Here is a 442,246-nt window from a genome sequence, read left to right on the forward strand (position 1 = left end):
CATCACGCACACCATGTTCGAATGCACCAGCACCTGGGCATGGGCCGAGGGCGGCGTGCGCGGGCTGGCCAGCACGAAGCCCAGTTCACTCACGCCGGACTGCACCGCATCGAGCACCCGGCGGGCGTCGCCCACGTCCACATGGGCCCTGACATCCGCATGCTTGGCCATGAAGTTGCGCAGCCCCACCGGCAGGCCGGCGTTGGCCAGGGGCGGGGTGGAGATCACCCGCAGATGGCCGGTGCGGCGCTCGCGCATGTCCTGGATGCGCGAGTTGAGGGTGGAATGCAGCTCGAAGATGCTCTCGGATTCGGCGAACAGGGTGCGTGCGTCGGCCGTGGGCAGCAGGCGGTTGTTCACCCGCTCGAAGAGGGCGAAGCCGGCCTGCCGCTCCATATGCTTGATGGCATTGCTGACCGCCGGCTGCGACATGGCGAGTTCACGCGCCGCGCCCATGGTGGTCTCGCAGCGGATCACGGCCCGCAGCACCTCGATCTGTCGCAGGTTCATGGACGGCTACTGTGCCAGATCGTCCAGCCAGGGGATCTCGCCCGCCGGGCGGCGGATGTCGGGGTTGTCGGCCACCATGCGGCGCCACACCTCGCGCACCACCTGCTCGGCGCGGTCGACGACGGCGTCCTCGTCCACCGTCAGCAGCCTGCCTTCGCGCATCAGGAACTCGCCCTCCACCAGCACCGAATGCACGGTGCCGGGATGGCCGTAGTGCACGATGTTCGACACCAGGCGGATGGCCGGCCGCAGGCTCGGCGAGCGCAGGTTGAGCACCGCCAGGTCGGCCTTCTTGCCGACCTCGATACTGCCGACCTCGTGCAGCGCGCCGACGGCCGCCGCGCCGTGGCGGGTGGCCATGTCCAGCATGTCCTGCGGCTGGGGGGCCACGCCGCCCTCCACCTCCCGGCCGCGGCCGGTGCGGTGCAGGATGGAGCCGAAGGCCAGGGCCTGGAACATGTCGGCGCTCATGTTGTCGGTGCCCAGCGCCACCTCGATGCCGGCATCGCGGATGGTGCCCAGCAGGGCCTTGTGCATGCCGCGCCGCGAGATGCTGGCGGGCGTGTGCGCCATACGCACACCGTGGCGGGCCAGCAGGGCGATGTCTTCGGGCTGGCAGAAGGTGAGATGGGCGGCCAGCAGGTCCGGGCCCAGAAAGCCCTCCTGCGCCAGATAGGCGGTGGAACTCAGGCCGGTGCGTTTCAGCACCGCCGCCTCCTCGCCCATGCTTTGCGAGAGGTGGATGGTGCGGCTCAGGCCCAGCCGTTCGGCCGCGTCCTTCAGGCGCTTCAGGATGGCCGGCGAGCAGTTGTCCGGCGCATGGGCCGCGATCTGGCAGCGCAGGCGGTCGCCGTGGCTGCCGTGGAAACGCTCGACCAGCGCCATGCTGCGCTCGAAGAAGGCATCGCCGAAGGCTGGGTCGATGGAATAGTCGCCATGGCGGATGCGGCGTGTGTCGATGTCCGCGCAGGCCTCCGACAGCCACAGCCGCAGGCCGGTGCCGGCCATGGCCTCGGCATAGGTGGCCACATGGCGGAAGGGATCGACCACGGTGGTGGTGCCGCTGCGGATCGCTTCCACGCAGCCCAGCACGGCGACGGCCGCGCGCTCCTCGCCGGTCATGGCGTAGGAGATGGGGGTCATGTAGTTGTAGATGGCCTCGCCGGACCAGTCCTCCACCGTGCCCTTCAGGGCATTGAGCACGGTGTGGGAATGGGCGTTGACCAGGCCGGGCAGCACGCCCAGGCCCCTCGCCTCGAAGCGCGGCAGGCTGGCGTAGGCGGCGTCCAGCTCGGCGGTCGGGCCGATGGCCGCGATGCGGCCGGCGACGATGGCGATGGCACTGTCCTGCAGCACGCGCCGCCCGGCGTCGCAGCTGACGACCGTGGCGTCGCGTATCAGCAGGTCGGCGGGCATCAGGCGCGGCTGCTGTCTTCGGCCTCGCACTTCTCGAAGTGCGTGGCGATCTCCTGGCCGGTGGTGATCCACACATCGCCGTACTCGCGCGTGGCCTGCAGGAACTCGCGCAGGATCTTCAGCCGCATCGGCCGGCCGCTCACCTGGGGATGCAGCACGGTGGTGATCAGGCCGCCCCAGTCGCGGGTCTCTTCCATCTCGTCGTTCCAGATCGACAGCACATGTTCGCGCGGGAACAGCGGGCGCGGGCTGTAGCGGTGGGTCAGGCCGTACATCCAGTCGTCGAAGGTCATGGTGGCGGGCAGCTCGACCACGCCGGGCGTGCCGTCGGCCAGCACCTGGCGGTAGGGGCGCACGTCATCGCGCCAGGAGCTGGAGTACTGGAAGCCGCGTTCCTTCAGCAGCACACGCAGCTCCTCGCAGCTCTCGCCGACCGGCGCGCGGTAGCCCACCGGCACCACGCCCAGGCGCTTTTTCAGGCTGTCCAGGCCGCGGTCGATCTCTTCGAGGATGTGCGGCGCGCCCGGGTCGGGCATCAGGTGGTGGTAGCCGTGGTGGGCGATCTCGTGGCCGTCCTTCTGGATGGCCTCGCACATGGCGGGATGGGCATCGACCGTCCAGCCGGGGATGAAGAAGGTGGCCTTGACCTCGTAGTCGCGGAACAGCTCCAGCATCTTGGCCACGCCGATGCGCGCCTCGTAGCCGCCGAAGGACATGGTCACCAGGCGTTCGTAGTTCTTCGGGTCCTTGGCCGTCCAGGCGCTTTCGGCGTCCACGTCCACGGCCAGGAAGAGCGCGGCCTTCTGGCCGTTGGGCCAGGGGTAGATGGGCGACAGCGGCGCGCGGTTGGCGGGAAAGAGCGGGATGTCCATGTTCATTTGCCTGCGTTGATGGTGAAGCTGGTGACGCCGTTGTTCGACAGCTGGTACTTGTCCAGCAGGCGTTTGTAGGTGCCGTCCTTGACGAGTTCGTCCAGCGCGGCGACGACCGCCTTCTGCAGCACGACCTGGTCCTTGCCCATGGCCATGCCCATCAGCGTGTAGCGCATCGGCTCGCCGACCAGGGCATAGGTGTTCGGCTCCTGCGACATGATGTAGGGCAGGGTCTCGTTGCCCTGCACCGCCGCGTCGATGCGGCCCTGGCGCAGCTGGGTGCGGGCGTCGGCCGAGCCTTCGGTGCCGGTCACGGTGATGGCGGCCAGGCCCTTGGCCACGCAGTTGGCGTCGCTCCAGTTCTTGATCTCGCCCGGCAGGCTGGTGCGGCGGCTGGCGCCCACGTTCTTGCCGCAGAGCGCGGCCTGGGTCTTGAACTCGGCGGCGCGCGAAGCCTGGGTGAAGAACTGCACGCCCGAGCGCACATAGTCCACGAAGCTGGCCGTGTCCTGGCGCGCCGGCAGGTCGCTGAAGCCGGAGATGATCATGTCCAGCCGGTTGGTCTTGATGCTGGAGAGGAACTGCTCGAAGCTGGTCTCGGTCCACTTGATCTCCACGCCCAGCTTCTTGCCCATGGCGTTGCCGAGTTCGATGTCGAAGCCGGTCAGCTCGCCGGTCTTCAGGTCCTTCATCTCCAGCGGCGGGTAGTTGGGCACCACACCCACGGTGATCGTCTTGCTCGACTTGATGGCGTCGGGCAGCTCGATGGCGTGGGCGGAAAACGCGGCCAGAAGCGCGGCGACGAGGGTCAGTTTCTTCAGCATGGTCTTCTCGGTTGGGGTCTGAAAACGGTTCACAGCACGGCGGCCAGGAAGGCCTTGGTGCGTGCTTCGGCGGGGTTGGAAAGCAGTGCTGCGGCGGGGCCGGATTCGACGATGGCGCCCTGGTCCATGTAGACCACCCGGTCGGCCACCTCGCGGGCGAAGCCCAGCTCGTGGGTGACGACGATCATGGTCATGCCGGAGACGGCGAGTTCCTTCATCACCGCCAGCACCTCGCCGACCATCTCGGGGTCGAGCGCGCTGGTGGGTTCGTCGAACAGCATCACCTTCGGCTGCATCGCCAGCGCGCGGGCGATGGCCACCCGCTGCTGCTGGCCGCCCGAGAGCTGGGCCGGATAGCTGCCGGCCTTGTCGGCCAGCCCCACCCGCTGCAGCAGGGCCATGGCCTCGACGCGCACCTCGGCGGGCTTGCGGCCCAGCACCTGCACCGGGCCTTCCATGATGTTCTCCAGCGCGGTGAGGTGGGCGAAGAGGTTGAAGCGCTGGAACACCATGCCGGTGTGCAGGCGCTGGCGGGCGATCTGTTTCTCGGTGAGGCGGCGCAGGCTCCTGTCGCCTTGCGGCAGGAAGCCGATCAGCTCGCCGGAGACCCAGATGGCGCCGCTGTCGGGCGTCACCAGCTGGTTGATGCAGCGCAGCAGCGTGGTCTTGCCGGAGCCGGAGGCGCCGATCAGGCAGAGCACCTCGCCGGCCTCGATGTCGATCGAGACGCCCTTCAGGGCCTGGAAGTCGCCGAAGGCCTTCTGCACATCGACGATGGAAACAATGGGCTGGTCCACGGCTCAGGTCCTCGTGCCTTTGGAGTACTTGCGCTCGAGCAGCATCTGCAGCGGCGTCAGCAGGGAGACGATCAACAGGTACCAGATGGCGGCCACGATCAGCAGTTCGATCACCTTGGAGTTGGCGTAGTAGATGTTCTGGGCGTTGTGCAGGATCTCGGAGAACTGGATCACGCTGGCCAGCGATGTGAGCTTGACCATGCCGATGAACTCGTTGCCGAGCGGCGGCAGGATCACCCGCATCGACTGCGGGAACACGATGCGCCGCAGCAGCTGCAGCTGGCCCATGCCGATGGCCTTGGCGGCCTCGTACTGGCCGTTGTCCACAGACAGCAGGCCGGCGCGTATCACCTCGGAGGTGTAGGCGCCCTGGTTGATCGCCAGGCCGAGCAGCGCGGCCAGCATCGGGGTCATCACCGTCACCGTCTTCACCTGCCAGATGCCGGCGATGCCGATGGTGGGAAACACCAGCGCCAGGTTGAACCACAGCAACAACTGCAGGATCAGCGGCGTGCCCCGGAACAGCCAGGCATAGCCCATGGACACGCCCTTCACCAGGGGGTTGGGCGAGAGCCGCATCACCGCCGCCAGGATGCCGAGCACGATGCCCAGCGCCATCGCGGCGACCGACATGACCATGGTGGAGACCAGGCCCATCAGGATGGTCTTGGCGGTCAGGAAATCGGCGACGTACTGCCACTCGATCTGCCCGCGAGCGAAGGCCACGACCAGCCAGGCGAGCACCAGCAGCACCAGCGCGGCGGAGGCCCAGCGGCCCCAGAAGCGCTGCGGCAGGATGCGGTAGCCGGTGATGTCCGGGTAGGCGTTGGGGGCGGTGGAGCGGCTCATCGGGCGACCCTGCGCTTTCAGGCCTGCGCGGGCAGCACGACGCCGACCTGCTCGATGAGCCGGCCGTAGTGCTCGGGCCGGCGGTGTGCCTCGAAATTGAACATCTTCTCGCGGCCCTGGCGGCAGGCGTCGAGGTCGCAGTCGGCGACGATGACCTCGTCCTCCAGCGTCTTCGCCTGCGCCACCACGATGCCGTTGGGATCGACGATGCAGCTGCCGCCGATCAGGCCGTAGCCGTCCTCGTCGCCGGCCTTGGCGGCGCTGACCGCCCAGGTGGAGTTCATGTAGGCGTTGGACTGGGTGGCCAGGATGGAGTGGAAGGTGCGCAGCTGGGCATCCTCGGTCGATCCGCCGTTGGGGTCGTAGGCGGCGGAGTTGTAGCCCATCACCATCAGCTCCACGCCCTGCAGGCCGTAGCTGCGCCAGGCCTCGGGCCAGCGGCGGTCGTTGCAGATCAGCATGCCCATCACCGGGGCCTTCCATTGCGGCACGCCGTAGAAGGCCTGGAAACCGGTGTCGCCATATTCGAAATAGCGCTTTTCCAGCTGGTGGATGGTGGCGCCGGGACGCGGCTCGGCGGTGCCGGGCAAATGGGTCTTGCGGTATTTGGCCAATACCGTGCCGTCCGGGCCCACGGTGATCGAGGTATTGAAACGGTGGCCGTCCGGCGTCAGCTCGGCATAACCGAGATAGAAGCCGACGGCGAGTTCACGGGCGCGGTCGAAGAATGCCTGCACGTCCGGGTTGGGCATGTTGGCCTCGAAATAGCCGCCGGCCTCGGAAGCGTCCATCAGCCAGCGCGGAAAGAAGGTGGTGAGGGCCAGTTCGGGGAAGATCACCAGCTGCGCGCCCTGGGCTGCGGCGCCCTCCAGCAGGGCGATCATGCGGGCCAGGGTTTCCGGCCTTTGGGCGGAGCGCTGAATCGGCCCCATCTGTGCTGCTGCGACCCTGACGATGCGTGCCATTCGATTTCCAATCCTCTGTTGGAAATCGATTCTGTCAGGCGTATCGGGCTGCCGGAACGCCGCTTCTTATGATTTCGACGGAGCCACTATTCACCGGGCAAATACCCCTGTCAGGCGGCGCCGAAACGACCGATTTCCAGCGCGAACTGCTGCAGCGCGACGGTGCGCTCCACCGCCCCCAGGCGCACCGCCTCGCGCGGCATGCCGTAGACCACGCAGCTGTCCTCGTCCTGCGCCAGGGTGCGGGCGCCGGCCGTGCGCATCTCCAGCAGGCCGGCCGCGCCGTCGTCGCCCATGCCGGTCATGATGATGCCCAGGGCGTTGGCGCCGGCGCAGCGCGCGGTGGAGCGGAACAGCACGTCCACCGAGGGCCGGTGGCGGTTGACCAGCGGGCCGTCGATCACCTCCACGAAGTACTGGGCGCCGCTGCGCTTCAACACCATGTGCCGGCCGCCCGGCGCGATCAGCGCCTGGCCCGCCACCACCCGGTCGTTGTGGGCCGCCTCCCTGACGGTGATGGCGCACAGGCCGTCGAGCCGCGCGGCGAAGGCCGCGGTGAACTTCTCGGGCATGTGCTGCACGATCACCAGCCCGGGCGTGACCCGCGGCAGCGCCGTCAGCAGCACTTCCAGCGCCTGGGTGCCGCCGGTGGAGGTGCCGATGGCCACGATGCGTTCGGTGGTGCGCGCCATGGCCCGGACTTCACGGACGGCGCCGGGCGGCAGCACCGCGTCGGCGTTGTGGCGCGGCTGCACCGGTGGCGGCGCGGTGCTGCGCCGCACCCGCGCCCTGGCGGCGCTGCGCACGGTGGAGAGCAGCTCCTCGCCGCTTTCCTGCAGGAACTGCTTGAGCCCCAGCTGCGGCTTGGTGACGATGGCCACCGCGCCGGCGGCCATGGCCTCCACCGTCGTCCGGGCGCCGCGTTCGGTCAGGCTGGAGCAGATCACCACCGGCGTGGGCCGCTCCTGCATGATCTTGCGCAGGAAGGTGATGCCGTCCATGCGCGGCATCTCCACGTCCAGCACGATCACGTCGGGCCAGCCCTCCTTGAGGCGTTCGATCGCCATCAGCGGATCGGCCACGGCATGGGTGACCTGCATGTCCGGCGCGGCATTGAACAGCCCGGTGAGCACCTGCCGGACCACGGCGGAGTCGTCCACGACCATGACACGGATGGCCGGCATCAGTGCACCAGCCCCGCGCCGCCATGGCGCAGCCAGACGGCGCCGCTGCCGGGCTCGAACACGATGACGCGGTAAGCCGAGCCGAAGAGGTGTTCACCATGCACCGCGATGCCGCGCTCCGACAGCAGCTGGCGCGCGCACTCGCCGTTCTCCAGCCCGATGCGCGGCAGCCCGGCGCGCGGCGGGCGGCCGAACATGTCGGCGCCGCCGAAGATCCGGGCCTCGCAGCGCCGCAGGTCCACGCCGAGCGCCCCCAGCCGCGTCGCCATCAGGGCCAGGGCATCGTCGGCATAACGCGCGCTGGGCTGGCGGCAGCCGGCCGGCCGGCGCGCCAGCAGGAAATGCGACATGGCGCCGATGCGCCGCAGCGGATCCCACAGCACGATGGAGACGCAGGAGCCCAGCAGGGTGCGCACCCGGCAGCCGCCGCCGCCGACGAAGTAGTCGCCCGGCTGCAGCAGCAGCTCGCAGGGGCCGGCCTGCGCGGCATGGGAGTACGGCATGTGCAGGGTCTCCATCAGGCCAGCCGGTAGATGGAGGGCGCCACCGCCTGCAGCCCGGGGGCGATGGCATGCAGGTTCTCCGAATGGCCGATGCAGAAGCGGCCTTCCGGCTTGAGCAGGGCGGTGACACGCGCCACCACCTGGCGTTTGGTTTCGGTGTTGAAGTAGATCATCACGTTGCGCAGGAAGATGGCGTCGAACTGGCCCAGCGATGGCAGGGCTTCGTTGAGATTGACCTGCTGGAAACGCACCTGCTGGCGCAACGCCCGGTCCACCAGCAGGGTGCCGGCATGCTCGGCCGTGCCGCGCAGGCAGAAGCGGCGCAGGTAGTCCGGCGGTATGTGCTGGGTGCGCTGCTCCGGGTAGTGGGCGATGCGGGCGCGCTCCAGCACACGCGAGCTGATGTCGGTGGCCACCACCTCGAAGGGCCGGCCTTTCAGGCAGTCGGCCAGCACCATGGCGATGCTGTAGGGCTCCTCGCCGGTGGAACAGGCGGCGCTCCAGACACGAAAGGGCTGGCCGCCCTGCGCGCCGTGCGCCAGCTGGCGCAGCAGCTCGAAGTGCTTGGGCTCGCGGAAGAAGTAGGTCTCGTTGGTGGTCAGCAGGTCGACGGCGATCTGCGCCTCGGCGCGGTGGCGCACGTCGCGCAGCATGGCCACGTATTCGCCGTAGCGCGAGAGCTTGTGCGCCTGCAGGCGGCGCGCCAGGCGGCCGCAGACCAGCGCCTTCTTGGCCGGCGAGAGATGGATGCCGGCGGCATCGAAGATGAAACGCTGGACTTCGCCGAAGTCCTGGTCGCTCAGAACGTTGTGCATGCGGTCTCCGTCGGATGGCGCTCAGCCGCCGGTGCCGGATGCCGGCTCGGCCTGGACGGCGGGCATGCCCAGTTCGTCCAGCGCCAGCACCCGCTCGATGTCCAGCACGATGACGAAGCGGCCGCGCACCTTGCCCATGCCCTCGATGAAGTCGCCGCGGATCTGCGTGCCGAAGGTGGGCGCGGGCTCGATGTCGGTGTCGGGGATGTCGAGCACCTCGCTGACCGAATCGACCACCATGCCCATCACCTGGCGCTGGCCCTCCTGCCCGCCGGACGCCTCGACGATGACGATGCAGGTGCGTTTGCCCGGCGCCGCCGGCTGGCCGCCGAAGCGCACCTGCAGGTCCACCACCGGCACCACCGCGCCGCGCAGGTTGATCACGCCGCGCACCGCGGCGGGCATCATCGGCACCACCGTCGGGCTGCCGTATTCGATGATCTCGCGCACCGCCAGGATGGCCACGGCATACATGGCCTGGTGCAGCGTGAAGGTGAGGTACTGGCGGCCTTCGGACAGCGCTTCGGCAGGCGCCTCGGCGCGGTCGTGCGCCGCATGGGGGCTGCCGCGGCGGGCGCGCGCCGGGGCGGAGTGGGAGGCTTCGGGCATGGGCGGCTCCCGCTCAGAATCGCACGAACTTGGACTCGTCGGGCGCGCCCTCGGCCCGGCCGGCCAGCGCCAGCCCGGTGCCGGTCGCCGACGGCGGCGCGGCCGGCTTGCGGCGCGTGGCGCGGGCCGATCCGGCCTCGGCCATGTGCGGCGCCGCCGATGCGGCGCGGGCCTGGGCCGAGAGGCGGAAGAAGGCCATGCTGCGCTGCAGCTGCTCGGCCTGGCCGCTCATCTCCTCGGCGGTGGCGGCCAGTTCCTCGGAGCTGGAGGCGTTCTGCTGCGTGGTCTGGCTCAGCTGCACCACCGCGGCATTGATCTGGCCCACACCAGAGGTCTGCTCCTCCGAGGCGGCGGTGATCTCCTGCACCAGGTCGGAGGTGCGGCGGATGTTGGGCACCATCTGGTCGAGCAGGCGGCCGGCGCGCTCGGCCAGTTCCACGCTGGAGCCGGCCACGTCGCCGATCTCCTGCGCCGCCACCTGGCTGCGTTCGGCGAGCTTGCGCACTTCCGCGGCCACCACCGCGAAGCCCTTGCCATGTTCGCCGGCCCGCGCCGCCTCGATGGCGGCGTTGAGCGCCAGCAGATTGGTCTGGTAGGCGATGTCGTCGATGATGCCGATCTTCTGCGCGATCTGCTTCATCGCCGCCACGGTGGCGCGCACCGCCTCGCCGCCCTCGGTGGCCTCCTCGGAGGACTTGCTGGCCATGCCGTCGGTGATCTTGGCGTTGTCGGTGTTCTGCGAGATCGAGGCGGTCATCTGCTCGATGGAGGCGCTGGTCTCCTCCACGCCCGCGGCCTGCTCGCTGGCCGCCTGCGACAGCGACTGCGCGGTGGAACTGACCTGTTCGGACGCACCGGCCAGGGCCTCGGCGCCGGCATTGACCTCGGAGACCACGCTGGAGAGCCGGGCGATCATGCTGCGCATGGAGGCCAGCAGCTGGCCGGCCTCGTCGCGCGAGGTGGGCCCGATCTCGGCGGTCAGATCGCCGGACTCGATCTGGTTGGCCACCGCCACCGCGCGGCCGATCGGCCGGCTCACGCTGCGGCTGATCAGCCAGCCCAGCAGCAGGCCGGCCACCATGCCGCAGGCGATCAGGGTGATCATCAGGTTGCGGTTGTGGAAGTAGATGGCGTCGGTGTCGTCGTTGGCCTTGTTGGCCAGGCCTTCCTTCATGCGCGCCAGCTCGCTCATCTGCTCGTCCACCACCACCGTCTTGGCGGCGACGGCGCGGGTCTGGGCGGTCAGCTCGGCGCTGGTCTCGAAGAGCGGGTGGGCGCCGGCCAGGGTGAGGAAGCGCTGCAGTTCCTGCTGGTACTCCTCCCAGCCGCGGTCCACCGTGGCGAAGATCTGCCGGCCGCGGTCGTCGCGGAACAGCGGCCTGGCCTTGTCCAGGTGGGTCTTCACGGCGGCGCTGTACTTGCGGATGTTCTGCAGCTGGGTGTCGCGCTCGGCCGCGCTGGCGGCCAGCAGGAAGTTGGCGCGGGCCCGGCCCACGTAGATCAGGTTGATGTTGGCCTCCTTCACGTCGGACAGGCCCAGCAGCTGGTCCTTGTACATGTCGGTGGCCATGTCGTTGATGCTGTTGGAGGCATTGATGCCGAACAGCCCGACCAGCAGGCTGATGCAGGCCACCAGCAGAAAGCCGACGATCAGCCGGGTACCAATCTTGAAATTAGAGAACATGGGGCGCCTCGTGAAATGGGGTCTCGACGGTGGATGAGGAACTGGGGAGAACGCTGGCTGGTTCAGGTGCGGGCGGCGGCGCCCTGGCCGGACTCCGCCTGCTCCGCGAGCGAGGCGACGTCCAGGATCAGGGCCACGTCGCCGCTGCCGCGGATGCTCGATCCGCTGATGCCGCGCACCTGCGAGAACAGCGGCGACAGCGGCTTGATGACGGTCTGGAATTCGCCGTAGAGGGTGTCGACCAGCAGGCCGAACTGCTGGCCCGCATGGCGCACGACGACGATGTTCTGGCGGGCCGGCGGCATGCCGCCGACCTCGAAGAGCGTGCGCAGCCGGATGAAGGGCAGCACCTTGCCGCGCAGCTCGGCCCAGGCCGGGCCGCTGCCGCCCTCCTCGCGGTACTCGATGCATTCGACGACCGACTCCAGCGGCACCACGAAGACCGAGCGGCCCACGCCGACCTGGAAGCCGTCGATCAGCGCCAGCGTCAGCGGCAGCCGGATGCGCACCGTGGTGCCGCGCCCGGGCGTGCTGGCCAGCGAGACGCTGCCGCGCAGCGCGTCGATGTTGCGCTTGACCACGTCCATGCCCACGCCGCGGCCCGACAGGTTGCTGACCTGCTCGGCGGTGGAGAAGCCCGGCTCGAAGATGAGGGCGAAGATCTCCGCCTCGCCGAGGTTGCGCCCCGCTTCGACCAGGCCGCGCTCGACCGCCTTGGCCAGGATGCGCTGGCTGTCCAGCCCGCCGCCGTCGTCGCTGACTTCGATCACCACCTGGCCGGAGTCGTGGTACGCATCCAGGGTGACGGTGCCGGTCTCGGGCTTGCCGCGCGACAGGCGCAGGGCGGCGGGCTCGATGCCGTGGTCCATGGCATTGCGCACCAGGTGGGTGAGCGGGTCGGCGATCTTCTCGACCACGGTCTTGTCCAGCTCGGTGTCCTCGCCGTGCAGCTCCAGCACGATGTTCTTGCCGATCTCGCGCGAGACATCGTGGACCACCCGCCGAAAGCGCGCGAAGGTGCTGCCGATGCGCACCATGCGCAGCTGCAGCGCGCAGTCGCGCACCTCGTCGATCAGGCCGGCCAGGGCCGCATTGCATTCCTGCAGCACGGTGTGGTGGGTGGCGCGGGCGGCCAGGGTGGCGCTGGCGGAGGCGGTGACCAGCTCGCCGACCAGGTCGATCAGCTGGTCGAGCTTGTCGGCATCGACCCGGATCAGCGGGCCTTCGGCCTTGCGGGCTTCGGCGGGGCGCGCGGTGTCGGTGGGGGCCGCCGCTTCGATGCGTTCGATGCCTTCGGCGGGTTCGGGCTGAGATGGACCGGCCTGCGGCCCGTCCGCGGGCGGCACGATCTCGATGCGGCAGTCCTCGCGCACGAATTCGAAAGTGCCTTCGATGCTTGCGCGGTCGGCATCCGTGTGCAGCACCAGGGACAGGTCCAGGTAGCAGGCCTCCGGGTCCAGCTGTTCCAGCGCGGGCACGCGGGAACGGTCCAGGCGCAGCTCGCGCAGTTCCCCGAGGCGCTGGAGGTAACGCACGAAGGACAGCGGGTCCATGCCGTTGCGCAGCACGTCCGGGCCGAAGCCCAGGGCGATGCGCCAGTCGCCGGCCGTCGTTGCCTGTGCGGCCTGCGCGCCCGCTTCAGGCACCGCCACGGGGGTCGCGCCAGCTTCGGCGCCCAGATAGGCCTGCAGCCGCTGCTGCAGCGGCCGGGCGCGCGCCGCCTCGTCCGGCTCCGCCTGGCCGGCGGCCAGGGCACGGATGCAGCCGGCCAGGTGGTCGGCGCAGGACAGCAGCAGCTGCACCAGCGGCTCGTCCAGCGCCAGCTCGCCTTCGCGCACCCGGTCGAGCACGCTTTCCATCACATGGGTGAAGCCGACGATGGCGTCCAGGCCGAACAGCCCGGCCGATCCCTTGATGGTGTGCGCGGCGCGGAAGATGGCGTTGATCGCCTCCTGCCGCTCGTCCAGTTCCAGCACGCCGAGCAGCGCGCTCTCCATGTCGTGCAGCAGCTCGCGGCTTTCGGCGATGAAGGTGGGCAGGGCTTCGTCCATCTGCATGTCGATGTCCTCAGGCGGCCTGCGCTTCGGACAGGGCGCCGTCCGGCGGCAGGCCGAGCAGTTCGAACAGTTCCCGCACCGCCGGGCTGGGCGCCAGCAAACGCAGCGGGGCCGCGCGTGCCGCGGCGCTGGCCTGGGCGGCGGCGATGAGCTGCAGGCCGGCGGAGTCGATCTCCGAGACTTCGGAGAGGTCGATCTCCAGCGCGCCGTCCTGCTCCAGCGCCTGCAGCAGCTGGGCATGCAGGTCCTGGGCGCGGTAGATGGTCATCTCGCCCTCGATGCGCAGCACGCGCGCGGCGGCCTCGCTCACGGCAGCACCAGCTTCTCGACGGCCGCCAGCAGCTGCGCCGGCTGGAAGGGCTTGACCACCCAGGCCTTGGCGCCGGCCGCCTGGCCCTCGCGCTTCTTGGCCTCCTGGCTCTCGGTGGTCAGCATGATGATGGGCGTGAAGCGATAGGCCGGCAGCTGCTTGACCTGCTTGACGAAGGTGATGCCGTCCATGTGGGGCATGTTGAGGTCGCTGATGATCAGATGCACCTTCTGCCCGGTGAGCTTCTGCAGCGCGTTCTGCCCGTCCGAGCCCTCGATGACCTGATACCCCGCCCCGCGCAGCGCGATACCGACCGCCTGCCGCATGGAGGCGGAGTCGTCGACGATCAGAACCGTTTTAGCCATGTGTCCACTCCCTTTTCAGAAAAACGTGATTTCTTCATGCGCCGCGGGCGCCCTGGCGGCCGCGCCGTCGCCGCCCGCGTGCAGGTGGCGTTCGGCCGTCATGGCGTAGGTCGCCTCCAGGGCCGCCAGCAGCGGCTCGGCGCGCAGCGGCAGCAGGGCCGCCTCGCGTTCGCAGTCCTGCCGGTGTTCCGCCAGGAAGGCCGGCAGCTGGTCGATGTTGCTGCGCACGTGGCTCATGACCTGGCTGACCCGGTCCTGGAACTGCAGCTGGATCAGCGCCTCGTGCACCTCGTCGCGCAGTGCGTGGCTGCTCTGGCGCAGCAGTTCGGTGGAGGAGGACAGCGCGCCGGTGAAGTCGCGGTAGCCGGCCAGCACCGAGCCGATGGCGTCCTCGCTGCGGTGCATCACCGCGTCCTCCTGGCGCTCCGAGATTTCGGCGGCGGCGCAGGTCTCGCGGATGGCGCGGGTCATGTCCTCGATATGGCGGCTGATGCGGGCGCCGGTGTCGCCCGAGACCCGCGAGAGGCTGCGCACCTCCTGCGCCACGGTGGCGAAGCCGCGGCCGCGGTCGCCGGCATGGGCTGCCTCGATGGTGGCGTTGATCGCCAGCAGATTGGTCTGGTGGGCGATGCGCGAGACCGCGTCGGCCATCCCGGACAGCTCGTCGATGAAGCCCTGCAGGCCGCGCACCTGCGCCAGCAGGGTGGCCTTGGCGGCCATGGCATCGCGCAGCGACTGCACCACCGACTGCAGCTGGGCGGAGCTCTTCTCGTAGACCTCGGCGCCCGCGTCCTGGCCGGTGGCGCCCCCCTGCATGGAGCGCTGCAGCGTGGTCTGCAGCTGCTCGACGATCTGGCCGAAACGCAGGCCCAGTTCGGACACGGCCGTCTCCATCTGCGCGCGGGAGGCCTCGATATGGCCCGACCACACCGGAGCGATTCTTTCGGCGAACTCGCCTTGGCTCTGCAGATAGTCCTGCAGCTCGGCGTGCGGCACGCCCCGGCCCTTGGCGCGTCCGGCCAGCACGCTGGCGGCGACCAGCAACAGGGCGCCGACGGCCACCGCGGCCCAGCGGCCGGGCGGCTCCAGTCCGCAGCCCCAGGCCAGCAGCACCAGGCCGCAGGCCATGGCGGGCAAGGGACCGAAAACGATTTCGTGAAAACGTGATGAGCGGGGCATGCCTCACATTTCGGCATGAACGCGCGGCCACAGCAGGGGTACATCAGGCCAAAGCAGGGACCGCGCCGGACAAGATCCAACGTTTTTTGTAAGGGAGTCCTTTACCAGTACCGTGGCGCTTCAAAATTCAATCTGAGATGAACACGTTTCCATCTGGGGTTGGATATGGAAAGGCTTAATTTCTTCGACACGACACCGGCTTTGCCGGCGGAAACGCCGTCGGTCGGCGGCTCCGCCGACCAGGCCCGGCAGGTGGCCGACATGCGCGCGACCCTGGTGCGCAACCTGCTGGCCACGGCGCAGTCGCACGGGCTGAACCCGGAGCCGCTGACCCGCGGCCTGGGCTTTGGCGTGGCCGACCTGGAGCAGCCCAGTTGCCTGCTGTCCTTCTCGCAGTCGGCCCGCCTGGCGCGGCGGGTGCTGGATCGGCTGGCCGATCCCCACCTGGGCCTGCACATGGGCGCGGCGGCCAACTTCGTCTCCTGGGGGCCGCTGGCGCTGGGCATGATGGCCTGCCCCACCCTGCAGGACACCTGGGCGCTGCTGCTGGCGGCGCAGCGCGATGTGGGATGCATGCTCGACCTGAGCGGGCAGGAATGCGGCAAGGTGTATGTGCTCTCCGGCCAGCCGCGTTTTCCGGAGCCCGACCTGGAACACTTCTTCGTCGAACAGACCTTCTCCGCCGTTCTTCGCGCCAGCCGCGAAGTGACGCGCCGCGACATCGCGCCGCTGCGTGTGCAGCTGCGCTGGACCACCCCCGGCAGCACCGAGCGCTACCGCGAGGCCTTCGGCTGCGAGGTGCTGATGGGCCAGCCGGCCAACACCATGGAGTTCTCCGCCGAGCCGGTCCAGGTGCCCACCCACGACCCCTACACCTTCCGCAACATCCGGGCGCTGCTGCATCCGCTGCGGGTGCGCCACGATGCGCGGGCGGACATCGCGGCTTCGGTCAGCCGCTCCATCCGCAACAACATCGCGCACCCGCCCGACCTCGCCACCCTCGCCGCCGACCTGCACATGAGCGAGCGGACCCTGCGCAGGCACCTGGCGGAGGCCGGCTGCAGCTACCTGCAGCTGCTGGAGGAGGAACGGCGCACCCATGTCTTCCACCAGCTGCATGTCAGCGACCGGTCGGTCGCGGAGATCGCGGTGGAGGCCGGCTTCGCCGACGCGCGCAGCCTGCGGCGCGCCTTCCGGCGCTGGTCCGGGCAGACGCCCGCCATCTGGCGCAGCGAGCACATGACGGGTGGGCTGCTGGTCTACAACTGAGGCATCGCAGCCAGCATCGCCTACGCGGCGCAGGCCAGGCCCCGGGGCGCGGCCCGCCGAGCCAGCAAGGGCATGGCCAGCAGGGCACAGGCCGCCGCGCACAGCCAGACCGATGCCCAGCCCTGGGCCGACAGCAGCTGCGGGATCGCCAGCGGCACCAGGAAACAGCTGGCGAACACCGCCGTGTTCGCCATGCCCAGCGCGGTGCCGGCACGTGCCGCGCCGGCCATCACCGCCAGCTCGGTATAGGCCACGCCATGCCAGGCCGACACACAGATGCCGGCCACGGCCAGCAGCATCAGCAGTCCGGCGCCCACGCTGCCTGCACTGCCCGCACTGCCCGCACCGGTGCCCAGGCAACAGGCCGCGAGCAGCACGAACATGGCGACGGTGAGCCGGCAGCAGGCGCGCAGATAGGCCGGACGGTTGCCGCGCCGGTCGGTCCAGCCGCCGCTCCAGATGCGCAGGACCATGGCGCCCAGCTGCACCAGGGACATCGCGGCCGCGATGCCGGCCAGCCCGATGTCCGCGAAGTCGTGCAGGAACACGCTGCCGAAGGACAGCACCGCGAACTGCGGCGCGCACAGGATGCCGATGCCCGCGGCCATGCGCCAGGCGCGGATGTCGTGCAGCGGCCCCGGCCGGCCCTGCGTCGCGGCGGCAGGGACGGTCCGGCCCGCCGGGGCCGGCGGCGGCTCGTGCACCCACAGCGCCGCCAGCCCGGCCGCCCCAAGACACAACGCGGCCAGCACGCCATAGACGGCCACGAAGCCGCCGTGCTGCGCCAGCGTGGTCAGCAGCGGCGCGCCGATGGCGCCACCCAGCGGCACGGCCGTCTGGCGGATGCTCATGGCCAGGCCGCGTTCGCCGTCGCCGAACCAGGTCATCACCGCCCGGCCGCTGGCGCCGTTGACGCTGCCGCCCAGCAGCCCCACCAACACCAGCCCGCCGGCCAGCCAGCCGAAGGCCGGCACATGGCCCTCGGACGGCGCGGCCCAGACCGCCATCGCCGCCAGCGCGGCGCCGGTGCAGGCCAGGCCGAGCAGCAGCACCGGCCGGTCACCCCAGCGATCGGTGAGCAGGCCCCAGGGCAGCTCGCTCAGGGCGATGCCCAGGCCCATCAGGCCCAGCGCCAGGCCCAGGCTGGCGTTGTCGAGCCGGTACCCCGAGCGCATCAGCACGGCGGTCATGGGAATGCCGCTGAAGACCACCGAGAAGGCGGCATTGGCGAGCACGCCGGCGGCCAGCACCTTCCATCGGTGGCGGGGCGGCGGGCTGGCATCGGAGAAGGCGGAGGAAGTCATGGGGGGCAGTGTGGCCAGCGCCTTCCATCCTGAAAATCAGAAAATTCAGCATCCATAATCCACATTTTCGGGATCTTCCAAGGTGCTCCATGGCCCGTGTGCTCTATGACCTGTACGTCCTGCGCAGCTTCTGCACCGGCGTGGAGCTGGGCAGCTTCGCCCGCGCGGCCGACAAGCTGGGCCGCTCCACCTCGGCGATCAGCGCCCAGTTGAAGAAGCTGGAGGCGCAATGCGGCACGCCGCTGCTGCGCAAGTCCGGCCGCGGCCTGGTGCTGACCGATGCCGGCGAGACGCTGCGCGCCTACGCCCATCGCCTGCTGGAACTCAACGACCAGGCCGTGGCCGCGGTCAGCGGCAGCGAGCTGCGCGGCCTGGTGCGGCTGGGCCTGCAGGAAGACCTGGGCGAGTCGGTGCTGCCTGCCGTGCTGGGGCGCTTCTCGCGGGCGCATCCGCGGGTGCGCATCGAAGCGACCGTGGCCCGCAGCGACGAGCTGCGCGAACGTTTCGCGCTGGGCCAGTTCGAGCTGGCGCTGCTCTGGGACGTGGGCATGGACCTGTCCTGCCTGCGCGGCGAACATGTGATGCGCCTGCCGCTGCAGTGGATAGGCCCGGCCTCGGCGCAGGCCTGCGACGCGCCCTGGTGGCGCCGCCTGGCCGAGGGCTCACCCGCCGAGGAGCCGCTGCCGCTGGTGCTGCTGGACGCGCCCTGCCCTCTGCGCGAAATCGTGACCGCCGCGCTGCAGCGCCAGGGCACCGCCTGGCGCTACGCCTTCAACAGCGCCAGCCTGACCGCCTTGTGGGCGGCGACGGCGGCCGGGCTCGGCCTGTCGGTCCGCACGCCTTTCGGGCTGCCGGGCCATGTCAGGCCGCTGGACCCGGCCGCCCTGGGACTGCCGGCGCTGCCGTCCATGGACCTGATGCTGGGCCGTGGCCGCGGCTCGGCCGACCCCTGCGTGGAGCGGCTGGCGGGCATCCTGGTGGAGACGATCCGGGAGCACATGGGCCTGGCCTGATCGCGTGCCGGCGACCTTCATAATCAAGAGCCGCCTCCCCCCGCTTGTTCGAGACGCCGAGCTTTCACCATGGATAAATTCTTGCTGCGGCAGCAGGTGCTGGAACGCCTCGCCGAAGACCTGCTTCAGGCCGAACAGGCCGTACAGGCGGCCCATGAAACGGCGACCCACGAAGAGAACGTGGCGGAAAACAAATACGACACCCTGGGCCTCGAAGCCGCCTACCTGGCCACCGGCCAGGCCCGCCGCGCCGAAGCCATCCGCCAGGCGATGGCGCTTTGGCGGCAATTCCGGCCGCTGCCCTACGACGCCAGCAAAGGCATACAGCTGGGCGCGCTGGTCTGCCTGGTCGATTCGCAGGACAGGCAGCAGCAGCTCTTTCTCGGCCCGGACGGGGGCAGCATGAAGCTGGGCAGCGGCGACCAGCTCGTTCAGGTGATCAGCACCGAAGCCCCCTTGGGCAAGGCCGTGCTGGGTAAATGCGAGGGCGACGAGGTGTCGATACGGCTCGCTCCGGGCCGGCAACAGTTCGAGGTGCTGCGGGTTCATTGAGACGCGGGCCAATCGCCCACGACATCAGGCCTTGGAGGTCAGCACACCCGCATAGGTCAGCGAACTGCCGGTGGCCGACAGGGTGAACGACGCCGCCGTCGCATCCTGCTGCTTGCTCAGCGTGGCGTACAGCGACAGCAGGCCCGAAGGCCCGCTGGCATAACGCGCCGCCTGCGAGATCGCGGCGCTCTGCTTGATGGTGCCCGACAGGCTCTCGGCCGCGCTGGTCAGGCTGGCCAGGCGCGAGGAGAACCCGGGCTTGCTGCTGTCCGCACTCAGGAAGCTGTTGACCTTGGCCTTGTCCGCATCGCTGCCGCTCACCACCAGCTTGCCGGCGGAGGACACACCGAAGCTCACCGCCCCGCCGAGTTCCACACCGGTCTTGGCCAGCGCCGCGCGAAGCTCGCTGGCCAGTGCGTTCTGCTGCCGGTCCAGGCCGCCCTGGGCGACCGAGGATTGATAGCCGTGGCTGGCCGCGAGCACCGCGCTGCGGCTGGCGGCCGAGGTGCCGGCGGCCTTGGCCGTGGTGGCTGTCGTGGCTGACGCGTCGCTGCCGTCCGTGCCCGCCGCCTCGGCCTTCGCCTGCGCCCGGGTGACGGCGGCCTGCACATAGGCGGCCAAGGAGCTGCCGGTCAGTCCGGATGAAATCGTCGACATGGGGTCTCCCTCTGGTCGGCCCATCCTATTCACAAGACGGATACGAAAGCCCCGGAAAAACGGGCGGATCGCCAGCCATTTCCGCGACGCCCACCGATCGCGCCGGCCGCGCGGTCGGGCCGGTGTAAGACGAGTTCGCCAACCCGGGCGCGGCCCGCCCAAAGCGCTGCCGGCTTCCTATGATCGAAATCCCCGATCAGGGCCGGCACCAGGCCCAGGCAGAACGACAACATGCACCACGACATCATCGTGATCGGCTCCGGCCCCGGCGGGGCTTCGCTGGTCCGGAGCCTGGCGCCCACGGGCAAGAAGATCCTGCTCATCGAACGCGGCAACTACCTGCCGCGCAGCCAGGCCAACTGGGACCCGCGCACCGTCTTCGTCGAAGGCGCCTACCAGGCCAAGGAGACCTGGCACGGCGCCGACGGCAGCACCTTCCATCCCGGCCTGCACTACTACGTGGGCGGCAATTCCAAGGTGTACGGCGCGGCGCTGCTGCGCATGCGGGAGCAGGATTTCGGGGAGGTGCTGCATGCCGATGGCGTCTCGCCCGCCTGGCCCCTGCCCTACGAGGCCTTCGAGCCCTGGTATGCCCAGGCCGAGGCCCTGTTCCAGGTGCACGGCCAGGCCGGCGAAGACCCGTTGGAGCCGCGCCGCAGCGGCCCCTTCCCCCATCCGGCCGTGGCGCACGAGAGCCGCATCGAGACCCTCGCCGAAAGCCTGCGCCGCCAAGGCGCCCATCCCTTCCATCTGCCGCTGGGCATCCTGCTCGACGAGAAGGACGGCCAGCCCACCCCCACCAGCCGCTGCATCCGCTGCGATGCCTTCGACGGCTTTCCCTGCCTGCTCAACGGCAAGGCCGATGCGCAGGTGATCTGCGTGGACCCCACGCTGGCCGCCTGGCCCAACGTGACGTTGATGACCGATGCCTATGCCGAGACGGTGGAGACCGATGCCTCCGGCCGCAGCGCCACCGCCGTCCATGTGCTGTTCGGCGGCACCGGCCCGATGCGCGGCCAGCGCGAGCGGCTGACGGCCGACATCATCGTGCTGGCCTGCGGCGCGCTCTCCACCGCCCTGCTGCTGCAGCGCTCGGCCAGCGAGCGGCATCCCAAGGGCCTGGCCAACGGATCGGACCAGGTCGGCCGCAACTACATGCGCCACAACCAGTCGGTGCTGATGGCCCTGGCGCGCGAGCCCAACGACACGGTGTTCCAGAAGACCCTGGCCGTGAGCGACTACTACTTCGGCGATGCAGGGGACAAGGACTGGCGCTACCCGCTCGGCCTGATCCAGATGTGCGCCAAGACCCATCCCGCGCAGATCCGCGGCGAGGAGCTGCCCGCCTGGCTGGAGAAGTGGCTGCCCGACCTGCCCTTCGACGCCCTGGCCCGCCACTCCATGGACTTCTGGCTCAGCAGCGAGGACCTGCCCCGGCCCGAGAACCGCATCCAGCTGCGCAGCGACGGCAGCGTGCTGCTCGATGTGCACCAGAACAATATGCAGGCCCACCGCAAGCTGCGCGCCAAGCTCGAAGAGTTGCTCAAGCATTGCGACGTGCATCCCCACCTGCTGGAGCGGGAGCTTTACTTCGGCAAGGACATCCCCATCGGCGGCACCGCCCACCAGTGCGGCACCGCGCGTTTCGGCCGCGATCCGGCCAGCTCGGTGCTGGACCTGGACTGCAAGGCGCATGAACTCGACAACCTCTATGTGACGGATGCGAGCTTCTTCGTCTCCAGCGCGGCGGTGAACCCCACGCTGACCATCGTGGCCAATGCGCTTCGGGTGGCGGACCATCTCAAGACCCGGCTGGGCGCCGCGCGCTGATGCCCCACGACACCGCCCTGCTGATCGCCCGCATCTGCCTGGTGCTGATGTTTCCCTTCAGCTGCCTGGACAAGATCGTCAACCGGCGCGATGCGCTGGCGCAGGCCGCCTCCAACCCCTGGGTGCCGGCCGCCTTCGCGCCGCTGTTGCTGGTGCTGGGCGGGCTGCTGGAGATCGCCGGGCCGGTGTGCGTGGTCAGCGGCTGGATGGCCCGGCCGGCCGCCGCGTTGCTGGCGCTGTACTGCGTGGCCACCGCCCTGCTCTTTCACCGCTTCTGGGCCAGCGGCGATTTCTGGCAGCCCGGTGCCAGCGCCGGCCGCGCGCATTTCTGGGACTTCACCAAGAACCTCGGCCTGACCGGCGGACTGCTGCTGGTCGCGCTGGGGCAAGGCTTCTGACAACACAACACGGGAACCCTCACCATGGCAGACGACAAGCAACAGGACATGGGGCCGCCGCCGGCCACCGATTACTGGCACCTCTGGACCGACGAGCACGGCGTGAGCCATCAGCAGAAATGCAGTCTCGACGCCTTCCATCCGCACAGCGTGGGCAGCGCCGCGCCGCAGTGGAACGACGAGCAGAAACGCAGCGAAGCCACCGTGGTCTTCACCGTGCAGCCGGCCGGCTGGGTGGGCGACTGGCACGAGAACCCCGCGCCGCAGTGGATCGTGCCCCTGTCGGGCCGCTGGTTCGTGGAGAGCATGGACGGCACCCGCATCGAGATGGGGCCGGGTGAACTCTCGCTCGGCGAGGACCAGAACTGCGTGGCGGATGCAGAGGGCCGCAAGGGCCACCGCTCCGGCACCGTGGGCGACGAGCCGGCCCACCTGATGACCATCCAGCTGCATGTGCCGCCGGTGGGTAAGCCCGGCCACCTGCGCTGAACCGGGACCACCACGCATGGGCATGGATCTCTACGACATCCTCGACGAGGAATTCCGCCCCCTGGTACTGCCCAACGCCCGCCTCGAAGTGCTGGCCACCGGCCGCCGCTGGCTGGAAGGCCCGGTCTGGCTGGCCGACCAGGACTGCCTGCTGGTGAGCGACCTGCCCGAGGACCGGGTGCTGCGCTGGTGCCCGGACGGCAGCGTCTCCACCCTGCGCCAGGGCCAGGGCTGGTTCGAGAACGGCCATGCCCGCGACCGCCAGGGCCGGCTGCTGGCCTGTTCGCACCGGCAGCGCTGCATCACCCGCACCGAATGGGATGGGCGCATCACCCGGCTGGCCGAGCATTACAAGGGCCTGCGGCTCAACTCTCCCAACGATGTGGCCGTGCACCCGGACGGCAGCATCTGGTTCACCGACCCGCCCTATGGCATCCAGACCGATTACGAGGGCGGCAAGCAGGTGTCGGAGTTGCCGGCGCAGGTCTACCGGCTGGATGCCGAATTGGGCGAACTCGCAGTCGCCACCGATCGGCTGGCCGGCCCCAACGGCCTGTGTTTCTCGCCCGACGGCAAACGCCTCTACATCGCCGAGACCGGCCTGCAGTTCGCGGCCGAGCCGGTGCAGCACATCCGAGTCTTCGATGTGGCGGAGGACGGCCGCAGGCTGGATGAAGGCCGCTTCTTCCACCAGGTGGCGCCCGGCAATGCCGACGGCATGCGCTGCGACGAGGCCGGCCGGCTCTGGACCAGCGCGGGCGACGGCGTGCATTGCCTGGCGCCGGACGGCCGGCTGCTGGGGCGCATCCATGTGCCGGCCGCCGTGGCCAATCTCTGCTTCGGCGGGCCGGCGCTGTCGCGGCTTTTCCTGTGCTGCGGCGACACGCTGTACGGGATCGCCACCAACACCCGCGGAGCGGCCCTCCTGTGAAGGCGACCGGCTTGTTCGCCATCGTGCGGCCGGTGCTCGACCTGGCGCGCGCCAGCGGCTTCTACCGGCAGGCGCTGGGCTTCGTGCCGGACACAAGTGCGCTGCCCGCCGGATTGCCTGACGCGCTGGCCGAAGCCTGGGATATCGAGGCCGCAGCCTGCACCGCGCTGCGGCTGGGTTCGCAGACCTTGGTGCTGGTCGCCTGCGACACCCTGCCGCCCCGGCCCGACCGCGGCGCGGACGATGCGCAGTTCCAGCACATCGCCATCGTGGCTTCGGACATGTCGGCCGCCTGGCAACGGCTGCAGCCCTTCGCCCCGCAGGCGATCACGCAAGGCGGCCCGCAGCAGCTACCGCCCGCCTCGGGCGGCGCCACCGCCTTCAAGTTCCGCGACCCGGACGGCCATCCGGTCGAACTGCTCGCCTTCTCCTCGCTGCCCGAACACTGGCGCGATGCAGAGCCAGGCCCGACCCTGGGCATCGACCACTCGGCCATCACCGTGGCGGACGCCGACAGCTCCATCGCCTTCTACGCCGAGTACCTGGGCCTGGCTCTGCAGTCCCGCCAGCACAACCAGGGCCCGGAGCAGGCCAGTCTCGACGGGCTTGCCGCTCCGCAGGTCGAAGTGCTCGCCCTGGCCGCGCAAGCCGCACCGCATCCGCACCTGGAACTCCTGGCCTACCACCCGGCCCGCGGCAGCGCCCTGCACCGCGCCGCACCCGTCACCACCACCGTCTGGACCGCCACGGGCGCCGCCCGCCTGCGCGATCCCGACGGCCATCTGCATCTGCTGCTGCCCCCATGACCCTGCCCGCACCGCCCACCCCCGCCGAGCCGGCCATCCCCTCCGACGAGCAGCCCTGGCTGCTGTGGGGCCCCTACCTCAGCGAACGCCAGTGGGGCACGGTGCGGGAAGATTGCAGCGCGTCGGGAGACGCCTGGGCGGCGGTCGACCACGACATGTCGCGCAGCTTCGCCTACCGCTGGGGCGAGGAAGGCATCGCCGGCATCAGCGATGAACGGCAGCGCCTGTGCCTGGCGCTGTCGCTGTGGAATGGCCGCGATCCGATCCTGAAGGAGAACTTCTTCGGCCTCTCGAACGCCCAGGGCAACCACGGCGAAGATGTGAAGGAGGTGTGGCACTACCTGGACAACACCCCCGACCATCGCTGGATGGCCATGCGCTACCGCTATCCGCAGGCCGCCTTCCCCTACGAGCAGCTGATCCGCGAAAACGCCGCCCGCGACCGCGACCAGCCGGAATACGAGCTGGCCGACACCGGCGTCTTCGCGCAGAACCGCTTCTTCGACATCGATGTCGAGATCGCCAAGCCCGGCGCCACCGAAGTCCTGCTGCGCTACACCGTTCATAACCGCGGGCCCACCGACGAGACCCTGCACCTGCTGCCCACCCTGTGGTTCCGAGCCGACCCGGACCGGCCTGCGGGTGAACCGCCCTGCATCGCAGGCGGCGCCGGCCAGGCCATCGCCAGCCATTGCACCCTGGGCCGTTATGCGCTGGAGGTCGAGGGCGTGGACGCCTCGGCCTGGCTCTTCACCGACAACAGCAGCAACCTCGAGCGCCTGCAGTCCCTGGGCGCGCAAGGCAATCCGCAGATGCTGCCGGCCGATGCCGAGGGCGGCTTCTGGAAGGACGGCATCCACGAGCGGGTGGTACATGGCCGCACCGACGCCGTGCGCAGCCGCCCCTACGGCACCCGGGCCGCGGCCTGGCGTCAGATCCGGGTGCCGGCCGGCGCCAGCGTGGCGGTGCGCGCGCGGCTGGTAGCGCTGCCGGACTCGGGCCAGCTGGCACCAGCGGCCTTCGGCGCCGCCTTCGATGCCATCCTGCAGCAGCGCCGCGAAGCCGCCGACGCCTTCTACGCCGCCCGCCAGGACAGCACCCGCGACGCACACTGCCTGGCCCTGCAGCGCCAGGCCTGGGCCGGCCTGCTGTGGAACAAGCAGTACTACAGCTACGAGATCCGCCGCTGGCTCGATGGCGACCCCGGCGCGCCCCCGCCGCCGGCCGAGCGCCAGCATGGCCGCAATGCCGCATGGGACCACCTGCGCGCCCACGACATCCTGCTGATGCCCGACAAATGGGAGTACCCCTGGTTCGCCAGCTGGGACCTGGCCTTCCACAGCATCGCCATCGCCCCGGTGGACCCGGCCCTGGCCAAGCGCCAGATCACCATGCTGCTGCATGACCGCTACATGCATCCCAACGGCCAGCTGCCGGCCTACGAATGGAACTTCTCGGACGTGAACCCGCCGGTGCATGCCATGGCCGCCTGGAAGGTCTACCAGCGCGACGCCGCCATCATCGGCACGCCCGACCGCGATTTCCTGCGCCATGTGCTGCACCGGCTGATGCTCAACTTCACCTGGTGGGTCAACCGCGAGGACGCGCGCGGCAACAACATCTTCGAGGGCGGTTTCCTGGGCCTGGACAACGTCAACATCTTCGACCGCAGTCAGCCCCTGCCCGGCGGCGGCGAACTCGAGCAGGCCGACGGCACCAGCTGGATGGCCATGTACGCCCTCAACCTGATGCGCATCGCCATGGAGCTGGCGCAGGACGACACGGTCTACGAAGACCTGGCGATCAAGTTCTCCGAGCACTTCTTCCACATCGCCGGCGCCATGGCCAACATGGCCAACACCGACGGCCTGGGCCTGTGGGACGAGGAGGACGGCTTCTACTACGACATGCTGCGCCTGCCCGATGGCAGCGCAAGGCGCCTGAAGCTGCGCACCATCGCCGGCCTGGTGCCCTTCTTCGCGGTGGAGGTGCTGGATGACGCACGCATGGAAAAACTCCAGCACCTGCGCGCCCACCTCGACGCCCTGCTGCACCGCCGCCCCGACCTCGACGCCCTGGTCAGCCACTGGCGCGAGCCCAGCCGCGCCCCCGGCGCCGCGCCCGACGACAGCGCCGCGCCCGCCGCCGAAGGCCACACCCACCTCTTCAGCCTGCTGCGCGGCCACCGCATGAAACGCGTGCTGAACCGCCTGCTCGACGAGAACGAGTTCCTATCGCCCCACGGCCTGCGTTCCGTCAGCAAGGCCTACGAGGCCGATGCCTTCGATTTCTCCATCGGCGACTCGCGCTATGCCCTGCACTACACCCCCGCCGAAAGCGACAGCGGCATGTTCGGCGGCAACAGCAACTGGCGCGGGCCGGTGTGGCTGCCGCTGAACTTCCTGATCGTGGAATCGCTGCGGCGCTTCCACGCCTACTACGGCGACGAATTCCGGGTCGAATGCCCGACCGGCTCCGGACGGCAGCACACCTTGTGCGAAGTGGCCGACTTCCTGCAGGACCGGCTGCTGTCCCTCTACCGCCCCGGTCCCGACGGCTCCCTGCCCGGCAACGGCAGGCCGGGGGAATGCGCCGACGCAACCGATGGCGCCAGCCCCGCGCCGCTGCTCTTCCACGAGTACTTCCACGGCGATACCGGCCTGGGCCTGGGCGCCGCGCACCAGACGGGGTGGACCGCGTTGCTGGCCTTGCTCTGAGCGTCCCCGTTCGCTCGCCATAAAATGTCCAAAATTTTGGACAAATTTATAGGGTGAAAATGAGCACCTTGATCGATATCGGCCAAGCCGTCCGCGCCCGCCGCACGGCACTGGGACTCTCCCAGAGCCAGCTGGCGCATCTGAGCGGGCTCTCTCGCCAGACCCTGGTCGGGCTGGAGAACGGACGTCTGGCGGACCTCGGCGTGAACCGGGTAGCCCAGGTCACCTCCGTACTGGGTCTCGCGTCGGCGCCCCTCAACACACAGGTGCGCAGCAAGAAGCGCGGCCTGTGGATGGCCGCCAAGACGGCCAGCGTGAGCTACGCAAGCGAACTGACGCCGGAAATCCTGGGCAAAGCCCTGGTCAGCGGTGAAGCGCCGCCCACCTTCATTCCGCACCTGGTGCATCTGCTGGACGAAGCCCCGGTGTCCATGCTCGTCATGGCGGTGGAAGAGGCTGCCGCCCAGGCCCATGTCTCGCCGAAGACGGTCTGGCCCCAGATGGCCAGGCTGGCCCAGTCCTTGTCCGTGCACCGGAAGTCGGTTTGGACATAAGTCCCGACGCGAGCAGCGGGGAAGAGGTTTCTCGGGAAATCACGGTGTCATCCTTTCGCCTTCCGCCTGGAAGATGACAACGTTATCAATCCCGATGGAGACAAGATGCAGCATTCCATGTCGAAGCCGCGGCGCCTGGCGGCGACGGGCATCGCCGCAGCGCTGGCGATGTGCGCCTGGCCTCTGCAGGCCCTGGCCGCGGATGCCGGCGCAGGCTATTTTTCCGGCAAGCAGATCAAGGTGATCGTGCCCAACCCGGCGGGCGGCACCTCCGACATCCTGGCGCGCATCCTGGCGCCCAAGCTCTCCGAGGCGCTGGGCGCCACCGTGCTGGTGGAGAACCGGGCCGGCGCCACCGGCAACCTGGGCTCGGACTATGTGGCCAAGGCCGCGCCGGACGGGCTGACGCTGCTGCTCAACGACATCGGCTCGCTGGCCATCGCGCCCAGCGTATTCCCCACCCTGCCCTTCGACCCGGTGAAGGACTTCGCGCCGGTGATCCTGGTGGCCTATTCGCCGCACATCCTGGCGGCCTCGCCCTCGCTGCCGGTGAAGGACGTGAAGGAGCTGATCGCGCTGGCCAAGGCCAAGCCCAACTCCATCAACTTCGCCATCTCCGGCACCGGCGGCGCCAACCACCTGGCGGGCATCGACTTCGCCATGCGCACCGGCATCGTCTGGACCTATGTGCCCTACAAGGGCGGCTCGCAGGCGATCAACGACGTGATGGCCGGCCAGGCCGACCTGCTGTTCAACGGCATGGTGGCCACCTACCCGATGGTCAAGGGCGGAAAGCTGAAGGCGCTGGCCATCTCCAGCGCCAAGCGTTTCCCGGCCGCGCCGGAGATCCCCACCGTGGCCGAGTCGGCCGGGCTGAACGGCTTCGAGACGGGCTCCTTCCAGGGCATCGTGGCGCCGGCCGGCACACCGGCGCCGGTGGTGGCCACGCTGCATGCGACCGTGCAGAAGATCCTGGCCACGCCCGAGATGCAGCAGCGCCTGCAGGACCTGGGCGCCGAATACCGGCCTGGCACCTCGGCCAGCTTCGGCGAGTTCATCAAGACCGAGAAGGCGCGCTGGGCCAAGGTGGTGAAGGAGTCGGGCGTCAAGTTCGATTGAGGTTCGTCGAGCCGGGGCGGCGGGGGATGAAAAGCGTCTGATCAAAGCAGCCGACAAGCGTTGTGATAAGCACCTGAAAATGCTTGCCGACGCCAGTCAGGAAGCATCATGAGCACTACGCTGCAAAGCATCATCGAAGAGTTCTCCGACGAGGATCAAGAGTTCATCCAGCGCAAAGCGGGCGTTTTGGCTGAGCACATGATCCGCCACCGGAATCCCCGACGGAGTTCCGCAAGGCGCCGGTCAAGCCGACGGTGTCGCGGCGCACACCCGAGCCCAGCCTTGAGGCAGATGGCGGCGGCTCGTCCAGACGAAGGTCGAGATAAAGGCTTCGGTTGCCTGACGTCGGCTTTGGGGAGCATGCCTTTTCCTTGATCGAGGTCAAGCAGCCCGCGCGGACCGGGCAGCAGACTGGCGGCCTCACATTCCCCAGAAGGAGATCGCCATGTACCAAAGAATCCTGGTGCCGGTGGACGGCAGCGCCACCTCGCAGCGCGGCCTGCAGGAAGCCATCGGGCTGGCGCGACAGACGCACGGCCGCATCCGCCTGCTGCATGTGGTCGACCAGCTCGCCTTCAGCTACATGACGGATGCCTATAGCGGCTTCATGGGCGACTGCCTGTCGATGCTGCGCGCCGACGGCGAGAAACTGCTGGAGACGGCCGCGGCCACGGCCGGGGCGGCGGGTGTTCCGGTCGAGACCGCGATCCACGACGGGCTGGACCGGCGCCTGCACGAAGTCGTCGAGGACGAGGTGCGCGGCTGGCAGGCCGAGCTGATCGTCATCGGCACCCATGGCCGGCGCGGCGCCAGCCGGCTGCTGCTGGGCAGCGATGCCGAACGCATCCTGCGCACCTCCACCGTGCCGGTGCTGCTGGTGCGCCAGCCCGAGCCGGCCGCCGTGCACGCGCCGGCGCAGGCACAGCCGCCGGCCCATGTGCACCAGCCGACGGCCGCCCTGTCCTTCGAATAGCGCCTGTTCAGGCCCGTGCCGGATCGACCACGGGCAGTTGCAGCCTGCAGCCTTGGGTACCGCCCAGCTCGAAGCGGTAGAGCGGCGGCCTGCCATGCGGCACCTGCTGGAAATGCTCGCCGTCCGCGCCCGAGAGCGACAGCCGCAGCCGGCTGCCGGCCGCGAGCTGCCAGGCCACGGGCAGCATGGCGATCTGCAGCGTCTCCGTCACCGCCGGGTCCATCGGCCGCGCCAGGCGGCGCGAGTATTCGCGGAAGGGCCAGGCCGTGCGGTAGTTCTCCGGCGCGGGCGACACGGCCCGGTGCGACAGGCGCAGGCAGCCTTCGTTGATGTAGACCAGCCTGCCGTCGGCCAGCTCTTCCGACAGGTAGGCGAACAGGCTGCCGTCGCCCTGGCTGCAGGACAGGGTCAGCTCCAGCAGCACATGGCCGGCGAGTTCCAGCGCCTGCGGCAGCGGGTCGGAGCGGAAGGACAGCATGCGGGCCTCGTGCTCCGGCCAGTCCTGGTAGTAATCGACGATGGCCAGGGCGCGCAGGCGTTCGTAGCGGCTGTGCTGGCCGCTGGAGACGGCGAAGCTCGTCTGCAGTTCGGCGTGTTCCACCACCTGCGCCGGTGTCGGGGCCAGGCGGCCGGGCTGCAGGAACCAGTCGGTCGGCGTGGCGGCCGGCGGCCATTGCGCGGCCTGCCGCCACTGCTCGGCATGGGTGCAGAAGTAGTGCACCGGCGACTCGGCCTCCAGGCCCGTCTCCAGGCCGGCGAGGTGCCGATCGAAGAAACGCAGCACCTCCGACAGGATGGGGAACTCCGGCGCGCCGCGGCCCGCCGTGCGCCAGGGCGAGCCATTGGTGCGGGCGCCGTGGTCCCAGGGGCCGATCAGCAGGCGGTCGTCCTGGCCCTTCAGGGTGAGGAAACGCGAGATCGAACCGTGCACGAAGTTGCTGCCGTCGTACCAGCCCGAGACCGAATACACCGCCACCTTGCCGGCCACCTCGTTCAGGTACCAGTAGGGGCTGCAGGCGCCGCTGTGCAGCTGCGGGTCGTAGAGCATGCCCTCTTCGCGGAAGGCCATCTCGCCGGCCATGTCGCGCAGCAGGAAGCTGTCCTCGTGCTCGCGGATCGCCTGCTGCACCAGGGCGCCGTCCGGGTCCTCGTCCACCGGCGCCGGGCCGGCGTAGCGCGGGTCGGCGAAATAGGGATAGGCCTTGAGTTCCTCGCGCCGATCGCGGTCCAGCGCCAGGATCAGGTCGTCGTAATGCGAGGTGACCGTCTTGCAGGCGATGCCGCCGGGAAAGACATGGTCGCTGTAGGTGTCCGACACCGCGAACAAGGGCGCGATCGCCTTGACCGCCGGGTGCCCGGTGCTGCCCAGGAAGCAGGAAGCCGCGCCCAGGTAGGAGATGCCGGTAGCGCCGATGGCGCCGTTGCACCAGGGCTGCTCGGCGATCCACTGCGCCATCTCCAGGTAGTCGCCGCGCTCCATCGGCGAGCGGAAGGCGTCGCGCTGGCCGAAGCTGGCGCCGCTGCCGCGCACGTCCAGCACCACCAGGGCATATCCGCGCGGCACGAAGAAGTCGCGGTAGATGGCGATGTTGGGCGAGGGTTCGGCGCCGGGGGCGGTCACCTTGAAGCGCCGGTAATAGGGCGTCATCACCGCGATAACGGGCAGCCGCGCGGGGACGGTCTCGCCCTGCCCGGCTTCGGGCAGGTAGACGTCCAGCGCCAGGCGGCAGCCGTCGCGCATCGTCAGGTAACGCGACTTCGGCTCGCCGATGCTCCAGCGGGCCGGGCGGCCCTGCGCATAGTCACCCGGCGTGCGCTGCCACGCGCCGCCGTTCAGGTCCAGATCCGACATGCGTTTGCCTTCTCCTATCAGTCGAAGCTGATGTTGAGTGTCTTGATGAGATCGCCCCAGATCTTCGATTCCTGCGCGGCGCGGGCCTTGATCTGCTCGCTGCTGCCGGGGATGGGAAAGAGGAACTGCTCGTTGAGTTTCTTCTTCGTCTGGTCGTCGTCCAGGAAGGCAATGACGGCGCCTGAGAGCTTCTTGACCACGTCCGCCGGCATGCCGGCCGGGCCGACCAGGGCGTACCAGCCCGGCAGCGCGGGCATCTGCGGCGCGAGTTCCTTGATCAGCGGGATGTTGGGCATGCGCGCGGCGCGTTTGTCGCCGGACTGGGCCAGGGCCACCACCGCGCCGGCCTCGTACTGGGGCAGCGCGGTGACGGTCACCACACACATCAGGTCGGTCTCGCCCGAGACCACCGACAGCAGCGCCGGGCCGGCACCCTTGTAGGGAATGTGGCGCACGTCCAGCTTCAGGTCGCGCACGATCTTCTCCATGTAGAGATGCGTCGAGTTGCCCAGGCCCGCGCTGGCATAGGTGAGCTTGCCCGGCTCGGCCTTGGCTTTTGCGATGAAGTCCGCCCAGCTCTTGATGCCGCTGTTCTGGCTGGCGACCACCATGAAGCTGGCATCCACCACCGGGGCGATGAAGCTGAAGTCCTTGATCGGGTCGAAGGGCAGTTTCTTGTAGAGATGCTCGTTGAAGCTGGCCAGCGACACGCTGGTGAGGAAGACGGTGTAGCCGTCCGGCCGCTCCTTGGCGACGATGGAAGAGGCCAGCACGCCGTTGGCGCCGGGCTTGTTGTCCACCACCACCGAGCCGTTGAGGTAGCGGCCCATGAACTCGGCCAGCTGGCGGCCGGTGGCGTCGGCGCCGGAGCCCGGGCCCTGTGGAATCACCAGGCGGATCGGCCGCGCCGGATAGTCCTGCGCCCATGCGGCGCGCGGGCCGAAAGCCGCGGCCGCCGCCACCATCACCAGCGAGCGGCGCTGCATCCCTGAAACCTGCTTCATGTCTTCACCTCGGAACAATCGAACAAAGCCGTCCACGATGCAAAGAAAGTGCCAACTCCGGCAAGGGTGCTTGCCCGCAGGACGCACAAAAGCCTCGCTGCAATCGCTTGCGGCGAGGCTCTTGACTGCACGCGGCCTGCCAGGCAGGCCGGCCCTCAACGGCGCTTGTGCGTCGGCGGTGCGCCGGTGCCCGGACGACGTTCGGGCAGGTGGCGGAACATGATGCGCCCCTTGCTCAGGTCGTAGGGGGACAGTTCCAGCGTGACGTCGTCGCCCGCGATGATGCGGATGCGGTGCTTCTTCATCTTGCCGCCGGTGTAGGCGATGAGTTCGTGGCCATTGCTCAGCAGCACACGGCAACGCGAGTCGGGCAGGATTTCTTCCACCCTGCCGCGCATTTCGATGAGTTCTTCTTTACCCAAGGATCTACCTTCTTGCGGAAATGAAAAAAGGCGGCCGGAGCCGCCTCGGGGATCAGTAGCCGCCGCGGCGGCCGTAGCCGTCGTTGCTGCGCGGAGCACGCGGCTCCTGCGGGCGGGCTTCGTTGACGGTCAGCGGACGGCCTTCGAGCTTCTTCTCGTGCATGCCGCCGATGGCTTGCTGGGCTTCGCTGTCGTTGGACATTTCGACGAAGCCGAAGCCCTTGGAGCGGCCGCTGTCGCGGTCGATGACGACTTGCGCCTTCAGCACGGTGCCGAACTCGCTGAACATCTGGGTCAGGTCGTCGGAGGAAAGGGTGTAGGGCAGGTTGCCCACGTAGAGTTTGTTGCTCATAGGAATCTCCATGGCTGTTGAAAGGCGATGGAGCTTGAGAGCAATCACAAACACGGCGTCATGAAGGACGCCTTGGAAAACACCGCGGGGGACACACCCGTGGGTGTGCCCTCCATTATGGACCGGCGCGGCATGCCTGCGGCCGGGCAATGACCTTTATTTCCAAAGGATGCTGCCGCAGCGAGAAGAAGCGTCGGGCCCGCACCCGCATTAAGGCACAGCATGCGTGACGGCCTCATCCGAGCTGCCGATCCCGGCCCGGCGTGCCCTGCGCCGGATGCAGCCGGCCCACCAACTGGTAGCGCTCGACCTTGCGGTAGAGCGTGCTGCGCGACACCCCCAGCGCCCGCGCGGCATGGGTCAGGTTGCCATGGGCCGCCTGCAGCGTGCGTTCTATGGTCAGGCGCTCCACCTCCTCCAGGCTGCCGGACATCTGCAGCGCGACCGCGGCGGGCGCCCGGCCGGCGGCGGCCAGGATCTCCGCGGGCAGCTCGTCGGCATGCACCAGGGGCTCGCCGGAGGTGAGCAGCAGGCTCTCCACCACGTTGCGCAGCTCGCGCACATTGCCGGGCCAGGCGTAGGCCTGCAGCAGGGCCATCACCTCGTCGGAAAAGATGCGCATCGGCAGGCGGTGCCGTTCGGCCAGCAGGCGGTTGAAATGGACCGCCAGCAGCTCGATGTCGCCGGCGCGCTCGCGCAGCGGCGGCACGCGGATCGCGGTCACCGCGATGCGGTGGTAGAGATCGCGGCGAAAACGCCCGGCCTCCACTTCCTGCAGCAGGTCGCGGTTGGTCATGGCCAGCAGGCGCACGTCCACCGGCCGATGGCGTGCCTCGCCCAGGCGGCAGACCACGCCCTCCTCCAGCACCCGCAGCAGCACCGGCTGCAGATCCAGCGGCAGCTCGCCGATCTCGTCCAGGCACAGGGTGCCGCCATGGGCCAGCTCGAAGCGGCCGGGGCGGCCTTCGTGGGTGGCGCCGGTGAAGGCGCCGCGCACATGGCCGAAGAGTTCGCCGGCGATCAGCTCCCGGGTGGTGGCGCCGCAGTTGAAGCTGACGAAAGGCCCGCCGCGCGGGCCCTCGCCATGCAGGGCGCGGGCGAAGAGCTCCTTGCCCACGCCCGTCTCGCCCTGGATCAGCACACCCACCCGGCGCGGCGCCAGCTGGCTCGCGCGTTCGATGGCGCCGAGCAGCGCGGTGCTGCGGCCCAGCAGCTTGCCGAAGCTGCTGCGTGCGGGGTCGAGTTCGGAGTCGGCGGCCCGGCCCGGTGCTGCGGCCGCGGTGGCGATCGTCGCCGCCGCCGCGGTGCGTGATGGCCGCGGCACGCCGATCCAGGCGCCGACGGTGCGGGTGCCGGCACGTACCGGATGCAGCCACTCCGCCCGCAGGCATGGCGGCAGGCGCCGCGCCCACTCGTCGGCAGGCAGGCCGGCTGGCAGCCCCGGCAGGCGCTCGCCCGCCTGCAGCGGCAGGCCGGCCACGCTGCCGCGCAGGTGCAGCAGCCGGCCATCGCCGTCGAGCACCAACAGGGCCTGCATGTCGCCCACGCCCGGGGTCTGCAGCGCGGCCTCCAGCAGCTGCATCTGCTCGCGCACCAGGCGTTCGGCCAGCACCGCCTCGATCTGCCGCGCCGCCGACAGGGCCAGCACCAGGTTGTTGCGCTGGTAGGTCGAGGGCGGGCCGGAGATGTCGACCACACCCAGCACCTGCTCGCTGCCCGGCCGGAACACCGGCGCGGCGGCGCAGGTCCAGCGCTTGATGCCTTCGCAGAAATGTTCGGCCGCATGCACCGTCACCGGCTGGCGCGTGGCCAGCGCGGTGCCTATGCCGTTGGTGCCGACCACGCCTTCATGCCAGTTGGCGCCGGCCACCAGATGGATGCCCTCGGCCGCCTCCAGGGTGCGCATGTCGCCGGCCACGTCCAGCACCACGCCGTGGGGATCGGTCAGCAGCATGATCGAGCCGGACTGGGCCAGCAGATGGGCCGAGGCCATGAACAGGCCCTGGGCCGCGCCCATCATGTCCTGGTTGTGGCGGCGCAGCTGCTCCATCGCATCGCCCAGCGCGGCCAGCGGCGCCGAGCGCGAGCGCGGCTCCACCGCCGAGCGCATGCTGCGCTGCCAGGAGGCCAGCACGAGGCGGGAGACCGGGATGCCGGCCGGCGGGGCGCCGGTGATCAGGCGTTCCCAGGCCTCCATGGTCTGACGCTCGTCCGCCGGCTCCGGCGCGGCGGCCGGGCTGCGCGGGGGCATGTTCTCGGCTTTGATCTTGGTCTCCTTCGGCGCCGTTTCTGCGCGGCGCCTGCTGGCTCATCGTGGGCTTTGGGTGCCCGTCAGATTCTGCTGCGATACCTCCTTCGATGCAGCAGATCCTTGCTGTACAACACCGCTTCGCACACACCTTTACTGCCGGCCGAAACGCTCCGCGCCGCCGCCCAGCGCGGGGCCGGCGGTGGGGTCCGCCGTATCGGGTTTCCTGGCGATCAGGGTCTGGGTGGTCAGGATCAGCCCGGCCACCGAGGCCGCGTTGCGCACCGCGCTCGAACTGACCTTGACCGGATCGATGATGCCGGCCAGCGCCAGGTCGGTGAAACGGCCGGTGCGCGCATCCAGGCCCACGCCGGGCTGGGCGGCCAGGGTGCGTTTCATCACACCGACGGCATCCAGCCCGCAGTTGGCCGCGATGAAATGCAGCGGCTGCTGCAAGGCCCGCTGCAGCAGGCGCGCGCCCTGCTGCACGCCACCGCTGCTGTGCTCGATCAGCGGTTCGAGCGCCGAGGCCGCCCGCAGCAGCGCCAGCCCGCCGCCGGGCACCACGCCTTCGGCGATGGCGGCGCGCGCGGCATGGATCGCATCCTCGATCAGGTGCAGCCGGCGTTTCTGCTCCACCGGCGTGGCGCCGCCGGCCATCAGCACCGCCGTGCCGCCGGAGAGCTTGGCGACGCGCTCCTTGAGTTTGTCGCGCTCCACGTTCTCCGGCGCCAGCTCCCATTGCCGGGTGGCCTGCTGGCGGCGGGCCTCGATCAGGGCCGGGTCGCCGGCACCGGCGGTCACCACCGTCTGGTTGGCCGAGATGCGCACCTGGCGCGCGCCGCCCAGGTCGCGTTGTTGCACGGCGGCGATGCTGCCGCCCAGGTCGCGTGCGATCACCCGGCCGCCGGTGAGGATGGCGATGTCCTCCAGCATGGCCTTGCGCCAGTGGCCGTATTCCGGCGGATGGATGGCCGCCACCGGCTGGCCGCCCCGGTCGCGCCAGGCCAGCAGGCTGACCACGCAGGCCGGCGCCACCTCGTCGGCGATCACCAGCAGCGGCCGTTTCGCCTCGGCCGCCAGCGCCAGGATGGCATCCACTTCCGCCGTGGTCTGCAGCCGCATGTCGGTCATCAGGATCAGCGGGTTCTCCAGCACCACCTGCATGCGCTCCACGTCGGTGATCATGTGGTGCGACAGGTAGCCGCGGTCGAAGGCCATGCCGTCGACCACCTCCAGCCGGGTCTCGACGGTGCTGCCGTAATCCACATCGACGATGCCGCCCGGGCCCACCCGCTCCAGCGCTTCGGCCACCAGGTGGCCGGTGGCGACATCGTTGGCCGCCACCACCGCCACCGCGCGCAGTTCCAGGCCGTCGGCCAGGGGCCGGGCCGAGCGCTGCAGCTCGGCGATCACCTCGGCCACCGCCAGCTCCAGCCCCTCCACCAATTCCACCGGATTGGCGCCGCGCCCCAGGCAGGCCAGGCCGTCCTGCACCAGCGCATCGGCCAGCACGGTGGCGGTGGTGGTGCCGTCGCCGGCCACCTCGTTGGTCTGGCGCGAAACCTCGCGCAGCACCTGCGCGCCCATGTTCTCGAAGGGGCATTCCAGCTCCACCTCGGCGGCGATGCTCACGCCGTCGCGCGAGATGATCGGCGTGCCGATCGGCCTGTCGATCACCACGTTCATGCCGCGCGGCCCCAGGGTGCCGCGCACCGCCCGCGCCAGCTTGGCCACGCCCCGGCCCAGGGCCTGGCGGGCTTCGTCGTCGTGCAACATGATGTTTGCCATTTTTTTGTCTCCATCCATCTCGTTATTCAGGTCTTCAGGATCAGTGAGCCGGCTGCCGCACGATGCGGATCGGCACGGCGGCGCCCGCGCCCGGCGGGTAACGCGCGGCCAGCAGGCCGCGGCACAGGGCGCCGTTGAATTCGGCGTTGATGTCCACGCGCTGCGTGTCGGTCAGATGGCGCGCCAGGGCCGCCGCCGCGATCGCACCGCCCTCGGTATCGACAAAGGCCAGGGCGCCGCCGCCGGCCACGTCGCGGCGCTGCAGGTAGCGCGCCCGCAGGCGCTCGCCGGCCTCGGCCAGGGGCAGGCCGGCCAGGGCCTCGCGGCGCATGGCGACCAGGGCCTGCGCCGTGTGGCCGGCCTCCAGCAGCCAGGCCAGCAGGGCCGCCTGGCGGCGCTGGAAGGCCTTGCGCTCGAAGGTGCGGCGCAGGGCCTGCAAACCGCCCTCGGCCGCTTCGCCGAAGGCGGCTTCGAAGCCCTCGCCGCGTGCCACGCCGGCATTGATGGTGTCGGCGTACATATGGTCCTGCAGCAGCACCCTCACCCCCTCCACCCAGGCCAGTGACGAGACCGCGAGGCGCATGTCGTCGGCCATGAGGAAGGCGAAGTTGGCGGCGCACCAGTAGGTCGGCAAACGAAAGCCGATGCGCACCTGGCCGGGCGCGGTCAGGGTGATGTCGGTGATGAAGTCCAGCTCCGTCACCGGCTCGTCCAGCTCCGGGTCCACCACCGTCGCCAGGCAGGCGCGCACCTGGGCGATGCGCTCCTGCCGCAGGCGGCCGGTGTCCATCAGGCGGCCACCGCCGCGCCGTCGGCCGGCGCCAGCGCGGATTCCACCGGGCGGGCCTGGTGCGCGTTGGGCAGGCGCAGCTTCTGTGCCTCGATGTCCACGCCGTAGAGCCGGGCGGCGTTCAGGCCCAGGATCTTCTTCTTGGCCTCCAGGTCCAGCACCGCGCCGGTTTCCTTGGCCAGAGCCTCGGGCAGCTCGTAGGCCATGAAGTCCTCGATCAGCCAGTCGGGGGTCCAGATGCCGTAGTCGCTGCCGTAGAGCAGTTTGTCCGGCCCCAGCCACATCAGCAGCTGCGAGATCACATGGCCGAAGTACTGCGGCTTCTTGCGGATGAAGGGCAGCACCACCGCCAGGCCGCCGTAGACATTGGTCTCCTGCGTGGCGATCCAGCAGAAGTCGTCCAGGCGCGGCAGGCCGCAATGCTCCACGATGAAATTCAGGCCCTGGAAGTTGGTGGCGGCCGCGTCGATGTCGGCCACGTCGAAGGCATCGCGGTCCAGCGGCAGGATGGTCGGGCCCTTGTGCACATGGATGTTGCGGATGCCCAGGGCTTCGCAGCGCTCCAGGTACTTCTCGGCCCAGGGGTCGGTGAGTTTGTAGCCCCGGCTGGCGCCCTTCCATTCGGCGGTGTAGAGCTTCACGCCCTGCAACTGGTGCTTGGCGGCGAGTTCGTCGAGCTGGTCCAGGCCCGCCGCCTCGTCGCGCGGGTCGAAGGCGCCATTGACGATGAAGCGGCCCGGGTACTGGGTCTTCAGCACAGCGTTCTGCTCGGTGGTGTTGAAGCCCTGCACATAGAAGTCGGTGAGGTAGGTCGGCTGGCAGATCGCCATGTCGTCGTAGCCGTGCACGAACAGGTCGCGGTGCATCTGCTCGGCGCTGTAGGTGTCGAACTGCTCGCGGGTGAGCAGCTTCTCGGCCGGGCTCAGGAAGGTGTGGTAGCCGTAGAAGCAGTTGATGAACTGCTCGCCGTGGATGTTCCTCTGGTTGGCCTTGCTGCCGTCCCATTTGTGGACATGGCCGTCGATGACGAAGATCTCTTCTCCGGATGCGGTGGTGTACATGGTGCTGTCTCCTTATTCGTAGGCCATGGCTTCTTCCATGTTGCCGAAGAGCACCACGGTGTTTTCATCGACCATCACCATGCGCCCGTAGTGGGTGGAGGTGGATATCTCGAAGAGGTGGGCGGTCATCTCGCGGCCCAGGGCCTCGCCGATCTCGTCCATGTGGAATTCGATGCGGCCCTCGCCGTCGATGCGGATCATGGCCGGCAGGTAGGTCACCCGGATGCCGGGCTTGCTGGCCATCAGCTCGGCGATGGCGCGGGCCTCCACGCTGTCGTTCATGGTGACGCCGCACTGGTGCGAGATGGTCTCCTGGAACTCCAGGTCCTTGAAGGACTTGAAGATGCTTTTCTCGTGGTCTGACATGGTGGGTCTCCTCGGTGGGTGGGATGGGGATTCGGGTCAGGCGGACAGCGCTTCGGGCAGCTCCAGGCCGAGCTGCACGGCGATGTTGCGGATGCGTCCGGTGGCCGAGGCCAGGGCGTCCTCGAAGCGCACCACCTTGACGTGCGGCAGCGACCAGATCGGCTGCAGGTGCCGGGCCGCCGACAGCGCCAGCTCGCCGTAGCGCTGCAGCCAGCCATTGAAGAGCAGCACGTTCTGCGGCCCGTGGGTGTCGTCGCTCACCAGCATGTGCACCAGCTCCACGCAGTTGGCCAGGTTGCGCTGGTAGTCGCCCTCGGCGGCCGATACCACGGTGGGCGTGAGGAAGTCGTTCTGCGAGGCCGCCGCCTGCATGAAGAAACCGCTGCGCAGCAGCTCGCCGACCAGGGGCTCGAAGACGATGTTGACCGCGAAGTACTGGGCCAGGAAGTCGGTCTCGCCGCCTATGGTCTCGACCAGCTCGCGGGTGGGCTGCCAGACCGGATCGCTCAGCCACTGCTGCTTGCCGATCTCGGCGTCGAAGCCGGCGATGTCGGTGCCGATGTCGCCGAGGTAGAGCGTCAGGTCCTGGGCGAAACGCAGCTTGTAGGAGGCGTTGGTGAGGATGGTGCTGTTGACCATCTGGGTGTAGCCGTAGCGCTGCGCATGCATCAGCGCCGTGCCCATGCCGAACTCGGCATGCTTGTAGGCGCCCAGGTGTTTCTCCAGCACCTTGACCCAGGTCTTGTCGAAGCGCTGCGGCGCTCCGGCGCGCCGGGCGTTCTCCACCGCCTGCGAGATCATGCCGACGATGGTGGACTGGCGCTGGAAGTGGGTGCGCTCCCATTCCTCGTCCACCGCGCGGTAGGCATGCCAGTCGGCGCAGCGGGCCGCCGTCCAGGTCTCCGAATAGGTGGGCGTGCCGTCGGCGAAGGAGATGATCCAGTCCTGCAGCAGGTAGCGCTTGGGGTCGGGCTGCACGTCGAGGGTCATGTCCTCGTAGTGCGTGGCCTTGCGGCCCTTGGGGGTGAAGTAGTTGTACTTGCGGCTGTCGGAGCCGGCGAATTTCGCGGCGCCGGCCGCGCCCGAGGTGACCGCGGGCGAATCGAGGGTGGCGGTATCCATGCTTTGTCTCCTGTTGGGTTTTGGAAGGTGGATCAATGGGCCAGGCTCAGCGCGGCGCCGGCCTGGACGAACTTGTCGACATGGGTGTGCTCGGCCGCCACGCCCAGGCGCTGCAGCGCGGGCAGCACCGCATCGACCATGGGCGGCGGGCCGCAGACATAGGCATCGGCCTGGCCGGGCAGCGGGCGTTCGGCCATCACCCGTTGCAGGGCCTCGTGCACGAAGCCGGTCTCGCCCGTCCAGCCGTCCCCGGGCGCGGCCTGGGACAGCACGGGGATGAACTCGAAATCCGTTAGCCGTGCGGCCACGGCGGCGAACTCTTCCAGGAAGAACAGGTCCTGCCGGCTGCGCGCGCCGTAGAAGAAGCGGATGGGCCGCTGCTCCCCGCTCTCGATGTGGTCCTGCAGGATGGACCACAGCGGCGCCATGCCCGAGCCGCCGCCCACCAGCAGCATCGGCCCGGGCCGCGCCTCTCGCCGGAAGCAGCCTCCGAAGGGGCCCTTCAGCGACACGGCCGTGCCCGGCCGCAGCCGGGCATCGACCAGCGAGGAGAAGGCCCCTTGCGGGTACTTGCGGATGATGAAGCGCAGGGTGTCCGGCGAACTCTGCGTGCTGGCCATGGAGTACGAGCGCGTCACGCCCGCCTCCGGCACCGTGAGCTCCACATACTGGCCGGCCCAGAACTTCATCGGCTCGGCCAGCCGCACCTCCAGCAGGCGGATGTCGTGGGTGAGTTCGCTCACCGCCACCAGCTCGCCGGGGAAGTCCCGCACGGCGATGGAGCGCCGCATCAGGTCCTCGTCGTAGTTCAGCAGTTCCACCGTCAGGTCGCTGAAGGCGTAGGTGCGGCAGAGCAGCACATGGCCGGCATCGCGTTCGTAGTCGGGCAGCGCGAAGGTGGAGTAGTCCTGCACTTGGGCATCGCCTTCCAGCAGCACGCATTTGCAGCTGCTGCAGCGGCCCTCGCGGCAGCCGTGGGCCACCGCGATGCCCTGGCGGAAGGCGGCGTCCAGCACCCACTCGCCCTCCTCGCATTCCATCTCGACGCCGACCGGCTCGAAGCGGACCTTGTGGATCTTCTTTTCGGACATGGTCTGGGTTTCCCGTGTTCGGCCGGCCGGCCGTTCAGATCGGGTTGATGGTGAAACCCTTGCGGTACTCGGCCATGTGCTTTTCACGCGCCTCGGGTGTCATGGCACGCAGCAGGGTCAGCGGGCTCTGCAGGGTGTGGCCGCGCACATGGTCCAAGGTCCACATCTGCCGGTCGTCGAAGCGCAGGTGGGGCTGCGAGACCAGGGTCTTGCCGTCCGAGCGCACGAAACCCAGGTCCTTGATCGCATCGGCCAGGTCCCAGCCGTGATAGCACTCCTCCCATTCGCGCCGTCCGCTGAAGCGGCCCATGGCGGGCGTGGCGCGGCCTTCGTATTCGGCGGCGAAGGCGGTCTTGTGGGTCCAGCGGCACTGCTCGCAGCAGTAGGTGTAGACCTTGCCGTCGACCTCGTCCATCACCGCGTCCTCGCGGATCAGGCAGGGCACCATGCAGCTCCAGCAGCGGTGCGGGTAGACGTAGCCGTTCTCCTGGTCGAAGAGGATGTTGGTCTGGCCGGGCACGCTCTTTCTTTCGTACCACTTCCAGAAGTTGCCGAACTCGGCATACCAGCCCGGGTACTTGTGCTCGAACCATTCGAAGTCGCGTTCGGTCTGCGCCTCGATGCGCCAGAAGTTCACCGGCCAGCCCACGGCGAAGAACTGCGCCACCTTGTGCACATAGTTCTTCTTCACCAGCCGGTCCCAGGCGGCGCCCACGTCGTCGTGGTGGATCTTCACGCCGTACTTCTCCAGCGGCAGCAGGTAGGTGCGGTAGTAGTCCTCGTAGATCCAGCGGTGCCACAGCTCGGCGTAGCTTTCCTTGTTCTTGCTGCGGTCGGTGGTGCCGTATTCGATGATGGTGCCGATGGCCGCGTCCACGATGGCGTGGTTCTGCCAGAAGGCGTAACGGATGTCGCGCTCCAGCAGCAGGTGGTTGTCCGGATCGTTGACCACCGACATCAGCAGCGAATGGCCGTTGCCGATGTGGCGCGACTCGTCGGACTGCACCGAGAGGAAGACCGAGGACAGGGCGTAGTCGCCGTTGCGCGCGGCTTCGGACGGCATCGCCACGAAGAGCGTGTTGGTGAAGCCGGTCTCGGCCACCACCTGCAGGTAGATGTTGGCGGCGGTCAGCGCATCGCCGGTGAGGAAGCCTTCGGCGAACTGCCGGCCGATGGTGGTGGCGTAGCACTTGCCGAAGGCGGCCTCGGTGATGTCGAAGCCGGCCGGGTCGATGTAGTTCTCCATGTACCACTTCTTCAGGTTCATCTGGATGGTGGAATGGCGGAACTCGTCGACCATCTGCATGGTGAAGCCGGTGCGCAGCTCCTCGCCCGGGGCCAATTGGCCGAGCATGGACATGGAGCGGGCGGCCGAGATTTCCGGGAAGGGAATGATCGCCAGGAACAGCTTCATCCACTCCACCCAGCGCGGCTGGGTGTTGCGGAACATGTCGCCGCGCAGGGCGGCGTCGAGCGCGCCGTAGACGCGGTTGTCCTTCTCCTCCTGCATCGGAAAGTAGGAGCGCAGCACCTGCTTCATCGGGTCGCGCGGCGCCTTGCTGATCTTGTAGTCGGTGGGGAAGGTCATCGCTTCCTTCACATAGCTCGGCTGCCAGCCGAGGTCGGCGATGCGCCTGGCGGCCTCCGCCACGCTGATCCCCTTCTGCGAGGTGATCTTGTTGAGTGTCAAACCAACGGACATGGTCATCTCCTGTGTGTGTGTTTCGCTGGGCCGATCTGCCGGGACGCATGGGTGGCGCCCCGGCTTCCTCATTGCGATTCGCGTGCCATTGCTCCAATCCCTGATGCCCTCGCTGGCCGCCCTCTGAGGGACGCTGCGGCGGTGCGCATGCGGCTGTCGCGGCCGTCCTGTTCCGGGACACCGCGCCGTCCCGCGGCGGACGGCCGGCGGCTCGGGGTTTTCACGGGGCGGGCGCGGTCTCCTGGGTGTCGGGCGCGGTGCGTTCGGCGAGATAACGCGCGGCGAGCACCAGCGCGCCGATGGCGAAGTCCTTGCCGAAGGCGGCCGTCATCGCGTCCGAGAGCTGGCCGAGCTGGGCGAAGAAGGCGTCCTTCTGGGCGCCGGTCGTGTCCTGTGTCATGGGTGTTCCTCCAGGCGTTCGCAAAAGCTCAGGGAATCAGCACCGCGCGGCCGCTGACCTTGCCGTGGTGCAGGTCGAGCAGGGCCTGGTTGGCGTCCTGCAGCTTGTATTCGCGGGTCTTCAGGTGCACCAGGCCGCGGTCGGCCAGGGCCATCAGCTCGACCAGTTCGGGCCAGGTGCCGACCAGGTTGCCGACGATGCTTTTCTCGCTGGTCACCATGTCCAGCGTGGGCAGCTCGATGCGGCCGCCGTAGCCGACCACGTAGTAGGTGCCGGCATTGCGGGTCATGGCCAGGCCCTGGGCCACGGCGTCGCCCTCGCCGACGAAGTCGATCACCGCCTCGGCGCCCTGGCCCCTGGTGATTTCGAGCACCCGCTCCAGCTCGCTGCCATCGGCCTTGACGGCATGGTGGGCGCCGCATTCCTGCGCCAGCTTCAGCGCGGTCTCGCTGCGGTCCACGATGACGATCTCGGCGGCGCACAGCGCGGCCAGCACCTGGATGCCGATATGGCCCAGGCCGCCCGCGCCTATCACCACCGCGAACTCGCCAGGCAGCAGGTGGCGCGAGGCTTTCTTGGCCGCTCGGTAGGCGGTCAGGCCGGCATCGGTGTAAGGCGCCACATCCTTGGGCGCCAGCGTCTTCGGCAGCTTGATGAGGGAGCGCTGGCCGGTGCGCAGGTACTGGGCATAACCGCCATCGGCATTGATGCCGGGGAAACGGCTCTCGTCGGCATGCATGTCGTCGCCGCGCCGGCAGGCCAGGCAGTGGCCGCTGGTCACCAGCGGATGGCAGATCACCGGATCGCCCACCTTCACCCCCGTCACCGCCGAACCCATGGCCTCGACCCAGCCGGCGTTCTCGTGGCCCATGACGTAGGGCAGCGAGACCTGCACCTTGCTGCGCCAGATGCCCTCCACCACGTGCAGGTCGGTGCGGCAGACACCGGCGCCGCCGATACGCACGATGACGTCGGTGGGGCTCTCGATCTTCGGGTCGGGCCAGTCCTCGTATTCGACGAAGCGACCACTGCCCAGGGTCTCGTCGTAACGGTGCAGCACCGCAGCTTTCATAGGTGTCTCCTTGTTTTGGAAGACGCCTTTCAGCAACGGACATGCCACGCGCCGGGGGTGGCGGGGCAAGTGATTGATCGGGAAGCGGAAACGGCCTGGCGCGCTGGTTTTCCCTGGGCGCGGGAAGCACGGCGGCTGTCGCAGGATCGGACAGCCGGGGGCCGCCGCCGTGGGCGCCGACCGTCCCGGATCGCTACAGCGTTTTTCCGTCCCGCGGTGCGTCTTGCCACGCGTGGAAACATCTCCTGTCCGCAGCGCCCCTACATTGGATCTCTCCACCCACGAACCGCCGCAAGAGAGATCCCGCCATGACCGCATCCCTCCACTTCGTCCTCGACGCGCAGACCAAGGCAGAACTGCCGGGCGTCGCCAACACCACGCTGAACTTCGATGCCGGGCAGGCCCTGCCGGCGGCCGGCGACAGCGTGGCCATCGCCGCACTCGGCGCGCACACCTTCGTCGTCAAGGAACGGCTGTTCGCCTACGACGCGCAGGGCCAGGCGGTCATCACCTGCCACCTGACGCTGGCCAGCGAACGTTCGATCTGAACCGCAAGGAGCCGCCCATGCCAGCCGATCCCAAAACTCCGCCCGAGGCCGCTGCAAAGACACCGCAGCCTCCGTCCCTCAACACCTCGGTGACCGAGGACGAACGCACCGAGGGCGGGCCGACCGACGAGAGCGGCCAGCCCAAGCTCGATACCTCCAACGACACCTGACTACACGTTCTTGATGTCGAGCTTGCCGATCAGCGTCTTGAAGTAGGCGGCATCCTCTGTAATGGCCTTGCGGAAGGCCTTGTCGTCGGCATAGACGAAACCCAGGTTCTGCTTGTCCAGCACCTCGCGGAAGCTCGCCTCGTTGGCGATCTTCTCGCTGGCGGTCTTCAAGTAGGCGATCACCTCGGGCGGCGTGTTCTTCGGCGCCGCGATGCCGCGCCAGGTGCCGATCACCAGGTCGATGCCGCGCTCCTTGAGCGTGGGCACCTTTTCGAAGCCCTTCACCCGCTGCTCGGCCATCACGGCCAGGGTCTTGAGTTTGCCGGCCTGCACGAAGGTGGTGACCTCCGCCGGGCTCACCGCCACCGCATCGATATGGCCGCCCATCAGCGCCAGCACGGCGGGGTTGGCGCCCTGGAAAGGCGTGTGGTTGAACTTCACGCCGGCCTTGTCCTGCAGCGCAGCGGCGGCCAGGTGCCAGATCGAGCCGGTGCCGGAATTGCCCACGCTGACCTTGCCGCTCTCCACCTTGGCCGCGGCGAGGAAGTCTTCCACCGTGTTCCAGGGCGAATCGGCGCGCACGGTGATGGCGGCCTGGTCGGCGTTGAGCTGGGCGATCGGCGCCAGGTCGTCCCAGTTGTACCGGGCCATGCCCAGCGGCGGCAGGGTGATGAGTTCGACCGTGATGATGGCCAGGCGGTAGCCGTCCGGCCGCGAGCTGATCACGTCCTGCCAGCCGATGGCGCCGCTGGCGCCGGGCTTGTTGACCACCAGCACCGTCTGCGGCATGTGCTTGCGGGCGGCGTCCGCATAGGCGCGCGCCAGGGCGTCGGTGCCGCCGCCGGGCTGGTAGGGCACGACGAGTTCGATCGGCTTGTCGGGGAACACACGCGCCTGGGCGCGGACATGGCCACTGGCCACCAGCGCCGCGGCGGGCAGCATGGCGAGCGCCGTGCGGCGGCGCAGGCTCGGTCGGGAGTCTTGCATGGTCTTGTCTCTGTTGGTTTTGGTTTTTCGGCCTGGCGCGGCCTGGCGGCAGGGCCGAAGAATGATAGGCAGGCGGATCGCCGCGCCGGGCGGAACAAACCCTCGGTCGCGGGCCGCCTCCCGGGCACAATAGGCAACCCCCTTGCAACACGACCTTGGCGCCCGGAAACCAGATGGACCAACTCACCCTCGCCGGCACGGCCCTCGATTCCTTCCACGTCTGCGCGTTCTTCGACAGCCGCGACGAGGGCTACGAGATCCTCCATCCCTATTACCGCCAGGCCATGGAGCAGGGCGAGAAGAACCTGCACCTGGTCGATCCGGACCTGAAGACCGACCACCTGGAGCGCCTGGTCGCACACGGCATCGACGGGCCGGGCTGCCAGGCCTGCGGCCAGCTGGAGCTGGTGGGCTGGGACCAGGCCTATTTCGACGAGACCGGCCGTTTCAACAAGGACCAGATGCTGGCCACCGTGGACAAGGTCACCACCCAGGCGCGCGAGGCCGGCTACAAGCGCCTGCGCATCATGGGCCACATGGACTGGGCCTTCCGCGATGCGCCCGGCTCCGAGGACTTGATCGAGTACGAGGCCGAGGTCAACGAGGTGCTGGAGCGCAACCGCCAGCCGGCCATCTGCGTCTACGACACCGCGCTGCTGACCGGCGCCATGATGATGGACCTGCTGCGCACCCATCCGCTCACCCTGGTCGGCGGCGTGGTCCAGGAAAACCCCTTCTTCACCCCGCCCGCCGAGATGCTGAAGGAACTCAAGGCGCGCAAGGCCCGTGTCGAACAGTCCTGAAACCCCCTCCTCCGCGTCCGGCACCGCCGCCGGGCGCAGCGCCAGCGCCGTCCTGCGGGACCTGATGGGCCTGATGGCCCTGCCCGCGCTCTGGGTGGGCCGGGACGCCGCCACCGTGCTGCGCCTGATGGCCGAGGCGATCGAGACCGTCGTGCCGCTGGACACCATCTACATCGATGTGCCGAATGTGGAGGACGGCCAGGCCTTCACCCGGCTGCGCATCTCCGGCTTGCAGGCCACGCCGCAACAGGCGCTGGACTGGCAGGACACACTGGCCGCGATACGCCGCATGAGCATCACCGCCACGCCCTCGGTGCAGGCCACGCCGCTGGGGCCGCTGCGCATGATCCGGCTGAGCATGGGTTTCAGCGGCAGCCAGGGCAGCGTGTGGTTCGGCTCGCGCGGGCCGGCTTTCCCCGACGTGCACCAGAGCGCCTGCCTGCGCGCCGTGGCCACGCTGGCCGCCACCGGCCTGGAGGCCGCCGCCATCGACCGCGAGCGGGCGCGGGCCAGCCGGGTCAAGGACGAGTTCCTGGCCATGCTCGGCCACGAGTTGCGCAATCCGCTGGCGCCGATCTTCATGGCGCTGGAGCTGCTCAAGCGCCAGGCCGGCGGCGCGTCGCTGGGCCGGCCCTACGAGATCATCGAGCGCCAGGCCCGGCACCTGTCGCGCCTGGTCGACGACCTGATGGACATCGGCCGGCTCACCAACCGCAAGTTCGAGCTGCACAAGGAGCCGGTGTCGATCCGCCTGTGCCTGCAGAGCGCGATCGAGGCCGTGGGCCCGCTGGTGGAGGCGCGCCAGCAGCGGCTCGACGTCGGCCTGCCCTCGGCCGAGGTGCTGGTCTTCGGCGACGCCACCCGGCTCACCCAGGTCTTCGCCAACATCCTCACCAACGCCGCCAAGTACACCCATCTGCAGGGCCACATCGTGCTGCGCAGCGAGGTGACGGACGGCCGGCTGCGGGTGGCGGTGCGGGACGACGGACCGGGCATCAGCGCCGAACTCATGCCGCGCCTGTTCGGCGTGTTCGAGCAGGGCAGCAGCACCATCGACCGGGCCGGCGGCGGGCTGGGCATCGGGCTGGCGCTGGTCAAGAGCTTCGTGGAGAGCCACGAGGGCACGGTCGATGTGCGCAGCGAAGGCGTCGGCAAGGGCGCGGAATTCAGCGTGGTGCTGCCGACGATGGATGCGCTGGCCGCCCTGCCCGCCGCGCCGGCCACGCCCGAGCCGGCGCCGAGAAGCCCGGCCCGGCGCCGCATGATGCTGGTCGACGACAACACCGATGCCGCCGAGCTGCTGGCCGCGGTGCTGGCCGACGAGGGTTTCGAGGTGCGTGTCAGCGCCGACCCCTTCGAGGCCCTGGCCCTGGCCGAGGAGTTCCGGCCCGAGATCGCCATCCTGGACGTGGGCCTGCCCGGCATGAGCGGCCACGAGCTGGCCGTGGCCCTGCGCGGCGCGCGCGAGCCGGAGGCGCTGCGCCTTGTGGCCCTGTCCGGCTACGGCCAGCCGATGGACCGCAGCCAGTCGCTGGCCGCGGGCTTCGAGACGCACTTCGTCAAACCGGTGTCCTATCCGGATCTGCTGGCCCATCTGCACAAGACCTGAGCCGCCCTTGGGACCCGCCATATGGAACGCATATAATTCATATACGTTTCATATAGAGGTAGGCCCATGGGCATTGTCAAGATTTCGGACCTGATGCACGAGAACCTGCGGGTGGCCGGCAACGCGCTCAGCCGCTCCATCAACGCCCAGGCCGAGCACTGGATGCGGGTCGGCATGCTGGCCGAGGTGTATCCGGAGCTGAACCACCGCGAGATCAACCAGCTGCTGATCAAGGCAGAACTGGCGGGCGGCCTGGATATCGCCGCCGCCGTCGCGACACCTGCCGACAAGCCCCGCGCCGCTGCGGGCGGCAAGCACTGATGGCGCGCCAGGTTCCCATCCGGTCCGCCGAAGAGATCGCCATGGCCCGGCGCGCCGGCCAGCTCGCCGCCGAGGTGCTCGCCATGATCGAGCCGCATGTGGTGCCCGGCGTGAGCACCGAGGCGCTGGACCGCCTCTGCCACGAGCACATCGTGAACGTGCAGCGCGCCATCCCCGGCAACCTGGGCTACCAGGACTATCCCAAGACGGTGCTCACCTCGGTCAACCAGGTGGTCTGCCACGGCATCCCCTCGCCGGACAAGATCCTGAAGAAGGGCGACATCGTCAACATCGACGTGGCGGTGCAGCAGGACGGCTGGTTCGGCGACACCAGCCGCATGTACTACGTCGGCGAGCCCGCGCCCCTGGCCCGGCGCCTGGTGGAGACCACCTACGAGGCCCTGCGCGCCGGCATCCGGGTGGTGCGGCCCGGCGCCACGCTGGGCGACATCGGCCATGCGATCGCCTCGGTCGCGCAGCGCGGGCATTTCAGCGTGGTGCGCGAATACTGCGGCCACGGCATCGGCCAGATCTACCACGACGCGCCCCAGGTGCTGCACCACGGCCGCCCCGGCGAAGGGCTGCGGCTGGAAGCCGGCATGGTGTTCACCATCGAGCCCATGCTCAACGCCGGCAAGGGCGAGACCCGCCAGCTGGCCGACGGCTGGACGGTGGTGACCCGCGACCGCTCGCTGTCCGCCCAGTGGGAGCACATGGTGGCGGTGACGCCCGAGGGCTACGAGGTGCTGACGGCCTGGCCGGGCGGCACGGGCGGCTATCCGGCGATCTGAAAATGCATCCGCGTTGGCCAATTTTTCGGCCGCCCGCAGGACCGGCAGCCCCGCCACCGTCGTGGAGGCGATGCGCCGGGAGGCGGCGGCTACTCCAGGCTGACGCTGGCGGTCTTGACCAGCTTCTCGGTCTTGCTGTGGTCCAGCCGCACCATCTCGGCGAATTCGGTGGCGGACATGGGCGTGACCTCGGCGCCGGTGGCCACCAGCTTCTCCACCAGTTGCGGATCGCGCACCGCGCGGCCCAGCACCGTGCGCAGGCGCTCCAGCGCCTCCTTCGGCGTGCCCTTGGGCGCCACCATGCCGTACCAGGGATAGATCTCGTAGCCGGGATAGCCCTGCTCGGCGATGGTGGGCACCGCCGGCAGGATGGCCGAGCGGCGTGCGGAGGTCACCGCCAGGGCGTTGAGTTTGCCGCTCTTCACATGCGGCAGGCCGCTGACGATGGTGTCGAAATACAGCGAGACCTGGCCGCCGATGATGGCCGGCAGCGCCTCGGAGGCGCCCTTGAAGGGCACGTGCAGCATGTCCACGCCGGCCATCTGCTTGAACAGCTCGCCGGCCAGGTGCGAGGTGGTGCCGTTGCCGAAGGAGGCGTAGCTCAGCTTGCCCGGATTGGCCTTGGCGTAGGCCACCAGTTCGGGCACCGTCTTCGCCGGCACCGAGGGGTTGGCCAGCAGCAGCAGCGGCGTGATGCCGATCAGGCCGATCAGCTCGAAGGACGCCGGGTCGTACGGCATCTTCGCGTAGAGGTACTTGTTGGTGACCAGCGTGCTGTTGGTGCCGATCAGCAGGTTGTAACCGTCGGCCGGTGAACGCGCGCCGGCATCGGCGCCGATCATGCCGCCGGCGCCCGGCTTGTTGTCGATCACGAAGGACTGGCCCAGCTCGCTGCCCATGCGCTCGCCCACCGCCCGCGCGATGGCGTCGGTGCCGCCGCCGGGCGGGAAGGGAACGATCAGGCGGATCGGCTTGACCGGATAGGCCGGGCCTTGCGCCCAGGCCGCATCGAAGCCGGCCAGCGGCGCCAGGCCCGCGCCCATGGTGGCCAGCTGTTTGAGGAAGGTTCGCCGCATCTTCATTCCTTGGTTCGCACTGATTGGATCCAAATATCCAGCAACTCTCATGCCAGATTGCGCGGGTTGGCGCCGGTGGACCGATCGCCGGGCTACTGCCGAATGGCCTTGGACTGGTAGCGCCGGATCTCCGCCCAGCGCCTGTCGGACAGGCCCGCGAAGGCCGTGTCGGCACGCAGTTCCCTCTCTATATCGGCGGACGGGAATCCAAACGGTGTGCCGAAAGCCGGCGCATTCGGGCAGCCCTCGGCCAGCGTGTTCCAGGTGTCGCTGGCGGCTGGGCCCGAGGCAGGCATCGCATAGTCACCGGGCAGCCAGGCCGGCAGGCTGCCGCGCGGCGCCAGGGTGTTGACCGCCAGCAGCAGGGCGATCGCATCCTTCTGTTCGGCCGAGGCCCTGGCCCCGATGCAGCGCACGCCGGCCATGCGCTCGGCCGCCTTGCGTGCCACCTCGGCATGCGCGTCCTGCGGGTCGGCGGGCTGGCAGCCGCCCAGGCCACATGCGGCGATCGCCAGGGCCAGCAGCGCCAGGAGGCCATGGGTCCATCCGCCAGCACTGGCCACGCCTTGCTCCGCTTTCTGCATCGATCCATCCCTTGCTCTGCTTGCCGGATGCCGATACTAAGCCGCCGGGGTGGGTGGAACGCCCCTGGCGCCGCGCTCCGGGCAGGCTCAACATCGTCTTGCGATCCCCAACGAACGGAGACAAGACATGACCCCCCAACGAAGCAGCCGCCTCGTCATGGCCCTGGCACTCGCCCTGGCCGCAGTGCCCATGGCGACCCGAGCGCAGGCTCCCGAGAACTTTCCGAACAAGACGGTCACCCTGGTCGTGCCCTTCGTCCCCGGCGGCGGCACCGATACCGGCGCCCGCCTCATCGGCCAGAAGCTGGCCGCCAAATGGGGCCAGAGCGTGGTGGTGGACAACCGCGGCGGCGCCGGCGGCATCCTGGGCGTGGACATCGTGGCCCGGGCCAAACCCGACGGCTACACGCTGCTGATGGGCAATGTGGGCACCCAGGCCATCAACCCGTATCTCTACGCCCGGCTGCCCTACGACCCGGCCAGGGCCTTCGCGCCGGTCTCCATGGTGGCGGACCTGCCGCTGGTGCTGGTGGTCAACCCCCAGTTCAAGGCGCCAGACGTGAAGGCGCTGATCGCGCTCGGCCGCGGCGAGCCGGGCAAGTACAGCTACGCAAGTTCGGGCACCGGCAATTCGACGCACCTGGCCTTCGAGATCTTCCAGGCGGCGTCGGGCGCCAGGTTCCAGCATGTGCCCTACAAGGGCGGCGGCCAGGCCAATGCGGACGTGGTGGCGGGCCATGTGCCGATGGAGTTCATCACCATCTTCGGCACCACCGGCTTCATCACCGGCGGCACCCTGAAGCCGCTGGCGGTGGCCTCGGCCGCGCGCTCGGCGGCCCTGCCGAACGTGCCGACGCTGGCCGAAGCCGGCCTGCCGAACGCCGAGCTGGCATCGTGGATCGGCATCCTGGCGCCGGCGGCCACGCCGCGCGCCCTCGTGGAGAAGATCTCAGCCGACATCCGCGAAGTGGTGGCGATGCCGGACGTACGCGAGGCCATGGTCGCCCAGGGCGCCGAGCCGCGCAGCAACACGCCGCAGGATTTCCAGAAGGCGATCGACGCCGACATGCAGCGCTTCTCGGCGCTGATCCGCAGACTCGACCTGCGTGCGGAGTGAATGCCACGCCAGCGATCGACGATCGCCGCCGCCTGGCCTGAAAGCCGGACAGCTCAGCCCAGTGGCAGCGCGATTCCTGCGTCCGCGAACACTTCGCGTACCGCCGACAAGCCGTTCAAGGCAGCCGGAAAGCCCGCGTACACCGCCATCTGCATCACCACTTCGACCAGCTCCGCAGGCATGCAACCCACATGCAGCGCAGCATGTAAATGGACCATCAGCTGCGGCCGTGCCGCACCCAGGGCGCACAGCGCGGCCACGGTCGCCAGTTCACGCGAGCGCAGGTCGAGGCCGGGGCGGGCATAGATGTCGCCGAAGGGGAACTCCAGCAGCAGGCGGGCGAAGTCCGGGAAGGACCGGGCCAGCGCATCCACGACGGCCAGGCCGGCGGGCCCGTCCACCGCCTCCAGCATCCTGGCGCCGCGTTCGTGGCGTTCGTTGTGCGCGGTTGGGGCGGGAAGGGATGTCGTGTCGTTCATGGATTTCCTCCAAAGCAAGCTGAAGCGCCGCACTGTAGGAAGCGCCGGCCGATCCGGGAATGACCCATTCCGTGATACCTTTTTGGTATGCCCAACCGCCTGGATTCCCGCTCGCTCGCCCTGTTCCGCGCCATCGCCGAAACCAGCAGCTTCCGCCAGGCGGCCGAGATGCTGCACCTGTCCCAGCCGCCGCTGAGCCGGGCGATCCGGGAGCTGGAGGAACGGCTGGGCACACGGCTCTTCGACCGTCATCCCAAGGGCGTGAGCCTGACGCCGGCCGGCCAGACGCTGCTGCCTTACGCACGCCGCATGGGCAAGCTGCTGGATGCCGCCGAAGCCGCGCTCGCCACACCGGCCTTGCCCGCCAAACTGCGCCTGGGCCTGACCAGCGCCGTGGAGCCCGCCTGGTTCCACGGCCTGGCGCAGAGGGTTCGACATGCGCAGGCGGACCTGGTGGTGACGACGCGGTCCGACACCTCCCCGCGGCTGGTCCGCCAGGTGCTGGCCGGCAAGCTCGATGCCGCCTTCGTCGCCTTGCCCACCCATGCGCCCGCCCTGCATGTGATGGAGCTGGACCGCCTGCCGATGGTGCTGGCCCTGGCCTCCACCCATCCCCTGGCACGACGCAGGCAGATCCGCCTGGCGGAGTTGCGCGGCGAGCCGGTCTTCTGGTTCGAGCGCGCCCGGCAGCCGGCCTTCTACGACCATGCGCAGGCGATATTCGCCCGCCATGGTTTCGCGCCCGGCCTGCTGCGCGAGCCGGAGGACCACCACGTGCTGCTCGCCGCGGTGGCGGCCGGCACGGGGCTGGCCTTGCTGCCGAGCTCGTTCACCGCGCTCAAGCGGACCGGGGTGGTGTACCGGCGGCTGGTGGAAGGCGATGAGCTGGCGGTGGGGATCGGGCTGGTCACCCCGAAAGACGGCAATGCGGTGCGGGGCCTGCTGGCCGGGCTGGCGCTCAGGCCGGGTTCTTGAAAACGGCTGGCTTCAAACGCGGCTGAACACAGGCTTGTCGCCCAGTCGGCGAAGGCCCATCTCCGCCACGCTGCCGACCCGGTCGACCAGCAGCTGCAGCACGCTGACGCGGGTGCGCAGTGCATCGAAGCCCTCGCCCGCCAGGGCCGCATCGCGCGAGATGCCGGTCGCGGCGCGGGCCAGCGTGCCGACCTCCCGCAAGGCCGCCAAGGCATGCTCGATGTCGGCCTCGGTGAAGGCCGGTCGGCTGCCGACATCCTGGATGGGGCCGGCGGGAACGGGTAATGCCGGTTCGGGTTTCTTGCGGGTCATGCTTGCCTCCTGGACCTGTTGAGTCTGTGAACAGAGGCCGCCGCTGCTTCGGTATGAAGTGGCGGCGGCTCGAACAGGTTGGCGTGCCGGTGTTTCTTGCGAGAGCCGGTAGGGCGCGAGCCCTCCCATCCGAGCCGCCAGAAAACGGATCGAATAGAGAAAGCCGCACTCCATGCGGTCACGGGTTGCGGCTTTCACCGCAAGAAACAAACAGGACGCCAATCCTGGCCGCGCTTTTTTGGCACGGCGACATGAACTCTAACGCAAGGAAGCGCGGCGCCGAGCAATCCCTCGGCGCTGTACAGCACTCCCCGCCATGACTGCTTCTCGCGTGCTCGTGGCCGGTGTCTACGCCTTCTTCGGCCAAGAGCTGGTGAGCTGCCTCGCGCGGCAGCGAGGTATGCATGGGCTGGCGGCCGGAGCTTATCCCTGTGGGTCGTGACCGATTACCAGGGCCGGCCGGCGCTGCCCGGCCGAGCCGGCCCGCATCGGTGCAGCCGCAGGCTCACATCAGCTTCAGCCGCTTCTTCTCCAGCCGCTCCACCACCTGCCGGGCCAGCAGTTTCAGTGCCTCGACACGTCCGTGGTCGGTGGGCCGGGGCTCGGTATCCAGCACGCAGACGGTGCCGATGGCGTGGCCGGTGGAGGTGACCAGGGGAGCACCCGCATAGAAGCGGATGCGCGGGCCGTCGGTGACCAGCGGGTTCGAGGCGAAGGCCGGGTCCTGCAGGGCGTCGTTCACCACCATCACCTCGTCGGGCTGCTGGATCGCCGTGGCGCAGAAAGCGTATTCGCGCGGGGTTTGCTGCAGGCCCACGCCGACGCGCGCCTTGAACCACTGGCGTTCGCCATCCACCAGGGAGATCAGCGCCATGGGCGCATCGAACATGGCGGCGGCGAGCTGGGCGATCTCGTCGTAGGCGAGCTCGGCGGGGGTGTCGATCACCTGGAGCTGGTCGAGGTCGGCCAGGCGGTCGGCCTCGCGGGCGTCCTGCGCGGCATGCAGGCCGGACGCCGTGGGCGCCCTGGGCTGCACCATGCGGATGGCGGCCTTCAGGGCCTCGGCCAAGGCTTCGAGGTCGTAGGGCTTGGGCAGCAGCGGGAACTGGTGGCCTTCGGAGCGGACCAGCACCTCGTTGTAGCCGCTGCACAGCAGGATGGGCAGCTGCGGCCACGCTTGCCGGACCTTGCGGGCCAGCGCCAGCCCGTCCATGCCGGCCATCATCACGTCGGAGAACATGGCGCGGAATTCGCCGCCGTTGGCCTCCATCAAGGCCAGGGCCTGCTCGCTGCCGTGCACCAGCGTGACTTCGTAGCCGAGTTCGCTGAGCGCGTCGCGTGCCATCAGCGCGACCTCGCGGTTGTCCTCCACCACCAGGATGCGGCCGCAGTGCGTGGCGCCGTCCATGGCATCTTGCGGGGCCGACACCTGCGCCTTGGCCCGGCGGGCGGCCGGCAGGAAGACGGTGAAGCAGGTGCCGCGGCCCGGTTCGCTTTGCACGCCCACGTCGCCACCGGATTGCTTGGCGAACCCGAAGACCTGCGACAGCCCCAGGCCGGTGCCGTGGCCGACCGGCTTGGTGGTGTAGAAGGGCTCGAAGACCTTCTCCAGCCGGTCGGGCGCGATGCCGCAGCCGCTGTCTCGCACCGAGACGGCGATGAAGTCGCCGCCGAGCGCCGAATGGCCGCGCAGCGCGGGCAGCGTGTCCACCCGCCGGATCTCGATGCTCAGGGTGCCGACGCCATCCATCGCATCGCGGGCGTTGGCGGCCATGTTGACGATGGCGGTGTCGAACTGGCCCGGGTCGGCATCGATCAGGCAGGCGTCGTCATGGTGTTGCAGCTGCAGTTGCACCCGCGAGCCGACCAGGGTCTGCACCATGTCGGCGATGGCCGCGATGTTGCCGCCGGCGTCGAACACCACCGGCTGCAGGCTCTGCCGCCGTGCGAAGGCCAGCAGCTGGCCGGTGAGCTTGGCGGCGCGCGAGACCGCGTTGGAGATGGAGCCGAGGAAACGCTGGCGGCGCTCCTCGGCCAGGCCGGGGCGCTGCATCAGCTGCACCGAGCTGCTGATGATGGTGAGCAGGTTGTTGAAGTCGTGCGCGATGCCGCCGGTGAGCTGGCCGACGGCCTCCATCTTCTGGCTCTGGCGTAGTTGCTCCTCGGCCTGGCGCAGGGAGCTTTCCTGGGCCTTCTGATCGGTCACGTCGCGGCCGGAGGCGATGATGAAGGACTCGGCCGGGCTGGCGCTCCAGGAGAGCCAGCGGTAGCTGCCGTCGCGGTGGCGATAGCGGTTCTCGAAGGCCGAGAAGGCGGTGCCGCCGGCCAGGGCCTGCGCGCCGTCGGCCGTGTGCGCCAGGTCGTCGGGGTGGACCAGGTCCATGAAGGAGCGGCCGAGCAGCTCTCTTTCGGTCCAGCCGAGGGTGGCTTCCCAGGCGGGGTTGACGGCGACGATCTCGCCGTCGAAGCGGGCCACCAGCAGGACGTCGCGCGACAGCTGCCACAGGTGGTTGCGGTCCGCCGTGCGCAGGGCGACTTCCTTTTCCAGGCCGACATTGAGGCCGCGCAGTTCGGCCAGTGCCTCAGCCGTGGCGATGGCGGCCCAGGTGCGGTCGGCCACGGCACGCACGAAGGCGATTTCTTCCCGGCTCCAGGCGCGCCGCACGCTGTCGTGCGCGAGGAAGACGCCGGCCAGCCGGCCCTCGCGCATCAGCGGCACGTTGAGCAGGGCCTTGATCTGCATGTGGTCGAAGGCGTCCGCCTGCCCGGAGGTGCGGGGATCGAGCCGGATGTCGTCGATCGCCACCACGGCGCCCGCGCGCAGGTCCTCGATGAAGCTGCCGAAGTCGGCGAAGCAGTAGTCGCCCGCGACCGAGGGCACGCTGGCGTCGCGGCGCCAGTCGGCCGCCACACGCACGTGGGTGGCCAGCGTGCCGATGGCGCCGTAGCCGCCGCGCGAGGCGCCGATCGCCTGGGCGCAGATGCGCGCGGCGGCCAGCACGATCTCCGCTTCCGTCTGCACCTCGCGCAGGGCATCGCCTAGCGCCAGCAGCGCCTGCTGGTAGGCCTCGGCGCGGTCGGTGGCGACCGCTGCGTCCGGGACAGGCAGGGCGCCTGGCGCCGCGCTCGGGGCGGGCGGCGTGCCGGGCTCCAGAAAGGAATCAGTGCTCATCGATGAAGGTTGGGCTGCGCGAAATACGCGCGGGATGGCAAACCGGCGATTGTCCCCAATCGGCCGGGCCGCGTCGCTGTGGCGGAAGGATGCGGCCGCTTGACGGGCGTTTGTCCTACCGGCCCGTCCGGCTCGCCCCAAGACGCATGGGCCGTGGCCTCACAGGAGCCGGCGGTTTCGATCCGATGATTGCGAGCGCTTACACCCCATACTTCAACTTCGCATGGAACGGATCTGGTCCTACAGGCAGCCGGCCTCTGTAGACACGGAGGCCGGCTCCGTGGCCGACCCGAACGGGCTGGACGCGTGTCCACCATGGGTTCATCGGATCGACCCCTGGCGATCTTGCCAAGCGGCCGTCTTTCGAAAGCCTTGGAGGACTGCAATGACCCACCAACAAATGCTCCACGAGATCCGCGAAGCCAATCTGACCTACCTGATGCTTGCGCAAAGCCTGGTGCGGCAGGACAAGGCCGAAGCGGTGTTCCGCCTGGGCCTGAACGAGGAGTCCGCCAGCCTGCTGGCGGGCCTGTCGTCGGCCCAGATCCTCAAGCTGGCCAGCAGCAGCCATCTGCTGTGCCGCTTCCGTATCGACGACGAGATGGTCTGGAGCCTGCTGACCAACCAGAACGCCTCGGCCAAGTCGGAGAACGAGGCCACCAACCGGCTGCACGGCAGCATCCTGATGGCCGGCCGTATCGCGGAAGTCGTCTGACCGACCGCCGCAAGGACATGCCGATGGAACCGACCGCTGCTCCCGTCCCGACGCCCGCGAAGACGCCGTCCGCGCCCAAGAGCGTGCTCAACGAATCCCGGCAGATCGAGCGTGCGGTGACCCTGATCAAGATGGGCGCACGCATGCAGGTGCTGGAGTCGGAGACCACACTGTCCTACGAGCGGCTGATCCGGCTCTACAAGGAGATCGTGGGCAAGTCGCCGTCGAAAGGGCAGCTGCCGTTTTCGACCGACTGGTTCCTGACCTGGCAGGAGAACATCCATGCCTCGCTGTTCCTCAACATCTACGAGTACCTGGACAAGGGCGCATCGCTGGATTCGATCGATGCGCTGACCAAGGCCTACAAGCTCTACCTGGAGCAGGTGGAGGCCGGCGGCATCGAGCCGCTGCTGTCCTTCACCCGGGCATGGCGGCTGTTGAAGTTCGTGGATGCCGCGATGCTGGAGCTGACCACCTGCACCCGCTGCAAGGGCCGTTTCGTGACCGAGCCTTATGAGAACGCCCGGCACTTCGTCTGCGGCATGTGCAATCCGCCGGCGCGGGCGGGCAAGAGCAAGGTGGCGGGCTCGCTCAGCCTGGATTGAGCGGGCTCAGAGGCCGAATTTCTTCAGCAGCGCCGGCATCAGTTGCGCCAGCAGGATGGCGCTGACCACCCACATGATGACGCTGTTCTTCGCTTCGGCGACATCGGTGCGGGTGGCGTAGTTGGACCTGACGACGGCCAGGTCGCGTTCGATGGCGGAAAGCCTTTCGCCGGATTTTTCCGCCAGTGCTTCGAGTTTGGAGACACGTGTTTCCATCGCGCCATTATCGGGCGGCTCTGCGCCGCCACGACGTTCTTGACCATCGATTCGGATCAGTGATCGGGACACCATCGCCTGTACTTTCTTTCATCCGGACATGACGGCGGGTTGTAGCGCAGACACCTGACCGGCCGTCGGCTCCCCAACGGATACGCCTGTAAATTCGGGGCATGACGATTTCCCCGGACGGCGGCGCCCGCCTGATCTGTTTCAACAAACCCTACGGCGTGCTCAGCCAGTTCACCCCGGAGGGCCGCTGGCAGGGCCTGAAGGGCTATATCGACCTGCCGGGCGTGCATGCGGCGGGAAGGCTCGATGCCGACAGCGAGGGCCTGCTGCTGCTGACCGACGACGGCGCGCTGCAGGCCCGCATCTCGCACCCCCGCTTCAAGATGGACAAGACCTACTGGGTGCAGGTGGAAGGCGAGCCGGACGAGGCCGCGCTGCAGGCGCTGCGCCAGGGCGTGATGTTGAAGGACGGCATCACCCTGCCCGCCCAGGCGCGCCGGCTCACCGAGGCACCGGCGCTGTGGGAGCGCCAGCCGCCGATCCGGGTGCGCCAGGCGATTCCCACCTGCTGGATCGAGCTGGTGATCCGCGAGGGCCGCAACCGGCAGGTGCGGCGCATGACGGCGGCGGTGGGTTTTCCCACGCTGCGGCTGGTGCGCGCCGCGATCGGGCCCTATGCCATCGGCGATCTGGCGCCAGGCACCTGGCGCCGCGAGCCGGTGCGGCAGGCCTGAACGCAGGCCCGCGCCGCGCTCAGGCCGCGCCGCCTCGCCGCAGATGCGCCGGCGTGTAGTCGTGGCTGGCGAAGGCGCCCCCCTGGAACTGCCGGGCCACCGCATCGGCGGTGTCGGGCTGCGCCAGGATCTGCGCGGCCCAGTCCTCGGCATCCTGCACCGGCCGATAGCCGATGGCGTTGGCCTGGGACAGGTCGTAGTAGGCCCGCCGGTTGTTCGAGATGCCCCACACGGCGGTGTAGCCCACCGCGGGTGCCGCGATGCAGCGCTCGATCAGGTGCAGCATGTCCTCGGTGCCCAGCCAGGTGCTGAGCTGGCGCAGGTTCTCGGGCGGCCGGCCCATGCAGGTGCCGATGCGCAACGCGATGCCTTCGATGCCGTGCTTGTCCCAGTACAGCCGGCCCATGGCCTCGCCCCAGGCCTTGGACAGGCCGTAGAAGCCGTCGGGCCGGAACTCCGAATCCAGGCGCAGCTTCTGCTCCACCGGATACATGCCGAATGCATGGTTGGAGCTGGCGAAGACCACCCGCCGCACGCCGTGCCGGCGTGCGCCTTCGTAGACCTCCACCAGGGCGCGCAGGTTGTTGTCGATGATCTCCGGCAGCGGCTTTTCCACGCTGGTGCCGGCCAAATGGATCAGCACCTCGGTGCCCGCCAGCAGCCGGTCGACCACCGCCGGCTCGCGCAGGTCGCCGTGCACCAGGTCTTCATCCGGGGACAAGGGCACCAGCGGCTCGAAGCCGGCGACCCGCAGGTCATGGCCGCGCGCGCGCAGGCCGGTGCGCAGCAGGCTGCCGACGATGCCGCCGGCGCCGCTCAATGCGATCTTGCTCATGGGAATGGCTTTCTCTCGGTCTCTGGGTGGCTTAGTGGGCATAACCCATGAACAGGCGCGGCAGCGCCAGCGAGAAGGCGGGCACATAGGTCACCAGCATCAGGGCCGCCACCAGCGCGCCGTAGAAGGGCCAGATGGTCTTCATCACCGCGCCCACCGAGATCTCGCCGATGGCGCAGCCCACGAACTGGGTGGTGCCCACCGGCGGCGTGTTCAGGCCCAGCGCGCAGTTGATCAGCATGACGATGCCGAACTGCACCGGATCCATGCCGAACTTCACCGCGATCGGCAGCAGGATGGGCGTGGCGATCAGGATGGTCGCCGCCATGTCCATGAAGGTGCCGAGCACGAACAGGATGACGTTGATCAGCAGGAACACCACCCAGGGCGTGGTCGACATCTTCGACAGCAGCGCGCCCATGAAGTCGGCCACCTCGTACAGGCCCATCAGGTACTGGAACATGGCCGAGACACCGATCAGCAGCAGCACCACGCCGGTGGTCTTGACCGCCTTGGCCGCCGCCAGCAGCAGGTGGTGCCAGCTCATGGTGCGGTAGATCAGGAAGGTCAGCAGCAGCGTGTAGATGACCGCGATGGATGCCGCCTCCGTCGCCGTGAACACACCCGACAGGATGCCCGCCAGGATGATCACCACGATCAGCAGCCCGGGGATGGCACCCGCCGCGGCCCGCGCCACGCCGCCCCAGCCGGGGAACACGCCGGCCGGATAGCCGCGCGACACCGCCACGCCGTAGGCCGCCACCAGCATGCAGACCATCAGCACCGCCGCCGGCAACAGGCCGGCCGCGATCAGCGCGCCCACCGACACCGAGCCGCCCGCGGCCAGCGCGTAGATGATCATGTTGTGGCTGGTCGGCATGAGCGCGCCGACCAGGGCCGCATGGGTCGTCACGTTGACCGCGTAGTCGGCGTGATAGCCCTGCTTCTTCATCATGGGGATCATCACCGCGCCCATGGCCGACACATCGGCCACGGCCGAGCCGCAGACACCGCCGAACAGCGTGCAGGCCACCACGTTGGACATGCCCAGGCCGCCGCGCACATGGCCGGCCGCGCTCTGGGCCAGCCGCACGATCTTGTCGGCCACGCCGCCGTGCAGCATGAGTTCGCCGCTGAAGATGAAGAACGGGATCGCCAGGAAGGAGAACACGTTCATGCCGCTCATCATCTGCTGGAACAGCACCGCCAGCGGCAGGCCTTCGTAGAGGATGGTGCAGAGGGAAGACAGGCCGATGGCGAAGGCCACCGGCACGCCCAGCACGAGCAGGGCGAAAAAGCTGATGCACAGGATGGTCAGTGCCATGAAGGCTCCACTTGCTTGCCCTGCACGAGGGCGATGATGTGCTCGATCGAGAACGAGATGATGAGCACGCCGGAGATCACCAGCGGCAGGTAGCGGACCGCCTCGGGCAGGCCCAGGTTGGGGATGAGGTAGGACGCCACCGAATGTCCCAGCACCGAGCCGTTCCACACCATGGCCGCGCCGAACAGGATCACCAGCGCATGGATCAGCAGCTCGATGCGGTTGCGGATCTTCTCCGGCACCAGCACCAGCAGCGACTCCATGCCGATATGGCCCGCGTCGCGCACGCCCACGGCCGCGCCGATCAGCGTGATGTAGAGCACCAGCACCAGGGCCAGGCTTTCGGTCCAGGTCGGCGAGCTGTTGAGCACGTAGCGGCCGAACACCTGGAAGAAGACGATGGCCACGACGACGAAGAGGCCTGCCACCGAGGTGAACATGCCCCAGCGCGCCACCAGCGCGTTGACGCTGGTCAGCGGGCCGGTCAGCGGCCGCTCGGCCGGCTGCGGCGGCAGCGGCTCGGCGAGTTCGATTTCCTGCATGGGATTACTGCGTGTCCTGGATGCGCTTGACCAGCTCACGCAGCTTGGGCGTGTTGGCGAACTTGGCGTAGACCGGCGCCATCGCATCGATGAAGGGCTTTTTGTCGGCGATCGGCAGCACCTGGGCGCCGCCGGCCTCGGCGATCTTGCGGGACTTGGCCTCGCGCTCCTGCCACAGCTGGCGCATGGTGGCGACCGACTCCTTGGCGGTCTTGCGCACCAGGGCCTGGTCCTCCTTCGACAGGGTGTCGAAGATCTTCTTGGAGAAGACCAGCACCTCCGGCGTCATCGCATGCTCGGTGACGTTGTAGTACTTGGCGGCCTCGAAGTGGCGCGAGGACTCGTACGAAGGCCAGTTGTTCTCGGCGCCGTCCACGATGCCGGTCTTCAGGCCGGTGTAGACCTCGCCGTAAGGCATGGGCGTGGCGTTGGCGCCCATGGCTTCCATCATGGCCACGAACAGGTCGGACTGCTGCACCCGGATCTTCATGCCCTTGACGTCGGCCAGCGTGCGGATCGGCCGCTTGGCGGTGTAGATCGAGCGCGCGCCGCTGTCGTAGAAGGCCAGGCCGACCATGCCCTGGTCCGCCATGGCGGCCAGGATCTCGTCGCCGATCGGGCCGTCCAGCACATGGTGCATATGGTCGGTGGAGCGGAACACGAAGGGCATCGAGATGGCCAGGGTGTCCGGCACGATGTTGTTCAGCAGCGCGGCGTTGATGCGCATCATGTCGAGGCCGCCGATCTTCAGCTGCTCGATGGTGTCGCGCTCCGAGCCCAGCGCGCCGGCGGCGAACACCTTCACGCCCAGCCTGTCGTGCGACTGTTCCTTGAGCGACTTGCCCATGGCGCGCACCGCCTCCACCGTCGGATAGTCGGCGGGCTGCACATCGGCGGAGCGGAAATCGCGGGCGACGGCGCCCTGGGCGAATGCCATGGCGACGGTGGCGGCCAGGGCCAGCAGGCCGCCGCGCAAAGGGCTGAAATGATCTTGTCTCATGGTCTTGTGTCGCTGAGGGGTTGGAGCGGGCGTTTCTGGATTTCCGCTCAAGTTGACTGACAACTTGATTGTTTTTCGATAGGTTGTCTGATAACTATCGGGGAAACCCGCGGTTTGTCTGACTTCACACGCAGGCTGATACGATCGTCCGTCCATGACCGACGCCCTGCCCCAAGACCGACCCGCACGAGGCTCCCTGGCCGACCGCGTGTATGCCGGCGTGCTCGATGCCATCCTGCGCGGCGAGGCCGCCGAAAGCGGCAAGCTGCCCACCGAAGGAGACCTGGCGCTGCGCTTCAACGTCTCGCGGCCGACGGTGCGCGAGGCGCTGGCGCGGCTGCGCTCGGACGGCGTGATCGCATCGCGCCGGGGCTCTGGCAGCCATGTGATCCGCCCGCCGGGCGCACCCAGCGCCGCGGTGACGCCCATCAGGAGCATCGCCGACATCGAGCGTTACTACGCCTTTCGCTGCTGCGTGGAGAGCGGCGCGGCGGCCGCGGCAGCGGAGTTCCGCGACCAGCGCGACCTCGACAGCATCCGGCAGGCGCTGGAGGCCCTGTCGTCCACCGCCAGCGGCGGGCCTTCGGAGATCGAGCGCGACATCGAGTTCCACCTGGCCATCGCCCGGGCCTCGCACAACCCCTTCTTCGTGGCCACGCTGGAGACCAGCGTGGCGCCGATCCGCCAGTTGATGGAGCTGCCGCGCAGCTTCGACGACGACGGCGAGGACCGTGCCCGGCAGGTGCAGGCCGAGCACCTGGCGATCGTCGAGGCGATCGAGCGGCAATCGCAAGGCGATGCGGTCGAGGCCACGAAGGCCCATGTGATGAACGCCAAGCGGCGCATCTTCGAAGGCACGCAGCTCTGAAGCCGCGCGGCCGCAAGCGCGGCCGGCGCCGTGTCGGCAGGCGACTACAGCCGGCTCGGACTGTTCATACAGCCGGTTCCGCCATCATCCGCAAACCATAAGCACAGATCCGAGAAACATTTCAGGCCTCTGCTTTACAACTTATCGCATGCCATGAAGACCTCCAACAAAATGCTGCTGGGCACGCTCGCGATTGCCGCCGCACTCTCCCTCTCGGCCTGCGGCGGCGGCAACGACGACGATCCCTCGGCGACCGACCAGAACGCGCTCTACACGGTCACCGCGGCCACCAACGCCAATCTCAACGGCGTCTACGGCAGCACCGCCCTCGGCCTGACCGGCGTGGACCGGCTCAACCCCGTGGGCTCGGCACCCGAGGTATGCAGCTTCAAGTTCAACAATGTCAGCAAGGTCGGCGACTCCACGGTCACCTCTTTCGGCGACATCCGTTATCTGCCCAATACGAACAACCTCTACCAGGTCTTCATCACGGTGGGCGGCGTGGAATTCAACAGCGGCACGACGGCCGACGTCACGGTGGACCGCACCGGCACCGGCCGCATCCTGTTCACCAACAAGCAACTGGGCGCGAGCAGCGATGCCACCCAGACCCTGCGGCTGACCGGTGCGGTGCCCCTGCCCGCTTCGGGTGTCCCGGTCGGTTGCTGATCCAGCACTATCGCCGCCAGAGACGGTCCGCGACGGCCTGCGAGGTCCCCTGGCCGTTTTCTTTTGCCTGAGTTCGCGCCGGGCTCGGCGGCCGGCCGGCCCAAGGCACTCAGTGCTCGAGAATCTCCGGCGAAAGGGCGTCTCCAACCTGCACCGCCTCCGCATCCACCGCGACCAGCGCCAGCACCCCGGCCTCCAGCGCGGCCTCGTAGCTGCAGAAGCTGCCGACGCCGCTGCCGCTGTGCAGCTCGAACATCTGCGGATGCAGGCCCCGCGCATGCACTTCCCAGCCGAAGCCGCCATGGCCATCGGTGACGACGCAGAGTGCATGAAGCCGCATGGTCGCCTCCGCTCAGATCAGGTGGATGGAATGCAGCACCCAGCCCGCCAGCGAGGGGCGGCGCATCGACTGGTCCAGCACACGGGCCGCGCCGTCCAGCGCCACGGTGGCGATGGCGGCGAGGTGGGAGCTGGTGGCGGTGGCGATGAGTGCTGACATACCGCCATGGTGGCCCGCGACCGGCTCCGGCGGCCGCAGTGCGTTTCCCTACAAGGCGACAGGCAAACGACCCCTGCCGCGTCATAGCCCGCCGCATGCCGCGTGGGCCGGACGAGTGCCCTCGGGGCGGTGTCCGCCTGCATGGCGTAGGAGCCTCCCTACCCGCCGCTGACCATTCGCGCATGAGAAGGGGGATTTCCAGACCGCAATTTGCAGCAATGCCGGGGGGAATGACAAACGTCATGGTCATGGTTCCCTCTGGGGACTTGCTGGAACATTTTTTGCCGGCGCATACCACCCTCAGCCGGCCGTGACTCCATGGCCGGGAGCGGCAGGAGACACACAGCATGCCCATGAAGCTGCTTTGCATCGGGCCTTACCGCGTGCACACGCTGGGACAAGAAGGCCTTGCCCGTTCGCCATGGCATTCCCAGGATCTGCGCCAGCTGCTTCGCGATGCGCTGGAGTCCCACCGGCCGATGGAGCTGCCGCCGCCCTGGGAGGGCCTGCAGGCCCGCGTCACCGGGCATGACATCGGGCTGTCGGTGCGGGTGTCGATGGAAGCCGCATCGCCCGAGGTCCGCGACCGCTTCATGTGGCGGGTATTGACGGCGCTGGTGCCCGAGCAGCGCCTGCGCGACGACCCCGAGCCCGCCGAACGCCGCTGGTGCGCCTGGATCTGGCATGGCGGCGACATGAAGGCCGACGCCCTTGACCGCCTGCAGATCGAGGCCTTCGTGCATGCCATCTCCAAGGCCTGGATCGAACAGATGGCCTCGACGGTGCAGGCGCATCACCTGCTGCACTGAGCGCGGCGGGCTGCGGCATGGCGGGCGATGCAAGACAATCACGCAGCCATGTCCAGCCCAGCCCCCACCCCCTCCTCCTCCTCTTCTTCCTCCGACACGGGCGAGCAACGGCGCGTGACCGGTGCCTGTCCGCACGACTGCCCCGACACCTGCGCCCTGCTCACCACGGTGCAGGACGGGGTGGCGGTCAAGCTGCAGGGCAACCCCGCGCATGCCCACACCGGCGGCGTGCTCTGCACCAAGGTCTCGCGCTACCTGGAGCGCCACAACCATCCCGAGCGGCTGACGCAGCCGCTGCGGCGGGTGGGCGCCAAGGGCGAAGGGCGGTTCGAGCCGGTGTCCTGGGACGAGGCGCTCGACGACATCGCCGCGCGCCTGAAGGCGATCGCCGAGCCGCAAGCCATCCTGCCCTACAGCTACGCCGGCACCATGGGCCTGGTGCAGGGCGAATCGATGGACCGGCGTTTCTTCCACAAGCTCGGCGCCTCGCTGCTGGACCGCACCATCTGCTCGTCGGCCGGCGGCGAAGGGCTGGCGCAGACCTATGGCGGCAAGGTGGGCATGCGGGTGGAGTTCTTCGCCGAGGCGAAACTGATCCTGATCTGGGGCAGCAACTCCATCGGCAGCAACCTGCATTTCTGGCGCCATGTGCAGACGGCCCGGCGCGCCGGCGCCCGCATCGTCTGCATCGATCCGCGCCGCACCGAGACGGCCGAGAAGTGCGACGAGCACCTGGCCCTGCTGCCCGGCACCGACGCCGCCCTGGCCTTCGCTTTGATGCACGAGCTGATCGTGCACGGCTGGCTGGACACTGACTACATCGAGCGCCACACCCTGGGCTGGGACGGCCTGCGCGAGCGGGCCCTGCAGTGGCCGCCGTCCCGCGCGGCGCAGGTCTGCGGCCTGCCCGAGGCGCAGATCGTGGCGCTGGCGCGGGACTACGGCACGACGCAGCCGGCCGCCATCCGGCTGAACTACGGCGTGCAGCGCGCCCGCGGCGGCGGCAACGCAGTGCGCGCCATCGCCTGCCTGCCGGCGCTGACCGGCGCCTGGCGGCATCGGGCCGGCGGCCTGCTGCTCAGCGCCTCCAGCTTCTTTCCGGTCGACCGCGCCGCGCTGCAGCGGCCGGACCTGTTGGCCGGCCGGCAGCCGCGCACCGTCAACATGAGTTCGATCGGCGATGCCCTGACCGGCGACGCGCAGGCGCTGTCGGGCGGCCCGGCGGTGCAGGCGGTGGTCGTCTACAACAGCAACCCGCTGGCGGTGGCGCCCGATTCGGCCAAGGTGGCGGCCGGCTTCGCACGCACCGACCTGTTCACCGTGGTGCTGGAGCAGTTCCAGACCGACACGGCCGACCATGCCGACTACCTGCTGCCGGCCACCATGCAGCTGGAGCATTGGGACATCCACACCAGCTACGGCCATACCGACGTGCTGCTGAACCGGCCGGCGGTGGCGCCGCCCGCCGAGGTGCGCAGCAATGCCTGGGTGTTTCGCGAGCTGGCGCGCCGCATGGGCTTCACCGAGCCCTGCTTCGCCGATGACGACGAGGCCTTGTGCCGGACCGCCTTCCGCGCCGATGCGCTGGACCACGAACAGCTCTGGGACCGCGGCTTCACCTCGCTGCGCCTGGCCGAGGCGCCCTTCGCCGAGGGCGGGTTCCCGACCGCCTCGGGGCGCTGCGAATTCCACAGCGCACGCCTGCAGGCGGTGGGACAGGACCCATTGCCGGCCTACCTGCCCAACTACGAGCCGGCGGGAGCCGATCGGGACTTCCCGCTGGCCATGATTTCACCGCCCGCGCGCAACTTCCTGAACTCCAGCTTCGTCAACGTGCGCAGCCTGCGCGCCATGGAGGGCGCGCCGGTGCTGGAGATGCACGCGGCCGATGCGCAGACCCGCGGCATCGCCTCGGGCGATCTGGTGCGGGTCTTCAATGCGCGCGGAGAACACCGCTGCCACGCCGAGGTCTCGTCCCGCGCCCGCCCCGGCGTGGTCAACGGCCTGGGCATCTGGTGGCGCAAGTTCAGCCCCGACGGCACCAATGTGAACCAGCTGACCAGCCAGCGCCTGACCGACATGGGCCGGGGCCCGACCTTCTACGACTGCGCCGTGCAGGTGGCGGCCGTCAGGACGCCAGGCGCAGGTTCTTCACCTTGAACTTGAGCTGGCCCCATTCCTTCTCGACCTCGCCGCTGATCTCCACCCACTGGTCCGCGCCCAGCATCACGCCGTCGGGAAAGCGCCTGGGCGAGATCTCCACCGTCATGCGGCCGGTGTCGTCGGCGAAGGTGTAGTGCTTGCCCTGTTCGTGCGAAACGATTCGGCCCTTCAAGCGGGCGGGCTGCTCGTCCTTGCCGCTGTCCTGGAGCTGGCGCACCGTCAGCAGTGCCGCGCCGCCGGGGCCGACATAGGTCCCCGGTGCCGCCGCCACGGCGGCCTGGCCCTCGGCGTGCGAGCCGCTGGCGATCATCAGGGCGGCGAGCGCGCAGGCAAAAATGGTGAGCTTCATGGCGTTCTTCCTTTCGTCGATGGAGCCGGGGTTCCGGCATGGGCTCCATTGCAAACGCCAAAGCTGAAGGTTTTCTGATGTCCGTTCAGGCCAGCGGAAAGTCGAGCACCACGCCCAGCCCGCGGCCGCCCAGGCCGCCCTCGAATGACAGCCGCGCCTCGTGCAGCGCCGCGATGCGCGCCACGATGGACAGGCCCAGCCCATGCCCCGTGCGGCCGCTGCCCAGCACCCGGAAGAAACGCTCGCCCAGGCGCGCCCGGTCGGCCGCGCCCACGCCGGGTCCGCCATCGCGCACGGCGATGCGGCAGCGCCCGGCCAGCGCCTGAACCTCCACGCTCACCGGCCCCTCGGCAGGCCCGTAGCGCAGGGCGTTGTCGATCAGGTTGCGCAAGGCGGTGCGCAACAGCTCGGGCTGGGCCGGCAGCGTGGCCACGCGGCAGTCCAGGCGCAGATCGATCTCGCGCTCCTTGCGGAACTCCGCGCGCAGCGAACCCAGCAGGGCCGGCAGATCCACCGGCTGGCGGGGCAGCGAGGCCGGGTTCTCCGGATCCAGGCGCGCCAGCGCCAGCAGGCTCTCGACCAGCCCGGTGCAGCGGTCCACCTCGTCGCGCAGCGACTGCAGGGTGACGGCATCCGCCTGCGGCTGCGCGCTCGCTGGCAGCGCCGCCTGCTGCCGCTGCATCAGCTGGATGCGCATGCGCAGGGCGGCCAGCGGCGTGCGCAGCTCGTGCGCCGCATCGGCGGTGAAACGCCGCTCCGACTGCAGCGCCCGCGACAGGCGGCCCAGCACCAGGTTGAGCGCCTCCACGATCGGCAGCAGTTCACGCGGCACCTGCCCGGTCGGCACGGGCGTCAGGTCATCGACCGACTTGGCGCCTATGCGCCCGGCGGTCTGCTCGATCGGCTGCAGCAGCCGGCGGATGATCCACCAGCAAAATCCTGCCAGCAGCAGCAGCAGGGCCAGCGCCGGCCACGCCAGCGCCTCGGCCACGTCGGTCAGCAGCGACAGGCGCTTCTTCCAGGGCTGGCCCACCTGCACCTGGAAATCCTGGCCCTTGGCACGCGCCAGATAGACCCGCCAGGCCTGGCCATCCACCCACACGTCGCGGAAGTCTCCACGCTCGTCCAGCGCATCGGAAAAGGGCCGCGACGGCGCCTGCGCGGCACGGCGCAGGATGTTGCCGCGGCCATCCACGATCTGGTAGTACAGGCGCAGCTTGGCCGGCTCACGCTCCTCGGCCGCATCGGCCGCCGGCGCATGGCCGTGCTGCTGCAGGCTGGCGCCCAGCACCAGGGTCAGGCGGGCGGTTTCCTTCAGGGCGTCATCGAAGACATCGCTGGTCTCGTGCCAGGCGACATACACCACCACCCCCAGGCTCACCGACCACACCAGCACGCTCGCCCCCAGGATGGAGGCGATCAGGCGGCGCCGCAGCGAATACGCATGGGCCGGCCGCTGCCACGGCCAGCGCGGGAGCCACGCCCTCATGCCGGCGCCAGCCCGTAGCCGTGGTGGCGCACGGTGGTGATGAAGCCGCTGCCCAGCTTCTTGCGCAGGTTGGAGATGTGCACCTCGATCGCGTTGCTCTCCACCTCCTCGCCCCAGCCGTACAGCGCCTCTTCCAGCTGCGCGCGGCTGAGCACCTGGCGGCTGCGCCGCATCAGCGCTTCCAGCACCGCGAATTCACGGGCGGTGAGGCTGACCGGCAGGCCTTCGCGGGTGACGCGTTTGGCGCCCGGGTCCAGCTCGACCGTGCCGTGGCGCAGCGTGGCCGGCATCGCCTGGGCTGCCGATCCGCGCCGGATGGCGGCGCGGATGCGGGCCGACAGCTCCTCCAGGTCGAAGGGCTTGACCAGGTAATCGTCCGCCCCCAGGTCCAGGCCCTCGATGCGGTCGCGCACGCCGTCGCGCGCGGTGATGAAAAGCACCGGCAAGGCGGCGCTGCGGGCACGCAGTGCCGCCAGTACTTGGTCGCCGGCCATGCCGGGCAGGCCGCGGTCCAGCACCAGGCATTGGTAGTCATGGGTGCGCAGCGCCGTGTCGACCAGGTCGCCGCGCTCCAGCCAGTCGACCGCATAGCCGTCCAGGCGCAGCCAGGATTCGATGGTGCGGCCCAGGCTGCCATCGTCTTCGACGAGGAGTATTCGCATGGCCCAAAGCGTAAACGATGCGCCGCGGCGGGCGCGGCGCATCGTTTGCTTCGGTACCGCGGATTCAGACCTTCGGCGGATCGGTCTCCCGCACCGGATGCCGGTGCGCCGCCATGGCCTCGATGAAGTCGGCGATGGCCTGCGTGGCCCCCGCCGCATCGCCCAGCACCAGCCCCGGGTCGGCGCTGCCGTCGGCCAGGGTCAGCGGCACATCGGCCTTGAGCAGCAGGGCCTGCGAGGCGCCCAGGGCCAGGATGGTCTTGCCGTGGCGGTACTGGTCGCGGATGAACTCCAGCGCATGCGCATCCTGCAGCAGCGCCTCGGCGCCGGAGCCGTCGGGCAGCGCCAGGGCGTCGAAGAGGAAGCCGGGGCTGTTCTCGGTGGTGGCGTCGGCCATCAGCTTCTGGCCGTCGTCGCCCACGATCGCGCCCAGGCGCGGCGCCACGAAGCGGCCGATGGCGCCGGCGGCGAACAGCTGCGCCTGCAGGGCCTGCAGCGGCGCGACCTGCACGCCGGGGGCCACCAGGATGGCCACCTTGCGGCTGCGGATGCCGCCCTCGCCCGGACGGGCCAGCAGCGAAAGGGCGGGCGACTTGCTCACCTCCGGCGTGGCCGGCTCCGCCAGGGCCAGCGGCAGGGGCGAAGGCATCTCCATGCCCAGGTCGGCGGCCAGCTGCCCGGCCAGGTCGCCCGAGACATGGGCAAGGCCGGCCACCACCCGTTCGCGGATCGCGGGAGTCTGCACCTTGGAGAGTTCGAAGCGGAAGGCGGCCAGGATGTGGGCCTGCTCCACCGGCGTCTGGCTTTCGTAGAAGAGCCGGGCCTGGGTGTAGTGGTCGGCGAACTTCTCGGGCTTGGCCCGCACCTTGTCGCTGGCCTCCTTCGCGTCCATGCGGGCGGCCACGCTGACGAAGCCCTGGGCCGCGCCGGCCTGATAGGGGCGCCGCCGGCCAGCGAGTTGGGCTCGTAGCTCACCCGGCCGCGGTGGATGGCCTGGCGGTGCATGCCGTCGCGCTGGTTGTTGTGCACCTGGGCGATGGGCGCGTTGATCGGCAGCTCGTGGAAGTTGGGGCCGCCCAGGCGGCTGATCTGGGTGTCCACATAGGAGTGGATGCGGCCGGCCAGCAGCGGATCGTTGCTGAAGTCGATGCCGGGCACCACATGGGCCACGCAAAAGGCGACCTGTTCGGTCTCGGCGAAGAAGTTGTCCGGGTTGCGGTCCAGCACCATGCGGCCGACGATCTGCACCGGCACCAGCTCTTCCGGGATGATCTTGGTGGCATCGAGGATGTCGAAGCTGAAGGCCTCGGCCTGGGCCTCGGTGAAGATCTGCAGGCCGAGTTCCCACTCGGGGTATTCGCCGCAGTCGATGGCTTCCCACAGGTCGCGGCGGTGGAAGTCCGGATCGGCACCCGAGATCTTGACGGCCTCGTCCCACACCAGCGAATGGGTGCCCAGCTTGGGCTGCCAGTGGAACTTCACGAACACCGACTCGCCCGCTTCATTGACCAGCCGGTAGGTGTGCACGCCGAAGCCCTGCATCATCCGGTAGCTGCGCGGGATGGCCCGGTCGCTCATGGCCCACATCATCATGTGGGTGGATTCGGGCATCAGCGAGATGAAGTCCCAGAAGGTGTCGTGGGCCGAGGCCGCCTGCGGCATGCCGTGGTGGGGCTCGGGCTTGACGGCGTGGATCAGGTCGGGGAACTTCATCGCGTCCTGGATGAAGAAGACCGGCATGTTGTTGCCGACCAGGTCCCAGTTGCCTTCGTCGGTATAGAACTTGACGGCGAAGCCGCGCACGTCGCGCGCCGTGTCCTTGGAGCCGCGCTCGCCGGCCACGGTGGAGAAACGCACGAAGACCGGGGTGATCTTGCCCTTCTGCTGGAAGGGCGCGGCCTTGGTGTATTGCGTTATCGGCTCGTAGGCCTCGAAGAAGCCGTGGGCGGCCGAGCCTCGCGCATGCACGATGCGTTCGGGGATGCGTTCGTGGTCGAAGTGGGTGATCTTCTCGCGCAGGATGAAGTCTTCCAGCAGCGCCGGGCCGCGCACGCCGGCCTTGAGCGAGTTCTGGTTGTCGGCGATCTTCACGCCCTGGTTGGTGGTGAGCACCTGGCCGGAAGAATCGACCCGCACCCGGTCCAGCGAAGCGATGGTGGCGTTGGTGCCGGGCTGGGCCGCGCCGCCGGTCTTGTCGTTGGTGTTGGCTTCCGACAGGCTGCTGGCACCCGGCAGGGTCGAGGGCGGCTCGACCGTCTGGCCGGCCGGCGGCTGCTGCGCGCCCAGGGCGCCGTGTTCGGCCGCCTTGCCGGCGTTGTAGGGCATGCCGGCGGCCAGGGCCTGGGTGTCGGCGCTGCGACGGGCGGCGGGGTCGCCGGCCACGGCTGCTGCTGGCGCGGGCTGGGCCGGGCCGCTGTCGGTGTTGCGGGCGGCCGAGCGGGCGGCGACTGCGTCGGCGGTCGGGGTCTTGGAAGCTGCCATGGATGTTGCCGTTCTGTGGTGTGGAGGTGGGGATCCGGCAAGTTAGGTGGAGGGCCGGCCGCATCCTGTAGGCCGGATCCCATGACCGTCGTCGTCGAAGCCTGCGGCGATGCGACCCATCGCCAGATGGCAGTCCGGCAAGGCCGATGTCGCCGGACAATGGCGGGTCATGCCCTGTACGCCCGCGCCAGCCGCTTCCCCCGATTCCGCTTCCGAACACTGGCGCCGCAACCTCGCGGTCTGCATGTTCGGCTCCTTCACCACCATCGTGGCGATGACGCTGCTGCTGCCCTTCCTGCCGCTGTATGTGGAGCAGCTGGGCGTGAAGGAGCACGCAGCCATCGTGCAGTGGTCCGGCGTGGCCTACGGCGCCACCTTCTTCAGCGCGGCGCTGGTGGCGCCGCTTTGGGGCCGGCTGGCCGACCGCTACGGGCGCAAGCTGATGCTGATCCGCGCCAGCCTGGGCATGGCGGTGGCGATGGCGCTGATCGGCCTGGCGCAGGACGTGTGGCAGCTGGTGGCGCTGCGGCTGCTGGCCGGGCTGCTGGGCGGCTACGCCTCCGGCTCGATGGTGCTGGTGGCCACGCAGACACCCAAGGACCGCTCCGGCTGGGCGCTGGGCACCATGTCATCGGCCATCATGGCGGGCAATCTGGTGGGGCCCTTGCTCGGCGGCGCGCTGCCGCCGCTGATCGGCATACGCGCCACCTTCTTCGGCGCAGGCGCGGTCATCTTCGTGGCCTTTCTCGCGACCTGGTTCCTGGTGCGCGAGGAGCGCCGGCCGCCACCCACGGCCGGTGCGGCCAGGCCGCGCGGCGGCTGGGCGGGCGTGCCGGACAAACGCCCCATCCTGGCCATGCTGTTCACCGGCATGCTGCTGATGCTGGCCAATATGTCGATCGAGCCGATCATCACCGTGTACGTGGCGCAGCTGGTGGCCGATCCGGCCCAGGTCACGCGGACCGCCGGCTTCGTGATGTCGGCCGCCGCGCTGGGCAGCATCCTGTCGGCCGCGCGCCTGGGCCGGCTGGCCGACCGCATCGGGCATTGGAACGTGATCGTCGGCTGCCTGGCGGTGTCGGCGGTGCTGCTGGTGCCGCAGGCCTTCGTCACCGCCGGCTGGCAGCTGGTGCTGCTGCGTTTTTTGATGGGGCTGTCGCTGGGCGGGCTGCTGCCCTGCATCGCGGCGGTGATCCGCCACAGCGCGCCGGAAAGGGTGGCCGGCAGCATGCTGGGCTACTCGATCTCGGCGCAGTACACCGGCCAGGTCGCCGGGCCGGTGCTGGGCGGTTTCGTGGGCGGGCATTTCGGCATGCGCACCGTGTTCTTCGCCACCTGCGTGCTGATGGCGGCGGGGGCGGCCTGGAACTGGTGGGCGCAGCGGGCGGTGCGGCCGCGCTGAGGCCGTACCGCTTTCAGTCGCCGATGACGTTTCTCTCGCGCAGCCGTTCGATCTCGCCGGCCTCGTAGCCCAGCCCGGCGAGCAGCTCCCGCGTGTGTTCGCCCACCGCGGGCGGCTGCAGGCGGATCTCCGGCTGCGTGCCGTCCATGGTGAAGGGCAGCAGCGGCGCCTTCGACATGCTGCCGTCGTTCATGCGGATCGGCGCCAGCCCGCCGGTGGCCTGCAGGTGCGGGTCGTCGAACAGCTCTTCCGGGCGGGTGATCGGCGCGAAGGGCAGGCCCCGTTCCTCGAACACCGCCGCCAGTTCGTCCGCGCCACGGTCGGCCAGGTGCGCACGCAGCCGGGGCATCAGCCAGTCGCGCGCCAATACCCGGTCGTTGTTGCTGGCCAGGCGCGGGTCGGCGGCCAGATCCGGCAGCCCGAAGGCCTCGCAGAAGACGGCCCACTGCTTGTCGCTGACCACCGCCAGGAAGATCTGCTGGCCGCCGCGCACGGTGAACACGTCGTAGATCGCCCAGGCCGAGATGCGGCTGGGCATGGGCGCGGCCGGCGCTCCGGTGGCGGCGAACTGCATCATGTGCTGGGCCATCAGGAAGACGTTGTTCTCGAAGAGCGAGGACTGCACCTCCATGCCCTCCCCCGTCTTCTCGCGCCGGGCCAGCGCGGCCATGGCGCCGATGGCGCCGAACATGCCGCCCATGATGTCGTTGACGCTGCTGCCGGCGCGCAGCGGATCGCCCGGCCGGCCGGTCATGTAGGCCAGTCCGCCCATCATCTGCACCACCTCGTCGAGCGCGGTGCGGTGTTCGTAGGGGCCGGGCAGGAAGCCCTTGAGGCTCACGTGGATCAGGCCGGGGTTGAGCGTCTTCAGCGCGGCGGGGCCCAGGCCCAGCTTGTCCATCACGCCGGGCTTGAAGTTCTCGCTGACGATGTCGGCGCTGGCGACCAGGCGCAGCGCGGCCTCCAGGCCCTCGGGCTGCTTGAGGTCGAGCACGATGCTCTTCTTGTTGCGGTTGAAGACCGGGAAGAAGCCCGACCCCGCGCCCAGCAGCCCGCGGGTGCTGTCGCCACCCGGCGGCTCGACCTTGATGACCTCGGCGCCCAGGTCGCCCAGGATCATTCCGCAGGTCGGGCCCATGACCATGTGGCTGAATTCGACGACGCGGATGCCGGCGTAGGGCAGGCGGTCGGTTTCAGTCATGGCTATCTCGGCAAGGTCGGAATCTGCTGCGGCGTGTTCGCCGGCAGCGGAGTCTGCGCGACGTTGAGGATGGCCGCCAGCGTGGAGTAGTAACCGTCGAGCCCGACCAGGTCGATCACGCCGCGCTCGCCGAACTTCTGCACCACCCGCTGGTAGTTGACATCGCTCACGCTGCGGTTGCGGTGCAGTTCGTCGATGAAGTCGTAGATCATTTCCTCGTCGGCCGCCATGCCGGTGGGCCGGCGGCCTTCGGCCACGGCCTTGGCGATCTCGGGCTTCAGGCCGGCCTTGAGTGCCAGCTTCTCGTGGGCGAACCATTCGTACTGGTTGCTCCAGTGGCGCGAGGTGAGCAGGATCACGAATTCGCTGATGCGCGGCTCCAGCGCGCTCTCATAGCGCAGGTAGGCGCCGGCGCGCTGCAGGCGGTTGAGGAACTCGGGGCTGCGCAGCAGCGGCACCCAGGGCCCGGCACCCACGCTGCGCGGGGCGGCGCCGGCCGGCGCGCCCTGAGTGAGCTGGGCGACGGCGCTCTTCTGCGCCTCGGTCATCGCCTCGACCGGAATCGGCGGCATGCGGTCGGCCGCCAGCGCGGCGGCCGTGCCGGCCAGCAGGAGGCCGGCGCAGGCCAGGGAGCGGATCGGGAGCTTCATGGGGGTTCTTCGTGCGATGGAATCCCACAATCTTAGTCACCGAATGTGTGACATGTCATCCAGACAAGCAGAAAGAGGCTGACCGGCCCCTGACCGCCAGCGTTCACTGGCTGTCCGTCAGCCGCCGCCAGGAAATGCGGCGCAGACCGCTGGCGCTGGTGGCGGTGGGCACGGTGGTGCTGGCGACCGAGCCGTCCGATGCCTTGGTGACGGCCACGACGGTGCGGCTGATGGTGCTGGCCAGGGTGGCGCTGCTCGACAGCCCGGAGGACGACAGCAGCACGCCCGCGTTGGAGGCGCCGGACACCTTCAGGCCATTGGCGAAGTTGAGGTAGTTGAGATAACTCGTGCCGCCCACGCTGCAGGCGCCGGTGGTGCTCGGCAGGTTGGAGACGAAGGCCAGCGTGCCCAGCTGCAGGGTGGGATCGGTGTCGATGCGCTCGCCTGCGTAGGGCAGGTCGGCGTACCAGCCGTTCATGGTCGCCAGGCTCCAGGAGTAGCTGACCGAGCTGCTCGCCGCGCGGGTGCCGCTGCTGTCGGTGAGGATCTGCCGCACGAAACAGGCGGTGGCGGTGGACGCGGTGGAGCAGGCGTTGGCCCGCGGGCTGCCGTAGAGGCCGGTGCTGAGCGAGGAGGTGGTGAGCGGGTCCTTGATCGCGTAGATCGTCTGCTGCTGGGTGGTGGAGATATCGCTCACGCCCAGGTAGGCGCCGGTGCCGACGAAGACCATGTGCACGCCGCTGGCGAGGCCCAGCTCGGGCCGCGAGGTGACCGGCTGGCGGGTGCCCGAGGCATCGGCCAGCGTCGCCAGCAGCTGCACGGTGGCGGTGCCGCCGCTGGCCGTCAGCGCGCTGATGTCGAAGCGCCAGAGGTTGCCGAAGAGGTCGCCGCCGTAGACCTGGGTGGCCGTGTTGTTGTAGGCGCTGTCGACCCAGGCGCTGATCTTGGACAAGCCGCTCGGGCAGGGTGCCACGCTGCAGCCGGCCACCGTGCCGCCGCTGCTGGTGGTGCCCACGCCCGTGTCGATCTTCTTGATGACCGCGCCGGTCGCCGCGTTGAGCACCCACAGGATGCCGTGGCCGGTGCCGGGCGAGACGTTGTTGTAGCCCGAGGTCAGCAGCACGACCCAGGTGCCGTCGGAGAGTTTGGTGACGACGGGCTTGCCGTAGGAATAGCCCAGGTCCTGGTCCACCACATAGGGCGATGCCTTGGTGGTGTCCGAGGTGAACTCCCACAGCAGCGTGGGCGAGGAAGGCGTGGTCACGTCCAGGGCGTAGAAGCCGCGCCCTCCCCCGCCCAGGCCGCCGACCAGGATGGTGCGCCAGGCACTCGATGCATAGACATCGGCCTGCACCAGGTTGCCGTCCACCAGGAACTGGTGGGTGGCGGCGTAGTTCTTATCGGCCAGCCGGTAGAGCGAGGGCAGCAGCATCGAGGGGATGTAGGCCCAGCTCTCGGCACCGGTGTCGGCCTTGAAGGCATGCAGCATGCCGTCGTTCGCGCCCACGTAGACCATGGCCTGGCGGGCGGACTGGGCCGATTTGAAATCGGTGTAGCCGCTGTCCGAATAACTGAAGGACGGCGTCTGCACATACACCGGCTGCGAATTGGCGATGTCGCCCAGCACATGGGTGCGCGGGAAGTAGTACCTGGTGCTGGCGGCGCCTTCGTTGCTGCGGTCGCCGCGCAGGTAGTTGACCAGGTTGATGCCGCCCGCGCCGGTGGTGGTGCCGGCGGTGCTGCTGTCGGTCTGCGAGGCCGCGGCCAGGCAGTTGGTGCCGGTGGTGCAGAACTGCGAGAGGCCGGAGATGGCCGACATCTGGAAATAAGCCTTGTTGGTGCTCGACAGCGATGCCCACTGGAAGGGCAGCAGCGCATTGCTGGTGGCCGGGTCGTAGGTGTAGATGGCACGGGCGGTGTAGGCCAGGTTGTCCAGCAGCGGCGTGGTCGCCAGGCTGCCGGTGGCATCCACGCAGTCGCTGCCGGCGCCGGACTCGGCCCAGCTGGGCGTGCTGCCCACCGCGCCGGTGGTGGCGTCGATGCTGTAGCGCGCCAGGTCGCCGAACCACTTGGCCGAACAGAAGCGGGTGCCGAACACATAGCTGGCGGAGCCGGCGCTGAGGTTCTGGGTGGACAGCGTGGCGGCGGCGGAGCTGCTGCTGGCGGCATCCACGTTGTTGAGGAAGTCGGTCAGGCCCGACTTGAGTTCCGACGCGTTGGTGGCGCTGTAGTAGGTGCCGCGGCCGTTGACGGCGGCGTGCCAGAGATCGTCGATGGTGGTCTGGCTGTCGCTCACCGGCTTGGGCCAGTTGCAGCTGCCCGAGCTCTGCCAGCTGCACACGCCGCTGGCCAGGGTGGCGCTGCTGGCGGCGGTGCCCTTGGAGACGTCGTAGTAGTCGCCGCTGGTGGCCGAGGCATAGCCGCTCTGGTACTGCATGTAGCCCGAGGCGCCCAGGCCCACCGTGTAGGTGTTCATGCGCTGCTGCTTGTTGGCGTAGGCATTGCTCGACACATCCACGCCGCTGGCATTGGTGGTGTTGGAGAAGGTGGAGGAGCGCAGGTCGGTGGCGTAGAAATACTCGGCCACGTCGGCCAGGGTGTTGGCCGTGGCATTGCCGTCGAGGTAGGGGCGGGCTTCGCTGCCGTCCTGGTCGCCGATGCTGCTGCCGTTGATCTGGGTGGGCGTGCTGCTCTCGTTCCAGTAGCCGTCGGTCGAGAGGATGGTGTAGTTGCGCTGGCAGGCGTACTGGATCGGATCGGTGGCGCTCTGGTTGTTGACCGTGCTCAGCTTGCCCGCGTAGTAGCGGCCGGCGGTGGACAGGGCCACCCGCAGCGGCGTGGAGTTGTTGGGATTGGCCTTGAACAGCTTGGCATACCAGGCCGCCTTCTGGCCGGCGCTGCCGGTGGTGATGTCGGCCACGTTGAGGAAGTCGCTGCCGGTGCTGTTGTTGATGCTCATATAGCCCAGCCGGTAGCTGGTGGTGAGCACGTTGAAGGCCAGCGAGATCGAGGTCTTCGTCATCTGCATGCGCGTCTGGTAGTAGGCGTACCAGTTGGCGAAGTTGGTCATCTCCTCGGCATAGGTGCAGCTGGTGCCGGCGCAGTCGGTGCGGGTGGCGGCCTTGGCCGTCGTGCCGGGGTAGTTGTAGCTGCTGGTGGACGAGGTGATGCTGACCTTGGTCTGGCTGCCCGGCACCGAGGTGCTGCGGCCCGGGAACCGCGGATAGGTGTAGGTGCTGCCGCCGCTGGGCGCGGTCTCGATGCGGGTGGCCTGGCAGGAGGTGAGGCCCGAGGTGGAGCACCAGCGCAGATAGGCCGGATACGGGTAGGCGGTGCTGGCCGCTGTCTGCGTGGCGCAGGTCCGCAGGTTGGTCGAGCTGCAGTACTCGCCCGGCGTGAAGTAGTAGTAATAGGCGTTGTTCACCAGCGAGCTGCTGGAGGAGGACTGCACGCCGTAACCGTCGGCCGGCACGCTCTTCCAGGCCGAGGTGTTGGCCGCAGTCATGCTCGAATAACTGGTGCCCGCGTAGTTGACCGGCGGCGTGTAGGTGACCGCCGGGTCGTAGTACAGGCCGTTGAAGCGGCTGTTGTAGAGCAGGTAGGCGTTGGTGGAGCTGTAGTCGTTGGCCCAGTCCGGCAGGTAGCTGTAGTCCATGCTGCCGGAGTCGTCCAGCACGAAGAGGATGTTGGGCTTGACCAGGGTGGCGGTGGAGGTCTCCAGCGGCGAGGAGGCCAGGTCGGTGGCCGCCGGCAGCGCGATGGCCGGCAGCAGCAGGCCCAGCACGGGAACGGCCAGGAAACGGACGGGATTCATAGAGCCACCATGGTCTGCTGATAGGAGGTGGTGCCGCGCGGCCCGGCCACTTTCACCGTGATGCGGTAGTAGGTCGGGCTGGTGCAGCTGATGTTGCCGGCGCCGGCATTGCTGTCGAGCGTCATGCTGCTGCCGCAGGCGGTGGAGGCCGGCGCGGTGGAGCAGCCGATGGCGCTGCTGGCATCGCCCGTGCCGGCGCACATGCGCTGGACGAGATAGGAGGCGGTGTTGCCCGCCGCATCGGCGGCTTGCGCGACCGGCGTGGCGCCGGCCGAGACCAGGGCATCCCACACATCGCCCCAGCTCTGGGTGCTGCTCGGGTCGGTGCGGCTGGCCAGATAGCCGCGCGCCTTCTGGTCGCAGGCCATCACGGTGGCGCCGACGGTGGCGGCGCAAGTCGTCGCGGTGCTGGAACTGGCCTGGCCCGAGTTGTTCTCGATCCAGACGATGGCCGCCTCCGTGCCGGCATCCGAAGCGGTGACGGCCGCCTGCTCGTAAGCCAGGTTGCCGCTGACCAGCGTCACGGTGGAGACGGTGCGCATCAGCGCGACGGCGGCCAGCGACATGATGACCAGCGCGACCAGGGCGACGATGAGCACGAAGCCCCGCTGCCCGGGTCGCCGGGCACGACGAGCGTTCATGAAGAGGCGCTCAGCGCAGGGCGAAAAGGATGCGGCGGGCTGGAACGGAGCGGGAAGGCAGGCAGGGCATGGGCGCTAGGCAACGACAGGGATGGTCGAGTCTGGCCAGGCTGCATGCCGGTTTGTTTGGCTGCGGGTATCGCGCTGGAAAAGGCTTGTATGCGTCACGATGGACGGCGATAGCCGCCAGCAAGAATTCCCTCAACAGAACTGACTCAGGAGTTGAAGTTGGAAAAGCGGATCGATTTCGACATGGCAGACTTTCTCGACAGCCCCGAAGCGATGACTGAGTACCTGTCGCAGGTGCTCGCAGACGGCAACGCGTCGGAGCTACTAGCTGCGCTTGGCCACGTCGCGCGTGCAAAAAACAAGATCGAGAGACGCGCTCCCAGCCAATCGGTCATACCTTGAGCGAAGTCTCCGGCCACTGGTCCCGGGGACAGGACCAGCTGGTTCCATTGAACCCCCGCCCTTCCCTGCCTACGATGTCTCCAATCGAAAAACAAGGAGACACGATGACCCACCGATTCCATCGGCGCAGCGCCATGGCCGCCCTCGCCCTGCTCGCCCTCGGCGCCGCCGCCCCCGGCCTGGCGCTCGCCCAGGACAGCGGCAAACCCATCACCATCATCGTCGGCAGCCCGCCCGGCGGCACCACCGACACGCTGGCGCGGGTCATCGGCAAGCTGATGGGCGATGCGCTCGGCCGGGTGGTGCTGGTGGAGAACCGCGCCGGCGCCGGCGGCAACATCGCAGCGGCCTATGTGGCCAAGGCGCCGGCCGACGGCAGCACGCTGCTGATGAGCTTCACCGGCCACACCATCAACGCCACGCTCTACAAGAACCTGAGCTTCGACCCGGTGAAGGACTTCACGCCCATCACCATGGTGGCCCGGGTGCCCAGCGTGCTGATCGCCCGCAAGGGCCTGCCCTTCCACGACACGGCCGGGCTGGTGGCCTATGCGAAGCAGAACCCCGGCAAGCTCAGCTTCGCCATCGGCGCGCAGGGCTCCTCGCTGCACCTGGCCAGCGAGCAGTTCAAGATGCTGACCGGCACGCAGATCCTCAACATCCCCTACAAGGGCACCGGCCCGGCGCTCACCGATCTGCTGGCCGGCACGGTGGACCTGATGTTCGCCAGCACCGTCAACGTGCTGCCGCACATGAAGACCGGCGCGATCCAGCTGCTGGGCGTGAGCAGCCGCGAGCCGCTGCCGCAGGTGCCGGGCGTGCCGCCGATCGGCAAGACCGTCAAGGGCTTCGAATCGACCGCCTGGTTCGGCCTGTTCGGGCCCGCCAAGATGCCGCCGGAAGTCACCGAGAAGTACTACCAGGCGGTGAAGAAGGCCGTCGAATCCCCGGCCTACCAGGAGCGCATGCAGACCGAGGCGGCCAGCGCGGTGGATATGACACCCAAGGCCTTCGGCCAGTTCGTGGCGCAGGACGTGCAGGACTGGGCCAAGATCATCAAGGCCTCCGGCGCGACGGTGGAATGAGCATGGCCGCAGCCGCCACACCCCAGACACCGGCGCAGACCCTGGCCCAGAAGCTGGTCGCCCGCGCCGCCGGACGCGAGACGGTCACGCCGGGCGAGATCCTCACCTGCCGGGTCGACCTGGCCATGATGCATGACTCGGGCGGGCCCCGGCGCGTCAAGCCCATGCTGGAGAAGCTGGGCGCCCGGGTCTGGGATCCGGACAAGGTCGTTGTCGTCACCGACCACTACGTGCCCGCCTACGACGCCGACAGCCGCGCCATCGTGCAGATCGCGCGCGACTGGGTGAAGGAGGCCGGCATCCGGCGCTTCCACGACGGCGAGGGCATCTGCCATGTCGTCGTGCCGCAGAAGGGCTATCTGCGCCCCGGCATGTTCGCCGTGGGCGGCGACAGCCACTCGCCCACCGGCGGCGCCTTCGGCGCCTATATGTTCGGCGTGGGCGCCACCGAGATGCTGGGCGTGCTGGTCACCGGAGAGATCTGGCTGAAGGTGCCGCACACCATCCGCATGCACTGGGACGGCCGGCTGCCGCCGGGCGTCTCGGCCAAGGACATGATGCTCTACCTGTGCACCCGCTTCGGCATGGACGGCGGCCAGTACCAGGCGGTCGAATACGCCGGCCCGGCGGTGGCGGCGCTGTCGATGCAGGAACGCATGACGCTCTCCAACATGACCGCCGAACTCGGTGCCCAGGCCGGCCTGGTGGCGCCCGACCAGGTGACGGCCGACTGGCTGGCCGCCGCCGGCGCGACCGACGTGGACATCGCCGGCTGGCACACGGACGAAGGCGCGCCGCTGCTGGCCGACCACCGCCTGGACGCCAGTACCCTGGCGCCCCAGGTGGCCGAGCCGCACAGCCCCGCCCATGGCCGCGATGCCGATGCGCTGCGTGGCGTGGCGATCAACCTGGCCTACGTCGGTGCCTGCACCGGCGCCAAGCTCGACGACCTGCGCATGGCCGCGCAGGTGCTGCGCGGCCGCAAGGTGGCCAAGGGCGTGCGCCTGCTGGTGGCCCCGGCCAGCGCGCTGGACCAGTCGCGCGCCGAAGCGGAAGGCGTGCTCGGTGCGCTGACCGATGCCGGCGCCGAACTGCTGCCCAACAGCTGCGGCGCCTGCGCCGGCTACGGCGCCCACACCTTCGGCGACGATGTCGTCGCCATCAGCACCACGGCGCGCAACTTCAAGGGCCGCATGGGCTCGGCCGCCTCGCAGGTCTACCTGGCCTCGCCCTGGACCGTGGCCGCCTCGGCCGTGGCGGGACGTGTGGCCGATCCCCGGGAGATGCTGGCATGAACCCGCTCCAGGACTTTCCCGCCACCGGCCGCGCCTGGGTCTTCGGCGACGACCTCAACACCGACCTGCTGGCTCCCGGCGGCTACATGAAGTTCGGCATCGCCGAGATCGCCAGGCACTGCCTGGAATCGCTGGAGCCGCGCTTCGCGCAGGAAGCCAGGCCGGGCGACATCATCTTCGCCGGCCGCAACTTCGGCGCGGGCTCTTCCCGCGAGCAGGCCGCCGAGGTGCTGCGCCACATGGGCATCGCCTGCGTGGTGGCCGTGTCCTTCTCGGGCCTGTACTACCGCAACGGCTTCAACCTCGGCCTGCCGCTGCTGGTCTGCCCCGAGGCGAACACCGTGGCCGATGGCGCCCCGGTGGCCTGCGACCTGGACGGCGCCCGCATCCTCGACCACGCCAGCGGCCGGGTGCTCGCCTGCGAACCGATTCCCCCCCACTTGGTGGCCATGATCCGCGACGGCGGCCTGCTGCCCCATCTTGCCAAACGCCTCGCGGCCGAACGCGCGGCCCTCACCTCCAAAGACACCGCATGAGCACCGATTTCAAGACCCGGCTCCAGTCGCCCGCCATCGTCACCGCCCCGGGCGTGTACGACGCCTTCTCCGCCCTGCTGGTGGAGCAGGCCGGCTTCGAGGCCGCCTACCTCTCCGGCGCCAGCATTGCCTACACCCGTTTCGGCCGGCCCGACATCGGCCTGCTCTCGCTGGACGACGTGGCCAATGTCACCGGCAACATCCGCGAGCGGGTCGGCCTGCACCTGATCGTGGATGCCGATACCGGCTTCGGCAACGCCCTCAACGTGCAGCGCACGGTGCGCCTGCTGGAGCGCGCCGGCGCCACGGCCATCCAGCTGGAGGACCAGACCAGCCCCAAGCGCTGCGGCCACCTCGACGGCAAGACCATCATCTCCAGCACCGAGATGGCCGGCAAGATCCGCGCGGCCTGCGATGCGCGGCGCGATGCCGGCACCCTCATCATCGCCCGCACCGATGCGGTGGCGGTCGAAGGCCTGGAGCCCGCTCTGGAGCGCGCCGAGCGTTATGCCGAGGCCGGCGCCGACGTGCTCTTCGTCGAGGCCCTGCGCACCCAGGCGGACATGGCCACCGCTCTGCAGCGCCTGTCGCACCGCGCACCCATGCTGGCCAATATGGTCGAAGGCGGCAAGACGCCCATCCTGCCCGGCGAGCAGCTGCAGGCCCTGGGCTACCGCATCGCAATCTTCCCCGGCGGCACGGTGCGTGCGCTCAGCTTCGCGCTGCAGGGCTACCTGGCCAGCCTGCGCGAGCACGGCACCACCGAACCCTGGTGGCCGCAAATGCTGCAGTTCGACCGGCTCAACCAGGTGATCGGCACGCCCGAGATGCTGGCCAGCGGCAAGAAGTACGAATAGCCGCTTCGGCCCCGGGGCTACAGTGCCGGCCATGCCCACTGCCGACACCGCCCTGCCCCGCTTCCACCAGCTGCGCCTGATCCTGCGCGAGCGGCTGAAGACCGGCGTCTACCCGCAAGGCCTGCCGCTGCCGGGCGAACGCCTGCTGGCCGAGGAATTCGGCGTGGCCCGTGTCACCGTGCGCTCGGCCCTGGCCCGGCTGGAGGAGGAAGGCCTGGTGCTGCGCCTGCGCGGCAAGGGCACGCTGCCGGCGGCGCAGGCCGAGCTGCCGCCCCACCTGAAGCTGCGTGGCGGCCTGCTGGACAACATCGTCACTATGGGCCTGCGCACCCGCGTGACGGTGCTGGAGCGCCGGCTGATCGCCGCCCCCTCGCATGCCGCCGAGGCGCTGCAACTCGCCCCCGGCACCCGGGTGCTGAAGGTGGTGCGGGTGCGCAGGTTCAAGGGCCAGCCGATCGCCTATACGGAAGTCTTCCTGCCGCAGGACCTGGCGCCGGCGGTGGAGAAGACCGTGCTGCAGGAAATGCCGATGCTGGTGGCGCTGGAGCGGCACGGCGTGCGGGTGGTGTCGGCCGACCAGACCCTGGGCGCCGCCCTGGCCGACCTGCATGTGGCCGAGGCCCTGCGGGTGGCGGCCGGCGTGCCGCTGCTGCGGGTGTCGCGGGTGGCGGTGGACGACCAGGGGCGGCCGGTGCAGTTCCTCACGGGGCTCTATCACCCGGAGCGCTATGAGTACCACATGCAGCTGTCGCGGGTGGGGGATGCGACCAAGGTGTGGATTGAGAACGATCGGCCACCCGAGGCGGCCGGCTAGCGCATCACCCAATCAGGTGATGGACAAAAATTTGAAATAAATTGAAACTAATGTTTGGTGGCGGCCGGGCGCGGAGATGACACCGCGTCCGATCGCCGGAGCGCTTGCAAACGACCTCTACGAGGTAGCTATGGCTAGCCGACGGCTCAAACAGACACCTCGGGACGAGACCCTGGACTGGCGGAACGTCCTTCTCGCTGAGTACGCCCATTTGTTCCCGGGTAGTGCCTGGACGGCTCCGGACACACGCCGATTGGAAGAACGCTTCGAACACATGGGCCCGGATGCCGAACACCCCGCCCCGTCCGCGCTCTGCCTGTCGGGCGGCGGCATCCGGAGTGCCACATTCAGCCTGGGCGTATTGCAGTGGATGGCCCAGAAGGGACAGCTGCAGGACATGCACTATGTCTCGACGGTCAGCGGCGGTGGCTACATAGGCAGTTGGCTGGTCAACTCGCTGGTACAGGCACGGAACCGAGGCGAGGATGCCCTGGAGTGGCTGAACAGCATGGCCCGCGGCTGCGGCGCGGCCAAGCCGGAAGACGGCCGACCGCCGGATCCGGTGGCCCAGCTGCGCGCCTTCAGCAACTACCTCAGCCCGACCGGCGGGCTCTCCGGCGATGCGTTCAGCCTAGTGGCGATCTTCGTGCGCAACTTGCTGCTCAACGTGCTGGTCTGGCTGCCGCTGCTGGCCGCCGCCGTAGCGCTTCCGCGCTTCTACGTCGCGTTGCTCGGTACGCCAATGCCCCCTTTCTCCGAGACGGTATGGGCCTTCGTGATCCCGGTCGTGATGGCGCACATCGTCGCAGGCATCGCCTACGTGGCGGCCGATCTGCCCACCTTTCATCCGCCCGGCAAGCCCGCAACGCCGGAACGCCGCAGCCGTTTGCGCAGCAGATTCCGCCGGTGGGCTTTCCTGCTCATCGTCGGTGCAGCCGTGCTGCTGAGCGTGCTGGGCGCCTGGCAGGCCGATCTGCGCGCGGTCCACTGGAGCGTCTTCGTCGGTGCAGGCGTCGGCGCACACCTGCTGGGGGCCAGCCTTGGTGCCCTGGCCCGCATCTCCCGCGGCACGCCGACACGCACCAAGACGGCGCGCGGCGCAGCAGCCGTGATCGCCGTGGGCGCACTCGGAGGCGCGCTCAGCTACCTGGTGCTGGCCCAGCTCGGCGCACCGGACGACGGCCCGCCCACCACCGACCAGCAACGCCTGCTCTATGCCACTTTCGCGGTGCCGGCCATGACCGCTGCCTTCTGGCTGGCGATGACGCTGTACGCCGGCCTGATGAGCCAGGACACCAGCGAGAGCGACCGCGAATGGTGGGCCCGCGCCACGGCGCAGTGGCTGAAGTTCTCCCTGGGCTGGATGGCCGCCTTCGGCCTGGTGATCTGGCTGCCGCTGCCCATCCTGGACCGGCTCGGCGCGCAGGGGCCTACCGCTGTGCAGTTCGGTTTGGGCAGCGGCGTGCTGGGCGTGCTCACCAGCCTGCTCGGCTACTGGAGCAAGAACTACGACGAAGTCAAGCGCAAGGCGCAGAGCGTGGTCAACGCCACCGGCATCAAGCTGCTCGAGCTGATGGCCGGCCTGGTCGTGCTGACGGTGCTGCTGGCCATCTCCCTGGGCTGGAGCGCCGCGCTGGACCGCTGCCACCACTGGGACTGGACGGAGCGGATCTGCCTTCGCGACATCTCCGCCGAGACCAACTTCCTGCGTGAACAAACCGCCCTCGTTGCCGAGAGCGAACAGAGCGCCCGGGACGCGGCACAGCAAGGCCAGGCAGGCCGGCAAACGGTACAGGACGCAGAATCCCTTGGCGTCGACCCCTATGGTCTGCGGGTAGGCGGATCGGCCGCAGCCCGGGTCTATCGCCATGTGCTGCTGGCGGCCGAATGGTGGGTGCCGCTCGGCGCGGGACTGAGCCTGCTGCTGTTGGCGGGCCTGTTCGCCTGGCGCATGGGAGCCAACAATTTTTCACTGCATGGCATGTACGGCAACCGCCTGGTGCGGGCCTACCTCGGCACCGGCCGGCAAGAGCGCAAACCGCACTGGTTCACCGACTTCGACGAGGAGGACAACCCACCGCTGAGCGACTTCGAGGCGCCGCTGGACCTGACGCCCCACGCCCACGCGCAAAAACAGGCCCGCCAACCGCGTCTGTACCCGGTGATCAACATGGCCCTGAACATGGTCCGGCCCACACCGGAGCGGCTCGACTGGCAGCAGCGCAAGGCGGCCCCCTTCATTGCCACGCCCATGCACTGCGGCGCCTTCAACGTCGGCTTCCGTTCAAGTAAGACCTACATGGGCGGCATGCAACTCGGCCGGGCGATGACTATCTCCGGCGCCGCGGCCACCCCCAACATGGGCTACCACAGCTCGCCGCTGGTGGGCTTCGTGATGACGCTGTTCAACGTCCGGCTGGGCTGGTGGGCCCCCCACCCCGAACGCCGGTACTGGAACCAGAAGCAGCCGCCGCTGGGCATCGAGGTCAACCTCGCCGAAGCCTTCGGTTCGACCGGCGAGGACGAAGACTTCGTCTACCTCTCGGACGGCGGCCATTTCGACAACCTGGGCCTGTTCGAAATGGTGCGCCGGCGCTGCCGCCGCATCGTGGTGGTCGACGCGACCTGCGACGGCCGCTACCAGTGGGCCGACCTGCTCGACGTGGTGCGCAAGATACGGGTGGATCTTGGCATCGAGATCGGGCTGCCGGCCGTGCTGCCCGGCCCTGGCCGCGCCAGCGAATTCCAGCGTTTTCTGGAGGCTCCCATCTGCTACTCCGCACGCGACGGAAGCCATCCGGACGCAGACGGCAAGCTGGTGGTGCTCAAGCCTATGCTGCTGCGCGACCACGACGCGCCCGAACTCGCCGCCTATGCCGACATGAGCGCTGCGCCCGGCAGCGCGCTGGACGATCCCCGGCGCTTCCCGCACCAGACCACCGCCGATCCCTTCTTTGACGAACGGCAGTTCGAAAGCTACCGGCTGCTGGGCTACCTGACTGCCGAAGCGGCGCTGGGCGAGCAGCGTGGCATTTGGGCCTGGCCCAAGGAGACGACGCCGCCGCCCCGGGCCTTGGCACCGGCCGTCCCGGTCGCGGCAGCGATGCGGCCGATGGCGACGGGCGTGGGCCTGGGTCAGGCCGTGGGGCAGTGGAGTCACAGCGCCGCGCTGGCGGCGGCGCTCACCGTCGGCGGCACGCTGGGCGTGGCCGGCACGGTGGCGCTGGCCCCGGCCGAAATATCGCTCTCCGCGGCCGACCGCACGCTGCTGCGTGAAGGCCTGTCGATGCGCATGGAGGCCGCCCCCCTGCGGCTGGATCCCGGCGACCTCCAGGCCCTTCGGCAGCGCGATGCGATCAACGTGGATGCCTCTTCGATCCTGACGTCGGCGACAGAGCTGAGCAAGGCCGCGAAGGACATCTCCTCCGCAGCAGACCGGCTCCAGCAGGCGCGGACGGACGCAGAGGCCGTCAAAACGATCATCACCCGACTGCAGACACTTGATGAGTGGATCCAGAAACTCACGCTCGCCATCGGCACCGGTGGTGCGTCTTCGAGCAAGGCGCTGGCAGCCACCATCGCCGACCTCAACGTCACGCTCGCGGACCTGAACAAGAAGCTGCCCGCCGAACCCGGCCTGACCAAGGCCATCGACGACCTGAAGAATTCGATCAAAGACATCGGACCGCGCCGTAATGTGCGCGGGCAGGAAGGCTCACGATGAAACCCGCCGCTTCGACCGCGCTGCTGCTGGCGCTGGTGTTGACCCTGGCCGGCTGCTCGACGACGCCACCTTCTTGCGAGCCGTTCCGGGCCGCGTGGTACCTGGGCCCCGACACCGATGCCAGCGGAAGCACTGCGCCGGCGCTCTATCTGGCCTTGCTCAACGAAGGGCAAGGCCAGATGGCAGTGGAGCATCTCGCTGTCAATCCGGACATCGGCTCGCAGCCGGCGTTCGAAAAGGCGTACAGCGAAAGTCTGCGCCCCGGTGACCTTCGACTCTTTCACCTGAATCGAGAACTGCCGCCGTCCAGCATTCAGTGCTGGTTGCCGGTGGCGGTCACGCTGACCTGCACGCGGGGTGAACTCAAAGGCAAACGAACCGAGGCCGTTTCCGGCGCGCTGCCCAATTACCTGCACGCGTACTGGCTGGACAAATGCATGCTCCCCAAGAAGGCCAATCCCTCATGAACCGGCGCATCGCTCCTGCCCTGCTGGCCGCCGCGTCGCTTGCCGTGACGACCGCCGCCTGGCCCGCCGAAGCCGCTCGGCCTGCGCCGCGGCCGCAAAGCGTTTCACAGCGCCTGCAACAACATTTCGTCGCCACCGTGGAGGGCTGGCGCAAGGTCCGGCTGCGCCCGCTGGAGGCCACCGTGGAGTCCAAGGACCAGAAACCGACCGAGCGGCAGGCCACCCAGAAACGTCTGTACGAGCAGGTGGAGATCGTGGTCGTTCCAACGCCCATTCCGATCATGCGTTCGCAGCAACGCATCAATGGCAGCACCGTCTACGTTAGCGCCGGCTGGCTCAGCATGGTCAACGAAATGCTCTGGGCGGGCGAACTGCATCTGCCGGCCGCGCAGAAGGGGGCGCCGGGCAGTAGCTGCCTGACGGCCTACCAGGACACGCTTTTCCGCTATGCGATGAACCAGGACCGCGTGCAGTCCGAGGCCTTTCCCCGGGTCGCGGCGCTTTTCGAGACACGCTGCGAGCCGCCGCGAGGCGACGACCCCGAACGCTTCGCGCGCAAGCAGCGCATCGACGCAGCATTCGAGCAGACTACCGTGCGGTTCATGGACCGCGAGATGGATACGCTCTTCGAGCGCAATAACGCAGGCCCGGGTCCGGACGGCGCCGACAGGCCGCGCTGCCCGCCAGACGCCACAGCCCGGTATCCGCTGAGAACCTGGTGCTGGCTGGAGACGCACGATTTCCTGCTGCGGTCGGTCGAGTAGCGCGGGAAGAACGAGCGGAACGCGGACAAGGCCCTCAGCGCACGTAGGGCTGCGTCAAATAAGCCGGCGCACTCTGCCGCCCCACCAGCCCCCCACAGCCAGCAAGGCCAGCAGATAAGGCAGCATGATCAGGATCGCATTAGGCACCTGGATCCCCAGCGCCGGCAGCTGGAACTGCAGCGCCGTGGCCGCGCCGAAGAGCAGGCAGGCCAGCAGCATGCGCCCCACTTTCCAGTTGCCAAAGATCACCGCCGCGATCGCCAGATAGCCCGCGCCACTCGTCATGCCTTCGGTGAAGGTATGGATATCGCCGATCGACAGGAAACATCCGCCGATGGCCGACAGCACGCCGGTGAACACCACCGCGCCGTAGCGAACGGCAGTGACCGACAACCCGGACTTGTCCACCGCCTTGGGCTCCGAGCCCGCCGAATGCAGGGCCAGGCCCAGCGCCGTGTAGCGCATCGTCCAGGCCACCAGCGCGACGAGCGCCAGCGCCAGGTACACCAGCCAGACCTGGGTGAACACCGCGTCGCCGAACACCGGAATCTGCGACAGCAGCGGCGGATGCCACTTGTCGAAGCCCGGGACCTCGGCGCGCGAGCGGCCACCGAAGATCTCGCGATAGGCCAGCGTGGTCGCCCCCAGCACCAGGATGTTGATGCCGATGCCGGTCACCACCTGGTTGGCCCGCAGCGTGATGCTGAGAAAGGCCTGCAGCAGCGCCACCGGCAGCACCGCCAGCACGCCTATCAGGAGGCCGAGCGCCGGGCTGCCGGTGTAGACCGCGCCGACCGCGCCGGCGAAGGCGCCGGTCAGCATCATCCCTTCCACACTCATGTTGAGCACACCCGCCCGCTCGCTGACCAGCTCGCCGGTGGCGCCCAGCAGCAGCGGCACCGCAAGGCGCAGGGTGGAGCCCGCGAAGACGGCGGCCATCGCGCCGCTGGCCGGATCGCTCATCGTGCAGCTCCCTTCTTGTCCATCCAGCGGGCCGAGCCGGCCAGCGCCACGATGATCACGCCCTGGATCACCAGCACCAGCGAACTGGGCACATTGGCCGTCATTTCCATGTTGATGCCGCCTGAGCGGATGAAGCCAAAGAGCAGCGCACCCGCCACCACCCCGATGACCGAGCCGCGCGCCAGCAGGCCCACCACCAGACCGTCGAAGCCGTAGCCCGAGGAGAAGCCGGCCTTCAGGCTGTACTGCTCGCCCTGCAGCATCATCGATCCGGCCAGGCCGCCGAGCGCGCCGGCCGCGAAGAAAACGCCCACGATGGCCGGCGCGATGGCGATGCCCGCCTTGCGTGCCGCCAAGGCATTGAGGCCCACGGCCTTCAGGCGCAAGCCGAACACCGTGCGGTGCAGCACCACGGCCACCAGCACCGCCAGCACGATGCCCAGCGGCAGGCCCCAGTGCAGCGGCATGCCGGCGTCGCCGGTCAGCAGCGGGAGTTTGGTGGGATCGGGTATCTCCAGCGATTCCGGCAAGGTGCTGGAGCTGGTCATGGGCTGGCGCAGCAGGGCCTCGCTCTGCACGCTGCCGTAGAGCAGCCAGACGCCGATGAAGGACAGCATCAAACTGCTGATCACCTCGTTGGTGCCGACCTTCACCTTCAGCAGCCCGATCAGCGCGCCCCAGAGCCCGCCGCAGACGCAGGCCGCCAGCATCGGCAGCACGAAACCCAGGCCGACCGGCAACCCCGCCACGCCCGGATGCAGGCAGACGGCGGTGGCCGCGATGGCGCCGATGGCGATCTGCCCTTCCCCGCCCACATTGGTGAGGTTGGCCCGGTTGGCCAGCACGAACCCCAGCCCCACCAGGGTGAAGACCAGGCTGCGGTTGATGGAGGCCGCCAGCGCATAGGGTGAGCCCCAGGCGCCGTCGGCGAAGGCGGCCACGGCATCGCCCATGGGCACGCCGATGGCGGCCACCAGCAGCAGGCCGAGCACCAGGGCGCCGACCACCGCGGCCAGGGACAGCAGCACCGCCCGCTGGTCCTGCAGGACATTCGTCCATCGTGTTGCTTGGTTCATTGGGTCTGTCCCGCCATCCAGGCGCCTATGCGTTCGCGCTGCGAGGCATGGGCCTCGCACTCGCCCATGATCCGGCCCCGGTACAGCACCAGGATCCGGTCGGCCACATGCAGCAGTTCGTCCAGTTCGGAGGAGATCAGCAGCACGCCCACGCCGCGTGCGCAGGCGCCGACGATGTGGCCGTAGACGGCTTCCACGGCACCCACGTCCAGGCCACGGGTGGGCTGGGCGGCCATCAGAAATTTGAGGCCGTCGGTGGTGAGTTCACGCGCCAGCACGGCCTTCTGCTGGTTGCCGCCGGACAGGCCGCTGAAGGCCGCATCCGGGCCTGCCGCGCGAACGTCGTAGGTCAACATCAGCTGCTGCGCATCGCGCTTCAACGCGGCGCGGTCCAGCAGCCCCCAGCGGCGGTAGTCGCCCAGGCGGTTGAGCAGCATGTTCTCGGCCACGCTCATCTGGGTGACGCAGCCGGAGGCATGGCGGTCCTCGGGCACGATGCCCACGCCGGCGGCGGTGATCGCGCCGGCGCTGCGGCCGGTCAGATCCTCGCCGGCCACGAAGAAGCGGCCCTCGGTGTTGTCCATCAGGCCGGAGAGCACGCCGGCCAGTTCGACCTGGCCATTGCCCTCCACGCCGGCCACACCGACGATCTCGCCCGGCGCCACCATCACCGTGAAGTTATCCAGCCGGGTCACGCCCTGGGCGTCGCGCACCGTGAGGCCATCGACCATCAGGGCCGGCACCGGTTCGGCCTCGCCCGATGGCGTGGCGGCGCGGGCGGGCGCGGCGGGCAGCACGTCGGAGGGGTCGGCCAGGTCGCGCTGGATCATGGCGCGCACCAGGCTCGTGATGTCCTCGGCCGGCTGGTCCGAGCGCGCCACGATGCGCCCGCCGCGCAGCACGGTCGCGCGCCGCGCCACCTGGCGGATCTCGGCCAGCTTGTGCGTCACCAGCACCACGCCGCAGCCCTGCTCGGCCACCCGCTGGCAGACCTGCAGCAGGGCCTGGATCTCGTCGGGCAGCAGCACGGCGGTGGGTTCGTCCAGCACCAAGAGGCGCGGCTCGCGCATCAGGCACTTGACGATCTCCACTCGCTGGCGCTCGCCCACCGACAGGTCGGACACCTTGGCATAGGGATCGAGCGGCATGCCGTAGCGCTGTCCCAGCGCCTGCATCCGCTCGGCGCATTCGGCGCGCTTGAGCACGCCGCGCGACTGGCCCAGCAGCAGGTTGTCCACCACACTCACATCGGGCACCAGGCTGAAATGCTGGTGGACCATGGCGATGCCCTGCGCCAGCGCATCGGCCGGCCGCGCCGGCCGGTAGGGGGCGCCGTCGAGCTTCATCGTCCCGCCGTCGGGTGCATGCACACCGAAGATCAGGTTGCACAGGGTGGACTTGCCCGCGCCGTTCTCGCCGAGCAGGCAGTGCACCTCGCCGGCTTCGAGCGACAGCGAGATGTCGTCGAGCACCCGCAGCCGCCCGAAGCTCTTGCCCAGGCCGTCGAGTTCGAGCAGCGGCACCGGATCAGCCTTCCAGCACCTTGATCTTGCCGCTCTGAATGTCCTTCTTGATCGCCTCGATCCTGGCCTTCTGCTCGGCCGTGCCCTTGCAGATCACCATGTCCGAAGCCTTCGGCCCCATGGCCAGGCCGAAGGGCTTGTAGCCCGGCTTCCAGCTGCCGGACACCGCCTGGTCGATGGCGTACTGCACCTCGTAGCCCACGCCGGTGATGCTGTAGGCCGGGTAGAGCGGATCGCTGCCGCAGCGGTCGGTGTAGCTGCCGATGATGTGGGTGCCCTTCTCCTTGGCCGCCTGCTCCATGCCGCGCAGGCCGAGGTTGAGGATGTGATAGTGCACATCCGCGCCCTGGGCGATGGCGGCCAGCGTGGCTTCCTTGGACTTGGCGACGTTGTCGAAGTCGCCGGTGTAGTTCTCCACGTACTTGATCTTGGGGTTGATGTAGGCCGCGCCCTTGCCGAACTCCTTGCCGGCGTTGACGATGGACGGGATCTCCATGCCGCCCACATAACTCACCACGCCGCTCTTGCTGAGCATGGCGGCGGAGGCGCCGGCCACGAAAGCGATCTCGGCCTGCTTCACGTCGTAGCCGGCCACGTTGGCCACCTCGTCGCCCTTGCTGCCGCCGACGATGGAGAAATGCGTCTTGGGAAAGCGCTTGGCCACTTTCATCACGGCCGCCTGCGTCTGCCCGCCCACGCCGATCACCAGGCTGTTCTTGCTGGCCAGGTTGACCAGGGCCTGTTCCATGTCGGCGTAGTTGATGTTCTCGATCATCTGCACCTTGATCTTGTCGCCGTACTGCTTCTGCGCGGCGGCCAGGCCGTCGTAGCCGGATTCCATCCAGCCCTTGTCGGACTTGGAGCCGGGGATCAGCACACCGACGGTGACCGGGCCGGCCGCCTGCGCGGCGCCGGCCAGGGCCAGGGTGGCTGCCACGATGGAGGCGAAAGAGGTGAATTTGGACAGGGGCTTGGACATTGGCATTCCTTTCGCTAGGGAGAGTGCGTAAGTAACTAAACAATTACCTGATGGACGAGTCGGGGCGAGCGTTCGCAAGAACGGTGCCACCCGTTTTCGGGCCGCCGCGGGGCGGCTGGCACCACAAAGGCGCCAAGCCCGGCACCGCGGCGGTGCCCCGTCCATACCCAAGCTGGAGCAGCACCATGCAGATCGATACGACGCACATTCCCGGCGCCCTGGGCACCGCACCGCACTACCACTGGCGCGCCACGGCCGAACAGGTCGACATGGCCATGCCCGCGCCCGCGCCCCGCCCCCTGCGCCTGGCCGCCGAGCCGCAGAACCTGGTGATCGACCTGCGCCGTAGCGCCATGGTGGTGATCGACATGCAGAACGACTTCTGCACCCAGGGCGGCTGGGTGGACCATATCGGCGGCAACTACGCCGCCGACCGCGCCGCCATCGCGCCGCTGCAGGCCCTGCTGCCGGCCCTGCGCGAAGCCGGGGTGCCCGTCATCTGGGTGAACTGGGGCAACCGGCCGGACCTGGCCAACATGCCGCCCAACCAGATCCACCTCTACAAGAACAGCGGCAGCGGCACCGGCCTGGGCGACCCGCTGCCCGAGGGGCGCGGCAACGTCTTGGAGAAGGACTCCTGGGCCGCCGCCATCGTGGACGAACTCGCGCCCCTGCCCGGCGACATCCGGGTGGACAAGCACCGCATCAGCGGCTTCTGGGACACCCCGCTCGACAGCATCCTGCGCAACCTGGGCGTGAAGACGGTTCTCTTCGCCGGCTGCAACACCGACCAGTGCGTGCTGCACACGCTGACCGATGCCAATTTCCTGGGCTACGGCTGCGTGATGCTGGAGGACTGCTGCGCCACCTCCTCGCCGGATTTCTGCACCCAGGCCACGGTCTGGAACGTGAAAAAGTGCTTCGGTTTCGTCAGCGATTCGCAGCGGATGCTGAGCGCGCTGGCGCAGCAGCCGGCCTGAGCGGCGCGGGGACAATCCCACGATGCCCGTCATCCCGAAACCTGCTCCGAAGAAGAAGGCCGCCGCCCGCGACCCCGCCCGCACCCGCGCCCGCATCCTCAAGGCCGCCGTGGCCGAGTTCTCCGCCAAGGGCTTCAGCGGCGCCCGCACCGAGGAGATCGCCCGGCGCGCCAAGTCCAACATCCGCATGCTCTACCACTACTTCGGCGGCAAGGATGCGCTGTATGTGAGCGTGCTGGAGGACGTGCTGCTGCGCCTGCGCGCGGCCGAGATGCAGCTGGACTTCGAAGCCGTCGAGCCGCTGGAAGGCGTGCTGGCCATGTTCGATTTCATCGACAGCCATTTCGGCGCCCGCCCCGAGCTGGGCCGGCTGCTGGCTTTCGAGAACATGAACCACGCCAAACACCTGCAGCGCTCCGACGCCATCCGCGCCGCCGCCTCGCCGGTGCTGGACCTGATCGCCGGCCTGCTGCGGCGCGGCGAGGCCAGCGGCGCCTTCCGCGCCGGCATCGATGCCCTGCACCTCTACACCGCCATGGTGAGCCTGGCCTACTACAGCCGGGCGCACGGCCACACCCTGTCGCGCATCTTCGGCACCGACCTGCTGGACCCTGCCTGGCTGGCGGAACACCGGGTGCTGGCGCACGAGATGCTGGTCGGCTACCTGAAGCCTCAGCCCTCGAACGAGACCGAGGCCAGCTTGTCGGTCATGAAATCCGGCCGCTCCAGGATGGGCCGGCCGATCGCCACCAGATCGGCCTGACCTTGGGCCAGCACCTGCTCGATCAGCGACCTGCGGTGCAGGCCGCCCACCGCGATCACTGGGATGGACACCGCCTGCCGGATCGCCTGCGCCCAGCCCAGCTGGTAGCCCGGCTGGCTGCTGGCCGGCGCGATCGGCAGCAGGCCGCCGGAAGACACATGCACCGCCGCCAGGCCCAGCGGCGCCAGGGCGTTGACGGCGGCGGCCACGGACTCGGGCGTGAGGCCGCCTTCCACGTAATCGCTGGCCGAGACACGCAGGCTCACCGGGTAGTCCGCGCCGACCACCGCCCTGACCGCCGCCAGCACTTCCATGGCAAAACGCTGCCGGCCCTCGGCCGAACCGCCGTAGCCGTCCTCGCGCCGGTTGCTCAAGGGCGACAGGAACTGGTGGATGAGATAGCCATGCGCCGCATGCAGCTCGATGCCGTCGAAGCCTGCGGCCACCGCGCGGCGGGCCGCGTCGGCGAAGGCCTGCACGGCATCGGCGATGTCCTGCTCGCTCATCGCCTCGGGCTTTCCGTAGCTGCCGTCGAAGGCGATGGCGCTGGGCGCCAGCAGGCGCTCTGCGGCTGGCGGGTTCGACTTGCGCCCGCCATGCGAGAGCTGGATGAACACCGGCACGCCGTGGGCATGCACCGCATCGGTCACGGCCCGCAGCGGCGCGACGTGGCGCTCATGGAAGATGCCGATGTCGTCCTTGAACAGCCGGCCGTTGGACGCCACCGCCGTGGACTCCACCACGATCAGGCCGATGCCGCCCTCGGCGCAGCGGCCGTAGTGCAGCGGGTGGTAGGCGGTGGCGCTGCCGTCGGGCGCGCCGCGGTACTGCTGCATGGGCGCCATCACCAGGCGGTTCTTCAGCCGCAGGGGCCCGAGCTGGAATGCGGAAAAGATCAAGGACATGTCGGGAGACCGGATCGAAATGGAAGCTGAGATGAACCCCACCGCGTGCAAGGACTGCGCCACCGGCATCGCCGACATCGCCGAGGCGGTGCGCAGCGGTACGGCCAGCGCCGAATCGCTGGTGGACGAGACCTTCGCCCGCATCGCCGCGCTGGACGGCTCGCTGCACGCCTTCTGCACCCTGGACGAAGCCGGCGCCCGCGACGCGGCCCGCGAGGTGGATCGGCGCATCGCCCGAGGCGATCCGGTCGGCCCGCTGGCCGGCGTGCCGGTAGCGGTGAAGGACCTGATCTGCACCCGCGGCCTGCGCACCACCTTCGGGTCCCAGCTCTATGCGGATCATGTGCCCGACGAAGACGATGTGGTGGTCGAGCGCCTGCGCGCGGCCGGCGCCATCGTGGTCGGCAAGACCAACACCTCGGAATTCGGCTACGGCGCCTTCGGCCACAACGCCCTGTTCCCCACCACCCGCAACCCCTGGAACCTGGACCTGACGCCGGGCGGATCGAGTGCCGGCTCCGGCGCGGCCGTGGCCGCCGGCCTGGTGCCGCTGGCCATCGGCAGCGATGGCGGCGGGTCGGTGCGCGCGCCGGCCGCGCTGTGCGGCATCTACGGAATCAAGCCGTCCATGGGCCGGGTGCCGGCCTGGCCGGGCTGCCGGGACGAGCGTTTCCCCGGCATCTCCAGCTGGGAGTCCCTGGAACACATCGGCCCGATGACCCGCACCGTGGCCGACGCGGCCCTGGCGCTGTCGGTCATGTCCGGCCCATCCGCCAAGGACCGTTTCTCGCTGCCGATGGAGATCACCGATTGGTCGATTCCGCCCGCCGACACCCTGCGCGGTACAAGGCTGGCCTACAGCGGCGACCTGGGTTTCGCCACGGTGGACCCGGAGGTGCGCGCCATCACCGAAGCCGCCGCCCTGCGGCTGGCGGCCCTGCTGGGCTGCCGCCTCGAATCCGACCAGCCCGCCCTCACCCACTACGGCGCCGCCTTCGAAACCCTGGTGGCGATGGACACCGACCGCCAGGGCCTGCGCCGCATGGCCGCCGAACAAGGTGTGGTACTGCAGGGCTGGCTGGCCAGCCTGCTGGAGCGGGAATGGACGGCCGATGCCTTCACCGAAGCGCTCTTCGAACGCAAGAAGGTGGTCAGCACCACTTGGCGTTTCATGGAGCGCTACGACTTCCTGCTGACCCCCGCCACGGCCTGCGCAGCATTCGGCCTGGACATCGCCGGCCCTTCGGTGATCGATGGAAAGGAAGTGAACGCCGGCAGCGCCTGGCTGGCCTTCTCGGCCCTGGGCAACCTGACAGGGCTGCCGGCCGCATCGGTGCCGGTCGGGCTGACGCGCGATGGCCGGCCGGTCGGGCTGCAGATCATGGGGAAACATCTGGACGACAAGGGCGTGCTCGCCCTGTCCGCGGCCATGGAAACCTTGTTCACCCCGGCCTGGCCGCCGCTGGGCTGCCGGGAGCCCTGGATGAAACCGGGCGCTGGCTAGAACCTGCGGATCAGGCCGCCTCGGCCATCAAGCCACCCAGCGAGAACCGGCTGGCCGGAGCCTTCGAGCTGGTCAGCAGGCCGAACACCGTGTCGTCGTTGATCGGGAAGCGGCACAGCAGGGTGCTGCCGCCGGCCAGCTTGTCGAGCTGGTGGGCGTCCAGGCCGCTGAGCAGGTCGGCCGATTGCGCGCTGACACCCAGGCTGGCCATGGCTTCGGCCTTGTCCATCTCGATCAGCTTCTGGGCCACGTTGAGATAGACCAGGTTGGCGTTACGGATCTCGGCGAGCAGTTGTTCGGTGTTCATCGTGGTGTCCTTGCCTGGTTCATCTCTGCCCTTCAGCCGGATTGCGAAGGTGTCGATGCGGTGAATGAATTGTGAAGTTGGCGGATACGGAACTGAAGTCGGCGTTCCCTGTGTGTGATGTCTGGTTCCGGGAGGGGCTTGTAGGAAAAATGCCTACACGGCGTGCTGCGCCGCTTTTCGCTCAACTTCGGCCGGTTTGTGACGAAAATACAGAAAGCCGGTACATCACCTCTCACCCACACAGCCCCCCCATGCCCCTTTGCCAGACGCGAGCAGCCCTCGTCCTGCTCGCCGCCAGTTGCCTGGCGACCGGCGCCCATGCGGAGATCGACGCCCTGGTGCGCGATGCCATCGGCCTTCAGCAGTCCGGCCAGGCCCAGGCCGCCTTCGACATGCTCTCCAGCCATGAGGTGGAGCGCGCGGGCGACCCGGATTTCGACACCGTGCTCGGCATCTCGGCCAACGACATCGGCAACTATCCGCGCGCCATCCTGGCGCTGGAGCGGGCCCTGGCGGTGATGCCCGGACAGGCGCGCATCCAGGCCGAACTCGGCCGCGCCCTGTTCGCCGTGGGCGACAACCAGGCCGCCCACACCCTGCTGAGCCAGGCGCGGCAAGGCCAGGTGCCCGAGGGCGCGGCACGCACCATCGACCAGTTCCTCAACGCCATCGCCCGGGTGGAAGACGCCAGCCGTTCCTCGGTGCGCGGCTATGTGGAAGGCGGCTTCGGCTACGACAGCAACGTCAACAGCGGCCCCACCGGCGCCAACGTGGCGGTGCCCGTCTTCGGCGGCCTGATCCTGACGCTGGACCCGGCCGGCGTGCGGCGAGAATCCAGCTTCGCCAGTGCCGGCGCCGGGGTGGCCGGGCGCTATGTGGTCGATCCGCGCTGGTCGGTGATCGGCGGGGCCAGCGTCAGCGCCCGGCCCAATACCTCGGCCGTGCATGGCATGGACACTGCGCAGGCCGATGCCAATGCGGGCGTCTCCTACCGCCACGAGCGGCACGAACTCATCCTGGCGACGCAGCTGTCGAGCTTCCGCTACGGCAGCGACACCCTGCGCCAGACGGCCGGCGGCACCGCCGAATGGGTCTACCGCCTCGACGGCTTCCGCCAGTTCGACAGCTACCTGCAATACGCCCGCCTGCACTATCCGCAGCAGCATCTGCGCGATACCGACCGCACGGTGCTCGGCACCTCCTATGCCCACCGTTTCGCCGGCGGCCAGCTGGCCTATGGCGGCGCCTATGTGGGCCGCGAGGCCACGCGGGCGGACAACGTCGATCAGCTCGGCCACCGCCTGGTCGGCCTGCGGGCCGGGGTGCAGGCGCCGGTCTCGGCCACGCTGGCGGGCTTCGCCACGCTCGGCTGGGAGCGACGGCTCTATGGCGGCGAGGATCCCTTCTTCCTGGTGCGCCGGGAGGACAAGCAGGCCACGCTCAACCTCGGCCTGCTGTGGGATCCGGCGCCGCTCTGGCGCGTGACGCCGCAGCTGGCGCTAACCCGGGTGGAATCGAATTCGCCGATCGCCGATTTCCACAAGGCCGTGCTGTCGGTCAATGCCCGCCGGGATTTCTGAACATGACATCGCCTTTCCGCTTTCGGCCCGCCACGCTCGCCCTGGCCATCGCCGCCGTCTATCCGCTGGCCGGGCAGGCGCAGACCGCCGCCGGCGTCGTGCAGTTCAGCATCGGCGACGTGACCGTGCAACGGCAAGGCGCCACCCTGCCCCTGAAGAAGGGCGAGGCGGTGCAGAGCGGCGACCAGCTCGCCACCGGCGCCGACGGCCGGCTGCAGATCCGCTTCAGCGACGGCGGCCTGGTCGCGCTGCAGCCCGCCACCCGCTTCGCCATCACCGAATACGCCGACCGGCAGGATCCGAAGCAGGACCGCTATCTGGTCAAGCTGATCCAGGGCGGCCTGCGCTCCATCACCGGCCTGATCGGCAAACGCAACCACGACAACTACCAGGTGGAGACGCCGGTGGCCCTGATCGGCATCCGCGGCTCGGCCTTCACCGCCTTCTACGACAGCAACGACCGCAACCTGAAGGTGGCGGGCGAGCAGGACGCGATCGAGGTCTGCAACTCCGCCGGCTGCGTGGGCCTGAGCGTGGGCGAAAGCGCCCTGGTGCAGCCCGGCCGCGGAAACCAGCTGCCCAGCCGTACCGGCGAACGCGCCAGCCTGCCGGTGGCCGCCCCCGTGCAGGCCGCGCAGGCCGTGGCCAACCAGAGCGACGATGCCGGCCGGACGGTGGTGCTGGCCCAGGCCGCGGCGGCGCGGGGCATGGCACCGCCGCCGGCACCCGCGCCGGGGACCACACCTTCGCCCGCGCCCGGCCCGGGCAACGGATCCGGGAGCACACCGACACCCGCGCCTTCGCCGACCGACGGAAGCGGGACAGCGCCGGCTCCGACGCCAACCCCGCCGGCCTCGCCAGCGCCTCCGTCAGCGCCGACCCCGGCGCCGCCAGCCTCACCCACGCCACCGCCGCCGCCACCGCCACCGCCGCCGCCACCGCCGCCGGCTCCAGGACCTGCCCCCGCACCGGTCTCCACGGCCAGCGGCCTGACCGTCACCGGCATCGCCACCAGCATCACCGGCACCGGCAGCGGCTATGCCACCCAGTCCCGGCAATGGCAGAACGCGGACGCCGGCTTCGATGCCAACGGCAAGCCGCAGCAGTTCAGCACGGCCTCCGCCACGGCCATACGCACCGGCACCCAGGGCGCGACGTCCTACCAGTCGGGATCGGTGCTGTTCGGCGACCTGCTGGTCCTGGGCAGCTGGGACGGCGCCAGCTGGACCTCCGGCGCCAGCAACAGCAACGACGCCCGCTTCGCCTACGTGGCCGGCATCCCCACCGCCCTGCTCGGCGCCCTGGCCGGCCAGCGCGGCAGCTATGTGATGGCGGCCGCCACGCCGGTCTACACCGACCGCAACCTGGCCGGCTCGGTCGACTCGGCCACCCTGACGGTCGACTTCCTCGGCACCAGCAGCAGCCTGGGCCAGCTGTCGCTCGGCCTGACCCTGCCCCATGTGGCCGGCGCCAGCACCATCTCCAGCAGCTACACCGCCAGCGGCACGCTGGTGGGCAGCGGCGCCACGCTCTCGGGCGCCCTGTCGCTGTCCGGCGCCGACTGCGGCAGCGGCGCCGACCAGTGCGGCACCGGCTCGGCCCAGGGCTTCTTCTCCGGGCTGGGCGGCAGCAAGGTGGGCCTGAGTTTCCAGGGCAGCACCGCCAATGTCGGCGGCTTCGGCGGCGCCCTGGCGCTGGAGCAGGCCGGCCTGCGCGGGCTCACGCCCAGCCTCAGCGGCGACAGGGCGACGGCCTACGCCGCCACCTTCGCCTACATCGGCAACGCGGGCACCCCGGTCCAGCAGAACCTCACCAGCGACGGCGACAAGGTCGCGTTCTACGGCAGCGAACTCACCGACTTCAGCCCGCGCGGCAGCCAGCCCAACCTGAGAAAGACCGGCACCCTCACCGCCAGCAGCGCAGGCGCCGGCGGCCTGGGCACGCCCGGCAGCGCCGACTTCATCGGCTGGGGCAGCTGGGAGGCCGGCACGGTCAGCGGTGTCTCCGGCCCGCCGGGTGTCACCAACGTGCACTACATCGTGGCCACACCCACGCCGGATCTCTCCATGCCGACCACGGGCACGGCGAGCTACAGCATGGTCGGCGGCAGCGCGCCGGTCTCGTCCACCCTGGGTGCGGGCACGCTCAACGCGGCGTCGATGTCGGTGGACTTCACCGCCGCCACGCTGACCACACGGCTGGACCTGAGTTTCGCCGGCGGCAGCTACAACGTCTCCGGCAACGGCCAGTTCCGCCAGCCGGGCCTGGCCGCGGCGGCCATCGTGCCGGCCGCGGCCTCGGGCACGGCGATACCGGCGGTGATCAACGGCGTCTTCAGCGGCGCCGCCGCGATGCGGGCGGGGCTGACCTATGCCGTCACCGGCAATGCCACGCTGGGTAATGTGAACGGAGCCGTGGTGTTCCAGAAGAGCGGGAACTGAGGGTCGCCAAGGTCTGGACGGCCCACGACAATGCGCAGCGCGGCCCTGTCGCCACCGGCCGGGCGGCCATCACCAGCCATCCAGAAAGGAGTCCCGTGTGACCAGCAAGAACACCATCTGCCTCTGGTACGACGGCAGTGCCCTCGAAGCCGCCGAGTTCTACGCCCGCACCTTCCCCGACAGCGCGGTGAAGGCCGTGCACCGCGCGCCCGGCGACTATCCCTCGGGCAAACAGGGCGACGTGCTCACCGTGGAATTCACCGTCGCCGGCATCCCCTGCCTGGGCCTGAACGGCGGCCCGGCCTTCCGCCAGACCGAAGCCTTCTCCTTCCAGATCGCCACCGACGACCAGGAAGAGACCGACCGCCTGTGGAACGCCATCGTCGGCAACGGCGGCCAGGAGAGCGCCTGCGGCTGGTGCAAGGACCGCTGGGGCCTGTCCTGGCAGATCACGCCCCGGGCGCTGACCGCGGCCGTCACCGACCCCGACCGCGCCGCCGCCCAGCGGGCCTTCGCCGCGATGATGCACATGCAGAAGATCGACATCGCGGCCATCGAAGCGGCCCGGCGCGGCTGAAGAGGCCCGGCATGAGTTCCGCACCGCATGCAGCCCTGGTCCAGGCCCTCAGGCAGCGCTTCGAGCAGAACCCGCAACGCCATCCCGGCCTGGCCTGGACCGCCGTCGCGGCCCGCCTGCAGGCCAGCCCGCAGAAGCTGGCGGCCCTGCAGGAGATGGAGAAATCCGGCGGCGAGCCCGACGTCGTCGGCGCGGCCGACGGCAACGGCGCCCTGCTTTTCTGCGACTGCGCCCCGGAAAGCCCGCTGGGCCGGCGCAGCCTCTGCTACGACGAAGCAGCCCTCAAGGCCCGCAAGGAAAACAAGCCCGCCGGCAGCGCCCTGGGCCTGGCCGAGGCCATGGGTGTGTCGCTGCTGAGCGAAGCGCAATACCGCGAGCTGCAGGCCTTCGGCGAATTCGACCTGAAGACCTCCAGCTGGGTGCTGGCGCCCGACGAGATCCGCGCCGTCGGCGGCGCCATCTTCTGCGACGGGCGCTACGGCCGCGTCTTCACCTATCACAACGGACCGCAGTCCTACTACGCCTCGCGCGGCTTCCGAGCCGGCCTGCGGGTGTGAATCAGCAGGCGAAGCGGGCCCACAGCCAGTAGAGGTGGTTGAGCGTCCAGCGCTGCTCCAGCCAGCGGATGCGGCACTGGATCTGCCTGGCGGCCTCGTCGAACAACTGCCGGGGCACCGGCCTTCCATGGATCAGGTAGCGCCAGGCCAGGCCCATGGCGAAGTCCATCTCGTCGCGCACGACGGAGGCAAACGGCTCGGACACCTGGCGCAGTTCGCGCTCCAGACGCACACCCGCGCGCCGCACGAAACGGCCGATGGCGTGGTAGCGCCGGTCGAACTCCTGGCCGCGCAGCGACTTGCGGCCGCCGAGTGCCTGCAGCGACTCCAGCCGGAGCCTGCGGGCGCGGCCGTCGATGGACGCCCTGCCCCGGCGGATGTCCCACAGCATCTGGCCGATCCTCGCCAGCGCCAGCTCGGCCTGCACCGGCCCCGGCCGGCGCGGCCGTGGATACCAGGCGCCGAACATGTCGCCCAGCCGGCCCAGCACGTTGCGGCGCTGGCGGTAGGCGTGGGCGATATCGTCGTCGGGGATGGAGAAGGCGGAGTCGTCCCACATCGGCTCGTCGGTGTCGCCCGGGGAGAAGGACGGCACAGCGATGCCGCCGGTTTCCGCCCGCTTCACCGTGGAATTCGCGGAGTCGTTCCACAAAGGCGGCAGGCCGGCGGGCGGGATCGCCGGGGAGGAAGGCACGAGCATGGCTACTTTTTTGGAGCTGAGCCTTCCATCCTTGATTCGGCGGCCGACGCTCCGGTGGCGGGCCGCGCGAAATATCGCCTTGCGCGCGAAGCGGCGGCGGCGTCAGGCCAGGCCGTCGTCGAGCCGGCGCAAACCCGACTCCGCCACCGAACCGACGCGGTCGACCAGCAGCTGCAGCACCCGGACGCGGGTGCGCAGGTCGCCGAAGTTCTCGCCTGCCAGGATGGGGTCGCAGGCGATGCCGGTCGCCGCGCGGGCGAGCGTGCCGACCTCTCGCAAGGTGTCGCGCGCCTGTTCCAGAATGGCCTGGCTGCTCGCAGGCCGCGGCGGCGCATCCCCGGGTCGATCGGTGGGGACAAGGGTTGTCGAAAGGGGTTTGCTGGTTTTCCTCATGCTGGCCTCCTGCGTCGGACGCGACTGCGACAGATTCCGCCGCGCGGTCATGAGGGATGAAGGGCGGCAGCTCGGACGGGTTGGCGTACCGTGAACTTCCCACGGGAAAAACGGCAGGGCGTGAACCCTCCCGCCCGAGCCGCCAGAAAGCGAATCGAACGAAAAGGCCGCAGTTCCTGCGAACGCGGGTGAGCCCACGGCCTTGGCCGTGAGAAGTTCAGCGGGACGTACATGGACGCCCCTTTGCCAAGCAAGTCAGTTGGTGGCGGCTCGATCAAGAAAAAGATTGCACCCGTACATCCGGACTTTGTGCAGCCTTTCGGACTGCGATCCCTGATGGGTTCTGCTGGTTGGTTCCCGATAGCCAATGTGCACTCGAAGTGCCTGTCCCGTAGCGGGTCTGACCAACCCCGGTCTTACCTGTCTTGCCATCACTGCCTGATTGCCCGAGCAATCGGTGGTCTAACTCCAGTTCGTCTTTGCCTGCGCAGAGTATTTGCGGCCTGCGCGTTTATATCGCCGCCGCGCCAGCGCAGTACTGCGCCTCGTACGTTCGGCCCGTCGTCAGCAAGGCCCACACGATCCGCGCGTTCTTGTTGGCCAGCGCAACCGCCGCCACATTGGGCTTCTTGCGCTCGAGCAGGCCCTTGAGCCAGTCCGTCTGCTCGGCCGACTTCTGGCGCCGGCAGATCACCGCCCGCGCGCCGTGGATGAGCAAGGTCCGCAAATACGCGTCGCCTCGCTTGCTGATGCCCAGCAGCGTCTGCTTGCCCCCGCTGGAGTGCTGGCGCGGCACCAGGCCCAGCCAGGCCGCCAGCTGCCGGCCGCTGGCGAAGCTCTTGGCGTCGGCGATGCTCGCCACCAGCGCCGTCGCCGTGATCGGGCCGATGCCCGGGATCGTCTCGAGCTGGCGGCAGGCCGGGCTCTGGCGATGCCACAGCCGGATGAGCGCTTCGGTCTCGTCGATCTGCCGCGTCAGCTCCTTCAGGTTCTGCAGCAGCCGCTCCATGAGCTGCCGGAACTGGCCCGTGAGCTCGTTGCTCGCGTCTTCGAGCAGCTCTGGCAAGTACTGCGCAACATGCCGGATGCCCTTGGGCATGATCAGTCCGAACTCCGCCATGAGACCGCGGATCTGGTTGCCCTGCGCGGTACGCGCCTTGACAAAGCCCTGGCGTACGCGGTGCAGCGCCAGCAGCGACTGCTGCTCGATGTCCTTGATCGGCACGAAGCGCATGTTCGGCCGGGCCACGGCTTCGCAGATCGCCTCGGCATCGGCCGCGTCGTTCTTGTTGGTCTTGACGTAGGGCTTGACGAACTGCGGCGCCATCAGCTTGACGGTATGGCCCAGGCTGGTGAGCTTGCGAGCCCAGTGGTGGGCACTGCCGCAAGCTTCCATGCCGATCAGGCAAGGCGGCAATTGCGCGAAGAACTCGGCCATCTGCTCACGCCTGATCTGCTTGTTCCAGACCTTGCGGCCAGCCTCGTTGACCGCGTGCACCTGGAAGACATTCTTTGCCAGGTCGATGCCTACTGTCGTAATGTTCATGGTGGACGCTCCTCTCGGTTAAGTGGAAAACAACGCTTCCACTTTGGCACTTCTGATGCCGTTTTGGGAGGGGCGTCCATCCCATTGCCAATCCCAGTCGCGTTTTTTGCGCGACGGCTGACTTTAGCGCAGGTCAGCCGAGCTCAAGCCGCCAGCACCTCTCTCAAGGACACATCCTCCAGGGCATAGACGCCGCGCGCGGCGCGCCACACCAGCGACTTGTCCTGCAAGGCCTGAAGCGCCGCCTGCACGGCGGTCACATCGACCCGGGGCGCCGACTCGGCCGACTCTCCGGCGGCGCTCAGGGCCTCGCGGTATTTCTCCAGGGTTGCCGCCTCGAAGGGGCGGTACTGCGTGCCGCTGTCGGCCAGGACACGCAGGACGGCCGTCTGCAGCGGCGTCAGTGCGTGCACGACCCGCAGGGTCTCGCAAGCGGCGGCATCGATCTGCTCCGCCACCGCGGCGGAGAACCTCTCCTGGACGTCCGCGGGCTGGATCTGGAAATCGAAACGCAGGGAGTCGGCTGCCGCACCCAGCAGTTCGGGCCGCCATCCCGCCTTCTCGAACAAGGCCCAGACGGCCTCGGGCGCCAGCTCGGCAGACAGGCCCACGTGCTCGCAGAACCAGGCGACATAGTCCTTGTCCAGGTGCGGGAAGGCCACCAGCGGCGCGCCGTAGAAGGCCTGGTCCTTGCTGCTGCGCAGCATCGCCAGCTTGTCGCGGTTGGATCCCGTGCAGACCAGGCGCAGACCGTGGTGGGCGCTGCTGTTGAGTTCGTCGCGCGCGGCCTTCAGCGCGAAGAGGCTGTCCATGCCGGCCTGGCTGGTCAGGGCATGCTGGGCTTCGTCGATCACCAGCACCATGGGCTGCTTCACCTCGTCGGACAGCACCGCCAGCGCCTGGACCAGTGTCACGTCCTTGCCGATGCCGATGCGGTCCAGCGAGAACTCCAGTCCTGCCACCTTGCCGCCGCTGATGCCCAGACCCTTGGCGATCTTCTGCACCGCGTGGCCATGCCGGCCCATCTCCGTGCGGATGGCGACCGCGAGCAGCTCGCTCGGGTCCACATGCCGGTCCGCCCACAGATCGACATAGATGACGACGGCGCCCTTGGCCTGCAGCGCCGGGCGCAGGTCCTCCCGCACGAAGGTGGACTTGCCGGTGCGCCTCGGCGCGGCCAGGAAAACGCCCGAGGGCGATGAAGATGTGGGCGACTGGTGCAGGATCTGCGCGGCCAGTTGGCTGGCCAGCCCGGGCCGCGGAAAGATGGGGGTGTCCGCCATGGCACGCTCCTTTTACAGAGAAATATAGTCGACTACAGTGGATTATAGTTTTCTACAGTTCTCTACAGAAGCGCTCCCGAACGCCCTCACTCGCTGGCCACGAACCGGCCCGAAACCAGCTTCAGGCGACGGTCGCAGCGCTCGGCTAGCGCCCCATCGTGCGTCACCATGACAAATGCCGTCCCCCGGTCGCGCGCCAGGCGCAGCATCAGGTCGAACACGCCGTCGGCGGTGGAGCGGTCGAGGTTGCCGGTCGGCTCGTCGGCCAGCACGCAGGCCGGCTGGGTCACCAGCGCGCGGGCGATGGCCACCCGCTGGCGCTCGCCGCCGGACAGCTCGGCGGGCCGGTGCTGCAGGCGCTCGCCCAGGCCCACGGACTGCAGCATGGCACTGGCCGTCGAAGCGCACTGCTCGGGCGTCTGGCGGCGGATGCGCAGCGGCATCGACACGTTGTCGATCGCGCTGAACTCCGGCAGTAGGTGATGGAACTGGTAGATGAAACCCAGGCTGCGGTTGCGCAGCCGGCCCTGCTCGGCCGCGCCCAGCTTGTCGAAGCGCTGGCCCAGCAGGCTGACCTCGCCGGCCGTGGGTGCGTCCAGCCCGCCCAGCAGGTGCAGCAGCGTGCTCTTGCCGGAGCCGGAGGCGCCGACGATGGCGACCGTCTCGCCGGCCTGGATGTCGATGTCGATGCCGTGCAGCACGGTCAGGTCGATGCGGCCGTCCACGAAACGCTTGTTCAGGCCGCGCGCCGAAAGCACTGTAGTGCCGGGCGGCAGGGAGTTTGTCTTATTCATAACGCAGCGCCTCCGCGGGATTCACGCGGCTGGCGCGCCAGCTGGGGTAGAGGGTGGCCACGAAGGACAGCACCAGGGAGATGACGGCGATGGGCACGATGTCGGCCTCCTGCGGCTCGCTCGGCATCTGGCTGATCAGGTAGACGTCCTTGGGCAGGAAGCTGGCGTGGAACAGGTGCTCCAGCGCCGGCACGATCACATCGATGTTGAAGGCGATCAGGAGGCCCAGGCCCAGGCCGGCCAGGGTGCCGATCACACCCACCATGGCGCCCTGCACCACGAAGATGCCCATGATGCTTTTCGGGCTGGCGCCCAGGGTGCGCAGGATGGCGATGTCGGCGCGCTTGTCGGTCACCGTCATCACCAGCGTGGAGACCAGGTTGAAGGCGGCCACGGCCACGATCAGCGTGAGGATGATGAACATCATGCGTTTCTCGACCTGCACCGCCGCGAACCAGGTCTTGTTCTGCTGGGTCCAGTCGCGGATGAAGACCTCGCCGCTCAGGCTGTTGGCCAGCTGCTGGGCCACCTCGGGCGCCTGGTGCAGGTCGCGCAGCTTCAGGCGCACGCCGCTCGGGCCCTCCAGGCGGAAGATGCGGGCCGCATCCTGCTCGTGCACCATGGCCAGGGCCGAGTCATATTCGAAATGGCCCGAGTCGAAGGTGCCGACCACGGTCATCTGCTTGAGCCGCGGTACCACCCCGGCCGGTGTGACCTGGCCGTTGGGCGACACCAGCGTGACCGGATCGCCCACCCGCACGCCCAGCGCGCGGGCCAGCTCGATGCCCAGCACGATGCCGAACTGCCCCGGCACCAGCTTCTGCAGCACCGCCACCTGCTGCGGCCCGCCCAGGTCGGCCACCTCGGCTTCGTGCGCCGGGTCGATGCCGCGGATCAGCGTGCCGCGCATGTCCTCGCCGCGGGCGATGAGCGCCTGGGCCGAGATGAAGGTGGCCGCGCCTATCACCTCGGGATTGCGCCGCGCCTCCTCCATCGTCTTGCCGGCATCGGCCAGCGCCGCGCCGTTAGGCGACAGGATCTCGATGTGCGAGACCACCGAAAGCATGCGGTCGCGCACCTCCTTCTGGAAGCCGTTCATGACCGACAGCACGATGATCAGCGCCGCCACGCCGAGGGCGATGCCCAGCATGGACACGCCGGAGATGAAGTTGATGAAGCCGTTGCGCCGCGTGGCGCGGCCGGCCCGGGTGTAGCGCCAGCCCAGGACCAGCTCGTAGGGAAGTTGCATGTGGGAGAGGGTGCGTGCGGGTGAGTGGGGATGCGCGGGACGGCGGTGAAGGCGCAGGGATTGTGATCGATCGCGCGGCGGGGCTTGTGTGGGAATGCGTGGCCGCGGCGCCGGGCTGGCAGAAGCTGGCCGGTCGAACATTCTCCACACAACTCCGTAGAACTATTACGCGTAAAGCGGCTGCGATTAGTTCCGACTTCTGAGAGGGCCAGCCAAAAATGAGCACCCACTCACTCCGAGAGCACTCCCATGACCATCCCCACGGAAAAAAGCCTGATCGACTCCTTCAAATGCACAGGTCGCGCCATACCGGACGAGTACCGCCTGGTATTCGACGATGCCGGCAGGGCGGAGATCGATGTGACGAATCTGCGCTCTTTCGATTACCACGTGCACTCCCTGTCTGGCGAAGACTTCCAATTGCCGTTCACCGTGGAAACGTCCCATGGACGCAGGAACGTCCAAGGGCGAGGTCGCTACGACTTATCTCCGCCCTATACGGGCAGGCTGGTTTTTGAATCGACGTGTACATCCGCCAACCACACCATCGCAGAGTTGACATCCTTCCAGGCAAGCAGTTGGCAGACACCTGCGTAATACCTGCCCGACCACATAAGTGAACCTATGGTTCGAAACCTCGCACGGCAATGTGGAATTACCGCATGACAGGCGCCACTTATGCAATCACCACTTCGAAAGCTACGGACATGATTTCATTGGATTTATTCAAACTCGACGGCAAGGCAAGAGTTTATTCTGGCGCCATCCAAATTCGGGCCGGCAGCACGGCGACCGGCATTGTGATCGATCTGCGATCGTTTAATTATTTAATTGGCGAACCCACCAACCAGCGCAACCCTCCATTGCTGCTGATCACTTCCGCCGGGCAGACGCTGTTGTCCGCGCCCAGGGCTCTGTTCCGGGCGACGCACACATTCGCCGAGCCTTACTCCGGAAAAATCACCCTCTGCATGGCGAACGGCGTCGCCAGCGGAACGAACATTTTCGAAGTCAAGGATTTCGATGGCACGATGGATCCAGCTTTTGACAAAGTGCATTCAGTACGCGGTTCGTAACCGTACGTGGAGAAAATATGCCTATCATTCCAACGGGCGCATTCAAATACACAGGCAACGTCCAGCCCACAAAATTCAGCCTGCGTATCTGGCTGACAGGGTCTGCGGAAATTGACGCCGTCAACCTGCAGTCGTTCACACGGTCGAGCTGCAGAATTTTTCAGCGGACACATGGAATACACCAACATGACCGAATTCCGCATTCCCGCCGACAATTAATACCTCCACCACCCTGCTCCACCCGGTAATTTTGAGACCAACCTCACCGGACATAGCCTGATCAACCCATTCGAATTGACATTCGGAGCGCCGAGCCATGCCAACCATACCTACCGATGCATTCAAATTCGTGGGCAAAGCGTCCCCCGGAAAATTCAACATGTGCATCTGGGAGACAGGTGCCGTGGAGATCGACGTTGTCGGTCTGCAGTCATTCGACTATTACGTAGGTGGCCCCCAAAGCCAGCCCGCACCGGAGATGCACACCTTGGGTGGGCGTGCAGTGCTGCACGGCCTGGGGACGCAGGTGTTTTCTCCACCTTATACCGGTAGGCTGTCTATCCGCTTGTATGCAACACCCAAGAGACCGAACACGGTGCAACTGCAGAACTTCATTGCGGATGCGTGGACCACTCCGTCGTGAAAATACATCAGGCATTGTGGAGAATTAGAAATGGACGAAATTACAACCGCTCTTGCAAACTTCAGATACGAAAACGGCGCATCCCCGGGTGGAAATTATATTGACATCCCGGGTGGCGGATCGGCAAGCTGCAATGTCACGGAACTCAAATCCATGGCCTTCGCATTGATTCGCCACTCTTAAACGCCAATTGCCTATGTGGAAACCAGCCGCGGCCGAACCATTATCAACCCAGATCAACGCTCACTAAAATACAACCCTCCCTATACAGGTCTGATCAGGATATTTGCCGAACACGGGCACGACGATTGTTGTTTCACATTCCAGATATACGAATTCAACGCCAAAAATTCACGCATGCCTCAATGAAAATGGCCGGGACCGCTGTTCATTTGACCATTGAGCGGTCAGGCCAAATGATTCGGGGAGTGGTCAAGGCCCAGACTCCTGGGGCCGGTCGCGGCGGTGGGACAATCCGCCGGATGCACCTTCTTGTTCCGTACGCCAGCGCCCTGGCCCCCGGCTGCGATGCCGCCCGACGCAGCCTGGAACTGCATAACCTGAGCGCCCTGCTGGGTCGGCTGACCTGCTCGGCACGGGATGAAGCCGAAGAGTTCTCGCTTTCGACACCCCACGAACGAAGCTTGGCTCGACTGCGCGGCCTCGCCGCCGACGATGGGCAACAACCCTGGGCCGCGCTGGCCATCGCCGATGCAGGCGGCCAAGCGGGCGACGAGGCCATGGCCTGGATCACGCCCTGCCACTGGCAGATCGCACCCGACCACATCAGCCTGACCGACCCCGCCTCGCTGGGACTGACCGAAGCCGAGTCGCGCGCCACGCTGGCCCTGATCGGCCCGTACTTCACCGAAGACGGCATCACCCTCGAATACCGCACGCCCAGCACCTGGCTGGCGCGCGGCGAGATCTTCCGCGGCATGCCCAGCGCTTCGCTGGACCGCGTCACCGGCCGCAGCCTCGACCTGTGGATGCCCGACGGCCCGGCCGCCCGCCCGTTGCGCCGGCTGCAGACCGAGGTGCAGATGCTGCTCTACACCCATCCCATGACCGACGAACGCAATGCACGAGGCCTGCCTGCCGTCAATGCCTTCTGGGTGAGCGGCACGGGGGCCCTGCCCGCTTCCGTCAAGCCCGCGCCGCCGGATCTGCGCGTGCCGCAAGCACTGCGCGAGGCAGCACTGCACGAAGACTGGGCCGCCTGGCGCGCCGCCTGGCTGGCCGTGGACGCTGGCGAATGCGCCGAGGCGCTGAAAGCGCTGGATGCTGGCCAGCCCGTCACCCTGACCTTGTGCGGTGAGCGCTCTGCCATCGAATTCACCGCGCAGCCGCGCTCGCTCGGCCAGCGCATCCGGGGCCTGTTCGGCGCCAAGCCCGGCCTGCAGGACTGGACGGCCCAGCTGTGAAGATCATCCCCCGCGACATCCCCCGCGCAGCGCCTGGGCGCTGGAGCAGGCCGGCGTGCATCCGCTGCTGGCGCGCCTATTCGCCGCTCGTGGCGTGCGCAGCCACGACGAACTCGACGACGGCCTGGGCCGCCTGCTGCTGCCCGCCGGCCTGCTGGGCGCGGCCGAGGCTGCCGTGCTGCTGGCCGATGCAATCCGCGATGACCTGCGCATCTGCGTGGTCGCCGACTACGACTGCGATGGCGCCACCGCCTGCGCGGTCGCCGTGCGCGGCCTGCGCCTGCTGGGCGCGAAACACGTTGATTACCTGGTGCCCGACCGGGTGGTGGACGGCTACGGCCTCACCCCCTCCATCGCCCAGCGCGTGGCCGACAAGGGCTGCGACCTGCTGGTGACGGTGGACAACGGCATCGCCAGCGTGGACGGCGTGGCCTTCGCCCACGCCCTCGGCCTGAAGGTGTTGGTGACCGATCACCACCTGCCCGGCCCGGTGCTGCCTCGGGCCGACGTGCTGGTCAATCCCAACCAGCCGGCCTGCGCTTTCGAGAGCAAATGCATTGCCGGCTGCGGGGTGATGTTCTATGTGCTGCTGGCACTGCGGGCCGAGCAGCGCGCCCGCGGCCTGTACGAAGGCCAGCCGCAGCCCAAGTTGGACCAGTTGCTGCCGCTGGTTGCGCTGGGCACGGTGGCCGACGTGGTCAAGCTCGATGCCAACAACCGCCGGCTGGTGGCGCAGGGGCTTTCGCGCATCCGCCGCGGGGCGATGCAGCCGGGCATCGCCGCGCTGTTCGAGGCGGCCGGGCGCAAGGCGGTGTCGGCCACGGCTTTCGATTTCGGCTTCGCGCTGGGCCCGCGCATCAACGCCGCCGGCCGCCTGGCCGACATGACACTCGGCATCGAATGCCTGCTGACCGATGACCGTTCGCGCGCCGACGAACTCGCGCGCATGCTGGACACCATCAACCGCGAGCGCCGCGACATCGAAGGCGGCATGCGCGACGACGCCATGGCCATGGCCGAAACCCTGTTCGCCGGCGGTGGGCTGGAATCGCCGCCGGCCGCGATCTGCGTGTTCGGCGAGGACTTCCACGAAGGCGTGGTCGGCATCGTCGCCTCCCGCCTCAAGGACAAGCTGCACCGCCCCACCTTCGTCTTCGCCGCCAGCGCGGCGCCGGGCAAGGAAATGGAGCTGAAGGGCTCGGGCCGCTCGATCCCGGGCTTCCACCTGCGCGACGCGCTGGACCTGGTGGCCAAGCGCCATCCCGGCGTGCTGCTGAAGTTCGGCGGCCACGCCATGGCCGCCGGCTGCACCATCGCCCGCGAGCATTTCGAGACCTTCCGCGATGCCCTGGCCCAGGTCGCCGACGAATGGCTGGACGAGGCCACCCTCACCCGCCGCATCGAGACCGACGGCCCCCTGGCGCCCGAATACCGCCGCGCCGACATGATCGACACCCTGCACAGCGCCGTCTGGGGCCAGGGTTTCGCCGCGCCGACCTTCAGCGAGGAACTGCAGGTGGTCAGCCAGAAGCTGGTGGGCGAGCGGCACCTGCAGCTGAAGCTGCTGCACCAGGGCCAGCCGGTGGACGGCATCTGGTTCGGCCACACGGAAGTGCTGCCGGCGCGGGTGAAGCTGGCCTTCCGGCTGGATGTGAACGAATGGCGGGGGGAGCGGCGGGTGCAGTTTCTGGTGGAGGCGGCGGAGCTGCCGGCGGGTTAGGCGTTGCCCGTGCTGGTCATACCAGCAAGGCCGGGGCTGCAAAACCCGGCCTATTTGAAGGTTTGGCCCGTTTCATCCGCCTGCAGACCATACACAGCAGACCGAGACCGGCACTCAGCATGGCATAACTTTCCGCTTCGGGTACTGCAGCCACCGGAGTCAAGGTCAGGAGCGCCGTGCTGCCCATGGCGATATTCAACTCGCTGAGGCTCACGGTCAGCGTATTCCCGACCGTGGCGATGTCGCTGGAATCGAGGAACGAGGACGAAGTCAAATGATAGGTACCCGGGAAGTCTTGGGAGAGGTCGGTAATAACATAGGAACTTCCAGCAGTCGGCTCCCAACTCTGAATGATCAAAATTTCGATGGTGGAATCATCAATGGTTACGTTTTCATAGCCCGACGCAAATAGGGTTCCACCGGAGACTATTGTCCGGTCACCAAGATCCACATCCCCGTTAGTGCGATAAGTTACGTTAACCATATCCCCAAAATACCGGCATGCACGTTCACCGCGACCAGGAAACACAAGCCCGCAAACACATTCAAACATTTCCTTTTCGACATGATTCACTCCAAATTGATGTTGACTGGAAATACCCGATGAAAAGCACATCTGAATTTTCATAACGCGGATTCCCGGCCTCAATAGCCCAGACGAGCTTTCAAAGCACTCACACTCCCGTAATTACCCAGGGGACCGTGCGATCGCGCCAATAGCGCCTAAAATGCCCCGGTGCCCACCTTCCAGAACGCCGACCTGCATTGCCACTCCGTCGTGTCCGACGGCACCCTCACGCCCGAAGCCCTGGCGGTGCGGGCCAAGGCCAACGGGGTGGAACTCTGGGCGCTGACGGACCATGACGAGATCGGCGGGCAGCAGCGGGCTGCCGCTGCGGCCAAGGCGGCGGGGCTGCCTTATCTGACCGGCGTGGAGATCTCGGTCACCTTCGCCGGCGAGACGGTGCACATCGTCGGCCTGGGTTTCGACGCAGAGGACCCGGCCATGGTGCAGGGCCTGGCCGACACCCGCGGCGGCCGCGAGAAACGCGCGCGGGAGATGAGCGATCAACTGGCCAAGGTCGGCATCAAGGACGCTTACGAAGGCGCGCTGCGCTACGTGGGCAATCCGGAGCTGATCTCGCGCACGCACTTCGCGCGCTATCTGGTCGAAGCCGGCTACTGCAAGGACACGCCCGAGGTGTTCCGCAAATACCTCACCGACCACAAGCCGGGCTTCGTGCCGCACCGCTGGGCCACGCTGGCCGATGCGGTGGGCTGGATCACCGGCGCGGGCGGTGTGGCGGTGATTGCGCATCCGGGCCGCTACGCCTTCTCGCCCAACGCCGAGTTCGCGCTCTTCAGCGAATTCAAGCAGCACGGCGGCCGCGGCGTGGAGGTGGTGACCGGCAGCCACACGCCGCCGGAATACGCCGTCTATGCCGACATGGCGCGTGAGTTCGGCCTGGCCGCCTCGCGCGGCAGCGATTTCCACAGCCCCGACGAATCCCATACCGACCTGGGCCAGCTGCCCTATCTGTCCGCCGATCTGCCACGGGTGTGGGATCTGCTGGCCGATCGCATCCGGTGAGTCCGGCGCTGGCGGGCATCGCCTGCGTGGTCGCCGCCACCGCCTGCTTCGCCACGCTCGACAGCAGCGTGAAATACATGGGCGCGAGCCTGCCCCTGATCACCATCGTGTGGACGCGTTATGCGGTGCAGGCCATGGTGGTCAGCGCCGCGCTGCTGCCGACCCGCGGGCTGGCATCGCTGCGCACGGCGCATCCCCGCTTTCAGCTGCTGCGCGGCGTGCTGCTGGTGTCGACCAGCGTGCTGGGCTTCTTCAGCCTGCGCCACATGCCGGTGGGCGAGTTCACGGCGGTGGTGATGGTGACGCCGCTGGCCATCACGGTGCTGGCGGCCGTGGTGCTGCGTGAGCGCGTTTCGGCGCTGCGCTGGGGGCTGGTGGCACTGGGTTTCTCCGGCACGCTGGTGGTGCTGCGCCCCGGCAGCGAAGCCTTCCAGTGGGCCACGCTGCTGCCGCTGGCGCTGGTGGCCTGCAATGCCTGGTTCCAGGTGCTGACGAGCCGGCTGGCGCGCACCGAGGATCCGGCTGCGATGCAGTTCTACGGCGGCTGGGTGGGCACGCTGGCCGTCTCCCTGCTGCTGCCCTGGGCTGGCAGATGCCGGGCGACTGGCTGACCGGCGCCAAGCTCGTCGGCATGGGGCTGGCCGGCACGGTGGGCCACTACCTGCTGACCCTCGCCTACCGCCGCGCGCCGGCCGCCACCCTCACGCCCTATCTGTACGCGCAGATCGGCTTTGCGATGTGCGCCGGCTTCCTGCTGTTCGGCCATGTGCCGGATGCGCTGGCGCTGAGCGGCATCCTGATCATCGCCCTGTCGAGCGCGCTCGGCGCCTGGCTGACGGTGCGCGAGAGCCGCATAGTCGTGCAGCCAGCAGAGGCTTGAGGGCCGGGCAACAATCGGCGCATGGCCCAATATTTCGAACTACATCCCGACAATCCTCAGCCGCGCCTGATCAAGCAGGCCGTGGCCCTGCTGCAGCGCGGCGGCGTCGCTGCCATCCCCACCGACTCCAGCTACGCGCTGGCCTGCCGGCTCGACGACCGCGATGCGGTCGAGCTGATGCGGCGCATCCGCCAGATCGACGAGAAGCACCACCTCACCCTGCTCTGCCGCGACCTGAGCGAGCTCTCCAGCTATGCCAAGGTGGACAACCGCCAGTACCGCCTGCTGAAGGCCGCCACGCCCGGCGCCTACACCTTCCTGCTGGAAGCGACCAAGGAAGTGCCGCGCCGCGTCAGCCATCCCCAGCGCAAGACCATCGGCCTGCGGGTGCCCGACCACCGGGTGCTGCAGGCGCTGCTGGAGGAGCACGGCGCGCCGCTGCTGGCCACCACCTTCATTCCGGCCGGCGAGGACGAGCCGATCAACGATCCCGGCGAGATCCGCGCGCGCTATGAAAAGGTGCTGGCCGCCGTGGTCGATGCCGGCGCCTGCAATCTGCAGCCGACCACCGTGGTCGACCTGACGCCGATGGACGGCGGCGACGATCCGGTGGTGATCCGTGAAGGCCGGGGCAGCCTGGAAACCCTGGGCCTCGCGGGCTGACACAATCGCATCGGTGGAAACCTCGCAACTCATACAGACCGTCCTGGTCAACGCCCTGCCGCTGCTCTTCGCGATCACGGTGCACGAAGCCGCCCATGGCTTCGCCGCCCGGCGCTTCGGCGACGACACCGCCTATCGCATGGGCCGGCTCACACTCAACCCGCTGCGCCATATCGACCCGGTCGGCACGGTGCTGATGCCCGCGCTGATGTTCTTCGCCACCTCGGGCTCCTTCGCCTTCGGTTATGCCAAGCCGGTGCCGGTGAACTTCGACCGGCTGCGCAATCCCCGGCGCGACATGGTGCTGGTGGCGCTGGCCGGGCCGGCCTCCAATTTCATCCAGGCCTTTCTCTGGGCGGCCCTGCTCATCGTGCTGCTGGGCGCGGGTGTGCAGGAGCGCTTCTTCCTGCAGATGGCCCAGTCGGGCATCCGCTGGAACCTGGTGATGTGGGCCTTCAACCTGTTTCCGCTGCCGCCGCTCGATGGCGGCCGGGTGCTGGCCGGCCTGCTGCCGCCGCGCGCCGCGCGGGTGCTGGACCGCATCGAGCCCTACGGCTTCTTCATCGTGATGGGCCTGGTGGTGGCCGGCGTGGTGGCATCGCTGTGGATGCTGCCGCTGATCGGCCTGGGCGAGCTGGTGCTGAAGTGGCTGCTGACGCCGGTCGTCACGCTGATGCGTTTCTAAAATTCCCTTTTCCTCCTGTCGATACCGTCTTCCATGAGCATCCAACGCGTCCTCACCGGCATCACCCCCACCGGCACGCCCCATCTGGGCAACTACGTCGGCGCCATCCGCCCCGCCATCGCGGCCAGCCGGGAGCCGGGTGTCGAGAGTTTCTACTTCCTGGCCGACTACCACGCGCTGATCAAGTGCGACGAGCCGGCGCGCATCCAGCGCTCCACGCTGGAGATCGCCGCCACCTGGGTGGCCGCCGGCCTGGATCCGGAACGGGTGACCTTCTACCGCCAGTCCGACATCCCCGAGATCCCCGAACTGAACTGGATGCTGGGCTGCGTCACCGGCAAGGGCCTGCTCAACCGCGCCCATGCCTACAAGGCGCAGGTCGACAAGAACACCGCCGCCGGCGCCGAGCCGGATGCCGAAGTGAGCGTGGGCCTGTTCAACTACCCGGTGCTGATGGCCGCGGACATCCTGATGTTCAAGGCCCACAAGGTGCCGGTGGGCCGTGACCAAGTGCAGCACATCGAAATGGCGCGCGACATCGCCAGCAGCTTCAACCACCTCTACGGCGAACACCTGGTTCTGCCCGAGGCGGTGATCGAGGCCTCGGTCGCCACCCTGCCCGGCCTCGACGGCCGCAAGATGAGCAAGAGCTACGACAACACCATCCCGCTGTTCCTGCCGCGCGATGAACTCAAGCGCCGCATCGGCAGCATCGTGACCGACTCGCGTGCGCCGGGACAGGCCAAGGACACCGAGGGCTCGGCCCTGTTCCAGATCTTCCAGGCCTTCGCCTCGGCCGAAGAAACCGACGGTCTGCGCCAGGCCTATGCCGACGGTATCGCCTGGGGCGATGCCAAGCAGAAGCTGTTCGAGCGCATCGACCGGGAAGTGGCGCCGATGCGCGACAACTACCAGTCGCTGATCGACAACCCCGCCCGGCTCGAAGACCTGCTGCAGGCCGGGGCTGCCAAGGCACGCCGCATCGCCACGCCGCTGATCGCCGAACTGCGCCATGCCGTCGGCCTGCGCCGGCTGTCGGCGGCGAGCACGCCCCAGGCACAGCAGAAGAGCGCGCGCGCCGCCCTGCCGAGCTTCAAGCAATACCGCGAGGCCGATGGCCAGTTCCGCTTCAAGCTGCAGGACGCCAAGGGCCAGTTGCTGCTGCAGAGCCGGGGCTTCGCCGCACCGCGCGATGCCGCCCAGGCCATGACGGCCCTGCAGGCACCGGCGGCCGACCTGGCCGCGCTGCTGGCCGATGCAGCGGACACCGGGTTCACGCCGGACGAGTCCGCTATCGCCCAGGCGCTTGCATTGCTGGCCGCCGCGCGCGATAGCTGACCCCAGGCTGCGCAGCCGCCTACAAGCCGAAGGCGGCGCGCGCTGACGCGGCCCGGCAGAACCGCACGCCACACTGGGGAATCGTCAGCGAATCCCCAGGAGACATGCCATGAGTGAACCCCGCCAGCCCGCCAACACCCAGAATCCGACCGAAGAAGCCGTGCGCGCCGGTGAAGTCACTGGCGGCAACCGGGGCAAACTGTCGGGCCGGGACGACGACCAGCGCCGTGCCGTGGCTCAGGAAAACCCTTTGACCGAAGGCAGCCGCCAGGGCCGCGAACGCTACAAGCAGAGCCTGGACAGCGAGTTACCGTCGGATGCCGACAAAGCCGTTTAAGGCACGTAGGCGAACACCCCATGGAATCGGCGCAATGTCCTGCAACTTTCCCAATGCCGGCGCGCTCCAATCGCGTCAACGCCGGTAAGGAGCCCGCCATGCGCCGACCGATACACAAAGCTTTCATCGTCTTTTCCGTCACGGTGCTTGTTGCACTGTCGGCGGCGGCAGCGGTCTTGCTGCCGGACCAGGCCGCGGATGCGACCGATCTGGGCATCGTCCAGATCGACGAGCTGTTCGGCGCCGGCACCTTCGAGCCCTGAGGGCCAGGCGCCTTCGAACTCCGCGCTTATTTCTCGGTCTGCTTCTGGCGGAACTGGGCCATCGCCATCAGCTGAGCGTCACGCCACTGCACACGCTGCTCCCATTGCTCCAGGGGCAGCAGCGCGCGGCGCTCCGCAGCCACCTTCTCCACCAACTCAGGCGTCCACGGATCGTTCTGGCCGCGCTGCGCGCCCATGCGTTCGTAGGCCGGGCCCATCTTGGCGGCATGCGATTCGATGCCGCCCCGGGTGTTGAGGTCCACCGTCTCGAAGGGGCCGATGAAACTCCAGCGCAGGCCCAGGCCGTCGCGCATCACGGTGTCGATGTCTTCCACGCTGGCGACGCCGTCGCGCACCAGGCAGTAGGCCTCGCGCAGCACGGCGCCCTGCAGCCGGTTGAACAGAAAGCCTTCGATCTCCTTGTTCACCACCACCGGTTTCATGCCCAGCGACACGAAGATGGCGCGGCAGCGCTCGACGACTGACGGCTCGGTGAATGCGGCCGGCACCAGCTCGATCACCGGAATCAGGTAGGGAGGGTTGCCGGGATGCGCCACCATGCAGCGCCCGCGTCCGGCCAGGCCATCGCAGTAGGCCGATGCGGGCAGCGCCGACGATGCGCTGCACAGCACGGCATCGGCCGGCGCAGCCGCATCGAGCGCGGCGAACACCGCCTTCTTGACCTCCAGCTTCTCCGGCGCGCATTCGATCGCCAGGGCGACACCCGCAGCCGCCGACTCCACCGTCTCCACAGCCTGGACGCGGGCCAGCAGGGCCGGTGTGGCTTCCTGCAGCAAGCCATGGCGGGCCAGCATCTCGCAGCGTTCGCGCAGTTCGGCCGGCAGTGCCTGGCGTCGTTCGGCGGAAGGATCCTGCACCCGGACCTGCCAGCCCGCACGCGCGAAGACCAGGGCGAAAGCAAGGCCGATGCTGCCGCCGCCGATGATGGCGGCGGTGGTGGCGTTCGGAGTCGAAGAGAGAACTGAAGTCATGGCAAGGCCGGCAGGGGAGAAGCTTGAAATTATCCCCATGCCGCTGCCACGACCTGCCCCGCCGATCCGCGCCAAGAAAATCAGTCCGCACGACAGGAGGTTGTGGCTCCCCGGCTCCTCACAAGGTACCGACCGATGGCTCGAACTGCTTGCCGCCTCGGCCGGCGCGGACATTGCTGTGGGCGGGTGCAGACGGCGAGGCCACGGCACTGAGCGCGGCCGGCCCGGTCCGGCTCGAAGCGCGCAGCAGCAGGCGGATCTCGGCCAGCAGATGGGCCTCGTGGCGTGTCATCCGCAGCTCTTCGTTCTCGCTCCACTGGGCCTGCTGCTTGCGGGCCCACAGCTTGTCGCGCTGCGAGCGTTCGCGGTGCTGCAGGACCTGCTCGGCAAAGCCGATTTCCACCGCATCCAGCAAGGGCGCCAGCCAGCGCCTGACCATCGGGCCGGGCATGGCGCACCACCACAGCACGGTCGCCAGCGCGGCGCCGGCCAGAAAAATCGCAAGGGCGAGCAAGACGAGATACCAGACAGTGTTCATGGCGGCTTCCTTCCTATCAATCGATCAACACCCGGTACAGCACGCTTCCGCTGCTGCCGGGCTGCAGGCTGCCGGTGAACCCCCATTGCAGCGGCCCGTGTCCGCCGCTGCCCTGGCTGGCCGCGCAATCGGCCGCCAAGGCGCTGGCGGGCGTGGTCTTGGCGCAGGCCGAGAGCTCGGCCGGTGTGCTGTCGGCCTGGGCGCTCACGAAGCTGGTGTAGGCCGGGGTGGCATCGTGGATGACCAGGTTGCCGATCGGGGATGCGGCGATGTTGCTGTAGGTGATGCGGTACTCCAGGGTCTCCCCCGGCCTGGCCTGGTTGGCGACCGCGAAGCCCGTGCCCTGGGACACATTGCGCACCTCCTTGCGCAGGTTCAGGGCATTGCCCGAGACCGACGTCAGGTCCTCCACCTGGTAGCTGGCCGACAGGGCGGAGGCGCTGTTGCTGTACGAGAAGAAAGCCTGCACCTGGGCGGTGTTGTGGCTGCCCGGTAGCGCCTGCACCGGTACCGACTCCTGCACCACGATGCAGATCGACTGGCCGGCCTCCAGGCGCTGATCGACCGCGGGCGGGTACAGCCGCACGCCCGCCGGCTGAACGCTGCCGCTGCATGCGGGGTCCGAATAAATGAGTTCGCTCCAGCCGCTCTGCGGCGGTGAAGACGTGGAGCGGCTGACGGAAAACTGCACGCTCCCCGCCGTCGCCGCCTTGAAGAGATGGCCATAGGTGACCGTGCTGCCCGGCGTGCCGTTCTTCAAGCCGCTCAGCAGGAAGCTGTTGGGTGGAACGCTGCCGAAGTCGAGCGCCGACATGGCGGGCTGCTGGCTGCCCGGCCAGGTGAAGGCGATGCGGTCCGTCGTCGCATCGCGGGTGTAGGTGAAGGCGGTTCCCGCCACCGCCACGGCGGAGCCGGCCGCCAGGGGACTGCCGGCCGCCGAAGCCCCGGTGGACTGGCGGCCGAACACCTTGGCGGCATCCACGCACAGGCCTGCGCCTGCCGCCAGGTCCGCCGGCAGGCGCAGGCGGTAGAAGCCGCCGCCATCGCTCGTGCTGCGGTCGTGCACCAGGCCGTTGCAATCGCTCAGCACCACACCCAGGCCGGCCATGCCGGCCTCCTGGCCGTTGGCCACGCCGTCGTTGGCGGTACCGCCCGCCGAGCCGACGTCATTGAAAAGCCGGCCGGCGATCCCGACCAGGCTGGACCGGGCGGTATTGGTGAACACGCAGCCGATGTCCGCACCGGGCAGCAGCTGCGCAGCCGCTATGGTCAGCATATTGCCGTACAGGCTGCCGAACACCGCCGGATTGCCGGTGGTGGCGGCATTGGCGTCGCGGCACTCGCCGCCGGTGGGGACGAAATCCGTGAAGCTCGTCTCGGTCAGGGTGACCGCGCTGCCGGTGTCGAGCACGGCGATGGCGGCCGGCGCCGCCGGCGTCGGTTCGCCCACGGCCATGGTGACGGTGCCGGGCGGCGTCGCCGCCAGATTGGTCTGCTCGAAACTGAAGGGGCCGCCGACGCCGCCGACGGTGCGCACCTGCAGGCGCAGCTGCGGCTGCGGCCGCACCGCCAGGCTCGCTGCCGCCGCGATGGTGGTCGGCTGGCCCAGCGGCGCGGTGACGGCGCCCGCCGGCAGGATGTTGGTATAGCTGCCGACCGCGGCGGCCGTGACGGGAACCGTCACGGTGCAGCTGCCGGCCGCCGCAATGCCGCCGGCGCTCAGGCGCAGGCTGCTGCCGTCCGGCAGGTCCACCACGCCGCTGCCGCAAGTGGTGCCGGGCACGGCGCCGGGGGCATTGACCAGGCCGGCCGGGTAATGGTCGGTGAAGCCCAAGCCCTCCATGGGCTGGTCGGCCATGGTGTTGCTCAGCGTGATGGTGAGCAGGCTCCGGGCGCCCGGCACGAGCGCCGCGGGTGTGAACGTCTTCCGGACGACCGGCTCGGGCGCCACCACGATGGTCGTGACCATCGAGCATGCCGGACTGATGCAAGAGGCTGGCGATGCGCCGGACCTGGCCGCCCGCAGGGTGGGCGATGGCGCCGGGGGCGGCTCGCCGCCCTCCGGATCCACCGTGGCGGTATTGGTCAGCGGTGTGCCGACGGGGGCGTCCGGCGCCCGCACCTGCATGGTGAAGAACCGGGTCTGGCCCTGCGCGATACCGGAGGGCAGGACGAGGATGCAGCGCAGGCTTTCGCCCAGGCGGCTGGGCAAGGCGCCGCAATCGACGCTGCTGACACCGGCCAGCGGCGCCACGGCGAAGGCTTGGCCGATGGGCGGCAGATTGTCGCGGACGACGATGGTGGTGCCGCTGGTCAGGGCGCCCTGGTTGGTCACCTTCACGAGGTAACTCAACTCCTGGCCAGCCGGTACGGTGTCCGGCCCTTCCTTCTGCGCGCCCAGATTCGTACGTGCGGTATTGGTGAAGGTGCACAGGATGTCGGCGTCGTAGGCCATGGCCGTGGCGGGGATGGTGGCCGTGCTGCCGACCAGGGTCGCGAGGTTGCCGGTGCCATTGCCGCTGGCCGCCGCGTTGCGGTCTGTGCAGGACATCGCCACCGGATAAATGGGCCAGCCCACCGGCACTTTTTGCAGGACGGTGACGCTGCGCCCCGCCATGCCCCGGTGAACATAGGTCGACGTGGCGACCACGTTGGCGGCGGTCACATCGACCACGACCTCGACAGGCGAAGCCGCATCGGTCAGCGTGAACTTGAACGTGCCCGTGCCATTGGTGGCGAGTTCGGCCAGCGTGACGGTCGGCTCCTTGCGTGCGGTGTTGGTGAAGGTGCAGACGATGCGCGCCTGCACGGCCATGGTGGAGGCCGGCAGCGTGGCGGTATCCCCGACGAGGTTCGCCAGATTGCCGCTGCCGTTGCCGCTGGCCGCGCCGTTCGTGTCGATGCAGGCCACCGATGTCGGATTCGCCAGCCAGTTGGCGGGCGCTCGGGCTTCGCGGATCGTGGCGGCGACACCCACCAAGCCCTGATGGACGGTGGAAGAAGCCACCGCGACATCCGCGACGGCGGTGGTCACCGAATCGGTATCCGGCGACAAACGCGTCAGGCCGAAATCGAATTTGCCGGCACCGCCCCTGGTGAGCTTGCCGAGCGCGACCGTGGGCGGGTTCAGCGCGGTGTTGGTGAAGGTGCAGAGGATGCGGGCATCGTCCAGCATGGCCGCCGCGGGAATCGTGGCGGTGTTGCCCGACAGGACCGCCAGGTTGCCGCTGCTGTTGCCGTTCGCGGCCGCGTTCGAATCGATGCAGGAGACCGAGGCCGGGTTGGCCGGCCAGCCCCGCGGCACGCTGGATTGCTGGATCCTCGCGGCGACGCGGGCGGTGCCGGTGAAGACGCTTGGCGAATCCACCGCCAATCCGGCCTCAGTCACCGTGATCGTGGTGGATGCCGCGCTGGCAGCGCTGAGCAGGAAGCCGAAACTTCCCACGCCGTTGGTCGCCAGCTCGCGCAGGCGGATGACCGGCGGCTCGGGCGGCGGCAGGATGACGATGGTGTAGGTGCTGCGAAACCAGGAGCCGTAATAGGCATGGGCGATGAAGGTGAAGGTGTAACTGCCGGCGGTCGTCGGCGTGCCTTTCAATTCAATACCGTCGGCCCTGCCCTGCTTTTGGCCCCATAAGGCCAGACCGGGCGGCAGCGTGCCGGATTCGAATTTCCAATCCATGGGGCCGCCACCCTCGCTTGCCTTGCCGTAGTTATTCTTCATCCAGAAGAAGTAGGCCTGGCCGACCCGGCCATCGGGCGGTGCGCCGGTTTTCCAGCCCACCGCGTCATTGACCACCGCGAAGCCCTCCGAAGGAAGCAGCAGCGGGGCTGCCAACAGGATGGCGGCCAACGCGCGGCACGCCTTCAGGCTTCGCCAGCCCCTTTCGATAATGCCCAGCACCATTACTCCTTCACGATATTGGTATATCGCACAACGAAACCTGCAATACCAGAAAGCGAAACAGCCCGGCCGACTCTTTAGCCTTTTGGGACTATGGGCTCGATATTCGAAGCGGCGGAGTTTATGGCAGGCCCGATAAGGCACAAGGGCCGCGATTCACATGTTTCCTTTATCTCTTTTCATTTCTCTCGACACCAATTGACACTTGACCGAGCGCAGCGTCAGACTGCATGCGTGCCAATAACGCCTTCGCTTGCCTTCCCCGTCTTCAATACCTCCGACTTCGGCGGAGGCGACGGGGCCTTCTATTTCGACCTGGTGCGCCTGGAAGACCGGCCGGACATCCCGCGCAGCTTTCCCCACCGCCACGACTACTACCACCTGCTATGGATGAGCGAGGCGGCCGGCACCCACCTGCTGGATTTCGAGCGTTACCCGGCGCGCGCCAACAGCGTGTTCTTCGTCTCGCCGGGCCAGCTGCATGCCTGGGAATCCGCGATACGGCCGTGCGGCTTCGTCATCAACTTCAGCGCGGACTTCTTCGTGCAGATGTTCCCGCGCGCCGACGACATCGCCCAGCTGCCCTTCTTCCACATCGCCTCGACCGCGCCGGTGCTGCACCTGAGCCAGGCCCAGCACGACGAACTGCGCCCCCTGCTGCTGGAGATGGAGCGTGAATTCCAGAGCGATGCCGAAGCCCGCATGGACATCGTGCGCGCCTACCTGCTGGTGCTGCTGACCCGGCTGCGCCGCATCCATCCGCGCCGGTCGGGCGAAGGCGCCACACCGCTCAACCATTCGCTGACCCAGCGCTTCACCCTGCTGATCGACCAGCACTACCTGGAGTTCGCCCGGCTCGGCGACTACACCAGCCGGCTGCACACCACCGAGCGCCAGCTCAACGAAGCCGTCAAACGCACGCTGGGCAAGACGGCCGGCCAGCTGATCCAGGAGCGCCTGGTGCTGGAGGCCAAGCGCCTGCTCGGCAACACCGCGATGAGCGTGGCCGAGATCGCCTTCCAGCTCGGCTTCGAGGACCAAGCCTACTTCAGCCGCTTCTTCAAGAAGCAGGCCGGCGTGACGCCGGGCGAGTTCAAGAAGCGCTTCGGCGCCGAGGCCCCGATCGCGGCCTAGGAGCCGCCCGGGCTCCTAGCGAAAACCCCAGGCCGGCCGCGCGAAAACGTGCAACAGAAGCTCGTTTAAGTCCTAACGCCCCCAGGGGGCGCCTGCCTACAGTGTGTCTTTCGACGAACACACGCCGGGCGCGGCCGATGGCGCCCCGCCGGGCAGGAGACAAGACGTGAATCCAGCCAAGAGGGCCAGCGCCCTGGCGCTAGCCTGCGCCCTGACTTTTCCGGCCTTCGGCCAGACGGCGGCAAGTTATCCCGACCGCCCGATCCGCATCGTCGTGCCTTTCGCCGCCGGCGGCGCCACCGACGTGATCGCGCGGGTGGTCGGCCAGAAGCTCTCCACCCAGCTCGGCCAGCCGGTGGTGGTGGAGAACAAGGCCGGCGCCAACGGCAACATCGGCGCGGTCACGGTGGCGCGCGCCGCGCCGGACGGCTACACCATCCTGATGGCCACCTCCAGCCATGCGATCAACGCCACGCTCTACCGCAAGCTCGACTACAGCCTGACACGCGACCTCACGGCGCTGTCCAACCTGGCCTCGGTGCCGCTGGTGCTGGTGGTCAACCCCGAGGTGCCGGCGCGAACGGTGGCCGAGTTCGTGGCCTATGCCAAGGCCCAGGGCGACAAACTCAATTTCGGCTCCGGCGGCAACGGCACCGCCGCCCACCTGGCCGGCGAGCAGTTCAACACCCTCACCGGCACCCGGCTGCAGCATGTGGCCTACAAGGGCGGTGCGCTGGCGCAGACCGACCTGATGGGCGGCCAGATCCAGGCCATGTTCGCCAACCTGCCCGAGGTGCTGTCGCAGGTCCAGGCCGGCAAGCTGGTACCGCTGGCCGTCACCGGCAACAGCCGCCGGGCCAATCTGCCCAAGGTGCCGACCTTCGCCGAGGCCGGTGTGGCCCAGATGGACCTGCGTTCCTGGTTCGGCCTGTTCGCCCCGGCCGCCACGCCCGCGCCCGTCGTCGCCAGGCTCTCGGCCGCCCTGGCCCAGTCGGTGGCAGACGGCGCGGTGCAGGCACGGCTGAAGGAGCTGGGCGCCGACCCGATCGGCGACACCCACGAAGCCTTCCAGAAGTTCGTGGCGCTCGACGTGCCGCGCTGGGGCGCGCTGGTGGAGCGCTCGGGCGCCACGGCCGACTGACATTCCGTTCCCGTCTCCCGCCTCTCCCAACTCCCAACTCCCAACTCCCGATACCGAGGAACCCGTGCTCTACGACGTCCGTACCTACACCTGCCGCCCCGGCACCATCAAGCGCCATCTCGCCCTCTATGCCGAGCACGGCTACGACACCCAGCGCCGCCACCTCGGCGAGCCGGCCGTCTACCTGCAGACGGAGACCGGCAACGTCAACAGCTATCTGCACATCTGGGTCTTCGCCGACGCGGCCGACCGCAGCGCCCGCCGCGCCGCCCTGCAGGCCGATCCGGCCTGGGGCGAGTACCTCAAGAAGAGCGCCGACGCCGCCTTCCTGGTCGCGCAGCAGAACCAGCTGATGGTGCACACGCCCTTCTTCCAGCGCTGAACGCCGGCACGCGCCCGCCACGAGGCGCGGCCGCAGGACAAGACAAGAACAAGACGGAGACAGCATGTACCAGCAAATCTACGACCCGATCGCCGGGTCGCTCTTCTATTCCTCGCTGCTGGCGGCCCTGCCGCTGCTCAGCATGTTCGTCATGCTGGGCTGGCTGCGCATCGCGCCGCAGATCGCCGCGGCGGTGTCGCTGGCGGTCTGCGTGCTGGTGGCCGTGCTCGGCTACCGCATGCCCTGGTCGCTGGCGCTGGACGTGGGCCTGTACGGCGCGGCCTTCAGCGTGCTGACCGTGCTCTGGATCATCGTCAACGCGATCTGGCTCTACAACCTGACGGTGAAGTCCGGCCATTTCGCGGTGCTCAAGGACAGCTTTGCCAGCATCAGCCCCGATCCGCGCATCCAGTCCATCATCATTGCCTACAACTTCGGCGCGCTGCTCGAAGCCCTGGCCGGCGCCGGCACGCCGATCGCCATCTCGGGCGCGATGCTGCTGGCCATCGGCATCCGGCCGATGAAGGCCGCCGTGCTGGCCCTGGTGGCCAATACCGCGCCGGTGGCCTTCGGCGCGCTGGCGGTGCCCATCGTCACCCTGGCCCAGGTCTCGGGCGAGCCCTTCGGCCTGCTGGGCGCCATCGTCGGCCACCAGACGCCGCTGCTGGCCGCCTTCGTGCCGCTGATTCTGGTGTTCATCCTCGACGGCAAACGCGGCCTGCGCCAGACCTTCCCCGCGGCGGTGGTCTCGGGTGTGGCCTTCGGGCTGTCGCAATGGGTGGCGGCCACCTGGATCTCGGTGGAGCTGGCCGACATCTTCGGCGCGCTCGGCTCGGCCGGGGCGCTGATCGTGTTCCTGCGTTTCTGGCAGCCGGCCACGCCCACCGTGATCGAGGGCGTGGAGCAGGCGACGACGCAACACGCGCCGCGCCATGCCAAAGCCACCGTGTGGCTGGCCTATGCGCCCTACATCCTGATCATCGCCATCTTCTCGCTGGCGCAGATGAAGGCGGCGCAGCAGCTGCTGGGCGTGGGCACCTTCCGCTTCGCCTGGCCGGGCGTGGCCATCACCAGCGGCGCGGGCAAGCCGGTGGGCTCGATGTTCACCCTCAATGCCCTGTCGGCCACGGGCAGCCTGCTCTTCGTGGCCGGCATCCTGTCGGCGCTGCTGCTGCGTGTGCGGCCCGGCGTGGCGCTGGCCACCTACCGCGGCACGCTGTGGCAGCTGCGCTGGGCGATCCCCACCGTGCTCTGCGTGCTGGCCCTGGCCTTCGTGATGAACTACTCGGGCCAGACCATCACCCTGGGCCGCTGGCTGGCCCAGACCGGCCCGGCCTTTGCTTTCCTCTCGCCGGTGATCGGCTGGATCGGCGTGGCCGTCACCGGCTCGGACAACTCCGCCAACGCCCTCTTCGGCGCCCTGCAGGTGGCCGCCGCGCACGAGACCGGCATCCGCCCCGCCCTGCTGGCCGCCGCCAACGCCTCGGGCGGCGTGCTGGGCAAGATGATCTCGCCGCAGAGCCTGGCCGTGGGTGCCGCCGCGGTGGGCATCATCGGCCAGGAGGGCATGATCTTCCGCAAGGTGATCGGCTGGAGCCTGCTGCTCCTGCTGGTGCTGTCGATACTGGTCTACCTGCAGGCCGGGCCGCTGGCCTGGATGCTGCCCGCCTGATCCTTTCTCTCTCTCTCCCCAGAAACCCATGCAGGACTTCAAGAAACTCTTCGATCTCAGCGGCCGCAAAGCCGTGGTGCTGGGCGCCGGCTCCGGCATCGGCCAGGCCTCGGCCCTGGCCATCGCGGCGCTGGGCGCCCATGTGGTCTGCGCCGACCGCGAGGCCGACGGCGCGCGCGGCACGGCCAAGCTGATCGCCGAATCCGGCCAGGGCTCGGCCGAATGGCGCGCCACCGACGCGGCCGACGGCGAAGCCATCGCCTCCCTGGCCGCGCATGCGATGGCCACGCTGGGGCGGGTGGACATCGCCGTGTCCACGCCCGCGCTCAACATCCGCAAGCTGATCGTGGACTACACCGAGGAGGAGTTCGACCAGGTCGTCAACCTCAACCTCAAGGGCGCCTTCCGTTTCCTGCGCGCCTTCGGCCGGCCGATGATGGACCAGGGCGGCGGCAGCATCGTGCTGTGCTCCTCCATGCGCGCCGTCACCATCGAGCCGGGCCTGGGCATCTATGCCTCGACCAAGGCCGGCATCGAGCTGATGGTGAAGGCCTTCGCGGCCGAGGCCGGCAGCTACGGCGTGCGGGTCAATGCGGTGATGCCCAGCATCATCGAAACGCGCCTGACCGCCCCGCTGAAAGAACGCCGCGAGATCTACGACACCTACGCGGCGCACACCGTCTTCAACCGCTGGGGCCAGCCCTCGGAAGTGGGCTCGGCCGTGGCCTTCCTGGCCTCGGACGCGGCGAGCTACATCAGCGGCAGCTCGCTCTCGGTGGACGGCGGCTGGACGGCGATCGACGGCCCGCCGACCGGGCTGACCTCGACCCGTCCCTCGACCTGAGCCGGTTTCAGCCGGCGCGCGGCGCCACCACCGCCTCGATCGCCCGGCCCACGGCCAGCACATGGATGTCGGTGCCCGCCGTGCCGGCCACCATCAGGCCGACCGGCGCGGCGCCCGCCTCGTGGCAGGGAATCGACAGCGCGCAGCCGTCGAAGACATTCACCGCCGACGGGTTGCGCAGCATGCGGCCATTCCAGCGGTAGTAGCTCTCGTCGCTGGCCGTGACCTCGGCGATGGTGGGCGCCGTGTCGGGCGTGGTGGGCATGAGCAGCGCATCGAAGCTGGCCGACACCCGCTCCACCTCGGCGATGTAGTCGCGGCGCAGGCGCAGCAGGTGGGCATAGTCCACCGCCAGGGCGGACTCGGCCGTGCGGATGCGGCCCAGCACCCGCGGGTCGTAGCGGTCGGCCGAGGTCGCGATGAAACCGCGGTGGAATTCCAGCGCCTCGACCGCCGTCACCAGGCCGCGCGGGTTGATCTCGGGCGTGCGCTGGAACACCGGCATCGCCGTCTGCACGATGGTGGCGCCCGCCGCCGACAGCCTCGCCAGGGCACGCTCGAAGGCTTGTGCCACGGCCGGCGACAGGTCGTCCAGGAAGTAGGACCGGGGCACGGCGAAACGCAGGCCCGAGAGTGTTGCAGCTGCCGGCGCCTCCACCGGCTGGCCGGCCAGCACCGCGTCCATCAAGGCGCAGTCCTCCACCGAACGGGCGATGGCACCGGCCGAGTCGAAGGAGGAGGCCAGCGGCATCACGCCTTCCAGCGACACCCTGTTCTGCGTCGGCTTGAAACCCACCAAGCCATTGAGCGCCGCCGGAATGCGCAGCGAACCGCCGGTATCGCTGCCGATGGCCGCCACGCTCATGCCGTCGGCCACCGAGATCGCGCCGCCCGAGGTCGATCCGCCCGGGATGCGCCCGGCCGCCCGGTCGAACACGCAGCGCGGCGTGCCGTAGTGCGGGTTCACGCCCAGGCCGCTGTAGGCGAACTCGACCATATTGGTCCGGCCGACGATGACCATGCCGGCCTCGCGCAGCAGGCGCACCACCGGCGCGTCCTGCGTGGCGGCCGGCTGGCCGATGAAGGCGCGCGAGCCGCCCAGCGTGGTCACGCCGGCTTCGTTGAACAGGTCCTTGAGCGAGATGGGAATGCCGGCCAGCGGCGGCAGGGTTCGGCCCGCGGCGCGTTGCGCATCGATGGTGGCGGCGGCGGCACGCGCGCTGTCGGCATGCACCTGCAGGAAACTCGCCGCGCCTTCGCCACCCGGCGCGGCGATGGCGGCCAGCGCCTCCTCCACCAGGGCGGTGCTGCGCAGGCGGCCGCTGGCCAGCGCCTTGGAGAGTTCGGCGAGGCCCATGTTTTTCAGGACGGAGGAAGGCTGGTTGGCAGTCGAGGTCATGGCAGAAAACGAGTCGAACGGAACGCCGCAAGGATAGCGGCAGCGCCAGGGCCGGTCTCAGGCGCCGGGCGGCCCGGCCAGCCAGCGCGCCGCCGGCCACTGGCCGCGCGCCACCGCCTGCGCCATGCAGTCGACCAGGGCCGCGCTCACGCAGCGCACCGGCGTGGAGATGTGGCGGCTGGAGGCGCTGGCCAGCACGATCTTGCGTTCCAGCGCGGGCTCGCTCAGCGGCGCGCCCACCAGATGCCCGGCCGCGATGTCTTCTGCCACCGCGATGGTCGGCAGCACCGTCAGGCCCAGGCCGCCGCGCACCAGGCTCTTCTGCACACTCATGGCATTGGTCTCGGCCACCACGTTCAGCGCCACGCTCTGCTGCGCAGCGGCCTGCTCCACCAGCAGGCGCAGGCCGTGCGGCGCGCTCGGCAGCACCAGCGGCCGGCCGGCCAGCCCGGCCACGGCGAAGGGCTGGCCGGGCCGCAGTCCGCTGGCGGGCAGGCCGACCAGCCACAACACCTCATCGAGCAGGGGCCGCACCCGCAGGGTCGAGGTCTGGCGCGGGTCGTAGAGCAGGGACAGGTCCACCTCGCCCGACTCCAGCCAGCCCTGCAGCGTGCCTGCATAGGCCGTGGCGATACGCACCCGGATGCCCGGGTACTGCAGCCCCACCGCCGCCACCAGGGCATAGGCCAGCAGGTCGGCCGTGCTGGGCAGCAGGCCCACGGTGACGATGCCGCCGACGCCGCCGGCCGCCGGCTGGATCTCGGCGCGGGCGCGCTCCAGCTCCTGGATCACCCGCCGGGCGTATTCCACCAGGGTGCGGCCGGCCTCGGTCAGCGCCATGCCCTGGCGGCTGCGGTCGAACAGGGCGGCGCCCACGTCCTCCTCCAGCAGGCGCAGCTGGCGCGATACCGCCGGCTGCACGATGTTGAGCAGCGCTGCGGCGCGGGTCACGTTGCCGGTGTCGGCCACCGTCACCAGGGCGCGGAGTTGCTTGAGGTCCATCGGAAGTGCTGAGGTCGATGCGCCGCTGTGATGGACGCGATCACGAAATTCTATTTTATGAAGCCATCCATCAAAAATAGGATTGACGCCCCTTCCCAGCGAAATCCCAAGACATGACGACCAGCACCGAATCACCCGCCTGGCAAAAGGCGGTGTTCGACGCCCTGAAGGCCGGCGGCATCCGCCAGATCGCCTATGTGCCCGACGCCGGCCACGCCTACGCCATCCGCGCCGCCCAGGCCGATCCCGACATGCTCGACACCGTGCTCACCACCGAGGAGGAAGGCGTGGCCCTGGTCAGCGGCGCCTGGCTCGGCGGCCAGCGCGCCGCCCTGCTGATGCAGAGCAGCGGCGTGGGCAACTGCGTGAACATGTTCTCGCTGCTGGCCAGCTGCCAGTTCCCCTTCCTGACGCTCGTCACCATGCGCGGCGAGTACGCCGAGTTCAATCCCTGGCAGTGCCCGATGGGCTTACGCACCCAAGCGGCCCTGGAGCTGATGGGCATCACCGTGGTGCGGGCATCCGACCCGGAGCAGGTGGGCGAGATCGTCTCTGCCGCGCTCGACTCCGCCTTCCTGGCCGGCGAACGCATCGCCGTGCTGCTGTCGCAAAGCCTGATCGGCCGCAAGAAATGGGAGCGCAACTGATGGCCGCACACACCGTGAACCGCCGCGACTTCGTCGCCCGCCTGCTGGCCGCCGCGCCGGATGCCCTGGTCGTCACCGGCCTGGGCTCGCCCGCCTACGACGTGTTCGCCGCCGGTGAGCGCGACCGCAATTTTTATCTGTGGGGCGCCATGGGCGGCTCCACCGCCATGGCGCTCGGCCTGGCGCTGGCGCAGCCGGACCAGTCCGTCATCGCCATCACCGGCGACGGCGAACAGCTGATGGGCATCGGCAGCCTGGCCACCGTGGGCGCGCGCCGGCCGAAGAACCTGGCCATCGTGGTGCTGGACAACGGCCACTACGGCGAGACCGGCATGCAGCGCAGCCACGCCAGCCTGGGCACCGACCTGGTGAAGGTGGCGCAGGGCTTCGGCATCCCGGGCGCGCAGCGCATCGATCAGATCACTGGGGTTGACGATCTGGCGCGGCGCATCGTCGCGCGCCAGGATACGGTCTTCGCCCAGGTGCTGATCGATGCCGACGAGCCGCCGCGCTGCCTGCCGCCGCGCGACGGCAGCTACGTCAAGAACCGCTTCCGTGCCGCCCTGGGTTTCCATCCCTTTTGATCCAGGCAAGCAAGGCATGAAACGCTACCAGCTCCGCATCGATGGCCAGTCCGTGGACCCTTCCGGGGCCAGTGGTTCGAGTCGCTCAACCCCTTCACCGCCGAGCCCTGGGCCGAGATCCCGCGCGGCGGCGCCGAGGACGTGGACCGCGCGGTGCAGGCCGCCCACCGCGCCCTCACCGAAGGCCCCTGGGCCGAGATGACCGCCACCCAGCGCGGCCTGCTGCTGCACCGGCTGGGCGACCTGATCGCCCGCGACGCGAAGAAGCTCGCCGAGACCGAGGTGCGCGACAACGGCAAACTCATCGCCGAGATGCAGGGCCAGTTGAACTACATCCCGCAGTGGTACTACTACTTCGGCGGCCTGGCCGACAAGATCGAGGGCAAGGTGCTGCCGCTCGACAAGAAAGGCTACCTGGCCTACACCCGCCACGAGCCGGTGGGCGTGGTGGCCGCCATCACGCCCTGGAACTCGCCGCTGCTGCTGGCCGCCTGGAAGGTGGCCCCGGCGCTGGCGGCGGGCTGCACGGTGGTCATCAAGCCGTCGGAGTTCACCTCGGCCTCCACCCTGGAATTCGCCGCGCTGTTCGACGAGGCGGGTTTCCCGCCGGGCGTGTTCAACGTGGTCACCGGCTTCGGCAACGAGATCGGCGCGGCGCTGGTCGAGCATCCGCTGGTGCGCAAGATCAGCTTCACCGGCTCCGACGCCACCGGCCGCATCATCAACGAGCAGGCCGCGCGCCACTTCAAGCACACGGCCATGGAACTGGGCGGCAAGTCGCCCAACATCGTGTTCGAGGATGCGGACATCGAGCAGGCGGTGTTCGGCGCCATCTCGGGCATCTTCGCCGCCACCGGCCAGACCTGCATCGCGGGCTCCCGTCTGCTGGTGCAGGACAGCATCTACGACCAGGTCGTCGCCAAGCTGCTGGAGATCGCCCGCAGCGCCCGCATGGGCGACCCGATGGATGCCGGCACCCAGGTCGGCCCGGTCACCACGCCGCCGCAGTACCGCAAGGTGCTGGAGTACCTGCAGATCGCGCAGCAGGAAGGCGCCACCCTGCTGCTGGGCGGCAAGGCGGCCGACCGGCCGGAATGCGGCAAGGGCTGGTTCGTGGAGCCGACCATCTTCGGCGACGTGAAGAACGACATGCGCATCGCGCAGGAGGAGGTCTTCGGGCCGGTGCTCTCCATCATCCGTTTCAAGGACGAGGCCGAGGCCATCCGCATCGCCAACGATGTGCGTTTCGGCCTGGCCGCCGCCGTGTGGACCCGCGACATCGGCCGCGCGGTGCGGGTGTCCGACCGGCTGCAGGCCGGCACCGTCTGGGTCAACACCTACCGGGCGGTGAGTTTCATGGCGCCTTTCGGCGGCTACAAGGATTCGGGCCTGGGCCGCGAGAACGGGGCCGATGCGATCCGCGAGTACCTGCAGGTCAAGAGCGTGTGGATCAACAGCGGGGCGGTGGCGGGCAACCCCTTCGTCATGCGTTAGCGATCCAGCAGCCGGCGCCGGGCCGGGTTCGATACAAAAAAGACAGGAGACAAAACCTATGAAGAAGACCCTCGCCCTCCCGGCGCTGCTGTGCGCGCTTGCGTCCGGCGCCTTTTCCTCCACGGCCCAGGCCGCCTGGCCGGACGACAAACCGATCGAACTCGTGGTCGGCTTCGCACCCGGCGGCGGCACCGACGTGATGGCGCGGCTGCTGGCCCGCTACACCGAGAAACGCCTGGGCGAAAAGGCCCGCATCATCGTCATCAACAAGCCCGGCGCGGGCGGTGAGCTGGCCGCCGCCTTCACCGAGAACGCCAAGGCCGACGGCTACACCCTCGGCATGATCAACGTGCCCGGTTATGTCTTCATGCCGCTCTACAAGAAGACGGCCTACCAGCCCGAGCACATCCGCCTGATCGCCCGGCTGGTGGACGATCCGCTGGTGCTGATCGCCAAACGCGGCTCCAGCGTGCCGCCGACGCTCACCGCCATCGTCGACACACTCAAGAAGAAACCCGCGTCGCTCAGCTTCGGCCACTCCGGCGACGGCACCACCGGCCATATCGCGCTGATGCAGCTGGAGGAGCAACAGTCGGTCAAGGCCACCTCGGTGCCCTTCAAGGGCGCGTCCGAGGCGCGGCTGGCGCTGCTGGGCGGGCATATCGACTACGCCCTGATCACCACCGGCGAGGTGCCGGACCTGGACGATCCCAAGAGCCCCGTGCAGGCGCTGGCGCAGCTGTCCGATAAGCGCGGCAAGAACGATGTGCCGACCGGCGTGGAGCAGGGCTTTCCGGTGCGCATGGCATCCGAGCGCGGCATAGGCGCACCGGGCGCGTTGCCCGACGACATCGCCGCGAAGCTGGAAGCGGCCATCGGCCAGACCCTGCGCGACCCCGAGTTCCTGGCCGCCGCGAAGAACGATGCACCGGTGCTGGCCTTCCTGCCCGGCGCCCAGTGGACCAAATCGCTGGAAGCCAACCGCGTCGCCTTGAAGCCGCTGGCGCCCCGCATGGTGGACCGCTGAGCATGGCGGGCAGCACACTCGTCTGCCGGTTCGACGTCTGGTACGACCCCTCCATGGCCGAGCGGCTGGCGCAAGAGCCTGGCATCGAACTGCGCACCCTGCGCCGCCACGGCGCCGACGACGAGGCCTGGAGCGCCCTGTCCGAGGCCGGCGTCTACCAGATCTCATCCGCCAAGGACGAACTGCCCCGGCAGTTCTTCGCCGATGCCCGGCTGCTGGCCCGCTGCCCCCGGCTGCTCTGCGTTTCCGCCAACGGCGCGGGCTACGACACGGTGGATGTGGAGGCCTGCACCGAGGCCGGCGTGCTGGTGGTGAACCAGGCCGGCGCCAATGCGCAGGCGGTGGCGGAAGCGGCAATAGCCCTGATGCTGAACCTGTCGCGACGCATCGTGGAGGCCGACCGCCGGCTGCACATCGAACGCGGCTTCAGCCGCGAGGACCTGATGGGCCAGGAGATCTCGGGCAAGACGCTGGGGCTGATCGGCATCGGCCATATCGGGCGGGCCGTGGCCCGGCTGGCGGCCGCGTTCGGCATGGAGGTGCTGGTGCACGATCCCTTGCTGGATGGCGCGGAGATCGCGGCGCGTGGTGGGCTGTCGGTGGCGCTGGACGAGCTGCTGGCGCGCTCGGATGTCGTCTCGGTGCACTGCCCGCGCGATGCCTCCACGCTGGGCCTGTTCGATGCCGAGACCTTCGCCCGCATGAAGCAGGGCGCCGTCTTCATCAACACCGCACGCGGCGGCATCCATGACGAAGTCGCCTTGTACGAGGCCCTGCGCTCAGGCCACCTGCGCGGCGCCGGCCTGGATGTGTGGGAGCAGGAGCCGCCGCCGCTCGATCACCCTCTGCTGGGCCTGCCCCATGTGGTGGCGGGCTTCCACACGGCCGGGGTCACACAGGAAGCACGCTGGCGTATGGCCTTCGGCGCGGCCGAGCAGATCGTCGCCGTGCTGCGCGGCGAGCGGCCGGCGCGGCTGGTCAATCCGCAGGCTTGGCAGGCCTGGCGGGCTCGCTTCGCCGGGCATCCGGCTTAGCGCTGGGGGCCACGCCGTCGGGGTGGATGGCCGAGTCGGCCGAGTCCAGGCCGGCGCCCGGATCTTCCTCGCCGGCGGTGGACTCCTGCATCTGGTGGGGTTTGGGTGTGGTGTTCATCGTGCCAGCTTGCATCGCGGGACCGGGGCACGGCGTAGGAGCTTGGCTACACTGCCGCGCCTAGCTTCTTCCTCACCGCCATGGCCACCGAAATCGAAAGAAAATTCCTCGTTGCAGATGCCTCCGTCGTCCAGGGGCTGAGCGGCGTGCGTATGGGCCAGGGCTATATCGCCGACAACGGCATGTGGGTGCGGGTGCGCATCGCAGGCGACACCGGCTGGCTCACGCTGAAGGGTCCGAGCAAGGGCATGTCGCGGGCCGAGTTCGAATACCAGATTCCGCTGGAGGATGCGCAGGTCCTGCTGGCCGAACACTGCGCCCACGGCTCGCTCTGCAAGGTGCGCTACATCGTGCCGGTCGATGGTTTTGACTTCGAGGTCGATGTGTTCGAAGGCCCGCTCGCCGGGCTGGTGACGGCCGAGATCGAACTGGACACCGAGGACGTGCAGCCGCCGCACCCCGCCTGGCTGGGCGCGGAGGTGACGCAGGACCTGCGCTACAGCAATTCGCAGCTGGCCAAGACACGCGCCCTGCCCTCGCCCGCGCTGCTGGCGGACGCCGCGGGCTGATCCCCGCCGCTCCTACAGCCGGCTGGGCGCGGGGCCGACGGCGGGCGGTGGCCGAGGCGGCTACGGTGCCGGACTGATCTCCACATCGCGTCCCGCACGCCTTCATCGATGCTCTCACCCGTCCGCACCGGGCCGCCCGCAGGCGCCACCCTCGAAACCCTGCAGCGCCTGCACGGGCAGGAATTGCGCCTGGCCCATCTGGTCGATGCCGGCCTGGACCGCCTCCCGCTGCCGGGCCACGGCCGGACGCTCGAACGCTGGCGCCAGCTCGCCGCGGTGGCGGCGCACGATCTTTCGCTGGTCAAACTGTTCGAGGGCCATACCGATGCCCTGGCCATCCTGGCCGAACTGGATGGGCCCGAGCCGCTGCCCGGCAGCCGCTGGGGCACCTGGTGCGCCGAGCCGCCGGATGCGCGCCTTTCCTTCGAAAGCACCGGACGCGACGGCCGCCTGCGCATCAGCGGCACCAAGGCCTGGTGCTCGGGCGCGGCGGAGGTGACGCATGCCGTCGTCAGCGGCTGGGACCGCGATGGCCAGCCCTGCCTGGCGGCCGTGGCCATGGGCCAGCCCGGGGTCAGCGTCACCGGCCAGGGCTGGCGGGCCGTCGGCATGGCCGGCAGCGGCAGCGTGGATGTGATCTTCGACCAGGCGCTCGCCGAGCCTGTGGGCCAGGCCCATGACTACACCGGCCGCCCCGGCTTCTGGCAAGGGGGCATCGGCGTGGCGGCCTGCTGGTTCGGCGGCGCGCTGGGCATCGCCGACAGCACCCGGGCCCGCTCGCGTGACAGCAGCGATGTTCACCGCCAGGCCCACCTGGGCGGGATCGACGTCGCCCTGTCCGGCGCCGCTGCCCTGCTGCGCGAAGCCGCAGCCCGCATCGACGCCCGGCCCGACCTGCCATGCCCGGAACTCGCCCTGCGCACCCGGCTGGCCGTGGAAGCCGCAGCCGAACAGGTGCTGCGCCATGCCGGCCGCGCCCTGGGCGCCGGGCCGCTGTGCCGCGATGTTGTATTCGCCCGTGCCATGGCTGACCTGCCGGTCTACCTGCGCCAGAGCCATGCCGAACGCGACCTCGCCGCCCTCGGCAAGGCCGTGGCCGACAGCCGTGCGGAGCCGCCATGGGCACTGTGACAAGCGATCCGGCGGACAAAGAGGACTACTTCCGCAACCTCTACGGCGCCGCCGAGGATCCTTACGAAGTCCGCACCCGCTGGTACGAACAACGCAAACGCGCCGTGCTGCTGGCTGCCCTGCCGCAGCCGCGCTACCGCTCGGTCTTCGAACCCGGCTGCGGCCTGGGCGAACTGACGGTGCAACTGGCCGCGCGCTGCGACCGGCTGCTGGCCAGCGATTTCTCGCAGGAAGCGGTAGACAGGGCCCGAGTCCGCACGGTCGACCTGCCCCATGTGCAGGTGGTGCAGCAGCGCCTGCCGCAGGACTTTCCGCATGCACAAGGCCTCTTCGACCTGATCGTGCTGAGCGAGGTTGCCTATTTCCTCGATGCGGCCTCGGTCCAGCGACTGGCGAATGCCTGCCGCGACAGCCTGGCCGCCGGCGGGACCCTGATCGCCTGCGACTGGCTGCCGGATTTCACCGAACGCGCCTGCTCCACCCGCCAGGTGCACGACACCCTGGTCGCGCTGGGCCTGCGCCGCCTGGTGCTGCATGAGGAAGACGACTTCCTGCTGCAGGTCTGGAGTTCGGACGGGCGCTCGGTGGCCGAGCGCGAATCGATCCGATAGGCCTCTTGAACTGCTCAGGCAGGCAGCGCCGCGCCTGCCGAACCGGCCGCAGTGGCGGCCGCCAGCCGCTGCGCGACCGCACCCAGCAAGGCATCCGCAAAACCACCCACGGCCCGCGCATGGCGGCGTGCGCTGGTGACGACCCGGGGCCGCGCGCTCCACGCGATCTCGGCGCCGCAGGCCTGCAGGGCTTCGACCAAAGCCACGTCCTCGCTGCAGGCCAGGTGCCGGAAGCCGCCCGCCAGCCGGTAGGCCGCGGCGGACACCCCCAGGTTGGCGCCGTGGATGTGGCGGTGCCCTTCGCGGTCGAAATAAGTCTCGGCAAAGTGATGGCGCAGCAGCTCGGCATGCTCGCCGTGCGCGGTCCAGTCGTCCACGCAGACGGTGCCGCAGACCGCGTCCGCCTGCAGCGCCAGCTGCTCGGCCAGCCAGTCCTCCTGCACCCGGCTGTCGGCATCGGTGAAGGCCAGCCAGCGGGCGCCCCGGGCCAGGGCCAGCTCGGCGCCGGCGGCGCGGGCGGCGCCCACGTTGCGCAGCCGCACATGCAGCGGCAGCACACCTTGGCGGGTGGCGATCAGGCCGGTGCGGTCGCTGCAGCTGTCCAGCACGACAACGATCTCGACCTCCTCGCCGTGCAGGGCGGGATGCCGTGCCGCCCGGCGCGCGGCGACGAGGCAGTCCTCGATGCAGTCCTGTTCGTTGTGTGCCGGGATGACGATGCCGAGCATGGGTGCGGTCCTTGTTGTTCTGGCTCTGTGAAGAGCCGCAACATTAGGTTGCATCCCCATGGCGCCTCGTCGGTGGCCTTGACGGGGCGGTGTAGGCGTGGGTCGGGCCGGGGCGAAGTTCCGGACGCTATGCAGCCGCCAGGGCCAGCCTGCGCCGGCTGACAAAACGCCGCGCCTCGCCCCCGATGGGATCGGTGAAGGCGAACTCGCGCGCCAGCAATTGCAGCGGCTGGCTGTAGTCGGGTTCGGCCTCCGGCGGCGGCTCAGGCCACAGCGCAGGATAGATGCGGTCGCCCGCGATCGGCAGGCCCAGCGCGTTCATCTGCGCCCGCAACTGGTGCTTGCGGCCGGTGCGCGGCGTCAGGCGGTAGTGGGCCAGCGGGGCCGGCGGGCTGCCCGCCGCCACCGGTGCGATCAGTTCGACCAGGGTCTCGGCATTGGGCTCGCCGGGCACCACCTGCATCTGCATGAAGTCGCGGCCGGCCGGCTCTTCCAGGCGGCTGCGGCAGACCAGGGGCAGGGCCAGCTCCGGCCGCCACGGGGCGACAGCCTCGTAGACCTTGTACGCCAGCCGGTCGCGCAGCACGCAGTGGTAGGCATGGCGGGTGGCGGGCTGGACGATGAAGACCAGCACGCCGGCGGTCTCGCGGTCCAGCCGGTGCATGGGCACCAGGCCGTCCAGGCCCAGGCGCTGCTTCAGGCGCACCAGCGCCGTCTCCATCAGGTGCCGGCCGCCGGGCACGCTGGCGAGGAAATGCGGCTTGTCCACCACGATCAGGCGCTCGTCCTGGAACAGGATGTCGATGTCGAAGGGCACCGGCGTCTCGCGCGGCGGCTCGCGCCAGTACCAGAAGGCCATGCCGGGGCTGCAGGGCGCGGCGCCATCGGCGGGCCGGCCCTGCGCATCGATCACCTCGCCCCGGGCCAGACGCCGGGGCCAGTCGTGCACTTTGGGGAAACGCGCGACGAGGAAATCCTGCAGGCTGGCGAAACGGCCATCGCCCACCGCCACCCGGCTCGCGCCCACGCCGTCGCGCATGGGCGGGCGCCAGGCGGGCTTAGCCCGGGTCATCGCCGCTGGAGACGTCGAGCTGGCGGGCGCGCTTCAGGCGCCAGGCTTCGTCGGGCAAGGCCGGGTCGTAGACCTGCTCGATGCCGGTGGCGGTCTCGCGCAGGGCTGTGTCGAGCGCGATGCGGCGGTCGAAGACGAAGCACTCGCCCAGCCAGTCGCGGCCGGCATCGGGCATGCGATCGAAGAAGTTCAGGATGCCGCCTTCGAGCTGGAACACCTGCAGCCCCAGGCTGCGCAGCCAGGGCGCGGTCTTGTCGCAGCGGATGCCTCCGGTGCAGTACATGGCCACCGGCCTGCCCGCCTCGCGCCAGGCGGGCGCCCGGGCCTCGACATAGGCGGTGAAGTCGCGGAAGTTGTGCACCTGCGGATCGACCGCGCCGCGGAAATGGCCCAGGCGATATTCGAAGTGGTTGCGGTTGTCCAGCACCACCGCGTCGCCGCGCGCCAGCAGCTCGCGCCAGGCGGCGGGGGCGAGGTGGCTGGCGTCGTGCTCATCGACCGCGCCGTGCTCGTCCGGCAGGCCCAGCGCCACGATCTCGGGCTTGACACTCACCTTCAGCCGGCCGAAGGGCGCCACCGCGCAGGCGCTGTGCTTGAAGGCCATGCCGCGCAGTGCGCCGCCGAGCACTTCGGCCTGCTGCAATGCGGCCTCGAAGGCGGCGACGGTTTCTTTCGACCCGGCCAGCGCGCCGCTCACGCCCTCGCCCGCCACCACGATGGCGCCCAACAAGCCCTGCGCCAGTTCGCGCAGCGTGGCAGCGGCGGCGGCCGGATCGGCCAGCGGCGTGAAGCGGTAGAAGGCGGTGTGTTGCGGCGAGTCCATCGCGGGCGATTTTCGCAGCATCAAAAAAGACGTTCGGGGTCGCCCGGCCGCCAGGGGTTGAAGCGGGTCATGACTGTCTCGAAGAGCGGCGTGGCGGTGAGTCGCCGCAGCCAGTCGCCCAGGCGGGGCAGCGGGCCGCCATCGAACCAGGCGGCATCCACGCCCGCGAACTGGCGCACGAAAGGCAGCAGCGCCATGTCGGCCAACGAGGGCGTATCGCGCAGCAGGCAGCGATGCGCCGCCAGCCGCGCCTCCAGCGGTGCCAGCAGCAGCGCCACCGCCTCGTCGCGCCAGGCCTCGGCTGGGCGTTGCGGGTGGCGCGAGGCGTACTTGTAGCGGTCCAGCGCCTGCTTGAAGGGCCCGTCGTTTAGGGCGATCAGCGCCGCCACCTCGTCGTCTTCGTCGGCCCGCAGCCAGCCCTGGGGATCGTGCCGGGCCAAGGCCCATCGCATGATGTCCAGGCTCTGCTCCAGCACCCTGCCGTCGGCCAGCCGCAGCACCGGCACGGTGGCCTTCGGCGAGAGGGCGAGGAGTTCCGCGGGTTTGTCGCGCAGCGCCACCTCGCGCAAGGCGACCGTCACGCCCGCGGCCCGCAGGGCCAGCCGGGCGCGCATGGCATAGGGGCAGCGCCGGAACGAGTAGAGGACCGGCGCCGCTGCTTCGTTCAGGCTCAGAGGTCCAGTTCCAGGCCGGGCGCGCTTTCGTACTCGCCGTCCTTGTAGAGCTTGTGCGCCGCCGCCGTGCTGGTGGCGTCCGTCACCACGGCCAGGCGCCAGGGATGGCCTTCGGCCGCGCGGGCGCGCTCCTCGGCGCTGAGGGTGAAGCTGCGGGTGCCGCCGCCCAGGCCCTTGACCGCGAGCTTGAGCAGGGTGGTGCCCTTCTTGTCCGAGACTTCCAGGTCGTAGCCGAAAAGCCGGCTGCCCACGGTCTCGGCGCGGTAGCCGTAGCTGGAGAAATACTTCACCAGATAGGCCATGGCGGCCACCTGCACCTCGTCCGAGGAGACATCGGACTCGGCGGCCGCTTCGGCGGCGGAAGGCACCGCGCCCTTGCTGCGGGCTTCGGTGATGTCGGCCTCGCTCGGCACCCAGCCGCGCGGGCCGCGCACCAGGGCCGCCAGCTTGCGCTCGGCATCCCACAGGGCCACATGCCATTCCTCGTCGTCGGCCACACGCACCGAGACCTTGGCGGCCTTGTCGGATTCGATGGTCAGGATGGGCACGCGGTTGGCCTGCAGCACGGCGCGCAGGGGGCGCTCCTCGTCCAGGGAGAACTGCAGCAGCTGCAGGCGGTCCTTGGCGCGCTGCACCTGGGTGTCACTGCGCTCGCCGCCGCCCAGGCGGCGGTGGGTGTCGAGCGATTCCAGGTAGAACCAGTGGCCGTCCTCGCTCACGCTGACCAGCTCGGCCCAGACGGTGGCGATGACGTTGTCGCCCGTCGCCAGCCAGGCCGACGATGCGGCCTGGGTGCGGGCGTCGAAGACGCCCATCTTGGAGATGATCTCGACCGGGGTGTGCTTCTCGCCGGAGAGGCGTTTTTCGTCGAAGACCGCCAGTACGCGGGGGTCGATTTCCTTGTCCATTCAGGAGGCGGTTCTTTTGTTGGGGAGGGGGGATTGTCCTATGGACCGCGGCTGCGGACTTCGCGGACGCGCCTGCCCCTTCGCCTCGGCTGCGCCAGTAGCCATGCCGGGCCGCGATGGTGCTGCCTTTCGACAGAAGGATTCCCATGCACATGCCCACAAGCCTCGAAGGGCCGGCCCTCATGCCCGTCACGCCGCCGCCGACGCTGGAGAGCGACCAGACCGTGCCCGCACCCACCGCCGGCACGGTGGCGCGGCACGGCTTGCTCGAACGGATCACCGGGCTTGCCGCCACCGGCGGCGCCGACGACAGCACCTTCCGGCCCGGCGCCCTGCCCGACAAGCCGCTGACCCAGCTGATCGCCGAGCTGGACACCCGGCCGCCCGGCGACATCGACCGCCAGCTCCGGGACAGCCTCGCCGCCCTCGGCTGCGAGCTGCGCCCGGACGACACGGCAGGCAGGTTCCTGCGCGAGATGCTGGAACGGCTGCCTGCCTATCCGGGGCTTGCCACGGTAGGCCAGCGCCAGTGGTTCAAACGATCTTTGGGCCTGGCGCTGGTGCGCCTGCTGCATGGCCGGGTCGATCTGCTGGACCGCCTGATCGGGGCGATCGGCGGCAGCGCCAAGCCGGCCGAGCAGTTGCAGCAGCTGCAGATCTTCCTGCCCGGCGACGCCCGCGGCCTGTGCGACGCCGCGGCCAGCGAGCTGCGCCAGGGCGGGGAGGCCGCGCCGGTGCTGCGGCGGCTGCGCGAGCACATCCTCGACGCCTGGGACCCGGCCGGCCGCGGCACCGGCGAGCGCCTGCGGCTCGGCAGCGACTTCTGGTATGTGCCCATCGGCGGCGGCAATGCGCTGCTGAGCGTGCTGCTTGCATCGAACTTTCCCGGTCAGCAGCCCCAGGGCGTGGTGCTGCAGGCGCCAGACGACGGCGCCACCGGCGCGGAATTCGTCACCTACGAATTTCCGAAAATCCGTTTCGGACGCTGGCTGCACATCGCCCAGGCGGATGACCGGCAGTGCACCCTGCATGCGTTCAACCAGCTGATCGCCGCCCTGGGCTACAAGCTGGGCTTCATGCTGTCGGCGCAGGCGCTGAGCGCCGAGATCCAGCGCCTGGGCGGCGGCGATCAGACCGAGAACTTCGACACCGGCCTGACCACCCGCGCCTTCAACAAGCTGCACGGCCATCGGCTCGGCCTGTGGCATGCGGCCGGCGGGCTGCGTGGCGACGGCATCCGCTGGGCCGAGCAGATGCTGGACAGCGCCACCGTGGCCGCGGACGTCGATCGCGCCACCGCCATCGTCCTCACCACGGCGATGCCGATGACCCACTCGGTGACCCTGTGTTTGACCTCGCCCGGCCACTACATGGTGCTCGACCCGATGCGGGATCCGGCCGGCGACGGTCCGGGCCGGCGCAACCGCGCCACCCTGCAGGCGGCCGGCATGTGCGAGGCCATCGTCCGCTTCGTGCAGGGCCATGCGGCCGAGGGCCACTGGGCGGGCCATTTCGAAATCGTCTGGTCCCGGCAGGAGACCCTGCTGGCGGACGCCAAGGCCGCATCGAGCTGAAGCGCCCCAGCGCGGGCCGCGGCTTCACGCGGACTTTGCAGAGCGATACCGAAGCCGCCACGGCCAGTGCCTAGAATGCGTCGGCCATGCCGATGCCCTGCCGCACCCTCCTCGCCAGCCTCAGCCTGTGCAGCCTCGCCGCCTGCTCGGCGCTGGCGCCGGCCAAGCCCTTCCAGTTCGAGCACGAGGGCTTCGACAACGTCGGCACCTATTCGCGTGAGATACCCGCGCCGGCCGAGCGGGCCTGCGCCGCCGCCCAGCGCGCCCTGCTGAGCCAGGGTTATGTGGTGACCGCCGCCGCCACCCGCACCGACGTGGTGGCCCGCAAGAACTTCCAGCAGAACACCGAGCAGCATGTGGAGGTCGAATTCCATGTGGTCTGCACCCCCAACGCCGACGGCACCAGCACCGCCTTCGCCACTGCGCTGCAGGACACCTTCGCGCTGAAGAAGACCAACAACTCCGCCAGCCTGGGCGTGAGTGCGATCGGCTCGCTGTCGATGCCGATCAGCTCGATCAGCGACTCCATGGTGAAGGTGGCCAGCGCCACCATCCCGACGGTGAGCATGTACGACCGCTTCTTCACCCTGATGCAGCGCTACCTGACCGCCTTCGAGCAGGAGGACGTGTCGCGCAGCCGCAAGGCCGGGCCCCGGCCAGCCCACGCCAAGGCGGTCGAGGAGCCTGTCGAGCAGCCGCTGGTCGAGCCAGCGGCGGGTCCCTAAGGCGCCCCGTCGAGGGCGGCCACGGTCAGGACATCCGGCTCGCCACCGTAGAACTGGCGCAGCATCGCCGCGAACACCGGCAGCTGCGCCGCGACCGCCTGGAACAGCGTCATGCACGAACGCAGCTTGAGCTCATCCGGCGTGCCGAGGATCTCCAGCGCCGTCCTGTCGCCATGGCCCAGCAGCAGCGCGCTGCACTCCAGCAGCCGGGCGCCGAGCAGCGGATGCGCCAGATAAGCCAGCGCCTCCGCACGCCCGGCGATGCCGTAGTGCCGCGCCGTAGAACTGCGGCCCAGCGACTTCAGCTGCGGAAAGATGAACCACATCCAGTGGCTGCGCTTGTCGCCCGCCGCGAGTTCGGCGAGGACCTGCGCGTAGACAGGCGCCTGCGCGTCCACGAAACGTTGCAGTTGCCAGGGGTCCGATGGCATGGGGCTGATCCTTTCATTGCTGGTCTACCCGACGAGTGGTAGCAACTCAAGCTTTTTTGTTATTACGATTTTCTTGCCATCCACCCAAATCGTTCATACATTTTGAGCTTTCTGATCAAGTTCGATCGAGCCAAGAACGGCAGCAACATCGCCAAGCGCGGCTTGCCATTTGAACTCGCCGCAGACTTCGACTTCGACACCGCCTACGTTTGGCAGGACGATCGCAAGCCCTATCCCGAAAGCCGTTTTCTGGCGTTGGGCTATTTGAGGAACCGCTTGCACGTGCTCTGCTACACGCCAATCGATGGCGGGATACGAGTGATCAGTTTTCGCAAGGCCAACGAACGTGAAGGAGCAAGACATGGTTTCCCGCTTACCCGTGATTGACGACGACGGCGAAGTCGGCGATCTCTCCGAGGTCGACCCCTCCCTGTTCAAGCCGGCGCATGAGGTGTTGCCCCGCCAGCTGCAGGAAACGCTGGGCATGCGCCGGCGCGGCCCGCAGAAGTCTCCCACCAAGGTCGCCACCACCATCCGCATCGACGCGGATGTGCTGGAGGCCCTGAAAGCCACCGGGCGCGGCTGGCAGACACGTGCCAACGACCTGCTGCGCGCCGACATCGAGGCGGGGCGACTCTAGAAACCTGGGCAGCCTCAGCGGTTGACGAAACTCGCATTGCCCAGCCCCGTGCCCACCGTCAGCACCGCCCAGCGCCGCACGTCGGCCATATAGGGCAATTCGGACAGCCCCTGCACCACCGCGTCGTTGTGCATCAGCACCTGGAAGGGCTCGCCGCGCCACTTCGGCAGGCGCGACTCCAGGCCGCTGGGCATGTGGAAACGCTCGCTCTCCCAATTGCCGGGCAGGTTCTGGGCGCCGTCGGCAATCGAGCCGTCCGGGCAGATCAGGCCGGGGCAGGACACCCCCACGAAAGGCGCCAGCGCGATGCGCCTGCGCCGGGCCACCGCGATCAGGCGGTGCAGCATGCCGGCGATGCCTTCGAGGACATGTTCCCGCCGGGTGACACCGGCATCGTCGGCATGCTGCCATTTGTCGCGCTCGACCACCTCGGCGGCCGAATAGTCGGGCGCGCGCTTGCGGTGGGCGCGCACGATGCCGCAGCGCACATTGGTGCCGCCGATGTCCACCGCCAGCAGGGCGTCGCGGCCCTGCAGCAGGGCGGTCGGGATCACATGCACCCAGCCGACCAGGCCGCCTTCGTCGGGATGATGGTGCAGGGTGCGCAGGTAGGCGCCGACCTTCTCGCGCGCCAGCAGCTCGCCGGCGCGGCCGATGGCCAGGCGGCCCACGGCGCTGTCCTGGAAACCGCCGCCGACGACGATGCGTTCCACGCCGCGCCAGCCCTTTTGGCGCAGGAAGCGGCGGGCCACGTCGGCGAACTGCTGGGCGTAGTCTTCCACCGCCGCGCGCAGCACGGCCGCCGCCGGGCCGCCCTGGTGCAGCAGGGCGTCGAGACGGTCCTGCCGGATGTGCTGTGTGTGCTGACGGCCGAAGGGGTGGATGCCCATGGCGGCGAACTGCTCGCGCCAGGCCTGCAGGCAGGCGCTGAAGGCCTGGCGCCGCACCCGGTCGCCCAGGTGGCCGCCGCTGAGCGGGTCGGCCACTTCCAGGCTGTAGCCGGTGATGCGGGTGGCAGGCAGCTCCAGGCGGCCGTGCCAGAGGGGTTCGTCGAGATCGGGTTTCGGGGGCGATGGCATGCCGTCCATTAGGACCGCAGGCCGTGGCAATGCTGTTTCAAGCCGCTGCCGCAAGCACGCCGAAGCGCTGCGCCAGCCGCGACGGCCCGGCCGCCATGGCAAAGAAATCGTAGGCATCGCCGGGGCGGCTGGCGCAGAGGTATTGCTGGTGGAGTTCGTGCTGGTTCATGCGCTGGCGCTGCTGCGGGCCGGGCCGGTACAGGCTCAGGAAATGCGGAGAGCGCACCTGCGGATGGCCGGGCCGCGCAGCACGCAGGCCGGCGGCCGCCACCGGGTCCACGCCGCCGAAGCTGTAGGCATCGATCGGGTCGCTGAAGTCCACCCAGCAGAGATCGGCCGCCTCGGCCAGCGTCCGCAGTTCGTCCCGGAAGCGCCGCGCGGAGGGCAGGTTGGACAGCATGGGTGTGCAGTGGCCCAGCGTCAGCAGGCCGATGGCCGGGCCGTGGCGCATCAGGGCCGGATCCTGGCGGATCGCGCGGGCCATCACCGACACCGCCAGCGCCGTGCCCAGGCTGTGGCCGATCACCAGGATCTCGTCGTCCTCCCGCGCCTGGGCCTGGCGCACGAGGGCCGCGGCCATGCCGTCGAGCCGCTCGTCGAGTGCGGTGACACCCACGGTGCAGACCCGTGCGACAAAGCCGTAGCCGCGCAGGATCCAGCGGGTGTACCAATGCCGCCGCGCCCAGTAGGCCCACCAGCCGGCCGCCACCAGGCCGCCGGCCGCCAGCGCCGCGGGAATGCCCAGCGGATGCCCCTTCAGTCCGGCATGCGCCAGCGCGCCCACCGCCCAGAGCAGCGCCGCCGCGCCCGGCAGCAAGGTCATCACCAGGAAAAAAGGCGCGAACACGGTGATGAAACCCAGCCAGGTCTGGCCCAGCATCGTCCACAGCGCGCCGGTGCGCAGATAGAGCCAGGAGGTGCCCAGCAGATCGAAGAGCTGCGGCCAGAAGCCGCGCAACCAGTGCTCGCGCACGATGGCGTCCCAGCGCGGCAGGACGTAGCGGGTGTCGGTGACATGGCCGTGCTGCTCGTAGCGCACCGCCCAGGCCACGGTCTCTGCATCGACACGCTGACGGGCGCCGACCTCGATCGCGGCGCCGCTCATGGCCGCCTGCTGGCGCGCGCCCTCGCTGAAAAGACGGTGGTAGCGCCCGGGACTGTTGGGATCGAAGCCGCAGATATAGAAGACATGTCGCCGGGACACGGGTCGCTTGGGTGTCATGAGGGAAGTCGTGATTCGCAGGGTCCGGCGTCTGCGGGGCCGGGGCCTGTCCACAGAAGAGGCGTATTTATATCTCGCGCACTTACATGGAGGCTACAAAGCACCTCGCCCCAGGCGCTGCGCCAGCGTCAGCGGCCCGGCCACCATGGCGAAGAAATCGTAGGGGTCGCCGGCCCGGCTGGCGCAGAGGTATTGCTGGTGGATCTCGTGCTGGTTCATCGGCTCGCGCTGCTGCGGCCCCGGCTCGAACAGCCGGTCGAAGCGCGGCGACAGCAGCCGCGGATGCCCGGCGCGCGCCGTGGCCAGGCCCGCCACGGCGACGGGATCGACGGCGTGGAAGCTGTAGGGATCCAGCGCATCGGTGTAGTCGATCCAGCAGAGGTCCGGCGCCTGCGCCAGCAGCGCCAGCTCCGCACGGAAACCGGTGGCGCCCGGCAGGTTGGACAGCATGGGGGTGCAATGCCCCAGCGTCAGCAGGCCGATGGCCGGGCCATGGCCGAGCAGGCCGGGATCCTGCCGCAGCGCCCGCGCCAGCACCGATACCGCCATGGCCGTGCCCAGGCTGTGGCCGACGACGAGGATCTCGTCGTCTTCATTGGCCTGCGCCTGGCGGCAGACGGCATCGGCCATGGCGTCCAGCCGGCAGTCCAGCGCCGGCACACCAACACTGCCGACCCGGCCGGCGAAGCCGTAGCCGCGCAGGATCCAGCGGGTGTGCCAGTGGCGCCGTGCCCAGTAGCTCCACCAGGCGGCCACTGCCAGGCAGACCAGGGCCACGGCGACGGGCGGGGCCAGGGCCTGCCCGCTCCAGCCGGCATGCGCCAGCCAGCCCAGGCCGCCCAGCAGCATCAGCCAGACGGGCAGCAGGCTCATCACCAGGAAGAAGGGCGCGAAGAGCGTGATGAAGACCAGCCAGCTCTGCCGGTACATGCGCCACAGGGCGCCGGTGCGCAGGTACAGCCAGGAGGTGCGCAGCAGAGCCAGCAGCTGCGGCCAGAAGTCGCGGGTCCAGTGATCGCGCACCACGTCGTCCCAGCGGGGGAAGAGGTAATCCGTCTCCACCGCCTCGTCGGCCGCGCCGCCGTGACGCACCCGCCAGCCCACCGTCTGCCCGTCGCGTCGTTCACGCGGCCCGACCTGGATGGGCGCGCCTCCGAACACCTCCTGCTGGGCCGCGCCGTCGCCGAACAGGCGGTGGTAGCGGCCGGGTCCGTTGGGATCGAAACCGCAGACGTAGAAGACATGCCGACGGCGAACGCTGCGCGGGGTCGTCATGGGGCCGGAGGCTTCCTCTGGGACGGGGCGGCGGATCCTGCCGGGCCGCTCGGCCGCCAGGGTTGGAAGCCCTTTATACCTGTCGGCGAATTTTCTTGCTACACGTGTCCATTACGCTCCAGGCCTCGAAAGCGCCTCGGGCGGTCCTGCTGGCTCAGGCGGCTTGCGGCAAGGCTTGTTCGGCTGCGGCGTCCTGCTGGATCCGGGCGATGTGGCGGCAGGTATCGCAGTGGCCGCAGGGCGCGGCATGGGCCTCGGGCGCATGGCCCACGCCTTCTAGCAGCAGCTGCCAGCGGCAGCGGCCGGACTGGGCATAGTCCACCATCTGCTCCAGCGAGGCGCGGTCGCTGGCGCGTTTGTCGCGGTAGGACTGGAGCAGGCCATCGAGCAGGCGTTCGTCCGTGTCAGGCCTGAGCTTCTTCAGCACGCCTTGCCGGTCGAGCGACACCATCCTGTGCCGGCGCAGCAGGCTGGCGCACACCTTGAGTTTGGCCAGCGGCTTGCCGGTGGCCTCGGCCAGCGCGGGCAGGGTCCAGCCGCCGTCCGGCGCGGGCGACGACAGTCCATGCCACAGGGCCAGCAGATCGTCCTGCTCGGGGTAGCGCCCGGCCAGGAAAAACTGCTGCACCGCCCGGTCCTTGCGCAGGAAGAGCAGCGTGCAATCCGAGCGTTCGCCATCGCGGCCCGCCCTGCCCGTCTCCTGGTAATAAGCCTCCAGCGAGCCCGGCATCTGGTGGTGGATGACGAAGCGAATGTCCTGCTTGTCGATACCCAGCCCGAAGGCATTGGTGGCGACCACCACCCTCAACCCGCCCTCCCCGCTCTCCATGAAGGCCTGCTGCACCGCCTGCCGCTCGGCCGCCGGCAGCCGGCCGTGGTAGAGCCCGACGCCGGGCACGTCCGCGCAGCGCAGGGCCTCCACCACCGCCTCGGCCGCCCGCACCGTGGCGGCGTAGACCAGGCCGGTGCCCTGGCTCTCCCGCACCAGCGCCACAGTGCGCGCCATCCGGTCGACGCCGCTGGAGAGCGCCTCGACGGCATAGTCCAGGTTGGCCCGGTAGCTGCCGGTATCGACCATGCCGCTGGCGGGAATGGAGAGCTGCTTGCGGATGTCGTCCGCCACCGCGCCGGGCGCCGTGGCGGTCAGCGCCAGCACCGTCGGCTGGCCCAGGGCCTTGCGGGCGGCGGCGATCTCCAGGAAAGCCGGCCGGAAGTCATGGCCCCATTGCGAGATGCAATGCGCCTCGTCGACCACCATCAGCGAGACCGGCGCACCCTCCCGCACATGGCGCTGGAATTCCGGATCGGCCAGGCGTTCGGGTGTGGTCAGCACGATGCGCGCCGCGCCGCTGGCAATCGCCGCGAAGGCGGCCTGCAACGCCTCGCTGCCCAGCACGCTGTTGACCTGGAAGGCCGGTATGCCCAGTTCGTTCAGGGCCTGGCATTGGTCCTGCATGAGGGAGATCAGCGGCGACACCACCAGCGTCAGCCCCGGCAGCAGCATCGCCGGCAACTGGTAGCACAGCGACTTGCCGGCGCCGGTGGGCATCACCGCCAGGGTCGGCTTGCCGGCCAATACCCGGTCTATCACCTCGCGCTGGCCGGGGCGCAAGGACTTGAGTTTGAAGGTTTTGCGCAGCGTCGAGGCGATGCGGCTGGATTGGGCGGGTTCGGGGTGTTCGGGCATCCGAACAATGTGCCGAGCATGTGCCGGCCGCACCGGTCGTCCGGCGTCGGCTGTGCGTGTCGGCGGGAATCGGCCCGCTCGTGCAAGAAAGTGCCGACAGATCGAGAATCGGGATCCCCGCCTGCACGGAGTTCCCGTCCCATGTCCGCATCCACCGACCTCATCGCCGCATTCGCACCCCAAGGCCATCTTCGGGCCTCCATCAACCTGGGCAATCCCATCCTGGCCGGCCGCGACGGCGCGGGCCAGCCGGCCGGCGTGTCCATCGACCTGGCCCGCAACCTGGCCGCGCGGCTGGGGCTGGAGATCGAGCTGGTGGTGTTCGACACCGCCGGCAAGTCGGTCGCCGCCGTGAAGGCCGAGGATGCCGACGTGGGCTTCTTCGCCATCGATCCGCTGCGCGGCGAAGGCATCGACTTCACCGCCGCCTATGTGCTGATCGAAGGCGCGTACGCCGTGGCCGAGGCTTCGCCGCTGAAGGCCAACGAGGAAGTCGACCGCACCGGCCACCGGGTGGTGGTGGGCACGGGCAGCGCCTACGACCTGTACCTGAGCCGCGAGATCAAGGCCGCCGAACTGGTGCGCGCCGAAAGCTCGCAGGCGGTGGTCGACACCTTCATCGCGAACCGCTACGAGGTCGCAGCCGGCGTGCGCCAGCAACTCGAAGCCGACCTGCTGCGCCACCCCGGCTACCGGCTGCTGCCGGGCCGCTTCATGGTGATCCAGCAGGCCATGGGCCTGCCCAAGTCGCGCGGCGATGCGGCCACGCGGTACCTGCGCGCCTATGTGGAGGAGATGAAGGCTTCGGGCTTCGTGGCCCAGGCGCTGGCGCGGCACGGCATCCAGGGCGCCTCGGTGGCGCCCGCGGCCTGATCCTTCAGGCCGCAGGCGAGGGACGGACGCTGCGCCGGCGCACCAGCGCGGCGACCAGGCCGCCGCCGGCCAGCAGCAGGGCCGGGCTGTCCGGCTCGGGCACCGGCTCCAGTGCCGACACCGACACATTCGTCATGTGGAAGGCCGCCGGATCGTTGCGGAAGGAAAAGGCGATGTCGGTGGAGGCCGCGCTGGCCGTCACTTCGAACACATAGGGCGTGGCGCCGAAGGCAGCGGCATCCATCAGGTTGAGCACGCTGTTGCCGTTCCAGCTGACATTGACCGCATTGCCCGCCGAGCCCATGTTGGCCAGCAGGAAACTGAAGCTGTAGTGCATGCCCGCCACGGTGGGCAGGCTCTGCCGGATGCCGCGCGATGCGCCGTAGTGGCCGAAATAGGCGTAGTGGTAGCTGCTGGTGGCGTTCACGCCTTCGCTGTAGGTGGGGCCGAAGAGGGTCCAGCCGTCGAAGTTGCCGGTGCCGAAATCGCCGTTGGCCACCAGGTTGGAGGCCCCGTGGGCCGATGCCATCGCCAGACTGGCCGCCATCGCCGCGGCCGTCCTTGTCGCAAACAGAACCATGTCCATGTCTCCTGCTGTTACGCATGTCAATCGAAGCGTCGAGCGTGGGACGGACCATGGACACATGCAATAGGCGAGAGGCACGAACTGCCTGGTTCGCGGAGCCGATTGAAGAAGGACGTATATCGCGGCGTGCTGCGTTGGCGGGCTTCAGGACTGGGTCGGCGGCACCTGCACGGTGAGGCCTTCGAGGGCCTCGGTGAGCTGGATCTGGCAGCTGAGGCGGCTGCCGGGCCGGCGTTCGGCGGCGACGAAGTCGAGCATGGCTTCTTCCTCGCCATCGGGCGCCGGCAGGCGGGCGATGCAAGCCTCGGCCACATAGACATGGCAGGTGGCGCAGGAGCAGAGGCCGCCGCATTCGGCGTCGATGCCGCGCACATTGGCGCGGATGGCGGTTTCCATCAGGCTGGCGCCGGCCTCGGCCTCGACCGCGCGGGTGCTGCCGTCCTGGAGGATGAAGTGGATCGTGGGCATGGGCTCTAGAACATATCGAAGTATTCGCGGTGCTCCCACTCGGTCACCTCGAGGTTGAAACGCGCGATCTCGGCTTCCTTGATGTGGCAGAAGTAGTCGATGAAGGCTGGGCCCATCTGCTCGCGCAGCAGGGCGTCGGCGCGCAGGCAGGCCAGGGCCTCGCCGAGCGAGCGCGGCAGCGGCTCGGCGGGGCTTTCGTAGGGCGCGTCGGCCGAGGGGCCGGGGTCGATGCCCTTGCGCATGCCGTCGAGCCCGGCGAAGAGCTGCGAGGCCAGGTAGAGATAGGGGTTGGCGGTGGGCTCGCCGACCCGGTTCTCGATGCGGGTGGCGCTCTGGCCCGGTCCGCCCAGCACCCGCAGCATGGCGCCGCGGTTGTCGCGTGCCCACAGGGCGCGGTCAGGCGCCAGGGACATGGGTCGGTAGCGCCGGTAGCCGTTGATCGTGGGGCTGGCCAGCGCGGCCGCGCCGCAGGCATGGGCCTTCAGGCCGCCGAGGTAGCCCATGCCGATGGCGCTGAGGTCGGCGCCTTCGGCCTCGGGCATGAAGGCGTTCACACCGTCGCCCTTGCGGCGCAGCGACTGGTGCAGGTGCCAGCCGCTGGACATCACGTTGGGGATCTTCGGCCGGCACATGAAGGTGGCGTGGTAGCCGTGGCGCTGGCAGACCTGCTTGATGGCGCTGCGCAGCAGCACCATGGTGTCGGCCGGCAGCACGCCGGCCGTGGGGCCGAAGGTCAGTTCGAACTGGCTGGGGCCGAACTCGATCTCCAGCGAGCGCAGCGGCAGGCCGAGCGCCACCAGGTTGCTGCGCAGCAATTCCAGCAGCGGCTCGGCGCGGTCGTAGCGCAGCTCGGTGAGGTACTGGTAGCCGTGCGAGAGCAGCGAGACCTCGGGCGGCCGGCCGGGCTGGCCCGAATCGGCCAGGGCCAAACGTGCATCGTCGATCCTGAAGACATGGAATTCCACTTCCAGCCCGGCGATGAAGTCCAGCCCCAGCGCATCGAGCTGGCCCACCGCCCGCTGCAGGATCTGCCGCGTGGCGAAGGGGCAAGGCGCGCCGCTGGCCATGTAGGCATCGCAGAGCAGCCAGCCGGTGCGCGGCGACCAGGGCAGCACCTGGAAGGTGGCCGGGTCGGCCACCACGGTGAAATCGGCGCCGCCCTGGAAGCCCTCCATGGCGAAGCCGCCGCCCGCGCTGAAGACCGGGAACACGGTCTTGTGCGAGGTGTCCTTGGCCAGCAGGGTGGAGGTGAGGTTGACGCCGTCCCACAGCGCGGCCTTCGCCTCGACAGCGACCAGGGTCTTGCCGCGCAGAATGCCGTGCTGGTCGGGGAAGGCGAAGCGCACCGTGTCGATGTCGCCGCGCTCCAGGCGCTGGGCGAGTTCGCGCGCCTGGCGCTGCTGGTCCTCGGACCAGAGTCCGAAGCGGTTGACGAAACTGGCCATGGCCCGCCTCGCCTCAGGCGCCGAGCCGCGCGGCGGCCCAGCTGGATTTGACGCGCCGTTCGCGGTCGGCCGCGCGCCAGTAGGTCTCCGCTTCGGTGCCCTGCCCGGCCGTCTCGTTGACGCCGTCGATCGAGGGCGGCCCGGTCATCGCGGCGGCCTGATCGGCGGCGATCACCATCGGCACGGCCTGGCCCTGCTGCGTGGCCTCGATCGCCTTCACCAGCAGGCGGCGGAAGGCGACGATGCCCTTGTCGGTGCTGCCCAGGTGCTCGCGGGTGCGGTCCTGGATGGGGCCTTGCGATTCCACCGCCCACTGGTCGTGCACATTGATGTCCTCGCCCATGCCGGTATAGGTCTGGGTGAGCTGCTCCTGCACGTCGTAGCCGTAGTCGTTGCGCTTGTTGCGGCGCGAGGTGTAGTCGGGCAGTTCGTAGAGCTGCAGGCGCTGCTCGCGCATCTGCTGCTTGTCCACCGGTCCGGTGAAGCTGGTGAAGATGGCGTACCAGTAGCAATGGGTGTCGTCCACCGGCACATGCCATTGCGAGATCGTCATCTCCGAACTCATGGGGATGACGAAGGCCTGGGGGAAGACCACGTTGGTCACCCGCACATGGGTTTGTTCGTCGCTGACCTTGCGCAGCGTGGTCAGGCGCATGCCGTAGTCGGTGCCGGCCACCTGGATCTCGGGCAGGTCGAATTCGCGCAGCACCTTGGTGATCGGCAGGTCGGAATCGGCCGAGGCGCCGCGGAACTGCTTGCCGTAGCTCTCGGAGGTGTCCTCGTCCTCGAAGAAGCGGTGCAGGTAGGAGGCATGGGCCGGATCGATGCCCACCTCCAGCGCCTGCAGCCAGTTGCATTCGAACAGGCCCTTGAAGGCGAAGGTGTGCGTTCCCGGCGCGACGAAGCAGTCGAACTCCGGAAAGGCCGGCGGCTCGCCCTCGCCGATGTAGGCGAATATCACGCCGCTCTTCTCCACCACCGGATAGGCACCCTGGCGGATGCGGCTGCACAGCTTGCTGCCGGGCGGCTCGGCGGGGGTCTCCAGGCACTTGCCTTCGGCATCGAACAGCCAGCCGTGGAAGGCGCAGCGGATGCCGCCGTTCTCCAGCCGGCCGAAGGCCAGGTCGGCGCCGCGGTGCGGGCAGTCGCGGTCGAGCAGGCCGAGCTTGCCGGCCTCGTCGCGGAACAGCACGAAGTGCTGGCCCATGAGCTGCACCGGCCGCACCGGCCGCGGGCCCTGCAGTTCCTCGGAGATGGCCACCGGCTGCCAGTAGCGGCGCAGCAGCTGGCCGGCGGGCGTTCCGGCGCCCACGCGGGTCATGAAATCGTTCTGTTCGGCGCTGATCATCGCGGGCCTATCGATAAGTCTTCAAACACAGGTCAGGCGCATCAGACGATCACGCCGCCGTCCACCACGATCTCCTGGCCGGTGATGTTGCGGCCGCCCTCGCCCACCAGGAAACGCACGGTGGCGACCACGTCGGCCGTCTCGTTGGGCCGCTGCAGGGCCATGCCCATGGCCTGCACATAACGCTCCAGCACCACGGATTCGCTCACGCCCTCCTCCACCGCCTGGTCGGCCCAGCGCTGGCGCATGCGCTCCACCGCGATGGCGCCGGGCGCCACCACGTTGGCGGTGACGCCGTGCGCGCCCACCTCCAGCGCGGCGCTGCGGGTGAGGCCGCGCAAGGCCCACTTGGAGGTGGCGTAGCTGGCCCGGCCGGCGCGGCCGCGCATGCCGTGGGTGCCGCCGATGTTGACCACCCGGCCATAGCCCTGGCCGCACATCACCGGCAGCAGGCGCGACATGGTGAGGAAGGGGCCGCGCAGGTTGGTGGCCATCACCGCGTCGAAGTCGGTCAGCTGCAGCTGGCCGACGTTGTCGCCGAGCGGACCGGGGATGCCGGCGGCATTGACCAGCACATGCACCGCGCCGCCGGACCAGACGAGGAACTGCTCCAGCACGGCGCTCACAGAGTTCTCGTCGCACACGTCGGCCGTCAGCACGCAGGCCTCGCGGCCCAGGGCGCGTATGCGTTCGGCGGTGGCCTCCAGGGCCGCCGTGCGGCGGCCCAGCAGGCCGACGTTGCAGCCGTCCTCGGCCAGGGCGATGGCGATGTCGCGGCCGGTGCCGCTGCTGGCGCCGGTGACCAGGGCCACGGGGCGCAGGGGTTCGCTGGCGGGGGCGTTCATGCGGTCGCCTTGTCGGTGTCGAAATAACGGGCGCGGGCGTTGGCCTGGGCCTTGTAGATCGAGAAGCCCGAGCGCGAGGGGAAAGGCAGCTTGATGCGGTTGGGCTCGCAGCGCACCTCGCTGGTCGGCGGGCCGCTCAGCAGGCGCGAGTCGTACTCGCCCCAGTCCACGTCGTAGAAGAGCGGATAGGCGTCGGAGGCGGCGTACTCCAGGAACAGGATGCGGCGCTGGCGGCCCGAGCGGTTGGCGCCGGAGCCGTGCATCAGCATGGGATGGTGGATGGACACGGTGCCGGCTGTGCCGACCAGCGAGGCTGTGTTGGACAGATCGACCTTCTGCGCCGCGATGTCCACCGCGCCGATGAAGCCCTGCTCCGGGTCGTGGTGTTCGTAGAGCGGGCCGTCCTGGCTGCCGGGCAGCACCTGCATGGCGCCGTTCTCCAGCGACACGTCGTCGATCATCACCGAGGCCACGCAGGTCGACATATTGGTGTGCGGCGCGAAGGCCCAGTCCTGGTGCCACTCCAGCGGCGAGCCGGCGCGGGCGGCCTTCATGTTGATCTTGCTGTGGTTGAGCCGCACGTTCTCGCCGCAGATGCGCTGCACCAGCTCGAAGATGGCCGGGGTGCGGGCCAGCTGGAAGTAGAGCGGGTCGATGTTGTGCGGCTTCTTGATGCGCTGGACCAGGGGCGTCTGGGCGTTGTGGCCGGCCTCGAAGTCGAACATGGCGTTGTCCTCGGTCTGGCTGCGGCCCTGTTCGGCGATGCGGTCGGTGGTGGCCTGCAGTTGGCGCAGCTCCTCGGCGCTGAGTGCGTCGGGCAGCAGCACATAGCCGTTCTGGCGGTACTGGGCGTGGAGGTCTTCGATGGAAGGGTTCATGGTGCTTGGGCTTTGTCCGTGTTCGGTGGAAGGATCAGGCGGGCAGGCGGTCATCCACCGGCAGGTCGGTGACCACCATGTGCGCCTTGTGGTGGGTGATGCAGAGCGGCAGGCGGGCCTGCAGGGCGGCCATCTGCGCGGTGGCGCCGCAGGCCCAGAAGACCGGCAGTTCGTCCTCGTGCAGCTGCGTCAGGCCGTGGCCGCCGTAGCTTTGCGACAGGTCCTCGATGCCGATCAGGCCGGGCGCGCCCAGGTGAATCGGCTGGCCGTGGAACTGCGGGAAGTGCTGCGAGACGGTGATGGCGCGGATCGCATCGGCCGCGCGCAGCGCGCGCATGGACACCACCAGCGGGCCGCCGAAGGGGCCGGCCGGTTTCGTCTGCACCGCAGTGACGTACATGGCCGAGACATTGCCCTCGTCCAGATGGCGCAGCCGCACGCCATGGGCCTGCAGCACCGCCTCGAAGGAGAAGGAACAGCCGAGCACGAAGGCGACCAGGTCCTCGCGCCATTCGCCGGCGATGTCGCGCGGTGTATCCACCAGCTCGCCGTCGCGGAACACCATGTAGCCGCCCACGTCGGTGCGCAGGTCCAGGTCGGCCGCGATGGCGCGGATGCGCGGCGAGCCCGGCTCGCCCCGGCCGATCAGCGGCAGGGCCTGCGGGTTGAGCCGGCAGTACTCGGCGAAGTCGTCGGCATAGGCCGCCGGCACGATCATCAGGTTGCCCTGCACATGGCCGCGCGCCAGCGCATTGGTATAGCCCCGCCAGGCGCCGCTGCGGATGGCGGCCCGCACGGCGGCGGGCGATTGGGTGTCGAAGTCCGGCATGGCGGTCATGGCGCGGAGAACGCCACGGTGACGGTGAACTCGTGCTCCGGATTGCCCGGCCAGGAATCCGCCGGGAAGGCCGGGTACTTGCCGCCGCGCACGATCACCAGCGCCTGCTTGTCGAGGATGGGCGAGCCGGAGGTCTTCTCCAGCTCGGCCGTCTTCAGCGAGCCGTCGCGGGTGAGCACGAAGCGGACCACGCTGGAGCCTTCGGGCCGCATACGCCGGGCGTCGCCCGAGGTCGGGTATTCGGTGATGCCGCGGATGTAGCCCTTGAGGCGTCCGAGGTAGCCGTTCTCCTGCGCCACGATGGCGGCGGCCGAGGGTGCCGCCGGCGCGGCGGGTGCCGGCGGCGTGGGTGCGGGCGGCACCGGCGCGGGTGGCGTCGGGGCCGGTGGTGTGGGCGGCGGTGGCGGCACCGGTGCGGGCGCCGGGGATGGCGAAGGCACGGGCGCGGGCGCCGGTGCCGGCGGGCGCGGCGGTGGCGGCGGTGCCTTGGGCGGCGGTGGCGGAGGGGGCGGCGGCGGCGGCTTGGGTGCGGGCGGCGGCGGCTCGTCCGCAGCCTGCAGGGTGATCACCGGCGGGTCTTGGGGCGGTGGCGGCGCGGGCGCGATGCTGGCATGCGGCATCAACGCCGCGGCCAGCAGGGCCGCCGCGGTGCCGGCCACGGCGATGCCGGCCGAAATCCGCTCGTAGGGGTCTCTTCTGTTCACGGCAGGCACTCAGGGGGCGCGCTTGGTCACGATGGACGCGGCCGGCATGCCGGCGGACTTGAGCTGGTCGAGCACGTCGACCAGGTTCTGCAGCTTCGAACTGCCGTCGCCCGCGATGATCACCTTGGCCTGGCGGCTGCCGGCCAGGGCCTTGAGCTTCGTCGCCACCTGGTCCATGGGCGTGGCCTGGCCGTCGACATAGACGGCGCCGCCCTGGTCCACGGTGAGGGTGATGCGCAGCGGCTCGTCCTTGATCGGGTCGGGCTGGGCCGAGCCCGGCAGGGCCACGTTCAGGCCCAGCGCCGGCAGCACGTTGGTGCTGATGAGTACGAAGAAGACCAGCAGGAACATCATCACGTCGATCATCGGAATGATCTCGATGCGGGCCTTGCGCTGCTTGCGTTGGGGAAAGGATCTCATCGCCGGGCCCTGCTCACTTGGTCGTCTCGAGCAGGAAGCTCTTGAAGTCCTCGGTGATGCATTCGCCCAGGCGGTGCAGCACGTTGTGGCCGATCAGGCCGTAGAGCGCGGTGCCGATGCCGATGGCGGTGGCGAACAGCGCCGAGCCGATGCCCCGGCTGACGGCCGAGGGGTCCGACACCCCGCCGGCCGACAGCGCATGGAAGGTGTCCATGATCCCCAGGATCGTGCCCAGCAGCCCCAGCAGCGGGGCCGCCGTGACGATGGTGTCGAGGATCCACAGGCCGCGGTTGACCGCGCCGTCCACCCGCAGGAAAAGGGCCGAAGACAGGTCCTCGATGCGGCTGCGGGCGATGCTGCCGCCGCGCTGGGCATCCACGTACTCCTGCATGCAGGTGGTCAGCAGATCCTTGCCGGCCGGCAGCACCGGCGTGGGCTCGGCGGCGTTGAGCTTCATCGCCTTCTCGATCGAATTCGCGATACGGCCCCGGCTGCGCAGCAGGTAGAGGTAGTAGACGAAGCGCTCGATGATGACGAGCGTCAGCAGCACCACGCTCGCGTACAGCGTGTTGATCGAGATCGCATGGAGGGTGTCTTGGCTGATCATGGGGAAGCGGGGTTCAGAAGGCGGCGGAGAACGTCAACATGACGGCGAGCGGGTTGGCGATGAGGTAGCTGGGCGCGCTGGCGGCGATGGTCGAACCGTTGGTGCCGGTGGTCGCCTTGGCGTTGGTGGTGGCGCTGTAGACACCCGAGAGGTACTTCACGTTGCCCACGTTCATGATGTTCAGGCGCAGCTCGGGCTTCCTGATGCCGTTGAAGGACGCGAAGCGGTAGCCGACGGCCACGTCGCCGGTGACGTATGAGGGGATCTTCTCGTCGTTCATGAAGGTCGAGTACTGCTCGCCGACGTACTTGATGCCCACGTTGGCGAACCAGCGGCCCACGTCGTAGTCCACCGCCACGGCGGCCTGCACCTTGGGTGCGCGCACCGCGTTCTTGCCGGTGGTGGGCAGGTAGTCGCCGGCCACCGCGATGTCGCTGTCGATGCGGGTGTGCAGCAGCTCCAGCGAGGCGTAGGGGCGGAAGTGGTTGATGGGGCGCAGGCCGGCTTCGAAGTCCACGCCGGTGCCCGACTGCTTGCCGCCGTCGATCGGGGTGGTGACGCAGCCCGGATCGCACACCGCGGCCGAGATCTGGCGGTTCTTGAACTGGTAGTGGAACAGGGTGCTCGACAGGCTCACCAGCTCGTCCTGGTAGCGGTAGCCGGCTTCGACGGTGGTGGAGGTTTCCGAAGGCTGGTTCGGGTTGGCCGCGGTGGTCAGGGCGCCGGTGCTGGCGCTGTAGCGCGGGTAGAGCGAACCCTCGGGCAGGATGCGGTAGCCCTTGCTCAGGCTGGCGAAGACGCTGTTGCGGTCGTCGAACTTGTAGCGCGCGGCCAGGGACGGCAGGAAGGGGTTGTGTTTGGCCTCGTTGTAGGTGATGGGGCTGGGCACTTCGTTGTAGCCCTCGCGCTTCAGGAACATCTGCTTGCCGCCGATGTCGAAGGCCAGCTTGTCGCCCATCAGGTTGATGGTGTCGCCGATGAAGATCGAGCCGAACTTGTCCTTGGTGTGCTGGTACCACTGGTTGACCACGGCACCGCTGGTGGTGCGGATCAGGTTGGTCTCGCCGCTGGCGTCGGCCGGGGTGCCGTCGGCGTTGACGGTGCTGTAGGGGCGATAGAGCTTGTCCACCGAATACTGGTACCAGACCCCCGCGGTGAGGGTGTGGTTGTCGAGCTGGTAGGTGCCCTTCAAGGTGCCGCCGACGCGGGTGTTGCGCTCGGGAATCGGGTTGTAGAAGATGACGTTGCGGTCGGTGGTGGTGCCGTTGTTGTTCAGGTCCACCGCGTTGACGGTGTTGCCGTAGCCCACCGAGTTCTCGTTGAGCACGCTGGCCGAGCCCGATGCGCCGTAGCCGTAGAACAGGTAGGGCGTGAAGTTGAGGGCCAGCTTGTCGTTGACCTTGATGTCGGTCGGCAGCGAGACCAGCAGGTTCTCCCAGGGGTTGGACAGCAGCTTGTAGTAGCTGGTGTCGCCGGCGGTATAGGTGCTGGAGTAGTTGGTGGCCGCGCCCTTGACGCCGCCCGCGTTCCACTGCGCGAGCGTCGGGTTCTTGTAGGTGTCGCGGTCGATCTTGGTATAGGTCAGGGCCAGCTTGGTGCGGCTGCCGCCGCCCCACTCCTGCACCGCGCCGAGGGCGAAGTGGTCGCGGGTGTCGCTGCCGGGGCCGCGGAAGTGGTCGGCGTCGATGTGCGAGAAGGAGGCGAAGGCACGCAGGCCGGTCTGGCCGATCTCGCCGGTCTCGCCGCGCACGAAGACCCGCTTGGCATTGTTGGAGCCGCCGGACACGCTGATCAGGCCGCCGCGTTCCTTCGAGGGGTTGTGCAGGTAGATGTCGACCACGCCGCCGCTGGCGTTGACATCCGGGCTGCTCAGGTCGGCCGAGCCCTGGGTGAGCGAGACGATGTCGGTGTTCTCGGTGTCGATCCACTGGCCCGGGAAGGCCGACCAGTTGGAGGACACGCTCATCGGCATGCCTTCGAAGTGAAAGCCCAGCTGGCCGCCTTCGAGGCCGCGCACCGAGATCACGCCCTGGTTGATGCCCCAGGCATCGCCCGCGGCCGCGGTGGCGCCGGGTGCGTACTTCAGGATCTGGAACACGTCGGCCGAGCCCTGCTGCTTCTGGATGAAGTCGCTGGTCACCGAGCTCTTGGACTTGGCGCCGCTCTCGTCGATCATCAGGCCGCCGCCCAGCTCCTTGCCGGTCACGCCGGTGGCGGACGGGCCGTCGTCGGGCGAACGTGCGGGGCCGTCGGCGACGCCAGTGGCGTTCACGCTGCCGATGTCGGTGGTCTTGGCGGCGGTCTGCGCCTGGACGAAACCCGGAAGCGCCGCGGAGGCGACCAGGCAGGTGACGAGGAGTTCAGTTTTCACATTGCGCTTTCTGTGCTGCTGAAAACGTTGAGGTGGTGTGGGGTCCTTGCGGAGCCCGGCGTGGGTTTGTGGAGAACTTGCCAGCGCAATTTATCGAGAGGGGGCGTTGCCCAGAATTGCTTTTTTCGTCCGCGCTCGTTGCGTTGACGGCTACATGCCGTCGGACACCGCCTACAAGGCTTCATCGGGCTGCGACGAGGGCGAAAAGCCCGGTTTTCGCCCCGCGCGGTGCCATAAGCGGAACGCGCGGCGCACAAAACGGCAACGCCCGATGGGCGGTCGTGGCGGGCAAAACAACAGCCTTAGAGTTCTGCCCCATGTTCGCGGCACCCGTTCCGAGGGTGCCCGACTTGCCATTTATCCGCAGCTACATTAAATTCATGCGCTACACCTGCGATCCGGCCAAGCTGGCAGCCAACGTTGCCAAGCACGGGATCTGGTTCACCGCCGCGGAGGACTTCGACTGGGAGACCGCCGTCGTCGAAGTCGTACATCGCAACGGTGAAGCCCGCCTGATGGCGCTGGGCCTGATCGGCGAGCGGGTACACGTCATGGTCGTCACCTTGCGCGAGACCTGCGTGCGAATCATCAGCCTGCGCAAGGCCAGCAAGAAGGAGGTTCGGTTCTATGCAGAAACTCAAGACTAGGAGCGGCAGGACCATCGTGCTGCCGACGGACGAGGAAGATCGGCAGATCAACGCGGGCATCGCCGCCGACCCCGACACCGAAGAGCTGGGCGAGGACTTCTTCAAAAGGGCGCGTCCGGCACGGGAAGTTCTGCCCGCCGCCGTCTTCGAACAGCTCGTGGCCCTCAAACGACCGCGCGGCCGGCCGGTGGGCAGCGTCTCGCCCAACACCAAGAAGCTGGTGTCGATACGGCTGGATCCCGAGGTGATCGCCGCCGCCCGCGCCAGCGGCGAAGGCTGGCAGACACGGGTCAACGAGATCCTGCGCCGCGAGTTCCTGAAGGCCTGAAAAAAAACGGGGCCCCGCGCTGCCGCAGGGCCCCGAATCACACCCCCCGGTGCGCAGGTTTCCTCAATCGTGCTGGATCCACAGGCCCTTCACGTTGAGGTATTCGTCGAGTTGCTGCACCCCTGATTCCCGGCCGTAGCCGCTGGTCTTGTAGCCGCCGAAGGGCATGGAGGGGTCCATCTGGTTGTAGCAGTTGACCCAGACCGAGCCGGCCTGCAGCCGCCTGGCGATGGCGTGCGCCCGGCCGACGTCGCGGGTCCACACGCCGGCGCCCAGGCCGAAGGGGGAATCGTTGGCGCGCCGCACCACCTCGTCCAGGGTGTCGAAGGGCATGACGGAGGCGACGGGACCGAAGATCTCCTCGCGGGCGATGCGCATCGGGTCGGCCACGTCGGCGAAGACGGTGGGGCGCACGAAGAAGCCGGCGGGGTCGTCCAGGCGGTGGCCGCCCTCGACCAGGCGGGCGCCCTCCTCCTTCGCGCTGTCCACATAGCCCAGCACCCGCTCCATCTGCCGCGCGGAGATCAGCGGGCCGATGTCGCTGGCCAGGTCGGTGCCGGCACCCACCTTCAGGCCGGCGCCGACACGGGCCATGGCCTCGACCACTTCGTCGTAGATGCCGCGCTGCACGAAGACCCGGGTGCCGGCGCTGCAGATCTGGCCGGCGTTGGCGAACACGCCGATGGCGGCGGCCGGCGCGGCGCGGGACACATCCGCATCGTCGAACAGGATGTGGGGCGACTTGCCGCCCAGCTCCAGCGACAGGCGCTTCAGGTTGCCGGCCGAGGTCCGCACGATCTCCTGGCCGGTGCCGACCGAGCCGGTGAAGGACACCTTGTCCACGCCCGGATGCGCGGCCAGCGCCGCGCCGGCACCGCGGCCGAAGCCGGTGACCACGTTGATGACGCCGGGCGGCACGCCGGCTTCCAGCGCCAGTTCGGCGAAACGCAGCGGCGTCAGCGGCGCGTCCTCCGCGGGTTTCAGCACCAGGGTGCAGCCGGTGGCCAGCACCGGCGCGGTCTTGAAGATGCAGGCCCACAGCGGCCCGTTCCACGGGATGATGGACCCGACCACGCCCACCGGTTCCTTCAGCGTGGCGGCGAACATCGAGCCGTTGACCGAGGTCTGCGCCGTCTGCCCATAGAGCGCCGTGGCCTGGCCGGCGAAGAAACGCAGCAGCCCGACCAGGTGGCGGCGGCTGCCGCGGGTGTGGCGGATGGGCGCACCCATGTCCAGCGAATCCAGCCAGGCCAGTTCGTCGAAATGGGCATCGACCAGGTCGGCGAACTTCAGCATCAGGGCCTGGCGTTCGTCGGGCTTGAAGCGGCTCCAGGGGCCTTCGAAGGCGGCGCGCGCGGCGGCCACCGCGCGGTCCACGTCCTCGCGGTCGCCCTCGGGCAGCACGGCCAGCAGCTCGCCGGTGGAAGGGTTGCGGCTCTCGAAGGTCCTGCCGGAGGCGGCCGGCACCCAGTCGGCGCCGATCAGCATGCGTTTGGGCCGGCCATCCAGGAAGGGATGGCGCAATTGCGATACGTCCTGGGTCATGGACAGAGCCTCAGGCCGCCGCGGCCAGGCGCGCGAAACCGCGTTCCAGGTCGCGGATCAGGTCGTCGGGGTCTTCCAGGCCGGCATGCAGGCGCAGGGCCGGGCCGGTGTCGGTCCAGGGGCGGGCGCTGCGCAGCGTGGCCGGATAGGTGGGCACCACCAGGCTCTCGTAGCCGCCCCAGGAGTAGCCCATGCGGAACAGCTCCAGGTGGTCGAGCATGGCGGCGAACTGCTTTTCGCTGCAGGGCTTCAGCACCGCGCCGAACAGGCCGCTGGCGCCGGTGAAGTCGCGCTTCCAGAGGGCGTGGCCGGGGTCGTCCGGCAGCGCCGGGTACATCACCCGCGCCACCTCGGGCCGGCCCTGCAGCCAGCGGGCCACCGTGGTCGCCGTCTCCTGGTGGCGCGGGATGCGCAGGCCCAGGGTGCGCAGGCCGCGCAGGGCCATGTAGACATCGTCCGGGCCGCCGCAGTAGCCGGAGCCGGAGGCGGTCTTCTTCACCGGGATGAAGGTCTCCTCGTTGCAGACCGCGATGCCCAGCATCAGGTCGGAATGGCCGGAGATGTACTTGGTGGCCGCATGGATCGAGATATCGACACCGTGCTTCAAGGGCTGGAAGCACAGCGGCGAGGCCCAGGTGTTGTCCATGATGGTGACGATGCCGCGCGCCCGGGCCACGGCGGCGATGGCCGGCACATCCATCATCTCGAAGGTCAGCGAGCAGGGCGATTCGAGGTAGATCACCTTGGTGTTGGGCTGCACCAGCTCGGCGATGCCGGCGCCGACCAGCGGGTCGTAGTAGGTGACCTGCACGCCGAACTTGCTCAGGAACTCGTCGCAGAACTGGCGCACCGGGCCGTAGAGGCTGTCGAGGATCAGCAGGTGGTCACCGGCCGACAAAAACGCGGTGAGCGATGCGCAGATCGCCCCCAGCCCGCAGGAGGTGACCACCGCGCGGAAGCCCCCTTCGAGCTGCGTCACCGCGTCTTCCAGCGCACGGGTGGTGGGCGTGCCTTCGCGGCCGTAGGTGAACTGCTCGAAGGCACCGCTGGCGCGGTCGCGGCGGGTCTCCAGCAGATGCTCCACCGACTTGAAGATGAAGGTGGAGGCGTGATAGACCGGCGGGTTGACGATGCCGTTGTAGGCATCCGGGTCGCTGCCCATATGGACGATCTGGGTGTCGCGCTTGAAGCTGTCTGGCGTTTTCATGGGTGTCGTTGCAAGGTCATTGCAGGGGTTAGACCAGCGTGCCGGCATCCACCACCAGGTCCTGCCCGGTGATGAGGCGCCCGCCCTCGGAGAACAGATGGATGACGGCGGCTGCCACGTCGTCGCCGGTGACCAGGCGGCCGAGTGCGGCCTTGGCGGTGAAGCGGCCCAGCACCTCCTCGTAGGGCAGGCCCTCGCGTTCGGCCGAGGCCTCGAACAGGCGCTTCAAGCGCGGCCCGGCGATGCCGCCCGGCGCCACCACGTTGCAGGTGACGTTGAAGGGCCCGGCATCCAGCGCGGCCGACTTCACCAGCCCGCGCACCGCCCATTTCGAGGCGGCGTATAGCGCCGACTGCGCCACGCCCTTGTGGCCGTAGGTGCCGCCGATCACCACCACCCGGCCTTCGCGCTGGGCGATGAGTGTGGGCATCACCGCGCGCAGGGCGTTCAGCACGCCGAGCAGGTTGATGTCGAAGCAGGCGCGGTAGTCGTCCGCCGTGCTCTCCCACACCGGCTGGCGCGGGCTGCCCACACCGGCGGTGCAGAGCAGCCGGTCGATGCGGCCGAACTCGGCCAGGGCGCGCTCGCTGGCGGCCTGCAGCGCGGCGGCGTCGGCCACGTCGGCGGCCAGCACCAGGGCCGAGCTGCCCACCGCACGCACCGCCGACGCCACCGCCTCGCCGGCTTGCGCGTCGCGGCCGACGATGGCGATGTGCGCGCCCTCCCGCGCCAGGGCCAGGGCGAGCTCGGCCCCCAGTCCCTTGGTCGCGCCGGTGGCGAACACCACCTTGCCTCGCAGAGCATCCATGAGCAGTACGGCCGCCTCAGCGGCTCCAGTCGTGCACCGCGCGTTCCAGCGCGATGGTGAAGGTGAAGAAGAGATAGGACACGGTGGTGCCCACGCCCACCGCCGCCCACATCAGGGCGAAGTCCTGCCGCGAGTTGGCGTCCAGGATCAGGCTGCCCAGGCCCGGCGCGCCCGACAGCCATTCGGCGAACATGGCGCACAGGATGGCCGAGGCCGAGGCGATGCGCAGGCCGGTGAAGAGATGCGTCAGCGCGCAGGGAATGCGCAGCTTGAACAGCGTCTGCCAGAAGCCCGCGCCGTTGCAGTGCATCAGCTCCAGCATGTTCCGGCTGGGCGCCTCCAGGCCCTTGCGCGCGGCCAGCATGATCTGGAAGAAGGACAGCAGCGCCACCATGCCGGCGCCGGCCCAGCGGTCGCGGCCGAAGACCAGCACCAGCACCGGCGCGATGGCGATCATGGGCACGGTGCGCACCAGCACGATCAGCGGATGCAGGGCGGCGTCCAGCCAGCGCGAGGCCATGAAGAGCAAAGCCAGCAGCAGCGCCACCACGGTGGCGGCCACCATGCCGATGACGGTGGCCTGCACGGTCAGCAGCGTGGCGCCGCCGATCTCCGAATGATGGGCCAGGAAAGCCTGCGCCGCCGCGCCCGGGCTGGGCAGCAGATAGGGCGGCAGGCCGAAGCCCCAGATGGCCAGCTGCCACAGCAGGGCCACGCAGGCGATCACGGCGACATAACCCAGCAGCCGGCGCAGCGTGAGGGCGGCGGCGCCGCCCAGCGGCAGGCCGCGGACGATGGAAGAAGACGGGTTCATGCGGTCATCCCGAATGCGCGCCGCCGGAGCGGTCGTAGCCGGCCACCCGCTCCAGCAGGCAGAGATAGGCATAGGCCAGCGAGGACACCGCGCAGGCCACCAGCACCGTGGCCCAGAGCCGCTGCACCTGCAGGCCGAACATGGCGTTGAGCATCAGCACGCCCAGGCCCGTCTCGGCGCCGTTCCATTCGCCGATGAGCGCGCCCAGCACCGCCAGCGGCGCCGAGATCTTCATGCCCACGAACAGCAGCGGCATGGCGCTGGGCAGGGCCAGCAGCCGGAACCGCTGCCAGGGCGTGGCGGCCATCACGGTGAAGAGTTCCTGCTCGGCGGGGCGCGATTCGCGCAGGCCCTGCACCACCGAGACCAGCATGGGGAACACGCAGATCACCACCGTGATCAGCACCCGGGTGCCGATGCCCAGGCCCAGCCACACGCTGAGGATGGGCGCGATGGCGATCAGCGGAATGCTGCTGAGCACCGCGCCCACCGTCAGCACCGAGCCCTCGATGCGCGGCGCCGCATAAACGCAGAAGGCGATGGCCAGCGCCAGCAGCAGCGCCAGCAAAAAGCCGTAGGCCGCCGTCAGCACCGTCACGCCCAGCTGGTGCAGCAGCTCGCCGTGGTCCTGCCACAGCAGCAGCAGCACGGCCGAGGGGCGGGGCAATGTCATCGGTGCCGAGCCGCCGGCCACCCACCATTCGGCCAACATAGCCAGCACGGCCACCACCGCCACGGGCAGCAGCAGGTGCAGGGCGGCGCGGCCGACGGAAGTGCGATCAGCCATGCAGGGCCTCGGGTGCGGCCTGGTGGTCCAGCGCGTCGGGCAGTTGCCCGAAGAGCGCGCGGCGCACCCGGTCCACCGTGCGGTTGAAACGCGGGTCGTCCATGGTGGCCAGGCGGCGCGGGCGCGGCAGGTCCACCTCCACCGTCTCCACGATGCGGCCCGGTTTGGCGGCGAAGACGAAGATGCGGTCGGCCATCAGCACCGCCTCCTCGATCGAATGGGTCACCATCAGGGCGGTGGTGCGGGTCTCGGCGCGGATGCGCAGCAGCTCGAAGTTCATGCGGTAGCGCATCACCTCGTCGAGCGCGCCGAAAGGCTCGTCCAGCAGCAGGATCTTGGGCGAGGCCACCAGCGCACGCGCGATGGCGCAGCGCTGCTGCATGCCGCCCGAGAGCTGCGAGGGCCGGGCCTGCTCGTAGCCCGCCAGGCCGACCAGTTCGACCAGGGCCTCGGCGGACCGGGTGGCCTGGCCGCCCTTCTTGCCCAGCATCTCCAGCGGCAGCCGCACGTTGTCGAGCACGCTGCGCCAGGGCAGCAGGGTGGCCTCCTGGAAGACGAAGCCGATCTGGTGCGCCAGCCGCGCCTGGCGGGGCGCGGCGCCGTCCACCAGGATCTGGCCGGCGGTCGGCGAGAACACATCGGCCACCATGCGCAGCAGCGTGGATTTGCCGCAGCCCGAGGGCCCGATCAGCGCGCCGAACTGGCCGGCCTCCAGCGCCAGGCTGACGTCGCTGAGCGCGGGCACGGCGCGGCCGTCCAGCGCGAAGGACTTGGAGACATGTTGGATGGACAGGCCGGACATGGCGCGGGTTTCCTGGAACGTGGGCATGGAAGATGGAACACCCCGACGCTACCCAAGGCGGCGCTCGCCCGGGGTGCTGTTTCGGTCGGGGGCCGGTGCGTGAATCGCTACGCGGCGGGCTTGGCCAGGCTGGCCTGCGCGGCGCGCACCACGTCCTGCGTGACCATGCGCGACATGTCGATGCGTGCATCGGCCGGCACGCTGCCGGATTCGCGGCCCATGGCCACGGCGCGCTCGAAGACCCCGGGGTCTATCCACAGCAGGCCGTGCGTCTTCGCATCGCCCGAGGTGATGAACTCCCGCATCATCTCGGCCTGGATGATCTGCTCCGACAGGTCGGTGCCCGGCGGCGCGTACTTGCGCACCACCATCTCGGCGGCCTCCTGGGGGTTATGCGCCACCCAGTCCCAGCCGCGGATCAGCGCCCGGGTGTAGCGCACCAGCATGTCGCGGTCGTGGGCCAGGGTGTCGCGCCGGGCGATCAGCACCTGGCCGTAGCCGGGCACGCCCAGGTCGGAGATGGGCAGCCAGAAGGGATCGAAGCCGATCTTGCGCAGGGCCGGCACCGCCGTGGTGGACCAGCTGTAGTAGCCGTCCACCTGGCCCGAGGCCAGCAGGGACGGGTCGCTGCCCACCGGCACCAGGCGGATGCTGTCGGGGTCTATGCCGGCATGGCGGATCAGCGGCAGCAGCTGGGCCCTGACGCTGTTGGGCACGCCCAGCGTCTTGCCGACCATGTCGTGCACCGAGCGGATCGGCGTTCTGGCCGGGCTCATGATGGCGCCCGGGTCGCGCTGCATCACCGCCGCGAAGGCCACCAGGGGCTGGCCGCGCTGGTAGCCGTCGATCATGCCGGCCACATTGCTTTCGCTGACCATGGCGCGGCCGCTGGAGACCAGGGTGCGGTAGTCGGTGCCGGGGCCGCCGGCGACGAAATTCACGTCCAGCCCCTCCTCTTCCAGATAGCCACGGTCCAGCGCGGCGAGGTAGCCGCCGAACTGGATGCCCTTGACCCAACCGAGCTGGTGGTCGAACTTCATGAGGCCCTTTCCCTGGGGGTTGTGCGCCACCGGCGCCAGCACCTGGCGCGACAGCAGGCCCAGCCCCAGCAGGGGCGCGGCGCCCAGCGCCGCCAGGGCGGTGCGGCGGCCCGGCCGTGCGCCGGAGCCCGGTTGACTCGGTGATTGCATGGCCGCCATCTTGCCGCCGGACGGCCCCGGGCTTCGTAGCTGTTTCCGCAATCCGCCCTGACGCAAAGAGCACCCCGCCGCGCGCCTGTTTTCGCTACGGTTGCGGCCTGATGCGTCCGAGCCGCCAGGTCCGGACCCCTCACAGCACAGACGAAAAGCACAGCGAAAGGAATGCTCACCATGAGCCGCAGCAGCGCCGGAGTAGAAGACCGCATCGTCGCCAGGACGGTCGATCTCGCCGAGATCCCCATCATCGATTTCACGCCCTTCCGCCATGGCGGCGAAGCCGGCAAGAAGGCGGTGGCCGAGGCCATCGCCCGGGCCTGCACCGACATCGGCTTCTTCTACCTGAAGGGCCACGAGGTGCCGGAGCGCATCCTCTCGGACGCCTTCGCGCAGAGCGCCCGCTTCTACCACCTGCCCGAGGACGAACGCCAGAAGGCCGCCGCCACGCTGAAGTGGTACCGCGGCTGGATCCCCATGCCCTACCGCGGCGGCGCGCTCGACCGCGACAGCCGCCTCTTCGAGCAGTACCGCATCCAGGCCGACTTCTCCGACCGGCCCGACCCGGACCCGGTGTTCCACCGCCCCAACCGCTGGCCCGAGGACATGCCCGAATTCCGCGCCGCCTGCGAGGCCCACTACGACGCCATGCTGGCCCTGTCGCGCGACCTGCTGCGCGCCTTCGCCATCGGCCTGGGCCTGCCCGAGGACCGCTTCGACGGCTACTTCGACCTGCCGATCTGCCAGCTCAGCCTGCTGCACTACATCCCGATTCCCGAGGGCTCGGACGTGGAGGTGTCCAACACCGTCTCGCACACCGACGAAGGCCCGCTGACCATCCTGGCGCAGGACGATGTGGGCGGCCTGGAGGTCAAGCGCCTGGACGGCAGCTGGATCGCCGCGCCGCCGGTGCCCGGGGCCTACACCATCAACATCGGCGACATGATGATGTGGTGGTCCAACGGGCGTTTCCTGTCCAACTACCACCGGGTGCGCAACAAGGCGGGCGTGGAGCGTTTCTCCATCCCCTTCTTCCTCAACCCCGATGCGGACACCGTCGTGGCGCCCCTGCCCGAACTGGTGGAGCGCGACGGCGGCGAGGCCCGCTACGAGCCGGTGCATGTCGGCACCCACCTCAAGCGCTTCTACGCCCGGCTGGAAAAGCAGGCCGGCGACTTCCTCTGACCCCACCCCAGTCTGGATCTACACGTGAGTCATTCGACGGCCGCAGGCCTGGCGCGCATAGGCGCGGACATTGGCGGCACCTTCACCGACGTGGTGCTGGAGACCCCCACCGAGCGTTTCTCCACCAAGGTGCTGACCACCTACGACGCACCCGAGCGCGCCCTGCTCGAAGGCGTGGCCACCCTGCTGCGCCAGGCCGGCCTGGCGCCGGCCGACGTGGGCCTGGTGGTGCACGGCACCACGCTGGCCACCAACGCGCTGATCGAGCGGCGCGGCGCGAAGACCGCGCTGCTGACCACCGAGGGCTTTCGCGACGTGCTGGAGATGGGCACCGAAAGCCGCTTCGACCAGTACGACATCGCCATGGACAAGCCCCAGCCCCTGGTGCCGCGCACCCTGCGGCTGCCGGTGGCCGAACGCATCGCCGCCGACGGCAGCGAGCTGCTTGCGCTGGACGAGGACGGCGTGCGCCGCGCCGCCGCCTTCTTCGCCGAACAGGGGGTGCAGAGCGTGGCCGTGTGTTTCCTGCACAGCTACGTGAACCCGGCCCATGAGCAACGCGCGGGCGAACTGCTGCGCGAGCTGCTGCCGCAAGCCACCGTGTCGCTGTCCTGCGAGGTCTCGCCCGAGATGCGCGAGTACGAACGTTTCTCCACCACCGCCGCCAATGCCTATGTGCAGCCGGTGGTGGCCAGCTACCTGGGCCGGCTCGACGAGCAGCTGCAGGCGCTGGGCTTCGCCTGCCCGCTGTTCCTGATGCTGTCCTCCGGCGGCCTGACCACGGTGCAGACGGCCGCGCGTTTCCCGGTGCGCCTGGTCGAATCGGGCCCCGCTGGCGGCGCCCTCTTCGCAGCCGGCGTGGCCGCCGAGCGCGGCATCGGCCGCATGCTGGCGCTCGACGTGGGCGGCACCACCGCCAAGATCTGCTACATCGACGACAGCCAGCCGCTCAGCTCGCAGGTCTTCGAGGTGGCGCGGGTGCATCGCTTCCGCAAGGGCAGCGGCCTGCCGCTGCGCATCCCGGTGGTGGAGATGGTGGAGATCGGCGCGGGCGGCGGCTCCATCGCCCGCATCGACGGCGCCGGCCGGCTGGCCGTGGGCCCGCGCAGCGCGGCCTCCGAGCCCGGCCCCGCCTGCTACGGCCGCGGCGGCAGCGAAGCCACGGTGACCGATGCCGACCTGGCCCTGGGCCGCATCGCCGCCGATGCCTTCGCCGGCGGCAAGATGCGCCTGGACACCGCCGCCTGCGAAGCCGCCCTGCTGGCCCTGCCCGGCCTGGGCCAGGCGCCGGCCGCCACCCGCGCCCTGGGCATCAGCGAGATCGTGGACGAGGCCATGGCCAGCGCCGCCCGGGTGCATGCGGTGGAGCTGGGCCTGACGCTGGAATCCCGCACCCTGGTCGCCTTCGGCGGCTGCGCGCCGCTGCATGCGGCCCGGGTGGCCGAGAAGCTGGGGCTGGACGAGGTGGTGATCCCGCGCAGCGCCGGTGTCGGCTCGGCCGTGGGTTTTCTGCGTGCGCCCATCGCCTACGAGATCGCCCGCAGCCTGCGCCAGCAGCTCGACACGCTGGACGTGGACAGCGTCAACGCCCTGCTCCACGCCATGGCCGAAGAGGCCCATGCCATCGTGCGCCACGGCGATGCCGCCAGCCCGCGCACCGAACGCCGTACCGCCTTCGCCCGCTACCGCGGCCAGGGCTACGAGATCGCCATCGAGGTGCCGGCCCATCTGCTGCGCGCCGAGGATGCCGCCGTGCTGGCGCGCAACTTCGAGAACGCCTACCGCGCCCACTACGGCGGCCTGGCGGTGGAGCTGCCGATCGAGATCCTGACCTGGCGTGTCTCGGTCGCCACGCTGATGCCCGCCGTGCCGCCCGGCGGCGACATCGCGCCCATCGGCGCGGCCCAACCCAGCGGCCACCGCGACGTGCTCGACCCCGGCGAAGGCCGGGTGCGCAGCCATGCCCTCTACCGCCGCCCCGACCTGCGCCCCGGCCACACCCTGCAGGGCCCGGCGCTGATCGTGGAGGACGAGACCACCACCGTCGTCTCGCCCGCCTTCGACGCCCATATCGACGGCCACGGCTACATCGTGATGACCCGCCGCGCCGCGGCAAAAGCATGAAACGAGACATGAACCAAGCCCTGCCCGACGACGCCCTGGCCGGCCTGCGCCTGCAGGTGATGTGGACCCGCCTGATCTCGGTGGTGGAGGAAGCCGCGCAGGCGCTGATGCGCACCGCCTTCTCCACCACCGTGCGTGATGCCGGCGACCTCTCCGCCGCCGTGTTCGACACCCAGGGCCGGCTGATCGCCGAGGCGGTCACCGGCACGCCCGGCCACGTCAACTCCATGGCCGAGGGGGTGAAGCATTTCCTGGCGCGCTTCCCCGCCGCGACGATGGAGGAAGGCGACCACTACATCACCAACGACCCCTGGCTGACCGCCGGCCACCTGCACGACATCACCGTCGTCAGCCCGGTGGTGATGGACGGCCGGGTGGTGGGCCTCTTGGGCTGCTGCTGCCACCAGCTCGACATCGGCGGGCTGGGCCAGGGGCCGGACGGGCGCTCGATCTACGAGGAAGGTTTGCAGATCCCCCTGCTCCAGCTGGCCTCACGCGGGCGGATCAACGAGACGCTGCTGGCGGTGCTCAAGCAGAACGTGCGCACCCCCCTGCAGGTGGAGGGCGACGTGCTCTCGTACATCGCCAGCAACGACACCGGGGCGCGGCGCCTGAAAGCCATGCTGCGCGAGTTCGGGCAGCGCGACCTGGACGCCCTGGGCGACTACATCCTGGCGCAGTCGCTGCGGGCCACGCGCGAGCGCATCGCCGCCCTGCCGCGCGGCAGCTGGCACAGCGCGCTGACCATCGACGGCTACGACCGGCCGATCACGCTGCGGGCCACGCTGACGATCTCGGAGGATCTCGTCACGGTGGACTACGCCGGCACGGATGGCGCCGTGCCGCAGGGCATCAACGTGGTGCTGAACTACTGCCGGGCCTATACCGTCTTCGGGCTGAAGTGCCTGATCTCGCCGGAGGTGCCCAACAACCACGGGGCGCTGCTGCCCTTCGTGGTGACGGCGCCGGAGGGCTCGATCCTGAACGCGCAGCGGCCTTCTCCCGTGGCCGCGCGGCATGTGATCGGGCAGATGCTGCCGGATGTGGTGCTGGGGTGCCTGGACCAGGCGCTGCCGGGGCGGGTGCCTGCGGAGGGGTCGTCCTGCCTGTGGAGCGTGCAGCTGCGGGGGCGGGTGGCCGGGTCTGCGGCCGCCACCTTCGATACGGTGTTCTTCAACAGTGGCGGGGCGGGGGCGCGTTCCGGACAGGATGGGCTGGATGCGACGGCGTTTCCCAGCGGGGTGCGGGCGATGCCTGTGGAAGTGTCCGAGCACTCGGCGCCCATCGTGATCTGGCGCAAGGAGTTGCGGGCTGACAGTGGCGGCTCCGGGGAGCACCGGGGGGGCCTGGGCCAAACGGTCGAGGTCGGGACCCGGGATGGGTCTGCCTTCGAAGTGCTGGCCATGTATGAGCGTGTGGATATGCCTGCTCGGGGCCGTTCTGGTGGCGGTGATGGGGCCCCTGGGGTTGTCCGGCTTTCTTCCGGCGCTGCGATGCGGGCCAAGGGCTTGCAGGGGATTCCTGCCGGGGAGCGGCTGGTGCTGGAGTTGCCTGGGGGGGCGGGGCTGGGGGATGGGCTCTTGCGCGATCGGGGGCTGGTTGCAGCGGAGGTGGCTGCGGGGGTGCTGTCTGCTGAGGTGGCTGAGAGGGAATATGGGTTTTTCGGCTAAGTTTTTCTCCTTCGCGGAGGAGAAGAAAAACCAAGCCGAAGGCAGGAAGCCATCCGATAAATCACCCCTTCTTACCCCTCCGAGCCAGCATATTGAGCATCTCGACCAAAGTGGAAAACGCCATCGCCGCATAGATGTACCCCTTGGGCACATGCACCCCAAACCCATCAGCGATGAGCACAGCCCCGATCATCAACAGAAAGCCCAGCGCCAGCATCACAACCGTAGGATTGCGATTGATGAAATTGGCTAAGGGGTCAGCAGCCACCAGCATCACGGTGACAGCAGCGATCACAGCGATCACCATCACCGCCAGGTTCTCGGTCATGCCTACCGCCGTGAGGATGGAGTCGATAGAGAACACCATGTCCAGCAGGATGATCTGCACGATGGCCGCGGAGAACCCGATGGAAGCAGCCCCCCGCGTCTCGAAGACATCCCCAGTAGGCGCAGGATCGACCGCATGATGGATCTCCTTGGTCGCCTTCCAGATCAGGAACAGTCCCCCCGCGATCAGGATCAGGTCGCGCCACGAGAACTGCGTCTCGAAGCTAGGCACCCCCGCCGCGTCGGCAGGCCCCTGCCACCCCAGATCGAACACCGGCGCCGTCAGCCCCACCAGCCAGGCGATCATCGACAGCAGCAGCAGCCGCAGCCCCAGCGCCAGCCCGATGCCGATGCGCCGCGCCTTCTTGCGGTCCTGCTCGGGCAGCTTGTTCGACAGGATGGAGATGAAGATCAGGTTGTCGATCCCCAGCACGATCTCCATCACCACCAGGGCGGCCAGGGCGGCCCAGGCCGTGGGGTCCGAGAACAAGGCTTGAAGACTTTGCATGGCGGCGATGGGGCAAGGATGGAACAGGCCCCGATCATGCCCAGCCGGCAAGCCCGTGCGGCGTAAGACCTCGTCGGTTTCCGGGTCCGGATGAACCCGCAGGGTGCCGGCCTTTATGGAATCTTTATACCGGCCCGCGCATTCTTGACGGCACTTTTACGGCCTCAATCCTAGGCTCCAGACATCGTTTGCTGGAGCCGTCATGGACTTGCTTTTTATCGGGGGCATCGCCCTTTTCTGGGCCGCAACCGCGGCCCTGGTGCTGGGTGTGGACCGCCTGCGCCCGCAGCGCACGGCACAGGGAGAACGGCCATGATCGACATGGAAGTCCTCTACGGAGCGGCCGGCCTGCTGGTCGTGCTGCTGCTGGCCTACCTGGTGTATGCGCTGCTGCGCGCCGAGGAGTTCTGAGATGGACAGCTCCGCCTGGACCCTGCTCATCGTCTTCCTGCTGGCCCTGCTGCTGCTCGGCCTGCCCCTGGGCCGCTGGATCGCGGCGCTGTGCCAGGGCAACCATCCGCTGTGGATGCGCCGCGCAGAAACCCCGCTGCTGCGCCTGGCCGGCGTGGACGAAAAAAACGGCGGCGGCTGGAAGGCCTACGCCATGGCCTTGCTGGCCTTCAATGCCCTGGGCGTGTTCTTCGTCTACGGCATGCAGCGCCTGCAGGCCGTGCTGCCGCTGAACCCGGACGGCATGGCCGCCGTGTCGCCGGACTCGGCCTTCAACACTGCGATCAGCTTCATGGCCAACACCAACTGGCAGGGCTACAGCGGCGAAGCCACCATGGCCCATCTGACGCAGATGGTGGCGCTGAGCGGCCAGAACTTCTTCTCGGCCGCCACCGGCATCGCCGTGGTCTTCGCGCTGTTCCGCGGCTTCGCGGCACGCTCCTCGGGCCAGGTCGGCAACTTCTGGGTGGACCTGGTCCGCATCACCGCCTGGCTGCTGGTGCCGCTGTCGCTGGTGCTGGCCCTCGCGCTGGCCGGACAGGGCGTGATCCAGAACTTCCAGCCGGCGCATACCGTCGCCACGCTGGAAGGCAGCCAGACGCTGGCCATGGGCCCGGTCGCCTCGCAGGAGGCGATCAAGATACTGGGCACCAACGGCGGCGGTTTCTTCAACGCCAACTCGGCCCATCCCTACGAGAACCCCACGGCCGTCAGCAACCTGCTGGAGATGCTGGCCATGTTCCTGATCCCGGCGGCGCTCTGCTTCGCCTTCGGGCGGGTGGTGGGCGACAGGCGCCAGGGCTGGGCGGTGCTGGCGGCCATGACCATCCTGTTCGTGGCGGCGGTCGTCGCCATCGTGCCGGCCGAGCAGGCGGGCAATCCGCGGCTGCAGCCGCTGGGCTTAGACCAGGCCGCCAGCGCGCTGCAGGCCGGCGGCAATATGGAAGGCAAGGAGGTGCGGTTCGGCATCGGGGCATCCGCCCTCTTCGCGGCCATCACCACCGCTGCCTCCTGCGGCGCGGTCAATGCCATGCACGACTCCTTCACGCCGCTGGGCGGCATGGTGCCCATGGTGCTGATGCAGCTGGGCGAGGTGGTCTTCGGCGGCGTGGGCAGCGGGCTCTACGGCATGCTGGTCTTCGCCATCCTGGCCGTCTTCATCGCAGGGCTGATGATAGGCCGCACGCCGGAATACCTGGGCAAGAAGATCGAGGCGCACGAGATGAAGCTCGCCTCCATCGCCATCCTGGTCACGCCGCTGCTGGTGCTGGTGGGCACTGCCGTGGCGGTGCTGGCCACGGCTGGCAAGGCGGGCATCGCCAACCCCGGCGCGCATGGTTTCTCCGAGATCCTCTACGCGCTGACCTCGGCCGCCAACAACAACGGCAGCGCCTTCGCGGGCCTCTCCGCCAACACGCCCTTCTACAACACCCTGCTGGCCATCGCCATCTGGTTCGGCCGCTTCGGCGTGATCGTGCCGGTGCTCGGCATCGCCGGGGCGCTGGCCGCGAAGAACCGGCTGCCGGCCAACGCCGGAACCATGCCCACGCACGGCCCGCTGTTCGTGGTGCTGCTGATCGGCACGGTGCTGCTGGTCGGCCTGCTGAATTACGTCCCCGCCCTGGCGCTGGGCCCGATGGTCGAGCACCTGGTGCTGTGGGCCGGCCGTTGAAAGCGCAGGAGAACAAGATGAACGATTCCATGAAATCCCTGCCGGCCGAAAAGGCCGGCCCCCAGCTGGCCCTGATGGACCGCAGGCTGATGCTGCCCGCCCTGCGCGACGCCTTCGCCAAGCTCGATCCGCGGGTGCAATGGCGCAACCCGGTGATGTTCGTCGTCTATATCGGCAGCATGCTCACCAGCCTGCTCTGGCTGCATGCGCTGCAGGCGCCGGCCGATGTGGCGTCGCCGCCCTGGTTCATCCTGGCAGTGGCGGTCTGGCTGTGGTTCACCGTGCTGTTCGCCAACTTCGCCGAAGCCCTGGCGGAAGGCCGCAGCAAGGCCCAGGCTGCATCCCTGCGCGGCCTGAAGAAAAGCACCTGGGCCAAGAAGCTGAAGAGCCCCCGCCACGGCGCCGACTGGCTGCCCGAGCAGGCCGAGAACCTGCGCAAGGGCGATGTGGTGCTGGTGGATGCCGGTGACCTGATCCCGCTGGACGGCGAGGTCATCGAAGGCGTCGCCTCGGTGGACGAGAGCGCCATCACCGGCGAATCCGCCCCGGTGGTGCGCGAGTCCGGCGGCGATTTTTCCTCCGTCACCGGCGGCACCCGGGTGCTGTCCGACTGGCTGGTGGTGCGCATCACCGTGAATCCGGGCGAGTCCTTCCTCGACCGCATGATCGGCATGGTCGAGGGCGCCGAGCGCAAGAAGACACCCAACGAGATCGCACTCACCATCCTGCTGGTGGCGCTGACCATCGTCTTCCTGGGCGTGACCGCCACCCTGCTGCCCTACTCGCTGTTCAGCGTGCAGGCCGCGGGCACCGGCACGGTGGTCAGCCTGACCGCCCTGGTGGCCTTGCTGGTCTGCCTGATCCCGACCACCATCGGCGGCCTGCTGTCGGCGGTCGGCGTGGCCGGCATGAGCCGCATGATGCAGGCCAACGTGATCGCCACCTCCGGCCGCGCGGTGGAAGCCGCCGGCGACGTGGACGTGTTGCTGCTCGACAAGACCGGCACCATCACCCACGGCAACCGCCAGGCCGCCGCCTTCGTGGCCGCGCCCGGCAGCACCGAACATGCCGTGGCGGTGACCGCCAGCCTGGCCTCGGCCGCCGACGAAACGCCCGAGGGCCGCAGCATCGTCGCCCTGGCCTCGCGCCGCGGTTTCGCCGCACCGGCCGCACCCGCCGATGCGGTGCCCGTGCCCTTCACCGCCCAGACCCGCATGAGCGGCCTGGACCTGCCGGCCGCCAACGGTGTCGGTGCCCGCTCGCTGCGCAAGGGCGCGGTCGACGCGGTGCGCCGCCACGTCGAATCGCTGGGCGGCGACATGCCCGCCGACCTGCTGCGCGCGGCCGACGAGATCGCCCGCCGTGGCGGCACGCCGCTGGCCGTGGCCGAGGGCCGCACCGTGGTGGGTGTGGTCGAGCTGAAGGACATCGTCAAGACCGGCATCAAGGAGCGCTTCGGCGAGCTGCGCCGCATGGGCATCCGCACGGTGATGATCACCGGCGACAACAAGCTCACCGCCGCGGCCATCGCCGCCGAGGCCGGCGTGGACGATTTCCTGGCCGAGGCCACGCCGGAGGACAAGCTGCGCCTGATCCGCCAGTACCAGTCCGAAGGCCGCCTGGTCGCCATGACCGGCGACGGCACCAACGACGCGCCCGCCCTGGCCCAGGCCGACGTGGCGGTGGCCATGAACTCCGGCACCCAGGCAGCCAAGGAGGCCGGCAACATGGTGGACCTGGACTCCAACCCCACCAAGCTGCTGGAGATCGTGGAGACCGGCAAGGCGCTGCTGATGACACGCGGCTCGCTCACCACCTTCTCCATCGCCAACGACGTGGCCAAGTATTTCGCCATCATCCCGGCGATCTTCGTGTCCACCTATCCGCAGCTGGGCGCGCTCAACGTGATGGGGCTGGGCAGCCCGTCCTCGGCCATCCTGTCGGCCGTGATCTTCAACGCGCTGATCATCGTGGTGCTGATTCCGCTGGCCCTGAAGGGCGTGGCCTACCGCGCCGTGGGCGCAGCCGCGCTGCTGCGGCGCAACCTGCTCATCTATGGCCTGGGCGGGCTCATCGTTCCCTTCATCGGCATCAAGGCCATCGACCTGGTGCTGGTCGCGTTCGGCCTGGTTTGAGGAGCTGTCATGACTTCCATCGTTCGTCCCTGCCTCGTGCTGTTCACCGCCCTGACCGTGGTCACCGGCGCCTTCTATCCCCTGGTCGTGACCGGCGCCGCCCGGCTGGTGTTTGCCGACGAGGCTGCCGGCAGCCTGGTGATGAAGGACGGCAAGGCCGTGGGCTCTTCGCTCATCGGCCAGTCCTTTGCCGACCCCGGCCACTTCTGGGGCCGGCCGTCGGCCACGGCGCCCGCGGCCTACAACGCGCAGGCATCCGGCGGCTCCAACCTGGGGCCGCTCAACCCGGCGCTGGCCGATGCGGTCAAGGGCCGCATCGAGGCACTGCGCGCGGCCGATCCGGGCAACCATGCCGCCGTGCCGGTCGACCTGGTGACCGCTTCTGCCAGCGGGCTCGATCCGCACATCAGCCCGGCGGCCGCGGCCTGGCAGGTCGCCCGGGTCGCGAAGGCCCGGCACCTGCCGGCAGAGGGCGTGCAGAAGCTGGTCGACCAGCACACCGAGCAGCCCGTGCTTGGCTGGTTCGGCGAGGCGCGCGTCAATGTGCTGGCGCTCAATCTCTCGCTGGACGCAGCGAGATAGCATGGCCCGCGCTGGCAGTCTTCGCCTCGCATGCTCCAATTGGCTTATCGTCATACAATCAGCCAAATAAAAGACGGAGACACGACGATGGCCCCATGCGCCCAGCCGCGCCTATTGCGCTACTTCCCTGCCCTGCGGCGAAAGCTGCTTGCCGCGTCCGCCCTGCTCCTGCTGAGTGCCGGCCATGCATCGGCCGCCGACGAAGCGGCCAACTACCCCTCCCGCCCGGTGCGGGTGGTGGTGGCCTTCTCGGCCGGCGGCGGCGCCGACGTGGTCGCGCGGCTCGTCTTCACCCGGGTGTCGGCACGGCTCGGCCAGTCCTTCGTGATCGACAACCGGGGCGGCGCCGGCGGTATCGTCGGCACCGACGCGGTGGCCAAGGCCGCGCCGGACGGCTACACCCTGCTGCTCGGCCAGACCGGGCCGAACGCACTCAACCCGGCGCTCTTCGCCAGGATCCCCTACGACGCGGCGGCCGACTTCGCCGGCGTGATCCAGCTCACCGCCTATCCCTACGTGATCGCGGTGCATCCGACCTCGCCCCTGAAGAGCCTGCGCGACCTGGTGGACAAGGCCAGGGCCGAGCCCGACACCGTGGGCTTCGGCACCGCCGGCACCGGCAGTTCGGCCCAGCTGGCGGCAGAGCTCTTCATGCGCACCACCGGCACCAGGCTGGTCCATGTGCCGTACAAGGGCGCGGGGCCGGCCCTGCTCGATACCGCGGCCGGCGTCACGCCGGTGGCCTTCGGCGACATCGCCGGCGGCACGCCGCTGGTCACGGCGGGGCGGCTGCGCGGCCTGGCCGTGACCGGCTTCAAACGCACCGCCCTGCTGCCCAACGTGCCCACCATCGCCGAGGCCGGCTACCCCGGCGCGGAGGCCCTGGCCTGGCACGGCGTGTACGCGCCGGCGCGCACGCCGCCCGCCATCGTCGCCAAGCTCAACGCCACCGTCGCCGCCGTGCTGGCCGAGCCCGCCGTGCGCGAGCGGCTGCAGCAGGACGGGCTGGAGACCGTCGGCGGCAGCCCGGCGGCCTTCGATGCCTACACCCGCGCCGAGATCCGCAAATGGGGCGACATCGTGCGCGCCGCCGGCATCCGCATCGACCAGTAGCGCGGCAGCGGCGGGCCTCAGCGCCGCAGCTGGGGCACGTATTGCAGAAAGGCCTTGAGCGTGGGTGAATCGTCGTCCCTGCGCCAGGCGGCGCCCACCTCGACGACCGGCGCCTCCCCGCGCAAACGGCGGTAGACCACCCCCTCGCGCTGGATCACCTGCACGCAGTCCGGCACCAGCGCCAAGCCGAAGCCGGAGGACACCAGGCTCACGATGGTGTGCTGCTGGCGCGCATGGAAAAGCCGCGGGCTGAAGCCGTGCTGCATGCAGGCGGCCACCACCTTGTCGAACATCAGCGCGCCCTGCTGGCGTTCGAACAGCAGGAAGCGGTCGTCGGCGAGTTTTTCCAGCGGCACCCGCGCCCGCTTGGCCAGCGCGTGGGACGCCGGCAGCGCCGCCACCAGCTCGAAGCGGTTGGTCGCCACATAGTCCAGCGAGGGATAGGAGACCGGCGAGGCGAACATCAGGCCCAGGTCCAGCGCGCCGGCCTCCAGGTCTTCGAGGATGCGGTCGGTGCTGTCCTCGTGCAGCGACAGGCGCACGTCCGGATGGTCGCTGCTGAAGCGGCGCATCAGCTCGGGCAGGAAGGAATAGGTGGCCGTGCTGATGAAGCCCACCGACAGCGAACCCGACAGCCCGCTGGCCGCCGTGGCCGCATGCTGGCGCATGGCCTCGGTGCGGGCCACGATGTTGCGTGCGTCGCGCAGCAGCTCCTGGCCGCCGGGCGTCAGCGCGATGCGGCGCGAGTTGCGCTCGAAGAGCCGCAGGCCCAGTTCGTCCTCCAGCTCCTTGATCGCCAGGCTGACCGGCGGCGGCGAGAGGTTGAGCCGGCTGGCGGCGCGGCCGAAATGCATCTCCTCGGCGACGGCGATGAAGGCCCGCAGATGTCTCAGTTCCATGCCCACTCCATTCCGGCTTTCAGAACGATCGATCCAAAGATCAAACTTCCCCGAATGATGCCCGGTTTCTAGACTCGACCTTCCGTCGAAAAACAGGGAATGACATGTCGGTCGAGTCGAAAGAACACAAGCGATACGGGGCGGGCAGGATAGCCGCCATCGTCGTCGGCGCCATCACGGCGCTGCTGGGGGCCTATCTGGCCTATGGGGGCCTCGAGCTGCTGAAGCTCGGAGGCTCTTTTTATTACCTGCCCGCCGGCCTGCTGATGCTGGTCTCGGGCATCCTGCTGATCCGCTCGGACCGGCGCGGCGCCTGGCTCTACGGCCTGACCTTCGTGCTGACCCTGCTGTGGTCGTTGTGGGAAGCCGGCCTGCATTTCTGGCCCCTGGCCGCCCGCCTGGGCCTGCTGGCCGTGATCGGCCTGCTGATCGCCCTGGTCACCCCCGGCCTGCGCGGCAATGCCGGACAGGCGCCCGTGCGCCGCGCCTCCTACGGCCTGGCCGTGGTGCTGGGCCTGTGCCTGATCGGCGCCTTCGCCGGCGCCTTCCAGCCGATCTGGCTGGTCAAGGCCGGTGAAGCACCCGCCATCGCCCAGGGCTACAAGCCCGGCGACGACGGCGCCAACTGGACCAACTATGGCCGCACCACCGACGGCAACCAGTTCTCGCCGATCGACCAGATCACGCCGCAGAACGTGGGCGACATGAAGGTCGCCTGGACCTTCCGCACCGGCGACTTCGCCTACGGCGGCGCCGAGAACCAGAACACCCCGCTGCAGATCGGCAAGGTGATCTACGCCTGCACCCCCGCCAACAAGGTGTTCGCCATCGACGCCGACAGCGGCAAGCAGGTCTGGAAATACGACCCGCAGGTCAACCCCGGCTACAGCCCGACCTGGCTGCGCTGCCGCTCGCTGGCCTACTACGAGGTGCCCAAGCCCGCCGCGCCCGCATCGGCCGACGCGCCGGTGGCCTCGGCCCAGCCCGCCGCCTGCCAGCGCCGTATCTACCTGACGACCGCCGACTTGCGCCTGATCGCGCTGGACGCCGCCACCGGCGAGCCCTGCGCCGACTTCGGCGACAAGGGCCAGACCTCGCTGGCCAAGGGCATGGGCGAGCTGGTGCCCGGCTTCTACAACCCGACCGCCGGCCCGGTGATGGCGGGCGACCGCATCCTGGTCGGCGGCTGGATCATGGACAACCAGGCGGTCGACGAGCCCTCCGGCGCCGTGCGCGCCTTCGACCCGGTCACCGGCAAGCTGGCCTGGGCCTGGGACATCGGCCGCCCCGGCGTCACCACCGAGCCCGGCCCCGGCGAGCACTACACCCGCGGCACGCCCAACACCTGGGCCGCGCCCACCTACGATCCGCAGCTGGGCCTGGTCTACCTGCCCACCGGCAACGGCACGCCCGACATGTACGGCGGCCAGCGCACCGCTGCGATCAACCGGGTGAACTCCTCCATCGTCGCGCTGGATGCCAAGACCGGCGCCGAGCGCTGGGTGTTCCAGACCACCCACCACGACGTGTGGGACTACGACCTGCCCTCCAAGCCCGTGCTCTACGACGTGCCCGGCCCCAACGGCGAACGCATCCCCGCGCTGATCCAGACGACCAAGCGCGGCGAGATCTTCATGATCGACCGCCGCACCGGCAAGGCCATCGCCGACGTGGTCGAGAAACCCGTGCCCACCGACGGCCTGCCCGGCGAGAAGCTCTCGCCCACCCAGCCCTATTCCGTGGGCATGCCGCAGATCCGCCAGGGCGTGCTGACCGAGGCCGGCATGTGGGGCATCACCCCCATCGACCAGCTGATGTGCCGCATCGCCTTCAAGGAACTGAAGTACGAGGGCGACTTCACGCCGCCCAGCACCAGCTGGTACATCCCGCATCCCTCGCCCTTCGGCACCATGAACTGGGGCGGCATCTCGATCGACAAGGTGCACGACTACCTTATCGTGAACGACATGCGGATCATGATGAAGGCCAAGCTGCTGCCCCGCCCCGAAGCGGACAAGGCGCTGATGGCCTCCGGCAAGACCACGCCCAGCGTGGCCGGCATCGTGCCCATGGCCGGCACGCCCTACGGCGTGAACCGCGCGATGGTGACCTCGGCGCTGGGCGTGCCCTGCACCGATCCGCCCTTCGGCACCATGACCGCGATCGACCTGAAGACCCGCAAGATCGCCTGGCAGCGGTCGCTGGGCACCGTCGAGCAGCTCGGCCCCCTGGGCATGAAGACGCACCTGCCCATCCCCATCGGCATGCCTTCGCTCGGCGGCCCGGTGGCCACGGCTTCCGGCCTGATCTTCTATACCGGCACCGCCGACTACTACCTGCGTGCGATGGACGTGGCCACCGGCCAGGAGATCTGGAAATCGCCGCTGCCGGTGGGCGCCCAGTCCACCCCGCTGGTGTTCAAGTCGCCCGAATCGGGCAAGCAATACGTGGTGGTGACGGCCGGCGGCGGACGCACCGCGCCGGACCGCGGCGACTACATCATTGCCTACGCCCTGCCGGGCAAACCCTAGGTCTCAGGTTTACCCGGGCTTCACCGAAGGCCGTCAACAGCGGCCTTCGGGCCGGCGTTGTACACGCATGGGGCCAGCCGGCCTCATGTGTGAAAAACCCGAGGAGCCCACCATGTCGAAGCGCCAGATCCTGAAGTCCGCCCTGCTCCTCTGCGCCGCCGCCACGCTGGCGACCGGCGCGATGGCCGAAACCCCGTTCCAGCAGACCCATCCGCGCCGCGCCGAGGTCAATGCCCGCCTGGCTCACCAGAACCAGCGCATCCACAACGAGGTCGCCAAGGGCGAGATCAGCCGGCCGCAGGCCGCCGCCCTGCATGCCGAGGACCGGCAGGTGCGCACCGAGGAGCGCGCCATGGCCAGCCAGAACGGCGGCCACATCACCCGTGCCGAGAAGCAGGCACTCAACCAGCAGGAAAACGGCATCAGCCGCCAGATCGGCAAGTGATGCCCGGCCGCCCGCCCCGCGGGGCGGGCGCCGTCAGCGCTGCGGCATGTCCTTCACGGAGTAGCCCAGGCTGACGGTCGCGTCGGCCGGAATCGGCGGCATGGTCGCGTTCCAGGCCTCCCAGGCGGCTCGCAAACGCAGCAGCCGCTCTGGTTCCACCCTGGCCTTGTTGGCGCGTTCGCGTTCGTCGGCCGAGAGGTCGAAGAGGTAGTCGTTGCCATCTACCCGCAGGTATTTCCAGTCGCCCTCGCGCAGGGCCTGCTGGCCGCGGTGGTTCATGCGCCAGTACATGGGCCGCTGGAAATGGTGGCCCGCATCGCGCAGCACCGGCAGCAGCGAAACACCGTCCAGCGCGTACGCCGGATCGGCCGCCACACCCGCCGCATCCAGCATGGTGGCCGACCAGTCCATGGTCAGGCAGTGCTGCCGGCTCACGCCGCCCGGCGCGATCAGCGCCGGCCAGTGGGCGATCCAGGGCACACGAATGCCGCCCTCGGTCAAATCCATCTTGCCGCCCACCAGGGGCCAGCTGTCGGAGAAGCGTTCGCCGCCGTTGTCGCTGGTGAAGACGACGAGTGTGTCCTGGTCGATGCCGTTTCGCTCCAGCGCCGACATGATCCGGCCTATGCCCTCGTCCATGTGGTGGACCATGCGGCGGTAGGTGTGGATGTTGCCGCCCGACAGGTCGAACAGGTTGTCCTTGACCTGCGGCGCGCGGCCCTCGTCCTCGCGGGTCTCCCAAGGCCAGTGCGGCGCGGTGTAGTGCAGGCTGAGGAAGAAGGGCGCGTCCTGCGCGGCCATGCGGTCCAGGTAGTCGATGGCGCGTTCGGTCAGCAGGTCGGTGAGGTAGCGCTCCTCGTGCCTTTCTTCCTCGCCGTGCCAGAGGTCGTGGTTGCCGCGCGAATCGCAGTGGGTGAAGTAGTCCACGCCGCCCGAGAGCGGACCGAAGAACTCCTCGTAGCCCGATTTCAGCGGCCCGAAATGCGGCGGATAACCCAGGTGCCATTTGCCGATCAACGCCGTGCGGTAGCCGCTGTCCTTGAGCAGCGAGGGCAGCGTGGGATGCTCCGGCGGCAGGCCCAGCGTGGTGCTGCCACGGTCACTGCGGATCGGCTCCTCGGCCGCGCCGCGCAGCCGGTACTGGTAGCGGCCGGTGATCATGGCGAAGCGGGTGGGCGAGCACACCGGCGAGTTGCTGTAGCCCTGGGTGAACTTCAGCCCCCGTGCGGCCAGGCCGTCGAGCACCGGCGAGACCGGGCCGAATTCCGCATCCCGGCCGCCATAGCAGCCCAGGTCGGCGTAGCCGAGGTCGTCGGCGACGATGAAGACGATGTTGGGCCGCTTCATGGCTGGTAGCCCGATTTCTGCACCACCGGCGCCCATTGCGCGCGGTAGGCCTGCAGGCCGGCGCTGGTCTGGGCGGGGGTGCTGACCACCGGCACCATCAGCGAATCCTTGAAGCGGCGTTGCGTGTCGGGCTCGCGCATCACCTCGTGGATGGCGGCGGCGATGCGCTCGCGGCGCTCGGCCGGCAGGCTGGCCGGGGCGAAGAAGGTGTTCCAGCCGACGGCGGCCAGGTCCAGGCCGGCTTCCTTGAAGGTGGGAATGGTCGGCGCGAAGGGCGAGCGCCTGGACCCCGACAGCGCCAGGATGCGCAGCTTGCCGGCCTCGTGCTGGGGCAGCAGCACGTCGGCGGTATCGATGGCGATCGGCACCTGGCCGCCCAGCAGGTCGTTGAGCAGCGGCGCGGAGCCGCGGTAGCCGACGACCTGGGTCTCCACCCTGGCCTTCTCGCCCATCATCAGGGCGAAGAAATGCGGCAGGCTGCCGGTGGCCGGCACACCCACGTTGGCCTGTTTGGGATTGGCGCGCATCCAGGCCAGCAGGTGGTTCAGTTCGCGCACCGGCAGCGTGGGCGACACGGCCAGGGCGAACTCGTATTCGTTGACCTGGGAGACGGGCACGAAGTCGCGTTCGGCGTCGTAGTTGTTGTCCTTGAAGACCAGGGGCGCGACGACCATCACGGCGGGGTTGGCCAGCATCAGCACGTTCTGGTTCGCGGGCGTGGCCTTGACCTGCTGCGCGGCCAGTCGGCCGCCGGCGCCGGGCTTGTTGTCCACAAGGACCGGCACGCCCAGGCGCTGGGCCAGCTTGTCGCCGACGATGCGGGCGCAGCGGTCCGTGGCGCCGCCGGGGGCATAACCGACGACGATGTGCAGCGGGCCGTCGAGCTGCGCCGGCTGGGCGCGCAGCAGGGGGCTGGCGACGAGGCCGCCGAGGGCGATCAGGCCGCCGCGGCGGCTGATGGGGGAAGCAGAAAGCATGGGCAAACGGAAAGAAGCGGGGTCGGACAGGATTCTGTCCGCCGCTTCAGACGCCCTGGCCATATCCTTATCCGCATTTACCCGCGCATGCCGGCCACCGAGAAGGCCACGGTGGTACTGCCCGCCTCCGATCCGGCGCGGGTCTGCCCGCCGTGCATGCGGGCGATGGCCGAGACGATGGCCAGGCCCAGGCCGTAGTGCGGCCCGCCCCGGCTGCGGTCCACCCGGAAGAAACGCTCGAAGAGCCGCTCGCCCATGCCTTCCGGTATGGCCGGGCCCTGGTTGGCGACCTCGATCCAGGTCAGCGCGCCGCGGGTGCGGATGGCGATGCGGATGGCCGAGCCGGCCTCGGCGTAGCGGATGGCATTGCCCAGCAGGTTGGAGATGGCCCGCTTGATGAGGGCCGCGTCGGCCTGCACCTCGGCATCGCCCAGGATGTCCACCCGCAGCGCCTTGCTCTCCAGCAGCGCCTCGTGGAATTCGACCACGTCCCGCACCGGCTGGGACAGGGCCTCGATCCGCTCGGTGCGCGCCGTCACGCCCCGGTCGGCGCGCGAGAGGAACAGCATGTCCGAGACGATGGCCGAGAGCCGGCGCGCCTCCTCCACGTTGGACAGCAGGGTCTCGCGCAACTCGTCCACGCCGCGCGGCTTGGACAGTTCCACCTCGGCCTCGCCGATCAGGTTGGCCAGGGGCGTGCGCAGCTCGTGGGCCACGTCGGCATTGAAGGCTTCCAGTTGCCGGTAGGCCTGCTCGTTGCGTTCCAGCATGCGGTTGAACTGGTGCACCAGCGGCTCCATCTCCGCGCCGAAGCCGCGCTCGTCCAGGCGCTGGCCCGACACATGCGGGCCGACCTGGCGGGTCTCCCGGGCCAGCGCACGCAAAGGGTGCAGTGCCCGCCGCACCAGGCGCGCGCCGGTCAGCGACACCACCAGCGAAACCGCCAGCGAGATCACCACCAGGGCCAGCGCCAGGGTGTGCAGCACCCGGCGGTCGGAGCGCACGTCGATGCCCAGGCGCAGTCCGAGTTCGGGGGTTTTGTCCGATACGGGCAGCAGCTCGTGCCGCCAGCCGGGGCTGCCGGCGTCCGGCCCCGAGACGAAGAAGACCTGGCCATCACGCGTGAGCCGCACCGCGAACTCGTCATGGGTGCGGAAGAACTCGGCCAGTTCCGTCTGCAGCCCGCCCCAATCGCCATCGCCCCGCGCATGGCCGTACATGGCGCGGATCATGGTCTCGTGCCGGGCGATCTCGGTCTGCTGGCCTTCGTCGAAGGCATGGCGCACCACCAGGTAGATGAGCAGCGAGGTGGCGGCCAGGCAGCACAGGGTCTGCAGCGCCAGCCGCCAGGACAGCGAGCGCTGGATCGATCGCGAGGCCATCAGCCGCCCCGGTCCTCCAGCACGTAACCCATGCCGCGCACGGTGTGCAGCAGCCGGGTCTCGAAGGGGTCGTCGATCTTGCTGCGCAGGCGGCGCACGGCCACCTCCACCACATTGGTCTCGCTGTCGAAGTTCATGCCCCAGACCTGCTCGGCCAGCAGGGTGCGCGAGAGCACCTGGCCGGTGCGCCGCATCAGCAGGGTGAGCAGGGCGAACTCCTTGGCCGTGAGGTCCAGGCGCTGGCCGTCGCGCAGCACCTTGCGCGCCACCAGGTCGAGCCGCAGGCCGGCGAGCTGGAACTGCGTGGTCTCCTGCAGCTTGCCGCGGCGCAGCAGGGCATGCAGGCGGGCCAGCAGTTCGGAGAAGGCGAAGGGCTTCTGCAGATAGTCGTCGGCGCCGGCCTGCAGGCCCTTGACCCGGTCGTCCACCTCGTCCTTGGCGGTGAGCATCAGCACCGGCACCGCCTTGGCCGCGCGCACGCCGTGCAGCACCGCGAAGCCGTCGATGCCGGGCAGCATCACGTCGAGCACCAGCACGTCGTAGTCGCTGTCCAGGGCCATGGCGCGGCCCTGCAGGCCGTCGCGGGCCAGGTCCACCTGGAACCCGTTCTCCGACAGGCCCTTGCGGATGTAGTCGCCCATCTTCTGTTCGTCTTCGATCACCAGTGCTCGCATGCGGCCGATCATAGGAAGCACGGGCGCGGCGGCGATTACTTATTTGTAATCCCGCTGTCGGCTGCCGCGCGGGCTGGCTGCCTAGAGTTGGTTCACCCCGGCATGTCGCCGGGACTCGACACCAAGGAACACAGACATGACCAGCATCCGTACCCTCGCCATCGGCACCGGTTTCGCCGCAACCCTGTTCGCCGCTCCCGGCCTGGCCCTGGCGGCCGGCGAATTCCACCCGGCCGGCGGCGAACTCGGCTGGACCCAGCACAGCCAGCACCGCGTGGCGACACGCGAGCGCGCCGATGTGGTGGCCGAACGCAATGCCGCCCTGCGCCCGCAGGCCCGCGCCGCCATGCCCAGCGGCGAGGCCATGGAAACGACGATGCGGCAGGCGGCGGGCATGGGCCTGACACGCGCCCAGGTCGAACGCGAGGCGCGCCGCGCGATGCAGGCCGACGAAATTCCGGAAGGCAACGGCTGAGGCTCGCTAGACCCGGAAGGCGCCGTCGTCCCAAGCCTGGTTGAAGCCGGCCGCATCGGCCAGGGTCTGCTGCGCCATCTGCCGCGCGGCGGCCTGCAGTTCGGCCTGCCATGCGCCGTCGGCGCCGAAGGCCATCAGTTCATCGGCGATCGCCGAGCCCTGCCGGCCAGCGCTGCGCAACTGGCCCCAGGCCACCAGCTGGCCCATGGTGGCGATGGCGTCGCGGATGTCGGCGTGGCGCTGGCGTGCGCCGTCGAGCGTGATGCGGTCCTCCGAAGGCTGCAGCCCGCGCAGCACATAGGGCCGGCCCTCCATCTGCACCGCATGCAGGAAGGCCATGGAAACGGCCTGCACCCGCCGCTGCACCGCCACCACCCGTTCGGCCTCGCTGGCCCAGGCGGGCTGGCGGGTGGCGACGCGGCCGGCCAGCGAGGACGGCAGCGCCTGCTTCAGGTCCAGCAGGTAGTTGCCGTCGGGCGAGCCCTTGCCTTCGACCAGCACGGCGTAGCGGTCCACCCCCAGGCTGCCGGTGCCGGCGATGCGGCGGGCCACATCGAGCACGCGAAAGAAGCCGGGGTTGGTCTGTGTCTGCGCGAAGCCGTCCATGAAGGCCGTCACCTGCGCGCGTTGTTCCTCGCTGGCCGGCAGGGCCTTGCGGCCATCGGTGCGCAGCCTGCGTTGCCGGCCCTTGAGTTGCGTCCGGCCGTCGAGGAAGGCCGGCCGCTGCCGGTCCTTCAGGCCGTCGAGCAGCTGCCCGACCAGGCCCTGCGCGGTGCGCGGCTCCAGCCAGTAGGCCTTGCCGGCGGCCAGGGCGCGGGCGTAGCTGGCGAGAAAGGCCTGGCAGAGTTCATCGGCCGCATCCGGCTTCAGGCCCAGGCTGGCGGCGCCCACCAGCAGGCTGGTCGACAGACGCACCAGGTCCCAGCTGGCCGGGGCCAGCATGGCTTCGTCGAAGTCGTTGAGGTCGAAGTAGGCCAGGCGGTTGTCGCCCTTGTAGCTGCCGAAGTTCTCCAGGTGCAGGTCGCCGCAGCACCAGACCGGCGGCGCCGACTGCAGCACGCCCTGCACCGGCAGCCGGGCATAGAAGAGGTGGCAGGCGCCGCGCAGGAAGACGAAGGGGTCGGCGCGCATGCGCTGGTACTTGAGCTGCAGGCGCTCGGGATCGCGTCCGGCGTTGTAGCGGCTGATTTCCTTGACGATGTCCATGGGGTGGCGGGCAGTACCGGGCAGTGGCGACCGGTCGATTCTGCGCCGGTGCCGCTGCGGAGCGCATCGCCCGGAAGCGGCTGCTTCTTACATCGGCTGTCACGGTCCTCGGGCAAGCTTGGCGGCACAACGAGGAGAGCCCCATGACAAACAAGGACGAGCCAGGCCGCGACCCGCTGGGCGCCATGCCCACCACCAATACCGCGGACTACGCCAACCATTCGAACCTGCTGTTCCTGTTCGACCGCTTCGCCTCGCGCGCCACGCGCTCGGCCGGCTCGCCCGTGGCCTTCGCGCTGGCGGCGCTCAGCGTGGTGGTCTGGGCGCTGTCGGGGCACCTGTTCCACTATTCGGAGACCTGGCAGCTGGTGATCAATACCGGCACCACCATCGTCACCTTCCTGATGGTGTTCCTGATCCAGCAAAGCCAGAACAAGGACAGCATCGCCCTGCACCTCAAGTTGAACGAACTGATCGCCGCGACCCGGCAGGCCAGCAACCGCATGATCGGCATCGAGGACCTGGACGAGCAGGACCTGCGCGAGGTGGCCCAGTTCTACGTGCGCCTGGCCGCGCGCGCCAAGGACGGCGGCAAGGGCAAGGAGACGCATTCCATCGACGAGGAAGGCATGCCCTCGGACAAGCCCGGGCTGAAGTCCTAGTCCGCGGCGCCCCATCGTCGGCATACTCGCGGTCTCGACGAATACAAGGATTTCCCATGTCTGCAGGCGGTTACCACGTGCATGGCCCCCACGACCACGAACTCGAACACGCCGCGCACGGCGACTCGCATGCGGGCGGTTCGCACTCCGGCGGCAAGAGCATGACCAGCCAGATCGCCGTCTTCACGGCCATCATCGCGACGGTGGGCGCCATCTTCGCCTACATGGCGGGGCTGACCCAGGCCAATGCCGGCCTGCTCAAGAACGACGCCGGCATGAAGAAGACCGAGGCCTCCAACCAATGGGCCTACTTCCAGGCCAAGAGCACCAAGCAGGCCCTGGCCGAGTTCGCGCTGGACATGTCGCCCGAGGAACGCAAGGCCGGCTGGCAGACCAAGATCGCCCGCTACGAGCAGGAGAAGAACGATATCGCCACGGCCGCCAAGAAGCTGGAGCACGAGTCGACCGAATTCGACGAGGAATCCGAGGCCCAGATGCACATGCACCACCGCTGGGCACAGGCCACCACCGCGCTGCAGGTCTCCATCGCCCTGGCCGCCATCGCCCTGCTCACCCGCAAGAAATGGCTGGAATGGGGCATGTTCGGCGTGGCCGGCATCGGCGTGCTGATCGGCGTACTGGCGGCGATGCACATCTGAAAGCGGCCGGCGGCATGACGGAGCCCGGTTCGGCGACACCCTCTACTCCTCCACAAGCCATCGGGCTGGGCAGCGCGGCGCGCGACCTGTACCGCGCCCTCTGGCTGCATGCCCGCGGCGTGCGCGGGCAATTGCTGGGCGCCGCCGGTCTGCTGTCGGCCGCGCAGCTGCTGCGCCTGACCATGCCTTGGCTGGCGGCCCAGGCGATCAACGCCCTGCAGCAGGGCAGCCTGAGCGGGGCCGGCCGCTGGATCGTCTACCTGATCGGCATCTACCTGCTGTCCTGGTTCCTGCACGGCCCGGGCCGGGTGCTGGAGCGCAACGTGGGCGTGCGGGTGCGCGAGCGCCTGGCCGACCAGCTCTATGCCCGCATCGCCTCGGCGCCGCTGGCCTGGCGCGACGGCCGGCATTCGGGCGAGCTGCAGCACCGGGTGACCCAGGCCAGCCGGGCGCTGTCGGACTTCGCGCAGAACCAGTTCGGCTACCTGCAGAGCGCCTTCAACTTCGTCGGCCCCATCGTGGCGCTGGCCCTGCTGTCGCGCACCAGCGGCGCGATCGCGGTGACCGGCTATGTGGTGATCGCCCTCATCATCCTGCGCTTCGACCGGGTGCTGATGCAGCTGGCCCGCGCCGAGAACGACGCCGAGCGCCGCTATGCCGCCGCCCTGCTCGACTTCGTCGGCAATGCCGGCACCGTCATCGGCCTGCGGCTGCAGGCGGCCTCGCGCAAGCTGTTGGGACGGCGCATGGATGCGGTGATGGCGCCGCTGCGCCGGGCGGTGATGGTCAACGAGGGCAAGTGGTTCGCGGTGGATCTGATGGGCATGGGCCTGACCTGGATCCTGGTGGTGGTGTATGTGCTGCAGTCGCGCCAGCCCGGCCAGGCGGTGCTGCTGGGCACCATCTTCATGATCTACCAGTACGCGCAGCAGGCCGCCTCGGTGGTGGGGGCGATGGCCTCCAACTTCCAGAGCTTCGCGCGCATGCACACCGATTACGGCAGTTCCGAGCCGATCTGGCAGGCTCCGGGCGATGCCGATGCCGCCGTGCCGGCGGTACTGCCCGATGCCCCCTGGCAGGCCCTGGAACTGCGCGGCGCCACCTGGCGTTATGCCGACGACGCGCGTGGCGGCCTGCAGGGTGTGGACCTGCTGCTGCGGCGCGGCTCACGCGTGGCACTGATCGGCCCCAGCGGCGGCGGCAAGAGCACCCTGCTGCGCACCCTGGCCGGCCTCTACCTGCCGCAGCAGGGCGAGCTGCTGCGCGACGGCATCGTGGTGGACTGGGCCGAGCTGCGCTCGCTGGCCACCCTGATCCCGCAGGAGGCCGAGGTGTTCGAGGCCAGCGTTCAGGAGAACCTCACCTTCGGCGAGCCGGCCGACGCGGCGGCGCTGCGGCAGGCCGTGCACACCGGTGTGTTCGACGAGGTGCTGGACGGCCTGCCCGAAGGCCTGGCCAGCGCGGTCAACGAGCGCGGCGGCAATTTCTCCGGCGGCCAGCGCCAGCGGCTGGCACTGGCGCGCGGCGCGCTGGCCGCCCGTGGAAGTTCGCTGCTGCTGCTGGACGAGCCGACCAGCGCGCTTGATCCGCTGGCCGAAGCCCGGGTGTTCGACCGCATGGACGCGGCCTTCCCTTCGGCCTGCATCGTCGCTTCGGTGCACCGGCCCAGCCTGCTGGCGCGCTTCGACACCATCGTGGTGCTGGAAGCCGGGCGGGTGGTGGATGCCGGCCCGCGCGAGGCGGTGCTGGCCCGTCGCGGGAGCTGAGCCCGGTCGGCTCAGGCCGCGCCGTGCTTCTCGCAGTAGGCGAAGAACTCGTCTAGCTGGCTGGACTTGTCGAAGAAGGCATCGGCGCCCAGCTCCAGGCAGCGGCGTTTCATGTCCGGTGTGGCGTAGTTGGTGAGCACCACGATGCGCGAGCCCGGCTTGCGCTCCCGGCAGGCGCTGATGACACCGAGGCCGGAGCCCTCCTTGAGGAACAGGTCGACGATGGCGAGCTGCCACTGCGCGTCGTGGTGCTTGAGCCAGGCCAGGGCCTCGGCCTGGCCTTCGGCGAAGGCGACCACACTGACATCGCCGAGTTCGGCCAGCGTGGGGATGAGGTTGCTGCGGATCAGCGCGTTGTCTTCGACGAGGAATGCGGGAACGGTCATGGTGATGTGGGTTTGACCATTACCTTAGGGCGAGCTGTCTCCGCGAAAACGGTACGGTTGCGCCCCGCTGTCGTAGGACAAGGCCTATAACCCGCGCTCGGCCGACGCACCGGCCGCATCCGATACGGCAGGCGCCGCGTATTCATGGCAGCCGCGCACATTCTTGACGCGGCCCCATCCGCTCAGGAGTTCTCTCATGCAAACCCGAATCAAAAGCCTCGCCTCCGTGACCCTCGCAGCTGTCCTGGCCGCCGGCACCGTATCGGTCCATGCCCAGGTGATGGTCGGCGGTGCAGCCATGTACCCGACCAAGGACATCATCGACAACGCGGTGAACTCCAAGGACCACACCACCCTGGTGGCCGCCGTCAAGGCCGCTGGCCTGGTCGAGACCCTCAAGGGCCCGGGCCCGTTCACTGTTTTCGCGCCCACCAACGCGGCCTTCGAGAAGCTGCCCGCGGGCACCGTCGACACCCTGCTCAAGCCCGAGAACAAGCCGATGCTGACCAGCATCCTCACTTACCACGTGGTGCCCGGCAAGATGGACGCGGCCACCCTGCTCAAGCAGATCCAGATGGGCAACGGCATGGCTTCGCTGAAGACCGTCCAGGGCGGCACGCTGATCGCCAAGACGAGTGGCGGCAAGGTCATGCTCACCGACGAGAAGGGTGGCACCGCCACCGTCACCATCGCCGATGTGATGCAGTCCAACGGCGTGATCCACGTCGTGGACACGGTGCTGCTGCCCAAGTGATCGCGGCGGGCCGTGCGCCCGCTGCCTTCAGCCGCCGCGATCGGCAGGCCCGGGCGGCGGTACCGCCGCACCGAAGAACTGGCTGGGCGTCTGGTCGAACTGCTTGCGGAACATGCTGGTGAAGGCGCTCGGGCTCTCGTAGCCCAGCGCCAGGGCCACGTCGATCACCTTCTCGCCGGTGGCCAGCAGCTCCAGCGCCCGCAGCAGCCGGGCCTGCTGGCGCCACTGGCCGAAGGTCATGCCGGTCTCCTTGAGGAACAGGCGCTGGATGGTCTTCACATCGACCGCCAGGTGGCGCGCCCAGTCGGCCATGGTGGAGGGATCGTCGAGCCGGCGCTGCAGCGGTTCGCAGATGCGCAGCAGGCGCGGGTTTGTGGGCATCTGCAGGTGCAGCGGCAACACCGGCAGGGCGCGCAGCTCGTCCAGGATCAGGCGCATCACCCGGCCGTCGCGGGTGGCGGGCGCATAGGGCTGGGGCACGTCCATGGCGGCGCGGATCAGTTCGCGCAGCAGCGAGGAGATGCCCACGGCCTGGGTCTGGTCCAGCAGCCGGGGCGCGGCGCGCGGCGCCACCAGCAGGCTGCGCATGTGCACCTCGCCGATGCAGCGGATCTCGTGGGTGGTGCCGGCCAGCATCCAGATGGCGCGGGTCGGCGGCACCACCCAGCGGCCGGCGTCGGCCTGCACCACCATCACGCCGCGCACCGCATAGATCAGCTGGTGCTTGGCATGCGCATGCGGCTCGATGAACCAGCCGGCGGGATAGTCGGTGGCGCGGCAGCTGATGGGCGCGCGCTGCGCGTCGATCTCCTGCAATGCCTGGTTGAGGGCCTTGGGGGCGCGGTCGGCCGTCATGTCGTTTTTGCGATATTGGCTGGTGGATTGGCGCGAGACAGGCGCGCGGTCGCTTTCGATAATTCTGGCACGCCGGGCCCATGCACCGGCGCGGGCGGCCCGCGTCTTCCTGTCGCGGGCCGCTCCCATTCCAAGACGAAAGCCATCCGACATGACGACTCCCGCCGCTACCCTCGGCACGGGCGGTGCCGCCACCGCCGCGCCGTCCCGGGCCAGACCCGCCTACGGCATCCTGGCCGCGATCAGCAGCTCGCACCTGGTCAACGACATGATGCAGTCGCTGATCCTGGCGATGTATCCCATCCTGAAGGGCGAGTTCTCGCTGAGCTTCGGCCAGATCGGCCTGATCACCCTCACCTACCAGCTGACCGCCTCGCTGCTGCAGCCCCTGGTGGGCCTGTTCACCGACCGCAAGCCGCAGCCCTATTCGCTGCCCTTTGGCATGACCTCCACGCTGATCGGCCTGCTGCTGCTGGCCTTCGCGCCCAGCTTCGGCGTGGTGCTGCTGGCGGCGGCCTTCGTGGGCATAGGCTCCTCGGTCTTCCATCCGGAATCCTCGCGCATCGCCCGCCTGGCCTCGGGTGGCCAGCACGGCTTCGCGCAGTCGGTGTTCCAGGTGGGCGGCAATACCGGCACCGCCATCGGGCCGCTGCTGGCCGCAGCCGTCATCGTGCCCTACGGCCAGCGCAGCGTGGCCTGGTTCGGCCTGGCCGCCCTGCTGGGCATTGCGCTGCTGCTGCAGGTGAGCCGCTGGTATGCCGCGCACCATGTCGCCAACGCGGGCCGCAAGAAGCCTGCCGCCGTCGCGCCCTATCCACGCAAGGTGGTGCTGGGCGCGATCGGGGTGCTGCTGGTGCTGATCTTTTCCAAGTATTTCTACATGGCCGGCATCAGCAGCTTCTACACCTTCTACCTGATCGACCGCTTCGGCCTGTCGGTGCCGGATGCGCAGCTGCACCTCTTCTACTTCCTGTTCGCCTCGGCCGTGGGCACCGTGATGGGCGGCCCGGTGGGCGACCGCATCGGCCGCAAGCCGGTGATCTGGGTCTCCATCCTGGGCGTGGCGCCCTTCGCCCTGCTGCTGCCGCATGCCAACCTGTTCTGGACCACGGCGCTGACCATCCTCATCGGCCTGGTGCTGTCCTCGGCCTTCTCGGCCATCCTGGTCTATGCGCAGGAGCTGATGCCGGGCAAGGTGGGCATGGTCTCGGGCCTGTTCTTCGGCTTCGCCTTCGGCATGGGCGGCCTGGGCGCGGCGGTGCTGGGCCTGTTCGCCGACCGCACCAGCATCGGCTTCGTCTACCAGGCGATCGCCTACCTGCCGCTGCTGGGCATCGTGGCGGTGCTGCTGCCAAAGGGCATGCGCCGCGCTTGAAGCCCTGGGTGAGGCAAAATTCCGTACTTACACAAGTACACAAGGGCGGGCATGGAATTGACGGATGACCCGGCGGAGATCGCCCGGGATGTCGCTGCGGTCGGCCGCATCGGTGCGGTGCCGACGCTGCTGAAGATCATCTGCCAGAACACGGGCATGCGTTTCGCGGCCGTGGCCCGGGTCACCGCCGGCACCTGGACCGCCTGCGCGGTGCAGGACGACATCGCCTTCGGCCTGAAGCCCGGCGGCCAGCTCGAAGTCAACTCCACCCTGTGCGTGGAGGCGCGGGCGGCCGGCACGCCGATCGCCTTCGACCACGCCAGCACCGACCCGCTCTTCGCCACCCACCACACGCCGCGCATCTACAACATCGAGAGTTATGTCTCGGTGCCCATCGTGCTGCCCGACGGCACCTATTTCGGCAATCTGTGCGCCATCGATCCGGCGCCCAACGAGGTGTCCAAGGCGCAGACGCTCTCCATGTTCACGCTTTTCGCCGAGGTGATCGCGATGCAGCTGCAGCTGGAGGACAGCCACCAGGCCTCGCAGGCCGCGCTGGCCACCGAACGCAGCACGGCGCAGCTGCGCGAGCAGTTCATCGCGGTGCTGGGCCACGATCTGCGCAACCCGGTGTCGGCGGTGGCCGGTGCCGGCGAGCTGCTGGCGCGGCGCCACGACGCGCCCGATCTGATGCGCCTGGGCGATCGCCTCAAGCGCACCGCCCGCCGCATGGCCGGGCTGATCGACGATGTGCTCGACCTGGCGCGCACCCGGCTGGGCGACGGCATCGGGCTGGAGGCCGAGCGCATCGAGGACCTGGGCGCCGCCTGGACGGACGTGGTGGGCGAGCTGGTGCAGGCGCATCCCGACCGCGACATCCGCCAGAAGCTAATGGACATCTACGCGCCGGTGCGCGCCGACCGCGGACGGCTGCAGCAGCTGCTGTCCAACCTGCTGGGCAATGCCCTGGCCCATGGGGCGGCGGATGAGCCGATCACCGTGTCGGCCCATACCGAGGGCTCCGACGTGGTGCTGTGGGTGGCCAACGGCGGGCCTGCGATTCCCGCTTCGGAGCTGGACAAGATCTTTCAGCCCTATTGGCGGCCGGCGCACAGCAAGCCCGGCGGCGGGCTGGGGCTGGGGCTGTACATCTGCGCGGAGATCGTGCGGGCGCATGGCGGGGTGATCCGGGCGCGCTCCTCGGCCGAAGAGGGCACGGTGTTCGAGGTGCGGCTGCCCATCGTTGCCGGCTGAGGCCGGCAGACTCCAGGATCTTGCGACAAGCCCGAGTCGGGGTTTCAGGGTGGGATGCCGGCCCTCAGGCGTGAGCCAGTTTTTCGCGGGAGGCGACGGCGAGAAACGCCGAGCGGCTCATCTGGTGCGCGTTGGCGAATTGGTCGATTTCATGGACCAGCTGCTCGGACATGCTGACGTTGATGCGGATGGCCTTCGGATTGATCCTGCTCAGGTCGATCTCCACCAGCATCCAGTAGCCGCCTTCGAAGCGCTCATCGCCGACCCAACGCTCCGGCGCAGTCGCCTTCGGGATGGCAAAGGTTTCGCCCTCGAAATGCGCCTGCACCGCGTCCTGTGCGGCCTGGGGCAGATCCTGCAGGCTGTCGGCTGCGGCAAAGCAGCCTTCGAAGTCGGGGAAGGTCAGCCCGTAAGAGCTGTCTTCATCCTTGTGTACGTAGGCAGGGAAAAACATCTTCACTCCTTCCATTGCCATCCGGCTTGTCGGTAGATGCTGCGGACGGTGCCGATGGGCAGGTCCTTTTTAGGGTGGGGGACAACAACATGGTTCATGCGGCCCGGCAGCTTGAACTTGGTGTGGCTTCCGACGACCGCCACCTTGACCCAGCCTTCGGCCAATAAGCGCCTGACGATTTGCTTGCTGTCCACTTGCGCAACCCTACACAAGAGCAATGACTTGCGCAAGTCTACACAAGATGTCCGTTCCGGCTCACCCGCCTAAGCCGGCTCCGGCCTGCGCCACAGCCACACGAGCACGATCGCCATGCTGCCGATGGCGATGCACGCGCCCCAGCGGCGGTGCGCGGTCAGCAGGATCACGGCCGCGCACACCGACATGGTCGCCGTGGCGCTCCACTTGGCCCGCCGGCTCACGAAACCGCCGCGCTGCCAGTTCACCAGCATCGGCCCGAACACCCGATTGCGCCGAAGCCAGGCATGCAGCCGCGGCGAGCTGCGCGCCGCCGCCCAGGCCGACAGCAGGATGAACACCGTCGTCGGCATGCCCGGCACCACCGCGCCGATCAGGCCCAGCACCAGGCAGAGCACCGAGAAAGCCAGCATCAGCCAGCGTGCCACCCAGGGCAGCGGCGGGCGCGGGACAGGTTGGGACGGGGAATCTGGCTCGGTCGGCATGGACCGGCGATCTTCACACATGCACGAAGCCATGGCCGTTCGCACGAAAGCCCCAGCCGACTTGGGTCAATGCTTATTTTTCAGGCAGAAGGTAGGATATTTCCTACAATTCGCGGATTCCCTCCCTCTCCCGCGTGCCACCCGCCGCCGGCCTCCATGAAGCAGACTCTCTTGCGTTTTCTCAAGACCCGGCGTGCCCTGGCGGCCCTGGCGGTGCTCCTCGTCGCGGTGTGCGTGGGCGGCTGGATGGCCTGGCCGGCCGCGGCACCTGCCGATGCCGGCCTGCTGCCCGCCGGCGCCGTCGGCCGCGAGATGGCGCAGGACGCCACCCCCTGGCAGGAACAACAGCGCGACGGTTCCGCCCTGCTCGCCGACCTCAAGGCCGGTCAGGTGCAGGCGGTGGGCATCACGCCGAACGCGCTGCTCATCAGCAACAAATCGGGCGAACGCTATTTCGTGCTGGACGGCCGCGGTGCCTTCGCCGGCTTGGTGATCGCCCAGGCGCAGGCCGCCAACGCATCGCCCTTCGAACTCTCCATGCTGCCCCGGCTCAAGGTGGGCGTGGACGGCGCGGCCAAATGGGACCGCGCCTTCGAGATCATCCGCGTGCTGCTGAGCCTGCTGCTGCCGGTGGCTCTGATCGGCGCGGTGCTCTTCGTGATGCGCCAGGACGTGTTCTCCATGGCCAAGCTGGTGCAGCGCCCGCGCGACATCCGCTTCGCCGACGTGATCGGCGCGGGCGAGGCCAAGGCCGCCCTGTCCGACGTGGTGCAGTTCCTGCAGCAGCCCGAGCGTTTCGCCGCTCTTGGCGCCCACGCACCGCGCGGCGTGCTGATGCTGGGCGGCCCGGGCGTCGGCAAGACCCTGCTGGCCAAGGCCCTGGCGGGCGAGGCCGGGGTGAACTTCATCGCCACCAACGGCAGCGAGTTCACCTCCAAGTTCTTCGGCGTGGGCGTGGCCAAGGTCAAGCAGCTCTTCGCCACGGCACGCAAGAACGCGCCCTGCATCCTGTTCATCGACGAGATCGACGGCCTCTCCAAGCGCAGCCAGGGCAACGGCGCGGCCGAGTCCGAGGGCAACCGCATCATCAACCAGGTGCTGGTGGAGATGGACGGCTTCTCCGACAACGCCGGCGTGATCGTCATCGGCGCCACCAACCTGGCCGAGAACCTCGACGAAGCCCTGCTGCGCGAAGGCCGCTTCGACCGCCGGGTGCATGTGAAGCTGCCGGATGTGCGCGACCGCGCCGACATCCTGCGGCTCTACACGAAGAAGCTGCCTTCCGTGCCCGCCATGGATTTCGACCAGCTTGCCCGCATGACCACCGGCCTGGCGCCGGCCGCGCTGGCCTACATCGTCAACCACGCCGCCCTGGTGGCCGCCCGCGAGGATGCGGGCGAGGTCACCATGGCCCACTTCATGGAATCGGTGGAGACCGCCCGCATCGGCGAACGCAACGGCGCGCAGCGCGCCCTGTCGCGGCAGGAGCTGGAACGGGTGGCGGTGCACGAGGCCGGCCATGCCATCGTGGCCTGCGCCCTGCGCGCGGGCAAGGTCGAGAAGGTCACCATCCTGCCGCGCGGCGGCGCCCTGGGCGTCACCCTGGTCACGCAGGAAGAGGACAAGGCGCTCTACCCCAAGAGCTTCATCGAGGCGCGCATCCAGATGCTGCTGGCCGGCCGCGGCGCCGAGCTGCTGCTGCTGGGCGAGGCCTCCAGCGGCGCGGCGCAGGACCTGCAGGAATGCTCGCGCCTGGCGCTGGACATGGTGGCCAAATACGGCCTGTCGCCCACCGCCGGCCTGTTCAGCCTGGCCGCCGTGCCGGCCCAGCATGCAGGCAGCCTGATGGGCGATGCGGTCAAGGAAGCCAACAACCTGCTGCAGGACCAGGAAGCCCGCTGCGCCGAACTGCTGCAGCTGCACCTGCATGCCCTCAAGGCGCTGACGGCCGAACTGCTGGAGCAGGAAACGGTCGACGGCGCCCGCGTCGAAGAGCTGGTGCACCCCGCGCTGCGCCGCGCCGCCTGAGCCTGGTTTTGTAGGACGGCATCCCGCCTTGGATTTTTTCGACAGGCGGGTGCATCCAGATCGCCGTCTCCCCGGTAGTGCTGAACGGAAGCCTGGAAAAACAGGCTCCGATTCATCAATCTTCCGTGGAGATATTCATGACCGCTTCGACCCTCCGTATCGCCGCCGCCGGCGCCGCTGCCACTGCCCTGCTGGGCCTCGTCGGCTGCGGCTCCATGTCCGCACCGATGGGCGGCATGCCCTTCTCGCAGGCCAGCCTGCCCGCCACCATCCAGGTGCCGGCCGGCCACAAGGTGGCCTGGGAAACCGTGGGCAAGGGCGACATCAGCTACGAATGCCGCGACAAGGCCAACATGCCCGGCCAGACCGAATGGGTCTTCGTCGGCCCCAACGCCACGCTGAGCGACCGCGGCGGCAAGCCCGTCGGCCGCTACTACGGCCCGCCGGCCACCTGGGAAGCGGCGGACGGCTCCAAGGTCACCGCCACCCAGCTGGCCGTGGCGCCCGCGGGCGAGGGCAACCTGCCCTACCAGCTGGTCAAGGCCAACCCGGCCATGGGCAGCGGCGCGATGACCGGCGTGGCATATATCCAACGCGTGGCCCTCAAGGGCGGCGTGGCGCCGGCCGGCATGCCCTGCAGCATGGCCACCAAAGGCCAGAAGACCACCGTGCCCTACCAGGCCGATTACATCTTCTGGAAGGCGATGTAAGCCGAAAGCCCGGCTACGATGCGGAGATGCGACCATCTCCGGACGGCATCTCCGCCCCGCCCGCCTTCGACTACGAGTCCGCCTTGACTGCCTGCGCCCAAGGCGACCGCCAGGCCCTGCAAGGCCTGTACGGCGCCGAAAGCCGCCGCCTGCTCGGCATGGCGCTGCGCATCGTGCGCACCCGTGACCGTGCGGAAGACGTGCTGCACGACGCCTTCGTGCGCATCTGGCAGGGCGCCGCCAGCTTCGACGCCGCCCGCGGCTCGGCCCGCGGCTGGATGTACAGCGTGCTGCGCAACGTCGCCCTCGACCACGCCCGGCGCCAGCAGCGCGACGTGAGCCTGGACGAGGACGCCACCGAAGCCGCCGAGGACGCCGCCGCCCTGGCCGAACACCAGGACGCCCGCAGCGGCGCCGCCGAACGCCGGCTGGAACTCGGCCGCCTCGACGACTGCCTGGCCCTGCTGCCCGAGGCGCGCCGCGACTGCATCCTGCTGGCCTACCTCGACGGCTGCACCCACGGCGAGATCGCCGAACGCCTGGCCACCCCGCTGGGCACGGTGAAGGCGTGGATCACACGCAGCCTCAAGTCGCTGCGGGAGTGCCTGGCATGAGCCCCCCGAACACCCCCTCCGTCCACGACGACGACGACCTGCAGGCCCTGGCCGGTCGTTATGTGCTGGGCCTGCTGAGCGCGCACGAACGCGCCGAGGTGCAGGAAGGCCTGGACCACGACGAAGCCCTGCGCCAGGCCGTCGATGCCTGGCAGGAACGGCTGCAGCCGCTCAACATGCTGGTCGACCCGGTCGATCCACTGCCCTCGACCTGGGCGCGCATCGAACGCAGCCTGGACCCCGCCACGCCATCCGCGGCCGCGGTGCCGACCGGCAGCCGTGGCGATGCCTTCGCCCGCTGGTGGCAGAGCCTGGCGCTCTGGCGCGGCCTGGCCGGCGCGGCGGGCCTGGCCGCGGTGGTGCTGGCCAGCCTGCTGGTGCTGCAGTCGCAGCAGCCGGCGCAGGCGCCGGCCTTCATGGTGGTGCTGGTGGCGCCGCAGGACCGCTCGCCCGGCTGGGTGGTGCAGGCCAGCGCCAGGGTCGGCGAGGTGCAGCTGATTCCGCTCGGCCAGACCGCGGTGCCGGCCGGCAAGTCGCTGCAGTTCTGGACCAAGGCCGACGGCTGGAAGGGCCCGGTCTCCCTCGGCCTGGTCGAGCCCGGGCACGCGATTCGCGTGCCGCTGAAATCGCTGCCGCCGCTGCAGGCCCAGCAACTCTTCGAACTGACGCTGGAGCCGCCGCAGGGCTCGCCGCTGGATCGGCCGACCGGGCCGGTGCAGTTCATCGGCCGCGCGGTTCCGGTGTCCTGATCCCCTGCCTCCGAAATTTTCATGAAGACCCTGCACAACGACCCGCTGAAGATCCTGATCGTGGACGACCAGGATTCGGTCCGCCGTTATCTGCACCAGGAGCTGCGCAACATGGGCGCGCTGGAGGTGATCGCCGCCGCCACCGCCGAGGACGCGGTGGCGCAATTCAAGCAGCACAAGCCCGACCTGATCCTGCTCGACATCGAGATGCCCGGCCGCAACGGCTACTGGATCGCCGAGCAGATCCGCAATGCCGAGGGCGGCAACTGGACGCCGATCATCTTCCTGACCGCCCTCGACCGCGACGAGGACCTGTGGGAAGGCATCCGCGTGGGCGGCGACGACTACCTGATCAAGCCGGTGCGCCCCACCGTGCTGGCCGCCAAGATCCGCGCCATGCAGCGCCTGCTGGGCATGCAGCGGCGGCTGACGGCCGTGACCGAGGAGCTGTTCCAGGCCAACAACATGCTCAACCTGCTGGTGGAGCGCGACGGCCTCACCGGCCTGATCAACCGCCGCGGCTTCGACCGCCTGCTGCACGAGCAGATCGCTTACGCCCACCGCGAGGTGCTGCCGCTGACGCTGATGATCTGCGACATCGACTACTTCAAGCAGTACAACGACACCCTCGGCCACCCCGAGGGCGACAAGTGCCTGCAGAAGGTCGCCGCCCTGCTCGGCGGCGTGTGCCGGCGCCCGACCGACTCGGCCTGCCGCATCGGCGGCGAGGAGTTCGCGCTGATCCTGCCCAACACGCCGCGCTCCGGCGCCATGGTCTTCGCGCGCACGCTGGCCGAGCTGCTGGCCTCGCAGCGCATCGTGCATCCCAAGTCGCCGATCGGCGAGCACCTCACGCTGTCGGCCGGCATCACCACCTGCATTCCCGACGCCGCCACCACCATGCTGGGCATGGTGACGCGGGCCGACGAGGCGCTCTACGCGGCCAAGGCGCGCGGCCGCAACGACTTCTTCAGCTACGAACTGCAGGTCACCGCGCGGGAGCAGCTCGCGCCCCGCAAGCCGGCGGCGCCGGCCGAAGGCACGCGCTCCTGAAGCCGCCGAGCGCGTCCGGGGCCTGAGCCCAGGTTCAGCGCTTGCGCGCCGGCTTCAGCACGGCTGCATCGAGCGAGAAGGACTGCAGCGCCTCCTGCAGCACCTCCACCAGCGCGCCGGCCGCGCGCGACACCGGCTGGCCCAGCGGCGTCAGCAGCACCAGGTCCACCGGCAGGTCGGGCTTGAAGGGCCGCGCCACCAGCCCCGCCTGCAGCAGCGGCGGCACCACGAAGGGGCTGACGATGCCCACGCCCAGGCCCTGCAGCGCCAGCAGGCAGATGGTGATGGCGTAGGTGGTCTCCACCGCCACGAGGGGTTGCACCCGCTGCGCGGCGAACACCTTCTCGATGGCGGTGCGCATGTTGTCGTTGCGGTCGGGCCAGATGAAGGCCTGGCCGTGCAGGTCCCTGGCCTGGATCACTTTCTTGCTGGCCAGGTGGTGGCCCGGCGCCATCACGCAGACCGCGTTGACGCTGGGCAGGGGCTCGGCATGGGTGCCGGCCGTGTCGACCTGGCGCATGGTGATGCCCAGGTCCAGCCGGCCGGAGGCCACGCTGTCCTTGACCAGCGTGGAGCTCACCGTCTTGATCGACACCTGCACCGTCGGATGCCGGTCCTGGAAGCGCCGCAGGATCTCCGGCAGCACCCCCATGCCCAGCGAGGGCAGGCAGCCCAGCTCGATGCGGCTGGCATGCATGCCGCGCAGCTCGCTGATGGTCTGCCCGATCTGCTCCAGGCCGATGTAGCTGCGCTCGACCATGTTGAACAGCCGCCGCGCCTCCGGCGTGGGCATGAGCCGGCCCTTGCGCAGCTCGAAGAGCTTCAACCCGCTGACCGCCTGCAGCCGCGCGATCAGCTTGCTGACCACCGGCTGCGAGGTGTGCAGCAGCACCGCCGCCTCGGTGGCGGTGCCGCGGATCATCACCGCCCGAAAGGCCTCGATCTGGCGGTGGTTGAGGGCGGGCACCAGCGGCTGCGGCGCGATGGCCGGCGGGGCGGTCCTGGGCATGGGATGGATCTCCGGGAACATTCACCAATGCGGTGAGGGGCACCAAAAACGGGCCGCAAAGAGTATATCGATCCGGAATAGACAGGGGTGTTTAAAACATTGGTAAGGCATGGCAGCGCGCCGCAGAATTTGCGGCATGCGGTGGTCGCCCAGGCCGCCGGCCCCGAACCCCAGCCGATAGAAAGCCCCCGCCCATGGCCCCCCGTTTCGACGCGATCACCCTCGAACTGCTCTGGACCCGCCTGATCTCCATCGTCGACGAAGCCGCCGTCGCCATGGTGCGCACCTCCTTCTCGACCAATGTGCGGGAGTCCAACGACTTCGCCTGCGTGCTGACCGACACCCGCGGCCATTCCCTGGCCCAGGCCACGCACAGCATCCCCTCCTTCCTCAACACCGTGCCGCAGACGGTGCGCCACTTCATCGCCGAGTTCGCCGAGGGCGAGCTGAGCCCGGACGACGTGCTGATCACCAACGACATCTGGCAGGGCACCGGCCACCTGCCCGACATCACCGTGGCCAAGCCGATCTTCCACCGCGGCCGCATCGTCGGCTGGGCCGGCTCGGTGGCGCATGCGCCCGACATCGGCGGCCGGGTGCGTTCGGCCGATGCCCGCACCGTCTTCGAGGAAGGCCTGCAGATCCCCATCATGAAGGTGATGCGCCAGGGCGAGATGGACGCCACCTTCGAACGCATCCTGCGCAAGAACGTGCGGGTACCCGACCAGGTGATGGGCGACCTCTACGCCCAGTTCACCGCCCTGCAGCGCATCGAGAGCCGGGTGCTGGCGCAGCTCGAAGAGCACGGCCTGGACTCGCTCGACGGCCTGGCCCAGGAGATCCAGGGCCGCTCCGAGGCCGCCATGCGCGCCGCCATCCGCCGGGTGCCCGAGGGCGTCTACAAACAGAGCGCGGTCACCGACGGCATCGGCCAGCCGATCCGCCTGGAGATGACCATGACCGTCAAGGACGGCGCCATCTCGGTCGACTACAGCGGCACCGATCCGCAGGTGGCCGCGTCGATCAACGTCTGCCTGGCCTACACCAAGGCCTACACCTGCTACGGCGTGCGCACCGTGCTGCTGCCGGACGTGGCCGGCAACGAGGGCGTGATCGCGCCGATCGAGGTGACGGCGCCGCCGGGCTGCATCCTCAACGCCCTGCCGCCGGCGGCCGGCGGCGCGCGCGCCCTGGTCGGCCACATGCTGCCGATGATGGTGGTGCAGGCCCTGGCCGAGGCCATGCCCGACCGCGTCATCGCCGGTGTCGGCTCGCCCCTGTGGTGCGCCAACGTGGCCGGCCAGCGCGACGACGGCAGCACCTACGCCAACATGTTCTTCATGAACGGCGGCTATGGGGCGTCCGCCCATCGCGACGGCATCAACGTGCTGTCCTGGCCGAGCAACATCTCCTCCACCCCGGTCGAGATGATCGAGCAGATGCTGCCCATCCACGTGCACCACCGCCAGCTGCGCGCCGACGGCGGCGGCCAGGGGCAATACCGCGGCGGCACCGGCCAGTCGATCAAGTTCGAGAACCGCGCCTCCACCGCCATGACGGCGAGCTTCATGGCCGAGCGCACCCGCCCTGAGGCCGCGGCCCCGGGCCTGGCCGGCGGCGCCAGCGGCGCGCCGGGCGAGGTGCTGATCGACGGCCAGCGCTGCATGAACCCCAAGGTGCAGCAGGTGATCCAGCCCGGCAGCGTGGTCGAGATGAAGACCCCCGGCGGCGGCGGCTACGGCCTGGTCGCCCGACGCAGCGGCGAACGCGCCGAGGCCGACCGCCGCGACGCCTACACCGCCGCCTGAGCGCGCCGCCCTCCCCTCTTTCGAACCGACAGCGAACATGACCTCCTCGACCTACTCCCTCGGCATCGACATCGGCGGCACCTTCACCGACATCGTGGTGTACGCCCACGAGACCGGCCGCGCCGTCTCGCACAAGGAACTCACCACCCCCGCCGCGCCGCACAAGGGCGTGCTGGCCGGCGTGTCGCGCCTCTTCCAGCGGGAAGGCCTGGACTACGCCTGCGTCACCCGGGTGATCCACGCCACCACGCTCTTCACCAACGCGCTGATCGAACGCAAGGGCGCCCGCACCGGCCTGATCACCACCGCCGGTTTTCGCGACACGCTGGAGATGGCGCGCGAACACAAGTACGAGCTGTACGACCTGCACATCGAGCTGCCCAAGGCCCTGGTGCCGCGCCACCTGCGCCTGGAGGCGGCCGAGCGCATCGGCCCGGACGGCAGCGTGCTCACCCCGCTCGACGAGGCCGGCCTGCTGGCCGCCGCCGACCAGCTGGTGGCCGAGGGCCTGCAGTCGATCGCCATCGTCTTCCTGCATGCCTACGCCAACCCGGTGCACGAGCTGCGGGCGCGCGAACTGATCGCGGCGCGCCATCCCGGGCTCTTCGTGTCGATCTCCTCGGAGGTCTCGCCGCAGATCCGCGAATACGAACGCAGCGTGACCACCGTGGCCAATGCCTACGTCAAGCCGCTGGCCGACGGCTACCTGGACCTGATGAGCGAGCAGATCCGCGGCCTGGGCATCACCGCGCCGCTGTTCATGATGCTGTCCAACGGCGGCCTGACCCATGTGGAAGAGGCCAAGCGGGTGCCGATCCAGCTGCTGGAATCCGGCCCCGCGGCCGGCGCCCTGGCCGGCGCCTTCTTCGGCGAACGTTCGGGCATCGAGGACGTGCTGGCCTTCGACATGGGCGGCACCACCGCCAAGCTGGCCATCGTCGATGGCGGCGAGCCGCTGATCGCCCACCAGTTCGAGGCCAGCCGCGAGAAGCGCCTGACCGAGGGCAGCGGCCTGCCGATCAGCATCTCGACCATCGAGCTGATCGAGATCGGCGCGGGCGGCGGCAGCCTGGCGCAGCTCGATGCCATGGGCCTGCTCAAGGTCGGCCCCGAGAGCGCGGCCTCCGACCCCGGCCCGGTCTGCTACGGGCGCGGCGGCAAGCAGCCGACGGTGACCGATGCCAACCTGATCCTGGGTTTCCTCGACCCCGAAGGCTTCGCCGGCGGCACCATCACCCTGGACACCGCCGCGGCCGAGGCCGCCATGGCGCCGATGGCGGCGCAGGCCGGCGTGTCGGTGCCCGAACTGGCCTGGGGCATCCACTCCATCGTCAACGAGAACATGGCCGGCGCCGCCCGGGTGCATGTGGCCGAGCGCGGCCACAACGCTGCTCGCTTCTCCATGCTGCTGACCGGCGGCGGCGGCCCGCTGCACGGCTGCGAGGTGGCGCGCCGCCTGGGCACGCTGAAGGTGGTCTGCCCGCCCGGCGCGGGCGTGGCCTCGGCCCTGGGCCTGCTGATGGCGCCGGCCCGGGTGGACCGCATGGCCACAGTGGCCAGGCGCCTGTCGCGCATCGACTGGGCCGAACTCGACGCCGCCTTCGCCGTGCTGGAGCAGGACGCGCTCGGCGTGATCGCCGCCACCCTGTCCGATCGCAGCCAGCCGGCACGCATCGTGCGTTCGGCGGACTTGCGTTTCGTCGGCCAGGGTTTCGAAGTGGTGACCGAACTGCCCGCCGGCCCCTACGACGCCGGCACGGCCCGGGCGGTGGTCGAGGCTTTCGACAGCCTCTACCTCAAGACCTTCACCCAGACACCGCCCAAGGGCGAGGTCGAGATCGTGAACATCCGCGTGGCCGTGTCGGCACAGGCTTCGGCCTCGAAGCTCGATGCCGGCGCCGCCGCCGCGCCGGCCGCCGGCCAGGCCGTGGCCAGCAGCCGCCGCCGCATCTGGGTGGGCGCGCACAAACGCTACGAGGAAGTGCCGGTGTTCCAGCGCGAGGCGCTGCCGGTGGGCTTCGAGATCGCCGGCCCCGCCATCGTGCAGGAAGCCTCTTCCACCCTGGTGCTGCCCGCCGGCTCGCTGACCCGCGTGGACGGCTCCGGCAGCCTGATCGTGGACTTGACGAATTCCATTCAAAAAGACGCCTCGACGGCGCAACACAAGAACAAAGCATCCGAAGCAACGGAGAGAGACAAGCAATGCGCCTGAACGCCTGCACCACATCCTCCCTGAACTTAGGAATGCCCCATGTACAAACGTTCGATGCTCCTGGCCCTGCTCGCGGCCGCCGGCCTGTTTTCCTTTGGATCGGCGTCGGCCGCTGAAGCCTGGCCTACGAAGCCGATCCGCTTCGTCGTGCCCTTCACCGCCGGCGGCGCCGCCGACATCCTGGGCCGCATCGTCGGCCAGCAGCTCTCGCTGAAATACGGCCAGCCGGTGCTGGTGGACAACCGTCCCGGCGCCAGCGGCCACGTCGGCGCCGAGCAGGTCGCCAAGTCGGCACCCGACGGCTACACCATCGTGCTGGGCACCACCGGCGTGCATGCGGCCTACACCATGTACCCCAAGCTGAACTACGACCCGTCGAAGGCGCTGCAGGTGGTCTCCATCATCGGCGAGTTCCCCAACCTGCTGGTGGTCAACCCCGCGGTGCCGGCGCAGAACATGAAGGAGTTCCTGGCCCTGGCCAAGGCGAAACCGGGCGAGCTGTTCTTCGGCTCGGCGGGCAACGGCTCCTCCACCCACCTGTCGACCGAGCTGCTCAAGCAGGTGGCCGGCATCGACCTGAAACATGTGCCCTACCGCGGCAGCTCGGCCGCCATGAACGACCTGATGGGCGGCCAGATCCAGCTGATGGTGGAGAACCTGCCCGCCGTGCTGCCCATGGTGCAGAGCGGCCGGGTGCGGGCATTGGCGATCACCAGCAAGACGCGTTCGGACGTGATGCCCGGCATCCCGACCGTGGCCGAGTCCGGCGTGCCCGGCTACCAGTTCACCGCCTGGTTCACCGTGGCCGTGCCGGCCGGCACGCCGCAGTCCATCGCCAAAAAGCTCAATGCCGACATCGACGCCATCGTCCATTCTCCGGAACTCGCGGCCAAGTGGAAGGAGCTGGGCGTGAACCCGATCGGCGGCACGCTCGATGCCGACACCGCCTTCATCTCGTCCGAGAAGAAGAAGTTCACCGCGCTCATCCAGGAAGCGCACCTCACCGCCGACGACTGAGACAAGAACCCCATGACATCAAGCACCGAATTCCTGCTGGCCCGCAAAGAAGGCGCCATCGGCTGGATGACTTTCAACAACCCGGCCAAGCACAACGCCATCTCGGTGGAGATGGCACGCGCGGTGCCCGCCGTGATGGCAGGCTTCGATGCCGATCCCGAGATCCGCGTGGTGGTGGTCAACGGCATGGGCGAACGCGCCTTCGCCGCCGGCTCCAACATCTCGGGCTTCGGCGAGGTGCGCACCAACCCCGAGCAGAACCGGGCGTACCACGACATGAACGAGGACTCCTACAACGCGGTCTACGCCTGCAGCAAGCCGACCATCGCGATGATCCACGGCTACTGCATCGGCGGCGGCCTGGACTTCGCCAGCAGCTGCGACATCCGCATCTGCGACGACCGGGCGCAGTTCGCCATCCCCGCCGTCAAGCTCGGCCTGGGCTTCAGCTGGGAAGGCCAGGTGCGCCTGTCGCGCCTGCTGAGCCCGGCCATGGCGCGCGACCTGTTCTTCAGCGGCCGGCGCTGGGATGCCGAGCAGGCCCTGCGCACCGGCCTGGTCCACCAGGTGGTGCCCACCGCCGAGCTGGAAGACGCCGTGCGCGCCTATGCCGCCGTGATCGCCGCCAACGCGCCGCTCACCTTGCGCGCCTTGAAACGCGGCTTCCTCGAACAGGAAAAGCCTGCCGGACAGGTCGACATGCAGGCCGCCCAGGACCTCATCGACGCCTGCTACCGCAGCCAGGACTACCTGGAAGGCCGCGATGCCTTCGCCGCCAAGCGCAGCCCGAACTTCAAGGGGAACTGAGATGTCCGCCACCACCACCGAAGGGCGCCCGGCCCCGGCCGATGCTTCAGCCGCAGCGCCCCGCCAGGGCCCCCTGGCCAACATCCGCGTGCTCGACCTGACCCGCGTGCGCGCCGGCCCCACCGCCATCCGCCAGTTCGCCGACTGGGGCGCCGACGTGATCAAGATCGAGAGCCCGCAGTACATGGAGGTGAGCGACGGCTGGGGCGGCCTGCGCGACGGGCCCGACTTCCAGAACCTGCACCGCAACAAGCGCTCGCTGACCATCAACCTGAAGGATCCGCGTGGCCTGGCCATCTTCCGCCGGCTGGTCGAGCAGGCCGACGTGGTGGCCGAGAACTTCCGGCCGGACGTGAAGTTCCGCCTGGGCATCGACTACGAATCGCTGAAGGCGATCAACCCGCGCATCGTCTACGCCAGCATCTCCGGCTTCGGCCAGGACGGCCCCTATGCCAAGCGCCCGGGCTTCGACCACATCGTGCAGGGCATGGGCGGCATGATGTCGGTCAACGGCCATGCCGACAACGGCCCGACCCGCGCCGGCATCGCCGTGGCCGATGTGGCCGCCGGCCTCTTCTGCGCGCTGGCGGTGATGACCGCGCTGCTGGAGCGCGCCAGCTCCGGCCAGGGCCAGTGGGTGCAGGTGTCGCTGCTGCAGGCCATGATCTCGATGCTCGATTTCCAGGCCGCGCGCTGGCTGATGAACGGCGACATCCCGGTGCAAGCCGGCAACGACCATCCCACCTCGATCCCCACCGGCGTCTATCCCACGGCCGACGGCTGGATCAACATCGCCGCCGGCGAGCAGGCCATGTTCGCCCGCCTGGTCAAGGCCATGGGCTGCGAGGAGCTGATGGCGGTGCCGGAGTACTCGACCGAGGAAGGCCGCTCCGAACACCGCACGGCGCTCAACGCCGAGCTGTCGCGCCGCACCCGCGAACACGGCTCGGCCCACTGGCTGGAAGTGTTCGAACGCGGCAGCGTGGCCGCCGGCCCGATCAACCGGATGAACGAGGTCTTCGAGGACCCGCAGGTGCGGCACCTGCAGGTGGCCCAGACGCTGCAGCACCAGACCCTGGGCGCCATCCAGGTGGTGGGCCAGCCCTTCCAGCTCAGCCGCACGCCCTCGCAGATGCGCAGCGTGACGCCGCTGCGCGGCGAGCACACCGACGAGATCCTGGCCGAGGCGGGTTATTCGGAGCAGGACATCGCGGGCTTCTACGCCGACGGCGTGATCTGAGCCGATGCCGAGTCTGCGCGCCTAGTAGTGAGGCGGCAGCTCGTCCTGCGGATTGCGCGGCGCGCCGCCGCTGTCGGGCGACTGCTGCCGCAGCGACGCCACTTGCCGGATCAGGGCGTCGATCTGTTCCTGCTGCCGGTAGATCGTGAGGTTCAGCTCATCGAGCAGATCCTCGGTGTAGCTGAGCTTGATCTCGACTTCGTTGAGCCGCTGTTCGGTGTCCATGCGCGATTAGAGCATCCGCAACAGGCGGCCCCGCCCTCTTCTTACAGCGCCATGTCCCGCGCCGGAACACTCTTGTTGCCGGCCGGCTCGCCACGCACGGCGGGTTGCGGTGCGGGGCCCATGTCGATGGCCGGCGCCGGGGTCAGCTGCAGCACTTCGCCGGTGTAGGCCCACTCCTGGACCACCCGTGCGGCGCTGTCGTTGAGGTGGGTGCCGTAGCTGGGCACGATCTGGCGGATCTTCTGCTGCCACTCGGGCGTGGCGACCTTGTCCTTGAAGACCTTCTCCAGCACGCTCAGCATGATGGGCGCGGCGGTCGATGCGCCGGGCGATGCGCCGAGCAGGCCGGCGATGCTGTTGTCCTTCGACGCGACGATCTCGGTGCCCAGCTTGAGCACGCCGCCCTTTTCGGCGTCGCGCTTGATGATCTGCACCCGCTGGCCGGCCTGCCACAGGCGCCAGTCTTCCTTCTTCGCCTGCGGGAAGTACTGCTTCAGGGCATTGAAGCGGTCGTCGTCCGACATCATCAGCTGGCCGGCCAGGTACTGCACCAGGTCGAACTGGTCCACGCCCACCTTGGTCATCGGCCACACGTTGTGCGGCGTCGTGCTGGTCAGCAGGTCGAGGTAGGAGCCTTCCTTGAGGAACTTGGTCGAGAAGGTGGCGAAGGGGCCGAAAAGGATCACGCGCTTGCCGTCGAGCACCCGCGTGTCCAGGTGCGGCACCGACATCGGCGGCGCGCCGGTGGAGGCGATGCCGTAGGCCTTGGCCAGGTGCTGCTGGGCCACCGTAGGGTTCTCGGTGACGAGGAAGGAGCCGCCCACCGGGAAGGCCGCGTAGTCGCGCGCCTCGGGGATGCCCGACTTCTGCAGCAGGTGCAGCGCGCCGCCGCCGGCGCCGATGAAGACGAACTTGGCATCCGTATCGGTGCTCTCGCCGGTCTTCAGGTTCTTGTAGCTGACGCGCCAGCTGCCGTCGTTGTTGCGGTGGATGTCGCGCACCTCGCTGGAGAGCTTCATCGAGAAGTTGGGCCGCGACTGCAGGTGGGCCGCGAACTGGCGCGTGATCTCGCCGAAGTTCACATCGGTGCCGATGGGCGTCCAGGTGACGGCGAGCTTCTGCGCGGGGTCGCGGCCCTGCATCATCAGCGGCACCCATTTGGCGATCTGCGCCGGGTCTTCCGAATACTGCATGGGGCGGAACAGCGGGCTCGCCTGCAGGGCGTCGTAGCGCTTCTTCAGGAAGGCGATGTTCGAGTCGCCCCAGACGAAACTCATGTGCGGCGTGGAGTTGATGAAGGAGCGCGGGTTCTTCAGCACGCCGTTCTTCACCTGCCAGGACCAGAACTGGCGCGAGACCTGGAAGGCCTCGTTGATCTCGATGGCCTTGGCGATCTGCACCTTGCCGTTCTTGTCTTCCGGCGTGTAGTTCAGCTCGGCCAGGGCCGAATGGCCGGTGCCGGCGTTGTTCCAGCCGTTGGAGCTTTCCTCGGCGACCTGGTCCAGGCGCTCGACCAGTTCCATCGACCAGCCGGGTTCCAGCTCGCTCAGCCACACGCCCAGCGTGGTGCTCATGATGCCGCCGCCAATCAGCAGCACATCGACCTTGCGCGGCTCGGCCGCATGCGCCGGACCGAATGCCAGGGCCGCGGCCACACCCAGCGCCGCCGCCGGGAACACTCTTCTCTTCATCACCTGAGGAACTCCTGAATACGGGTAAACCCGCCTCCAGCGCCGCGGGAGGCGGCATTCTAGGCGGGTCCAAGTCCCTGTCCTCCGAGGGGGATTGCGCTATCCGGCCTGGGTGAGGGCGCGGGTGGTCAGGATCATCTTGCCGATCACCTCGCCGGCCTCCAGCGCGCGGTGGGCATCGGCGACCTGCTCCAGCGGCAGGGTCGCGCCGATCTGGGCCTGGAGCGCGCCGCTGGCCACCCAGGGCCAGACGCGGCGTTCGATCGCCTCGGCCAGCCGGCCTTTTTCCGCGACCGGGCGGCGGCGCAGCGAGGCGCCGGTCACCGAGATGCGTTTCTGGATCACCGGCAGCAGGTCCATCTGCACGGTGCGGCCGGCATCGCCCGCCAGGTAGCAGAGCCGGCCCTCGATGGCCAGCAGCTTCAGGTTGCGGGCTACATAAGGGGCGCCGACGATGTCAAGGATCACGTCCACGCCGCGGCTGCCCAGGCGCCCGGCCAGCACCTCGGCGAAGTCCTGCTCGTGGTAGTTCACCGCCAGCTCGGCGCCCAGCGCCACGCAGCGCGCGCATTTCTCCGCGCTGCCGGCGGTGGCGAAGACGCGGGCGCCGGCCAGCTTGGCCATCTGGATCGCCGTGGTGCCGATGCCGCTGGCGCCGCCGTGCACCAGCACCACCTCGCCGGGCTGCAGCCGAGCCTGTTCGAACAGGGCCATCCAGACGGTGAACACGGTCTCGGGCAAGCCGGCCGCTTCCACCCAGCCCAGGCCTTCGGGCAGCGGCAGGCACTGCACCTCGGGCACCACGCAGTACTCGGCATAAGCGCCGCCGATCAGCAGGGCGCAGACCCGGTCGCCGAGGGCGAACCTCGACGACCCGGCGCCGCGTGCAGCTACCTCGCCCGACACCTCCAGCCCCGGCACGATGGAAGCGCCCGCCGGCATGTCGTACACGCCCTCGCGCTGCTTCACATCGGCCCGGTTCACCCCGGCGGCGAAGACGCGGATCAGCAGCTCGCCCGGCCCGGGCACCGGCACCGGCCGCTCGACCAGCAGCAGGGCCTCGGCGGCGCCGGGCACCGGCACCTCCACACAGCGATGGGTGGACGGGATTTCCATGCGGGTAAACCTTGACGTGAGAATCGGAAAGCCCATAATAATTCCGAATCAAGGGAATGCATTTCCATTTTACGGGAATCCATGGGAATTTTGAACACCGCCACCGACGTGCTGCGCCTCTTCGCCCAGGGCCGGACCACGCTCGGCGTGGCCACGCTCACCGAGGCGCTGGACTGGCCGGCCAGCACCAGCTCCCGGGTGCTGGTGCAGATGGCCGAGGTCGGCTGGCTGGAGCGCGATGCCGTCACCCGCCAATACCGGCTGGGCCCGCTGGTGAGCGAACTGGCCGCCGCCCAGCGCCAGGGCGCCTCCACCCTGCAGGCGCAGGCGCACGACGCGCTGGTGGCGGTCTGCGCCCGCACCGGCCATGCGGCCCATCTCTCGGTGCTCGACGGCACGCATTCGGTGCTGGTGGAGCACTTCACCGGCTTCCAGCCGCTGCAGGTCATGTCGCCGGTGGGCTCGCGCCTGCCGGCCCATGTCACCGCCATGGGGCGGGTGCTGCTGTCGCGCCTGTCCGATGCCGAATTCGAGCTGCGCTACGCCGCCGCGCCTTGGCCCCTGAATCCGCCGGCCCCGCCCCGCTGCCCGCAGACGCTGGCCGAACTGCGCGCCCGCGTGGCCGAGGCCCGGCGCCAGCGCTTCGACGTGGCGGTGGACGAGGGCCTGCCCGGCATCGCCGCCGTCGCCACCACGCTCTTCGATCCGGTGGGCCGCAGCGTGATCGGCCTAGCCGTGTCCTTCGCCGCCCAGGTGGCCGCCACCGAAGTGGAACGGGTGCGGACCGACCTGCTGGCCACCGTCGCGCCCCTGGGCGAACGCCTGCAAGACCCCTGGTGGGCGCTCGCCGCACCGAACAAGGAAACCTGATGAAGAAACTGCTGCTGCTGAGCAACTCCACCGGCCCCACCGGCTATTTGGGCTATGCGCTAGACGCCATCGCCGAACATGCCAAGGGCGTGGAAGAGGCCGTGTTCGTGCCCTACGCCGGCATCACCCGCGGCTGGGACGAGTACGAAGCCCTGGTGGCCGGCGCCCTGGCCCCCATCGGCCTGCGTGTGAGCTCGCTGCACCGCAGCGCCGACCCGGCGCAGGCCGTCGATGCGGCGCAGATGGTGATCGTCGGCGGCGGCAACACCTTCGCCCTCACCCTGCACTGCCGGCGCCTGGGCCTGCTGCCGCGCATCCGCCGCCGCGTCGCCGCCGGCATGCCCTACCTGGGCTGGAGCGCCGGCGCCAACCTGGCCTGCCCCACCATCTGCACCACCAACGACATGCCGGTGGTCGACCCCATGGGCTTCGACGCACTCGACCTGATCCCCTTCCAGATCAACCCCCACTACACCAACGCCCTGCCCGAAGGCATACGCGGCGAGAGCCGCAACCAGCGCCTGGCCGAATTCACCCGGGCCAACCCGGCGATGCCGGTGCTGGGCCTGCCCGAAGGCAACTGGCTGCGCGTCAGCGGCGATGCCTTCGCGCTGGCCGGCGAAGCCCCCTCCTACTGGTTCAGCGAAGGCGCCGAGCCGCGTGCGCTGGTCGCCGGCCCCCTCACCCTGCCCGCCTGAACACAGGACCGATCACCATGGCATTGAAGCAAGTCCTGGAAGCCTTCGAGCTTCTCTCCAGCGCCCACATCGACGGCGAACAGGTCGCCGCGCTGCTGCGCTCGCGCGGCGTCGAAGACGTGACCGTCACCCGCGTGCAGGGCGAAACCACCGCCACCGACTTTCTCGCCTGTACCCTGCCCGGCCGCGACCCCACGCTGCCGGCGCTGGGCATCGTCGGCCGCCTGGGCGGGCTGGGCGCGCGGCCGGGCATGGTCGGGCTGGTGTCGGATGCCGACGGCGGCATCGTCGCTGTCGCTGCCGCGCTGAAGCTGGCCGACATGGCCGCCCAGGGCGACCTGCTGCCCGGCCCGATGCGCATCCATACCCATATCTGCCCCACGGCGGCCACCCGCCCCAATTCGCCGGTGCCGATGATGCGTTCGCCCCTGCCGGCCCGGCAGATGATGGCCCACGAGGTGCATCCCGAGATGGCCGCCATCCTGTGCGTGGACACCACCCGCGGCAACCGCCTGGTCAACCGCCGCGGCGTGGCGCTGACGCCGGTGGTGCGCCAGGGCTGGATCCTGCCCCTGCCCGACATGCTGCTGGACCTCATCGGCTGGGTCAGCGGCGAGCTGCCCGTGACCCTGCCCCTGACCATGCAGGACATCACGCCCCAGGAAAACGGCCTGACCCACATCAACTCCATCCTGCAGCCGGCCACCGCCAGCCCGGCCCCGGTGGTGGGCGTGGCGCTCACCGCGCAGACCACCGTGCCCGGCTGCGCCACCGGCGTGAGCAATGCCGGCGACATCGACGTGGCCACCCGTTTCTGCATCGAGGTGGCCAAGGCCTTCGGCGCCGGCCACTGCGCCTTCTACGACGCCGCCAACGCCGAGGCCCTGATCGCCCGCTACGGCCCCATGACCCATCTGCAGACCCTGGGAGCCACCCCATGAGCACGCCGCGCCCCACCCGCATCGGTTTCGCCACCATCGGCCAGAGCCCGCGCGACGACGCGGTACCCGCCATCGTCGCCGCCCTCGGCCGCCCGGTCGAGGTGGTGGAGGCCGGCGGCCTCGACGGCCTGGACGCCGCCGCCATCGCCGCCATGGCGCCACAGGCCGGCGAATACAGCTTCGCCACCCGCATGGCCGACGGCTCGCAGGTGGTGCTGGGCAAGCCGGCCGCCGAAGTGCGCCTGGCCAAGGTGATGGAGCACCTGGACGGCCAGCAGCTCGACATCGTCGTGGCCCTGTGCGCCGGCACCCAGATCCCGCCGCTGAAGAACGCCCTGCTGATCGAGCCGCAGCGCATCGTCGACGGCCTCACCGAAGCCATCGCCGCCAACGCCCGCCGCATCGGCATCGTGCTGCCGCTGGAGCGCCAGCTGGCCAGCTTCCACCTCGAAGCCGAGGTGGCGGCCGAAGTACAGCTCGCCCACGCCTCGCCCTACGAAGGCGACCGTTTCGCCGAGGCCGGCCGCGAGCTGGCCGGCTGCGACGTCATCGTGATGCACTGCATGGGCTACACCGAGGCCATGCGCGCCAAGGTGGCCACGGCCTCCGGCCGGCCGACGCTGGCCGCGCCCGCCCTGGTGGCCGGCGTGCTGCGCCAGCTCATCGACATGCCCGCCACGGCCTGAAGCGCCGCCACCCCAGATACCAACATCCAACAAGCACGCAGGCACGGCACAGGCCGGCACAAGCGGCGCGGAGACAGCGACAGCCTTCCACCCACCCAACCCATCAGGTACGCCATGTCTCACCCGATCGCTCCCCGCCGCCGCGCCATCGCCGCGCTGCTCTCCTGCCTGACGCTCGCCAGCGCCCCCGCCTTCGCGCAGCAGCCCTGGAAACCCACCAAGCCGATCCGCTTCATCGTCGGTTTCTCCGCCGGCGGCTCGGCCGACGCGCTGGCCCGCCTGCTGGCCATTCCCATGGCCGAGCGCCTGGGTGTGCCGGTGGTGGTGGAGAACATCGCCGGCGCCGGCGCCAACATCGCCATGGCCAACCTGGCGCACTCGGCGCCGGACGGCTACAGCATCGGCATGAGTTCGCCCGGCCCGCATGCGATCAACCCGGCCATCATGGGCAGCAAGCTGCCCTTCAAGGTGCCGCAGGACTTCACGCCGATCACCCTGCTGGTGACCCAGCCCAATGTGCTGATCGTCAACAAGGACGTGCCGGCCAACACCCCGGCCGAATTCGCCGCCTGGATGAAGGCCAGCAAGGTCGAGGTGCCCTTCGGCAGCGCCGGCATCGGCACCTCCAACCACCTGACCGGCGAACTCATCGGCCTGCGCCTGGGCGTGAAGACCACCCACATCGCCTACAAGGGCGCCTCGCAGGTGATCGCCGACCTGATGGGCGGCCACATCCCGATGACGGTGGATGCCATCACCACCTCGGCGCCGCTGGTGCGCGAAGGCAAGGTCAAGGCCATCGCGGTGACCACCGCCCAGCGCTCGCCCCTGCTGCCCAGCGTGCCCACGCTGTCCGAGACCATCCTGCCCGGCTTCGACCTGGCGTCCTGGCAGGGCCTGTTCGCGCCGCACGAGCTGCCCGCGCCCATCCTGGCCACGCTCTACGACGCCGCCACCTTCGCCCTCAACGACCCGCGGGTGAAGGCCCAGCTGGCCGAATACGGCTCGGTGCCCGGCGGCATGCCGCCGTCACAGTTCAGCAGCTTCCTGCTGGGCGAGCTGAAGAAGTGGGGCGACATCGTGAAGGCGGCCAAGGTCACGGTGGACTGATTCGCCACGGGCTGCACCGACATGCGCAGCCTCGAGAACAACGCGGATGATCCCCATGGAGCCCCTCAACGGCTTTAAGAGGCCTCAGGGGACCTCTAAACCGACACCGTTTCAGTTTCCCTCGCCGCAAGACACTGAACCTGACGGGCCGCCAGCTCTCGCCAGGCCGGTATAAAGCCGGGATGATCCTCCGCGCCGACCGCAAGCGGGCCGCCACCCTGCGCGACGTATCGCAGGCGGCCGGCGTGTCCACCGCCACCGTCTCCAAGTTCCTCAACGGCATCCAGCGTTTCACCGCCGAGGTGGAGGCGCGCATCGCGCAGGCGGTGGACGAGCTCGGCTATTCGCTCAACCCGATGGCGCGCGGCATGATCACCGGGCTGAGCGGCAATGTGGGCATCGTCGTGCTGGACATCCGCAATCCGCATTTCACCAGCCTGATCAAGGGCGCCTCGCGGGTCGCCTCCGGCGCCGGGCTGAACCTGATCATCGCGGACGCCGCCGAGAGCACCCTGCCCGAGCTGCGTGTGCTGCAGTCGCTGACGCGGCGGGTCGACGGCCTGATCGTCAGCGCGCGCCTGCCCGCGCCGGTGATCGACGCCCTGCTGGCCAGCGGCACGCCGGTGGTGTTCTACGGCCGGCCGTCCGCCTACGCGGGCAGCCACAGCGTGGGCTGCGACAACGTCGATGCCGGACTGCGGCTCGGCCGCCATCTGCGCGAACTCGGCCACCGGCGCATCTGCTACCTGGGCTTCTCCGGCGCGCGCTGGAGCCACGACCGCGCCCGGGGCCTGGCCCAGGCCTTCGAAGGCACCGACACCCGGCTGCGCATCGTCGATGCCGCCGCGCCATCCACCGAGGAGGCAGAACGCCTCGCCGCCACCCTGCTACAGTCGCCGCGGAAGGACGACGCAATCGTGGCCTACAACGACCTGATGGCCCTGGGCCTGCTGCTGCAGGCCAGGGCGCTGGGCGTGCGGGTGCCGCAGCAGCTGTCGGTGGCCGGTTTCGACAACATCGCCTACGGCCGCCTGGCCAGCCCCGCGCTGACCAGCGTGGACATGATGGGCGAGGCCACCGGCGAGCTGGCCATGCGCAGGCTGATCGGCGTGATCGAGGGCCGGGCCGCGGACATGGGAGACGGGCCGCTGGCCAGCCAGGTGGTGGCCAGGGAGTCCACCGCGCCGCGCCGCTCAGGGTAAACGCCGGGCCTTCCGGTGCGCATGGCGCCTCGTATCTGGGGTACAAAAACAGCCCCGGGTTAAACGCTTACCTTCCATGCCTGTTTCCACGAATTTCGGCGCGAGCGCGGCCGAGCTGATCCTCGACGCGCGCAACGGCACGGGGGAGAGCCCGGTCTGGCATGTCGGGGAGCAGGCGCTGTACTGGGTCGACATTCCGGGCCGTGCCATCCATCGCTGGTCCGCCGGCCAGGGCCACGCCCGCTGGGGCACCGAGGAAATGCCGGCCTGCATCGCCGCCACGGCCAGCCCGGGCCGCTGGATCGCCGGCATGGAAAGCGGCCTCTTCGAGCTGACCCTGGGCCAGGCCCCGCAGGCGGCCGCGACACCCCTGGCGGCCGTCACCCACGCCGCGCCGGCCATGCGCTTCAACGACGGCCGCTGCGACCGCCAGGGCCGCTTCTGGGCCGGCACCATGTGCCAGGACATGGCAGCGGCCCTGCCCGCAGGCGCCTGCTACCGCTATGCCGCGGGCGATGCCGCGCCGGCCCTGCGGCTCGACGGCTTCATCGTGCCCAACGGCCTGGCCTTCAGCCCGGACGGCCGCACCATGTACCTGTCGGACTCGCATCCGCGGGTGCAGTCGGTCTGGGCCTTCGACTACGACACCGACAGCGGCACGCCCTCGCGGCGCCGCCTGTTCGTCGACATGCACGCCCTGCCCGGCCGCCCCGACGGCGCCGCCATGGATGTGGACGGCTGCTACTGGATCTGCGGCAACGACGCCGGCCTGGTGCACCGCTTCACGCCCGACGGCCGGCTGGACCGCTCGCTCGCGCTGCCGGTGAAGAAGCCCGCCATGTGCGCCTTCGGCGGCGCGGGCCTGGACACCCTCTTCGTCACCTCGATCCGGCCGGCCGGCGATCTGTCGGAGCAGCCGCTGGCCGGCGGCGTCTTCGCCCTGCGCCCCGGCGTGCAGGGCCTGCCGGAGCCGGCCTTCGGCGCCTGAGCCTTTCTTCACCCCCGCCAAAAAGAGAAAGAGACAAGCCATGAAACCCCATCCCACCCTGCTGGCGGCCGCCCTGGCCGCCCTGCTGGCCGCACCGCTGGGTGCCGCGGCCACCGAATTCCGCTCGGCCGACATCCATCCGGACGGCTATCCCACCGTCGAAGCGGTGAAGTTCATGGGCGAGCGGCTCAAGGCCCTGTCCGGCGGCAAACACACGGTGAAGGTCTACAACAACAGCGTGCTCGGCGGCGAGAAGGACACCATCGAGCAGACCAAGCTCGGCGCGCTGGCGATGGTGCGGGTGAACGTCGGCGCGATGAACAACATCTGCCCCGAGACGCTGGTGCCCACCATGCCCTTTCTCTTCCGCTCGGTGGACCATCTGCACAAGGTGCTCGACGGCCCGGTCGGCGAGGAGATCCTGAAGGCCTGCGAGAAGGAGGGCCTGGTCGGCCTGGCCTTCTACGACAGCGGATCGCGCTCGGTCTTCACCGCCCGGCGGCCGGTGCGCACCCTGGCCGACATGAAGGGCCTGAAGGTGCGGGTGCAGCAATCCGACCTGTGGGTGAGCACCATGGAGGCCATGGGCGCCAATGCCACGCCGATGCCGCAGGGCGAGGTCTACACCGGCCTGAAGACCCGGCTGATCGACGCCGCCGAGAACAACTACCCCACCTACGAAAGCTCGCACGCCTTCGAGGTGGCCAGGTATTACAGCCGCACCGAACACTCGATGGCGCCGGAGATCCTGCTTTTTTCCAAGCGCGCCTGGGACCGCCTGTCGGCCGAGGAACAGAAGCAGGTGCGCCAGGCCGCCAGGGAGTCGGTGCCCTACATGCGCAAGCTCTGGGCCGAGCGCGAGATCAAGTCCTATGAGATCGCCAAGGCCGGCGGCGCCGAGTTCATCGACGTGGACAAGAAGCCCTTCCAGGCGGCCATGCAACCTGTCTACGACAAGTTCATCACCGACGCCAGGCTCAAGGACCTGGTCCGGCGCGCGCAGGAAACACCCTGAGCGCGCCGGGCCAGCCTCAGTAGCCCACCGCCATGCCGTCGCGCCGCTGGTCGGAGCCTGCCACGTAGGCGGGCGCGGCGGGGTCGCAGCCGTCGATGCGGCGGATCAGCTGGGCGCTGCCGAAATCCAGGCTGTCGGCACCCGCCACCTGCGGATCGTGGCCGAGCTGGCGCAGGCCTTCGACCACCTCGGCCGGCATGGCCCGCTCCAGCGTGACGGCGCCGCTGTCGTCGATGCGCCAGCGCGGCGCGTCGCTGCAGGCCTGCGGGTTCAGGTCTTCCACCGACTCGCGCAGCGTCATCTGCAGATGGCCCTGGGCCTGCATGTTGCCGCCCATCACGCCGAAGGCCATGTGCGGCTGGCCGCCCCGCATCATGAAGGCCGGGATGATGCTGTGCATCGGCCGCTTGCCGCCCGCCACCTGGTTGGGATGGCCCGGCGTGGTGACGAAACCCATGCCCCGGTTGTGCAGCGCGATGCCGGTGCCCGGCACCACCACGCCCGAGCCGAAGCCCTTGAAGTTGGACTGGATGAAGCTGACCATGCGGCCCTGCGCATCGGCCGCGCACAGGTAGACGGTGCCGCCGCTGGGCGGCTGGCCGGGCTGGTACTGGCCGGCACGGTCGGCGCGAATGCCCTGCGCCCGTTCGCGCAGATAGGCCGGGTCCAGCAGCTGGGCCGGTTGCAGCCGCATGTGGGCCGGGTCGGCCACATGGGCGTACAGGTCGGAGAAGGCCATGCGCATGGCCTCGATCTCCAGGTGCACCCGCTCGGCCGAGCCGGCACGGGTCTCGCGGTAGGGCAGGTGCTCCAGCAGGCCCAGCGCGATCAGCGCCGCCAGGCCCTGGCCGTTGGGCGGAATCTCGTGCACCGTGCGGTCGCCGAAAGCGGTGGAGATCGGCTGCACCCAGTCCGTGCGGTGGGCCGCCAGGTCGGCCATGGAAAGCGCCGCGCCATGCTCGGCCGCGAAGCCGGTGATGGCCTGCGCCAGCCGACCGCCGTAGAAGGACTGGGTGCGGCTGCGGGCGATGTCTTCCAGGGTGTCGGCCTGATCGGGAAAGCGCCAGATCTCGCCGGCCGTCGGCGCACGGCCCTTGGGCATGAAGGCGTCGAAACCGGGCTTGCCGCCCAGGTCCACCACCGCCTGCGCCCACTGGCGTGCGATCACCGGGCTGACCGGAAAGCCGTCGCGTGCATGGCGGATGGCATGGGCGAACAGGTCCTCGAAAGGCAGCGCGCCAAAGCGCTCCGACAGCGCCAGCCAGGCGGCCACGCCGCCGGGCACGGTGACCGTGTCCCAGCCGTTGCGCGGCATCTGGTGCAGGTGGGCGAAACGCTCCGGCGTCCAGGCCGCGGGTGCGCGGCCGGAGGCGTTGAGGCCGTGCAGTGCATCGCCGTCCCAGACCAGCGCGAAGGCATCGCCGCCGATGCCGTTCATGGTGGGCTCGACGACGGTGAGGGTGATGGCCGCGGCCAGCGCCGCATCGATCGCATTGCCGCCGCGGGCGAAGGCGGCGGCGCCGGCCTGCGCGGCCAGCGGCTGCGAGCAGGACACCACATTGCGTGCCAGCACCGGCTGGCGGCCGGCGGGATAAGGGAGATTCCACTGCATCGAAGAAACCGTTCCTGTGGGGATCAGATGGAGACGTTGGCGGCCTTGATCACCTTGCCCCAACGCGCGTAGTCCTGGGTGGCCACGCTGGCCAGGCGGGCGGCGTCGCCGGGGGTGACGACAAAGCCCTTCTGCACCAGGCTGTCAATTGTGGCCGGTTCCTGCAGCACCTCGATGGCGGCCTTGGCCAGCACCGCGACCGCATCCGGCGGCGTGCCCTTGGGGCATACAGGCCGAACCAGTTGTCGATGTCGTAACCAGCGATGCCGCTCTGGCTCACCGTGGGCAGGTCCGGCACCGCCGGCACCGGCCGCGAGGCGGCCACCGCCAGGGCACGCACCTTGCCGGCCTTCACCAGCGGCGTGGCGGCGGCCACGCTGTCGAACATGAAGGACACCGCGCCGCTGATCAGGTCCGGATAGGCCAGCGAACTGCCCTTGTAGGCCACGTGCGTGGCCTTCAGGCCGGTCTGCTGCAGCAGCAGCTCGGACTCCAGGTGCGACAGCGTGCCCACGCCCTGCGAGGCGAAGTTGAGGTCGCCGTTCCTGGCCTTGGCCCAGGCCAGGAACTCGGCCATGTTCTTCGCCGGCACCTCGCTGTTGACGATCAGCATGTGCGGCGCGGTGGCCAGCAGCGCGATCGGCACGAAGTCGCGCGCCAGGTCGGACTTGGGGCTGGCATAGAGATAGCTGGCGATGGCCTGGCTGGTCACGCCGCTCAGCAGCAGGTTGTAGCCATCGGCCGGCAGGCGCGCGGCGATGTCCATGCCCAGCGTGCTGCCGGCGCCGGGGCGGTTGTCCACCACCACCGACTGGCCCAGCCGGTCGGCCATCTTCTGGCCGAGAAGGCGAGCCAGGATGTCGGTGGCGCCGGCCGGCGGATAGCCGATCACGATCTTCACCGTGTGGGCGGGATAGCCCTGTGCGAAGGCCGGAATTGCGGTGCTGGCGAGTAGCGGCGCGGCCAGGCCGGCCAGGGCCTGGCGGCGGTTCAAGAAGGTGGCGATGCGGGCGGAGGTGGGCATGGGCGGTCGGTGGCGCGAAGGCCTGCGGTGGAGTGGGATGACCACGTCCGGGACGCAAGAAGCAAGCCATCAGGCCCGCGGCGAGGTCGGGCCGTGCCGGTTGTCCTGCGGGCGAACCACGAGTCATTTACCTGGGCACCCATGAAAAAATCGCATCGGCTTTACTGCCTGTCCAACACCACTACAACAGAGACGATCACGCCATGGCTCTCAAGAAACTCCTCCTGTCCGCAGCGGCCGCCGCCCTTTTCGCCGGCTGCGCCGCCCAGCCGGGCCTGCCCGGTCCGGGCACCCAGGCCGAGGTGGCCGCGGCCGCCGAGAAGCTGCGTGTGGCCATGGTCGACCCGACCGGCCCGGCCCTGTCGGAGCTGGTCGCCGACGACCTCAGCTACGGCCACTCCGGCGGCAAGGTGGACACCAAGGCGAGCTACATCGCCGACCTGCTCAGCGGCGCCTCCGACTTCCTCAACATCACCATCAGCGAGCAGACCGTGAAGGTGGTCGATGCCAACACCGCCATCGTGCGTCACACCCTCACCGGCGACACCATCGATGGCGGCAAGCCGGGCAAGGTCGCGCTCAAGGTGCTGGGCGTGTGGCAGCGGCAAAACGGGCAGTGGAAGCTGCTGGCGCGGCAGGCCGTGCGCGTCTGAGCAGAGCGCAGGGCGGGGGCAATACGCGGCGGCAAGACACCGTCGCGCCCTCTGCCTAGACTGGCGGCATTCCCACTCCGAGGCTTTTGCCATGGCCGACAAGATCCCCGCAAGCGCCCTGCAGCTCCATTCGCTGGTCAAGCCTGATGGCGAGCTGGAAGTCAGGCTCGCCGAGTTGCCGGTGCCCTCGCCCCGCGACCATGAGGTGCTGGTGCGTGTGCAGGCCGCGCCGCTCAATCCCTCGGACCTGGGCCTGCTCTTCGGCGCGGCCGACCTGGGCACCGCCCGCTACGGCGGCACCGCCGACCGGCCGGTGCTGAACGCACAGGTGCCCGAAACCGCCATGAAATCCATGCAGGGACGCCTGGGCCAGTCGCTGCCGGTGGGCAACGAAGGCGCGGGGCTGGTGGTGCGGGCGGGCGCCTCCGCGGCGGCGCAGGCCCTGCTCGGCAAGACCGTCGCCCTGCTGGGCGGCGCCATGTATGCCCAGTACCGCTGCGTGGCGGCCGAAACCTGCCTGGTGCTGCCCGAAGGGGCGAGCGCGGCCGACGGCGCCTCGGCCTTCGTCAACCCGCTCACCGCGCTCGCCATGGTGGAGAACATGCGGCGCGACGGCCACCGGGCGCTGGTGCATACGGCGGCGGCGTCCAACCTCGGCCAGATGCTGCACCGCATCTGCCGCCAGGACGGCGTCGCGCTGGTGAACATCGTGCGCAGGCCCGAGCAGGCCGCGCTGCTGCGTGGGCTGGGCGCGCAATACGTCTGCGACATGAGCGCGCCGGATTTCGAGTCGGCGCTGACAGACGCCCTGGCCGCCACCGGCGCCACCATCGCCTTCGACGCCACCGGCGGCGGCCGGCTGGCCGGCCGCATCCTGGGCTGCATGGAGGCCGCGCTGTCGAGGACGGCCGTCGAATACAGCCGATACGGCTCGACCACCCACAAGCAGGTCTTTCTGTACGGCCGGCTCGATGCGGCGCCCATCGAGTTCGCCAACACCTTCGGCATGGCCTGGGACATCGGCGGCTGGCTGGTCTTTCCCTATCTGCAGAAGATCGGCGCGGAGGCCACGCAGGCCCTCAAGCAGCGTGTCGCGGCCGAACTGAAGACCACCTTCGCCAGCCATTACGCGGCGGAGATATCGCTGGCCGACATGCTGCGGCCCGATGCGGTGGCGGCCTATGCCGCCCGCACCACAGGCAACAAATACCTGGTGAATCCGGACCGGGGCATGGCCCGGTCCTGAGGGCTTCTAGCCGGCCAGCCCCACGTACATGTTCTGCACATCGTCGTGGGCATCGATGGCGGCCAGGAAGGCTTCCACCTCCTCCAGCTCCGCGGCGCTCAGGCTCGCCGGATCGATCGGGTTCTTCGGCTTGTAGCCCAGCTTGGCCGACAGCACGGTGAAGCCCTGGGCCGGCAGCGCGCGGCTGACCAGGTCGAGGTCGGTCGCATCGGTGATGAAGAGGGTGCTGGCGGCATCGCCGTCCTCCTCGGCCTCGCGCTGCTCGAAGTCCTGCGCGCCCGCCTCGATGGCGGCCAGCTCGGGGTCGGCGTCAGGGGTGGCCGGCTCGGCCACGATCATGCCGACATGGTCGAAGTCCCAGGAGACCGAACCCGCCGTGCCCAGCTGGCCCTTGCGGAACAGCACCCGCATCTCCGGAGCGGTGCGGTTGAGGTTGTCGGTCAGGCATTCGACCAGCACGGCCACGCGGTGCGGCGCGAAGCCCTCGTACATCACGTGTTCGAAGTGGACCGCCTCGCCGGTCAGGCCGGCGCCTTTCTTGATGGCGCGCTCCAGCGTCTCCTTGGGCATGGAGACCTTGCGGGCCTGCTCCAGCACCAGGCGCAGCCGCGAGTTGCCGGCCGGGTCGGCGCCGGCACGCGCGGCCACCATGATTTCCTTGGCCAGCTTGCCGAAGATGCGGCCCTTGGCATCGGCGACCAGCGCCTTGCCCTTCGATTTCCATTGCGCGCCCATGTGCGGAGTTTCCTTGTTTCGATTCGGCTCGGACCGGGGATTTTCCACGCATTCAGGCGACCCGCCCCTTCCTTCGATGCGCTAACGCAATCGCCCCGGCCGAGGAACGATGGAAAACCCGTGTGTGCCGATGCGCCACAAGGCCGATGGAGCGCGACCGCTTCGGTTTCAATCGGAAACATCACTGGAGCGCGCATGAAGCTGAACCGTTTGCGAGTAGGGACCCGTCTGGCCGCGAGCTTCGCGATCGTCCTGTTGTTGCTGGCCCTGATCCTGCTGGTGGGCATCTGGCGGCTCGACGGCACCGCCGCCGACGTCAAGGCCATGATGGCCACGCCCCTGGCCAAGGAGCGCCTGCTGTCCGAACAGCTGCGCAACGTCGCCATCGGCGTGACCCGCGGCAAGGCGATCGCCAAGAGTTCCGACCCCAGCCTGGAGGCGTTGTTCACCGACGAAGTGAAGGCCTCGACCGCACGCGGCAACGAGATCCTGAAGCTGCTGGCCGACATGCCGCCCTCGCCCGGCGAGAAGGAACTGCTCGACAAGTTCGCCGCCTCGCGGGTGGGCTACATCCGCTCGCGCGACGCGATGATGGCCGCCAAGCGTGCCGGCAACGCCGCCGAGGCCGACCGCATCTACGAAAGCGATTTCGCGGTGGCCGCGCCCGCCTACGTGGCGGCGCTCAAGGCCATGCTGGACTACCAGAGCCGCAACATCGACGGCATGAACCAGGCCATCGCCGACAAGTCCGCCAGCGGCAAGACCGGCCTGCTGCTGCTGGGCGGCCTCGCCCTGCTGCTGGGCGCCTGGCTGGCCTGGCTGCTCACCCGATCCATCACCCGGCCGCTGGCCGAGGCGGTGACGGCCGCCAATGCCTTCGCCGATGGCGACCTGACCTCGCCGATGCAGGTCGAGGGCCGGGACGAACCCGCCCTGCTGCTGCACGCCATGGAACGCATGCGCGGCAACCTGTCGGACGTGGTGGCCAACGTGCGCCGCGGCTCGGAAGGCGTGGCCACCGCCAGCGCCGAGATCGCCCACGGCAACAACGATCTCTCGGCCCGCACCGAGCAGCAGGCCAGCGCCCTGGAGCAGACGGCGGCCAGCATGGAAGAGCTGGGCGCCACCGTCAAACAGAACGCCGAGAGCGCCCGCCAGGCCAACCAGCTGGCGATGGACGCCTCCACCGTGGCCGTGCAGGGCGGCGAGGTGGTCGGCCAGGTGGTGGAGACCATGCGGGGCATCAACGAATCGAGCCGCCGCATCTCCGACATCATCGCCGTCATCGACGGCATCGCCTTCCAGACCAACATCCTGGCGCTGAACGCCGCGGTGGAAGCCGCCCGCGCCGGCGAGCAGGGCCGCGGCTTCGCGGTGGTGGCCTCCGAAGTTCGCTCGCTGGCCGGGCGCAGCGCGGAGGCGTCCAAGGAGATCAAGAACCTGATCAGCGCCAGCGTGGAGCGGGTGGGCAAGGGCTCGGCGCTGGTCGACCAGGCCGGCCAGACCATGACCGAGGTGGTCAGCGCCATCCGCAACGTCACCTCGATCATGAACGAGATCTCCTCGGCGAGCAGCGAGCAGAGCGACGGCGTGGCGCAAGTGGGCGAGGCGGTCGTGCAGATGGACCAGGTCACGCAGCAGAACGCGGCGCTCGTGGAAGAGATGGCGGCCGCCGCGTCCAGCCTGCGCTCGCAGGCCCAGGAACTGGTGAAGGTGGTGGGCGTGTTCCGGATCGACGGGACGCAGGGCATCGCCGGGCATCCGGCCCTGATGATCGCCTGAGGGGTCTCTGCCGCCCCCGGCCGCCCCGGGCAGGGCGGCCATGCAATATTTGCGCGCGTCGAACGTCTTCATTGCATGAGCCCGACGCCACGCGCCCTCCATGACTGAGCAGAACAGCGACATCGCCGCGGTATTCCTGCGCGAGCGCTCCCGGCTGGGCAACTTCATCCTGCGCGAGGTGGCGGACCCGTCCGCCGCCGAGGACATCCTGCAGGACGTGTTCCACGAGTTCGTGCAGGCCTGGCGGCTGACCACGACCATCGAACAGGCCGGGGCCTGGCTGTTCCGGGTGGCGCGCAACCGCATCGTCGACCGCTTCCGCAAGAAGAAGGAACTGCCGCTGGAGCAGGACGGCGAGGACGCCGACGACACGCTGCGGCTCGACCTGGCCCTGCCCTCCCAGGAGGCGGGGCCGGAGGCCCAGTACACCCGCTCGGTGCTGCTGCAGGCCCTGCAGCAGGCGCTGGAGGAACTGTCCACCCCGCAGCGGGAAGTCTTCCTGGCGCACGAGCTCGAAGGCCGCAGCTTCAAGGAGATGGCCGCCGACAGCGGCCTGCCGGTGAACACCCTGCTGGCGCGCAAGCGCCAGGCGGTGCTGCACCTGCGCGCCCGGCTGCAATCCGTTTACGACGAACTGGAAAACTGAAAAGGAAAAACCATGCGATCCAAGAAAAGATTCCTGGGCAAGGCCGTGCTGGCCGTGGCGGCCGTCGCCGTGTTGGGCGGCGTGGTGATGCTGCTGTGGAACGCGGTGGCGCCCGCGCTCTTCAGCAGCGCCCATCCCATCGATTACCTGCATGCGCTAGGCTTGCTGCTTCTCTGCCGCATCCTGTTCGGCGGTTTTCGTGGCGGCTGCGGCTGGCGCGGCGGCCGGATGCGCGAGTGGCAATGGGAGAAGTGGCAGGCCATGACCCCCGAGGAACGCGAGAGTTTCCTGCAGCGCCGCGGCCCCTTCGGCCGCCCGCCGCGAGAGCGCTCATGAACACACCGACAACCGCAGGGCCGAGTGCGCCCTCCTCCATGACCACCGCCGTCGCCCCCACCACCCCGTTTTCCCGCTACCAGAAGCTGGCCGTCGGCATGCTGGCCTTCCTGCAGTTCGCGATCATCCTGGACTTCATGATCATGGCGCCGCTGGGCGCGCTGATCATGCCCGGGCTGCAGATCAGCCCCAGCCAGTTCGGGCTGGTGGTGTCGGCCTATGCCTTCAGCGCCTGCGTCTCGGGCCTGCTGACCGCATCGTTCGCCGACCGCTTCGACCGCAAGAAGCTGCTGCTCTTCTTCTACAGCGGCTTCGTGCTGGGCACCGTCTGGTGCGGCCTGGCGCAGAGCTTCGAGAGCCTGCTGCTGGCGCGCATCGTCACCGGCCTGTTCGGCGGCGTGATCGGCTCGGTGGTGCTGGCCATCGCCACCGACCTCTTCGCCCCGCAGCAGCGCGGCCGGGTGATGGGTTTCATCCAGACCGCCTTCGCCGCCAGCCAGGTGCTGGGCCTGCCCGCGGGCCTGTACCTGTCCAACCGCTGGGACTGGCATGCGCCCTTCCTGGCCATGGCGGCGCTGGGCCTGGCCGGCGGCCTGGTGGTGGCCTGGCGCATGCAGCCGGTGGCCGAACACCTGAAGCTGCCGCAGGAGCACAGCCCGTGGATGCATCTGTGGCACACGGTGACCGAGCGGCGCTACCTGCTCTCCTTCGCCACCACCGCGCTGATCACCACCGGCGGCTTCATGCTGATGCCCTTTTCCAGCGCCTTCCTGGTGAGCAACCTCGGCATCCCGCTGGCCCAGCTGCCCACCGTCTACCTGGTCACCGGCCTGTGCACCATCGTCGTCGGCCCGCTGATCGGCAAGGCGGTCGATGCCTTCGGGCAGCTGCGGGTGTTCCTGTTCGGCACCGGCATGTCCATCGTGATGGTGCTGGTCTACACCCACATGGGGCCGGTGCCGCTGCCGGTGGTGGTGCTGGTCAACGCGCTGATGTTCGTCGGCATCTTCTCGCGCCTGATCCCCTTCCAGGCCCTGGCCTCGACCATCCCGAAGCCGCAACAGCGCGGCGCCTTCAATGCCATCGGCGCTTCGGTCCAGCAGCTGGCAGGCGGCATCGCCTCGGTGGTGGCGGGCCATATCGTGAGCTTCGGGCCGGATGGGCGGCTGCGGCATTTCGAGGTGGCGGGTTATGTGGTGGTGGCCACCTCGCTGGCGGCGGCGGGGCTGCTGTTCGCGCTGGTGGCGATGCGCAAGCGGGCCAGCCAGGGCCAGTGATCGGCGCGATCGCCGGCCCGGGTGAACGCCGGGCTCAGGCCCCGAACGCCCCGTCGATGGTGTGCATCGCCCCCGTCACGAAACCCGCCTCCGGCCCCGCCAGCCAGGCAACCATCGCCGCCACTTCCTCGGGCCGGCCATGGCGCTTGATGGCCATGAAGCTGTGCATCAGGTCCTTCATCGGACCGTCTTGCGGATTGGCATCCGTGTCGATAGGACCGGGCTGCACGATGTTGATGGTGATGCCGCGCGGACCGAAATCGCGCGCCAGGCCACGCGCCATGCCCTGCAGCGCCGACTTGCTCAGCGCATAGGAAGCCATGCCGGGCACCGGCATGCGGTCGCCGTTGACCGAGCCGATCACGATGATGCGGCCGCCCTCGGGCATGCGGCGCGCGGCCTCCACCGAGGCGTGGTAGGGCGACTGCACGTTGATGCGGAACAGGCGGTCGATGGCATCCGGGTCCTGCTCCAGCGCGTCGCCGAAGATGGCGATGCCGGCGTTCACCACCAGCACGTCGAGCGGACCGCTATCCTTCACCCGGGCGATGACCGCGTCGCGGTCGGAGCTGTCGGTCTGATGCGCGGTGGTGCCGGTTTCCTTCCCAGGACCTGGGCCGCATCCGGTGAGCCGGAATAGGTGAAGCTCACCTTGGCGCCGTCCGACACGAAGCGCCGGACAATCGCGGCACCGATGCCCCGGCTGCCGCCGAGCACCAGAACCGACTTACCTTCGAACACTGACATGGTCACTCCTTGGGAGTAATGTAGTGCATGATACATAATGCACCGTGCTCGCCGTCAAGAATTTTGTAATCATGACTACAGAAATTTCCCGCACCCGTGGCCGGCCGCGCCGCTTCGATCCCGACGAAGCGGTGGCCACTGCCCAGCGGCTGTTCCATGAAAGGGGCTACGACGCCCTGAGCGTGGCCGACCTGACCAAGGCCCTGGGCATCAATCCGCCCAGCTTCTATGCGGCCTTCGGCAGCAAGGCCGGGCTGTACGCCCGCATCCTCGACCGCTATGCCGTCAACGGCGCGGTACCCCTGGCGCAGATCCTGCGAGCCGACCGGCCCATGGCGGAGTCGCTGGCCGAGGTGCTGGAACAGGCTGCGCGTGCCTATGCCGCCGACCCGACGGCCTCCGGCTGCATGGTGCTGGAGGGCACACGCAGCCACGACACCGAGGCACGTCAGGCGGCCTGCGTCTTCCACAACGCGGCCCAGGACGTGATCCGCGGCTTCATCGCCGAGCGCCGTCCCGAGGATGCCGACCGGCTGGCCGACTTCGTCTGCACCACCATGGCCGGGATGTCGGCCAGCGCCCGCCACGGGCAGGGACTGGACCGCCTGCTAGCCACGGCGCGGCTGGCCGGGCTGGCGCTGACGCAGGCCGCGCCCGGCTGATTCCGCCCGCTCAGCCGGCCACAGCCTCGGGCAGCGGCGGCGCCCGATACACCAGCACTTTCAGCGACCGTTCCTCCGACACATCCGCAAACGTGGCCGGATTGGCCAGCCGCTCCACAAAAACCAGCTCCGGCGCCAGCGCTTGCATCTGGTCCTGCAGGAACGCCGGCCCCAGCTCCGGCGCGTTGAGGCACAGCAGCACATGGCCGTCCGGCGCCAGCAGCTCGGGCAGGCGGCGGATGAGGCGCGCATAGTCCTTGGTCGCCACGAAGCTGCCCTTCTGGTAGCTCGGCGGATCGACGATCACCAGCCCGTAGGGCCCGCCGCGCGTGACCTTGCCCCAGGAGCTGAACAGGTCGTGCGGCAGGAAGCTGACATTGCCCGCCAGCTCGTTGGCGCGGTGGTTCTGCTGGCCGATGGCCAGCGCGCCCTTGCTCATGTCCAGGTTGGTCACATGCCGCGCCCCCGCCTTCAGGGCGACGACCGAGAAGGCGCAGGTGTAGGCGAACAGGTTCAGCACCCGCACCCGGTCGTGCGGCGCAGTGCGGGCTGCCACGTGATCGTGCACCCAGCGCCGGCCCTCGGCCATGTCGAGGAAGAGGCCGTGGTTCTGGCCGCTGCCCAGGTGCACTCGGTAGCGCAGGCCGTCTTCTTCCACCCAATGCGGATCGGGCACGGCGCCGGCCATGGTGCGGGTGCTGCTCTGGCCTTCATGGCGGCACTGGAACACCCAATTCAGCGGCTGCTCCGGCGCCAGCTGCGCCCAGCGGGCTTCCAGGGCGCTGCCGATGGCGGCCAGTTCCTCGTCGGCCAGCGGCTGGAAGCTGGTCAGCAGCCAGACCGGCGCGAAGAAGTCCAGCGAGAGATGGACGCAGCCGGGGTGGAGGCCGCCGCGGCCATGGAAGATGCGCCGGGCGTCGGTGGGCAGGGCCATCGTGGCGATGGCGTGGAGCAAGGGCTGCATTCGGGCGGGTCGAGGGATCGGACAGGGGATGCGATTCTGGCCCATCGGCCGATGGAGACCACGACGCGGACGGCTTCTGCAACATCATTTCCATCATTATCGAAATATCGTAGGATCGCCCCATGGATGAATCCGACGTCGTCACCGCCCTGGCCGCCCTGGCCCACCCCGTGCGCCTGCAGATCTTTCGCGCCCTGGTCGTGGTGGGCGAAGCCGGCCTCACGCCCGGGGTGATGGGCGAGGCACTGCAGATGCCCAATGCCACGCTGTCCTTCCACCTGAAGGAACTCACCCGCTCCGGGCTGGTCACGCAGGAGCGCGCCAGCCGCAACCTGGTCTACCGGGCCGCCTACGAGCGCATGAACGCCGTGCTGGGCTTCCTGACCGCCAACTGCTGCGCCGGCCAGGCCTGCGCGGTGACGGCGCCGCCCTGCCCGTGCTGAGCCCCTTCGCGACCGCCGCAAGCGTCTTCCTCGCCACGCTGCTGCTGGTGATATGGCAGCCGCGCGGGCTGGGCATCGGCTGGAGTGCCTCGGCCGGCGCGCTGGCGGCGCTGGCGCTGGGCGTGGTGCAGCTGGCCGACATCCCGGTGGTCTGGGCCATCGTGTGGAATGCCACCGCGAGCTTCGTGGCGGTCATCGTCATCAGCCTGCTGCTCGACGAGGCGGGCTTCTTCGAATGGGCGGCGCTGCATGTGGCACGCTGGGGCGGCGGCGGCGGACGGCGGCTGTTCTCGCTGCTGGTGCTGCTGGGCGCCTGCGTCTCGGCGCTGTTCGCCAACGATGGCGCCGCGCTGATCCTCACACCCATCGTGATGGCCATGCTGGCGGCGCTGGGCTTCTCGACAGCGGCCACGCTGGCCTTCGTCATGGCGGCCGGCTTCATCGCCGACACGGCCAGCCTGCCGCTGGTGGTGTCCAACCTGGTCAACATCGTCTCGGCGGATTTCTTCGGCCTGGGTTTTGACGCCTATGCCTCGGTGATGCTGCCGGTGGACCTGGTGGCCGTCGCCGCCAGCCTGGCGGTGCTGCTGCTGTTCTTCCGCCGCGACATTCCCCGCGCCTACGACCTGGCCCGGCTGCGGCCGCCGCACACCGCCATCCGCGATGCACGCACCTTCCGCGCCGGCTGGCTGGTGCTGGTCCTGCTGCTGCTCGGCTTCTTTGGCCTGGAGCCGCTGGGTGTACCAGTGAGCGCGGTGGCGGCGGCCTGCGCGGCTGTGTTGCTGCTGGTGGCCGCGAGGGGCGAGGTCATCGCCGTGCGCCGGCTGCTGCGCCATGCGCCCTGGCAGATCGTGGTGTTTTCGCTGGGCATGTACCTGGTGGTCTACGGGCTGCGCAACACGGGCCTGACCGGCCAGCTGGCCGGGCTGCTCGACGCCTTCGCGCATGGCGGCGTGTGGGGCGCCGCGCTGGGCACGGGCTTCGTCTCGGCGGCGCTGTCCTCGGTGATGAACAACATGCCGACGGTGCTGGTGGGCGCGCTGGCCATCGACCAGTCCGCGGCCTCGGGGCTGGTGAAGGAAGCCATGGTCTACGCCAACATCATCGGCTGCGACCTGGGCCCCAAGATCACGCCCATCGGCAGCCTGGCCACCCTGCTGTGGCTGCATGTGCTGGCAGGCAAGGGCACCACCATCGCCTGGGGCTACTATCTTCGGACGGGCCTGGTCCTCACCCTCCCCGTGCTCGCGGCCACCCTGGCCGCGCTCGCCCTGCGCCTGAACCTGGCGCAGGCCCTCTTCCCCTAGGAGACTCCGCATGAGCCGCATCACCATCTATCACAACCCCGCCTGCGGCACCTCGCGCAACACGCTGGCGATGATCCGCAACAGCGGCGAGGAGCCGGCCGTCGTCGAATACCTCAAGACCCCGCCGGACCGGCAGACGCTGACGCAGTTGGTCGCCGACAGCGGCCTTCCGGTGCGCGAAATGATGCGCCGCAAGGGCACGCCCTACGACGAGATGGGGCTGGACGAGGCGCGCTGGTCCGACGAGCAATTGATCGACCTGATGCACGAGCAGCCCATCCTGATCAACCGCCCCATCGTGGTGACGCCGCTGGGCACACGCCTGTGCCGGCCGTCGGAGCTGGTGCTGGACATCCTGCCCGGCGCTCAGCAGGGCGCGCTGGCCAAGGAGGATGGCGAACTGGTCATCGACGCGCAGGGCAAACGCGTCGCCCAGCCTTGAGTCAGAGACCGGTTACGGCACCAGTACAAACCTGAGCGTGCCGGTGCGGCTTGGCTGCAGGCGTAAGGTCCGAGCACTCCAAGAACCACCGCGGCCGCCCGCGGCGCACCTCCATGACCAGTCCCCCCAGCCTTCGCCGCCCAGCCACCGACTACTCGCAGCAGGCCGGCGGCGGACACCCAGGCATCACGCGGCGGCAGCTGGGCATGGGCGCCATCTCGCTGGTGGTGATCGGCGCGGGCCTGCGCCATCTGCAGACGGCGGGCGCCGCGTCCAACCCGGCCGAAGGCGCCGTGCACGCTCCCGCAGAGACGGCCGACTTCCTCGCCTTCTCCACCGCCATCACCGGCCACAAAGACCTCGACAGCATCACCGCCGGCCGCATCTGCGCCGCCATGCTCAAGGCCTCCGCCGAGTTCGCGGGCCAGCTCAAGACCCTGTCCGCATTGGCCACGCCCGGCCTGGAACCCAAGGCCGTGCTGGCCCAGGCCGATTCAGCCGGCCTGCGTGGGACAGCGCTATCCATCGTCGCGGCCTGGTACACCGGCACGGTCGGATCGGGCCCCGGCGCCACCATGGTCGCCTATGCCAAGGCCTTGATGTACCGGCCGATCGCCGACGGCATGACGGTGCCCACCTACTGCAACTACGGCCCCGGCTGGTGGACGGCCGCGCCGCCGCCGGTGGGCGTCTCGCCACCGGTAGAGCCCAAGCCGGTGGCGGCCCCGCCGACGACCGGCACCCCCACACCCGCATCGAATCCCCCGAAGTCCCCCAAGACCACCCCCAGCGCCACCGGCGCCGCCCGCTGAGCCCCGCCAGAGAAAGAACAAGAACATGAAAACAGCTTCCTTCGATGCTTCCGGCGATGCCATCGCCGACGTGGTGGTGGTGGGCTCCGGCGTGGTCGGCGCGATGATCGCGGACCAGCTCGCGGCGCAAGGCCATTCGGTGCTGATCCTCGAAGCCGGCCCGCGCATCGAGCGCGGCCAGGCGGTGGAGAACTGGCGCAACATGCCCTTCGAGAACCGCGCCGGCTCCGACTTCCAGGGCCTGTACCCGCAGTCACCGCTGGCGCCCGCGCCGCTCTACTTCCCCAAGAACAACTACGTGGGCCTGAGCGGCCCCAGCGGCAGCGGCTACCAGCAGGGCTATCTGCGGGTGGTGGGCGGCACCACCTGGCACTGGGCGGCCTCCTGCTGGCGCCACCTGCCGGTGGACCTGAAGATGAAATCCACCTACGGCGTGGGCCGCGACTGGCCGATCAGCTATGAAGAGCTGGAGCCCTACTACTGCCGCGCCGAGCAGGAGATGGGCGTATCGGGCCCCAACGACCCGGCCCTGCAGTCGCCGGTGGAGCGCAGCAAGCCCTATCCGATGGACATGATCCCCTGGGGTTATGCCGACAAACGCGTGGCCGAGATCGTCAACCCGCACGGCTACCGCTCGGTGCCCATTCCGCAGGGCCGCAACGCCCAGCCCTGGGAGGGCCGGCCCGCCTGCTGCGGCAACAACAACTGCCAGCCGATCTGCCCGATCGGCGCCATGTACAGCGGCATCCTGCACGTCACCAAGGCCGAGGCCCGGGGCGTGAAGGTGCTGGCCGAATCGGTGGTCTACCGCGTCGATACCGACGAGAGCAACCGGGTGACCGCCGTGCACTGGTACGACAGCGAGAAGAAGTCGCACAAGGCCAGCGCCAAGGCCTTCGTGCTGGCCTGCAACGGCGTGGAGACACCGCGCCTGCTGCTGATCGCCGCCAACGAACGCAACCCCAAGGGCATCGCCAACCGCTCCGACCAGGTGGGCCGCAACATGATGGACCACTCGGGTTTCCATTGCACCTTCCTGGCCAGCGAGCCGATCTGGACCGGCCGCGGCCCCGCCCAGAGCAGCTGCCTGGTGGGCCCGCGCGACGGCGAGTTCCGCTCGGAATACTCGGCCAACAAGATGATCCTGAACAACATCAGCCGTGCCGCGCCCGCCACCTCGCAGGCGCTCAAGCTCGGCCTGGTCGGCAAGGAACTCGACGACGAGATCCGCCGCCGCGCGGTGCACGGCGTGGACTTCTCGATCAGCCTGGAGCCCCTGCCCGAAGCCGACAACCGCCTGACCCTCAGCCCCGACCGCCGCGACCCGCTCGGCCTGCCCTGCCCGGACATCCACTACGACGTGGGCGACTACGTGAGAAAGGGCGCCGAGGCCGCGCACCAGCAGCTGGAGCACATCGGCAAGCTCTTCAACGCGGTGGAGTTCAACATCACCACCGCACTCAACGCCAACAACCATGTGATGGGCGGCAACATCATGGGCGCCGACCCGCGCGACTCGGTGGTGGACGGCAACTGCCGCACCCATGACCACGCCAACCTGTGGCTGCCGGGCGGCGGCGCGATGCCTTCGGCCAGCGTGGTCAACAGCACCCTGTCGATGGCCGCGCTGGGCCTGCGGGCGGCCGACGACATCGGCCGCATGCTGGCGAAGGGCTGAGATGAAAACCAAGCTCAAGACCCTGGCCGCCCTGGCCGTGCTGGCCCTGTCCGGCATGGCGCAGGCCCAGTCCGCCTCCGCCTCCGCCGCCGATACCGACGCCCTCGTCGCCAAGGGCCGCTACCTGGCCGTGGCCGGCGACTGCGCCGCCTGCCACACCGCCACCACGCCCGGCGCCCAGCCCTTCGCGGGCGGCTACTCCATCGAGTCGCCGCTGGGCACCATCTACGCCACCAACATCACGCCGAGCAAGACCGCTGGCATCGGCAGCTACACCGAAGAGCAGTTCGCCCGCGCCCTGCGCCAGGGCGTGCGCGCCGACGGCCAGCATCTCTACCCGGCCATGCCCTACACCGCCTACACGGTGGTGAGCGACGAGGACACCCACGCCCTCTACACCTACTTCATGAAGGGCGTGGCGCCGGTGGATACCGCCCCGCAGCAGACCGCCCTGCCCTTCCCCTTCAACATCCGCGCCTCGATGGCGGTGTGGAACACCCTGTTCCTGCAGGACCGGCGCTTCGTGCCCGACGCCGCGCTGAGCCAGGAGGTCAACCGCGGCGCCTACCTGGCCAACGGCCCGGCGCACTGCAGCACCTGCCACACCGCCCGCAATGTGCTGATGGCCGAGGACCATGCTGCCTTCCTGGGCGGCGGCCCGCTGGGCGCCTGGTACGCGCCCAACATCACGCCCGATGCCCGCGCCGGCATCGGCAGCTGGAGCGATGCCGAACTGCTGCAGTACCTGCGCACCGGCCACACCGAACACGCCCAGGCCGCCGGCCCCATGGCCGAAGCGGTGGAGAAAAGCTTCCAGCACATGGAGCCGGCCGACCTGAAGGCCATCGTGGCCTATCTGCGCACCGTGCCGCCGGTGGCCGAAGCCAGGCAGGCCCAGCCCGCCACCGCCTTCGGCAAACCCCGGGACGATGAAGCCACCCAACGCGGCGCCGTCGGCCCCAACGAACGCAAGGGCCTGCATGCCGGCGCGGCGCTCTTCAGCGGCTATTGCGCCAGCTGCCACCAGGCCAACGGCGCCGGCAGCCAGAACGGGCTCTACCCGGCCCTGTTCCACAACACCGCCACCGGCCATGCCCAGCCGGCCAACCTGGTCGCCGCCATCCTCTACGGCGTGGACCGCGAGGTGGACGGCCATCACGTGCTGATGCCGCGTTTCGATCAGCAGTCGCAGGTGCAGCCCCTCACCGACGAGCAGATCGCCTCCGTCTCCAACTACGTGCTGGCGCGCTATGGCAACCTGGCGGTGGAGGTGCAGCCGCGCGACGTGGCCGAGGCGCGCGCCGGCGGGCCACGCCCCTTGCTGGCGCGGCTGCAGCCGATGATCCTGCCCCTGATGGTGGCCGGCGTGGTCGTGGTGCTGCTGCTGATCGCGTTCCTGGTGATGCGCTGGCGGGTGAAATAAACCCCTAGGCCCCGCCGTGATGGCAAGATCCGCCCCCAGTGGTTGGACGATTTGCACATCTGGCGGGAAATCCATGGCGCGCAGCTTGGTTTTGGGCATTGCCCTGACGGGTCTCACGATCCTGGGCGGATGCAGCTCACTCATCACGGAAGGCAGCACCGCGGGCGCCGGCATCGCCGGCACCGCCGTGGCGACATCGCTGACGAACAGCGCGAGCGCGGCGGCCGGCATCGGCCTGGGCGTGCAGGCAGCCGCCCGCGCCGCGGTGCAGTACGGCCAGCGCCGGGTGCATGCCGAGACGCAGGACCAGATCGCCGAGATCGCCGGCCCGCTGGAGGTCGGCCAGGTCACCCGCTGGAAGGCCTGGCACCAGATCGCCCTGGAGCCCGACGAGGTCGGCCGGGTCACGGTCAGCCGCACCATCAGCACCGGCGAACTTCAGTGCAAGGAGATCGTGTTCTCGGTGGACGAGGCGGCCGACGGCAAGGCGCATGCGATGGACGCCTCGATCGCCAGCGGCTTCTATGTCGCTTCCATCTGCAAGAGCGGCTCGCGCTGGCAATGGGCCTCGGCCGAGCCGGCGACCGCGCGCTGGGGCGGCCTGCAATGAGGTGCGCGCTGCCTGCCGCGCTGCTGGGGTTCGCGGCCCTGCTGGGCCTGGCGGGCTGTTCCTCGGTCGGCAGCGTCTCGGGCGCGGCGGCTGGCGTGGCCTCCGGCGGCCTGAGCGGCAATCCCGCGGTCGGCATCGCGGTGGGCATCGGCGTGCGTGCCGTGGTGGACGAATCGGTGGACCGGCTGTCCCGCCGCTGGAGCGACGAGGAGCAGCACAGCATCGCGCTGGCCGCCAGCACGCTGGAGGTGGGCCAGCGCGCCCCTGGAGCGTGCGCCATGCCGTGGCCTTCCGCGATGCGGACGGCCAGGTGCAGGTGGTCCGCGCCTTCCGCACCGCGCTGGCGGACTGCAAGGAGGCCGCCTTCACCGTGTCCGAGAGCGACCCCGCCCTGGCCGCGACCTGGTTCACCACGACCATGTGCCAGGGCCCCCGTGGCTGGCAGTGGGCCGCCGCCGAACCGGCGGTCGCGCGCTGGGGCGCCTTGCAGTGATGCCCTGCGGCCGCCAGCCGCAGCCAGAGGTATTTCGGCAGGCCGGGGCCGCGAAACCCCGGTCAGCGTGCGTCCGCGTTTTCGACGGCCTGGGTTCTCACGTAGCGGGCGATGGTGGCGATCAGGCGGTCGAGGTCGCCTTTCAGGGCCTGGAAATGGCTGTTTCGCTCGCGCGTGCGCTCGTCCATGTAGAGAGGCCTGCGGATCTCGATCTGCATGCTGTGGCGCCGCAGCTGCGGCCTGCCGATCTGCGCTAGCAGCTCCACGCCCTTGTAGGGGTCGTTCAGCGCGACCGTGTACCCCATGGCGGCCAGCGTGCTGCGCACCAGCTCCACGAAGGCGGGCTCGCAGGTGCTGCCGTCGCGGTCGCCGAGCACGAAGTCCGCGAGCGGGCCGCGGTCGTGCATCTGCAGCCGCTCGTAGGCGTTGCCGGGCATGGAGTGCAGGTTCAGGTGCCAGACGGCGCCGAAGCGGGCATGGGCCTGCTCGATGGCGCTGGCCAGGGCCTGGTGGTAGGGCTTGTAGCAGCGCTCGATGCGGTTCTGCACCTCCGCCACGCCGAGGCGGCGGTCGTAGATGGGCGTATCGAGATGGACCGTGCGCCAGATCAGCCCGCTGCCGATGCGGCTCTTCTCGCTGGGCCGCGCCAGGCCCGGCCATGGCGCGTCGAGCAGCGCGGGGTCGATGTCTTCGAGCTTGCGGTTGGGGTCGATGTAGCTGCGCGGGAAGTCGGCCGAGATCAGGGTCGCGCCCTGTTGCGCGAGGCCGGCCCAGAGCGCATCGACATGGGTGTCTTCGGCGCTGCGCAGAAGGGCCAGCGGCACGGCGGCCCGGAAGTCGTCGGGATAGCGGGTGCCGCTGTGCGGCGAATCGCACACCAGGGCGATGGGCGGGGCCGCGGGCGGCAGGAGCGTGAAGCTGGGATGAGGGGTGGGGGCCATCGGACGACAGGACTGGAGGAAGGGCCCGCAGTCTGTGCCGCAGCCCGGGCCATGGCCAAACGACAAGCTGTCATTCGGCCATGACGGCTGCTCATAGGCCTTCAGCCTTCGCCGTGTCCGGACATGGCCATGGCGGCGATTTCTCCCTTCGCGGTCTCGATCAGCCAGCTGCGGAAGGCGGCCACGCCCGGCTGGTGGCGGCGATGGGCCGGGGTGCAGAAGTAGTAGCCGCGCTGGGACAGGATCGGCAGGTCGAACGGTACTGCGAGCCGGCCGGCATCGAGCTCCGCCTGCACCAGGAAACGCGGGACCAGGCCGATCCCGAAATCGGCGATGGCCGCCTGGATCACGCCCGCGACCAGGTCGTAGGACTGCCGCAGGTTGGGCGCCGTGGCGCGCGCGCCCGCGGCACGCAGCCAGTGGGTCCAGGCGCCGGGCGAGGTGGTGTGATAGAGCAGCGGCTCGCCGGCCAGCTCGTCGGGCGTCTGCCAGCGGCCCTGTTCGTGGCGCGCGGCGGCGCGCGCCGGGCTGCACACCGGCACCACTTCGCGGCCGATGAGGTACTCGCAGGCCAGGGCCGGCCACTGCTCCTCGCCCAGCCCGGTGAGGATGGCGCAGTCCGGCGTGCTGCCCGAGAAGTCCTCCTGGCTGCGGTAGGGCACGAAGCGCAGCTGCACATCCGGGTAGCGCGCATGGAAGGCCGCGAGCCTGGGGATCAGCCAGACATGCGCCAGGGTCGGCACGACCGCCGCCGTGATGTCGTGGCCGCCATCGTTGCCCAGCCGCAGCCGCACGCTGGCGGCCTCGATGGCGGCCAGGGGCTCCTGGATTTCATCGAGGAACTGCCGGCCGGCAGGCGTCAGGCCGAGCTGGTGCGAATCGCGCTGCAGCAGCTGTTTGCCGTAGTGGCTTTCCATGCGCGCCACCGCCCGGCTGATGGCGCCCTGGGTCACCAGCAGCTCGGTCGCCGCACGCGAGAAGCTGCCGGTACGCACCACGGCCACGAATGCATGGAGCTCTGACATGGAGGCGGAATGCAGTCGCATGGTGCAACCATACCGCAGCTATGAGCGCTGGTAATTGTCTTATCCCGGTTTGTCGATTGCGGCGGCGCGCGGCTGGCGGGAGACTTGGTTCCACCTTGTCGCAGCCCTCCACGAAGAGTCCATCTTGAAAACGTTCATCCCGCTCATGTCCAGGCGCCGGGCCTTGGTCGCAGCCTTGCCTGCGCTTGTGTTGGCCGCCGGCGCGCAGGCCCAGGGCGGTCCGTATCCGGACCGTCCGATCAAACTCGTCGTGCCCTTTTCGTCCGGCGGCTCCACCGACCTGGCCGCACGGGTGATCGCCGAATACGCGGGCCGCGAGCTCAGGCAGCCGGTGATCGTCGACAACCGGGCCGGCGCGGGCGGCTCCCTGGGCATGGAGATCGTCGCCCGCTCGGCGCCCGACGGCTACACCCTGGGCATGGCCACCATGAGCACCCACGGCTCGAACCCGGCGGCCTATGGCAGCAAACTCAAGTACGACGCGCTGCGCGACTTCGTGCCCATCACCAATGTGGCCAGCGTGCCGACGGTGTTCATGATCAATCCCGGCGTGCCGGCGAAGTCGATGCAGGAGCTGATCGCCCTGGCCAAGGCCAAGCCCGGGAAATACAGCTTCGCCACCCCGGGCACCGGCTCGCTGGGCCATGCCAACATGGAGTACTTCCAGAACCTGGCCGGGATCCAGCTGCTGCACATTCCCTACAAGGGCGCCGGTGCCGCGCTGACCGACGTGCTGTCGGGCCAGGTCGACATCATCAGCGACAACCTGCCCTCGGCCCTGCCGCAGATCAGGTCCGGCAAGCTGCGCCCGCTGGCGCTCAACGGCGAGAAGCGCTCCCCGCAACTGCCCGACGTGCCGACGTTCGGCGAGCTGGGCTTCAAGGAGATCAGCGCCGGCAGCTGGTTCGGCATCGTGGCGCCGGCCGGGACTTCGCCCGCCATCGTGGCCCGGCTCAACCAGGCGATTCACAAGGCGATGCTGCAGCCTGAATTCCTGAAGAAAATGGATGAAGCGGGCGCCACGCCCACACCCACCACGCCCGAGCAATTCGGCGAGCAGATCAGGCTGGCGATCGGCCGCTACGCGCATGTGGCGAAGATCGCCAGGATCGCGGTCGATTGACCGATCAGGCCGCCGCCAGCGCCTGGCTGTCGAACTGGATAGCGAATGCCGCGCTGTGCCGCGCCGTGCAGCGGTCCACCCAGGCATCGATCACCGGATCGCCCGGCTTGCCCTTCCAGGCATAGGCCGAACTCAGCAGCAGGTCGGCGGCGGTGAAACGTTCGCCGAAGAGGAAGTCGCGGCCTTGCAGCGCCTCGCGCAGCCGGGCCTCTGCCTCGGCCGTGGTGCGAAAGGTGCGCACCAGCGCCGGATGCTGCAGGCCGGCGGATTCCAGCGTGAGCAGCGGCTCCATCACGCCCGCATACCAAGCGAACCAGCTGAGGTAGGCGCCGCGCTGCGGATGGTCCGGCGGAATGCTCAGGCCGGCGGCGGGAAAGCGGTCGGCCAGGTACTGGACGATCGCGGCCGACTCCCGGATCTGCACGCCGTCTTCCAGCAGCAGCGGCACCTTGCCCTCCGGATGCGGATTGCGGGCGTCGCGGGCGCCGGAGCCGTCCAGGCGCTCGATGGTGACGATCTCGATGTTCACCTCGTCGAGCGCGCCCAGCTCCTGGAGCAGGGCCAGCACGCGGGTGGAACGGCTGCGGGGGGAATGGAACAGTGTCAGCACAGGAGACTCCTTCTTCGGGTGGTGGGAAGCTGCTAATCTAGCCAGCCCTCCTGCCAGAACCTGTCAGCTGAACCATGCCCCGCCCGGACCGCCTTTTCCGCCTGCTGCAGGCCCTGCGCCAGCTGCCGGCGCCGGTCACGGCGGCGCGGCTGGCCGAGGAGACGGGCGTCTCGGTGCGCTCCATCTACCGTGACATCGACAGCCTGCGCGCGGCCGGCGCCGAGATCGGCGGCGAGCGCGGCTTCGGCTACTGCCTGGTGGAGGACGGCACGCTGCCGCCGCAGATGTTCAGCCGCATCGAGATCGAGGCCCTGGTGCTCGGCATGGCCGAGGTGCGCCAGAGCGGCGACCCGGCCCTGGCCCAGGCCGCCGCCTCGGTGCTGGCCAAGGTGGCCGCCACCCTGCCGCAGGCGCGGCAGCAGCAGGTGGTGCATGCGGTCTCGCAGGTCTACCGGCCCGAGACGCGTTACCCGGACATGCCCTGCCTGCCCGCCATTCGCGAGGCCTGCTGGCGCGAGGAGGCCCTGGTCATCGCCTACCGCGACAAGGACGACCGGCCCAGCCAGCGCACCATCTGGCCGCTGGCCGTGGTCTACCTGGAGCAGAAGCTGATGGTGCTGGCCTGGTGCTGCCTGCGCGCGGACTTCCGCATGTTCCGCCCCGACCGCATCGCCAGCACTTCGCCCGAGGGCAGCAGCTTCCGGCCGCAGCGGGTGGGGCTGCTGCGGCGCTACATCGCCAGCATGTCGGCGGCCTGAAACGGCGGCTTTGCAGGATTGTTGATGATCGTTGCACGATCCTCCGCAGCTGGGCCCGGGGTGCAGACAAACGCGGTGCCGGCGCCTTAAGCTTCGTCCCATGCTGACATCCGCCCGGCCCCCTCTGCGCACCGAACCCGCCATCGACCAGATGCAGGTCACGGTGATGCGGGCCGAGCTGGCCGCGATGATCGAGCGCCGCACCGGCACCGACGGCTCCCACGACACCGCCATCGCGCGCCTGGGCTTCTCCCGCACCACGCAGGTCCATCACCCGGTGCATTCGGTGTGCGAGCCGGCCTTCTGCATCCTGGCCCAGGGCAGCAAGCGGATTCTGCTGGGCGACGAGGTCTACATCTACGACAGCAACCAGTACCTGGTGGCCTCGCAGAACCTGCCGGTGTCCGGCCAGGTGATCGATGCCTCGCCCGAAGCGCCCTACCTGGGCCTGCGGATTTCCTTCAGCGTCAAGGAGATCGCCGAACTGGCGCTGGAGTTCGGCCTGGCCGACGCCGCCCCCGGGGCGCGGCGCAGCGCGGCATCTTCACCGGCGCCCTGACCCCCGTGCTGCTCGACCCGGTGCTGCGGCTGATGAAGCTGCTCGACACCCCCGAGGACGCGCCCGCCCTGGCGCCGCTGATCTCGCGCGAGATCCTCTACCGCCTGCTGAAGTCGCCCGACGGCTGGCGGCTGGCGCAGATGGCGGTGGTCGACAGCCACAGCCAGCGGGTCACCCAGGCCATCGCCCTGCTGTCGCAGCACTACCGCGAGCCGCTGCGCATCGAGGACCTGGCGGCGGCGGTGCACATGAGCGTGTCCTCGCTGCACCACCATTTCAAGGCCGTCACCTCGATGAGCCCGCTGCAGTTCCAGAAGCAGCTGCGGCTGCAGGAATCGCGCCGCATCATGATCGGCGAACACGTCGATGCCGCCACCGCCGGCCACCGCGTGGGCTACGAGAGCCAGTCGCAGTTCAACCGCGAGTACAGCCGGTTCTTCGGCATGCCGCCGGTGCGCGATGTGAAGCGCCTGCGCGAGCAACAGCTCGGCCAGGCCAGCCCGGCCGCCACGCCGGGCCGCTGACGGCCTGGCGAACCCATTCCCGTACCGCCCGATGCGCGGCGCCCTTGCCGGGCGCCGCGGGGCGGCGTTCGGCCCCGTCGCGGGCCCTGCCTGAAGAGGTCAAGCATGAAGATCCATCTGAAATTCGATGGTCAGGTCGTCACCGCGACCCTGGCCGATACCGCCGCCGCGCTGGCTTTCATCGCCATGCTGCCGGTGCGCATCACGCTGCACGAGCTGTTCGGGCGCGAGAAATTCGGCGCGCTGCCCCGGCCCGTGGGCCCGGCACCGCTGCGCTCGCAGGCCTGCACGGCGGGCGACCTGATCTGCTGGTCGGCCGGGCCCGACCTGGCGGTGCTGTACGGACAGGAGGCGTATCCGCTCAGCGGCGGCTTCCATCTGCTGGGACGCATCGACGAGGGTGCGCAGGCCTTCGCGGTGCCGGGGCCGCTCGACGTGAGCATCGAGCTTGCGGACCGGCGCGGCAGCGAACGCACCCGTTCCCACACTGCGCTCGCCGGCTAATTGACCGAGATATGCGCCTCGCGGATCAGCGGCTGCAGCTGCCTGGACTGCTCCTGCACGAACTCCGCGAAGGGCTTGGGCGCGCGGTAGATCGGCTCGTGTCCCGGCACCCGCAGCTTGCGCTGCAGGTCCTCGTCGCGCAGGGCGGCGGCCAGGGCTTCGGTGAGCTTCTTGACCACCGGGGCCGGTGTTCCGGCTGGCGCATAGAGCCCGACCCAGGTCGTGGCTTCGTAGTTGCCCAGCCCGGCCTCGTCCACCGTCGGCAGCTTGGGAAACACCGGTGAGCGCTGTGCGCCCGTGGTCGCCAGCACCCGCATGCGGCCGGTCTTGACCAGGGGAATCGCGTCCGGGAAATTGATGATCGCCATGTCGATGTCGCCGTGCACCAGCGCCTTGGCCGTGGGCGGGCCGCCTTCGTAGGGCACATGCACCATGGCGGGCAACCCGAAGGTGCGCTTGAACTGCTCGCCGGCCAGATGCGACATCGTGCCGTTGCCGGTGCTGCCGAACCTGGCGTTGGCGCCCTTGGCCTTGAGTTCGGCGATCAGCTCGCGCAGGTTGGTCGCCTTGGTGTTGGCACCGAGCGCGAGCAGGTGCGGGCTGTCGCTCACCATGCCGACCGGCTCGAAGGACTTCACCGGGTCGTAGGGCAGATGGCTGTAGAGCAAGGGCGCCGAGACATGGCTGGCCGTGCCGCCGAGGATCAGGGTGTAGCCATCCGGCGGCGCCGCGGCCACATAGGCAGCGGCGAGCGTCGCGCCGGCGCCGGGCCGGTTCTCCACCACGATGGTCTGGTCGAGCAGGGTGGCCATCTTGTCGGCCAGCTGCCGGCCCAGCACATCCACCGCGCCGGTGATCGGGTAGGGAATCACCAGGGTGATGGGTTTGACGGGATAGGTGCCGGACTCCGCCGCCGCACCCAGGCTGCAGGCACAAAGGACCGCGGCCAGGACTTGCTTGATGGACTTCATGTGCCTGCCTTGCGTTTGCCGTAGGACATTTTCGCCCTGGCGGTGACAGCAATTCTGGCGGTACGGCTTGACCGCAGCCTGACCTCCGTTCAGGCGCCCAGGGCCTGCGCCATGCGCACCAGGTCGGGCTGCATGAGATCGAAATAGGCCTCCGGCCCGATATCGACCTTGCCGCGCGGGCCGTATTCCAGCGGCCGCGGGAGAAAGCCCACGCTGAAGCCGAATTTCTTCGCCGCTTCCAGGTCGTATTTATGCGCCGCGACCATCAGGATCTGTTCCGGGCGCAGATTCAGGGAATTGGCGGCAAGCGCATACACCTTGGGATCGGGTTTGGCGGATTTCACCAGCTCGGCCGTCAAGATGCAGTCGAAAGGCAGATCCGCCGATTTGATCATCTGCACCAGCGAGGCCATGCTGCCGTTGGACAGCGTCGATAAAGTGAACCGGTTCTTGAGCCGTTCCAGCCCTGGCTTGGTATCTGCCCAGGGATCGATCTGGTACCAGAGATAATTCAACTGGTCTCTGTCAGCAGCATTGAGCCTGGTGCCCCATTCGTAGGAAACCAGTGTCTTGTCCAAGGCCTCGCGGTACACGAAATCGGCCGAGCGCCAGGGCGATTTTCCTTGGGCGATTTCATCCGTCAATTTTCGCCACTCCGCGCGCCACTGGTCCAGCAGCTGCACCCAGTCCACCTGAATACCGAGGGACTCGGTGAATGCAGCGCCCTTTCTGGTGATGGACCCATAGGTATCCAGCAACGTGCCGACCGTGTCGAAAACAATGGCCTTGATCTGGCCCGGATTGAAATCCATCTTGATGCTTCCTGTATTTTCGGCGGCCACCGCGGGCAGTACGATAGTCGTGGCAAGCGCCGCACCGACGGCTTTGACGAAGGCTCTTTTATTGAAAAGCACCGGATCGAACGATGTTTGCATGATTTGTTCCATGGCTTGTTAATCGAGCTTGGCGCCGGACACCTTCACCACCTCGGCCCATTTCGTGGTTTCAGCGCGGACAAGGCTGCGGAATCCTTCGGCCGATTGCGGCGTGAGATAAACACCGAGCGCCTGGCATTTCTCCGCCATGCCCGGCGCGGCCAGGGCCTTCTGGATCTCCGATTCGAATCGTTTGGCGATGGCGGGCGGTAATTTCGCCGGCGCCACCATGCCGGCCCAGGCCGTGACCTCGTATCCCGGCACGGTTTCATTGACCGCCGGCACCTGCGGAAAATCCGGCTGCCGTTTCGCCGAACTGACCGCCAATGCCCGCACCCGGCCGGCCTTCACCATTTCGGCGACGACGGAGGAATTGACGAACATGGCGTCGATCTGCCCGCCCAGCAGATCGGTGATTCCAGCGGTCGATGCCTTGTAGGGCACATGGACCATTTTGGCCCCGGTGAGATGCTTGAATAACTCCATGCCCAGGTGCGCGGAAGTACCGTTGCCATCGGAGGCATAGGACAGTTTGTCCGGGTCCTTGCGCAGGGCCGCGATCAGATCGGCCACGGTCTTGTACGGACTGGCCGGATTCACCACCAGGAAATTCACGGTTTGCCAGGTTCCACCCAGCAGCGTCAGGTCTTTTTCGGTGTCGTAGGGAATATTGGGCAGCAGGGCCTTGTTGGTGGAGAGCGCAACGAGATTCCCATAACCGATCGTGTAGCCGTCCGGCGACGAATGCACCACATCCATCATGCCGATGACCTGCGAGGCACCGGGCTTGTTCTCGATCACGAAGGCCACACCGAGCTGCCGGCTCAGCTGGTTGCCCAGCATGCGGGCCATGACGTCCGCGCCGCTGCCGGCCGCCGAGGACACGACCAGCCGAATCGGTTTTTCCGGCCACGCGACCTGCGCCGAGGCTGCGAGCGGCATGACACCGAGCGAACAAGATGCCAAACCCAGCGCTAGAAGTAATCGAAGACGCATACAGTTCCCTCCGTCGAATTGAAATAGTGAAAATCGGCGCCGTGCCCGGCTCATTGATCGACCATGGAGCCATCGACATGCGCGCGCATGGCCACCGACAGCGACTTCCCGGGGAATCTTCCAGGGACATCCTCGGGAATGAAAACACCGAGCCCCGGCGCCTGCGGAATGGCCAGGAATCCATGCTCCGGTGCCGCCAGCCCTTCGACCACATTCGCGCCGCGCAGGCCGTCGCGGCCTTCATAATCGACGCTTTCGTACACATACTCTTGGATCGCGAAATTGGGGATGGCCGCATCGAGTTGCAGGCAGGCCGCCAGATTGACCGGCGACAGCGGGTTATGGAAGACGACCTGCGCGTCGCAGGCCTCCGCCAGGGCCGCGATTTTCTTGCCGGCCGTGATGCCGCCGCACACGGAAATACAGGGCCGCACGAATTCGGCACCGCGCCGCGCCAGCAGCGTTTGAAACTGCTGGAGATTGGTGAACCGTTCTCCCGTGGCGATCGGCACCGGCATATGGTCCGCCACCCAGGCCATCGCATCCGGATTACCCGGCCGGATCGGATCCTCGATATACATGGGCAGATATTCTCGGATCATGTGGCCGAAAGTGATCGCTTCGGCCGGCGACATGCGGTTGTGCAGTTCGATGCAGATATCCACCGAACTGCCCACGGCATGGCGTACCGCCGCGATATTCTGGGTGGCATCGCCGATTTTGTCCGCATGCGTCTTGAACCAGGGCTTTGCATTACCCTCTTCCAGCAGCGGATTCAGATAACCGAGCGCATTGAAACCCATGCCCTTGAGTATGCCGGCTCTTTCCAGCAGATGCTCCGGCGTCTTGCCCTTGCAATGGCTGTAGAGCCGCACCTTGTCGCGCACGGCGCCGCCCAGCATTTCATAAACAGGCACGCCATGGTGCTTGCCCTTGATATCCCACAGCGCCACATCGATCGCCGAAATGGCGCCGCCGATCGCTGCGCCGCTGAATTGCTGGAAGCGGTACATCACATTCCAGTGGTGCTCGATTTGCCGCGGATCCTTGCCCACCAGATATTCCGCGAATTTCCGGATGGCTTCGGCACTGGCTTCGAGATGGCCCCATGCACCGGATTCTCCGAGTCCCACGATACCATCCGAGGTGGTTATTTTCGCGAACAGGAACTTGTCCACGAAAAGTGGCTCTACACTGGCAATCTTCACATTTTCCCTTCGGAGTTTATCGGCGCATGCAGCGGTGTCGCGTCGCCATTCTCCAGGGACGGCCATGCCATGTGAAATTCACGATCCGTATAGGGTATGCAAGCCTTCGTGGCGGGAAAGAACATGGAACTGAGCTGGCTGGAAGACCTGATCGCCCTGCATTCGAGCCGCAGTTTTTCGAAAGCCGCGGAAATCCGGCATGTGACCCAGCCCACGCTGAGCCGAAGAATCCAGAGCCTGGAGATCTGGCTGGGCGCACCGCTCATCGACCGGCGGGTCTTTCCCATCGTGCTGACCGAGCAGGGCAAATCCTTCATCAAGGCGTCGGAGGACATCGTGCAGTCGCTGTACCGCGAGCGCGATATCTGCAGGGGCGTCACACGCCCGGTGCGGGGCACCATGTCCTTCGCCATGGTGCAGTCGATCGCCACGGACTTCTTTCCGGACTGGATCAAGCTCGCCGAATCGAAGATCGGCCCGCTCAAGCTCAGCGTGGCGTCACGCAGCCTGCATGACTGCGTGCAGGCCCTGATCGTGGACAGCTGCGACCTGATGTTGGCCTACGCGAGCAAGGGCTCGCCGCAGATCCTGGACGCATCGCGCTTCCAGACCCTCACGGTGCTGGAAGACCTGCTGGTACCCGTCTGCGCGGTGGACGAGCACGGCAGCCCCGCCTTCGCGCTGCCCGAGGTGCTGACGACGCCCATCCCCTACCTCGCCTACTCCTCCTACGCGTCCCTGTCCGGCGCGGTGAGTTCGATCATCGAGGCCCACGCCAGGCGCGAAATGCTGGACCAGTGCTACGAGTCCGACTTGGCCAGCGCCTTGAAATCCATGGCCCTGTCGGGCCGCGGCGTGGCCTGGCTGCCGCACTTTTCGGTGAAGGCCGAGATCGCGGACGGCCTGCTGGCGGTGGCGGGCAGCATGCGCTGGGCGGCGCCGATCCAGGTCAACGCCTACCGGGCGATCGAGACACGCAGCCAGGACGAGGAAGCGCTGTGGGCCTGGATGCAGGCCCATCCACTGGGGCGCAACGCGATGCTCGACGGGATCACCGGCCCTGCGGGCGCCGCCAGCGCCGTCGATCCCCGGTCCTCGAATTTCCGCCGCGACTATCCCTCGATGAGCGGTCGCCGCACCCGCAGGCGCTGATCCGCCGTCCGGAAAGTCACCGACCAGCGCGGGACCAGCGGCGCGGATACGCTGAGCTGCCAGTCCATGCCGGCCTCACCCGAGATGCGGTAGACCGAGCGCGGCGCGACTTCGAGATGGAGGCTGGCCCTGCGCCCAGGCTTGCCGGCAGAACCGCCCATCGAAGAGGGCCGCAGCTGCAGCATCGCGGGCGCCCCCAGCGAGACCTGGGCGCCCAGCTCGCCATCGGGCTCGTCGCCATGACGGTCCGAGGGCATGCCGGGCCGGTATTCGGCGACGACCGTCTCGACCAGCCGGTCCGGGCCGATGCGAAGCCAGCCGGCGGCCCGGTGCCGCAAAGGTTCCAGCACTTCGGGCAAGGGCCCTGCAGAAGGCTGGCGATTGTCGTCGTTTTCCGTGCTGCCGCCGTAGCGGATGACCCGGCGGCCCGCACCCGCCGACCGGTGCTGCACTTCCACGAGCGGCAGAGTGCCCAGGACCGCCAGCCAGTGGCGCTCCTCCGCGGGCGTCAGGAAATCCGGCTGATAGACCATGCCCGGCGGAAGCACCGGCGGCGCCTGCGCGAAGCTGAAAAGGCCGGACTGGCGGGGATCCTGGAGTTCGGACGAAGGACGGCGGGCAGGCATTGCCGCGAGATTACCTCGCGGCCGGCGAAGTCGACGGCGGTCTCTAGCGGATGAAACGCTCGATGTAGTTCTCCGGCAGGCCCAGCTGCCGGTAATGCCGGCGCGCGGCTTCGAGCTTGGTGAACACATCCTCGTAGCCCACTGCCACGCCCTGCGGGTCCACATAGGTGTAGCCGCCGGTCACATGGAACCAGGTGATCATCTCGGTGACGCCCTCGGGCACCACCAGGGTATGGGTCTCGCCGGCCGGCTCGTGGGCATAGGAGCCCTCTTCCGCGATCCAGTCGTGTTCCAGGTACTGCCAGCGGCCCTTGAGCACCAGCGCATGCACCGGGCCGGAATGGCGGTGGCGCGACAGCACGCCGGCCTTTTGCACCCGCAGCAGGTTCACGTAGTAGCCGCCGCTGGTGCACAGCAGCAGCGGCTTGAAGGAGACGCTCCGGGTCACCGGCACCCACAGCTCGTCGTTCTCCAGCCAGCGGTCCAGCACGTTGAGGTGGACCAGGTCGGGCGACATGTAGGGCACCTGGGGCAGTGCGTAGGGAATGGCCAGTTCATCGGGCCTGGCGGCGGGGGCGGCGGCATGTGGGGTGTTCATGCCGGGCAGCTTAGGTTCGGGATGGCCGGATGCCCAGGCCCCGTGGCGATCAGGGGGTGTTCCGCGCTGGAACAGCCTAGTAGGTCGGCGGGGTCACCGCGCTGATGATCTCCGCCGTGCCGGGCCCGACATTGCGAAAACGGTGCGGCATCTGGCTGTCGAAGTAATAGCCCTGCCCCGGCCCCAGCACCCGGGTCTGGTCGCCCACGGTCACCTCGACCTGGCCGCTGAGGATGAAACCGGCCTCCTGCGATCGGTGCGAGAAGGCCTCGCCGGTGTCGGCGCCCACCGCATAGCTTTCCTTCAGCATGAGGATGTGGCGGTTGGGATGGTTCATGCCCAGCATGCGGTAGGAGATGGTGTCCTGGTCGCCGATCTCGACCAGGTCTTCCTCGTCGTAGAAGGGCGAATAGGGCAGCGTCGTCTGCAGGCCGTCGAAGAAGCCGACCAGGGTGGTGCCCAGGGCGTCGAGCATGGCCGAGAGGGTGTCGACGCTGGGGCTGGTCTTGTCGCGCTCGACCAGGGAGATGGTGGCGTGCGAGATGCCCGAGCGCTGCGCCAGCTCGCGCACCGACAGCTTGCGCCGCATGCGCAACTGCTTGAGATGGATGCCGACTTGGGCCATGGTGTCCTCGCTGCCGATCAGCCGGCATTATGGGCTTGGGCCCCCTCGCGCCGGCCCGGCCTTCAGCCCCCGGGCAGCCGGCGCCTGCGCACCGCCGTCACCGGCTGGTAGGCGATTTTGTCCACCGGATAGAAGGGGCGGGCCACGGTGAAGGGCTGTTCGGCCGGGCGGTAGGCGGTCATGCCGACGGTGTCGCAGGTCATGCAGTCGCCGCTGTCCGCATAGTTCAGGGTGAAGTGGTAGCCGGAGCGTGCCACGACCACCTGCTGCTCTGCGACCGGTATGCCCAGGGCTTCGTAGAAGCGGGGGTCGAGGTAGGTCAGCGGAAGCTCGGTCAGCGCGATCCGCACCTGGCCCAGCTGCACCACCGCGTAGGGGCCGGTCGCCACGGACACGCCACCCATGGCCGGGCCCTTGATCACCACGTCGACGTTCGAACCCCGGGCCAGCAGCCGGCAGGCGGCCGACACCGGCGGGGTTTCGGTGGAGTAACGGCCGCCGATGGACAGCTCCACCATGTCGCCGATCTCCGCATCCCTGCATCGCCGCACCGATGCCGCGTCGCGGATCGGCAGGGCGGCCCGGAGCGCGGGAAAGTCCGCCAGCAGCGTGTTCAGCACGAAGGTGCTGTCGCCCGGCCCGCCGGCCGCCACCCGGTCGCCCTGGTCGCCGATGACCACCGGGCGTGTGCGGCCCGGCTCGGCGGCGCGCGTCAGGCAGGTATGGATGTCGGGCAGCACGCCGACCAGCTCGTCGCGCGCGGCCCACAGGGCATCGGCGATCTCGTGGGCCGCGTCCCAGGCCGGCTCGGCCTGGCCGTTGCCGTAGGCGATCACCGTCTGGCCCATGTGCGCGACGTCCAGGAACTGCTGGACGTTGAAGATGCTGATGTCGAACAGCCCGCTGGTCTCCACCAGCGCCCGGACCCGCGCGTGCAGGCCCATCAGCGGCTCCTCGTCGGTGCGGTCCTGGCCCAGGGTCAGCATGGGGAAATGCACCGACACGCAGACCGGCTCGAAGCGGCCCGCCAGCATGGCCAGCGCGCCGCGCATGGCGCGCTCGCCGGTCTCGGCCATGTCGGCATGCGGGTTGGTCTTGTAGCCGGTGAGGAAGTCGCAGGCCGCCAGGGTGTAGGGGGTGACATGGGCATGCAGGTCCAGGCCGGCGGTGATCGGCACCGTGGGGCCGACGATGTCGCGCAGGCTGCGGATCAGGTCGCCTTCGGGATCGTCGTGCGCGGTGGTGACCATGGCGCCGTGCAGCGCCAGCACGATGGCGTCGAAACCGCCGTGGCGGGCGGCGTCCAGCATCGCCGCCTTGAATTCCGCATACACCGCGTCATCGACGATGCCCGAGGGAAAGGCCCGGAACGAGGCCGGCACGATCACCGAGAAACCCGCCGCCTCGGCCGTGTCGATCACGCCGCCCAGCACCGAGCGGGTGCCGCGGTAGGCGTCGAGCGCCTCCTGCCCGAAGGCGATCTGGAACTGGTCGCGGCCGGTCGGGATGGGGTTGAAGCTGTGCGACTCCTGGTAGAGGGAGCCGCTGAGGATGGTCTTGTAGCTCACGTGGCGGCCTCAATCGAGCTTGACGTTCACCGCCTTGAGCAGGGCGGCCTGGCTGGTGCGGTCGTCCTCCATGGTCTTGCCGAAATCCTGCGGCGTGCCGCCGGCCGGGAACACCGAGAGTTTCTCGATCGCCTCGCGGATGCGCGGCTCGGCCAGCGCATCGTTGGCCGCCTTGTTCAACCGCGCGATCACCTCGGGCGGCGTGCTGGCCGGCGCCACGATGCCGAACCACGAGAACAGGCCCAGCTCGGGCAGGCCCTGCTCGGCATAGGTCGGCACATCGGGCAGGCTGGGCACGCGCCGGTTGCCGGACACCGCCAGGGCCTTGAGCTTGCCGCCCTGGATGTAGGGCAGCGAGGACGGCAGGTCGTCGCTCAGCACATCGACCTGGCCGGCCAGCACATCCTGGATGACGAAGCTGATGCCCTTGTAGGGCACGTGCAGCAGCTGGGTGCCGGTGCGCAACTGGAACATCTCCATCTTGAGATGGCCGCCGCCGCCGGCACCGGACGAGCCGAAGGAATACCTGCCCGGATTGGCCTTGGCCAGGGCGATGAATTCGGTGAGGTTCTTCGCCGGCACCTGCATGCCGGCGGACCACACCGTGGGGCAGTTGGCGATGTTGACGACGGGCAGCAGGTCCTTGCGCACGTCGTAGTTGAGCTTGCGGGTCAGCGGCAGCACCGAGTGCGATGTCACGGTGGCGATGCCGAGCGTGTAGCCGTCCGGCGCCGCCCGCACCACCGCCTCGGAGCCGATGGCGCCGGCCGCGCCGGCCCGGTTGTCCACCACGATCGACTGGCCCAGGTAGCGGGCCATGCCGTCGGCCATGATGCGGGCCAGGATGTCGGTGGTGCCGCCCGGCGCGAAGGGCACGATGATCTTGATCGCATGGTTGGGAAACGCCTCGGCCGCGAGCGCCGGTGCGGCGGCCACGGCCAGCGCGGCCAGGAGGAGAAGGGATCGGCGGTCGGTGGCGGGCATGGGATCTCCGGTCGTGGCGGGTTGCGGGGCGGCCTCACTGTGCGTTCGTTTGCCGGGTGGCGAAACAGGGCCGGCACCGGGTGGTGAATATGTTTACCAAAGCCGCGCGCAGCCAAGGCCGTGAGCCCTCCACATCGGTGCGCAAACGCGGGCCGCCGCGCCCCGGCACAGGGCAGCGGCGCGCCCCCGTCCCGACGTCACGGCGATGCACCAACGTGCGGCCGCCCCGCGCATCGGCTTGCCGGCCAGTCCAGTTTTGTGGACGTCCCTCCCGCGCCCCCTGTTCGCCCCCGGCGCGAGTTCCTAGACTGCGCCGGCCGCAGCGAAACCTTTGCTGCCCCGAACCACCTCCCGACCTCGCCATGAAAAAACTCCTCCTGGGCCTGGCCCTCGCCGCCGCCACCGCCGCATCGCCGGCATGGGCGCAGACCGACGCCTGGCCCGCCCGTCCGATCAAGCTGGTGGTGCCCTTCGCGCCCGGCGGCACCACCGACCTAATCGCCCGCGCCATGGCCGACCGGCTGACCCGCGAACTCGGCCAGCCGGTGATCGTGGACAACAAGGCCGGCGCCTCCGGCGCCATCGGCTCCGACTTCGTCGCCAAGGCCTTGCCCGACGGCTACACCATCGGCATGGCCACGGTCACCACGCATGCGGTGAATCCCGCCGTGTTCCCCAAGCTCAGCTACAACGTGCTGCGCGACCTGGCGCCGGTCACCCAGCTGGTGTCGGTGCCCAATGTGATGACGGTCTCGCCCAACCTGGGCGTGAGCACCATGGCCCAGTTCCTGGCCCGCGAGAAGGAGCAATCCGGCAAGCTGACCTACGGCTCGCCCGGCCCCGGCTCCGAAGCCAACCTGATGGGCGAGCTGTTCAACCAGTCCGCCAGAACGCACATCCTGCATGTGCCCTACCGCGGCGCCGGCCCGGCCCTGCAGGACGCCATGGCCGGCCAGATCGACGCGGTGTTCGACAACCTGCCCTCCTCCCTGCCCTTCATCCAGACCGACAAGCTGCGTGCCCTGGCCGTGGCCGCGCCCAAACGCATCCCGCAGCTGCCGGCCGTGCCCACCTTCGAGGAAGTGGGCCTGAAGCCGGTCAACGACAGCTCCTGGTTCGGCCTGGTGGCGCCAGCGAAGACACCCGCCGCCATCGTCGACCGGCTGCAGGCCGCGTCGGCCAGGGTGCTGGCCACGCCGGACATGGTCGCCACGATGGAGAAGTTCGCCGGCACCGGCGTGGGCAGCAGGCCCGAGGCCTTCCGGGCGCTGCTGGAGAGCGAGCTGAAGAAGTTCAAGACCCTGGCCGACGCCGGCAACATCCGACTCGAATGAGCGACCTTCCCCACCAGACCGCCACCGGCCGCGCGCCGCGTGTGCTGGTCGGCCAGATCTTCCAGGAGGCCCACGGCTTCACGCCGCTGCGCACGCCGCTGGAGGCCTTCGCCATCGAGCGTGGCGAAGAGGTCATCGCGCAGAACCTGCAGGCCGATTCGGTGCTGGGCGGCATCCTGCGCACCGGGGTCGCCGCCGGCTGGGAGCTGGTGCCCTCCATCGCCGCGCGTGCCAGCCCGGGCGGCCGGGTGACCGACGCCGCCTACGACCACATCCTGTCCGCGCTGCTGCAAGCCGCGCGCTCCGGTCCGCTGGACGCCATCGCGCTGTGCCTGCACGGCTGCATCCAGACCGAGAGCCTGGACAGCGCCGAGGCCGACCTGCTGCATCGCCTGCGCGAGATCGTGGGGCCACGGGTGCCCATCGTGGCCGGCTTCGACCTGCACGGCCATGCCGGCGGCGGCATGCTCGAATACCTGGACTTCGCCTCCGCCTACAAGACCAATCCCCACGGCGATGCCGCCGCCACCGGCGAGCGGGTGGCGACGGTGCTGGCCGGCATGCTGAAGGGCGAGCTGCGGCCCGTGGGCATGCAGGTGCTGGTGCCCATGCTGACCGGCGGCAACGACGAGACCGGCAGCGGTCCGCTGCTGCGGCTGCACACCCTGGCGCGCGAACGGGTGGCTGCGGACCCGCGGCTGCTCGACGCCTCCATCTTCAACGTCAACCCCTTCATCGACGGCGCGGGTGTGGGGCAGACGCTGCTGGTCTATGCCACCGGTGCCGAAGGCCGTGACAGCGCGGCGGCCCTGGCCGAGACGCTGGCAGAAGGCATCTGGAGCGCCCGCGCGGAATTCACCCACGCCCTGCCCACGCTGGAAGAGGTGCTGGCACAGGCCCGGGGCCGCGTCGTGCTGGGAGACTTCGGCGACCGCGTGCTGGCCGGTGCACCCGGCGACAGCCTGTTCCTCGCCAGGCAGGTGCTGGCGCGGCACCCGGCCTTGCGTGTGGTGGCGCCGGTCACCGATCCCGCTGCCCTGATGCTCTGCCAGCAGGCCGGCGCCGGAGCGCAGGTCACGCTCCCGGTGGGCTGGAGCATCACGCGAGCCGAGGCACCGCTGCAGCTCGAAGGCACCGTGCTGGCCACCGGCGTGGGTGTCTACCGCAACCGCGGCGCCTTCATGCGCGGCGCCACGCTGCAGGTCGGCGAATACGCGGTGCTGCAGGCCGGCCGCGCCACCCTGCTCATCACCCGCAATCCGCTGATGAGCCAGGACCCGGGATGCTTCCTGGACCTGGGCATCGATCTGGATGGCGCGGATGTGATCGTCGTGAAGTCCGGCTACCACTTCAAGCTGGCCTTCGGCGACTGGGGCGATTGCGTGTGCATCGCCACCCCCGGGCTGACGGTGTTCGACCCCACCACGCTGGACCTGCAGAAGGCCCGTCCGCTCTATCCGCTGGACGCGCCGGAGTTCCATGCCCGGGCCGTCCCGGCCCGATCAACGCAGTTCGATTTCACGACAGGCCGACAGGACTTTGGGAATGCTTATGAGCAATCTGGTGGGTGATGTTTCCAGCTCGGCACGTGTGCTGCCCGAGCTGCATGGCGAAAAACTCTTCATCGCGCGCGGCCGGGGCGCCTATCTCTGGGACGAACAAGGCCGCCGCCATATCGACACCGCCCTGGGTTTCGGCGCGGTGCTGCTCGGCCATTCGCGGGCCGCCGTGCTGGAGCCGGTGGCCCGTGCGCTGCAGGATGCCGCCTCGCCCTCCTGGGCCCATGTACGCGAGCACCCGGCCGCCACCGCCCTGGCGCAGTTCACCGGCGCCATGAGCAAGGTGATGTTCACCAACTCCGGCAGCGAGGCGGTGCACCTGGCCTGCCGCGCCGCGAGGGCCTTCACCGGCCGGGGCCGCATCGCCAAGATGGCGGCGGGCTTCGACGGCTGGTTCGACGAAGTCACCCTCGGCAATGTCTCGACCGCCGAAGCAGCCTTCGCCGATGGGGCCAGGCCCGCCACCGAACGCACCACCGTGCTGCGCTTCAACGACTTCGAGGACGTCGAGCGCCTGTTTCAGGAAGACCGCGACATCGCCGCCGTGGTCATGGAGCCCATGCTCGCCAACGCCGGCTGCATCATGGCCGCGCCCGGCTACCTGCGCCATGTGCAGGACGTGGCGCGCCGGCATGGCGCTTTGGTGATCGTCGACGAGGTGCTGATGGGTTTCCGGCTCTTCGCGGGCCTGACCAGCCTGCGCGAAGGACTCACGCCGGACATCGCCACCGTCGGCAAGGCCATCGGCAACGGCGTGCCGGTATCGGCCGTGGTGGGCCGGCCCGAGGTGCTGGCCGGCTTCGAGCGCGGCACCGTGCTGCGCGGCGGCACCTTCAGCGGCAACCCCATGGCCTGCGCCGCGCTGCTCGCCACCCTGCAATGCCTGCGCGAGAGCGACTACGAAGCGCTCGCTGCCAAGGGCGATGCCCTGCGTGGCTTCATCGAGGCCGAGTTCGCCCGCCAGGGCATCACCGTGAGCACCAGCGGCTTCGGCACGGTGTTCAGCGTGTGGCCCTGCGCCACCGCACCGCGCAGCTACGAGGAGGCGAGCCGGGCCGCATCGCCCGCGTTCTCGAAGGCGCTGCACCTGGCGCTGCGCGAGGCGGGGCTGCTGGTCATGCCCTCGCCCTACGGCCGCATCTATCTGTCCTTCGACCATGACGATGAGGTGCTCGGGGAAATGAAAACCGCCTTCGCACAGGCGGCCGCCCGTATGGCCGCCGACTTCGGCAGCACCGCACCCGCGCGAGCCAAGGCCATCCCCGCATCGGCCTGAGGGCAGCGTTCGCGCGATGGACTTCTACACCCAGCTGCGCATTTTCCTGTGGGCCATCGAGGCGGGCAATTTCTCGTCGGCCGCACGTGAACACGACCTGGCGCCCTCCACCGTCAGCAAGGCCATCGCGGCGCTGGAGGCCAGGCTGGGCGTCAAGCTGTTCCAGCGCGGGCCGCAGGCCCATCGCGTGACCGCCGAGGGCGCCGCCTACCAGCCCAGCGCCCGGGCGGTGATCGACGCGATGGCGGTGGCCGAGTCCGCCGCCGGCACCTTGGCGCAGCGGGTGGCCGGCGTGCTGCGCATCCACGCCCTGCCCACCTTCGCCAAACACCAGCTGCTGCGCTGGCTGCCCGAGTTCCTGGCCCGCTATCCGGAGCTGCGGGTGGAGCTGTCGGTGGGTGCGCAGTACGTGGACCTGTTCGACCAAGGCGTGGACATCGCGATCCACAGCGGCGTGCTGCCCGATTCGCCGCATCGGGCGCATCGCATTGGCGCCTCGGACTGGCTGGTCTGCGCCGCGCCCTCCTATCTGGCACGGCACGGCGAACCCGCCGTGCCGGAGGACCTGCTGCGCCACACCTGCTTCAACTTCAGCTTCGCGAGCCCATGGAACAGCTGGTCGTTCCGGCGCGGCGAAGGTGTGGTGGTGGTGCCGGTCGAATGCCAGGCTTCCTTCACGCAGGGCGACATGCTGCGCGAGCTGGCGCTGGACAGCGCCGGCATCGTGCGGCTGGCGGCCTTCCATATCGGCGAGGACCTCGCGGCCGGGCGGTTGGTGGCCCTGCTGGGCGACTTCCACCTGCCGATGCCGGAGCCGATCTACCTGGTGCATGCGCACCGCGAGCAGCACAGTCCGCGGGTGCGGGCCTTCGTGGACTTCCTGAAGGCGCGGGTGGATACGCAGGCCTGGGTGGTCAGGCAGGACTGATCCGCATCGAATCGAGGCCACGGCAGCACTTGCTGCCTCTGCTTGGCCACATGCTTCCCGATCGCCCTGGCGGCGGTCCCGCCGACGTTGCGCAAGGGCAAAATGGCGCCCAACGTGCATGCGGGCGCTTGAACCACGCAAGGATTCCAGTGAAGTGTGAAGATCATTGAGGACACCCAGGAAAATGAACACCCCTCCATTCGGGCTCCTCGCGCCGGTCCAGAAGGTCCACATCGAGAACTTTCGCGGCGTCCGAGACCTCTCCGTCGAATTGCATGAACATGTGACCGTGTTCTTCGGCATCAATGCCGCTGGCAAGACCACGCTGCTGGACGCGCTCGCCATCGGCCTGGGCGCCTATGTCACCCGTGTCCCGAAGGCCAAGGGGCTCACTTTCCAGAAGCACGGCGACATCCGCATTCCCTGGAAGAGCCACCCGCAGTGGAATGAGAAACGTGGCGTGGAGCGCGCTTACGCGCGAGTCACCGTCACCTGCGCAAACCGGCTCGAATGGGACGTCCACAAGCTGCGCTGGGCAGCGGACCGCGCCGGCGGCCCCTTCATCGGCCTGAAGCAGCTTCACGAAAAGTTCGACCCGCTTCTGAGAGAGGCCCTGGAAGCCGGCCAGGACGACGCCGGCACGGCGAGCGCGTTACCGCTGGTGGCCGCCTACGGCACGGAACGCGCGGTGGTAGCCCTGCCGCTGCGCAAGCGCGACTTCAAGAACGACTTCCATCGCCTGAACGCCCTCGACGAATCGCTCAAGACCAGCACCCGCTTCAAGAGCGTGTTCGAGTGGTTCGTGGTGGCCGAGGACGAGGAGCGCCGGGAGCGGGAACGCCGCAAGGACTTCGACTATTGCCATCCACCACTCGAATGGGTGCGCGGTGCCGTGATGCGCGCCGGCCTGCGCTGCCAAAGGCCGCGCATAGAGACCAGGCCCAATCTGCGCATGATGGTCGATCTGACGCACCCGGACGGCTCGCTGGAAGAGATCGACATCGCCTCGCTATCCGATGGCTACCGGACGCATTTCGCGCTGGTCGTCGACATTGCCCGGCGCATGGTGCAACTCAATCCCAGCGACAACCTGGCAGCGCCTGACCGAGGCACCAACACCGAGGCGCTCATCCTGATCGATGAAATCGACCTCCACCTCGATCCGACATGGCAGGCCCGTGTGGTCAAGGGCCTGCGCGATGCGTTTCCGCGCGCCCAGTGGGTGCTGACCACGCACTCCGAACAGGTCATCGGATCGGTGCCGGCCGCGTCGGTGCGCAAGCTGGTGGCCGGCGACGGGGAAGTGCTGGTCGAACCCGTTCCGTTTGCGGAAGGAGCGACCAGCGAACGCATCCTCATCGAACTGATGGGCGCGAAGGAACGCGCAGGCGATGCGACCGATGGCCCCAACACCATGCGCCTGAAAACGTACACGGACCTCGTGAGAAAGGGGCAAGGCGCGGCGCAGGCCGCCCAGGCCCTGCGTGAAGAACTCGAAACAGTCCTCCCGGGCGATGAGCGGCTGCACCAGGCGGACCTGGAAATGCAGAAACGCGAGCTCCTCCGCAAGATCACGGGGAACGCCCCGTGAAGCATGTGCGCGCGCTCGCGGCGCAGCCTCCCCTGCTTCGGGAATACAACACAAATCACCCGGACGAAGCGCTGCGCCCGGCCGATGAAGCCGCCGCCGCCTGGGAAGCATTCAAGGCGGACCGGGCCGCCCATGCACAACTGCTCGATCACCTGACCCGGGCACAACAGGGCCTGTGCATCTATTGCGAGCAGCGGCTGGTCAACGCCGCCGGGACGCTTGTGCCGATGGACTGCCAGGTGGAACACGTGTTGCCGAAGTCGGGCGCTGCCGGACGGGTACTGGATTGGCAGAACCTGGCGCTGGCCTGCTGCGGCGGAACCTGGCCACACCACGACGACCCATCCCGCCGATACCAGTCGAAGCAGAACACATCGTGCGGCCAGACGAAGGATGCGAGTGTGTTGCCCTGCGACCCGCGAAACCTGCCGCTGCTCGATCCTTTGGTGCAGGTGGCTATGGACGGCACGCTGGAGGTGGATGCAGCCTGCTGCACCGCGGCAGCGGTGCAGCAGGCCGATGTTCTACGGGCGATCGAGCTTCTGAACCTTGACTGCGAGCGGCTGCGCAAGACCCGGCAGGACATCGGGGACGACGTGCGGACAGCATTTGTCTCCTTGCTCCTGCAAATCCAAGCCATCCCACTGACGCCGCTGGAGCAGCGTCATGCGATCGAGCTGTTCGTCGCAGGCAGGCTTCAGCCCGACGTTCGGGGCAACTTGCTGCGTTTCTGGTCGGCGGAGCGCAGTGGGATCGGTGCTCCGGCTGAATCCTGGCTTGAGACAAGCCAGGCGCTATTTGTATGAACGGCGATGGGCTTCCGCCGCAAACGCCTCAACCCGCGCGATCCGGACCCGCGACCGGCCGCAGGATCCTGGCCGGATTGCCGGCCACCACCACCGCCGCCGGCACGTCCCGCGTGACGACCGCCCCGGCGCCGATCACGCTGCCCGGGCCGATGCTCACGCCCGGCAGCACCTGTACCCCCGCGCCGATCCAGACGTCGTCGCCGATCGTGATCGGATAGGCGTACTCCAGGCCCTGGTTGCGGCGCGCGGCGTCCAGCGGATGGCCGGAGGTGTGCAACCCCACATTCGGCGCGATGAAGACGTTGTGGCCGATGCGCACCCGGGCGGCATCGAGGATGACCAGGTTGACGTTGGCGTAGAAGTGGTCGCCGATCTCGATGTTGAAACCGTAGTCACAGAAAAAGGGGCCATCGAAGACCGGCCCCTCGCCCAGGCGGCCCAGCAGCGAACGCAGGATCTCGATGCGGGGCGCGCGCAGGTGCGCGGCCGTCTGGTTGAAGGCAAAGAGTTTGGCCTTGGCCGCATCCCTGTGCGCCAGCAACTCGGGATCGTGGTTGGCGTCGTAGAGCAGGCCGGCGGCCGCTTTTTCCATTTCGTTCAAGCTGGGTCCAGTGGGAATCGACAAGCCGCGGAGGCTACCGCAGCTTGCCCGGCGCTCAAGCCTGCGCCGGGAACCGGCCCAGCTGGAGGAACAGGCCGAACCAGTCCTCCATATGCCAGGTCGTGGCGACCCGGCCTTTCTGCAGGGTGTGGAACTCGTACAGGCGAAAGCTCACCTGCTTTCCGGTGGCGGCGATGCCGAACAGCGGGCCCTCGTGGGTGCCGGTGATCTCGCCGCGGACCGCGATCTTGCCCGGCTCCTGGACCGTGTCGTGAATGGTGATGCGCAGATCCGGAAGGGCCTCGCCCAGCATGCGGATGATGGCCTTGATGCCCTCCGGGCCGGCGGCCTGGCCGGGTGCCATCGGGATGTCCTGCCAGTCTGGTGTGAGGACCGTGTCGACAAGGTCGGGCTCACGTTCGCTAAAGGCACGGTAGAAGGTTTCGACGGCTTCGCGTTCGGCGCGAAGACGGGCGTTAGCTTGGTGTTCGGTGGCTGACAAAAGGGACTCGCATGTGTTGGTTGACGGGACGATTCTGGGCAGCTGCCTAAAATCCGTCCAACAAATCATCGATATATACGTTTATCAGCTCCATGGATTTTCACGGCATAGACCTCAACCTGCTGGTGGCCTTCGATGCACTGATGAACGAGCGCAACGTGACCCGCGCCGCGGCCCGGGTCGGCGTGAGCCAGCCGGCGATGAGCGCCGCGCTTTCGCGCCTGCGGCTGCTGCTGGCCGACCCCTGTTCCTGCGCGGCGCCGGCGGGCTGCTGCCGACCCAGCGTGCGCGGGATCTCGCCGAACCCCTGTCCCAGGCGCTGGCGCAGATCGAGGCCACGCTGGTGAAGCCGACCGGGTTCGTGCCGGCCCAGGCCGCGCTGACCTTCAACCTGGGCCTGCAGGACTACCCGACCTTCGTGCTGCTGCCCGCGCTCCTGCAGGCCTTGGGTGAACAGGCGCCGAAGGTGCTGCTGAACGTGCGCGCCTTCAACGACCGCGACCATGCGGTCGACCTGCTGGATGCCGGCGCCATCGATGCCGCCATCGGCGTGGCGCCCACGCAGACGGACTCGCGGATTTCCAGCCTGCCCCTGCTGCATGACGAGTTCGTCACCATCGTCGCGCGCCGCAACCCTGCCGCCAGTCGCGGCATGACGATGAAGAACTACCTGTCGCTGTCGCATGTGCTGGTCTCGCCGGAGGGAGACCGCCACGGCATCGTCGACCAGGCGCTGGCCCGGCAAGGCAAGACACGCAGGCTGGGCCTGACCCTGCCGCAGATGTTCGCCGTGCCCGCCGTGGTGGCGCGCACCGACATGACGGCCACGGTGCTGAAGCGGTTCGCCTCGGCGGCGCAGGAGGCGGCCGATCTCGTCCTGTTTCCGCCGCCGCTGGCCTTGCCGGAGATGACATTCCATCTGATCTGGCACCGGCGGGTGGACAACAGCGTGGCGCAGGCCTGGTTGAGGGACCTGATCGGGGCTACCGCCGCATCGCTGTGACTAGCCGGCCTGCAGCCGGCCCCACCGCTCAGAACATCGTGTTGTCGTTGGCCGATTTCTCCGGAATCGGCTGAACCGCATCCCAGTGCTCGACGATCTTGCCTTGTTCGAGCTTGAAGATGTCGATGATGGCATTGCCCCGTGTGCCCGGCTCGCGCACCGCATGGACGTGAAGAATCACCGTATCGCCATCCACGAACGACGCCTTGATTTCGCTGTGCGACTGGGGAAACTTCTCACGCAGGAACGCGATGAACTTGCGAAAGCCCTCGGGCCCGTCCTGGGCGCCCGGGTTGTGCTGCACGTAGCGCGGGCCCACGAACTGCAGTGCCGCATCGGCGTCCTTCTGGTTCAGGCCCTTCTCGTAGAAGGCCAGCACGGCCTGGCGGTTCGACTCCTCCTGCGCCGTATGCGACTGGGACCAGCCGATGGAAGGGACGAGGAAGATCAGGGATGCGATGCAGGTGGTGAGCCGAACGGTCATGGGAGCTTTCTCAGGGATGTCATGGTGCTGTCGCGGAGGGCCCGAGATAGGCCGGCGCCCGCTCGTCGTTTTCGTAGCCGCCGTAACGGGTGTCCGCCGGGTAGTACTCGGTCTGGAACTGGACCTTGCCCGCCATCTCCGGGCCGGCGACATGGGCGATGAAGGCCAGCATGAGGTCGATGCCGGCCGAGACGCCGGAAGATGTCCACACATCGCCGTCGTGGACGAAGCGTTCTTCGACGACCTCGACGTCTGCGAGGGCCCGCAGCCTGTCGAGCGAAGCCCAATGCGTCGTGGCCTTCCTGCCGCCCAGGAGGCCTGCCGCATGCAGCACGAACGCGCCGGTGCAGACGGACAGCATGGCCTTGCAGTCCTGGGCCCGGTCGGCCACGAACTGCACGAGCGCCGGGTTGTTCACTTCCTTGCGCGTGCCCTGGCCGCCGGGGACCAGCAGGTAGTCCAGCGGCGGGCAGTCGGCGAACGAGTGGTCGGGGTTGACCGACAGCCCCTTGGCGCAGCGCACCGGCCCTGCGGACTCGGACACCAGGATGCACCGGTCGGGGCCACCGGAAGACGCCTGGGCCTTCCACATGGTCAGCATTTCCCAGGGTCCGATGAAATCCAGTTCCTCGACATTCTCGAAGATCAATATGCCGAAGTTCATGACCGGGTCCTGCAAGTTGGCGACCCGCCATGGTAGCCAGGATGCGCGGCCGCTGCCGGGTCAGCGATCCGCCAGCATCCAGTCTTCCGCCCGCTCGAACATGCCCTGCTCTCCCAGCTGCCGCAGCGCCACATCGGCCACCCAGCCGACGCGCTCCAGCGCATGGCGCATCAGCAGGATGCGGTCTTCGCGGTCGTCTTCTTCCTGGTTGTCGGCGGTGGCCGTCCGGGGACGCGACAGGACGATCGCGTTGGTGGCCAGGGTGCTGACTTCACGCAGCAAGGCGCGGGTCTGGACGGTGTCGGTGTGCTCTGGTTGCGACTCCGGGTTCTCTGTCTTCATGCTTGCCTCCTGATCGATGGCTCCACAAAGGAACTCCGCCGACCGCGCTTCAACACATGAAGGTGGCGGCGGCCCGAACAGGTTGGCGTACCGGCAGTTTCCCCGCGGAGAACCCGGCAGGGCGTGAGCCCTCCCACTCGAGCCGCCATAAACGAATCGAATGAAAGCCGCAGGGTTGCGGTTGCTGGGTCTGCGGCTTTCGCCGCAGGGAAACTGCCAGGACGCCAATCCTGTCCGCGCTTTTTTTGCGCGAGGGGCAAATGTAGTTCAGGCTGGCCGAGGCACGCAATCCAGCGAGCGGATCACGAGGCATCCTCAGCCGCGATCGCTCAGTCGATCAAGCCGATCTGGATATAGCCCTGCGTCGCCGTGTTCGTGCGTGCACCCACGACCGCGCCGATCTTCGCGCCCTGGGTCACGAAGAACTTGTTGGCCGGGATCTCGCGCGAGGTTCCGCCGCGCATGCCCAGCGGGCCGATGCTGGCGAGCGTATTCAGGTCCAGGTTCACCGCATAGGCGGTGCCGGTGGTGTCCACGCCGGTCGATGCCAGGCTGGTCGAAGTGACGTCGGCCTTGCCCCAGGCGCCCAGCGTGTCGGCGCCGCGGGCGGTGACGTTGGCGAAGGTGGAGATGTCCTGCGGGCCGATGCGGAAGACCCGGGTGGGGCCGTCCGGCACCACGGCGCCGGCGCCGAAGTACACGTTCTGTCCGCCGATCACGGCGATGCGGAAGTTGCCGATGTCGGTGGCGTCGGCGTTGTTCACGATGTGCCAGCTGCCGGCCGTGGTGTTGGGCGTCACCGTGTAGGTGTTGAAGCTGCTGCAGCTGGCCATGGCGGTCACGGCGACGCTGTTGCAGGTCTCGAAGATGGTGCCGGCGCCACGCACCCGCACCTGGCGAATGTTGGAGTCGCGGCCGGTGGCGGTGATGTCGATGCCCAGGCGGTTGTAGACGCCGTCGAGCTGCGCCGCGGTGGTGACCAGCGCGCGCGATGCCACGAAGGCCGTCACCGCATAACGCACCGGCGAGGCGAAGGCGACCGCGAAGGGGAACGAACCGACGATGTTGTTGCCATCCGCCGCCACCCGCAGGCGCGCGGTGTTGGTGGTGTTGGGGTTGAGCGGGCTCGTGATGTCCCAGGTGCCGGCCTCGCTGGCATTGGCCGAGATCGTGGCGCTGGCGGCCACGTTGTTCTCGTCGGTCATGACCAGCGACTTCGTGTCGAAATTGATGGCCAGTTTCTGGTTGCTGCCGTTGGTGGCGAACACGCTGTAGCTGCCGTTGCGGCTGTCGCCCGCGCCCACCTTCAGCACCACGGCCTTGGTGTTGCCAGAGCCGTTGACCGAGGTGGCGGTGACGGTATAGGTGACGGCGCTGGTGGTGCCGTTGACGAGCTGGCCGGACCAGAGCTGGGTCGTGGTGCTGGCCTTGGCGACCGTGATGGCGCTGCTGTCGCTGGCGCTGGTGCTCCAGGTGCTGGCCTGGTCGGTGCCGATGGAGACCGAGTCGCCGGGTGCCACCGCCACCTCGCCCGAAGCGCTGGGCGTGACGGCCGCGCCGTTGACCTGCAGGCTGACGCTGATCGGCGCATAGACGGTGCCGCCGTTGCCTCCTCCCCCGCCACAACCTGCCATGAAGAAAGCCAGCGCCAATCCGCTGGTACCCAGGAACCTGCTCACCGAAACCATGTTTTGCTGTCCGTGTTGTTGTCGATACGGCGCCGTCTTTTTGCGGAGCCGCGAAATCGTAACACCGCACTTACACAGAAGATGCCGTGCTTTACGAACACGCAACCATGGCCGCGCGGGTGTCGGCCTATGCCCGCTCAGGCCCCGCGCAGGCTCCTGACGGCGGTACGCAGCGAGTCCACCGCGAAGGGCTTGGTCAGCACCTGCATGCCGGGCTCCAGGTGGCCGTTGCCGATGACGCTGTTCTCGGCATAGCCGGTGATGAAGAGCACCTTCAGCTCCGGCCGGCGCTCGCGTCCGGCGTCCGCCATCTGCCGGCCGTTCATGCCGCCGGGCAGGCCGACATCGGTCACCAGCAGGTCGATGCGCAGGCTGGACTGCAGCATCTTCAGTCCGGCGACGCTGTCGGCGGCCTCCAGGGCGGTGTAGCCCAGGTCGGCCAGCACCTCGGCCACGATCATGCGCACGGTGGGTTCGTCGTCGACGATCAGCACCGTCTCGCCCTGGGCCGAGGGGGCGGTGTCCGCGGCGCTGGCCGCGGGCTCCTCGCCTTCGGCCTCGCCGTGGTGGCGGGGCATGTAGAGGTAGACGGTGGTGCCCAGGCCCGGCTCCGAATAGATGCGCACCTGGCCGCCGGACTGCTGGGCGAAGCCGTGGATCATCGACAGCCCCAGGCCGGTGCCCTGCCCGATCGGCTTGGTGGTGAAGAAGGGCTCGAAGACACGGGCCACCACCTCGGGATCATGCCGGTGCCGGTGTCGGTCACGCTCAGCGAGAGGTACTGGCCGGGCGCCAGGTGATATTCCTGCGCGGCCTGCTGGTCCAGCCAGCGGTTGGCGGTCTCGATGGTGATGCGGCCGCCGTCGGGCATGGCGTCGCGGGCGTTGATGCACAGGTTCAGCAGCGCGTTCTCCAGCTGGCTCGGGTCGATGAGCGCGGGCCAGAGGCTGGCCGCGCCCACGGTCTCCAGCGTGATCTGCGGGCCGATGGTGCGGCGCACCAGCTCCTCCATGCCGCTCACCAGCCGGTTGACGTTGGTGGGCTTGGGCGTGAGTGTCTGGCGGCGAGAGAACGCCAGCAGGCGATGGGTGAGCGCGGCGGCGCGGCGGGTGGCGCCCTGCGCCACTTTCACATAGCGCTCCAGGTCGGCATGGCGGCCCTGGGCGATGCGGGCGTTCATCAGGTCCAGCGAGCCGGAGATGCCGGCCAGCAGGTTGTTGAAGTCGTGCGCCAGGCCGCCGGTGAGCTGGCCGACGGCTTCCATCTTCTGCGACTGGCGCAGCTGCTCCTCGGCACGCAGCAGTTCGGCGGTGCGCTCGGTCACGCGCTGCTCCAGCGTCTCGTTGAGGGCGCGCAGTTCGGCGGCGTTGCGGTCGCGCTCGGCGGCGACGGCGCGGCGGTCTTCCACGTCGATCAGCACGCCGGGGAAACGCAGCGGGGTGCCGTCCGCGGCATGCTCGACACGGCCGTTGGCCTCGATCCAGTAGTACTGCCCGTCCGCGCGGCGCACCCGGTACTGGTGGGCATAGGTACCGCCGTGGCGGATGGCATCGCCGATGGCCGCAGCCAGGCCCGCCTGGTCGTCCGGGTGCACGGTCGCCACCACCTGGGCCAGGCTGATGCCGCTGCGGCCGATGGCGGGGTCGAGGCCGAAGGCGACGGCGAAGGCTTCATCGACCGTGAACTTGTCCGTCGGCAGGTCCCAGACCCAGGTGCCGATGATGGCGCCCGCCGCCAGGGCCAGCTGCACCCGCTCGCCGTTCTCGCGCGCCACGGCCTCACTCACCCTCAGGCGCTCCTCGGCCGTTTTGCGGGCGGTGACGTCGTTGAAGAAGATGGCGATCTGCCGCTCCTTCGGATCGCCGACGCGGATGGCCCGCACGTCGAACCAGCGGCCGAAGGCCTCGGCATAACTCTCGAAGTTGGCGGGCTGGCCGGTGCGGGCCACGCCGCCGTAGGTGTCGAACCAGAACTGTTCCAAGTTGGGCGCGAACTCGGTGACCCATTTGCCGCGCAGGTTCACGCCGGACTCGCGTTCGAAGGCCGGGTTGGCTTCCACGAAGCGGTAGTCGATGGGTTTGTCCTGCGCGTCGAATTTCACTTCGACGATGGCGAATGCCGTCTCGACGGTTTCGAGCAAGGTCTTGAAGCGGTCCTGCGACTGGCGCAGGCGTTCGCCGGCTTCCTGCTGGTAGGTGCGGTCGCGCAGGATCTTGACGTAGCCGTAGTGCGTGCCGTCGTCGTGCAGCAGCGGCATCAGCTCGCCTGAGGCCCAGAAGCGCGTGCCGTCCTTGCGCAGGTGCCAGCGTTCGTCGCTGGCGCGGTCGTCGGTCCGCGCCAGCTGCATCTCGTGCTGCAGCCGGCCGCTGGCGCGGTCCTCCGGCGTGAAGAAGCGTTCCGAGGTGCCGCCGACCATCTCGTCGGCGCGCCAGCCGAGCACCCGCTCGGCGCCGGAATTCCAGTCGGTGACGATGCCTTCGAGATCGGTCACGATGACCGCGAAGTCGATCGCGCTCTCGATGACGTTCTGAAGGTGGGAAGAAGCAGCGGGCGAGGTTTTGCGCACAGGGGATTCTAGGGGGCCCCTGGCGCGGCGGATGCAAGCGGGTGAAGGCTGCGGCTCAGGCGGCCAGGGCCTGGAAGTTGCGGAAATCCCAGTGCCGGCCCGGCGCGGCGTCGATCAGCTGGCGGGTGTATTCGTGGCCGGGCTTGGTGAGCACCGACTCCGCATCGGCCGCCTCCACGATGCGGCCGGATTTCATGACCACGATGGTGTCGCAGATCTGCGCCGCCACCCGCAGGTCGTGGGTGATGAAGAGCACGGCGATGTCGGTCTTCGCCCGGATGTCCTCCAGCAGCTGCAACACCTGGGCCTGCACCGACACATCGAGCGCGGACACGGCCTCGTCTGCGATCAGGATCTCCGGCTTCAGCGCCAGGGCACGGGCGATGCAGATGCGCTGGCGCTGGCCGCCGGAGAACTGGTGGGGATAGCGTTTCATCGCATCGGCATCGAGGCCGACCACGTTCAGCAGCTCCACCGCGCGGGCATTCGCCTCGGCCGTGGAGGCGCCGAAGTTGCGCATGCCCTCGGTGATCGAATCGCCCACACGCATGCGTGCGTTGAGCGAGCGATACGGGTCCTGGAACACGATCTGGATGCGTTGCCGCAGCGGATGCAGCTGGGCACGCGAGGCCTGGGCGATCTCGGTGCCGGCGATCTTCACGCTGCCACTGCTGGGCGCGATCAGGCGTGCGATGCAGCGCGCCACGGTGGACTTGCCCGAGCCGGATTCACCGACGATGCCCAGGATCTCCTTCTTGCGCAGGGTGAAGCTCACCTCGGCCGCGGCATGCACGGTGCGGCCGGATTTGAAGAAGCCGCGCTCGGAATAGGTCTTGCCCAAAGCCTTGACCTGCAGCACCTCGCCGCCCTCGATCCGGTTCTTCGCGCCGGGCACCAGGCTGGGCACCGAAGACACCAGCATGCGGGTATAGGGCTCGACCGGCCGGGCCAGGATCGCATCGCGGCTGCCGGTCTCCACCACCCGGCCCCGGTTCATCACCACCACCCGGTCGGCGATGTCCGAGACCACGCCGAAGTCGTGGGTGATGAAGAGCACGGCCGTGTCGTTGGAGCGCTGCAGTTCCTGGATCAGCGCCAGCACCTGCTTCTGCGTGGTGACGTCGAGCGCGGTGGTGGGCTCGTCGGCGATCAGCAGGCGGGGCTTCAGCACCAGCGCCATGCAGATCACCACCCGCTGGCGCTGGCCGCCCGAGAGCTGGTGCGGATAGCTGCGGTAGATGCGTTCGATGTCCGGCAGGTGCACCGAGGCCAGCATCTCCAGCGTGCGGCGCCTGCGTTCGGCCGCGTCCAGCTTGCTATGGGCGCGCAGCACTTCCTCGATCTGCCAGCCCACGGTGCGCACCGGGTTCAGCGCCGTCATCGGCTCCTGGAACACCATCGACATACGCGTGGCGCGCAGGGTGCGCAGGCGCTCGGGCGAACATTGCAGGATGTCCTCGCCATCGAGCAGGATGCGGCCGGCGACGGGCTTCAGGGCATCCGCAGCCAGCAGGCCCATCACGGCGAAGGAGGTGACGGACTTGCCGGAGCCGGACTCGCCGACCACACACACCGTCTCGCCGGCGAAGACATCCAGGCCGATGTCCTGCACCACCTTGCGGGCGCTGCCGTCGGGCGAGCCGACCAGGGCGACCGACAGGTTCTCGATGCGCAGGACCGGCTGCGCCGTCATGGGGCTGGCTTCATACACGGCTCAGACCCTCCGCGCCATCTTGGGATCGAGCAGGTCGCGCATCGCATCGCCCAGCAGATTCACGCTGAGCACCGTCAGCGCCAGGAACACGCCGGGCAGCAGGATCAGTTCGGGCTTGAGCTGGAAGTACATGCGCCCCTCGGCGATCACATTGCCCCACGAAGGGAACTCGGGCGGCATTCCCAGGCCGAGGAAACTCATCACCGCCTCCGACAGGATGGCCGAGGCGAAGATGAAGGTGCCCTGCACGATCAGCGGCGCCAGGGTGTTGGGCACCAGGTGGCGCAGCATCAGCATGGGGGTGGAGGTGCCCTGGGCCAGGGCGGCTTCCACATAGGGCTCGTCGCGCAGGCTGAGGATGAGGCCGCGCACCAGGCGCACCACACGCGGGAACTCGGGCACGGCGATGGCCACCAGCACGGTGAAGATGCTCGCACCCGTCACCGCCACGAAGGCGATGGCCAGCAGGATGCTTGGGATGGACATGATGCCGTCCATGATGCGCATGACCACCATGTCGGCCGTGCGGAAGTAGCCGGCGACCACACCCACCAGCAGGCCGGGCACCAGCGCGAAGACGGTGGTGCCGGCGCCGATCATCAGCGACACCCGCGCGCCGTGGATGACACGCGAGAGCACGTCGCGGCCATAGGCATCGGTGCCGAACCAGTGGGCGGCGCTGAAGCCCTTCAGGCGGTTCATCGGATCGATGGCCATGGGGTCGGCCAGGCCGATCCAGTCGGCGGCCAGGGCGCTGGCCACGATCAGGACCAGCAGCACCAGGGCGACCAGAACGGGGCCGGTGGTCAGCGCCCGGAACAGCGGCGATCGCAGCCGGCGGACAGGCGGCAGCGCGGTGGCGGCGGGAACGGAACTCATGGGCACGGTCCTAGTAGCGGATGCGGGGATCGACCACCGAATACAGGATGTCGATCAGCAGGTTCACGGCGATGTAGACCATGGAGAACAGCAGCAGCAGGCCCTGGATCAGCGGATAGTCCCGCGCCAGCACCGACTCCACCACCAGCCGGCCCAGGCCCGGCAGGTTGAACACCGATTCGGTCACCACCACGCCGCTGATCAGCAGCGCGATGCTGATGCCGATCACCGTGATGATGGGCACCGCTGCGTTGCCCAGCGCATGGGCCACCAGCACGGCGCGCTCGGTGATGCCCTTGGCGCGGGCGGTGCGGATGAAGTCCTCGCCCATCACCTCCAGGATGCTGCTGCGGGCGATGCGCGCGATGAGGGCGATGAAGCCGGTGGCGAGCGCCACCGTGGGCAGCAGCAGGTGCTGGGCGAAGGGGCCGATGCCGGCCGACAGCGGCTTGTAGCCCTGCACCGGCAGCCAGCCCAGCTTCATCGAGAACAGCATGATGAGGGCGTAGCCGGTGACGAAGATCGGCACCGAGAAACCCAGCACCGAGAACGCCATCACCCCCCGGTCCACCCGGGTGCCGCGCCGCCAGGCGGCGAACACGCCCAGCGGCACCGCCACCAGCACCGACAGCACGATGGTGGAGACGGCCAGCGCGAAGGAGGGCCCCACCCGCGCCGCGATCATCGAGGTGACCGGCGTGCCGGAATGCAGGGACACGCCCAGGTCGCCCTTGAGCACCTGCGTGCCCCACAAGAGGAACTGGGTGGGGATGGACCGGTCCAGCCCCATGTGGGCGCGGATCTTCTCCAGCTGCTCCGGCGTGGCCGAGTCGCCGGCCAGGATCAGCGCCGGGTCGCCGGGCGTGAGCCGCAGCAGGCAGAAGACCATCACGGCCACGGCCAGCACCACCGGCAGCGTGGCCAGGATGCGGCGCAGGATGTAGCCCAGCATCGGCGTCTGTCCCGGGCTTACTTGGCGTCGGACTTCTTGATGTTCCAGAACACCGGGGCCGGCGATTCCAGCACGCCCGAGAGCTTGTTGCTGTAGGCGGCGGCGGTGACGATCTGGCCCAGGGTCACGGCCACGCCCTCGTCCAGCATCACGTCCTGCAGCTGCTCGGCGATGTCCTTGCGTTCCTTGTCGGTGCGGGCGAACAGGAAGTTCTCGCGCAGCGATTCGATGGCGGGCACGGTGGGCCAGCCGAACCAGGCCTTCTCGCCGTTGGCCGAGATGCCGTAGTTGCGCAGCGGGTCGGAGATCTCGCTGGTGTGCCAGGTGGTCACGAAGATGCTCCAGCCGCCCTTGGCCGGCACGTCGCGGTTGGCGCGGCGCGAGAGCATGGTCATGAAGTCCATGGCCTGCAGCTGCACGTTGAAGCCGGCCTGGCGCAGCTCCTGCGCCATCACCACCGGCAGGGCCGAGGCCATGGCGATGTCGGTGGCATGCAGGATGGCCACCGGCGCGCCGTCGTACTTGGCCTGCTTGAGCAGTTCCTTGGCCTTGGCGATGTTCGAGGGCACGATCATGTCGGCGTGCTTGTTGCTCGAATACGGCAGGTTGCAGCCGAAGACGGCCGCGCAGGTCTTGAAGTAGGCGGGGTCGCCGACCTGGGCCTTGAGGGTCTCGTCCTGGCCGATGGCGTACATGGCGGCCTGGCGGATCAGCTTGTTGTCGAAGGGCGGCTGCAGCTGGTTGAAGCGGTACATGGGCTGGTAGCCCAGCTTGTCGAGCGTGCGCACGGTCACGCCCTTGCTGGCCTTGACCATGGGCACCAGGTCGAAGGGCACGGTCTCGACGTAATCGACCTCGCCGCTGGTGAGTGCGTTGACCATGGTCATGGAGTCGGCCATGGCCACCCATTCCACGCGGTCGACGTTGACCACCTTGCCGCCGGCCACGCCGCTAGGCGCCTCCTTGCGCGGCACGTAGTCCTTGTTCTTCTCGTAGACCACCTTCACGCCGGGCTGGAACTCGGCCTTGACGAACTTGAAGGGGCCGGAGCCGGTGTAGTCGGTGATGGCCTGGGTCGCCGGTGTCATCGCCACCCGCTTGGGCATGATGAAGCTGGGCAGGCCGCTGGGGCGGGCCAGGGCGGTGAGCAGGTCGACCGGCTTGGAGAGCACCACCTTGAAGGTCTTGTCGTCCACCGGGGTCATCTCGGTGACCAGGGGCATGACCTGGCGGCCGATCTTGTCCTGCTGCGCCCAGCGCTGGATGGAGGCGATGCAGTCCTCGGATTTGACCGGGGCGCCGTCGTGGAACTTCAGGCCCTCACGCAGGGTGAAGGTGTAGGTCTTGCCGTCGGGCGAGATGGTCCACTTGTCGGCCATCTGCGGCTGGATCTTGTTGTCCAGGTCGGTCGCCAGCAGCGTGTCGTAGATCATGTAGCCGTGGTTGCGCGTCTGGTGCGAGGCGGTCAGCACCGGGTCGAGCACGGTGAGCTTGCTGGCCATGACCACCGACAGGGTCTGGGCGCCCGCCGGGTTGAACAGGGTGGCGACTGCCGTCAGCGCCAGCGCGGCGCCGGTGCGGCCCAGCCAGGACTTGCTTGTTTTGCCAATGGTCATCGCGTATTCCTCGAAAAAAGGGTTGCGTCGGTCAGACGAAGTCGAAGGAGAGGGGGGACATCTCGCTGGCGGAGCGGCCGGCCACCAGGTCGCGCTGGGGCACGAGTTTTTCGGCGCGGCGCTGGCCTTCGTCCACGGCGGCGGAGGCGGCGCGGTAGTCGAGGGAGCTGACTTCGCCGCGGTGCACCACCCGGTGGCCGTCCACATAGACGGTGTGCACGGCGCGGTCGGCGGCGGCATAGACGAGGCTGCGCACCGGGTCGCGCGAGGGGCGCATCAGGTGGTGCGTCATGTCCACCATGACCAGGTCGGCCTTGGCGCCGACCGCGATGCGGCCCAGGTCGTCGCGGCGCAGGGCGGTGGCGCCGCCGACGGTGGCGGCGTGGAAGATCTGGCCGGTGGTGACGGTGTGCGGCGAGTTGGCCATCAGCCGGGCCAGATAGCCCACGTGGCGCATCTCCTCGATCATGTTGTGCGGATAGGTGTCGGTGCCTATGCCCATGTTGATGCCGGCGCGGAGATACCGGCCGAAGTTGCGCAGGGCCATGCCTCGGCGCATGAAGACGGTGGGGCAATGGGCGACGGTGGCGCCGGTCTCGGCCAGGATGGGCAGGTCCCTGACCGTGCTCCAGCGGGTGTCCGGATGGTCGTCCACGAAGATGCCGTGGCCGACCACGCTGCCCTTGTCCAGCACGCCCAGCTTGTGCAGCCACTGCACAGGCGTGAGGCCGTGGCGGCGGGTGATCTCGTGGAACTCGGGCAGCGACTGGGCCGCATGGGTCTGCCAGCCGATGCCGCGCCTGGCGGCCTCGGCATGGCTGGCCTGCAGCAGCTCGGGCGTGCAGGTGTCGATCTGCGCCGGCACCACCATGCCGTCGAGCCGGCCGCAGGGATGGGCGCGGGCGGCGTCGATCAGCCGCAGCGCGTTCTCCATCGAGGCGATGCCGGCCTTCTCGTCCCAGTCGTATTCCACGACATGGCCGTTGCGGGTGTACCAGCGGGCCGAGCGGAACATGGGCGCGATGAAGGCGCGCAGGCCGCTCTTGACCATGATGTCCTGCCAGTGCTCGTGCGGGATGGACATGTCCACCACCGTGGTCACGCCCGACATCAGCAGCTCGGCCGCGGCCAGCGTGGTCTGGGCCGGAGCCACCTCGTCGTCCCCATGCATGGTGGGCATGTACTCGTAGAGGTTGCTGTTGTAGAGACCGGCCGAGCCGGTCTCGTCGGTGTAGCCCTTGTTGATCGGCTCGTGCACCAGGTGGCTGTGGATGTCCACCAGGCCGGGCATGACCATCATGCCGCTGCCGTCCACCACCTCGATGCCGGGCATGTTCGATGCGTCGAAGCCGGGCCCGACGTGGAGGATGCTGCCGCCGGAGAAGGCGACGTCCGCGCCGCGCATGTAGACATGGCGTTGGCTGGCGGCATCCCAGGCCACGACAAAGGCTGCGTTCTGGATCAGGGTGACGTTCATGACGGATACCTTCGCAAGGAGCGTGCCGGCGTCGACAATTTCAATCAAAAATGTGACGGCCGCCAGCGACAATGTCCTGAGTAAATGTAGACAATCGCATAAAAAGCTGTAGACATAGATAGAGTCAAACCCGGCAACCGCCCCGACGATGCACAGCCGCTGTGCACCCGCCCTACCCCTTGATGAACATGGCCACCTCCGAACGCACCATCGACGAGCCCTCGGAAAAAAACCGCGGCGCGCCCAGCGCCACGGACATCTACGAACGCATCTACGCCGCCATCCTGGACAACCGCCTGAAGCCCGGCGCCAAGCTGGCCGAGGAGCGCCTGGCCGAGATCTTCGAAGTGAGCCGCCCGCGTGTGCGCGAGGTGCTGGCCCGGCTGGCGCGCGAGCAGATCGTGGAGCTGTTCCCGCAGCGCGGTGCCTATGTGGCCAAGCCCTCCATCGAACGGGCGCGGGATGTGTTCGAGGCCCGCCGGGTGATAGAGCCCGCCGTGGTGCGCCGCCTGGCGCGCACCATGACACCCGCCAAGTTGGAGCGCCTGCGCGAGCACACGGTGCTGGAGGACGCGGCCCGCCAGCGCAACGACAAGCGGGCCATCATCCGCCTGGCCGGCGAGTTCCACATCGTGCTGAGCGAGCTGGCCGGCAATGCCGAGATGGCGCGCGCCATGCGCGAGCTGGCCACGCTGAGCTGCCTGGTGATCTTTCTCTACAGCCTGCCCACCACCACCTGCTGCCGCAACGACGAACACGCCGAGATCATCGAGGCCATGGGTAAGGGCGACACGGCGCTGGCCGAGCGCCTGATCCTGGCCCACCTCGACCACATCGAGGAGAGCGTGAAGCTGGAGACCTCCGACGAGATCGTCGATCTGGAGGACGTCTTCAAATAGCCCGGCCCCGGCCGCTCAGGTGCCCACACGCAGCGGCGCCGCGATCTTGCGCAGGGCGGCCAGCACACTCAGGGCGGTGATGCGGCCGGTCTTGGGGTTCTCGCTGGGAATGTTCTGGATCTCCATGGTGAAGGAGGCCGAATCCGCCTCCACCACGATCTGGTGGATGTTGCGCTCGGCATGCGGATCGGCCCACACCTCCAGCACCGTGCGGTCCGGCCCGATGCCGGCCAGGGACAGCGCCACCGCCACGTTCAGGTTGGCCGCGAAGCCCTTGGCCGCGCCGCGCGGCGAGCCGCGGTAGATGCACATCGGCTCGGTGATGCCCTCGATGACGATGTTGTTCTCCGCCAGGTAGGGCGCGCCGAGCAGGCCGCGCACCGGCTTCCTGGTCTTCATGGTCACCGAATGGATGGTGCCTTCGGCGGCGGCGCTCACCGCGTCCAGGCCCAGCAGCGCGCCGGTGGGCACGATGATCTGGCCGCCGTGCTCGCGCGCCAGCTCGATCAGCTCGGGGTGGAACAGCAGGGCGCCGGCGCTCAGCACCATCACCGTCTTGCCGGCCTGCAGCATGGGCGCGGCGATCTGCGGCAAGAGGGCCGAGGGGGCGCATTCCACCACCAGGTCGCAGTGCTCGACCAGGCGCTCGATCGCGGTGAAGACCGGCTCGCCCTGCAGGCTGATGGAGGCACGGGCCTTGGCCTCGTCGCGCACGCCGATGGCGGCCAGGGTCAGGCCGGGCAGCGTGCCCTGGTCCAGCGCCGAGGCGAGTTTCTTGCCGACGGCACCGAGGCCTGCGATACCGACGCGGAGGGGGGTCTTCACTTGGGATGTCCTTCTGGTTTTTCGAGTCGGGTGCGATCTTAGGAAGGCCCGGCCCGGGCTGACAAACGAATACGGCTCACCGCGCCATTGGTTTGGCTGATGCATGCGCCACCGGCGGGGCTTCGGCCTGCGCCATCAGCAGCACCCATTTGCGGAACTTGCGCACCGCCGCGTTGTCGACGCGGGACTCGTGGGTGAGCAGGTAGTACTCGCCGGCGCTGGGCACCTCGGCCTCGAAGGCGATCTCCAGGCCCGGGGCGCGCTCGGCATAGGTTTCGAAGAGCTTGCGCGGCACGATGGCGATGCCCTTGCATTCCTGCGCGGCCTGCAGCGCCATGAAGAAATGGCCGTATTCGGCCGAGGCCTTGCGGCTGCGGCTGGCGATGCCCTGGGTGGCCAGCCAGTCGCGCCAGGCGTTCTGCCGGCTGGCGGTGTGGATCAGGGCGTACTTCAGCAGGTCGGCCGCGGTGTCGATGGCCGCGCCCTGGTCCAGCAGCTTGCGGGAGATGACGGGCACCAGCACGTCGTCGAACAGGTAGTCGGCCTCGATGCCGTCCCAGCGGTCGGTCATCACCAGGTCGATGCCGGGCAGGCCGCGGCGGTAGTGGCGGCCGGGCAGCTTGCCCACCCGCAGGGCCACGTCGATGTCGCTGCCGCGCAGGTCGACGGCGGAGATGGAGGTGGCCACGCGCACCTCGATGTCGGGATAGGCGGAGGAAAACGCGCTCAGGCGCGGCATCAGCCACATGGTGGCCAGGGTCGGCAGGCAGGACACGGTGAGGATGCGGTGGTCGCGCTGGGCCAGCATCCTGCGGGTGGCGCGCTCGATCTCTTCCAGCGCGTTGAGGCAGGCGGCGTAGTACTGCCGGCCGTCCTCGGTCAGCTCGACCCGCCGCACCAGGCGTTCGAACAGGCGCTTGCCCAGCCAGGCCTCCAGGTTGCGGATCTGCAGGCTGACCGCGCCCTGGGTCAGGGCCAGTTCGTCGGCGGCGGCGGTGAAGGAGCCCAGGCGCGCGGCGGCTTCGAAGGGGCGCAGGGTGGCCAGGGGCGGGAGGGTTCGGCGCATGAAGGGGCTGGAGTCAATCCAGCCCGATTTTCGTCTTCTCGATCACGCCCTTCCACAACAGGTTCTCGGCGGCCACGTACTTCGCCATCTCCGCGGGAGACTTGAGCAGTGGATCCATGCCGCGCGAGGCCATGCCCTGGGCGATGGCCGGGTCGCGCAATGCGGCGTTGAGCGCCTCGGTCAGGGTGGCCAGCACGGCGGGCGGGGTCCTGGCCGGCGCGAACAAACCGAACCAGGTGCTGACCTCGAAGTTCTTCACGCCCAGCTCGATGAAGGTGGGCACCGTGGGCAGCAGGGGCGAGCGCTGGGCGCTGGTGATGGCGATCGGCACGATCTTGCCGCTGCCGACCTGGGCCAGGGTGGTGGGCAGCGGGTCCATCAGGAAGTCGATCTGGCCGCCCAGCAGGTCGGCCATGGCCGGGCCGCTGCCCTTGTAGGGCACATGCAGCATGGAGGTGCCCAGCTCCAGGTTGAGGAAGGACATCTGCGTGTGGTGCGAGGTGCCGGGGCCGGCCGAGCCGTAGGTCAGCTCGCCGGGCCGCTTCTTCAGCTCGGCCAGCACGGCGGCGAAGTCGGGGAACTGCGCCGGGTGGCCGGAGATCATCACGCTGGGCACCGAGGCCAGGCCGCCGATGGGCGCGAAGTCCCGGGTGGACGAATAGGGCACCGTCTTCATCATGTGCGGCACCACCGCCATGGTGCTGGCCGCCCCCAGCAGCAGGGTGTAGCCGTCGGGCTCGGCACGCGCCACCGCGGCGGTGCCGATGGTGCCGCTGGCGCCGGGGCGGTTGTCGATGACGAAGCCGATGTTGAGCAAGTCGCCCATCTTCTTGAGGATGGGCCGCGCCACCGTGTCGTTGATGCCGCCCGGCGGGAAGGGCACCACCACATGGATGGGCTTGGCGGGAAAACGCTCCTGCGCGACGGCGCCCTGGGGCAGGCCGGCCAGGGCGAGCAGCGCGCCCAGCGCGGCGCAGGCGCTCAGGCCGAATCGGCGGATCTTGGAGACGGGCATGCGGATGTTCCTGTGGGCTGTCCGGATGGAAAGCGAAGTGGATTCATCCTAGGGATGGGGCAGCCCGACCGGCAAGCGAGCATTTTTCGGACCACGTGCGAGTCCCGCTAATCCGTGGGGCGCCCCGCCCGCCCTGCCCCGGTTCAGGCCACGCGGGCCGGCTGGGTGGCGGCCCACGCCACGGCGTCGTCGCCGGCGGGCAGTGCCAAGGGGCTGGCCTCGTCGGTGGCGGCGCGCCAGATGGCCTCGGCCACCTGCGCCTCCCGGGTCACCGGGCCGCTGTAGTTCTGGAAGCCGGCCATCACCTGCTGCAGCATCGGCGCGTATTCGTCCGGCGCGGCCACCATGGAGCGCGGCATGGCGTTGGCGCCGAATTTCGTCGACTGGGCCATGCCCGGCAGCACCACCCGGGCGCGCACGCCCAGCGGCGCCAGCTCCAGCGCCAGCACCTCGGTGAAGGCCACCACCGCCGCCTTGCTGGCGGTGTAGACGGCCAGCAGCGGCAGGGCCTTGAGGGTGACGGTGGAGGCCACGTTCACCACCACGCCGGCGCGGCGCTCGCGCATCTGCGGCAGCACCGCCTGGGTGAGCGCCATCAGGCCGAGCACATTGGTCTCGAAGACCTCGCGGCAGACGCCGATCGCCTGCGATTCGAAGGCGCCGAGCAAGCCCACGCCCGCGTTGTTGACCAGCACGTCGATGGGCCCGGCGGCCGCGACGGCGGCGCGGATGCTGGCCTCGTCGGCCACGTCCAGCGGCAGGATGCGCAGATGCTCGGACTGCGGCAGCAGCGCCGCATCGGGCGTGCGCATGGTGGCGACGACCTTCCAGCCCTGGGCCAGGAAATGGCGGGCGGCTTCCTGGCCGAAGCCCGAGGAGCAGCCGGTGATGAGGACGGTTTTCATGAGAGTCGGTTCCTGGATAACGAGGTACAAGCCCGCACTCTAGGACGCCACAACCCGTCTATCTACAATAGAAAATCCTTTAATCATTCGAGATCGTCCGGACATGACCGATCCCCTGGCCGACGTGGTCACCCTGCTGCAGCCACGCATGACGTACTCGAAGATCGCGGTGGGCGCCGGCCGCTGGCGGGTGCGCTGCCCCGAGGGCCGCGACCCGATGTTCTTCGTGATGCTGCACGGCGCAGCGCGGCTGCTGCCGCAGGGGCTGGATCCTGTGACCGTCGAGACCGGCGACTTCGTGCTCATCCCCAACCGGCTGCCCTTCACCATGAGCAGCCTCGATCCCCTGCCCGAGGACGAGGAATGCGCCGACCCCGTCTGCATGCCCAACGGCGAGATGCGCATCGGCGAGCTGGAAGGCGAGGCCGAGCACCGCATGCTGATCGGCCACTGCGAGCTGGGCTCGCCCGACACCGCGCTGCTGGTGTCGCTGCTGCCGCGGCTGGTCCATGTGCGGGACGAGGCACGGCTGTCGGTGCTGGTGTCGGCGGTGGTGGACGAGGCGCGCAGCCAGCGGCCCGCGCGTGAGGTGGTGCTGGAGCGGCTGCTGGAGCTGATGCTGATCGAGGCCCTGCGTTCTTCCCGCGACGCCGTGGCCTCGCCCGGCCTGTTGCGCGGCCTGTCCGACGAGCGGCTGGCCCTGGCGCTGCGCGGCTTCCACCAGGCACCGGGCGACTCCTGGACGGTGGCCCTGCTGGCCCGCATGTCGGCCATGTCGCGCACCACCTTCTTCGAGCGCTTCAGCCGCGCCGTGGGCGTGCCGCCGATGGAATACGTGCTGGCCTGGCGCATGGCCCTGGCCAAGAAACTGCTGCGGCGCGGCGAGGGGCCGATCGCGGACGTGGCGGCGCAGGTCGGCTACAGCTCGCCCAGCACCTTCACCGTGGCCTTCACCCGGCATGTGGGTGTGGCGCCTGGGCGGTTCGCGCGTGCGCGGTAGCGGGTCTTCAGGCCGCTATGCGCACCGTGTCGCGCCCGGCCTGCTTGGCCTGCAGCATGGCCAGGTCGGCGCGGTTGAGGGTCTGGGTGATCGCCTCGCCCTCGCGCAGCGCGGCCACGCCGGCCGAGACGGTCAGCCGCCCGTCCGGCCGGGGTACGCTGGCCAGCAGGTGGCGCAGGCGGTTGGCCAGGGCGTGGGCCTGGGTTTCGTCCTGGTCGGGCAGCAGCACGCAGAACTCCTCGCCGCCCAGGCGGCCGAACAGGTCGCTGCCGCGCAGGGCCTGCTGCAGCACGTCGGACATGCCGCGCAGCACCGCGTCGCCGGCGGCATGGCCGTGGCCGTCGTTGAGGCGCTTGAAGTGGTCGATGTCGAGGTAGAGCAGGGTCAGCGGCGCGCCGGTGCTGCGGGCGACGTTGGCGGCGTTCTCGGCCTGCTGCAGGAACTCGGCGCGGCTGCGCGCGCCGGTGAGGGTGTCGGTGACCGACAGCTCGGCCAGGCGGCGCTCCTGGTCGAAGGCGCGGCGGGTGTTGTCCTGGATGCGCGAATGGCTAACGAAGCCGGTGACCACCGCCATGGTGGCGAACAGCAGGGCGAACAGGGTGTCGGTGCGGCCGGCCGTGTGGTTGAAGACAAAGGGCAGGAAAAAGGCGTAGCAAACCAGCGAGCCGCCGATCCACTGGGCCATGGTGATCCAGAAGAAGCTGGTGGCCAGCACGACCAGGACCGCGGCCGGCACGAAATACATCAGCGGCTGGTCGGTGCCCAGTGCGCCCAGGTAGCTGTTGAAGGCCACGGTGCCGATGGTCGCCATGCAGGCCAGGCCATAGGTGCGCACCGTGGGCGCCCGCACGATGAGGAAGGCGAACAGCGCGGTCAGCGGCAGCAGGGCCACGCGCAGCCAGACGTATTCGGGCGTGGGCATCAGCAGGCGCACCACCAGGGCGAGCGCGCTGCCCATGGTGGCCGTCACGCCCATCTCGATGGCGGTCAGTTGCAGGCGCCGCAGGGTGTGGTTGCGGTAGGCGTTCTCGTAGGCGCCCGGGGCGGCGATCCAGCGCTTCATCGCGGCTCGGGCGTGGCGCGCAGCGCGCCGTCGCGTTGGTGGCGTTCCAGCGCCAGCTCTATCAGGCGGGTGATCAGCTCGCCATAGGCCAGGCCGGTGGCCTCCCAGAGCTTGGGATACATGCTGACCTGGGTGAAGCCCGGCAGCGTGTTGACCTCGTTCAACACCGGCTCGCCGTCGGGCTTCAGGAAGAAGTCGACCCGCGCCAGGCCCTGGCATTCCAGGACTTCGTAGGCATCGACGGCGAGCTGGCGGATCCTGGCGCTGGCCGGCTCGCCGATGGCGGCGGGGATGGCCAGTTCGGCGCCGTCCGCGCGCAAGTACTTGGTGTCGTAGGCGTAGAAGTCGTCGTGCACGATCACCTCGCCGCAGACGCTGGCGCGCGGATCGTCGTTGCCCAGCACCGCGCATTCGATCTCGCGGCCGACGATGGCGGCTTCCACCAGCACCTTGTGGTCGTATTCGAAGGCGGTGGCGAGCGCGGCGGCGAATGCCTCACGGGTATCCACCTTGGCGATGCCCACGGACGAACCCTGGTTGGCCGGCTTCACGAACATCGGCAGGCCCAGTTCTGCGGCCAGCGCGTCGAAGTCGGCTGCCACGCCGCGGCGCAGGCAGACGAAGGGGGCGACCGCGATGCCGGCGGCGCGCAGCAGGCGCTTGCTGAAATCCTTGTCCATGGCCAGCGCCGAGGCGAGCACCGGGGAGCCCACGAAAGGCAGGCCGGCCATGCGCAGCAGGCCCTGCAGGGAGCCGTCCTCGCCCAGCGTGCCGTGGATGAGGGGGAAGACCACATCGACCTGGTCGAGGATGGCGGAGGCGGACTGCGAGGCATCGCAGGCCATGCGCAGCAGCTCGCTGCTGCTCGTCGGCTGCATGGCCGGCCGGCCGGTATGCCAGCGGCCTCGGGGATCTACATAGACGAGTCTCGGATCGAAACGGCCGGCATCCAGCCGCTGCAGCACATGGAACGCCGACTGGACCGACACATCGTGTTCGGCGGACTTTCCCCCAAAGATCAGACCGACACGCATCCTGCTCACTTGCAAATTCCTTCCCGCCGCGCGGGAACCCGACCGCCGATGGTAGCCGGCTCAGGCTTCGGGCATCGCGGCGCGCAGGGCGGTGGCGAGCAGACGCAGGGCGCCGCCAGGGGCCGAAGCCTCCGGACTGCGGCTGTGCAGCACCACGTCGGCGACCGGCAAGGCGGGCAATCCCAGCGCGGCGCCCACGTCGATCGCGCCCACCGGCGCGGCGCGCTGGCCGAGCGCGGCCACCGCCAGCCCGGCGGTGACGGCGGCGCGCAAGGCGGTCACGCCGCCGCCCAGGAAGACCTCGCGGTAGGCGATGCCCGCCTGGTCCAGCAGGTCCAGCGCCAGCGCCCGCACGCCGCAGGGCGGCGCCTGGGAGGCCAGGCGCAGCGGCTCGCCGTGCACCGCCTGCCAGTGCGGCGCGGCATACCAGCGGAAAGGTTCGGAGAAGAGCAGTTCGTTGTCCTGGCGCTTGTCGAGGCGGCGCACGATGACGGCGTCGCACTGGCGTTTGTCGAAGGCGCGCAGCAGGGGCTCGGAGCCGCCGATGCGCACTTCCAGCTGCAGGCCCGGATCGAAGGAGCCGGCCTGGGCCAGCAGCGCGGGCAGGTCGGTGCCGGCGAGGTGGTCGGCGATGCCGACGGTGAGGCGGCGTGGTGCGTCCTCGAAACCCCTGAGCGCCTGTTCGTGCGCCGCCAGCAGGCCGCGCGCATGGCCGAGGAAACGCAGGCCATCCGCCGACAGCCGCACCAGGCGCGGCGTGCGCTCCAGCAGGCGGCGCTGCAGGCGCTCTTCCAGGCGCTTCAATTTCAGGCTGACGGCCGACTGGGTGCTGCCCAGGGCCTCCGCGGCACGGGTGAAGCTGCGGAAGTCGGCCACCAGCACGAAGGCCTGCACGGCATCCAGATCCATGGGGCGGACGGCAACAGTCATTTCAATCCTCAATCACTGATATGCCCGGCGAGGCATTTACGCAATTATCGATCCTGCCTAGCATGGCCGGCAAGATGGACGCCAACACCCCCACCGATGCCCGCGCCGGCATGAACGCCCGCACCCGCCTGCTGCTCGAAGGCCCGATCACCCGCACCCTGCTGAAGCTGGCCGCGCCCAATATCCTGCTGATCGTGGGCCAGGCCGGCGCCGGGCTGATCGAGACCTTCTTCATCAGCCGCCTGGGCACCGATGCCCTGGCCGGCGCCTCGCTGGTGTTCCCGGTGGTGATGCTGATGCAGATGATGTCGGGCGGCGCCATCGGCGGCGGCATTGCCTCGGCCATCGCCCGGGCCCTGGGCGGCGGCCGTCGCGACGATGCCGACCGGCTGGCGGTGCATGCCCTGGCCATCGCGGCGGGCTTCGGCATCGCCTTCAGCCTGATCCTGCTGCTGGGCGGGCCCTGGCTCTACCGCAGCATGGGCGGGCAGGACGCCTCGCTGCGCGCCGCCCTCACCTACTCCAACGCGATCTTCGCGGGCATCGTGCTGCTGTGGCTCTTCAATGCCCTGGCGGCCGTGATGCGCGGAACGGGCAACATGACGGCGCCGGCCATGACCGTGTTCTTCGGCACGCTGGCGCTGGTGCCGCTGTCGCCGCTGCTGATCTTCGGCGCCGGGCCGGTGCGCGGCATGGGCATCGTGGGCGGGGCCATCGCCATGCTGCTGTATTACGCGGCGGGCTGCCTGGTGCTGGGCTGGCTGGTGCTGTCGGGCCGCAGCGTGGTCAAGCCTGCGATGGCGCACCTGCGGCTGCGCTGGCCGCTGCTGCGCGACATCCTGAAGGTGGGGCTGGTGGCGGCGCTGGTGACCTTGTCGACCAACCTCACCATCATGATCGCCACCGCCTATGTGGGCCGTTTCGGCACGGCGGCGATCGCCGGCTACGGCACCGGATCGCGGCTGGAATACCTGCTGGTGCCGCTGGTCTTCGGCCTGAGCGCGCCGGTGGTCACCATGGTGGGCACCAACCTCGGCGCCGGGCAGCGCGAGCGGGCGCTGCGTGTGGCCTGGACCGGGGCTGCCCTGGCCACCGGGCTGACCGAGCTGGTGGGTGTGCTGGCCGCGCTGTTTCCGATGCAGTGGCTGTCGCTCTTCGGCAGCGATCCGGCCATGCTGTCGGCCGGCGCGCAGTACCTGCGCACGGTCGGGCCGGCCTATGGGTTCTTCGGGCTGGGGCTGTCGCTTTACTTCGCATCGCAGGGCGCCGGGCGCCTGCTCTGGCCGGTGATGGCCAACGCGGCACGGCTGGCCACGGCGGCCATCGGCAGCGCGCTGGTGCTGCAGGCCGGCGGCGGGCTCGGCGCCATGTTCCTCACCCAGACGGTGGCGCTGATGCTGTTCGGGCTGGTGATCGCGGCTGCCGTCTCCGGTGGCGCCTGGTTCGGCCGGCCGGGCTTGCCGCGCACGCCCTCAGGGCTGATGTTGCGGCTGGCCGGCAAGAATCCGATGGCTTAGCTCGGCGCCGCGGCGGCACCGCCCTGGATCACCCGCTGCAGCTCGGCCTCGCCCGCGTCATGGGCCTCCTCGAAACTGCCGTAGTGATGGGCGGCCACCGATACCGGCCTGGAGATGCTGTCCACCAGCATCTCCACCACCACCCAGCGATGGGCCGAGGGGCCGTCTTCCAGTACCTGCAGGCCGAATCGCTTCATGGGATTTCCTGGTGGATGGCCGGATTTCAGCCGTGGGCTGCGCGGCCGACGTTCCAGGTCGCGGTTGCCGGCAGGCGGCGGCGCACGATGGCCAGCCGCGTGGCCTTGACCACCGCCGACACCAGGCGGCCATCGCGCGAACGCAGGATTTCCTGCTCGCCTGACAGTGTCGTCAGCACGATGGTGTGGCTCTGGAAGCTGCCCACCAGCCGCACCACCGCGGCCGACAGCAGCGCGAGCACGCCGGCGAAGGCGGCCATGCCCACATCGGCCGGCGAATTGATCAGCTCGCCGATGGCCCACAACACGAAGAGCACGGCGAAGGCGAAAGGCACCGACTTGCCGACATAACTGGATTCCGACTGCACCCGCACCTCCTGCGCGAGGCTCAGCGGATGGGCGATGCCATCGATGACGACGCGGCGTTCGGTGACCAGAACGTCGCCTTGCTCGAACAGAACGGTTTCCTGGGGGCTCATGGTGGGTGTTGCCGGGAAGCTGAAGGATTGCCGACTATGGCCACGCCCGCTCGCCCGCGCCTGTAGGCGATGGCCGCATAACAGACTCGGCCAATCCGCCCAGGCTCAGGCCGGATCGTCGGCCTGCCCGGCCTGCAGCGCGGCCATGCGGCGCTGCAGTTCCAGGGCCTGGGCCTCGGCCTCGCGCTGCCGGCGTGCCGATTCCTCGTCCGCCCGCCGCGCATCTTCCCCGGGCGGCCAGAGGCCGTGGCCGCTGGCGACCATCACGGCGAGCGCGCTGAGCTGCGCGCCGGCTTCCGCCTCCAGCTCATGCCAGGGAGACGGCGCGCTCGGGTCGGGGGTGGAAGACATGGGCGGCACCGTACGCAATCGCCGGGCCAGGGTCAATAGTCGGGCCGAAAGACCATGGCAAGCGCAGCAGGCCCGGCCCGCGCCGGGCCTTGCGGCGACTCCAGCACGGGGGTCCGGCCGACACGGCGGGGCGCGGCCGCGCGGGCATACTCGCTGTCCCATGCTCGAAGTCCCCGATGCGATCGTCTGCGAAAGCTGCGACACCGTCTGGCGCCGCACACCGCTGCGCCCGCGCGAGGTGTCGCACTGCCGCGTCTGCGGCGCCGAACTCGACCGCCATGCCGGCGCGCACCGGCGCCGCCTGCTGCCGCTGTCGGTGGCCAGCCTGATCACCTTCGCGGTGGCCAACCTGTTTCCCATCGTCGAGATCGAGTTGCGCGGCCGCACCAGCCAGACCACGCTGGCCGGCGCCGTGGTGGCGCTGGCGGCCGAGGGCCGCTCGCTGGTGGCGCTGCTGGTGCTGGCCACCACCATCGTGTTTCCGCTGATGCAGCTGCTCATCCTCATCTGGCTGCTGGTGCCGCGCGCCCCGCGCGAGTTGCCCGGCGGCTTCGCCTGGATGGTGCGCACCATGCAGAGCCTGCGGCCCTGGGGCATGGTGGAGGTGTTCCTGCTCGGCGTGCTGGTGGCGCTGATCAAGCTCTCTGGCCTGGCCAAGGTGCTGCCCGGGCCGGCCCTGTTCGCCTTCGCGGCGCTGACGGTGCTGCTGACCGCCGTGCTGTCCTTCGATCCGCGCGGCTTCTGGGATATGGTGGCCACGCCCTCCGCCCGCGCCGGCCGTGCCGGACGGCGCGGCCAGGACAGCGCCGCATGACGGCCGACCCGTCGCAGCCGCCCCTGCGCGCCATCGACGCCGGCCTGCTGCCCTGCCGCTACTGCGGCACCGTCTGGCGGCAGGCGCAGGAAGGCCAGGCCTGCGAACGCTGCGGCACCGTGCTGCATGCACGCAAGCCCGACAGCCTCAACCGCACCTGGGCGCTGCTGATCGCCGCGGCCGTGATGTACCTGCCGGCCAACCTGCTGCCGGTGATGATCACCCGTTCCCTCTTCGGCACGCAGAGCGACACCATCCTCAGCGGCATCATCTTCTTCTGGGTCAGCGGCTCCTACGGCATCGCCGCCATCATCTTCGTGGCCAGTTTCCTGGTGCCGCTGTTCAAGCTGGCGGCGCTCTTCGTGCTGCTGGTCAACGCCGGACGGCGCAGCGACTGGCGGCAAGAGGAGCGCTCCAAGCTCTACCACGTGATCGAGGTCATCGGCCGCTGGTCCATGCTCGATGTGTTCGTGGTGGCCCTGCTCAGCGGCCTGGTGCGCATCCAGGGCTTTGCCGAGATCACCGCCGGCCTGGGCATCGCCGCCTTCGCCTCGGTGGTGGTGCTGACCATGCTGGCCTCCCTGAGTTTCGATTCCAAGCTGACCTGGGACGGGCGTCCCTCTGCGAAAGGCAAGACAAATCCATGAATGGTGACGACACCCAGCCCCCGGCCGCGCCCCTGCCGGCAGACGCGCCGACGGCGCCAACCGCGGCCGCACCGCCCGCGCTGGAGGCGCCGCGCGTGGCGCGCCGCCGCAACTGGCTGCCCTCGCTGATCTGGCTGATCCCCATCGTGGCCGCGCTGGTCGGCCTGACGCTGGTGGCCAAGGTGCTGATGGGCCGCGGCCCGGAGGTCGAGGTCAACTTCAAGACCGCCGAAGGCCTGGAGGCCGGCAAGACCGCCGTGAAGTACAAGGACGTGCAGATCGGCGTGGTGCAGAGCCTGCGCCTGGCCAAGGACCGCTCCCATGTGCGGGTGGTGCTGCAGCTGTCCAAGGACGCCGACAGCTTCACCGCCAAGGACACCAGCTTCTGGGTGGTGCGGCCGCGGCTGGACACCAGCGGCATCTCGGGCCTGACCACGCTGCTGTCGGGTGCCTACATCGTCGCCGACCCCGGCGTGGCGGAGGAAACCGCCAGCGAGTTCACAGGCCTGGAGACACCGCCCATCGTCACCAGCGACGCCTCGGGCAAGCAGTTCTCGCTGCATGCCGACGACATCGGCTCGCTCGATGTCGGCTCGCCGGTCTACTACCGCCGCATCAAGGTCGGCCAGGTGGCGGCCTACGAGCTGGATCCGCAGGGCAAGGGCGTGAACCTGCGCATCTTCGTCAACAGCCCCTACGACCGCTTCGTCGGCACCAACACCCGCTTCTGGCATGCCAGCGGCATCGACATGCAGCTGGGCTCCGGCGGCCTGACGCTGCACACCCAGTCGCTGGCCACCATCGTGCTGGGCGGCATCGCCTTCCGTGCGCCGGACGACAACAACGGCGCGGAGGCCAAGGAGAACACCGCCTTCGCCCTGGCCGGCGACGAGAGCACCGCGCTGAAGCCGCCGGACGGCCCCTCCAAGACCGTGCTGCTCTACTTCAACCAGTCGCTGCGCGGCCTGCAGCCGGGCGCCTCGGTGGACTTCCGCGGCGTGGAGATCGGCGAGGTGAAATCGATAGGCGTGGAGTTCGACCGCAAGACCCGCGAGTTCCGCATGCCGGTGCTGGTGCAGATCTACCCCGACCGGCTGCGCCGCAAGGGCGACGACGCCGCGCCGGAATCCAAGTACACCCAGGACCAGCAGGTGCGCTACCTCGTCAGCAAGGGCATGCGTGCCCAGCTGCGCAGCGGCAACCTGCTGACCGGCCAGCTCTATGTGGCGGTGGACTTCTTCCCCAAGGCGCCGCCGGCCCAGATCGACACCGACAAGGACCCGATCGAGCTGCCCACCATGTCCGGCAGCCTGGATGCGCTGCAGTCGCAGGTGCAGGAGATCGTCGGCAAGGTCAACAAGGTGCCCTTCGACGAGATCGGGCAGGACCTGCGCAAGTCGCTGGCCGAACTCAACAAGACCCTGGCCGGCACCGAGAAGCTGACCCGCACGCTGAACAACGACGTGGCGCCCGAGGTGACCGCCGCCGTGAAGGATGCCCGCAAGACCATCACCAGCGCCGAGCGCACCCTGGCCCAGGACTCGCCCCTGCAGCAGGACGTGCGCGAGACGCTGGAAGAGTTGAAGCGCACCTCCGCCTCGGTGCGCACCCTGGCCGACTACCTGGAACGCCATCCCGAATCGCTGCTGCGCGGCAAACCGGACGACAAGAAATGAAGCTTCGCCACGCCACGCTCCTGGCCTGTGTATCGGCCCTGGCTCTGGCCGCCGCCGGCTGCGCCAGCAGCGAGAAAGAGCGCTACTACACCCTGGCCGCGCCGGCCCTGGCCAGCGCACCGGCCATCGCGGCCGGCGGCGCCCCGCTCTACATCGACATGGGCGCCGTCGCCTTGCCCGAACGCCTGGCCCGCCAGCAGATGCTGGTGCGCCAGGACAGCGACGGCGCCGAAATGCGCCTGCTGGAGAAGAGCCGCTGGGCCTCCTCGCTCGAAAACGAGATGCGCGATGCGCTGGCCGCCGGCGTGGCCGCGCGCCTGGGCGCCATCGACGTGACCCGCCAGCCGCGCGCCGGCCAGCAGCCGACATGGCGCATCGCCGTGCGGGTGCAGCGCTTCGACGCGGTGGAAGACAGCCGGCTCGACGCCGCCTTCAGCTGGAACCTGCGCCGCTCGGACCTGGACCGCAACCTCAACTGCGCCTGGTCCACGACGCAGCCGGTCGGCGCCGGCATCCCCGCCCTGGCCGAGGGAGCGCAGCGCGCAACGGCCCAGGCGGCCGAAGCCATCGCCCGGCAGATCGCCGCCTTGCAGGCCGATCCGGCCGCCGCCTGCCTTCGCTGAAAACCAAACAAGCAGCGCCGTTTTTCTTCGTTCCCGCAGGCCGGGGGCCGGCCTAACCTTCGTCGCATTCCAAGCGAAGGAGAAGCCCCCGTGACCACCCGCCTGCCCCGTCTCAAGAGTTCGCGTTCGGCCGCCGTCAAGGCGCGGCTGGACCATCCGGTGATCGACACCGACGTGCATGTCAACGACTACACGCCGGCGCTCGAAGACTATGTGCAGCACTACGGCGGCAGCGCCCTGGTGGATGCCTTGCGCAAGTCGCTCGGCGGCCGTTTCGCCACCCGTTCGGCCGCCGGCAAGGACTGGTACCAGCAGACCCCGGAGGAACGCCAGCACCACCGCACCCTGCGTGCCCCGTGGTGGGCCCGGGTCACCCGCAACACCCTGGACCTGGCCACCTACACCCTGCCCGAGCTGCTGGCCGAGCGCCTGGCCGAACAGGGCGCGGACTATTCCATCCTCTTTCCCAACGACGTGCTGGCCCCGGCCGCCGCCAGCGACGAATTCCGCCAGCCGCTGCACCGCGCGATCAACCACTTCCATGCCGATGTGTGGAAAAAGCATGCGCACCGCCTGACACCCGTCGCCGGCATCCCGCTCAACACGCCGCAGGAGGGCATCGAGGAGCTGGAGTTCGCCGTCAAGACACTCGGCCTGAAGGTGATCAACATCGCCGGCGGCGTGCGCCGGCCCATCCCTTCCATCGCCGAGAAATACCCCAAGGCCGAGCATCCGGACGTGGCGCGCCACGCCAGCTACACAGACTTCTACGGCATCGACAGCCCGCACGACTACGACCCCTTCTGGGCCAAGGTGGTGGAGCTGGGCGTGCCGGTCACCACCCACTACGGCAGCCAGGGCTGGACCGGGCGGCAGTCCACCAGCAACTACATGTTCAACCACATCGGCCACTTCGCGGACGGCTCGCAGGCCTTCGCCAAGGCCTTGTTCTTCGGCGGCGTCACCCGACGTTTTCCGCAGCTGCGGGTGGCCCTGCTGGAAGGCGGCGCGGACTGGGGCTCGCATGTCTACACCCACCTGGTGGACCGCTTCGAGAAACGCAACCGCCACGCCATCCAGAACTACAACCCGGCCCATGCGGACATCGAACTGCTGGCCGCCCTGTTCGAGGAATACGGGGGCGAACTCACCAAGGGCCGGCCGGTGGACAAGGCCACGCTGCTGCGCGACAGCCTGGGGGTGTCGGCCCTGCCGCACAGCCGCGATCCGGTGGGGGATGAACTCGACGACTTCCTGGCCGCCGGCATCCAGAGCGTGGAGGACATCCGCGAGCGCTGGGTGAAGCCCTTCTACTTCGGCGCCGAGGCCGACGACCGCACGGTGGCCGCCGCCTTCAACACCAAGGTGAACCCGCTGGGCACGCAGATCAATGCGATCTGGTCCTCGGACATCGGCCACTGGGACGTGCCCGACCTCACCGAGCCCCTGGCCGAAAGCTGGGACCTGGTGGAGCAGGGCGTGATCAGCGCGGAGGACTTCCGCTCGCTGGTCTTTTCCAATCCCTACCGCTTCTATACCGAGGCCAATCCGGACTTCTTCCGGGGCACCGACATCGCCGCCAAGGTGAGTGACCAGTCGCAGGTGCAGGGCGGCTGAGCCGGCCCCGCTTTTCCTTCCATCCATCTCCAGGCAGGCGCCGCATCCGCGCGGCGTCCGGCCGCTGCATTGCCCGAACAAAGGTCCTGTCATGACTCTCCCCGCCTCCTTCCCGCGCCGCGCCATCCTGGCCGCCGTCACCCTCTCCATCGCCGGCCTGGCCCAGGCCGCACCGGATGTCATCCGCATCGGCGTGGCCAGCGCCGGCGGCGGCGAGCCCGTCACCTGGGGCGGCTCGCCGGGCGGCGTGGTGCGGGTGAACAACTGGCTGGAAGACGCCTTCAAGGGCACGAACACCAAGGTCGAATGGCTGTTCTTCAAGGGCGCCGGTCCGGCGGTGAACGAAGCGCTTTCGAACAAGCAGATCGACTTCGCCTACCAGGGCGACCTGCCCGCCGTGGTCGGCCGGGCCAATGGCCTGAAGACCAGGCTGCTGGTGGCCAGCGGCACCCGCAACAACTCCTATGTGGTGGTGCCGCCGCAATCGGACATCCACGACATCAAGGGCCTGAAGGACCGCAAGGTCTCGATCTTCCGCGGCACCAACGGCCACCTGGTGGCGATCAATGTGCTGGCCGGGGCGGGCCTCACCGAACGTGACCTGAAGGCCGTCAACCTCGACTCCGGCAGCGCCCAGGCCGCCCTGGTCTCCAACGGCGTGGACGCGGCCTTCGGCGGCTACGAATGGTTCAAGGTGCGCGACCAGGGCCTGGCCAAGGTGATCTACACCACCCAGGGCAAGGACCCGGCACTGACCCGCCAGGCCGCGCTGCTGGTGCGCGAGGAATTCGAGAAGGCCAACCCGGCCGAGGTGCAGAAGGTGGTCGATACCTTCGTGCGTGCGGCCGACTGGGCATCGGACGAGAAGAACCGCACCGAGCTGTTCCGCATCTGGGCGCGCAGCGGCACGCCGCTGCCTTCGTGGGAAGCCGAGTTCGACAAGCAGACGCTGGCCGAACGCAATTCGCCGCTGCTCGACGACTTCATCGTGGCCCGCTACCGCGCCGTGTCGGAGGACGCGGCCAAACTCAAGCTGATCCGCCGGCCGGTATCGCTCGACGGCTGGTTCGAGCCGCGTTACCTGCAGGCCGCCCTGCAGCAGCAGGGCCTGCAGAAGCGCTGGACGGCCTTCGATGCCAAGGGCCAGCCCAAGGCGGGTTCCGCCGCCACTCCGCTCGCTTCGCGCTGATCCGCCATGGCCGCCGCCATCGCCAACACCGCCGCGAGGCGCATCGAACCGCTGCTGCTGCCCGTCGGCCTGCTCGCCCTCTGGGCGCTGGGCGCGGCCCAGGGCTGGATCTCCGAGCAGGTCCTGCCACCGCCGCGTTTCGTGTGGGAGACGCTCAGCGAACTGGCCACCAGCGGCGACCTCTGGCTGCATGCCAGCGCCAGCCTGCAGCGGGTGGTCGTGGGTTTCCTGGCCGGCAGTGCACTCGGCCTGGCGCTGGGCACGGCCATGGGCCTGTCGCGCAAGGCCGAGTCCTATCTGCTGCCCACTTTCAACGCCATCGTGCAGATCCCGGTGCTGGGCTGGATGCCTTTCGTGCTGCTGCTGGTGGGCATCGGCGAGCCGCTGAAATACATCCTGATCGCCAAGGCCGCCCTGGTGCCGGTGGCGCTCAACACCCTGCAGGGCTTCCGCCAGGCATCGCCCGCCTTGCGTGAGGTGGGCCGGGTGTACGGCTACAGCAAGCGCCAGGAGGTGCTGGAGATCGTGCTGCCCACCGCCCTGCCCACGCTCTTCACCGGGCTGCGGCTGGGCTTCACCAAGGCCTGGCTGTCGCTGGTGGTGGTGGAGCTGGTGGCGTCCAGCGAAGGGCTGGGTTATCTCATCGTGTACGGCCGGCAGCTGTTCCAGCTCGACCTGGTGATGGCGGCGGTGATCGTGGTCGGCGCGGTGGGATACGCCATCGACCGGGCACTCGACTTCGCGGAGCGCCGCGTGGCGCAGCGCCACGGCGCGACGACTGGAAAAGCATCATGAGCGCCACCCTGCCCTCCTTCGTCGGCGTGGCCGATGCACCCCTGTTGGCCGGCGAGCTGCCGCCCGAGCCGCGTGCCGCCCAGGCCGTGCGCAAGGCCGGCGCCGGCCGCTGGCGCGGCCTGGTCGTGCCGGCCGTCGCCCTGGTCCTGTGGGCCGTGGCCGCGCGGCTGGACTGGGTCAACTCCGCCCTGCTGGTCTCGCCCGCCCAGGTGGCCGCCACCTTCTGGGAGTTGATCGTCACCGGCCGGCTGTGGCTGGCGCTGCAGGCCAGCCTGGCGCGCGAACTCACGGGCCTCACCATCGGCGTGGCCAGCGGCCTGGTGCTGGGTGCGCTGCTGGGCCTGTGGCCGCGTTTCTCGCGCATCGTCGGGCCCAGCTTCAACACCTTCAAGCAGATCTCCCTCTTCGCCTGGATCCCGCTGATCTCGGTTTGGTTCGGCCTGGGCGACGTGGCCAAGGTGGTGTTCCTGTCGCTGGCCGCGCTGGTGCCGGTGGTGGTCAACACCGCCGACGGCATCCGCAACACGCCGGCCAGCCTGCTGGAGGTGGCGCGGGTCTACGGCTACACCCGTGCCCAGACCATCCTGCAGGTCGTGCTGCCCGCCGCGGCGCCTTCGATCTTCACCGGCTTCTACCTGGCCCTGGTCTATTCCTGGCTCGCCACCATAGGCGCCGAATACCTGCTGGTGGCAGGGCGCGGCGTGGGCAATCTGCTGATCGAGGGCAGCGAGCATTTCCAGATGGATCTCGTCATCGCCGGCATGGTCACCCTGGGCCTGGTCGGCTGGGCCATGAACGCCCTGGCCCGCGCGGCCGAACGTGCACTGGCGCGCCGGCTCGGCCGCTGAAACCCCATTCCCGAAAGACTCGCCATGAACACCACCCTCACCCGCGACCTGCGGATCCACGTCGCCGCCAAGCGCTTCGACAGCAGCCAGTCGCAAGACGGCAGCCTGAAGGTGCTGGAAGACATCCACCTCGACCTGCCGCCCGGCGAGTTCGTCAGCATCGTCGGCGCCAGCGGCTGCGGCAAGTCCACCCTGCTGCGCCTGGTGCTGGGGCTGGACACCGAATACGAGGGCCGCATCGAACTCGAAGGCGAACGCATCACCGGCCCTGGCCTGGACCGCGGCATCGTGTTCCAGGACCACCGGCTCTTCCCCTGGCTGACGGTGGAGCAGAACATCGGCGTGGGCCTGCGCAACGCCGGCCTCTCGCCGGCCCGCAAGCGCGAGCTGGTGGCCGAGCATGTGGCCCTGGTCGGGCTGGAAGGCTTCGAGAAGTCCTTCCCGCATCAGATCTCCGGCGGCATGGCGCAGCGGGTGGCGATCGCCCGCGGCCTGGTCAACCGGCCGCGGCTGCTGCTGCTCGACGAGCCCTTCGGCGCGCTGGACGCACTCACCCGTGCCCGGCTGCAGGCCGAGCTGCAGCGCATCTGGCAGAAGGAGCGCATCACCATGCTGCTGGTCACCCACGATGTGGAGGAAGCCGTGTTCCTGGGCGACCGGGTGGTGGTGATGCAGCCGCATCCGGGCCGCATCCGCAGGGTGGTGAAGGTGGACCTGCCGCACCCGCGCAACCGCAGCGATCCGGCCTTCATCCGCATCCGCGACGACGTGCTGTCGGACTTCCTCGACCCGGCCGAACGCGGCCGAGACGAGGTGCGCCCGGCGCCGATCCCCGAACCCTCTTTCGGCCAGCCCGGCTCGCGGCTGCGCTTCGCCTGGTGAATCCCTTTTCCGGAGAGACGACATGACCCAGAGACAGATCAAGCTCGGCGCCTTCCTGATGCAGACCGGCCACCACATCGCCGCCTGGCGCCACCCCGAGGCGCAGGCCGATGCCGGGGTGAACTTCCGCCATTACGTGGAACTCGCCCGTAAGGCCGAGGCCGCGAAGTTCGACGCCATCTTCTTCGCCGACGGCGTGGCGGTGCGCAACAGCAACCCGGCCGCCCTGGCCCGTATCGCCCGCAGCGACCAGTTCGAGCCGCTCACCCTGCTGTCGGCCCTGGCCGCGGTGACCGAGCGCATCGGCCTGATCGCCACCGTCTCCACCAGCTACCACGAGCCCTTCAACGTGGCGCGCAAGTTCGCCTCGCTCGACCAGATCTCGGGCGGCCGGGCCGGCTGGAACCTGGTCACCTCGGCCACCACCGCCGAGGCGCAGAACTTCAACCGCGAGCACCAGTTCGCCCATGCCGACCGCTACCGCCGCGCGGCCGAGTTCCACGACGTGGTCACCGGCCTGTGGGACAGCTGGGAGGACGATGCCTTCCCGCGCGACAAGGAAGCCGGCATCTACCTCGACACTTCCAAGCTGCATGCGATCGAGCACCGCGGCGCGCATTTCCAGGTGCGCGGGCCGCTCAACGTGGCGCGCTCGCCGCAGGGGCGGCCGGTGGTGGTGCAGGCCGGCGCGTCGGAGGACGGCCGCGACCTGGCGGCGCGCACGGCGGAAGTCATCTTCGTGGCGCACCAGACCTTCGAGGAGGCCCAGGCGTTCTACGGCGACATCAAGGCCCGCGCCGCGCAGTACGGCCGGCATCCGGATGCCGTCAAGGTGATGCCGGGCATCTTTCCCGTGGTCGGCCGCACCCAGGCCGAGGCCCAGGAGAAGTTCGAGCGGCTGCAGTCGCTGATCGACCCGCTGGTGGGGGTTTCGCTGCTGTCGGGCATCACCGGCGGCTTCGATCTTTCCGGCTACGACGTGGACGGCCCGCTGCCCGAGCTGCCGCCCACCGAAGGCCCGCAGAGCCGGCAGCGCCTGCTGCTGGACCTGGCGCGGCGCGACGGGCTGACCATCCGCCAGCTCTATCTGCGCATCGCCGGCGCGCGCGGCCACCAGCAGGTGGTGGGCACGCCGGGCAGCATCGCCGACCAGCTGCAGCAGTGGTTCGAGGAAGGCGGTGCGGATGGCTTCAACATCATGAGCCCCTGGTTTCCCGGCGGGCTGGACGATTTCATCGGGCTGGTGCTGCCCGAGCTGCGGCGGCGCGGGCTGTTCCGCACCGAGTACCAGGGCAGCACCCTGCGCGAGCACCTGGGGCTGGCGCGGCCGGAGCACCCGGCGGTGCTGGCGCGGCGTGCGGCCGCGGCGCCGCGGGCGGCTTGAACCTCTTTTTTCCCCCACCGCTTTTTTTGGAGCAGCAGACATGAGCATTCAGGCCATCAACGTACGCAATCAGTTCAAGGGCAAGGTTCGCGAGATCATCCGCGGCGATGTCGTTTCCGAGGTGGATGTGGAGACGCCCTGGGGGATCGTGACATCGGTCATCACGACCCGGTCGGTCGATGACCTGGGACTGGACATCGGCTCGGAGGTGGTTGCGCTGGTCAAGTCCACCGAGGTGTCTATCGCCAAGCTCTGAATTTAATTTTCTGCGGGGGCGGTTCTCCTGGCGGAGGGCGGAGCTGGGGCTGCGCGCCCCAGACCGCGCTCACTTTCTTTGCTTCGCTGTTTAGACCGGGGACATGGGAAACACCTGTGCGGGGACATAGCAAACACCTCGGCTCAATTTGCGCGCGGGCAGCCCGTAGCGCTCGAAGACTGCCTGGAGCTGGCTCTGCACCGTGGCGCTGTCGGTCCTGGCGCAGGCGGCCGCGGCCAGGTTGAAGCGCGAGTGGTCGTCGAGCAAGGTCAGCGGGTTGCAGCGCCCGGCAGCGGTCTCGAAGTGGCCCTTGAAGTCGAGCTGCCACAGCGCGTTGGGATGCTCGTGCTCGAAGCGCTGCCAGGGCTGGCTGGCAGCGCTGGACTCTGCGGGAATCAGGCCGTTGCGTCGCAGGATGTCGGTGACGGTGCTGGTGGCGGGCACCTCGCGGTGGCCGAGGTCCAGCAGCCTGCGGCAGATCTTGCGCGCGCCCCAGGCAGGATGCTCGCGCCGCATCGCCAGGACGGCCGACTACATGTCCGCGGGCGTCTGCAGCGGGCTGTGTACGGGGCGCCTGGAGCGCTCCACGAAGGCCGCTTGACCTTCCACTGCAAAACGCTTGAGCAGCGCATAGCCCGCCTTGGGCGTGATGTTGAAGCGCCGGCACAACTCGCGCCGATTAGCCCCTTCCTGCAGGGCCAGCTCCACGAACTCTTGCTTGGTGCTCATGAGGTCTCTCGGTTGCCAGGGCATGGGCTTCTCCTCGGCTTGACTGCCGCACAGAAGTGTTTCCCATGTCCCCGCACACCCGTTTCCCATGTCCCCGGTCTGAACACTTCGCCAAAGAAAGTAAGCAAAGAAAGGCGACCCGACACCCGAGGCCCTTCGGGCACCGCTGCGGTACTCGCAAAGGCGGGGTCCACGACAACTCGCTTCGCTCAAACAGGTCGTGGCCCTGATCCGCCTTTGCTTGTCCTGGTCAAATTTCCAAAGACAAGTCGATAGGGGATTCAAACCCCTGAGGACAACTGGAACATGACGAACCGCCTTCCCCGCCGCAGCTTCGACGAGGCCTTCAAGCTTCAAGTCGTCAAGATGATCCGAGAGCAGAACCTGAGCGTGCCGCAGGTCTGCAGAGACATGAGCCTGACCGACAGCGCGGTGCGCCGTTGGGTCGAGCAATACGATGCAGAGAGTGCAGGCCAGCCCGGCATTGGCAAGCCTTTGACCGAGGAGCAACGGCGTATTCGTCAGCTCGAAGCAGAGCTGCGGCAACTGCGCCAGGACAACGACATCTTAAAAAAAGCATCGGCCTTCTTCGCCCGGGAACTGAAGTAATCCACCGCGTGATTGCTCAGTGGCAGAAGAAGGCCGAGACAGTTGCAGTGAGCACGCTGTGTCGTGTCTTGAGTGTCAGCCGAGCAGGTTATTACGCAGCGCTTAAACGAGCAGCTCGGCCTGCCGTAATCGAGCCCATTGAGGTGCAATTGAAGGCCGCATTTACAGCGAGCGGGCGCAGTTACGGCAGCCGTCGGTTGCGTGCTGCGCTCGAGGTCCAGGGCATTGACGTTGGCCGCTGGCGCATACGCCGACTAATGCGCGAACACCGCCTGCAGCCAAGCTGGAAGCGCAAATTCGTTCACACCACCGACAGCCGCCACACGCTGCCGGTGGCTGCAAACGTGCTGCAGCGGCAATTCGCGCCAGCCTCGGCCAATCAAGCTTGGGTGGCAGACATCACCTATATCCGGACTCGCAGCGGCTGGCTTTATCTGGCTGCCGTCCTGGACCTGTATTCACGCAAGTTGATTGGCTGGGCTACTGCACCGAGCATGCCGGCAGAGCTGGTCTGTGCGGCTTTGGAGATGGCCATTGGCCAACGAAAACCCAGCCCCGGCTTGATCGTGCATACCGACCGGGGCAGTCAATATGCCAGCGAGCTTCATCGCGACGTACTGCAACGCCACGGCCTGCTGGCCAGCATGAGCGGCAAGGGCAACTGCTGGGACAACGCGGTGATGGAGCGCTTCTTCTTGAACTTGAAGATGGAGCGCGTCTGGCAGCGCGACTACGCCAATCACGCTGAGGCTGCTGCAGACATCGGCGACTACATCGTCGGCTTCTACAACAGCACTCGACTGCATTCGACATTGGGTTATCTGCCGCCCAACGCCTTCGAGCGAAAAATGGCAGCAACACGCCCTATCGAACTGTCCGAAAATTCTTGACCAGGACAGCTCCGTTCCTCGCTCTCGGGCTCACGGGACCCGGAAGCGGGAGCGGGGACAGCGGCTGCTTCGCAGCGCAACGGGCCGTCGCTGCGCTCGGCCTCCGATTGAATAACCCGCCCCTTGTCATCGGCCGCATTTCAGTGGAGGCCGAGCGAAGCGACGGCCCGTTGCCCTGCGAAGCAGTGGCTGTCCCCGCTCCCGGGTCCCGTCTGCGGGTGAGCGAGGAGCGCAGCAAAAGCGGGTCAGGGCCACGACCTGTTTGAGCGAAGCGAGTTGTCGTGGACCCCGCTTTTGCGAGCACCGCAGCGTGCCCCCTCCGCAGGAGGGGGACTCCCGCAGCCGGGTCGCCTTTCTTTGCTTACTTTCTTTGGCGAAGCAAAGAAAGTGAGCGCGGTCTGGGGCGCGCAGCCCCAGCTCCGCCCTCCGCAGGAGAACAGAAAAAAAAGCAAAGCCTACCCAGTAGCAAGGCAACAAAGAGCCCGAGCCTCAGCAACCCAGTGCGGCGAATGCCACCACGCCTCCCCAACCGCCAGCGGCACAGCAGCCACAGCAGGCACAGCCCCCGCAACGGCAGCAGTCTTCAATCCAGCAGGAAACGGCGCCAGCAAATCCTCCAAAGAGTGGTCAACCCCACCCACCATCACCCGCCGCACCTTCGCCGCACAGCCGATATCGGCAAGAGGATCCCCCTCGACACAGACCAAGTCAGCCAACTGCCCGACAAGCAAGGTCCCCAGGTCGTGCCCCAGCACACGCCCCGCGTTGGCAGTGGCAGTCCGCAGCGCATCCACAGCCGGCATCCCATGCCGCACCATGGCCCGCAGATTGAGATGCAGGCTCAGGCCCGCAGCCACGATCGGATAGTCGCTCCCGCACACCACCGTCACCCCCGCAGCCTGCTGCGCCCGCAGGGTCGCCACCTGGTTGGCCACCATGCGCACCGGCCGGCTGGGCCCGCCCCGCGCAGCGCGCTCAAGAGGCGCCCGCTCCGCATCCGGAAACAGCCGCTGCACGCGCACATCCTCAAGCACCTCCTCGGGATGGTCGCCCAACAGCCCCTCCAGCCCGAAGATCGTCGGCGTACGAAAACTCCGGCTAGCCCCCGCGATGGCGACCACATCCTGGTACCCCACCCCCAACATGCTCCCGGTGCGGGAATAGCCGAAGCGGCTGGTGCCGCCCATGTGCTCATGCCCCGGCGCCCCGAAGGCCACCGCCGGGAACAGGTAGTGCGAGGTGATCGGAATGCCCAGCCGCTCGGCCATGCGCACCGCCCGCTCCTGCAGGTCGGCCGGCAGCCGCACATAGGTCTTGAGCAGGTCGTAGTCCAGCGCCCGCGCCCGCTCGAACTCGCGCAGCAGCTGCGAGGCATGGCGGATCGGATGCATGCCGTCGTAGAACACACGCGAGCCGTCCAGCGCCTCGCCGGTGCCGAAATGCCGCGGCCCCACGCGCCAGCCGGCATCCACCGACTCCTTGTTCTCCAGCGCCAGGTAGGCGTTGTCCGCCAGCCCGCGGGTGGAGGTGATGCCGTAGGCCAGGAAGATCGCCGGATCGCGCGAGGCCAGCTGGTTGCCCATCTCGCGGTGGGTGTGCATGTCGATCAGGCCGGGCATCACCGTCTGGCTGCTGGCATCGACCCAGCGCACGCCCGGGCGGTGCGCGCGGTGCGGCTCGATGGCGGCGATGCGGTGGCTGCGGATGACGATGTCCACGTCCTCGCGCAGCGTGTCGGCCACGCCGTCCCAGAAGCGGCCGGCATGGACCACGGTGGTGCCGGCGGGGCGGGCCACGGACCAGCGCAGGTGGAAGGGGATGTCCTGTCCTTGCGGCAGGGCCGGGCCGTCGAGTTCGCGCAGCCGCAGCCGGCCGTTGCTCAGGTAGAGCAGTCGCCGACCGTCGGCGCTGAGGCTCAGGGCATCGGCCGTGTCCTCGCCCAGCGCCTCGGGCGCGCCCTGCAGGCTGCCGTCCGCGCCGATCGGCGAGCGCCACAGCGTGCCGCCGAGGGTGTAGATGAAATGCTTGCCATCGGGCGACCACAACGGCCCGTTGACGTTGCGCACGTCCAGCGACACCCCCGGCAGCGGCACCTGGTAACGCATGCGCCCGCTGGCCAGGTGCACCGTGAGGATGGCATTGACCGCCTCGCGGTAGCGCGCCGAATACGGCCGCACGCCGGCCAGCGACAGGTATTCGCCATCGGGCGACCAGCTGGAGCGGCCCGACCAGGCGGTCTGCCGCGCCACCTTCCGGATCGCGCCGCTGGCGGGGTCGACCAGGCAGAGCCAGCCATCCTCGCTGGCGCAGACGATGCGGCTGCCGTCGGGCGACCAGGCGGCCTGCTTGAGCGGCCGGTCGGAGTCGGTGAGCTGGCGTGCGTCGCCGGTCCGCAGCTCATGCACCCAGAGCTGCAGCATGCCGCTGCGGTCGCAGGCATAGAGCAGGCGCTGGCCATCGGGTGACCAGCAGGGGCCGATCTTGGCGGCCCGGTCGTGGGTGAGCTGGCGCGGCTCGGGCTGGCCCAGCGTCAGCAGCCAGAGCTGGCCGAGCGCACCGAAGGCCACCCGGCCGCCCTCCGGCGACAGGCTGGGAAAGGCGATGCCCTTGACCGGGCGCGGTGCGCGGCTGTCGAAGTCGCGGCGGCGCCGCAGCGGCGGCCGGTGGGCAGTGACACGCACCGTGGCGCTGAAAGGGATGCGGCCGGGCACGGTGGATGCCGCGCCGATGCGGCGGCGGCGGATCTCGCCATCGGCGGTGTAGAGCAGCTCGTCGGCCGACAGCCACACCGCCGGCACCGGGAACACATCCTCCGCATCGTCGCTGGCCGGCTGGCCGTCGACGATCAGGCGGCAGGCGGTGACGTCGCGCGGCGTGCCGATCACCTGCCGGCAGCTGATGCGCCGGCCATCGGCCGACCAGGCCGGCGCGCTGGCGCCGGGCCCGGCGAACTCCACACGCGGCGCGCCCACATCGGCCGGCACCGACAGGATGCGGCCGCTGCTCGAGAAGGCCACACGCGAGCCGTCCGGCGACCAGGCCGGCTCGCCGTCCTCGCCCTCGGTGTCGGCGATGCGGCGCACCTGGCCGGTGGCCAGCGCATAGGCATAGAGGGCGTAGTGCCCGCCGCGGTCGCTGGCGAAGGCGATCTCGCGGCCATCGGGCGACCAGGCGGGCTCGCGGCAATCGAACTCGCCGCGGGTCAGCTGGGTCAGGCCGCTGCCGTCGGGCGCGATGGCCCACAAATGGAAATTGCCGTCGCGGTAGGACTGGAAGACGATGCGGCCGCCGTCCGGCGACCAGTGCGGCCGGGCCATGTCGTGCAGGTAGCCGGTGAGGCGGCGGGCGCTGCCGCCTTCGGCCGGCATGGTCCAGAGGATGCCCTGCAGGTCCATCGCGATCTGCCGGCGGTCGGGCGACAGGGCGATGGCGAGGTTGGTGCCTTGGGTCAGCTCGACCGGGGTGTCGCCCCACTCCTGCTGCTCGGCCATGGCGGCGGCGGAGGTGGCGGCCTGCGGCTGCAGCACCCAGGGATCCATCGCGGCAGCCGCGGCCACGGCGGCGGTGAGGGACATGAAGCCGCGCCGGCTGGTGGCACGGCCGGGGCGGGAGTCGCGGGCATCGCCGCATTGGAGACAGTACAGGGACACGGCGGATGGGGCGATGAGGGCGATGAAACCGGGACACCCATGCTAGGTACCGGCCGCCCGCGCCGTGTCGCCTTTTGCGCAGGGCGGCGCTGCGCAAAAGGCCACGCGCCCTTGTCCGTCCGTCAGTCCTCCAGCTCGTCGGCGATGTCGTGCTCCATCACCGCGACGGGCGCCGGCTGCGGCGCGGCGATGGCCGCCTCCATCGGCAGCGAACGCATGTCGTCGAGCTTGCGCGCCAGCTGCTCGGCGAAACGCGCGGCCGGCAGCGGCAGGGTGCGGCCCTTCAGCTGGCCCAGCACCAGCGGGCCGTGGGCGCCGTCGGCCTCGTCGATGGGGCGCACCGCCAGCTGCGGATCGGCCCGCCAGTGCGAGGCGCCTATGTCCACCTGGAAGGTGATGATCTCGGTGCCCTTGACCATGTCGGCCAGCAGGTCGAAGGAGTTGGACTCCATCACCGGATTGGGCTGCATCGAGGAGCTGCGCGCCAGCACCTGGTCGATCAGGGCGCGGCCGGAGTAGCTGGGGTCGGGCAGCGCCAGGTCGTACATCACGCATTCGCGCACCCGCAGCTTGGGTTTGGCGGCCAGCGGATGGTCGTGCGCCATCACCGCCACCATGCCCTGGCCGATGGACATGATGGGCTGCAGCTCGGCCGACTGCTGGGGGCGGAACACCAGGATCAGGTCGGCCTCGTAGGCCATCAGGTGGCGCATGGCGGTGGCGTGGTCGCACAGGTTCACGGTGAGCTTGAGCAGCGGGTACTTCTGCCGGAACGCGTTCATCTCGTCCTTCAGGAAACCGCGCGCCACCGCCTGGCTGACCGAGATGCGGATCTCGCCGCGCCGCAGGCCGGCCAGGGCCTCGATCTGCGAATAGACGCGGCGCAGGTCGGCGTTCTGGTTCTTCACCCAGCCGATGAAGATCTCGCCGGCGGCGGTGAGCTGCACGCCCGAGGAGTTGCGCTCGAACAGGGCCGAGCCCAGGTCGGCCTCCACGTCCTGGATGCGCCGCAGCAGGGCCGAGGGCGTGACATGCAGGCGCTCGGCCGCCTGGCGCACCGAACCCACACGCGCCACCTCTTCCAGATAGCGCAGGACGCGCATGTTTCGCAAAGCCACGACACCACTCCTCGGACCGATAAGTCAACACAGCCACACGAATTCGGCACCTCCCGCTCCCCGGCCATCCACTAACGTGGAGCCGCGGGGACAGGGCCTGTTCCATGCGGGGATGGACACCATCCAAGCAAGCACGATGCCAATGGCCCCGCACGCACGAGTCGCTTTACTGTCTGGAAAACATCGATCTATGGACCTGGGTCTGCGCGGAAAAGTCGTCGTCATCACCGGACCGGCCAAGGGCCTGGGCCCGGCCATCACACGGGCCTTCGCCCAGGAAGGCTGCAAGCTGGTGCTGGCCAGCCGCGACCTCGAAGCGATCGAGTCGGTGGTGATGAGCGTGGAGGGCATGGGCGCCAGCGCCCTGCCGGTGCGCTGCGACGTCACCAACCCCAACGAGACCGACCGCATGGCCGAGCTGGCGGTGCAGCGCTTCGGCCAGATCGACGCGCTGATCAACGTGGCCAGCGATACCGGCCCGATCGGCGACGCCACCTGGAACACCTCGCCGATGGAGTTCGAGCACACGATGCAGGTCAACCTGCTGGGCTGCTTCAACACCATGCGGGCGGTGCTGCCGCGCATGATCGCGCGGCGCTACGGCAAGGTGGTGAACGTGGGCGGCACCTACGGCATGCGCGGGCGCGCCGGGCGCATGGCGTATTCGGCCTCCAAGTGGGGGCTGCGCGGGGTGACCAAGTCGGCCGCGCTGGAGGCCGGGCCCTACAACATCAATGTGAACTTCGTGGCGCCGGGCATGGTGGACGACGAGCATTTCCGCCGCAAGTGGATCCCCGAGGCGATGCAGAAGTTCGGCATAGACGCCCGGCAGGCCGAGGAGCGCCACGCCGAGGAATACGCCATGCGCCGCATCAGCACCGACATGGACGTGGCCAATGCCTGCCTGTTCCTGTGCTCGGACGTGGCGCGGCAGATCACCGGGGTGGACCTGCCGGTGGACGGCGGCTGGGCCGCGCTGTGAGCCTGCCGCTGCGGACGGTGGAGGTCGCCGGGGTGTATGCGCGGCCCGGCGTAGAGCCGCCGCTGGGGCCGTCGCGGCTGCATCTGCAAGACGGCCGCATCGCGCGCATCGAGCCCCTGGCGCAGCTGCCGCCCGAGGCCCGCCACCGCATCGCCCTGCCCGCCCCCTGCAACGCCCACGACCATGGCCGCGGCCTGCGCACCCTGGCCTTCGGCGCCTGCGACCAGTCCCTCGAACTGTGGTTGCCCGCGCTCGCGCGCGAGCCGAAGGTGGACCCCTACCTGCGCGCCGCCGTCGGCTTCGCCCGCATGGCCGAAGGCGGCGTGGCCCTGGCCAACCACTGCCACAACACGCAGGACGGCCGGGCCCTGCTGCAGGAGGCCGAGGCCGTCTCGCGCGCGGCGCGCGACGTGGGCGTGCGCATCGCCTTCGCCGTGCCCTTCGCCGGCCGCAATTCGGTGGTCTATGGCCCGCTGGAGCCCCTGCTCGCCCACCTGCCGCACGGCGACCACGAACGGCTGCGCCGCATGCGCCAGCCGACCCGCACGCTGGCCGAGAACCTGGCCCTGGTCGAGGCCATCGCCGCACTGGAGCACGAGGGCTTCCAGGTGCAGTACGGCCCGGTCGGCCCGCAGTGGGTGGATGACGAGGCCATGGCCGCCATCGCCCGCGCCAGCGCCGACAGCGGCCGGCGGGTGCACATGCATCTCTTCGAGACCCAGCGCCAGCGCCGGTGGGCCGATGCCGAATACAAAGGCGGCCTGCTGGGCCACCTCGATGCCATCGGCCTGCTCTCGCCCCGCCTCACCCTGGCCCATGCGGTGTGGCTGGACGAGGCCGACTGCGCCCTGCTGGCCGAGCGCGGCGTGACGGTCAGCGCCAATGTGTCCTCCAACCTGCGCCTGCGCTCGGGCATGCCGGCCTTTGGCCGCTGGCTCGACGCCGGCCTGCGTTTCGGCCTGGGCCTGGACGGCATGAGCCTGGACGACGACGAAGACATGCTGCGCGAGACGCGCCTGGCCTGGCACCAGCTGCAGGCCAGCGACCGGCAGGACCGGTTCCAGCCCGCGCAACTCTTCCAGGCCCTGTGCGTGGACGGCCGCCGCAGCATCGTGGGCGAGGACGGCGGCGGTGTGCTGCAAACCGGTGCGCCGGCCGACATGCTGGTGCTGGACACGCAGCAAATCGTGCGCGACCGCATCGCCCCGGATGCGCCCGAGCTGCTGGAACTGGTGCTGGCCCGCGCCACCAAGGCCCACATCCACCAGCTGTGGGTGCGCGGCCGCTGCATCGTGTCGGACGCGGCCTGCGCCTCGGTGGACCTGCCCTCGCTGGAAGCCGCGCTGCTGGACGACGCCCGCGCCCGCCATGCCGCCGAGCCGCCCGACGCACCCGCCATCGCGCGGCTGCAGCGCGCGCTGCGCATGCACCTGGGCTGCTGCTAGATCGCCTGCAGTGCGTGGATCAGGTGCTGCGCGAAGGCATGCGCCGCCACCGGCATCTGCCGGCCGCGCAAGGCCGCCAGCATCAGCCGGCCGCGCGGAAAGCCCCGGTCCTCGATCTCCTTGACCACCAGGTCCTCCCGCTCGGTCACCGCGCCGATGCGGATCTGGAAACTCAGCGTGTCGTCATGGTGCAGGCAGGCGCGCAGGAACTCGAAGCTGTTGCTCTCGATGGCCGGCCGCAGCTTGATCGAGCTGCCGACCAGGAAGCGGTCCAGCATCTGGCGGCCGCCCAGTTCGGGGCTGGGCAGGGCGATGGGATAGTCGGTGCAGTCGCGCAGCCGCAGGCCGCCGGCACGCCGGGCCAGCGGATGGCCGCGATGCATCAGGCAGACCAGGCGCTGCTCGATCTCGGCCAGGCTTTCCACATCCGGCTCCGGCGCGAGGTTGAAGACCAGGGCCAGGTCGGCCTCGTAGGCGCGCAGCCGCTCCAGCGCCTGCAGGTGGTCGCCCACCCGCACCTGGAAGGCCACCAGCGGATGCTGCCTGCGAAATGCGGCCACCGCGTCCGGCAGGAAGAACGGCGCCAGCGCCTGGCTGGCCACCAGCCGCACGCTGCCGCGCCGCAGGCCGTGCAGTTCCTCGATCTGCGAACGCACCTGGTCGAGCTGCGAGGAACGGTCGCGGATATAGCGCACGAAGAGTTCGCCGGCCGCCGTCAGCCGCATGCCGCGCGGCAGGCGTTCGAACAGCGGCGTGCCCAGTTCCTCCTCGATGTCCTGCACCCGCCGGTTGACCGCCGAGGCGGCCACGTGCAGGCGCTCGGCCGCCTGGCGGATCGAGCCGCTGCGGGCCACTTCGTCGATGTAGCGGAGGAATCTCAGGTGGTTCATGGGCGGCGTGGAGGTGCTGGTCGGACTGCTGCCGTAACAGCATCGCATGGTACGTAAATCGGCATGGACCGGCAACGCTTTCTGGCATGTCGCCTGCGTGCTTCCGGCCGCACGGAAGGCGCCGCACCGACATGGCGCGGCGCCTGCCCCAGAACCCCGCAGCAAAGGATTTGCCATGGATCTCAAACTCAAGAACAAGGTGGTCGTGATCACCGGCCCGGCCAAGGGCATGGGCCGCGGCGTGACGCTGGCCTTCGCCCACGAGGGCGCGAAACTGGTGCTGGCCGGGCGCGATACCACCGCCATCGAACCGGTGGCCGCCGAGGTGCGCGCCCTCGGCTCGGAAGCCATCGTGGTGCCCTGCGACCTGACCCAGGGCACGCAGACCGAGGCCCTGGCCGCCACCGCGCTCAAGGCCTTCGGCCGCATCGACGTGCTGGTCAACGTGGCCGGCGGCTCCGGCCCCATCGGCCGCACCGGCTGGGAGACCACCACGGCCGAGTTCAACGAGATCGTCGAACTCAATATGACCGGCTGCTTCAACACCATGCGTGCGGTGCTGCCGGCCATGATCAAGCAGGAGGGCGGCAAGATCGTCAACGTGGGCGGCACCTTCGGCATGCGCGGGCGCGCGGGGCGGGCGGCGTACTCGGCCTCCAAGTGGGGCCTGCGCGGCATCACCAAGAGCTTCGCGCTGGAGGCCGGCGCGCACAACGTCAACGTGAACTGCGTGGCGCCCGGCATGGTGGACGGCCCGCGCTTTCGCGAGAAGGTCTGCGCCAACATGGCCGAGAAGCTGGGCATCACGCTGAAGGAGGCCATGGCGCGGCATGCGGCCGACTACGCACTCAAACGCGTCTCCACCGATGCCGACATCGCCAACGCCTGCCTGTTCCTGGCCAGCGAGGTCTCGCGCCAGATCACCGGCGCCGACCTGGCGGTGGACGGCGGCTGGGCCTCCCTCTGACAACCCGTTTTCCCCGAGAGTAGACCCCCCATGAAAGAAGTAGACCTCGTCATCCGCGGCGCCAGCGTGGTGTCGCCCGACCAGATCATCCAGGCCTCGGTGGCCATCGCCGGCGAACGCATCGTGGCCGTGGGCCACGACGACCTGATGCCGCCCGCCCGCGAGGAGATGCGCGCCGACGGCCTCTTCCTGCTGCCCGGCGCCATCGACAGCCATGTGCATTTCCGCGACCCCGGCTATCCCAACAAGGAGACCTGGAAGACCGGCTCGGCCGCCGCTGCCTGCGGCGGCGTGACCACCGTCTTCGAGATGCCCAACACCCATCCGCCGACCGGCACCGTCGAGGCCCTGCGCATCAAGCAGAAGGCGGCCGAGTCCTCCTATGTGGACTTCGGCATCCACGGCCTGCTGGGCGACGACTCGGTGCACCGGCTCGAAGAGCTGCTCGATGCCGGCGTGACCAGCTTCAAGGCCTTTGTCGGCAACACCTTCGGCAACCTGCCCGCGCCCACCGACGGTGCGCTACTCGAAGGCTTCGAGACCCTGGCGCCGCTGGGCATCCGCACCGTGGTGCATGCCGAGAACTCGTCCATCCTGCTGCGCCGCCAGCAGCGCATGCAGGAGGCCGGCCGCACCGACACCCTGGCCCACCTGGCGGCCCGCCCCGCCATCGCCGAGATCGAGGCGATCAACCGGGTGCTGACCCTGGCCGAATGGACCGGCGCGCGGGTGCACATCGCCCACCACAGCGCGGCCGATTCGCTCTACCTGCTGCGCGAGTTCAAGCGGCGCGGCGTGGACGTGACCGCCGAGACCTGCCCCCAATACCTGCTGCTCAACACCGAGGACATGCTGAAGCTCGGCGGCATCCTGCGGGTGAACCCGCCGATCCGCGAGCCGCGCCACAACCAGCCCCTGTGGGACGCGCTGATGGACGGCACCATCGACATGATCGCCACTGACCACGCGCCCCACACGCCCGAGGAGAAGACCCGCGAGAACATCTGGGACTGCGACTGCGGCTTCCCCGGCGTGGAGACCCAGATGGCGCTGATGCTGACCGAGGTGAACCGCGGACGTGCCTCCCTGATGGACTATGTGCGCTGGAGCGCGGTGGCCCCCGCCAAGGCCTGGGGCCTGTACGGCACCAAGGGCGTGATCGCGCCGGGCGCGCATGCCGACATCGCCATCGTGGACATGGCGCGCAGCGGCACGCTGTCGCAGAACCGGCTGCAGAGCATCAGCAAGATCTCGCCCTGGAACGGGCGTGCGGTGCAGGGCTATCCGCTGCACACCCTGGTGCGCGGCCGCTTCGTGATGCGCGAGGGCAAGCTGGTGGCGGACGCCGCCGGCTGGGGCCGCTCGGTCAAGGGCATACAGGCCATGCCCACGCCGAAACCGCGCAACACCGAGCACTACCTGGGCGCCGTGCTGGAGACGCCGCTGTGAGCCGCATCCGCATCACCGCCGGGTCCCTGGTCTTCATCGCCGAAACGCATCCCGATGCACCGCGCACCGTGGCCGCCTTCCTGCAGCTGCTGCCCTACCGGCAGAAGCTGATCCATGTGCGCTGGAGCGGCGAGGCCTGCTGGGTGCCGCTGGGCGAGTTCCGGCTGCTTCACGAAGGCGAGCCGGTGGGTTTCGAGAATCACACCAGCCATCCGTCCCGGGGCGACTTCCTGTTCTACCCCGGCGGCTACAGCGAGACCGAGATCATCCTGGCCTACGGCGGCTGCAGCTTCGCCAGCCGCATGGGGCCGCTGGCGGGCAACCATTTCCTGACCATCGTGGAAGGCCAGGAACAGCTGCCGGCGCTGGGCGAGCGGGTGTTGTGGCAGGGCGCGCAGGACGTGCTGTTCGAGCTGCTCTGAGGCGCGACCTCAGCGCTGGGTCGGCGCGGCCACGGGTTTGGCCTTGGCCGCGGGCTGCTCGTCGAGCCGGCGCACCTCCACCTCCATGTCGGCGACCGACAGCGGCAGCTTGCCGTAGTCGGAGATGAAGGCCACGTCGGCCGCGTCACGACCGTAGGCCAGCACGATGCGGCCGCCGCGCGGCGCGGCCTGGGTGGCGTCGAAGGTGTACCAGCGCCCGCCCAGGAAGGCTTCGAACCAGGCGTGCAGGTCCATGGGATCGAGCTTCCACAGATAGCCCACCACCATGCGCGCCGGGATCTTCAACGCACGGCACAGGGACACACCCACATGCGCGAAATCGCGGCACACGCCCTGGCGCTTGGCCAGCGTGTCGCAGGCATCGGTGCTGGCATCGCTGGTGCCGTAGCGGTATTCGACGTTCTCGTGAATCCAGCGGGTGACCGCCTCGACCTGGCCGTAGCCGGGCGAGGCATCGCCCACGATCTTCCAGGCATGGTCCTCCATGCGGTCGCTGGGGCAGTACCGGCTGGGCAGCAGGTGGTGCAACACATCGTCGGGCAGCGTGGCCACCGGCTGCCAGGGAGCGCTGCGGTCCACCGCGATCTCGTCCTCGGTCATCACCTCCATCTCCACGGCCACCCGCATGCCGCCGGGCGGCACGGTGAAGCGCTGGCAGAGGTTGCCGAAGACATCGACGAATTCGGAACACGGCACCCAGGGTTCGAGCCGGTAACGCTCGGATTCGAGCCATTGCGCCAGGCCGCTTCTGGGCCGCAGGATGGCGACCACGGGGGTCGGATGGTTGACGTGGAGGGACAGGGCACAGGATGCGAAAAGCTTCATGCGCCGACTGTGCCCGGCAAACGGACCGGCGGCGGTCGGACAAGGGCACGACCGGTGTCGGTCAGGCGCTCAAGTCGACGTGCTGGACCAGGTAGTCGAGCAGCACACGCACCCGCAGCGGCACATAGCCGCCCTGCCCCAGGTACACCGCATGCACCTCCTCGACATCGCCCGGATTGCAGCGTTCGAGCACCGGCCGCAGGCGGCCCGCCGCGATGTCCGCGCGCACCTGGAAGGCGGCCAGCCGTGCCAGCCCCAGCCCGGCCAGTGCCAGGGCGCGCAGGGCCTCGCCGTCGCCGGCCTGGGCGTTGCCGGTGACGGGCAGCACCAGATCCTCGCCGCCCTGGCGCAGCGGCCATCCGGCCTGCGCGCGCACGTAGTTCGGGCCGAGCAGGTTGTGCTTCGCAAGATCCGCAGGCTTCTTCGGCAGGCCGTTCCTGTCCAGGTAGGCCGGGGCGCCCACGATGACCATGCGGGTGCCGCCGAGCTTGCGCGCCACCAGGGTGGAACTCTTCAGCGGCCCGGCACGCACCGCGACATCGGTGCGGTGCTCCAGGATGTCGACGACCTCGTCGGTCAGCACGATCTCGGCGCTCACCCCTGGGTACTGGGCCAGGAAGCCGGGCAGCAGCGGCAGCAAAAAGTGATGGCCGAAGGGCACGTTGGCATTGATGCGCAGCCGGCCCTGCGGCGCCGCGTTCTCGCTGGCGCAGCGTTCGGCGTCGGTCAGTTCGGCCAGGATGCGCACGCCGCGCTCGTAGAAGACGCAGCCTTCGGGCGTGAGCTGCAGCTGCCGCGTCGAGCGGTTCACCAGCCGGGTGGCCAGACGCTGCTCCAGCCGCGCCACGAGTTTGCTGACGGCCGACGGCGTCATGCCGAAGGAGCGTGCGGCGGCCGAGAAGCCGCCGAGTTCGATGACACGGACGAACACTTCGAGTTCGCCGGAGCGGTTGGTTTCCAGCCGGGCCATGGGTCGCGGTGAGATCGGCTCACAAATGATGTTCCGGCGGGAAGTCTAGTTCGATCCGGTCTTTCATTTCATCATCGGAAAAATCCAAGCTCCTGAATTCACCGATATGCGAACCGGTTCCCGACCGTTGCAGACGACCCTCGCGGGCCTGCTCCTGATGCCCCTGGCCACGCTGGCCGGCAACGCTGCTTCGCCGCCACCACAGGTGCCGGCCAAGGCCGCCTGGGTGGCCAGCTGGCAGGCCAGCCCGCAGCCCGTCTGGGGCGATGGCTTCCTGTTTCCGACCGGCCTGCCGGCCAGCCTGCAGGACCGGACGGTGCGGCAGGTGGCGCGCTTGTCGCTGGGCGGCGGGCGCCTGCGCCTGGTGTTTTCCAACGCCTATGGCACCGAGCCGCTGCGGCTGGGATCGGCGACCGTGGCTCGCCCCGCCGCTGCTTCGGGCGCGCTCATCCCCGGCAGCCTGCGCAGCCTGAGCTTCGGCGGCCAGCCGGGCGCGACCGTCCCGCCAGGGGCTTTTGTCGTCAGCGATCCGGTGGCCCTGCCGCTTCCCGCGCTGGCCGCCATCAGCGTCAGCTTCCACCTGCCCGATGCCACGCCGGTGCGCAGCTTCCACTGGGACGGGCGGCAGACCACCTGGCTGCTGCCGGGCGAGCAGACGCAGGCCATGGCGCCGTCCACCAGCGATGCGCAGAGCACCACGGCCCGTCCGCTGCTGTCCGCCGTGCAGGTCGAGAACACGCAGGCGGCCGGCGCCGTCGCCGTGATGGGCGATTCGATCACCGATGGCGCCACCGCCAGCCTGGACCAGGACCACCGCTGGCCGGACTACCTCGCGGCCCGGCTCGCGCCGCACGGCGTGGCCGTGGTGAACGCGGGCATCTCCGGTGCCCGGCTGCTGTCCGACGGCATGGGCGCCAACGCCCTGGCGCGGCTGGACCGCGACGTGCTTGCCCAGCCCGGCGTACGAAGCCTGGTGGTGCTGCTGGGCATCAACGACATCGCCTGGCCCGGCACCGCCTTCGCGCCCGATGCACGGCGACCCGGCCTGGCCGAGCTGAGCGCCGGCCTGCGTCAGCTGGTGGCCCAGGCCCACGGCCGCGGTGTACGGGTGGTGGGCGCCACGCTGACCCCTTTCGAGGGCGCATTGCCGGGCACACCCCTGGCCGACTACTACAACGCCGACAAGGACGCGCTGAGACAGCAGTTCAACGACTGGATCCGCCATGGCGGCGCCTTCGATGCGGTCATCGACTTCGATGCCGCCCTGAAAGACCCCGCGCATCCGTCGCGGCTGGCCGCCGCCTACGATTCGGGCGACCGGCTGCATCCCGGCGATGCCGGCAACCGCGCCATGGCCGATGCGGTGGACCTGGGCACACTCGTGCCGGGCCTGTCCGAAAACCCAGCCAGAGAAACCGCCCTGCGGCCCTGAAGTCGACCATGCGCACCCTGCTCTCCCCCCTCCTGGCCCTGGCCATCGGCGCCTTCGGCATCGGCGTGACCGAATTCGCGCCCATGGGCATGCTGCCCTCGATCGCCAGCGACCTGGGGGTGTCCATCCCCTCGGCCGGGCTGCTGATCAGCGCCTACGCCATGGGCGTGCTGATCGGCGCGCCGCTGATGACACTGACCACCGCCCGGGTGCCGCGCCGCACCCTGCTGATCTCGCTGATGGGCATCTTCACCCTGGGCAACCTGCTGTCGGCACTGGCGGACAACTACACCTTGCTGCTCGCCGCGCGGGTGCTGACCTCCTTCAACCATGGCGCCTTCTTCGGCGTGGGCTCGGTGGTGGCGGCGAGTGTGGTGGCGCCGGAGAAACGCGCCGGCGCGGTGGCCTCGATGTTCATGGGGCTGACCATCGCCACCATCGGCGGCGTGCCGCTGGCCACCTGGGTGGGCGAGATGTTCGGCTGGCGCAGCGCCTTCTGGGGCATCACCGTGCTGGGGCTGCTGGCCATGCTGGCCCTGCGCCTGGCGCTGCCGCCGCTGCCGGCCGATCCGCACGGCAACATGAAGGCCGAGATCCAGGTGCTGGGCCAGGGCCCGGTGCTGAGCGCGCTGGCGCTCACGGTGCTGGGGTCGAGCGCGATGTTCACCGTCTTCACCTACATCGTGCCCATCCTGCGGCAGGAGGCGCTGGCCTCCACCGCCTTCGTCACCGCCATGCTGGTGCTCTACGGCGTGGGCCTGACCATCGGCAATGTGTGGGGCGGGCGCGCGGCCGACCGCTCGCGCGACGGCACGCTGATCGTGTCGCTGTCGGCGCTGACCGCCGTCCTGCTGGCCTTCGCGGTGGTGATGAAGTGGCAGTTGCCGGCCGCCGCCGCCATCCTGGTCTGGGGCATCGCCAGCTTCGCCATCGTGCCGCCGCTGCAGATGCGGGTGATGGCGGCGGCCGAGCATGCGCCCAACCTGGCCTCGGCGATGAACATCGGCGCCTTCAACCTGGGCAATGCCATCGGCGCGGCGCTGGGCGGGGCGGTCATCGGCGCGGACCTGGGTTATCCGGCCGTGTCGATCGCCGGGGCCGCCATGGCGGCGAGCGCGCTGATGCTGGTGCTGCTGCTGGCGCGCAAGCCAGCGCACGCCGCCTGACGCTAACGCAGGCGCTGCGCGGCGAAGAAGCGCAGCATCTCCGCGCTGGCGTCCGGCCCCTGCGGATCGGTGTAGCTGCCCGGACCGCCGCCCGACCAGGCATGCGGCGCGCCGTGCACCAGCCAGAGTTCGGCGCGCACCGAACCATCCGCCGCACGAAAGACTTCCCGCCGGGCGCCGCGTGTGCCCTGCACCGACGACGCTTCGCCATGGCCCGCCGCCGCCGCGCCCACGCTGGCCGCCACCACCGCACGGGCATTGGCCACGTTGACGGTGCTGTCGGCCTCGCCATGGAAGACGATGGTGGGCATGCCGCTGCCCTGCCCATTCCCACGCGGCGCCGGGGCGCCTGTCTGCATGGCGGCCATGGCGGAGGACAGATCGCGTGCCGCGCCGGCCGCCAGGCCGGAATGCACGCCGACGGCGGCGAAGAGGTCCGGATGGGTTTCGCCCAGGATGGCCGCCATGGCTCCGCCGGCCGACAGGCCCGCCACGTAGATGCGTTGGGGATCGATGCGGTGGTTCACCATCACCTGCTCCACCATGCCGGCGATCAGCGCGGGCTCGCCGCGTTCGCGGGTCTGGTGGGTGTGCTTGAACCAGTTCCAGCAACCGTGCGGATTGGCCTTGCGCGACTGCGCCGGGTAGAGCACGGCCCAGCCGCGCGCCTGGGCCAGCTGGTTCATGCGGGTGCCGGCGGCGAAGTCGTCGGGGTTCTGGGTGCAGCCGTGCAGCATCACCAGCAGCGGCATCGGTCCCGCGGCGCCGGCGCCGGCGGGCAGGAAGAGTTTGTAGTCGCGGCGGTCGGCCGTGCCGGCGAAGCTGTGGGCTGTGAAGCCGCCTTCTTGCCTCGTCGGCTCCTGCTCGGGGGCATCCACCCGGCGGGCGGTGACGTCGATGACATCGGCATCCTGCGCCCCGTCCTGCGGCATGCCGGGCACAGTGCCGAGCCCGCCGCCCATCCAGGAACGCAGCAGCGTGGTCGCCTCGGCGAGCTGGCCGCCCTGGGTGAGGCGGGCGGCCTGTGCCATCAGTTTCTGCAGATCGGGATTCATGGGGTGCTTTCGGTGGGACGGGCTCAGCGCAGGCGGGTGGAGAGGGCGGCGCGCACGGCGGGGCTGGCATGCAGGGCACCCAGGACGGTGATCGATTCGATGGTGGCCAGCGCCAGTTCGGGTGTCACCGCCGTATCGATGGAGGCCAGGCCCAGCACCCGGATCTGCAGCCGCTCGTCCCGCGCGCGCACCGCTTCCAGCTCGGCCACCGAGTAATGCTGCAGGCCCAGCACCAGCGACTTGCGCAGCACCAGCTGGCGCAGCACATCGCCCTGCTGGTTCAGCTGGTTGCGGATCGCCGTGCGGATGAATTCGGTGCGGCTGGAGAAAAAGCCTTCCTGCACCAGCAGGTCGACCTGGCCCAGGTCCACATGGCCGAGGTTGATGGTGATCTTCTCGTCGGCGGGTTTGACCACGGCGGTGTGGGCTGTGCTTTTTCTGGGCATGGGCGGAGTCTACGCTTTAAGCCATCCACTTGGATGGTATTTATCAAAACCTCCATGCAAAAAGGGCCGGCAGGCCGGCCCTTTTTGCATCGGCCCCAAAGGAGCCGGAAGGTGCTCAATGCACGAAGAGTGCGATCAGGATGATGATCGGGATCGGCACGCCGAGGAACAGAAGAAGAAGTGAACGCATGGTGAGGCTCCTGGTGGTTCAAAGATCGCGCTGGCGGCCACCGAAGGTCGCCGCGTAGCTGGCCGCGAAAGCGGAGATGAGCAGGGAGATGAAGAGCCACAGGGCCGTATAGGCGGATGCCTTGCGGGCCTTGTCGGCGGCTTCCTTGGCGGCGGTGGCCGTGTCGGCGATCTTCTTCTTGGCCTGGGCGTAGATGTCGGTCACGCGCTTCTCGGCGTCTTGCTGGCTGAGGCCGGTCCGTTGCGAGACCAGCTGGCCGACATAACGGACGTCGTCCGCCGGCAGGTCGCCGGTGCGGATGCTGTTGGCGAAGATGCGGGTGACTTCGGCGGCGGTGGCGGCCGAGGACTGGGCATCGTTCGTGGCCGGCACCGGCGCGGGTGCGGCGGCGGTCACGGGCTGGCCTTCCACGGCGGGGGCCGGCGCGGCTGCAGCCTTGCGGAACAGCGCATCGACGTAGTAGCCGGTACCGAGCGACGCCTGGCTGGGGTTGCCGTTGGCACCCGCGGTGGCGGCGCCTGCCGTGGCGGCGGTGGCGGCCGTGGCGGCACCACCGGCCACGGCGGCGCCGGCCTGCGCACCGGCACCGACCACCGAACCGACGGCCGAGGTGAGCACCGCTGCCGTCACCAGCGTGGCGACCGCCCAGGCCAGGAAGCCGTGGGCGGTGTCGCGGAAGTAGACCTCGTCCGTATGCACCGACACCCACTTGGTGCGCAGCCGGCCGGCCAGATAGCCGCCCAGGCCCGAAGCCAGCAGCCCGGTGATGGTGATCCAAAGGATGCCGCCGATGCCGATGGTTCCCGCGTCGGCGCCGCGGCTGGCCCATGGCGAGGCCGATGCGGCGCCCAGGCCCGCGCCCAGCACCAGCAGGATCAACGACAGCGCCGCGGCCGCCGCGGCCCCGGCGAGGATGGCGCCCCAGGAGACGGCGCTGGCGGATGCGCCGCCGGTGGTGGATATCACGCCGGGTGCCTCGTATCCCGGTGTGCGGGCCGTCGCCGCGATGGTGTCGTTGGTCATGGAAGAGTCCTCTTGTTATGAGGCTCGCATGGTGTTCCCTGCCGGGGCGGAAAACGCGTCCATATCGCCCGGCATCGTGTAGTCCGGCGCGACAAGCTGACGCAGGCCGGCCCTGATGCGCGCTCGGCCGGCATCGCCCGTGGCCGCCTGCAATTTCGGCCGAGGTGCCTTTGGGCTGGCGGCGATGGACACGCGTCTATAGTGGGGCCGGAGTTTCTCCCGCAGAGGTGACCATGCCCCCATCCGATCCGAGCCGCCGCGCCGCGCTGGCAGCACTGGCCAGCCTGTGCTGTTCAGAGGCGGGCGCGCAATCGGGCGCCGTGCGCGCGGCGCGCCCCACGGAGCTGATCGTGCCCGGCAGCCGCGATGCGCCGCTGGGCGTTTCGGCCGCCGTGCTGGCCGAGGCCATGAGCCTGCGCTGGCGCCATCGCGTGGCGCTGCAGTTCGCCTCGGGCGCGGTCAGCGGCGCGCTGGCCGTCATCAAGGGCAGCCCGGACGGCAACCGCATCGGCCTGGCCTCGCCCTCCCTGGGCATCAACGCGGCGCTGCGGCCGGCCCTGCCCTACTCCACCCTGGCCGACCTGGCGCCGGTGTGCGAGCTGGCCACCTTCGAATACGGCATCTTCGTCAATCCCGCGCTGCCGGTGCACACCGTGGCGGAGCTGATCGCCCATGCGCTGGATGCCAGGACCCCGATGCGCTATGTCAGCCCCGGCGTGGGCACCGGCTCGCACCTGGCGGCGGAATCCATGGGCTACGAGGCCGGCGTGAAGCTGGAGCATGTGCCCGTGCCGACCTACGACGCCGCCGAGAAGGTGGTCGCCACCGGCCAGGTGCAGGTGCTGTTTCGCGGCCTGGCGGCTTCCGTCGCGGAAACCCGCAAAGGTCCGTTGCGGCTGATCGGGCTGATGGGGCAGCGTGTGGTGGCCGACGCCGCGGGCGTGTCCTCGGTCGCCCAGGTGCTGCCGGGCTTCGAATTCACCGGCACGCTGGGGGTGATCGCGCCCCGCACCATGCAGCCCGCCACCGTCAGGCAGCTGGCGCAGGACATCTCCAGCCTGGTGACGGCGCCCGACACCCGCCAGCGCCTGGCCAGCCTGGGCCTGCAGGCCCAGGCTTCCTCGCCGGACGAATACGAGGCCCACCTGCGCGCCGACATCGCCCGCTGGCGCCTGGTGGGCCGCATCACCAAGGTGCGCCTGAGCTGAGCCGCCTCACCAGCCGTGAAAGCGCGGCCAGCGCGCCACGCCGCCATCGGCCGCCAGGGCCTCGTAGGCGGTGAACTGCGCACCGGTGGCGCAGGCATGGTTGGGCAGGATGCGCAGCCGGGTGCCGGTGGGAAAACGCGCCACGATGTCCGCGTCCGGCGCGCCTTCGTGCGACAGGATGCCGTGCTCCTGGTTGGCGCCGGACAGCACATAACCCTCCAGCGGCAGCCCGTCGATATCGCAGACCTGGCCGTAGCCGTAGTCGCGCGCCTGCTTCGCGGTGCCGCGGTCGCGGCTCATGGCCATCCAGCCCGCATCGACGATGGCCCAGCCCTTGTCGGCCTGGTGGCCGATGACGGTGGTCAGCACACTCAGGGCGATGTCCTCCTGGCTGCAGACACCCACGTTGCGCATCACCAGGTCGAAGAAGACATAGACACCGGCCCGCAGCTCGGTCACGCCTTCGAGCGAGGCGGCCTCCAGCGCGGTCGGGGTGGAGCCCACCGACACCACCGCGCAGGGCAGGCCGGCGGCGCGCAGCCGCCGGGCCGCAAGCACGCAGCCGGCGCGCTCCTGCTCGGCCAGCGCCGCGAGGGCTTGCGGGGTGTGCAGCTCGTAGCTCGATCCGGCGTGGGTGAGCACGCCGGCCAGCCGCATGCCGCCATCGTGCAGCACCCGCCCGACCGAGAGCAGCAGCTCGTCATCGGGCCGGATGCCGGAGCGGTGGCCGTCGGTGTCGATCTCGATCAGCACCTCGAAGACATGGCCGTGTTCGCGGCCATGGTCGACGATGGCCCGGGCACCCTCGACGCTGTCGGTCAGGATCTGCAGCGCGCAGCCGCGCTGGCGCAGGTCCCGCGCATGGGCCAGGCGGTGCGGCGCCATGCCGACGGCGTAGAGGATGTCGCTCACGCCCTGGGCGAAGAACTGATCCGCCTCCTTCAGCGTGGACACGGTGATGCCGGCCGCGCCCGCCGCGCGCTGGGCGGCCACCACCTCGGCGCATTTGCTGGTCTTGACGTGCGGCCGGAAACGCACGCCCAGGGCGTCGGCGCGCTGCTGCATGCGTTCGATGTTGCGCTGCATGCGGGGCAGCGAAACGATGGCGGCGGGGGTGTCGAGGGTAAGGAGCGTGGACGGGTGCATGCCCGTACTCTAGGCCCTGGAGGCCCTGCGTGCAGTTCACGTTCGGGTCATCAATGATTAAGCTCCGCTGAATGATGCAGATCGAAGACCTCCGCCTGGCCGCAGCGCTGCTGCACGAAAGCTCGCTCAGCGCCGCGGCGCGCTCGCTGGGCGTGACCCCGCCGGCGCTGTCGATGCGGCTGCGCAAGCTCGAAGCCACGCTCGGCCTGGCGCTGGCCAGCCGCAGCGCACGCAGGCTGCAGCTGACCTCCGAGGGCGAGCGCCTGGGCCGCGAGGCGCAGGAGCTGCTGCAGCGGCTCGACGGCCTGCACGAGTCGCTGCTGCGCGACGACCGGCGCCTGACCGGCCGGCTGCGCATCGCCGCCCCCTTCGGCTACGGCCGGGCCCACATCGCGCCGCTGATCGCGCGCTTCGCCAGGCTGCATCCCGCCTTGCAGCTGCAGCTCGACCTGCGCGAGACACCCTGGCCCGACCGCCACGACTGCGATGCGGTGGTGCATGTGGGCACGGTGCGCGATTCCTCCTGGGTGGGCCACCCGCTGGCGGCCAACGAACGCTGGCTGTGCGCCAGCCCTGCCTACCTGCGCGAGCACGGCAGGCCGCGCAGTCCGGCCGAACTGCACAGCCACGCCTGCATCTGCATCCGCGAGAACGACGAGGACGTGACGCTGTGGCACATGCGCCCGGCCGGCGGCGACGGCCGCAAGGCCGAGACCCTGCGCATCCGCCCCGCCTACATCACCAACGACGGCGGCGTGGCCCGCCAGTGGGCGGAAGACGGCATGGGCATCGTGCTGCGCTCCGAATGGGATGCCGCCGAGGCCGTGGCCGCCGGCCGGCTGGAGCGGGTGATGGCCGACTGGGCCCTGGGCAGCGCACCGGTGGTGGTGCTGGTGCCCACCCGCAAGGGGCGCAGCGCGAGGACGCAGGCCCTGGTCGATTTCCTGGTGTCGGCTATGCGGCGGTGAGCGGGCGCCACCAGCGCGCGGTCGGCTCCGGATGCGACAGCAGCACCGGCTCGCCCATGGTGGGCGTGAGCACCGGCACGCCGCGCGCCTCGGCCAGCGCCACGATGCGGTCGAAGGGGTCGTTCCAGGCATGCAGGGCCAGGTCGAAGGTGCCGTTGTGGATCGGCAGCAGGGTGTGGCCGCGCAGGTCCAGATGGGCCTGCAGGCTCTCCTCGGGCTGCATGTGCACGTCCGGCCACAGCGGATCGTAGGCGCCGGTTTCCACCATGGTCACGTCGAAGGGGCCGTGGCGCTGGCCGATCTCGGCGAAGCCCGCGTGGTAGCCGGTGTCGCCGCTGAAGAAGAGCCGCAGGCCGTCGGCCAGGATCACCCAGGACGCCCACAGCGTGCGGTCGCGGTCGCGCAGGCTGCGGCCGGAGAAATGCCGGGCCGGCGTGGCGACCAGGCGCACGCCGGCCACTTCGGTGGACTGCCACCAGTCCAGCTGCTGCACCTTGGAAGCATCCACGCCCCAGGCGACCAGGCGTTCGCCCACGCCCAGCGGCACCACGAAATGCCGCACCTTGGGCGCCAGCGCCAGGATGGCGGCGTGGTCCAGGTGGTCGTAGTGGTCGTGCGAGAGGATCACGCCTTCGATCGGCGGGAGTTCGTCCAGGTCGATCGGCGGCGCATGGAAGCGCCGGGGGCCGGCCCACTGCACCGGCGAGGCGCGTTCGGAGAACACCGGGTCGGTCAGCCAGAAGCCGCCGGCCAGCTTGAGCAGCATGGTGGAGTGGCCGAGCCGGTACAGGCTGCCGTTGGGGGCGGCCTGCAGCTGCGCAGCGCTCAGCGGCTGCACCGGAATCGCCTGCGCGGGCACCGTGTCGCGGGGCTTGCGGAAGGCGAAGCGCCAGATGATCTTGAGTGTCTCGCGCCAGCCGGGCTGCCGGGCGGCCACGACGTTGCGGAAGCGCCCGCCCCGCATCTGCGGCGAATCGCGGTGGAGCGGCGGGCGGCTGCAGGCGGAGATCGAAAGACAGGCCATGGCGAAAAAGGCATTGCTGCGTGGAAGTACACCGATGAGTGTAGTTTTCACTTTCTTGAAAGTAAACCCACCGGTGTAAAATTTCGGCGATGAGCACCCAACGCCTGACCGACCGCAAACGCGCCGCCATCGTGCAGGCAGCCGTCGCGGAGTTCCGTGCCCACGGCTTCGAGGCCACCAGCATGGACCGGGTCGCCGCCAGCGCCGAGGTCTCCAAACGCACGCTCTACAACCATTTCTCCAGCAAGGACGAGCTCTTCGCCGAGATCCTGATGCAGCTCTGGGACCGCAGCACCACCACCCTCGACCTGGCCTACCGGCCCGACCGGCCGCTGCAGCAGCAGCTCGCGGCCCTGCTGCTGCGCAAGGTGGCGATGCTGTCCGGCGAAGACTTCATCGACCTGGCGCGGGTGGCCATCGCCGCCACCATCCACACGCCCGAGAGAGCGCAGGACATGCTGGCCCGCCTGGCGCAGAAGGAGAACGCCCTGCTCACCTGGATACAGGCCGCGCAGCAGGACGGCCGCCTGCGGCCCGGCGATGCGGCCCTGGTGGTGCAGCAGCTGGAGAGCCTGGTCAAGGGCGCCGCCTTCTGGCCGCAGGTCGCCATGGGCCAGCCCCGGCTGGGCACCCGGGCGCAGAAGCAGCTGGCCGCCGCCGCGGCCGAACTGGTGCTGAGCCGCCACGCCACCTAGGGCGGGCTTCGATGGCAAGCAGACCCGCCTGCGGCTGACACCCGGTGCGGCCCGGTGCGGGCAAGCTGGCACATGTTGTGCGTGGTCTCCCTCTACGCCGAGCCCACGAAAGCCCCCATGCCCGGAATCATTTCGCCGCCCCAGACCCTCTTGCGCTGCGAGCTGGAATACGAGGTCTTGAGTCCGTCCCACTTCATCTTCGCGATCCAGTGCGCCTTCAGCCCCGACCAGCATGTGACGCACGAGAGCCTGGCCGTCCGCCCTTTCATCCCGCTGCAGACCAGCTGGGAGCCGGCCACCGGCAACCGCATCTTCCGCTGCAACGTGCAGCCCGGCATCCTGCAGCTGCGCTACGACGCCACCGTGCAGATCAGCCGACCGGACCGCGGCCTGGACCATGAATCCGAAGTCGCCCAGCTCCCCGACCATGTCCTGCCCTACCTGATGCCCAGCCGCTTCTGCCCATCGGACACCATGAGCCAGGAAGCCCAGCGCCTCTTCGGCCAGGTGCCGCGCGGCCGCGCGCGGGTCGACTACATCTGCGACTGGATCCGCCACAACATCGCCTACGAGATCGGCACCAGCCACTCCACCACCACCGCGCTGGACGCCTACACCCAGCAGGCCGGCGTGTGCCGGGATTTCGCCCACCTGGCCATCACCTTCTGCCGCGCGCTCAACATCCCCGCGCGGCTGGTCGGCGGCTACTGCCACTTCGAGGAACCGCCGCAGGACTTCCACGCCGTCGTCGAAGCCTGGCTGGGCGACCGCTGGGTGATGTTCGACCCGACGCTGCTGGCCCTGCCCGAGAACATCGTGCGGGTGGCCACCGGGCTCGATGCCAAGAACACCGCCTTCGCCACCATGTACGGCTCCATGGTGATGAGCCACATGCACATCCAGGTGAGCCACGACGGCAGCGCGCTGGCGGACATCCCGGATCCGATCCAGGCCACGGTGCGCCGGATGGCGCCGGTCTTTTAGGAGCCTGGGCGGCAGAAGGCGCCGAAGCAAAAACCGGCCCCAGCGAGGACAGTTTTTGCCGGATCCGCCGGCCAATAGCCGCAGCTATTGGTCAAGGAGACGGTGAAAAATGGACCGCTGCGGCCGGTTTGCAGCCGGCGACTTCTGCCGCCCAGGCTCCTAAGGGTCAGCGCCAGGCCTGGGTGAATTCGCGGATCACCCGCTCCAGGTGTCCCCGCATCGCCGCGCGGGCCTGATCCGGATCCCGGGCCAGGATGCCATCGAAGATCCGCTGGTGATCGGCCAGGCTGGCCGAGCGCATTTCCAGCGACGAGAAATGCTGCTCCATCCGGGTCCACAGCTGGCTGCTGCGCGAGCCGTCCCAGATGGCGGCGACCGCCTGCACCAGGACCTTGTTGCCGGTGGCGCCGGCGATGGCGAGGTGAAATTCCCGGTCCGCCGCCTCGTTGCCGGCCTTGTCCTGCATGTGGTCGCGCATGTCGGCGATCGTGGCGAAGATGGCGTCCAGGTCGCCGTCCTTGCGGTCCGCCGCGGCCTGGGCGGCCACCTCCGATTCGATCAATGCCCGTGCCCGCAAGGCCTCGATGGGGCCGGGCCCCTGGGCGAATTCGAAGGAAGCCAGGCGCACGTTCGGCGGGCACACGTAGATGCCGGAGCCGCCCCGCACCTCCACCGTGCCGTTCACCTCCAGCGCAATGATGGCTTCACGCACCGAGGTGCGGCTGACCTTGAAACGCTCGGCCAGCGCACGCTCGGCGGGCAGGCGATCACCGCTCTTGAACTCACCCGCGGCGATCAGCTCCAGCACCTGATTGGCCAGACCGCGGTAGGACCGGTCCACCTCGGTTCTATGGCCGGCAAGCGGTGTGGAAGGGCTGTCGGCAGCCTTTGACTGGGCGGGCATTCGGTGCTTCTCGAAAAGATCGGCGGGATGATAGCGCGGGGCTTAGTGGTAAACCATGTGCATGACTTTTGGTTCACCAATCTACATTTGGTCCAACCAATTTGGAGAACCCAGGAAGCCCCATGAAGATGTCTTTCCGCTGGTACGGCGAAACCGACCCGATCCCGCTGGCCTACATCCGCCAGATTCCCGGCATGAGCAACATCGTGTCCGCCCTGCACGACGTGCCGGTCGGCGAGGTGTGGCCGCTGGACCGCATCCAGGCGCTCAAGCACAGGATCGAAGCCGCGGGGCTGAAGTTCGAAGTCGTCGAATCGGTCGCGCTGCATGAGGACATCAAGCTCGGCAAACCCGGCCGCGACCGCTACATCGCCAACTACCAGCAGACCCTGCGCCACCTGGCGCAGGCCGGCATCCAGGTGGTCGCCTACAACTTCATGCCGGTGTTCGACTGGACACGCACCTCGCTGTCCAAGACGCTGGAAGACGGCTCGACCTGCCTGTCCTTCAGCATCGAGGACCTGGAGAAGATCGACCTCGACCAGGGCATGTCCCTGCCCGGCTGGGACATGAGTTTCCAGCCGGCGCAAATGAAGGCGCTGCTGGCCGAGTACCAGGGCATGTCGGTCGAGCAGTACCGGGACAACCTGGCGTATTTCCTCAAGGCCGTCATTCCGGTGGCCCAGGAGCTGCAGCTGAAGATGGCGATCCACCCGGACGACCCGCCGCGGCCGCTGTTCGGGCTGCCCCGCATCGTCAGCAACCGCGACGACCTGGCGCGCATCCTGAAGATCGTCGATGTGCCCGAGAACGGCATCACGCTCTGTTCGGGTTCGCTCGGCGCCGGCCCGCAGAACAACGTGGAGGCGCTGGTGCGTGAGTTCGGCGGCATGGGGCGCATCCACTTCGCGCACCTGCGTAATGTGAAGGTCGATCCGGACGGCGATTTCGAGGAAACCGCGCATCTGTCGGCCTGCGGTTCGCTGGACATGGCGGCCATCGTGCGGGCCTACCGCGAGGTCGGTTTCACCGGCCATTTCAGGCCGGACCACGGCCGCATGATCTGGGGCGAAACCGGCAAGCCCGGCTACGGCCTGTTCGACCGCGCGCTGGGCGCGGTCTACCTCAACGGCCTGTGGGAGGCCAGCGCACCGCGCTGAGCCGGTTTTCATAAACACACCCGGGATCGGGGGAGACATTCGAATGGACAGCAATCAAATCTCGCGGCGCGGCGCGCTGGCATGGGGCGGCGGCGCCTTCGTCGCCGGCATGACGGCGATGGCGCCCTCGGCCTGGGCGCAATCGGCCTATCCGAGCAAGCCCATCACCATCATCGTCGGCTACCCGCCCGGCGGCCAGACCGACTTCGGCGGCCGCATGATCACCGCCGGCCTGCAAAGCGCCCTGGGCCAATCGGTGGTGATCGACAACCGCGCCGGCGTGGGCGGCAATATCGGTGCCGACTATGTGATGAAGGCGCCGCCGGACGGCTACCGCCTGCTGGCCGGCAACGGCGCGATGTGCATCAACCCGCACACCTACCGCAACACGGCGATGGTCGACCCGCTGAAGTTCACGCCCATCGGCCTGATGCTCGAATCGGCCCTGGTGCTGGTGGTCCCGGCGAACATGCCGGTGCACACCTTCGGCGAATACGTCAGCTGGATCAAGGCCCAGGAAAAGACCCGCGGCGGGGTCGACTACGCATCGAGTGCCGCCGGCAGCCTGACCCACGTCACCATGGAGCTGATGCGCGACCGTATCGGCAAACCGACCATGACCCACGTGGCCTACAAGGGCAGCGGACCGGCCATCATCGACGTGATCGCCGGCCGGGTCAGCGGCCTGTTCGATGCCGCCTCGGTGGTGTCGCCCTTCGTCAAATCGGGCCAGCTGCGTCCGCTGATGGTGACCAGCGCGAAGCGGGTGCCCAGCCTGCCGGATGTTCCGACCGCCACCGAACTGGGCCTGAAGGACTTCGAGATCCTGGCCTTCATCGGCCTCTACGGCCCGCCCGGCCTGCCCGCGCCCATCGTGGAAAGGCTCAACACCGCGCTGAACGCCTCGCTGAAGGATCCGGCCCTCGTCAGGACCATCGCGGACCGCGGCGAGAACCCCGGCGGCGGCACGCCGGAGCATCTGAAGAAGATGACCACCGACGACTTCAACCGGTGGCGCGACATCGTGAAAGAAAACGACATCCGGGCCGAATAGCGGTCTGCCCCGTCGGCGACGTCCAGAAAAAGTCGGACGCCGGGGCGATTTAATCGAAATCTTGCAGAGAAGTCCGGATTTAATCAAAATCCAGGACTTCTAATCGTTTTATGGGCTGCCGCCCCTTTTTTTATGCCCGACTGGATTGGGTACCGGTGGTTGGCTGAGCAGTACGCCATCGACGCGGTCCAGGCATTTCGCACGGACAGTGCCATCGGCAGATCCCGCACGACGCTACGCGAAAACGGCTACGTCCACGAGCAGTATCCCCCGGCAACTCGCCCCGCGGCGTCGCTGGCGGGCCACCTCACCTTCGCACTCAAACACGAGGGCGTTCACCTCGAATTCCTCGCACGATTGTTCGATGCCGCCCCGGCCGTCGAACTGGAGGCATGGATTGCAGCCGAGCCTACGGGGCAATATGCCCGACGCGCCGGCTTCTTCTACGAGTACCTCACAGGACGGGTACTCGACTTTGCGGGCGTCGCGGCCGGCAACTATGTGAGCGCGCTCGATGAGGAGCGCTACCTCACGTCCTCCCGATCGACCAACAACCAGCGATGGCGGGTGCGCGACAACCTGCCCGGCTCGCGCGACTTCTGCCCGGTGGTGCTGCGTACGCCAGCGGTCCGGCAGGCCGAGCGCTATGCATGCGCGGAGCATCTGGCGGCCCTCGAGGCGGAATTCGGCGCGGACATCCTGCAGCGCAGCGCCGTCTGGCTCACCATCAAGGAAAGCCGGGCCAGCTTCGCGATCGAGCACGAGGAGCAGCAGATCGACCGGGTGCGGCGTTTCGCCGCCGTGATGGAGCGCTGGTGCGGCCGCCATGAGGATCCCTTGTCCCAGGCGTCCTTGAGCGAGTTGCAGGCCGAGATCCTGGGGCCGCGCGCCACGCGCTACGGCGTGCGGCGCTCACCGGTCTTCGTCGGCGAGGTTGAAGGGTTCCGCGAGGTCGTGCACTACATCGCGCCCCACTGGGACGATGTGCCGCAGCTGCTGTCGGGATTGCGCGACTGCGCCGAGCGGACCGCCGGCGGCTCGGCCCTGGTCCGCGCCGCCGTGCTGTCGTTCGGCTTCGTCTATGTCCACCCCATGTCCGACGGCAACGGACGCATTTCGCGTTTCCTGGTCAACGACGTGCTGCGGCGGGACGGCGCCGTCCCCGAGCCTTTCATCCTGCCCGTGTCGGCGACCATCACCAGTTCGGTGATCAAGCGCCGCGGCTACGACCAGGTGCTCGAACTGTTCTCGCAGCCGCTGATGCGCCGCTACACCGACGCCTGGCGTTTCGGACCGGAGCAGCTGGCGGAGGATGGCGTGCGCTACAACCTGCAGTTCGAAGGCTACGCGGACGCATTGCACGCCTGGCGTTACCCCGAGCTCACCGACCACGTCGAGTACATCGCCGACATCGTGCGCGTGACCATCGAGCAGGAGATGCGCAAGGAAGCCGGCTACCTGCGCAGCCTTCGGCTGGCGCGCGAGCGCGTCAAGCAGGTCATCGAAGGACCGGATACCGACATCGACCGCATCGTCCGATCGGTGCGCGACAACGGCGGCAAGGTGTCGAACAAGCTGGCCCAGGAGTTTCCCGCGCTGGCCGACGCCGCCACCGCGGCCAGGCTCGCCGATGCACTGCAAGACGTCTTCCAGGCCGCACCGGCCGAAGGTGCGCCCTGAATCAAGGAGCGGGCCTGGACAGCAGCGCTTCCACTGCGCAGACGAAGGCCATCACCCGCGCGTCTTCCATGCGCGGGCCGATCACCTGCAGCCCGACCGGCAAGCCGTCCACCAGGCCGGCGGGCACCGAGCAGGCCGGCACGCCGCAGTAGTTGAACAGGGGCGTGAAAGCGGCATGGCCCCGCGGGCCGGCGGGCCGTCCGCCGATGACGGGAGGCCCCAGCTGGTCAACAGGCCAGGCGGTCACCGGCGTGGTCGGGCACAAGAGCAGGTCGTACGAGTCGAAGAAGTTCGCCAGGCATTGGCCGATCTTCTCCTTCAGCCGCAGCGCACGGGCGACCTGCGCCGGGGTGACCGTAGCGCCGGTCTCGATCTGGGCCACCAGGTCGGGATCGATGCGTTCGCGGGCATCGGCCAGGCGCTCGCCATACAGGGCGAACAGGCCGGCCTGCTGCAGCACGATCAGCGGATATTCCCGCACCGCCTCCGGCCAGGGCGGGTCGGCGTCCGCGATGGACCAGCCATCGGCGCGCAAGGCCTCGACCTGCCGCGCCAGCTGACGGGCCACGTCCTCGTCCACCGCGAAGTCGCAGCCCAGGCGCGCGCTCCAGGCCAGCCGCAGGGTCGAGCGCTGGAGCGGCGGTGCGGCCGACACCTCCAGCCCTGCCGCGATGGGTACGCCCGCCGGGTCGTTGGCGTCGTAGGCCAGCAGCCGGTCGAACACGAAGGCGCAGTCGGCCGCGTTGCGCGCCAGGATGCCGACCACCGACAGCCCGAAATTCGGTTCGGTGAATCCCCAGGGATGCGGGATGAGCCCGGTGCTGGCCTTGAAGCCGACCAGGCCCGTGTGCGCGGCCGGGCGCCGGGTGGAGCCCCCCGCGTCGGTACACAAGGCCAGCAGCCCCAGTCCGGCGGCCAGGCCCGCGGCCGCACCGCCGGAGGAGCCGCCCGGCGTCAGCGAGAGGTCGAGCGGATGCCGGGTGGTGCCGTAGAGGAGATTGCCGGTGACGCCCTTGCAGGCGAACTCCGAACAGTTGGTGATGCCCAGCACCACGCCGCCCAGCGCACGCAGGCGGGCCACCGCCCAGGCGTCGCGCGGCGCGATGAAGTCTTCGAACAGGCGCGAGCCCTGCGAAACACGCCGGCCGCCGACCCACAGGTTGTCCTTCACGGTGAAGGGCACGCCGGCCAGGGGCAGGGTTTCGCCGGCCGCCAGCCGGCGGTCCACCGACGCGGCTTCGGCCAGCACCAGGCCCGCGTCGAACTGCACGATGGCGTTGAGCGCGGGATTGAGCCGCTCCACCCGTTCGATGAAAAAGCGCGCCACCTCGACCGCGCTCAGGCTGCCGGCCGAAACCCGCGCCGCCAGCGCCAGGGCGGTGTGCTCGTCGAGCGGCCGGTTCATGGCCGGCCTCCCGTGGCGAGGGCATCCGGCGGCACCGTGGCCAGCCAGTGCCGGGCGATCTGCTCGCGGGTGGCGCACCAGACACCCTGCCGGCCGGCGATGTGCGCCAGCAGTTTGCGCAGCCCGCCGATGCGCCCCGGCCGGCCGATGATGCGGGTGTGCAGGCCGATGGACATCATCCGCGGCGCGTGGCGCGATTCTTCGAGCAGGCATTCGAAGGCGTCGATGGCGTAATCGGCGAAATCGTCGCCGCGCACATAGGCGAAGCTGTCGAAGAAGCGCATGTCGTTGGTGTCGAAGGCATAGGGCAGCACCAGGTGCGGCCTGCCCGCCACCGCCAGGTAATACGGCAGGTCGTCGTTGTAGGCGTCGCTGTCGTAGAGGAAACCGCCATGCTCGGCCAGCAGTCGCCGGGTGTTCGGCGAGGCCGAGGACTTGGTGTGCCAGCCCACCGGCGCACGGCCGGTCAGGCGTGTCACCGTCGCCGCCGTGCGTGCGATGCGTTCGCGCTCTTCGGCCTCCTGCATGCCGGCGTGGGACTCCCAGCGCCAGCCGTGGCAGCAGATCTCGAAGCCCTGTTCGACCGCGTCGCCGGCGATCCAGGGCGTGGCTTCGAGCGCGCGCCCGCAGGCGTTGAGGGTGAGGGGAACACCGGCGTCCATCAGCATGCGGGTGATGCGCCAGTAGCCGACCCGGGCGCCGTATTCGAACTGGCTTTCCATGCACAGGTCGGGCACGCCGACGATCTCGTGGTTGACCTCGTGCCGGCCCTCGTTGCGCTCGTCGCCCGCGCTCAGGGAGAACTCGGCGCCCTCCTCCACGTTGAGCACGAAGGACAGCGCCAGGCCGGCGTCGCCGGGCCAGCGCAGGCTCGGGTAGTTCCAGCGGTATCCGGAAAAGTCGCGGGTATGGCTCATGGCAGGCGTGCGGTGTGGGTGTCGGCCGCGATGGCGGTGGCGAGCGAGCGGCGGTAGATGGCCTCGACCGCTTCGAGGATGGGCGCCACCGAAGCCTCGGCCTCGGAGTAGCGCCCGGCCAGCTCGCGGAATTCGTCCGCCACCTCGCGCAGCAGCGCGGCTTCGTCGATGCGGGTCAGGCGGCCGGCGCGGATCGCCACCTCGCCGGCCACCATCGAGAAATCGAGTCCGGCGCCGCGCTCGGCGTAGACCAGCTGGCGCAGCGGATCGTTGAGCGGGGCGAAGGTCACCGTGTCGGTGCGATAGGCCACCAGGTCGGCGATGGCGCCCACCCGCAGCGAACCCAGCGATTCGCCGAAACCCAGCGCCCGGCCGCCGGCCAGCGTGCCCGCCTGCAAGGCCTCGCGCGCCGACAGCCAGCGGCCGAAATCGTCGCCGCGCAGCTTGGACACCGCCGCCGCGCTGCCCAGCACATTGAGCATGTTCACGGTAACGGTGGAGCAGGAGCCGTCCGACCCCAGGCTGACGTTGACCCCCGCGTCCAGCAGCTCGCGCACCGGCTGCACGCCCGAACCCAGCAGCAGGTTGCTCCAGGGGTTGTGCTGCGCGGTGGCGCCGCTGCGGGCCAGCGCGTCGATTTCGCGCGGGTTGAGCCACACCGCGTGGATCAGGCTGGTGGCGGGTTTCAGGAAACCGATGCGGTCCAGGTATTCGACCATCGGGCAGCCGTAGAACAACTCCGCGGTGACCACCTGCAGGCGCGTCTCCTGCACATGGGTGATGACCGGCAGGGCCAGCTCGTCGGCCAGGGCGCGCACCTGGTGCAGGAAGGGCTCGCTGCAGCGCTGCGGCGCCGATGCGGACACCAGCACGCCGACCCGGCGGGACTGCGGGTGGCGGTCCCTGGCCAGCTCCCGCACCAGGTCCAGGCAGTCCTGCGCCGCGGGCCGCGGGGCGGCCCGGAGCTCGGCCGCGAGCTCCGGCGGAAAGTGCTGCTGCACGAAGGGGAAGTTGTCGACGATGGGTTTGTCCATCATGGCGAAACCCATCAGCGCCCGGATGCCGGCGTCTTCATAGGCCTGCATGGCCGCGTCGATGTTCTCGCGCTGGATGGCGCCGCCCAGCGCCATGTCGTCGACCAGCGTGGTGCAGCCGGTGCGCAGGGATTCGATGGCGCCGAGCATGGTGCGCAGGTAGACCTGGCGCGGCGTCAGCGCCACCGGTATGCGGGTGCGCACCAGGTGCATCCACAGTTCCAGCGGCAGGTTTTCGGTGCGGCCGCGCTGGAAGTGTTCGTGCGAGTGCTGGTGGCCGTTGACCAGGCCGGGCACCAGCAGGCGCTCGCTCAGGTCGATCTCCAGCTCGGCGCCGGACAGGGTTCCGGCGGGCGCCAGGGCCGCGATGCGTTCGCCCTCCACCAGCACGTCGAGCGCCTGGCCGTCGTACGCCAGCGTGTCGCCCAGCAGGGCCCGTGCATTGCGCAGCAGGGTTCGTTTCTCGCTCATCGAAAAGCTCCTGGATCGAGGGAAGAGGCCCGGCTCACCGGAACTGGCGCGAGATGCCGGCCACCCGCTCCATCACCACCATCAGCACCAGCGTGGCGGCGATCAGCACACCGGAAACCGCCGCGGCGCGCACATCGAGGTTGGATTCGATGATGTGCCACATGCGGATCGGCAGCACCTCGCTGCGTGCGTCGGACAGGAAGAGCGACACGGCCACGTTGTCGAAGGAATACATGAAACCGATGAAGGCGCCCGCCAGGATGCCGCGCGAGATCAGCGGCAGCGTCACCGTGCGAAAGACATAGACCGGCCGCGCGCCCAGCGAACGCGCGCTTTCCAGCAGCGCGCCGTCCATCTGCAGCAGGCTGGCCGAGGTGGTCCGCAGGATGTAGGGCGTGGTGATGGCGACATGCCCCAGCACCAGGGTCCAGAACGACAGGCCGGTGCCGGCCAGGTTGAAAAGCATCAGCAGCGACAGCCCGATGGCCAGCGAAGGCAGCATCAGCGGCGACAGCAGCACCGCCTCGAAAGTGCGTGCCCAGGCCTCCCGGCGCCGTGCCAGCGCCAGCGCCGCCGCCACCGCCAGCACCACCGAGGCGGCGGTGGCGACGGCCGCCAGTTCCAGCGAGAGCACGAAGGCCTCGATCAGCTCGGGCGACTCGTTCCACAGGGCCGAATACCAGCGCGCCGAATACCCCGGCGGCGGGAACTTCAGCGAATAGCCGCTGGTGAAGGAGGTGATGAGCACCACCACCGTCGGCGCCAGCAGCAACACCGCCGCCAGCAGGCCCAGCAGGCCGAACGCCAGGGCGAAGGAGCGCCGCTCCAGCCCGCCGCGCCAGGACTCGCCGCGCCCGGTGGGCAGGGCCGGGGCCGGCTGGCCGGACACGAAAACATCAGGCATGGACGAACCCCCGGCTGCGGCGCCCCAGCGCATTGATGAAGACCACCACCGCCAGCACGCAGGCCAGCAGCAGCACCGCGATGACCGCGGCGAAGGGATAGTTGCCGGCCTGGATGGCCTGCTGGTACATGTAGAAGGGCATGAACATCTGCTGGCCGCCGCCGACCAGGGTCTGGGTGACGAAGGCGCTCACGGCCGACGCGAACACCAGCAGCGCACCGGCCAGCAGCCCCGGCATCGACAGCGGCAGCGTCACCTTGAAGAAGGTGCGCCAGTGGCCCGCCCCAGGGCGAGCGAGGCCTGCCGCAGGTTCGGATCGAGGTTGGTCAGCGCGGTGATCAGCGGCAGCACCATCAGCGGCAGTTCGATCTGCGCCAGGGCCACCGAAACGCCGGCCGGCGTGTACAGCAGCTTGAGCGGTTCGGCGATCAGGCCGGTCTCCAGCAAGGCCATGTTCACGATGCCCTGCCGGCCCAGTATCACCACCCAGGCGAAGGTGCGGACCACCGAGCTGGTGAGCAGCGGCAGCACGATCAGCAGCATCAGCGGCCCCTGCCAGCGGCGCGGTGCCAGCGTGTACAGATAGGCGAGCGGAAAACCCAGGGCGATCGTCAGCAGCGTGACCTTCAGGCCCAGCCACAGGGTGTTGCCCAGCACCTCCAGGTTGAAACCGTCGCCCAGGAACTTGGCGTATTGCGAGAAGCCGAAGCGGCTCAGCGTGCTGTCTTCGTGCAGGCTGACCCAGGCCAGCAGCGCCATCGGGACCAGCACGAAGACGAGGAAGAACAGGCCGAGCGGAATGCTCAGCGGCAGGGCGGACCTGAAACGCGGACCGGTATCCATGGCAGCGGCGGACATGGCGCGCTCAGTCCTGAAACACCGCTGCCGGCGAGCCCGCCCGCAGGCTGAGGCCCACCGTTTCGCCCGGCTCGTAGCGCCGCTCGCCGGCATTGCGCGGCTGGGTGACCTTCACCGTGCGGCCATTGCCCAGCAGCAGTTCGTAGACCAGCGAGGGCCCGAGCGGCAGCACCATCGCCACCGTGGCAGGCAGCGCGTCGGCGGAAGGCGGCGCCAGGCTCAGGTGTTCCGGCCGTGCCGCCACCATCACCCTGCCGGCGCGCGAACATGGCGCGGCGCGGTCCACCACCAGGCTTCCGCCGCCCTCGCAGGCAATCTCGCACGGGCCGCCGCCGTGGGCCGGCAACTGGCCGCCGATGAGGTTGGCGGTGCCGATGAAGGTCGCCACGAACAGGGTGGCCGGACGGTCGTAGATGGTCTCGGGCGTGTCGAACTGCTCCACCCGGCCGGCGTTCATCACGGCGATGCGGTCGGCCATGGACATGGCCTCGTCCTGGTCGTGGGTGACCAGCAGCGTGGTGATGCCCAGCTCGCGCTGGATGCGCTTGATCTCGATCTGCATGTCGAGCCGCAGGTTCTTGTCGAGCGCGGCGAAAGGTTCGTCGAGCAGCAGCACCCGCGGCCTGACCGCCAGGGTGCGCGCCAGGGCCACCCGCTGCTGCTGCCCGCCGGACAGCTCGCGCGGATAACGCCTGGCGTAGGCCTCCATGCGCACCATCGCCAGCATCTCCATCGCCGTCTTCAGCGCGGCGGCCGCCGCGACACCCTGCGCCCGCAGGCCGTAGGCGACGTTGGCCTCCACCGTCATGTGCGGGAACAGCGCGTAATTCTGGAAGACGATGCCGGCGCCGCGTTCGTTGGTGGGCTGCGCGTCCACTGTTTCGCCGCCGATGCGCACATGTCCGGAGGTCTGGCGCAGCAGGCCGGCGACGATGCGCAGCAGCGTGGTCTTGCCGCATCCGCTGGGGCCGAGCAGGGCGACCAGCTGACCGGCGGGGATCTCCAGCGAGACCGACTCGACGGCGGTGCTGGCGCCGTAGCGGTGCTGGATCTGGTCGAGCGTGACGCCGACGCCGGCCGTCTTCGCGGGTTCTTGCATGGGGAAGACCTCCAGGGCACCGGCGCCGGAATGCGCCGCTGATCGAAGGGCTCCGGACACAAGAACCATGCCACCCGGCCGGCCATGGTTTCCACCGATTGTTTTTCACCACACACCTTATTGTGGCCAATCCAATTTCATTTTGCGCACAAACGGTGCATTCAAAGAATCCAAATTGACGCATTCCCTGCACCGCATTGGTATTCGCGGCCTGCTGCACGGAGGCCGCTCCAGCGGCGACCCGACGGGCACGGAGATTGCGCTGGCTGGTCCCGGCCCTCGTCTCCAACCGTCGAACAGGAAAACCTCCATGAGCACTGAACTGTCCCGCCGCCGCCTGCTCCAGGGCGCCGCATCGATAGCCGCCACCCCCATGGTCTGGCATGGCGGCGCGGCCTTCGCGCAATCGAAGACGATCTCGGCGACCACCTATCCCGGCGCCTGGGAATCGGCCCACCGTGCCATCCTGCTGCCCGCGTTCACCAAGGCGACCGGCGCCTCGGTCAGCCTGGTCCCCTCGCTGGCGGTCGACACGGTATCCAAGGTGGCGGCGTCCAAGGCGAACCCGCCCTTCGACGTCATCATCCTGGACGAAGGCCCCTACCTGGCCGCGCTGTCGCAGGACATCTTCGAGAAGCTTCCGGTCGACAAGATCCCCAACCTGAAGGACGTGCCCGCGGGCCTGCAGGACCCGCGCGGCTACGGCGCCTTCGTGTCCGGCCAGATCATCGGCATCGCCTACAACACCGAGAAGATCAAGAACCCGCCGCGCTCCTGGAACGACCTGCTCAAGCCCGAATACAAGGGCCGCGTCGGCCTCGCCGGCATGGGCTCCACCCTGATGTCGGCCTGGATGGTGGAGATCGCCCGGCTCAACGGCGGCAGCGAGGAGAACCTGGAGCCGGCCTTCCAGTTCGTCAAGAAGCTGCTGCCCAACGTCAGCGCGGTGGCCAGCAACCCGGGCGCCCTGGCCACGCTGTTCCAGCAAGGCCAGATCGACATCTCGGTGCACTACAACAACAACGTGGGCGACCTGCAGGGCAAGGGCGTGCCGGTGGCGCTGGCCAAGCCAGACACCGGCTGGATCCACATCAAGAGCGTGATGCACGTGGTGAAGAACACCCGCAACCCGGACCTGGCCGCCGCCTACATCAACGCCGCCCTGAGCCCGGAAGTGCAGACCCAGATGGCCGCGGCGCCCTACTTCGTCGCACCGGTCAGCTCGAAGGCGGCCTTCAGCCCGGGCCTGCAGGCCTACGCCAAGAACATGGCCGAGATCACCGCCATGAACGGCGTGGACTGGGCCAAGCTCAACCCCCGGCGCGGCGAGTACATCGACCGCTTCAACCGCGAAGTCCGGGTCTGAGGCGGCCGCTTCGCCATGCCAAGCGCCGCTGCGCCCGCCGCCGCCTTCGACCTGCTGATACTCGAAGCCATCGCGCTGACCGCGGATCCGGCACGGCCGGAGATCCGTAACTGCGCGCTGGGCATCCGGGACGGGCGCATCGCCTGGCTGGACGACCATCCGCCGGCGCATTTCGCCGCCACCCGCACCCTGCGCCTGCCCGGGCACTTCATCACGCCCGGCCTGGTCAATCCGCACACCCACAGCATGCTGAGCATGGTGCGCGGCGTGGCGGCCGACCTCGGTTTCGCGCCCTCCTACACACCCGGCATTCCCAAGGGCACCCAGCTGAATCCGCAGCAGGCGCGGGCGCTGGCCCGGCTGGGCGCGCTGGAGGCGCTGCTGTTCGGCTCGACCCTGGTGGGAGACAACTTCGTGCATGCCGATGTGGCGACCGAAGCCATGGTCGAGCTGGGCCTGCGCCTGTGCCCGAGCTGGCGCATCCACGACGTCGACTTCGCCCGCGTGGCGCAGGGCGAGTGGCATTACGACCCGGCGATCGGCCGCCGCACGCTGGACGCCGGCCTGGCCCTGCGTGAACGCTGGGCGGGGCATCCCCGGGTGAAGGTCAACCTGGCGGCCCACGCGGTCGATACCTGTTCCGACGATTTCCTGCGCGAGATCGCGGACGCATCGGCCCGCTACGGCATGACCGTCAGCACCCACCTGGGCCAGAGCCGGGTGGAGGTGCAGCGGGTGAAGGAGCGAACCGGCCGCACCTCCACCGAGGTGCTCGAAGAAACCGGCCTGCTCAACCAGCGCCTGATGGGTGGCCACTGCATCTACCTGACACCCGAGGACATGCAACGCATGGCCGCGGCCGGCGCCCATGCGGTGCACATCCCCAAATGCAATGCGGCATCCGGACGGCTGGCACCGACACCTGCGCTGGCCCGGGCCGGCGTCAACATCTGCCTGGCGACCGACACCCAGCATGCCGACATGGTCGAACTGATGCGCTGGGCGCTGGCCACCGCGCGGGTGCAGGAAGGCGGCGTGAACGACGAGTGGCAGCCTAGGCACGTCTTCCACATGGCCACCCAGGCCGGCGCGAACGCGCTGGGCATGGGCGACGAGATCGGCAGCCTGGCGCTCGGCAAGGCGGCCGACCTGGTGGTGTTCGACGCCAACCGTCCGCACCTGCGGCCGCATGTGAATCCTCTCGGCAACCTGGTGCACACCGGCCAGGGACGGGACGTGCGCTACGTGTTCGTCGAAGGCGAAATGCTGGTGGCGGACGGCCTGCCGACCCGGGTCGACATGGACACCGTATGTGCCGAAGCCGAGACCGCCTGCCAGGAACTCTGGGGTGCGGAAGGCGTGCAGTACTGGCGCGCCGCCGCCTGAGTACCTAGCGCCCCAAGCGATTCGTGTATCCATACATTCTTTTTTTTGGATACACACTTGGCACACCACTTTGCTGATGCGACTCCATGCGCGACATCCTGCTGATCAACCCCAACACCTCGACCGCCACCACCGCGATGATGGTCCGGCTCGCCGCGCTGGAGGCAGCGCCGGGTTGGCGGGTGCTCGGCGCGGCGGCGGGTGAGGGGCCCGGGATGATCGTGGAGCAGGCCGAGCTGGAACGCTCGGCGGTCGAAGTGGAGCGGACCTGGCTGGCCCATGCGCGAACCACAGCGACACCCGCCGAGGGCGTGATCGTCGGGGCCTTCGGCGATCCTGGCATCGGGCGCTTGCGAGCCGTGTGCGCGGTCCCGGTGATCGGGCTCTGCGAATCCTCCATGCAGGAAGCGGCAGCCGGCGGCCGCCGCTTCGGCATCGCCACCGTCACGCCCGGGCTGGTGCGCGCCATCGACGGCCTGGCCGTCGCGCACGGCTTCGCGGCGCAATACACCGGCATCCAGCTGACGCCCGGCGAGCCGCGTGCGCTGGCGGCCGATCCGCGGGCGCTGGAGGAGGCGCTGGCCGAGGCGGTCGCGCGCTGCATTGAACGCGACGGCGCAGAGGCCGTGATCATCGGCGGCGGCCCGCTGGGCCAGGCCGCCGCCGCGCTCGGGCCCCGTTTCGCGGTGCCGGTGATCGCGCCCATCACCGCAGCGATGCGGCGGCTGTCGGTGCTGCTCAGGTCCGATTAGCGACAGACCCAGCCCTGCCGCGGATGGCACGGAAGATGCTCAAGCCAAGAAACGTGCACGATATTTATTGAATCGTGCACATTCCTGGCGCCACCGCGATCCCTCCCGGTGCGGCGCCGCCCCGTTCACCGGGCGCCATGCCCAAGAGAAGGATGTGCCATGCAGACGACTGAGAACGGCCTGAGCCGCCGTGGTTTCGCCCTTGCGACCGCTTCCGCCGGCAGCCTGCTGCTGCCCGGCTGGGCCCTCGGACAGGGCCGCGGCCGCGAGATCGTGGTCGGCGGCGCCGGCGGCCACAAGGCGTTCATCGACACCCTCATCCCGGTCTTCGAGAAGCAGACCGGATGCAAGGTGATCTTCGAAGGCACCCGCTCCCTGGTGAACCTGGAAAAGATGGTCAGCAACAAGGCCCGCCCTTACATGTCGGTGGTGCTGATGGACGACCCGGTCATGATCCCGGCGGTGAAGGAAGGCGTGCTGGAGAAGATGAATCCGGCCGACATCCCCAGCCTGGCCCACCTCAAGCCCGGCACGGTGCACATGGACGGCATGTGGGCCAACTACACCCAGCCCAGCACCGGCGTGGCCTTCAATACCGGCAAGCTCAAGCAGATGCCCAGCTATGCGGCGCTGTGGGAGCCGGCGATGAAGGGCAAGGTCGTCATCCCCTCGCTGCAGAACACCGAGGGGCTGTCGATGTTCCTGATCGCGGCCATGCTGGAAACCGGCAAGCCGCTCAAGGAGGCCCAATACCAGCCCGAAGCCGCATTCCGCAAGATGAAGGCGCTCAAGCCCAATCTGCTCACCGTCTACACCCAGCTGCCGCAGGCGCTGAACCTGCTGGAACAGGGCGAGGCCAGCGTCATCGCCGGCATGATCGGCTACAACGCGATCGAGCGTAAGGCCAAGGGCGCGCCGGTGGATTTCGTGCTGCCCCGCGAAGGTGGCATGGCCATGCCCAGCGGCATCGCCAAGGTGAAGAACGGCCCGGAGCCGGCCATGGCCAATGCCTTCATCGAGGGCATGCTGGGCGCCTGGCAGAAGCAGGTGGCCGACATTTCGCTCTCCTTTCCCACCAACACCACCGTGGCCACGCCCTCGGATGCGCCCAAGGGCAATGTGTTCATCCCCGACTGGGCGTACATCGCCGAGAACCGCAAGAGCTGGGTCGAGCGCTGGGACCGCGAAATGGCGATCTGAGCCTCCGGCGGCCATGCAGATGCCCACGGCGATCGTCCGCGCGGCCTGGCTGGTGACCGGCATCGACGAAAGCGGCCAGCCCGAGGTGCTGACAGATGCGGCAGTGGCCCATGCCGATGGCCGGGTGCTGGCGGTCGGCGAGTTCGCGCAGCTCGCCTTGCAGTACCCGTCAGCCCCGGTGAGCCATTTCCCGCGCCACATGCTGCTGCCGGGCTTCGTCAATGCCCATCACCATGTCGGCCTGACGCCGCTCGCCCTGGGTTCGGCCGACCTGCCGCTGGAACTCTGGTTCGCCAGCCGCCTGGGTGCACGCGAGGTGGACGCCTATCTGGACACCCTGTACGGCGCCTTCGACATGGTCGCCTCGGGCATCACCTGCGTGCAGCACCTGTACCCGCGCTTCGCCGGCGGCCTGGAAGACCTGCATGCCGGCTGCACCCGGGTGCTCGACGCCTACCGGGCCGTCGGCATGCGGGTGTCCTTCGCCTATTCGCTGCGCGAGCAGAACCGCATCGTCTACGGCGACGACGAGGCCTTCTGCGCCAGCCTGCCGGGCGATGTCGGCGAGGCGCTGCGCCGGCACCTGCGGCGTTTCACCCTGGGCCTGGACGAACAACTGGCCCTGCACGAGCGCCTGCGCGCCGACACCCGGCAAGACGAGCGTATCCGCATCCAGTACGCACCGGCCAACCTGCACTGGATGAGCGACGAAGGCCTGCAGCGCACGCTCGAACACGCGCGGGCCGCCGGTGCGCCCCTGCACATGCACCTGCTGGAGACGCCCTTCCAGAAGGAATACGCCCGGCGCCGCACCGGCACCACCGCCGTGCAGCACCTGCATCGCCTCGGCGCCCTGGGGCCGGACATGACCCTGGGTCATGCGGTGTGGCTCACGCCGCCGGACATCGAGCTGCTGGCCCACAGCGGCAGCTGCGTCTGCCACAACTGCAGCTCCAACGCACGCCTGCGCAGCGGCCTGGCGCCAGTCATGGCCCTGTTGCGGCGCGGCGTGCCGGTGGCCATCGGCATCGACGAGGCCGGCATCAACGACGACCGCGACATGCTGCAGGAAATGCGCCTGGTGCTGCGCGCCCACCGCAGGCCCGGTTTCGACGAGCGCGAGGTGCCCGGCTGCGGCGAGGTGCTGGAGATGGCCACCCGCCACGGCGCGGCCACCACCGCCTTTCGCGGCGAAATCGGCCGGCTGGCGCCGGGCCTGTGCTTCGACGCGGTGGCCATCGACCTGCGCGCCGCCACCTGGCCTTTCCAGGACGATGCGGTCGCGCCGCTGGACGCGCTGCTGCAGCGCGCCCGCCGCGAACACGTGGACACCGTCTTCATCCACGGCGAGGCGGTGTACGCCCAGGGCCGTTTCACCCGCATCGACCGCGACGCGGTGCTGGCCGACATCGCCGAGCGGCTGTCGCGGCCCCTCACGCCGGCCGAAGAGCAGCGCCGCTGGCTGGCACGCGAGACCCTGCCCCGGGTCAGGTCCTTCTACGACGACTATCCCCAACCGGATCGAAGCACATGAGCTCCCTGCAACTCCACGGCATCGTCAAGCGCTACGGCTCGCAGCCGGTGGTGGACGGCCTCGACATGGCCATCGCGGCCGGCGAATTCGTCTCGCTGCTGGGCCCCTCGGGCTGCGGCAAGACCACGCTGCTGCGCATCATCGCGGGCCTGGCGCCCTGCGACGCCGGCCGGGTGGTGGTCGGCGACACGGATGTCACCGCCCTGGCGGCGCACCGCCGCAACATCGGGGTGGTGTTCCAGAGCTATGCGCTGTTCCCGCACCTCACCGTGGGCGAGAACATCGCCTTCGGTCTGCGGGCGCGCGGCACGCCGCGCGGCGAGGTCGCGGCGGGCGTGAAGGCGGCGCTGGCCTCGGTGCAGCTGCAGGCCCTGGGCGACCGGCCCATCTCGGCGCTGTCGGGCGGCCAGCAGCAGCGGGTGGCCGTGGCCCGCGCCCTGGCCACCCGGCCCCGCCTGGTGCTGCTGGACGAGCCCCTGTCCGCGCTCGACCGCAAGCTGCGCGAGACCATGCAGATCGAGCTGCGCCAGATGCTGCGCGACGCCGGCATGACCGCCATCTTCGTGACCCACGACCAGGACGAGGCGCTGGTCATGTCCGACCGCATCGCGGTGATGAACCGCGGGCGCATCGAGCAGTTCGATACACCCGAGGCGATCTACGCACGGCCCGGCACGCCCTTCGCGCTGAACTTCGTCGGCCTGTCGGCGCAGCTGCGCGGCACCGTCGCCGGCGCAGAGGACGGCTGCTGGCTCGTCGACACCGGCAGCGGCACGGTGCGCGCGCCTATGGCCTGCGCGCCCGGCCTGGCGCCCGGCGCGGCGGTGCTGGTCGGCGTGCGGCCCGAGATGATCGCGCTGGGAGCGCCCGCCACCGCCCAGGGGCGCAACCGCGTCGTGCTGGCGGTGGCCGAGACCGTCTACCGGGGCGCCAACCGCCTCGTCTACTTCGACGTACCGGGCAGCGGGGCCGGGCCCGGCCGGCTTCCGGTCGAGATGCCCGCCCACCTGGGCGCGGCCCCGCGGACCGGAGAGCGCCTGGCGCTGGACTGGGCGGTGGAAGACACCCTGATCTATGCCGCCGGCACCACGCCGGCCGCGGCCTGAGAAAGGCCGCCGCCATGGACTCCGACCGCTCCACCCGAGGCCGGCTGGCCTGGCTGGCCCTGCCCGGCGCCGGCTACCTGGGCCTGGCCTTCGCGCTGCCGCTGCTGATCCTGCTCGCCAGCAGCTTCCAGAACGCCGACGGCGGTTTCGGCCTCCAGGGCTATGCCGCATTCTTCGGCGACGCCTACCACGCGCAGGTGGTGTGGAACACGCTGAAGATCGCCTGCATCGTCACCGGCATCTGCCTGCTGCTGGGCTATCCGGTGGCCTTCGCCATGGCGCGCGCCTCGGTGCCGGTGCAGGGCTTGATGTTCCTGACCCTGATCCTGCCGCTGTCGGTCAGCGTCATCGTCAAGAGCTTCGCCTGGACCATCCTGCTGCGCAGCAACGGCCTGGTGAACCAGGCGCTGCTCGGGCTGGGGCTGGTCGACGATCCGGTGAAGATGCTGTTCAACGAGCGCGGCCTGGTCATCGCGGCGGTGCATGTGTTCCTGCCCTTCATGGTGCTGCCCATCTTCACCGTCGCCCGCCAGATCGATTCGCGCCTGGCCGAGGCGGCCGCCACCCTGGGCGCCGGGCCGCTGCGCACGCTGCTGCGGGTGACCTGGCCGCTCTCGCTGCCGGGCGTGGTCACCGGCTGCGCCTTCGTGTTCTCGATGTCGGTGTCGATGTACGTCATTCCCTCGCTGCTCATCGGCGACCGCTACCAGACACTGCCCGCCCTGATGGCGCGCGCCTATCTGTTCATGCGCGACCGGCAGGCCGGCTCCACCCTGGCGGTGGTGCTGCTGGTGATCGCGGTGGCCATCGTGGTCGGCAGTACCTGGCTGACCCGCCTGCTGCAGCAGCGCAACGCCAACGGCAAAGGATCGACCGCATGAGAACCACCCTGTTTCCCCGCTGGGCCGGCGGCCTGCTGCTGGCCCTCACAGCCGTTTTCATGCTGGCGCCGCTGGTGGTGGTGACGCTGGTGTCCTTCAGCGGCTCCTCGGTCTTCAACCTGCCGGACGGCAACTGGTCGCTGCGCTGGTACCGGGCGATGCTGCGTAAGGACGGCCTGGGCGACGTGCTGATGCTGTCGCTGTTCGTGGCGGCCGTGTCGACCCTGTGCGCGCTGGTGCTGGGAACGCTGTGCGCCATCGCCATCGAGCACGGCCGCTTCAGGGGCCGCGAGGCGCTGCTGGCCTTCCTGGTCTCGCCGATGCTCATGCCGGGCCTGGTGGTGGGCGTGGCCCTGCTGCAGGCGCTGCGCTACATCGGGCTGCAGGACGTGACGACCGCATTGCTGATCGGCCATGTCGTCATCACCCTGCCCTATGTGACCCGCACGGTGCACGCCAGCCTGGCGCTTTTCGACATGCGGCTGATCGAGGCGGCGCAGACGCTGGGCCTGTCGCGGCCCCGGGCGCTGCTGCAGGTGCTGGTGCCGGCGCTGGCACCGGCCTTCCTGACTTCGGGGCTGTTCGCCTTCCTGGCGTCCATGGACAACTACCCCATCTCCATCTTCCTGACCGACGCCCGCAGCCGGACGCTGCCGATCGAGATCCTGCACTACCTCGAAGAGTCGCCCGACCCCACCATCGCCGCCATCTCGGCCTGCCTGATCCTGCTGGCCATCGTGGTCCTGTTCATCGCCGAACGGCTGGTGGGCATGCGCCGCCTGGCCCAGTTCTAGACCTCTTCCCACCATGAGCCCTCCCCTGCCGCCACCGCGCGACTTCATCGGCCACGGCGAACACCCGCCCGCGGTGCGCTGGCCCGGCGCTGCCCGGGTCGCCGTGTCCTTCGTGGTCAATTTCGAGGAGGGCGCGGAGTTCTCCATGACCGACGGCGATGCCCGCAACGAGGGCATCTACGAGGTCATCGACCCGCAGCCTGCGCCCGACCGGTGCATCGACAGCCATTTCGAATACGGCACCCGTGTCGCCTACTGGCGCATCGCCGGGCTGTTCGCCGAGCACGGCGGCCATTACACGCTGAGTTCCTGCGGGCGGGCGGTGGAGCGCTCGCCCTGGCTGCCGCGCCATGCCAGCGCGCAAGGCCACGAGGTATCGGCCCACGGCTGGCGCTGGGAGAAGGGAACCGATCTCGATCCCGAACAGGAAAGCGCGGCCATCGCCCGCACACGCGACACCATCGCCGCCGTCGTCGGCCGGCCGCCAGTGGGCTGGCACACCCGCTCCAACGCCACCGCGCACACCCGCAGCCTGCTGGCCCGGCACGGCTTCCTCTACGACAGCGACGCCTACAACGACGACACGCCCTACGACGTGCTGGTGGACGGCCGGCCGCACCTGGTGCTGCCCTACGCCTTCGACACCAACGACATGCAGTTCCAGAACACGCAGCGCTTCGGCACCGGCGAGGAATTCGCCCAATATGTCTGCGCCGCCTACGACTGGCTGTGGCGCGAGGGCGCGGACACGCCACGCATGCTTTCGGTGGGCCTGCACCTGCGCATGATCGGCCGGCCCGGCCGCATCGGCGCGCTGGAGCGCATCCTGCAGCACATCGCGACGCGGGGCGGCGCATGGGTGGCGACCCGTGAGCAGATCGCCCGGCACTGGATCGCCGCTACCCGACAATGACGCCATGAGAGATGCCGAAGACGCCGTGTACCGCACCCTGTCGCGTGCCTTGCTGGGCGGGCGCCTCGCCCCCGGCACGCCCCTGCGCGAGTCCGCGCTGGCCGAGGTGTTCGGCCTGAGCCGCGAACGCATGCGCAAGATATTGCAGCGCCTGGGCACCAACCGCCTGATCGAGCTGGTGCCCAACCGGGGCGCCTTCGTGGCCACCCCCTCCCTGGCGCAGGCCCGCGACATCTACGAGGCGCGCCGCATCCTGGAGAGCGGCATCGTGTCGCACCTGGCGCCCACCCTGGACGCAGCGGCCTGCGCCCTGCTGCGCCAGCACCTGCAGGAAGAATCCCGGGCCCTGGAAGCCGGCGACCGCGGCGAATCCGTGCGCCTGTCAGCCCATTTCCACATGCTGCTGGCCGAGGCCACCGGCAACCACTTCGTGGTGCAGCAGATGCAGGAACTGGTCAGCCGCACCTCCATGCTGGTGGCGGTGCACGAGTCCGGCAATGCCATGCAGTGCGCCTGCGCGGAACACTGCGACATCTTCGACACGCTGCTCAAGGGCGACGGCGAAGGCGCGGCACGGGCCATGCGGGCCCACCTGTCGCTGATCGAGACACGGCTCAAGCCGCGCGCTTCGTCCACCGCGCTGGATGCCGTGGCGCTGCTGCGCGGCTTGTGGGCGGAATCGACCGCGGCGGCCGAATAAGGCGGGTCTTCGACACTGACGTCCGCAGGCGCAGAAGCTGGCTGGCAACGGTGACCTGGGCCACGCAGCAGGCCATGGTCTCGCTGGCGTCAGGGAGTCGTCATCGCGTTTCGCTGGATGTGGGCGCGCCACCGAGGTGTGCGGGGCCGGCTGCCTCGCATGCTGGGGAGGAGGCGGTCGCCGGGTCGAACAGGCGTACGTCCACCACGCAGGTGTCGGCGGTGTCGGGCAGCAGATCGATGGCACGCGTTTCGCCGTCGAGCCGTATGGCATCGCCGGCCGCGAGCTGCAGCCTGGTGGCCGGCATGCCCCCGGCGGCCTGCAGCACCAGCGCGCAACCGCCCTGTGCGGCGAACACCAGCCGGACCGGCGCGGCCTCCGGCGCCATCCGCCCGGCAGACCGGTGCGCCGCCACCCGCGCGGTGGCCCTGCCGCGCGCGAGCGCGATGTTGAAGAAGCGGGTTTCGCCCGCGGGCAGGCTGCAGGCCAGCGGGCCTTCGCCGGCATAGCGGTGGATGTCGCCCGGCCGGTCGAAATGCAGCACGGCTTCGGGCCCGGTGAGCACCACCGGGCCCGGCGCGGCCAGGACCGAGATGCGGTCGATGTCCGGGAAATGGGAGAACGGCGCGTCCTTTTCCAGCGTGGCCAGGCTGAGTTGCCAGTCGAACCCTTCGCGTGCCGAGGGGTCGCGTGTGGACTCCGCCGGGCCGAAGCGGCCCGCGGCGATGTGCTGCAGCACGCCCGCGCCGTTCTTCCAGGGTTCGAGCGGCAAGGCCCGCACGGCGATGCGCGGCGGTCCGGCGTTGCACGGGCCCATGGACTCCCGCACCACCAGCCCGGTCGGCGGCAGCACCTTCGTCGGCTGGATCGCCCGTGCGTCCTCTATCGCGTCGATCAGATCGTCCGCGGCCGTCTGGCCGAGCGCGAAGAAGGGAAACTGCACGGCCGATACCGTCGGGGTCAGCATCTCCGCCGTGGGGGCGTCCAGCAGGGCCACCAGGGAAAGGTCGCGCGGCACCGAAAGCCCGCGTGCGGCCGCGGCCGCCAGGATGCCCGCCGCGATGACGGTGTTGGCCGCGCACAGCGCGGTCGGCGGGCCGTCCGGCAGTTCGAAGAGGCGGCTCGCGGCCTCGGCGGCGCCGGCCCGGCTGTAGTCGCATTCGCGCATCAGCGACGGGTCGAAGCGCAGGCCGGCGACCGCGTGGGCTTCGGTGACGCCGGCGAGCCGGCGCTCGCCGGGATAGTTGTTCTGCAGCGGGCCGGAAAGGTATCCGATGCGGCGGTGGCCGAGGCGGATCAGCGCCATGACCGCTGCCTGCGCGCCGGCCCGGTAATCGACGATGACGGCCCGCTTGCCGGGGCCCAGTTCCCGGTTGACCAGCACCAGCGGAATGTCGAGCGCCTCCAGGTCCGCGTTGAGTTCGGGATTGCGGATGGTCGTGACCAGCAGGCCGTCGACCTGGTTGTCGTGCACCAGCCGCCGGTAGAGCGCGCGGTCGGGATGCGCGGTTTCCGTGAAGGCGATGAGCAGGGTGTAGCCGCGCGCCAGGGCCGCGCGCTGGGCGCCCTGGATGATGGTGGTGAAGGCGAAGTTGTCGATCTCGGGCACGACCAGGCCGATGGTGAGCGAGCGTTTCGTGCGCAGGCCGCGCGCCCGGGCGTCCGGCCGATACCCGAGGGCGGCGATGGCATCGAGCACACGCTGCCGCGTCTCGGGGCGGATGGCGAGGGTCTTCTCACCGCCGAGCACCCGCGAAACGGTCGATTTGGCCACCTGGGCCAGCCGCGCCACGTCGTCGAGCTTGGCCGGCCGCCGCGATTTCCTGCTGTCTGTCGTCATGCGGACATGGTGCCGGAAACCGCGAGGCCCCCGCGCGCACCAGCGATGCGGGGAATGGAGGCGAGCAGGCCCTGCGTGTAGGCATGCATTGGCGCGTTCATGACCTGTTCGGCCGGGCCCTGCTCCACGATGCGCCCGCGGTGCATCACCGCCACACGGTCGGCGATATGGCCGATGACCGACAGGTCGTGCGAGATGAAGAGATAGGCCACGCCCAGGGTGTCGCGCAGGTCCGCGAGCAGGTTCAGCACGGAGGCCTGCACCGACACGTCCAGGGCCGACACCGCCTCGTCGCACACGATGAATTCGGGCTGGGTGGCCAGGGCACGCGCGATGCCGACGCGCTGCTTCTCGCCCCCGCTCATCTGATGGGGATAGCGGGTGCGATAGTGGCTGCCGAGGCGCACCATGTCGAGCAATTCGTCGACGCGCCGCTCCAGCGCCGCACCCTGCGCCAGCCCGAACAGCACCAGCGGGCGCGCCAGGATGTCGCGCACCGTCTTGCGGGGGTTGAGCGAGGAGTCGGGGTTCTGGAACACGATCTGCGCACGGCCCAGCAGCGCGCGGCGACGGGCGCCTCGGGCCGACAGAAGATCCTGTCCCGCGACCCGCAGCGTTCCGGATGTCGGGGTCACCAGGTCGATCATGCAGCGGCCCAGCGTGGTCTTGCCCGAGCCGCTTTCGCCGACGAGCCCGACGATTTCACCGGGCGCGATGGACAGGGACACATCGTCCACCGCGCGCAGATGGCGCGGCCGCTGCCGGAGCGGCCAGCCGCCGGCGCGCCAGTCGAGGTGCAGGCTTTCGAGCCAGCCCAGGGTCTCGAAGGTGCGCACCAGGCCGTGCGCCGCGATCAGCGGGGCGGCAGGCTCGCCCGGCGTGGCGAGGGGAGCCGTCGCGCGCGGCACGGCGTCGCGCGGCCAGCCGGTGCCGGCCAGGCTGTCGGCACGCCAGCAGCGCGCCAGGTGCCCGGGCCCTGCGGCCCCCTGCATCAGCCACTGTGCTTCGGTCGCACAGCGTTCTGTCGCGAACGGGCAGCGTGGGCGGAACACGCAGCCCTGCCCGGCCTCGCCCGGCGAGGGCAGGCGGCCGGCGATGGTGGACAGCCGCTCGCCGCGGGCCACCGTGCCGGGCATGGCGGCCAGCAGCCCCTTGGTGTAGGGATGGCGCGGCGCCGCGAGGACGGAGGCGGTGGCGCCCTGCTCCACCACCTCGCCCGCGTACAGCACGCTGATGTTCTCGCACAGCCGCGACACCACGGCCAGGTTGTGGCTGATGAAGAGGATGGCCAATGCCCGCGTGCGCCGCAGCGATTCGAGCAGCGCCAGGATCTGCGCTTCCACCGTCACGTCGAGCGCGGTGGTCGGCTCGTCCAGGATCAGCAGCGCCGGATCGCAGGCCAGGGCCGCGGCGATCAGCGCGCGCTGCTTCATGCCGCCGGAGAGTTCGTGCGGATAGGCACGCGCCACCCGCGCCGGATCCGACATCTGCACCTCGGCCAGCAGGCGCAGCACCTCGGCATCGGCGGCCGCCCGGTCCAGCCCGCGGTGCAGCATCAGCGGCTCGGCGATCTGCGCGCCCACCCGCATGCCGGGGTTGAGCGAGGTGAACGGGTCCTGGAACACGATGCTCACCGCCGCGCCGCGCAGCGAGCGGCGTTGCGTTTCCTCCAGCGTGGCGAGGTCCTGTCCCTTGAAGGCGATGCGGCCGGACTCCACCCGGCCGCCATCGCCCAGCAGGCCCAGGATCGCGGCGGCCACCGTGCTCTTGCCGGAGCCGGATTCGCCCACCAGGCCCAGCGCCTCGCCGGCGCGGATCGACAGGCTCACGTCGCGCAGCACCCGCACCGGCGACGGCCCGCCGCCATAGGCCACGCACAGGTCATCGACCGACAGCACGGCGGCGGCGCTCATGCCGCCCTCCGCTTCAGGCGGGGGTCCAGCACCACACGCAGGCCGTCGCCGATCCAGTTGATGGCCAGCACGGTGGCGCAGAGCGCCAGCCCGGGCGCGCAGGCGATCCAGGGGGCCGACTGGAGGTAGGGCCGGGCCTCCGAGATCATCAGGCCCCAGTCGGATGCCGGCGGCTGCACGCCCAGGCCCAGGAAACTCAGTGCGGCGCCCAGCATGATGGCGAAGGTGATGCGCAGGGCCGCTTCCACGATGAGCGGCGGCCAGGCGTTGGGCAGGATCTCGCGAAACAGCAGGTAGCCGCCGCGTTCGCCCCGCGCCCGGGCCGCCTGCACGAACTCCTCGCTGGCTACCTCCAGCGTCACGCTGCGGGCCAGCCGCACCATGATCGGCACGTAGACCAGGCCGACCGCCGCCATCGTCTTCCAGATGTTGGGCGTGGTGACCGACAAGATCAGCAGGCCGAGCAGGATGGGCGGCACGGAGATCATGACGTCCACGGTGCGCATGACGATCTCGTCCACATGGCCGCGGTAGTAGCCGGCCGCCAGCCCCAGCGGCACGCCCACCAGCACGCTGAGCGCGGTGGCGCCGAAGCCCATCAGGAGCGAGGACTGCGCGCCGTGGAGCAGCCGGCTCAGCACGTCGCGCCCGAACTCGTCGGTGCCCAGCCAGTGCTCGGCGCTCGGCGGGCGAAGCCGCATCTCGACCGCCATGGCGTCGAGGTCGTAGTGCGCGAGCCAGGGGCCCAGTATCGCCAGCGCCAGCACCGCCGCCAGCAGGATGAGGCCGACCAGCAGCGGGCGCGGAAGCCCGTGCGGCGCCCGGCCGCGTGTATCAGTGACCGGCAGCGCCGCCATATCGGATCCTCGGGTTCAGGAAGGCGTAGAGCACATCGGCGAGCAGGTTGGCCGCCGCGTACACGAAGGTGACGACCATCATGGCGGCCTGCACCATGGGAATGTCGGCCTGCTGGATCGACTGGATCAGCAGCCGTCCGAGGCCGGGGTAGGAGAAGATGGTCTCGGCCACCACCACGCCGCCCATGAGCACGCCGATGTCGATCGCCAGCACGGTGACCGTCGGCAGCAGGGCGTTGCGCAGCGCGTGCCGCCGCACCAGCCGTCCCTCGGGCACGCCGCGCGCGCGGGCGGCGCGGATGTAGGGGCTTTGCATCACGTCGATCACGCTGCTGCGGGTGAGCCGCGAGACATGCGCGATGAGGCCGAGCGCCAGGGTGACCGAGGGCAGCACCAGGTGCCTGAGCCATTGCGCGATGCCTTCGTCGGGGCTGCTGTACCCCGTGGCCGGCAGCCAGCCCAGGTAGCCCGAGAACAGCATGAGCAGCAGGATGGCCCAGAAAAATTCCGGCACCGAGAGCTTGACGTAGGTGGCGGTGGAGATGATGCGGTCCGTCCAACGGCCATGCCGGATGCCGGCCGCGATGCCCAGCCAGATGCCGAACACCGTGACCATCGCGAAGGACAGCGCCGCCAGCATCGCCGAACGGCCGACCGCGTCCCACAGCACCGACGCCACCGGCCGGTTCATCACCAGCGACTGGCCCAGATCGCCGCGCAGCAGGCTGCCGGCCCAACGCAGGTACTGGGTGTGCACCGGCTGGTCCAGTCCGAGCTTGTGCTCCAGCATCGCCACGTCCTCGGGCTTGGCGAAATCCCCGAGGATGGTGTGCGCGACATTGCCCGGCAGCACCTGGGTGATCCAGAACACCAGCACCGACATGACCGCCACGGTGAAGGCGATGTAGACGATGCGTTTGCAGAGGTAGCCGAACATGGGGGCGGCGCGTGAGGGCTTACGGGAAGTAGGCGGTGCGCAGATCCAGCCAGGTGTAGGGGTGCGTGTGGAAACCCTGCAGATTGGCTCGGAAGGCGGTGGCGAAGTTGATGCTGTACATCACCACGCCCGGCACTTCCTGCAGGGCTTCCTCCTGGAAGCGGATGTACAGGTCGCGCTGCTGGGCCGGGTCGGGCGTGCGGCGCGCGGCCTCCAGGGTCTGGTCGATGCGCGGACTGCTGAAGTGCCACATCTGCTGGTTCCAGGAGCCGGTGCTGTGGTACCAGGGGTAGGTGGCGGTATCCGGCGTCGGCCGCGGCAGGTAGCCGTCCATGTAGAACGGAGCCTTGCCCGCGATGGTCGCGCCCCAGCGGCTGTAGGGCACACGTTCGAGCGCGACGGTGATGCCCACGTTCTTCAGCATCTGCTGCAGCGCCACGGCGGCACGCTCGCGTGTCGGGCGGCCCACCGGCACCGACAGCGTGATCTTGAAACCGTTGGGATAACCCGCCGCCGCGAGCAGGCGCTTGGCGCCCGCCACGTCCGGCGCGAAGCCGATGTTCCTGGCGAAGTAGGGGTGGTTTGCCGGGATGGGCGTATGGGTGGGCGCGCCTTCGCCGAAGAGCGCCACCTGCACCAGCACCCGCTTGTCGATCGCCTTCAGCATCGCCTGGCGCACCCGCACGTCGTCGAAGGGCTTGGCCTGGTTGTTGAGCACGAAGCCGTCCCAGGTGCCGGCAGGGATCGAATCGACGGTGATGGCCCGTTTGGCCTTGATCTCCTGCAGCGATTCCAGCGGCACGTTCCACAGGATGTCCACGTCGCCCGAGGACAGCGCGGCGATCTTGGCCGCGTCCTCCGGCATGATGCGCAGCGTCACCCTGGCGAGCTTGGGCAGGCCCTTTTCCCAGTAGTTCGGGTTCTTCTTGAGCACCAGCTTGTCGCCCGGCGTGTACGAATCGAACATGAAGGGACCGGTGCCGACCGGCTTCACCCGCAACTCCGCCAGGGGCACGCTCGCCGGCACGATCTTGAGCTGGCGCTCGATCATCATGTCGGGCCAGGCGCCGTAGGGCTCCTTCAGCACGAACTTCACCGTGTAGTCATCGGGCGTCTCGATCGTCTTGATCATGTCGGCCGTGGAGCGCGCCCGCGAAGCCAGCGCCGGATCGCCCAGCAGCTTGAAGGTGTGCACCACGTCGGCCGCGGTGAAATCGGCGCCGTTGTGGAACTTGACGCCACGCCGCAGCTGGAAGGTCCACTCGGAGGCGTCCGCGTTCGACTTCCAGGCGGTGGCGAGTTCGGGTTCGAGTTTCAGGTCCTGGGTGATGCGCACCAGGCCGTTGAACATCAGGTTGCCGGCGTTGTAGTCCTCGCCGGTGGTGCCGGCGGCCGGGTAGAAATTGTTGACGTTCGAGTTGATGGTCGCCACCACGTCGTCACGCGCCGCCAGCGCCGTGCCCGGCGCCCCCAGCCACACGGTGGCCGCCACCCACGCGGGCAACAGGTAGCGCACAGCGGCGGCTGGCGAGAACGCTTTCGTCGTGGTCTTGGTCATCGGTGGTTTCCGCGAGGGTGGTGAAAGAATGGGCGATCGGGGACGTCAGGCGGACGGCGCGGCGGCGCGCGACCGGGCGTAGTCGGCCAGCACCCTGGAAAGCTCGGTCAGGTGCGCCTGCAAGGAGGCGAAGCCGGCGTTCGGCACGCTGCGGGCCTCGTCCATGTACAGGCCGCGGCGGATCTCGATCTGCAGGCTGTGGCTGCCCTGGCCGGGCTTCGAATGCCGACGGACCGACTCCGCGCCGGCGTAATGGAAATTGTTGGTGACCTGGTAGCCGAAGCCGCGCAGGGTGTCGCAGACCAGCGCCGTGAATGCCGGCTCGCAGCTCGTGCCATGCCGGTCGCCGATGTCGAATTCGGAACGCTGCGCACCGTGGTCCAGGGTGGAGGCGCCGCCGATGGACGCCATGCTGTGGCAGCTTACATGGTAGGAAACGCCGTGCGTTTCGCGGTAGGCGGCCAGCACCCGCCCGAGCTCGCCGTGGTAGGGAAGAAAGTAGCGGTCTATACGCTGGCGCACGTCGCTCACTTCCAGTGGCCGGTCGTAGAGCGGAATGCGGTCGCGGCCTGCCACGCTGTGGATCAGGCCGATGCCCAGCCGCGTCTTCTCGGTGGGCTCCAGATGCCCGGTCCAGGGCCCTGCGAGCTGCTCCGGACCGAAGTCGGTTTCGTGCCGGTTGGCGTCGATGTAGGCGTTCGGGAACAAAGCGTAGAGCCAGGTGGCGCCGGCATCGACCACACGCTCGTACAACTCCTCCACATACATCGATACGGAGGCCTGCACGAGATCGAAACTCGTCGCGGGCTTGAAGTCGCCCGGGTACCAGCGGCCGCTGCGGGGAATGTCGAAAAGCAGCGGTGCAGGCGCGGCACCACTGACCGGGTCACGGCGCATGAGAACGCCTGGAATTGCGAACATATGACTTCCTTTAGGCTGAGAAACCGTTTTCCCATTTTGGGAAATCGTTTTCCTTTTTTCAGTCTATGACGCGTTCATGACGACCGTCAAGCGTGTTTTTCCATCTCATGGCCGCCAGCGGCTTGCAGCTGATCGAACGGCAGTTCGGTCACGCGACGCCGCGCTACCGAAGCTTGGACAAGAACACCGCTCAAGAAAAAAACCCCAAGCAAAACAATTACTTGGGGTTTTCGTTGGCGGAAGCGGTGAGATTCGAACTCACGGGCCCTTGCGGGCCGCCGGTTTTCAAGACCGGTGCAATCGACCACTCTGCCACGCTTCCTGTGATCGGCCGCCTGCGTTGCGCAGGCACTGCGGCCGCGATTCTAAGCGGCGGCGCCGGGCCGGCCGCTAATCCGCCAGGAACAGGCCCTGCAGGTCGCTCAGGAAGTCGAAACCACGCTCGGTCGGCCGCACATGGTGCAGGTCGCGTTCGATCAGGCCCATCTGCTCGGCCTTCTCCAGCGGCCTGGCGATGGCGGTGACCGGCAGGCCGGTGCGGGCGCTGAAATCCTCCAGGTCGAAACCGTCGCGCAGGCGCAGCGTGTTCATCATGTATTCGAAGGGCAGTTCGGCGCGGGCCACGTCGTTCTCCTGCGCCAAGGGTCGGCTGGCCAGGGCCTGGCGCATGTAGAGCTCGGGCTCGCGGAAACGCACCTGGCGCACCACCCGGTGGGCGAAGGTCAGCTTGCCGTGCGCGCCGGCGCCTATGCCCAGGTAGTCGCCGAAACGCCAGTAGTTCAGGTTGTGGCGGCAGGCGTGGTCACCGCGGGCATAGGCGGAGATCTCGTAACGCTCCAGGCCGGCAGCGCCGGTCATGGCGGTGATGCGGTCGAGCATGTCGTAGGCGTCGTCGTCCTCCGGCAGGCGCGGCGGGAACTTGGCGAAGTAGGTGTTGGGCTCCACCGTCAGGTGGTAGATCGACAGGTGCGGCGGATTGAAGGACAGGGCGGTCGACACATCGGATTCGAGCTGCGCCATGGTCTGGCCGGGCAGCGCGTACATCAGGTCGAGGTTGAAGGTGTCGAAGGCCGTGGCGGCCTCCTCCAGCGCGGCGCGCGCCTGGGCGCCGTCGTGCACCCGGCCGATGGCTTTCAGATGATCGTCGTCGAAGGTCTGCACGCCCACCGACAGGCGGGTGACGCCGGCCGCGCGGAAGGCGCGGAAGCGGTCGCGTTCGAAGGTGCCGGGGTTGGCTTCGAGGGTGATCTCGCACTCCGCCGACAGGCGCAGCCGGGCGCGGATGGCGCCGATCAGCCGCTCGATCGACTCCGGCGAGAACAGGCTGGGCGTGCCGCCGCCGAAGAAGATGCTGATGACGGTGCGGCCCCAGACCAGGGGCAGCGAGGCTTCCAGATCGGCGATCAGGGCATCGATGTAGCGCTCTTCCGGCACGCCGCCGCGCGCCTCGTGCGAGTTGAAGTCGCAGTAGGGGCACTTCTTCAGGCACCAGGGCAGGTGCACGTACAGCGACAGCGGCGGCGGCGCGCCGAAACGCAGCGTGCCCATGCGCATGTAGTGCACCGGATCGGAGATGGCGCCGTCGCCGCGCTCCGGCGCCGCCGGGACGATGGGAATGGAGCTCATGCCATCCAGCGCTCGACCACCAGTTCCACCATCGCGCGAGCGGCCATGCCCCGGTGGCTGACCGAGTTCTTCACGGCCGCAGGCAGCTGGGCGAAGGTCTTGCCGAACTGCGGCAGGAACATCACCGGATCGAAGCCGAAGCCGTTCTCGCCGACCGGCTCGCGCACGATCTCGCCGGCGGCGCGGCCGGAGGCGATCAGCGGCTCGGGGTCGTCGGCCGAACGCACGCCGACCAGGGTGCTGACCAGGGCGGCGCGGCGGTCGTCGATGTTCTGCATCTGTTCCAGCAGCGCCCGCACATTGTTGGCATCGCCCTTGGCGTAGCCGAACTGCGTGGCGTAGTAGGCGGTGTCCACGCCGGGCAGGCCGCCGAAGGCGTTCACGCACAGGCCGGCGTCGTCGGCGATGGCCCACAGGCCGCTCTCGCGCGCGGCATGACGGGCCTTGGCCAGGGCGTTCTCGACGAAGGTGCGGAAGGGCTCTTCCGCCTCGCCGATGCCCAGGGCCTTCTGCGGCACCAGTTCCACGCCGAGCGGCGCGAACAGGGCATCCAGCTCGGCCAGCTTGCCGGCGTTGTTGGAGGCCAGGACGATCCGCTGGCTCATGCGGCGCCCTTGGTCGGCAGGGGCTCGGCCAGGGCGGCGGTCTGCAGGGCGACGAGTTCGGCGATGCCCTTCTCGGCCAGGGCCAGCAGCTGGTCCATCTCCGCGCGGGTGAAGGCCACGCCCTCGGCCGTGCCCTGCACTTCGACGAAGCTGCCGGCGCCGGTCATGACGACGTTCATGTCGGTGTCGCAGGCCACGTCTTCCACATATTCGAGGTCGAGCAGCGGCACGCCACCGACGATGCCGACCGAGATCGCGGCGACCTGGCCGGTGATCGGCGAGGCCTGCAGCTTGCCGACGGCCAGCAGCTTGGCGACCGCGTCCTGCGCCGCCACGAAGGCGCCGGTGATGGCGGCGGTGCGGGTGCCGCCGTCGGCCTGCAGCACGTCGCAGTCGAGGTGGATGGTGCGTTCGCCGAGCTTGGAGAGATCGAACACGGCGCGCAGCGAACGGCCGATCAGGCGCTGGATCTCCTGCGTGCGGCCGCTCTGCTTGCCGCGCGCGGCCTCGCGGTCGCTGCGGGTGTGGGTGGCGCGCGGCAGCATGCCGTATTCGGCGGTGACCCAGCCTTCGCCGGAGCCGCGCTTGTGCGGCGGCACCTTCTCCTCGACCGAGGCGGTGCACAGCACCTTGGTGTCGCCGAAGGCGATCAGCACCGAGCCCTCGGCATGCATGGTGTAGCCGCGGGTGACGCGGACGGTGCGCAGCGCGTCGGCGGCGCGGCCCTGGCGGACGGGGGTGGTGGCAGAAGTCATGGCAAAACTGAAAACGTTGAAGGAAAAACGGAGGGCCCCGTGCGTCCGCACGGAGCCATGGCCGGCTAGCGGCCCGAACGCCTGGTGGTGCGGCGGATGGCTTCGTTGATCTCGGCGATGGAGCGCTCGATCGCGGCATCGTCGAGTTCGCGGAAATCGGCCGGATCCTCGGCCTGCTGGGTGGAGGCGAAGGCGTCCGCGTCGGACAGCGCATCGGTGGAGACGTCCGGCGGCACCGCCTCGGCCGACTCCCATTCGAAAGCCACGGCGGTGACATTGTCGCTGGCCGCGCCGCCGCCGTGCAGCGCGCGCTCGACGAGCTCCGGCACCGCGTCGGCCACCGGGCGGGCGCCGAGCACCGCGGTGATCTCGCGGTCCGACAGGATGCTCCACAGGCCGTCCGAGCAGAGCAGGATGCGGTCGCCGCCCTGCAGCGGCATCGCATCGGAGAGATCGACCATGGGCCGCACCGGCGAGCCCAGGCAGGTGAACAGCACGTTGCGGTTGATCGACTGGCGGCCCAGCGAGACACCCACCTCGGGGTACTCGGCATAGGAATGGTCGCGGGTGCGCGTCAGCAGCTCGCCCTTGCGCACCAGGTAGAGCCGGGAATCGCCGCAATGCGTCCAGGTGGCCGCGCCGTCCTGCACCACGCAGGCGACGACGGTGGTGCGCGGGCTGTCGGGCATGGACTTGCTGGCCGCGTAAGCCATCATTTGCCGGTGCGCCGAGAGCACGGCCTCGTCGAGAAAGGCGCGTACATCCAGCAGGCGTGGCCGGGCGCGGCTCTGGAACATGGTGGAGACCGCCTGCAGCGCGATCTGCGCCGCCACCTCGCCCTCGGGATGGCCGCCCATGCCGTCGGCCACCAGGAACAGCGCCGCCTCGCGGGTGTAGCTGTAGCCCATGCGGTCCTCGTTCTTCTGGCGGCCGCCCTTGCGGCTGACCTGGAAGACGTTGAACTTCACGGATTGCTCCCGGCGGGACGTGCCGGTTCGGGGGCCGAGGCCGGACGACGGGTGTGCTGGCTGCCATCGGTAGTCAGCAGGTCGATCTGCAGGCGCAGGCGTTCGCGCATCGACAGCGGTGTGTAGCGCCGCTCGATCAGCCGGCCGAATTCCTTCTGCAGCGCGAACACCGACTGCGGCCGCGCCACCGGATCGAGCGCCATGCACCACTGCACCACTTCCAGCAAATGGTCGGAATACACGCCGCGCAGCTTGGACATGGCGATCGCCAGCCGGTCCTTCTTCTGGCGCTGCGGTGCGTCGTTGGGCGGAAAGCCCTGCATGCAGGCGTACATGCAGGCGCCGACGGCGTAGATGTCGGTCCAGGGGCCGAGCACCGCGTCGCGCTTGTACATCTCCGGCGCGGCGAAGCCGGGGGTGTACATGGGGCGGACGAAGTAGGCCTCCTTGTTGAGCACCTCGCGGGCCGCGCCGAAGTCGATCAGCACCGCCTTGTTGTCGTCGGTGAGGAAGACGTTGGCCGGCTTGATGTCCAGGTGCAGCATCTTGTGCTGGTGCACGATGCGCAGGCCGCGCAGCACCTCGTCGAAGAGCGAGCGGATGGTGGACTCGCGGAACACCTTCTGCGTGCGCTGCTCGCGCGCGGCGATGATGAAGTCCTGCAGGGTGTCGCCCTCCAGGTAGTTCATCACCATGTAGACCGTCTCGTTCTCGCGGAAGAAGTTGAGCACGCTCACCACCGAGGTGTGCGAGATCTGCGCGAGCGCCCGGCCTTCCTCGAAGAAGCTCTTCAGGCCGAGACGGTAGAGGGAGAGTTTTTCCGGCACCACATAGGGCACCAGCTCGTTGACGGCGCGGCTGGCCAGCGATGCGGGCAGGTATTCCTTGACCGCCACGTACTGCCCGTCGGGGGCACGCGCCAGGTAGACGATGCCGAAACCGCCGGCCGAGATGCGCCGCACGATGCGGTAGCCGCCGACCATCGTATCGGGCGTGAGCGACGACGGCTTGGATCTGGTGGGCGCGGCAGCGGGCATTGCGGGCAGTGGGGGTCTGCGACCCGTTATTCTCGGAGCGTCTCAACGATCCGTGAAGCTCATGGCAGTCTACAGCATGACCGGCTACGCCAGCGCGCAGCGAGCGCTTGCCGCTACGCCCGCAGAAGGCGCCGCCCGCAGCATCCCCGCCCGCCGTCTCGGCCTCGAAATCCGCTCGGTCAACAGCCGCTTCCTGGACCTCAGTTTCCGGCTGCCCGACGAGTTCCGGCAGCACGAGGCCGCGATGCGCGAACGCATCACGGCCAAGCTGAAGCGAGGCAAGGTCGAGGTACGCGCCGCACTGGAGAGCGATGCCGAGGGCGGCCTGCCCGATCCCTCCACCCGCCTGCTGCAGAAGCTGGTCTCGCTGCAGGACAACATCCAGACCTGGCTGCCGCGCGCCGCGCCGCTGTCGGTCTCCGACGTGATCCGCCTGGCCGGCGGCAGCGAAGGCCGCGGCTCGGAACCGGCCGACACCGTGCTGGAGCTGCTCGACGAAGCCATCGCCGGCATGCTGGCCGCCCGCAAGCGCGAAGGCACCCGGCTGGCCGCCATGCTCAAGGGCCATACCGCCCAGCTGCGCATCCTGGCCGAAACCGCCGCGCCGCTGGTGCCGCAGCTCGTCGAGCAGCAGCGCCAGCGTTTCCTGGAACGCTGGACCGAGGCCATGGCCCTGACCGAAGGCGCCACCCTGCCCGAGGCGGCGCAGGACCGCGCCCTGTCGGAGGCCACCGCCTTCGCCATCCGCATCGACGTGGCCGAGGAACTCACCCGCCTGGCCTCGCACCTCGACGAGATCGACCGCCTGCTCGCCAAGGGCGGCGAGCTGGGCAAGCGGCTCGACTTCCTGATCCAGGAACTGCACCGCGAGGCCAACACCCTGGGCTCCAAATCCGCCGTGCTGGAGATGACCCGCATCAGCGTGGACATGAAGGTGCTGATCGAGCAGATGCGGGAGCAGGTGCAAAACCTGGAGTGAGGCAAGATGTGCAACACGACATGCCAGCGCTTTCCCAGGGTGCACTGCAGTCCAACGAAGCGCGCACCGACCAACAGGCGCACGGACGCAAGGCCGCGCCAGGCGCGCGCCGGAAGCCGGATCCTGCGTTTGACCGATTGGCCGGCATCGCCAGGGGGTCGAACACGGAGAACTGTCGCGACCGCGAAGACCGCTTCTAAGCTTTGTGACCATGGCGGCCGGCGCGACCCATCCTTAGGTTTGGATCCGGCCAGACTGTCGCAGGCACAATACCGCCCCAACGCCTTCGCCCGCCACCTGACAGCCCCCGACCCTATGGACTACCCCGGAAACCTCTTCGTCGTGTCGGCCCCCAGCGGGGCAGGCAAGTCCAGCCTGGTCAAGGCGCTGATGGAAGTGGATTCCCGGGTCAAGCTCTCCATCTCCCACACCACCCGGCCGCCGCGCGGGCAGGAGAAGCACGGGCGCGAGTACTTCTTCGCCTCCGATCCGGAGTTCGACGCCATGATCGCCGGCAACGGCTTCGTGGAATGGGCCCATGTGCACGGCCGGCGCTACGGCACCTCCAAGCGCGCCATCGAGGACCGGGTGGCCGAGGGCCAGGACGTGATCCTGGAGATCGACTTCCAGGGCGCGGTGCAGATCCGCGACACCTTCGCCAACGCGGTGATGATCTTCATCCTGCCGCCGAGCTGGGAGGAGCTGCGTTCCCGCCTGGAGCGGCGGGGCGAGGACTCGCCCGAGATCATCGAACTGCGCCTGCAGAACGCCGCCACCGAGATGGCCCAGGCCCACAAATTCGACTACGTTATAATCAACGAGTTATTTGACAGCGCGCTCTTCGACCTCAAAGCGGTCGTACACGCCCAGCGCCTCAAGTTCGCGGCACAGCGCCGTGCCAGACCCGACACCTTCGAGTCCCTTGCGATCGGCTGATCGCCCCACCACTTTCCTCGAGACCATCCATGGCCCGCATCACCGTCGAAGACTGCCTTGAGCAAATCCCCAACCGCTTCCAGCTGGTGCTGGCCGCGACCTACCGCGCCCGCATGCTGAGCCAGGGCCACGCCCCCAAGATCGAAAGCAAGAACAAGCCGGCCGTGACCGCGCTGCGCGAGATCGCCGAAGGCAAGGTCGGCATCGAGATGCTCAAACGCGTTCCGTGACCAGACTTCGGCCCCGCCGAACACCAAAAGCACCGCTGCGCGGTGCTTTTTTGTTGGCCCCTGCTGACGCCGCGGCCGTTGCAACGCGCGACACAGGGCTTTGGGCCCCGCGCTAAAGTCTTGCCATGAACGCGCTTTCAACTACGGTGACACCGGGCCATCCCGCCTTTGCCGGCGGCGCTTCGCCCCACGCTGCCGCGGCCAATGCCGCCGCCGCCAGCTTCGCCTCGCTCACCGCGGCGCTCGACTACCTGGGCCCGGCCGAGATCGAGCAGGTGCGCCAGGCCTACCGCTTCGCCGACGCCGCCCACCTGGGCCAGATGCGCAACAGCGGCGAGCCCTACATCACCCATCCAATCGCGGTGGCCACCCTGTGCGCCACCTGGAAGCTCGATGCCCAGGCGCTGATGGCCGCCCTGCTGCACGACGCGATGGAGGACTGCGGCGTCACCAAGGCCGAGCTGATCGAGCGTTTCGGCGTCACCGTGGCCGAGCTGGTCGACGGCCTCACCAAACTCGACAAGCTGCAGTTCAACACCCGCGAGGAGAACCAGGCCGAGTCCTTCCGCAAGATGCTGCTGGCCATGGCGCGCGACGTGCGGGTGATCCTGGTCAAGCTCGCCGACCGCACCCACAACATGCGCACGCTGGGCGACATGCCGCGCAGCAAGTGGGGCCGCATCGCCTCGGAAACACTCGAGATCTACGCCCCCATCGCCCACCGCCTGGGCCTGAACCTCACCTACCGCGAGCTGCAGGACCTGTCCTTCCGCTACCTGCACCCCTGGCGCCAGGCGACGCTGGCCAAGGCCGTGGCGCGTGCGCGCAGCCGGCGGCGCGACCTGCTGGTGAAGGTGAAGGCCGACGTGGAAAGCACCTTCGACGCCGCCATGATGCAGATGCGCATCGACGGCCGCGAGAAGACGCTCTACTCCATCTACCGCAAGATGACCGACAAGCACCTGAGCTTCGCCCAGGTGACCGACATCTACGGCTTCCGTGTCATCGTGCCCGGCGTGACCGACTGCTATACCGCGCTCGGCCTGCTGCACCAGATGTACAAGCCGGTTCCGGGCCGCTTCAAGGACCACATCGCGATCTCCAAGGTCAACGGCTACCAGTCGCTGCACACCACGGTGGTCGGCCCCTCGGGCATCAACATCGAGTTCCAGATGCGCACCGAGGAGATGCATGTGGTGGCCGAGTCCGGCGTGGCCGCGCACTGGATGTACAAGGGCGACGAGTCCTCCAACGCATCCGAACGCCTGGGCGCGCAGTGGCTGCAGTCGCTGCTCGACATCCAGTACGAGACTCGCGACGCCGCCGAGTTCTGGGACCACGTCAAGGTCGATCTCTTCCCCGACGCGGTCTACGTCTTCACGCCCAAGAGCCAGATCATGGCCCTGCCGCGCGGCGCCACCGTGGTCGATTTCGCCTACGCCATCCACACCGACGTGGGCGATCGCACCGTCGGCGCGCGCATCGGCGGCGAGCAGGTCACCCTGCGCACCGAACTCAAGAACGGCGACGTGATCGAGATCGTCACCGCGCCCGGCTCGCGGCCCAACCCGGCCTGGCTGGGTTTCGTGCGCACCGGCCGGGCCCGCTCCAAGATCCGCCACTACCTGAAGACGCTGGAACAGACCGAGTCGCAGGACCTGGGCGAGAAGCTGCTGACCCAGGCCCTGCGATCCGAAGGCATCGAGCGCCTCCCGGAACACACGCCCGAGTACCAGGCGATCTGGGACAAGCTGCTGCGTTTCACCGGCAGCCGCGATCCGGACGAGCTGCTGCGCGACATCGGCCTGGGCAAACGCATCGCCAGCATCGTCGCCAAGCGCCTGGTGACGCTGCTGGCCGAACTCGGCGCCAAGCCCGACGCCCTGCTGCTCACCCGCGAGCGCTACAGCTCGCACGAACGCATCTCGCAGGGCGCCGTCATCCTCGACGGCAGCGAGACCGGCTCGGTGCAGTACGCCAAATGCTGCCGGCCGGTGCCGGGCGACGACATCCTGGGCTATCTCGGCCGGGGCGAGGGCCTCACCGTGCACCACAAGGATTGCGCCGTGGCCTCGCGCCTGCAGTACAAGGACAGCGAGCGTTTCATCGCCGTGGCCTGGGCCGACGAGCCCACGCGCCTGTTCGAGACCGGCGTGGTCGTCACCGTCACCAACCGCAAGGGCGTGCTGGCGCGGGTGTCGGCCGACCTGGCGCGTTCGGAGGTGGACATCACCCACGTGGACATGGGCGACGAGGCCGGTCTGGATACCGCCGACCTGCGTTTCGTGATCGAGGTGCGCGACAAGGCGCATCTGGACGCCGCCCTGCGCAACCTGGCGCGCACGCCCTCGGTGCTGCGTACCCGGCGGGTGCTGCCGGCGGGCTAGACCGGGTCGTAGCGCACGGCCACGATCTCGATCTCCTGCACGCCGCCCGGCGTGGCCAGCTTCACCACATCGCCCACCCGCGCCTTGGTCAGCGCCCGGGCGATGGGCGAGACCCAGCTCACCTGCTGCTTCGCGCTGTCGGCTTCGTCTATGCCCAGGATGGTCACCGTGGTGGCCTCGCCTTCCGGATCCTCGTAGGTCACCGTGGCGCCGAAGAAGACCTGGTCGCCGCCCGCATGCACGCTGGAATCGACCACCTCGGCGATCTCCAGGCGGCGGGTGAGGAAGCGGATGCGCCGGTCGATCTCGCGCAGGCGTTTCTTGCCATAGAGATAGTCGCCGTTCTCGGAGCGGTCGCCGTTGCTGGCGGCCCAGTGCACGATCTCCACGATCTTGGGCCGCTCCTCGTCGATCAGCTCCAGCAGCTCGGCGCGCATGCGCTCGTAGCCGCCCCGGGTCATGTAGTTGCGGGTGCCGGCGGGTATCGCAGGCGCACTGGCGCCGTCCTCGTCGTCCTCGGGCGCCTCGTCGTTTTCCTTGGTGAAAGCCTTGCTCATGGCGTGACTGTGCCATGGCGGCGAGGCCCGTCCTGTTGCGACCCGATACCCGGCCGGGCCCGAGGCAAATTCCAATGGCGGATCCGTTCTCCCGCCTCCATGCCCGCACCCGCCATCCCCCTGCCCCATCTGCCCACCAGCGGTCCGCTGGCGCCGCTGCTGCGGGACTTCGACTGGGCGGGCAGCGGTTTCGGCGCGCCGCAGGCCTGGTCGGAGCACCTGCGCACCACCGCCTGCATGGTTTTCGACGCGCCGCAGCCCATGCGCCTGGCCTGGGGGCCGCGACGCCTGATGCTCTACAACCAGGCCTATGCCGAGATCCTGGGCCGGCGCCATCCGGCCGCCTTCGGCCAGCCAATGGACCGGATCTGGCCGGAAGCCTGGGACGTCGTCGGCCCGGCGCTCGACCGCGTCTTCCAGGGCGAGGGCCTGCACGAACACGACGTGCCCTTTCGCACCGAGCGCAACGGCAGCGCGGAGCTGATCCACGTCTCCTACCTTTATCTGCCGGTACGCGACGCCACCGGCGCGGTCGAGGGCGCCCTGTGCGTCTGCACCGAGACCACCGTCCAGGTCGATGCCCGGCAGGCCCAGCGCAAGCTGGCCGACAGCCTGGAACAGCGGGTGGAGCAACGCAGCCGCGAACTCGCCCACACCGAAGCCCAGCTGCGCCAGTCGCAGAAGATGGAAGCCATCGGCCAGCTCACCGGCGGCATCGCGCACGACTTCAACAACATGCTGCAGGGCATCGTGATGCCGCTGCAGTTGATCCAGCGCAAGGCGCAGGCGGGCGATGCGGACGGTGTGGCCCGCTACGTCAGCGCCGGCCTGGCCTCGGCCCAGCGCGCCGCCGCGCTGACCCAGCGCCTGCTGGCCTTCTCGCGTCGCCAGCCGCTGGATTCGCGGCCCACCGACCTGGCCCATGCGCTGTCGGGGCTGCACGCGATGCTGGACAGCACCGTCGGCGAGAACGTGGCCCTGTCGCTGGAGATTCCGCCGGACCTCTGGTGGGCCACCACCGACCTGCATCAGTTCGAGAACGCGGTGCTCAACCTGGCGATCAACGGCCGCGATGCCATGCCCGACGGCGGCAGCCTGCACATCCTGGCCGAGAACGTGCAGCTCACGCCCAGGGCGGTCGGCGGCGTGGCCGGGTTGCCGCCGGGCGACTATGTGCGGGTGGTCGTGCGCGACAGCGGCGTGGGCATGGCGGCGGACGTGCTGATCAAGGCCTTCGATCCCTTCTTCACCACCAAGCCGCTGGGCCAGGGCACGGGGTTGGGCCTGTCGATGATCTACGGCTATGCCCGCCAGTCGGGCGGCTATGTGGCCATGGACAGCGAGGTCGGCGCCGGCACCGTGGTGCGCCTGTACCTGCCGCGCAGCCCGGAGCTGGGCGATGCCGCCGAGCCTGCCGGGTCCGATGCTTCACAGCCACCCGAACGCCTGCACGGCGCGCACGCCGCCGTGCTGGTGGTGGAAGACGACGACACGGTGCGCCAGCTGGTCGTGGAACTGCTCGAAGGCCACGGCCTGCAGGTGACCCAGGCGGCCAGCGGCGGCGAGGGCATGCGGCAGCTCGCGGGCGGGCAGCGCTTCGACCTGCTGCTGACCGATGTCGGCCTGCCCGGCCCCAATGGCCGGCAGCTGGCCGACTTCGCGCAGGACACCCATCCCGGCATCCGGGTGGTGCTGATGACCGGTTATGCCGAGCAGGCCTCGATGCGCGCGCAGTTCCTGGGCGACACCATGGAGCTGCTGGTCAAGCCCTTCGGCGCCGAGCAGCTGCTGGCCAAGGTGCACAGCGCCCTGGCCCGGCGGATCACGCCGGATTGAGCGGGCCGGCGGCCTCGCGGGCCAGCCGGGTCTGGTCGTAGACCGGCTGGGACGGCAGGCCGTCGAGATGCGCGGTATCGGCCCAGACCAGGATGTCGATGTGGCCGTCCGCGGCTATGCGCACGCGGTTGAAGCCGGCGTTGGGGATCTCCGCCATGCGCGGCCCGTCCAGGCTGAGCGCTCGGGCAGTGCGGAACACCATGTCGAGCACGCCGCCATGCGTCACCAGCAGCAGCGTGCGGCCCGTGTGGGCTGCCGCCAGCGCGCGGATGGCGGCGATGCTGCGGGTGTGGAAGCGGCGGGTGCTTTCGCCGCCCTCGAAGGACTGGTCGGCCTGGAAGGATGTCCAGCGCGCCCAGTCGGCCGGCCGGGTCTCGCGGATCTCGGCCGCCGTCAGGCCTTCGGCCACGCCGAAGCACTGCTCGCGCAGGCCGGTGTCGGCCGCCACCGGCAGGCCGAGCTGGGCGGCGGCGGGCTCGGCGGTCTGCCAGGCCCGCTGGAGATCGCTGGAGACGAGGTGGTGCACCGTCTCGGCCGCCACCCGTGCGGCCAGGCGCTGGGCCTGGGCCAGGCCTGCGGCGTTGAGCGAGACGTCCGTCTGGCCCTGAAAGCGCATCGCGCGGTTCCAGTCGGTTTCGCCGTGGCGGATCAGGATCAGTTCGGTCATGTCTCGATTATCGAGCCGGACCGCGTCCGGGCCGTGACCGGGTCAGTGGCCGCTTCGGCGTTTCACAGCGGCACGATGCGCAGCGGCCGGCGGCAGGCGGCGTCGATGAAAGGGCCTTCGACGCGTTGCCAGCCGGCGCCGGGCGAAGCCTGCGCACAGGCCTCGCTGCCGTTGGCCAGGCTGCGCCAGCGGTACCAGGGCGCCGGCGCGGCCCTTGCGATGGCGGCGCAGGCGCAGAGCAGGACGGCGATGGCGAGGCGGCTGTACATGGATGTGCGCAGCCTAAGGCGCCTTGTCCGCGGCAGGCGTTTCGGGAGCACCGACGATCCACCCCTCCAGCAGATCCAGCTCGGCCGGCAGGCCGTAGCGCGGCGCCCCGGCCTCGTGCTGGCGCGCGGCCCAGGCCGCCTGCAGCAGGCAGAGCGTGGCATCCAGGCTGTCGCCGCTGGCATCGGCCACCAGGGCGTCGTGCTGGGCCATGCGCAGCTTCAGCCGCAGGCCGCCCAGCAGCGCGGCGGTGGCGGGTGCGCCGGTTTCCAGCGCGGCCAGCAGGTCCTTGCGGGCGATCAAACGCTCGGGTGTCTGTTTGGCGATGTCGTCGCTCTTGTAGCTGCGCCGGCCCAGCACGGCGCGCGCCAGCAAGCCCGGATAGGCTTCCAGCGCCACCTTGCCGGCCTCGGCCGCATGTGGCTCGACACCGGCCAGATGGGCCCCGGCGGCGCGCAGCAGCGGCACGCCGGCATGCAGCATGAAGGCCACCGGCGGATTGACCCATTTCATCGACGGACTGGAGCCGGCCGGCCCGTCCGTGGTCCGGTGGGCGAACTTGCCGCCGACCGGCCGGGCATCGCAGAAGGCGGCGAAGGTCGAGCGGATGGTGGCGCGGTCCAGGCTGGCGTAATGGTCCATGCTGGCTGCCCAGTCGAGCGGCCAGCCGAGCGATTCGAGCAGCTCGCGCGGCAGGCCGAAGGGCAGGTCGAAGCCGCCGATCCAGCGGCCGGGCGCGGCCAGCCAGGAGGCGAAGGCCTGCAGGGTCTCGAAGCGCTCCAGCCCTTCCAGCAGCACCTGCGGCCCGGAACGGCGGCCGCGCGCCACGACGATGGGCTTGCGCCGGCTCGGCGCGCTGCTGAAGTCGCAGCCGAAGAGCAGCGGCGCCGCCGGGCTCAACGCGGGATCAGCGACAGGAATTCACGGCGCAGCGCCGTGTCCTTCAGGAAGGAGCCGCGCATGACCGAGTTGATCATCTTCGCGTCCTTCTCCTTCACGCCGCGCCAGGACATGCAGAAATGGCTGGCCTCCATGACCACGGCCAGGCCGTCGGGCTGCACCTTCTTCTCGATCACATCGGCCAGCTGCACCACCGCCTCTTCCTGGATCTGCGGCCGGTTCATGATCCAGTCGACGATGCGGGCGTACTTCGACAGGCCCAGCACATTCGAGCTGCGGTTGGGCATGATGCCCAGCCAGATGCGGCCCATCACCGGGCAGAAATGGTGGCTGCAGGCGCTGCGCACGGTGATCGGGCCGACGATCAACAGCTCGTTCAACTGCTCGGCGTTGGGGAATTCGGTGATCCGCGGCGGCTCCACATAACGGCCGGCGAAGACTTCCTTGAGATACATCTTGGCCACCCGGCGGGCGGTGTCGGCCGTGTTGTGGTCGTGTTCGGTGTCGATCACGAGGCTGCTCAGCACATGCTTCATCTTCTCCTCGACCTCGTCGAGCAGCGACTCGAGTTCGCCCGGCTCGATGAAGCCGGCGATGTTGTCGTTGGCATGAAAGCGCTGGCCGGCGGCATGCAGTCTTTCACGGATCTTGACGGAAACGGGCACGCCTTCGTCGCGTTCGGGATGTTCAGCGTTCATGGGAGCATCGGCCTTCTGTAGCATCGGGCGATGTTAGCGGCAAGCGCCAAGGCCCGTGGGAAACACGGGCATGCGCTTTGCTTCACACCGCCCTTCACTGCGAGACCTGTTGCCGACCACCTGCCCCCCATGAACAACGGTCCCGTCCTGTCACCCATCTCCGAAGCGCGCGCGCTGGTCATCGACGGCAATCCCACCTCGCGCAGCATCCTGGTCTCCCAGCTGCGCGAATACGGCGTCGGCAAGGTGTCGCAATGCCACCGGGTGGTCGATGCCCGGGTGAAGCTGGAGCACGGCCGCTACGACTTCGTGCTGTGCGAGCAGCTCTTCTACGACGTGGCCCAGTCCGGCCAGGGCCTGCTCGACGACCTGCGCCGCGCCCAGCTGCTGCCCTTCTCCACCGTGTTCTTCATGGTGACCGGCGAGGCCTCCTATTCCAGCGTGGCCGAGGCGGCCGAATCCGCCCTCGACGGCTACCTGCTCAAGCCCTTCACCGCCACCACCCTGTTCGACCGGCTGCATGTGGCGCGGGTGCGCAAGGCCCACCTCAAGCCCATATTTACGGCAATCGAGGGACAGGACTTCGAACTCGCCGCCACCCTCTGCATGGAGCGCTTCCAGAACCGCGGCCCCTACTGGCTGTACGCCGCGCGCATCGGCGCCGAGCTGCTGCTGCGCACCCAGCGCTTCGAGGAGGCGCAGGAGCTCTTCCTCACCGTCATCGCCGCCAAGACCCTGCCCTGGGCCAAGCTGGGCGTGGCGCGCGCCCAGCTGGAATCCGGCCAGACCGGCCGCGCCATGACCACCCTCGACCGCCTGATCGGCGACGACAACACCTATGCCGATGCCTACGACGTGATGGGCAGCGCCCAGGTCGACCTCGGCAAGTTCGACGAGGCGCTGGAGACCTACCGCATGGCCGCCGAACTCACGCCCGGCTCGGTGGCGCGGCTGCAGAAGTACGGAATGATGGCCTACTACATGGGCGACATGGCCACCGCCGCCCGGGTGATGGCGCGCGCCGCCATCGTCGGCGGCGACTCCAAGATGTTCGATCCGCAGACCCTGGTGCTGCTGGCCTTCGCCAACCTGCAGATCGCCGACCGCAAGGGCCTGGACCGCTGCCTGTCGGACTTCGCCCGGCTGCGCGAGAAATCCCCGGACGACCGCCGGCTGCAGCGCGCCATGGCCGTGGTGGCGGCCCTGCAGCTGATCCGCGCACGCCAGTTCTCCGCCGCCATCGACGCGGTGCGCCAGATGGCCGCCGAGATCCGCGCGCCCAGCTTCGAGTTCGAGGCCGCCGGCAACCTCGCCGGTGTGCTGGCGGTCACTGTCTCCACCTCCATCGACCTGCGCGAGGCCGATGGCTGGATCGAGGAGATCGGCCTGCGTTTCGCCAGCTCGCGCAGCCTGGGCGAGCTGCTGGCCTGTGCCTGTCCGGCCCACGAGCCGCATGCCACCGCGCTGCGCCAGGCCCATGCCAAGGTCAACAAGATGGCCGAGTCGGCGATGGCGCTGAGCCTCAACGGCGACCCGACCGGCGCGGTGCGCGGCCTGATCGCCGCCGGCCAGAGCACCCTCAACATCAAGCTGGCCGACATCGCCCAGCAGATGCTGACGCGCCATGGCAGCAAGATCCGCGATCCCGAGTCGCTGAAGAAGCAGGTCGATGCGCTGCGCGCAGCCTGCGGCACCCAGCCGCGCCGCGCTTCCCTCACGCAGGACCGGCACCGCCAGCCCGGCGGCCTCAACCTGCGCATGAAGGTGCCGGCGGCCGAGACGCAGGCCGTATAGCTCAGGCCGGGTTCTCGCGCAGCAGGCGGGCCAGTTCGGCGCCCGCCGCCGCGCCGCGCAGGCCGGTCTCCCACAGCCGGTTGGCCAGGGTCTGGTGCAGGCGCAGGGATTGCTCGTCCTCGCTGACCATGGCCACGCCGTAATGCAGATTGGTCGGCTCGACGATGCGAAAGGGGCTGGTCACCACCACCTGCCGGCCGGCCGACTGCACCAGCTGGAAACCGCTGGTGGGCAGGGGCTGGCTGGTCAGGGCGATCTGCAGGCCCATGCGCGGCGAGGCGATCATGGCGGCCAGCCGTTCCATCTCGCGCCGAGCGGCCTGGCGCTTCTTCAGACGATCGGCCTCGCTCTGGTGGGCATGGCCGCCCAGGCCGTGGCGCAGGTAGTGCTCGATGTCGCTGACCGGGATGATGTTGATGAAGCCCGGCCGCAGGCGCTCGAAGGCCGCCTTGCGCCGGGTCAGCAGCTGCATGAGGCGCTGCACTTCCAGCGGCTGCAGCGCCGTCTGGCCGTCGCGGTCGTCGCCCAGGCGCTCGGCCAGGGCGCTGTCGTATTCGGCCGAACTGAGCACATAGGCCTGCGGACCGAACACGGTGGTCATCTGCAGCGCGCTTTCCTCCAGCCGCTGCACCCGCTCGAAGAACAGCATGCCGTGGGTGATGTATTCGTTGCCCAGGCCCAGCAGCGTGCCGGTGGAGGTGTCGTAGAGCCGGGCGAGTCGCTCCAGCACCTCCAGCTTGACCACGTCGCCCGCCTCGTAGCGGTAGAGCAGCGCCCGCGAGATGCCGGCGGCCTGCGCCACCGCCTCGGTGCTCAGCCCGGCGCCGAGCCGCCGCGCGCGCAGGCGCTCGCCGATATGGGGGAACTGCACGGCGCTCATGGGCGGCGAAAGTCTTGTTTTCGAGTCAATTCACGAAATTGCACGTTGTCGCGTCCTGGGGCGGGCCCTAGGCTGGGGCCATCGTTTTAACACTCGCGCGCAAGCTCCATGCCCATCGTCACGGTCGACGGCGTTCCCGTCCATTACGCAGCCCAGGGCAGCGGCCCCCGTTCCATCGTCTTCATGCACGGCGGCTTCGGCAGCTCCTCGGAACTGTGGAAGCGCACCATCGCCGCCCTGCCCGCGGGTTGGCGCGGATATGCCATCGACAACTTCCTGCGCTCGGCACCGCCGCCGGACGGCTACAGCGTGCAAAGCCTGGCGCGCCGGGTGCGCGGTTTCGCCGATGCGCTGGGGCTGGAGCGGCCGGTGATCGGCGGGCATTCGATGGGCGGCGTGGTCACCCAGCTGGCCGCTTCCAACGATCCGGAACGTTATGCCGGCGCGGTGCTGGTCTGCACCGGCGCGGTGATGACCAACCACCAGCTCGGCCACGACCTGATGGCCAAACTGCGCGAGACCGGCTACGAACACATGCGCGAGATCAGCTCCCACTGGTTCCGCATCGTGCCGGCCGACTTCTTCGAAGGCTATGTGTCCCGCGCCATGGACGCGCCCCTGCAGGCCATGCTGGACGTGCAGCAAAGCCTGCTCGACACCGACTGCCGCCCGCTGCTGCCCAGGATCAAGGCCCCCACCCTGGTGGTGTTCGGCGCGCACGACGCCGGCCGCACCATCGAGCATGCGCAGACCCTGCTGGCCGGCATTCCCGACAGTCGCCTGGCGCGCATGGAAGACAGCGGCCATTCGCCGATGATCGAGACGCCGGCCGACTTCGACGCCGCCCTGCACGCCTTCCTCGCCACCGTCTGAGACCGCACGCCATGAAACTCCGCCCCCTCCTGTCCGCCCTGCTCGTGGCCGGCCTGGCCTGCTGCGCCACCGCACGCGCCGACAGCCTGGACGATGTGCAGAAATCCGGCGTGCTGCGTGTGGCCATCACCCTCGACTACCCGCCCTTCGGCATGGTGGACGCCAGCATGAGCCCGCAGGGCTACGACGTGGAATTCGCCAACCTGGTCGCCGCGTCCCTGGGCGTGAAGGCCGAGCTGGTGCGGGTCACCGCCCAGTCCAAGATCCCCACCATGGGCACCCGCAAGGCCGACCTGCTGCTCAACATCGGCCGCAACGAGGAGCGCGCCAAGGTGGTCGATTTCACCCAGCCCTATGCGCCCTACTTCATCGGCGTGTTCGGCCCGGCCGACCAGAAGGCCAGCGGCGTGGCCGACCTGGCCGGCAAGAAGGTGGCCGTGACCCGCGGCACCATCGAGGAACAGCTGCTGAGCAAGATGGCGCCGTCGGGCACCGACATCCAGCGCTACGAGGACCACAGCAACACCATCAGCTCCTTCCTCAGCGGCCAGTCGGACCTGATCTCGGTGGGCAATATCGTGGCCGCCGCCATCCAGGAGAAGAACCCGGCGCGCAAGCCCGAGCAGAAGTTCCTGCTGATGAACTCGCCCGTCTGCGCGGCCGTCACCAAGGGCGAGCAGCGGCTGCTGGACAAGGTCAACGCCGCCATCTCGGACATCAAGGCCAAGGGCACGCTGGGCAAGATGGCCACGCACTGGCTCAAGCAGCCCTTGCCCGAAGGTTTCTAGGCTTTTTCAGGCCGGGCCAGGCGCGGCAGCAGCGAGATGGCCTCGGCGTTGGATGGCGAGAAGCAGCGCGCCGCCGCCTCCTGCCAGGGCAGCCAGACATAGTCCGTGTGCTCGCGCGGGCTGAGCCGCACCGGCGTTCCAGCCGGCACCCGCAGGCCGAAGAGGTGCTCGGTATTGCGGGTCACGCCGGGCGCATAGCGGTGCCGCCACTGCGGATAGATGTCGTAGACGTTTTCCAGGAACCAGTCGCTCAGCGCACAGCCGGGCGAAGCTGCGTCTATGCCGGTCTCTTCCAGCACCTCGCGGCGCGCGGTGGCCTCGAAGGGCTCTTCCGGCCAGTCCTTGGAACCGGTGACCGACTGCCAGAAGCCCGGCGCGTCGGTCCGCTCGATCAGCAGCACCTCGAGCGCATCGGTGTGGATCACCACCAGCACCGACTGCGGGATCTTGGGCGGCCGCTCTGCCATGGCCACGACCGCCCTGCCCTCTTGCGCGTCCTTCGGCCTCAGGCCGCTTCGGTCGGCGTGGGGTTGCGCAGGCGGATGTGCAGCTCGCGCAGCTGCTTCTCGTCGACCGGGCTCGGGGCCTGGGTCAGCAGGTCCTGGGCGCGCTGGGTCTTGGGGAAGGCGATCACGTCGCGGATCGATTCGGCGCCGGTCATCATGGTGATGATGCGGTCCAGGCCGAAGGCCAGGCCGCCGTGGGGCGGCGCGCCGTACTGCAGCGCATCGAGCAGGAAGCCGAACTTCTGCTGCGCTTCCTCGGGCGAGATCTTCAGCGCGTCGAACACCTTCTGCTGCACGTCGGCACGGTGGATACGGACCGAGCCGCCACCCATTTCCCAGCCGTTGAGCACCATGTCGTAGCCCTTGGAGATGCAGCGGCCCGGGTCGGTGACCATCCAGTCCTCGTGCCCGTCCTTGGGCGCGGTGAAGGGATGGTGCACGGCGTTCCAGCGGTCGGCCGCGTCGTCGTATTCGAACATCGGGAAGTCGACCACCCACAGCGGCGCCCAGCGGTCCTCGAACAGGCCGTTGGCCTTGCCGAAGGCGCTGTGGCCGATCTTGATGCGCAGCGCGCCGATGGCGTCGTTGACGATCTTTTCCTTGTCGGCGCCGAAGAACAGCAGGTCGCCGTCCTGCGCGCCGGTGCGGGCCAGGATCTCGGTGAGCGTGGCGTCGTCGAGGTTCTTCACGATGGGCGACTGCAGGCCCTCGCGGCCCTTGCCGGCCTCGTTGACCTTGATGTAGGCCAGGCCCTTGGCGCCGTAGATCTTGACGAACTCGGTATAGGAGTCGATCTCGCTGCGCGACATGCCGCCGCTCTCGCGCGCGCCGCCCGGCACCCGCAGGGCCACCACACGGCCGCCCTTCATGTTGGCGGCGCCGGCGAAGACCTTGAACTCCACCGACTTCATCAGCTCGGTCAGCTCGGTGAATTCGAGCTTCACCCGCAGGTCGGGCTTGTCGGAGCCGAAGCGGTGCGCGGCTTCCTGGTAGGTCATGACCGGGAACTCGCCGAGGTCGATACCCAGGGTGTTCTGGAACACGGTCTCGATCATGCGCTGGAACAGCGCGCGGATATCTTCCTCACCCAGGAAGGAGGTCTCGATGTCGATCTGGGTGAATTCGGGCTGGCGGTCGGCGCGCAGGTCCTCGTCGCGGAAGCACTTGGTGATCTGGTAGTAGCGGTCGAAGCCCGAGACCATCAGCAGCTGCTTGAACAGCTGGGGCGACTGCGGCAGCGCGAAGAAGTGGCCGTCGTGCACGCGGCTGGGCACCAGGTAGTCGCGCGCGCCTTCGGGCGTGCTCTTGGTGAGCATGGGGGTCTCGATGTCCACGAAGCCGTGGCCGTCGAGGAACTTGCGCACCTCCATCGACACCTTGTAGCGCAGCATCAGGTTGCGCTGCATGTAGGGGCGGCGCAGGTCCAGCACGCGGTGCGTGAGACGGGTGGTTTCCGAGAGGTTCTCGTCGTCGATCTGGAAGGGCGGCGTCACCGAGGGGTTGAGCACCTCGAACTCGTGGGCCAGCACTTCGATCTTGCCGCTCTTCAGGCTGTCGTTGGCCGTGCCTTCGGGGCGGGCGCGCACCAGGCCGGTGATGCGCACGCAGAACTCGTTGCGCACCTCTTCGGCGACGGCGAAGGTCTCGGCGCGGTCGGGGTCGCAGACCACCTGGACCGAACCCTCGCGGTCGCGCAGGTCGATGAAGATGACGCCGCCGTGGTCGCGCCGGCGGTTGACCCAGCCGCACAGGGAAACGGTTTGGCCCATCAGGGCTTCGGTCACGAGACCGCAGTAGTGGGAGCGCATGGCCATGGCAGGAATTCCGTCGCCGAACAAGGGCGAATCAGGCAGTCAGGGAAGAGGGAGCGGGACGGGTCGGGCCGACGGGCACGACCACGCCCATGGAGACGATGTACTTCAGGGCTTCATCGACACTCATGTCGAGTTCGATGCAGTCGCTGCGCCGCAGCATGACGAAGTAGCCGCCGGTGGGGTTGGGCGTGGTGGGCACGTAGACGCTGAGGAAATCCTCGCGCAGATAGGTCGCCACGTCGCCGCCGGGCGAGCCGGTGACGAAGCCGATCGACCAGACGCCTTCGCGCGGCCACTGGATCAGCACCGCCGTGCGGAAGGCGTTGCCGCTTTCCGAGAACAGCGTGTCCGAGACCTGCTTGACGCTCGAATAGATGGAGCGCACCACCGGGATGCGGCCCAGCACCGCGTCGCCCCACTTCACCAGCTTCTTGCCGACGAAGTTGCTGGTGATGGCGCCCACCACCAGCAGGATCAGCAGCGCCAGCAGCACGCCGAAGCCGGGCAGGTGAAAGCCCAGCAGGCGGTCGGGCTGCCAGGCGGCGGGCAGGATCAGCAGGGTCTGGTCGAGGATGCCGATGATCCAGTCCAGCACCCAGACGGTGATGGCCAGCGGGACGATCGTCAGCAAGCCGGCGAACAGCCATTTGCGCAGGGCGTTCATGCGGGGCTCAGTCCTTCTTGGCCGGGGCCGGCGCGGGTGCGGGGGCCGCGGGGGCCGGCGATGCGGCCGGCGCGGGCGCCGCTGCGGCGGGCGCTGGCGCGGCACCGGCGCTGTCGCCGCCGTCGGTCTTGGCCGCCGGCGCGGCGGGCGGCGCACCGCTGTTGCCGCCGCGGAAGTCGGTCACGTACCAGCCAGAGCCCTTCAGCTGGAAGCCCGCGGCCGTCACCTGCTTGCGGAAGGTCTCGGCGCCGCACTGGGGGCAGACGGTCAGCTGCGGGTCCGACATCTTCTGCAGCACGTCCTTGGCAAAGCCGCAGGATTCGCATTTGTAGGCGTAAAAGGGCATGGAGTCAGGGCTGGGAGTGTTCGAGAAATGCGGCGCGCAGGCCCAAAGGGGCTGGCGGGACGAAAACCCGCAATTATAAGCCGCGGCCTGCGCCGCTCCCCGCTCAGGAGAGGCCTTCGACCGGCCGGTGCGGCGTGTGCCGGTTGGCCACGCCCTGCGGCAGCAGCGAACCCGCCAGCATGCCGACGACCGCACCCAGCAGTCCGGCGAACTGCGCCGGCACCACCTCGCCAAGGCTGGACGCCAGGCAGGCGCCCCAGGCCAGCAGGCCCAGCACGATGGAGGCCAGCGCGCCCTGCGTGCTGGCGCGTTTCCAGTAGAGCCCGGCCACCAGCGGCACGAAGGCGCCCACCAGCGTCACCTGATAGGCGCCGGAGACCATCTCGTAGATCGAGGTGCCGCGGCTGGCCACCGCATAGGCCAGCACGCAGAGGCTGAACACCAGCACGGTGATGCGCATGGTGCGCAGGTTCTGGGCGTCGGTGCCGCCGGGGCGGAACTGGCGCCAGATGTTCTCGGTGAAGGTGACGCTGGGCGCCAGCAGCGTGGCCGAGGCGGTCGACTTGATGGCCGACAGCAGCGCGCCGAAGAACAGCACCTGCATGACGAAGGGCATGCGCTCCATCACCAGCGTGGGCAGGATCTTCTGCGGATCTTCCTTGAGCAGGGCCTGCGCCTGCTCCGGCATGATGATCAGCGCGCTGGCCACCAGGAACATCGGCACGAAGGCAAACAGGATGTAGCAGACGCCGCCGATCACCGGGCCGCGCGTCGCCGCCTTCAGGCCGTTGGCCGACATCACCCGCTGGAACACGTCCTGCTGCGGTATCGAGCCCAGCATCATGGTGATGGCCGCGGCGAAGAAAAACAGCATGTCGTGCAGCTTGGGCTCGGGCCAGAACTTGAACAGCTCGCGGCTGGTGGCGAAGTCGATCACCTTGCCCGCGCCGCCGGCCATGTCGCCGGCGAAGAAGGCCAGGACGGCCAGGCCGCCTACCAGGATGATCATCTGCATGAAGTCGGTCACCGCCACCGACCACATGCCGCCGAAAAGCGTATAGGCCAGGATGGACACCACGCCGATCGCCATGCCGGCCGGCACCGCGATCGCCCCGCCCGACAGCAGGTTGAAGACCAGCCCCAGCGCGGTGACCTGCGCCGACACCCAGCCCAGGTAGCTCAGCATGATGATGAGCGAGCACAGCACCTCCACCTGGCGGCCGTAGCGTTCGCGGTAGTAGTCGCTGATGGTCAGCAGCGACATGCGGTAGAGCTTGCCGGCGAAGAACACGCCCACCAGGATCAGGCAGGTGCCGGCGCCGAAGGGGTCTTCCACCACGCCGTTGAGCCCGCCCTCGATGAAACGCGCCGGGATGCCCAGCACCGTCTCCGAGCCGAACCAGGTGGCGAAGGTGGTGGTGACGATCATGGCCAGCGGCAGGTGGCGGCCGGCGATGGCGAAGTCGGCGGTGTTCTTCACCCGCCGGGCGGCGATCAGGCCGATGGCGACGGTGACCAGCAGATAGGCGAAAACAAGGGTCAGCAGCACGGAGTGCTCCCAGGAGAAAAGGCTTCTAGAAGATGCGCACGCGGATCACGAGCTGCATCACCAGCAGTCCCAATACAAAACCCATGCCACCGTATAGCAGGCGCTGCAGCAGCTTGTTGGTGCGCTGCTGGGCGCGCAGCAGTTCCTCGGCCAGCGCCTGCTGGCGCGGGTCGCCGCCCTTGGTGCGGTGCTGCAGGAAGTCGTGCAGCAGGCGCGGCAGCTCGGGCAACAGCTTGGCGTAGTGCGGCGCCTGCTCGCGCAGCGCGGTGAACAGCTTCTTCGGGCCGATCTGGTCGACCATCCATTTTTCGAGGAAGGGCTTGGCGGTGCTCCACAGGTCCAGGTCGGGATCGAGCTGGCGGCCCAGGCCTTCGATGTTGAGCAGGGTCTTCTGCAGCAGCACCAGCTGCGGCTGGATCTCGACGTGGAAGCGGCGCGAGGTCTGGAACAGGCGCATCAGCACCATGCCCAGCGACAGGTCCTTGAGCGGCCGGTCGAAATACGGTTCGCAGACCGCGCGGATCGCCGACTCCAGCTCGTCCACCCGGGTATTGGGCGGCACCCAGCCGGATTCCACATGCAGCTCGGCCACCCGCTTGTAGTCGCGCCGGAAGAAGGCGGTGAAGTTCTGCGCCAGGTAGTCCTTGTCGAACTCGGTCAGCGTGCCGACGATGCCGAAGTCCAGCAGCACGTAGCTGCCCAGGTTGTGCGGTTCGATGCTCACCTGGATGTTGCCCGGGTGCATGTCGGCATGGAAGAAGCCGTCGCGGAACACCTGGGTGAAGAACAGGGTGACGCCGTCGCGCGCCAGGCGCTTCATGTCGACGCCGGCGGCGCGCAGGCGCTCGGTCTGGTTGACCGGCACGGCCGTCATGCGCTCCATCACGATCACGTCGGGATGGCAGAAGTCCCAGAACATCTCGGGGATCTGCACGATGTCCAGGCCCGCCATGTTGCGGCGCAGCTGGGCGGCGTTGGCGGCCTCGCGCACGAAGTCCAGCTCGTCGTGCAGGTACTTGTTGAATTCGCCGACCACCTCGCGCGGCTTCAGGCGCTTGCCGTCGGCCGAAAGGTTCTCCACCCAGCCGGCGGTCATGGCCATCAGGGCCAGATCTTTCTCGATGGCGGCCAGCATGCCGGGACGGCGCACCTTCACCGCCACCTCGCGCTCGCGGCCCTGGCGGTCGCGCAGCACGGCGAAGTGGACCTGGGCGATGGAGGCGCTGGCCACCGGCACCCGGTCGAAGGAGACGAAGACACTCTCGATCGGCCGGCGGAAGGCGCGTTCGATGGTGGCCACCGCCACTTCCACCGGGAAGGGCGGCACGCGGTCCTGCAGCTTGGCGAGTTCCTCGGCCACGTCCGGCGGCAGCAGGTCGCGCCGGGTGGAGAGCACCTGGCCCAGCTTCACGTAGATCGGGCCCAGGGTCTCCAGCGCCTCGCGCAGGCGCTGGCCGCGCGGCGCATCGAGCTTGCGGCCGATGGTGACGATGCGGGTGAGCGTGCGCAGCCAGGGCTGGCGGAAGTTCGACAGCACCAGCTCGTCCAGCCCGTAGCGCAGGGCGATCCACAGAATGGCCAGGCCCCGGAGAAAACGCGTCATGAAAACCTGAAGACTAGGGAAGCGGAAGGGCTCGTGGGACGAGGAGGAGGATCAGGCCTGCGGGCCGTCGGCCGGCGCCGTGGTGCCGGCCGCACCCGCGGGTGCGGCGCCCTTGCGCGAGACGAAGCCGCGCAGCGCCTCGGCCATGCGCCGGGCGGCCGAGCCGATGAAGTGCGCGGGCGTGTCGCCGACGATGCGGGCGAGGTCTTCCTCGAGGTCCCAGCGCACATGGTCGACCAGCCAGTTGATCTCGGCGGCGAACTGCACATCGCCTTCGATGCGCACCGCCGGCTTGTCGCCGCGCACCGCCGCCTGCATCAGCGCGAAGGGGGATTCCTCGGTGATGGTCAGCGTCAGGTCGGGCACCTGGCCATCGGGCGCCAGGTCGAGCAGGCCGGCGGGCGTGGCCTGCAGGCGCAGCGTGAACTGGCGCCACTGCAGCAGCGCGATGCGGTTCTTCTGGCGGGCCAGGCGGGCGGTGGCCTCGGGCTCCTGCTGCAGCACATGGTTGAGCAGCAGCACGAGGCGGTGCTGCGCCTCCTCCTGGAACCAGCGCGGCGGCTGCACGCTGCCGAGTTTGTCGAAGAGGCCGTCGAGCAGCGAGAAGGGAGACTTGGGTGCGTCCATCCGCGGATTATGGCTTGCCGATACCGGGCTCTCGTCAGCAGACGCTGCAGATCGGCCATGAAAAAAGCCGCCGGCCTTGCGGTCAGCGGCTCTTGCCGGTCGGCGGGTGCCGGGCTTACTGGAGGGCCTGCACGCCCGCCACCAGCCAGCCGGACTTGCCGTCCTTGGGCTTGGCCATGTTCCACACCTCGCGGAAGGGGCTCGGGCCGGCGGAGGGATCCTCGCGGATCACGCCGGAGAACTCCACGCTCGCCAGGTAGTCGGCGCCCGCATCCTCGATGCCCAGCAGGGTGGATTCCAGCATCACCACCTCGGTCTTGTTGGGCTTGCCGCCGGACTGCGCCTCGCGCTCGTTCAACTGCACGCGGATCTCTTCGACCATGCTGTCGGTCATCATGGTGCGCAGGGTGGGGATGTCGGCACGGTCCCAGGCGTCCTGCAGCAGCACGAAGTTGCGCTTGGCGGCGGTCAGGAAGCCTTCGGTGTCGAAGCCCTCGGGAACGCCCCAGCTCTGCGAGCCGGACAGCGCCGACTGCGACGAAGCCGCCGACTGGCCGAGGCCCGAGCCGATCACCACGCCACCCGCTGCCGGGCGGCTGTCGAAGGCCGCCGGTGCGGCTTCCCAGGGACGGGCCGAGGCATCGTTGCCGACCTTGGCCGGGTTGTAGGCCGACGGCGCCTCGGCCGAAGCCGGCGACGCACCCGCGCCCTGGAAGGCGTAGCCGTTGCCGTTGTTGCCCGGGTTGCGGCGGCGCATGAACATGCTGATCGCGAAGACCACCACGCCGGCCAGCAGCAGGAACATCAGCATCTGGCCGAAGGCGCCGCCCATGCCCAGCGAATGCGCCAGCCATGCCAGGCCCAGGCCCGCGGCCAGGCCGCCCAGCATGCCGGCCCAGGGGCGGCGCGGTGCTGCGGCCGGCGGCGTGGCGGCGGGCGTGCCGGGGCGCGCGGCGGCGTTGTTCTGGCCAGCGTTCTGCGGCGCGGAGGCCGGCGCCTGGGGCGCGGCCTGGCGCTGCGTCACGTTGGACGACTGGCGGCCGAAGGAGCCGCCGCCGCCCATGCGCTTGGCGGCTTCGGCGTCGAGGCTGCCGAACAGCAGCACGCCTACGAGCAGCGCGGACAGGATCTTCATCATCTCGGGTCTTCCTTTTTATGCAGTGCGTGCGCTCGGGCCTGGCGGCCCGTCAGCACTTGATTCCAACATGGAGGGCGGCGATGCCACCGGTCATGTTGTGATAGTCCACATGGCCAAAGCCGCTATTGCGCATGAGCGCCTTGAGTTCTTTTTGCGGCGGATGCATGCGGATGGATTCGGCCAGGTAGCGGTAGCTGGCATCGTCGCCGGCCACCAGCTTGCCCAGCTTGGGGAGGATGTTGAAGGAGTACCAGTCGTAGGCCTTGCGCAGCGGCTGTGCGACCTGCGAGAACTCCAGCACCAGCAGCTTGCCGCCGGGCTTGAGCACGCGGCACATCTCGGCCAGGGCCTTGTCCTTGTGGGTCATGTTGCGCAGGCCGAAGGCCACGCAGACGCGGTCGAAATGGTTGTCGCCGAAGGGCAGTTGTTCCGCATCGCAGACCGCCGTGGGCAGGTTGATGCCGGCATCGATCAACCGGTCGCGGCCGGTGGAGAGCATGGCGGCGTTGATGTCGGTATGCACCACCTCGCCGGTGCTGCCGACCTTCTTCGAGAAGGCCATGGCCATGTCGCCGGTGCCGCCCGCGATGTCGAGCACCTTGTGGCCTTCGCGCACGTCGGCCACCAGCACGGTGTAGGCCTTCCAGGCCCGGTGCAGGCCTGCCGACATCAGGTCGTTCATGACGTCGTATTTGGGGGCGACCTTGTCGAACACGCCGCGCACATGGCGGGCTTTTTCCTGCTCGTCGACTGTCTGGAATCCAAAGTGGGTACTGCTCATGGGCGACATGCTAGGTCACGCCGTGCCATTCGCGGCGCATACCCTGCGAAGGGTCACGGGAATCCCGGACCCATGCCCATTGGCAGCGGCTTCAGACCCCGCAGGAACCACCGCCGGATGAACGCGCGACCATGAGTGCATCGCGGTCCGCGCCCGCCTCGGCCAGGCGTTGCTCGTAGCGTTTCCAGTACGCGTCCTGCTGGCTGCCGAGCTCGTAGAGATAGTCCCAGGTATAGAGGCCCGAGGCATGCCCGTCGGAGAAGCTGGGCTTGATGGCGTAGTGGCCGACCGGCTCCAGATCGACGATGGTCACCTCGCGTTTGCCGGTCTGCAGCACCTCCTGGCCGGGGCCATGGCCCTGCACTTCGGCCGAGGGCGAATACACGCGCAGCAGCTCGAAGGGCAGGCGGAACACCTCCCCTTCGCCGAAGGCCAGTTCCAGCACACGCGACTTGGCGTGCAGGGTGATCGCGGTAGGTGTTTTCATCAGAAGGGCAAGGCGGCCTGAGCGAAGCTGGCGGCGAAGCGCGCGGCCAGCGCGGCATCGACGGCGGGCAGCCGGCGTGCCAGCGCGGACTCGTGCGCGGTATCGCGTTCGCGCTGGGGCTGGGCCCAGAGCGGCGCGGGGAAATGGCTGTCGTCCTCGAAACGCGCCACCACATGCCAGTGCAGATGCGGCGTCATGTTGCCGAGCGCGGCCAGGTTGATCTTGTCGGGCCGCAGCTCGCTGCGCAGCACCTTCTCGCACAGCGCAACGGCCTCCATGCACAGCGCCCGGTCGGCCACCGACAGGTCGGAGAACTCGGCCACATGGTCCAGCCAGACCACGCGGTAGAAGGCCGGGAAGCCCGGCGCCTCCTCGGTGCGGATCAGCCGGAAACGCGGGCCGCTCCACACCGGCACGCCGCCCTCGCCTTCGCACAGCACGCAGCCGGGCACTTTCTTCGCTTCGCTCACAGGGTCTCCCGTCACACCAGCACGCGTTCGATGCCGCCGCGGTTCGCGTTGGTCACATAGGTCTGCATCCAGTCCTCGCCCAGGATCTTGCGCGCCATCTCGACCACGATGTAGTCGGCTTCGAGCAGGCCGCTGCTCAGGTCGGCGCGGTAGCGCGACAGGCCCTGCAGGCAGCTGGGGCAGCTGGTGAGGATCTTCAGGTCCGCATTGGCCGGCAGCCCCGCCTGGGCCTTGAGCGCGGCCTCGCCCTTCTGCAGCTCTTCCTGCTTGCGGAAACGCACCTGGGTGGAGATGTCCGGCCGGGTCACGCCGAAGGTGCCGGACTCGCCGCAGCAGCGCTCGTTCTTGAGCACGTTGTCGCCCACCAGGGCCTTGACCGTCTTCATCGGGTCCTGCAGCTTCATCGGCGTGTGGCAGGGGTCGTGGTAGAGATAGGCGCCGCCGGCTTCGAGGGTGATGCCCTTCTCCAGCAGGTACTCGTGGATGTCGATGATGCGGCAGCCGGGGAAGATCTTTTCGAACTCGTAGCCCTGCAGCTGGTCGTAGCAGGTGCCGCAGCTGACCACCACCGTCTTGATGTCGAGGTAGTTCAGCGTGTTGGCCACGCGGTGGAACAACACCCGGTTGTCGGTGATGATCTTGTCGGCCGCGTCGAACTGGCCGCTGCCCTTCTGCGGATAGCCGCAGCACAGGTAGCCCGGCGGCAGCACCGTCTGCACGCCGGCATGCCAGAGCATGGCCTGGGTGGCCAGCCCGACCTGGCTGAACAGGCGCTCGGAGCCGCAGCCGGGGAAGTAGAAGACGGCCTCGGTCTCCGCGCTCGTCGCCCGCGGGTCGCGGATGATGGGCACGTAGTTGCGGTCCTCGATGTCGAGCAGCGCGCGCGCCGTCTTCTTGGGCAGGTTGCCCGGCATCTTCTTGTTGATGAAGTGCACGATCTGCTCGCGGATCGGCGCGGTGCCCACCGTCGCCGGCGGCGCCTTCACCTGCGCGCTGGCAAAGCCGCGCAGCACGTTGTTGGCCAGGCGCTGGGCCTTGAAGCCCACGCCCACCATGGCGCCGCGCACCAGCTTGATGGTCTCGGGATTGGTGGCGTTGAGGAACATCATGGCCGCCGCGTTGCCGGGCCGGAAGCTCTTCTGCCCCATCTTGCGCAGCAGGTTGCGCATGTTCATCGAGACGTCGCCGAAGTCGATGTTCACCGGGCAGGGCGTGACGCACTTGTGGCAGACGGTGCAGTGGTCGGCCACGTCCTCGAACTCCTCCCAGTGCTTGATGCTGACGCCGCGCCGCGTCTGCTCCTCGTAGAGGAAGGCCTCGACCAGCAGCGAGGTCGCCAGGATCTTGTTGCGCGGCGAATAGAGCAGGTTGGCGCGCGGCACATGGGTGGCGCAGACCGGCTTGCACTTGCCGCAGCGCAGGCAGTCCTTCACGCTCGAGGCGATGGCGCCGATGTCGCTCTGCTGCAGGATCAGCGACTCGTGGCCCATCAGGCCGAAGCTCGGCGTGTAGGCATTGCTCAGGTCGGCCGACAGGCTGAAGTTGCCGGTCAGGTCGGCATGGGCCATGCCCTCGGCCTGCTGCGCTTCGCCCAGCGAGGAGCGCAGCAGCTTGCCCTTGTTGAAGCGGCCTTCCGGATCGACCCGGCGCTTGTAATCGGCGAAGGGCCGCAGCTCGGCATCGCTCAGGTACTGCAGCTTGGTGATGCCGATGCCATGCTCGCCGGAGATCACGCCGTCGAGGCTGCGCGCCAGCACCATGATGCGGTCGACGGCCTCGTGCGCCGTCTGCAGCATGTCGTAGTTGTCGCTGTTGACGGGGATGTTGGTGTGCACGTTGCCGTCGCCGGCATGCATGTGCAGGGCCACCCAGACCCGGCCCTTCAACACCTTCTGGTGCACCGCGTTGACCTCGTCGAGCAGCGGCACGAAGGCCGCGCCCTTGAAGATCTGCTGCAGCGGAGCGCGGATCTGCGTGCGCCAGCTGGCGCGCAGGGAATGGTCCTGCAGCTGCGGGAACAGGGTCTCGACCTCGTCATGCCAGCCCTGCCACTGGGTCCTCACCTCGCGCACCAGCGCCAGCGCTTGCGCCACCCGGTCTTCCAGCAGCTCGGCGGACGGGATGTCGTTGGCATCGTCGCTCTTGCCCAGCGGCAGATTGCCCTTCTCGAAGAAGGCTTCCAGGGCATCGGCCAGCGCCAGCTTGTTGCGCAGCGACAGCTCGATGTTGATGCGCTCGATGCCGTCGGTGTATTCGGCCATGCGCGGCAGCGGGATCACCACGTCTTCGTTGATCTTGAAGGCGTTGGTGTGGCGGCTGATGGCCGCCGTGCGCTTCCTGTCCAGCCAGAACTTCTTGCGTGCCTCGGCGCTGATGGCGATGAAGCCCTCGCCGCTGCGCGAGTTGGCGATGCGCACCACTTCCGAGGTGACACGCGCCACGTCGTCGGGCTTGTCGCCCACGATGTCGCCGAACAGCACCATCTTCGGCAGGCCGCCGTGGTGCTTGCTCTTGGTGGCGTAGCCCACCGCCTTCAGGTAGCGGTCGTCCAGGTGTTCCAGGCCCGCCAGCAGCACGCCGGAGCGCTTCTGCTCGGCGAACATGTAGTCCTTGATCTCGACGATGCTGGGCACCGCGTCCTTGGCGTTGCCGAAGAACTCCAGGCAGACGGTGCGCACGTGTTCGGGCATGCGGTGCACCACCCAGCGCGCGCTGGTGATCAGGCCGTCGCAGCCCTCCTTCTGGATGCCCGGCAGGCCGGAGAGGAACTTGTCGGTCACGTCCTTGCCCAGGCCTTCCTTGCGGAAGGTCTTGCCGGGGATCGTCAGCCGCTCGCTGCGGATCGGCGTGCGGCCGTCGGCCTCGAAGTACTGCAGCTCGAAGACCGCCTCTTCGGCGTCGTGGATCTTGCCCAGGTTGTGGCCGATGCGGGTCACTTCCAGCCACTGCGATTCGGGCGTGACCATGCGCCAGGAAGCCAGGTTGTCCAGCGCCGTGCCCCACAGCACCGCTTTCTTGCCGCCCGCGTTCATGGCCACGTTGCCGCCCACGCAGGAGGCCTCGGCCGAGGTCGGGTCCACCGCGAAGACGAAGCCGCCGCGCTCGGCCGCGTCCGACACCCGCTGGGTGACCACACCCGCGCCGGTCCAGATGGTGGGCACGGGATGGTCCACGCCCGGCAGCGCGCGCATCTCGACCTCGGTCATCTGGTCGAGCTTCTCGGTGTTGATCACCGCGCTCTTCCAGGTCAGCGGGATGGCGCCGCCGGTGTAGCCGGTGCCGCCGCCGCGCGGGATGATGGTCAGGCCCAGTTCGATGCAGCCCTTGACCAGCATGGCCATCTCGGCCTCGGTGTCGGGGGTGAGCACCACGAAGGGATATTCCACGCGCCAGTCGGTGGCGTCGGTCACGTGCGAGACACGCGACAGGCCGTCGAACTTGATGTTGTCCTTGGCGGTCAGGCGGCCCAGGCTGCGCTGCGCCTGCTTGCGCAGGGCGGCGACGGCGTCGAAGTCCTTGGCGAAGGAGGCGATGGCGTATTCGATGCCCTGCAGCAGTTCGCCCACCAGGGTGTCGCGGCCCGCGTCGGTGATGGGGGTGCGGCGCTTGCCGACCTCGGCCAGGCGGTGGCGCAGGGCCTCGACCAGCTGTCCGCGGCGCTTGGGGTTGTCCAGCAGGTCGTCCTGCAGGTAGGGGTTGCGCTGCACCACCCAGATGTCGCCCAGGATCTCGTAGAGCATGCGGGCGGAGCGGCCGGTCTGGCGTTCGGCGCGCAGCTGCTGCAGCACGTCCCAGGCGGGGGCGCCGAGCAGGCGGATCACGATCTCGCGGTCGGAGAACGAGGTGTAGTTGTACGGAATCTCGCGCAGGCGGGCGGGCGTGTCCGCATTTGCCAGCAGCGTGGCTGCCGCAATGGGGGCGTTCATGTTTTGGGGGTCTTTTTTGGGCTTCGTGGGGGTGGGTATTCTAGGAAACGCTTTGGGGCGGGCTGTTTTGGGGGGTTTTGTTTGGGTTTTCGCCTAGTCCGAATGTACGTACAAAGTGCTAGCATGGCCTCCATCACAAGGAGACAAAGCGCCATGATTCGAGCCCTCAGCCTGGGCCTGGCCCTCGCCGCCTGCGCCTTGCCAGGCGTTGCCGTGGCGGCCCAGCCCTTTCCCCAGCAGCAGATCCGCCTGATCGTCACCACCGCACCCGGCACCGGCAGCGACACCATCGCCCGCATGCTGGAGCCCGGCATGAGCGAGGCACTGGGCCAGTCGGTCTATGTGGACAACCGGCCCGGCGCCGGCGGCGTGCTGGGCATGGACCTGGCCGCGCATGCCCCGCCCGACGGCTACACCCTGGTGCTGGGCGCCAACGGCACCATGATCGCCAGCCCGGCCATGAACCCGCAGGTGGTGAAGTACCGCATGAAGGACTTCGTGCCGGTGGCCGGCCTGCTGCGCTCGCCCTTCGTGATGGTGGTGGCCAACACGCCGCAGGCGCCGAAGACGGCGGCCGAACTGATCGCGCGCAGCAAGGAGAAGTCGCTGAGCTACGGCTCCTCCGGCATCGGCACCATCACTCACCTGGCCTCGGAGATGTTCCTCTACCGCACCGGCGCCAAGGCGGTGCACGTGCCCTACCGCGGCAGCAACCAGAGCCTGACCGACCTGATGGCCGGCCAGGTCGATTTCGTCAGCGACACCCTGCCCGCCGTGCTGCCGCTGATCCGCTCGGGCAAGCTGCGGCCGATCGCAGTGACCTCGGCCAGCCGCGTCGATGTGCTGCCCGAGGTGCCCACCCTGGTCGAGAGCGGCTTTCCCGGCCTGGTCGCCACCGGCTGGTGGGGCCTGCTGGCGCCGGCCGGCACGCCGCCCGAGGCGGTCAAGGCGCTGAGCGCCGCCGCGCTCAAGGCCCTGCAGACGGCCGATGCCCAGACCCGCATCAAGGGCCTGGAGATGGAGACCATGGCCATGCCGCCCGAGGCCTTCGCCCAGTTCATCCGGACGGAAGAGCCCGCCTGGACCGAATTCATCCGCAAAGCCAACATCCGGGCCGAATGAGCATGCAGAACACCGACACCTCCAACGCTTCCGCCGGCCTGCATGCCGGCGCCCTCGCCGGCCTCAAGGTGCTGGACATCTCCAACTTCCTGGCGGCGCCGCTGTCGACCATGTTCCTGGCCGACTTCGGCGCCGAGGTGATCAAGGTCGAACGCCCCGGCCGCGGCGACGAGCTGCGCATGTGGGGCGACAACAAGGACGGCGTGGGCCTGTACTTCAAGGTCGTCAACCGCAACAAACAATCGGTGGAGCTGGACCTGCACACGCCCCTGGGCGTGGAGGCGGTCAAGAAGCTGGTCGCGGAGATGGACGTGGTGGTGGAGAACTACCGCCCCGGCACCCTGGAGAAATGGGGCCTGGGCTACGACGTGCTGAGCGCCATCAACCCCCGGCTGATCCTGGTGCGGGTGACCGGCTTCGGCCAGACCGGCCCCTACAGCCCGCGCCCGGGCTTCGGCACCCTGGCCGAGGCCATGGCCGGCTACGTCAACATCAGCGGCACGCCCGACCAGCCGCCCCTGCTGCCCGGCTTCGGCCTGGCGGACGCCAGCACCGGCCTGATGGCGGCCTTCCTCACGCTGGCGGCGGTGCACGAGCAGCGCCGGACCGGCCGCGGCCAGGTGGTGGACCTGGCGATCTACGAAACCCTGCTCACGCTGATCGGCCCGCATGTCGTCAACTACGACCAGCTCGGCAAGGTGCAGCAGCGCGCCGGCAGCCGCCTGCCCTTCGTGGCGCCGCGCAACATCTATCCGACGCGCGACGGGCATTACGTGTCCATCGCCGGCAGCTCGCAGGGGGTGTTCGAACGCATCTGCGCCGCCCTGGAAGCGCCGCAGATCGCCCGCGATCCGCGCTATCTCGACAACCGCCTGCGCTTGCAGAACGCCGAGGCGCTGGACGAAGACCTGATGGCCGCCATGGCCCATTTCGACCGCGACGACCTGCTGGCCCGCTTCGAGCGCGCCGAGGCCGCCATCTTCCCGGTCTACGACGTGGCCGAGATCTTCGAGGACCCGCAGGTGCGGGCGCGCGAGAACATCGTGGGTGTGCCCGACGAGCAGCTGGGCGACATCCGCATGCAGAACGTGGTGGGCAAGCTCTCGCGCACGCCGGGCGCCATCCGCCATGCGGGGCCGCCCACCGGCCAGAGCAACCGCGAGATCCTGATCGAGCGGCTGGGCTTCACCGAGGCGCAGCTGGCCGCCGAAGGCATCCGCATCGACCTGCCGGCGGAGGCCTGAGACCGTGCTGAACCTGCCCTCCTCCGTGGCCGTCAACGAGGTCTGTCCGCGCGACGGCCTGCAGAGCTTTCCCCGCGCGGTCGATACCGACACCAAGGTGCGCCTGGTCGACCGCCTGAGCGATGCCGGCCTGCCGCTGATCGAGGTGAGCGGCTTCGCCCATCCGCGCGCCATTCCCAACCTGGCCGATGCCGAGGAGGTGTTCGCCCGCATCCGGCGGCGGCCGGGCACGGTGTACCGCGGCCTGGTGCCCAACGCACGCGGCGCGCAGCGCGCGGCCGCCGCCAGGGTCGACGAGATGCTGGGCCTGATCATCTGCAGCCAGGCCTATCTGACCAGGAACCAGAACATGACGATCGACAAGGCCGTCGATGAAGCCGTCGAGGCCTTCCGCATCGCCGACGGCTGCGGCAGCGGCTTCGTGATGGCGCTGGGCATGAGTTTCTGGTGCCCCTACGAAGGCCGCATCCCCGAGGAAACGGTGCTGGGCCTGCTGCAGCGCTTCCGCAATGCGGGCATGCGCCGCTTCTACCTCGCCGGCTCGGTGGGCATGGAAGACCCGCGCCATGTCCACGAGCTGTTCAGCCGGGCGGGCGATCTGCTGCCCGACATCGAGCTGGGCTTTCACGTGCACAACCTGGCCGGCATGGCCACCGGCAACATCCTGGCGGCGCTGCAGGGCGGCGCGCGTTTCATCGAGGGTGCGATCTGCGGCATCGGCGGCGGCATCGCCATGCCGCAGGCCATGGGCGCGGTGGGCAATTTCCCGACCGAGGACCTGGTGAGCTACCTGGAGCTGATGGGCGTGGACACCGGCATCGATCCGCAGGCCGTGATCGCCGCCGCCGCCGACGTGGCCGAGTTGCTGCAGGTCACCCCGCGCAGCCACACCGCCAACGGCATCACCCGCGAGAAGGTGCGACGCATGCCCGAGGCCATGGCATGAGGCTCAGCGCGCCTCCGGGCCCTGGGTGCTCGCGCGGAAGGTGCTCTGCTGGCGGTAGCGGCCATGCGGGTAATAACCGACGCTGGTCTGGATGACCCGGCCGTCGCGATCGGAGAAATGCCGCACGATCTGCAATGCGGGGCTGCCGGCTTCGGCGCAAAGCGCCTGTGCCATATCCGCCGGCAGGAATTCAGCGGCAATCGACTGCTGCACTTCGACAATACGCAGGCCGTAATGTTCTTCGAGAATGGCATAAACCGGCTGTTCGAAAGTCTGGAAACCTTCGATGGCCTGCACGAATTCCGCCCGGATATACATCACGACATATGCGATGGGTGCGCCGGCCTCGCGCATTTCACGCACGCAGCGTATTTCGCGCCAGGCCTGGCCGGGCTCGCAGCGCAGCAGTCCAGCCAGTTCGGCGTCGGCCAGCACCTCGTCCTGCGACTGGATGCGCATGCGTGTCTCGCCGACGAACTGCAGCAGCTCCGAGATGGCGCCGAGCCCGCTGGAGAAGCGCGCGGACTGCGGCCTGGCCCGCACCGTCGTGCCGACGCCGGCCTGCGCCGACAGCAGGCCCTGGTTCTTGAGTTCGTTGAGCGCCTGGCGCACGGTGTGGCGGCTGACCGCATAGCGCTGGCACAGCACCTGTTCGGTGGGAATCACCGCGCCGACCGGATATCGTCCGCTGGCAATATCGCCGGCGAGTGCCTGTGCGAGTAATCCGTAGCGCGTCGAGCGGTGCTGGCTGGAAAATGCGGGCGCTTCGGCGATCGGCTTATCGGAATCGGTCACATTCGGCTCGGGCAAGTATTGACGGGCAGGGCGGCAGATTTTAGCCGGCGCCCACCGCGATTTATCCAATGCATATTCGGGAGACATTTCAGGCATGACTTACACCGCACCCGTGAAGGACCTGCTGTTCGCCCTGGAGCAGCTGGCCGGCCTGGAGCGCCTGGCCGCCCTGCCCGGCGGCGAGGACTGCGGGCTGGACACCGCCGCCGCCGTGCTCGGCGAATGCGCCCGGCTGGCGCAGGAGGTGATCGCGCCGCTCAACCGCCCGGGCGATCTCGCGCCCAGCCGCTGGCAGCACGGCGAGGTCCGCACCACGCCGGGCTTCGCCGCCGCCTTCGCGCAATTCGCAGCGGGCGGCTGGCAAGGCCTGCAGCATCCTGCGGCCTACGGCGGACAGGCCCTGCCGAAAGCGCTGGCCGCGGCCTGCGCCGAGATGGTCCACGCGGCCAGCCTCAGCTTCGCCCTCTGCCCCATGCTGTCGGACGGCGCGATCGAGGCGCTGCTGGCCGCGGGCAGCGAGGAACTGAAGAACACCTGGCTGCCGCCGCTGGTCGAAGGCCGCTGGACCGGCACCATGAACCTCACCGAGCCGCAGGCGGGCAGCGACCTCGCCCAGGTGCGCAGCCGGGCCGAACCGCAGGCCGATGGCCGCTGGCGCATCGCCGGCACCAAGATATTCATCACCTACGGCGAGCACGACATGGCGGAGAACATCGTGCATCTGGTGCTGGCCCGGGCGGCCGGCGCGCCGGCCGGGGTCAAGGGCATCAGCCTGTTCCTGGTGCCGAAGTTCCTGCCGGACCAGGACGGCCGGCCCGGGCAGCGCAACGACGTGGCCTGCACCGGCATCGAACACAAGCTGGGCATCCAGGCCTCGCCCACCGCCGTGCTGGCCTTCGGCGGCGGTCTGGCGGGCAGCATCGCCGACACGCAGGGGCCGGGCGCCGTCGGCTACCTGGTGGGCGAGTTGAACCGCGGACTGGAAACCATGTTCGTGATGATGAACGCGGCCCGTTTCGCCGTCGGCCTGCAGGGCGTGGCGATCGGCGAGCGGGCCTTCCAGCAGGCGCTGGCCTATGCGCGCGAGCGGGTGCAGGGCCGGCCGGTCGATGGCTCTTGCGCGGAAGCGGTGCCCATCGTGGCCCATCCCGACGTGCGGCGCATGCTGATGACCATGCGCGCGCTCACCGAGGGCTGCCGCGCCATGGCCCTGCTGGCGGCCGGCGCCTGCGACCTGGCCCACCGCACGCCCGATGCGCAGGAGCGGGCCGGTGCGCAGGCACGCTACGAATTCCTGGTGCCGCTGGTCAAGGGCTTCGCCACCGAGGCTGGCAACGAGAGTGCCTCGCTGGGCGTGCAGGTGCATGGCGGCATGGGTTTCATCGAGGAGACCGGCGCGGCCCAGCACCTGCGCGACGCCCGCATCCTGACCATCTACGAAGGCACCACCGCCATCCAGGCCAACGACCTGCTGGGCCGCAAGACCTTGCGCGACGGCGGCGCGCAGGCCCGGCTGCTGGCGGCGGACATCGAGGCGACCGAGGAAGAACTGGCGCAGTCGGCAGACCCGGCAGAAGCGCAGACCCGCCAGGGTCTGCGGATGGCGCGGGAGGATTTCCTGGAGGTGGTGGACTTCATGCTGGCCCACGGCAAGACCGACCCCAACGCGGCCTATGCCGGCTCGGTGCCCTACCTGATGCTGGCCGGCCTGCTGGTTTCGGGCTGGCAGCTGGCCCGGCTGCAGCTGGCGGCGCGGCGGGGGCTGTCTGGCGATGCGGCGGCGGATCGCGACTACCTGCAAGCCAAGATCGCCACGGCGCGTTTCTTCGCCACGCACCTGCTGCCGCGCACGGCCGCCCTGCGCCGGCAGGTCGTGGCCGGCGCGGCCAGCATGCAGGCGCTGCCCGCCGCGCTTTTCTAGGCTGAGGCTGCGGCGCTCGGTGCGTGGCGCAGCGGCTCCAGCGCCGCGCGCAGCGCGTCCGGCAGCGCCCGCACCGGCCGCCGCGTGGCGCCATTCACGTACACATGCACAAAGTGGCCCTGGGCGGCGGCGCTGTCGGCATTGCCCCCGAACACCGCCAGCTCGTAGCGCACGCTGCTGGTGCCCAGGTGCGCCACCCGCAGGCCCACGATCAACTCCTCGGGAAAACTGACCGGGGCGAAGTACGCGCACTGCGTCTCCACCACCAGCCCGATGGTGCCTGCGCTGGCAGACGGGTCCAGTGCGCCCTGCTCCATCAGGTAGGCATTCACCGCGGTGTCGAAGTAGCTGTAGTACACGACGTTGTTGACATGACCGTAGACGTCGTTATCCATCCAGCGGGTCGCCATGCGGCGCGTCACCGGGTAGTCGGCCAGACGGGTGGGGGCGGGACGTGGGGACACGAGCGGCTCTTGCCCAGACTCAAGCCGCCTGCTTGCCCGCCTCGGCGATGCGGCTGGCCAGATGCGCCAGGGCCTCGTCCACCTGGTCCACCAGCACCAGGCAGAGATCGCCCGGCTGCAGGCGCTCCAGCGCGGTGTCGATCGCCACGAACTCGCCGCGGATCTCCTCGACGTGGCGGGTACGCGAAGCCCCCCGGAGTCCCTCGCGCAGCAGCGCCATCACCTCGCCGTCGGCCCGGCCGCGCTGGGCGGCGTCCTGGTACAGCAGCACGTCGTCGAAGACGGCGCCCAGGATCTCGGTCTGCTCGCGGATGTCCTCGTCGCGCCGGTCGCCGGCACCGCTGATCACCACCGAGCGGCGCTTGCCCGGCAGGGCCTCGACCGCCTGGGTCAGGGCGCGCATCGCGTCGGGGTTGTGGCCGTAGTCGGCGATCACGGTGGCGCCGCGGTAGTCCATCAGGTTGAAGCGGCCCGGCACCGTGGCCGCGTCGCTGCTGAAGCTGGCCAGGCCGCTGCGGATCACGTCCCAGGAGGTGCCCAGCGCCCAGGCGGCGGCCACCGAGGCCATCACGTTCTCGACCTGGAAGCCGATGGCGCCGCCGCGGGTGATCGGGATGTCGCGCAGGGGGATGCTCTCGCGCCAGGAGTTCTCATGGGCCACCAGCACATCGCCGTCGATGTAGACGGTGCGGTGTCCCTGGGCGCGGTGCTTTGACATCACCGGATGGCCCCGGTCGGCCGCGAAATAGATCACCTGGCCCGGGCAGTTCGCCGCCATGCCGGCGACGATGGGGTCGGCCGCGTTCAGCACCGCATAGCCCTGCGGCGCCACGTTCTGCACGATCACGCGTTTCAGCACCGCCAAGTCCTCGACCGTGGTGATGTAGTTCAGGCCCAGGTGGTCGCCCGCGCCGATGTTGGTCACCACCGCCACCTGGCAGCGGTCGAAACCCAGGCCCTCGCGCAGCACGCCGCCGCGCGCCACCTCAAAGACCGCTGCCTCCACCTCGGGATGCATCAGCACGTTGCGGGCGCTCTTGGGGCCGCTGCAGTCGCCGCTGTCGGTCTGGCGGCCGTCCACGTAGACGCCGTCGGTGTTGGTCATGCCCACGGCCAGGCCGTCGCTGGCCAGGATGTGGGTGATGAGCCGGGTGGTGGTGGTCTTGCCGTTGGTGCCGGTGACGGCCACCACCGGGATGCGGCCGTCGTCGCCGCTGGCGAACATCTCGGCGATCACCGCCTCGCCGACCGCACGCGGCTTACCGTAGGAAGGCGACAGGTGCATGCGCAGGCCGGGCGCGGCATTGACCTCGACGATGCCGCCGCTCTGCTCTTCGAGCGGGCGCAGCACGGTCTCGCAGACCACGTCCACGCCGCAGATGTGCAGGCCGACCATCTGCGCCGCCGCGATGGCGCGCGCCGAGACTTCCGGATGCACGTCGTCGGTCACGTCGGTGGCGGTGCCGCCGGTGGACAGGTTGGCGTTGTTGCGCAGGATCACGCGCCGGCCCTTGTCCGGCACCGACTCGGGCACCAGCCCCTGCGTGGACAGGCGCAGCACGGCGATGTCGTCGAACTTGATGCGGGTGAGCGCGGTGGCATGGCCGTCGCCGCGGCGCGGGTCGCGGTTGACCTCCTCGACCAGCTCGCGCACGGTGTGCACGCCGTCGCCGATCACCTGCGGCGGATCGCGCCGCGAGGCCGCCACCAGCTTGTTGCCGACCACCAGCAGGCGGAAGTCGTAGCCGGGCAGGAAACGCTCGACGATCACGTCGCCGTATTCGGCGGCGGCCTTGAAGGCGATGTCCATGTGCTCGCGATCGACCAGGTTGACGGTGACGCCCTTGCCCTGGTTACCGTCCTGCGGCTTGACCACCACCGGCAGGCCGATCTCGCAGGCCACAGTCCAGCCCTCTTCGGCGTTGCGCACCGGCTTGCCCAGCGGCACCGGCACGCCTGCGGCATGCAGCAGTTTCTTGGTGAGGTCCTTGTCCTGGGCGATGGCCTCGGACACGGCGCTGGTGCTGTCGATCTCGGCGGCCTGGATGCGGCGCTGGCGCACGCCCCAGCCGAACTGCACCAGGCTGCCGGTGGTCAGGCGCCGGAAGGGAATGCCGCGCGCCACCGCGGCATCGACGATGCAGCCGGTGCTCGGGCCCAGGCGCTCGGATTCGTCCAGCTCGCGCAGCTCCAGCACGGCGGCGGCCGCGTCGAAGGGCTCGTCGGCGATCGCCGCCTGCACCAGCTGCAGCGCCAGCGCCAGGGCGCGGCGGCCCACGGCTTCCTCACTGTATTGCACGACGACCTGATGCACGCCCGGCTCGGGTGTGCCGGCGATGCGGCAGAAACTCACCGGGCAGCCGGCCTGCGCCTGCAGCGCCAGCGCGGCAAAGCCCAGCACGCCGGCCAGCGACACCGGCTCGTCCTGCCCCGCATGGCGCAGCGCGCCGACCTCGGGGAAACGGGCGCGCAGCCGGGGCTCGAAGCCGGGCACATGGTCCAGGCCGCAGCGTTCCACCGGACAGGTGACGATGGCCTCGATCGAGGTGTTGCGGCTCCAAAGATTGGGGCCGCGCAGGGCGCGAATGCGGGAGATTTCCATGATGGGTTCCGTCGTGGGGACTGCGGCCGGCCGGCGCGAAGGTCCGGCGGGCCGCGGCTGGCGGTGAGATGGTGGGGCGGCGGGCCGCTCAGGCGGCTTCGGCGAACTCTTCGGCGGCGCTGTGCACCAGGGCCACGCCGGCTTCGCATTCGAAGGCTTCCAGGCCGGCGCCGATCAGGCGCGGGTGCACGCCCAGCGCCCAGCCGGCGGCGACGGCGGCCAGCATGGCCTCGTCGGGCAGCTCGCCGTGGCGCTTGCGCCAGCCGTCGAGCGCGCCCAGGCCGGACAGCGGCACGTCCTGGCTGTTGACCACCATGGCCACACGGCCGTTGCGCATGGTCACGCCCCGGCCGCCGGCGGCGCAGTGCGCCACCAGGGCGGGCGTGGCCGGGTCGGCGGCATAGAAGATCACTTCGCCGTCGCACAGCGGCGCCAGTTCGGCCACATGCGCATCGGCGGCATTGAGCACCGCGCAGCCGCCGGGCAGCACCACGTCGACCTGGGTGCGCAGCGCCTTGCGCATGTGCTCGGGCGTGTGCACGTCGAATTCGGCCAGGGCCTCGATGCCGTCGAAGTCGGTGACGATGCCGATCTGGCAGCGGTCGTAGGCCAGGCCGTCGCGCAGGATGGTGGCGGCCGGGTTCTCGATCACCGCCACTTCCACGTTGCGGTTGATCAGCAGGCGTTCGCCGGCCTGCCAGTGGGTGCTGTCGGCGGCGTCGTGGCAGCGGCGGTCCAGGAACAGGCCGTCGCGGCAGGCCACGCCGGTGGACTTGCCGTCCAGGTGGGCGATCCAGGCGACCAGGCGTGAGATGGCCGCGGTATGGCGGGTGCCGGCCACGCCGACCAGCGGGATGCGGCCGCCGTCGTCGGCGGCGAACAGGTGGTCGCAGATGGCGCGGCCCACCGGGCGCGGCTTGCCGTGGATGGGTTTCAGGTGCATCAGCAGGCCGGGGCCGGCGTTGACTTCCACGATGGCGCCGCGGGTGGCGGACAGCGGGCGCGACACGTCGCGTGTCACCATGTCGATGCCGGCGATGTCCAGGCCGACGGCACGCGCGGCCAGGGCGGCGGCATGGGCCACGTCGGGATGGACTTCGTCGGTGCAGTCGATGGCCATGTTGCCGGTGCGCTGGATCAGCACCCGCTCGCCCGCCGCCGGCACGCTGGCGGCCGTCAGCTGCTGGCGGCGCAGTTCGAGCTGCACGCCGCCGTCCTTGTGCACGTCGATGGTGGTCAGCGGGAACTGGTGCTCCACGCCACGGCGCGGGTCGCTGTTCATCTGCAGCGCGATCAGCTGCTCGACATTGGCGGCGCCGTCGCCAGTCACCCACACCGGCTCGCCGCGGGTGGCGGCGAAGACCTTGCCGCCCACCACCAGCAGGCGGTGTTCGGTGCCTTCGATGAAACGCTCGACGATCACGCCGCTGCCCTCGGCCTCGGCCAGGTGGAAAGCGGCCTCGATGTCGGCCTGGGCGCGCAGGTCCAGCGTGACGCCGCGGGCATGGTTGCCGTCGGAGGGCTTGACGACGACCGGCAGGCCGATGTCCTGCGCGATGTCCCAGGCCTCGGCGGCGCTGGTCACGACCTGGCCTTCGGGCACCGGCACGCCGCAGGCGGTCAGCAGCATCTTGGTCAGGTCTTTATCTTGCGCGATGCCTTCGGCGATGGCGCTGGTGCGGTCGGTCTCCGCCGTCCAGATCCGGCGCTGGCGCTTGCCGTAGCCCAGCTGCACCAGGTTGCCGGCGTTCAGGCGGATGTGGGGGATCTTGCGGTCGGCGGCGGCGGTGACGATGCAGTCGGTGCTCGGGCCGAGGAAGGAACGGTCGATCTGGGTGCGCACCGCCGCCACGGCGGCGGGCACGTCGAAGGGCTTGTCGTTGATCGCGGCCATCAGCAGGGCGTGGCCTTGCGCCAGCGCCACGCGGGCGACGGCCTCATCGGGCGCGCGGAACACCATCTTGTAGATGCCGCTGACGGTGGTTTCGCGGGTCTGGCCGAAGGTGGTCGGCATGCCGGAGAGGTTGAGCAGCTCGATGATCACATGCTCCAGCACATGGCCCATCCAGGTGCCGCCCTCCAGGCGCTGCAGGAAACCGCCGCGCTCGCCGGGGCTGCAGGTGTGCTCGATCAGCGCGGGCAGCCAGGTCGCCAGGCGCTGGTTCAGGCCCGGCAGGGTGTTGGACGGGAACTGCTCCAGCTCGCCCAGGTCCAGGCGGACTTCCAGCACCTCGCGGTAGGTCCAGATGTTCGAGCCGTGCAGGTAACGCACGTCGAGGATGCGGATGTCGTTCTTGGTTGCCATGGAAGTCATGTTTGGCCGCCTTGGAAAAGCGCTGTCGCTGGGCGGGAGGAAAAAACCCGCGTCGGTTCGGTGCATACGGAAACAGGCACTTGTAACGGCGTGATGCACGATTGCTTCACAATCGCCCGCTTCGTCGAGTGCCGCCCGGTGGTCGAACGCCATCTCTCGAAAATGCAACATCCTGTTCCCGTAATCGCCACTGTCGGATGGTCGGAGCGCCTCGCACAGGCCGAGGCTCCTCCGCTCACTGCCAGTGAGAACGTGTTAACCGTGTTATCGGTTGACCTCGATGTAACACTACGTTTCTCGGACGGTCTGGTGGTGTTGACCGACCGACGCCTGATGGCTTCCGGCGACGCCGGTCAACCGTGGAGCGAGTGGCCGCTTCAACCCGGTTTGCGACTTTCGATGAGCGACCACGGCGGCGTCGGTACGCTGGATCTGTGCGATGCCAGCACCCGGCTTGCCGTCTGGAGATACACGCTGTCGGTCCAGCCCCAGGTGCTGGAACTGCAAAGCCGTTTCGAGGAAGTGCAGGCCGGCGCCCACCAGGCGGAGCCAGCGCTCGCCGACATCGAGGACAAGATCGCCCCCTCCGAAGCAGCTCCCTCCACCTGGGTGCTGCTGCGCCTGTGGCGCTTCGCCCATCCCTACCGCTGGCAGCTGCTGGCCGGCCTGCTGCTGACGCTGGGTTCGACCGCCGCCACGCTGGTGCCGCCCTATCTCACCATCCCGCTGATGGACGAGATCCTGATCCCCTTCCAGAACGGCCAGGCGATCGACACCTCCCACGTGGCCCTCTACCTGGGCGGCCTGTTCGCCTCGGCCCTGGTCGCCTGGGCGCTGGGCTGGGCGCGCACCTACCTGCTGGCGCTGGTGTCCGAGCGCATCGGCGCCGACCTGCGCACCGCCACCTTCAACCACCTGCTGCAGCTCTCGCTCGAATACTTCGGCAGCAAGCGCACCGGTGATCTGATGGCGCGCCTGGGTGCGGAGACCGACCGCATCAACGTCTTCCTCTCCCTGCACGCGCTGGATTTCGCCACCGACGTGCTGATGATGCTGATGACCGCCGGCATCCTGTTCTCGATCAACCCCTGGCTGGCCCTGGCCACCCTGGTGCCGCTGCCGCTGATCGCCTGGATGATCCATGTGGTGCGCGACCGCCTGCGCACCGGCTTCGAGAAGGTGGACCGCGCCTTCTCCGAGGTCACCAACGTGCTGGCCGACACCATTCCCGGCATCCGGGTGGTCAAGGCCTTCGCCCAGGAAAAGCGCGAGGGCGAGCGTTTCCGCGCCGCCAACACCCGCAACCTGCAGGTCAACGACCGCATCAACCGCACCTGGTCGCTGTTCACCCCCACCGTGTCGCTGCTGACCGAGATCGGCCTGCTGATCGTCTGGGGTTTCGGCATCTGGCTGGTGGCGCACCAGAGCATCACCGTGGGTGTGCTGACCGCCTTCCTGGCGTACATCGGCCGCTTCTACACCCGGCTCGACTCGATGAGCCGCATCGTCTCGATCACCCAGAAGGCAGCCGCCGGCGCCAAGCGCATCTTCGACATCCTGGACCATGTCTCCAACGTGCCGGAGCCGGCCAATCCGGTGCCCTACCCCACGCCGCGCGGCGCGATCACCCTGCGCGGGGTGAACTTCCGCTACGGCAGCCGCTCGGTGGTGCGCGACCTGGACCTGGACATCAAGCCCGGCGAGATGATCGGCCTGGTCGGCCACAGCGGCTCGGGCAAGAGCACCCTGGTCAACCTGATCAGCCGCTTCTACGACGTGACCGAGGGCTCGATCTCGGTGGACGGCCACGATATCCGCCGCTACCGCGTGGCCGACTACCGCCAGCACATCGGCCTGGTGCTGCAGGAGCCTTTTCTCTTCTTCGGCACCATCGCCGAGAACATCGCCTACGGCCGGCCGGACGCGAGCCGCCAGGAGATCGTCGCCGCCGCCCGCGCCGCCCATGCGCACGACTTCATCCTGCGCCTGGCGCACGGCTACGACTCGCTGGTGGGCGAGCGCGGACAGGGCCTGTCGGGCGGCGAACGCCAGCGCATCTCGATCGCCCGGGCGCTGCTGATCGACCCGCGCATCCTGATCCTGGACGAGGCCACCTCCGCGGTGGACACCGAGACCGAGAAGGAGATCCAGCGCGCCCTCGACAACCTGGTGCAGGGCCGCACCACGCTGGCCATCGCCCACCGCCTGTCCACCCTGCGCAAGGCCGACCGCCTGGTGGTGATGGACCGCGGCCAGGTGGTCGAGGTGGGACCGCACGACGAGCTGATCGCCCGCGGCGGCCACTATTTCCGGCTCTACCAGGCGCAGCTGCGGCAGGTGGACCAGGAGAACATCGAGGAACTCAAGATGGCGCCCTCGATCGCCTCGGCCGTCGGCACCCATTCGGCCCACCCCTCGGGAGAGTCCTGATGCCCACCACCCATCTCAAGCTTTCGCGCGACAGCTTCGGCCGTTTGCTGATGACCGACCTGCGCGCCGTCGAGGAAGTCGTCACGCCCGTGCGCGCCTTCCCGCTGGCCGCGCCCTCGGAAGGCATTTCGCTGGTCGGCAGCGACGGCCACGAGCGGCGCTGGATTCCGCATCTGGACGAGCTGGACGAGGCCTCGCGCGAGCTGATCCGCACCGAGCTCGACAGCCGCGACATGATCCCGGAGATCCGCCGCATCGTCGCCGTCTCCACCTTCTCCACCCCCAGCCACTGGACGGTGGAGACCGACCGCGGCCCCACCAACCTGCTGCTGCGCAGCGAGGATGACCTGCGCCGCCTGCCCGACAACGGCCTGCTGGTGGCCAGCGGGCAAGGGCCGCATTTCCTGATCAAGGACCGCAACGCGCTGGACAAGCCTTCGCGCAAAATCCTCGACCGTTTCCTCTGATTTTTTCATGCACAAGACCGCCCTCGTCCTGTTTTCCGGCGGCCAGGACTCCACCACCTGCCTGGCATCCGCCCTCTCGCGCTTCGAGCGGGTGGAAACCGTCGGCTTCGATTACGGCCAGCGCCACCATGTGGAGCTGGTCGCCCGCATCGAGGTGCTGGCGCAGATCCGCGCCCTTTTCCCGCAATGGGCGCACAAGCTGGGCGAAGACCATCTGCTGGACCTGGCGGTGCTCGGCCAGGTGAGCGATACCTCGCTCACCCGCGACACCGCCTTCGCCATGGAAAAGAGCGGCCTGCCCAACACCTTCGTGCCCGGCCGCAACCTGCTGTTCATGACACTGGCGGCTGCACTGGCCTACCGGCGCGGGCTGGAGGTGCTGGTCACCGGCGTCTGCGAGACCGACTTCTCCGGCTACCCGGATTGCCGCGACGACACCATGAAGGCCATGCAGCTGGCGCTCTCGCTGGGCATGGACCGGCGCTTCCTGGTCGACACGCCCCTGATGTGGATCGACAAGGCCGACACCTGGGCGCTGGCCGAACAGCTGGGCGCGGCCAGCGGACAGGAAAACGGCGCAAGCGCGCTGATCGACCTGATCGTCGAATACACCCACACCTGCTACCTCGGCGACCGCGAGCACCGCCATGCCTGGGGCTATGGCTGCGGCAGCTGCCCGGCCTGCGAGCTGCGCATGCGCGGCTTCGAGAAGTGGTCGGCCCGGCGTGACAAAGCGGTGAATTTGCCGGACAACGTGTCGCTTTAAGCGCACAAACGCGCGGATTTCTGCTCGGCTTCCAGGGGATTACCTGGGAGACACATCCGGTTTTTGGCATGCTGCGTATCCTTCTGCAACAGCGGGAGGGTGGCTTTCCCGTGCCTGCCCTCACCCCATGTTTTCTCCGCTCGAATTCCTGCCCGCCTCGCAGATCGCACCCTCGGCCTTGCTGATGGGGAACTACGACGGCTCCATCGTGGCCCTGTCGCTGGTCATGGCGGTGCTCGCCAGCATCGCCGCGCTGCAGATCGCCGGCGTCACCTCGCACAACGCCGGACGGCCGGCCCGGGCGCTGGCCATCGTGTCGGCCAGCTTCATCCTGGGCGCCGGCATCTGGTCCATGCATTTCATCGGCATGCTGGCCTTCCGGCTCTGCACCGCCGTCTCCTATCACGCCCTGCCCACGCTGCTGACCATGCTGCCCGGGCTGGCCGCCGCTTTTGTCGCGGTGCTGCTGATGACACGCGCGGCCCCGACGCAGCGCCAGCGTGTGGCCAGCGGCGTGCTGATCGGCGCCGGCATCGGCGCCATGCACTACAGCGGCATGGCGGCCATGTCGCTGGCGCCGCAGCTGCGTTACGACCCGCTGTGGTTCGCCCTGTCGCTGGCGGTGGGCGTGGGCCTGTCGGTGCTGGCGCTGCAGGTGCACGGGGCGCTGGCACGGGTGCGGGGTCTGTCGGTGGGCATCGCCAGCGTTGCCGGCGGCACGGTGCTCGGCCTGGGCATCGCCTGCACCCACTATGTGGGCATGCATGCCGCGATTTTCGTGGGCGCGGCCGATCCGGCCTTCGCCGATGCCGGCCCGCCGATGACGCTGGCCCTGGGCGTGGCCCTGGTGTCGCTGCTGCTGATCGCGGTGTTCGGCAGCATCTGGGGCCTGCTGCACTACCGCGCCATGGTCGCACTGCTGCGCAGCAATGAGCAGCGGCTGCAGTCGGTGGTCGACGGCACCGCCGAAGGCATCGTGGTGCTCGATGCGCGTGGCCGCATCTACCGCTTCAACCGCTCGGCCGAACGAGTCAGCGGCCACAGCGCCGTCAGCATGATGGGCCGGCGGCTGGATGCCCTGCTGGTCACGGCCGACGAGATGCTGCAGGCCTACATGGGCGGCCGGCCGCTGCCAGACGGCAGCACGCCCGCCGGCGGCCTGGTGCGCGAGGTGGAGATCCGCCGGCCGGACGGCCGCGTGGTGGAAGCCCGCCTGTCGATCGGCCGGGTGGTGATGCCCAATGAGCAGATCTTCGTGGCCTTCATCAGCGACATCGGCGAGCAGAAACGCACCGAACGCGCCCTGCGCGAGCGCGAGGCCCAGCACGGCGCGCTGATCCGCAACGTGCCCGGCGCCTTCTTCCGCATCCGGCTCGACGAGCGGCTCAGCACGCCCTTCATGAGCGAGCAGATCCGCTCCATCGTCGGCTGGTCGGCCACCGAATTCATGAGCGGCCGGCTGAACATGCGCGACGTGGTGCACCCGGACGACGCGGCCAAGGTGGAGGCGGCGGTCGCCGCGGTCTCCGCCAGCCCGGGCATGCACGATTTCCGCATCGAGCACCGGGTGATCCACGCCGACGGCAGCCACCGCTGGATCGCCTCGAACTGCGAGGTCGAGGTGCCGATCGACGGCAGCGCGCCGCATATCGACGGGGTGATGGTCGATGTCACCGAGGCCAAGCTGCGCACCGCCGAATTCGAAGGCACGGTGCGCGCCATCGGCCATGCGCTGGCGGTGATCGAGTTCGACGTGGCCGGCCGGGTGCTGACCGCCAACGACAACTTCCTGAGGCTCCTGGGCTACACGCTCGAAGAGATCCGCGGCCAGCGCCACGCCATGTTCTGCGCGCCGGACTATGTCACCAGCCCCGGCTACACCGAGTTCTGGAACACGCTCAGGCGCGGCGAATTCCACATCGGCGAATACGAGCGCTTCGGCAAGGACGGCCGACCCGTCTGGCTGCATGCCTCCTACAACCCGGTGCTGGGCGCCGACGGCCGGCTGCTGAAGATCGTCAAGTTCGCCAGCGACGTGAGCGAGCGCCGCGCGGTGCACCAGGCCCTCGGCGAGGCCAAGGACCGCGCCGAGCAGGCCGCGGCCGCCCGCGCCGCCTTCCTGGCCAACATGAGCCACGAGATCCGCACGCCGATGAACGCGGTGATCGGCTTCACCGAACTGCTGCTGGACACCCAGCTCTCCGGCATGCAGCGCAGCCACCTGGAGATCGTGCGCCATTCCGCCGGCTCGCTGCTCGACCTGCTCAACAGCGTGCTCGACACCGCCAAGCTCGAAAAAGGCGCGATGGAGCTGGAGCAGCGCGACTTCTCCCTGCGCGAGCTGACCCGGCAGGTGACCGATTCGCTGCGCATCGGCGCCATGTCCAAGCAGGTCGCGGTACGGCTCGAATACGAGGACACCCTGTCCGAACACTTCCGCGGCGACCCGATGCGGCTGCGCCAGGTGCTGGTCAACCTGGTGAGCAATGCGGTGAAGTTCACCGAACAGGGCTCGGTGCGGGTGGTGGTGCGGCGCGAGGACGGCAAAGAAGCACCGCAGCCGGGCATGGTGCCGCTGCACATCGCCGTGCACGACACCGGCATCGGCATCGCGCCGGACCGCATCGACGCCATCTTCCAGCCCTTCTCGCAGGCCGACGCCTCGATGAGCCGGCGTTTCGGCGGCACCGGCCTGGGCATCACCATCGCCCAGCAGCTGGTGGGGCTGATGGGTGGCCGCATCGCGGTGCAAAGCCGGCTGGGCGAAGGCAGCGTGTTCCACATCCATGTGGCCTTGCCGGCGGCCGAGCCCGCCCTGCCGAAGACCGCCGAGCCGGTGGCGCCGCGCCAGGACACGCCGCAACTCTCGGTGCTGGTGGTCGACGACATCGCCCAGAACGCCGAGCTGCTGCGCATCGTGCTGGAGGCCGACGGCCACCAGGTCGAGGTCGCCACCGACGGCGCGGCCGCCGTCAGCGCCTGGAGCGCCGGCCGCTTCGACCTGGTGCTGATGGACGTGCACATGCCCGGCACCGACGGCTGCGGGGCGACCCGCCGCATCCGCGCCCTCGAATCCAGCCAGACGCGGCCGCGCACCGCCATCGTCGCCCTGACCGCCAGCGTGCTGGAGGAAGATCGCCGCGCCGCCAGCGAAGCCGGCATGGACGGCTTCGTGGCCAAGCCGATCGAGCTGGCCCGGCTGCAGTGCGAGATCACCCGTGCGCTCGAAGCCGTGCGTGCCCTGCAGGCCGGCCCGCGGCCGGGCGAGGCCGCCGTCGGCGACGGCACACCGCAGCTGTCGGCCGCGCTGCCCGCGCTGCCCGCGCTGGCCGCCCTGACCCGCGGCGAGATCGACAGCGCCGCGCTGCAGGCCATCGACCAGGCCCTGCGCCAGCGCGGCGACTTCGCCCTGGCTGATTTGCTGGCCGATGCCATCGGCCAATTCGATTTCGAGCGCGCCGCCAACCTGTTGCGGCCGCTCGCCCCCGTCGCCGAAAGAATGGCCGCATGAGCCCCAATACCCGCTCCGGCGGCCAAGCCACCCTGCTGCTGGTCGACGACGAACCGGTCAACCTGCAGGTGCTGCGCCACACCCTGCAGGACCAATATCGCCTGCTCTTCGCCCGCGACGGCGTGCGTGCGCTCGAACTCGCCGCCAGCGAACAGCCCGACATGGTGCTGCTCGACGTGATGATGCCGGGCATGACCGGCCACGAGGTCTGCCGCGCCATGCGCGCCACGCCGGGCATCGCCCACATCCCGGTGATCTTCGTCACCGCGCTGGCCGACAACCGCTCCGAGGCCGCCGGCTTCGAGGCCGGCGGCGTGGACTACATCACCAAGCCGATCAGCCCGCCCATCGTGCGGGCGCGGGTACGCACCCACCTCTCGCTGGTGCGGGTGGAAGAGCTGCTGCACACCCGCCTGCAGATCGTGCAGCGCCTGGGCCTGGCCGCCGAATACAAGGACAACGAGACCGGCATGCATGTGCTGCGCATGAGCCACTACTCGCAGATCCTGGCCCTGGCCGCCGGTTATTCCGAGCGCGAGGCCGAGGACCTGCTGCATGCCGCGCCGATGCACGACATCGGCAAGATCGGCATTCCGGACGCCATCCTGCGCAAGAACGGCAAGCTCGATCCCCACGAATGGGATGTGATGCGCAGCCATGTGGAGATCGGCGCACGCATCATCGGCGAGCACCAGCACGGCGTGCTGCACACCGCCCAGCAGGTCACGCTGACCCACCACGAGAAATGGGACGGCAGCGGCTACCCCAATGGCTTGAAGGGCGAGGAAATCCCGCTGGCCGGCCGCATCGTGGCGATCGCCGACGTGTTCGATGCCCTCACCAGCGAACGCCCTTACAAGAATGCCTGGCCGGTGGAAAAGGCCCTCGACCTGTTGCGCGAGCAGGCGGGCCAGCATTTCGACCCGACGCTGGTGGAACTCTTCCTAGCGAATCTGCCGGCCATCCTGGCAGTGCGTGAACGCTTCCCGGAAGAAAAGGCCGCGCCGCTGCCCGCCGAAGCCATGGCGGGTTGAGGCCGGGCGATGACGGTTTCTGCATAAAGCTCGAAAAGACAGGTAAAAAAGGCCTAAATTTCCGCGTTGAAGTGCCGTTAATGGGTTGAGGCCGCCCCTTTTTCCAGATTCCCCGGGGCGCTGCGAGCCGCGCCCCGGCTTTATCGAGCGGAGAAACGCCATGCAAATTTCACCTGTGGACAGAAGCATTGCCGTCGTGGTCAAGGCCGATGGCGCGGGTGCGACCGCATCCGGCACCAGCTCCCAGGCCGAAACCGCCAAGGCGGCCGCCGAGCCTTTGCGCGCCGGCGTGACGCATCCGAGCAGCGAAAAAAGCGACTACCTGACGGTCAGCAACGGCGCCAAGACCGCCGACACCCCTTCGGCCGACGCCAGCAACAGCGACTGGGCCAGCACCGCCAAGGCCGCTGCCGAGAAGAAGGAAAAGGAAAAGGAAGCGATCAAGCCGCCGCTCTACCAGCTGCTGATCGATCAATTCAACAGCCTCTGGCGCGCCAGCGCCCAGGCGGTCGATGCCACCACCCAGGCGCAGGCACTGGCCCAGGCGACCAAACAGTCCCAGCAGGACGCCAACGGCAAGAGCGCGCCGCTGGTCTATACCGATCCGAGCAAGGTCCGCAAGACCGGCTCCACCGAAGGGGCCTGAGGGCTCACCACTCCTTCATCGGCACCGGCCGGACCTTGGGTGTGGTCTGCTCGGTGTAGCGCGAGGCGTTGGCCGGCGCGGTGGCCTCGGCACGCGCCCGCTCGGCGCGCTTCTGCGCAGCCAGGCCGCGGATCTCGTCGAAACTCACCCGGTTGTCATGGTCCTGGTCGGCCTCGTCGAAGGCATCGCGCAGGCGCGGGAACAGCGCCACTTCGTCGCGGCTGAGATAGCCGTCGCGGTTGGCATCGAGCCAGCCGAACTGCTTGGCGGCCAGCTCCTCGCCCTTGCTGTGCACCGGCGTGGAGGCTGCCTCGGCGGCCGAAGGGGTGCCGGGAATGGTCTCCAGCACCGTGTTTTGGGCCAGGGCGGAAACGGCGCAGCACAGCGCCAGCGTGCCGAGCAGCGGCAGTCGAATCGATCGCATGGGAATCAGGCTCCAGGAAAAGGGAAAAAGACGTCCGGCTCAGGCCTGCGGCAGCGGCGGCGCCTCGGCACCCTCGCGCGGCAGGGCCGGCGGCTCGGCCGGTGAATCGGCCGGCAAGGGCTCGATCGGCGCGGGCATCACATGGCCGGCCGGCACATGGCGGGCGGCCGAGCGCACATGGCCGGTCTGGTCGTCGAAGAAGAAATCGGGCTCGAACTCGCGCAGGAACACGCCTTTCTCCAGCCCGCCGAGGAACATCGCCTCATCGACCGCGATGTTCCATTGCATCAGCGTGCGGATGGCGCGCTCATGCGCCGGCGCGCTGCGCGCCGTCACCAGCGCGGTGCGGATGCGCATGCCGCCAGCCGTCGCCTGCTGCAGCTTGTGCAGGGCCACCAGCAGGGGCTTGAAGGGGCCGTCGGGCAGCGGCATGGCCGCCTTGCCGCGCTCGTGGGCCTGGAAGGCATCCAGGCCGCGCTGCTGGAACACGCGCTCGGCCTCGTCGGAGAACAGCACCGCGTCGCCGTCGAAGGCGATGCGCACTTCGTCCGGATAGTTGCCGCCGGCCTGGCGCGATTCGGTCAGCACCCGCGCGGCCGGATGGCCCTGGGCCAGGGCCTGGCGCACGTCGTCCTCGTTGGCCGACAGGAAGAGCTTGGCGCCCAGCGGCTTCAGGTAGCGGAAGGGGTCGCGGCCCTGGGTGAACACACCGCGCTCCAGCGGCACGTGCGCGGCTTCGGCCGAACGGAAGATGCGCATGCCGCTGACCGGGTCGTTGCGCGACAGGACCACCACCTCCACCCGGCGCTGGTCGGGCGTGTTGAAGGCCAGCAGCTTCTTGACCAGCGAGAAGGCCACGCCGGAGCGGGCCGGCACATCCAGCCGGTCGAGCTGCAGCTGCATGTAGGGGCCTGGATCTTCCTTGTCGAAGATGCGGTTTTCTTCCTCGAAGTCGAACAGGGCGCGCGAGGAGATCGCCACCACCAGCTTGTCGTCGAGGGTCACGGCCATGGCTTACTTCACGAATTGGTTCAACTGGATGATCGGCAGGAGCACCGCCAGCACGATCATCATGACCACTAGGCCCATCACCACGATGAGCAGGGGCTCCAGGATGGTCGCCAGCGCCATCGCCCGGCGCTGCACCTCGGCCGAGAGCTGGTTGGCCGCGCGCTGCAGCATCAGCGGCAGCTCGCCGGTCTGCTCGCCCAGGCGGGCGAACATGGCCACCAGCCCCGGGAAACGCTTCTTCTGCGCCAGCGCCGAGGCCAGCGGCGCACCTTCGCGCACCAGCACCAGGGCATCCATCGCATCGGCCCGCATCGCCTGGTTGTGCAGGGTCTCGGAAGCCGCCTGCAGCGCCCGCAGGATGGGCACGCCGGCCGAGGCCAGCAGGGCCAGCGTGCCGGTGAAACGCGCGGCGTTGTAGCCGCGGGCCAGTCGGCCGATCACCGGGATGCGCAGCCAGGCCGCGTCGATGCGCATGCGCAGCGGCGGCCGGCCATAGGCGGTGCGCACCAGCACGGCGACGATGGCCAGCACACCCAGGATGGCCCAGCCGTAATGCCGCACCGCGTCGCTGATCGCCAGCATCGCCACCGTCAGGAAAGGCAGCGCACGTTTGGTGCCCACGAAGACCGATGCCACCTGCGGCACCACATAGCTCACCAGGAACAGCACGATGACGATGGCCACCACCGTCACGATGGCCGGATAGAGCGAAGCGCCGATCAGCTTGCCCTTGAGCGCCTGCCGCTCCTCCAGGTCGTCGGCCAGGCGCTCCAGCACCAGGGCGAGATTGCCGGTCTGCTCGCCGGCGGCGATCACCGCGCAGAACACCGGATCGAACTCGCGCGGATGCTGCGCCAGCGAGCGGGCGAAGGTGGCGCCGGCATTGACCTCGGCGCGCAGCGTGGCCAGCAGGGCGTGCTGGCGCTCGTCCTCGGATTCGTCGGCCAGGGCGCTCAGCGCCCGCTCCAGCGGCAGGCCGGCGCCGACCAGGCCGGCGATCTGGCGTGTCCAGATCGACAGGCCCGAGGTGCTGAACACCCGCCGGCCGAAGAGCTGGATGCTGCCGGCCGGACTGCTGTTGGCCGCCACCGGCTCCACCGCCAGCGGCACCAGGGCCTGGGCGCGCAGCAGGCCGCGCGCGGCGCGGGCGCTGTCGGCTTCCAGCATGCCCTTGCGGGAGCGGCCCTGGGCGTCGAGTGCTTCGAAGGAATAGGCAGGCATGCGCGGGCTTCTGGGGGTCTGGGCAAAGCCCTATTGTCGCCGCGACTGCCTACCGGGCGATGACGGCCTCAGGCTGCCACGGCAGCCGAGCGGACCGCCTGCGCGGCGATCTCCAGCGAACGCAGGCGCAGCTGGGGATCGAACACGTCGCTGACGAAGATGAGTTCGTCGGCGCCGGTCTGCGCCACGATGGACTGCAGGCCGGCGCGCACCGTCTCCGGCCCGCCCACCACGGCCAGCGCCAGGAAGTCGGAGATGCCGGCGCGTTCCTGCGCCGACAGGCCCTGCACGAAACCCGGCACCGGCGCGCCCAGCTTGCCGCGCTGGCCGGTCAGGATGCCCAGCACCCGGCGGTAGGTGCTGGTGGCCAGCAGCTCGGCCTCCTCGTCGGTGGGCGCGGCGATCATCGGCACGCCGATGGCCACATAGGGCTCGGCCAGGGTCGCGGAAGGCTTGAAGCGCGCCCGGTACAGCTCGATCGCCTGCAGCAGGTAGCGCGGCGCGAAGTGGGAGGCGAACGCGTAGGGCAGTCCGCGCTCGGCCGCCAGCTGGGCCGAGAACAGGCTGGAGCCCAGCAGCCAGATCGGCACCTCGGTGCCCGCGCCCGGCGTGGCGATCAGCCGCTGGCCCGGCACCGCCGGCGCCAGCAGGCGCTGCAGCTCGGCCACGTCGGCGGGGAAGTCGTCCACCGTCTCGGTGCGGTCGCGGCGCAGCGCCCGCATGGTGTTCGGATCGGTGCCCGGCGCGCGGCCCAGGCCCAGGTCGATGCGGCCCGGATACAGCTCGGCCAGCGTGCCGAAGGCCTCGGCCACCACCAGCGGCGCATGGTTGGGCAGCATCACGCCGCCGGATCCCACGCGGATGGTGGAAGTGCCGCCCGCCACATGGCCGATCAGCACCGCCGTCGCCGAGCTGGCGATGCCTTCCATGTTGTGGTGCTCGGCCATCCAGTAGCGGGTGTAGCCCAGCGACTCGACATGGCGCGCCGTCTCCAGCGCGATCTTCAGCGCCTCGGCCACGGTGCCGCCTTCGCGCACCGCGACCAGGTCGAGCAGGGAAAGGCGGACGTTCTTCAGGACGTCGGCGGAATCATCGGGAAAAGAGGTATCCATGGCAGCCAGCTGTGTGCCCGAAGGCGGTTTTACAAGCCGGGCAGCTGATCTTCGGGAGTCATCTCCAGCCGGCAGCGGTCGCCGCCTGCCTTGCGCCAGACCTCGACCGCATGCACCGGGAAATCGGCTTCACGCAGCTTCCGGGCGATGAACAGGCAGAGGTTCTCCATCGTCGGCGCGCCGAGACCCGGCACTTCGTCGAGCAGATGGTGGTCCAGCTGCTCGCGCACCTTCTTCAGCTGCACCCGCAGATGGCCCAGGTCGACCACCATGCCGGTGGCGGGATCGCGCGGCCCGGCCACGGTGGCGCGCGCATGGTAGGTATGCCCATGGATGCGCCGGCTGCCGGCCGCCTCGATCTCCCGCTCCAGCGTGTGGGCGGCGTCGAAATAGAACTCCTGACTGACTTCGAAACGCATGTTCAACGAATACCGGTGACCTTGTGGGTCTGGAGGGAAAGGCGCCAGGCCGGACGGGCCATACACAGCTCGATGCAGGTGCGGGTGTTGGCGAGGTTGTGCGGGCCGCCCGAGAGGCCCAGGCGGGCGGTGTCGTCCATCGGCTGCAGGAAGCGGTGGCTGAAGTCGGCCGCTTCCAGCGCGTCGAGATCCAGCCCTTCCTGCGGCCACACCACCTTCAGCTCCTGCCCCTGGCGCTGCACCCAGGGCGCGCCGGCCTTGGGACTGACGCAGAGCCAGTCGATGCCGGGCGGCGCGGCCACGCTGCCGTTGGTCTCGACCGCGATCTCGAAGCCTTCGGCATGCAGGGCGGCGATCAGCGCCTCGTCCACCTGCAGCAGCGGCTCGCCGCCGGTCAGCACCACCAGGCGGTGCGCCCGGTCGTGCGCCGGCCAGAGCGCTGCGATCTGCGCGGCCAGCGCCTGCGCCTGGCGGAACTTGCCGCCCAGCGTGCCATCGGTGCCGACGAAATCGGTGTCGCAGAAGCGGCAGACCGCCTCGGTGCGGCCGTCCTCCCGCCCGTTCCAGAGATTGCAGCCGGCAAAGCGGCAGAACACCGCCGGGCGTCCGGCGTTCGCGCCTTCGCCCTGCAGCGTGTAGAAGATTTCCTTGACCGTGTACACCATAAGAGGGCGGGATTGTCGCTGGTCTGGCGTGGTCCGCCGGTTCGGCGGGCTTTGCGTGTGGTCCTCACGCATCGGCCGCACCAGTGCGGCGCATTCTTTTTGCATGCAGATTGGCACGCTTTCTGCGTACGCCCTGCTCCATGAGCGAAACGCCGATCCGCAAGCCCGCCGCCATCGAACTGGTGGCCTTGACCAAGCGTTATGCCTCCGGCGCCGCCGCCGTGGATGGCATCGATCTGCGCATCGCGCCGGGCAGCTACTGCTGCCTGCTGGGGCCCTCGGGCTGCGGCAAGAGCACCACGCTGCGCATGATCGCCGGGCACGAGACCGCCAGCGAGGGCGACATCCTGCTGGAGGGCCGCAACATCACCGGGCTGCCGGCGGCCGAGCGCGGCACGGCGATGATGTTCCAGAGCTTCGCCCTCTTCCCCCATCTCAGCGCGCTCGACAACGTGGCCTTCAGCCTGCGCATGCGCGGCGTCGCGAAGGACGAACGCATCCTGCGCGCGCAGGAGCTGCTCGACCGGGTCGCCATGGGCCCGCTGGCCGAACGCAAGCCGGCCGAACTCTCGGGCGGCCAGCAGCAGCGCGTGGCCCTGGCGCGCGCCCTGGCCACCCAGCCGCGGGTGCTGCTGCTCGACGAACCCTTGTCCGCCCTCGACCCCTTCCTGCGGGTGCAGATGCGCGCCGAACTGCGCCGCTGGCAGAAGGACCTGGGCCTGACCTTCGTGCATGTCACCCACTCGCAGGAAGAGGCCATGGCCCTGGCCGACACCATGGTGGTGATGAACCGTGGCCGCATCGAGCAGGTCGGCGCGCCGCGCGAGGTCTACAACGCACCGTCCACCGAATTCGTGGCCCGCTTCATGGGCGGCCACAACGTGATCGAGACAGCCGCCGGCAAGGTCGCCGTGCGCACCGACCAGCTGCAGGTGGCGCCCGCCGGCAGCGCGGCCGCCGGACTTGCCGGCACGGTGACCGACGTCGAATACCAGGGCACCTATGTGCTGCTCGGCCTGCACGCCACGGGCGCGGGCGGCAACGGCGCCGTCTCGGCCATGTTGCCCGAGGCCGTCTTCGCCAGCCGCCCCTACGCCACCGGCGAATCGGTGCAGCTGAGCTGGGCGGCCAGGCAGGCCCACCCGCTGGCCGCCTGAGCGAGCCTTATCCGTTTCTTCCAACCAGGAGCTTTCCATGTCCGACAGCATCGAACCCCAGAACACCGCCCTGCAGCGCCGCACCCTGCTCACCGGCATGGCCGGCATCCTGGCCAGCGGCATGGCGCCTTCGGTGCATGCACAGGAAAAGATCACCCTGCGCTACCTGGGCACCGCGGTGAACCAGGACAAGGAGATCGCCGAGAAGTTCAAGGCCGACACCGGCATCACCATCCAGTACGTGGCCGTCACCACCGACGACGTCACCAAACGCGCCGTCACCGCGCCCAACAGCTTCGACCTGATCGACACCGAGTACTTCTCGCTCAAGAAGATCGTGCCCACCGGCAACTTGAAGGGCATCGACACCAAGAAGATCAAGAACGCCGACAAGATCACCTCGCTCTTCACCAACGGCACCGTGGCCGGCAAGGCGGTGGGCGACCAGGGCACCGCGCCCAAGAAGGTGATCTTCCTGGAAGGCGAGAAGAGCAAGGTCTTCGCCAAGGCGCCGACGCAGTTCATGTCGCTGATCCCGACCACCTACAACGCCGACACCCTGGGCATCCGCCCCGACCTGATCAAGCGCCCGATCACCAGCTGGGCCGAACTGCTCAACCCCGAGTTCAAGGGCAAGGCCGCGATCCTGAACATTCCCTCGATCGGCATCATGGACGCGGCCATGGTGGTCGAGGCCATGGGCAAGTACAAATACCCCGACAAGGGCAATATGACCAAGGCCGAGATCGACCTGACGATCAAGACTTTGATCGAGGCCAAGAAGGCCGGCCAGTTCCGTGCGCTGTGGAAGGACTTCAACGAGTCGGTCAACCTGATGGCCTCCGGCGAAGTGGTGATCCAGTCGATGTGGAGCCCGGCCGTCACCGCCGTGCGCACCAAGGGCATCGACTGCGTGTTCCAGCCGCTCAAGGAAGGCTATCGCGCCTGGGCCTCGGGCTTCGGCCTGCCGGCCACGCTATCGGGCCGCAAGCTCGACGGCGCCTACGAGTTCATCAACTGGTTCCTCGACGGCTGGGCCGGCGCCTACCTCAACCGCCAGGGCTACTACAGCGCCGTGCTGGAAACCGCCAAGGCCAAGATGGAAGCCTACGAATGGGCCTACTGGATGGAAGGCAAGCCCGCCGCGCAGGACATCAAGAGCCCGCACGGCGACCTGCTGGCCAAGGCCGGCTCGGTGCGCGACGGCGGCAGCTACGAGCAGCGCATGGGCGGCATCGCCTGCTGGAACGCGGTGATGGACGAGAACGAGTACATGGTGCGCAAGTGGAACGAGTTCGTCGCCGCCTGACACCCGCATGACACCCACCGCCGCGAGCCCCATGACCAGCCGCCCCATCAAACCCTGGTGGCAGGCCGGCCCGTTCGCGGCGGTGTTCCTGCTGTTCTTCATCATCCCGCTGGCCCTGGTGGTGATGGTCAGCTTCTGGGATTTCAACGAGTACGAGCTGCTGCCCGGCTTCACACTGAAGAGCTATCTCTCGGTGTTCGAGGGCTGCAGCCATCTCACCGAAACGGGCGACCTCTGCGTCACCCTCAGCACCTATCTCTCGACCCTGAAGTTCTGCCTGCTGGTGTGGGGCATCACCCTGGTGCTGGGCTTCACCGTCGCCTATTTCCTCGCCTTCCACGTGCGCTCGGCGGGCCTGCAGACGGCTCTCTTCATCCTCTGCACCATCCCCTTCTGGACCTCCAATGTGATCCGCATGATCTCCTGGGTGCCCATGCTGGGGCGCAACGGCGTGGTCAATGGCGCGCTGATGGGACTGGGCCTGGTGGACCAGCCGGTGGAGTGGCTGCTCTTCTCCAGCTTCTCGGTGGTGCTGGCCTTCGTGCACCTCTACACCATGTTCATGATCGTGCCGATCTTCAACAGCATGATGCGCATCGACCGCAGCCTGCTGGAGGCCGCCAGCGATGCCGGCGCCTCCGCCTGGCAGACGCTGTGGGCGGTGATCGTGCCCCTGTGCAAGAGCGGCATCCTGATCGGCTCCATCTTCGTGGTCACCATCGTGATGGGCGACTTCGTCACCATCGGCACCATGGGCGGCCAGCAGATCGCCTCGGTCGGCAAGATCATCCAGGTGCAGACCAGCTACCTGCAGTTCCCCCTGGCCGCGGCCAACGCGGTGGTGCTGCTGGTGACGGTGCTGATGATCATCTGGGGCCTCACGCGTGTCGTGGATATCCGGAAAGAACTCTGATGCAGACCCGTGAAGGCCGCGCCCCCGGCTTCTGGCCCCTGGCCATCGTCTTCGGCCTGTTCGTGGCCTTCATGTACGGGCCGATGTTCGTCATCTTCCTGCTGAGTTTCCAGGGACCCGAAGGCGGCCTGACCTTTCCCATGCGCGGCTTCTCGCTGCACTGGTTCCGCTCGCTGGCCGCGGGCCTGGGCACGGTGGACATCGGCGCGGCCTTCCTGCGCTCGCTGATGCTGGGCCTGGTGGTGATGGCGCTGACGGTGCTGCTGTCGGTGCCGGCCGGCCTGGCATTCCGCAAGAAGCTGCGCGGCGGCAATGCGCTGTTCTACGTGACGGTGGCCAGCCTGGTGATGCCTTCCATCGTGGTGTCGCTGGGCATAGGCCTGCAGTTCCGCCTGATCGACACCGGCATGAAATGGCTGCTGGGCGCCGTCGGCGCGCAGGACCTGCTGGACAACTACGGCACCGCGCTCGGCCTCTTCAGCTCGGCGCTGGGTGCGCACCTGACCTGGACCCTGCCCTTCGGGCTGCTCACCATGTTCGCCGTCTTCAACCGCTTCAACCCGGCCTACGAGGAAGCCGCGCGCGACCTGGGCGCCACGCCCTGGCAGGGCTTCGTGCATGTGGTGCTGCCGCTGATCGCGCCGCCGGTGATCGGCGTGGGCATGTTCGGCTTCACCCTGAGCTGGGACGAGATCGCCCGCACCTCGCAGGCCATCGGCGACGTCAACACCCTGCCGCTGGAACTGCAGGGCCTGACCTCCACCGTGACCACACCGGCCATCTACGCGCTGGGCACGGTCACCACCGTGGTGTCCTTCCTGGTGATCGGGCTGGCCTTCGGCCTGGGGCTGCTGCTGCGGCGCCGCTCGCGCACCGTTTCTCCCTGAGTTTTTCCATGCGTACCGCCACCGCGCCGGTCGACGACAGCGAAACGCCGGTGTCCGACGAAACCATCTACGAACGCCTGGTCGCCGCCATCCTCGACCAGCGCCTGCCGCCGGGCACCAAGCTGGTGTCGGACCGGCTGGCGCAGGCCTTCGGTGTCTCGCGCACCCGCATCCATCCGGTGCTGGTGCGGCTGGCCAACGAACGCATCGTCACCTTCACGCCGCGCCGCGGGGCGGCCGTGGCCCAGCCGACGGTGGAGGAGGCGCGCGAGGTCTTCGAGGTGCGCCGCATGATCGAGCCGCGCCTGGTGGCCCTCTTCATCGAGGCCGCCTCGAGCGAGGCCCTGCAGTCCCTGGCCGACTGCATCGCCGACGAGGAGGCCGCCCATGCGGCCGGCGACACGGTGCGCGCGGTGCGGCTGACCGGCGAATTCCACCTGCGCATCGCCGAGGGCTCCGGCCACCAGACCCTGGGCCGCATCCTGCGCGAGCTGGTGTTCCGCACCTCGCTGATCATCATGCGTTACGGCACCGAACCCGGCAGCCGTCCGCAGCCCGGCCCGGCCTGCGCCTGCCAGGAGCACCGCCGGCTGCTGGATGCGATCCGCCTGGGCGATGCCACCGAGGCCGCGCGTTTCATGCGCGAGCACCTGGAGCAGATCGAATCGCAGCTACGCTTCGGCCAGCGGCCGGCCGGCCCGCCGGACCTGGCTTCGCTGTTCGGCCCCGCGCCCACCGCCTGAAGAAGAACCCACACGAGGACTGCCCATGCAACGCCGCCTGCTGGTTATCAACCCCAACACATCCGAGAGCATCAGCGAGCTGCTGCAGATGCATGTGTCGGCGCTGGCGGGGCCGCATGTGGCGGTGAGCACCGTCACCGCGCGCCTGGGCGCGCCCTATATCGCCAACGAGGCCGGCTATGCGGTGGCCGGCCATGCCGCGCTGGACGCCTGGGCCACCGCCCTGGTGCCGCCGGCCGAGGCGCCGCACGGCGTGCTGATCGGCTGCTTCGGCGATCCGGGGCTGTTCGCCTTGTGCGAATGCTCGCCGGTGCCGGTCACCGGCCTGGCCGAGGCGGCCTTCGTGCAGGCCGCGCGGCACGGGCGTTTCGCCGTGGTCACCGGCGGCGCGGCCTGGGATCCGATGCTGCGCCGCCTGGCCTGGGGGCTGGGTTTCGGCGAGCAGCTCGCGGGCATCGTGACGGTGGCGCCCAGCGGCGCCCAGCTGGCCGAAGACCCCGACGGCGCCCAGGCCCTGCTGGGCCGGGCCTGCCAGGAAGCCGCCGCGCTGCCGGATGTGAGTGCGGTCATCGTGGGCGGCGCGGGGCTGGCCGGCATGGCGGCGCTGCTGCAGACCGGCATCGCCACGCCGCTGATCGACAGCGTGACCGCCGGCACGCGGGAGATCCTGCGCGCCCTGGATGCGCCCGATGCCCGGGCCCAGCACGGCGTGGCGGGCTGCGATGTGCGCTGGAGCGGCGTCTCTGCGGAGTTGCGGGCGCTCGGCCGCGTCTGAGGCGCTTGGCGGCGCGGTAGACCAGCCGCCAGCCCCGCCACGTAGGACGGCATGACCTGCCGCCGTCGGCCTGCGGCCGCAGCCAAGACGTCCCCGGACTGGAATAATTCGCGGATGTCCCGGGTGCCCCCTTGCCTGGCCGCGCCCACCCGTCCGTTGCCCCGCTCCCCACCATCTTGACCGACCCCGCCAAGCTCGAACCGACGGCCTTCCTGCCCCATGCCCGCGGCGACATGGCCGACCGTGTGCGCCGCCACGACTGGGCCGCCACGCCGCTCGGCGCGCCCGAAACCTGGCCCGACAGCCTGCTCGCCCTGGTGGAGATCCTGCTGGCCTGCAACGAGCCGCGCTTCCTCGCCTGGGGGCCGCGGCGCATCATGGTCTACAACGACCACTACGCGCCGCTGTGCGGCAGCAAGCATCCCGCCGCGCTCGGCCAGCCCTTCGCCGAGGTGTGGGCCGACATCCTCGACGACGTCGGCCCCATCATGGAGCGCGCCTATGGCGGCGAAGCGGTGCACATGGACGACATCATGTTCACCATGCGCGACCGCAACGGCTATCCCGAGGAGACGCATTTCGCCTTCTCCTACATCCCCGTGCACGGCCGCACCGGCGAGGTCAGCGGCATGCTCTGCACCTGCCGCGAGACCACCGACGCGGTGCTGACCCAGCGCCTGCTCTCCTTCCAGCTGCGGCTCGGCGATGTGCTGCGCTCCATCGCCGACCCGGACGAAGTCAAGCGCGTGGCGGTGCGCCTGCTGGCCGAGGAACTGGCCCTGGGCCAGGTCGGCTACGGCGAGATCGGGGCCGACGGCCGCGCCGTGACGCAGACCAGCCACGGCGACGGCAGCCTGCCGCCCTCGCGCGGCACGCCGCGTTCGCCCGCCGACATGCCCACCACCCTGGCCGCGCTGGGCTCCGGCGCCCGCGTCGCCCTGCACGACCTGGACCGCGAGACCGGCCCCATCGCCGCCGAGGTCGCCGCCACCAGCCGCGACAGCGGCGCACGCGCCTTCGCCGCCCTGCCCCTGGTCAAGCACGGCCGGCTGGTGGCCTATCTGTACCTGGCCAACCGCACGCCGCGCCGCTGGTCGGAGCGCGAACTGGAACTGGCCGCCGAAGTGGCCGAACGCACCTGGGCCGCCATCGAGCGCGCCAGCACCGAATCGGCCCTGCGCCGCACCCGCGAACGCCTGGCCGCCACGCTGGACGCGGCCGACATCTCCACCTGGGACTACGACGTGGGCAGCGACCACCTGCTGCCCGACGACAACCTGGCCTCGCTCTGCGGCCTGTGCGGCGTCAGCCAGGGCGGCCGCGACCAGCTCGAATCCTTCATCGCCTGCACCCATCCGGACGACCGCGAGCCGCTGCGCCAGCGCCTGCGCCAGGCGCTGGAACAAGGCCAGGACTGGCGTTCCGAACACCGCGTGCTGCAGCAGGGCGGCGGCCACCGCTGGGTGGTGGCGCACGGCCGGGTGGAGCGCGACGCCGCTGGCCGCGCGCTGCGCATGCCGGGCGTGCTGGTCGACATCACCGACCGCAAGCGCGCCGAGGAAGCCTTGCAGGAGGCCGACCGCCGCAAGGACGACTTCCTGGCCACCCTGGCCCACGAGCTGCGCAACCCGCTGGCACCCATCCGCAGCGCCGCCCGCATCTCCAGCGACCCCAGCGCCACCCTGCAGCAGCTGCGCTGGAGCCACGAGGTGATCGAACGCCAGGTGCGCAACATGGCCCTGCTGCTGGACGACCTGCTGGACGTCTCGCGCATCACCCGCGGCATCCTCGAAGTGCGCAAGACACCGACGGCCGCCGCCTCCATCGTCGAGGCCGCGCTGGAAGCCGCGCGCCCGGTGCTGGCAGCCCGCAAACACAAACTCGAACTCGACATCGACCCCGAGCCGCTGCATGTGGACGCCGACCCGCTGCGCATGGCGCAGGCCCTGTCCAACCTGCTGACCAACGCCGCCAAGTACACCGACCCCGGCGGCACGGTGCGGCTGTCGGCGCGGCGCGAGCGCGATGCGCTGGTGATCCGGGTGAGCGACAGCGGCATCGGCATCGCGCCCAGTTCGCTGGAACGCATCTTCGCCATGTTCTCGCAGGTGGAGCCGGCGCTGGAGCGCTCCGAAGGCGGGCTCGGCATCGGACTGGCATTGGTCAAGGGCATCATGGAACTGCATGGCGGCACGGTGCGTGCGCAGAGCGCCGGCCTGGGCCGGGGCAGCGAATTCGTTCTGTCGCTGCCGGGCGTGCAGGTCGGCACGCTGTCCGCGGCCGACCACCAGCCAGCGTCCGCCGCTGCCGCCACGCCGCTGCGGGTGGCCCTGGCCGACGACAACGTCGACGGCGCCGAGACCCTGGCGGCCCTGCTGGAACTCGACGGCTACGAAGTCCGCATTGCCCACGACGGCCTGGCCGCGCTGGAGCTGGTGCGTTCGTACCGGCCCGATGCCGTCTTCCTCGACATCGGCATGCCCGGCCTCAACGGCTACGAAGTGGCCCGCCAGCTGCGCGAGGAACAGGCGCCGGGCGAGCCCGCGCCGGTGCTGGTCGCCCTGACCGGCTGGGGCGGCGCTGGCGACAAGCAGCGCGCGCTGGACGCGGGTTTCGACAAGCACCTGACCAAGCCGGTCGACCCCGATGCCCTGCTCGACATCCTGACCGAGGCCGCGGCCTCCCGCCAAGGCCTGGCGGCCTGAGCGGGCCGTCTCAGCCCGCGTCGAAGGCGGCCTTCAGCCAGCCGAGCTGGTCGCCCTCGATGGTGACCACGTCGAAGCGGCAAGGCGGCAGGCGCGACAGCCGCATCAGGTAGTGCCGGGCCGCGAACACGATGCGCCGCTGCTTCCAGATGCCGACGCTGGCCGCCGCGCCGCCATGGCGGCTGCCGGCGCGCTGGCGCACCTCCACGAAGACCAGGGTGCCGTCGGGTTCGCGCAGGATCAGGTCGATCTCGCCGCCGCCGCGGCCGGGGGTTCGATAATTGCGCTCCAGCAGCGTCAGGCCGGCCGCCGCGAGATGGGCCAGCGCCCGCGCCTCGCCGGCATCGCCGCGCTGCTTGGTCGTTGTGGGCGCCGTATCCGGCGCCGCGGTTTTTCTGGCGGGTTCCGTTCTCGGTGCCCGCGGCTTTCGCGGAAAGAAATCCATTGAGCGCCTCCTTTGCCTCGGCCCTTAGCGCCGCCCATGATGCCGCAGGCACCCAGTCCCATCCGCCCGGCGCGCTCTACATGGTGGCCACGCCGATCGGCAACCTGGCCGACATCACCCTGCGCGCCCTGCACCTGCTGCAGAAGGTGGATGCGGTGGCCTGCGAGGACACCCGCCACACCGGCGCCCTGCTGCACGGCTACGGCATAGACCGCAGCGGCATCGCGCTGATCGCCGTGCACCGGCACAACGAAAGCGAGGCGGCGCAGGCCGTCATCGACCGCCTGGCCGCCGGCCAGCGCGTGGCCTACGCCAGCGATGCCGGCACGCCCGCCGTGAGCGACCCCGGCGCCCGCCTGGCCGCCGCGGTGCGCGCCGCCGGCCATGCGGTGGTGCCGCTGCCCGGCGCCAGCAGCATCACCGCCGCCCTCAGCGCGGCCGGCATCGTGGCGCCGGGGCATGACGACGGCAGCTTCATCTTCGCCGGCTTCCTGCCATCGAAGGCCGGCGAACGCGCCACCGCCCTGCAGACCCTGGGCGCCCAGGCACGCCCGGTGATCCTGCTGGAAGCGCCGCACCGCATCGCCGAACTGGCCGCCGCCCTGGCGCCGCTGGGCGAACGGCTGGTGACCATGGCGCGCGAGCTGACCAAGCAGTTCGAGGAGATCGCCACCCTGCCCGCCAGCGGCGCCGCCGCCTGGGTGGCCGCCAGCCCGCAGCGCGCCCGCGGCGAATACGTGGTGCTGCTGCATGCCGCGGCCGTGACCGAGGACCGCACCGCCGCCGAAGGCCGGCGTGTGCTCGGCCTGCTGCTGGCCGAGAAGCTGCCGCTGAAGTCGGCCGCGCGCCTGGCCGCCGACATCACCGGCGCCAGCCGCAATGTGCTGTACGAGGCCGGGCTGGCCTTGAAGAACGAAGGCTAGGAGCCTGGGCGGCAGAAGGCGCCGAAGCGAAAACCGGCCCCAGCGAGGACAGTTTTTGCCGGATCCGCCGGCCAATAGCCGTAGCTATTGGTCAAGGAGACGGTGAAAAATGGACCGCTGCGGCCGGTTTGCAGCCGGCGACTTCTGCCGCCCAGGCTCCTAGCCTTTACAAACCCGCCCGCCTCTTTACCCCCGCTTCGTACAGGCCGGAAAGCGCTGTCACAGGCGCCCCGCACACTCTGCCCATGCTTTCGCGACTTGCCTCCTGGCGGAAACGCCCGATCCGCATCCTCTTCATCCTGCTCGTGCTGGCCGCCATCGGCTGGTTCGTGCGCCAGCATTTCTTCGTGCCGCCGCCACCGCCGCAGTACGTCACCGCCGCCGTCACCCGCGGCGACCTGGAGGACTCGGTGCTGGCCACCGGCACCCTCCAGGCCTTCAAGCAGGTGAGCGTGGGCGCGCAGGTGTCGGGCCAGGTCAAGACCCTGGCGGTGAAGCTGGGCGACCCGGTGAAGAAGGGCGACCTGATCGCCGAGATCGACTCGGTGCCGCAGCAGAACACCCTGCGCAACGCCGAGGCCGCGCTCAACAGCGTGAAGGCCCAGCTCGCCGCGCAGCAGGCCACGCTGCTGCAGGCCCAGCTCAACTTCCGCCGCCAGCAGCAGCTGCTGGCCGGCGAGGCCGGCTCGCAGCTCGACTTCGAGACCGCCCAGGCCACCTACGAAAGCGCCAAGGCCACCGCCGCATCGCTCACCGCGCAGATCGCCCAGGCCGGCATCACCGCCGACACCGCCCGGGTCAACCTGGGCTACACCCGCATCGTGGCGCCCATCGACGGCCAGGTGGTGGCCATCGTCACCCAGCAGGGCCAGACGGTGAACGCCAACCAGACCACGCCCACCATCGTGAAGGTGGCGCAGCTCGACACCGTCACCGTCAAGTCGCAGATCTCCGAGGCCGACGTGGTGAAGGTCAAGCCCGGCCAGAAGGTGTACTTCACCATCCTGGGCGAGCCCGACAACCGCTACTACGCCACGCTGCGCACGGTGGAGCCGGCGCCGGACTCCATCCTCACCGACACCACCACCAGCAGCAGCACCAGCACCACCACCTCGACCACCGCCGTCTACTACAACGGCCTGTTCGACGTGGCCAATCCCGAGGGCAAGCTGCGCATCTCGATGACCGCGCAGGTCTCCATCGTGCGCGGCGAGGCGAAGAATGCGCTCACCATCCCCACCTCCGCCCTGGGCCCGCGCGGACCCGACGGCGGCTACCGGGTGCGGGTGGTCGGTGCCGACGGCACGGCCCAGCCGCGCCAGGTCAAGACCGGCATCAACAACAACGTGAGCGTGCAAGTGACCGAAGGCCTGGCCGAGGGCGACCGGGTGGTGCTGGGCGATGCCTCGGCGCGCGATCCTGCGCAGACCATGCGGCGCGGCCCGGGCGGCCCGCCGCGCATGTGAGCGGCGCGAGCATGTCCGCGACCTCCCATCCGCCGTCCTCCGCAGACGGCCGCCCCGCCCTGCTGGAACTGCGCGGCCTGAAGCGCGAATTCCCCGCCGGCGAGGGCACCATCGCCGTGCTGCAGGACGTGAACCTTGACATCCGCGCCGGCGAGATGGTGGCCATCGTCGGCCAGTCCGGCTCCGGCAAGTCCACGCTGATGAACATCCTGGGCTGCCTGGACAAACCCAGCGCCGGCAGCTACCGGGTGGACGGCCGCGCCACCGCCGGCCTGGAGCCCGATGCCCTGGCCGCCCTGCGGCGCGAGCACTTCGGCTTCATCTTCCAGCGCTACCACCTGCTGGGCGACCTCACCGCGCGCGGCAATGTCGAAGTGCCCGCCGTCTACGCCAACACGCCGGCCGAGGACCGCCATGCCCGCGCCCAGGCCCTGCTCACCCGCCTGGGCCTGGCCGAGCGCACCCAGCACCGGCCCGGCCAGCTCTCGGGCGGCCAGCAGCAGCGGGTGTCCATCGCCCGCGCGCTGATGAACGGCGGCACCGTCATCCTGGCCGACGAGCCCACCGGCGCGCTGGATTCGGCCAGCGGCGAGGAGGTGATGAAGATCCTGCAGGAGCTCAACGCCGAGGGCCACACCGTCATCATCGTGACCCACGACATGCAGGTGGCCGCGCACGCCCGCCGCATCATCGAGATTCGCGACGGCCGCATCATCGACGACCGGCCCACCGGCCTGGCCGCCCCCGCCGCGGCGGCGCAGCTGGCGCCGCGGCCCCGGGCCAAGGGCGGCCTGCGGGCGCTGGCCGACCGTTTCTCCGAAGCCTTCGCCATGGCCCTGCTGGCCATGAACGCGCAGCGCCTGCGCACCTTCCTGACCATGCTGGGCATCGTCATCGGCATCGCCTCGGTGGTGGCGGTGGTGGCGCTGGGCGAGGGCTCGCGCCAGCAGGTGCTCAAGAACATCTCGGCCATCGGCACCAACACCATCGAGATCTTCTCCGGCGCCGGCTTCGGCGATCCGCGCGCGGCCGCCGTGCGCACCCTGGTGCCGGCCGATGCCGATGCGCTGGCCAGCCAGCCCTATGTGGACAGCGTCACGCCCACCATCACCAGCTCGCTCACCGCGCGCTACCGCAACGTGGAGGCCTCGGCCACCGTCAACGGCGTGGGCGAGCAGTACTTCCGCGTGCGCGACGTGCAGCTGGCCCAGGGCTCGGCCTTCGGCACGCAGAGCGTGCGCCTGCGCGAGCAGGTGGCGGTGATCGACGACAACACCAAAAAGAAACTGTTCCCGCAGACCCCCAACCCCATCGGCGAGGTGATCCTGCTCGGCAGCGTGCCGGTGCGGGTGATCGGCGTGGCGGCCAAGAAGGACAGCGCCTTCGGCAACAGCGAGGCGCTCAATGTCTTCGTGCCCTACACCACCGCCATGGGCCGCATCCTCAACCAGTCCTACCTGCGCAGCGTGACGGTGCGGGTGGCCGACGACGCCTCCATGGACGCCGCCGAGCAGGGCATAGGCGCGCTGATGCAGCAGCGCCATGGGCGCAAGGATTTCTATGTGCTCAACACCGACAGCATCCGCCAGACCATCACCGCCACCACCGCCACGCTGACGCTGCTGGTGGCCTCGATCGCGGTGATCTCGCTGATCGTGGGCGGCATCGGGGTGATGAACATCATGCTGGTCTCGGTGACCGAGCGCACCCGCGAGATCGGCGTGCGCATGGCGGTGGGCGCGCGGCAGAGCGACATCCAGCAGCAGTTCCTGATCGAGGCGGTGCTGGTCTGCCTGATCGGCGGCGTGCTGGGCATCCTGCTGGCGCTGGCGCTCGGCGTGGCGGTGGACAGCGCGGGCATCGACTTCAAGCTGATCTATTCGACCGGCTCCATGGTGGCGGCGTTTGCCTGCTCCACCCTGATCGGCGTGGCCTTCGGCTGGCTGCCGGCGCGCAGCGCGGCGCGGCTCGATCCGGTGGAGGCGCTGGCGCGGGAATGACGAGAGAACACATGAAAAGCATCGCGAGGCCGGTCTCGGCCCTGGCCTTGGCTGTCGCCGCTCTGCTGGCCGGCTGCGCCACGGGTTCGACGGCGCCCTACGAATCGGCGGAGATCCAGATGCCGGGGCAGTTCGCCCACCGCGATCCCCAGGCCGTGGTGACCGCGCCGCGCGATGCGGATGCGGCCACCGGCCGCTGGTGGACCGCCTTCGGCGATCCGGCGCTGGATGAGCTGGTCACGACCGCCCTGCAACGCAACAACGACCTGGCCGCCGCCGGCTTCAAGGTGCGCGCGGCGCAGCTGCAGGCCGGCATCGCCCAGGCCAATCTGCGGCCCACCGCCAGCGGCGCGGTCAACACCAGCGTGGCGCGGCCGCTGGACGGCGGCGCCTCCAGCCGCAGCAGCACACTCAGCGTGGGCGCGAGCTACGAGGTCGACCTGTGGAACCGGCTGGGCGCCCAGCGCGACATCGCCCGCTGGGAGGCCGAGGCCACGGCGCAGGACCGCGAGTCCAGCGCCCAGGCCCTGGCCGGCACCACCGCCACGCTCTACTGGCAGCTGCGCTACCTGGGCCAGCGCATCGCCACGGCGCAGACCAGCACGGCCTATGCCGAACGCACGCTGGCGCTGGTGCAGACGCAGTTCCAGGCGGGATCGGTTTCGCCGCTGGAGGTGGCCGAGGCGCGGCAGAGCGTTTCTTCGCAGCGCGCCGCCTTGGCCCTGCTGGAGCAGCAGCGGGTGGAGGCCGGCAATGCGCTGGCCCTGCTGTTCGACGGTGCGCCGCCGCCGGCCGCTGCCGGCGTGATGCCGGTGCTGCCCGCCGGCGCGCTGCCGCCGGTGCCGGTCGATGTGCCGGCCGAGGTGCTGGGCCGCCGGCCCGACCTGCGCGCGGCCGAACTGCGGCTGCGCGAAAGCCTCTCCACCATCGCCGCGACCCGCGCCAGCTACTACCCCGCGCTGACGCTGACCGGCGCCCTGGGCGGCTCCAGCGCCGGCCTGCTCAACGTGCTGCAGAACCCGCTGGCCACGCTGGGGGCGGGGCTGAGCATGCCCTTTCTGAACTACCGGCTGATGGACCTCAACGTGCGGGTGTCCCAGGCCCAGTACGAGCAGGCCGTGGTCACTTTCCGCCAGACGCTCTACCAGGCCCTGGCCGATGTGGACAACGCCCTGTCGGCCCGCCAGCGCTATGCCGAACAGGGCGCGCAGCTGCAGGCCCAGCTCGACGACGCCCGCACCGCCGAGCGGCTCTACGAGACCCGCTACCGGCTCGGCGCCGTGGCCCTGCGCATCTGGCTGGACGCGCAGGAGAAGCGCCGCACGGCCGAGAACGCGCTGGCCGAGAACCGCTACAACCGGCTGGTCAACCACGCCACGCTGCTGCGGGTGCTGGGCGGCGGCGTCTAGAAGCGCCCGGCCGTGGCGCGCGGGCCGGGCCGCCAGGAGCGGGACATGGCGGCGGCGCTCTCTTCGTCCGCCGGGGCGCCGATGACACGCAGGGTCGTCGTTCCCGGACCGGTCGCCAGGGGCCGGCCCGAGGGCTGCCCATGCCGCCGCAGCGCCAGCGTGCCGAGCAGCATGCCCAACGAGGGCAGCGGCACCGCCGTCAGCACCAGGTGGCGGTCGGGCTGGCCTTCGCAGCGCGCCAGGTATTCGCATTCCAGCGACTGGCCCTGGGCCAGGGCCTCCCGCATCGCCACCTCGATCCAGCCGGCCGCGCCGACGGCCGCGGGCAGGTCGCGCCAGCCGGCCACGATGACGTCGCGCTCGGGCTGCCGCGCAGTGCCCTTCACGCCGTTCCAGCGGGCGGCGCGGCCGTCCAGCACCAGCGCGCGGGCCGAGGGGCGGTAGGAGAAGCGGGCGTGCTCCAGGCCCATGTCCAGCAGGCGCTGCAGCGCCAGGTAGGCGGTGCGCCGCTCCTGCTCCATGCGCTGCGACTGCCTGCGCCTGGCCTTGGCCACGGCGGTGGACACGCCGCAGATCGCGCAGACGGCCAGGATCCAGTACAGGGTGGCGAAGAAGGAGGAGAACATGAAAGCCGGGCCGGTGGCGCAGGAAGCAGGCGATGAATCGATGCTAGGCAGCCAGGCCTCTTGCGAGACCGCTTTCTGGGGGCGCCGGCATAGGCCGGATGGATCGTCGCGGGGCGGCGCTACCATGGCCGGTTCGGGTCGGAGACTGCGACGGCCGGAACTTCGCGGCGCACTCGCCCTCACATTGCCAGCCCATGCCCTTGCCCGCCGCCCCCCTTCTTCGCCGTTTTTCGATCGTCGCCCTGCTGGCGCTGGCCTGCTGCGGCAACGCATCGGCGCAATGGCTGAAGGGCTCGCGCGGCAGCGCCGCGCCGGCCTCCATCACCACGCCGCATGTGCAGGCCGAACTGGTGGCCCATGCGCCCGAGGGCGTGGTGGCGGGCGGCCAGTTCCAGGCCGGCCTGCGCATCACGCACCAGCCGCACTGGCATACCTACTGGCTGAATCCGGGCGATTCGGGGCTGGCCACGCAGCTGGCCTGGTCGCTGCCCGACGGCCTGGCCGCCGGTCCGGTCGCATGGCCGCTGCCGCAGCGCATTCCGGTGGGGCCGCTGGCCAACTACGGCTACGAGAACACGGTGCTGCTGCCGGTCACGGTGCAGGTGGCGCCGGGCTTCGCGGCCGCGCCGGGGCAGACCAGCGTGCGGCTGTCGCTGCATGCGCAGTGGCTGGTCTGTCAGCAGGAATGCGTGCCGGAGGAAGGCGACTTCTCGCTGGAGCTGCCGATGCACAGCGCCACCGCGGCCGACGGAGCGGATTTCGCCGCCGCCCAGGCCGCGCAGCCGCGGGCCCTGGCGAGCGGCCTCACCGCCACGGTGGACGGCAACAGCCTGAAGCTGGACGGCACCGGCCTGCCGCCCGCCTTGCAGGGCCGCACGCTGGAGCTGTTCCCCGAGACGCCGGAGATCACCGCGCCCGCCGCCCCGCTGCAGCAGCGCTGGTCAGGCGAACACTGGACCGCCGAGGCCGCCCTGGCCGCGCAGCGCAGCGAAAGCCCGGCGCTGCTGCCGGTGGTGATCGCCGCCACCGATGCGGCCGGGCAGCGCCAGGGCTGGCGCATCGAAATGCCCGTGGCCGGCCCATGGCCGACGGCGGCCAAGCCAGTGCCGGTGTCCGCCGCGCTGCAGTCCGCGCTGGCGGACAACGCCGCCGCCGCGCCTGTGGCGGCACAGGCCGCGCCCATGGCCACCTGGCTCGCGGCCCTGGGCGCCGCGCTGCTGGGCGGTCTGCTGCTCAATCTGATGCCTTGCGTGTTCCCGGTGCTGGCGGTGAAGCTGCTCGGCTTCGCCCGCCATGGCGCGGCGCCGCGCCAGCAGCGCATCGCCGGGCTGGCCTATGCGTCGGGAGTGGTGCTGTCCTTTCTGGTGCTGGGTGCGCTGGTGCTGGGCTTGCGCGCGGCGGGCGAGCAGCTCGGCTGGGGTTTCCAGCTGCAGTCGCCCGTCGTGGTGGCGGCGCTGGCCGCGCTGTTCACCGTGCTGGGGCTGAACCTGGCGGGGGTCTTCGAATTCGGCATGTGGGCGCCGCGCGGCCTGGCCGGCATGGCGCTGCGCCATCCGGCGGCCGATGCCTTCCTGTCGGGCGTGCTGGCGGTGGCGATCGCATCGCCCTGCACCGCACCCTTCATGGGCGCTTCGCTGGGCCTGGCGCTGGGCCTGCCGACGGCCCAGGCCCTGCCGGTCTTCGCCGCGCTGGGGCTGGGCATGGCCCTGCCCTATCTGGGCGCAGCCTGGGTGCCGGCGGTGGCGCGGCTGCTGCCGCGGCCGGGGGCGTGGATGGACATGTTCCGGCGGCTGATGGCCTTTCCGATGTTCGCCACGGTGGCCTGGCTGGTCTGGGTGCTGGGCCAGCAGAGCGGCATCGACGGCGCCGGCGCCCTGCTGCTGTTGCTGGTGGCCGGCTCGGCCTGCCTCTGGGCGCTGGCGCTGCGCGGCCGCGCCCGTGCCTGGCTGGGCGGCGCCACGGCCCTGCTGCTGATCGGCCTGCTGACGGCCGTGGGCCCGCGTGCGGTGTCGGCCCTGCCGCCGCAGCAGGCCGCCGCCGATGCCGCTGCCCGCTGGCAGCCCTGGAGCGAGGACAAGGTGCGCAGCCTGCTGGCCGAAGGCCGCCCGGTGTTCGTGGACTTCACCGCCAGCTGGTGCGTGACCTGCCAGGTCAATGAACGCAGCACCCTGGCCGACGACGGCGTGCTGCAGGCCCTGGACGGCAAACGCGTGGCCCTGCTGCGCGCCGACTGGACCCGCCAGGACCCCGCCATCACCCGCGCCCTGCGGGCGCTGGGGCGCAGCGGCGTGCCGGTCTATGTGCTGCACGCGCCCGGCCGGCCGCCGCAGGTGCTGACGGAGCTGCTGAGCCGCGACGAGGTGAAGGCCGCCCTGGCGGCGCTGCCCGCCAGGTAACGTTCGCCCGGGAGGGCCCTGCCACAATCCCGGCCATGGTTTCCTCCTCTACCTCCTCCCCCTTCGCGCCGCTGCAGAACGACAGCTTCCTGCGCGCCTGCCGCCGCCAGGCCACCGAGCACACGCCCATCTGGCTGATGCGCCAGGCCGGCCGCTACCTGCCGGAATACCGCGCCACCCGCGCCCAGGCCGGCAGCTTCATGGGCCTGGCCACCAGCCCCGACTACGCCACCGAGGTCACGCTGCAGCCGCTGGAGCGTTTTCCGCTGGATGCCGCCATCCTCTTCTCCGACATCCTGACCGTTCCCGACGCCATGGGCCTGGGCCTGTCCTTCGCCGAGGGCGAAGGCCCGCGCTTCGCCCATCCGGTGCGCGACGAGGCTGCCGTCGCCGGCCTGCAGGTGCCGGACATGGACCGCCTGCGATATGTGTTCGACGCGGTCGGCTCGATCCGCCGCGCCCTGTCCGGCCGGGTGCCGCTGATCGGCTTCTCGGGCAGCCCCTGGACCCTGGCCTGCTACATGGTCGAAGGCGCCGGCTCCTCGGACTACCGGCGCATCAAGACCATGCTGTACGCCCGGCCGGACCTGCTGCACCGCATCCTGGAGATCAACGCCCTGTCGGTCGCCGCCTATCTGAATGCGCAGATCGACGCCGGCGCGCAGGCGGTGATGGTGTTCGACAGCTGGGGCGGCGTGCTGGCCGACGGCGCCTTCCAGGCCTTCAGCATGGCCTACACCGCCCGGGTGCTGCAGGCGCTCAAGCGCCAGGGCCCGGACGGCCAGGACGTGCCGCGCCTGGTCTTCACCAAGGGCGGCGGCCTGTGGCTGCCCGACATGAACACCCTGGACTGCGAAGTGCTGGGCCTGGACTGGACCGTCAACCTGGCCGCCGCGCGCGCGGCCGTGGGCGGCGCGGCCGGCGGCCCCGGCAAGGCGCTGCAGGGCAATATCGACCCGAACGTGCTGTTCGCCGCACCTGAACAGGTGCAGGCCGAGGCCCGCAAGGTGCTGGAGAGTTTCGGCACGCCCCATACCGATGCATCGACCACCGGCCCAACGCACATCTTCAACCTCGGCCACGGCATCAACCAGCACACGCCGCCGGAAAACGTGGCCGCGCTGGTCGATTGCGTTCATGCCCATTCCCGGGCCATGCGAGCCTCTCGCCAGGCTGCGCCAAGTGCTTGATTCATAAGGGATAGCCCGGACTGCCTGTTTGCCGGGCATTCCGGTGAAAGCCTTATTCGGCGCGGCTTTGCGGACATACGCACCGGTCTTTCAACACAGTTGTCCACAAAAACCGGGGCGCTCCGGGAAAATTCTTTTGAATCAACAGCTTGCGGAAGCTCTGGGGTCAGGCAAAAGTCAGGTCGGCAGCAGGATAGAGCACTGACGCAAAAGCCGGGGTTTACCCGAGATCGCCGCCGGCCCTGCGCCGATTCCAAAACGCCACCAATCGGCCACTTCGCCGCCAGCCCGCATGGCGACTGGCTTTGCGCCGGCCCATATTTTTGCGTCCTGGTGTCCGATCCGCAGCACAGGGGTGTCAAGGGAAAAATTTGCGTCCCAGATCTTGCTTATGCACAAAAATCGTGATCCACGTTTTGTACCGGCCTGCGAGATGCTCTTGCGAGAACTTGGCAAGAGTGATCCGCTAAGTCATTGATTCATAAAGAAAAGTGTCGTTGCCGTTTTTTGTGGCAAAACGTAGAAAGCCTTGCTGGGCGCGGGTTTGGCGCCGCTCACCACGGAGTATCAACAAAGTTATCCACAAAAACCGTGCAAACCCGCATGCCGCTGGCCGCGGCACGCCTTCGGTGCATGGTTTGGAGCCCCGGCTCAAGTGAACGCCCCCCAACTATCCGGCAGTTGTGCACAGAGGGAAGACAGCTCCACCTAGCGCTCTTTTTTCCCGCGCTTGGCGAGGTACGCATCGCAAGCTCATGATCAAAAAGACTTTTTATCGCATCATTGCATCCATGACATGCAAACCGCCGGAATCGGACATCAAAACCGACGATACTCGCGGCCCGCTGTCAACAAAGTTATCCACAGAACGGCAGACGCTTGTCGCCGGACCCTTTTTCCGCCCGACTGACCGCCTGTGAGCTTTCTTGTTTCCGTCGTCGTTCAGACCCCCGCGCACAGCGCCCTGGCCGCCGCCCTGAGCTACCGCTGCGACCGCCGGCTGCAGCCCGGCACCCTGGTGCGTGTGCCGCTGGGCTCGCGCGAGGTGCTGGGCGTGGTGTGGGATGGCGAGGCCGGAGGCCATGGCGAGGGCGTCGAGCTGAAATCGATCGCGGCGGTGCTCGACGGCCTGCCGCCGCTGGATGCCGCCTGGCGCGCGCTGGTGGGCTTCGCGGCGCGCTACTACCAACGGGCCATCGGCGAGGTGGCGCTGTCGGCCCTGCCGCCGCAGCTGCGCAACCTGGACGCCACCCAGCTGGAGCGCCGCCTGGGCCGCAAGGCCGTGCTGCGCCTGGCCGAGGAAGCCCCGGCGCAGCAGGTTCCCGAGGCCACGCCCGAGCAGGCCCAGGCCCTGGAGCAGCTGGCGGCCGGCAGCGG

At 69.2% G+C, this 442,246-nt stretch carries 422 protein-coding genes, 1 tRNA gene and 7 pseudogenes (2 of these 430 cut by a window edge); 211 read left to right on the forward strand and 219 right to left on the reverse strand.

Translation table 11 applies throughout. From position 1 onward, the window contains the following. The 16 genes from GT347_RS05530 to GT347_RS05605 all read right to left on the reverse strand — a co-directional run. Window positions 1–510 carry the 5' portion of a LysR family transcriptional regulator gene (locus tag GT347_RS05530; RefSeq protein WP_160551011.1) on the reverse strand. The gene continues 396 nt to the left of window position 1, outside the view, so only the first 510 of its 906 coding nucleotides appear in the window; its start codon is at window positions 508–510; its stop codon lies beyond the left edge, outside the window. 6 nt (window positions 511–516) lie between these two features. After that, window positions 517–1,926: an amidohydrolase family protein gene (locus GT347_RS05535; RefSeq protein WP_160551012.1), complete on the reverse strand. Its 1,410-nt coding sequence runs from the start codon at window positions 1,924–1,926 to the stop codon at window positions 517–519. Further along, window positions 1,926–2,798, reverse strand: coding sequence for a polysaccharide deacetylase family protein (locus tag GT347_RS05540; protein WP_229722720.1), 873 nt, complete (start codon window positions 2,796–2,798; stop codon window positions 1,926–1,928). The genes GT347_RS05535 and GT347_RS05540 overlap by 1 nt, the downstream gene beginning before the upstream one ends. Before the next feature lie 2 nt (window positions 2,799–2,800). Continuing rightward, on the reverse strand, window positions 2,801–3,622 hold the full coding sequence (locus tag GT347_RS05545; protein ID WP_160551014.1) for an ABC transporter substrate-binding protein: 822 nt from the start codon (window positions 3,620–3,622) through the stop codon (window positions 2,801–2,803). Window positions 3,623–3,651: 29 nt separating this feature from the next. Next, the gene (locus GT347_RS05550) at window positions 3,652–4,419 is read right to left on the reverse strand and encodes an amino acid ABC transporter ATP-binding protein (protein ID WP_160551015.1); all 768 of its coding nucleotides are present in this window, start codon (window positions 4,417–4,419) and stop codon (window positions 3,652–3,654) included. A gap of 3 nt (window positions 4,420–4,422) precedes the next feature. Then, window positions 4,423–5,268, reverse strand: coding sequence for an amino acid ABC transporter permease (locus tag GT347_RS05555; protein ID WP_160551016.1), 846 nt, complete (start codon window positions 5,266–5,268; stop codon window positions 4,423–4,425). A 17-nt stretch (window positions 5,269–5,285) separates the two neighbouring features. Then, window positions 5,286–6,233, reverse strand: coding sequence for an N-carbamoyl-D-amino-acid hydrolase (locus tag GT347_RS05560; protein WP_160551017.1), 948 nt, complete (start codon window positions 6,231–6,233; stop codon window positions 5,286–5,288). Between the two features lie 110 nt (window positions 6,234–6,343). Next, window positions 6,344–7,417, reverse strand: coding sequence for a protein-glutamate methylesterase/protein-glutamine glutaminase (locus GT347_RS05565; protein WP_160551018.1), 1,074 nt, complete (start codon window positions 7,415–7,417; stop codon window positions 6,344–6,346). After that, on the reverse strand, window positions 7,417–7,935 hold the full coding sequence (locus GT347_RS05570) for a chemotaxis protein CheD (RefSeq protein ID WP_229722722.1): 519 nt from the start codon (window positions 7,933–7,935) through the stop codon (window positions 7,417–7,419). The genes GT347_RS05565 and GT347_RS05570 overlap by 1 nt, the downstream gene beginning before the upstream one ends. Next, window positions 7,935–8,735, reverse strand: a complete 801-nt coding sequence (locus GT347_RS05575; protein ID WP_160551019.1) for a CheR family methyltransferase — start codon at window positions 8,733–8,735, stop codon at window positions 7,935–7,937. The genes GT347_RS05570 and GT347_RS05575 overlap by 1 nt, the downstream gene beginning before the upstream one ends. A 21-nt stretch (window positions 8,736–8,756) precedes the next feature. Next, complete coding sequence (locus tag GT347_RS05580) at window positions 8,757–9,344, reverse strand: chemotaxis protein CheW (protein WP_160551020.1); 588 nt, start codon at window positions 9,342–9,344, stop codon at window positions 8,757–8,759. A gap of 13 nt (window positions 9,345–9,357) precedes the next feature. Beyond that, window positions 9,358–11,028: a methyl-accepting chemotaxis protein gene (locus tag GT347_RS05585; protein ID WP_160551021.1), complete on the reverse strand. Its 1,671-nt coding sequence runs from the start codon at window positions 11,026–11,028 to the stop codon at window positions 9,358–9,360. A gap of 62 nt (window positions 11,029–11,090) precedes the next feature. After that, window positions 11,091–13,085, reverse strand: coding sequence for a chemotaxis protein CheA (locus tag GT347_RS05590; RefSeq protein WP_160551022.1), 1,995 nt, complete (start codon window positions 13,083–13,085; stop codon window positions 11,091–11,093). Window positions 13,086–13,095: 10 nt separating this feature from the next. Then, entirely contained in the window at window positions 13,096–13,395 is a 300-nt protein-coding gene (locus GT347_RS05595) for an STAS domain-containing protein (protein WP_229722724.1), read from the reverse strand. Continuing rightward, a complete protein-coding gene (locus tag GT347_RS05600; RefSeq protein WP_160551023.1) occupies window positions 13,392–13,760 on the reverse strand; it encodes a response regulator in 369 nt (122 codons plus the stop codon). Before GT347_RS05600 ends, GT347_RS05595 begins: the two co-directional genes overlap by 4 nt. A 15-nt stretch (window positions 13,761–13,775) precedes the next feature. Further along, the gene (locus tag GT347_RS05605; RefSeq protein ID WP_195812401.1) at window positions 13,776–14,888 is read right to left on the reverse strand and encodes a methyl-accepting chemotaxis protein; all 1,113 of its coding nucleotides are present in this window, start codon (window positions 14,886–14,888) and stop codon (window positions 13,776–13,778) included. Window positions 14,889–15,104: 216 nt separating this feature from the next. Between GT347_RS05605 and GT347_RS05610 the strand changes: the two genes are divergently transcribed. Continuing rightward, window positions 15,105–16,208 carry an AraC family transcriptional regulator gene (locus tag GT347_RS05610; RefSeq protein ID WP_160551025.1) on the forward strand — a complete coding sequence of 368 codons (1,104 nt, stop codon included), beginning with the start codon at window positions 15,105–15,107 and terminating at the stop codon, window positions 16,206–16,208. A gap of 20 nt (window positions 16,209–16,228) precedes the next feature. On the opposite strand, the gene GT347_RS05615 is transcribed toward GT347_RS05610, so the two are convergent. Then, window positions 16,229–17,512, reverse strand: a complete 1,284-nt coding sequence (locus GT347_RS05615; RefSeq protein WP_160551026.1) for an MFS transporter — start codon at window positions 17,510–17,512, stop codon at window positions 16,229–16,231. A gap of 89 nt (window positions 17,513–17,601) precedes the next feature. Between GT347_RS05615 and GT347_RS05620 the strand changes: the two genes are divergently transcribed. Next, window positions 17,602–18,525: a LysR substrate-binding domain-containing protein gene (locus tag GT347_RS05620; protein WP_160551027.1), complete on the forward strand. Its 924-nt coding sequence runs from the start codon at window positions 17,602–17,604 to the stop codon at window positions 18,523–18,525. A 69-nt stretch (window positions 18,526–18,594) separates the two neighbouring features. Then, complete coding sequence (locus GT347_RS05625) at window positions 18,595–19,077, forward strand: GreA/GreB family elongation factor (protein ID WP_160551028.1); 483 nt, start codon at window positions 18,595–18,597, stop codon at window positions 19,075–19,077. 24 nt (window positions 19,078–19,101) lie between these two features. Here the strand turns inward: GT347_RS05625 and GT347_RS05630 are convergent, their stop codons facing one another. Continuing rightward, the gene (locus GT347_RS05630; RefSeq protein ID WP_160551029.1) at window positions 19,102–19,734 is read right to left on the reverse strand and encodes a hypothetical protein; all 633 of its coding nucleotides are present in this window, start codon (window positions 19,732–19,734) and stop codon (window positions 19,102–19,104) included. A gap of 231 nt (window positions 19,735–19,965) precedes the next feature. Here GT347_RS05630 and GT347_RS05635 point away from each other — a divergent pair, with 231 nt between their 5' ends. The 9 genes from GT347_RS05635 (at window position 19,966) to GT347_RS05675 (ending at window position 29,551) form a co-directional block, all read left to right on the forward strand. Beyond that, window positions 19,966–21,564 carry a GMC oxidoreductase gene (locus GT347_RS05635; protein ID WP_160551030.1) on the forward strand — a complete coding sequence of 533 codons (1,599 nt, stop codon included), beginning with the start codon at window positions 19,966–19,968 and terminating at the stop codon, window positions 21,562–21,564. Beyond that, window positions 21,564–21,962, forward strand: coding sequence for a DoxX family protein (locus GT347_RS05640; RefSeq protein ID WP_160551031.1), 399 nt, complete (start codon window positions 21,564–21,566; stop codon window positions 21,960–21,962). Before GT347_RS05635 ends, GT347_RS05640 begins: the two co-directional genes overlap by 1 nt. 24 nt (window positions 21,963–21,986) lie before the next feature. Then, window positions 21,987–22,451, forward strand: a complete 465-nt coding sequence (locus tag GT347_RS05645; protein ID WP_160551032.1) for a cupin domain-containing protein — start codon at window positions 21,987–21,989, stop codon at window positions 22,449–22,451. A gap of 16 nt (window positions 22,452–22,467) precedes the next feature. After that, window positions 22,468–23,382: an SMP-30/gluconolactonase/LRE family protein gene (locus GT347_RS05650; protein ID WP_160551033.1), complete on the forward strand. Its 915-nt coding sequence runs from the start codon at window positions 22,468–22,470 to the stop codon at window positions 23,380–23,382. After that, the gene (locus GT347_RS05655; protein WP_160551034.1) at window positions 23,379–24,188 is read left to right on the forward strand and encodes a VOC family protein; all 810 of its coding nucleotides are present in this window, start codon (window positions 23,379–23,381) and stop codon (window positions 24,186–24,188) included. Before GT347_RS05650 ends, GT347_RS05655 begins: the two co-directional genes overlap by 4 nt. Further along, window positions 24,185–26,905: an MGH1-like glycoside hydrolase domain-containing protein gene (locus tag GT347_RS05660; RefSeq protein WP_160551035.1), complete on the forward strand. Its 2,721-nt coding sequence runs from the start codon at window positions 24,185–24,187 to the stop codon at window positions 26,903–26,905. The genes GT347_RS05655 and GT347_RS05660 overlap by 4 nt, the downstream gene beginning before the upstream one ends. Before the next feature lie 59 nt (window positions 26,906–26,964). Further along, the gene (locus tag GT347_RS05665) at window positions 26,965–27,459 is read left to right on the forward strand and encodes a helix-turn-helix domain-containing protein (RefSeq protein WP_160551036.1); all 495 of its coding nucleotides are present in this window, start codon (window positions 26,965–26,967) and stop codon (window positions 27,457–27,459) included. A gap of 105 nt (window positions 27,460–27,564) precedes the next feature. Beyond that, window positions 27,565–28,578, forward strand: a complete 1,014-nt coding sequence (locus GT347_RS05670; RefSeq protein WP_160551037.1) for a Bug family tripartite tricarboxylate transporter substrate binding protein — start codon at window positions 27,565–27,567, stop codon at window positions 28,576–28,578. A 445-nt stretch (window positions 28,579–29,023) separates the two neighbouring features. Next, the gene (locus GT347_RS05675; RefSeq protein WP_160551038.1) at window positions 29,024–29,551 is read left to right on the forward strand and encodes a universal stress protein; all 528 of its coding nucleotides are present in this window, start codon (window positions 29,024–29,026) and stop codon (window positions 29,549–29,551) included. A 7-nt stretch (window positions 29,552–29,558) separates the two neighbouring features. Here the strand turns inward: GT347_RS05675 and GT347_RS05680 are convergent, their stop codons facing one another. From GT347_RS05680 to GT347_RS05745, 14 genes are all read right to left on the reverse strand, one after another. Beyond that, window positions 29,559–31,403, reverse strand: coding sequence for a CocE/NonD family hydrolase (locus tag GT347_RS05680; protein WP_160551039.1), 1,845 nt, complete (start codon window positions 31,401–31,403; stop codon window positions 29,559–29,561). Window positions 31,404–31,420: 17 nt separating this feature from the next. Further along, window positions 31,421–32,407 carry a Bug family tripartite tricarboxylate transporter substrate binding protein gene (locus tag GT347_RS05685; protein ID WP_160551040.1) on the reverse strand — a complete coding sequence of 329 codons (987 nt, stop codon included), beginning with the start codon at window positions 32,405–32,407 and terminating at the stop codon, window positions 31,421–31,423. A gap of 155 nt (window positions 32,408–32,562) precedes the next feature. Further along, window positions 32,563–32,829 carry a translation initiation factor IF-1 gene (gene infA, locus GT347_RS05690; RefSeq protein WP_160551041.1) on the reverse strand — a complete coding sequence of 89 codons (267 nt, stop codon included), beginning with the start codon at window positions 32,827–32,829 and terminating at the stop codon, window positions 32,563–32,565. 52 nt (window positions 32,830–32,881) lie between these two features. Then, a complete protein-coding gene (locus GT347_RS05695) occupies window positions 32,882–33,181 on the reverse strand; it encodes an RNA recognition motif domain-containing protein (protein WP_160551042.1) in 300 nt (99 codons plus the stop codon). Window positions 33,182–33,416: 235 nt separating this feature from the next. After that, complete coding sequence (locus GT347_RS05700) at window positions 33,417–35,432, reverse strand: sigma-54-dependent Fis family transcriptional regulator (RefSeq protein ID WP_160551043.1); 2,016 nt, start codon at window positions 35,430–35,432, stop codon at window positions 33,417–33,419. A 150-nt stretch (window positions 35,433–35,582) separates the two neighbouring features. Continuing rightward, window positions 35,583–37,220, reverse strand: coding sequence for a molecular chaperone GroEL (gene groEL / locus GT347_RS05705; RefSeq protein ID WP_160551044.1), 1,638 nt, complete (start codon window positions 37,218–37,220; stop codon window positions 35,583–35,585). Window positions 37,221–37,260: 40 nt separating this feature from the next. Beyond that, window positions 37,261–38,010 (reverse strand): iron-sulfur cluster assembly protein, encoded by a 750-nt coding sequence (locus tag GT347_RS05710; protein WP_160551045.1) that lies wholly within the window; start codon window positions 38,008–38,010, stop codon window positions 37,261–37,263. Then, the gene (locus GT347_RS05715) at window positions 38,010–39,071 is read right to left on the reverse strand and encodes an amidohydrolase family protein (protein ID WP_160551046.1); all 1,062 of its coding nucleotides are present in this window, start codon (window positions 39,069–39,071) and stop codon (window positions 38,010–38,012) included. Before GT347_RS05715 ends, GT347_RS05710 begins: the two co-directional genes overlap by 1 nt. A 12-nt stretch (window positions 39,072–39,083) precedes the next feature. Beyond that, window positions 39,084–39,437: an MmoB/DmpM family protein gene (locus GT347_RS05720; RefSeq protein WP_160551047.1), complete on the reverse strand. Its 354-nt coding sequence runs from the start codon at window positions 39,435–39,437 to the stop codon at window positions 39,084–39,086. 36 nt (window positions 39,438–39,473) lie between these two features. Continuing rightward, window positions 39,474–40,559: a ferritin family protein gene (locus GT347_RS05725; RefSeq protein WP_160551048.1), complete on the reverse strand. Its 1,086-nt coding sequence runs from the start codon at window positions 40,557–40,559 to the stop codon at window positions 39,474–39,476. 32 nt (window positions 40,560–40,591) lie between these two features. After that, a complete protein-coding gene (locus tag GT347_RS05730; RefSeq protein WP_160551049.1) occupies window positions 40,592–41,650 on the reverse strand; it encodes an NADH:ubiquinone reductase (Na(+)-transporting) subunit F in 1,059 nt (352 codons plus the stop codon). 34 nt (window positions 41,651–41,684) lie between these two features. Continuing rightward, window positions 41,685–43,352: an aromatic/alkene/methane monooxygenase hydroxylase/oxygenase subunit alpha gene (locus GT347_RS05735; RefSeq protein WP_160551050.1), complete on the reverse strand. Its 1,668-nt coding sequence runs from the start codon at window positions 43,350–43,352 to the stop codon at window positions 41,685–41,687. A gap of 220 nt (window positions 43,353–43,572) precedes the next feature. After that, window positions 43,573–43,752: a hypothetical protein gene (locus GT347_RS05740; RefSeq protein ID WP_160551051.1), complete on the reverse strand. Its 180-nt coding sequence runs from the start codon at window positions 43,750–43,752 to the stop codon at window positions 43,573–43,575. Between the two features lie 28 nt (window positions 43,753–43,780). Beyond that, window positions 43,781–44,824 carry an NAD(P)-dependent alcohol dehydrogenase gene (locus GT347_RS05745; RefSeq protein ID WP_160551052.1) on the reverse strand — a complete coding sequence of 348 codons (1,044 nt, stop codon included), beginning with the start codon at window positions 44,822–44,824 and terminating at the stop codon, window positions 43,781–43,783. Between the two features lie 308 nt (window positions 44,825–45,132). Here GT347_RS05745 and GT347_RS05750 point away from each other — a divergent pair, with 308 nt between their 5' ends. Both GT347_RS05750 and GT347_RS05755 read left to right on the forward strand, forming a co-directional pair. After that, complete coding sequence (locus GT347_RS05750; protein ID WP_160551053.1) at window positions 45,133–45,372, forward strand: hypothetical protein; 240 nt, start codon at window positions 45,133–45,135, stop codon at window positions 45,370–45,372. A gap of 17 nt (window positions 45,373–45,389) precedes the next feature. Continuing rightward, on the forward strand, window positions 45,390–45,542 hold the full coding sequence (locus GT347_RS05755; RefSeq protein ID WP_160551054.1) for a hypothetical protein: 153 nt from the start codon (window positions 45,390–45,392) through the stop codon (window positions 45,540–45,542). On the opposite strand, the gene GT347_RS05760 is transcribed toward GT347_RS05755, so the two are convergent. Next, window positions 45,543–46,529, reverse strand: coding sequence for a tripartite tricarboxylate transporter substrate binding protein (locus GT347_RS05760; RefSeq protein ID WP_160551055.1), 987 nt, complete (start codon window positions 46,527–46,529; stop codon window positions 45,543–45,545). 173 nt (window positions 46,530–46,702) lie between these two features. On the opposite strand from GT347_RS05760, the gene GT347_RS05765 reads away from it, so the two are divergent. From GT347_RS05765 to map, 4 genes are all read left to right on the forward strand, one after another. After that, window positions 46,703–47,332, forward strand: coding sequence for an MEDS domain-containing protein (locus GT347_RS05765; RefSeq protein WP_160551056.1), 630 nt, complete (start codon window positions 46,703–46,705; stop codon window positions 47,330–47,332). Next, entirely contained in the window at window positions 47,316–48,941 is a 1,626-nt protein-coding gene (locus GT347_RS05770; protein ID WP_160551057.1) for a hybrid sensor histidine kinase/response regulator, read from the forward strand. The genes GT347_RS05765 and GT347_RS05770 overlap by 17 nt, the downstream gene beginning before the upstream one ends. Window positions 48,942–49,007: 66 nt before the next feature. Continuing rightward, complete coding sequence (locus tag GT347_RS05775; RefSeq protein ID WP_160551058.1) at window positions 49,008–49,262, forward strand: ParD-like family protein; 255 nt, start codon at window positions 49,008–49,010, stop codon at window positions 49,260–49,262. After that, window positions 49,262–50,053, forward strand: a complete 792-nt coding sequence (gene map / locus GT347_RS05780; RefSeq protein WP_160551059.1) for a type I methionyl aminopeptidase — start codon at window positions 49,262–49,264, stop codon at window positions 50,051–50,053. Before GT347_RS05775 ends, map begins: the two co-directional genes overlap by 1 nt. Before the next feature lie 89 nt (window positions 50,054–50,142). Here the strand turns inward: map and GT347_RS05785 are convergent, their stop codons facing one another. Beyond that, window positions 50,143–51,129: a Bug family tripartite tricarboxylate transporter substrate binding protein gene (locus GT347_RS05785; RefSeq protein ID WP_160551060.1), complete on the reverse strand. Its 987-nt coding sequence runs from the start codon at window positions 51,127–51,129 to the stop codon at window positions 50,143–50,145. A 92-nt stretch (window positions 51,130–51,221) separates the two neighbouring features. Then, window positions 51,222–51,713, reverse strand: a complete 492-nt coding sequence (locus GT347_RS05790; RefSeq protein WP_160551061.1) for a hypothetical protein — start codon at window positions 51,711–51,713, stop codon at window positions 51,222–51,224. A gap of 127 nt (window positions 51,714–51,840) precedes the next feature. Here GT347_RS05790 and GT347_RS05795 point away from each other — a divergent pair, with 127 nt between their 5' ends. After that, complete coding sequence (locus tag GT347_RS05795; RefSeq protein ID WP_160551062.1) at window positions 51,841–52,830, forward strand: Bug family tripartite tricarboxylate transporter substrate binding protein; 990 nt, start codon at window positions 51,841–51,843, stop codon at window positions 52,828–52,830. Between the two features lie 53 nt (window positions 52,831–52,883). Here GT347_RS05795 and GT347_RS05800 read toward each other — a convergent pair whose 3' ends face one another. Next, window positions 52,884–53,309 (reverse strand): carboxymuconolactone decarboxylase family protein, encoded by a 426-nt coding sequence (locus GT347_RS05800; RefSeq protein ID WP_160551063.1) that lies wholly within the window; start codon window positions 53,307–53,309, stop codon window positions 52,884–52,886. A gap of 87 nt (window positions 53,310–53,396) precedes the next feature. On the opposite strand from GT347_RS05800, the gene GT347_RS05805 reads away from it, so the two are divergent. Then, window positions 53,397–54,284: a LysR family transcriptional regulator gene (locus GT347_RS05805; RefSeq protein ID WP_160551064.1), complete on the forward strand. Its 888-nt coding sequence runs from the start codon at window positions 53,397–53,399 to the stop codon at window positions 54,282–54,284. A gap of 12 nt (window positions 54,285–54,296) precedes the next feature. Here GT347_RS05805 and GT347_RS05810 read toward each other — a convergent pair whose 3' ends face one another. Both GT347_RS05810 and GT347_RS05815 read right to left on the reverse strand, forming a co-directional pair. Then, window positions 54,297–54,596 (reverse strand): hypothetical protein, encoded by a 300-nt coding sequence (locus tag GT347_RS05810; RefSeq protein WP_160551065.1) that lies wholly within the window; start codon window positions 54,594–54,596, stop codon window positions 54,297–54,299. Window positions 54,597–55,101: 505 nt separating this feature from the next. Beyond that, window positions 55,102–57,768, reverse strand: a complete 2,667-nt coding sequence (locus GT347_RS05815; RefSeq protein ID WP_160551066.1) for a GAF domain-containing protein — start codon at window positions 57,766–57,768, stop codon at window positions 55,102–55,104. Between the two features lie 385 nt (window positions 57,769–58,153). On the opposite strand from GT347_RS05815, the gene flhD reads away from it, so the two are divergent. Beyond that, window positions 58,154–58,483 (forward strand): flagellar transcriptional regulator FlhD, encoded by a 330-nt coding sequence (gene flhD / locus GT347_RS05820; RefSeq protein WP_160551067.1) that lies wholly within the window; start codon window positions 58,154–58,156, stop codon window positions 58,481–58,483. 23 nt (window positions 58,484–58,506) lie between these two features. Further along, window positions 58,507–59,088 (forward strand): flagellar transcriptional regulator FlhC, encoded by a 582-nt coding sequence (gene flhC / locus GT347_RS05825; protein ID WP_160551068.1) that lies wholly within the window; start codon window positions 58,507–58,509, stop codon window positions 59,086–59,088. A 6-nt stretch (window positions 59,089–59,094) separates the two neighbouring features. Here the strand turns inward: flhC and GT347_RS05830 are convergent, their stop codons facing one another. Then, window positions 59,095–59,304 carry a hypothetical protein gene (locus tag GT347_RS05830; protein WP_160551069.1) on the reverse strand — a complete coding sequence of 70 codons (210 nt, stop codon included), beginning with the start codon at window positions 59,302–59,304 and terminating at the stop codon, window positions 59,095–59,097. Between the two features lie 173 nt (window positions 59,305–59,477). Between GT347_RS05830 and GT347_RS05835 the strand changes: the two genes are divergently transcribed. Next, complete coding sequence (locus GT347_RS05835; RefSeq protein ID WP_160551070.1) at window positions 59,478–60,050, forward strand: pseudouridine synthase; 573 nt, start codon at window positions 59,478–59,480, stop codon at window positions 60,048–60,050. Window positions 60,051–60,069: 19 nt separating this feature from the next. Here the strand turns inward: GT347_RS05835 and GT347_RS05840 are convergent, their stop codons facing one another. From GT347_RS05840 to GT347_RS05855, 4 genes are read right to left on the reverse strand one after another with little or no spacing between them, the layout of a single operon-like run. Beyond that, entirely contained in the window at window positions 60,070–60,885 is an 816-nt protein-coding gene (locus GT347_RS05840) for an NAD-dependent epimerase/dehydratase family protein (RefSeq protein WP_160551071.1), read from the reverse strand. Window positions 60,886–60,916: 31 nt separating this feature from the next. Continuing rightward, window positions 60,917–62,209 carry a TRAP transporter large permease gene (locus tag GT347_RS05845; RefSeq protein WP_160551072.1) on the reverse strand — a complete coding sequence of 431 codons (1,293 nt, stop codon included), beginning with the start codon at window positions 62,207–62,209 and terminating at the stop codon, window positions 60,917–60,919. Next, window positions 62,200–62,751, reverse strand: coding sequence for a TRAP transporter small permease (locus tag GT347_RS05850; RefSeq protein WP_407704137.1), 552 nt, complete (start codon window positions 62,749–62,751; stop codon window positions 62,200–62,202). The genes GT347_RS05845 and GT347_RS05850 overlap by 10 nt, the downstream gene beginning before the upstream one ends. A gap of 4 nt (window positions 62,752–62,755) precedes the next feature. Next, the gene (locus GT347_RS05855) at window positions 62,756–63,751 is read right to left on the reverse strand and encodes a TRAP transporter substrate-binding protein (RefSeq protein WP_407704138.1); all 996 of its coding nucleotides are present in this window, start codon (window positions 63,749–63,751) and stop codon (window positions 62,756–62,758) included. A gap of 154 nt (window positions 63,752–63,905) precedes the next feature. On the opposite strand from GT347_RS05855, the gene GT347_RS05860 reads away from it, so the two are divergent. Next, window positions 63,906–64,619, forward strand: a complete 714-nt coding sequence (locus GT347_RS05860; protein ID WP_160551073.1) for a FadR/GntR family transcriptional regulator — start codon at window positions 63,906–63,908, stop codon at window positions 64,617–64,619. Window positions 64,620–64,772: 153 nt separating this feature from the next. Continuing rightward, window positions 64,773–65,288: a hypothetical protein gene (locus GT347_RS05865; RefSeq protein WP_160551074.1), complete on the forward strand. Its 516-nt coding sequence runs from the start codon at window positions 64,773–64,775 to the stop codon at window positions 65,286–65,288. 109 nt (window positions 65,289–65,397) lie between these two features. Here GT347_RS05865 and GT347_RS05870 read toward each other — a convergent pair whose 3' ends face one another. Together GT347_RS05870 and GT347_RS05875 are read right to left on the reverse strand one after the other, a co-directional pair. Further along, window positions 65,398–65,628 (reverse strand): hypothetical protein, encoded by a 231-nt coding sequence (locus tag GT347_RS05870; protein ID WP_160551075.1) that lies wholly within the window; start codon window positions 65,626–65,628, stop codon window positions 65,398–65,400. A 12-nt stretch (window positions 65,629–65,640) separates the two neighbouring features. Then, a complete protein-coding gene (locus tag GT347_RS05875) occupies window positions 65,641–65,787 on the reverse strand; it encodes a hypothetical protein (RefSeq protein WP_160551076.1) in 147 nt (48 codons plus the stop codon). Window positions 65,788–66,134: 347 nt separating this feature from the next. Here GT347_RS05875 and GT347_RS05880 point away from each other — a divergent pair, with 347 nt between their 5' ends. Both GT347_RS05880 and GT347_RS05885 read left to right on the forward strand, forming a co-directional pair. Further along, a complete protein-coding gene (locus GT347_RS05880) occupies window positions 66,135–66,596 on the forward strand; it encodes a hypothetical protein (RefSeq protein WP_160551077.1) in 462 nt (153 codons plus the stop codon). 48 nt (window positions 66,597–66,644) lie between these two features. Next, window positions 66,645–68,756, forward strand: coding sequence for a molybdopterin-containing oxidoreductase family protein (locus tag GT347_RS05885; RefSeq protein ID WP_407704139.1), 2,112 nt, complete (start codon window positions 66,645–66,647; stop codon window positions 68,754–68,756). Here GT347_RS05885 and GT347_RS05890 read toward each other — a convergent pair. From GT347_RS05890 to GT347_RS05905, 4 genes and pseudogenes are all read right to left on the reverse strand, one after another. After that, entirely contained in the window at window positions 68,725–69,108 is a 384-nt protein-coding gene (locus tag GT347_RS05890) for a YgiW/YdeI family stress tolerance OB fold protein (protein WP_160551079.1), read from the reverse strand. The genes GT347_RS05885 and GT347_RS05890 overlap by 32 nt on opposite strands. A gap of 85 nt (window positions 69,109–69,193) precedes the next feature. After that, entirely contained in the window at window positions 69,194–70,597 is a 1,404-nt protein-coding gene (locus GT347_RS05895) for an ATP-binding protein (protein ID WP_160551080.1), read from the reverse strand. After that, window positions 70,594–71,259 carry a response regulator transcription factor gene (locus GT347_RS05900; RefSeq protein WP_160551081.1) on the reverse strand — a complete coding sequence of 222 codons (666 nt, stop codon included), beginning with the start codon at window positions 71,257–71,259 and terminating at the stop codon, window positions 70,594–70,596. Before GT347_RS05900 ends, GT347_RS05895 begins: the two co-directional genes overlap by 4 nt. A gap of 64 nt (window positions 71,260–71,323) precedes the next feature. Then, a pseudogene (locus GT347_RS05905) lies at window positions 71,324–73,740 on the reverse strand (catalase). 169 nt (window positions 73,741–73,909) lie between these two features. Here GT347_RS05905 and GT347_RS05910 point away from each other — a divergent pair. After that, entirely contained in the window at window positions 73,910–75,142 is a 1,233-nt protein-coding gene (locus GT347_RS05910; protein WP_229722726.1) for an MFS transporter, read from the forward strand. 13 nt (window positions 75,143–75,155) lie between these two features. On the opposite strand, the gene GT347_RS05915 is transcribed toward GT347_RS05910, so the two are convergent. From GT347_RS05915 to GT347_RS05930, 4 genes are all read right to left on the reverse strand, one after another. Beyond that, window positions 75,156–76,343 (reverse strand): CaiB/BaiF CoA transferase family protein, encoded by a 1,188-nt coding sequence (locus GT347_RS05915; RefSeq protein WP_160551082.1) that lies wholly within the window; start codon window positions 76,341–76,343, stop codon window positions 75,156–75,158. Window positions 76,344–76,345: 2 nt separating this feature from the next. After that, window positions 76,346–76,993, reverse strand: coding sequence for a carboxymuconolactone decarboxylase family protein (locus GT347_RS05920; protein ID WP_229722728.1), 648 nt, complete (start codon window positions 76,991–76,993; stop codon window positions 76,346–76,348). A gap of 103 nt (window positions 76,994–77,096) precedes the next feature. Beyond that, entirely contained in the window at window positions 77,097–80,807 is a 3,711-nt protein-coding gene (locus tag GT347_RS05925; RefSeq protein WP_160551083.1) for a pilus assembly protein, read from the reverse strand. Beyond that, window positions 80,804–81,448: a pilus assembly PilX family protein gene (locus tag GT347_RS05930; RefSeq protein WP_160551084.1), complete on the reverse strand. Its 645-nt coding sequence runs from the start codon at window positions 81,446–81,448 to the stop codon at window positions 80,804–80,806. Before GT347_RS05930 ends, GT347_RS05925 begins: the two co-directional genes overlap by 4 nt. A 228-nt stretch (window positions 81,449–81,676) precedes the next feature. Here GT347_RS05930 and GT347_RS05935 point away from each other — a divergent pair, with 228 nt between their 5' ends. From GT347_RS05935 to GT347_RS05975, 9 genes are all read left to right on the forward strand, one after another. Next, the gene (locus GT347_RS05935) at window positions 81,677–81,859 is read left to right on the forward strand and encodes a helix-turn-helix domain-containing transcriptional regulator (protein ID WP_229722730.1); all 183 of its coding nucleotides are present in this window, start codon (window positions 81,677–81,679) and stop codon (window positions 81,857–81,859) included. Window positions 81,860–81,963: 104 nt separating this feature from the next. Beyond that, window positions 81,964–82,944 (forward strand): Bug family tripartite tricarboxylate transporter substrate binding protein, encoded by a 981-nt coding sequence (locus GT347_RS05940; RefSeq protein ID WP_160551085.1) that lies wholly within the window; start codon window positions 81,964–81,966, stop codon window positions 82,942–82,944. 2 nt (window positions 82,945–82,946) lie between these two features. After that, a complete protein-coding gene (locus GT347_RS05945; RefSeq protein ID WP_160551086.1) occupies window positions 82,947–84,239 on the forward strand; it encodes a 3-isopropylmalate dehydratase large subunit in 1,293 nt (430 codons plus the stop codon). Next, complete coding sequence (locus GT347_RS05950; RefSeq protein WP_160551087.1) at window positions 84,236–84,775, forward strand: LeuD/DmdB family oxidoreductase small subunit; 540 nt, start codon at window positions 84,236–84,238, stop codon at window positions 84,773–84,775. Before GT347_RS05945 ends, GT347_RS05950 begins: the two co-directional genes overlap by 4 nt. Beyond that, window positions 84,772–85,632, forward strand: coding sequence for an isocitrate lyase/PEP mutase family protein (locus GT347_RS05955; RefSeq protein ID WP_160551088.1), 861 nt, complete (start codon window positions 84,772–84,774; stop codon window positions 85,630–85,632). Before GT347_RS05950 ends, GT347_RS05955 begins: the two co-directional genes overlap by 4 nt. A 31-nt stretch (window positions 85,633–85,663) precedes the next feature. Beyond that, the gene (locus tag GT347_RS05960; protein ID WP_160551089.1) at window positions 85,664–86,446 is read left to right on the forward strand and encodes a GntR family transcriptional regulator; all 783 of its coding nucleotides are present in this window, start codon (window positions 85,664–85,666) and stop codon (window positions 86,444–86,446) included. A gap of 274 nt (window positions 86,447–86,720) precedes the next feature. After that, window positions 86,721–90,170 (forward strand): patatin-like phospholipase domain-containing protein, encoded by a 3,450-nt coding sequence (locus tag GT347_RS05965; RefSeq protein ID WP_160551090.1) that lies wholly within the window; start codon window positions 86,721–86,723, stop codon window positions 90,168–90,170. Beyond that, on the forward strand, window positions 90,167–90,637 hold the full coding sequence (locus tag GT347_RS05970) for a hypothetical protein (RefSeq protein WP_160551091.1): 471 nt from the start codon (window positions 90,167–90,169) through the stop codon (window positions 90,635–90,637). The genes GT347_RS05965 and GT347_RS05970 overlap by 4 nt, the downstream gene beginning before the upstream one ends. Then, complete coding sequence (locus GT347_RS05975; RefSeq protein WP_160551092.1) at window positions 90,634–91,401, forward strand: hypothetical protein; 768 nt, start codon at window positions 90,634–90,636, stop codon at window positions 91,399–91,401. Before GT347_RS05970 ends, GT347_RS05975 begins: the two co-directional genes overlap by 4 nt. Before the next feature lie 54 nt (window positions 91,402–91,455). Here the strand turns inward: GT347_RS05975 and GT347_RS05980 are convergent, their stop codons facing one another. From GT347_RS05980 to GT347_RS05995, 4 genes are read right to left on the reverse strand one after another with little or no spacing between them, the layout of a single operon-like run. After that, a complete protein-coding gene (locus GT347_RS05980) occupies window positions 91,456–92,364 on the reverse strand; it encodes an ABC transporter permease (protein WP_229722732.1) in 909 nt (302 codons plus the stop codon). Next, the gene (locus GT347_RS05985) at window positions 92,361–93,440 is read right to left on the reverse strand and encodes an ABC transporter permease (RefSeq protein ID WP_160551093.1); all 1,080 of its coding nucleotides are present in this window, start codon (window positions 93,438–93,440) and stop codon (window positions 92,361–92,363) included. Before GT347_RS05985 ends, GT347_RS05980 begins: the two co-directional genes overlap by 4 nt. After that, window positions 93,437–94,963, reverse strand: a complete 1,527-nt coding sequence (locus GT347_RS05990) for an ABC transporter ATP-binding protein (RefSeq protein ID WP_160551094.1) — start codon at window positions 94,961–94,963, stop codon at window positions 93,437–93,439. Before GT347_RS05990 ends, GT347_RS05985 begins: the two co-directional genes overlap by 4 nt. A gap of 4 nt (window positions 94,964–94,967) precedes the next feature. Then, the gene (locus GT347_RS05995; RefSeq protein ID WP_160551095.1) at window positions 94,968–95,942 is read right to left on the reverse strand and encodes a BMP family protein; all 975 of its coding nucleotides are present in this window, start codon (window positions 95,940–95,942) and stop codon (window positions 94,968–94,970) included. Between the two features lie 185 nt (window positions 95,943–96,127). Between GT347_RS05995 and GT347_RS06000 the strand changes: the two genes are divergently transcribed. Both GT347_RS06000 and GT347_RS06005 read left to right on the forward strand, forming a co-directional pair. Then, window positions 96,128–96,922 (forward strand): cysteine hydrolase, encoded by a 795-nt coding sequence (locus GT347_RS06000; RefSeq protein ID WP_160551096.1) that lies wholly within the window; start codon window positions 96,128–96,130, stop codon window positions 96,920–96,922. A gap of 22 nt (window positions 96,923–96,944) precedes the next feature. Continuing rightward, window positions 96,945–97,685, forward strand: coding sequence for a TetR/AcrR family transcriptional regulator (locus GT347_RS06005; protein WP_160551097.1), 741 nt, complete (start codon window positions 96,945–96,947; stop codon window positions 97,683–97,685). Here the strand turns inward: GT347_RS06005 and GT347_RS06010 are convergent. After that, a complete protein-coding gene (locus GT347_RS06010; RefSeq protein ID WP_160551098.1) occupies window positions 97,595–98,590 on the reverse strand; it encodes an oxidoreductase in 996 nt (331 codons plus the stop codon). The genes GT347_RS06005 and GT347_RS06010 overlap by 91 nt on opposite strands. Window positions 98,591–98,621: 31 nt before the next feature. Here GT347_RS06010 and GT347_RS06015 point away from each other — a divergent pair, with 31 nt between their 5' ends. Then, entirely contained in the window at window positions 98,622–100,094 is a 1,473-nt protein-coding gene (locus GT347_RS06015; RefSeq protein ID WP_160551099.1) for an amidase, read from the forward strand. 10 nt (window positions 100,095–100,104) lie between these two features. On the opposite strand, the gene GT347_RS06020 is transcribed toward GT347_RS06015, so the two are convergent. After that, window positions 100,105–100,401, reverse strand: coding sequence for a flagellar transcriptional regulator FlhD (locus GT347_RS06020; protein WP_160551100.1), 297 nt, complete (start codon window positions 100,399–100,401; stop codon window positions 100,105–100,107). Window positions 100,402–100,652: 251 nt separating this feature from the next. On the opposite strand from GT347_RS06020, the gene GT347_RS06025 reads away from it, so the two are divergent. The 4 genes from GT347_RS06025 to GT347_RS06040 all read left to right on the forward strand — a co-directional run bounded on the left by GT347_RS06025 (window position 100,653) and on the right by GT347_RS06040 (window position 105,556). Continuing rightward, window positions 100,653–101,981, forward strand: coding sequence for a surface lipoprotein assembly modifier (locus tag GT347_RS06025; protein WP_160551101.1), 1,329 nt, complete (start codon window positions 100,653–100,655; stop codon window positions 101,979–101,981). 2 nt (window positions 101,982–101,983) lie between these two features. Further along, window positions 101,984–104,422 (forward strand): FecR family protein, encoded by a 2,439-nt coding sequence (locus GT347_RS06030; RefSeq protein WP_160551102.1) that lies wholly within the window; start codon window positions 101,984–101,986, stop codon window positions 104,420–104,422. Between the two features lie 97 nt (window positions 104,423–104,519). Beyond that, entirely contained in the window at window positions 104,520–104,999 is a 480-nt protein-coding gene (locus GT347_RS06035; RefSeq protein WP_160551103.1) for a VOC family protein, read from the forward strand. 11 nt (window positions 105,000–105,010) lie between these two features. Beyond that, window positions 105,011–105,556 (forward strand): DUF4256 domain-containing protein, encoded by a 546-nt coding sequence (locus tag GT347_RS06040; protein ID WP_160551104.1) that lies wholly within the window; start codon window positions 105,011–105,013, stop codon window positions 105,554–105,556. A 1-nt stretch (window position 105,557) separates the two neighbouring features. Here GT347_RS06040 and GT347_RS06045 read toward each other — a convergent pair whose 3' ends face one another. The 6 genes from GT347_RS06045 to GT347_RS06070 form a co-directional block, all read right to left on the reverse strand. Further along, window positions 105,558–106,256, reverse strand: coding sequence for a hypothetical protein (locus GT347_RS06045; protein ID WP_160551105.1), 699 nt, complete (start codon window positions 106,254–106,256; stop codon window positions 105,558–105,560). 102 nt (window positions 106,257–106,358) lie between these two features. After that, window positions 106,359–106,649, reverse strand: a complete 291-nt coding sequence (locus GT347_RS06050; protein ID WP_160551106.1) for a hypothetical protein — start codon at window positions 106,647–106,649, stop codon at window positions 106,359–106,361. A gap of 511 nt (window positions 106,650–107,160) precedes the next feature. After that, window positions 107,161–108,195 carry an IS110 family RNA-guided transposase gene (locus tag GT347_RS06055; protein WP_160551107.1) on the reverse strand — a complete coding sequence of 345 codons (1,035 nt, stop codon included), beginning with the start codon at window positions 108,193–108,195 and terminating at the stop codon, window positions 107,161–107,163. Between the two features lie 143 nt (window positions 108,196–108,338). Next, complete coding sequence (locus tag GT347_RS06060) at window positions 108,339–109,478, reverse strand: P-loop NTPase family protein (RefSeq protein ID WP_160551108.1); 1,140 nt, start codon at window positions 109,476–109,478, stop codon at window positions 108,339–108,341. An 86-nt stretch (window positions 109,479–109,564) separates the two neighbouring features. Next, window positions 109,565–110,272: a lipoprotein-releasing ABC transporter ATP-binding protein LolD gene (gene lolD / locus GT347_RS06065; protein ID WP_160551109.1), complete on the reverse strand. Its 708-nt coding sequence runs from the start codon at window positions 110,270–110,272 to the stop codon at window positions 109,565–109,567. Further along, window positions 110,265–111,521 (reverse strand): lipoprotein-releasing ABC transporter permease subunit, encoded by a 1,257-nt coding sequence (locus GT347_RS06070; RefSeq protein WP_160551110.1) that lies wholly within the window; start codon window positions 111,519–111,521, stop codon window positions 110,265–110,267. Before GT347_RS06070 ends, lolD begins: the two co-directional genes overlap by 8 nt. 249 nt (window positions 111,522–111,770) lie before the next feature. Between GT347_RS06070 and GT347_RS06075 the strand changes: the two genes are divergently transcribed. From GT347_RS06075 to recJ, 5 genes and pseudogenes are all read left to right on the forward strand, one after another. Further along, window positions 111,771–112,118 (forward strand): hypothetical protein, encoded by a 348-nt coding sequence (locus GT347_RS06075; RefSeq protein ID WP_160551111.1) that lies wholly within the window; start codon window positions 111,771–111,773, stop codon window positions 112,116–112,118. A gap of 65 nt (window positions 112,119–112,183) precedes the next feature. Beyond that, entirely contained in the window at window positions 112,184–112,597 is a 414-nt protein-coding gene (locus GT347_RS06080; protein ID WP_160551112.1) for a hypothetical protein, read from the forward strand. A gap of 316 nt (window positions 112,598–112,913) precedes the next feature. Then, window positions 112,914–113,240, forward strand: a complete 327-nt coding sequence (locus GT347_RS06085) for a hypothetical protein (RefSeq protein WP_160551113.1) — start codon at window positions 112,914–112,916, stop codon at window positions 113,238–113,240. A gap of 482 nt (window positions 113,241–113,722) precedes the next feature. Continuing rightward, window positions 113,723–114,664 (forward strand): phosphoglycerate mutase, encoded by a 942-nt coding sequence (locus tag GT347_RS06090; protein ID WP_160551114.1) that lies wholly within the window; start codon window positions 113,723–113,725, stop codon window positions 114,662–114,664. Then, window positions 114,661–116,384 (forward strand): annotated as a pseudogene (gene recJ / locus GT347_RS06095) (single-stranded-DNA-specific exonuclease RecJ). The gene GT347_RS06090 and the pseudogene recJ overlap by 4 nt, the downstream one beginning before the upstream one ends. A gap of 16 nt (window positions 116,385–116,400) precedes the next feature. Here the strand turns inward: recJ and GT347_RS06100 are convergent. Continuing rightward, window positions 116,401–117,012, reverse strand: a complete 612-nt coding sequence (locus GT347_RS06100; RefSeq protein ID WP_160551115.1) for a PEP-CTERM sorting domain-containing protein — start codon at window positions 117,010–117,012, stop codon at window positions 116,401–116,403. A gap of 108 nt (window positions 117,013–117,120) precedes the next feature. Here GT347_RS06100 and GT347_RS06105 point away from each other — a divergent pair, with 108 nt between their 5' ends. The 8 genes from GT347_RS06105 (at window position 117,121) to GT347_RS06135 (ending at window position 122,141) form a co-directional block, all read left to right on the forward strand. Then, window positions 117,121–117,975, forward strand: a complete 855-nt coding sequence (locus GT347_RS06105; RefSeq protein ID WP_160551116.1) for a 3',5'-nucleoside bisphosphate phosphatase — start codon at window positions 117,121–117,123, stop codon at window positions 117,973–117,975. Continuing rightward, a complete protein-coding gene (locus tag GT347_RS06110) occupies window positions 117,972–118,586 on the forward strand; it encodes a DMT family transporter (protein WP_326830385.1) in 615 nt (204 codons plus the stop codon). The genes GT347_RS06105 and GT347_RS06110 overlap by 4 nt, the downstream gene beginning before the upstream one ends. Further along, window positions 118,568–118,855, forward strand: coding sequence for a hypothetical protein (locus GT347_RS27915; protein ID WP_326830386.1), 288 nt, complete (start codon window positions 118,568–118,570; stop codon window positions 118,853–118,855). The genes GT347_RS06110 and GT347_RS27915 overlap by 19 nt, the downstream gene beginning before the upstream one ends. Before the next feature lie 21 nt (window positions 118,856–118,876). Beyond that, on the forward strand, window positions 118,877–119,518 hold the full coding sequence (locus tag GT347_RS06115; protein WP_160551117.1) for an L-threonylcarbamoyladenylate synthase: 642 nt from the start codon (window positions 118,877–118,879) through the stop codon (window positions 119,516–119,518). 13 nt (window positions 119,519–119,531) lie between these two features. After that, complete coding sequence (locus tag GT347_RS06120; protein ID WP_160551118.1) at window positions 119,532–120,203, forward strand: site-2 protease family protein; 672 nt, start codon at window positions 119,532–119,534, stop codon at window positions 120,201–120,203. A 33-nt stretch (window positions 120,204–120,236) separates the two neighbouring features. Further along, window positions 120,237–121,541, forward strand: coding sequence for a tryptophan--tRNA ligase (locus GT347_RS06125; protein WP_160551119.1), 1,305 nt, complete (start codon window positions 120,237–120,239; stop codon window positions 121,539–121,541). Window positions 121,542–121,650: 109 nt separating this feature from the next. After that, entirely contained in the window at window positions 121,651–121,878 is a 228-nt protein-coding gene (locus GT347_RS06130; protein WP_160551120.1) for a hypothetical protein, read from the forward strand. A gap of 20 nt (window positions 121,879–121,898) precedes the next feature. After that, window positions 121,899–122,141 (forward strand): hypothetical protein, encoded by a 243-nt coding sequence (locus GT347_RS06135; protein WP_160551121.1) that lies wholly within the window; start codon window positions 121,899–121,901, stop codon window positions 122,139–122,141. 26 nt (window positions 122,142–122,167) lie between these two features. Here the strand turns inward: GT347_RS06135 and GT347_RS06140 are convergent, their stop codons facing one another. The 3 genes from GT347_RS06140 to GT347_RS06150 all read right to left on the reverse strand — a co-directional run bounded on the left by GT347_RS06140 (window position 122,168) and on the right by GT347_RS06150 (window position 127,524). Continuing rightward, window positions 122,168–123,133 carry a 3-hydroxyacyl-CoA dehydrogenase gene (locus tag GT347_RS06140; protein ID WP_160551122.1) on the reverse strand — a complete coding sequence of 322 codons (966 nt, stop codon included), beginning with the start codon at window positions 123,131–123,133 and terminating at the stop codon, window positions 122,168–122,170. Window positions 123,134–123,251: 118 nt separating this feature from the next. Then, the gene (locus GT347_RS06145; RefSeq protein ID WP_160551123.1) at window positions 123,252–123,671 is read right to left on the reverse strand and encodes a hypothetical protein; all 420 of its coding nucleotides are present in this window, start codon (window positions 123,669–123,671) and stop codon (window positions 123,252–123,254) included. Window positions 123,672–123,687: 16 nt separating this feature from the next. Beyond that, complete coding sequence (locus GT347_RS06150; RefSeq protein ID WP_160551124.1) at window positions 123,688–127,524, reverse strand: prealbumin-like fold domain-containing protein; 3,837 nt, start codon at window positions 127,522–127,524, stop codon at window positions 123,688–123,690. 285 nt (window positions 127,525–127,809) lie between these two features. On the opposite strand from GT347_RS06150, the gene GT347_RS06155 reads away from it, so the two are divergent. The 5 genes from GT347_RS06155 (at window position 127,810) to GT347_RS06175 (ending at window position 132,748) form a co-directional block, all read left to right on the forward strand. Then, window positions 127,810–128,709, forward strand: a complete 900-nt coding sequence (locus GT347_RS06155; protein WP_229722736.1) for a helix-turn-helix domain-containing protein — start codon at window positions 127,810–127,812, stop codon at window positions 128,707–128,709. A 166-nt stretch (window positions 128,710–128,875) separates the two neighbouring features. Next, on the forward strand, window positions 128,876–129,850 hold the full coding sequence (locus tag GT347_RS06160) for a Bug family tripartite tricarboxylate transporter substrate binding protein (RefSeq protein ID WP_160551125.1): 975 nt from the start codon (window positions 128,876–128,878) through the stop codon (window positions 129,848–129,850). A gap of 64 nt (window positions 129,851–129,914) precedes the next feature. Continuing rightward, the gene (locus GT347_RS06165) at window positions 129,915–130,232 is read left to right on the forward strand and encodes an NIPSNAP family protein (RefSeq protein ID WP_160551126.1); all 318 of its coding nucleotides are present in this window, start codon (window positions 129,915–129,917) and stop codon (window positions 130,230–130,232) included. Between the two features lie 64 nt (window positions 130,233–130,296). Beyond that, the gene (locus GT347_RS06170) at window positions 130,297–131,904 is read left to right on the forward strand and encodes an L-lactate permease (protein WP_160551127.1); all 1,608 of its coding nucleotides are present in this window, start codon (window positions 130,297–130,299) and stop codon (window positions 131,902–131,904) included. Window positions 131,905–131,932: 28 nt separating this feature from the next. Further along, complete coding sequence (locus GT347_RS06175) at window positions 131,933–132,748, forward strand: SDR family NAD(P)-dependent oxidoreductase (RefSeq protein ID WP_160551128.1); 816 nt, start codon at window positions 131,933–131,935, stop codon at window positions 132,746–132,748. Between the two features lie 7 nt (window positions 132,749–132,755). Here GT347_RS06175 and GT347_RS06180 read toward each other — a convergent pair whose 3' ends face one another. After that, window positions 132,756–134,105, reverse strand: a complete 1,350-nt coding sequence (locus GT347_RS06180; protein ID WP_160551129.1) for an amidase — start codon at window positions 134,103–134,105, stop codon at window positions 132,756–132,758. 99 nt (window positions 134,106–134,204) lie between these two features. Beyond that, complete coding sequence (locus GT347_RS06185; protein ID WP_160551130.1) at window positions 134,205–135,149, reverse strand: LysR family transcriptional regulator; 945 nt, start codon at window positions 135,147–135,149, stop codon at window positions 134,205–134,207. A 113-nt stretch (window positions 135,150–135,262) separates the two neighbouring features. Between GT347_RS06185 and GT347_RS06190 the strand changes: the two genes are divergently transcribed. The 5 genes and pseudogenes from GT347_RS06190 to GT347_RS06210 all read left to right on the forward strand — a co-directional run bounded on the left by GT347_RS06190 (window position 135,263) and on the right by GT347_RS06210 (window position 139,935). After that, window positions 135,263–135,796, forward strand: a complete 534-nt coding sequence (locus GT347_RS06190; protein WP_160551131.1) for a thiamine pyrophosphate-binding protein — start codon at window positions 135,263–135,265, stop codon at window positions 135,794–135,796. After that, window positions 135,796–136,380: a thiamine pyrophosphate-dependent enzyme gene (locus GT347_RS06195; protein WP_160551132.1), complete on the forward strand. Its 585-nt coding sequence runs from the start codon at window positions 135,796–135,798 to the stop codon at window positions 136,378–136,380. Before GT347_RS06190 ends, GT347_RS06195 begins: the two co-directional genes overlap by 1 nt. A gap of 16 nt (window positions 136,381–136,396) precedes the next feature. After that, window positions 136,397–137,874, forward strand: a pseudogene (locus tag GT347_RS06200) (aldehyde dehydrogenase). A gap of 58 nt (window positions 137,875–137,932) precedes the next feature. Further along, entirely contained in the window at window positions 137,933–138,901 is a 969-nt protein-coding gene (locus GT347_RS06205) for a tripartite tricarboxylate transporter substrate binding protein (protein ID WP_160551133.1), read from the forward strand. Between the two features lie 2 nt (window positions 138,902–138,903). Continuing rightward, entirely contained in the window at window positions 138,904–139,935 is a 1,032-nt protein-coding gene (locus tag GT347_RS06210) for a hydroxyacid dehydrogenase (protein WP_160551134.1), read from the forward strand. On the opposite strand, the gene GT347_RS06215 is transcribed toward GT347_RS06210, so the two are convergent. Then, a complete protein-coding gene (locus tag GT347_RS06215; RefSeq protein ID WP_160551135.1) occupies window positions 139,880–140,053 on the reverse strand; it encodes a hypothetical protein in 174 nt (57 codons plus the stop codon). The two genes, GT347_RS06210 and GT347_RS06215, sit on opposite strands and share 56 nt — an antisense overlap. 80 nt (window positions 140,054–140,133) lie before the next feature. Here GT347_RS06215 and GT347_RS06220 point away from each other — a divergent pair, with 80 nt between their 5' ends. The 3 genes from GT347_RS06220 to GT347_RS06230 all read left to right on the forward strand — a co-directional run bounded on the left by GT347_RS06220 (window position 140,134) and on the right by GT347_RS06230 (window position 142,364). Next, window positions 140,134–140,622, forward strand: a complete 489-nt coding sequence (locus GT347_RS06220) for a CYTH domain-containing protein (protein ID WP_160551136.1) — start codon at window positions 140,134–140,136, stop codon at window positions 140,620–140,622. A 108-nt stretch (window positions 140,623–140,730) separates the two neighbouring features. Then, window positions 140,731–141,753, forward strand: a complete 1,023-nt coding sequence (locus GT347_RS06225) for an acyl-CoA dehydrogenase family protein (protein ID WP_229722737.1) — start codon at window positions 140,731–140,733, stop codon at window positions 141,751–141,753. Beyond that, on the forward strand, window positions 141,741–142,364 hold the full coding sequence (locus tag GT347_RS06230) for a class I SAM-dependent DNA methyltransferase (protein ID WP_160551137.1): 624 nt from the start codon (window positions 141,741–141,743) through the stop codon (window positions 142,362–142,364). The genes GT347_RS06225 and GT347_RS06230 overlap by 13 nt, the downstream gene beginning before the upstream one ends. A 14-nt stretch (window positions 142,365–142,378) precedes the next feature. Here the strand turns inward: GT347_RS06230 and GT347_RS06235 are convergent, their stop codons facing one another. The 5 genes from GT347_RS06235 to GT347_RS27425 form a co-directional block, all read right to left on the reverse strand. Next, entirely contained in the window at window positions 142,379–143,092 is a 714-nt protein-coding gene (locus GT347_RS06235) for a glycosyltransferase (protein ID WP_160551138.1), read from the reverse strand. A 127-nt stretch (window positions 143,093–143,219) separates the two neighbouring features. After that, window positions 143,220–144,131, reverse strand: a complete 912-nt coding sequence (locus tag GT347_RS06240) for a pseudouridine synthase (protein WP_229722738.1) — start codon at window positions 144,129–144,131, stop codon at window positions 143,220–143,222. A gap of 19 nt (window positions 144,132–144,150) precedes the next feature. Next, window positions 144,151–144,987 carry an oxygen-dependent tRNA uridine(34) hydroxylase TrhO gene (gene trhO / locus GT347_RS06245; protein WP_229722739.1) on the reverse strand — a complete coding sequence of 279 codons (837 nt, stop codon included), beginning with the start codon at window positions 144,985–144,987 and terminating at the stop codon, window positions 144,151–144,153. Between the two features lie 20 nt (window positions 144,988–145,007). After that, window positions 145,008–145,601 carry a glutathione S-transferase gene (locus GT347_RS27420; protein WP_229722741.1) on the reverse strand — a complete coding sequence of 198 codons (594 nt, stop codon included), beginning with the start codon at window positions 145,599–145,601 and terminating at the stop codon, window positions 145,008–145,010. A 56-nt stretch (window positions 145,602–145,657) separates the two neighbouring features. Then, a complete protein-coding gene (locus tag GT347_RS27425) occupies window positions 145,658–146,569 on the reverse strand; it encodes a protein NO VEIN domain-containing protein (RefSeq protein WP_229722743.1) in 912 nt (303 codons plus the stop codon). Window positions 146,570–146,715: 146 nt separating this feature from the next. Here GT347_RS27425 and GT347_RS06255 point away from each other — a divergent pair, with 146 nt between their 5' ends. Next, window positions 146,716–148,143 carry a hypothetical protein gene (locus GT347_RS06255; RefSeq protein ID WP_160551142.1) on the forward strand — a complete coding sequence of 476 codons (1,428 nt, stop codon included), beginning with the start codon at window positions 146,716–146,718 and terminating at the stop codon, window positions 148,141–148,143. Window positions 148,144–148,229: 86 nt separating this feature from the next. Continuing rightward, window positions 148,230–148,868 carry a DUF2242 domain-containing protein gene (locus GT347_RS06260; protein WP_160551143.1) on the forward strand — a complete coding sequence of 213 codons (639 nt, stop codon included), beginning with the start codon at window positions 148,230–148,232 and terminating at the stop codon, window positions 148,866–148,868. Here the strand turns inward: GT347_RS06260 and GT347_RS06265 are convergent. Further along, window positions 148,865–149,299, reverse strand: a complete 435-nt coding sequence (locus GT347_RS06265) for a DUF1810 domain-containing protein (protein WP_160551144.1) — start codon at window positions 149,297–149,299, stop codon at window positions 148,865–148,867. The genes GT347_RS06260 and GT347_RS06265 overlap by 4 nt on opposite strands. Window positions 149,300–149,401: 102 nt before the next feature. Here GT347_RS06265 and GT347_RS06270 point away from each other — a divergent pair, with 102 nt between their 5' ends. Both GT347_RS06270 and GT347_RS06275 read left to right on the forward strand, forming a co-directional pair. Further along, window positions 149,402–149,686, forward strand: coding sequence for a BrnT family toxin (locus GT347_RS06270; RefSeq protein WP_160551145.1), 285 nt, complete (start codon window positions 149,402–149,404; stop codon window positions 149,684–149,686). Beyond that, complete coding sequence (locus tag GT347_RS06275; RefSeq protein ID WP_229722744.1) at window positions 149,679–149,939, forward strand: BrnA antitoxin family protein; 261 nt, start codon at window positions 149,679–149,681, stop codon at window positions 149,937–149,939. Before GT347_RS06270 ends, GT347_RS06275 begins: the two co-directional genes overlap by 8 nt. Window positions 149,940–149,953: 14 nt before the next feature. Here the strand turns inward: GT347_RS06275 and GT347_RS06280 are convergent, their stop codons facing one another. From GT347_RS06280 to GT347_RS06295, 4 genes are all read right to left on the reverse strand, one after another. Then, on the reverse strand, window positions 149,954–151,018 hold the full coding sequence (locus GT347_RS06280) for an ROK family protein (protein ID WP_160551147.1): 1,065 nt from the start codon (window positions 151,016–151,018) through the stop codon (window positions 149,954–149,956). Between the two features lie 37 nt (window positions 151,019–151,055). Then, window positions 151,056–152,222, reverse strand: a complete 1,167-nt coding sequence (locus tag GT347_RS06285; RefSeq protein WP_160551148.1) for a hypothetical protein — start codon at window positions 152,220–152,222, stop codon at window positions 151,056–151,058. Between the two features lie 111 nt (window positions 152,223–152,333). Then, window positions 152,334–153,515: a hypothetical protein gene (locus GT347_RS06290; RefSeq protein WP_160551149.1), complete on the reverse strand. Its 1,182-nt coding sequence runs from the start codon at window positions 153,513–153,515 to the stop codon at window positions 152,334–152,336. Between the two features lie 154 nt (window positions 153,516–153,669). Then, window positions 153,670–155,202, reverse strand: a complete 1,533-nt coding sequence (locus GT347_RS06295; RefSeq protein WP_160551150.1) for a RecQ family ATP-dependent DNA helicase — start codon at window positions 155,200–155,202, stop codon at window positions 153,670–153,672. A 141-nt stretch (window positions 155,203–155,343) separates the two neighbouring features. Here GT347_RS06295 and GT347_RS06300 point away from each other — a divergent pair, with 141 nt between their 5' ends. Beyond that, window positions 155,344–156,075 carry an ABC transporter substrate-binding protein gene (locus GT347_RS06300; RefSeq protein ID WP_160551151.1) on the forward strand — a complete coding sequence of 244 codons (732 nt, stop codon included), beginning with the start codon at window positions 155,344–155,346 and terminating at the stop codon, window positions 156,073–156,075. Window positions 156,076–156,079: 4 nt separating this feature from the next. Here GT347_RS06300 and GT347_RS06305 read toward each other — a convergent pair whose 3' ends face one another. The 11 genes from GT347_RS06305 to GT347_RS06355 all read right to left on the reverse strand — a co-directional run bounded on the left by GT347_RS06305 (window position 156,080) and on the right by GT347_RS06355 (window position 166,585). Beyond that, complete coding sequence (locus GT347_RS06305) at window positions 156,080–156,622, reverse strand: PEP-CTERM sorting domain-containing protein (RefSeq protein ID WP_229722746.1); 543 nt, start codon at window positions 156,620–156,622, stop codon at window positions 156,080–156,082. Window positions 156,623–156,805: 183 nt separating this feature from the next. Next, on the reverse strand, window positions 156,806–157,129 hold the full coding sequence (locus tag GT347_RS06310; protein ID WP_160551153.1) for a 2Fe-2S iron-sulfur cluster-binding protein: 324 nt from the start codon (window positions 157,127–157,129) through the stop codon (window positions 156,806–156,808). A gap of 5 nt (window positions 157,130–157,134) precedes the next feature. Further along, on the reverse strand, window positions 157,135–158,574 hold the full coding sequence (locus GT347_RS06315) for a glutamine synthetase family protein (RefSeq protein WP_160551154.1): 1,440 nt from the start codon (window positions 158,572–158,574) through the stop codon (window positions 157,135–157,137). A 13-nt stretch (window positions 158,575–158,587) separates the two neighbouring features. Beyond that, window positions 158,588–159,922 (reverse strand): aromatic ring-hydroxylating dioxygenase subunit alpha, encoded by a 1,335-nt coding sequence (locus tag GT347_RS06320; RefSeq protein WP_160551155.1) that lies wholly within the window; start codon window positions 159,920–159,922, stop codon window positions 158,588–158,590. A 41-nt stretch (window positions 159,923–159,963) separates the two neighbouring features. Continuing rightward, window positions 159,964–160,767 (reverse strand): SDR family NAD(P)-dependent oxidoreductase, encoded by an 804-nt coding sequence (locus GT347_RS06325; RefSeq protein WP_160551156.1) that lies wholly within the window; start codon window positions 160,765–160,767, stop codon window positions 159,964–159,966. Next, window positions 160,764–161,645 (reverse strand): phytanoyl-CoA dioxygenase family protein, encoded by an 882-nt coding sequence (locus tag GT347_RS06330; protein WP_160551157.1) that lies wholly within the window; start codon window positions 161,643–161,645, stop codon window positions 160,764–160,766. The genes GT347_RS06325 and GT347_RS06330 overlap by 4 nt, the downstream gene beginning before the upstream one ends. Before the next feature lie 34 nt (window positions 161,646–161,679). Beyond that, window positions 161,680–162,483 (reverse strand): putative hydro-lyase, encoded by an 804-nt coding sequence (locus GT347_RS06335; protein ID WP_160551158.1) that lies wholly within the window; start codon window positions 162,481–162,483, stop codon window positions 161,680–161,682. Further along, window positions 162,480–163,187: an energy transducer TonB gene (locus GT347_RS06340; RefSeq protein ID WP_160551159.1), complete on the reverse strand. Its 708-nt coding sequence runs from the start codon at window positions 163,185–163,187 to the stop codon at window positions 162,480–162,482. Before GT347_RS06340 ends, GT347_RS06335 begins: the two co-directional genes overlap by 4 nt. Before the next feature lie 9 nt (window positions 163,188–163,196). Beyond that, window positions 163,197–163,607 (reverse strand): ExbD/TolR family protein, encoded by a 411-nt coding sequence (locus GT347_RS06345; RefSeq protein ID WP_160551160.1) that lies wholly within the window; start codon window positions 163,605–163,607, stop codon window positions 163,197–163,199. Window positions 163,608–163,620: 13 nt separating this feature from the next. Next, window positions 163,621–164,214 carry a MotA/TolQ/ExbB proton channel family protein gene (locus GT347_RS06350; protein ID WP_160551161.1) on the reverse strand — a complete coding sequence of 198 codons (594 nt, stop codon included), beginning with the start codon at window positions 164,212–164,214 and terminating at the stop codon, window positions 163,621–163,623. A gap of 13 nt (window positions 164,215–164,227) precedes the next feature. Continuing rightward, window positions 164,228–166,585, reverse strand: a complete 2,358-nt coding sequence (locus GT347_RS06355; RefSeq protein WP_160551162.1) for a TonB-dependent receptor — start codon at window positions 166,583–166,585, stop codon at window positions 164,228–164,230. A 317-nt stretch (window positions 166,586–166,902) separates the two neighbouring features. Here GT347_RS06355 and GT347_RS06360 point away from each other — a divergent pair, with 317 nt between their 5' ends. Then, window positions 166,903–167,232: a BrnT family toxin gene (locus GT347_RS06360; protein ID WP_229722747.1), complete on the forward strand. Its 330-nt coding sequence runs from the start codon at window positions 166,903–166,905 to the stop codon at window positions 167,230–167,232. Next, on the forward strand, window positions 167,213–167,560 hold the full coding sequence (locus GT347_RS06365) for a BrnA antitoxin family protein (protein WP_160551163.1): 348 nt from the start codon (window positions 167,213–167,215) through the stop codon (window positions 167,558–167,560). Before GT347_RS06360 ends, GT347_RS06365 begins: the two co-directional genes overlap by 20 nt. 63 nt (window positions 167,561–167,623) lie before the next feature. Here the strand turns inward: GT347_RS06365 and GT347_RS06370 are convergent, their stop codons facing one another. From GT347_RS06370 to GT347_RS06400, 7 genes are all read right to left on the reverse strand, one after another. After that, window positions 167,624–169,105, reverse strand: a complete 1,482-nt coding sequence (locus GT347_RS06370) for an aldehyde dehydrogenase family protein (RefSeq protein ID WP_160551164.1) — start codon at window positions 169,103–169,105, stop codon at window positions 167,624–167,626. 10 nt (window positions 169,106–169,115) lie between these two features. Continuing rightward, window positions 169,116–170,312, reverse strand: coding sequence for a cystathionine beta-lyase (gene metC / locus GT347_RS06375; RefSeq protein WP_160551165.1), 1,197 nt, complete (start codon window positions 170,310–170,312; stop codon window positions 169,116–169,118). Window positions 170,313–170,340: 28 nt separating this feature from the next. After that, on the reverse strand, window positions 170,341–171,120 hold the full coding sequence (locus tag GT347_RS06380; protein ID WP_160551166.1) for an SDR family NAD(P)-dependent oxidoreductase: 780 nt from the start codon (window positions 171,118–171,120) through the stop codon (window positions 170,341–170,343). 16 nt (window positions 171,121–171,136) lie between these two features. Continuing rightward, window positions 171,137–171,934, reverse strand: a complete 798-nt coding sequence (locus GT347_RS06385) for an ABC transporter permease (protein WP_160551167.1) — start codon at window positions 171,932–171,934, stop codon at window positions 171,137–171,139. A 4-nt stretch (window positions 171,935–171,938) separates the two neighbouring features. Beyond that, window positions 171,939–172,721, reverse strand: a complete 783-nt coding sequence (locus tag GT347_RS06390) for an ABC transporter permease (RefSeq protein ID WP_160551168.1) — start codon at window positions 172,719–172,721, stop codon at window positions 171,939–171,941. Then, window positions 172,714–173,550 (reverse strand): ABC transporter ATP-binding protein, encoded by an 837-nt coding sequence (locus GT347_RS06395; RefSeq protein ID WP_229722749.1) that lies wholly within the window; start codon window positions 173,548–173,550, stop codon window positions 172,714–172,716. The genes GT347_RS06390 and GT347_RS06395 overlap by 8 nt, the downstream gene beginning before the upstream one ends. Before the next feature lie 80 nt (window positions 173,551–173,630). Beyond that, on the reverse strand, window positions 173,631–174,713 hold the full coding sequence (locus GT347_RS06400) for an ABC transporter substrate-binding protein (RefSeq protein WP_160551169.1): 1,083 nt from the start codon (window positions 174,711–174,713) through the stop codon (window positions 173,631–173,633). Window positions 174,714–174,893: 180 nt separating this feature from the next. Here GT347_RS06400 and GT347_RS06405 point away from each other — a divergent pair, with 180 nt between their 5' ends. From GT347_RS06405 to GT347_RS06415, 3 genes are read left to right on the forward strand one after another with little or no spacing between them, the layout of a single operon-like run. Beyond that, window positions 174,894–175,901, forward strand: coding sequence for an isopenicillin N synthase family dioxygenase (locus GT347_RS06405; protein ID WP_160551170.1), 1,008 nt, complete (start codon window positions 174,894–174,896; stop codon window positions 175,899–175,901). Window positions 175,902–175,925: 24 nt separating this feature from the next. Further along, on the forward strand, window positions 175,926–178,025 hold the full coding sequence (locus tag GT347_RS06410) for a hydantoinase/oxoprolinase family protein (RefSeq protein ID WP_229722751.1): 2,100 nt from the start codon (window positions 175,926–175,928) through the stop codon (window positions 178,023–178,025). Between the two features lie 8 nt (window positions 178,026–178,033). Continuing rightward, on the forward strand, window positions 178,034–179,695 hold the full coding sequence (locus GT347_RS06415; RefSeq protein ID WP_160551171.1) for a hydantoinase B/oxoprolinase family protein: 1,662 nt from the start codon (window positions 178,034–178,036) through the stop codon (window positions 179,693–179,695). Between the two features lie 61 nt (window positions 179,696–179,756). Here the strand turns inward: GT347_RS06415 and GT347_RS06420 are convergent, their stop codons facing one another. Then, on the reverse strand, window positions 179,757–180,530 hold the full coding sequence (locus GT347_RS06420) for a TerC family protein (protein WP_160551172.1): 774 nt from the start codon (window positions 180,528–180,530) through the stop codon (window positions 179,757–179,759). A gap of 312 nt (window positions 180,531–180,842) precedes the next feature. Between GT347_RS06420 and kdpF the strand changes: the two genes are divergently transcribed. The 5 genes from kdpF to GT347_RS06445 all read left to right on the forward strand — a co-directional run bounded on the left by kdpF (window position 180,843) and on the right by GT347_RS06445 (window position 186,482). Beyond that, window positions 180,843–180,941 (forward strand): K(+)-transporting ATPase subunit F, encoded by a 99-nt coding sequence (gene kdpF / locus GT347_RS06425; RefSeq protein WP_160551173.1) that lies wholly within the window; start codon window positions 180,843–180,845, stop codon window positions 180,939–180,941. A 1-nt stretch (window position 180,942) separates the two neighbouring features. Then, window positions 180,943–182,652: a potassium-transporting ATPase subunit KdpA gene (kdpA, locus tag GT347_RS06430; RefSeq protein WP_160551174.1), complete on the forward strand. Its 1,710-nt coding sequence runs from the start codon at window positions 180,943–180,945 to the stop codon at window positions 182,650–182,652. A gap of 74 nt (window positions 182,653–182,726) precedes the next feature. Then, on the forward strand, window positions 182,727–184,787 hold the full coding sequence (gene kdpB, locus GT347_RS06435) for a potassium-transporting ATPase subunit KdpB (RefSeq protein WP_229722888.1): 2,061 nt from the start codon (window positions 182,727–182,729) through the stop codon (window positions 184,785–184,787). Window positions 184,788–184,796: 9 nt separating this feature from the next. Continuing rightward, window positions 184,797–185,369: a potassium-transporting ATPase subunit KdpC gene (kdpC, locus tag GT347_RS06440; RefSeq protein ID WP_160551176.1), complete on the forward strand. Its 573-nt coding sequence runs from the start codon at window positions 184,797–184,799 to the stop codon at window positions 185,367–185,369. Window positions 185,370–185,456: 87 nt separating this feature from the next. Beyond that, window positions 185,457–186,482 (forward strand): tripartite tricarboxylate transporter substrate binding protein, encoded by a 1,026-nt coding sequence (locus GT347_RS06445; protein ID WP_160551177.1) that lies wholly within the window; start codon window positions 185,457–185,459, stop codon window positions 186,480–186,482. 17 nt (window positions 186,483–186,499) lie between these two features. Here GT347_RS06445 and GT347_RS06450 read toward each other — a convergent pair whose 3' ends face one another. Continuing rightward, on the reverse strand, window positions 186,500–187,381 hold the full coding sequence (locus GT347_RS06450; RefSeq protein WP_160551178.1) for a LysR family transcriptional regulator: 882 nt from the start codon (window positions 187,379–187,381) through the stop codon (window positions 186,500–186,502). A gap of 104 nt (window positions 187,382–187,485) precedes the next feature. Here GT347_RS06450 and GT347_RS06455 point away from each other — a divergent pair, with 104 nt between their 5' ends. Beyond that, entirely contained in the window at window positions 187,486–189,912 is a 2,427-nt protein-coding gene (locus tag GT347_RS06455; RefSeq protein ID WP_160551179.1) for a membrane-bound PQQ-dependent dehydrogenase, glucose/quinate/shikimate family, read from the forward strand. Between the two features lie 112 nt (window positions 189,913–190,024). After that, window positions 190,025–190,357 carry a hypothetical protein gene (locus tag GT347_RS06460; RefSeq protein WP_160551180.1) on the forward strand — a complete coding sequence of 111 codons (333 nt, stop codon included), beginning with the start codon at window positions 190,025–190,027 and terminating at the stop codon, window positions 190,355–190,357. 33 nt (window positions 190,358–190,390) lie between these two features. Here GT347_RS06460 and GT347_RS06465 read toward each other — a convergent pair whose 3' ends face one another. From GT347_RS06465 to GT347_RS06480, 4 genes are all read right to left on the reverse strand, one after another. After that, the gene (locus GT347_RS06465) at window positions 190,391–191,704 is read right to left on the reverse strand and encodes a sulfatase family protein (protein ID WP_160551181.1); all 1,314 of its coding nucleotides are present in this window, start codon (window positions 191,702–191,704) and stop codon (window positions 190,391–190,393) included. Next, the gene (locus GT347_RS06470) at window positions 191,701–192,681 is read right to left on the reverse strand and encodes a Bug family tripartite tricarboxylate transporter substrate binding protein (protein WP_160551182.1); all 981 of its coding nucleotides are present in this window, start codon (window positions 192,679–192,681) and stop codon (window positions 191,701–191,703) included. Before GT347_RS06470 ends, GT347_RS06465 begins: the two co-directional genes overlap by 4 nt. Window positions 192,682–192,758: 77 nt before the next feature. Further along, a complete protein-coding gene (locus GT347_RS06475; protein WP_160551183.1) occupies window positions 192,759–194,063 on the reverse strand; it encodes a heavy metal sensor histidine kinase in 1,305 nt (434 codons plus the stop codon). After that, a complete protein-coding gene (locus GT347_RS06480) occupies window positions 194,063–194,737 on the reverse strand; it encodes a heavy metal response regulator transcription factor (protein WP_160551184.1) in 675 nt (224 codons plus the stop codon). Before GT347_RS06480 ends, GT347_RS06475 begins: the two co-directional genes overlap by 1 nt. Before the next feature lie 136 nt (window positions 194,738–194,873). On the opposite strand from GT347_RS06480, the gene GT347_RS06485 reads away from it, so the two are divergent. Beyond that, window positions 194,874–195,212 carry a hypothetical protein gene (locus GT347_RS06485; RefSeq protein WP_160551185.1) on the forward strand — a complete coding sequence of 113 codons (339 nt, stop codon included), beginning with the start codon at window positions 194,874–194,876 and terminating at the stop codon, window positions 195,210–195,212. Between the two features lie 6 nt (window positions 195,213–195,218). Here GT347_RS06485 and GT347_RS06490 read toward each other — a convergent pair whose 3' ends face one another. Further along, on the reverse strand, window positions 195,219–196,418 hold the full coding sequence (locus GT347_RS06490) for a DUF2252 domain-containing protein (RefSeq protein WP_160551186.1): 1,200 nt from the start codon (window positions 196,416–196,418) through the stop codon (window positions 195,219–195,221). 143 nt (window positions 196,419–196,561) lie between these two features. On the opposite strand from GT347_RS06490, the gene GT347_RS06495 reads away from it, so the two are divergent. The 3 genes from GT347_RS06495 to GT347_RS06505 are packed head-to-tail and all read left to right on the forward strand — an operon-like array spanning window position 196,562 to window position 199,505. Continuing rightward, window positions 196,562–197,080: a low affinity iron permease family protein gene (locus tag GT347_RS06495; protein ID WP_160551187.1), complete on the forward strand. Its 519-nt coding sequence runs from the start codon at window positions 196,562–196,564 to the stop codon at window positions 197,078–197,080. Between the two features lie 56 nt (window positions 197,081–197,136). After that, window positions 197,137–197,739 (forward strand): DUF4337 domain-containing protein, encoded by a 603-nt coding sequence (locus tag GT347_RS06500; RefSeq protein ID WP_160551188.1) that lies wholly within the window; start codon window positions 197,137–197,139, stop codon window positions 197,737–197,739. A gap of 14 nt (window positions 197,740–197,753) precedes the next feature. Continuing rightward, window positions 197,754–199,505: an ABC transporter ATP-binding protein gene (locus GT347_RS06505; protein ID WP_160551189.1), complete on the forward strand. Its 1,752-nt coding sequence runs from the start codon at window positions 197,754–197,756 to the stop codon at window positions 199,503–199,505. Window positions 199,506–199,516: 11 nt separating this feature from the next. Here GT347_RS06505 and GT347_RS06510 read toward each other — a convergent pair whose 3' ends face one another. Next, complete coding sequence (locus GT347_RS06510) at window positions 199,517–199,891, reverse strand: response regulator (protein ID WP_160551190.1); 375 nt, start codon at window positions 199,889–199,891, stop codon at window positions 199,517–199,519. 196 nt (window positions 199,892–200,087) lie between these two features. Here GT347_RS06510 and GT347_RS06515 point away from each other — a divergent pair, with 196 nt between their 5' ends. Beyond that, on the forward strand, window positions 200,088–200,645 hold the full coding sequence (locus GT347_RS06515; RefSeq protein WP_160551191.1) for a fasciclin domain-containing protein: 558 nt from the start codon (window positions 200,088–200,090) through the stop codon (window positions 200,643–200,645). A gap of 27 nt (window positions 200,646–200,672) precedes the next feature. Here the strand turns inward: GT347_RS06515 and GT347_RS06520 are convergent, their stop codons facing one another. Beyond that, window positions 200,673–201,500, reverse strand: a complete 828-nt coding sequence (locus GT347_RS06520) for an AraC family transcriptional regulator (protein WP_160551192.1) — start codon at window positions 201,498–201,500, stop codon at window positions 200,673–200,675. Between the two features lie 151 nt (window positions 201,501–201,651). Here GT347_RS06520 and GT347_RS06525 point away from each other — a divergent pair, with 151 nt between their 5' ends. Then, the gene (locus GT347_RS06525) at window positions 201,652–202,875 is read left to right on the forward strand and encodes an MFS transporter (RefSeq protein WP_160551193.1); all 1,224 of its coding nucleotides are present in this window, start codon (window positions 201,652–201,654) and stop codon (window positions 202,873–202,875) included. Window positions 202,876–202,926: 51 nt separating this feature from the next. Continuing rightward, a complete protein-coding gene (locus tag GT347_RS06530) occupies window positions 202,927–204,129 on the forward strand; it encodes a sensor histidine kinase (protein ID WP_160551194.1) in 1,203 nt (400 codons plus the stop codon). A gap of 64 nt (window positions 204,130–204,193) precedes the next feature. Here GT347_RS06530 and GT347_RS06535 read toward each other — a convergent pair whose 3' ends face one another. From GT347_RS06535 to GT347_RS06545, 3 genes are all read right to left on the reverse strand, one after another. After that, window positions 204,194–204,583 (reverse strand): type II toxin-antitoxin system HicB family antitoxin, encoded by a 390-nt coding sequence (locus GT347_RS06535; RefSeq protein WP_160551195.1) that lies wholly within the window; start codon window positions 204,581–204,583, stop codon window positions 204,194–204,196. A 2-nt stretch (window positions 204,584–204,585) separates the two neighbouring features. Beyond that, on the reverse strand, window positions 204,586–204,777 hold the full coding sequence (locus GT347_RS06540) for a type II toxin-antitoxin system HicA family toxin (protein ID WP_160551196.1): 192 nt from the start codon (window positions 204,775–204,777) through the stop codon (window positions 204,586–204,588). Between the two features lie 69 nt (window positions 204,778–204,846). Continuing rightward, window positions 204,847–205,263: a YbaN family protein gene (locus GT347_RS06545; protein ID WP_160551197.1), complete on the reverse strand. Its 417-nt coding sequence runs from the start codon at window positions 205,261–205,263 to the stop codon at window positions 204,847–204,849. 156 nt (window positions 205,264–205,419) lie between these two features. Between GT347_RS06545 and GT347_RS06550 the strand changes: the two genes are divergently transcribed. The 5 genes from GT347_RS06550 (at window position 205,420) to GT347_RS06570 (ending at window position 210,417) form a co-directional block, all read left to right on the forward strand. Beyond that, on the forward strand, window positions 205,420–207,291 hold the full coding sequence (locus GT347_RS06550) for an ATP-dependent metallopeptidase FtsH/Yme1/Tma family protein (RefSeq protein ID WP_160551198.1): 1,872 nt from the start codon (window positions 205,420–205,422) through the stop codon (window positions 207,289–207,291). 137 nt (window positions 207,292–207,428) lie between these two features. Then, window positions 207,429–208,001 (forward strand): DUF3455 domain-containing protein, encoded by a 573-nt coding sequence (locus tag GT347_RS06555; RefSeq protein WP_160551199.1) that lies wholly within the window; start codon window positions 207,429–207,431, stop codon window positions 207,999–208,001. 26 nt (window positions 208,002–208,027) lie between these two features. Continuing rightward, on the forward strand, window positions 208,028–208,615 hold the full coding sequence (locus GT347_RS06560; protein ID WP_160551200.1) for a sigma-70 family RNA polymerase sigma factor: 588 nt from the start codon (window positions 208,028–208,030) through the stop codon (window positions 208,613–208,615). Then, complete coding sequence (locus GT347_RS06565; RefSeq protein ID WP_160551201.1) at window positions 208,612–209,364, forward strand: anti-sigma factor; 753 nt, start codon at window positions 208,612–208,614, stop codon at window positions 209,362–209,364. Before GT347_RS06560 ends, GT347_RS06565 begins: the two co-directional genes overlap by 4 nt. A 21-nt stretch (window positions 209,365–209,385) precedes the next feature. Next, window positions 209,386–210,417 carry a diguanylate cyclase domain-containing protein gene (locus tag GT347_RS06570; protein WP_160551202.1) on the forward strand — a complete coding sequence of 344 codons (1,032 nt, stop codon included), beginning with the start codon at window positions 209,386–209,388 and terminating at the stop codon, window positions 210,415–210,417. 34 nt (window positions 210,418–210,451) lie between these two features. Here GT347_RS06570 and GT347_RS06575 read toward each other — a convergent pair whose 3' ends face one another. Next, window positions 210,452–211,426: a LysR substrate-binding domain-containing protein gene (locus tag GT347_RS06575; protein WP_160551203.1), complete on the reverse strand. Its 975-nt coding sequence runs from the start codon at window positions 211,424–211,426 to the stop codon at window positions 210,452–210,454. Between the two features lie 194 nt (window positions 211,427–211,620). Here GT347_RS06575 and GT347_RS06580 point away from each other — a divergent pair, with 194 nt between their 5' ends. From GT347_RS06580 to GT347_RS06600, 5 genes are read left to right on the forward strand one after another with little or no spacing between them, the layout of a single operon-like run. Further along, window positions 211,621–213,234 carry a hydantoinase B/oxoprolinase family protein gene (locus GT347_RS06580; RefSeq protein ID WP_160551204.1) on the forward strand — a complete coding sequence of 538 codons (1,614 nt, stop codon included), beginning with the start codon at window positions 211,621–211,623 and terminating at the stop codon, window positions 213,232–213,234. A 37-nt stretch (window positions 213,235–213,271) separates the two neighbouring features. Then, window positions 213,272–215,446 (forward strand): hydantoinase/oxoprolinase family protein, encoded by a 2,175-nt coding sequence (locus GT347_RS06585; RefSeq protein ID WP_160551205.1) that lies wholly within the window; start codon window positions 213,272–213,274, stop codon window positions 215,444–215,446. Window positions 215,447–215,485: 39 nt separating this feature from the next. Further along, window positions 215,486–216,463, forward strand: coding sequence for a Bug family tripartite tricarboxylate transporter substrate binding protein (locus GT347_RS06590; RefSeq protein ID WP_160551206.1), 978 nt, complete (start codon window positions 215,486–215,488; stop codon window positions 216,461–216,463). A 12-nt stretch (window positions 216,464–216,475) separates the two neighbouring features. Beyond that, window positions 216,476–217,270, forward strand: a complete 795-nt coding sequence (locus GT347_RS06595; RefSeq protein ID WP_160551207.1) for an enoyl-CoA hydratase — start codon at window positions 216,476–216,478, stop codon at window positions 217,268–217,270. A gap of 1 nt (window position 217,271) precedes the next feature. Then, the gene (locus tag GT347_RS06600) at window positions 217,272–218,510 is read left to right on the forward strand and encodes a CaiB/BaiF CoA transferase family protein (protein WP_160551208.1); all 1,239 of its coding nucleotides are present in this window, start codon (window positions 217,272–217,274) and stop codon (window positions 218,508–218,510) included. A gap of 21 nt (window positions 218,511–218,531) precedes the next feature. Here the strand turns inward: GT347_RS06600 and GT347_RS06605 are convergent, their stop codons facing one another. The 3 genes from GT347_RS06605 to GT347_RS06615 form a co-directional block, all read right to left on the reverse strand. Continuing rightward, a complete protein-coding gene (locus GT347_RS06605) occupies window positions 218,532–218,735 on the reverse strand; it encodes a SlyX family protein (RefSeq protein ID WP_160551209.1) in 204 nt (67 codons plus the stop codon). 41 nt (window positions 218,736–218,776) lie between these two features. Next, window positions 218,777–220,426: a malate dehydrogenase (quinone) gene (gene mqo, locus GT347_RS06610; protein WP_160551210.1), complete on the reverse strand. Its 1,650-nt coding sequence runs from the start codon at window positions 220,424–220,426 to the stop codon at window positions 218,777–218,779. Between the two features lie 99 nt (window positions 220,427–220,525). Further along, window positions 220,526–221,542, reverse strand: coding sequence for an NAD(P)H-quinone oxidoreductase (locus GT347_RS06615; RefSeq protein WP_160551211.1), 1,017 nt, complete (start codon window positions 221,540–221,542; stop codon window positions 220,526–220,528). An 81-nt stretch (window positions 221,543–221,623) separates the two neighbouring features. Between GT347_RS06615 and GT347_RS06620 the strand changes: the two genes are divergently transcribed. The 8 genes from GT347_RS06620 (at window position 221,624) to GT347_RS06655 (ending at window position 229,052) form a co-directional block, all read left to right on the forward strand. Next, window positions 221,624–222,412 carry an IclR family transcriptional regulator gene (locus GT347_RS06620; RefSeq protein WP_160551212.1) on the forward strand — a complete coding sequence of 263 codons (789 nt, stop codon included), beginning with the start codon at window positions 221,624–221,626 and terminating at the stop codon, window positions 222,410–222,412. Further along, window positions 222,412–223,110 (forward strand): dipeptidase PepE, encoded by a 699-nt coding sequence (pepE, locus tag GT347_RS06625; RefSeq protein ID WP_160551213.1) that lies wholly within the window; start codon window positions 222,412–222,414, stop codon window positions 223,108–223,110. The genes GT347_RS06620 and pepE overlap by 1 nt, the downstream gene beginning before the upstream one ends. A gap of 17 nt (window positions 223,111–223,127) precedes the next feature. Further along, entirely contained in the window at window positions 223,128–224,051 is a 924-nt protein-coding gene (locus GT347_RS06630; RefSeq protein ID WP_160551214.1) for a DUF1177 domain-containing protein, read from the forward strand. After that, a complete protein-coding gene (locus GT347_RS06635) occupies window positions 224,048–224,737 on the forward strand; it encodes an AroM family protein (protein ID WP_160551215.1) in 690 nt (229 codons plus the stop codon). Before GT347_RS06630 ends, GT347_RS06635 begins: the two co-directional genes overlap by 4 nt. A gap of 114 nt (window positions 224,738–224,851) precedes the next feature. Then, the gene (locus tag GT347_RS06640) at window positions 224,852–225,847 is read left to right on the forward strand and encodes a Bug family tripartite tricarboxylate transporter substrate binding protein (protein WP_160551216.1); all 996 of its coding nucleotides are present in this window, start codon (window positions 224,852–224,854) and stop codon (window positions 225,845–225,847) included. A 182-nt stretch (window positions 225,848–226,029) separates the two neighbouring features. Further along, entirely contained in the window at window positions 226,030–227,049 is a 1,020-nt protein-coding gene (locus tag GT347_RS06645) for a LacI family DNA-binding transcriptional regulator (RefSeq protein ID WP_160551217.1), read from the forward strand. 76 nt (window positions 227,050–227,125) lie between these two features. After that, window positions 227,126–228,037, forward strand: coding sequence for an SMP-30/gluconolactonase/LRE family protein (locus GT347_RS06650; protein WP_160551218.1), 912 nt, complete (start codon window positions 227,126–227,128; stop codon window positions 228,035–228,037). Window positions 228,038–228,077: 40 nt separating this feature from the next. Beyond that, a complete protein-coding gene (locus GT347_RS06655) occupies window positions 228,078–229,052 on the forward strand; it encodes a TRAP transporter substrate-binding protein (protein ID WP_160551219.1) in 975 nt (324 codons plus the stop codon). A 16-nt stretch (window positions 229,053–229,068) separates the two neighbouring features. On the opposite strand, the gene GT347_RS06660 is transcribed toward GT347_RS06655, so the two are convergent. Together GT347_RS06660 and GT347_RS27430 are read right to left on the reverse strand one after the other, a co-directional pair. Continuing rightward, the gene (locus tag GT347_RS06660) at window positions 229,069–230,664 is read right to left on the reverse strand and encodes a gamma-glutamyltransferase family protein (protein WP_160551220.1); all 1,596 of its coding nucleotides are present in this window, start codon (window positions 230,662–230,664) and stop codon (window positions 229,069–229,071) included. A 49-nt stretch (window positions 230,665–230,713) separates the two neighbouring features. Continuing rightward, the gene (locus GT347_RS27430) at window positions 230,714–231,688 is read right to left on the reverse strand and encodes a Bug family tripartite tricarboxylate transporter substrate binding protein (RefSeq protein WP_229722752.1); all 975 of its coding nucleotides are present in this window, start codon (window positions 231,686–231,688) and stop codon (window positions 230,714–230,716) included. Between the two features lie 203 nt (window positions 231,689–231,891). Between GT347_RS27430 and GT347_RS06670 the strand changes: the two genes are divergently transcribed. After that, window positions 231,892–232,341, forward strand: coding sequence for a nuclear transport factor 2 family protein (locus tag GT347_RS06670; protein ID WP_160551222.1), 450 nt, complete (start codon window positions 231,892–231,894; stop codon window positions 232,339–232,341). Window positions 232,342–232,432: 91 nt separating this feature from the next. Further along, the gene (locus GT347_RS06675) at window positions 232,433–233,587 is read left to right on the forward strand and encodes a zinc-binding dehydrogenase (RefSeq protein WP_160551223.1); all 1,155 of its coding nucleotides are present in this window, start codon (window positions 232,433–232,435) and stop codon (window positions 233,585–233,587) included. Window positions 233,588–233,593: 6 nt separating this feature from the next. On the opposite strand, the gene GT347_RS06680 is transcribed toward GT347_RS06675, so the two are convergent. Beyond that, window positions 233,594–234,322, reverse strand: coding sequence for a YebC/PmpR family DNA-binding transcriptional regulator (locus GT347_RS06680; RefSeq protein ID WP_160551224.1), 729 nt, complete (start codon window positions 234,320–234,322; stop codon window positions 233,594–233,596). Window positions 234,323–234,517: 195 nt separating this feature from the next. Between GT347_RS06680 and GT347_RS06685 the strand changes: the two genes are divergently transcribed. The 4 genes from GT347_RS06685 to GT347_RS06700 all read left to right on the forward strand — a co-directional run bounded on the left by GT347_RS06685 (window position 234,518) and on the right by GT347_RS06700 (window position 238,363). Continuing rightward, window positions 234,518–236,104 (forward strand): methyl-accepting chemotaxis protein, encoded by a 1,587-nt coding sequence (locus tag GT347_RS06685; protein ID WP_160551225.1) that lies wholly within the window; start codon window positions 234,518–234,520, stop codon window positions 236,102–236,104. A gap of 100 nt (window positions 236,105–236,204) precedes the next feature. Next, window positions 236,205–236,750 carry an RNA polymerase sigma factor gene (locus GT347_RS06690; protein WP_160551226.1) on the forward strand — a complete coding sequence of 182 codons (546 nt, stop codon included), beginning with the start codon at window positions 236,205–236,207 and terminating at the stop codon, window positions 236,748–236,750. Between the two features lie 12 nt (window positions 236,751–236,762). Beyond that, window positions 236,763–237,086: a hypothetical protein gene (locus GT347_RS06695; protein ID WP_160551227.1), complete on the forward strand. Its 324-nt coding sequence runs from the start codon at window positions 236,763–236,765 to the stop codon at window positions 237,084–237,086. Between the two features lie 38 nt (window positions 237,087–237,124). Further along, complete coding sequence (locus GT347_RS06700) at window positions 237,125–238,363, forward strand: MFS transporter (RefSeq protein ID WP_160555245.1); 1,239 nt, start codon at window positions 237,125–237,127, stop codon at window positions 238,361–238,363. 34 nt (window positions 238,364–238,397) lie between these two features. On the opposite strand, the gene bdcA is transcribed toward GT347_RS06700, so the two are convergent. Then, window positions 238,398–238,913: an SDR family oxidoreductase gene (gene bdcA, locus GT347_RS06705; RefSeq protein WP_326830405.1), complete on the reverse strand. Its 516-nt coding sequence runs from the start codon at window positions 238,911–238,913 to the stop codon at window positions 238,398–238,400. Then, a complete protein-coding gene (locus GT347_RS27920) occupies window positions 238,901–239,110 on the reverse strand; it encodes an SDR family NAD(P)-dependent oxidoreductase (RefSeq protein ID WP_326830387.1) in 210 nt (69 codons plus the stop codon). Before GT347_RS27920 ends, bdcA begins: the two co-directional genes overlap by 13 nt. Before the next feature lie 71 nt (window positions 239,111–239,181). Here GT347_RS27920 and GT347_RS06710 point away from each other — a divergent pair, with 71 nt between their 5' ends. Next, window positions 239,182–239,772 (forward strand): TetR/AcrR family transcriptional regulator, encoded by a 591-nt coding sequence (locus GT347_RS06710; protein ID WP_160551228.1) that lies wholly within the window; start codon window positions 239,182–239,184, stop codon window positions 239,770–239,772. 10 nt (window positions 239,773–239,782) lie between these two features. On the opposite strand, the gene GT347_RS06715 is transcribed toward GT347_RS06710, so the two are convergent. Beyond that, window positions 239,783–240,736 (reverse strand): class I SAM-dependent methyltransferase, encoded by a 954-nt coding sequence (locus GT347_RS06715; RefSeq protein ID WP_160551229.1) that lies wholly within the window; start codon window positions 240,734–240,736, stop codon window positions 239,783–239,785. Window positions 240,737–240,858: 122 nt separating this feature from the next. Here GT347_RS06715 and GT347_RS06720 point away from each other — a divergent pair, with 122 nt between their 5' ends. The 8 genes and pseudogenes from GT347_RS06720 to GT347_RS28025 all read left to right on the forward strand — a co-directional run bounded on the left by GT347_RS06720 (window position 240,859) and on the right by GT347_RS28025 (window position 247,944). Next, the gene (locus GT347_RS06720) at window positions 240,859–241,179 is read left to right on the forward strand and encodes an ArsR/SmtB family transcription factor (protein WP_160551230.1); all 321 of its coding nucleotides are present in this window, start codon (window positions 240,859–240,861) and stop codon (window positions 241,177–241,179) included. Beyond that, window positions 241,176–242,486 carry an arsenic transporter gene (locus GT347_RS06725; protein WP_160555246.1) on the forward strand — a complete coding sequence of 437 codons (1,311 nt, stop codon included), beginning with the start codon at window positions 241,176–241,178 and terminating at the stop codon, window positions 242,484–242,486. The genes GT347_RS06720 and GT347_RS06725 overlap by 4 nt, the downstream gene beginning before the upstream one ends. A 10-nt stretch (window positions 242,487–242,496) precedes the next feature. Further along, window positions 242,497–242,928 carry an arsenate reductase (glutaredoxin) gene (gene arsC / locus GT347_RS06730; RefSeq protein WP_160551231.1) on the forward strand — a complete coding sequence of 144 codons (432 nt, stop codon included), beginning with the start codon at window positions 242,497–242,499 and terminating at the stop codon, window positions 242,926–242,928. Between the two features lie 113 nt (window positions 242,929–243,041). Continuing rightward, window positions 243,042–243,740 carry a sugar dehydrogenase complex small subunit gene (locus GT347_RS06735; RefSeq protein WP_160551232.1) on the forward strand — a complete coding sequence of 233 codons (699 nt, stop codon included), beginning with the start codon at window positions 243,042–243,044 and terminating at the stop codon, window positions 243,738–243,740. Window positions 243,741–243,765: 25 nt separating this feature from the next. Continuing rightward, entirely contained in the window at window positions 243,766–245,418 is a 1,653-nt protein-coding gene (locus tag GT347_RS06740; protein WP_160551233.1) for a GMC family oxidoreductase, read from the forward strand. A gap of 1 nt (window position 245,419) precedes the next feature. Then, window positions 245,420–246,841: a c-type cytochrome gene (locus tag GT347_RS06745; RefSeq protein WP_160551234.1), complete on the forward strand. Its 1,422-nt coding sequence runs from the start codon at window positions 245,420–245,422 to the stop codon at window positions 246,839–246,841. Between the two features lie 19 nt (window positions 246,842–246,860). Next, window positions 246,861–247,451: a hypothetical protein gene (locus GT347_RS06750; RefSeq protein ID WP_160551235.1), complete on the forward strand. Its 591-nt coding sequence runs from the start codon at window positions 246,861–246,863 to the stop codon at window positions 247,449–247,451. Continuing rightward, a pseudogene (locus tag GT347_RS28025) lies at window positions 247,403–247,944 on the forward strand (hypothetical protein). Before GT347_RS06750 ends, GT347_RS28025 begins: the two are co-directional and overlap by 49 nt. A gap of 62 nt (window positions 247,945–248,006) precedes the next feature. On the opposite strand, the gene GT347_RS06760 reads toward GT347_RS28025, so the two are convergent. Continuing rightward, the gene (locus tag GT347_RS06760; RefSeq protein ID WP_160551236.1) at window positions 248,007–248,885 is read right to left on the reverse strand and encodes an N-formylglutamate amidohydrolase; all 879 of its coding nucleotides are present in this window, start codon (window positions 248,883–248,885) and stop codon (window positions 248,007–248,009) included. Window positions 248,886–248,986: 101 nt separating this feature from the next. Then, window positions 248,987–249,910, reverse strand: a complete 924-nt coding sequence (locus GT347_RS06765) for a LysR substrate-binding domain-containing protein (RefSeq protein WP_229722757.1) — start codon at window positions 249,908–249,910, stop codon at window positions 248,987–248,989. A gap of 166 nt (window positions 249,911–250,076) precedes the next feature. Between GT347_RS06765 and GT347_RS06770 the strand changes: the two genes are divergently transcribed. Beyond that, on the forward strand, window positions 250,077–251,054 hold the full coding sequence (locus GT347_RS06770; protein WP_160555247.1) for a Bug family tripartite tricarboxylate transporter substrate binding protein: 978 nt from the start codon (window positions 250,077–250,079) through the stop codon (window positions 251,052–251,054). A 4-nt stretch (window positions 251,055–251,058) separates the two neighbouring features. Here GT347_RS06770 and GT347_RS06775 read toward each other — a convergent pair whose 3' ends face one another. After that, window positions 251,059–251,664: a glutathione S-transferase family protein gene (locus GT347_RS06775; protein ID WP_160551238.1), complete on the reverse strand. Its 606-nt coding sequence runs from the start codon at window positions 251,662–251,664 to the stop codon at window positions 251,059–251,061. 74 nt (window positions 251,665–251,738) lie between these two features. On the opposite strand from GT347_RS06775, the gene GT347_RS06780 reads away from it, so the two are divergent. The 3 genes and pseudogenes from GT347_RS06780 to GT347_RS06790 all read left to right on the forward strand — a co-directional run bounded on the left by GT347_RS06780 (window position 251,739) and on the right by GT347_RS06790 (window position 254,009). Beyond that, window positions 251,739–252,422, forward strand: a complete 684-nt coding sequence (locus GT347_RS06780) for a helix-turn-helix transcriptional regulator (RefSeq protein ID WP_160551239.1) — start codon at window positions 251,739–251,741, stop codon at window positions 252,420–252,422. A 151-nt stretch (window positions 252,423–252,573) separates the two neighbouring features. Further along, a pseudogene (locus tag GT347_RS28030) lies at window positions 252,574–253,505 on the forward strand (AraC family transcriptional regulator). A gap of 105 nt (window positions 253,506–253,610) precedes the next feature. Further along, on the forward strand, window positions 253,611–254,009 hold the full coding sequence (locus GT347_RS06790) for a cyclophilin-like fold protein (protein ID WP_160551240.1): 399 nt from the start codon (window positions 253,611–253,613) through the stop codon (window positions 254,007–254,009). On the opposite strand, the gene GT347_RS06795 is transcribed toward GT347_RS06790, so the two are convergent. The 4 genes from GT347_RS06795 to GT347_RS06810 form a co-directional block, all read right to left on the reverse strand. Then, window positions 254,006–254,980: a Bug family tripartite tricarboxylate transporter substrate binding protein gene (locus tag GT347_RS06795; protein ID WP_160551241.1), complete on the reverse strand. Its 975-nt coding sequence runs from the start codon at window positions 254,978–254,980 to the stop codon at window positions 254,006–254,008. The two genes, GT347_RS06790 and GT347_RS06795, sit on opposite strands and share 4 nt — an antisense overlap. 89 nt (window positions 254,981–255,069) lie before the next feature. Continuing rightward, window positions 255,070–255,927 carry a haloacid dehalogenase type II gene (locus GT347_RS06800; RefSeq protein WP_160551242.1) on the reverse strand — a complete coding sequence of 286 codons (858 nt, stop codon included), beginning with the start codon at window positions 255,925–255,927 and terminating at the stop codon, window positions 255,070–255,072. A gap of 6 nt (window positions 255,928–255,933) precedes the next feature. Further along, the gene (locus GT347_RS06805) at window positions 255,934–256,857 is read right to left on the reverse strand and encodes a Bug family tripartite tricarboxylate transporter substrate binding protein (RefSeq protein WP_160551243.1); all 924 of its coding nucleotides are present in this window, start codon (window positions 256,855–256,857) and stop codon (window positions 255,934–255,936) included. A 104-nt stretch (window positions 256,858–256,961) separates the two neighbouring features. Continuing rightward, window positions 256,962–258,089 (reverse strand): mandelate racemase/muconate lactonizing enzyme family protein, encoded by a 1,128-nt coding sequence (locus GT347_RS06810; RefSeq protein ID WP_229722759.1) that lies wholly within the window; start codon window positions 258,087–258,089, stop codon window positions 256,962–256,964. Window positions 258,090–258,242: 153 nt separating this feature from the next. On the opposite strand from GT347_RS06810, the gene GT347_RS06815 reads away from it, so the two are divergent. Beyond that, entirely contained in the window at window positions 258,243–259,271 is a 1,029-nt protein-coding gene (locus GT347_RS06815; protein ID WP_229722761.1) for a LysR family transcriptional regulator, read from the forward strand. Here the strand turns inward: GT347_RS06815 and GT347_RS06820 are convergent. The 5 genes from GT347_RS06820 to GT347_RS06840 form a co-directional block, all read right to left on the reverse strand. Continuing rightward, on the reverse strand, window positions 259,232–259,897 hold the full coding sequence (locus tag GT347_RS06820; protein WP_160551246.1) for an alpha-ketoglutarate-dependent dioxygenase AlkB family protein: 666 nt from the start codon (window positions 259,895–259,897) through the stop codon (window positions 259,232–259,234). The two genes, GT347_RS06815 and GT347_RS06820, sit on opposite strands and share 40 nt — an antisense overlap. Before the next feature lie 43 nt (window positions 259,898–259,940). Then, complete coding sequence (locus GT347_RS06825; protein WP_229722763.1) at window positions 259,941–260,495, reverse strand: 2,4'-dihydroxyacetophenone dioxygenase family protein; 555 nt, start codon at window positions 260,493–260,495, stop codon at window positions 259,941–259,943. A 76-nt stretch (window positions 260,496–260,571) separates the two neighbouring features. Then, window positions 260,572–261,120: a cupin domain-containing protein gene (locus GT347_RS06830; protein ID WP_160551247.1), complete on the reverse strand. Its 549-nt coding sequence runs from the start codon at window positions 261,118–261,120 to the stop codon at window positions 260,572–260,574. Between the two features lie 62 nt (window positions 261,121–261,182). After that, window positions 261,183–262,688 (reverse strand): M81 family metallopeptidase, encoded by a 1,506-nt coding sequence (locus GT347_RS06835; protein WP_160551248.1) that lies wholly within the window; start codon window positions 262,686–262,688, stop codon window positions 261,183–261,185. Between the two features lie 9 nt (window positions 262,689–262,697). After that, window positions 262,698–263,672 (reverse strand): Bug family tripartite tricarboxylate transporter substrate binding protein, encoded by a 975-nt coding sequence (locus GT347_RS06840; RefSeq protein ID WP_160551249.1) that lies wholly within the window; start codon window positions 263,670–263,672, stop codon window positions 262,698–262,700. Between the two features lie 362 nt (window positions 263,673–264,034). On the opposite strand from GT347_RS06840, the gene GT347_RS06845 reads away from it, so the two are divergent. The 6 genes from GT347_RS06845 to GT347_RS06870 all read left to right on the forward strand — a co-directional run bounded on the left by GT347_RS06845 (window position 264,035) and on the right by GT347_RS06870 (window position 271,166). Further along, window positions 264,035–265,006, forward strand: coding sequence for a Bug family tripartite tricarboxylate transporter substrate binding protein (locus tag GT347_RS06845; RefSeq protein WP_160551250.1), 972 nt, complete (start codon window positions 264,035–264,037; stop codon window positions 265,004–265,006). Then, entirely contained in the window at window positions 265,003–266,577 is a 1,575-nt protein-coding gene (locus GT347_RS06850; protein WP_160551251.1) for a M81 family metallopeptidase, read from the forward strand. Before GT347_RS06845 ends, GT347_RS06850 begins: the two co-directional genes overlap by 4 nt. Then, on the forward strand, window positions 266,552–267,841 hold the full coding sequence (locus GT347_RS06855; protein WP_229722765.1) for an aspartate aminotransferase family protein: 1,290 nt from the start codon (window positions 266,552–266,554) through the stop codon (window positions 267,839–267,841). Before GT347_RS06850 ends, GT347_RS06855 begins: the two co-directional genes overlap by 26 nt. Window positions 267,842–267,857: 16 nt before the next feature. Then, window positions 267,858–268,769, forward strand: a complete 912-nt coding sequence (locus GT347_RS06860) for a LysR family transcriptional regulator (protein WP_160551252.1) — start codon at window positions 267,858–267,860, stop codon at window positions 268,767–268,769. 184 nt (window positions 268,770–268,953) lie between these two features. Next, complete coding sequence (locus GT347_RS06865) at window positions 268,954–270,360, forward strand: AAA family ATPase (RefSeq protein ID WP_160551253.1); 1,407 nt, start codon at window positions 268,954–268,956, stop codon at window positions 270,358–270,360. Beyond that, the gene (locus GT347_RS06870; protein WP_160551254.1) at window positions 270,357–271,166 is read left to right on the forward strand and encodes a retron system putative HNH endonuclease; all 810 of its coding nucleotides are present in this window, start codon (window positions 270,357–270,359) and stop codon (window positions 271,164–271,166) included. The genes GT347_RS06865 and GT347_RS06870 overlap by 4 nt, the downstream gene beginning before the upstream one ends. Window positions 271,167–271,194: 28 nt before the next feature. Here GT347_RS06870 and GT347_RS06875 read toward each other — a convergent pair whose 3' ends face one another. Together GT347_RS06875 and GT347_RS06880 are read right to left on the reverse strand one after the other, a co-directional pair. After that, a complete protein-coding gene (locus GT347_RS06875; RefSeq protein ID WP_195812403.1) occupies window positions 271,195–271,761 on the reverse strand; it encodes a sugar O-acetyltransferase in 567 nt (188 codons plus the stop codon). Window positions 271,762–271,825: 64 nt separating this feature from the next. Further along, complete coding sequence (locus GT347_RS06880) at window positions 271,826–272,272, reverse strand: ester cyclase (protein WP_229722766.1); 447 nt, start codon at window positions 272,270–272,272, stop codon at window positions 271,826–271,828. A gap of 92 nt (window positions 272,273–272,364) precedes the next feature. Between GT347_RS06880 and GT347_RS27930 the strand changes: the two genes are divergently transcribed. Both GT347_RS27930 and GT347_RS06885 read left to right on the forward strand, forming a co-directional pair. After that, window positions 272,365–272,619, forward strand: a complete 255-nt coding sequence (locus GT347_RS27930) for a LysR family transcriptional regulator (protein ID WP_326830388.1) — start codon at window positions 272,365–272,367, stop codon at window positions 272,617–272,619. After that, on the forward strand, window positions 272,616–273,275 hold the full coding sequence (locus tag GT347_RS06885) for a LysR substrate-binding domain-containing protein (RefSeq protein ID WP_326830389.1): 660 nt from the start codon (window positions 272,616–272,618) through the stop codon (window positions 273,273–273,275). The genes GT347_RS27930 and GT347_RS06885 overlap by 4 nt, the downstream gene beginning before the upstream one ends. 28 nt (window positions 273,276–273,303) lie before the next feature. Here the strand turns inward: GT347_RS06885 and GT347_RS06890 are convergent, their stop codons facing one another. From GT347_RS06890 to GT347_RS06935, 11 genes and pseudogenes are all read right to left on the reverse strand, one after another. Then, window positions 273,304–273,759 (reverse strand): nuclear transport factor 2 family protein, encoded by a 456-nt coding sequence (locus tag GT347_RS06890; RefSeq protein WP_160551257.1) that lies wholly within the window; start codon window positions 273,757–273,759, stop codon window positions 273,304–273,306. 19 nt (window positions 273,760–273,778) lie between these two features. Continuing rightward, window positions 273,779–274,423, reverse strand: coding sequence for a DJ-1/PfpI family protein (locus tag GT347_RS06895; RefSeq protein ID WP_160551258.1), 645 nt, complete (start codon window positions 274,421–274,423; stop codon window positions 273,779–273,781). A gap of 60 nt (window positions 274,424–274,483) precedes the next feature. Further along, window positions 274,484–274,765 (reverse strand): hypothetical protein, encoded by a 282-nt coding sequence (locus tag GT347_RS06900; protein ID WP_160551259.1) that lies wholly within the window; start codon window positions 274,763–274,765, stop codon window positions 274,484–274,486. A gap of 329 nt (window positions 274,766–275,094) precedes the next feature. Then, entirely contained in the window at window positions 275,095–276,453 is a 1,359-nt protein-coding gene (locus GT347_RS06905; RefSeq protein WP_160551260.1) for a hypothetical protein, read from the reverse strand. A 137-nt stretch (window positions 276,454–276,590) separates the two neighbouring features. Next, window positions 276,591–278,623 (reverse strand): annotated as a pseudogene (locus GT347_RS06910) (ATP-binding protein). Between the two features lie 57 nt (window positions 278,624–278,680). Further along, window positions 278,681–279,019 (reverse strand): annotated as a pseudogene (locus tag GT347_RS27450) (PAS domain-containing protein); the annotation flags it as partial. Window positions 279,020–279,074: 55 nt separating this feature from the next. Next, entirely contained in the window at window positions 279,075–280,712 is a 1,638-nt protein-coding gene (locus GT347_RS06915) for an ABC transporter ATP-binding protein (RefSeq protein WP_160551261.1), read from the reverse strand. A gap of 21 nt (window positions 280,713–280,733) precedes the next feature. Next, window positions 280,734–281,612: an ABC transporter permease gene (locus tag GT347_RS06920; protein WP_160551262.1), complete on the reverse strand. Its 879-nt coding sequence runs from the start codon at window positions 281,610–281,612 to the stop codon at window positions 280,734–280,736. A gap of 10 nt (window positions 281,613–281,622) precedes the next feature. Next, window positions 281,623–282,564, reverse strand: a complete 942-nt coding sequence (locus GT347_RS06925; protein WP_160551263.1) for an ABC transporter permease — start codon at window positions 282,562–282,564, stop codon at window positions 281,623–281,625. 17 nt (window positions 282,565–282,581) lie between these two features. Continuing rightward, window positions 282,582–284,180: an ABC transporter substrate-binding protein gene (locus tag GT347_RS06930; RefSeq protein WP_160551264.1), complete on the reverse strand. Its 1,599-nt coding sequence runs from the start codon at window positions 284,178–284,180 to the stop codon at window positions 282,582–282,584. 31 nt (window positions 284,181–284,211) lie between these two features. After that, on the reverse strand, window positions 284,212–285,657 hold the full coding sequence (locus tag GT347_RS06935; RefSeq protein ID WP_160551265.1) for an amidohydrolase family protein: 1,446 nt from the start codon (window positions 285,655–285,657) through the stop codon (window positions 284,212–284,214). A 188-nt stretch (window positions 285,658–285,845) separates the two neighbouring features. Here GT347_RS06935 and GT347_RS06940 point away from each other — a divergent pair, with 188 nt between their 5' ends. Beyond that, window positions 285,846–286,556 carry a GntR family transcriptional regulator gene (locus GT347_RS06940; RefSeq protein ID WP_160551266.1) on the forward strand — a complete coding sequence of 237 codons (711 nt, stop codon included), beginning with the start codon at window positions 285,846–285,848 and terminating at the stop codon, window positions 286,554–286,556. 15 nt (window positions 286,557–286,571) lie between these two features. Here GT347_RS06940 and GT347_RS06945 read toward each other — a convergent pair whose 3' ends face one another. The 4 genes from GT347_RS06945 to GT347_RS06960 form a co-directional block, all read right to left on the reverse strand. Beyond that, window positions 286,572–287,381 (reverse strand): aspartate dehydrogenase, encoded by an 810-nt coding sequence (locus tag GT347_RS06945; RefSeq protein ID WP_229722767.1) that lies wholly within the window; start codon window positions 287,379–287,381, stop codon window positions 286,572–286,574. Window positions 287,382–287,457: 76 nt separating this feature from the next. Next, entirely contained in the window at window positions 287,458–288,447 is a 990-nt protein-coding gene (locus GT347_RS06950; protein WP_160551268.1) for a LysR substrate-binding domain-containing protein, read from the reverse strand. A gap of 13 nt (window positions 288,448–288,460) precedes the next feature. After that, entirely contained in the window at window positions 288,461–289,462 is a 1,002-nt protein-coding gene (locus tag GT347_RS06955; RefSeq protein ID WP_160551269.1) for a Bug family tripartite tricarboxylate transporter substrate binding protein, read from the reverse strand. 143 nt (window positions 289,463–289,605) lie between these two features. Continuing rightward, on the reverse strand, window positions 289,606–290,367 hold the full coding sequence (locus tag GT347_RS06960) for an SDR family oxidoreductase (protein ID WP_160551270.1): 762 nt from the start codon (window positions 290,365–290,367) through the stop codon (window positions 289,606–289,608). Between the two features lie 103 nt (window positions 290,368–290,470). Between GT347_RS06960 and GT347_RS06965 the strand changes: the two genes are divergently transcribed. After that, complete coding sequence (locus GT347_RS06965) at window positions 290,471–291,367, forward strand: AraC family transcriptional regulator (RefSeq protein WP_160551271.1); 897 nt, start codon at window positions 290,471–290,473, stop codon at window positions 291,365–291,367. A 7-nt stretch (window positions 291,368–291,374) separates the two neighbouring features. Here GT347_RS06965 and GT347_RS06970 read toward each other — a convergent pair whose 3' ends face one another. The 3 genes from GT347_RS06970 to GT347_RS06980 all read right to left on the reverse strand — a co-directional run bounded on the left by GT347_RS06970 (window position 291,375) and on the right by GT347_RS06980 (window position 294,373). After that, window positions 291,375–292,430, reverse strand: coding sequence for a GGDEF domain-containing protein (locus tag GT347_RS06970; RefSeq protein ID WP_160551272.1), 1,056 nt, complete (start codon window positions 292,428–292,430; stop codon window positions 291,375–291,377). Then, window positions 292,427–293,419: a D-alanine--D-alanine ligase gene (gene ddlA / locus GT347_RS06975; RefSeq protein WP_229722769.1), complete on the reverse strand. Its 993-nt coding sequence runs from the start codon at window positions 293,417–293,419 to the stop codon at window positions 292,427–292,429. The genes GT347_RS06970 and ddlA overlap by 4 nt, the downstream gene beginning before the upstream one ends. 105 nt (window positions 293,420–293,524) lie before the next feature. Further along, window positions 293,525–294,373: a LysR family transcriptional regulator gene (locus tag GT347_RS06980; RefSeq protein ID WP_229722772.1), complete on the reverse strand. Its 849-nt coding sequence runs from the start codon at window positions 294,371–294,373 to the stop codon at window positions 293,525–293,527. A gap of 83 nt (window positions 294,374–294,456) precedes the next feature. On the opposite strand from GT347_RS06980, the gene GT347_RS06985 reads away from it, so the two are divergent. Further along, a complete protein-coding gene (locus GT347_RS06985) occupies window positions 294,457–295,911 on the forward strand; it encodes an MATE family efflux transporter (protein WP_229722773.1) in 1,455 nt (484 codons plus the stop codon). On the opposite strand, the gene GT347_RS06990 is transcribed toward GT347_RS06985, so the two are convergent. The 3 genes from GT347_RS06990 to GT347_RS07000 all read right to left on the reverse strand — a co-directional run bounded on the left by GT347_RS06990 (window position 295,908) and on the right by GT347_RS07000 (window position 296,938). Then, window positions 295,908–296,108: a hypothetical protein gene (locus GT347_RS06990; protein WP_160551275.1), complete on the reverse strand. Its 201-nt coding sequence runs from the start codon at window positions 296,106–296,108 to the stop codon at window positions 295,908–295,910. The two genes, GT347_RS06985 and GT347_RS06990, sit on opposite strands and share 4 nt — an antisense overlap. Window positions 296,109–296,134: 26 nt before the next feature. After that, window positions 296,135–296,587, reverse strand: coding sequence for a DUF6232 family protein (locus tag GT347_RS06995; RefSeq protein WP_160551276.1), 453 nt, complete (start codon window positions 296,585–296,587; stop codon window positions 296,135–296,137). Window positions 296,588–296,692: 105 nt separating this feature from the next. Next, window positions 296,693–296,938 carry a hypothetical protein gene (locus GT347_RS07000; RefSeq protein ID WP_160551277.1) on the reverse strand — a complete coding sequence of 82 codons (246 nt, stop codon included), beginning with the start codon at window positions 296,936–296,938 and terminating at the stop codon, window positions 296,693–296,695. 160 nt (window positions 296,939–297,098) lie between these two features. On the opposite strand from GT347_RS07000, the gene GT347_RS07005 reads away from it, so the two are divergent. The 11 genes from GT347_RS07005 to GT347_RS07055 all read left to right on the forward strand — a co-directional run bounded on the left by GT347_RS07005 (window position 297,099) and on the right by GT347_RS07055 (window position 307,669). Continuing rightward, entirely contained in the window at window positions 297,099–297,752 is a 654-nt protein-coding gene (locus GT347_RS07005) for a paraquat-inducible protein A (protein WP_160551278.1), read from the forward strand. Then, a complete protein-coding gene (locus GT347_RS07010) occupies window positions 297,749–298,399 on the forward strand; it encodes a paraquat-inducible protein A (protein ID WP_160551279.1) in 651 nt (216 codons plus the stop codon). Before GT347_RS07005 ends, GT347_RS07010 begins: the two co-directional genes overlap by 4 nt. Beyond that, window positions 298,396–300,075 carry a PqiB family protein gene (locus GT347_RS07015; protein ID WP_160551280.1) on the forward strand — a complete coding sequence of 560 codons (1,680 nt, stop codon included), beginning with the start codon at window positions 298,396–298,398 and terminating at the stop codon, window positions 300,073–300,075. The genes GT347_RS07010 and GT347_RS07015 overlap by 4 nt, the downstream gene beginning before the upstream one ends. Further along, entirely contained in the window at window positions 300,072–300,698 is a 627-nt protein-coding gene (locus GT347_RS07020) for a PqiC family protein (protein ID WP_160551281.1), read from the forward strand. The genes GT347_RS07015 and GT347_RS07020 overlap by 4 nt, the downstream gene beginning before the upstream one ends. Before the next feature lie 90 nt (window positions 300,699–300,788). Next, on the forward strand, window positions 300,789–302,315 hold the full coding sequence (locus GT347_RS07025) for an amidohydrolase family protein (RefSeq protein WP_160551282.1): 1,527 nt from the start codon (window positions 300,789–300,791) through the stop codon (window positions 302,313–302,315). Window positions 302,316–302,406: 91 nt separating this feature from the next. Continuing rightward, window positions 302,407–303,504 (forward strand): ABC transporter substrate-binding protein, encoded by a 1,098-nt coding sequence (locus tag GT347_RS07030; protein WP_160551283.1) that lies wholly within the window; start codon window positions 302,407–302,409, stop codon window positions 303,502–303,504. A 6-nt stretch (window positions 303,505–303,510) separates the two neighbouring features. After that, entirely contained in the window at window positions 303,511–304,299 is a 789-nt protein-coding gene (locus GT347_RS07035) for an ABC transporter permease (RefSeq protein WP_160551284.1), read from the forward strand. Then, entirely contained in the window at window positions 304,296–305,147 is an 852-nt protein-coding gene (locus tag GT347_RS07040) for an ABC transporter permease (protein ID WP_160551285.1), read from the forward strand. Before GT347_RS07035 ends, GT347_RS07040 begins: the two co-directional genes overlap by 4 nt. Window positions 305,148–305,171: 24 nt before the next feature. Next, window positions 305,172–306,029: an ABC transporter ATP-binding protein gene (locus tag GT347_RS07045; protein WP_160551286.1), complete on the forward strand. Its 858-nt coding sequence runs from the start codon at window positions 305,172–305,174 to the stop codon at window positions 306,027–306,029. 22 nt (window positions 306,030–306,051) lie between these two features. Next, window positions 306,052–307,413 (forward strand): LLM class flavin-dependent oxidoreductase, encoded by a 1,362-nt coding sequence (locus GT347_RS07050; RefSeq protein WP_160551287.1) that lies wholly within the window; start codon window positions 306,052–306,054, stop codon window positions 307,411–307,413. A 40-nt stretch (window positions 307,414–307,453) separates the two neighbouring features. After that, the gene (locus tag GT347_RS07055; RefSeq protein WP_160551288.1) at window positions 307,454–307,669 is read left to right on the forward strand and encodes a TOBE domain-containing protein; all 216 of its coding nucleotides are present in this window, start codon (window positions 307,454–307,456) and stop codon (window positions 307,667–307,669) included. A 90-nt stretch (window positions 307,670–307,759) separates the two neighbouring features. On the opposite strand, the gene GT347_RS07060 is transcribed toward GT347_RS07055, so the two are convergent. After that, window positions 307,760–308,185: a DDE-type integrase/transposase/recombinase gene (locus tag GT347_RS07060; RefSeq protein WP_160551289.1), complete on the reverse strand. Its 426-nt coding sequence runs from the start codon at window positions 308,183–308,185 to the stop codon at window positions 307,760–307,762. 15 nt (window positions 308,186–308,200) lie between these two features. Next, a complete protein-coding gene (locus tag GT347_RS07065; protein WP_160551290.1) occupies window positions 308,201–308,398 on the reverse strand; it encodes a helix-turn-helix domain-containing protein in 198 nt (65 codons plus the stop codon). Between the two features lie 306 nt (window positions 308,399–308,704). Between GT347_RS07065 and GT347_RS07070 the strand changes: the two genes are divergently transcribed. Further along, a protein-coding gene (locus tag GT347_RS07070) for an IS3 family transposase (RefSeq protein ID WP_160550549.1) occupies window positions 308,705–309,897 on the forward strand; the annotation gives its coding sequence in 2 pieces (ribosomal slippage) (window positions 308,705–308,978 and window positions 308,978–309,897; 1,194 coding nt in all). 455 nt (window positions 309,898–310,352) lie between these two features. Here GT347_RS07070 and GT347_RS07075 read toward each other — a convergent pair. Both GT347_RS07075 and GT347_RS07080 read right to left on the reverse strand, forming a co-directional pair. Further along, window positions 310,353–313,472 (reverse strand): amidohydrolase family protein, encoded by a 3,120-nt coding sequence (locus GT347_RS07075; protein WP_160551291.1) that lies wholly within the window; start codon window positions 313,470–313,472, stop codon window positions 310,353–310,355. Between the two features lie 197 nt (window positions 313,473–313,669). Further along, on the reverse strand, window positions 313,670–314,665 hold the full coding sequence (locus tag GT347_RS07080) for a LysR family transcriptional regulator (RefSeq protein WP_229722774.1): 996 nt from the start codon (window positions 314,663–314,665) through the stop codon (window positions 313,670–313,672). Between the two features lie 190 nt (window positions 314,666–314,855). On the opposite strand from GT347_RS07080, the gene GT347_RS07085 reads away from it, so the two are divergent. After that, the gene (locus GT347_RS07085; protein ID WP_160551292.1) at window positions 314,856–315,647 is read left to right on the forward strand and encodes an SDR family NAD(P)-dependent oxidoreductase; all 792 of its coding nucleotides are present in this window, start codon (window positions 314,856–314,858) and stop codon (window positions 315,645–315,647) included. Continuing rightward, the gene (locus tag GT347_RS07090) at window positions 315,644–317,092 is read left to right on the forward strand and encodes an amidohydrolase family protein (RefSeq protein ID WP_160551293.1); all 1,449 of its coding nucleotides are present in this window, start codon (window positions 315,644–315,646) and stop codon (window positions 317,090–317,092) included. The genes GT347_RS07085 and GT347_RS07090 overlap by 4 nt, the downstream gene beginning before the upstream one ends. Here the strand turns inward: GT347_RS07090 and GT347_RS07095 are convergent. Beyond that, complete coding sequence (locus GT347_RS07095) at window positions 317,089–317,982, reverse strand: LysR family transcriptional regulator (RefSeq protein WP_160551294.1); 894 nt, start codon at window positions 317,980–317,982, stop codon at window positions 317,089–317,091. The genes GT347_RS07090 and GT347_RS07095 overlap by 4 nt on opposite strands. Window positions 317,983–318,157: 175 nt before the next feature. On the opposite strand from GT347_RS07095, the gene GT347_RS07100 reads away from it, so the two are divergent. The 3 genes from GT347_RS07100 to GT347_RS07110 are packed head-to-tail and all read left to right on the forward strand — an operon-like array spanning window position 318,158 to window position 320,820. Beyond that, a complete protein-coding gene (locus tag GT347_RS07100; RefSeq protein ID WP_160551295.1) occupies window positions 318,158–318,949 on the forward strand; it encodes an SDR family NAD(P)-dependent oxidoreductase in 792 nt (263 codons plus the stop codon). 30 nt (window positions 318,950–318,979) lie between these two features. Then, window positions 318,980–320,398, forward strand: coding sequence for an allantoinase AllB (gene allB, locus GT347_RS07105; RefSeq protein ID WP_160551296.1), 1,419 nt, complete (start codon window positions 318,980–318,982; stop codon window positions 320,396–320,398). Continuing rightward, on the forward strand, window positions 320,395–320,820 hold the full coding sequence (locus GT347_RS07110; RefSeq protein WP_160551297.1) for a DUF3830 family protein: 426 nt from the start codon (window positions 320,395–320,397) through the stop codon (window positions 320,818–320,820). Before allB ends, GT347_RS07110 begins: the two co-directional genes overlap by 4 nt. A 9-nt stretch (window positions 320,821–320,829) precedes the next feature. Here the strand turns inward: GT347_RS07110 and GT347_RS07115 are convergent, their stop codons facing one another. Both GT347_RS07115 and GT347_RS07120 read right to left on the reverse strand, forming a co-directional pair. Next, window positions 320,830–321,666 (reverse strand): transglutaminase domain-containing protein, encoded by an 837-nt coding sequence (locus GT347_RS07115; RefSeq protein WP_160551298.1) that lies wholly within the window; start codon window positions 321,664–321,666, stop codon window positions 320,830–320,832. 61 nt (window positions 321,667–321,727) lie between these two features. Next, window positions 321,728–322,636, reverse strand: coding sequence for a LysR family transcriptional regulator (locus GT347_RS07120; protein WP_160551299.1), 909 nt, complete (start codon window positions 322,634–322,636; stop codon window positions 321,728–321,730). A gap of 106 nt (window positions 322,637–322,742) precedes the next feature. Here GT347_RS07120 and GT347_RS07125 point away from each other — a divergent pair, with 106 nt between their 5' ends. Next, complete coding sequence (locus GT347_RS07125; protein WP_407704142.1) at window positions 322,743–324,068, forward strand: SGNH/GDSL hydrolase family protein; 1,326 nt, start codon at window positions 322,743–322,745, stop codon at window positions 324,066–324,068. A gap of 8 nt (window positions 324,069–324,076) precedes the next feature. After that, complete coding sequence (locus tag GT347_RS07130) at window positions 324,077–325,234, forward strand: MFS transporter (protein WP_160551300.1); 1,158 nt, start codon at window positions 324,077–324,079, stop codon at window positions 325,232–325,234. Window positions 325,235–325,236: 2 nt separating this feature from the next. Here GT347_RS07130 and GT347_RS07135 read toward each other — a convergent pair whose 3' ends face one another. The 3 genes from GT347_RS07135 to GT347_RS07145 form a co-directional block, all read right to left on the reverse strand. After that, the gene (locus GT347_RS07135) at window positions 325,237–326,289 is read right to left on the reverse strand and encodes an extracellular catalytic domain type 1 short-chain-length polyhydroxyalkanoate depolymerase (protein WP_160551301.1); all 1,053 of its coding nucleotides are present in this window, start codon (window positions 326,287–326,289) and stop codon (window positions 325,237–325,239) included. A gap of 23 nt (window positions 326,290–326,312) precedes the next feature. Continuing rightward, window positions 326,313–326,735, reverse strand: coding sequence for a CopG family transcriptional regulator (locus GT347_RS07140; protein ID WP_160551302.1), 423 nt, complete (start codon window positions 326,733–326,735; stop codon window positions 326,313–326,315). A 208-nt stretch (window positions 326,736–326,943) separates the two neighbouring features. Further along, a complete protein-coding gene (locus GT347_RS07145) occupies window positions 326,944–327,948 on the reverse strand; it encodes a hypothetical protein (protein WP_160551303.1) in 1,005 nt (334 codons plus the stop codon). A 233-nt stretch (window positions 327,949–328,181) separates the two neighbouring features. Between GT347_RS07145 and GT347_RS07150 the strand changes: the two genes are divergently transcribed. Beyond that, window positions 328,182–329,156, forward strand: coding sequence for a tripartite tricarboxylate transporter substrate-binding protein (locus GT347_RS07150; protein WP_160551304.1), 975 nt, complete (start codon window positions 328,182–328,184; stop codon window positions 329,154–329,156). Between the two features lie 6 nt (window positions 329,157–329,162). On the opposite strand, the gene GT347_RS07155 is transcribed toward GT347_RS07150, so the two are convergent. Beyond that, a complete protein-coding gene (locus GT347_RS07155; RefSeq protein WP_160551305.1) occupies window positions 329,163–330,302 on the reverse strand; it encodes a DSD1 family PLP-dependent enzyme in 1,140 nt (379 codons plus the stop codon). Between the two features lie 71 nt (window positions 330,303–330,373). Between GT347_RS07155 and GT347_RS07160 the strand changes: the two genes are divergently transcribed. Beyond that, window positions 330,374–331,270: a LysR family transcriptional regulator gene (locus GT347_RS07160; RefSeq protein WP_160551306.1), complete on the forward strand. Its 897-nt coding sequence runs from the start codon at window positions 330,374–330,376 to the stop codon at window positions 331,268–331,270. Here GT347_RS07160 and GT347_RS07165 read toward each other — a convergent pair. Continuing rightward, a complete protein-coding gene (locus GT347_RS07165; RefSeq protein ID WP_160551307.1) occupies window positions 331,257–332,294 on the reverse strand; it encodes an MBL fold metallo-hydrolase in 1,038 nt (345 codons plus the stop codon). The two genes, GT347_RS07160 and GT347_RS07165, sit on opposite strands and share 14 nt — an antisense overlap. Window positions 332,295–332,383: 89 nt before the next feature. On the opposite strand from GT347_RS07165, the gene GT347_RS07170 reads away from it, so the two are divergent. After that, window positions 332,384–332,989, forward strand: coding sequence for a TetR/AcrR family transcriptional regulator (locus tag GT347_RS07170; protein ID WP_160551308.1), 606 nt, complete (start codon window positions 332,384–332,386; stop codon window positions 332,987–332,989). Between the two features lie 117 nt (window positions 332,990–333,106). After that, the gene (locus GT347_RS07175; protein ID WP_160551309.1) at window positions 333,107–333,973 is read left to right on the forward strand and encodes a transglutaminase-like domain-containing protein; all 867 of its coding nucleotides are present in this window, start codon (window positions 333,107–333,109) and stop codon (window positions 333,971–333,973) included. Between the two features lie 166 nt (window positions 333,974–334,139). Here GT347_RS07175 and GT347_RS07180 read toward each other — a convergent pair whose 3' ends face one another. Then, complete coding sequence (locus GT347_RS07180) at window positions 334,140–334,877, reverse strand: FadR/GntR family transcriptional regulator (RefSeq protein WP_160551310.1); 738 nt, start codon at window positions 334,875–334,877, stop codon at window positions 334,140–334,142. 122 nt (window positions 334,878–334,999) lie between these two features. On the opposite strand from GT347_RS07180, the gene GT347_RS07185 reads away from it, so the two are divergent. The 3 genes from GT347_RS07185 to GT347_RS07195 all read left to right on the forward strand — a co-directional run bounded on the left by GT347_RS07185 (window position 335,000) and on the right by GT347_RS07195 (window position 338,771). Then, window positions 335,000–336,037 carry a mannonate dehydratase gene (locus GT347_RS07185; RefSeq protein WP_160551311.1) on the forward strand — a complete coding sequence of 346 codons (1,038 nt, stop codon included), beginning with the start codon at window positions 335,000–335,002 and terminating at the stop codon, window positions 336,035–336,037. Between the two features lie 43 nt (window positions 336,038–336,080). Then, window positions 336,081–337,091 (forward strand): Bug family tripartite tricarboxylate transporter substrate binding protein, encoded by a 1,011-nt coding sequence (locus GT347_RS07190; protein ID WP_160551312.1) that lies wholly within the window; start codon window positions 336,081–336,083, stop codon window positions 337,089–337,091. A gap of 159 nt (window positions 337,092–337,250) precedes the next feature. Further along, the gene (locus GT347_RS07195; protein WP_229722775.1) at window positions 337,251–338,771 is read left to right on the forward strand and encodes a Fic family protein; all 1,521 of its coding nucleotides are present in this window, start codon (window positions 337,251–337,253) and stop codon (window positions 338,769–338,771) included. A gap of 1 nt (window position 338,772) precedes the next feature. On the opposite strand, the gene GT347_RS07200 is transcribed toward GT347_RS07195, so the two are convergent. Genes GT347_RS07200 through GT347_RS07225 form a run of 7 tightly spaced genes read right to left on the reverse strand, consistent with a single transcriptional unit; the run spans window position 338,773 to window position 345,459 of the window. Continuing rightward, window positions 338,773–340,176, reverse strand: coding sequence for an amidase (locus GT347_RS07200; protein ID WP_160551314.1), 1,404 nt, complete (start codon window positions 340,174–340,176; stop codon window positions 338,773–338,775). Further along, on the reverse strand, window positions 340,173–341,093 hold the full coding sequence (locus GT347_RS07205; RefSeq protein ID WP_160551315.1) for a polysaccharide deacetylase family protein: 921 nt from the start codon (window positions 341,091–341,093) through the stop codon (window positions 340,173–340,175). Before GT347_RS07205 ends, GT347_RS07200 begins: the two co-directional genes overlap by 4 nt. After that, window positions 341,090–342,598, reverse strand: a complete 1,509-nt coding sequence (locus GT347_RS07210) for an amidohydrolase family protein (protein ID WP_160551316.1) — start codon at window positions 342,596–342,598, stop codon at window positions 341,090–341,092. The genes GT347_RS07205 and GT347_RS07210 overlap by 4 nt, the downstream gene beginning before the upstream one ends. 34 nt (window positions 342,599–342,632) lie before the next feature. Beyond that, window positions 342,633–343,502 (reverse strand): ABC transporter permease, encoded by an 870-nt coding sequence (locus GT347_RS07215; protein ID WP_160551317.1) that lies wholly within the window; start codon window positions 343,500–343,502, stop codon window positions 342,633–342,635. Beyond that, window positions 343,495–343,758, reverse strand: a complete 264-nt coding sequence (locus GT347_RS27455; protein ID WP_229722776.1) for an ABC transporter permease subunit — start codon at window positions 343,756–343,758, stop codon at window positions 343,495–343,497. Before GT347_RS27455 ends, GT347_RS07215 begins: the two co-directional genes overlap by 8 nt. Then, window positions 343,755–344,360 (reverse strand): ABC transporter permease, encoded by a 606-nt coding sequence (locus tag GT347_RS07220; RefSeq protein WP_229722777.1) that lies wholly within the window; start codon window positions 344,358–344,360, stop codon window positions 343,755–343,757. The genes GT347_RS27455 and GT347_RS07220 overlap by 4 nt, the downstream gene beginning before the upstream one ends. 7 nt (window positions 344,361–344,367) lie before the next feature. After that, on the reverse strand, window positions 344,368–345,459 hold the full coding sequence (locus GT347_RS07225) for an ABC transporter ATP-binding protein (protein WP_160551318.1): 1,092 nt from the start codon (window positions 345,457–345,459) through the stop codon (window positions 344,368–344,370). Window positions 345,460–345,769: 310 nt separating this feature from the next. On the opposite strand from GT347_RS07225, the gene GT347_RS07230 reads away from it, so the two are divergent. The 10 genes from GT347_RS07230 (at window position 345,770) to GT347_RS07275 (ending at window position 356,091) form a co-directional block, all read left to right on the forward strand. Then, window positions 345,770–346,825, forward strand: a complete 1,056-nt coding sequence (locus GT347_RS07230; protein ID WP_160551319.1) for an ABC transporter substrate-binding protein — start codon at window positions 345,770–345,772, stop codon at window positions 346,823–346,825. 15 nt (window positions 346,826–346,840) lie between these two features. Further along, on the forward strand, window positions 346,841–348,211 hold the full coding sequence (locus tag GT347_RS07235) for an amidohydrolase family protein (protein WP_160551320.1): 1,371 nt from the start codon (window positions 346,841–346,843) through the stop codon (window positions 348,209–348,211). 86 nt (window positions 348,212–348,297) lie between these two features. Continuing rightward, complete coding sequence (locus GT347_RS07240) at window positions 348,298–348,963, forward strand: aspartate/glutamate racemase family protein (RefSeq protein WP_160551321.1); 666 nt, start codon at window positions 348,298–348,300, stop codon at window positions 348,961–348,963. A gap of 159 nt (window positions 348,964–349,122) precedes the next feature. Beyond that, on the forward strand, window positions 349,123–350,163 hold the full coding sequence (locus tag GT347_RS07245; protein WP_160551322.1) for an ABC transporter substrate-binding protein: 1,041 nt from the start codon (window positions 349,123–349,125) through the stop codon (window positions 350,161–350,163). 13 nt (window positions 350,164–350,176) lie between these two features. Beyond that, window positions 350,177–351,697 (forward strand): amidohydrolase family protein, encoded by a 1,521-nt coding sequence (locus tag GT347_RS07250; protein WP_229722778.1) that lies wholly within the window; start codon window positions 350,177–350,179, stop codon window positions 351,695–351,697. Continuing rightward, window positions 351,694–352,803 (forward strand): ABC transporter ATP-binding protein, encoded by a 1,110-nt coding sequence (locus GT347_RS07255; RefSeq protein WP_160551323.1) that lies wholly within the window; start codon window positions 351,694–351,696, stop codon window positions 352,801–352,803. The genes GT347_RS07250 and GT347_RS07255 overlap by 4 nt, the downstream gene beginning before the upstream one ends. Window positions 352,804–352,817: 14 nt before the next feature. Continuing rightward, window positions 352,818–353,684, forward strand: a complete 867-nt coding sequence (locus GT347_RS07260; RefSeq protein ID WP_229722779.1) for an ABC transporter permease — start codon at window positions 352,818–352,820, stop codon at window positions 353,682–353,684. Continuing rightward, on the forward strand, window positions 353,681–354,478 hold the full coding sequence (locus GT347_RS07265; protein ID WP_160551324.1) for an ABC transporter permease: 798 nt from the start codon (window positions 353,681–353,683) through the stop codon (window positions 354,476–354,478). The genes GT347_RS07260 and GT347_RS07265 overlap by 4 nt, the downstream gene beginning before the upstream one ends. A 13-nt stretch (window positions 354,479–354,491) precedes the next feature. After that, window positions 354,492–355,391 (forward strand): polysaccharide deacetylase family protein, encoded by a 900-nt coding sequence (locus GT347_RS07270; protein ID WP_160551325.1) that lies wholly within the window; start codon window positions 354,492–354,494, stop codon window positions 355,389–355,391. A gap of 4 nt (window positions 355,392–355,395) precedes the next feature. Continuing rightward, on the forward strand, window positions 355,396–356,091 hold the full coding sequence (locus tag GT347_RS07275; RefSeq protein ID WP_160551326.1) for a GntR family transcriptional regulator: 696 nt from the start codon (window positions 355,396–355,398) through the stop codon (window positions 356,089–356,091). Window positions 356,092–356,191: 100 nt separating this feature from the next. On the opposite strand, the gene GT347_RS07280 is transcribed toward GT347_RS07275, so the two are convergent. From GT347_RS07280 to GT347_RS07335, 12 genes are all read right to left on the reverse strand, one after another. After that, a complete protein-coding gene (locus GT347_RS07280; protein ID WP_160551327.1) occupies window positions 356,192–357,931 on the reverse strand; it encodes a HutD family protein in 1,740 nt (579 codons plus the stop codon). Beyond that, window positions 357,928–359,844: a dipeptide ABC transporter ATP-binding protein gene (locus tag GT347_RS07285; RefSeq protein WP_160551328.1), complete on the reverse strand. Its 1,917-nt coding sequence runs from the start codon at window positions 359,842–359,844 to the stop codon at window positions 357,928–357,930. Before GT347_RS07285 ends, GT347_RS07280 begins: the two co-directional genes overlap by 4 nt. Then, on the reverse strand, window positions 359,841–360,701 hold the full coding sequence (locus GT347_RS07290) for an ABC transporter permease (protein ID WP_160551329.1): 861 nt from the start codon (window positions 360,699–360,701) through the stop codon (window positions 359,841–359,843). Before GT347_RS07290 ends, GT347_RS07285 begins: the two co-directional genes overlap by 4 nt. Next, on the reverse strand, window positions 360,679–361,638 hold the full coding sequence (locus GT347_RS07295; RefSeq protein WP_160551330.1) for an ABC transporter permease: 960 nt from the start codon (window positions 361,636–361,638) through the stop codon (window positions 360,679–360,681). The genes GT347_RS07290 and GT347_RS07295 overlap by 23 nt, the downstream gene beginning before the upstream one ends. Window positions 361,639–361,657: 19 nt before the next feature. Then, the gene (locus tag GT347_RS07300; RefSeq protein ID WP_160551331.1) at window positions 361,658–363,196 is read right to left on the reverse strand and encodes an ABC transporter substrate-binding protein; all 1,539 of its coding nucleotides are present in this window, start codon (window positions 363,194–363,196) and stop codon (window positions 361,658–361,660) included. Between the two features lie 45 nt (window positions 363,197–363,241). Next, entirely contained in the window at window positions 363,242–364,093 is an 852-nt protein-coding gene (locus tag GT347_RS07305) for an N-formylglutamate amidohydrolase (RefSeq protein WP_160551332.1), read from the reverse strand. A gap of 258 nt (window positions 364,094–364,351) precedes the next feature. Then, a tRNA-Ser gene (locus GT347_RS07310) sits at window positions 364,352–364,439 on the reverse strand. Between the two features lie 68 nt (window positions 364,440–364,507). Further along, window positions 364,508–365,743: a radical SAM family heme chaperone HemW gene (hemW, locus tag GT347_RS07315; RefSeq protein ID WP_160551333.1), complete on the reverse strand. Its 1,236-nt coding sequence runs from the start codon at window positions 365,741–365,743 to the stop codon at window positions 364,508–364,510. Beyond that, window positions 365,740–366,348, reverse strand: a complete 609-nt coding sequence (rdgB, locus tag GT347_RS07320; protein ID WP_160551334.1) for an RdgB/HAM1 family non-canonical purine NTP pyrophosphatase — start codon at window positions 366,346–366,348, stop codon at window positions 365,740–365,742. Before rdgB ends, hemW begins: the two co-directional genes overlap by 4 nt. Continuing rightward, the gene (gene rph, locus GT347_RS07325; protein ID WP_160551335.1) at window positions 366,345–367,103 is read right to left on the reverse strand and encodes a ribonuclease PH; all 759 of its coding nucleotides are present in this window, start codon (window positions 367,101–367,103) and stop codon (window positions 366,345–366,347) included. Before rph ends, rdgB begins: the two co-directional genes overlap by 4 nt. 65 nt (window positions 367,104–367,168) lie before the next feature. Then, a complete protein-coding gene (locus GT347_RS07330) occupies window positions 367,169–368,071 on the reverse strand; it encodes a PP2C family protein-serine/threonine phosphatase (RefSeq protein ID WP_160551336.1) in 903 nt (300 codons plus the stop codon). Further along, window positions 368,068–369,108 (reverse strand): serine/threonine protein kinase, encoded by a 1,041-nt coding sequence (locus GT347_RS07335; RefSeq protein WP_160551337.1) that lies wholly within the window; start codon window positions 369,106–369,108, stop codon window positions 368,068–368,070. Before GT347_RS07335 ends, GT347_RS07330 begins: the two co-directional genes overlap by 4 nt. Before the next feature lie 61 nt (window positions 369,109–369,169). Between GT347_RS07335 and GT347_RS07340 the strand changes: the two genes are divergently transcribed. The 4 genes from GT347_RS07340 to GT347_RS07355 all read left to right on the forward strand — a co-directional run bounded on the left by GT347_RS07340 (window position 369,170) and on the right by GT347_RS07355 (window position 373,640). Further along, complete coding sequence (locus GT347_RS07340) at window positions 369,170–370,087, forward strand: YicC/YloC family endoribonuclease (protein WP_160551338.1); 918 nt, start codon at window positions 369,170–369,172, stop codon at window positions 370,085–370,087. Window positions 370,088–370,402: 315 nt separating this feature from the next. Beyond that, complete coding sequence (gene gmk / locus GT347_RS07345) at window positions 370,403–371,023, forward strand: guanylate kinase (RefSeq protein WP_160551339.1); 621 nt, start codon at window positions 370,403–370,405, stop codon at window positions 371,021–371,023. A 29-nt stretch (window positions 371,024–371,052) separates the two neighbouring features. Continuing rightward, on the forward strand, window positions 371,053–371,253 hold the full coding sequence (rpoZ, locus tag GT347_RS07350) for a DNA-directed RNA polymerase subunit omega (protein ID WP_160551340.1): 201 nt from the start codon (window positions 371,053–371,055) through the stop codon (window positions 371,251–371,253). Window positions 371,254–371,378: 125 nt separating this feature from the next. After that, the gene (locus GT347_RS07355; RefSeq protein WP_160551341.1) at window positions 371,379–373,640 is read left to right on the forward strand and encodes a RelA/SpoT family protein; all 2,262 of its coding nucleotides are present in this window, start codon (window positions 371,379–371,381) and stop codon (window positions 373,638–373,640) included. On the opposite strand, the gene greB is transcribed toward GT347_RS07355, so the two are convergent. Further along, window positions 373,637–374,197: a transcription elongation factor GreB gene (gene greB, locus GT347_RS07360; RefSeq protein ID WP_160551342.1), complete on the reverse strand. Its 561-nt coding sequence runs from the start codon at window positions 374,195–374,197 to the stop codon at window positions 373,637–373,639. The genes GT347_RS07355 and greB overlap by 4 nt on opposite strands. Window positions 374,198–374,296: 99 nt before the next feature. Between greB and GT347_RS07365 the strand changes: the two genes are divergently transcribed. After that, the gene (locus tag GT347_RS07365; RefSeq protein ID WP_160551343.1) at window positions 374,297–376,033 is read left to right on the forward strand and encodes a response regulator; all 1,737 of its coding nucleotides are present in this window, start codon (window positions 374,297–374,299) and stop codon (window positions 376,031–376,033) included. On the opposite strand, the gene GT347_RS07370 is transcribed toward GT347_RS07365, so the two are convergent. The 4 genes from GT347_RS07370 to folE form a co-directional block, all read right to left on the reverse strand. Beyond that, a complete protein-coding gene (locus GT347_RS07370; RefSeq protein WP_160551344.1) occupies window positions 376,020–376,700 on the reverse strand; it encodes a histidine phosphatase family protein in 681 nt (226 codons plus the stop codon). The genes GT347_RS07365 and GT347_RS07370 overlap by 14 nt on opposite strands. A 62-nt stretch (window positions 376,701–376,762) precedes the next feature. Continuing rightward, window positions 376,763–376,969 (reverse strand): hypothetical protein, encoded by a 207-nt coding sequence (locus GT347_RS07375; RefSeq protein ID WP_229722780.1) that lies wholly within the window; start codon window positions 376,967–376,969, stop codon window positions 376,763–376,765. Between the two features lie 13 nt (window positions 376,970–376,982). Then, window positions 376,983–377,867 (reverse strand): DUF429 domain-containing protein, encoded by an 885-nt coding sequence (locus GT347_RS07380; RefSeq protein WP_160551345.1) that lies wholly within the window; start codon window positions 377,865–377,867, stop codon window positions 376,983–376,985. Next, window positions 377,864–378,589 carry a GTP cyclohydrolase I gene (gene folE / locus GT347_RS07385; RefSeq protein WP_160551346.1) on the reverse strand — a complete coding sequence of 242 codons (726 nt, stop codon included), beginning with the start codon at window positions 378,587–378,589 and terminating at the stop codon, window positions 377,864–377,866. The genes GT347_RS07380 and folE overlap by 4 nt, the downstream gene beginning before the upstream one ends. Before the next feature lie 105 nt (window positions 378,590–378,694). On the opposite strand from folE, the gene GT347_RS07390 reads away from it, so the two are divergent. After that, window positions 378,695–380,359: a response regulator gene (locus GT347_RS07390; RefSeq protein ID WP_160551347.1), complete on the forward strand. Its 1,665-nt coding sequence runs from the start codon at window positions 378,695–378,697 to the stop codon at window positions 380,357–380,359. A gap of 1 nt (window position 380,360) precedes the next feature. On the opposite strand, the gene GT347_RS07395 is transcribed toward GT347_RS07390, so the two are convergent. Beyond that, entirely contained in the window at window positions 380,361–381,239 is an 879-nt protein-coding gene (locus GT347_RS07395) for a helix-turn-helix domain-containing protein (protein WP_160551348.1), read from the reverse strand. Between the two features lie 108 nt (window positions 381,240–381,347). Between GT347_RS07395 and GT347_RS07400 the strand changes: the two genes are divergently transcribed. Next, window positions 381,348–382,112, forward strand: a complete 765-nt coding sequence (locus GT347_RS07400) for an alpha/beta fold hydrolase (RefSeq protein WP_160551349.1) — start codon at window positions 381,348–381,350, stop codon at window positions 382,110–382,112. Window positions 382,113–382,123: 11 nt separating this feature from the next. Next, window positions 382,124–382,900: a transporter substrate-binding domain-containing protein gene (locus GT347_RS07405; RefSeq protein WP_160551350.1), complete on the forward strand. Its 777-nt coding sequence runs from the start codon at window positions 382,124–382,126 to the stop codon at window positions 382,898–382,900. Here the strand turns inward: GT347_RS07405 and nudB are convergent. The 12 genes from nudB to GT347_RS07465 all read right to left on the reverse strand — a co-directional run bounded on the left by nudB (window position 382,897) and on the right by GT347_RS07465 (window position 396,811). Further along, the gene (nudB, locus tag GT347_RS07410) at window positions 382,897–383,367 is read right to left on the reverse strand and encodes a dihydroneopterin triphosphate diphosphatase (RefSeq protein ID WP_160551351.1); all 471 of its coding nucleotides are present in this window, start codon (window positions 383,365–383,367) and stop codon (window positions 382,897–382,899) included. The two genes, GT347_RS07405 and nudB, sit on opposite strands and share 4 nt — an antisense overlap. Before the next feature lie 38 nt (window positions 383,368–383,405). Next, window positions 383,406–385,220 carry an aspartate--tRNA ligase gene (aspS, locus tag GT347_RS07415; protein ID WP_160551352.1) on the reverse strand — a complete coding sequence of 605 codons (1,815 nt, stop codon included), beginning with the start codon at window positions 385,218–385,220 and terminating at the stop codon, window positions 383,406–383,408. A gap of 31 nt (window positions 385,221–385,251) precedes the next feature. Next, entirely contained in the window at window positions 385,252–385,884 is a 633-nt protein-coding gene (locus GT347_RS07420) for a DUF502 domain-containing protein (RefSeq protein WP_160551353.1), read from the reverse strand. A 7-nt stretch (window positions 385,885–385,891) separates the two neighbouring features. Beyond that, window positions 385,892–386,230, reverse strand: coding sequence for an FmdB family zinc ribbon protein (locus GT347_RS07425; RefSeq protein ID WP_160551354.1), 339 nt, complete (start codon window positions 386,228–386,230; stop codon window positions 385,892–385,894). Between the two features lie 103 nt (window positions 386,231–386,333). Beyond that, window positions 386,334–387,779, reverse strand: coding sequence for a sodium:solute symporter family protein (locus tag GT347_RS07430; RefSeq protein WP_160551355.1), 1,446 nt, complete (start codon window positions 387,777–387,779; stop codon window positions 386,334–386,336). Window positions 387,780–387,804: 25 nt separating this feature from the next. After that, complete coding sequence (ubiB, locus tag GT347_RS07435) at window positions 387,805–389,382, reverse strand: ubiquinone biosynthesis regulatory protein kinase UbiB (protein WP_160551356.1); 1,578 nt, start codon at window positions 389,380–389,382, stop codon at window positions 387,805–387,807. Window positions 389,383–389,433: 51 nt separating this feature from the next. Beyond that, complete coding sequence (locus GT347_RS07440; RefSeq protein WP_160551357.1) at window positions 389,434–390,009, reverse strand: ubiquinone biosynthesis accessory factor UbiJ; 576 nt, start codon at window positions 390,007–390,009, stop codon at window positions 389,434–389,436. Window positions 390,010–390,124: 115 nt separating this feature from the next. Then, entirely contained in the window at window positions 390,125–391,147 is a 1,023-nt protein-coding gene (locus GT347_RS07445) for a Tim44 domain-containing protein (RefSeq protein WP_160551358.1), read from the reverse strand. Window positions 391,148–391,196: 49 nt separating this feature from the next. Further along, the gene (ubiE, locus tag GT347_RS07450; RefSeq protein ID WP_160551359.1) at window positions 391,197–391,928 is read right to left on the reverse strand and encodes a bifunctional demethylmenaquinone methyltransferase/2-methoxy-6-polyprenyl-1,4-benzoquinol methylase UbiE; all 732 of its coding nucleotides are present in this window, start codon (window positions 391,926–391,928) and stop codon (window positions 391,197–391,199) included. Between the two features lie 91 nt (window positions 391,929–392,019). Continuing rightward, window positions 392,020–392,415 (reverse strand): gamma-butyrobetaine hydroxylase-like domain-containing protein, encoded by a 396-nt coding sequence (locus GT347_RS07455; protein WP_160551360.1) that lies wholly within the window; start codon window positions 392,413–392,415, stop codon window positions 392,020–392,022. Beyond that, complete coding sequence (locus tag GT347_RS07460) at window positions 392,415–392,885, reverse strand: HIT family protein (protein WP_229722781.1); 471 nt, start codon at window positions 392,883–392,885, stop codon at window positions 392,415–392,417. Before GT347_RS07460 ends, GT347_RS07455 begins: the two co-directional genes overlap by 1 nt. 11 nt (window positions 392,886–392,896) lie before the next feature. Continuing rightward, entirely contained in the window at window positions 392,897–396,811 is a 3,915-nt protein-coding gene (locus GT347_RS07465) for a DUF3683 domain-containing protein (protein ID WP_160551361.1), read from the reverse strand. Window positions 396,812–396,964: 153 nt separating this feature from the next. Between GT347_RS07465 and GT347_RS07470 the strand changes: the two genes are divergently transcribed. From GT347_RS07470 to GT347_RS07480, 3 genes are read left to right on the forward strand one after another with little or no spacing between them, the layout of a single operon-like run. Next, on the forward strand, window positions 396,965–397,933 hold the full coding sequence (locus GT347_RS07470; RefSeq protein ID WP_160551362.1) for a Bug family tripartite tricarboxylate transporter substrate binding protein: 969 nt from the start codon (window positions 396,965–396,967) through the stop codon (window positions 397,931–397,933). After that, window positions 397,930–399,177, forward strand: coding sequence for a CaiB/BaiF CoA transferase family protein (locus GT347_RS07475; protein ID WP_229722782.1), 1,248 nt, complete (start codon window positions 397,930–397,932; stop codon window positions 399,175–399,177). Before GT347_RS07470 ends, GT347_RS07475 begins: the two co-directional genes overlap by 4 nt. Window positions 399,178–399,181: 4 nt before the next feature. Further along, window positions 399,182–400,123, forward strand: a complete 942-nt coding sequence (locus tag GT347_RS07480) for a beta/alpha barrel domain-containing protein (protein WP_160551364.1) — start codon at window positions 399,182–399,184, stop codon at window positions 400,121–400,123. A 3-nt stretch (window positions 400,124–400,126) separates the two neighbouring features. Here GT347_RS07480 and GT347_RS07485 read toward each other — a convergent pair whose 3' ends face one another. Next, window positions 400,127–401,014, reverse strand: a complete 888-nt coding sequence (locus tag GT347_RS07485) for a GntR family transcriptional regulator (protein ID WP_160551365.1) — start codon at window positions 401,012–401,014, stop codon at window positions 400,127–400,129. Here GT347_RS07485 and GT347_RS07490 point away from each other — a divergent pair. Beyond that, window positions 401,013–402,839, forward strand: coding sequence for an acyl-CoA dehydrogenase (locus tag GT347_RS07490; RefSeq protein WP_160551366.1), 1,827 nt, complete (start codon window positions 401,013–401,015; stop codon window positions 402,837–402,839). The two genes, GT347_RS07485 and GT347_RS07490, sit on opposite strands and share 2 nt — an antisense overlap. Here GT347_RS07490 and GT347_RS07495 read toward each other — a convergent pair. The 3 genes from GT347_RS07495 to GT347_RS07505 form a co-directional block, all read right to left on the reverse strand. Beyond that, window positions 402,836–403,249: an acyl-CoA thioesterase gene (locus GT347_RS07495; protein WP_160555257.1), complete on the reverse strand. Its 414-nt coding sequence runs from the start codon at window positions 403,247–403,249 to the stop codon at window positions 402,836–402,838. The two genes, GT347_RS07490 and GT347_RS07495, sit on opposite strands and share 4 nt — an antisense overlap. 73 nt (window positions 403,250–403,322) lie before the next feature. Continuing rightward, window positions 403,323–405,905, reverse strand: coding sequence for a cyanophycin synthetase (gene cphA, locus GT347_RS07500; RefSeq protein WP_160551367.1), 2,583 nt, complete (start codon window positions 405,903–405,905; stop codon window positions 403,323–403,325). 88 nt (window positions 405,906–405,993) lie between these two features. Then, the gene (locus GT347_RS07505) at window positions 405,994–408,210 is read right to left on the reverse strand and encodes a cyanophycin synthetase (protein WP_160551368.1); all 2,217 of its coding nucleotides are present in this window, start codon (window positions 408,208–408,210) and stop codon (window positions 405,994–405,996) included. Window positions 408,211–408,381: 171 nt separating this feature from the next. Between GT347_RS07505 and GT347_RS07510 the strand changes: the two genes are divergently transcribed. From GT347_RS07510 to GT347_RS07535, 6 genes are all read left to right on the forward strand, one after another. Further along, a complete protein-coding gene (locus tag GT347_RS07510) occupies window positions 408,382–410,649 on the forward strand; it encodes a cyanophycin metabolism-associated ABC transporter (protein ID WP_160551369.1) in 2,268 nt (755 codons plus the stop codon). Then, entirely contained in the window at window positions 410,649–411,116 is a 468-nt protein-coding gene (locus GT347_RS07515) for a cyanophycin metabolism-associated DUF1854 family protein (protein ID WP_160551370.1), read from the forward strand. Before GT347_RS07510 ends, GT347_RS07515 begins: the two co-directional genes overlap by 1 nt. A 7-nt stretch (window positions 411,117–411,123) precedes the next feature. Further along, a complete protein-coding gene (gene queC, locus GT347_RS07520) occupies window positions 411,124–411,882 on the forward strand; it encodes a 7-cyano-7-deazaguanine synthase QueC (RefSeq protein ID WP_160551371.1) in 759 nt (252 codons plus the stop codon). A 127-nt stretch (window positions 411,883–412,009) separates the two neighbouring features. Next, complete coding sequence (locus GT347_RS07525; RefSeq protein ID WP_160551372.1) at window positions 412,010–415,393, forward strand: PAS domain S-box protein; 3,384 nt, start codon at window positions 412,010–412,012, stop codon at window positions 415,391–415,393. Continuing rightward, window positions 415,390–416,427, forward strand: coding sequence for a response regulator (locus GT347_RS07530; RefSeq protein ID WP_160551373.1), 1,038 nt, complete (start codon window positions 415,390–415,392; stop codon window positions 416,425–416,427). The genes GT347_RS07525 and GT347_RS07530 overlap by 4 nt, the downstream gene beginning before the upstream one ends. A 160-nt stretch (window positions 416,428–416,587) precedes the next feature. Further along, a complete protein-coding gene (locus GT347_RS07535) occupies window positions 416,588–417,073 on the forward strand; it encodes a hypothetical protein (RefSeq protein WP_160551374.1) in 486 nt (161 codons plus the stop codon). Window positions 417,074–417,077: 4 nt separating this feature from the next. Here GT347_RS07535 and GT347_RS07540 read toward each other — a convergent pair whose 3' ends face one another. The 6 genes from GT347_RS07540 to queE form a co-directional block, all read right to left on the reverse strand. Then, window positions 417,078–417,497 (reverse strand): EF-hand domain-containing protein, encoded by a 420-nt coding sequence (locus tag GT347_RS07540; protein ID WP_229722784.1) that lies wholly within the window; start codon window positions 417,495–417,497, stop codon window positions 417,078–417,080. A gap of 39 nt (window positions 417,498–417,536) precedes the next feature. Next, complete coding sequence (locus tag GT347_RS07545; RefSeq protein WP_160551375.1) at window positions 417,537–418,508, reverse strand: 5'-nucleotidase; 972 nt, start codon at window positions 418,506–418,508, stop codon at window positions 417,537–417,539. Window positions 418,509–418,511: 3 nt separating this feature from the next. After that, window positions 418,512–419,729: a type II secretion system inner membrane protein GspF gene (gspF, locus tag GT347_RS07550; RefSeq protein WP_160551376.1), complete on the reverse strand. Its 1,218-nt coding sequence runs from the start codon at window positions 419,727–419,729 to the stop codon at window positions 418,512–418,514. Between the two features lie 68 nt (window positions 419,730–419,797). Further along, complete coding sequence (locus tag GT347_RS07555) at window positions 419,798–420,841, reverse strand: LLM class flavin-dependent oxidoreductase (protein WP_160551377.1); 1,044 nt, start codon at window positions 420,839–420,841, stop codon at window positions 419,798–419,800. 29 nt (window positions 420,842–420,870) lie between these two features. Next, the gene (locus tag GT347_RS07560) at window positions 420,871–421,260 is read right to left on the reverse strand and encodes a 6-pyruvoyl trahydropterin synthase family protein (protein WP_160551378.1); all 390 of its coding nucleotides are present in this window, start codon (window positions 421,258–421,260) and stop codon (window positions 420,871–420,873) included. A 2-nt stretch (window positions 421,261–421,262) separates the two neighbouring features. Then, entirely contained in the window at window positions 421,263–421,925 is a 663-nt protein-coding gene (gene queE, locus GT347_RS07565) for a 7-carboxy-7-deazaguanine synthase (protein WP_160551379.1), read from the reverse strand. 140 nt (window positions 421,926–422,065) lie between these two features. Here queE and GT347_RS07570 point away from each other — a divergent pair, with 140 nt between their 5' ends. The 7 genes from GT347_RS07570 to GT347_RS07600 all read left to right on the forward strand — a co-directional run bounded on the left by GT347_RS07570 (window position 422,066) and on the right by GT347_RS07600 (window position 430,414). Then, entirely contained in the window at window positions 422,066–423,082 is a 1,017-nt protein-coding gene (locus GT347_RS07570) for an ABC transporter ATP-binding protein (RefSeq protein WP_160551380.1), read from the forward strand. Between the two features lie 37 nt (window positions 423,083–423,119). Next, window positions 423,120–424,391 carry an ABC transporter substrate-binding protein gene (locus GT347_RS07575; protein ID WP_160551381.1) on the forward strand — a complete coding sequence of 424 codons (1,272 nt, stop codon included), beginning with the start codon at window positions 423,120–423,122 and terminating at the stop codon, window positions 424,389–424,391. Between the two features lie 31 nt (window positions 424,392–424,422). Further along, the gene (locus GT347_RS07580; protein ID WP_229722785.1) at window positions 424,423–425,304 is read left to right on the forward strand and encodes an ABC transporter permease; all 882 of its coding nucleotides are present in this window, start codon (window positions 424,423–424,425) and stop codon (window positions 425,302–425,304) included. Continuing rightward, a complete protein-coding gene (locus GT347_RS07585) occupies window positions 425,304–426,191 on the forward strand; it encodes an ABC transporter permease (protein WP_160551383.1) in 888 nt (295 codons plus the stop codon). Before GT347_RS07580 ends, GT347_RS07585 begins: the two co-directional genes overlap by 1 nt. 8 nt (window positions 426,192–426,199) lie before the next feature. After that, window positions 426,200–426,934, forward strand: coding sequence for a GntR family transcriptional regulator (locus GT347_RS07590; protein ID WP_160551384.1), 735 nt, complete (start codon window positions 426,200–426,202; stop codon window positions 426,932–426,934). Window positions 426,935–426,959: 25 nt separating this feature from the next. Then, window positions 426,960–427,709 carry an aspartate/glutamate racemase family protein gene (locus GT347_RS07595; RefSeq protein WP_160551385.1) on the forward strand — a complete coding sequence of 250 codons (750 nt, stop codon included), beginning with the start codon at window positions 426,960–426,962 and terminating at the stop codon, window positions 427,707–427,709. 176 nt (window positions 427,710–427,885) lie between these two features. Next, on the forward strand, window positions 427,886–430,414 hold the full coding sequence (locus tag GT347_RS07600; RefSeq protein ID WP_160551386.1) for a hybrid sensor histidine kinase/response regulator: 2,529 nt from the start codon (window positions 427,886–427,888) through the stop codon (window positions 430,412–430,414). 10 nt (window positions 430,415–430,424) lie between these two features. Here GT347_RS07600 and GT347_RS07605 read toward each other — a convergent pair whose 3' ends face one another. Then, a complete protein-coding gene (locus GT347_RS07605; protein WP_160551387.1) occupies window positions 430,425–430,859 on the reverse strand; it encodes a YraN family protein in 435 nt (144 codons plus the stop codon). Here GT347_RS07605 and rsmI point away from each other — a divergent pair. From rsmI to GT347_RS07625, 4 genes are all read left to right on the forward strand, one after another. Further along, complete coding sequence (gene rsmI, locus GT347_RS07610) at window positions 430,859–431,782, forward strand: 16S rRNA (cytidine(1402)-2'-O)-methyltransferase (RefSeq protein WP_160551388.1); 924 nt, start codon at window positions 430,859–430,861, stop codon at window positions 431,780–431,782. The two genes, GT347_RS07605 and rsmI, sit on opposite strands and share 1 nt — an antisense overlap. Before the next feature lie 245 nt (window positions 431,783–432,027). Next, window positions 432,028–433,248, forward strand: coding sequence for an efflux RND transporter periplasmic adaptor subunit (locus GT347_RS07615; RefSeq protein ID WP_160551389.1), 1,221 nt, complete (start codon window positions 432,028–432,030; stop codon window positions 433,246–433,248). 11 nt (window positions 433,249–433,259) lie between these two features. Continuing rightward, window positions 433,260–435,248 carry a MacB family efflux pump subunit gene (locus GT347_RS07620; RefSeq protein WP_160551390.1) on the forward strand — a complete coding sequence of 663 codons (1,989 nt, stop codon included), beginning with the start codon at window positions 433,260–433,262 and terminating at the stop codon, window positions 435,246–435,248. An 11-nt stretch (window positions 435,249–435,259) separates the two neighbouring features. Then, window positions 435,260–436,657, forward strand: a complete 1,398-nt coding sequence (locus GT347_RS07625; protein ID WP_160551391.1) for an efflux transporter outer membrane subunit — start codon at window positions 435,260–435,262, stop codon at window positions 436,655–436,657. On the opposite strand, the gene GT347_RS07630 is transcribed toward GT347_RS07625, so the two are convergent. After that, window positions 436,654–437,283 (reverse strand): hypothetical protein, encoded by a 630-nt coding sequence (locus GT347_RS07630; RefSeq protein ID WP_160551392.1) that lies wholly within the window; start codon window positions 437,281–437,283, stop codon window positions 436,654–436,656. The two genes, GT347_RS07625 and GT347_RS07630, sit on opposite strands and share 4 nt — an antisense overlap. Window positions 437,284–437,477: 194 nt before the next feature. Here GT347_RS07630 and GT347_RS07635 point away from each other — a divergent pair, with 194 nt between their 5' ends. From GT347_RS07635 to priA, 3 genes are all read left to right on the forward strand, one after another. Further along, on the forward strand, window positions 437,478–439,679 hold the full coding sequence (locus GT347_RS07635; protein ID WP_160551393.1) for a protein-disulfide reductase DsbD family protein: 2,202 nt from the start codon (window positions 437,478–437,480) through the stop codon (window positions 439,677–439,679). 35 nt (window positions 439,680–439,714) lie between these two features. Further along, the gene (gene hemE / locus GT347_RS07640; RefSeq protein WP_160551394.1) at window positions 439,715–440,869 is read left to right on the forward strand and encodes a uroporphyrinogen decarboxylase; all 1,155 of its coding nucleotides are present in this window, start codon (window positions 439,715–439,717) and stop codon (window positions 440,867–440,869) included. A gap of 916 nt (window positions 440,870–441,785) precedes the next feature. Beyond that, window positions 441,786–442,246, forward strand: partial view of a replication restart helicase PriA gene (gene priA, locus GT347_RS07645; RefSeq protein ID WP_160551395.1) — the beginning only. Its footprint extends 1,618 nt past the window's final position; the window shows 461 of its 2,079 coding nt (coding positions 1–461); it begins with the start codon at window positions 441,786–441,788; the stop codon falls past the right edge of the window.

It is taken from the genome of Xylophilus rhododendri, assembly GCF_009906855.1.
Lineage (GTDB): Bacteria > Pseudomonadota > Gammaproteobacteria > Burkholderiales > Burkholderiaceae_C > Xylophilus > Xylophilus rhododendri.

What these genes read in the sequence shown, in the direction of transcription:
- hemE (WP_160551394.1), top strand. Translation starts at nt 439,715, where the DNA reads ATGGTTTCCTCCTCTACCTCCTCCCCCTTCGCGCCGCTGCAGAACGAC.
- GT347_RS06595 (WP_160551207.1), top strand. Translation starts at nt 216,476, where the DNA reads ATGACATCAAGCACCGAATTCCTGCTGGCCCGCAAAGAAGGCGCCATC.
- GT347_RS07340 (WP_160551338.1), top strand. Translation starts at nt 369,170, where the DNA reads ATGGCAGTCTACAGCATGACCGGCTACGCCAGCGCGCAGCGAGCGCTT.
- GT347_RS06080 (WP_160551112.1), top strand. Translation starts at nt 112,184, where the DNA reads ATGACAGGCGCCACTTATGCAATCACCACTTCGAAAGCTACGGACATG.
- GT347_RS06045 (WP_160551105.1), bottom strand. Translation starts at nt 106,256, where the DNA reads ATGCTCGTGCCTTCCTCCCCGGCGATCCCGCCCGCCGGCCTGCCGCCT.
- ubiB (WP_160551356.1), bottom strand. Translation starts at nt 389,382, where the DNA reads ATGACGCGTTTTCTCCGGGGCCTGGCCATTCTGTGGATCGCCCTGCGC.
- GT347_RS06135 (WP_160551121.1), top strand. Translation starts at nt 121,899, where the DNA reads ATGGAATCGGCGCAATGTCCTGCAACTTTCCCAATGCCGGCGCGCTCC.
- kdpA (WP_160551174.1), top strand. Translation starts at nt 180,943, where the DNA reads ATGGACAGCTCCGCCTGGACCCTGCTCATCGTCTTCCTGCTGGCCCTG.
- GT347_RS06360 (WP_229722747.1), top strand. Translation starts at nt 166,903, where the DNA reads ATGTTCGCGGCACCCGTTCCGAGGGTGCCCGACTTGCCATTTATCCGC.
- GT347_RS06875 (WP_195812403.1), bottom strand. Translation starts at nt 271,761, where the DNA reads ATGGAAAAAGCGGCCGCCGGCCTGCTCTACGACGCCAACCACGATCCC.
- GT347_RS06645 (WP_160551217.1), top strand. Translation starts at nt 226,030, where the DNA reads ATGATCCTCCGCGCCGACCGCAAGCGGGCCGCCACCCTGCGCGACGTA.
- GT347_RS06255 (WP_160551142.1), top strand. Translation starts at nt 146,716, where the DNA reads ATGCACATGCCCACAAGCCTCGAAGGGCCGGCCCTCATGCCCGTCACG.
- GT347_RS06290 (WP_160551149.1), bottom strand. Translation starts at nt 153,515, where the DNA reads ATGACGACCCCGCGCAGCGTTCGCCGTCGGCATGTCTTCTACGTCTGC.
- GT347_RS07305 (WP_160551332.1), bottom strand. Translation starts at nt 364,093, where the DNA reads ATGCGCCGTGACCCGGTCAGTGGTGCCGCGCCTGCACCGCTGCTTTTC.
- GT347_RS06055 (WP_160551107.1), bottom strand. Translation starts at nt 108,195, where the DNA reads ATGAACATTACGACAGTAGGCATCGACCTGGCAAAGAATGTCTTCCAG.
- GT347_RS06915 (WP_160551261.1), bottom strand. Translation starts at nt 280,712, where the DNA reads ATGACGGCGCAGCCGGTCCTGCGCATCGAGAACCTGTCGGTCGCCCTG.
- lolD (WP_160551109.1), bottom strand. Translation starts at nt 110,272, where the DNA reads ATGAATAAGACAAACTCCCTGCCGCCCGGCACTACAGTGCTTTCGGCG.
- GT347_RS06455 (WP_160551179.1), top strand. Translation starts at nt 187,486, where the DNA reads ATGTCGGTCGAGTCGAAAGAACACAAGCGATACGGGGCGGGCAGGATA.
- ubiE (WP_160551359.1), bottom strand. Translation starts at nt 391,928, where the DNA reads ATGAGCAGTACCCACTTTGGATTCCAGACAGTCGACGAGCAGGAAAAA.
- GT347_RS06365 (WP_160551163.1), top strand. Translation starts at nt 167,213, where the DNA reads ATGCAGAAACTCAAGACTAGGAGCGGCAGGACCATCGTGCTGCCGACG.
- GT347_RS06000 (WP_160551096.1), top strand. Translation starts at nt 96,128, where the DNA reads ATGCAGATCGATACGACGCACATTCCCGGCGCCCTGGGCACCGCACCG.
- GT347_RS07210 (WP_160551316.1), bottom strand. Translation starts at nt 342,598, where the DNA reads ATGAGCGAGAAACGAACCCTGCTGCGCAATGCACGGGCCCTGCTGGGC.
- GT347_RS06300 (WP_160551151.1), top strand. Translation starts at nt 155,344, where the DNA reads ATGTCCGCATCCACCGACCTCATCGCCGCATTCGCACCCCAAGGCCAT.
- GT347_RS05740 (WP_160551051.1), bottom strand. Translation starts at nt 43,752, where the DNA reads ATGACACAGGACACGACCGGCGCCCAGAAGGACGCCTTCTTCGCCCAG.
- GT347_RS05995 (WP_160551095.1), bottom strand. Translation starts at nt 95,942, where the DNA reads ATGTCCAAGCCCCTGTCCAAATTCACCTCTTTCGCCTCCATCGTGGCA.
- GT347_RS05855 (WP_407704138.1), bottom strand. Translation starts at nt 63,751, where the DNA reads ATGAGACAAGATCATTTCAGCCCTTTGCGCGGCGGCCTGCTGGCCCTG.
- GT347_RS07420 (WP_160551353.1), bottom strand. Translation starts at nt 385,884, where the DNA reads ATGAACGCCCTGCGCAAATGGCTGTTCGCCGGCTTGCTGACGATCGTC.
- GT347_RS07205 (WP_160551315.1), bottom strand. Translation starts at nt 341,093, where the DNA reads ATGAGCCATACCCGCGACTTTTCCGGATACCGCTGGAACTACCCGAGC.
- GT347_RS06465 (WP_160551181.1), bottom strand. Translation starts at nt 191,704, where the DNA reads ATGAAGCGGCCCAACATCGTCTTCATCGTCGCCGACGACCTCGGCTAC.
- GT347_RS06350 (WP_160551161.1), bottom strand. Translation starts at nt 164,214, where the DNA reads ATGATCAGCCAAGACACCCTCCATGCGATCTCGATCAACACGCTGTAC.
- GT347_RS05980 (WP_229722732.1), bottom strand. Translation starts at nt 92,364, where the DNA reads ATGAGCGATCCGGCCAGCGGCGCGATGGCCGCCGTCTTCGCGGGCTCC.
- GT347_RS06510 (WP_160551190.1), bottom strand. Translation starts at nt 199,891, where the DNA reads ATGACCGTTCCCGCATTCCTCGTCGAAGACAACGCGCTGATCCGCAGC.
- GT347_RS05920 (WP_229722728.1), bottom strand. Translation starts at nt 76,993, where the DNA reads ATGAAGCTCCCGATCCGCTCCCTGGCCTGCGCCGGCCTCCTGCTGGCC.
- GT347_RS07100 (WP_160551295.1), top strand. Translation starts at nt 318,158, where the DNA reads ATGGATCTCAAACTCAAGAACAAGGTGGTCGTGATCACCGGCCCGGCC.
- GT347_RS07075 (WP_160551291.1), bottom strand. Translation starts at nt 313,472, where the DNA reads ATGTCCCTCACCGCCGCCGTGGCCGCGGCTGCCGCGATGGATCCCTGG.
- mqo (WP_160551210.1), bottom strand. Translation starts at nt 220,426, where the DNA reads ATGAAGAGAAGAGTGTTCCCGGCGGCGGCGCTGGGTGTGGCCGCGGCC.
- GT347_RS06520 (WP_160551192.1), bottom strand. Translation starts at nt 201,500, where the DNA reads ATGACGGCCGACCGCGCCCCCAAGGCCCTCAACCAGGCATTGCAGGAG.
- GT347_RS05665 (WP_160551036.1), top strand. Translation starts at nt 26,965, where the DNA reads ATGAGCACCTTGATCGATATCGGCCAAGCCGTCCGCGCCCGCCGCACG.
- GT347_RS06240 (WP_229722738.1), bottom strand. Translation starts at nt 144,131, where the DNA reads ATGCGCGACGGCGTGGGCGCGAGCCGGGTGGCGGTGGGCGATGGCCGT.
- GT347_RS07240 (WP_160551321.1), top strand. Translation starts at nt 348,298, where the DNA reads ATGCGCGACATCCTGCTGATCAACCCCAACACCTCGACCGCCACCACC.
- GT347_RS06660 (WP_160551220.1), bottom strand. Translation starts at nt 230,664, where the DNA reads ATGCAGTGGAATCTCCCTTATCCCGCCGGCCGCCAGCCGGTGCTGGCA.
- flhC (WP_160551068.1), top strand. Translation starts at nt 58,507, where the DNA reads ATGGAACCGACCGCTGCTCCCGTCCCGACGCCCGCGAAGACGCCGTCC.
- GT347_RS05615 (WP_160551026.1), bottom strand. Translation starts at nt 17,512, where the DNA reads ATGACTTCCTCCGCCTTCTCCGATGCCAGCCCGCCGCCCCGCCACCGA.
- GT347_RS05945 (WP_160551086.1), top strand. Translation starts at nt 82,947, where the DNA reads ATGGCCGCAGCCGCCACACCCCAGACACCGGCGCAGACCCTGGCCCAG.
- GT347_RS05575 (WP_160551019.1), bottom strand. Translation starts at nt 8,735, where the DNA reads ATGCACAACGTTCTGAGCGACCAGGACTTCGGCGAAGTCCAGCGTTTC.
- GT347_RS06230 (WP_160551137.1), top strand. Translation starts at nt 141,741, where the DNA reads ATGGGCACTGTGACAAGCGATCCGGCGGACAAAGAGGACTACTTCCGC.
- GT347_RS06380 (WP_160551166.1), bottom strand. Translation starts at nt 171,120, where the DNA reads ATGGATGCTCTGCGAGGCAAGGTGGTGTTCGCCACCGGCGCGACCAAG.
- queE (WP_160551379.1), bottom strand. Translation starts at nt 421,925, where the DNA reads ATGGTGTACACGGTCAAGGAAATCTTCTACACGCTGCAGGGCGAAGGC.
- GT347_RS05755 (WP_160551054.1), top strand. Translation starts at nt 45,390, where the DNA reads ATGCCAGCCGATCCCAAAACTCCGCCCGAGGCCGCTGCAAAGACACCG.
- GT347_RS07535 (WP_160551374.1), top strand. Translation starts at nt 416,588, where the DNA reads ATGCAAATTTCACCTGTGGACAGAAGCATTGCCGTCGTGGTCAAGGCC.
- GT347_RS06950 (WP_160551268.1), bottom strand. Translation starts at nt 288,447, where the DNA reads ATGCGCCGAACCCTCCCGCCCCTGGCCACCCTGCGCCCCTTCGAAGCC.
- GT347_RS06935 (WP_160551265.1), bottom strand. Translation starts at nt 285,657, where the DNA reads ATGAACGTCACCCTGATCCAGAACGCAGCCTTTGTCGTGGCCTGGGAT.
- GT347_RS07135 (WP_160551301.1), bottom strand. Translation starts at nt 326,289, where the DNA reads ATGAATCCCGATCTGCAGAAACTGATGGCACAGGCCGCCCGCCTCACC.
- GT347_RS07085 (WP_160551292.1), top strand. Translation starts at nt 314,856, where the DNA reads ATGGACCTGGGTCTGCGCGGAAAAGTCGTCGTCATCACCGGACCGGCC.
- GT347_RS05875 (WP_160551076.1), bottom strand. Translation starts at nt 65,787, where the DNA reads ATGTCAGCACTCATCGCCACCGCCACCAGCTCCCACCTCGCCGCCATC.
- cphA (WP_160551367.1), bottom strand. Translation starts at nt 405,905, where the DNA reads ATGGAAATCTCCCGCATTCGCGCCCTGCGCGGCCCCAATCTTTGGAGC.
- kdpB (WP_229722888.1), top strand. Translation starts at nt 182,727, where the DNA reads ATGGACCGCAGGCTGATGCTGCCCGCCCTGCGCGACGCCTTCGCCAAG.
- GT347_RS07580 (WP_229722785.1), top strand. Translation starts at nt 424,423, where the DNA reads ATGACCAGCCGCCCCATCAAACCCTGGTGGCAGGCCGGCCCGTTCGCG.
- GT347_RS07575 (WP_160551381.1), top strand. Translation starts at nt 423,120, where the DNA reads ATGTCCGACAGCATCGAACCCCAGAACACCGCCCTGCAGCGCCGCACC.
- GT347_RS06980 (WP_229722772.1), bottom strand. Translation starts at nt 294,373, where the DNA reads ATGGATCTGGATGCCGTGCAGGCCTTCGTGCTGGTGGCCGACTTCCGC.
- GT347_RS07220 (WP_229722777.1), bottom strand. Translation starts at nt 344,360, where the DNA reads ATGTCCGCCGCTGCCATGGATACCGGTCCGCGTTTCAGGTCCGCCCTG.
- GT347_RS07030 (WP_160551283.1), top strand. Translation starts at nt 302,407, where the DNA reads ATGACTCTCCCCGCCTCCTTCCCGCGCCGCGCCATCCTGGCCGCCGTC.
- GT347_RS06310 (WP_160551153.1), bottom strand. Translation starts at nt 157,129, where the DNA reads ATGCCCACGATCCACTTCATCCTCCAGGACGGCAGCACCCGCGCGGTC.
- GT347_RS07295 (WP_160551330.1), bottom strand. Translation starts at nt 361,638, where the DNA reads ATGTTCGGCTACCTCTGCAAACGCATCGTCTACATCGCCTTCACCGTG.
- arsC (WP_160551231.1), top strand. Translation starts at nt 242,497, where the DNA reads ATGAGCCGCATCACCATCTATCACAACCCCGCCTGCGGCACCTCGCGC.
- GT347_RS07515 (WP_160551370.1), top strand. Translation starts at nt 410,649, where the DNA reads ATGCCCACCACCCATCTCAAGCTTTCGCGCGACAGCTTCGGCCGTTTG.
- GT347_RS06195 (WP_160551132.1), top strand. Translation starts at nt 135,796, where the DNA reads ATGGCCGCACACACCGTGAACCGCCGCGACTTCGTCGCCCGCCTGCTG.
- greB (WP_160551342.1), bottom strand. Translation starts at nt 374,197, where the DNA reads ATGAGCAAGGCTTTCACCAAGGAAAACGACGAGGCGCCCGAGGACGAC.
- kdpF (WP_160551173.1), top strand. Translation starts at nt 180,843, where the DNA reads ATGATCGACATGGAAGTCCTCTACGGAGCGGCCGGCCTGCTGGTCGTG.
- rpoZ (WP_160551340.1), top strand. Translation starts at nt 371,053, where the DNA reads ATGGCCCGCATCACCGTCGAAGACTGCCTTGAGCAAATCCCCAACCGC.
- GT347_RS05785 (WP_160551060.1), bottom strand. Translation starts at nt 51,129, where the DNA reads ATGCGGCGAACCTTCCTCAAACAGCTGGCCACCATGGGCGCGGGCCTG.
- GT347_RS06040 (WP_160551104.1), top strand. Translation starts at nt 105,011, where the DNA reads ATGAGTTCCGCACCGCATGCAGCCCTGGTCCAGGCCCTCAGGCAGCGC.
- GT347_RS06315 (WP_160551154.1), bottom strand. Translation starts at nt 158,574, where the DNA reads ATGGCCAGTTTCGTCAACCGCTTCGGACTCTGGTCCGAGGACCAGCAG.
- GT347_RS06070 (WP_160551110.1), bottom strand. Translation starts at nt 111,521, where the DNA reads ATGCAACTTCCCTACGAGCTGGTCCTGGGCTGGCGCTACACCCGGGCC.
- GT347_RS07465 (WP_160551361.1), bottom strand. Translation starts at nt 396,811, where the DNA reads ATGAACGCCCCCATTGCGGCAGCCACGCTGCTGGCAAATGCGGACACG.
- GT347_RS05775 (WP_160551058.1), top strand. Translation starts at nt 49,008, where the DNA reads ATGGGCATTGTCAAGATTTCGGACCTGATGCACGAGAACCTGCGGGTG.
- GT347_RS07620 (WP_160551390.1), top strand. Translation starts at nt 433,260, where the DNA reads ATGTCCGCGACCTCCCATCCGCCGTCCTCCGCAGACGGCCGCCCCGCC.
- GT347_RS06210 (WP_160551134.1), top strand. Translation starts at nt 138,904, where the DNA reads ATGGCGGGCAGCACACTCGTCTGCCGGTTCGACGTCTGGTACGACCCC.
- GT347_RS06145 (WP_160551123.1), bottom strand. Translation starts at nt 123,671, where the DNA reads ATGAACACTGTCTGGTATCTCGTCTTGCTCGCCCTTGCGATTTTTCTG.
- GT347_RS06480 (WP_160551184.1), bottom strand. Translation starts at nt 194,737, where the DNA reads ATGCGAGCACTGGTGATCGAAGACGAACAGAAGATGGGCGACTACATC.
- GT347_RS06985 (WP_229722773.1), top strand. Translation starts at nt 294,457, where the DNA reads ATGGCCGGCAAGATGGACGCCAACACCCCCACCGATGCCCGCGCCGGC.
- GT347_RS06460 (WP_160551180.1), top strand. Translation starts at nt 190,025, where the DNA reads ATGTCGAAGCGCCAGATCCTGAAGTCCGCCCTGCTCCTCTGCGCCGCC.
- GT347_RS06085 (WP_160551113.1), top strand. Translation starts at nt 112,914, where the DNA reads ATGCCAACCATACCTACCGATGCATTCAAATTCGTGGGCAAAGCGTCC.
- allB (WP_160551296.1), top strand. Translation starts at nt 318,980, where the DNA reads ATGAAAGAAGTAGACCTCGTCATCCGCGGCGCCAGCGTGGTGTCGCCC.
- GT347_RS07165 (WP_160551307.1), bottom strand. Translation starts at nt 332,294, where the DNA reads ATGGCCTGTCTTTCGATCTCCGCCTGCAGCCGCCCGCCGCTCCACCGC.
- GT347_RS06390 (WP_160551168.1), bottom strand. Translation starts at nt 172,721, where the DNA reads ATGGCTGATCGCACTTCCGTCGGCCGCGCCGCCCTGCACCTGCTGCTG.
- GT347_RS06550 (WP_160551198.1), top strand. Translation starts at nt 205,420, where the DNA reads ATGAAGCAGACTCTCTTGCGTTTTCTCAAGACCCGGCGTGCCCTGGCG.
- GT347_RS06990 (WP_160551275.1), bottom strand. Translation starts at nt 296,108, where the DNA reads ATGAAGCGATTCGGCCTGCAGGTACTGGAAGACGGCCCCTCGGCCCAT.
- GT347_RS05535 (WP_160551012.1), bottom strand. Translation starts at nt 1,926, where the DNA reads ATGCCCGCCGACCTGCTGATACGCGACGCCACGGTCGTCAGCTGCGAC.
- GT347_RS05670 (WP_160551037.1), top strand. Translation starts at nt 27,565, where the DNA reads ATGCAGCATTCCATGTCGAAGCCGCGGCGCCTGGCGGCGACGGGCATC.
- GT347_RS06475 (WP_160551183.1), bottom strand. Translation starts at nt 194,063, where the DNA reads ATGGCCTCGCGATCGATCCAGCGCTCGCTGTCCTGGCGGCTGGCGCTG.
- GT347_RS07270 (WP_160551325.1), top strand. Translation starts at nt 354,492, where the DNA reads ATGAGCCCTCCCCTGCCGCCACCGCGCGACTTCATCGGCCACGGCGAA.
- GT347_RS06955 (WP_160551269.1), bottom strand. Translation starts at nt 289,462, where the DNA reads ATGCCCGTCTCCAAGATCCGCCGATTCGGCCTGAGCGCCTGCGCCGCG.
- GT347_RS05720 (WP_160551047.1), bottom strand. Translation starts at nt 39,437, where the DNA reads ATGTCAGACCACGAGAAAAGCATCTTCAAGTCCTTCAAGGACCTGGAG.
- GT347_RS05585 (WP_160551021.1), bottom strand. Translation starts at nt 11,028, where the DNA reads ATGTTCTCTAATTTCAAGATTGGTACCCGGCTGATCGTCGGCTTTCTG.
- GT347_RS06680 (WP_160551224.1), bottom strand. Translation starts at nt 234,322, where the DNA reads ATGGGCGCGCAATGGAAATCGAAGGGCAAGGCGCTGGTCGCCGATGCC.
- GT347_RS05890 (WP_160551079.1), bottom strand. Translation starts at nt 69,108, where the DNA reads ATGAAGCTCACCATTTTTGCCTGCGCGCTCGCCGCCCTGATGATCGCC.
- GT347_RS05635 (WP_160551030.1), top strand. Translation starts at nt 19,966, where the DNA reads ATGCACCACGACATCATCGTGATCGGCTCCGGCCCCGGCGGGGCTTCG.
- GT347_RS07250 (WP_229722778.1), top strand. Translation starts at nt 350,177, where the DNA reads ATGCAGATGCCCACGGCGATCGTCCGCGCGGCCTGGCTGGTGACCGGC.
- GT347_RS06865 (WP_160551253.1), top strand. Translation starts at nt 268,954, where the DNA reads ATGAACACCCCTCCATTCGGGCTCCTCGCGCCGGTCCAGAAGGTCCAC.
- GT347_RS07200 (WP_160551314.1), bottom strand. Translation starts at nt 340,176, where the DNA reads ATGAACCGGCCGCTCGACGAGCACACCGCCCTGGCGCTGGCGGCGCGG.
- GT347_RS05630 (WP_160551029.1), bottom strand. Translation starts at nt 19,734, where the DNA reads ATGTCGACGATTTCATCCGGACTGACCGGCAGCTCCTTGGCCGCCTAT.
- GT347_RS05955 (WP_160551088.1), top strand. Translation starts at nt 84,772, where the DNA reads ATGAGCACCGATTTCAAGACCCGGCTCCAGTCGCCCGCCATCGTCACC.
- GT347_RS05600 (WP_160551023.1), bottom strand. Translation starts at nt 13,760, where the DNA reads ATGGCTAAAACGGTTCTGATCGTCGACGACTCCGCCTCCATGCGGCAG.
- GT347_RS06265 (WP_160551144.1), bottom strand. Translation starts at nt 149,299, where the DNA reads ATGCCATCGGACCCCTGGCAACTGCAACGTTTCGTGGACGCGCAGGCG.
- GT347_RS06185 (WP_160551130.1), bottom strand. Translation starts at nt 135,149, where the DNA reads ATGGACCTCAAGCAACTCCGCGCCCTGGTGACGGTGGCCGACACCGGC.
- GT347_RS06605 (WP_160551209.1), bottom strand. Translation starts at nt 218,735, where the DNA reads ATGGACACCGAACAGCGGCTCAACGAAGTCGAGATCAAGCTCAGCTAC.
- GT347_RS06585 (WP_160551205.1), top strand. Translation starts at nt 213,272, where the DNA reads ATGACCTCCTCGACCTACTCCCTCGGCATCGACATCGGCGGCACCTTC.
- GT347_RS06675 (WP_160551223.1), top strand. Translation starts at nt 232,433, where the DNA reads ATGGCCGACAAGATCCCCGCAAGCGCCCTGCAGCTCCATTCGCTGGTC.
- GT347_RS07560 (WP_160551378.1), bottom strand. Translation starts at nt 421,260, where the DNA reads ATGCGTTTCGAAGTCAGTCAGGAGTTCTATTTCGACGCCGCCCACACG.
- GT347_RS07055 (WP_160551288.1), top strand. Translation starts at nt 307,454, where the DNA reads ATGAGCATTCAGGCCATCAACGTACGCAATCAGTTCAAGGGCAAGGTT.
- GT347_RS07260 (WP_229722779.1), top strand. Translation starts at nt 352,818, where the DNA reads ATGGACTCCGACCGCTCCACCCGAGGCCGGCTGGCCTGGCTGGCCCTG.
- flhD (WP_160551067.1), top strand. Translation starts at nt 58,154, where the DNA reads ATGACCCACCAACAAATGCTCCACGAGATCCGCGAAGCCAATCTGACC.
- GT347_RS07425 (WP_160551354.1), bottom strand. Translation starts at nt 386,230, where the DNA reads ATGCCCTTTTACGCCTACAAATGCGAATCCTGCGGCTTTGCCAAGGAC.
- GT347_RS06630 (WP_160551214.1), top strand. Translation starts at nt 223,128, where the DNA reads ATGGCATTGAAGCAAGTCCTGGAAGCCTTCGAGCTTCTCTCCAGCGCC.
- GT347_RS07440 (WP_160551357.1), bottom strand. Translation starts at nt 390,009, where the DNA reads ATGGACGCACCCAAGTCTCCCTTCTCGCTGCTCGACGGCCTCTTCGAC.
- GT347_RS05590 (WP_160551022.1), bottom strand. Translation starts at nt 13,085, where the DNA reads ATGCAGATGGACGAAGCCCTGCCCACCTTCATCGCCGAAAGCCGCGAG.
- GT347_RS06395 (WP_229722749.1), bottom strand. Translation starts at nt 173,550, where the DNA reads ATGCCCACGTTCCAGGAAACCCGCGCCATGTCCGGCCTGTCCATCCAA.
- GT347_RS06215 (WP_160551135.1), bottom strand. Translation starts at nt 140,053, where the DNA reads ATGAACACCACACCCAAACCCCACCAGATGCAGGAGTCCACCGCCGGC.
- GT347_RS06180 (WP_160551129.1), bottom strand. Translation starts at nt 134,105, where the DNA reads ATGGGCCTCGCCGAACTCTCCAAGGCGCTGGCCAGCGGCCGCCTGCGC.
- GT347_RS06010 (WP_160551098.1), bottom strand. Translation starts at nt 98,590, where the DNA reads ATGTCCTTGATCTTTTCCGCATTCCAGCTCGGGCCCCTGCGGCTGAAG.
- GT347_RS07545 (WP_160551375.1), bottom strand. Translation starts at nt 418,508, where the DNA reads ATGGCCGTGACCCTCGACGACAAGCTGGTGGTGGCGATCTCCTCGCGC.
- pepE (WP_160551213.1), top strand. Translation starts at nt 222,412, where the DNA reads ATGAAGAAACTGCTGCTGCTGAGCAACTCCACCGGCCCCACCGGCTAT.
- GT347_RS06335 (WP_160551158.1), bottom strand. Translation starts at nt 162,483, where the DNA reads ATGACCGCCATGCCGGACTTCGACACCCAATCGCCCGCCGCCGTGCGG.
- GT347_RS05985 (WP_160551093.1), bottom strand. Translation starts at nt 93,440, where the DNA reads ATGAACCAAGCAACACGATGGACGAATGTCCTGCAGGACCAGCGGGCG.
- GT347_RS06860 (WP_160551252.1), top strand. Translation starts at nt 267,858, where the DNA reads ATGGACTTCTACACCCAGCTGCGCATTTTCCTGTGGGCCATCGAGGCG.
- GT347_RS06780 (WP_160551239.1), top strand. Translation starts at nt 251,739, where the DNA reads ATGCCCCGCCCGGACCGCCTTTTCCGCCTGCTGCAGGCCCTGCGCCAG.
- GT347_RS06115 (WP_160551117.1), top strand. Translation starts at nt 118,877, where the DNA reads ATGGCCCAATATTTCGAACTACATCCCGACAATCCTCAGCCGCGCCTG.
- GT347_RS06545 (WP_160551197.1), bottom strand. Translation starts at nt 205,263, where the DNA reads ATGCCGACCGAGCCAGATTCCCCGTCCCAACCTGTCCCGCGCCCGCCG.
- GT347_RS07145 (WP_160551303.1), bottom strand. Translation starts at nt 327,948, where the DNA reads ATGACCAACGACACCATCGCGGCGACGGCCCGCACACCGGGATACGAG.
- GT347_RS06220 (WP_160551136.1), top strand. Translation starts at nt 140,134, where the DNA reads ATGGCCACCGAAATCGAAAGAAAATTCCTCGTTGCAGATGCCTCCGTC.
- GT347_RS05790 (WP_160551061.1), bottom strand. Translation starts at nt 51,713, where the DNA reads ATGCAGAAAGCGGAGCAAGGCGTGGCCAGTGCTGGCGGATGGACCCAT.
- GT347_RS06640 (WP_160551216.1), top strand. Translation starts at nt 224,852, where the DNA reads ATGTCTCACCCGATCGCTCCCCGCCGCCGCGCCATCGCCGCGCTGCTC.
- GT347_RS07505 (WP_160551368.1), bottom strand. Translation starts at nt 408,210, where the DNA reads ATGGCAACCAAGAACGACATCCGCATCCTCGACGTGCGTTACCTGCAC.
- GT347_RS05745 (WP_160551052.1), bottom strand. Translation starts at nt 44,824, where the DNA reads ATGAAAGCTGCGGTGCTGCACCGTTACGACGAGACCCTGGGCAGTGGT.
- GT347_RS05645 (WP_160551032.1), top strand. Translation starts at nt 21,987, where the DNA reads ATGGCAGACGACAAGCAACAGGACATGGGGCCGCCGCCGGCCACCGAT.
- kdpC (WP_160551176.1), top strand. Translation starts at nt 184,797, where the DNA reads ATGACTTCCATCGTTCGTCCCTGCCTCGTGCTGTTCACCGCCCTGACC.
- GT347_RS07045 (WP_160551286.1), top strand. Translation starts at nt 305,172, where the DNA reads ATGAACACCACCCTCACCCGCGACCTGCGGATCCACGTCGCCGCCAAG.
- GT347_RS06840 (WP_160551249.1), bottom strand. Translation starts at nt 263,672, where the DNA reads ATGCCCGCCACCGACCGCCGATCCCTTCTCCTCCTGGCCGCGCTGGCC.
- GT347_RS07235 (WP_160551320.1), top strand. Translation starts at nt 346,841, where the DNA reads ATGCCAAGCGCCGCTGCGCCCGCCGCCGCCTTCGACCTGCTGATACTC.
- GT347_RS06330 (WP_160551157.1), bottom strand. Translation starts at nt 161,645, where the DNA reads ATGAACCCTTCCATCGAAGACCTCCACGCCCAGTACCGCCAGAACGGC.
- GT347_RS05910 (WP_229722726.1), top strand. Translation starts at nt 73,910, where the DNA reads ATGCCCTGTACGCCCGCGCCAGCCGCTTCCCCCGATTCCGCTTCCGAA.
- GT347_RS07015 (WP_160551280.1), top strand. Translation starts at nt 298,396, where the DNA reads ATGAATGGTGACGACACCCAGCCCCCGGCCGCGCCCCTGCCGGCAGAC.
- GT347_RS07275 (WP_160551326.1), top strand. Translation starts at nt 355,396, where the DNA reads ATGAGAGATGCCGAAGACGCCGTGTACCGCACCCTGTCGCGTGCCTTG.
- GT347_RS07000 (WP_160551277.1), bottom strand. Translation starts at nt 296,938, where the DNA reads ATGTCTTCCACCCCCGACCCGAGCGCGCCGTCTCCCTGGCATGAGCTG.
- GT347_RS05555 (WP_160551016.1), bottom strand. Translation starts at nt 5,268, where the DNA reads ATGAGCCGCTCCACCGCCCCCAACGCCTACCCGGACATCACCGGCTAC.
- GT347_RS07095 (WP_160551294.1), bottom strand. Translation starts at nt 317,982, where the DNA reads ATGAACCACCTGAGATTCCTCCGCTACATCGACGAAGTGGCCCGCAGC.
- GT347_RS06805 (WP_160551243.1), bottom strand. Translation starts at nt 256,857, where the DNA reads ATGCCGCTCGCAGCCTCGGCGCAGGTCGCGTGGCCGGAAAAACCGATT.
- GT347_RS06560 (WP_160551200.1), top strand. Translation starts at nt 208,028, where the DNA reads ATGCGACCATCTCCGGACGGCATCTCCGCCCCGCCCGCCTTCGACTAC.
- GT347_RS05950 (WP_160551087.1), top strand. Translation starts at nt 84,236, where the DNA reads ATGAACCCGCTCCAGGACTTTCCCGCCACCGGCCGCGCCTGGGTCTTC.
- GT347_RS06670 (WP_160551222.1), top strand. Translation starts at nt 231,892, where the DNA reads ATGGCTCTCAAGAAACTCCTCCTGTCCGCAGCGGCCGCCGCCCTTTTC.
- GT347_RS07125 (WP_407704142.1), top strand. Translation starts at nt 322,743, where the DNA reads ATGCGAACCGGTTCCCGACCGTTGCAGACGACCCTCGCGGGCCTGCTC.
- GT347_RS07155 (WP_160551305.1), bottom strand. Translation starts at nt 330,302, where the DNA reads ATGCACCCGTCCACGCTCCTTACCCTCGACACCCCCGCCGCCATCGTT.
- GT347_RS05835 (WP_160551070.1), top strand. Translation starts at nt 59,478, where the DNA reads ATGACGATTTCCCCGGACGGCGGCGCCCGCCTGATCTGTTTCAACAAA.
- GT347_RS07455 (WP_160551360.1), bottom strand. Translation starts at nt 392,415, where the DNA reads ATGAAAACACCTACCGCGATCACCCTGCACGCCAAGTCGCGTGTGCTG.
- GT347_RS06920 (WP_160551262.1), bottom strand. Translation starts at nt 281,612, where the DNA reads ATGAGTTCCGTTCCCGCCGCCACCGCGCTGCCGCCTGTCCGCCGGCTG.
- GT347_RS05650 (WP_160551033.1), top strand. Translation starts at nt 22,468, where the DNA reads ATGGGCATGGATCTCTACGACATCCTCGACGAGGAATTCCGCCCCCTG.
- GT347_RS06295 (WP_160551150.1), bottom strand. Translation starts at nt 155,202, where the DNA reads ATGCCCGAACACCCCGAACCCGCCCAATCCAGCCGCATCGCCTCGACG.
- GT347_RS05930 (WP_160551084.1), bottom strand. Translation starts at nt 81,448, where the DNA reads ATGAACGCTCGTCGTGCCCGGCGACCCGGGCAGCGGGGCTTCGTGCTC.
- rph (WP_160551335.1), bottom strand. Translation starts at nt 367,103, where the DNA reads ATGACTTCTGCCACCACCCCCGTCCGCCAGGGCCGCGCCGCCGACGCG.
- GT347_RS06225 (WP_229722737.1), top strand. Translation starts at nt 140,731, where the DNA reads ATGCTCTCACCCGTCCGCACCGGGCCGCCCGCAGGCGCCACCCTCGAA.
- GT347_RS07365 (WP_160551343.1), top strand. Translation starts at nt 374,297, where the DNA reads ATGCCCGCACCCGCCATCCCCCTGCCCCATCTGCCCACCAGCGGTCCG.
- GT347_RS06500 (WP_160551188.1), top strand. Translation starts at nt 197,137, where the DNA reads ATGTCTGCAGGCGGTTACCACGTGCATGGCCCCCACGACCACGAACTC.
- GT347_RS06580 (WP_160551204.1), top strand. Translation starts at nt 211,621, where the DNA reads ATGGCCCCCCGTTTCGACGCGATCACCCTCGAACTGCTCTGGACCCGC.
- GT347_RS07375 (WP_229722780.1), bottom strand. Translation starts at nt 376,969, where the DNA reads ATGTACAGCCGCCTCGCCATCGCCGTCCTGCTCTGCGCCTGCGCCGCC.
- GT347_RS06445 (WP_160551177.1), top strand. Translation starts at nt 185,457, where the DNA reads ATGGCCCCATGCGCCCAGCCGCGCCTATTGCGCTACTTCCCTGCCCTG.
- GT347_RS07615 (WP_160551389.1), top strand. Translation starts at nt 432,028, where the DNA reads ATGCTTTCGCGACTTGCCTCCTGGCGGAAACGCCCGATCCGCATCCTC.
- GT347_RS05710 (WP_160551045.1), bottom strand. Translation starts at nt 38,010, where the DNA reads ATGGACACCGGCCGCCTGCGGCAGGAGCGCATCGCCCAGGTGCGCGCC.
- GT347_RS05815 (WP_160551066.1), bottom strand. Translation starts at nt 57,768, where the DNA reads ATGAGCACTGATTCCTTTCTGGAGCCCGGCACGCCGCCCGCCCCGAGC.
- GT347_RS06615 (WP_160551211.1), bottom strand. Translation starts at nt 221,542, where the DNA reads ATGGAAATCCCGTCCACCCATCGCTGTGTGGAGGTGCCGGTGCCCGGC.
- GT347_RS07470 (WP_160551362.1), top strand. Translation starts at nt 396,965, where the DNA reads ATGATTCGAGCCCTCAGCCTGGGCCTGGCCCTCGCCGCCTGCGCCTTG.
- GT347_RS07130 (WP_160551300.1), top strand. Translation starts at nt 324,077, where the DNA reads ATGCGCACCCTGCTCTCCCCCCTCCTGGCCCTGGCCATCGGCGCCTTC.
- GT347_RS05795 (WP_160551062.1), top strand. Translation starts at nt 51,841, where the DNA reads ATGACCCCCCAACGAAGCAGCCGCCTCGTCATGGCCCTGGCACTCGCC.
- GT347_RS05960 (WP_160551089.1), top strand. Translation starts at nt 85,664, where the DNA reads ATGCCCACTGCCGACACCGCCCTGCCCCGCTTCCACCAGCTGCGCCTG.
- GT347_RS05640 (WP_160551031.1), top strand. Translation starts at nt 21,564, where the DNA reads ATGCCCCACGACACCGCCCTGCTGATCGCCCGCATCTGCCTGGTGCTG.
- GT347_RS06565 (WP_160551201.1), top strand. Translation starts at nt 208,612, where the DNA reads ATGAGCCCCCCGAACACCCCCTCCGTCCACGACGACGACGACCTGCAG.
- GT347_RS07570 (WP_160551380.1), top strand. Translation starts at nt 422,066, where the DNA reads ATGAGCGAAACGCCGATCCGCAAGCCCGCCGCCATCGAACTGGTGGCC.
- GT347_RS07630 (WP_160551392.1), bottom strand. Translation starts at nt 437,283, where the DNA reads ATGTTCTCCTCCTTCTTCGCCACCCTGTACTGGATCCTGGCCGTCTGC.
- GT347_RS27430 (WP_229722752.1), bottom strand. Translation starts at nt 231,688, where the DNA reads ATGCCCACCTCCGCCCGCATCGCCACCTTCTTGAACCGCCGCCAGGCC.
- GT347_RS07050 (WP_160551287.1), top strand. Translation starts at nt 306,052, where the DNA reads ATGACCCAGAGACAGATCAAGCTCGGCGCCTTCCTGATGCAGACCGGC.
- GT347_RS06815 (WP_229722761.1), top strand. Translation starts at nt 258,243, where the DNA reads ATGGAACTGAGCTGGCTGGAAGACCTGATCGCCCTGCATTCGAGCCGC.
- GT347_RS07605 (WP_160551387.1), bottom strand. Translation starts at nt 430,859, where the DNA reads ATGGATTTCTTTCCGCGAAAGCCGCGGGCACCGAGAACGGAACCCGCC.
- GT347_RS05660 (WP_160551035.1), top strand. Translation starts at nt 24,185, where the DNA reads ATGACCCTGCCCGCACCGCCCACCCCCGCCGAGCCGGCCATCCCCTCC.
- GT347_RS27420 (WP_229722741.1), bottom strand. Translation starts at nt 145,601, where the DNA reads ATGCGCGCCCGGCTGGCCCTGCGGGCCGCGGGCGTGACGGTCGCCTTG.
- GT347_RS05970 (WP_160551091.1), top strand. Translation starts at nt 90,167, where the DNA reads ATGAAACCCGCCGCTTCGACCGCGCTGCTGCTGGCGCTGGTGTTGACC.
- GT347_RS06405 (WP_160551170.1), top strand. Translation starts at nt 174,894, where the DNA reads ATGAGCCGCAGCAGCGCCGGAGTAGAAGACCGCATCGTCGCCAGGACG.
- GT347_RS07390 (WP_160551347.1), top strand. Translation starts at nt 378,695, where the DNA reads ATGAACAACGGTCCCGTCCTGTCACCCATCTCCGAAGCGCGCGCGCTG.
- GT347_RS06965 (WP_160551271.1), top strand. Translation starts at nt 290,471, where the DNA reads ATGACCGATCCCCTGGCCGACGTGGTCACCCTGCTGCAGCCACGCATG.
- GT347_RS07065 (WP_160551290.1), bottom strand. Translation starts at nt 308,398, where the DNA reads ATGAGCACCAAGCAAGAGTTCGTGGAGCTGGCCCTGCAGGAAGGGGCT.
- GT347_RS07355 (WP_160551341.1), top strand. Translation starts at nt 371,379, where the DNA reads ATGAACGCGCTTTCAACTACGGTGACACCGGGCCATCCCGCCTTTGCC.
- GT347_RS06005 (WP_160551097.1), top strand. Translation starts at nt 96,945, where the DNA reads ATGCCCGTCATCCCGAAACCTGCTCCGAAGAAGAAGGCCGCCGCCCGC.
- GT347_RS06850 (WP_160551251.1), top strand. Translation starts at nt 265,003, where the DNA reads ATGAGCGACCTTCCCCACCAGACCGCCACCGGCCGCGCGCCGCGTGTG.
- GT347_RS06025 (WP_160551101.1), top strand. Translation starts at nt 100,653, where the DNA reads ATGCCCCTTTGCCAGACGCGAGCAGCCCTCGTCCTGCTCGCCGCCAGT.
- GT347_RS07185 (WP_160551311.1), top strand. Translation starts at nt 335,000, where the DNA reads ATGAAGATGTCTTTCCGCTGGTACGGCGAAACCGACCCGATCCCGCTG.
- GT347_RS05765 (WP_160551056.1), top strand. Translation starts at nt 46,703, where the DNA reads ATGGACCAACTCACCCTCGCCGGCACGGCCCTCGATTCCTTCCACGTC.
- aspS (WP_160551352.1), bottom strand. Translation starts at nt 385,220, where the DNA reads ATGGCCATGCGCTCCCACTACTGCGGTCTCGTGACCGAAGCCCTGATG.
- GT347_RS05620 (WP_160551027.1), top strand. Translation starts at nt 17,602, where the DNA reads ATGGCCCGTGTGCTCTATGACCTGTACGTCCTGCGCAGCTTCTGCACC.
- GT347_RS05680 (WP_160551039.1), bottom strand. Translation starts at nt 31,403, where the DNA reads ATGTCGGATCTGGACCTGAACGGCGGCGCGTGGCAGCGCACGCCGGGT.
- GT347_RS05675 (WP_160551038.1), top strand. Translation starts at nt 29,024, where the DNA reads ATGTACCAAAGAATCCTGGTGCCGGTGGACGGCAGCGCCACCTCGCAG.
- GT347_RS07490 (WP_160551366.1), top strand. Translation starts at nt 401,013, where the DNA reads ATGACTTACACCGCACCCGTGAAGGACCTGCTGTTCGCCCTGGAGCAG.
- GT347_RS07005 (WP_160551278.1), top strand. Translation starts at nt 297,099, where the DNA reads ATGCTCGAAGTCCCCGATGCGATCGTCTGCGAAAGCTGCGACACCGTC.
- GT347_RS06260 (WP_160551143.1), top strand. Translation starts at nt 148,230, where the DNA reads ATGCCGATGCCCTGCCGCACCCTCCTCGCCAGCCTCAGCCTGTGCAGC.
- GT347_RS05965 (WP_160551090.1), top strand. Translation starts at nt 86,721, where the DNA reads ATGGGCCCGGATGCCGAACACCCCGCCCCGTCCGCGCTCTGCCTGTCG.
- GT347_RS05760 (WP_160551055.1), bottom strand. Translation starts at nt 46,529, where the DNA reads ATGCAAGACTCCCGACCGAGCCTGCGCCGCCGCACGGCGCTCGCCATG.
- GT347_RS06930 (WP_160551264.1), bottom strand. Translation starts at nt 284,180, where the DNA reads ATGACCATTGGCAAAACAAGCAAGTCCTGGCTGGGCCGCACCGGCGCC.
- GT347_RS07230 (WP_160551319.1), top strand. Translation starts at nt 345,770, where the DNA reads ATGAGCACTGAACTGTCCCGCCGCCGCCTGCTCCAGGGCGCCGCATCG.
- GT347_RS05870 (WP_160551075.1), bottom strand. Translation starts at nt 65,628, where the DNA reads ATGCGGCTTCATGCACTCTGCGTCGTCACCGATGGCCATGGCGGCTTC.
- GT347_RS06620 (WP_160551212.1), top strand. Translation starts at nt 221,624, where the DNA reads ATGGGAATTTTGAACACCGCCACCGACGTGCTGCGCCTCTTCGCCCAG.
- GT347_RS06795 (WP_160551241.1), bottom strand. Translation starts at nt 254,980, where the DNA reads ATGAAGTCCATCAAGCAAGTCCTGGCCGCGGTCCTTTGTGCCTGCAGC.
- GT347_RS06790 (WP_160551240.1), top strand. Translation starts at nt 253,611, where the DNA reads ATGAAGATCCATCTGAAATTCGATGGTCAGGTCGTCACCGCGACCCTG.
- GT347_RS07020 (WP_160551281.1), top strand. Translation starts at nt 300,072, where the DNA reads ATGAAGCTTCGCCACGCCACGCTCCTGGCCTGTGTATCGGCCCTGGCT.
- GT347_RS07190 (WP_160551312.1), top strand. Translation starts at nt 336,081, where the DNA reads ATGGACAGCAATCAAATCTCGCGGCGCGGCGCGCTGGCATGGGGCGGC.
- GT347_RS06235 (WP_160551138.1), bottom strand. Translation starts at nt 143,092, where the DNA reads ATGCTCGGCATCGTCATCCCGGCACACAACGAACAGGACTGCATCGAG.
- GT347_RS07370 (WP_160551344.1), bottom strand. Translation starts at nt 376,700, where the DNA reads ATGACCGAACTGATCCTGATCCGCCACGGCGAAACCGACTGGAACCGC.
- GT347_RS06305 (WP_229722746.1), bottom strand. Translation starts at nt 156,622, where the DNA reads ATGGCGGCCAGTCTGGCGATGGCATCGGCCCACGGGGCCTCCAACCTG.
- GT347_RS07555 (WP_160551377.1), bottom strand. Translation starts at nt 420,841, where the DNA reads ATGGATACCTCTTTTCCCGATGATTCCGCCGACGTCCTGAAGAACGTC.
- GT347_RS06720 (WP_160551230.1), top strand. Translation starts at nt 240,859, where the DNA reads ATGGATGAATCCGACGTCGTCACCGCCCTGGCCGCCCTGGCCCACCCC.
- GT347_RS05900 (WP_160551081.1), bottom strand. Translation starts at nt 71,259, where the DNA reads ATGCGAATACTCCTCGTCGAAGACGATGGCAGCCTGGGCCGCACCATC.
- GT347_RS07120 (WP_160551299.1), bottom strand. Translation starts at nt 322,636, where the DNA reads ATGGCCCGGCTGGAAACCAACCGCTCCGGCGAACTCGAAGTGTTCGTC.
- GT347_RS06960 (WP_160551270.1), bottom strand. Translation starts at nt 290,367, where the DNA reads ATGAAAACCGTCCTCATCACCGGCTGCTCCTCGGGCTTCGGCCAGGAA.
- GT347_RS06555 (WP_160551199.1), top strand. Translation starts at nt 207,429, where the DNA reads ATGACCGCTTCGACCCTCCGTATCGCCGCCGCCGGCGCCGCTGCCACT.
- GT347_RS07225 (WP_160551318.1), bottom strand. Translation starts at nt 345,459, where the DNA reads ATGCAAGAACCCGCGAAGACGGCCGGCGTCGGCGTCACGCTCGACCAG.
- GT347_RS06740 (WP_160551233.1), top strand. Translation starts at nt 243,766, where the DNA reads ATGAAAACAGCTTCCTTCGATGCTTCCGGCGATGCCATCGCCGACGTG.
- GT347_RS07215 (WP_160551317.1), bottom strand. Translation starts at nt 343,502, where the DNA reads ATGCCTGATGTTTTCGTGTCCGGCCAGCCGGCCCCGGCCCTGCCCACC.
- GT347_RS07245 (WP_160551322.1), top strand. Translation starts at nt 349,123, where the DNA reads ATGCAGACGACTGAGAACGGCCTGAGCCGCCGTGGTTTCGCCCTTGCG.
- GT347_RS06695 (WP_160551227.1), top strand. Translation starts at nt 236,763, where the DNA reads ATGCGATCCAAGAAAAGATTCCTGGGCAAGGCCGTGCTGGCCGTGGCG.
- GT347_RS07170 (WP_160551308.1), top strand. Translation starts at nt 332,384, where the DNA reads ATGAGCACCCAACGCCTGACCGACCGCAAACGCGCCGCCATCGTGCAG.
- GT347_RS06530 (WP_160551194.1), top strand. Translation starts at nt 202,927, where the DNA reads ATGGAATTGACGGATGACCCGGCGGAGATCGCCCGGGATGTCGCTGCG.
- GT347_RS05915 (WP_160551082.1), bottom strand. Translation starts at nt 76,343, where the DNA reads ATGACTGAAACCGACCGCCTGCCCTACGCCGGCATCCGCGTCGTCGAA.
- GT347_RS07395 (WP_160551348.1), bottom strand. Translation starts at nt 381,239, where the DNA reads ATGAGCGCCGTGCAGTTCCCCCATATCGGCGAGCGCCTGCGCGCGCGG.
- GT347_RS07180 (WP_160551310.1), bottom strand. Translation starts at nt 334,877, where the DNA reads ATGCCCGCCCAGTCAAAGGCTGCCGACAGCCCTTCCACACCGCTTGCC.
- GT347_RS06970 (WP_160551272.1), bottom strand. Translation starts at nt 292,430, where the DNA reads ATGAAGCGCTGGATCGCCGCCCCGGGCGCCTACGAGAACGCCTACCGC.
- rdgB (WP_160551334.1), bottom strand. Translation starts at nt 366,348, where the DNA reads ATGAGCCAGCGGATCGTCCTGGCCTCCAACAACGCCGGCAAGCTGGCC.
- GT347_RS06495 (WP_160551187.1), top strand. Translation starts at nt 196,562, where the DNA reads ATGACAAACAAGGACGAGCCAGGCCGCGACCCGCTGGGCGCCATGCCC.
- GT347_RS05565 (WP_160551018.1), bottom strand. Translation starts at nt 7,417, where the DNA reads ATGCCGGCCATCCGTGTCATGGTCGTGGACGACTCCGCCGTGGTCCGG.
- gspF (WP_160551376.1), bottom strand. Translation starts at nt 419,729, where the DNA reads ATGCCTGCCTATTCCTTCGAAGCACTCGACGCCCAGGGCCGCTCCCGC.
- GT347_RS07445 (WP_160551358.1), bottom strand. Translation starts at nt 391,147, where the DNA reads ATGATGAAGATCCTGTCCGCGCTGCTCGTAGGCGTGCTGCTGTTCGGC.
- GT347_RS06855 (WP_229722765.1), top strand. Translation starts at nt 266,552, where the DNA reads ATGCTTATGAGCAATCTGGTGGGTGATGTTTCCAGCTCGGCACGTGTG.
- GT347_RS06715 (WP_160551229.1), bottom strand. Translation starts at nt 240,736, where the DNA reads ATGCAGCCCTTGCTCCACGCCATCGCCACGATGGCCCTGCCCACCGAC.
- GT347_RS05625 (WP_160551028.1), top strand. Translation starts at nt 18,595, where the DNA reads ATGGATAAATTCTTGCTGCGGCAGCAGGTGCTGGAACGCCTCGCCGAA.
- GT347_RS07525 (WP_160551372.1), top strand. Translation starts at nt 412,010, where the DNA reads ATGTTTTCTCCGCTCGAATTCCTGCCCGCCTCGCAGATCGCACCCTCG.
- GT347_RS07140 (WP_160551302.1), bottom strand. Translation starts at nt 326,735, where the DNA reads ATGCCCAGAAAAAGCACAGCCCACACCGCCGTGGTCAAACCCGCCGAC.
- GT347_RS06175 (WP_160551128.1), top strand. Translation starts at nt 131,933, where the DNA reads ATGCAGGACTTCAAGAAACTCTTCGATCTCAGCGGCCGCAAAGCCGTG.
- GT347_RS07530 (WP_160551373.1), top strand. Translation starts at nt 415,390, where the DNA reads ATGAGCCCCAATACCCGCTCCGGCGGCCAAGCCACCCTGCTGCTGGTC.
- GT347_RS05750 (WP_160551053.1), top strand. Translation starts at nt 45,133, where the DNA reads ATGACCGCATCCCTCCACTTCGTCCTCGACGCGCAGACCAAGGCAGAA.
- GT347_RS06130 (WP_160551120.1), top strand. Translation starts at nt 121,651, where the DNA reads ATGAGTGAACCCCGCCAGCCCGCCAACACCCAGAATCCGACCGAAGAA.
- GT347_RS06515 (WP_160551191.1), top strand. Translation starts at nt 200,088, where the DNA reads ATGCAAACCCGAATCAAAAGCCTCGCCTCCGTGACCCTCGCAGCTGTC.
- GT347_RS06370 (WP_160551164.1), bottom strand. Translation starts at nt 169,105, where the DNA reads ATGACCCAGGACGTATCGCAATTGCGCCATCCCTTCCTGGATGGCCGG.
- GT347_RS05805 (WP_160551064.1), top strand. Translation starts at nt 53,397, where the DNA reads ATGCCCAACCGCCTGGATTCCCGCTCGCTCGCCCTGTTCCGCGCCATC.
- GT347_RS06090 (WP_160551114.1), top strand. Translation starts at nt 113,723, where the DNA reads ATGCACCTTCTTGTTCCGTACGCCAGCGCCCTGGCCCCCGGCTGCGAT.
- GT347_RS06745 (WP_160551234.1), top strand. Translation starts at nt 245,420, where the DNA reads ATGAAAACCAAGCTCAAGACCCTGGCCGCCCTGGCCGTGCTGGCCCTG.
- GT347_RS07595 (WP_160551385.1), top strand. Translation starts at nt 426,960, where the DNA reads ATGCAACGCCGCCTGCTGGTTATCAACCCCAACACATCCGAGAGCATC.
- GT347_RS07285 (WP_160551328.1), bottom strand. Translation starts at nt 359,844, where the DNA reads ATGAGCGCCGCCGCCGTGCTGTCGGTCGATGACCTGTGCGTGGCCTAT.
- GT347_RS07540 (WP_229722784.1), bottom strand. Translation starts at nt 417,497, where the DNA reads ATGCGATCGATTCGACTGCCGCTGCTCGGCACGCTGGCGCTGTGCTGC.
- GT347_RS06690 (WP_160551226.1), top strand. Translation starts at nt 236,205, where the DNA reads ATGACTGAGCAGAACAGCGACATCGCCGCGGTATTCCTGCGCGAGCGC.
- hemW (WP_160551333.1), bottom strand. Translation starts at nt 365,743, where the DNA reads ATGAGCTCCATTCCCATCGTCCCGGCGGCGCCGGAGCGCGGCGACGGC.
- GT347_RS07010 (WP_160551279.1), top strand. Translation starts at nt 297,749, where the DNA reads ATGACGGCCGACCCGTCGCAGCCGCCCCTGCGCGCCATCGACGCCGGC.
- GT347_RS06140 (WP_160551122.1), bottom strand. Translation starts at nt 123,133, where the DNA reads ATGACTTCAGTTCTCTCTTCGACTCCGAACGCCACCACCGCCGCCATC.
- GT347_RS06470 (WP_160551182.1), bottom strand. Translation starts at nt 192,681, where the DNA reads ATGCTTTCTGCTTCCCCCATCAGCCGCCGCGGCGGCCTGATCGCCCTC.
- GT347_RS06750 (WP_160551235.1), top strand. Translation starts at nt 246,861, where the DNA reads ATGGCAAGATCCGCCCCCAGTGGTTGGACGATTTGCACATCTGGCGGG.
- GT347_RS06590 (WP_160551206.1), top strand. Translation starts at nt 215,486, where the DNA reads ATGTACAAACGTTCGATGCTCCTGGCCCTGCTCGCGGCCGCCGGCCTG.
- GT347_RS06825 (WP_229722763.1), bottom strand. Translation starts at nt 260,495, where the DNA reads ATGAACACCCCACATGCCGCCGCCCCCGCCGCCAGGCCCGATGAACTG.
- GT347_RS07040 (WP_160551285.1), top strand. Translation starts at nt 304,296, where the DNA reads ATGAGCGCCACCCTGCCCTCCTTCGTCGGCGTGGCCGATGCACCCCTG.
- GT347_RS06995 (WP_160551276.1), bottom strand. Translation starts at nt 296,587, where the DNA reads ATGAGCCCCCAGGAAACCGTTCTGTTCGAGCAAGGCGACGTTCTGGTC.
- GT347_RS06205 (WP_160551133.1), top strand. Translation starts at nt 137,933, where the DNA reads ATGAAGAAGACCCTCGCCCTCCCGGCGCTGCTGTGCGCGCTTGCGTCC.
- GT347_RS05605 (WP_195812401.1), bottom strand. Translation starts at nt 14,888, where the DNA reads ATGGCCTGCGGCCTGGTGCTGCTGGCCTGGGGCTGCGGACTGGAGCCG.
- GT347_RS06710 (WP_160551228.1), top strand. Translation starts at nt 239,182, where the DNA reads ATGACTACAGAAATTTCCCGCACCCGTGGCCGGCCGCGCCGCTTCGAT.
- GT347_RS07625 (WP_160551391.1), top strand. Translation starts at nt 435,260, where the DNA reads ATGAAAAGCATCGCGAGGCCGGTCTCGGCCCTGGCCTTGGCTGTCGCC.
- GT347_RS07060 (WP_160551289.1), bottom strand. Translation starts at nt 308,185, where the DNA reads ATGCGGCGCGAGCATCCTGCCTGGGGCGCGCGCAAGATCTGCCGCAGG.
- GT347_RS05975 (WP_160551092.1), top strand. Translation starts at nt 90,634, where the DNA reads ATGAACCGGCGCATCGCTCCTGCCCTGCTGGCCGCCGCGTCGCTTGCC.
- GT347_RS06905 (WP_160551260.1), bottom strand. Translation starts at nt 276,453, where the DNA reads ATGGTTTCGGTGAGCAGGTTCCTGGGTACCAGCGGATTGGCGCTGGCT.
- GT347_RS06415 (WP_160551171.1), top strand. Translation starts at nt 178,034, where the DNA reads ATGAACCAAGCCCTGCCCGACGACGCCCTGGCCGGCCTGCGCCTGCAG.
- GT347_RS06570 (WP_160551202.1), top strand. Translation starts at nt 209,386, where the DNA reads ATGAAGACCCTGCACAACGACCCGCTGAAGATCCTGATCGTGGACGAC.
- GT347_RS07635 (WP_160551393.1), top strand. Translation starts at nt 437,478, where the DNA reads ATGCCCTTGCCCGCCGCCCCCCTTCTTCGCCGTTTTTCGATCGTCGCC.
- GT347_RS07160 (WP_160551306.1), top strand. Translation starts at nt 330,374, where the DNA reads ATGATGCAGATCGAAGACCTCCGCCTGGCCGCAGCGCTGCTGCACGAA.
- GT347_RS05580 (WP_160551020.1), bottom strand. Translation starts at nt 9,344, where the DNA reads ATGCCCGAAGCCTCCCACTCCGCCCCGGCGCGCGCCCGCCGCGGCAGC.
- GT347_RS07300 (WP_160551331.1), bottom strand. Translation starts at nt 363,196, where the DNA reads ATGACCAAGACCACGACGAAAGCGTTCTCGCCAGCCGCCGCTGTGCGC.
- GT347_RS07485 (WP_160551365.1), bottom strand. Translation starts at nt 401,014, where the DNA reads ATGCCTGAAATGTCTCCCGAATATGCATTGGATAAATCGCGGTGGGCG.
- gmk (WP_160551339.1), top strand. Translation starts at nt 370,403, where the DNA reads ATGGACTACCCCGGAAACCTCTTCGTCGTGTCGGCCCCCAGCGGGGCA.
- GT347_RS06050 (WP_160551106.1), bottom strand. Translation starts at nt 106,649, where the DNA reads ATGAGGAAAACCAGCAAACCCCTTTCGACAACCCTTGTCCCCACCGAT.
- GT347_RS07175 (WP_160551309.1), top strand. Translation starts at nt 333,107, where the DNA reads ATGCCCGGAATCATTTCGCCGCCCCAGACCCTCTTGCGCTGCGAGCTG.
- GT347_RS06450 (WP_160551178.1), bottom strand. Translation starts at nt 187,381, where the DNA reads ATGGAACTGAGACATCTGCGGGCCTTCATCGCCGTCGCCGAGGAGATG.
- GT347_RS06600 (WP_160551208.1), top strand. Translation starts at nt 217,272, where the DNA reads ATGTCCGCCACCACCACCGAAGGGCGCCCGGCCCCGGCCGATGCTTCA.
- GT347_RS06575 (WP_160551203.1), bottom strand. Translation starts at nt 211,426, where the DNA reads ATGCCCAGGACCGCCCCGCCGGCCATCGCGCCGCAGCCGCTGGTGCCC.
- trhO (WP_229722739.1), bottom strand. Translation starts at nt 144,987, where the DNA reads ATGGACTCGCCGCAACACACCGCCTTCTACCGCTTCACGCCGCTGGCC.
- GT347_RS06015 (WP_160551099.1), top strand. Translation starts at nt 98,622, where the DNA reads ATGAACCCCACCGCGTGCAAGGACTGCGCCACCGGCATCGCCGACATC.
- GT347_RS06420 (WP_160551172.1), bottom strand. Translation starts at nt 180,530, where the DNA reads ATGCAAAGTCTTCAAGCCTTGTTCTCGGACCCCACGGCCTGGGCCGCC.
- GT347_RS06845 (WP_160551250.1), top strand. Translation starts at nt 264,035, where the DNA reads ATGAAAAAACTCCTCCTGGGCCTGGCCCTCGCCGCCGCCACCGCCGCA.
- GT347_RS07255 (WP_160551323.1), top strand. Translation starts at nt 351,694, where the DNA reads ATGAGCTCCCTGCAACTCCACGGCATCGTCAAGCGCTACGGCTCGCAG.
- GT347_RS06525 (WP_160551193.1), top strand. Translation starts at nt 201,652, where the DNA reads ATGACGACTCCCGCCGCTACCCTCGGCACGGGCGGTGCCGCCACCGCC.
- GT347_RS07115 (WP_160551298.1), bottom strand. Translation starts at nt 321,666, where the DNA reads ATGAAGCTTTTCGCATCCTGTGCCCTGTCCCTCCACGTCAACCATCCG.
- GT347_RS07585 (WP_160551383.1), top strand. Translation starts at nt 425,304, where the DNA reads ATGCAGACCCGTGAAGGCCGCGCCCCCGGCTTCTGGCCCCTGGCCATC.
- GT347_RS06505 (WP_160551189.1), top strand. Translation starts at nt 197,754, where the DNA reads ATGACGGAGCCCGGTTCGGCGACACCCTCTACTCCTCCACAAGCCATC.
- GT347_RS05700 (WP_160551043.1), bottom strand. Translation starts at nt 35,432, where the DNA reads ATGCCCCCGCGCAGCCCGGCCGCCGCGCCGGAGCCGGCGGACGAGCGT.
- GT347_RS05810 (WP_160551065.1), bottom strand. Translation starts at nt 54,596, where the DNA reads ATGACCCGCAAGAAACCCGAACCGGCATTACCCGTTCCCGCCGGCCCC.
- GT347_RS06125 (WP_160551119.1), top strand. Translation starts at nt 120,237, where the DNA reads ATGAGCATCCAACGCGTCCTCACCGGCATCACCCCCACCGGCACGCCC.
- GT347_RS05865 (WP_160551074.1), top strand. Translation starts at nt 64,773, where the DNA reads ATGAAGACCTCCAACAAAATGCTGCTGGGCACGCTCGCGATTGCCGCC.
- GT347_RS06700 (WP_160555245.1), top strand. Translation starts at nt 237,125, where the DNA reads ATGACCACCGCCGTCGCCCCCACCACCCCGTTTTCCCGCTACCAGAAG.
- GT347_RS06900 (WP_160551259.1), bottom strand. Translation starts at nt 274,765, where the DNA reads ATGAAGACAGAGAACCCGGAGTCGCAACCAGAGCACACCGACACCGTC.
- GT347_RS06325 (WP_160551156.1), bottom strand. Translation starts at nt 160,767, where the DNA reads ATGAACGCCCCCGCCAGCGAACCCCTGCGCCCCGTGGCCCTGGTCACC.
- GT347_RS06635 (WP_160551215.1), top strand. Translation starts at nt 224,048, where the DNA reads ATGAGCACGCCGCGCCCCACCCGCATCGGTTTCGCCACCATCGGCCAG.
- GT347_RS06650 (WP_160551218.1), top strand. Translation starts at nt 227,126, where the DNA reads ATGCCTGTTTCCACGAATTTCGGCGCGAGCGCGGCCGAGCTGATCCTC.
- GT347_RS06685 (WP_160551225.1), top strand. Translation starts at nt 234,518, where the DNA reads ATGAAGCTGAACCGTTTGCGAGTAGGGACCCGTCTGGCCGCGAGCTTC.
- GT347_RS05830 (WP_160551069.1), bottom strand. Translation starts at nt 59,304, where the DNA reads ATGGAAACACGTGTCTCCAAACTCGAAGCACTGGCGGAAAAATCCGGC.
- GT347_RS06940 (WP_160551266.1), top strand. Translation starts at nt 285,846, where the DNA reads ATGGCCACCTCCGAACGCACCATCGACGAGCCCTCGGAAAAAAACCGC.
- GT347_RS06075 (WP_160551111.1), top strand. Translation starts at nt 111,771, where the DNA reads ATGACCATCCCCACGGAAAAAAGCCTGATCGACTCCTTCAAATGCACA.
- GT347_RS06060 (WP_160551108.1), bottom strand. Translation starts at nt 109,478, where the DNA reads ATGGCGGACACCCCCATCTTTCCGCGGCCCGGGCTGGCCAGCCAACTG.
- GT347_RS05540 (WP_229722720.1), bottom strand. Translation starts at nt 2,798, where the DNA reads ATGGACATCCCGCTCTTTCCCGCCAACCGCGCGCCGCTGTCGCCCATC.
- GT347_RS06100 (WP_160551115.1), bottom strand. Translation starts at nt 117,012, where the DNA reads ATGAAAATTCAGATGTGCTTTTCATCGGGTATTTCCAGTCAACATCAA.
- GT347_RS06890 (WP_160551257.1), bottom strand. Translation starts at nt 273,759, where the DNA reads ATGACCGTTCGGCTCACCACCTGCATCGCATCCCTGATCTTCCTCGTC.
- GT347_RS05880 (WP_160551077.1), top strand. Translation starts at nt 66,135, where the DNA reads ATGCCCATGAAGCTGCTTTGCATCGGGCCTTACCGCGTGCACACGCTG.
- GT347_RS06345 (WP_160551160.1), bottom strand. Translation starts at nt 163,607, where the DNA reads ATGAGATCCTTTCCCCAACGCAAGCAGCGCAAGGCCCGCATCGAGATC.
- GT347_RS06385 (WP_160551167.1), bottom strand. Translation starts at nt 171,934, where the DNA reads ATGAACCCGTCTTCTTCCATCGTCCGCGGCCTGCCGCTGGGCGGCGCC.
- GT347_RS05840 (WP_160551071.1), bottom strand. Translation starts at nt 60,885, where the DNA reads ATGAGCAAGATCGCATTGAGCGGCGCCGGCGGCATCGTCGGCAGCCTG.
- GT347_RS06280 (WP_160551147.1), bottom strand. Translation starts at nt 151,018, where the DNA reads ATGCCATCGCCCCCGAAACCCGATCTCGACGAACCCCTCTGGCACGGC.
- GT347_RS06485 (WP_160551185.1), top strand. Translation starts at nt 194,874, where the DNA reads ATGACCAGCATCCGTACCCTCGCCATCGGCACCGGTTTCGCCGCAACC.
- GT347_RS27920 (WP_326830387.1), bottom strand. Translation starts at nt 239,110, where the DNA reads ATGTCAGTGTTCGAAGGTAAGTCGGTTCTGGTGCTCGGCGGCAGCCGG.
- map (WP_160551059.1), top strand. Translation starts at nt 49,262, where the DNA reads ATGGCGCGCCAGGTTCCCATCCGGTCCGCCGAAGAGATCGCCATGGCC.
- GT347_RS06925 (WP_160551263.1), bottom strand. Translation starts at nt 282,564, where the DNA reads ATGCTGGGCTACATCCTGCGCCGCATCCTGGCCACGCTGCCGGTGGTG.
- GT347_RS06490 (WP_160551186.1), bottom strand. Translation starts at nt 196,418, where the DNA reads ATGGACATCGTCAAGGAAATCAGCCGCTACAACGCCGGACGCGATCCC.
- GT347_RS05725 (WP_160551048.1), bottom strand. Translation starts at nt 40,559, where the DNA reads ATGGATACCGCCACCCTCGATTCGCCCGCGGTCACCTCGGGCGCGGCC.
- GT347_RS05545 (WP_160551014.1), bottom strand. Translation starts at nt 3,622, where the DNA reads ATGCTGAAGAAACTGACCCTCGTCGCCGCGCTTCTGGCCGCGTTTTCC.
- GT347_RS07265 (WP_160551324.1), top strand. Translation starts at nt 353,681, where the DNA reads ATGAGAACCACCCTGTTTCCCCGCTGGGCCGGCGGCCTGCTGCTGGCC.
- GT347_RS06190 (WP_160551131.1), top strand. Translation starts at nt 135,263, where the DNA reads ATGACGACCAGCACCGAATCACCCGCCTGGCAAAAGGCGGTGTTCGAC.
- GT347_RS05940 (WP_160551085.1), top strand. Translation starts at nt 81,964, where the DNA reads ATGACCCACCGATTCCATCGGCGCAGCGCCATGGCCGCCCTCGCCCTG.
- GT347_RS05800 (WP_160551063.1), bottom strand. Translation starts at nt 53,309, where the DNA reads ATGAACGACACGACATCCCTTCCCGCCCCAACCGCGCACAACGAACGC.
- GT347_RS07290 (WP_160551329.1), bottom strand. Translation starts at nt 360,701, where the DNA reads ATGGCGGCGCTGCCGGTCACTGATACACGCGGCCGGGCGCCGCACGGG.
- GT347_RS06170 (WP_160551127.1), top strand. Translation starts at nt 130,297, where the DNA reads ATGTACCAGCAAATCTACGACCCGATCGCCGGGTCGCTCTTCTATTCC.
- GT347_RS27915 (WP_326830386.1), top strand. Translation starts at nt 118,568, where the DNA reads ATGCCGGGCGACTGGCTGACCGGCGCCAAGCTCGTCGGCATGGGGCTG.
- GT347_RS06895 (WP_160551258.1), bottom strand. Translation starts at nt 274,423, where the DNA reads ATGAACTTCGGCATATTGATCTTCGAGAATGTCGAGGAACTGGATTTC.
- GT347_RS05570 (WP_229722722.1), bottom strand. Translation starts at nt 7,935, where the DNA reads ATGGAGACCCTGCACATGCCGTACTCCCATGCCGCGCAGGCCGGCCCC.
- queC (WP_160551371.1), top strand. Translation starts at nt 411,124, where the DNA reads ATGCACAAGACCGCCCTCGTCCTGTTTTCCGGCGGCCAGGACTCCACC.
- GT347_RS06400 (WP_160551169.1), bottom strand. Translation starts at nt 174,713, where the DNA reads ATGCAATCACCGAGTCAACCGGGCTCCGGCGCACGGCCGGGCCGCCGC.
- GT347_RS05850 (WP_407704137.1), bottom strand. Translation starts at nt 62,751, where the DNA reads ATGCAGGAAATCGAACTCGCCGAGCCGCTGCCGCCGCAGCCGGCCGAG.
- GT347_RS07400 (WP_160551349.1), top strand. Translation starts at nt 381,348, where the DNA reads ATGCCCATCGTCACGGTCGACGGCGTTCCCGTCCATTACGCAGCCCAG.
- GT347_RS07335 (WP_160551337.1), bottom strand. Translation starts at nt 369,108, where the DNA reads ATGCCCGCTGCCGCGCCCACCAGATCCAAGCCGTCGTCGCTCACGCCC.
- GT347_RS07035 (WP_160551284.1), top strand. Translation starts at nt 303,511, where the DNA reads ATGGCCGCCGCCATCGCCAACACCGCCGCGAGGCGCATCGAACCGCTG.
- GT347_RS06020 (WP_160551100.1), bottom strand. Translation starts at nt 100,401, where the DNA reads ATGAACACCGAACAACTGCTCGCCGAGATCCGTAACGCCAACCTGGTC.
- GT347_RS07475 (WP_229722782.1), top strand. Translation starts at nt 397,930, where the DNA reads ATGAGCATGCAGAACACCGACACCTCCAACGCTTCCGCCGGCCTGCAT.
- GT347_RS06800 (WP_160551242.1), bottom strand. Translation starts at nt 255,927, where the DNA reads ATGGAACAAATCATGCAAACATCGTTCGATCCGGTGCTTTTCAATAAA.
- GT347_RS05845 (WP_160551072.1), bottom strand. Translation starts at nt 62,209, where the DNA reads ATGGCACTGACCATCCTGTGCATCAGCTTTTTCGCCCTGCTCGTGCTG.
- groEL (WP_160551044.1), bottom strand. Translation starts at nt 37,220, where the DNA reads ATGGCAAACATCATGTTGCACGACGACGAAGCCCGCCAGGCCCTGGGC.
- GT347_RS06735 (WP_160551232.1), top strand. Translation starts at nt 243,042, where the DNA reads ATGACCAGTCCCCCCAGCCTTCGCCGCCCAGCCACCGACTACTCGCAG.
- GT347_RS05685 (WP_160551040.1), bottom strand. Translation starts at nt 32,407, where the DNA reads ATGAAGCAGGTTTCAGGGATGCAGCGCCGCTCGCTGGTGATGGTGGCG.
- GT347_RS07510 (WP_160551369.1), top strand. Translation starts at nt 408,382, where the DNA reads ATGCAACATCCTGTTCCCGTAATCGCCACTGTCGGATGGTCGGAGCGC.
- GT347_RS06820 (WP_160551246.1), bottom strand. Translation starts at nt 259,897, where the DNA reads ATGCCTGCCCGCCGTCCTTCGTCCGAACTCCAGGATCCCCGCCAGTCC.
- GT347_RS05695 (WP_160551042.1), bottom strand. Translation starts at nt 33,181, where the DNA reads ATGAGCAACAAACTCTACGTGGGCAACCTGCCCTACACCCTTTCCTCC.
- GT347_RS07495 (WP_160555257.1), bottom strand. Translation starts at nt 403,249, where the DNA reads ATGGCGACCCGCTGGATGGATAACGACGTCTACGGTCATGTCAACAAC.
- nudB (WP_160551351.1), bottom strand. Translation starts at nt 383,367, where the DNA reads ATGGCAGAGCGGCCGCCCAAGATCCCGCAGTCGGTGCTGGTGGTGATC.
- GT347_RS06535 (WP_160551195.1), bottom strand. Translation starts at nt 204,583, where the DNA reads ATGTTTTTCCCTGCCTACGTACACAAGGATGAAGACAGCTCTTACGGG.
- GT347_RS06320 (WP_160551155.1), bottom strand. Translation starts at nt 159,922, where the DNA reads ATGATCAGCGCCGAACAGAACGATTTCATGACCCGCGTGGGCGCCGGA.
- GT347_RS05885 (WP_407704139.1), top strand. Translation starts at nt 66,645, where the DNA reads ATGTCCAGCCCAGCCCCCACCCCCTCCTCCTCCTCTTCTTCCTCCGAC.
- GT347_RS05735 (WP_160551050.1), bottom strand. Translation starts at nt 43,352, where the DNA reads ATGTCCGTTGGTTTGACACTCAACAAGATCACCTCGCAGAAGGGGATC.
- folE (WP_160551346.1), bottom strand. Translation starts at nt 378,589, where the DNA reads ATGCTACAGAAGGCCGATGCTCCCATGAACGCTGAACATCCCGAACGC.
- GT347_RS06830 (WP_160551247.1), bottom strand. Translation starts at nt 261,120, where the DNA reads ATGGCCCAAGTCGGCATCCATCTCAAGCAGTTGCGCATGCGGCGCAAG.
- GT347_RS07405 (WP_160551350.1), top strand. Translation starts at nt 382,124, where the DNA reads ATGAAACTCCGCCCCCTCCTGTCCGCCCTGCTCGTGGCCGGCCTGGCC.
- GT347_RS05560 (WP_160551017.1), bottom strand. Translation starts at nt 6,233, where the DNA reads ATGGCACGCATCGTCAGGGTCGCAGCAGCACAGATGGGGCCGATTCAG.
- GT347_RS06770 (WP_160555247.1), top strand. Translation starts at nt 250,077, where the DNA reads ATGTCCAGGCGCCGGGCCTTGGTCGCAGCCTTGCCTGCGCTTGTGTTG.
- GT347_RS05730 (WP_160551049.1), bottom strand. Translation starts at nt 41,650, where the DNA reads ATGTCCGAAAAGAAGATCCACAAGGTCCGCTTCGAGCCGGTCGGCGTC.
- GT347_RS05715 (WP_160551046.1), bottom strand. Translation starts at nt 39,071, where the DNA reads ATGTACACCACCGCATCCGGAGAAGAGATCTTCGTCATCGACGGCCAT.
- GT347_RS05895 (WP_160551080.1), bottom strand. Translation starts at nt 70,597, where the DNA reads ATGAGGGCGTGGCTCCCGCGCTGGCCGTGGCAGCGGCCGGCCCATGCG.
- GT347_RS05860 (WP_160551073.1), top strand. Translation starts at nt 63,906, where the DNA reads ATGACCGACGCCCTGCCCCAAGACCGACCCGCACGAGGCTCCCTGGCC.
- GT347_RS07590 (WP_160551384.1), top strand. Translation starts at nt 426,200, where the DNA reads ATGCGTACCGCCACCGCGCCGGTCGACGACAGCGAAACGCCGGTGTCC.
- GT347_RS27930 (WP_326830388.1), top strand. Translation starts at nt 272,365, where the DNA reads ATGGATTTTCACGGCATAGACCTCAACCTGCTGGTGGCCTTCGATGCA.
- GT347_RS06030 (WP_160551102.1), top strand. Translation starts at nt 101,984, where the DNA reads ATGACATCGCCTTTCCGCTTTCGGCCCGCCACGCTCGCCCTGGCCATC.
- GT347_RS06765 (WP_229722757.1), bottom strand. Translation starts at nt 249,910, where the DNA reads ATGTCAGAGCTCCATGCATTCGTGGCCGTGGTGCGTACCGGCAGCTTC.
- GT347_RS07280 (WP_160551327.1), bottom strand. Translation starts at nt 357,931, where the DNA reads ATGACGACAGACAGCAGGAAATCGCGGCGGCCGGCCAAGCTCGACGAC.
- GT347_RS06760 (WP_160551236.1), bottom strand. Translation starts at nt 248,885, where the DNA reads ATGGCCCCCACCCCTCATCCCAGCTTCACGCTCCTGCCGCCCGCGGCC.
- GT347_RS27425 (WP_229722743.1), bottom strand. Translation starts at nt 146,569, where the DNA reads ATGGACAAGGAAATCGACCCCCGCGTACTGGCGGTCTTCGACGAAAAA.
- metC (WP_160551165.1), bottom strand. Translation starts at nt 170,312, where the DNA reads ATGAAAACGCCAGACAGCTTCAAGCGCGACACCCAGATCGTCCATATG.
- GT347_RS07150 (WP_160551304.1), top strand. Translation starts at nt 328,182, where the DNA reads ATGCCCCCATCCGATCCGAGCCGCCGCGCCGCGCTGGCAGCACTGGCC.
- GT347_RS05610 (WP_160551025.1), top strand. Translation starts at nt 15,105, where the DNA reads ATGGAAAGGCTTAATTTCTTCGACACGACACCGGCTTTGCCGGCGGAA.
- GT347_RS05925 (WP_160551083.1), bottom strand. Translation starts at nt 80,807, where the DNA reads ATGAATCCCGTCCGTTTCCTGGCCGTTCCCGTGCTGGGCCTGCTGCTG.
- GT347_RS06655 (WP_160551219.1), top strand. Translation starts at nt 228,078, where the DNA reads ATGAAACCCCATCCCACCCTGCTGGCGGCCGCCCTGGCCGCCCTGCTG.